The organism is Modestobacter italicus, from assembly GCF_000306785.1.
GTDB classification, from domain to species: domain Bacteria; phylum Actinomycetota; class Actinomycetes; order Mycobacteriales; family Geodermatophilaceae; genus Modestobacter; species Modestobacter italicus.
Genome location: NC_017955.1, coordinates 4377662 through 4837697, shown reverse-complemented (window position 1 = coordinate 4837697; position 460036 = coordinate 4377662). Strand labels below are relative to the sequence as shown.

General features: G+C 74.8%; 427 protein-coding genes, 6 tRNA genes and 4 pseudogenes (2 of these 437 cut by a window edge). 281 read left to right on the top strand and 156 right to left on the bottom strand.

Annotated elements, in window-relative coordinates; translation table 11 throughout:
* The 4 genes in view from MODMU_RS22880 to MODMU_RS22865 are tightly spaced (at most 45 nt apart) and all read left to right on the top strand, a layout consistent with a single transcriptional unit that may run on beyond the window.
* Window positions 1–39, top strand: the 3' end of a protein-coding gene (locus tag MODMU_RS22880; RefSeq protein ID WP_014742772.1) for a cell division protein PerM. Its footprint begins 1158 nt before the window's first position; 39 of the gene's 1197 nt are visible here — the last part of the coding sequence; its start codon lies beyond the left edge, outside the window; its stop codon occupies window positions 37–39.
* A 45-nt stretch (window positions 40–84) separates the two neighbouring features.
* Window positions 85–738: a phosphoribosylglycinamide formyltransferase gene (purN, locus tag MODMU_RS22875; RefSeq protein ID WP_014742771.1), complete on the top strand. Its 654-nt coding sequence runs from the start codon at window positions 85–87 to the stop codon at window positions 736–738.
* Entirely contained in the window at window positions 735–2285 is a 1551-nt protein-coding gene (gene purH / locus MODMU_RS22870) for a bifunctional phosphoribosylaminoimidazolecarboxamide formyltransferase/IMP cyclohydrolase (protein WP_014742770.1), read from the top strand. Before purN ends, purH begins: the two co-directional genes overlap by 4 nt.
* Window positions 2286–2305: 20 nt before the next feature.
* Window positions 2306–2914 carry a pentapeptide repeat-containing protein gene (locus MODMU_RS22865; protein ID WP_231851709.1) on the top strand — a complete coding sequence of 203 codons (609 nt, stop codon included), beginning with the start codon at window positions 2306–2308 and terminating at the stop codon, window positions 2912–2914.
* A gap of 12 nt (window positions 2915–2926) precedes the next feature.
* On the opposite strand, the gene MODMU_RS22860 is transcribed toward MODMU_RS22865, so the two are convergent.
* Window positions 2927–3628: a hypothetical protein gene (locus MODMU_RS22860; RefSeq protein WP_014742768.1), complete on the bottom strand. Its 702-nt coding sequence runs from the start codon at window positions 3626–3628 to the stop codon at window positions 2927–2929.
* Window positions 3629–3722: 94 nt separating this feature from the next.
* Between MODMU_RS22860 and MODMU_RS22855 the strand changes: the two genes are divergently transcribed.
* The 5 genes from MODMU_RS22855 (at window position 3723) to MODMU_RS22835 (ending at window position 8316) form a co-directional block, all read left to right on the top strand.
* A complete protein-coding gene (locus tag MODMU_RS22855; protein WP_014742767.1) occupies window positions 3723–4592 on the top strand; it encodes a bifunctional methylenetetrahydrofolate dehydrogenase/methenyltetrahydrofolate cyclohydrolase in 870 nt (289 codons plus the stop codon).
* A complete protein-coding gene (locus MODMU_RS22850; protein WP_014742766.1) occupies window positions 4589–4930 on the top strand; it encodes a DUF3017 domain-containing protein in 342 nt (113 codons plus the stop codon). The genes MODMU_RS22855 and MODMU_RS22850 overlap by 4 nt, the downstream gene beginning before the upstream one ends.
* A gap of 59 nt (window positions 4931–4989) precedes the next feature.
* A complete protein-coding gene (mdh, locus tag MODMU_RS22845; RefSeq protein ID WP_014742765.1) occupies window positions 4990–5943 on the top strand; it encodes a malate dehydrogenase in 954 nt (317 codons plus the stop codon).
* An 85-nt stretch (window positions 5944–6028) separates the two neighbouring features.
* Complete coding sequence (locus tag MODMU_RS22840) at window positions 6029–7243, top strand: NADP-dependent isocitrate dehydrogenase (RefSeq protein ID WP_014742764.1); 1215 nt, start codon at window positions 6029–6031, stop codon at window positions 7241–7243.
* Between the two features lie 182 nt (window positions 7244–7425).
* Complete coding sequence (locus MODMU_RS22835) at window positions 7426–8316, top strand: hypothetical protein (RefSeq protein ID WP_014742763.1); 891 nt, start codon at window positions 7426–7428, stop codon at window positions 8314–8316.
* Between the two features lie 48 nt (window positions 8317–8364).
* Here MODMU_RS22835 and MODMU_RS28780 read toward each other — a convergent pair whose 3' ends face one another.
* Window positions 8365–9273, bottom strand: a complete 909-nt coding sequence (locus MODMU_RS28780; protein WP_197537361.1) for a CAP domain-containing protein — start codon at window positions 9271–9273, stop codon at window positions 8365–8367.
* A gap of 471 nt (window positions 9274–9744) precedes the next feature.
* Here MODMU_RS28780 and MODMU_RS22825 point away from each other — a divergent pair, with 471 nt between their 5' ends.
* Window positions 9745–10812 carry a hemolysin family protein gene (locus MODMU_RS22825; RefSeq protein ID WP_231851708.1) on the top strand — a complete coding sequence of 356 codons (1068 nt, stop codon included), beginning with the start codon at window positions 9745–9747 and terminating at the stop codon, window positions 10810–10812.
* A gap of 4 nt (window positions 10813–10816) precedes the next feature.
* Here MODMU_RS22825 and galE read toward each other — a convergent pair whose 3' ends face one another.
* Window positions 10817–11770 carry a UDP-glucose 4-epimerase GalE gene (gene galE / locus MODMU_RS22820; protein WP_014742760.1) on the bottom strand — a complete coding sequence of 318 codons (954 nt, stop codon included), beginning with the start codon at window positions 11768–11770 and terminating at the stop codon, window positions 10817–10819.
* Window positions 11771–11832: 62 nt separating this feature from the next.
* On the opposite strand from galE, the gene hisC reads away from it, so the two are divergent.
* Genes hisC through MODMU_RS22805 form a run of 3 tightly spaced genes read left to right on the top strand, consistent with a single transcriptional unit; the run spans window position 11833 to window position 14605 of the window.
* Window positions 11833–12957 (top strand): histidinol-phosphate transaminase, encoded by a 1125-nt coding sequence (gene hisC / locus MODMU_RS22815; protein WP_014742759.1) that lies wholly within the window; start codon window positions 11833–11835, stop codon window positions 12955–12957.
* A gap of 27 nt (window positions 12958–12984) precedes the next feature.
* Window positions 12985–14007 (top strand): tryptophan--tRNA ligase, encoded by a 1023-nt coding sequence (gene trpS, locus MODMU_RS22810; protein ID WP_041795557.1) that lies wholly within the window; start codon window positions 12985–12987, stop codon window positions 14005–14007.
* A gap of 1 nt (window position 14008) precedes the next feature.
* Window positions 14009–14605 (top strand): 2'-5' RNA ligase family protein, encoded by a 597-nt coding sequence (locus tag MODMU_RS22805; RefSeq protein WP_014742757.1) that lies wholly within the window; start codon window positions 14009–14011, stop codon window positions 14603–14605.
* Window positions 14606–14614: 9 nt separating this feature from the next.
* On the opposite strand, the gene MODMU_RS22800 is transcribed toward MODMU_RS22805, so the two are convergent.
* A complete protein-coding gene (locus MODMU_RS22800) occupies window positions 14615–15961 on the bottom strand; it encodes a D-alanyl-D-alanine carboxypeptidase family protein (RefSeq protein ID WP_014742756.1) in 1347 nt (448 codons plus the stop codon).
* A 295-nt stretch (window positions 15962–16256) separates the two neighbouring features.
* On the opposite strand from MODMU_RS22800, the gene MODMU_RS22795 reads away from it, so the two are divergent.
* The 10 genes from MODMU_RS22795 to MODMU_RS22750 all read left to right on the top strand — a co-directional run bounded on the left by MODMU_RS22795 (window position 16257) and on the right by MODMU_RS22750 (window position 28011).
* Entirely contained in the window at window positions 16257–17315 is a 1059-nt protein-coding gene (locus MODMU_RS22795) for a BMP family lipoprotein (protein ID WP_231851908.1), read from the top strand.
* Between the two features lie 179 nt (window positions 17316–17494).
* A complete protein-coding gene (locus MODMU_RS22790) occupies window positions 17495–19039 on the top strand; it encodes an ABC transporter ATP-binding protein (RefSeq protein WP_014742754.1) in 1545 nt (514 codons plus the stop codon).
* Window positions 19036–20202, top strand: a complete 1167-nt coding sequence (locus MODMU_RS22785) for an ABC transporter permease (protein WP_014742753.1) — start codon at window positions 19036–19038, stop codon at window positions 20200–20202. Before MODMU_RS22790 ends, MODMU_RS22785 begins: the two co-directional genes overlap by 4 nt.
* Window positions 20199–21488, top strand: coding sequence for an ABC transporter permease (locus tag MODMU_RS22780; protein WP_014742752.1), 1290 nt, complete (start codon window positions 20199–20201; stop codon window positions 21486–21488). The genes MODMU_RS22785 and MODMU_RS22780 overlap by 4 nt, the downstream gene beginning before the upstream one ends.
* Window positions 21488–21907, top strand: a complete 420-nt coding sequence (locus MODMU_RS22775) for a cytidine deaminase (protein ID WP_014742751.1) — start codon at window positions 21488–21490, stop codon at window positions 21905–21907. Before MODMU_RS22780 ends, MODMU_RS22775 begins: the two co-directional genes overlap by 1 nt.
* Window positions 21904–23187 (top strand): thymidine phosphorylase, encoded by a 1284-nt coding sequence (locus MODMU_RS22770; RefSeq protein WP_014742750.1) that lies wholly within the window; start codon window positions 21904–21906, stop codon window positions 23185–23187. The genes MODMU_RS22775 and MODMU_RS22770 overlap by 4 nt, the downstream gene beginning before the upstream one ends.
* 121 nt (window positions 23188–23308) lie before the next feature.
* Complete coding sequence (locus MODMU_RS22765) at window positions 23309–24166, top strand: ABC transporter ATP-binding protein (protein ID WP_014742749.1); 858 nt, start codon at window positions 23309–23311, stop codon at window positions 24164–24166.
* Window positions 24163–24975, top strand: coding sequence for an ABC transporter permease (locus tag MODMU_RS22760; RefSeq protein ID WP_014742748.1), 813 nt, complete (start codon window positions 24163–24165; stop codon window positions 24973–24975). The genes MODMU_RS22765 and MODMU_RS22760 overlap by 4 nt, the downstream gene beginning before the upstream one ends.
* A 105-nt stretch (window positions 24976–25080) precedes the next feature.
* The gene (locus MODMU_RS22755; protein WP_014742747.1) at window positions 25081–26154 is read left to right on the top strand and encodes an adenosine deaminase; all 1074 of its coding nucleotides are present in this window, start codon (window positions 25081–25083) and stop codon (window positions 26152–26154) included.
* Window positions 26155–26439: 285 nt separating this feature from the next.
* Complete coding sequence (locus MODMU_RS22750; RefSeq protein WP_231851706.1) at window positions 26440–28011, top strand: DEAD/DEAH box helicase; 1572 nt, start codon at window positions 26440–26442, stop codon at window positions 28009–28011.
* A 154-nt stretch (window positions 28012–28165) separates the two neighbouring features.
* Here MODMU_RS22750 and MODMU_RS22745 read toward each other — a convergent pair whose 3' ends face one another.
* The 10 genes from MODMU_RS22745 to MODMU_RS22700 all read right to left on the bottom strand — a co-directional run bounded on the left by MODMU_RS22745 (window position 28166) and on the right by MODMU_RS22700 (window position 39416).
* Window positions 28166–29614, bottom strand: coding sequence for a hypothetical protein (locus tag MODMU_RS22745; RefSeq protein WP_014742745.1), 1449 nt, complete (start codon window positions 29612–29614; stop codon window positions 28166–28168).
* Window positions 29615–29726: 112 nt separating this feature from the next.
* Window positions 29727–30593, bottom strand: coding sequence for an aldehyde dehydrogenase family protein (locus MODMU_RS22740; RefSeq protein WP_014742744.1), 867 nt, complete (start codon window positions 30591–30593; stop codon window positions 29727–29729).
* A complete protein-coding gene (locus MODMU_RS22735) occupies window positions 30590–32032 on the bottom strand; it encodes an aldehyde dehydrogenase family protein (RefSeq protein WP_014742743.1) in 1443 nt (480 codons plus the stop codon). The genes MODMU_RS22740 and MODMU_RS22735 overlap by 4 nt, the downstream gene beginning before the upstream one ends.
* Window position 32033: 1 nt before the next feature.
* Window positions 32034–33029: a deoxyribose-phosphate aldolase gene (gene deoC / locus MODMU_RS22730; RefSeq protein WP_231851705.1), complete on the bottom strand. Its 996-nt coding sequence runs from the start codon at window positions 33027–33029 to the stop codon at window positions 32034–32036.
* A gap of 44 nt (window positions 33030–33073) precedes the next feature.
* Entirely contained in the window at window positions 33074–33475 is a 402-nt protein-coding gene (mnhG, locus tag MODMU_RS22725) for a monovalent cation/H(+) antiporter subunit G (RefSeq protein WP_014742741.1), read from the bottom strand.
* Window positions 33472–33783 (bottom strand): monovalent cation/H+ antiporter complex subunit F, encoded by a 312-nt coding sequence (locus MODMU_RS22720; RefSeq protein ID WP_014742740.1) that lies wholly within the window; start codon window positions 33781–33783, stop codon window positions 33472–33474. The genes mnhG and MODMU_RS22720 overlap by 4 nt, the downstream gene beginning before the upstream one ends.
* Entirely contained in the window at window positions 33780–34346 is a 567-nt protein-coding gene (locus MODMU_RS22715; protein WP_014742739.1) for a Na+/H+ antiporter subunit E, read from the bottom strand. Before MODMU_RS22715 ends, MODMU_RS22720 begins: the two co-directional genes overlap by 4 nt.
* Entirely contained in the window at window positions 34343–36013 is a 1671-nt protein-coding gene (locus MODMU_RS22710) for a Na+/H+ antiporter subunit D (protein ID WP_014742738.1), read from the bottom strand. Before MODMU_RS22710 ends, MODMU_RS22715 begins: the two co-directional genes overlap by 4 nt.
* Entirely contained in the window at window positions 36010–36537 is a 528-nt protein-coding gene (locus MODMU_RS22705) for a Na(+)/H(+) antiporter subunit C (RefSeq protein WP_014742737.1), read from the bottom strand. Before MODMU_RS22705 ends, MODMU_RS22710 begins: the two co-directional genes overlap by 4 nt.
* On the bottom strand, window positions 36534–39416 hold the full coding sequence (locus MODMU_RS22700) for a Na+/H+ antiporter subunit A (RefSeq protein ID WP_014742736.1): 2883 nt from the start codon (window positions 39414–39416) through the stop codon (window positions 36534–36536). Before MODMU_RS22700 ends, MODMU_RS22705 begins: the two co-directional genes overlap by 4 nt.
* Before the next feature lie 122 nt (window positions 39417–39538).
* Here MODMU_RS22700 and MODMU_RS22695 point away from each other — a divergent pair, with 122 nt between their 5' ends.
* From MODMU_RS22695 to MODMU_RS27365, 4 genes are all read left to right on the top strand, one after another.
* Window positions 39539–39982: a helix-turn-helix domain-containing protein gene (locus tag MODMU_RS22695; protein ID WP_051144064.1), complete on the top strand. Its 444-nt coding sequence runs from the start codon at window positions 39539–39541 to the stop codon at window positions 39980–39982.
* A gap of 89 nt (window positions 39983–40071) precedes the next feature.
* A complete protein-coding gene (upp, locus tag MODMU_RS22690) occupies window positions 40072–40695 on the top strand; it encodes a uracil phosphoribosyltransferase (RefSeq protein WP_014742734.1) in 624 nt (207 codons plus the stop codon).
* 13 nt (window positions 40696–40708) lie between these two features.
* Complete coding sequence (locus MODMU_RS22685; RefSeq protein WP_231851704.1) at window positions 40709–41587, top strand: Gfo/Idh/MocA family protein; 879 nt, start codon at window positions 40709–40711, stop codon at window positions 41585–41587.
* Window positions 41588–41648: 61 nt separating this feature from the next.
* Window positions 41649–42119 carry a DUF805 domain-containing protein gene (locus MODMU_RS27365; protein ID WP_014742732.1) on the top strand — a complete coding sequence of 157 codons (471 nt, stop codon included), beginning with the start codon at window positions 41649–41651 and terminating at the stop codon, window positions 42117–42119.
* 9 nt (window positions 42120–42128) lie between these two features.
* On the opposite strand, the gene MODMU_RS22675 is transcribed toward MODMU_RS27365, so the two are convergent.
* Window positions 42129–42587, bottom strand: a complete 459-nt coding sequence (locus MODMU_RS22675) for an Lrp/AsnC family transcriptional regulator (RefSeq protein ID WP_014742731.1) — start codon at window positions 42585–42587, stop codon at window positions 42129–42131.
* A gap of 138 nt (window positions 42588–42725) precedes the next feature.
* On the opposite strand from MODMU_RS22675, the gene MODMU_RS22670 reads away from it, so the two are divergent.
* Window positions 42726–43997, top strand: coding sequence for an ArgE/DapE family deacylase (locus MODMU_RS22670; RefSeq protein WP_014742730.1), 1272 nt, complete (start codon window positions 42726–42728; stop codon window positions 43995–43997).
* 104 nt (window positions 43998–44101) lie between these two features.
* Window positions 44102–44497, top strand: coding sequence for a DUF805 domain-containing protein (locus MODMU_RS22665; protein ID WP_014742729.1), 396 nt, complete (start codon window positions 44102–44104; stop codon window positions 44495–44497).
* 55 nt (window positions 44498–44552) lie between these two features.
* On the opposite strand, the gene MODMU_RS22660 is transcribed toward MODMU_RS22665, so the two are convergent.
* The 3 genes from MODMU_RS22660 to MODMU_RS22650 are packed head-to-tail and all read right to left on the bottom strand — an operon-like array spanning window position 44553 to window position 47886.
* Window positions 44553–46181 carry a phospho-sugar mutase gene (locus MODMU_RS22660; RefSeq protein WP_014742728.1) on the bottom strand — a complete coding sequence of 543 codons (1629 nt, stop codon included), beginning with the start codon at window positions 46179–46181 and terminating at the stop codon, window positions 44553–44555.
* Window positions 46178–47041: an NAD-dependent epimerase/dehydratase family protein gene (locus tag MODMU_RS22655; protein WP_014742727.1), complete on the bottom strand. Its 864-nt coding sequence runs from the start codon at window positions 47039–47041 to the stop codon at window positions 46178–46180. The genes MODMU_RS22660 and MODMU_RS22655 overlap by 4 nt, the downstream gene beginning before the upstream one ends.
* Window positions 47038–47886 carry a purine-nucleoside phosphorylase gene (locus tag MODMU_RS22650; RefSeq protein ID WP_014742726.1) on the bottom strand — a complete coding sequence of 283 codons (849 nt, stop codon included), beginning with the start codon at window positions 47884–47886 and terminating at the stop codon, window positions 47038–47040. The genes MODMU_RS22655 and MODMU_RS22650 overlap by 4 nt, the downstream gene beginning before the upstream one ends.
* Before the next feature lie 108 nt (window positions 47887–47994).
* Here MODMU_RS22650 and MODMU_RS22645 point away from each other — a divergent pair, with 108 nt between their 5' ends.
* Window positions 47995–52383, top strand: coding sequence for an nSTAND1 domain-containing NTPase (locus MODMU_RS22645; protein WP_014742725.1), 4389 nt, complete (start codon window positions 47995–47997; stop codon window positions 52381–52383).
* A gap of 24 nt (window positions 52384–52407) precedes the next feature.
* Here MODMU_RS22645 and MODMU_RS22640 read toward each other — a convergent pair whose 3' ends face one another.
* Complete coding sequence (locus MODMU_RS22640; RefSeq protein ID WP_014742724.1) at window positions 52408–52671, bottom strand: hypothetical protein; 264 nt, start codon at window positions 52669–52671, stop codon at window positions 52408–52410.
* 174 nt (window positions 52672–52845) lie between these two features.
* On the opposite strand from MODMU_RS22640, the gene MODMU_RS22635 reads away from it, so the two are divergent.
* The 5 genes from MODMU_RS22635 to meaB are packed head-to-tail and all read left to right on the top strand — an operon-like array spanning window position 52846 to window position 60450.
* Window positions 52846–54000 (top strand): glutamate--cysteine ligase, encoded by a 1155-nt coding sequence (locus tag MODMU_RS22635; protein WP_014742723.1) that lies wholly within the window; start codon window positions 52846–52848, stop codon window positions 53998–54000.
* Between the two features lie 20 nt (window positions 54001–54020).
* Window positions 54021–55241: an amidohydrolase gene (locus MODMU_RS22630; RefSeq protein WP_166503587.1), complete on the top strand. Its 1221-nt coding sequence runs from the start codon at window positions 54021–54023 to the stop codon at window positions 55239–55241.
* A 36-nt stretch (window positions 55242–55277) separates the two neighbouring features.
* Complete coding sequence (locus MODMU_RS22625) at window positions 55278–57200, top strand: methylmalonyl-CoA mutase subunit beta (protein WP_014742721.1); 1923 nt, start codon at window positions 55278–55280, stop codon at window positions 57198–57200.
* The gene (gene scpA / locus MODMU_RS22620; RefSeq protein ID WP_014742720.1) at window positions 57197–59407 is read left to right on the top strand and encodes a methylmalonyl-CoA mutase; all 2211 of its coding nucleotides are present in this window, start codon (window positions 57197–57199) and stop codon (window positions 59405–59407) included. Before MODMU_RS22625 ends, scpA begins: the two co-directional genes overlap by 4 nt.
* 59 nt (window positions 59408–59466) lie before the next feature.
* Window positions 59467–60450: a methylmalonyl Co-A mutase-associated GTPase MeaB gene (gene meaB / locus MODMU_RS22615; protein WP_014742719.1), complete on the top strand. Its 984-nt coding sequence runs from the start codon at window positions 59467–59469 to the stop codon at window positions 60448–60450.
* Between the two features lie 5 nt (window positions 60451–60455).
* Here meaB and MODMU_RS22610 read toward each other — a convergent pair whose 3' ends face one another.
* From MODMU_RS22610 to MODMU_RS22595, 4 genes are all read right to left on the bottom strand, one after another.
* On the bottom strand, window positions 60456–60881 hold the full coding sequence (locus tag MODMU_RS22610; protein ID WP_166503586.1) for a GtrA family protein: 426 nt from the start codon (window positions 60879–60881) through the stop codon (window positions 60456–60458).
* Window positions 60878–61591 carry an SDR family NAD(P)-dependent oxidoreductase gene (locus MODMU_RS22605; protein ID WP_166503585.1) on the bottom strand — a complete coding sequence of 238 codons (714 nt, stop codon included), beginning with the start codon at window positions 61589–61591 and terminating at the stop codon, window positions 60878–60880. Before MODMU_RS22605 ends, MODMU_RS22610 begins: the two co-directional genes overlap by 4 nt.
* The gene (locus MODMU_RS22600; RefSeq protein WP_014742716.1) at window positions 61584–62267 is read right to left on the bottom strand and encodes an IspD/TarI family cytidylyltransferase; all 684 of its coding nucleotides are present in this window, start codon (window positions 62265–62267) and stop codon (window positions 61584–61586) included. Before MODMU_RS22600 ends, MODMU_RS22605 begins: the two co-directional genes overlap by 8 nt.
* A gap of 114 nt (window positions 62268–62381) precedes the next feature.
* Window positions 62382–62840: a gamma-glutamylcyclotransferase family protein gene (locus tag MODMU_RS22595; RefSeq protein WP_014742715.1), complete on the bottom strand. Its 459-nt coding sequence runs from the start codon at window positions 62838–62840 to the stop codon at window positions 62382–62384.
* Window positions 62841–62945: 105 nt separating this feature from the next.
* On the opposite strand from MODMU_RS22595, the gene MODMU_RS22590 reads away from it, so the two are divergent.
* The 3 genes from MODMU_RS22590 (at window position 62946) to MODMU_RS27360 (ending at window position 67877) form a co-directional block, all read left to right on the top strand.
* Window positions 62946–64355 carry an NAD(P)H-quinone dehydrogenase gene (locus tag MODMU_RS22590; RefSeq protein WP_014742714.1) on the top strand — a complete coding sequence of 470 codons (1410 nt, stop codon included), beginning with the start codon at window positions 62946–62948 and terminating at the stop codon, window positions 64353–64355.
* A gap of 69 nt (window positions 64356–64424) precedes the next feature.
* Window positions 64425–65762, top strand: a complete 1338-nt coding sequence (locus tag MODMU_RS22585) for a S8 family peptidase (protein ID WP_014742713.1) — start codon at window positions 64425–64427, stop codon at window positions 65760–65762.
* Between the two features lie 66 nt (window positions 65763–65828).
* Window positions 65829–67877: a fibronectin type III domain-containing protein gene (locus MODMU_RS27360; RefSeq protein WP_014742712.1), complete on the top strand. Its 2049-nt coding sequence runs from the start codon at window positions 65829–65831 to the stop codon at window positions 67875–67877.
* 3 nt (window positions 67878–67880) lie between these two features.
* Here the strand turns inward: MODMU_RS27360 and MODMU_RS22575 are convergent, their stop codons facing one another.
* The 6 genes from MODMU_RS22575 to MODMU_RS22550 all read right to left on the bottom strand — a co-directional run bounded on the left by MODMU_RS22575 (window position 67881) and on the right by MODMU_RS22550 (window position 74654).
* Window positions 67881–69644 (bottom strand): acetyl/propionyl/methylcrotonyl-CoA carboxylase subunit alpha, encoded by a 1764-nt coding sequence (locus MODMU_RS22575; protein WP_014742711.1) that lies wholly within the window; start codon window positions 69642–69644, stop codon window positions 67881–67883.
* Between the two features lie 75 nt (window positions 69645–69719).
* Entirely contained in the window at window positions 69720–70208 is a 489-nt protein-coding gene (locus MODMU_RS22570; RefSeq protein ID WP_014742710.1) for a hypothetical protein, read from the bottom strand.
* On the bottom strand, window positions 70205–72145 hold the full coding sequence (locus MODMU_RS27355) for a serine hydrolase (RefSeq protein WP_014742709.1): 1941 nt from the start codon (window positions 72143–72145) through the stop codon (window positions 70205–70207). Before MODMU_RS27355 ends, MODMU_RS22570 begins: the two co-directional genes overlap by 4 nt.
* A gap of 69 nt (window positions 72146–72214) precedes the next feature.
* Window positions 72215–72823 carry a Maf family protein gene (locus tag MODMU_RS22560; RefSeq protein WP_014742708.1) on the bottom strand — a complete coding sequence of 203 codons (609 nt, stop codon included), beginning with the start codon at window positions 72821–72823 and terminating at the stop codon, window positions 72215–72217.
* Window positions 72820–73029 (bottom strand): acyl-CoA carboxylase subunit epsilon, encoded by a 210-nt coding sequence (locus MODMU_RS22555; protein WP_014742707.1) that lies wholly within the window; start codon window positions 73027–73029, stop codon window positions 72820–72822. The genes MODMU_RS22560 and MODMU_RS22555 overlap by 4 nt, the downstream gene beginning before the upstream one ends.
* On the bottom strand, window positions 73026–74654 hold the full coding sequence (locus MODMU_RS22550; protein WP_014742706.1) for an acyl-CoA carboxylase subunit beta: 1629 nt from the start codon (window positions 74652–74654) through the stop codon (window positions 73026–73028). Before MODMU_RS22550 ends, MODMU_RS22555 begins: the two co-directional genes overlap by 4 nt.
* Before the next feature lie 20 nt (window positions 74655–74674).
* On the opposite strand from MODMU_RS22550, the gene MODMU_RS22545 reads away from it, so the two are divergent.
* Window positions 74675–75499, top strand: a complete 825-nt coding sequence (locus MODMU_RS22545; RefSeq protein ID WP_014742705.1) for a biotin--[acetyl-CoA-carboxylase] ligase — start codon at window positions 74675–74677, stop codon at window positions 75497–75499.
* Between the two features lie 70 nt (window positions 75500–75569).
* On the opposite strand, the gene MODMU_RS22540 is transcribed toward MODMU_RS22545, so the two are convergent.
* Complete coding sequence (locus MODMU_RS22540) at window positions 75570–75923, bottom strand: hypothetical protein (protein ID WP_166503584.1); 354 nt, start codon at window positions 75921–75923, stop codon at window positions 75570–75572.
* A gap of 145 nt (window positions 75924–76068) precedes the next feature.
* Between MODMU_RS22540 and MODMU_RS22535 the strand changes: the two genes are divergently transcribed.
* The 3 genes from MODMU_RS22535 (at window position 76069) to MODMU_RS22525 (ending at window position 78308) form a co-directional block, all read left to right on the top strand.
* Entirely contained in the window at window positions 76069–76647 is a 579-nt protein-coding gene (locus MODMU_RS22535; RefSeq protein WP_166503583.1) for a hypothetical protein, read from the top strand.
* A 40-nt stretch (window positions 76648–76687) separates the two neighbouring features.
* A complete protein-coding gene (locus MODMU_RS22530; protein WP_014742702.1) occupies window positions 76688–77137 on the top strand; it encodes a DUF6869 domain-containing protein in 450 nt (149 codons plus the stop codon).
* Window positions 77138–77228: 91 nt separating this feature from the next.
* Complete coding sequence (locus MODMU_RS22525; RefSeq protein WP_166503582.1) at window positions 77229–78308, top strand: hypothetical protein; 1080 nt, start codon at window positions 77229–77231, stop codon at window positions 78306–78308.
* Between the two features lie 137 nt (window positions 78309–78445).
* Here MODMU_RS22525 and MODMU_RS22520 read toward each other — a convergent pair whose 3' ends face one another.
* From MODMU_RS22520 to MODMU_RS22505, 5 genes are all read right to left on the bottom strand, one after another.
* A complete protein-coding gene (locus MODMU_RS22520; RefSeq protein ID WP_014742700.1) occupies window positions 78446–78730 on the bottom strand; it encodes a hypothetical protein in 285 nt (94 codons plus the stop codon).
* 93 nt (window positions 78731–78823) lie between these two features.
* Window positions 78824–79066: a DUF7336 domain-containing protein gene (locus MODMU_RS22515; RefSeq protein WP_014742699.1), complete on the bottom strand. Its 243-nt coding sequence runs from the start codon at window positions 79064–79066 to the stop codon at window positions 78824–78826.
* Window positions 79067–79188: 122 nt separating this feature from the next.
* A complete protein-coding gene (locus tag MODMU_RS28775; RefSeq protein WP_166503581.1) occupies window positions 79189–79341 on the bottom strand; it encodes a hypothetical protein in 153 nt (50 codons plus the stop codon).
* A gap of 216 nt (window positions 79342–79557) precedes the next feature.
* Window positions 79558–80301 (bottom strand): hypothetical protein, encoded by a 744-nt coding sequence (locus tag MODMU_RS22510; protein ID WP_041795554.1) that lies wholly within the window; start codon window positions 80299–80301, stop codon window positions 79558–79560.
* A gap of 510 nt (window positions 80302–80811) precedes the next feature.
* Window positions 80812–81417, bottom strand: a complete 606-nt coding sequence (locus MODMU_RS22505; protein ID WP_014742695.1) for a dihydrofolate reductase family protein — start codon at window positions 81415–81417, stop codon at window positions 80812–80814.
* Between the two features lie 209 nt (window positions 81418–81626).
* Between MODMU_RS22505 and MODMU_RS22500 the strand changes: the two genes are divergently transcribed.
* The gene (locus MODMU_RS22500; protein WP_014742694.1) at window positions 81627–82832 is read left to right on the top strand and encodes an IS30 family transposase; all 1206 of its coding nucleotides are present in this window, start codon (window positions 81627–81629) and stop codon (window positions 82830–82832) included.
* A 54-nt stretch (window positions 82833–82886) separates the two neighbouring features.
* Here MODMU_RS22500 and MODMU_RS22495 read toward each other — a convergent pair whose 3' ends face one another.
* On the bottom strand, window positions 82887–83294 hold the full coding sequence (locus tag MODMU_RS22495; protein ID WP_014742693.1) for a hypothetical protein: 408 nt from the start codon (window positions 83292–83294) through the stop codon (window positions 82887–82889).
* A gap of 171 nt (window positions 83295–83465) precedes the next feature.
* Between MODMU_RS22495 and MODMU_RS28770 the strand changes: the two genes are divergently transcribed.
* The 6 genes from MODMU_RS28770 to MODMU_RS22470 all read left to right on the top strand — a co-directional run bounded on the left by MODMU_RS28770 (window position 83466) and on the right by MODMU_RS22470 (window position 91257).
* Window positions 83466–83858 (top strand): hypothetical protein, encoded by a 393-nt coding sequence (locus tag MODMU_RS28770; RefSeq protein ID WP_166503580.1) that lies wholly within the window; start codon window positions 83466–83468, stop codon window positions 83856–83858.
* A gap of 281 nt (window positions 83859–84139) precedes the next feature.
* Window positions 84140–84706 (top strand): PH domain-containing protein, encoded by a 567-nt coding sequence (locus MODMU_RS22490; RefSeq protein ID WP_014742691.1) that lies wholly within the window; start codon window positions 84140–84142, stop codon window positions 84704–84706.
* 204 nt (window positions 84707–84910) lie between these two features.
* Window positions 84911–86383: an acyltransferase family protein gene (locus MODMU_RS22485; RefSeq protein WP_014742690.1), complete on the top strand. Its 1473-nt coding sequence runs from the start codon at window positions 84911–84913 to the stop codon at window positions 86381–86383.
* Between the two features lie 10 nt (window positions 86384–86393).
* Complete coding sequence (locus MODMU_RS22480; protein WP_014742689.1) at window positions 86394–87542, top strand: exonuclease SbcCD subunit D; 1149 nt, start codon at window positions 86394–86396, stop codon at window positions 87540–87542.
* Window positions 87539–88936, top strand: coding sequence for an AAA family ATPase (locus MODMU_RS22475; protein ID WP_014742688.1), 1398 nt, complete (start codon window positions 87539–87541; stop codon window positions 88934–88936). The genes MODMU_RS22480 and MODMU_RS22475 overlap by 4 nt, the downstream gene beginning before the upstream one ends.
* On the top strand, window positions 88933–91257 hold the full coding sequence (locus MODMU_RS22470) for an SbcC/MukB-like Walker B domain-containing protein (protein WP_014742687.1): 2325 nt from the start codon (window positions 88933–88935) through the stop codon (window positions 91255–91257). Before MODMU_RS22475 ends, MODMU_RS22470 begins: the two co-directional genes overlap by 4 nt.
* Before the next feature lie 33 nt (window positions 91258–91290).
* Here MODMU_RS22470 and MODMU_RS22465 read toward each other — a convergent pair whose 3' ends face one another.
* Window positions 91291–91791, bottom strand: a complete 501-nt coding sequence (locus MODMU_RS22465; RefSeq protein ID WP_014742686.1) for a GtrA family protein — start codon at window positions 91789–91791, stop codon at window positions 91291–91293.
* 107 nt (window positions 91792–91898) lie between these two features.
* On the opposite strand from MODMU_RS22465, the gene MODMU_RS22460 reads away from it, so the two are divergent.
* The 3 genes from MODMU_RS22460 to MODMU_RS22450 are packed head-to-tail and all read left to right on the top strand — an operon-like array spanning window position 91899 to window position 94820.
* On the top strand, window positions 91899–93104 hold the full coding sequence (locus tag MODMU_RS22460) for a 5-(carboxyamino)imidazole ribonucleotide synthase (RefSeq protein WP_014742685.1): 1206 nt from the start codon (window positions 91899–91901) through the stop codon (window positions 93102–93104).
* 4 nt (window positions 93105–93108) lie between these two features.
* Complete coding sequence (purE, locus tag MODMU_RS22455) at window positions 93109–93624, top strand: 5-(carboxyamino)imidazole ribonucleotide mutase (protein ID WP_014742684.1); 516 nt, start codon at window positions 93109–93111, stop codon at window positions 93622–93624.
* Between the two features lie 41 nt (window positions 93625–93665).
* On the top strand, window positions 93666–94820 hold the full coding sequence (locus MODMU_RS22450; RefSeq protein ID WP_014742683.1) for an acyl-CoA dehydrogenase family protein: 1155 nt from the start codon (window positions 93666–93668) through the stop codon (window positions 94818–94820).
* Between the two features lie 3 nt (window positions 94821–94823).
* Here MODMU_RS22450 and MODMU_RS22445 read toward each other — a convergent pair whose 3' ends face one another.
* Window positions 94824–95384, bottom strand: coding sequence for a dihydrofolate reductase family protein (locus tag MODMU_RS22445; RefSeq protein WP_014742682.1), 561 nt, complete (start codon window positions 95382–95384; stop codon window positions 94824–94826).
* 103 nt (window positions 95385–95487) lie between these two features.
* Between MODMU_RS22445 and MODMU_RS22440 the strand changes: the two genes are divergently transcribed.
* The 4 genes and pseudogenes from MODMU_RS22440 to MODMU_RS27965 all read left to right on the top strand — a co-directional run.
* Complete coding sequence (locus MODMU_RS22440) at window positions 95488–95868, top strand: hypothetical protein (RefSeq protein WP_014742681.1); 381 nt, start codon at window positions 95488–95490, stop codon at window positions 95866–95868.
* Between the two features lie 92 nt (window positions 95869–95960).
* Entirely contained in the window at window positions 95961–96635 is a 675-nt protein-coding gene (locus MODMU_RS22435; RefSeq protein ID WP_014742680.1) for a DUF6766 family protein, read from the top strand.
* Between the two features lie 165 nt (window positions 96636–96800).
* Window positions 96801–97901 carry an L-dopachrome tautomerase-related protein gene (locus tag MODMU_RS22430; RefSeq protein ID WP_014742679.1) on the top strand — a complete coding sequence of 367 codons (1101 nt, stop codon included), beginning with the start codon at window positions 96801–96803 and terminating at the stop codon, window positions 97899–97901.
* 104 nt (window positions 97902–98005) lie between these two features.
* Window positions 98006–99136, top strand: a pseudogene (locus MODMU_RS27965) (MFS transporter); the annotation flags it as partial.
* A 110-nt stretch (window positions 99137–99246) separates the two neighbouring features.
* Here MODMU_RS27965 and MODMU_RS28765 read toward each other — a convergent pair.
* A complete protein-coding gene (locus MODMU_RS28765) occupies window positions 99247–99444 on the bottom strand; it encodes a hypothetical protein (protein WP_166503579.1) in 198 nt (65 codons plus the stop codon).
* Between the two features lie 20 nt (window positions 99445–99464).
* On the opposite strand from MODMU_RS28765, the gene MODMU_RS22410 reads away from it, so the two are divergent.
* Complete coding sequence (locus MODMU_RS22410; RefSeq protein ID WP_014742678.1) at window positions 99465–100490, top strand: aldo/keto reductase; 1026 nt, start codon at window positions 99465–99467, stop codon at window positions 100488–100490.
* A gap of 104 nt (window positions 100491–100594) precedes the next feature.
* Window positions 100595–100963, top strand: a complete 369-nt coding sequence (locus MODMU_RS22405) for a hypothetical protein (protein WP_014742676.1) — start codon at window positions 100595–100597, stop codon at window positions 100961–100963.
* A 136-nt stretch (window positions 100964–101099) separates the two neighbouring features.
* On the opposite strand, the gene MODMU_RS22400 is transcribed toward MODMU_RS22405, so the two are convergent.
* Together MODMU_RS22400 and MODMU_RS22390 are read right to left on the bottom strand one after the other, a co-directional pair.
* Complete coding sequence (locus MODMU_RS22400) at window positions 101100–103706, bottom strand: LGFP repeat-containing protein (RefSeq protein ID WP_014742675.1); 2607 nt, start codon at window positions 103704–103706, stop codon at window positions 101100–101102.
* The gene (locus MODMU_RS22390; RefSeq protein ID WP_166503578.1) at window positions 103703–104230 is read right to left on the bottom strand and encodes a hypothetical protein; all 528 of its coding nucleotides are present in this window, start codon (window positions 104228–104230) and stop codon (window positions 103703–103705) included. Before MODMU_RS22390 ends, MODMU_RS22400 begins: the two co-directional genes overlap by 4 nt.
* Window positions 104231–104557: 327 nt before the next feature.
* On the opposite strand from MODMU_RS22390, the gene MODMU_RS28760 reads away from it, so the two are divergent.
* Window positions 104558–105262: an SGNH/GDSL hydrolase family protein gene (locus MODMU_RS28760; RefSeq protein ID WP_166503577.1), complete on the top strand. Its 705-nt coding sequence runs from the start codon at window positions 104558–104560 to the stop codon at window positions 105260–105262.
* Between the two features lie 7 nt (window positions 105263–105269).
* On the opposite strand, the gene MODMU_RS22380 is transcribed toward MODMU_RS28760, so the two are convergent.
* From MODMU_RS22380 to MODMU_RS22365, 4 genes are all read right to left on the bottom strand, one after another.
* A complete protein-coding gene (locus tag MODMU_RS22380) occupies window positions 105270–106091 on the bottom strand; it encodes a DUF1028 domain-containing protein (RefSeq protein WP_014742672.1) in 822 nt (273 codons plus the stop codon).
* 85 nt (window positions 106092–106176) lie between these two features.
* Window positions 106177–106845, bottom strand: coding sequence for a CoA transferase subunit B (locus MODMU_RS22375; protein ID WP_014742671.1), 669 nt, complete (start codon window positions 106843–106845; stop codon window positions 106177–106179).
* Window positions 106846–106847: 2 nt separating this feature from the next.
* A complete protein-coding gene (locus tag MODMU_RS22370) occupies window positions 106848–107645 on the bottom strand; it encodes a CoA transferase subunit A (protein ID WP_014742670.1) in 798 nt (265 codons plus the stop codon).
* Between the two features lie 36 nt (window positions 107646–107681).
* Window positions 107682–108485, bottom strand: coding sequence for a TIGR03089 family protein (locus MODMU_RS22365; RefSeq protein ID WP_014742669.1), 804 nt, complete (start codon window positions 108483–108485; stop codon window positions 107682–107684).
* 127 nt (window positions 108486–108612) lie between these two features.
* Between MODMU_RS22365 and MODMU_RS22360 the strand changes: the two genes are divergently transcribed.
* From MODMU_RS22360 to dprE2 (MODMU_RS22345), 4 genes are all read left to right on the top strand, one after another.
* A complete protein-coding gene (locus MODMU_RS22360; protein WP_197537360.1) occupies window positions 108613–109110 on the top strand; it encodes a phosphatase PAP2 family protein in 498 nt (165 codons plus the stop codon).
* 65 nt (window positions 109111–109175) lie between these two features.
* Window positions 109176–110108 carry a decaprenyl-phosphate phosphoribosyltransferase gene (locus MODMU_RS22355; protein WP_166503576.1) on the top strand — a complete coding sequence of 311 codons (933 nt, stop codon included), beginning with the start codon at window positions 109176–109178 and terminating at the stop codon, window positions 110106–110108.
* Complete coding sequence (gene dprE1 / locus MODMU_RS22350) at window positions 110101–111486, top strand: decaprenylphosphoryl-beta-D-ribose oxidase (protein WP_014742666.1); 1386 nt, start codon at window positions 110101–110103, stop codon at window positions 111484–111486. Before MODMU_RS22355 ends, dprE1 begins: the two co-directional genes overlap by 8 nt.
* Window positions 111483–112238, top strand: a complete 756-nt coding sequence (gene dprE2 / locus MODMU_RS22345) for a decaprenylphospho-beta-D-erythro-pentofuranosid-2-ulose 2-reductase (RefSeq protein WP_014742665.1) — start codon at window positions 111483–111485, stop codon at window positions 112236–112238. Before dprE1 ends, dprE2 (MODMU_RS22345) begins: the two co-directional genes overlap by 4 nt.
* A gap of 54 nt (window positions 112239–112292) precedes the next feature.
* On the opposite strand, the gene MODMU_RS22340 is transcribed toward dprE2 (MODMU_RS22345), so the two are convergent.
* The 3 genes from MODMU_RS22340 to MODMU_RS22330 all read right to left on the bottom strand — a co-directional run bounded on the left by MODMU_RS22340 (window position 112293) and on the right by MODMU_RS22330 (window position 115991).
* Entirely contained in the window at window positions 112293–112736 is a 444-nt protein-coding gene (locus MODMU_RS22340) for a DUF6752 domain-containing protein (protein WP_041795542.1), read from the bottom strand.
* Window positions 112718–114370, bottom strand: a complete 1653-nt coding sequence (locus MODMU_RS27350; RefSeq protein ID WP_014742663.1) for a LicD family protein — start codon at window positions 114368–114370, stop codon at window positions 112718–112720. Before MODMU_RS27350 ends, MODMU_RS22340 begins: the two co-directional genes overlap by 19 nt.
* Window positions 114371–114446: 76 nt before the next feature.
* Entirely contained in the window at window positions 114447–115991 is a 1545-nt protein-coding gene (locus MODMU_RS22330) for an LCP family protein (protein WP_014742662.1), read from the bottom strand.
* A 345-nt stretch (window positions 115992–116336) separates the two neighbouring features.
* On the opposite strand from MODMU_RS22330, the gene MODMU_RS22325 reads away from it, so the two are divergent.
* Window positions 116337–118802 (top strand): N-acetylmuramoyl-L-alanine amidase, encoded by a 2466-nt coding sequence (locus MODMU_RS22325; RefSeq protein ID WP_014742661.1) that lies wholly within the window; start codon window positions 116337–116339, stop codon window positions 118800–118802.
* A gap of 95 nt (window positions 118803–118897) precedes the next feature.
* Here the strand turns inward: MODMU_RS22325 and MODMU_RS22320 are convergent, their stop codons facing one another.
* Entirely contained in the window at window positions 118898–122038 is a 3141-nt protein-coding gene (locus MODMU_RS22320; protein ID WP_014742660.1) for an arabinosyltransferase domain-containing protein, read from the bottom strand.
* Window positions 122039–122179: 141 nt separating this feature from the next.
* Here MODMU_RS22320 and wzm point away from each other — a divergent pair, with 141 nt between their 5' ends.
* From wzm to glfT1, 3 genes are read left to right on the top strand one after another with little or no spacing between them, the layout of a single operon-like run.
* Window positions 122180–123013, top strand: coding sequence for a galactan export ABC transporter permease subunit Wzm/RfbD (gene wzm / locus MODMU_RS22315; RefSeq protein WP_014742659.1), 834 nt, complete (start codon window positions 122180–122182; stop codon window positions 123011–123013).
* 23 nt (window positions 123014–123036) lie between these two features.
* Window positions 123037–123852, top strand: a complete 816-nt coding sequence (gene wzt, locus MODMU_RS22310) for a galactan export ABC transporter ATP-binding subunit Wzt/RfbE (protein WP_014742658.1) — start codon at window positions 123037–123039, stop codon at window positions 123850–123852.
* A complete protein-coding gene (glfT1, locus tag MODMU_RS22305) occupies window positions 123849–124769 on the top strand; it encodes a galactofuranosyltransferase GlfT1 (RefSeq protein ID WP_014742657.1) in 921 nt (306 codons plus the stop codon). Before wzt ends, glfT1 begins: the two co-directional genes overlap by 4 nt.
* A 12-nt stretch (window positions 124770–124781) precedes the next feature.
* Here the strand turns inward: glfT1 and MODMU_RS22300 are convergent, their stop codons facing one another.
* From MODMU_RS22300 to MODMU_RS22290, 3 genes are all read right to left on the bottom strand, one after another.
* Window positions 124782–126701: a glycosyltransferase gene (locus MODMU_RS22300; protein WP_014742656.1), complete on the bottom strand. Its 1920-nt coding sequence runs from the start codon at window positions 126699–126701 to the stop codon at window positions 124782–124784.
* A gap of 19 nt (window positions 126702–126720) precedes the next feature.
* Window positions 126721–127908, bottom strand: a complete 1188-nt coding sequence (glf, locus tag MODMU_RS22295; protein ID WP_014742655.1) for a UDP-galactopyranose mutase — start codon at window positions 127906–127908, stop codon at window positions 126721–126723.
* 131 nt (window positions 127909–128039) lie between these two features.
* A complete protein-coding gene (locus MODMU_RS22290; RefSeq protein ID WP_014742654.1) occupies window positions 128040–130016 on the bottom strand; it encodes an arabinofuranosyltransferase in 1977 nt (658 codons plus the stop codon).
* Between the two features lie 140 nt (window positions 130017–130156).
* On the opposite strand from MODMU_RS22290, the gene MODMU_RS22285 reads away from it, so the two are divergent.
* From MODMU_RS22285 to MODMU_RS22270, 4 genes are all read left to right on the top strand, one after another.
* Entirely contained in the window at window positions 130157–131062 is a 906-nt protein-coding gene (locus tag MODMU_RS22285) for a glycosyltransferase family 2 protein (RefSeq protein WP_014742653.1), read from the top strand.
* Window positions 131063–131075: 13 nt separating this feature from the next.
* On the top strand, window positions 131076–132176 hold the full coding sequence (locus MODMU_RS22280; protein WP_014742652.1) for a mannose-1-phosphate guanylyltransferase: 1101 nt from the start codon (window positions 131076–131078) through the stop codon (window positions 132174–132176).
* Window positions 132177–132288: 112 nt separating this feature from the next.
* On the top strand, window positions 132289–133059 hold the full coding sequence (locus MODMU_RS22275) for an SDR family NAD(P)-dependent oxidoreductase (protein WP_014742651.1): 771 nt from the start codon (window positions 132289–132291) through the stop codon (window positions 133057–133059).
* A gap of 10 nt (window positions 133060–133069) precedes the next feature.
* Window positions 133070–134017 (top strand): DNA-3-methyladenine glycosylase family protein, encoded by a 948-nt coding sequence (locus tag MODMU_RS22270; RefSeq protein ID WP_014742650.1) that lies wholly within the window; start codon window positions 133070–133072, stop codon window positions 134015–134017.
* A gap of 73 nt (window positions 134018–134090) precedes the next feature.
* Here the strand turns inward: MODMU_RS22270 and MODMU_RS22265 are convergent, their stop codons facing one another.
* On the bottom strand, window positions 134091–135857 hold the full coding sequence (locus tag MODMU_RS22265; protein ID WP_051144061.1) for an arabinofuranosyltransferase AftB family protein: 1767 nt from the start codon (window positions 135855–135857) through the stop codon (window positions 134091–134093).
* Between the two features lie 235 nt (window positions 135858–136092).
* The gene (gene rfbA, locus MODMU_RS22260) at window positions 136093–136956 is read right to left on the bottom strand and encodes a glucose-1-phosphate thymidylyltransferase RfbA (RefSeq protein WP_041797459.1); all 864 of its coding nucleotides are present in this window, start codon (window positions 136954–136956) and stop codon (window positions 136093–136095) included.
* 122 nt (window positions 136957–137078) lie between these two features.
* Between rfbA and rfbB the strand changes: the two genes are divergently transcribed.
* Window positions 137079–138074 carry a dTDP-glucose 4,6-dehydratase gene (gene rfbB / locus MODMU_RS22255; RefSeq protein ID WP_014742647.1) on the top strand — a complete coding sequence of 332 codons (996 nt, stop codon included), beginning with the start codon at window positions 137079–137081 and terminating at the stop codon, window positions 138072–138074.
* Window positions 138071–138949 (top strand): dTDP-4-dehydrorhamnose reductase, encoded by an 879-nt coding sequence (gene rfbD, locus MODMU_RS22250; protein ID WP_014742646.1) that lies wholly within the window; start codon window positions 138071–138073, stop codon window positions 138947–138949. The genes rfbB and rfbD overlap by 4 nt, the downstream gene beginning before the upstream one ends.
* 60 nt (window positions 138950–139009) lie before the next feature.
* Here rfbD and MODMU_RS22245 read toward each other — a convergent pair whose 3' ends face one another.
* Genes MODMU_RS22245 through cofD form a run of 3 tightly spaced genes read right to left on the bottom strand, consistent with a single transcriptional unit; the run spans window position 139010 to window position 141668 of the window.
* Entirely contained in the window at window positions 139010–139612 is a 603-nt protein-coding gene (locus tag MODMU_RS22245; protein WP_014742645.1) for a dTDP-4-dehydrorhamnose 3,5-epimerase family protein, read from the bottom strand.
* 45 nt (window positions 139613–139657) lie between these two features.
* A complete protein-coding gene (locus MODMU_RS22240) occupies window positions 139658–140725 on the bottom strand; it encodes a coenzyme F420-0:L-glutamate ligase (protein WP_014742644.1) in 1068 nt (355 codons plus the stop codon).
* Complete coding sequence (gene cofD / locus MODMU_RS22235; protein ID WP_014742643.1) at window positions 140718–141668, bottom strand: 2-phospho-L-lactate transferase; 951 nt, start codon at window positions 141666–141668, stop codon at window positions 140718–140720. Before cofD ends, MODMU_RS22240 begins: the two co-directional genes overlap by 8 nt.
* Window positions 141669–141966: 298 nt before the next feature.
* Here cofD and MODMU_RS22230 point away from each other — a divergent pair, with 298 nt between their 5' ends.
* The gene (locus MODMU_RS22230; RefSeq protein ID WP_041797454.1) at window positions 141967–142314 is read left to right on the top strand and encodes a WhiB family transcriptional regulator; all 348 of its coding nucleotides are present in this window, start codon (window positions 141967–141969) and stop codon (window positions 142312–142314) included.
* 130 nt (window positions 142315–142444) lie between these two features.
* The gene (locus MODMU_RS22225; protein WP_014742641.1) at window positions 142445–143299 is read left to right on the top strand and encodes a GNAT family N-acetyltransferase; all 855 of its coding nucleotides are present in this window, start codon (window positions 142445–142447) and stop codon (window positions 143297–143299) included.
* On the opposite strand, the gene MODMU_RS22220 is transcribed toward MODMU_RS22225, so the two are convergent.
* The 3 genes from MODMU_RS22220 to dprE2 (MODMU_RS22210) form a co-directional block, all read right to left on the bottom strand.
* Entirely contained in the window at window positions 143300–144745 is a 1446-nt protein-coding gene (locus MODMU_RS22220; protein WP_014742640.1) for a hypothetical protein, read from the bottom strand.
* 52 nt (window positions 144746–144797) lie between these two features.
* Complete coding sequence (locus tag MODMU_RS22215) at window positions 144798–145256, bottom strand: metallopeptidase family protein (RefSeq protein ID WP_014742639.1); 459 nt, start codon at window positions 145254–145256, stop codon at window positions 144798–144800.
* Window positions 145257–145324: 68 nt separating this feature from the next.
* Window positions 145325–146077 carry a decaprenylphospho-beta-D-erythro-pentofuranosid-2-ulose 2-reductase gene (gene dprE2, locus MODMU_RS22210; protein ID WP_014742638.1) on the bottom strand — a complete coding sequence of 251 codons (753 nt, stop codon included), beginning with the start codon at window positions 146075–146077 and terminating at the stop codon, window positions 145325–145327.
* Between the two features lie 112 nt (window positions 146078–146189).
* On the opposite strand from dprE2 (MODMU_RS22210), the gene MODMU_RS22205 reads away from it, so the two are divergent.
* The 12 genes and pseudogenes from MODMU_RS22205 to hpf all read left to right on the top strand — a co-directional run bounded on the left by MODMU_RS22205 (window position 146190) and on the right by hpf (window position 159382).
* Window positions 146190–146540, top strand: coding sequence for a DUF3499 domain-containing protein (locus MODMU_RS22205; protein WP_026844685.1), 351 nt, complete (start codon window positions 146190–146192; stop codon window positions 146538–146540).
* A gap of 131 nt (window positions 146541–146671) precedes the next feature.
* Window positions 146672–148051 (top strand): phosphomannomutase/phosphoglucomutase, encoded by a 1380-nt coding sequence (locus MODMU_RS22200; protein ID WP_014742636.1) that lies wholly within the window; start codon window positions 146672–146674, stop codon window positions 148049–148051.
* Window positions 148048–148260, top strand: a complete 213-nt coding sequence (locus MODMU_RS22195; RefSeq protein ID WP_014742635.1) for a Trm112 family protein — start codon at window positions 148048–148050, stop codon at window positions 148258–148260. Before MODMU_RS22200 ends, MODMU_RS22195 begins: the two co-directional genes overlap by 4 nt.
* Window positions 148257–149399, top strand: a complete 1143-nt coding sequence (locus MODMU_RS22190; protein WP_014742634.1) for an SIS domain-containing protein — start codon at window positions 148257–148259, stop codon at window positions 149397–149399. The genes MODMU_RS22195 and MODMU_RS22190 overlap by 4 nt, the downstream gene beginning before the upstream one ends.
* Window positions 149400–149409: 10 nt before the next feature.
* Window positions 149410–150417: pseudogene (locus tag MODMU_RS30220) on the top strand (cation diffusion facilitator family transporter).
* A gap of 82 nt (window positions 150418–150499) precedes the next feature.
* Complete coding sequence (gene manA, locus MODMU_RS22180; protein WP_014742631.1) at window positions 150500–151675, top strand: mannose-6-phosphate isomerase, class I; 1176 nt, start codon at window positions 150500–150502, stop codon at window positions 151673–151675.
* 159 nt (window positions 151676–151834) lie between these two features.
* The gene (gene ahcY, locus MODMU_RS22175) at window positions 151835–153319 is read left to right on the top strand and encodes an adenosylhomocysteinase (protein WP_014742630.1); all 1485 of its coding nucleotides are present in this window, start codon (window positions 151835–151837) and stop codon (window positions 153317–153319) included.
* Window positions 153320–153465: 146 nt separating this feature from the next.
* Window positions 153466–154173: an MtrAB system response regulator MtrA gene (gene mtrA / locus MODMU_RS22170; protein WP_014742629.1), complete on the top strand. Its 708-nt coding sequence runs from the start codon at window positions 153466–153468 to the stop codon at window positions 154171–154173.
* 46 nt (window positions 154174–154219) lie between these two features.
* Complete coding sequence (gene mtrB / locus MODMU_RS22165) at window positions 154220–155953, top strand: MtrAB system histidine kinase MtrB (protein WP_014742628.1); 1734 nt, start codon at window positions 154220–154222, stop codon at window positions 155951–155953.
* Entirely contained in the window at window positions 155950–157689 is a 1740-nt protein-coding gene (locus tag MODMU_RS22160; protein WP_014742627.1) for an LpqB family beta-propeller domain-containing protein, read from the top strand. The genes mtrB and MODMU_RS22160 overlap by 4 nt, the downstream gene beginning before the upstream one ends.
* Before the next feature lie 97 nt (window positions 157690–157786).
* Window positions 157787–158557 (top strand): ComF family protein, encoded by a 771-nt coding sequence (locus MODMU_RS22155; RefSeq protein ID WP_231851703.1) that lies wholly within the window; start codon window positions 157787–157789, stop codon window positions 158555–158557.
* A 75-nt stretch (window positions 158558–158632) separates the two neighbouring features.
* Window positions 158633–159382, top strand: a complete 750-nt coding sequence (gene hpf / locus MODMU_RS22150; protein WP_014742625.1) for a ribosome hibernation-promoting factor, HPF/YfiA family — start codon at window positions 158633–158635, stop codon at window positions 159380–159382.
* Between the two features lie 146 nt (window positions 159383–159528).
* Here hpf and MODMU_RS27345 read toward each other — a convergent pair.
* Window positions 159529–159933: pseudogene (locus MODMU_RS27345) on the bottom strand (GNAT family N-acetyltransferase); the annotation flags it as partial.
* 156 nt (window positions 159934–160089) lie between these two features.
* Entirely contained in the window at window positions 160090–160524 is a 435-nt protein-coding gene (locus MODMU_RS22140) for a TIGR03618 family F420-dependent PPOX class oxidoreductase (protein WP_014742622.1), read from the bottom strand.
* A gap of 88 nt (window positions 160525–160612) precedes the next feature.
* Here MODMU_RS22140 and secA point away from each other — a divergent pair, with 88 nt between their 5' ends.
* Window positions 160613–163678: a preprotein translocase subunit SecA gene (gene secA / locus MODMU_RS22135; protein WP_014742621.1), complete on the top strand. Its 3066-nt coding sequence runs from the start codon at window positions 160613–160615 to the stop codon at window positions 163676–163678.
* A 59-nt stretch (window positions 163679–163737) separates the two neighbouring features.
* Here secA and MODMU_RS22130 read toward each other — a convergent pair whose 3' ends face one another.
* Complete coding sequence (locus MODMU_RS22130) at window positions 163738–164313, bottom strand: Rv3235 family protein (protein WP_014742620.1); 576 nt, start codon at window positions 164311–164313, stop codon at window positions 163738–163740.
* A gap of 51 nt (window positions 164314–164364) precedes the next feature.
* Window positions 164365–165075, bottom strand: a complete 711-nt coding sequence (locus tag MODMU_RS22125; protein WP_014742619.1) for a LysM peptidoglycan-binding domain-containing protein — start codon at window positions 165073–165075, stop codon at window positions 164365–164367.
* 95 nt (window positions 165076–165170) lie between these two features.
* Between MODMU_RS22125 and MODMU_RS22120 the strand changes: the two genes are divergently transcribed.
* Window positions 165171–165740, top strand: a complete 570-nt coding sequence (locus tag MODMU_RS22120) for a hypothetical protein (RefSeq protein WP_014742618.1) — start codon at window positions 165171–165173, stop codon at window positions 165738–165740.
* Window positions 165741–165780: 40 nt separating this feature from the next.
* Here MODMU_RS22120 and MODMU_RS22115 read toward each other — a convergent pair whose 3' ends face one another.
* Window positions 165781–166023, bottom strand: a complete 243-nt coding sequence (locus MODMU_RS22115; protein ID WP_014742617.1) for a helix-turn-helix domain-containing protein — start codon at window positions 166021–166023, stop codon at window positions 165781–165783.
* Window positions 166024–166218: 195 nt separating this feature from the next.
* Between MODMU_RS22115 and MODMU_RS22110 the strand changes: the two genes are divergently transcribed.
* The 4 genes from MODMU_RS22110 (at window position 166219) to MODMU_RS22095 (ending at window position 170347) form a co-directional block, all read left to right on the top strand.
* Window positions 166219–166986, top strand: coding sequence for an SAF domain-containing protein (locus tag MODMU_RS22110; RefSeq protein WP_014742616.1), 768 nt, complete (start codon window positions 166219–166221; stop codon window positions 166984–166986).
* Entirely contained in the window at window positions 166986–168266 is a 1281-nt protein-coding gene (locus MODMU_RS22105) for a CpaE/TadZ family protein (RefSeq protein WP_014742615.1), read from the top strand. The genes MODMU_RS22110 and MODMU_RS22105 overlap by 1 nt, the downstream gene beginning before the upstream one ends.
* An 80-nt stretch (window positions 168267–168346) precedes the next feature.
* Window positions 168347–169744 carry a WS/DGAT/MGAT family O-acyltransferase gene (locus MODMU_RS22100; protein ID WP_041797440.1) on the top strand — a complete coding sequence of 466 codons (1398 nt, stop codon included), beginning with the start codon at window positions 168347–168349 and terminating at the stop codon, window positions 169742–169744.
* Between the two features lie 99 nt (window positions 169745–169843).
* Complete coding sequence (locus MODMU_RS22095) at window positions 169844–170347, top strand: DUF6912 family protein (protein ID WP_014742613.1); 504 nt, start codon at window positions 169844–169846, stop codon at window positions 170345–170347.
* Between the two features lie 41 nt (window positions 170348–170388).
* On the opposite strand, the gene MODMU_RS22090 is transcribed toward MODMU_RS22095, so the two are convergent.
* Complete coding sequence (locus MODMU_RS22090) at window positions 170389–174537, bottom strand: type VII secretion EssC family protein (RefSeq protein ID WP_014742612.1); 4149 nt, start codon at window positions 174535–174537, stop codon at window positions 170389–170391.
* Window positions 174538–174687: 150 nt separating this feature from the next.
* Between MODMU_RS22090 and MODMU_RS22085 the strand changes: the two genes are divergently transcribed.
* Complete coding sequence (locus tag MODMU_RS22085; RefSeq protein ID WP_014742611.1) at window positions 174688–174981, top strand: WXG100 family type VII secretion target; 294 nt, start codon at window positions 174688–174690, stop codon at window positions 174979–174981.
* A gap of 29 nt (window positions 174982–175010) precedes the next feature.
* Here MODMU_RS22085 and MODMU_RS22080 read toward each other — a convergent pair whose 3' ends face one another.
* The 3 genes from MODMU_RS22080 to MODMU_RS22070 form a co-directional block, all read right to left on the bottom strand.
* A complete protein-coding gene (locus MODMU_RS22080) occupies window positions 175011–175943 on the bottom strand; it encodes an HTTM domain-containing protein (protein WP_014742610.1) in 933 nt (310 codons plus the stop codon).
* Window positions 175940–176428, bottom strand: a complete 489-nt coding sequence (locus MODMU_RS22075) for a hypothetical protein (protein WP_014742609.1) — start codon at window positions 176426–176428, stop codon at window positions 175940–175942. Before MODMU_RS22075 ends, MODMU_RS22080 begins: the two co-directional genes overlap by 4 nt.
* A 63-nt stretch (window positions 176429–176491) precedes the next feature.
* Window positions 176492–176905 (bottom strand): NUDIX domain-containing protein, encoded by a 414-nt coding sequence (locus tag MODMU_RS22070; protein WP_014742608.1) that lies wholly within the window; start codon window positions 176903–176905, stop codon window positions 176492–176494.
* A gap of 97 nt (window positions 176906–177002) precedes the next feature.
* Here MODMU_RS22070 and MODMU_RS22065 point away from each other — a divergent pair, with 97 nt between their 5' ends.
* From MODMU_RS22065 to MODMU_RS22050, 5 genes are all read left to right on the top strand, one after another.
* Window positions 177003–177626 carry a DUF6758 family protein gene (locus tag MODMU_RS22065; RefSeq protein ID WP_014742607.1) on the top strand — a complete coding sequence of 208 codons (624 nt, stop codon included), beginning with the start codon at window positions 177003–177005 and terminating at the stop codon, window positions 177624–177626.
* A 172-nt stretch (window positions 177627–177798) separates the two neighbouring features.
* Window positions 177799–177954: a hypothetical protein gene (locus tag MODMU_RS28755; protein WP_014742606.1), complete on the top strand. Its 156-nt coding sequence runs from the start codon at window positions 177799–177801 to the stop codon at window positions 177952–177954.
* 9 nt (window positions 177955–177963) lie between these two features.
* Complete coding sequence (locus MODMU_RS22060) at window positions 177964–178650, top strand: PH domain-containing protein (RefSeq protein ID WP_014742605.1); 687 nt, start codon at window positions 177964–177966, stop codon at window positions 178648–178650.
* 42 nt (window positions 178651–178692) lie between these two features.
* Complete coding sequence (locus MODMU_RS22055; protein ID WP_014742604.1) at window positions 178693–179550, top strand: PHP domain-containing protein; 858 nt, start codon at window positions 178693–178695, stop codon at window positions 179548–179550.
* A gap of 49 nt (window positions 179551–179599) precedes the next feature.
* The gene (locus MODMU_RS22050; protein ID WP_231851702.1) at window positions 179600–180451 is read left to right on the top strand and encodes a RecB family exonuclease; all 852 of its coding nucleotides are present in this window, start codon (window positions 179600–179602) and stop codon (window positions 180449–180451) included.
* A gap of 34 nt (window positions 180452–180485) precedes the next feature.
* Here MODMU_RS22050 and MODMU_RS22045 read toward each other — a convergent pair whose 3' ends face one another.
* Both MODMU_RS22045 and MODMU_RS22040 read right to left on the bottom strand, forming a co-directional pair.
* On the bottom strand, window positions 180486–180890 hold the full coding sequence (locus MODMU_RS22045; RefSeq protein WP_014742602.1) for a VOC family protein: 405 nt from the start codon (window positions 180888–180890) through the stop codon (window positions 180486–180488).
* Window positions 180891–181060: 170 nt separating this feature from the next.
* Window positions 181061–181687 (bottom strand): LysE/ArgO family amino acid transporter, encoded by a 627-nt coding sequence (locus MODMU_RS22040; protein WP_014742601.1) that lies wholly within the window; start codon window positions 181685–181687, stop codon window positions 181061–181063.
* A 76-nt stretch (window positions 181688–181763) separates the two neighbouring features.
* Between MODMU_RS22040 and MODMU_RS22035 the strand changes: the two genes are divergently transcribed.
* On the top strand, window positions 181764–182642 hold the full coding sequence (locus MODMU_RS22035; protein ID WP_014742600.1) for a LysR family transcriptional regulator ArgP: 879 nt from the start codon (window positions 181764–181766) through the stop codon (window positions 182640–182642).
* Here MODMU_RS22035 and MODMU_RS22030 read toward each other — a convergent pair.
* From MODMU_RS22030 to MODMU_RS22015, 4 genes are read right to left on the bottom strand one after another with little or no spacing between them, the layout of a single operon-like run.
* The gene (locus MODMU_RS22030) at window positions 182639–183511 is read right to left on the bottom strand and encodes an oxygenase MpaB family protein (RefSeq protein WP_014742599.1); all 873 of its coding nucleotides are present in this window, start codon (window positions 183509–183511) and stop codon (window positions 182639–182641) included. The genes MODMU_RS22035 and MODMU_RS22030 overlap by 4 nt on opposite strands.
* Window positions 183508–184440 carry an alpha/beta fold hydrolase gene (locus MODMU_RS22025; RefSeq protein WP_014742598.1) on the bottom strand — a complete coding sequence of 311 codons (933 nt, stop codon included), beginning with the start codon at window positions 184438–184440 and terminating at the stop codon, window positions 183508–183510. The genes MODMU_RS22030 and MODMU_RS22025 overlap by 4 nt, the downstream gene beginning before the upstream one ends.
* Before the next feature lie 48 nt (window positions 184441–184488).
* Complete coding sequence (locus tag MODMU_RS22020) at window positions 184489–185637, bottom strand: outer membrane protein assembly factor BamB family protein (RefSeq protein ID WP_014742597.1); 1149 nt, start codon at window positions 185635–185637, stop codon at window positions 184489–184491.
* Window positions 185634–187175, bottom strand: coding sequence for a DEAD/DEAH box helicase (locus tag MODMU_RS22015; RefSeq protein WP_014742596.1), 1542 nt, complete (start codon window positions 187173–187175; stop codon window positions 185634–185636). The genes MODMU_RS22020 and MODMU_RS22015 overlap by 4 nt, the downstream gene beginning before the upstream one ends.
* A gap of 535 nt (window positions 187176–187710) precedes the next feature.
* On the opposite strand from MODMU_RS22015, the gene MODMU_RS22010 reads away from it, so the two are divergent.
* The gene (locus MODMU_RS22010) at window positions 187711–188373 is read left to right on the top strand and encodes a ferritin-like fold-containing protein (RefSeq protein WP_014742595.1); all 663 of its coding nucleotides are present in this window, start codon (window positions 187711–187713) and stop codon (window positions 188371–188373) included.
* Between the two features lie 61 nt (window positions 188374–188434).
* On the opposite strand, the gene MODMU_RS22005 is transcribed toward MODMU_RS22010, so the two are convergent.
* A complete protein-coding gene (locus MODMU_RS22005; protein WP_014742594.1) occupies window positions 188435–188665 on the bottom strand; it encodes a DUF3107 domain-containing protein in 231 nt (76 codons plus the stop codon).
* 100 nt (window positions 188666–188765) lie between these two features.
* On the bottom strand, window positions 188766–189335 hold the full coding sequence (locus MODMU_RS22000; RefSeq protein WP_014742593.1) for a TetR/AcrR family transcriptional regulator: 570 nt from the start codon (window positions 189333–189335) through the stop codon (window positions 188766–188768).
* A gap of 157 nt (window positions 189336–189492) precedes the next feature.
* Here MODMU_RS22000 and MODMU_RS21995 point away from each other — a divergent pair, with 157 nt between their 5' ends.
* The 9 genes and pseudogenes from MODMU_RS21995 to MODMU_RS21960 all read left to right on the top strand — a co-directional run bounded on the left by MODMU_RS21995 (window position 189493) and on the right by MODMU_RS21960 (window position 201885).
* Window positions 189493–190509 carry an alpha/beta fold hydrolase gene (locus MODMU_RS21995; RefSeq protein WP_014742592.1) on the top strand — a complete coding sequence of 339 codons (1017 nt, stop codon included), beginning with the start codon at window positions 189493–189495 and terminating at the stop codon, window positions 190507–190509.
* 75 nt (window positions 190510–190584) lie between these two features.
* Entirely contained in the window at window positions 190585–191541 is a 957-nt protein-coding gene (locus MODMU_RS21990) for a DUF3152 domain-containing protein (RefSeq protein ID WP_014742591.1), read from the top strand.
* A gap of 328 nt (window positions 191542–191869) precedes the next feature.
* Window positions 191870–193030 (top strand): adenylyltransferase/sulfurtransferase MoeZ, encoded by a 1161-nt coding sequence (moeZ, locus tag MODMU_RS21985; RefSeq protein ID WP_014742590.1) that lies wholly within the window; start codon window positions 191870–191872, stop codon window positions 193028–193030.
* Between the two features lie 131 nt (window positions 193031–193161).
* On the top strand, window positions 193162–193749 hold the full coding sequence (locus MODMU_RS21980) for a TIGR03086 family metal-binding protein (RefSeq protein ID WP_014742589.1): 588 nt from the start codon (window positions 193162–193164) through the stop codon (window positions 193747–193749).
* Between the two features lie 522 nt (window positions 193750–194271).
* Window positions 194272–194940 carry a hypothetical protein gene (locus MODMU_RS27340; protein ID WP_014742588.1) on the top strand — a complete coding sequence of 223 codons (669 nt, stop codon included), beginning with the start codon at window positions 194272–194274 and terminating at the stop codon, window positions 194938–194940.
* Between the two features lie 16 nt (window positions 194941–194956).
* On the top strand, window positions 194957–195277 hold the full coding sequence (locus MODMU_RS21970; RefSeq protein ID WP_014742587.1) for an MGMT family protein: 321 nt from the start codon (window positions 194957–194959) through the stop codon (window positions 195275–195277).
* A gap of 52 nt (window positions 195278–195329) precedes the next feature.
* Window positions 195330–197324, top strand: a pseudogene (locus MODMU_RS30395) (ATP-dependent helicase); the annotation flags it as partial.
* The gene (locus MODMU_RS29810) at window positions 197315–198589 is read left to right on the top strand and encodes a RecB family exonuclease (RefSeq protein WP_430699196.1); all 1275 of its coding nucleotides are present in this window, start codon (window positions 197315–197317) and stop codon (window positions 198587–198589) included. The pseudogene MODMU_RS30395 and the gene MODMU_RS29810, both read left to right, overlap by 10 nt.
* Window positions 198586–201885, top strand: a complete 3300-nt coding sequence (locus MODMU_RS21960) for an ATP-dependent helicase (protein WP_014742586.1) — start codon at window positions 198586–198588, stop codon at window positions 201883–201885. Before MODMU_RS29810 ends, MODMU_RS21960 begins: the two co-directional genes overlap by 4 nt.
* A 39-nt stretch (window positions 201886–201924) precedes the next feature.
* Here MODMU_RS21960 and MODMU_RS21955 read toward each other — a convergent pair whose 3' ends face one another.
* The 3 genes from MODMU_RS21955 to MODMU_RS21945 all read right to left on the bottom strand — a co-directional run bounded on the left by MODMU_RS21955 (window position 201925) and on the right by MODMU_RS21945 (window position 204334).
* Complete coding sequence (locus MODMU_RS21955) at window positions 201925–202761, bottom strand: DUF2182 domain-containing protein (protein ID WP_014742585.1); 837 nt, start codon at window positions 202759–202761, stop codon at window positions 201925–201927.
* Window positions 202749–203351 (bottom strand): DUF1326 domain-containing protein, encoded by a 603-nt coding sequence (locus MODMU_RS21950; RefSeq protein WP_014742584.1) that lies wholly within the window; start codon window positions 203349–203351, stop codon window positions 202749–202751. The genes MODMU_RS21955 and MODMU_RS21950 overlap by 13 nt, the downstream gene beginning before the upstream one ends.
* A gap of 101 nt (window positions 203352–203452) precedes the next feature.
* Window positions 203453–204334: an alpha/beta fold hydrolase gene (locus MODMU_RS21945; RefSeq protein ID WP_014742583.1), complete on the bottom strand. Its 882-nt coding sequence runs from the start codon at window positions 204332–204334 to the stop codon at window positions 203453–203455.
* Between the two features lie 73 nt (window positions 204335–204407).
* On the opposite strand from MODMU_RS21945, the gene MODMU_RS21940 reads away from it, so the two are divergent.
* The 5 genes from MODMU_RS21940 to nudC all read left to right on the top strand — a co-directional run bounded on the left by MODMU_RS21940 (window position 204408) and on the right by nudC (window position 210495).
* Complete coding sequence (locus MODMU_RS21940; RefSeq protein ID WP_014742582.1) at window positions 204408–205829, top strand: dipeptidase; 1422 nt, start codon at window positions 204408–204410, stop codon at window positions 205827–205829.
* A 22-nt stretch (window positions 205830–205851) separates the two neighbouring features.
* Entirely contained in the window at window positions 205852–206778 is a 927-nt protein-coding gene (locus tag MODMU_RS21935; protein ID WP_014742581.1) for a DUF2510 domain-containing protein, read from the top strand.
* 74 nt (window positions 206779–206852) lie between these two features.
* Complete coding sequence (locus MODMU_RS21930; protein ID WP_041795534.1) at window positions 206853–208166, top strand: M16 family metallopeptidase; 1314 nt, start codon at window positions 206853–206855, stop codon at window positions 208164–208166.
* Window positions 208163–209536, top strand: coding sequence for a M16 family metallopeptidase (locus MODMU_RS21925; protein WP_014742579.1), 1374 nt, complete (start codon window positions 208163–208165; stop codon window positions 209534–209536). Before MODMU_RS21930 ends, MODMU_RS21925 begins: the two co-directional genes overlap by 4 nt.
* On the top strand, window positions 209533–210495 hold the full coding sequence (gene nudC / locus MODMU_RS21920) for an NAD(+) diphosphatase (protein ID WP_014742578.1): 963 nt from the start codon (window positions 209533–209535) through the stop codon (window positions 210493–210495). Before MODMU_RS21925 ends, nudC begins: the two co-directional genes overlap by 4 nt.
* Here nudC and MODMU_RS21915 read toward each other — a convergent pair.
* The 3 genes from MODMU_RS21915 to MODMU_RS21905 all read right to left on the bottom strand — a co-directional run bounded on the left by MODMU_RS21915 (window position 210488) and on the right by MODMU_RS21905 (window position 212210).
* On the bottom strand, window positions 210488–211111 hold the full coding sequence (locus tag MODMU_RS21915) for a nucleoside/nucleotide kinase family protein (protein WP_014742577.1): 624 nt from the start codon (window positions 211109–211111) through the stop codon (window positions 210488–210490). The two genes, nudC and MODMU_RS21915, sit on opposite strands and share 8 nt — an antisense overlap.
* A 41-nt stretch (window positions 211112–211152) precedes the next feature.
* The gene (locus MODMU_RS28180) at window positions 211153–211839 is read right to left on the bottom strand and encodes an ANTAR domain-containing protein (protein ID WP_231851700.1); all 687 of its coding nucleotides are present in this window, start codon (window positions 211837–211839) and stop codon (window positions 211153–211155) included.
* A gap of 107 nt (window positions 211840–211946) precedes the next feature.
* Entirely contained in the window at window positions 211947–212210 is a 264-nt protein-coding gene (locus MODMU_RS21905; protein ID WP_014742575.1) for a mycoredoxin, read from the bottom strand.
* 148 nt (window positions 212211–212358) lie between these two features.
* Here MODMU_RS21905 and MODMU_RS21900 point away from each other — a divergent pair, with 148 nt between their 5' ends.
* From MODMU_RS21900 to MODMU_RS28750, 4 genes are all read left to right on the top strand, one after another.
* The gene (locus tag MODMU_RS21900; protein ID WP_051144057.1) at window positions 212359–214374 is read left to right on the top strand and encodes an ATP-dependent DNA helicase UvrD2; all 2016 of its coding nucleotides are present in this window, start codon (window positions 212359–212361) and stop codon (window positions 214372–214374) included.
* 187 nt (window positions 214375–214561) lie between these two features.
* Window positions 214562–214870: a hypothetical protein gene (locus MODMU_RS21895; protein WP_014742573.1), complete on the top strand. Its 309-nt coding sequence runs from the start codon at window positions 214562–214564 to the stop codon at window positions 214868–214870.
* A 155-nt stretch (window positions 214871–215025) separates the two neighbouring features.
* Complete coding sequence (locus MODMU_RS21890) at window positions 215026–215358, top strand: WhiB family transcriptional regulator (RefSeq protein ID WP_014742572.1); 333 nt, start codon at window positions 215026–215028, stop codon at window positions 215356–215358.
* A 67-nt stretch (window positions 215359–215425) separates the two neighbouring features.
* Window positions 215426–215644: a hypothetical protein gene (locus MODMU_RS28750; RefSeq protein ID WP_488225875.1), complete on the top strand. Its 219-nt coding sequence runs from the start codon at window positions 215426–215428 to the stop codon at window positions 215642–215644.
* Window positions 215645–215687: 43 nt separating this feature from the next.
* On the opposite strand, the gene MODMU_RS21885 is transcribed toward MODMU_RS28750, so the two are convergent.
* Both MODMU_RS21885 and MODMU_RS21880 read right to left on the bottom strand, forming a co-directional pair.
* Window positions 215688–217010: an ABC1 kinase family protein gene (locus MODMU_RS21885; protein ID WP_041795531.1), complete on the bottom strand. Its 1323-nt coding sequence runs from the start codon at window positions 217008–217010 to the stop codon at window positions 215688–215690.
* Complete coding sequence (locus MODMU_RS21880) at window positions 217003–218091, bottom strand: ThiF family adenylyltransferase (RefSeq protein WP_014742569.1); 1089 nt, start codon at window positions 218089–218091, stop codon at window positions 217003–217005. The genes MODMU_RS21885 and MODMU_RS21880 overlap by 8 nt, the downstream gene beginning before the upstream one ends.
* Before the next feature lie 340 nt (window positions 218092–218431).
* On the opposite strand from MODMU_RS21880, the gene MODMU_RS21875 reads away from it, so the two are divergent.
* Window positions 218432–219079: a M48 metallopeptidase family protein gene (locus tag MODMU_RS21875; protein ID WP_051144251.1), complete on the top strand. Its 648-nt coding sequence runs from the start codon at window positions 218432–218434 to the stop codon at window positions 219077–219079.
* Window positions 219080–219083: 4 nt separating this feature from the next.
* Here MODMU_RS21875 and MODMU_RS21870 read toward each other — a convergent pair whose 3' ends face one another.
* The gene (locus tag MODMU_RS21870; RefSeq protein WP_014742567.1) at window positions 219084–220499 is read right to left on the bottom strand and encodes a zinc-dependent metalloprotease; all 1416 of its coding nucleotides are present in this window, start codon (window positions 220497–220499) and stop codon (window positions 219084–219086) included.
* Window positions 220500–220707: 208 nt separating this feature from the next.
* Here MODMU_RS21870 and MODMU_RS21865 point away from each other — a divergent pair, with 208 nt between their 5' ends.
* The 9 genes from MODMU_RS21865 to MODMU_RS21825 all read left to right on the top strand — a co-directional run bounded on the left by MODMU_RS21865 (window position 220708) and on the right by MODMU_RS21825 (window position 230879).
* Window positions 220708–221730: a YlbL family protein gene (locus MODMU_RS21865; RefSeq protein ID WP_014742566.1), complete on the top strand. Its 1023-nt coding sequence runs from the start codon at window positions 220708–220710 to the stop codon at window positions 221728–221730.
* Between the two features lie 201 nt (window positions 221731–221931).
* Window positions 221932–224946 carry a UPF0182 family membrane protein gene (locus MODMU_RS21860; protein WP_231851906.1) on the top strand — a complete coding sequence of 1005 codons (3015 nt, stop codon included), beginning with the start codon at window positions 221932–221934 and terminating at the stop codon, window positions 224944–224946.
* A gap of 78 nt (window positions 224947–225024) precedes the next feature.
* A tRNA-Met gene (locus MODMU_RS21855) sits at window positions 225025–225098 on the top strand.
* 236 nt (window positions 225099–225334) lie between these two features.
* Window positions 225335–227434 (top strand): DEAD/DEAH box helicase, encoded by a 2100-nt coding sequence (locus tag MODMU_RS21850; RefSeq protein WP_014742564.1) that lies wholly within the window; start codon window positions 225335–225337, stop codon window positions 227432–227434.
* Between the two features lie 23 nt (window positions 227435–227457).
* Complete coding sequence (locus tag MODMU_RS21845; RefSeq protein ID WP_197537359.1) at window positions 227458–228009, top strand: GNAT family N-acetyltransferase; 552 nt, start codon at window positions 227458–227460, stop codon at window positions 228007–228009.
* A 53-nt stretch (window positions 228010–228062) separates the two neighbouring features.
* Window positions 228063–228139, top strand: a tRNA-Met gene (locus MODMU_RS21840).
* Between the two features lie 108 nt (window positions 228140–228247).
* Window positions 228248–229390: a galactose-1-phosphate uridylyltransferase gene (gene galT, locus MODMU_RS21835; protein ID WP_014742561.1), complete on the top strand. Its 1143-nt coding sequence runs from the start codon at window positions 228248–228250 to the stop codon at window positions 229388–229390.
* Window positions 229387–230550, top strand: coding sequence for a galactokinase (gene galK, locus MODMU_RS21830; RefSeq protein WP_014742560.1), 1164 nt, complete (start codon window positions 229387–229389; stop codon window positions 230548–230550). Before galT ends, galK begins: the two co-directional genes overlap by 4 nt.
* A 38-nt stretch (window positions 230551–230588) precedes the next feature.
* Window positions 230589–230879, top strand: a complete 291-nt coding sequence (locus tag MODMU_RS21825; protein ID WP_014742559.1) for a GNAT family N-acetyltransferase — start codon at window positions 230589–230591, stop codon at window positions 230877–230879.
* A 3-nt stretch (window positions 230880–230882) separates the two neighbouring features.
* On the opposite strand, the gene MODMU_RS21820 is transcribed toward MODMU_RS21825, so the two are convergent.
* On the bottom strand, window positions 230883–231386 hold the full coding sequence (locus MODMU_RS21820) for a VOC family protein (RefSeq protein ID WP_014742558.1): 504 nt from the start codon (window positions 231384–231386) through the stop codon (window positions 230883–230885).
* A gap of 72 nt (window positions 231387–231458) precedes the next feature.
* Between MODMU_RS21820 and MODMU_RS21815 the strand changes: the two genes are divergently transcribed.
* Genes MODMU_RS21815 through MODMU_RS21805 form a run of 3 tightly spaced genes read left to right on the top strand, consistent with a single transcriptional unit; the run spans window position 231459 to window position 233824 of the window.
* The gene (locus MODMU_RS21815) at window positions 231459–232331 is read left to right on the top strand and encodes a polysaccharide pyruvyl transferase family protein (protein WP_014742557.1); all 873 of its coding nucleotides are present in this window, start codon (window positions 231459–231461) and stop codon (window positions 232329–232331) included.
* 45 nt (window positions 232332–232376) lie between these two features.
* A complete protein-coding gene (locus MODMU_RS21810) occupies window positions 232377–233645 on the top strand; it encodes a cytochrome P450 (RefSeq protein ID WP_014742556.1) in 1269 nt (422 codons plus the stop codon).
* Complete coding sequence (locus MODMU_RS21805; RefSeq protein WP_014742555.1) at window positions 233642–233824, top strand: ferredoxin; 183 nt, start codon at window positions 233642–233644, stop codon at window positions 233822–233824. The genes MODMU_RS21810 and MODMU_RS21805 overlap by 4 nt, the downstream gene beginning before the upstream one ends.
* Here the strand turns inward: MODMU_RS21805 and MODMU_RS21800 are convergent.
* Together MODMU_RS21800 and MODMU_RS21795 are read right to left on the bottom strand one after the other, a co-directional pair.
* Complete coding sequence (locus MODMU_RS21800; RefSeq protein ID WP_014742554.1) at window positions 233809–234678, bottom strand: glycosyltransferase family 2 protein; 870 nt, start codon at window positions 234676–234678, stop codon at window positions 233809–233811. The two genes, MODMU_RS21805 and MODMU_RS21800, sit on opposite strands and share 16 nt — an antisense overlap.
* Before the next feature lie 56 nt (window positions 234679–234734).
* Complete coding sequence (locus MODMU_RS21795) at window positions 234735–234998, bottom strand: helix-turn-helix domain-containing protein (protein WP_014742553.1); 264 nt, start codon at window positions 234996–234998, stop codon at window positions 234735–234737.
* 46 nt (window positions 234999–235044) lie between these two features.
* Here MODMU_RS21795 and map point away from each other — a divergent pair, with 46 nt between their 5' ends.
* Entirely contained in the window at window positions 235045–235815 is a 771-nt protein-coding gene (gene map, locus MODMU_RS21790; RefSeq protein WP_014742552.1) for a type I methionyl aminopeptidase, read from the top strand.
* Window positions 235816–235921: 106 nt separating this feature from the next.
* Here the strand turns inward: map and MODMU_RS21785 are convergent, their stop codons facing one another.
* Window positions 235922–237085, bottom strand: coding sequence for a cystathionine gamma-synthase (locus MODMU_RS21785; protein WP_014742551.1), 1164 nt, complete (start codon window positions 237083–237085; stop codon window positions 235922–235924).
* Entirely contained in the window at window positions 237082–238476 is a 1395-nt protein-coding gene (locus tag MODMU_RS21780; protein ID WP_014742550.1) for a cystathionine beta-synthase, read from the bottom strand. The genes MODMU_RS21785 and MODMU_RS21780 overlap by 4 nt, the downstream gene beginning before the upstream one ends.
* A gap of 278 nt (window positions 238477–238754) precedes the next feature.
* Here MODMU_RS21780 and MODMU_RS21775 point away from each other — a divergent pair, with 278 nt between their 5' ends.
* From MODMU_RS21775 to MODMU_RS21750, 6 genes are all read left to right on the top strand, one after another.
* Window positions 238755–239465, top strand: a complete 711-nt coding sequence (locus tag MODMU_RS21775; RefSeq protein WP_051144056.1) for a phosphatase PAP2 family protein — start codon at window positions 238755–238757, stop codon at window positions 239463–239465.
* A 117-nt stretch (window positions 239466–239582) separates the two neighbouring features.
* Window positions 239583–240284 carry a GAF and ANTAR domain-containing protein gene (locus tag MODMU_RS21770; RefSeq protein WP_014742548.1) on the top strand — a complete coding sequence of 234 codons (702 nt, stop codon included), beginning with the start codon at window positions 239583–239585 and terminating at the stop codon, window positions 240282–240284.
* Between the two features lie 45 nt (window positions 240285–240329).
* Window positions 240330–241340 carry an aldo/keto reductase gene (locus tag MODMU_RS21765; protein WP_014742547.1) on the top strand — a complete coding sequence of 337 codons (1011 nt, stop codon included), beginning with the start codon at window positions 240330–240332 and terminating at the stop codon, window positions 241338–241340.
* Complete coding sequence (locus tag MODMU_RS21760; protein WP_014742546.1) at window positions 241337–241822, top strand: XdhC family protein; 486 nt, start codon at window positions 241337–241339, stop codon at window positions 241820–241822. Before MODMU_RS21765 ends, MODMU_RS21760 begins: the two co-directional genes overlap by 4 nt.
* Window positions 241819–243207 carry an FGGY family carbohydrate kinase gene (locus MODMU_RS21755; protein ID WP_014742545.1) on the top strand — a complete coding sequence of 463 codons (1389 nt, stop codon included), beginning with the start codon at window positions 241819–241821 and terminating at the stop codon, window positions 243205–243207. The genes MODMU_RS21760 and MODMU_RS21755 overlap by 4 nt, the downstream gene beginning before the upstream one ends.
* A 95-nt stretch (window positions 243208–243302) precedes the next feature.
* Window positions 243303–243494 carry a hypothetical protein gene (locus MODMU_RS21750; protein ID WP_014742544.1) on the top strand — a complete coding sequence of 64 codons (192 nt, stop codon included), beginning with the start codon at window positions 243303–243305 and terminating at the stop codon, window positions 243492–243494.
* Between the two features lie 10 nt (window positions 243495–243504).
* On the opposite strand, the gene hisN is transcribed toward MODMU_RS21750, so the two are convergent.
* Together hisN and MODMU_RS21740 are read right to left on the bottom strand one after the other, a co-directional pair.
* On the bottom strand, window positions 243505–244323 hold the full coding sequence (gene hisN, locus MODMU_RS21745) for a histidinol-phosphatase (protein ID WP_014742543.1): 819 nt from the start codon (window positions 244321–244323) through the stop codon (window positions 243505–243507).
* Window positions 244324–244390: 67 nt separating this feature from the next.
* Entirely contained in the window at window positions 244391–244573 is a 183-nt protein-coding gene (locus MODMU_RS21740) for a DUF2795 domain-containing protein (protein ID WP_014742542.1), read from the bottom strand.
* 63 nt (window positions 244574–244636) lie between these two features.
* On the opposite strand from MODMU_RS21740, the gene MODMU_RS21735 reads away from it, so the two are divergent.
* Window positions 244637–245173: a DUF2087 domain-containing protein gene (locus MODMU_RS21735; RefSeq protein ID WP_014742541.1), complete on the top strand. Its 537-nt coding sequence runs from the start codon at window positions 244637–244639 to the stop codon at window positions 245171–245173.
* A gap of 60 nt (window positions 245174–245233) precedes the next feature.
* On the opposite strand, the gene rsgA is transcribed toward MODMU_RS21735, so the two are convergent.
* From rsgA to MODMU_RS21715, 4 genes are read right to left on the bottom strand one after another with little or no spacing between them, the layout of a single operon-like run.
* A complete protein-coding gene (gene rsgA / locus MODMU_RS21730) occupies window positions 245234–246250 on the bottom strand; it encodes a ribosome small subunit-dependent GTPase A (protein WP_231851699.1) in 1017 nt (338 codons plus the stop codon).
* Window positions 246247–247536: a 3-phosphoshikimate 1-carboxyvinyltransferase gene (gene aroA, locus MODMU_RS21725; RefSeq protein WP_014742539.1), complete on the bottom strand. Its 1290-nt coding sequence runs from the start codon at window positions 247534–247536 to the stop codon at window positions 246247–246249. Before aroA ends, rsgA begins: the two co-directional genes overlap by 4 nt.
* Window positions 247533–247988, bottom strand: coding sequence for a DUF1905 domain-containing protein (locus MODMU_RS21720; RefSeq protein ID WP_014742538.1), 456 nt, complete (start codon window positions 247986–247988; stop codon window positions 247533–247535). Before MODMU_RS21720 ends, aroA begins: the two co-directional genes overlap by 4 nt.
* A gap of 56 nt (window positions 247989–248044) precedes the next feature.
* On the bottom strand, window positions 248045–249511 hold the full coding sequence (locus MODMU_RS21715) for an NAD-dependent succinate-semialdehyde dehydrogenase (protein ID WP_014742537.1): 1467 nt from the start codon (window positions 249509–249511) through the stop codon (window positions 248045–248047).
* A gap of 121 nt (window positions 249512–249632) precedes the next feature.
* Between MODMU_RS21715 and MODMU_RS29805 the strand changes: the two genes are divergently transcribed.
* Together MODMU_RS29805 and MODMU_RS21700 are read left to right on the top strand one after the other, a co-directional pair.
* Window positions 249633–251915, top strand: coding sequence for an SOS response-associated peptidase family protein (locus MODMU_RS29805; RefSeq protein WP_014742536.1), 2283 nt, complete (start codon window positions 249633–249635; stop codon window positions 251913–251915).
* 2 nt (window positions 251916–251917) lie between these two features.
* The gene (locus MODMU_RS21700; protein WP_014742535.1) at window positions 251918–253441 is read left to right on the top strand and encodes a fused MFS/spermidine synthase; all 1524 of its coding nucleotides are present in this window, start codon (window positions 251918–251920) and stop codon (window positions 253439–253441) included.
* Between the two features lie 4 nt (window positions 253442–253445).
* Here the strand turns inward: MODMU_RS21700 and ybaK are convergent, their stop codons facing one another.
* Window positions 253446–253922: a Cys-tRNA(Pro) deacylase gene (gene ybaK / locus MODMU_RS21695; RefSeq protein ID WP_041795527.1), complete on the bottom strand. Its 477-nt coding sequence runs from the start codon at window positions 253920–253922 to the stop codon at window positions 253446–253448.
* 225 nt (window positions 253923–254147) lie between these two features.
* Between ybaK and MODMU_RS21690 the strand changes: the two genes are divergently transcribed.
* Together MODMU_RS21690 and rsrA are read left to right on the top strand one after the other, a co-directional pair.
* A complete protein-coding gene (locus tag MODMU_RS21690) occupies window positions 254148–254843 on the top strand; it encodes a sigma-70 family RNA polymerase sigma factor (RefSeq protein ID WP_014742533.1) in 696 nt (231 codons plus the stop codon).
* Between the two features lie 73 nt (window positions 254844–254916).
* Window positions 254917–255252, top strand: coding sequence for a mycothiol system anti-sigma-R factor (gene rsrA / locus MODMU_RS21685; RefSeq protein ID WP_014742532.1), 336 nt, complete (start codon window positions 254917–254919; stop codon window positions 255250–255252).
* 71 nt (window positions 255253–255323) lie between these two features.
* Here the strand turns inward: rsrA and MODMU_RS30390 are convergent, their stop codons facing one another.
* Window positions 255324–255398 carry a 50S ribosomal protein bL37 gene (locus MODMU_RS30390; protein ID WP_014742531.1) on the bottom strand — a complete coding sequence of 25 codons (75 nt, stop codon included), beginning with the start codon at window positions 255396–255398 and terminating at the stop codon, window positions 255324–255326.
* A gap of 191 nt (window positions 255399–255589) precedes the next feature.
* Here MODMU_RS30390 and MODMU_RS21680 point away from each other — a divergent pair, with 191 nt between their 5' ends.
* Window positions 255590–256642: a biotin carboxylase N-terminal domain-containing protein gene (locus tag MODMU_RS21680; protein WP_014742530.1), complete on the top strand. Its 1053-nt coding sequence runs from the start codon at window positions 255590–255592 to the stop codon at window positions 256640–256642.
* Between the two features lie 101 nt (window positions 256643–256743).
* Window positions 256744–256968, top strand: coding sequence for a biotin/lipoyl-binding carrier protein (locus MODMU_RS21675; protein WP_014742529.1), 225 nt, complete (start codon window positions 256744–256746; stop codon window positions 256966–256968).
* A 61-nt stretch (window positions 256969–257029) separates the two neighbouring features.
* On the opposite strand, the gene MODMU_RS21670 is transcribed toward MODMU_RS21675, so the two are convergent.
* A complete protein-coding gene (locus MODMU_RS21670) occupies window positions 257030–257524 on the bottom strand; it encodes a GNAT family N-acetyltransferase (protein ID WP_014742528.1) in 495 nt (164 codons plus the stop codon).
* A gap of 54 nt (window positions 257525–257578) precedes the next feature.
* On the opposite strand from MODMU_RS21670, the gene MODMU_RS21665 reads away from it, so the two are divergent.
* On the top strand, window positions 257579–259060 hold the full coding sequence (locus tag MODMU_RS21665; RefSeq protein WP_014742527.1) for a sensor histidine kinase: 1482 nt from the start codon (window positions 257579–257581) through the stop codon (window positions 259058–259060).
* A gap of 96 nt (window positions 259061–259156) precedes the next feature.
* Here the strand turns inward: MODMU_RS21665 and MODMU_RS21660 are convergent, their stop codons facing one another.
* Complete coding sequence (locus MODMU_RS21660; RefSeq protein WP_014742526.1) at window positions 259157–259408, bottom strand: WhiB family transcriptional regulator; 252 nt, start codon at window positions 259406–259408, stop codon at window positions 259157–259159.
* A gap of 287 nt (window positions 259409–259695) precedes the next feature.
* Entirely contained in the window at window positions 259696–260661 is a 966-nt protein-coding gene (locus tag MODMU_RS21655; RefSeq protein WP_014742525.1) for a diacylglycerol/lipid kinase family protein, read from the bottom strand.
* 150 nt (window positions 260662–260811) lie between these two features.
* On the opposite strand from MODMU_RS21655, the gene MODMU_RS27330 reads away from it, so the two are divergent.
* Window positions 260812–261234: a hypothetical protein gene (locus tag MODMU_RS27330; protein ID WP_014742524.1), complete on the top strand. Its 423-nt coding sequence runs from the start codon at window positions 260812–260814 to the stop codon at window positions 261232–261234.
* Window positions 261235–261238: 4 nt separating this feature from the next.
* Here the strand turns inward: MODMU_RS27330 and MODMU_RS21645 are convergent, their stop codons facing one another.
* The 6 genes from MODMU_RS21645 to sodN form a co-directional block, all read right to left on the bottom strand.
* On the bottom strand, window positions 261239–262021 hold the full coding sequence (locus MODMU_RS21645) for an HAD-IIA family hydrolase (protein WP_014742523.1): 783 nt from the start codon (window positions 262019–262021) through the stop codon (window positions 261239–261241).
* Window positions 262022–262049: 28 nt separating this feature from the next.
* Entirely contained in the window at window positions 262050–262535 is a 486-nt protein-coding gene (locus tag MODMU_RS21640; RefSeq protein WP_014742522.1) for a GNAT family N-acetyltransferase, read from the bottom strand.
* Entirely contained in the window at window positions 262532–263329 is a 798-nt protein-coding gene (gene pssA / locus MODMU_RS21635; protein ID WP_014742521.1) for a CDP-diacylglycerol--serine O-phosphatidyltransferase, read from the bottom strand. Before pssA ends, MODMU_RS21640 begins: the two co-directional genes overlap by 4 nt.
* A gap of 14 nt (window positions 263330–263343) precedes the next feature.
* Window positions 263344–264006, bottom strand: a complete 663-nt coding sequence (locus MODMU_RS21630) for a phosphatidylserine decarboxylase (RefSeq protein WP_014742520.1) — start codon at window positions 264004–264006, stop codon at window positions 263344–263346.
* A 53-nt stretch (window positions 264007–264059) separates the two neighbouring features.
* Window positions 264060–265292: a PP2C family protein-serine/threonine phosphatase gene (locus MODMU_RS21625; RefSeq protein WP_014742519.1), complete on the bottom strand. Its 1233-nt coding sequence runs from the start codon at window positions 265290–265292 to the stop codon at window positions 264060–264062.
* A gap of 115 nt (window positions 265293–265407) precedes the next feature.
* Entirely contained in the window at window positions 265408–265812 is a 405-nt protein-coding gene (gene sodN, locus MODMU_RS21620; protein ID WP_014742518.1) for a superoxide dismutase, Ni, read from the bottom strand.
* Window positions 265813–265872: 60 nt separating this feature from the next.
* Here sodN and MODMU_RS21615 point away from each other — a divergent pair, with 60 nt between their 5' ends.
* Complete coding sequence (locus MODMU_RS21615) at window positions 265873–266268, top strand: S26 family signal peptidase (protein WP_083870114.1); 396 nt, start codon at window positions 265873–265875, stop codon at window positions 266266–266268.
* Here MODMU_RS21615 and MODMU_RS21610 read toward each other — a convergent pair.
* The 6 genes from MODMU_RS21610 to MODMU_RS21585 form a co-directional block, all read right to left on the bottom strand.
* Complete coding sequence (locus MODMU_RS21610; RefSeq protein ID WP_231851698.1) at window positions 266252–267253, bottom strand: 2-hydroxyacid dehydrogenase; 1002 nt, start codon at window positions 267251–267253, stop codon at window positions 266252–266254. The two genes, MODMU_RS21615 and MODMU_RS21610, sit on opposite strands and share 17 nt — an antisense overlap.
* Window positions 267254–267275: 22 nt before the next feature.
* A complete protein-coding gene (locus tag MODMU_RS21605; RefSeq protein ID WP_014742515.1) occupies window positions 267276–267980 on the bottom strand; it encodes a metal-dependent hydrolase in 705 nt (234 codons plus the stop codon).
* A gap of 98 nt (window positions 267981–268078) precedes the next feature.
* On the bottom strand, window positions 268079–268261 hold the full coding sequence (locus MODMU_RS21600; RefSeq protein WP_014742514.1) for a DUF6104 family protein: 183 nt from the start codon (window positions 268259–268261) through the stop codon (window positions 268079–268081).
* A gap of 6 nt (window positions 268262–268267) precedes the next feature.
* Window positions 268268–272095 (bottom strand): multifunctional oxoglutarate decarboxylase/oxoglutarate dehydrogenase thiamine pyrophosphate-binding subunit/dihydrolipoyllysine-residue succinyltransferase subunit, encoded by a 3828-nt coding sequence (locus MODMU_RS21595; protein ID WP_014742513.1) that lies wholly within the window; start codon window positions 272093–272095, stop codon window positions 268268–268270.
* A 180-nt stretch (window positions 272096–272275) separates the two neighbouring features.
* On the bottom strand, window positions 272276–273058 hold the full coding sequence (locus MODMU_RS21590) for an ABC transporter permease (protein WP_014742512.1): 783 nt from the start codon (window positions 273056–273058) through the stop codon (window positions 272276–272278).
* Window positions 273058–273963 carry an ATP-binding cassette domain-containing protein gene (locus MODMU_RS21585; protein ID WP_014742511.1) on the bottom strand — a complete coding sequence of 302 codons (906 nt, stop codon included), beginning with the start codon at window positions 273961–273963 and terminating at the stop codon, window positions 273058–273060. The genes MODMU_RS21590 and MODMU_RS21585 overlap by 1 nt, the downstream gene beginning before the upstream one ends.
* 227 nt (window positions 273964–274190) lie before the next feature.
* On the opposite strand from MODMU_RS21585, the gene MODMU_RS21580 reads away from it, so the two are divergent.
* Together MODMU_RS21580 and MODMU_RS21575 are read left to right on the top strand one after the other, a co-directional pair.
* Window positions 274191–275378 (top strand): adenylate/guanylate cyclase domain-containing protein, encoded by a 1188-nt coding sequence (locus MODMU_RS21580; protein ID WP_014742510.1) that lies wholly within the window; start codon window positions 274191–274193, stop codon window positions 275376–275378.
* A 60-nt stretch (window positions 275379–275438) separates the two neighbouring features.
* Window positions 275439–277079, top strand: coding sequence for an ABC-F family ATP-binding cassette domain-containing protein (locus tag MODMU_RS21575; RefSeq protein WP_014742509.1), 1641 nt, complete (start codon window positions 275439–275441; stop codon window positions 277077–277079).
* Between the two features lie 73 nt (window positions 277080–277152).
* Here MODMU_RS21575 and MODMU_RS21570 read toward each other — a convergent pair.
* The 3 genes from MODMU_RS21570 to MODMU_RS21560 all read right to left on the bottom strand — a co-directional run bounded on the left by MODMU_RS21570 (window position 277153) and on the right by MODMU_RS21560 (window position 278863).
* Window positions 277153–277224, bottom strand: a tRNA-Arg gene (locus MODMU_RS21570).
* 74 nt (window positions 277225–277298) lie between these two features.
* The gene (locus tag MODMU_RS21565) at window positions 277299–277997 is read right to left on the bottom strand and encodes a DUF305 domain-containing protein (protein ID WP_041795526.1); all 699 of its coding nucleotides are present in this window, start codon (window positions 277995–277997) and stop codon (window positions 277299–277301) included.
* Window positions 277998–278026: 29 nt separating this feature from the next.
* On the bottom strand, window positions 278027–278863 hold the full coding sequence (locus MODMU_RS21560) for a thioredoxin-like domain-containing protein (RefSeq protein WP_014742507.1): 837 nt from the start codon (window positions 278861–278863) through the stop codon (window positions 278027–278029).
* Between the two features lie 192 nt (window positions 278864–279055).
* On the opposite strand from MODMU_RS21560, the gene argS reads away from it, so the two are divergent.
* The 9 genes from argS (at window position 279056) to prmC (ending at window position 290531) form a co-directional block, all read left to right on the top strand.
* Complete coding sequence (argS, locus tag MODMU_RS21555; RefSeq protein ID WP_014742506.1) at window positions 279056–280717, top strand: arginine--tRNA ligase; 1662 nt, start codon at window positions 279056–279058, stop codon at window positions 280715–280717.
* Complete coding sequence (gene lysA, locus MODMU_RS21550) at window positions 280714–282195, top strand: diaminopimelate decarboxylase (protein ID WP_014742505.1); 1482 nt, start codon at window positions 280714–280716, stop codon at window positions 282193–282195. The genes argS and lysA overlap by 4 nt, the downstream gene beginning before the upstream one ends.
* The gene (locus tag MODMU_RS21545; RefSeq protein WP_014742504.1) at window positions 282192–283490 is read left to right on the top strand and encodes a homoserine dehydrogenase; all 1299 of its coding nucleotides are present in this window, start codon (window positions 282192–282194) and stop codon (window positions 283488–283490) included. The genes lysA and MODMU_RS21545 overlap by 4 nt, the downstream gene beginning before the upstream one ends.
* A gap of 97 nt (window positions 283491–283587) precedes the next feature.
* Window positions 283588–284673: a threonine synthase gene (thrC, locus tag MODMU_RS21540; RefSeq protein WP_014742503.1), complete on the top strand. Its 1086-nt coding sequence runs from the start codon at window positions 283588–283590 to the stop codon at window positions 284671–284673.
* Window positions 284674–285627: a homoserine kinase gene (gene thrB / locus MODMU_RS21535; RefSeq protein ID WP_041795524.1), complete on the top strand. Its 954-nt coding sequence runs from the start codon at window positions 284674–284676 to the stop codon at window positions 285625–285627.
* A 252-nt stretch (window positions 285628–285879) separates the two neighbouring features.
* Window positions 285880–288153, top strand: coding sequence for a transcription termination factor Rho (rho, locus tag MODMU_RS21530; protein ID WP_014742500.1), 2274 nt, complete (start codon window positions 285880–285882; stop codon window positions 288151–288153).
* Window positions 288154–288242: 89 nt separating this feature from the next.
* Window positions 288243–288473, top strand: coding sequence for a 50S ribosomal protein L31 (gene rpmE / locus MODMU_RS21525; RefSeq protein WP_014742499.1), 231 nt, complete (start codon window positions 288243–288245; stop codon window positions 288471–288473).
* Between the two features lie 112 nt (window positions 288474–288585).
* A complete protein-coding gene (prfA, locus tag MODMU_RS21520; protein ID WP_014742498.1) occupies window positions 288586–289662 on the top strand; it encodes a peptide chain release factor 1 in 1077 nt (358 codons plus the stop codon).
* Window positions 289659–290531 carry a peptide chain release factor N(5)-glutamine methyltransferase gene (gene prmC / locus MODMU_RS21515; protein WP_041795522.1) on the top strand — a complete coding sequence of 291 codons (873 nt, stop codon included), beginning with the start codon at window positions 289659–289661 and terminating at the stop codon, window positions 290529–290531. Before prfA ends, prmC begins: the two co-directional genes overlap by 4 nt.
* Here prmC and MODMU_RS21510 read toward each other — a convergent pair.
* Complete coding sequence (locus MODMU_RS21510) at window positions 290501–291268, bottom strand: endo alpha-1,4 polygalactosaminidase (RefSeq protein WP_014742496.1); 768 nt, start codon at window positions 291266–291268, stop codon at window positions 290501–290503. The two genes, prmC and MODMU_RS21510, sit on opposite strands and share 31 nt — an antisense overlap.
* A 55-nt stretch (window positions 291269–291323) precedes the next feature.
* Here MODMU_RS21510 and MODMU_RS21505 point away from each other — a divergent pair, with 55 nt between their 5' ends.
* The 4 genes from MODMU_RS21505 (at window position 291324) to MODMU_RS21490 (ending at window position 295404) form a co-directional block, all read left to right on the top strand.
* Window positions 291324–291965, top strand: coding sequence for an L-threonylcarbamoyladenylate synthase (locus MODMU_RS21505; protein ID WP_014742495.1), 642 nt, complete (start codon window positions 291324–291326; stop codon window positions 291963–291965).
* Window positions 291966–292362: 397 nt separating this feature from the next.
* Window positions 292363–293670, top strand: a complete 1308-nt coding sequence (locus MODMU_RS21500; protein WP_014742494.1) for a serine hydroxymethyltransferase — start codon at window positions 292363–292365, stop codon at window positions 293668–293670.
* Window positions 293671–293674: 4 nt separating this feature from the next.
* Entirely contained in the window at window positions 293675–294946 is a 1272-nt protein-coding gene (locus MODMU_RS21495; protein WP_014742493.1) for a glycosyltransferase family 4 protein, read from the top strand.
* Window positions 294943–295404, top strand: coding sequence for a Cg1360 family ATP-synthase-associated protein (locus tag MODMU_RS21490; RefSeq protein WP_014742492.1), 462 nt, complete (start codon window positions 294943–294945; stop codon window positions 295402–295404). The genes MODMU_RS21495 and MODMU_RS21490 overlap by 4 nt, the downstream gene beginning before the upstream one ends.
* Before the next feature lie 120 nt (window positions 295405–295524).
* Here the strand turns inward: MODMU_RS21490 and MODMU_RS28745 are convergent, their stop codons facing one another.
* Window positions 295525–295683 (bottom strand): hypothetical protein, encoded by a 159-nt coding sequence (locus tag MODMU_RS28745; RefSeq protein WP_166503574.1) that lies wholly within the window; start codon window positions 295681–295683, stop codon window positions 295525–295527.
* Between the two features lie 123 nt (window positions 295684–295806).
* Between MODMU_RS28745 and atpB the strand changes: the two genes are divergently transcribed.
* The 10 genes from atpB (at window position 295807) to MODMU_RS21440 (ending at window position 304073) form a co-directional block, all read left to right on the top strand.
* Complete coding sequence (atpB, locus tag MODMU_RS21485) at window positions 295807–296625, top strand: F0F1 ATP synthase subunit A (RefSeq protein ID WP_014742490.1); 819 nt, start codon at window positions 295807–295809, stop codon at window positions 296623–296625.
* 91 nt (window positions 296626–296716) lie between these two features.
* Window positions 296717–296944 carry an ATP synthase F0 subunit C gene (gene atpE / locus MODMU_RS21480; RefSeq protein WP_014742489.1) on the top strand — a complete coding sequence of 76 codons (228 nt, stop codon included), beginning with the start codon at window positions 296717–296719 and terminating at the stop codon, window positions 296942–296944.
* A 46-nt stretch (window positions 296945–296990) separates the two neighbouring features.
* Window positions 296991–297572: a F0F1 ATP synthase subunit B gene (locus MODMU_RS21475; RefSeq protein ID WP_014742488.1), complete on the top strand. Its 582-nt coding sequence runs from the start codon at window positions 296991–296993 to the stop codon at window positions 297570–297572.
* The gene (locus tag MODMU_RS21470; protein WP_014742487.1) at window positions 297572–298402 is read left to right on the top strand and encodes a F0F1 ATP synthase subunit delta; all 831 of its coding nucleotides are present in this window, start codon (window positions 297572–297574) and stop codon (window positions 298400–298402) included. Before MODMU_RS21475 ends, MODMU_RS21470 begins: the two co-directional genes overlap by 1 nt.
* A gap of 63 nt (window positions 298403–298465) precedes the next feature.
* Window positions 298466–300103: a F0F1 ATP synthase subunit alpha gene (gene atpA / locus MODMU_RS21465; protein WP_014742486.1), complete on the top strand. Its 1638-nt coding sequence runs from the start codon at window positions 298466–298468 to the stop codon at window positions 300101–300103.
* Window position 300104: 1 nt separating this feature from the next.
* Complete coding sequence (locus MODMU_RS21460) at window positions 300105–301061, top strand: F0F1 ATP synthase subunit gamma (RefSeq protein ID WP_014742485.1); 957 nt, start codon at window positions 300105–300107, stop codon at window positions 301059–301061.
* Between the two features lie 106 nt (window positions 301062–301167).
* The gene (gene atpD, locus MODMU_RS21455; RefSeq protein ID WP_014742484.1) at window positions 301168–302613 is read left to right on the top strand and encodes a F0F1 ATP synthase subunit beta; all 1446 of its coding nucleotides are present in this window, start codon (window positions 301168–301170) and stop codon (window positions 302611–302613) included.
* A gap of 237 nt (window positions 302614–302850) precedes the next feature.
* The gene (locus MODMU_RS21450) at window positions 302851–303090 is read left to right on the top strand and encodes a hypothetical protein (RefSeq protein WP_014742483.1); all 240 of its coding nucleotides are present in this window, start codon (window positions 302851–302853) and stop codon (window positions 303088–303090) included.
* 152 nt (window positions 303091–303242) lie between these two features.
* Window positions 303243–303632: a F0F1 ATP synthase subunit epsilon gene (locus MODMU_RS21445; protein WP_014742482.1), complete on the top strand. Its 390-nt coding sequence runs from the start codon at window positions 303243–303245 to the stop codon at window positions 303630–303632.
* Window positions 303633–303668: 36 nt separating this feature from the next.
* Window positions 303669–304073 (top strand): DUF2550 domain-containing protein, encoded by a 405-nt coding sequence (locus MODMU_RS21440; protein WP_014742481.1) that lies wholly within the window; start codon window positions 303669–303671, stop codon window positions 304071–304073.
* Between the two features lie 2 nt (window positions 304074–304075).
* On the opposite strand, the gene MODMU_RS21435 is transcribed toward MODMU_RS21440, so the two are convergent.
* On the bottom strand, window positions 304076–304684 hold the full coding sequence (locus MODMU_RS21435; protein ID WP_014742480.1) for a cob(I)yrinic acid a,c-diamide adenosyltransferase: 609 nt from the start codon (window positions 304682–304684) through the stop codon (window positions 304076–304078).
* Between the two features lie 91 nt (window positions 304685–304775).
* Between MODMU_RS21435 and murA the strand changes: the two genes are divergently transcribed.
* Window positions 304776–306056 carry a UDP-N-acetylglucosamine 1-carboxyvinyltransferase gene (gene murA, locus MODMU_RS21430; RefSeq protein WP_231851697.1) on the top strand — a complete coding sequence of 427 codons (1281 nt, stop codon included), beginning with the start codon at window positions 304776–304778 and terminating at the stop codon, window positions 306054–306056.
* Between the two features lie 10 nt (window positions 306057–306066).
* Here murA and MODMU_RS21425 read toward each other — a convergent pair whose 3' ends face one another.
* The 4 genes from MODMU_RS21425 to MODMU_RS21410 all read right to left on the bottom strand — a co-directional run bounded on the left by MODMU_RS21425 (window position 306067) and on the right by MODMU_RS21410 (window position 309536).
* Window positions 306067–306381: a hypothetical protein gene (locus tag MODMU_RS21425; protein ID WP_014742478.1), complete on the bottom strand. Its 315-nt coding sequence runs from the start codon at window positions 306379–306381 to the stop codon at window positions 306067–306069.
* 80 nt (window positions 306382–306461) lie between these two features.
* The gene (locus MODMU_RS21420) at window positions 306462–307490 is read right to left on the bottom strand and encodes a Gfo/Idh/MocA family protein (protein WP_041797400.1); all 1029 of its coding nucleotides are present in this window, start codon (window positions 307488–307490) and stop codon (window positions 306462–306464) included.
* A 61-nt stretch (window positions 307491–307551) separates the two neighbouring features.
* Complete coding sequence (locus MODMU_RS21415) at window positions 307552–308724, bottom strand: sensor domain-containing phosphodiesterase (protein ID WP_014742476.1); 1173 nt, start codon at window positions 308722–308724, stop codon at window positions 307552–307554.
* Between the two features lie 65 nt (window positions 308725–308789).
* Window positions 308790–309536, bottom strand: a complete 747-nt coding sequence (locus MODMU_RS21410) for a YqjF family protein (RefSeq protein WP_014742475.1) — start codon at window positions 309534–309536, stop codon at window positions 308790–308792.
* A 61-nt stretch (window positions 309537–309597) separates the two neighbouring features.
* On the opposite strand from MODMU_RS21410, the gene MODMU_RS21405 reads away from it, so the two are divergent.
* From MODMU_RS21405 to MODMU_RS21390, 4 genes are read left to right on the top strand one after another with little or no spacing between them, the layout of a single operon-like run.
* On the top strand, window positions 309598–310371 hold the full coding sequence (locus MODMU_RS21405; protein ID WP_014742474.1) for an enoyl-CoA hydratase-related protein: 774 nt from the start codon (window positions 309598–309600) through the stop codon (window positions 310369–310371).
* Between the two features lie 39 nt (window positions 310372–310410).
* Window positions 310411–311082: an endonuclease NucS gene (gene nucS, locus MODMU_RS21400; protein ID WP_014742473.1), complete on the top strand. Its 672-nt coding sequence runs from the start codon at window positions 310411–310413 to the stop codon at window positions 311080–311082.
* 54 nt (window positions 311083–311136) lie between these two features.
* On the top strand, window positions 311137–312831 hold the full coding sequence (locus tag MODMU_RS21395; RefSeq protein ID WP_041795517.1) for a 3-hydroxyacyl-CoA dehydrogenase family protein: 1695 nt from the start codon (window positions 311137–311139) through the stop codon (window positions 312829–312831).
* Window positions 312832–312834: 3 nt separating this feature from the next.
* A complete protein-coding gene (locus MODMU_RS21390) occupies window positions 312835–313140 on the top strand; it encodes a hypothetical protein (protein WP_014742471.1) in 306 nt (101 codons plus the stop codon).
* A gap of 9 nt (window positions 313141–313149) precedes the next feature.
* Here MODMU_RS21390 and MODMU_RS21385 read toward each other — a convergent pair whose 3' ends face one another.
* The 5 genes from MODMU_RS21385 to mce form a co-directional block, all read right to left on the bottom strand.
* Complete coding sequence (locus MODMU_RS21385) at window positions 313150–313788, bottom strand: class F sortase (RefSeq protein ID WP_014742470.1); 639 nt, start codon at window positions 313786–313788, stop codon at window positions 313150–313152.
* Window positions 313789–313799: 11 nt separating this feature from the next.
* Window positions 313800–314693 (bottom strand): DUF4397 domain-containing protein, encoded by an 894-nt coding sequence (locus MODMU_RS21380; RefSeq protein ID WP_166503573.1) that lies wholly within the window; start codon window positions 314691–314693, stop codon window positions 313800–313802.
* Between the two features lie 46 nt (window positions 314694–314739).
* Entirely contained in the window at window positions 314740–316614 is a 1875-nt protein-coding gene (locus MODMU_RS21375) for a hypothetical protein (protein WP_014742468.1), read from the bottom strand.
* A gap of 195 nt (window positions 316615–316809) precedes the next feature.
* Window positions 316810–318234: a hypothetical protein gene (locus MODMU_RS21370; protein WP_014742467.1), complete on the bottom strand. Its 1425-nt coding sequence runs from the start codon at window positions 318232–318234 to the stop codon at window positions 316810–316812.
* Window positions 318235–318308: 74 nt separating this feature from the next.
* Window positions 318309–318758, bottom strand: coding sequence for a methylmalonyl-CoA epimerase (gene mce, locus MODMU_RS21365; protein WP_014742466.1), 450 nt, complete (start codon window positions 318756–318758; stop codon window positions 318309–318311).
* Between the two features lie 214 nt (window positions 318759–318972).
* On the opposite strand from mce, the gene MODMU_RS21360 reads away from it, so the two are divergent.
* The 3 genes from MODMU_RS21360 to MODMU_RS21350 are packed head-to-tail and all read left to right on the top strand — an operon-like array spanning window position 318973 to window position 322766.
* Window positions 318973–320202, top strand: a complete 1230-nt coding sequence (locus tag MODMU_RS21360) for an acetyl-CoA C-acetyltransferase (RefSeq protein WP_014742465.1) — start codon at window positions 318973–318975, stop codon at window positions 320200–320202.
* 60 nt (window positions 320203–320262) lie between these two features.
* The gene (locus tag MODMU_RS21355; RefSeq protein ID WP_014742464.1) at window positions 320263–321735 is read left to right on the top strand and encodes a phytoene desaturase family protein; all 1473 of its coding nucleotides are present in this window, start codon (window positions 320263–320265) and stop codon (window positions 321733–321735) included.
* Window positions 321736–321794: 59 nt separating this feature from the next.
* Window positions 321795–322766 carry a tetratricopeptide repeat protein gene (locus MODMU_RS21350; RefSeq protein WP_014742463.1) on the top strand — a complete coding sequence of 324 codons (972 nt, stop codon included), beginning with the start codon at window positions 321795–321797 and terminating at the stop codon, window positions 322764–322766.
* A 112-nt stretch (window positions 322767–322878) separates the two neighbouring features.
* On the opposite strand, the gene MODMU_RS21345 is transcribed toward MODMU_RS21350, so the two are convergent.
* From MODMU_RS21345 to MODMU_RS21320, 5 genes are all read right to left on the bottom strand, one after another.
* Entirely contained in the window at window positions 322879–324312 is a 1434-nt protein-coding gene (locus MODMU_RS21345; protein WP_014742462.1) for a neutral zinc metallopeptidase, read from the bottom strand.
* A 160-nt stretch (window positions 324313–324472) separates the two neighbouring features.
* Window positions 324473–327589 carry a 1,4-alpha-glucan branching protein GlgB gene (gene glgB / locus MODMU_RS21340; RefSeq protein ID WP_014742461.1) on the bottom strand — a complete coding sequence of 1039 codons (3117 nt, stop codon included), beginning with the start codon at window positions 327587–327589 and terminating at the stop codon, window positions 324473–324475.
* Between the two features lie 98 nt (window positions 327590–327687).
* Complete coding sequence (locus MODMU_RS21330) at window positions 327688–329061, bottom strand: maltokinase N-terminal cap-like domain-containing protein (protein ID WP_014742460.1); 1374 nt, start codon at window positions 329059–329061, stop codon at window positions 327688–327690.
* Window positions 329061–330926, bottom strand: a complete 1866-nt coding sequence (treS, locus tag MODMU_RS21325; protein ID WP_014742459.1) for a maltose alpha-D-glucosyltransferase — start codon at window positions 330924–330926, stop codon at window positions 329061–329063. Before treS ends, MODMU_RS21330 begins: the two co-directional genes overlap by 1 nt.
* A 100-nt stretch (window positions 330927–331026) precedes the next feature.
* Window positions 331027–333033: an alpha-1,4-glucan--maltose-1-phosphate maltosyltransferase gene (locus tag MODMU_RS21320; protein ID WP_014742458.1), complete on the bottom strand. Its 2007-nt coding sequence runs from the start codon at window positions 333031–333033 to the stop codon at window positions 331027–331029.
* Between the two features lie 125 nt (window positions 333034–333158).
* Here MODMU_RS21320 and glgP point away from each other — a divergent pair, with 125 nt between their 5' ends.
* Window positions 333159–335708 (top strand): alpha-glucan family phosphorylase, encoded by a 2550-nt coding sequence (gene glgP, locus MODMU_RS21315; RefSeq protein ID WP_014742457.1) that lies wholly within the window; start codon window positions 333159–333161, stop codon window positions 335706–335708.
* Window positions 335709–335920: 212 nt separating this feature from the next.
* Window positions 335921–336895: an FHA domain-containing protein gene (locus MODMU_RS21310; RefSeq protein ID WP_014742456.1), complete on the top strand. Its 975-nt coding sequence runs from the start codon at window positions 335921–335923 to the stop codon at window positions 336893–336895.
* Between the two features lie 398 nt (window positions 336896–337293).
* Here MODMU_RS21310 and glgX read toward each other — a convergent pair whose 3' ends face one another.
* Window positions 337294–339438: a glycogen debranching protein GlgX gene (glgX, locus tag MODMU_RS21305; RefSeq protein WP_014742455.1), complete on the bottom strand. Its 2145-nt coding sequence runs from the start codon at window positions 339436–339438 to the stop codon at window positions 337294–337296.
* Window positions 339439–339510: 72 nt separating this feature from the next.
* Here glgX and MODMU_RS21300 point away from each other — a divergent pair, with 72 nt between their 5' ends.
* The 17 genes from MODMU_RS21300 to ligA all read left to right on the top strand — a co-directional run bounded on the left by MODMU_RS21300 (window position 339511) and on the right by ligA (window position 359010).
* Window positions 339511–340332 carry an ABC transporter ATP-binding protein gene (locus tag MODMU_RS21300; protein ID WP_014742454.1) on the top strand — a complete coding sequence of 274 codons (822 nt, stop codon included), beginning with the start codon at window positions 339511–339513 and terminating at the stop codon, window positions 340330–340332.
* A gap of 47 nt (window positions 340333–340379) precedes the next feature.
* Window positions 340380–341165: an enoyl-CoA hydratase/isomerase family protein gene (locus tag MODMU_RS21295; RefSeq protein WP_014742453.1), complete on the top strand. Its 786-nt coding sequence runs from the start codon at window positions 340380–340382 to the stop codon at window positions 341163–341165.
* 169 nt (window positions 341166–341334) lie between these two features.
* Window positions 341335–342477, top strand: a complete 1143-nt coding sequence (locus MODMU_RS21290; RefSeq protein WP_014742452.1) for an ABC transporter substrate-binding protein — start codon at window positions 341335–341337, stop codon at window positions 342475–342477.
* 95 nt (window positions 342478–342572) lie between these two features.
* Window positions 342573–343412 carry an ABC transporter permease gene (locus tag MODMU_RS21285; RefSeq protein ID WP_014742451.1) on the top strand — a complete coding sequence of 280 codons (840 nt, stop codon included), beginning with the start codon at window positions 342573–342575 and terminating at the stop codon, window positions 343410–343412.
* Window positions 343409–344275 (top strand): ABC transporter permease, encoded by an 867-nt coding sequence (locus MODMU_RS21280; protein ID WP_014742450.1) that lies wholly within the window; start codon window positions 343409–343411, stop codon window positions 344273–344275. Before MODMU_RS21285 ends, MODMU_RS21280 begins: the two co-directional genes overlap by 4 nt.
* Window positions 344275–345396, top strand: a complete 1122-nt coding sequence (locus MODMU_RS21275; RefSeq protein WP_014742449.1) for an ABC transporter ATP-binding protein — start codon at window positions 344275–344277, stop codon at window positions 345394–345396. Before MODMU_RS21280 ends, MODMU_RS21275 begins: the two co-directional genes overlap by 1 nt.
* Window positions 345397–345440: 44 nt before the next feature.
* Entirely contained in the window at window positions 345441–346550 is a 1110-nt protein-coding gene (cds1, locus tag MODMU_RS21270) for an L-cysteine desulfhydrase Cds1 (RefSeq protein WP_014742448.1), read from the top strand.
* Window positions 346551–346665: 115 nt separating this feature from the next.
* Window positions 346666–347445 (top strand): electron transfer flavoprotein subunit beta/FixA family protein, encoded by a 780-nt coding sequence (locus MODMU_RS21265; RefSeq protein ID WP_014742447.1) that lies wholly within the window; start codon window positions 346666–346668, stop codon window positions 347443–347445.
* A gap of 27 nt (window positions 347446–347472) precedes the next feature.
* Complete coding sequence (locus MODMU_RS21260; RefSeq protein ID WP_014742446.1) at window positions 347473–348438, top strand: electron transfer flavoprotein subunit alpha/FixB family protein; 966 nt, start codon at window positions 347473–347475, stop codon at window positions 348436–348438.
* 104 nt (window positions 348439–348542) lie between these two features.
* Entirely contained in the window at window positions 348543–349937 is a 1395-nt protein-coding gene (locus MODMU_RS21255) for an MFS transporter (protein WP_041795513.1), read from the top strand.
* Complete coding sequence (locus tag MODMU_RS21250) at window positions 349934–351118, top strand: cysteine desulfurase family protein (protein WP_014742444.1); 1185 nt, start codon at window positions 349934–349936, stop codon at window positions 351116–351118. Before MODMU_RS21255 ends, MODMU_RS21250 begins: the two co-directional genes overlap by 4 nt.
* Window positions 351115–352212 carry a tRNA 2-thiouridine(34) synthase MnmA gene (mnmA, locus tag MODMU_RS21245; protein ID WP_014742443.1) on the top strand — a complete coding sequence of 366 codons (1098 nt, stop codon included), beginning with the start codon at window positions 351115–351117 and terminating at the stop codon, window positions 352210–352212. The genes MODMU_RS21250 and mnmA overlap by 4 nt, the downstream gene beginning before the upstream one ends.
* Window positions 352213–352384: 172 nt before the next feature.
* Window positions 352385–354220, top strand: a complete 1836-nt coding sequence (locus tag MODMU_RS21240; RefSeq protein ID WP_231851696.1) for a bifunctional metallophosphatase/5'-nucleotidase — start codon at window positions 352385–352387, stop codon at window positions 354218–354220.
* Window positions 354221–354263: 43 nt separating this feature from the next.
* Window positions 354264–355316, top strand: coding sequence for a methionine synthase (locus MODMU_RS21235; protein WP_014742441.1), 1053 nt, complete (start codon window positions 354264–354266; stop codon window positions 355314–355316).
* 184 nt (window positions 355317–355500) lie between these two features.
* Complete coding sequence (locus tag MODMU_RS30165; protein ID WP_269454084.1) at window positions 355501–355929, top strand: DUF222 domain-containing protein; 429 nt, start codon at window positions 355501–355503, stop codon at window positions 355927–355929.
* A 22-nt stretch (window positions 355930–355951) separates the two neighbouring features.
* On the top strand, window positions 355952–356845 hold the full coding sequence (locus MODMU_RS21230; RefSeq protein ID WP_269454083.1) for an HNH endonuclease signature motif containing protein: 894 nt from the start codon (window positions 355952–355954) through the stop codon (window positions 356843–356845).
* Entirely contained in the window at window positions 356842–359010 is a 2169-nt protein-coding gene (ligA, locus tag MODMU_RS21225) for an NAD-dependent DNA ligase LigA (RefSeq protein ID WP_014742440.1), read from the top strand. Before MODMU_RS21230 ends, ligA begins: the two co-directional genes overlap by 4 nt.
* 63 nt (window positions 359011–359073) lie before the next feature.
* On the opposite strand, the gene MODMU_RS21220 is transcribed toward ligA, so the two are convergent.
* Window positions 359074–359736, bottom strand: coding sequence for an ACT domain-containing protein (locus MODMU_RS21220; protein WP_014742439.1), 663 nt, complete (start codon window positions 359734–359736; stop codon window positions 359074–359076).
* 185 nt (window positions 359737–359921) lie between these two features.
* Between MODMU_RS21220 and gatC the strand changes: the two genes are divergently transcribed.
* From gatC to MODMU_RS21195, 5 genes are read left to right on the top strand one after another with little or no spacing between them, the layout of a single operon-like run.
* Entirely contained in the window at window positions 359922–360221 is a 300-nt protein-coding gene (gene gatC, locus MODMU_RS21215; RefSeq protein WP_014742438.1) for an Asp-tRNA(Asn)/Glu-tRNA(Gln) amidotransferase subunit GatC, read from the top strand.
* Window positions 360218–361738 (top strand): Asp-tRNA(Asn)/Glu-tRNA(Gln) amidotransferase subunit GatA, encoded by a 1521-nt coding sequence (gatA, locus tag MODMU_RS21210; RefSeq protein ID WP_014742437.1) that lies wholly within the window; start codon window positions 360218–360220, stop codon window positions 361736–361738. The genes gatC and gatA overlap by 4 nt, the downstream gene beginning before the upstream one ends.
* Window positions 361735–361929 carry a hypothetical protein gene (locus MODMU_RS21205; protein WP_014742436.1) on the top strand — a complete coding sequence of 65 codons (195 nt, stop codon included), beginning with the start codon at window positions 361735–361737 and terminating at the stop codon, window positions 361927–361929. The genes gatA and MODMU_RS21205 overlap by 4 nt, the downstream gene beginning before the upstream one ends.
* Window positions 361926–363437 carry an Asp-tRNA(Asn)/Glu-tRNA(Gln) amidotransferase subunit GatB gene (gene gatB, locus MODMU_RS21200; protein ID WP_014742435.1) on the top strand — a complete coding sequence of 504 codons (1512 nt, stop codon included), beginning with the start codon at window positions 361926–361928 and terminating at the stop codon, window positions 363435–363437. Before MODMU_RS21205 ends, gatB begins: the two co-directional genes overlap by 4 nt.
* A 10-nt stretch (window positions 363438–363447) precedes the next feature.
* Window positions 363448–364008, top strand: a complete 561-nt coding sequence (locus MODMU_RS21195) for a GNAT family N-acetyltransferase (RefSeq protein WP_014742434.1) — start codon at window positions 363448–363450, stop codon at window positions 364006–364008.
* Here the strand turns inward: MODMU_RS21195 and MODMU_RS21190 are convergent.
* Window positions 363997–365142, bottom strand: coding sequence for a PQQ-dependent sugar dehydrogenase (locus MODMU_RS21190; RefSeq protein WP_166503572.1), 1146 nt, complete (start codon window positions 365140–365142; stop codon window positions 363997–363999). The two genes, MODMU_RS21195 and MODMU_RS21190, sit on opposite strands and share 12 nt — an antisense overlap.
* 83 nt (window positions 365143–365225) lie before the next feature.
* Here MODMU_RS21190 and MODMU_RS21185 point away from each other — a divergent pair, with 83 nt between their 5' ends.
* Entirely contained in the window at window positions 365226–366188 is a 963-nt protein-coding gene (locus tag MODMU_RS21185; protein WP_014742432.1) for a 2-hydroxyacid dehydrogenase, read from the top strand.
* A 108-nt stretch (window positions 366189–366296) separates the two neighbouring features.
* Here the strand turns inward: MODMU_RS21185 and MODMU_RS21180 are convergent, their stop codons facing one another.
* A complete protein-coding gene (locus MODMU_RS21180; protein WP_014742431.1) occupies window positions 366297–366659 on the bottom strand; it encodes a PH domain-containing protein in 363 nt (120 codons plus the stop codon).
* Window positions 366660–366740: 81 nt separating this feature from the next.
* Here MODMU_RS21180 and ilvD point away from each other — a divergent pair, with 81 nt between their 5' ends.
* The 6 genes from ilvD (at window position 366741) to ilvC (ending at window position 377901) form a co-directional block, all read left to right on the top strand.
* Window positions 366741–368453, top strand: coding sequence for a dihydroxy-acid dehydratase (gene ilvD / locus MODMU_RS21175; protein ID WP_014742430.1), 1713 nt, complete (start codon window positions 366741–366743; stop codon window positions 368451–368453).
* A gap of 33 nt (window positions 368454–368486) precedes the next feature.
* On the top strand, window positions 368487–371192 hold the full coding sequence (locus MODMU_RS21170) for a putative bifunctional diguanylate cyclase/phosphodiesterase (protein WP_166503571.1): 2706 nt from the start codon (window positions 368487–368489) through the stop codon (window positions 371190–371192).
* Window positions 371189–373999 (top strand): putative bifunctional diguanylate cyclase/phosphodiesterase, encoded by a 2811-nt coding sequence (locus MODMU_RS27325; RefSeq protein ID WP_014742428.1) that lies wholly within the window; start codon window positions 371189–371191, stop codon window positions 373997–373999. The genes MODMU_RS21170 and MODMU_RS27325 overlap by 4 nt, the downstream gene beginning before the upstream one ends.
* Window positions 374000–374248: 249 nt before the next feature.
* Window positions 374249–376195, top strand: a complete 1947-nt coding sequence (locus MODMU_RS21160; protein WP_014742427.1) for an acetolactate synthase large subunit — start codon at window positions 374249–374251, stop codon at window positions 376193–376195.
* A gap of 91 nt (window positions 376196–376286) precedes the next feature.
* Window positions 376287–376817: an acetolactate synthase small subunit gene (ilvN, locus tag MODMU_RS21155; protein WP_014742426.1), complete on the top strand. Its 531-nt coding sequence runs from the start codon at window positions 376287–376289 to the stop codon at window positions 376815–376817.
* 58 nt (window positions 376818–376875) lie between these two features.
* On the top strand, window positions 376876–377901 hold the full coding sequence (ilvC, locus tag MODMU_RS21150) for a ketol-acid reductoisomerase (RefSeq protein ID WP_014742425.1): 1026 nt from the start codon (window positions 376876–376878) through the stop codon (window positions 377899–377901).
* Between the two features lie 55 nt (window positions 377902–377956).
* Here ilvC and MODMU_RS28950 read toward each other — a convergent pair whose 3' ends face one another.
* Window positions 377957–378865, bottom strand: coding sequence for a hypothetical protein (locus MODMU_RS28950; protein WP_014742424.1), 909 nt, complete (start codon window positions 378863–378865; stop codon window positions 377957–377959).
* 160 nt (window positions 378866–379025) lie between these two features.
* Here MODMU_RS28950 and serA point away from each other — a divergent pair, with 160 nt between their 5' ends.
* The 3 genes from serA to MODMU_RS21130 all read left to right on the top strand — a co-directional run bounded on the left by serA (window position 379026) and on the right by MODMU_RS21130 (window position 385573).
* Complete coding sequence (gene serA / locus MODMU_RS21140; RefSeq protein WP_014742423.1) at window positions 379026–380639, top strand: phosphoglycerate dehydrogenase; 1614 nt, start codon at window positions 379026–379028, stop codon at window positions 380637–380639.
* 586 nt (window positions 380640–381225) lie between these two features.
* Window positions 381226–384447 (top strand): S8 family serine peptidase, encoded by a 3222-nt coding sequence (locus tag MODMU_RS21135; RefSeq protein WP_014742422.1) that lies wholly within the window; start codon window positions 381226–381228, stop codon window positions 384445–384447.
* Between the two features lie 106 nt (window positions 384448–384553).
* Window positions 384554–385573 (top strand): 3-isopropylmalate dehydrogenase, encoded by a 1020-nt coding sequence (locus MODMU_RS21130; RefSeq protein WP_014742421.1) that lies wholly within the window; start codon window positions 384554–384556, stop codon window positions 385571–385573.
* A 117-nt stretch (window positions 385574–385690) separates the two neighbouring features.
* Here the strand turns inward: MODMU_RS21130 and MODMU_RS27315 are convergent, their stop codons facing one another.
* Window positions 385691–386095: a hypothetical protein gene (locus MODMU_RS27315; protein ID WP_014742420.1), complete on the bottom strand. Its 405-nt coding sequence runs from the start codon at window positions 386093–386095 to the stop codon at window positions 385691–385693.
* Window positions 386096–386343: 248 nt separating this feature from the next.
* Between MODMU_RS27315 and cimA the strand changes: the two genes are divergently transcribed.
* Window positions 386344–387945 (top strand): citramalate synthase, encoded by a 1602-nt coding sequence (cimA, locus tag MODMU_RS21120; RefSeq protein WP_231851695.1) that lies wholly within the window; start codon window positions 386344–386346, stop codon window positions 387943–387945.
* Between the two features lie 270 nt (window positions 387946–388215).
* On the opposite strand, the gene MODMU_RS21115 is transcribed toward cimA, so the two are convergent.
* The gene (locus tag MODMU_RS21115) at window positions 388216–388644 is read right to left on the bottom strand and encodes a VOC family protein (RefSeq protein WP_014742418.1); all 429 of its coding nucleotides are present in this window, start codon (window positions 388642–388644) and stop codon (window positions 388216–388218) included.
* On the opposite strand from MODMU_RS21115, the gene MODMU_RS21110 reads away from it, so the two are divergent.
* The 8 genes from MODMU_RS21110 to MODMU_RS21075 all read left to right on the top strand — a co-directional run bounded on the left by MODMU_RS21110 (window position 388645) and on the right by MODMU_RS21075 (window position 394936).
* Window positions 388645–389457 carry a fumarylacetoacetate hydrolase family protein gene (locus tag MODMU_RS21110; RefSeq protein WP_014742417.1) on the top strand — a complete coding sequence of 271 codons (813 nt, stop codon included), beginning with the start codon at window positions 388645–388647 and terminating at the stop codon, window positions 389455–389457. It abuts the gene before it with no gap.
* Complete coding sequence (gltX, locus tag MODMU_RS21105; protein WP_014742416.1) at window positions 389454–390947, top strand: glutamate--tRNA ligase; 1494 nt, start codon at window positions 389454–389456, stop codon at window positions 390945–390947. Before MODMU_RS21110 ends, gltX begins: the two co-directional genes overlap by 4 nt.
* Window positions 390948–391210: 263 nt before the next feature.
* Window positions 391211–392161, top strand: coding sequence for a CPBP family intramembrane glutamic endopeptidase (locus MODMU_RS21100; RefSeq protein WP_166503570.1), 951 nt, complete (start codon window positions 391211–391213; stop codon window positions 392159–392161).
* A gap of 82 nt (window positions 392162–392243) precedes the next feature.
* A tRNA-Gln gene (locus tag MODMU_RS21095) sits at window positions 392244–392315 on the top strand.
* A 67-nt stretch (window positions 392316–392382) separates the two neighbouring features.
* Window positions 392383–392455: transfer RNA gene (locus tag MODMU_RS21090), tRNA-Glu, on the top strand.
* A 105-nt stretch (window positions 392456–392560) separates the two neighbouring features.
* Window positions 392561–392633: transfer RNA gene (locus tag MODMU_RS21085), tRNA-Glu, on the top strand.
* 223 nt (window positions 392634–392856) lie between these two features.
* Window positions 392857–394554 (top strand): sodium:solute symporter family protein, encoded by a 1698-nt coding sequence (locus tag MODMU_RS21080; RefSeq protein WP_014742414.1) that lies wholly within the window; start codon window positions 392857–392859, stop codon window positions 394552–394554.
* Window positions 394555–394585: 31 nt separating this feature from the next.
* The gene (locus tag MODMU_RS21075; protein ID WP_014742413.1) at window positions 394586–394936 is read left to right on the top strand and encodes a hypothetical protein; all 351 of its coding nucleotides are present in this window, start codon (window positions 394586–394588) and stop codon (window positions 394934–394936) included.
* Window positions 394937–395012: 76 nt separating this feature from the next.
* Here MODMU_RS21075 and MODMU_RS21070 read toward each other — a convergent pair whose 3' ends face one another.
* Entirely contained in the window at window positions 395013–395714 is a 702-nt protein-coding gene (locus MODMU_RS21070) for an IclR family transcriptional regulator (protein WP_014742412.1), read from the bottom strand.
* Between the two features lie 51 nt (window positions 395715–395765).
* On the opposite strand from MODMU_RS21070, the gene leuC reads away from it, so the two are divergent.
* Together leuC and leuD are read left to right on the top strand one after the other, a co-directional pair.
* On the top strand, window positions 395766–397178 hold the full coding sequence (gene leuC / locus MODMU_RS21065; RefSeq protein WP_014742411.1) for a 3-isopropylmalate dehydratase large subunit: 1413 nt from the start codon (window positions 395766–395768) through the stop codon (window positions 397176–397178).
* Between the two features lie 5 nt (window positions 397179–397183).
* On the top strand, window positions 397184–397789 hold the full coding sequence (leuD, locus tag MODMU_RS21060) for a 3-isopropylmalate dehydratase small subunit (protein ID WP_014742410.1): 606 nt from the start codon (window positions 397184–397186) through the stop codon (window positions 397787–397789).
* Here leuD and MODMU_RS21055 read toward each other — a convergent pair.
* From MODMU_RS21055 to cofC, 4 genes are read right to left on the bottom strand one after another with little or no spacing between them, the layout of a single operon-like run.
* A complete protein-coding gene (locus MODMU_RS21055; protein ID WP_014742409.1) occupies window positions 397786–398433 on the bottom strand; it encodes a maleylpyruvate isomerase family mycothiol-dependent enzyme in 648 nt (215 codons plus the stop codon). The two genes, leuD and MODMU_RS21055, sit on opposite strands and share 4 nt — an antisense overlap.
* Window positions 398430–399392, bottom strand: coding sequence for an NUDIX hydrolase (locus MODMU_RS21050; RefSeq protein ID WP_014742408.1), 963 nt, complete (start codon window positions 399390–399392; stop codon window positions 398430–398432). The genes MODMU_RS21055 and MODMU_RS21050 overlap by 4 nt, the downstream gene beginning before the upstream one ends.
* Complete coding sequence (locus MODMU_RS21045) at window positions 399376–401451, bottom strand: RNA degradosome polyphosphate kinase (RefSeq protein ID WP_014742407.1); 2076 nt, start codon at window positions 401449–401451, stop codon at window positions 399376–399378. The genes MODMU_RS21050 and MODMU_RS21045 overlap by 17 nt, the downstream gene beginning before the upstream one ends.
* 14 nt (window positions 401452–401465) lie before the next feature.
* The gene (cofC, locus tag MODMU_RS21040; protein WP_014742406.1) at window positions 401466–402128 is read right to left on the bottom strand and encodes a 2-phospho-L-lactate guanylyltransferase; all 663 of its coding nucleotides are present in this window, start codon (window positions 402126–402128) and stop codon (window positions 401466–401468) included.
* 49 nt (window positions 402129–402177) lie between these two features.
* Here cofC and MODMU_RS21035 point away from each other — a divergent pair, with 49 nt between their 5' ends.
* The 6 genes from MODMU_RS21035 (at window position 402178) to MODMU_RS21010 (ending at window position 408472) form a co-directional block, all read left to right on the top strand.
* Entirely contained in the window at window positions 402178–403587 is a 1410-nt protein-coding gene (locus tag MODMU_RS21035; RefSeq protein ID WP_014742405.1) for a serine hydrolase domain-containing protein, read from the top strand.
* 140 nt (window positions 403588–403727) lie between these two features.
* Window positions 403728–404507, top strand: a complete 780-nt coding sequence (locus MODMU_RS21030) for a lysophospholipid acyltransferase family protein (protein ID WP_014742404.1) — start codon at window positions 403728–403730, stop codon at window positions 404505–404507.
* Window positions 404504–405499 carry an NAD(P)H-dependent glycerol-3-phosphate dehydrogenase gene (locus MODMU_RS21025; protein WP_014742403.1) on the top strand — a complete coding sequence of 332 codons (996 nt, stop codon included), beginning with the start codon at window positions 404504–404506 and terminating at the stop codon, window positions 405497–405499. The genes MODMU_RS21030 and MODMU_RS21025 overlap by 4 nt, the downstream gene beginning before the upstream one ends.
* A gap of 29 nt (window positions 405500–405528) precedes the next feature.
* Window positions 405529–406683 carry a cystathionine gamma-lyase gene (locus tag MODMU_RS21020; protein WP_014742402.1) on the top strand — a complete coding sequence of 385 codons (1155 nt, stop codon included), beginning with the start codon at window positions 405529–405531 and terminating at the stop codon, window positions 406681–406683.
* Between the two features lie 11 nt (window positions 406684–406694).
* The gene (locus MODMU_RS21015) at window positions 406695–407816 is read left to right on the top strand and encodes a D-alanine--D-alanine ligase family protein (protein WP_014742401.1); all 1122 of its coding nucleotides are present in this window, start codon (window positions 406695–406697) and stop codon (window positions 407814–407816) included.
* On the top strand, window positions 407813–408472 hold the full coding sequence (locus tag MODMU_RS21010) for a hypothetical protein (protein WP_014742400.1): 660 nt from the start codon (window positions 407813–407815) through the stop codon (window positions 408470–408472). The genes MODMU_RS21015 and MODMU_RS21010 overlap by 4 nt, the downstream gene beginning before the upstream one ends.
* Here MODMU_RS21010 and MODMU_RS21005 read toward each other — a convergent pair.
* Together MODMU_RS21005 and MODMU_RS21000 are read right to left on the bottom strand one after the other, a co-directional pair.
* Window positions 408469–409008: a DUF3515 domain-containing protein gene (locus MODMU_RS21005; RefSeq protein WP_014742399.1), complete on the bottom strand. Its 540-nt coding sequence runs from the start codon at window positions 409006–409008 to the stop codon at window positions 408469–408471. The genes MODMU_RS21010 and MODMU_RS21005 overlap by 4 nt on opposite strands.
* A gap of 49 nt (window positions 409009–409057) precedes the next feature.
* Window positions 409058–409291: an Lrp/AsnC ligand binding domain-containing protein gene (locus MODMU_RS21000; protein WP_014742398.1), complete on the bottom strand. Its 234-nt coding sequence runs from the start codon at window positions 409289–409291 to the stop codon at window positions 409058–409060.
* 77 nt (window positions 409292–409368) lie between these two features.
* On the opposite strand from MODMU_RS21000, the gene MODMU_RS20995 reads away from it, so the two are divergent.
* The 3 genes from MODMU_RS20995 to MODMU_RS20985 are packed head-to-tail and all read left to right on the top strand — an operon-like array spanning window position 409369 to window position 411519.
* Window positions 409369–410403, top strand: coding sequence for a thiamine-phosphate kinase (locus MODMU_RS20995; RefSeq protein ID WP_051144050.1), 1035 nt, complete (start codon window positions 409369–409371; stop codon window positions 410401–410403).
* The gene (locus MODMU_RS20990) at window positions 410387–410905 is read left to right on the top strand and encodes a GNAT family N-acetyltransferase (RefSeq protein WP_014742396.1); all 519 of its coding nucleotides are present in this window, start codon (window positions 410387–410389) and stop codon (window positions 410903–410905) included. The genes MODMU_RS20995 and MODMU_RS20990 overlap by 17 nt, the downstream gene beginning before the upstream one ends.
* A complete protein-coding gene (locus MODMU_RS20985; protein ID WP_041795505.1) occupies window positions 410893–411519 on the top strand; it encodes a cytidylate kinase-like family protein in 627 nt (208 codons plus the stop codon). The genes MODMU_RS20990 and MODMU_RS20985 overlap by 13 nt, the downstream gene beginning before the upstream one ends.
* Before the next feature lie 61 nt (window positions 411520–411580).
* Here MODMU_RS20985 and rpmB read toward each other — a convergent pair whose 3' ends face one another.
* Window positions 411581–411763 (bottom strand): 50S ribosomal protein L28, encoded by a 183-nt coding sequence (gene rpmB, locus MODMU_RS27950; protein WP_430699173.1) that lies wholly within the window; start codon window positions 411761–411763, stop codon window positions 411581–411583.
* A gap of 209 nt (window positions 411764–411972) precedes the next feature.
* Here rpmB and MODMU_RS20980 point away from each other — a divergent pair, with 209 nt between their 5' ends.
* From MODMU_RS20980 to smc, 12 genes are all read left to right on the top strand, one after another.
* Window positions 411973–413601 carry a DAK2 domain-containing protein gene (locus tag MODMU_RS20980; RefSeq protein ID WP_041795504.1) on the top strand — a complete coding sequence of 543 codons (1629 nt, stop codon included), beginning with the start codon at window positions 411973–411975 and terminating at the stop codon, window positions 413599–413601.
* A gap of 8 nt (window positions 413602–413609) precedes the next feature.
* A complete protein-coding gene (recG, locus tag MODMU_RS20975; protein WP_041797361.1) occupies window positions 413610–415799 on the top strand; it encodes an ATP-dependent DNA helicase RecG in 2190 nt (729 codons plus the stop codon).
* A gap of 61 nt (window positions 415800–415860) precedes the next feature.
* Window positions 415861–416415 (top strand): 16S rRNA (guanine(966)-N(2))-methyltransferase RsmD, encoded by a 555-nt coding sequence (rsmD, locus tag MODMU_RS20970; RefSeq protein ID WP_041795502.1) that lies wholly within the window; start codon window positions 415861–415863, stop codon window positions 416413–416415.
* On the top strand, window positions 416412–416900 hold the full coding sequence (gene coaD, locus MODMU_RS20965; RefSeq protein WP_014742390.1) for a pantetheine-phosphate adenylyltransferase: 489 nt from the start codon (window positions 416412–416414) through the stop codon (window positions 416898–416900). The genes rsmD and coaD overlap by 4 nt, the downstream gene beginning before the upstream one ends.
* Window positions 416897–417586: a hypothetical protein gene (locus MODMU_RS20960; protein ID WP_014742389.1), complete on the top strand. Its 690-nt coding sequence runs from the start codon at window positions 416897–416899 to the stop codon at window positions 417584–417586. The genes coaD and MODMU_RS20960 overlap by 4 nt, the downstream gene beginning before the upstream one ends.
* A 147-nt stretch (window positions 417587–417733) precedes the next feature.
* Entirely contained in the window at window positions 417734–418441 is a 708-nt protein-coding gene (locus MODMU_RS20955; protein WP_014742388.1) for a YceD family protein, read from the top strand.
* Window positions 418442–418443: 2 nt separating this feature from the next.
* Entirely contained in the window at window positions 418444–418623 is a 180-nt protein-coding gene (gene rpmF, locus MODMU_RS20950) for a 50S ribosomal protein L32 (RefSeq protein ID WP_014742387.1), read from the top strand.
* Window positions 418624–418732: 109 nt separating this feature from the next.
* On the top strand, window positions 418733–419461 hold the full coding sequence (gene rnc, locus MODMU_RS20945; protein ID WP_014742386.1) for a ribonuclease III: 729 nt from the start codon (window positions 418733–418735) through the stop codon (window positions 419459–419461).
* Between the two features lies 1 nt (window position 419462).
* The gene (mutM, locus tag MODMU_RS20940; protein ID WP_014742385.1) at window positions 419463–420347 is read left to right on the top strand and encodes a bifunctional DNA-formamidopyrimidine glycosylase/DNA-(apurinic or apyrimidinic site) lyase; all 885 of its coding nucleotides are present in this window, start codon (window positions 419463–419465) and stop codon (window positions 420345–420347) included.
* Complete coding sequence (locus tag MODMU_RS20935) at window positions 420344–420616, top strand: acylphosphatase (protein ID WP_014742384.1); 273 nt, start codon at window positions 420344–420346, stop codon at window positions 420614–420616. Before mutM ends, MODMU_RS20935 begins: the two co-directional genes overlap by 4 nt.
* Window positions 420617–420762: 146 nt before the next feature.
* A complete protein-coding gene (locus MODMU_RS20930) occupies window positions 420763–420954 on the top strand; it encodes a hypothetical protein (RefSeq protein ID WP_014742383.1) in 192 nt (63 codons plus the stop codon).
* 166 nt (window positions 420955–421120) lie between these two features.
* Entirely contained in the window at window positions 421121–424687 is a 3567-nt protein-coding gene (smc, locus tag MODMU_RS20925; RefSeq protein WP_014742382.1) for a chromosome segregation protein SMC, read from the top strand.
* Here the strand turns inward: smc and MODMU_RS20920 are convergent.
* On the bottom strand, window positions 424653–425450 hold the full coding sequence (locus MODMU_RS20920; protein WP_014742381.1) for an endonuclease/exonuclease/phosphatase family protein: 798 nt from the start codon (window positions 425448–425450) through the stop codon (window positions 424653–424655). The genes smc and MODMU_RS20920 overlap by 35 nt on opposite strands.
* A gap of 11 nt (window positions 425451–425461) precedes the next feature.
* On the bottom strand, window positions 425462–427117 hold the full coding sequence (locus MODMU_RS20915) for an alkaline phosphatase D family protein (RefSeq protein WP_014742380.1): 1656 nt from the start codon (window positions 427115–427117) through the stop codon (window positions 425462–425464).
* 72 nt (window positions 427118–427189) lie between these two features.
* Between MODMU_RS20915 and ftsY the strand changes: the two genes are divergently transcribed.
* Window positions 427190–428395, top strand: a complete 1206-nt coding sequence (gene ftsY / locus MODMU_RS20910) for a signal recognition particle-docking protein FtsY (RefSeq protein WP_014742379.1) — start codon at window positions 427190–427192, stop codon at window positions 428393–428395.
* A 33-nt stretch (window positions 428396–428428) separates the two neighbouring features.
* On the opposite strand, the gene nicT is transcribed toward ftsY, so the two are convergent.
* Window positions 428429–429535 (bottom strand): Nickel transporter NicT, encoded by a 1107-nt coding sequence (gene nicT, locus MODMU_RS20905; protein ID WP_014742378.1) that lies wholly within the window; start codon window positions 429533–429535, stop codon window positions 428429–428431.
* Window positions 429536–429827: 292 nt separating this feature from the next.
* Between nicT and MODMU_RS20900 the strand changes: the two genes are divergently transcribed.
* From MODMU_RS20900 to dprA, 22 genes are all read left to right on the top strand, one after another.
* Window positions 429828–431177, top strand: coding sequence for an ammonium transporter (locus tag MODMU_RS20900; RefSeq protein WP_014742377.1), 1350 nt, complete (start codon window positions 429828–429830; stop codon window positions 431175–431177).
* Window positions 431174–431512, top strand: coding sequence for a P-II family nitrogen regulator (locus MODMU_RS20895; RefSeq protein ID WP_014742376.1), 339 nt, complete (start codon window positions 431174–431176; stop codon window positions 431510–431512). The genes MODMU_RS20900 and MODMU_RS20895 overlap by 4 nt, the downstream gene beginning before the upstream one ends.
* 107 nt (window positions 431513–431619) lie before the next feature.
* Window positions 431620–433983, top strand: a complete 2364-nt coding sequence (locus MODMU_RS20890; protein ID WP_014742375.1) for a [protein-PII] uridylyltransferase — start codon at window positions 431620–431622, stop codon at window positions 433981–433983.
* Window positions 433984–434109: 126 nt separating this feature from the next.
* The gene (locus MODMU_RS20885) at window positions 434110–434301 is read left to right on the top strand and encodes a hypothetical protein (protein WP_014742374.1); all 192 of its coding nucleotides are present in this window, start codon (window positions 434110–434112) and stop codon (window positions 434299–434301) included.
* 125 nt (window positions 434302–434426) lie between these two features.
* On the top strand, window positions 434427–436004 hold the full coding sequence (gene ffh / locus MODMU_RS20880) for a signal recognition particle protein (protein ID WP_014742373.1): 1578 nt from the start codon (window positions 434427–434429) through the stop codon (window positions 436002–436004).
* Window positions 436005–436083: 79 nt separating this feature from the next.
* Window positions 436084–437175, top strand: coding sequence for an amidohydrolase family protein (locus MODMU_RS20875; RefSeq protein ID WP_014742372.1), 1092 nt, complete (start codon window positions 436084–436086; stop codon window positions 437173–437175).
* An 18-nt stretch (window positions 437176–437193) separates the two neighbouring features.
* Entirely contained in the window at window positions 437194–437364 is a 171-nt protein-coding gene (locus tag MODMU_RS28740) for a hypothetical protein (RefSeq protein ID WP_014742371.1), read from the top strand.
* A 61-nt stretch (window positions 437365–437425) separates the two neighbouring features.
* Window positions 437426–439162: a proline--tRNA ligase gene (locus MODMU_RS20870; RefSeq protein ID WP_014742370.1), complete on the top strand. Its 1737-nt coding sequence runs from the start codon at window positions 437426–437428 to the stop codon at window positions 439160–439162.
* Window positions 439155–439502 (top strand): ribonuclease E inhibitor RraB, encoded by a 348-nt coding sequence (locus MODMU_RS20865; RefSeq protein WP_014742369.1) that lies wholly within the window; start codon window positions 439155–439157, stop codon window positions 439500–439502. Before MODMU_RS20870 ends, MODMU_RS20865 begins: the two co-directional genes overlap by 8 nt.
* 186 nt (window positions 439503–439688) lie before the next feature.
* Window positions 439689–440183 (top strand): 30S ribosomal protein S16, encoded by a 495-nt coding sequence (gene rpsP, locus MODMU_RS20860; protein WP_014742368.1) that lies wholly within the window; start codon window positions 439689–439691, stop codon window positions 440181–440183.
* A gap of 3 nt (window positions 440184–440186) precedes the next feature.
* Window positions 440187–440423 carry an RNA-binding protein gene (locus MODMU_RS20855; RefSeq protein WP_014742367.1) on the top strand — a complete coding sequence of 79 codons (237 nt, stop codon included), beginning with the start codon at window positions 440187–440189 and terminating at the stop codon, window positions 440421–440423.
* Window positions 440424–440467: 44 nt separating this feature from the next.
* Window positions 440468–440983: a ribosome maturation factor RimM gene (gene rimM / locus MODMU_RS20850; RefSeq protein ID WP_041795497.1), complete on the top strand. Its 516-nt coding sequence runs from the start codon at window positions 440468–440470 to the stop codon at window positions 440981–440983.
* Entirely contained in the window at window positions 440980–441726 is a 747-nt protein-coding gene (gene trmD / locus MODMU_RS20845; RefSeq protein ID WP_014742365.1) for a tRNA (guanosine(37)-N1)-methyltransferase TrmD, read from the top strand. The genes rimM and trmD overlap by 4 nt, the downstream gene beginning before the upstream one ends.
* Window positions 441723–442217, top strand: coding sequence for an NUDIX hydrolase (locus tag MODMU_RS20840; protein ID WP_014742364.1), 495 nt, complete (start codon window positions 441723–441725; stop codon window positions 442215–442217). Before trmD ends, MODMU_RS20840 begins: the two co-directional genes overlap by 4 nt.
* A gap of 160 nt (window positions 442218–442377) precedes the next feature.
* Window positions 442378–442734 (top strand): 50S ribosomal protein L19, encoded by a 357-nt coding sequence (gene rplS, locus MODMU_RS20835; RefSeq protein ID WP_014742363.1) that lies wholly within the window; start codon window positions 442378–442380, stop codon window positions 442732–442734.
* Window positions 442735–442856: 122 nt separating this feature from the next.
* Window positions 442857–443930, top strand: a complete 1074-nt coding sequence (lepB, locus tag MODMU_RS27945) for a signal peptidase I (protein WP_014742362.1) — start codon at window positions 442857–442859, stop codon at window positions 443928–443930.
* A 98-nt stretch (window positions 443931–444028) separates the two neighbouring features.
* Window positions 444029–444733 (top strand): response regulator transcription factor, encoded by a 705-nt coding sequence (locus MODMU_RS20825; RefSeq protein ID WP_014742361.1) that lies wholly within the window; start codon window positions 444029–444031, stop codon window positions 444731–444733.
* Between the two features lie 399 nt (window positions 444734–445132).
* Window positions 445133–445798: a ribonuclease HII gene (locus MODMU_RS20820; RefSeq protein ID WP_231851692.1), complete on the top strand. Its 666-nt coding sequence runs from the start codon at window positions 445133–445135 to the stop codon at window positions 445796–445798.
* Window positions 445795–446115, top strand: coding sequence for a DUF2469 domain-containing protein (locus MODMU_RS20815; RefSeq protein ID WP_014742360.1), 321 nt, complete (start codon window positions 445795–445797; stop codon window positions 446113–446115). Before MODMU_RS20820 ends, MODMU_RS20815 begins: the two co-directional genes overlap by 4 nt.
* 138 nt (window positions 446116–446253) lie before the next feature.
* On the top strand, window positions 446254–446634 hold the full coding sequence (locus MODMU_RS20810) for a YraN family protein (protein ID WP_014742359.1): 381 nt from the start codon (window positions 446254–446256) through the stop codon (window positions 446632–446634).
* Window positions 446634–448154 carry a YifB family Mg chelatase-like AAA ATPase gene (locus tag MODMU_RS20805; protein ID WP_014742358.1) on the top strand — a complete coding sequence of 507 codons (1521 nt, stop codon included), beginning with the start codon at window positions 446634–446636 and terminating at the stop codon, window positions 448152–448154. Before MODMU_RS20810 ends, MODMU_RS20805 begins: the two co-directional genes overlap by 1 nt.
* On the top strand, window positions 448151–449359 hold the full coding sequence (gene dprA / locus MODMU_RS20800; RefSeq protein WP_014742357.1) for a DNA-processing protein DprA: 1209 nt from the start codon (window positions 448151–448153) through the stop codon (window positions 449357–449359). Before MODMU_RS20805 ends, dprA begins: the two co-directional genes overlap by 4 nt.
* 5 nt (window positions 449360–449364) lie before the next feature.
* On the opposite strand, the gene MODMU_RS20795 is transcribed toward dprA, so the two are convergent.
* Entirely contained in the window at window positions 449365–449772 is a 408-nt protein-coding gene (locus tag MODMU_RS20795; protein WP_014742356.1) for a RidA family protein, read from the bottom strand.
* A gap of 259 nt (window positions 449773–450031) precedes the next feature.
* On the opposite strand from MODMU_RS20795, the gene MODMU_RS28735 reads away from it, so the two are divergent.
* The 3 genes from MODMU_RS28735 (at window position 450032) to whiG (ending at window position 452074) form a co-directional block, all read left to right on the top strand.
* The gene (locus tag MODMU_RS28735) at window positions 450032–450187 is read left to right on the top strand and encodes a hypothetical protein (protein ID WP_014742355.1); all 156 of its coding nucleotides are present in this window, start codon (window positions 450032–450034) and stop codon (window positions 450185–450187) included.
* Window positions 450188–450268: 81 nt separating this feature from the next.
* A complete protein-coding gene (locus MODMU_RS20790) occupies window positions 450269–451228 on the top strand; it encodes a tyrosine recombinase XerC (protein ID WP_014742354.1) in 960 nt (319 codons plus the stop codon).
* Between the two features lie 51 nt (window positions 451229–451279).
* Window positions 451280–452074 carry an RNA polymerase sigma factor WhiG gene (whiG, locus tag MODMU_RS20785; protein ID WP_083870108.1) on the top strand — a complete coding sequence of 265 codons (795 nt, stop codon included), beginning with the start codon at window positions 451280–451282 and terminating at the stop codon, window positions 452072–452074.
* Window positions 452075–452117: 43 nt separating this feature from the next.
* Here whiG and MODMU_RS20780 read toward each other — a convergent pair whose 3' ends face one another.
* Window positions 452118–452666, bottom strand: coding sequence for a DUF4262 domain-containing protein (locus MODMU_RS20780; RefSeq protein WP_014742352.1), 549 nt, complete (start codon window positions 452664–452666; stop codon window positions 452118–452120).
* Window positions 452667–452699: 33 nt separating this feature from the next.
* A complete protein-coding gene (locus tag MODMU_RS20775) occupies window positions 452700–453191 on the bottom strand; it encodes a M23 family metallopeptidase (protein ID WP_014742351.1) in 492 nt (163 codons plus the stop codon).
* A gap of 321 nt (window positions 453192–453512) precedes the next feature.
* Here MODMU_RS20775 and rpsB point away from each other — a divergent pair, with 321 nt between their 5' ends.
* From rpsB to MODMU_RS20750, 5 genes are all read left to right on the top strand, one after another.
* Window positions 453513–454469 (top strand): 30S ribosomal protein S2, encoded by a 957-nt coding sequence (gene rpsB, locus MODMU_RS20770; protein ID WP_014742350.1) that lies wholly within the window; start codon window positions 453513–453515, stop codon window positions 454467–454469.
* Between the two features lie 92 nt (window positions 454470–454561).
* Window positions 454562–455377 carry a translation elongation factor Ts gene (gene tsf, locus MODMU_RS20765; protein ID WP_014742349.1) on the top strand — a complete coding sequence of 272 codons (816 nt, stop codon included), beginning with the start codon at window positions 454562–454564 and terminating at the stop codon, window positions 455375–455377.
* Window positions 455378–455489: 112 nt separating this feature from the next.
* Entirely contained in the window at window positions 455490–456278 is a 789-nt protein-coding gene (pyrH, locus tag MODMU_RS20760; RefSeq protein ID WP_014742348.1) for a UMP kinase, read from the top strand.
* Between the two features lie 106 nt (window positions 456279–456384).
* On the top strand, window positions 456385–456942 hold the full coding sequence (gene frr / locus MODMU_RS20755) for a ribosome recycling factor (RefSeq protein ID WP_014742347.1): 558 nt from the start codon (window positions 456385–456387) through the stop codon (window positions 456940–456942).
* A gap of 20 nt (window positions 456943–456962) precedes the next feature.
* On the top strand, window positions 456963–458138 hold the full coding sequence (locus MODMU_RS20750) for a phosphatidate cytidylyltransferase (RefSeq protein WP_014742346.1): 1176 nt from the start codon (window positions 456963–456965) through the stop codon (window positions 458136–458138).
* Here MODMU_RS20750 and MODMU_RS20745 read toward each other — a convergent pair.
* Window positions 458122–458487 (bottom strand): DUF952 domain-containing protein, encoded by a 366-nt coding sequence (locus MODMU_RS20745; RefSeq protein ID WP_014742345.1) that lies wholly within the window; start codon window positions 458485–458487, stop codon window positions 458122–458124. The two genes, MODMU_RS20750 and MODMU_RS20745, sit on opposite strands and share 17 nt — an antisense overlap.
* 46 nt (window positions 458488–458533) lie before the next feature.
* On the opposite strand from MODMU_RS20745, the gene MODMU_RS20740 reads away from it, so the two are divergent.
* Both MODMU_RS20740 and MODMU_RS28730 read left to right on the top strand, forming a co-directional pair.
* Window positions 458534–459241, top strand: coding sequence for a TrmH family RNA methyltransferase (locus MODMU_RS20740; protein ID WP_014742344.1), 708 nt, complete (start codon window positions 458534–458536; stop codon window positions 459239–459241).
* A gap of 125 nt (window positions 459242–459366) precedes the next feature.
* Window positions 459367–460036, top strand: the 5' portion of a protein-coding gene (locus MODMU_RS28730) for a hypothetical protein (RefSeq protein WP_014742343.1). 566 nt of this gene lie beyond the right edge of the window; only the first 670 of its 1236 coding nucleotides appear in the window; its start codon is at window positions 459367–459369; the stop codon falls past the right edge of the window.

Sequence of the window (460036 nt, the reverse complement as noted above, 5' to 3'; positions counted from 1 at the left end):
CCGGCGGCCGCGGTGAGCCGCTGGCGGTCCCGCCGCTGATGCGGTCGGGCGGGCCTCCGGGCCCGACGGCTAGGGTCAGTGACCGTGTCCGCCGACGCACCCGCCGTCCCGCGGCCGCGCACCGCCCGGTCGAGGGTGGTGGTCCTGCTGTCCGGCACCGGCAGCCTGTGCGCCGCGCTGCTGGCCGCGGCCGACGACCCCGGCTACCCGGCCGAGGTCGTCGCCGTCGGGTCGGACCGGGCCGGCGCCGCCGGCCTGGCCCACGCCCGCGAGCGCGGCATCGACACCTTCGTGCAGGTCCTGGGCGAGCACCCGGACCGCGCCGCCTGGGACCGTGCGCTGGCCGAGGAGCTCACCGCCCGCCGTCCGGACTGGGTGGTCAGCGCCGGGTTCATGAAGCTGCTCGGCCCGGCCGTCCTCAGCGCCTTCCCGGGGCGCGTGCTCAACACCCACCCGGCCCTGCTGCCGGCGTTCCCCGGGGCCCACGCCGTCCGTGACGCGCTGGCCGCCGGGGTGACGACCACCGGGGCCACCGTCCACCTGGTCGACGCCGGCCTCGACACCGGGCCGGTGCTCGCCCAGCGGCCCGTCCCGGTGCTGCCCGACGACGACGAGGCCCGCCTGCACGAGCGGATCAAGACCGTGGAGCGCGAGCTCCTGGTGCAGACCCTGGGCGACCTGGTGGTCGCCGGGCTGCCCCCCACTGCCACGACCACCACCGAGGAGAGCCCCCGATGAGCGATCGCATCCCCGTCCGCCGTGCGCTGCTCGGCGTCTACGACAAGAACGGCGTGGAGGAGCTGGCCCGAGGGCTGGCAGCGGCCGGCGTCGAGCTGGTCAGCACCGGCGCCACCGCCGCCCGCATCGCCGCGGCCGGGCTGCCGGTGACCCCGGTCGAGCAGGTCACCGGGTTCCCCGAGTGCCTGGACGGGCGGGTCAAGACGCTGCACCCCGCCGTGCACGCCGGGATCCTCGCCGACCGGCGCAAGGCCGACCACGTCCGCCAGCTCGACGAGCTCGGCATCGCGCCGTTCGACCTCGTCGTGGTCAACCTCTACCCGTTCAGCGACACGGTCGCCTCCGGCGCCTCGCCCGACGAGTGCATCGAGCAGATCGACATCGGCGGCCCGGCGATGGTGCGCGCCGCGGCGAAGAACCACCCGTCGATCGCCGTCGTCGTCGACCCCGGCCGGTACGACGAGGTGGTCGAGGCGGTCACCGCCGGCGGCTTCACCCTCGCCCAGCGGCAGAGCCTGGCCGCCGAGGCGTTCCGGCACACCGCCGCCTACGACGTCGCGGTCGCCTCCTGGATGGGCAACGTGCTCAGCCCGGACGACGAGAGCGGCTTCCCGACCTGGGTGGGCGGCAGCTGGGAGCGGGCCGACGTGCTCCGCTACGGCGAGAACCCGCACCAGGGCGCGGCGCTCTACCGCAGCGGCCAACCCGGGCTCGCCGACGCCGAGCAGCTGCACGGCAAGCAGATGTCCTACAACAACTACGTCGACACCGACGCCGCCTGGCGGGCCGCGCACGACCACGACGACCCCTGCGTGGCGATCATCAAGCACGCGAACCCGTGCGGGATCGCCGTCGGCGCCGACATCGCGGCCGCGCACCGCAAGGCGCACGCCTGCGACCCGGTCTCCGCCTTCGGTGGGGTCATCGCGGCCAACCGCGAGGTCGACCTGACCCTGGCCGAGCAGATCGCCGAGGTCTTCACCGAGGTCGTCGTCGCGCCGTCCTTCACCGAGGACGCGCTGGGCGTGCTGACCCAGAAGAAGAGCGTCCGGCTGCTGCTGATGCCCGAAGCGCCGAGGCTGACGGTCGAGCTGCGCCCGGTCAGCGGCGGGCTGCTGCTGCAGACCGCCGACCGCATCGACGCCCCCGGTGACGACCCGACCAGCTGGACCCTGGCCACCGGCCGGCCGGTCGACGCCGCCGGCATGGACGACCTGGTCTTCGCCTGGCGCGCGGTGCGGGCGGTCAAGAGCAACGCCATCCTGCTGGCCAGCGACAAGGCCACGGTGGGCGTCGGGATGGGCCAGGTCAACCGGGTGGACTCCGCCCGGCTCGCGGTCGCCCGGGCCGGGGAGCGGGCCACCGGTGCGGTCGCCGCCTCCGACGCGTTCTTCCCCTTCGCCGACGGCCTGCAGGTGCTGCTGGACGCCGGGGTGCGCGCCGTCGTCCAGCCGGGTGGGTCGGTGCGCGACGACGAGGTCGTCGCCGCCGCCGAGGCCGCCGGCGTCACGCTGTACCTGACCGGCACCCGCCACTTCGCCCACTGATGCGGGGGAGCCGCCCGCACGTGGGGCCGCCGGAGCCGGACAGCGTCTGGGAGGACGAGGACCTCGCCCGGGTCGACTGGGACGGCGCGGTGCTCGAGCGGGTGACGTTCGTCGACTGCCGGTTCGACGACGCGCAGCTGGCCGAGCTGGTGACCCGGCGGTGCGTCTTCGAGCGGTGCGTGCTCACCGGGGTGGCGCTGGCGGGCTCCAGCCACGACGGGACGGCGTTCCTGTCCTGCCGGTTCGACCGGGCGCGGCTGTTCGACGTGCGCTGGACCGGCTGCAAGCTCACCGGCTCGCAGTTCCCCGGCGCCACGATGCGGCCGATGACCTCGGTGGACTCCGACTGGTCCTACGCCTCGCTGCGCGGCGCCGACCTGTCCGGGGTGGACCTCTCCGGGCAGAAGCTCCGCGAGGCCGACCTGACCGACGCGGACTTGACCGGCGCCGACCTCACCCGCGCCGACCTGCGGCACGCGCGGCTGCAGACCACCCGGCTGCGCGGCGCCGACCTGCGCGGCGCGGACACCGACGGGGTCAACTGGCGCGGGTTCGACCTCACCGGGGTCCGGGTGGACGTCCTCCAGGCGGTCTCCTTCGCCCGGGCGCACGGGGCCCTGGTCGACTGAGCGCCGGCGGGGTCACCTCAGCCGCGCGGAGGTGGACAGCGCCTTGAGCCCGCCGAGGAAGCCCAGCGCGGCGACCGCGGCGGCCAGCCACGAGCCGACCGCCCACCGCTGCAGGTCCCAGTCGAGGTCGGCCAGCGGCACGAGCACGGCGGCGGCCACCACCAGGCTGACCAGCAGGGCCAGCGCCCCCAGCAGCCGGTGCGTCTTCGCCGGCACGTACGCCAGCAGGCCCAGCACGAACAGCACCGCGCCGCCGAACACGACCGCCGGCACCTCCCAGCTGCCGGTGTCGACCAGCTGCTGCGGGGTGTCCAGGTCGTCGGTGCCGTCGCGCAGCAGGTCCAGCCCGGTCGCGCCCCCGTGCACCCACACCACGAGCAGGCTCACCCCGGCCGCGATCCCGGCGAGCAGGAGCAGCAGGCCGGCGAGGGTGTCCGCCCGGCGCACCACGACGGCGGTGTCCCGGTAGTCCGGCTCGGTCGCGGCCCCGTCGACCTCCCACTCCGCGATGTCGTCCAGCGGGTCCTCCGATCGCTGGTCGTCGACCGGCCGCGGGGACGGGTACGCCACCGTGTCCTCGCGGGTCGGCGTCGGCGGGACGACCTCGGTCGGCTGCTCGGTGCGCGGCTGCCCGGGCAGCGGGGCGCCGGTGTAGCCGGTACTGCCGTGCGGGGGCGCGTCGTCCTCGCGGTACCGGCCGACGGGCTCGCTCATGGGGGCCTCCTCCGCGCGCGGACGGCGTGACAGCCGCGGGCTGTCGATGGCGTCGAGCCTAGGGCGGGCAGCCTCGTGCGGCAGACTGCGACGCGTGGTGGCGACGACTCTCGACGGCAAGGCGACAGCAGCGGCGATCCGGGCGGAGCTGACCGACCGGGTGGCCGCGCTCGCCGCCGTCGGACGGCGTCCGGGGCTCGGCACCCTGCTCGTCGGCGACGACCCGGGCAGCCGCTGGTACGTCTCGGCGAAGCACTCCGACTGCGCGCAGGTGGGCATCGCGAGCATCCAGCGCGAGCTGCCCGCCACCGCCTCGCTCGAGGAGGTCCTCGCGGTCGTCGACGAGCTCAACGCCGACCCCGCCTGCACCGGTTACATCGTGCAGCTGCCGCTGCCGCGGGGGATCGACGAGAGCGTCGTCCTCGAGCGGATCGACCCGGCCAAGGACGCCGACGGCCTGCACCCGGTCAACCTCGGCCGGCTGGTCCTCGGCGTCCCGGGTGCGCTGCCCTGCACCCCGCTGGGCATCGTCGAGCTGCTCCGCCGCTTCGACGTCCCGCTGGACGGCGCCGAGGTGGTCGTCGTCGGTCGCGGCATCACCGTGGGCCGGCCGCTGGGGCTGCTGCTCACCCGGCGCAGCGAGAACGCCACCGTGACCCTGTGCCACACCGGCACCCGCGACCTGGCCGCGCACACCCGCGCCGCCGACGTGGTCGTCGCCGCGGCCGGCGTCCCGGGACTGGTCACCGCCGACATGGTCAAGCCGGGCGCCGCCGTCCTCGACGTCGGGGTCAGCCGGGTCGACGGCCGGATCGCCGGGGACGTCGCCGCCGACGTGCGCGAGGTGGCCGGGCACGTGGCGCCCAACCCCGGCGGCGTCGGCCCGATGACCCGGGCGATGCTGCTGGCCAACGTCGTCCTCGCCGCGGAGCAGGCCGCCGCGGTCGAGGTGCTGTCGGCATGACCGGCCCGGCCACCCGCCCGACCCGGCGGCCGGGGAGCACGCAGCGGCAGCCGCTGTACCTGCGTCGGCCGCTGCTGGCCGGGTTCGTGCGGCAGTGGCCGCTGCTCGTCGTCCTGGTCACCGTCGGGTGCGGCCTGCTGCTGGTGGCGGCCGAGCGGTGGCGCAGCGGGCTGGTCGTCATGGGGCTGGCGGTGGTCGTCGCCGGGCTCTTCCGGCTGTTCCTGCCGCTGCGCCGGATCGGTTTCCTCGCCGTCCGCAGCCGGCCGGTCGACGTCACCCTGATGGTCGCCACCGGGGTGGCCGTCGCGGTCCTCGCGGTGGCGATCCCGCACACCTGACCAGCGCGGAGGAGGCCCCGCATGGCCGGGGGACGCCGCCCGGGGCTAGGTTGGCGGGCATGGCAGAGCGGGCCCGGAACGGCAAGGTGACCGTCGTCGGTGCCGGTTTCTACGGGTCGACCACCGCCCTGCGACTGGCGGAGTACGACGTGTTCGAGACCGTCGTCCTGACCGACATCGTGGAGGGCCGGCCCGAGGGCCTGGCGCTCGACATCAACCAGTCCCGCCCGATCGAGGGCTTCGAGACCCGGGTCGTCGGGGTCGGGGGCGGCTCGTACGAGGGCACCGAGGGCTCCGACGTCGTGGTCATCACGGCCGGTCTGCCCCGCAAGCCCGGCATGAGCCGGATGGACCTGATCGAGACCAACGCCGGCATCGTCCGCTCGGTCGCCGAGAACGTCGCGCGGACCTCGCCGGACGCCGTCGTCATCGTCGTCTCCAACCCGCTCGACGAGATGACCGCGCTGGCGCAGCTGGCCACCGGCTTCCCGAAGGCCCGGGTCATGGGCCAGGCCGGGATGCTGGACACCGCCCGCTTCACGAACAACGTCGCCGAGGAGCTCGGCGTCCCGGTCGGATCGGTGCGCACGCTGACCCTCGGCTCGCACGGCGACACGATGGTCCCGGTGCCCTCGCGGTGCACCGTCGACGGCAAGCCGCTGGCCGACGTGCTGGCCGCCGACCGCATCGCCCACCTGGTCGACCGCACCCGCAACGGCGGCGCCGAGGTCGTGGCCCTGCTCAAGACCGGGTCGGCGTACTACGCGCCGTCGGCGGCCGCCGCCCGGATGGCGCGCGCGGTGATCGAGGACTCCGGTGCCGTGATGCCGGTGTGCGCCTGGGTCGACGGCGAGTACGGGATCACCGGGGTCTACCTCGGCGTCGAGGCCGAGATCGGCCGGGCAGGGGTGCGGCGGGTCGTCGAGGGCGACCTGTCCGACAGTGAGCTGGCAGGCCTGCGCGAGGCGGCCGAAGCCGTCCGCGCCAAGCAGGCCGACGTGGCCGACCTCTGAAGAAGGACCCCACTGCCCCCACCCCTCGCAAGCTCGCGGCGGGACCCTGCAGCGGGGCCATGAGAAGCACAAGGAGAAGAAGTCTGTGAGCAAGATCAAGGTCGAGGGCAAGGTCGTCGAGCTCGACGGCGACGAGATGACCCGGATCATCTGGCAGTTCATCAAGGACCAGCTGATCCTCCCGTACCTCGACGTCGACCTCGAGTACTACGACCTCGGCATGGAGAACCGCGACGCGACCGACGACCAGGTCACGATCGACGCGGCCAACGCCATCAAGCAGCACGGTGTGGGCGTCAAGTGCGCCACCATCACCCCCGACGAGGCGCGGGTCGAGGAGTTCGGCCTGAAGAAGATGTGGCGCTCCCCGAACGGGACGATCCGCAACATCCTCGGCGGCGTCATCTTCCGCGAGCCGATCATCATGCAGAACGTGCCGCGGCTCGTACCGGGCTGGACCAAGCCGATCATCATCGGCCGGCACGCCTACGGCGACCAGTACCGCGCCACCGACTTCACCTTCCCGACCGCCGGCACGCTGAAGGTCGTCTTCACCCCCGAGGACGGCGGCGAGCCCATCGAGCGCGAGGTCTTCCAGGCGCCGGGCGCCGGTGTCTCGCTGTCGATGTACAACCTCGACGAGTCGATCTACGACTTCGCGCGGGCCTCGCTGAACTACGGGCTCAACCGCGGCTACCCGGTGTACCTGTCCACGAAGAACACGATCCTCAAGGCCTACGACGGCCGGTTCAAGGACATCTTCGAGGAGGTCTACCAGACCGAGTTCAAGGAGCAGTTCGACGCCGCCGGCATCACCTACGAGCACCGGCTGATCGACGACATGGTCGCCGCCTCGCTGAAGTGGGAGGGCGGCTACGTCTGGGCCTGCAAGAACTACGACGGTGACGTGCAGTCCGACACCGTGGCGCAGGGCTTCGGCTCGCTCGGCCTGATGACCTCGGTCCTGGCCACCCCGGACGGCAAGGTCGTCGAGGCCGAGGCCGCCCACGGCACGGTGACCCGGCACTACCGCCAGCACCAGCAGGGCAAGGAGACCTCGACCAACCCGATCGCGTCGATCTTCGCCTGGACCCGGGGCCTGGCCCACCGCGGCGTGCTCGACGGCACCCCCGAGGTGACCCGCTTCGCGGAGACCCTCGAGCGCGTCTGCGTCGAGACCGTCGAGAGCGGTCAGATGACCAAGGACCTCGCCCTGCTGATCAGCAAGGACGCCCCCTGGCTGACCACCCAGGACTTCCTGGCGGCCATCGACGCCAACCTGCAGAAGGCCATGGCCTGAGCACCACCCCGTGACCGCGGCCCCCTCACCTCCCGGGTGAGGGGGCTGCGGTGCGTCCGGGGCCGTGATCACCTCGGGTCCAGCGTTGCCTCCAACCGCGGGAGGCAACGGTGGAGCCGAGATGATCACCGACCTGTGGACGACGCCAGCGGCCCGGTGCGCTCGTCCGGCACGCTCCGCCGGTGCCCGTGCCCCCGCTGCGCCCCGCCGAGCTGCGTGGCCGCGTCTTCCGCGGCACCTGGGCGGTCGGCGCCGGACTGCTGACCGAGCAGCAGCTGCGCAGCAGCGCGTGGCGCCGGCTGCGCCGGGACGTCTACGCCGACGCGGACCTGGCCGTCGACCACCAGCTGCTGGCCCGCGGGGTGAGCCTGGTGATGCCCCGCGCCGCGGCGCTCGGCGGCCGCACCGCCGCGGTCCTGTGGGGGCTCGACGACCTGGCGTCGGTCGACGACCCGGTCGAGGTCGTCGTACCGCCCGGCACCCGCTGGACGCCGGGTCCGGGCGTGCGGGTGCGCAGCGCGCCGCTGGCCGGTGACGTCGTCCGGTCCGGGCGGGTGCTGCGCTGGACGAGCCGGGTGCGCACCGCGGTGGACCTGATCCGCCGGGACGAGGGCGACGAGTCCGTGGTGCTGCTGGACCGGCTGGTCACGGCTCGGGTGGTGGCGCTCGCCGACGTGCGGGCGGCGGTGGCCGCCCTGCCGCCGGGTGGGCGGGGCACCGTCGCCGCGCGGCGGACGGCGTCGCTCGCCGACGGTCTCGCGGAGTCCCCGCCGGAGACCCGCTTGCGGCTGCTGCTGCACCGCTCGGAGCTGCCCCGGCCGGTCGCCCAGTACCAAGTCCGCGTCGACGGCCGCTTCCGGAAGGACCCCGTCCTCCTCACCCCTCGCAAGCTCGGGGCGAGCCTCTGGACGGGGCCGGGTGCCTGGCACGGCGACGTGGCGCAGTTCCCGGAGGACCGGCGCCGCCTCAACCGGATCACCGCAGCAGGCTGGCGCGTGCACTTCGTGACGAAGCAGGACGTGCGCCGTCCCGCCGAGCTGCTGGCCGGCATCGCCGCCGCTCTCGCCTGGTGATCACCTCGGGTCCACCGGCCGCGGGAGGCACCGGCGGACCCGAGGTGATCAGCCGCCGAAGAGCTGGGTCCACCACGGGCCGCCGGCGCCCTGGGCCACGCCGACGCCCAGCGTGCGCAGCTCGCAGTTCAGGATGTTCGCCCGGTGCCCGGGGCTGGCCATCCACGCCGCCATGACGGCGGCGGCGTCCGGCTGCCCGTAGGCGATGTTCTCGGCCCGCGCGTACGTGATGCCGGCCGCCCGCGCCCGCGCGAACGGGTCCAGGCCGTCGGGGTTGGTGTGCGCGAAGTAGCGGCGGTCCCGCATGTCGGCGCTGTGCGCCCGGGCGACCGCGGCCAGCCGGTCGTCGGCGGCGACCGGGCCGCACCCGGCCGTCGCCCGCTGGGCGTTGACCAGGGCGAGCACCTGCCCCTCCGGCCCGGGCGCGGCCGCCGGGGCGGCAGGAGCCGGCGCGGGCGCAGGAGCGACGGGAGCCGGTGCGGGAGCCGGTGCCGGCTCGGGCGCGGGGGTCGCCGTCGTGCTGGCCGCCGGGGCGGGCGCGGTGGGGGTCGAGCGGGTCACCGGCGCCGCGGAGGTCGCCGTCGTCCGGGGCGCCGGGACCGCGCGGGTCGTCGGGGCGGCGGTCGAGGGCTGCGTCGACACGGTCGACGGGGCCGGGGTGGTGGGGACGGCGGTCGTCGGGGCGGCGGTCGTCGGGACGGCGGACGACGGGGCGGCGGTCGTCGGCACCACGACCGGCGCCACCGGGGAGGAGGGGCTGCTGCTCGGGGCCGGCGATGCCCAGCCGCTCTGCTGCGCGGCCGATGCGCTCGCGGCGTCGTGCGTGCCCGGCAGCTGGCCCCCGCCGATCGCGGCGGTGAGCGCCACCGAGCCCACCGAGCAGGACAGCGCCAGGGGGGCCCAGAGCCGGCGCCACCCGCGCAGTCGGGCGGGGGAGGGGAGGGAGCGGAAGGGCACGGTGGAGGTCCTCACGGCAGATCACGAATCGTTACCGAGCGAGGGTAACTGGGTGCGTTCCGTCACCGGAGTGTCGCGCGGGGAACACCCCGGTGGGACGTGCGAGTTGATCAGTGGGATCGGCGCCCTGCCGCAGCCACTACCGTGGTCGACCACGGGACACTCCCGTCGAGGACCACATCTTGGAGGAGCACGCCGCTCGTGAGCGACGTCTGGCTCAACATCGTCATGGTGATCGCCTTCGTGCTGATCGGCGGCGCCTTCTCCGGCGCCGAGATCGCACTGGTGTCCCTCCGTGAGTCCAAGGCCCCCCACTTGCCGAAAAGGGCCCCCGGGGGGAGGGCCTTAAAAAGCCCCTTCCCGAACCCAACCAGTTCCTCCCCGCCCCCGGGGGGGGGTCCCCCGGGGCGGTTTTTTTTCCGCCCCGTTGGGGGGGAGGCCCCTTTTCGGACCCCTGGGCCGAATGGGGGGGTGCCGAGCCGGGGGATGTCCCGCGGCCTGGCCGACCCGCTCGCCTTCGTCGCCGTCACGATCGCGATCAGCTACCTGTCGCTGGTCGTCGGCGAGCTGACCCCCAAGCGGCTGGCGCTGCAGCGCGCCGAGGGGTTCTCGCTGGTCGTGGCCGCCCCGCTCAACGCCATCGCCACGCTGTTCCGGCCGATCATCTGGTTCCTCTCGGCGTCGACCAACGTGCTGGTGCGGCTGCTCGGCGGTGACCCGCGGGCGAGCGGTGAGTCGATCAGCCAGGAGGAGCTGCGCGACCTGGTCGCCGCGCACGAGTCGCTGTCCTCCGACGAGCGCCGGCTGATCGACGAGGTCTTCCGGGCCGGTGACCGCGAGGTGCGCGAGGTCATGACCCCCCGCACCGAGGTCCACTTCCTCGACGCGGGCACCACCGCCAGCCGCGCGGCCAAGCAGGTCGCCGACTCCAGCTGGTCCCGGTACCCGGTCGCCGGCCGCAACGAGGACGACGTCGTCGGCTTCGTGCACGTGCGCGACCTCTTCCTGCCCAACCACCCGGCCGGCCGCGCCGCGACCGTCGGCGACCTGGCCCGCGAGGTGAAGCGGCTGCCGGGCACGGCGCGGGTGCTCACCGCGCTGTCGGAGATGCGCAAGGAGAACCGGCACTTCGCGATCGTGGTCGACGAGTACGGCGGCACCGACGGGATCGTCACCCTCGAGGACCTCATCGAGGAGGTCATCGGTGACATCTACGACGAGTACGACGACGACGTCACCGCCGAGTCCGACGAGCCGGCCGAGGGGCCGCACGAGGTCGACGGGCTGTGGAACCTCGACGACTTCGCCGACGCGACCGGGCTCAAGCTCCCCGAGGGGCCCTACGAGACCGTCGCGGGCTACGTGCTGGCCGAGCTCGGCCGGCTGCCGGTGGTGGGGGACACCGTCGACGTCGAGGGCCGCACGCTGACCGTGCTCGAGCTCGACGGACGGCGGATCGCCCGGATCTCGGTCAGCGCCGCACCGCAGCCGGACACCGACGAGACGGAACCGGCGCCGCAGGAGCACACCCGCCGGTAGCGCCTCAGCGCTGCTGGGCGAACTCCCACGCGTCGGCGACGATCTCGGTGAGCGCGGTGTGCTCCGGCGCCCAGCCCAGGTCGGCGTGGATGAGCTCGGAGCTGGCCACCAGCCGGGCCGGGTCGCCGGCGCGACGCGGGCCGACCACGACCGGCAGCGGGTGCCCGGTCACCGTGCGCACCGCGTCGACCATCTCCTGCACCGAGAAGCCGCTGCCGCTGCCCAGGTTGTAGATGCGGTGCTCGCCCGGGGCGGGGGCCGGCAGCGCCAGCAGGTGGGCGGCCGCCAGGTCGGTCACGTGCACGTAGTCGCGGATGCAGGTGCCGTCGGGGGTCGGGTAGTCCTGGCCGTAGACGGTCAGCGCCTCCCGCGTGCCCGCCGCGACCTGCAGCGCGATCGGGATGAGGTGGGTCTCGGTGGCGTGCCGCTCGCCGCGCCCGTAGGCGGCCCCGCCGACGTTGAAGTACCGCAGGCTGACCGCGGCGAAGTCGTACGCGACCGCGTAGGAGGTCAGCATCGCGTCGACGGCCAACTTGCTCGCGCCGTAGGTGTTGGTCGGCCGGGTCGGCGCTGTCTCCAGGATCGGCACCTCCTCGGGCTCGCCGTAGGTGGCCGCGGTCGAGGAGAAGACGATCCGCCGGCAGTCGGCGGCCCGCATCGCCTCCAGCAGCGCCAGCGAACCGCCGACGTTGTTCTCCCAGTACAGCTCCGGGGACTCCTGGCTCTGGCCGACCAGGCTCTTGGCCGCGAAGTGCAGCACGGCCTCGGGGCGGACGTCGGCGAGCACCGGCGCCGAGTCGTGCAGCGAGGCCCGGACCAGCGTCGCGCCCTCGGGGACGGCGTCCTCGTGGCCGGTCGAGAGGTCGTCGAGCACGGTCACCTCGTGCCCGCCCTCGAGCAGGGCCGCGGTGACTACGCTGCCGATGTACCCGGCGCCGCCGGTGACGAGAACGCGCATGGTGCGAGCCTAGACAGCGCCCCGTCCGGGGTGCGGCCCGGACGTGCGGAGGAGGAGCCCGCGTGGTCAGCGCACGTCCCGCCGTGGCCGCGATGCCGGCGTACCGGCCCGGTCGCAACCCCGCCGACCTGGCCCGGGAGATCGGCGTCGAGCGGGCGGTGAAGCTGGCCAGCAACGAGGTCGCCTTCCCGCCGCTGCCCGCCGTCCTGCAGGCGATCGCCACCACCGCCGCCGAGACCAACCGGTACCCCGACAACGGGGCCACCGTGCTCACCGCGGCGCTCGCCGAGCGGTACGGCGTGCAGCCGGCGCAGGTCGCCGTCGGCTGCGGCGCGGTGACCGTCTGCCAGCAGCTGGCGCAGGCATACAATGACCCGGGCACCAGCATCGCCTTCGCCTGGCGGTCGTTCGAGATGTACCCGCTGCTCGCCCAGGTCGCCGGCGCGCGCACCCAGCAGGTGCCGCTCGTCCCCGGGTCGCCCGGCGCGGCACCGGACACCCACGACCTGCCCGCGCTGGCCGCGGCGATCGACGGGACGACCCGGCTGGTCTTCGTCTGCAACCCGAACAACCCCACCGGGACGGCGGTGCGCCGGGCGGAGCTGGAGCGCTTCCTCGACGAGGTGCCCGCCGCCACCCTCGTCGTGCTGGACGAGGCCTACCGCGAGTTCGTCACCGACCCCGACGTGCCCGACGGCGTCGAGCTGATGCGCGGCCGGCCCAACGTCGCGGTCCTGCGCACCTTCTCCAAGGCCTGGGGCCTGGCCGGGCTGCGGGTGGGCTACCTGCTGGCCGAGGACCCGGCCGTCGCCGACGCCGTCCGCCGCACGCACGTGCCGTTCAGCGTCTCGACCCTCGCCCAGGCCGCCGCGGTGGCCGCGCTGGCCAGCGAGGACGAGGTGCGGGCCCGCTGCGCCGCCGTCGTGGCGGAGCGGGCGCGGCTGACCGCCGAGCTGCGCCGCCGCGGCCTCGCAGTCGCCGACAGCCAGGCCAACTTCGTCTGGCTGCCGCTGGGGGAGCGCACCACCGACGTGGCGGCGGCGCTCGAGGCGCGGGCGGTGATCACCCGGCCCTTCGCAGGCGAGGGGCTGCGGGTGACCGTCGGGACCCCGGAGGAGGACGACGTCTTCCTCGGCGCGCTGGACGAGGTCCTGACCAGCGAGCCCGCAGGAGCTGCAGGCACCTGAGCGGTGGTGCCCGGGGCGCGTGGTTCGATGGAGGGCGTGCCTGCTCCCCGTGTGCTGTCCGGCATCCAGCCGACGGCGGACTCCTTCCACCTCGGCAACTACCTGGGTGCGCTGAAGCAGTGGGTGGCCCTCCAGGACGACCACGACGCCTTCTACTGCGTCGTCGACCTGCACGCGATCACCCTCGAGCAGCCGGACCCGGCCGTGCTGCGGCAGCGCACCCTGGTCTCCGCCGCCCAGCTGCTCGCGCTGGGCGTCGACCCGTCCCGCAGCGCGCTGTTCGTGCAGAGCCACGTGCCCGAGCACGCCCAGCTGGCCTGGGTGCTGCAGTGCCTGACCGGCTTCGGCGAGGCCAGCCGGATGACCCAGTTCAAGGACAAGAGCACCCGGGAGGGCACCTCCGGGACGTCGGTGGGGTTGTTCACCTACCCGGTCCTGCAGGCCGCCGACATCCTGCTGTACCAGGCCCAGCGGGTGCCGGTGGGGGAGGACCAGCGCCAGCACCTGGAGCTCACCCGCGACCTGGCCACCCGGTTCAACAGCCGGTACGGCGACACCTTCACGCTGCCCGAGGCCTACATCCCGCCGGGCGCGGCGAAGGTGCTGGACCTGCAGTCGCCGGACAAGAAGATGAGCAAGAGCCTGCCGCCGGCCGGCTGCGTGAACCTGCTCGACGACCCGAAGGTCACCGCCAAGAAGATCCGCTCGGCGGTCACCGACACCGGCCGGGAGGTCGTCGCGGACCCGGTCGGCAAGCCGGGGGTGACCAACCTGCTGACCATCCACGCGGCGCTGTCCGGGCAGTCGGTCGCGCAGCTGGAGGAGCACTTCGCCGGCCGCGGCTACGGCGACCTGAAGAAGGAGCTCGCCGAGGTCGTCACCGACGCGCTGGCACCGGTCCAGGCCCGGACGGCGGAGCTGCTGGCCGACACCGCCGAGCTGGAGCGGGTGCTCGCCGCCGGCGCCTCCCGTGCCCGCGAGGTCGCCGCCCCGACGCTGGCCACGGTCTACGACCGGGTGGGCTTCCTGCCCGCCGCCGGAGGCCGCTGACGTGACCGGCCGACCGCTGCGCGCCGACGACACCTTCGTGCACAGGTCGATCACCCTCCCGCGGACCGCGCCGGAGACGGCGGTGCTCGGCGTGGTCGTGTCGATCCCGGAGCCGTGGGCGCAGCTGCTGGTGGAGTGGCGGGGCAAGTGCGGCGACCCCCAGGCCAGCCTGGTGCCACCGCACGTGACGTTGCTGCCGCCGACCGAGGTGCTGGTCGACGACCGGGCCGCGATCACCACGCACCTGGCCACGGTGGCCGCCGCGCACCCGCCCTTCGACCTGCACCTGGCGGGCACGGACACCTTCCGCCCGGTCTCCGAGGTCGTCTTCGTCGCCGTCGCCCGCGGGGTGGCGGAGTGCGCGCGGATCGCCGGCGACGTCCGCCGCGGACCGCTGGCCCGGCCGCTGACCTTCCCGTACCACCCGCACGTGACCGTCGCCCACGACGTCCCGACCGACATGCTCGACATGGCCTCGGCCGGGCTGGCGGACCTGCAGGCGGAGTTCCGGGTCTCCTCGTTCACCGAGTTCGAGCAGCTCCCCGACGGCGCGTGGGCCGTGGCCCGCGAGTACCCGCTCACCGGCCCCGCCCGCTGACCGACCCCGTCAGCCGGCAGGCCTGCCCGGAGCCGCGGGTGGCCCCTCGGCCGGACCGGGTCGCGACGCCGGGTGCGCGGCCGGGGCGCCGGGACGGGGCACCGGGCGCAGCGCCCGGCGCACGCCGAGCACGGTGGCGGCCACGATGAGCAGCGCCCCCCCGGCCAGCGCGAGCGGGACGGCCGGGGACCCGGAGCCGGTCTGCTCCGCGGTGGGCCTCGGCGTGGGCGCCGCCGTCGCCGCCGAGGCGGACGCGGCCTCCTCCCCGGACAGCCGGCCGTCCGCCGCGGCGGTGGGGGTGGGCACCGTCGGGGTGCTCACCGCCGACACCTCGCCGGGCTCGACGAGCCGGCCGAGCCCGGACGCGTCGGGCGCGGTGCTGAACCCCCAGTCCAGCAGGTTCACCGCCTGCTGCAGCTCGGGCACCGGCCGGCGCTCGGCCTGCATGAGGCTGACCACGAGCCGCCGGCCGCCGCGCTCGGCCGCGGCCACGAAGGTGTGCCGGGCGGCGTCGGTGAACCCGGTCTTGCCGCCCAGCGTGCCGGGGTAGCTGTCGAGCAGGGTGTCCTGGCTCTGGATCTGGTAGCCGGGGGTGAGGTCGGCGACGGCGGGCATCTGCGCGGTGCGGGTCTGCAGCACGTCGAGGGTGTACGGGTCGGCGACCAGCTGCCGCATGATGAGCGCCAGGTCGTAGGGCGAGGACGACTGGCCGGCCACGTCCAGCCCCGAGGGGGTGCCGGCGACCGTGTCGAACGCGCCGAGCCGCTCCGCGGTGGTGTTCATCGCCGCCAGGGTGGGCCCCACCCCGCCCGCGGCCCGGGCCAGCGCGTTGGCCGCGTCGTTGCCCGACTGCATGACCAGCGCCCGGAACAGCAGGTCGACCGGGTACTGCCCGCCGTGGACCAGCCCCACCCGGCTGCCCTCGACCGCCTCGTCGTCGGTGGTCCCCTCGACGACCAGGCCGTGGTCCAGGACCGGCGCGAGGGTCAGCAGGGTCAGCGTCTTGAGCGTGCTGGCCGGGTAGTAGCGGCCGTGCGGGTCCGATGCGGCCAGCACCTCCCCGGTGCCGGCGTCGGCGACCAGCCAGCCGCGCGCGTCGGTCCCCGCCGGCAGCACCGGCGCGCCGGGGACGGTGGCGATCCCGCGGGTGGCCAGCCCCGGGCCGCCGACGGTGCTCCCGTCCGGGGCGCTGCCCTGCGGTGGCAGCCCGGGGAAGGGGGCGGTGGGGGTCGGCGCCGACGGGTCCACCGTCGGCCGGCTCCCCTCGGCCAGCGCCGGACCGGCGGCGCCCACCAGGAGCGTCGCGGTGACCAGGACCCCGGCGGTGAGCCGGCGCAGCGGGGGAGGTCGGCGCACCCCAGGACGCTAACCCGGCGCGGGGAGGCCGGGAGGCGGGGCCCGGACGGCGGTGTGGCCGGGCTCACCGGCCGTGTGTGCCCGGTGTTGCCCGTTGGCAACGATCGGGTCTCTATCCGTTCCCGGGCGGCCATCGGCGGCGGAGCCGCAGTTAGCGTGCCGAGGTCGCCGTCGCTGGCCGAGCCGCCTCACCGCGGGAGCCGGACGGCGGGGGAACCTGGACGACACAGCACCGGGGCGCGGGCCTGCCGAGGGCCGGCCGTGCCCTCCGAGAGAGGAGACCGTCTTGCGCCGAGTGCGTGGGATGAAGGCCGCAGCGCTGCTGCTGGCCGGGAGCATGGCCCTGGCGGCCTGCGCCAGCGACGAGGACACCAGCAGCGGCAGCGGGGGTGGCAGCGGCGAGAGCAGCGCCGCCAGCGGCGACCTGCAGATCGGCCTCGCCTACGACACCGGCGGCCGTGGCGACAAGTCGTTCAACGACTCGGCCTACGCCGGTGTCGAGGCCGCGATCGGGGACCTCGGCGGTGAGGTCACCGAGCTGTCGCCGAACGCCGACGGCTCCAACCGGGTCGACCTGCTGACCCAGCTCGCCGACGACGGCAACAACCCGGTCATCGCCGTGGGCTTCGCCTTCGCCGATGCGCTGGCCGAGGTCGCCCCGCAGTACCCGGACACCGAGTTCGCCATCGTCGACCAGTCGGTCGCCGACATGGGCCTGGACAACGCGACCGGCCTGCTGTTCGCGGCCAACGAGGGCTCGTTCCTCGGTGGTGTGGCGGCGGCGCTGAAGTCCGAGTCCGGCCACATCGGCTTCGTCGGCGGCGTCGAGACCACGCTGATCCAGGAGTTCGAGGCCGGCTTCGTCGCCGGTGCCCAGGCGGCCAAGCCGGGCATCGTCATCGACCGCCAGTACATCTCGGCCGCCGGTGACTTCTCCGGCTTCGCCGACCCGGCGCGCGGCAAGATCCTCGCCCAGGGCATGTTCCAGGCCGGCGCCGACATCGTCTACCACGCCGCGGGTGGCTCGGGTCAGGGCGTGTTCGAGGCGGCCGCCGAGGCGGGTGGCCGGGCGATCGGTGTCGACTCCGACCAGTACGAGACCGTCGGTGACCCGGCCCTGCAGGCCGTGATCATGACGTCGGTGCTCAAGCGGGTCGACGTCGCGATCCAGACCTTCATCACCGACTACTCCGAGGGGTCGGTCGAGGGCGGCAGCGACGTCGTCAACGACCTGGAGAGCGACGGCGTGGGCCTGTCCACCTCCGGTGGCCAGATCGACGACATCAAGACCCAGCTGGACGACTACACCCAGCAGATCATCTCCGGTGACATCGAGGTCCCCACGACCCCGTGACACGGGCGTCGTGAGCACGGACTGACGGCGGCGGGCCTGGGCGCGACACACGCCCCCGGGCCCGCCGTTTTCCGTGTGTACCGTCTCCGCGTCGGACGAGGACACCGTCCGGCCACCGTGCGGCCGGAAGACCTCCGGTCCGCCCGCCTCCCTGCCCACCCGGCCCCCGAGGAGCCCCGTTGACCGAGTCGACACCGCTGGCGGTGGAGCTGCGCGGCATCACCAAGCGCTTCCCGGGCGTGGTCGCGAACAAGGACATCGAGCTGCGGGTCGCCCGCGGCGAGGTGCACGCCATCGTCGGTGAGAACGGCGCGGGCAAGTCCACGTTGATGAAGACGCTGTACGGCATGCACCGCCCGGACGAGGGCCAGATCCTCGTCGACGGCCGCGAGGTGCACCTGCGCAGCCCCAACGACGCGATCGCGGCCGGCATCGGCATGGTGCACCAGCACTTCATGCTGGCTGACAACTTCACCGTCCTGGAGAACATCGTCCTGGGCAGCGAGCCCACGAAGGGCGGCCGGCTGGACCGGGCGACCGCCCGCCGCCGGATCACCGAGATCTCCGACAGCTACTCCCTGGGGCTGGAGCCCGACGCGCTCGTCGAGGACCTCGGCGTCGGCGACCGGCAGCGGGTGGAGATCGCCAAGGTCCTCTACCGCGGCGCCACGATCCTCATCCTCGACGAGCCGACCGCCGTCCTCGTCCCGCAGGAGGTCGACGAGCTCTTCGGCAACCTCGCGGAGCTCAAGCGCGAGGGCCTCACCGTCATCTTCATCTCGCACAAGCTCGACGAGGTGCGGAAGGTGGCCGACTCGATCACCGTCATCCGCCGCGGCACCACCGTCGGCACCGCCGACCCGGCGACGACGACCGCCCGGCAGCTGGCCGAGATGATGGTCGGCGCGGAGCTGCCCACCCCGGTAACCCGCGACTCCACGGTCCGCGAGACCCCGGTGCTGCGGATCAGCCACCTCACCGTGCCCGGCGGCGCCGGCAGCCGGGCGGTGGTCGACGACGTGTCGATGACCGTCCGCGAGGGCGAGGTCGTCGGCATCGCCGGGGTCGAGGGCAACGGGCAGTCCGAGCTGATCGACGCCGTCCTCGGGCTGCGGCTGCCCACCGCGGGCACGGTGCTGCTGGGCGAGGAGGAGATCACCGACTGGTCCACCCGGCGCCGCCGGGAGGGCGGCGTCGGCTTCATCCCCGAGGACCGCCACCGGCAGGGGATGCTGCTGGACGCCCCGCTCTGGGAGAACCGCATCCTGGGCCACCAGACCCGCCCGCCGGCGGTCAAGGGGGCCTTCATCGACCGCCGGGCCGCCCGCACCGACACCTCCCGGATCATGCGCGAGTACGACGTCCGCGCACCGGGCCCGAACACCCCGGCGGTCGCGCTCTCCGGCGGCAACCAGCAGAAGCTGATCGTCGGCCGCGAGATGAGCGCCTCGCCGCGCGTGCTGCTGGCCGCGCACCCGACCCGCGGCGTCGACGTCGGCGCGCAGTCGGTGATCTGGGAACTGCTCAAGGACGCCCGGGCCGAGGGGCTGGGCATCCTGCTGGTCTCCGCCGACCTCGAGGAGCTGATCGGCCTGTCCGACACCCTGCACGTCATGCTCCGCGGGAAGCTGGTCGCGACCGTCGACCCGCGGCAGGTCACCCCGGAGGTGCTCGGCGGGTACATGACCGGCGGGCACGAGAACGCCCCGGCGGGTGCGGCGTGACCGTGCTCCGCCGGATCGGCACCCTGCTGCTCGCCCCCGCCCTGGCGGTGCTGATCGCCGTCGCGATCTCGGCGGCGGTCATGGCCTTGCTGGGGGTCGACCCGTTGCAGGTCCTCTCGGTGATGGTCGACCTGGGCGACACCCCGAGCCAGCAGATCACCGCCGTCGTGGCGATCCTCAACCGCGCGCTGCCGCTGTTCCTGGCCGGGCTGGCGGTGGCCATCGGCTTCCGGATGAGCCTGTTCAACATCGGCGTCGAGGGCCAGTACCGGATGGCCACGATCATGGCCGCCGCGGCCGGCGCAGCGGTCACCCTGCCGGGCCCGCTGCACGTGCTGCTGATCATCGTGGTCGGGATGGCGGTCGGGGCGATCTGGGCCGGCATCGTCGCGGTCCTCAAGGTCACCCGCGGGGTCAGCGAGGTGATCAGCTCGATCATGCTGAACTTCATCGCGCTGGGCCTGGCCTCCTACCTGCTCACCGGCCCGTTCCGGGGCAGCCCGGAGGGCGCCTCGACGGTGAGCACCGCGCCGATCCCGGAGTCCGGCCGGCTGGGCGGGCTCAACGGGATCTTCGACGTGCTGGGGCTGGCCAACCCGCCGCGCCAGCTCTACGGCTTCCTCGTCGTCGCCGTCGTGGTCGGCATCGTGGTCTGGGTGCTGCTGCAGCGCACCCGCTTCGGGTTCGACCTGCGGGCCACCGGCCTCTCGCCGTCCGCGGCGAGCGCCAGCGGGGTCGACGCCCGCCGGATGGTGGTCAAGGCGATGCTGCTGTCCGGCGCGGTCGCCGGCCTGATCGGGCTGCCGGACCTACTGGGCCGCACCTACGACTACAACACCGACTTCACCTCCGGGCTGGGCTTCCTCGGCATCGCCGTCGCGCTGCTGGGCCGGAACAACCCCGGCGGCATCGCGCTCGCCGCGGTCCTCTACGCCTTCCTGGACCGGGCCTCGGTGCCGCTGCAGGCCGCGAGCCTGCCCTCCTCGGTGGTCACGATCATCCAGGGCACGATCGTGCTGGCCGTCGTGGTCGCCAACGAGATCGCCGGCCGGATCACCCGGCGGGCCGCGGAACGGGCCAGCCGGCAGTCCTCCGGTCCGCCCCCGGACGACTCGATGACCACCCGCCGGATCCCCGGTGTCGTCTCGGAGGGGACCCCATGAGCACGTCTGTGACGACGACGGAGACCGGCGGCCCTGCGGCCGGCCGGCCCTCGGCGCTGCGCCGGCTGCAGGCCGCCGGCACGCCGGGCCGGCTGGCGATCGCGCTGGCCGGGCTGGTCGTGCTCTTCTCCGTCGTCCGGGTGGTCAGCGGGCAGGACGCGCTGACGTCGTCGTCGGTGATGACGGCGGCGCTGCTGCTGAGCACCCCGCTGCTGTTGGTGGCCCTCGGCGGGCTGTTCTCCGAGCGCGCGGGCGTGGTCAACATCGGCCTCGAGGGCATGATGATCCTCGGCACCTGGGGCGCCGGGTACGCCGGCTACCAGTGGGGCTGGACGGCGGCGATCGTCGGCGGCCTGCTGATGGGCGCGCTGGGCGGGCTCCTGCACGCGCTCGCCACGGTCACCTTCGGCGTCGACCACACCATCTCCGGCGTCGCGATCAACATCCTGGCGGCCGGCGTCGTCCGGTTCCTCTCCGAGTCGCTGTACAGCGGCCGGAGCGACGGCGCGGGCATCACCCAGTCGCCGTCGCTGTCGTCCAAGCCGCCGTCGTTCTCGCTGCCGGTGCTGTCCAGCGGTCCGGACCTGCTCGGAGACCTCGAGGCCAAGCACTGGTTCCTGGTCAGCGACGTCGCCGGCATCGTGCGCGGCTTCACCTCCGACGTCGGGGTGCTCACCCTGGTGGCGGTGCTCCTCGTGCCGGCCACCTACCTGCTGCTGTGGCGTACAGCCTTCGGGCTCCGGCTGCGCTCGTGCGGGGAGAACCCGGCCGCGGCCGACTCGCTGGGCGTGCCGGTCTACCGGATCAAGTACATCGCGGTGGTCGTCTCCGGGGCGCTGGCCGGGCTGGGCGGCGTGGTGCTGGTCTTCGTGGCCAACATCTACCGCGAGGGGCAGACCAACGGGCGCGGGTACATCGGCCTGGCCGCGCTGATCTTCGGCAACTGGCGCCCGGGCGGCCTGACCGGCGGAGCGTTCCTGTTCGGCTTCGCCGACGGCCTGCAGCTGCGCAGCCGCAGCGCCGTGGTGGCGCTGCTGCTGATCGTCGCGCTGATCCTCGCCGTGGTGGCCGTCTTCCAGTTCCCGCGGCGGCGCTGGGTGCAGGGGTCGCTGGCCGTGGTGTTCGCCGTCCTGGCGCTGGTCGGCTACCTGACCATCGACGAGCTGCCGACCGGCATCGTGTCGTTCACCCCGCACCTGGTCACGCTGCTGGTGCTGTCGCTGGCCTCCCAGCGGCTGCGCCCACCGAAGGCCGACGGCCTGGTCTACCGACGAGGAGAGCACTAGTGGCACAGGTACCCGACCTGGACTGGGACGCGCTGCGCGCGGCGGCCCGGGAGGCGATGACGCACGCCTACGCGCCGTACTCGCAGTTCCCGGTCGGCGTCGCCGGGCTGGTGGACGACGGTCGGGTCGTCACCGGCTGCAACGTCGAGAACGCCTCCTACGGGCTGGGCCTGTGCGCCGAGTGCGGCATGGTCAGCGACCTCGCCCGCACCGGCGGCGGCCGGCTGGTGGCGGTGGCCTGCGTCGGCGGGGACGGCCAGCCGCTGATGCCCTGCGGCCGCTGCCGGCAGCTGCTCTGGGAGCACGGCGGCGCGGACATGCTCATCGAGACCGTCTCGCTGGGCATCGTGATGATGCGCGAGGTGCTGCCCGACGCGTTCGGTCCCGAGGACCTCGTCGCGGCGGCGGCCAGGGCATGACGGCGCCGTTCGACGCGATCGACGTCATCCGTGCCAAGCGGGACGGCGTCGTCCTCTCCGCCGAGCAGATCCGCTGGGTGATCGGTGCCTACACCGGTGGGCAGGTGCCCGACGAGCAGATGAGCGCGCTGCTCATGGCGGTGTTCTTCCGCGGCATGACGCCCGAGGAGCTGGCCGTCTGGACCCAGGCCATGATCGACTCCGGCGTCCGCAAGGACCTCTCCGGGCTCGGCCGGCCGACCGCCGACAAGCACTCCACCGGCGGCGTCGGGGACAAGGTCACCCTGCCGCTCGCGCCGCTGGTCGCCGCCTGCGGGGTGGCTGTGCCGCAGCTGTCCGGCCGCGGCCTGGGCCACACCGGAGGGACGCTGGACAAGCTGGAGGCCGTCCCCGGCTGGCGCGCGGCGCTGAGCGACGAGGAGTACGTGTCTCAGCTGCGGGACGTCGGCGCGGTCATCTGCGCGGCCGGCAACGACCTCGCCCCGGCCGACAAGGTGCTGTACGCGCTGCGCGACGTCACCGGCACGGTCGAGTCGATCCCGCTGATCGCCAGCTCGATCATGAGCAAGAAGATCGCCGAGGGCGCCGACGCGCTGGTGCTCGACGTGAAGACCGGGTCGGGCGCGTTCATGCGCGACCCCGACGACGCCCGCACGCTGGCCCGCACCATGGTCGGTCTGGGCGAGGCCGCCGGGGTGCGCACGGTCGCCCTGGTCACCGCCATGGACCGGCCGCTGGGCAGGGCCGCGGGCAACGCCGTGGAGGTCGCCGAGTCCGTCGAGGTGCTGGCCGGCGGTGGCCCGGCCGACGTCGTCGAGCTCACCCTCGCGCTGGCCCGGGAGATGCTCGCCGGGGTCGGCCGGGACGACGTCGACCCCGCCGACGCCCTCGCCGACGGCCGCGCCATGGACGTGTGGCGCCGGATGATCGCCGCCCAGGGCGGCGATCCGGACGCCGCGCTGCCGCAGCCGGCCGAGCGGCACGTGGTCACCGCCCCGGCCACCGGCACGCTGACCCGGCTCGACGCCTACGCCCTCGGCGTCGCGGCCTGGCGGCTGGGCGCCGGCCGGGCGCGCAAGGAGGACCCGGTCTCGGCCGCGGCCGGTGTGGTGTGGACCGCCGGGGTGGGGGAGCAGGTGACCGCCGGTCAGCCGCTGCTGGAGCTGCAGACCGACGACGCCGCTCGGATCCCGCGGGCGCTGGAGGCGCTGGAGGGCGCGATCGGCGTCGACACCGCCGACGAGCCGCTCCCCCTGGTCCTGGACCGCATCACCGCGTGACGAAGGACCCCCTCGCCCCCCACCACTCGCAAGCTCGCGGCGGGACCCTGCGAGGGGGCCACAGGGGCATGGGGGAGACTGACCCTTCGTGAGCCGTCCGTCGACCGTGTCCGCGCCGGTCATGAGCCCGGTGGACCCCGATGCCGCCATCTCGGTGCGCGGCCTGGTGAAGCGCTACGGCGACCGCAACGCCGTCGACGGGCTGGACCTCGACATCGCGCGCGGGGAGATCTTCGCGCTGCTGGGCCCCAACGGCGCCGGCAAGACCACCACCGTCGAGGTGCTCGAGGGCTACCGCGAGCGGGACGGCGGGGAGGTCCAGGTGCTCGGGGTCGACCCGGCCCGCGGTGGCCGCCGGTGGAAGGCCGACATCGGCATCGTGCTGCAGTCCGGCGCCGGGGACAGCCAGCTGACCTGCCTGGAGCTGCTCCGGGCGCACGCCGCCTACTACCCCGACCCGCGCGACCCGGCCGAGGTGCTCGAGCTGGTCGGCCTGACCGAGAAGGCCGGTGCCCGCGGGCGCACCCTCTCCGGCGGGCAGCGGCGCCGGCTGGACGTCGCGCTGGGCATCGTCGGCCGCCCCCGGCTGCTCTTCCTCGACGAGCCGACCACCGGGTTCGACCCCGAGGCGCGCCGGCAGTTCTGGTCGCTCATCCGCTCCCTGCGCGACCTGGGGACGACGATGTTGCTCACCACGCACTACCTGGACGAGGCCGAGGAGCTCGCCGACCGGGTGGGCGTCATCGCCCGCGGCCGGCTGGTCGAGGTCGCCGTCCCCAGTGAGCTGGGCGGCCGCGGCCAGGCTCCGGCTGTCGTGCACTGGACCGAGGGCGGCGTCCGGCGCGCGGCCGAGACCGCCACCCCCACCGCGTTCGTCGCCGAGCTGGCGGCGCGGTTCCCCGGCGAGGTGCCGGACCTGGCCGTCGCCCGCCCGACCCTGGAAGACGTGTACCTGCGGATGATCGGCGAGCCCTCATGACGACCGTCGACCGCCCGCTGCCCTCGGTCGGCAGCGTCTGCCGCACCCGTGCCGGGGTGGAGCTCAAGGAGTTCTTCCGGCAGCGCGAGTCCGTCGTCTTCACCCTGATGTTCCCGGTGATCCTGCTGCTGGTCTTCGGCGCGGTCCTGGACTACGACCTGGGCAGCGGCGTCTCCTTCACCCAGTACTTCATGGCCGGGGTGATCGCCGCCGGCATCCTCGGCGCCAGCCTGCAGAACATGGCGATCAACATCGCCACCGAGCGCAGCGACGGCACGCTCAAGGGCCTGGCCGGCACCCCGATGCCGAAGGCCGCCTACTTCGTCGGCAAGGTCGTGCAGGTCTTCGCCGTCACGGTGGCGATCATCGCGATCCTGCTGGCCATCGGCGCGGTCTTCTACGGCGTCGACCTGCCGTCGGGGTCGGACTGGATCACCTTCGTCTGGGTCGCCGGGCTGGGCTCGGCGGCCTGCACCCTGCTGGGCATCGCCGTCTCGAGCCTGGCCCGCAACGGCCGGTCGGCCTCGGCGACGGTCACCCCGATCGCGCTGGTATTGCAGTTCATCTCCGGCGTCTTCTTCCTGTTCAGCCAGGTGCCGACCTGGCTGCAGACGATCGCCGCGCTGTTCCCGCTCAAGTGGATGGCGCAGGGCCTGCGCTCGGTGTTCCTGCCCGACGCGCTCGCCGCGCAGGAGCCGGCCGGCAGCTGGGAGCTGGGCCGGGTCGCGCTGGTGCTGGGCATCTGGTGCGTCGTCGGGCTGGTGCTCTGCGTCCGCACGTTCCGCTGGCAGGACAAGATCGACCGCTGACCCCGCCCGCCGGGCATAGGTACCTTTACCTGCGTTCTGGCGGCAGATCCGCAGGTATAGGTACCTATGCCTGGACCGGACGGGGGGGCTGGGTAGCGTGCGGGGATGCCCGCCGCACCACTGGACGCCACCACCCTCGCCCGCGCGCCCAAGGTGCTGCTGCACGACCACCTCGACGGCGGGCTGCGCCCGCAGACCGTCCTCGAGCTCGCCGACGAGGTGGGCTACGGCGCGCTGCCGGCCGACGAGCCGGAGGCGCTGGGCCGGTGGTTCCGCGAGGCCGCGTACTCCGGCTCGCTGGAGCGCTACCTGCTCACCTTCGCGCACACCGTCGGGGTGATGCAGCGGCCCGAGGCGGTGCAGCGGGTGGCGCGCGAGTGCGCGCTGGACCTGGCGGCCGACGGCGTCGTCTACGCCGAGGTGCGGATGGCCCCCGAGCTGCTCACCGCCATGCCGCTGCAGGCCGCGGTCGAGGCGATGCTCGACGGGTACGCCCAGGGCAGCCGGGAGGCCGCCGCGGCGGGCCGGCCGATCGTCGTCGGCGCCCTGCTGTGCGCCATGCGCCAGGCCGACCGCTGGGTCGAGGTCGCCGAGCAGGTCGTCGCCTTCCGGGACGCCGGCGTGGTGGGCTTCGACCTCGCCGGGCCCGAGGACGGCTTCCCGCCGGACCGTATCCCCGACGCCCTGGCGCTGCTCGACCGGGCCGGTGCGCACCGCACCATCCATGCCGGTGAGGCGGCCGGCATCGAGTCCATCCGGGCGGCCCTGGACGGCGCGGGTGCCGAGCGTCTCGGCCACGGCGTGCGGATCGCCGACGAGGTGCCGCTGGACGGCCCGCTGGGCCCGGTCGCGCGGCGTGTCCTGGAGGAGCGGGTGCCGCTGGAGGTCGCCCCCTCGTCCAACGTGCAGACCGGCGCCTACCCCTCGCTCGCCGCGCACCCGGTCGGCCGGCTGCACCGCGGCGGCTTCACCGTGACCCTCAACACCGACAACCGGCTGATGAGCGGGGTGTCGCTGACCAGCGAGTTCGCCGACGTCGTGGCCACCCACGGCTGGAGCTGGAACGACGTCCAGACGGTCACCGAGCGCGCGCTGACCGGCGCCTTCCTCGACGACGGCGAGCGGACGCGGCTGCTGCACGACGTCGTCCGACCGGGGTACGCCGCCCTGCGCGAGTGAGGTCACGCCGCCTCGGGAATCATTCCGGGGCCGGCGCTGCTAACCTGATCGTGCCGGTGAGTGCCGGTCATCCTCCCGGACGGTCCTGTCCGGGCAGCGCATCCGTGCAGATCACGCGTCATCGCAGACGGCGGCGATCACCAGTGTGGACGCCGGTCATCCGGCGGAAAGCATCACCACGGGACGCGCACCGATCTGTATCGGAGTTCCCGCTTGTCCTCGTTCGACTCTGTCGACGTCCAGAACACCGCAATCCCGAACGACCTCCCCGAGAACACGGCTGCCGTGACCGAGGAGACCCCCGAGATCCCCGCCGAGCCCACCGGCCCGACCTTCGCCCAGCTGGGCCTGCCCCAGCCGCTGGTCACCGCGCTCGAGCGCAAGGGCATCCGCCACCCGTTCGCCATCCAGACCAGCGCCCTGCCGGACGCCCTCGCCGGGCGCGACGTGCTCGGCAAGGCCGCCACCGGCTCGGGCAAGACGCTGGCCTTCGGCCTGCCGCTGCTGGCCCGCCTCGGCGCGGAGCCGCAGCAGGGTCGCCGCGCACCCCGCGGCCTGATCCTCGTGCCGACCCGCGAGCTGGCCCAGCAGGTGCACGACAACCTGGCCCCCCTCGGCCAGAGCAACGGCGTGCAGCTGGCGGCCGTCTACGGCGGTGCCTCGATGTACCGCCAGATCCAGCAGCTGCGCCGCGGCGTCGACGTCCTCATCGCCACCCCCGGGCGGCTGCAGGACCTGATCAACCAGGGCGAGGCGACCCTCGCCGAGGTCGTCGTCTCGGTCATCGACGAGGCCGACTTCATGTCCGACCTCGGCTTCCTGCCGGTGGTCAAGGAGCTGCTCGACCAGACGCGCTCCGACGGTCAGCGGCTGCTGTTCTCGGCCACGCTGGACGGCGAGGTCGACACCCTGGTGCGTCGCTACCTCAAGGACCCGGCGCGGCACGAGGTCGCCAAGGCCGCTGACACCGGCCCGCAGGCCGAGCACCTGGCCTACAGCGTGTCCTTCCCGGACAAGCTGAAGATCGCGGAGGCGATGGCCGCCCGTCCGGGCCGGATCATCATCTTCGTGCGCACCCAGCACGGTGCCGACCGGCTGGCCGACAACCTGCAGATGGTCGGCATCAAGGCCGAGGCCATCCACGGTGGCCTGCCGCAGTCGGCCCGCCGCCGGGCCCTGGAGGCGTTCACCGACGCCCGCAGCCCGGTGCTGGTGGCCACCGACGTCGCCGCGCGTGGCATCCACGTCGACGACGTGTCGCTGGTGCTGCACTACGACCCGCCGGCAGACCACAAGACCTACCTGCACCGCTCCGGCCGCACCGCGCGCGCCGGTGCCGCGGGTGTCGTGGTCTCGCTGCTGCTGCCCGACCAGGTGGGGCAGGCCAAGCGCCGGTTCCGCCAGGCCAAGCTGGACCCGCAGGTGACCCGGATCCGTCCGGGTGACGCGCCCATCACCGACCTCGTCGCCGGTGGCACGTTCGTCGAGCCGATCGTCCGTCCGGTGCGCGAGTCGCGCCGTCCGGCCGGCGGTCGCGACGGGCGTCGTCCCACCGGTGACCGTCCCGGCTACCGGGGTGGCCCGCGTCGGCCCGCCGGCGACCGCGAGCGCACGTACGGAGACCGCCCCTCGGGCGAGCGCTCCTACGGCGATCGGGATCGCTCCGCTGCCGACCGGCCTGCCGGTGGCGACCGCGACCGCTCGTACGGAGGCCGCCCCTCGGGCGAGCGCTCCTACGGCGATCGGGATCGCTCCGCGGGTGGCGGCGACCGGGACCGTCGTCCCGGTGGCTACCGCAGCTCGGGTGAGGGGCACCGCCCCGGCGGCCGCCCCGCCCGCCCGGCTCGGAGCTTCTGAGCCAGCAGCACTGACGGCAACGGCCGGTCCCCGCACTGCGGGGGCCGGCCGTTGCCGTTCTCAGGGGGTCCGGACGGCGTTGATCATCGGCAAGTGGTCGCTCGCCACGCCGGCAGCGGCGACCACCTGCCGATGATCAACGGCAAGTGATCGCTCAGCGCGCCAGGTCGGAGCGGAAGACCAGCGCGGTGCCGATGTCGTCCACGATCTGCTGCCAGGCGGTCACCAGCGCCGGCGCCTCCTCGGCGGACAGCGGCGCGCGCGGGTCGGTCTCGGCGCGGGCCACCACCCGGCCCAGCGGTGCGTCCGCGGCGAGCTGCTGCTGCACCCGGGGCAGCTCGGCGTACTCGGCGAGGTCGAGCACGCCCTCGACCGGCTGCAGCAGCGCCCGCAGCTCGACCAGGCCGCCGGCCCCCTGGGCGACCTCGGCGAGCACCTCGGAGATCTCCACCAGGTCGTAGCGGTCCTGGTCGGCCGGCAGCGGCAGGGTGTCGGTGTCGGCGACCTCGGCCCAGGAGGCGATCTCGGTGAGGTCGTGGGCCTCGTCGCCGGCGCAGAACCGGGCCAGGGCCACCGGGGTCGGGAACACGAAGACCTGGCCCTCGCGGCCGAGGAACCGGGCCCGGTCCTCGACGTAGCAGCGCAGCGTCACCCCCTGGCCCTCGGGGACGACGACCTCCACCGGCAGGATGCCGACCGCCTCCCAGAACTCCTGCGCGGCGGCGACGGCGGCCGGGGTGGCGGCGAGCTCGCTGCCGCCGCGGATCGTCCGGATGCCGGCGGTCGCGGCCTCGGCCGGGGCGGCTGCGGTCGAGCCGGCGGCGGGCCGGGCCGGGGCGTCGTCCAGGTCCTCGTCGTCGTCCTCGTCGTCGTCCTCCGGCTCGGCGGCCCGCGCCTCGGCCTCCTCGGCGGCGGACGGGTAGTCCTCGGTGGTGACGGTCCCGGCACCGGTCCAGTCGAGGTGGTCGTCGAGCTCCTCGAGGACGTCCTCCCACAGCTCGTCGACCGCGGTGCCCAGCCGCGCCCAGGCCCCCTCGCCGTCGCGGCCGAGGAAGGCGTCGATGCCCAGGCCCAGCGCGGCGACCTCGGGGCGGGAGACCAGCTCGGCGACGGACTCGAACGCCGTCTCATCGTCGTCGTCCTCGTCGTCGTCGTCGTCGTCGTCGACGGGGGTCTCGCAGCACTCGGCCAGCCGGCCCACGATGTCCAGGGTCGCGGCCAGCTCGTCGACCGCCCACCGGTCGGGGTTCTCCGCGACCACGTCGTAGACGCCGTCGAGGTCGAAGCGGTGGTCCTCGTCCGGGGTCAGGTCCTCGGGCCCGAGCGTCGCCACGACCGGCCAGACCGGGTGGTCGGCCAGGTCGTGGTCGGTGCTCACCCGGCAGAAGGCGGCCAGCGCTGCCGGGGAGGGGAACAGGTGCACGACGGCGGTGGGCCCGGGGGCCTCCGGGTCGTCGTCGTTGATGTCGGCCGGCAGGTCGACGGTGCTGCCGAGGAACGCCTGCCACTCCTCGCCGTCCTCCTCCCACGGCGGCGCCCAGAGCGTGTAGCCCGTGCGGTCGTCGAGGGTCAGGGCGATGGGGACGATGCTGGGGCGGGCCACGGGACGATCCTGCCCGATCACGCTGTGCGTCCGCATGGCGGTTGACGGCCCTTCGGCCCCGTCCAGAGGCTCGCCCCGAGCTTGCGAGGGGTGAGGAGGACGGGGTCCTTCATCAGAGGCCGATGGGGTGCCAGACGCTCTTGGTCTCCAGGAACGGCCGCAGCCGGGAGAGCCCCGGATCGGCGGTCCAGTCCGGCTCCTCGGCCGCCGCTCGGAGCACCCGCTTGACGGTCCCGGCCGCCGAGCGCTCCAGCTCCATGGCCAGCGGCGCGGGCGCGCCCGCGAGGTCGATCGCGTCCACGTCGGCGTGCTCGGCCAGCCACGGCCCGATCTCCGCGGCGTCCCCGGTCAGCAGGTTGACCACCCCGCCCGGGACGTCGGAGGTCGCCAGCACCTCGCCGAGGGTGATCGCCGGCAGCGGGCGGTCCTTCGAGCTGACCACGACGGCGGTGTTGCCGGCGGCCAGCACCGGGGCCAGCACGCTGACCAGGCCGAGCAGGCTGGACCGCTGGGGTGCCAGCACGGCGACCACCCCGGTCGGCTCGGGCACGGAGAAGCCGAAGTACGGGCCGGCGACCGGGTTGGTGCTGCCCAGGACCGCGGCGAGCTTGTCGGTCCACCCGGCGTACCAGACCCACCGGTCGATCGCGGCGTCGACCTCGGCCCGGGCCTTGGACGAGGAGATCCCCTCGCCTGCGGCCACCTCCTCGGCGAACTGCGCCGCACGGCCCTCCATCACCTCGGCGACCCGGTAGAGCACCTGGCCGCGGTTGTAGGCGGTGGCACCCGACCACTTCGCGAACGCACCGCGCGCGGCCACGACGGCGTCCCGGGCGTCCTTGCGGGAGGCCCAGGCGGCGTTGGCCAGGAAGTGGCCCTTGGCGTCGGTGACCTCGTAGGTGCGGCCGGACTCCGACCGGGGGAACGCCCCGCCCAGGTAGAGCTTGTAGGTCTTGCGCACGGCCAGGCGGTCGGTCACTTGGTCTCTCCCTGGAGGTAGGCCGCGAGGCCCTGCCGGCCGCCCTCGCGGCCGTAGCCGGACTGCTTGTAGCCGCCGAACGGCGAGGTCGGGTCGAACTCGTTGAAGGTGTTGGCCCAGACCACCCCGGCGCGCAGCTGGTCGGTGATCTTCAGGATCCGCGAGCCCTTCTCCGACCAGATGCCGGCCGAGAGCCCGTAGGTCGTGTTGTTCGCCTTGGCCACCGCCTCGTCGGGCGTGCGGAAGGTCATCACCGAGAGCACCGGGCCGAACACCTCGTCCCGGGCGATCCGGTGGGCGGGGGAGACGTCGGTGAACACGGTCGGCTTGAACCAGAACCCACGGCCCGGCAGCTCGCCCTCGGGCTGCCAGCAGGTGGCGCCCTCATCGACGCCGAAGGCGGTCAGCTCGCGGACCCGGGCGAGCTGCTCGGCGGAGTTGATCGCGCCGAGGTCGGTGTTCTTGTCCATCGGGTCACCGACCCGCAGCGTGCCGATCCGGCGCTGCAGGGCCGCGACCACCTCGTCGTGCACGTTCTCCTGCACCAGCAGCCGGGAGCCCGCGCAGCAGACGTGGCCCTGGTTGAAGAAGATCCCGCGCACGATGCCCTCGACGGCCTGGTCGATGGGGGCGTCGTCGAACACGATGTTCGCCGCCTTGCCGCCGAGCTCGAGGGTGAGCCGCTTCGACGTCCCGGCGACCGCGCGGGCGATCGACCGGCCGACCTCCGTGGAGCCGGTGAAGGCCACCTTGTCCACGTCGGGGTGGCTGATCACCGCGCGGCCGGTCTCGCCGGCGCCGGTGACGATGTTGACCACGCCCGGGGGCAGGTCGGCCTGCCGGCAGACCTCGGCAAACAGCAGCGCGGTCAGCGGGGTGGTCTCGGCCGGCTTCAGGACGACGGTGTTGCCGGTGGCCAGCGCCGGGGCGACCTTCCAGGCCAGCATCAGCAGCGGGAAGTTCCACGGGATGACCTGCCCGGCCACGCCGAGCGGGCGCGGAGCCGGGCCGAGGCCCGCGTGCTCGAGCTTGTCGGCCCAGCCCGCATGGTAGAAGAAGTGCGCCGCGGCCAGCGGGACGTCGACGTCCCGGCTCTCCCGGATCGGCTTGCCGTTGTCCAGGGTCTCCAGGACGGCGAACTCCCGCGCGCGCTCCTGCAGCAGCCGGGCGATCCGGAACAGGTACTTGCCGCGGTCGGCCGGGCGCATCGGCCCCCAGACCCGGGTGAAGGCGCGGCGGGCGGCCCGGACGGCGCGGTCGACGTCGGCGTCGCTGCCGGTGGCGACCTCGCTGAGCACCTCCTCGGTGGCCGGGTTGACGGTCTTCAGCGGGGTGCCGGTGCCGTCGGTGAACTCACCGTCGATGAACAGCCCGTAGCTCGGCCGGACGTCGACGATCGACCGCGACTCGGGCGCGGGGGCGTACTCGAAGATGCTCATCTCAGTCGACGCTCACGTGGTCGGGGCCGGAGTAGTGGCCGGTGCGGAGCTTCTGCCGCTGCAGGAGCAGGTCGTTGAGCAGGCTGGAGGCGCCGAAGCGGAACCAGTCGGGGGAGAGCCAGTCGGCCCCGGCGGTCTCGTTGACCAGCACGAGGTGCTTGACGGCGTCCTTCGTCGTCCGGATGCCGCCGGCGGGCTTGACGCCGACCTGGCGGCCGGTGGCGGCGCGGAAGTCGCGCACCGCCTCGAGCATCACCAGGCAGACCGGCAGCGTGGCGGCGGGGGAGATCTTGCCGGTGGAGGTCTTGATGAAGTCGCCGCCGGCCAGCATCGCCAGCCAGGAGGCGCGGCGGACGGCGTCCAGGGTGACCAGCTCGCCGGTCTCCAGGATGACCTTGAGGTGGGCGGCCCCGCACGCCTCCTTCACCGCGACGATCTCCTCGAACACGTCGAGGTAGCGGCCGGCCAGGAAGGCGCCGCGGTCGATGACCATGTCGATCTCGTCGGCGCCCCCGCTCACGGCGTCGGCCACGTCGGCGAGCTTCACCGCCCGGCTGGCCCGGCCGCTGGGGAACGCGGTGGCGACGGCGGCCACCTTGATGCCGGTGCCGGCCAGGGCCTCCTTCGCGACGCCGGCCAGGTCGCCGTAGACGCAGACCGCGGCGACGGGCGGGCAGCCGGGGTCCTCGGGGTCGGGACGGCGGGCCTTGGCGGCGAGCGACCGGACCTTGCCGGGGGTGTCCGAGCCCTCCAGCGTGGTCAGGTCGACCATCGAGATGGCGGTGTCGATCGCCCACGCCTTGGCGGTGGTCTTGATCGAGCGGGTGCCCAGCACCTTCACCCGGTTCTCGGCGCCGACCTGGTCGACGCCGGGCAGGCCGTGCAGGAAGGCACGGAAGGCGTCGTCCGAACGGGTCACGTCGGCGAACGGGTCCGGGAGGGGGCCGGTCAGGCTCCCCCCGCCGGTGAGCGCGCTCGGGTCCAGCACGTGGGTCATGCCGGGCATTCTCCACTGCCCGCCGGGGCGGGTGGTCCGGCCGGTCAGCGCCCGTGGCGCGCGTCGCCGTCGGCCGGCTCGTCGCCCTGCGGCCCGCTGCTGCTGCCCGGCGCGCTGCCCAGCTCGTCGACCAGCAGCCGGTCGCGCCGCACGTGTCGGCGCCGGTAGGCGATGCGGCCGATCATGTGCGCGCTCACCGGTGCGGTGAGCAGCTGGAAGACCGCGACCAGCAGCAGCATCCACACCACGGAGGAGCCGGTCAGCCGGATGGCGCTGCCGACCATGATCAGCAGCACGCCGACCGCCTGCGGCTTGGTGCCGGCGTGCATCCGGGACAGCACGTCGGGGAAGCGGAGCAGCCCCAGCCCGGCGGTCAGGCACAGCAGCGCGCCCAGCAGCAGGCAGGCCACGGCGACCACGTCGGCGACCGAGTCGACGTCGTTCACGGCCGGGCCTCCGGGACGGGGTCGGCGCGCCGGTCGTCGTCCGCGGCGTCCGACAGCATGCCGCCGATGTAGCGGGCCACCGAGACCGACCCGACGAACCCCAGCAGCGACACCACGACCAACACCGGGACGACGGTCGGGTTGCGGGTCAGCGCGGCGTAGACGGCCAGCCCGGCGGAGATGATCACCAGCAGCGCGTCGGTGGCGACCACCCGGTCCAACAGCGAGGGCCCCAGCGCCAGGCGGACGAGCGCGAGCAGCACCCCGGCGCCGAGCATCGTGAAGGCGAGCACGGAGACGACGGTCACGGGGCGGTCCTCCGGTCGGGCGCGGTGTCCAGGGCGGCGATGTCGGCGGCCGAGCCGAAGGCGCGCACCACGCGCTCCTCGGTGGCGAGCACCTCGGCGCGCTGGCGCTCGACCTCGGCCAGGTCGCGCACCGACAGCAGGTGCAGGGCGACGGTGCGCGCCTCCCGGTCCAGGTCGATGACGATCGAGCCGGGCACCAGGCACAGCGACTCGGTGATCATGGTGAGCAGCAGGTCGGAGTCGGTCCGCAGCGGCACCGAGATGATCGCGCCGGAGGACAGGCCCCGCGGCCGCAGCGCCGACCAGGCCACCTCGGCGCTGGAGGTGGCCAGGTCGGTCGCGAACCGCGCCAGGTACCGGAGCGCGGCTGCGGGGTGGAAGCCGGCACCGCCGGTCACCGGCGGCAGCGGCAGCAGCCAGGTGACGGCGACCGCGACGACGACCCCGGACAGCAGGTTGGCCCACGACCAGGTGCCCCAGAGCAGGTTCCAGACCAGGACCAGGGCGGCCAGCAGCGGCAGCTGGTCGCGGAGCCGGCGCAGTGCGACGTCGGGCGCGGTCATCGTCCCGCCTCCTCGCCGAACACCGACTCCAGGTACGGGGTCCGGTCGCGCAGATCGGCGGCGGCGCGGTCGGTGTAGCCGTAGAGCGGGCCGGCGATCACGGTCAGGGCGGCGGTGACCGCGACCATGGCCGTCGTCGCGCCGAGCATGACCCCGGGCAGCGGGCGCGCCGGGCTGGGCCGGCGGCCGCGCGGTGCGTCACCGAACCCGTCCTGCGACGGGGTGGTGTCGGTGGCGACCGCGGTGTGCCGCGCCCAGGCCCGCTGGCGGGCGGCCGCGCGGGCGGGACGGCCGTCGGTGGCCGTCGCCCCCACCGGCTCCGGCTGCGCAGCCGCCGGGGTCTCGCCGGCGGCGGGTCGCCAGAAGGCCCGGGTCCACACCCGCGCGATCGCCACCAGCGTGAGCAGGCTGGTGACCACGCCGCCGGCGACCAGCACCATCGCCAGCCAGCTGCCCTCGGCGACGCCGGCCTCCAGCAGGCCGAGCTTGCCGATGAACCCCGACAGCGGGGGGATGCCGGCCAGGTTCATCGCCGGCACGAAGAACAGCAGCGCCAGCAGCGGGGAGGACCGGGCCAGCCCGCCCAGCCGGTCGACCGAGGTCGACCCGCCCTGCCGTTCCACCAGCCCCGCCACCAGGAACAGCGTCGTCTGGATGGCGATGTGGTGGGCCACGTAGAACACCGCCCCGGCCAGGCCCGCGGTCGTCCCGAGGGCGATGCCGAAGACCATGTAGCCGATGTGGCTGACCAGGGTGAAGGACAGGATCCGCCGGATGTCGGTCTGCGCGACCGCACCCAGGATGCCGATCAGCATGGTCGCCAGCGCCGCCCACATCAGCACGTCGTCCAGCGCGCCGCCGGGGAACAGCAGCGTCTGGGTGCGGATGATCGCGTACACGCCGACCTTGGTGAGCAGACCGGCGAACACCGCGGTCACCGGCGCCGGCGCGGTCGGGTAGCTGTCCGGCAGCCACGCCGACAGCGGGAAGACCGCGGCCTTGATGCAGAAGGCGATGAGCAGCATCGACTGCAGCAGCAGCTGGGTGCCGGCGGGCAGCTCGGCCAGCCGGACGGCGAGCTGGGCCATGTTCACCGTGCCGGTCGAGGCGTACACCAGGGCGATCGCGGCGAGGAAGAGCAGCGAGCTGAGCAGGCTGACCACGATGTAGGTGATGCCGGCCCGGATGCGCGGCGCGGAGCCGCCCAGGGTCAGCAGCACGTAGCTGGCGGTCAGCAGGATCTCGAAGCCGACGTAGAGGTTGAACAGGTCGCCGGCGAGGAACGCGTTGCTCACGCCGGCGATCAGCACCAGGAACGTCGGGTGGAAGATCGACAGCGGCGTCTCCTCGTCGCCGTCCGCCGAGCCCTGGCCGACGGCGAACACCAGGACGCCGAGGGCGACGGTGCTGGCCACCACGAGCATCAGCGCGGACAGCCGGTCGACGACCAGCACGATGCCCAGCGGCACCGGCCAGCCCCCGACCGACACCGCCTCGGCGCCGTTCGCGTCGGCGAGCAGCAGCAGCGCGACCGAGACGGCGAGCACCGCGGAGAGCACCAGGATGCTCAGCGTCCGCTGGGTCCGGGGGTGCCGGCCGACCAGCAGCGCGCCGGCCGCGCCGAGCAGCGGCAGCAGCACCGGCAGCGGGGTGAGGACGCTGGTCACGAGCGGCTCCGCAGGGTCGGGGGCAGGCCCACGTCGTCGGAGGCGATGCCCGGGTGCAGGCGCTGCAGCGCGGCCTCGGCGTCCCGGTCGCCGGGCAGGCTGTCGGCGTGCGCGGCCGGCCGGTCGTCGGGGTCGAGGTCGTCGGGGTCGAGGTCGTCGGCGTCCATCGCCTCCCGGGCGGCGACCCGGCGGTCCTCCTCGTCAACGCCGACCACCTCCTGGCGGACCAGCCGCCAGGAGCGGTAGATCATCGCCAGCAGGAAGGCGGAGATGCCGAAGGTGATCACGATCGCGGTGAGCACGAACGCCTGCGGCAGCGGGTCGCTCATCTCCTCGGGCTCGGCGACCCCGAGGATCGGCGCGAGCCCGGCCGGCCCGCCGGAGGAGAGCAGCAGCAGGTTGGTGGCGTTGCCCAGCAGCAGGAAGCCGAGCAGGACGCGGGTCAGGCTGCGGTCCAGGAGCAGGTAGACGCCGGCGGCGTAGAGGCCGCCGATGACCACCGGCAGGACGACGGTCGGGGTCATCGCACGATCACCTCGTCGGGAGCGGAGTCGATGGGGTCGTCCTCGTCGACCTGGCGGTCCAGCTCCGCGCCCAGGCTGCGGAGCACGTCGAGCACCAGGCCGAGCACGATCAGGTAGACGCCGATGTCGAAGAACAGCGAGGTCACGAGCTTGACGTCGCCCAGCACCGGCAGCGTCGTCTCGAGGATCGCCGTCTGCAGCACCTCGGCGCCCAGCGCCAGCCCGACCACCCCGGTGACCCCGGAGAACAGCAGCCCGGCGCCGAGCAGCAGGCCCGGGTCGACCGGCGCGGCCTCGCCCAGCTCGTACCGGCCGCCGGCCAGGTAGCGGAGCACCAGCGCGAGCCCGGCCACCAGCCCGCCGGCGAAACCGCCGCCGGGCTGGTTGTGCCCGGTGAACAGCAGGTAGAGGGAGAACACGATGATCGTGTGGAACAGCACCCGGGTGACGACCTCGAGCACCACCGACCGCCGCTGCGGCGGCAGCAGGGCGCTGGCGGCCAGCCACTGGTTGCGCGGGGCCCACCGGGCCCGGGCCGGGGTGGTCCGGACCTCGCCGGAGGCGCGCTCGACGGCGCCGGTGCGGCGGCGCAGGAACACCAGGCTGGCCACGCCGGTGGCCGCCACGACCAGCAGCGAGATCTCGCCGAGGGTGTCCCAGGCGCGGATGTCCACCAGGGTGACGTTGACGATGTTCTGCCCGCCGCCGAAGGCGTAGGCCTCCGCGGGGTAGTCGACCGACACCGGCTCGGCGGTCCGTGAGGCCAGCGCCACGGCGCCGACGGCGGCCATGAACGCCCCGACGCAGACCGCGACCACCCCGCGGAAGGCGCGCTCCCGGGGGCGGTGCCGCTCGGTGATGTCCTTGGGCAGCTTGCGCAGCACCAGCACGAAGGTGACCAGCGTCAGCGTCTCGACCAGGAACTGGGTCAGCGCCAGGTCGGGCGCGCCCTGCAGGATGAAGAGCACGCCGAGCATGTAGCCGGTGACCCCGACGACCAGCACGGCCGACAGCCGCTGCCGGATCCGGATGGCCAGCACCGCGGCGACCAGCGCGGTCGCACCCACCAGCGCCTGGACCGGGGAGTCCCACGCGCGCCACTCGTCCGGCCACGGCGCCCGGAACAGCAGGACCGAGCCGGGCAGCGCCAGGACGACGACCAGGATGGTGCCCAGGTAGGCCGGCAGCGAGCCGCGCTGGGTGGTGCCGGTGACCAGCACCGCGACCCGGTCGAGGGCCTGCATGGTGTTCCAGTAGCCCTCGTCGGCCGAGGCCCCGACCGCCAGCCGCTGCTGCACCCGGCCGACCCGCTCCCGGAGCGCGAACAGCGCGGCGCCGCCGAGCACGGTCAGCGCGGAGAGGGCGAGGGCGGGCTGCAGGCCGTGCCACAGCGCCAGGTGCTCGGCCTCGTCGGCGACGAGCGGCAGCGTCTCCGCGTAGGCGGCGACGAGCGGGTCCAGCAGCGGGCTGGCCGGGCCGGCGACCAGGCCGGCCAGCGCCAGCAGCGCGGGCGCGGCCAGGAACAGCGCCCCGGGCGGGTGCACGAGCTCGGCGGGCTCGGTCGCGGCCAGCCCCGGCTTGCGGGCGAAGGCGCCCCAGAGGAAGCGGGCCGAGTAGGCCGCGGTGAGCACCGAGCCGAGCACGATGCCGGCCAGCACCAGCAGCGCGGCGGTGCGGTCGGCGAGGCCGCCGTCCAGCAGGGCGGTGAAGGCGGCCTCCTTGCCGACGAAGCCCAGCAGCGGGGGCAGCCCGGCCATCGACGCGGTGGCCAGCGTGCCGATCACCGCGAGCGCCGGGAGCCGCCGGCCCAGCCCGGACAGCCGGCGCAGGTCGCGGACGCCGGTGGCGTGGTCGATGACGCCGACGGTGAGGAAGAGGGTGGACTTGAACAGCGCGTGGGCGACGGTCATCGTCAGCCCGGCGGCGGCCAGCTCGGCGCTGCCGGCGCCGACCAGCACCATGAGGAAGCCCAGCTGGCTGACCGTGCCGAACGCCAGCAGCAGCTTCAGGTCGTGCTGCCGCAGCGCCCGGTACCCGCCCACCAGCATGGTGGCCACGCCCAGGCCCAGCACGACCGGCCGCCAACCCGGCACGTCGGCCAGGCCGGGGGCCAGCCGGGCGACGAGGTAGATCCCGGCCTTCACCATCGCAGCGGCGTGCAGGTAGGCGCTGACCGGGGTGGGCGCCTCCATCGCGGCGGGCAGCCAGAAGTGGAAGGGCACCATCGCCGACTTGGTGATCGCGCCGACCAGCACCAGCAGCGCGCCGGCGGTCACCAGCGGGCCGCTGCCCGGGTCGGCGACGACCTCGGACAGCAGGTAGCTGCCGCTGGCCTGCCCGAGCAGGATCAGCCCGACGAGCATCGCCAGCCCGCCGGCGGTGGTGAGCACCAGCGCCTGGCTGGCCGCGCGCCGCCCGGCGAGCCGCCGGCCCGAGCCGCCGATCAGCAGGAACGAGAAGACGGTGGTGAGCTCCCAGAAGACGTAGAGCAGGAGCATGTCGTCGGCCAGGACCAGGCCGAGCATGGAGCCGGCGAACGCGGTCAGGTTCCCGGCGAACCGGCCCAGCCCCTCGTCGCCGGGCTCGAAGTAGCGCGCGCAGTAGACCAGCACCAGCGCGCCCACGCCGGTGACCAGGCCCGCCAGGGTGAGCGACAGCGCGTCCAGCCGGAGCGTGATCGACAGGCCGAGCGTGGGCACCCACGGCGTCGTCTCGGTGACCGCGTCGCCGCCGGTGACCGCACCCAGCTGCGCCAGCACCCAGCCGAAGGCCACCGCCGGCACGAGCGCCAGGACGAGGAGGGCCGACCGCCCCCACCAGCGCACGAGCAGGGGAGCGGCCACGGCGGCCACGAGGTGCAGGGCGAGCAGTGCGGTCATGCGTCTCCCGGGGTCGGACGGACGGCGGCTCGGGGGGACGGCGCGACGGTCGTGGACGACGCGGCGACCAGGACAGCCTAACAACGTCTTTCGATTTGTTCGAATTGGGACGGGATCGGCCTATGCTGCGCGACGTGCACTCCCCGGCTGCTGCTGCTGAACACACCATCGACCCGCCGGCCGACGGGGCCGCCACCCAGCAGCTGCGGGAGCTGGTCGCGGCCCTCCCGGCGGGCACCTCCTGGACCGTCTCGGGTGCCGGAGGTGGCCCCCTCGCCCTGCCTCCGGAGCTGCTGGAGGTCCTCGGGCTCGCCGCGGAGGCCCTGGCCGAGGGGCGCCCGGTCACGCTGTCCTGCCACGAGCCGGTGCTGTCCACCCAGGAGGCCGCCGACCTGCTCGGCATCAGCCGGCCCACCCTCGTCCGGCTGCTGGACTCCGGCGTCCTCCCCTACGACCAGCCGCGCCGGCACCGCCGGGTCAGGCTGGCCGACCTGCTGGCCTACCAGGCGCGCTGCCACCACGACGCGGTCCCGGGCCCGGCCGGGCTGGAGCGCCGCGCCACCTGAGGGGGAGCCGCGCTGCGGCACGGCTCCCCATCGGGCCGTGCCGCTCCACGGGGCGGGGGGCCGGGGGCGCGGCCGTTACGGTGTGCGGCGTGCAGCTGACCGTCGTCGACCACCCGATCGCCCGCGCCCGCCTGTCCCGCATGCGCGACGAGCGCACGGACAACGCGACGTTCCGCGCCGCGCTGCGCGAGCTCACCCAGATGCTGGTCTACGAGGCCACCCGCGACCTCGAGGTCGCCGAGGAGCCGATCACCACCCCGGTCACCGACACGATCGGCTTCCGGCTGGCCGCCCCGCCGCTGATCGTGCCGGTGCTGCGCGCCGGGCTCGGCATGGCCGACACCGCCCACGGGATGCTCCCCGAGTCGCAGATGGGCTTCGTCGGGCTGGCCCGCAACGAGGTCACCTTCGAGCCGGAGCCCTACATGGCCTCGCTGCCGGAGTCGCTGGTCGGCCGCGCGGTGTTCGTCCTCGACCCGATGCTGGCCACCGGCGGCTCGCTGGTGAACTGCTGCACCCTGCTCACCGACCGGGGCGCCACCGACATCACCGTGCTCTGCGCGCTGGCCGCCCCCGAGGGCCTGCGCCGGCTGGAGGAGAGCGGGTTGCCGCTGCGCGTCTTCACCGCCAGCGTCGACGAGCGGCTCAACGAGAACGCCTACATCGTCCCCGGGCTCGGCGACGCCGGCGACCGCCAGTTCGGCGCCGTCTGACATGCGCTTCGGCGTGCTCGGCACCGGGTTCTGGGCCAGCGACGTGCACGCCTCGTCGCTGGCCGGGCACCCCGACGCGGAGCTGGTCGGCGTCTGGGGCCGGGACCTGGCGAAGGCCAAGGCGGTCGGCGCCCAGTTCGACGTGTACGGCACCGACGATCTCGACGCCCTGCTCGCCGACGTCGACGCGGTGAGCTTCGCGCTGCCGCCGGACGTGCAGGCCCCGCTCGCCGAGCGCGCGGCGGCCGCCGGCAAGCACCTGCTGCTGGAGAAGCCGGTCGCGCTCTCGACCGCCGCTGCCGACCGGGTGGTCGCCGCCGTCGACGCCGCCGGCGTCGCCTCGCTGGTCTTCTTCACCAACCGGTTCCGGACGGCGACGTCGACCTGGCTGGAGCAGGCCGCCCGGACCACCCTCGCCGGCGGCGCGGTGACCTGGCTCGGCTCGCTGGCCGGCTCCCCGTTCGACGCCTCGCCCTGGCGGCACGAGCACGGCGCGCTGTGGGACGTCGGGCCGCACGCGCTGGCGCTGCTGGTTCCGGCGCTGGGCCCGGTCAGCGCGGTGCAGGCCGGCGCGGGTCGCGGCGACACCGTCCACCTGGTGCTCACCCACCCCGACGACCGGGCGAGCACGGTGACCGTGTCGTCCACGGCCGCCCCGCTGGCCTCGGGCATCGAGACCTGGGTGCACGGCGACGCCGGCCGGCTGGTGCTGCTGCCGGAGGGGCGGGTGGCGGTGGAGGCCCACCAGGTCGCGGTCACCGAGCTGCAGGCGGCCGCGCTCACCGGGGGCGCCCACCCCTGCGACGTGCACTTCGGCCGGGACGTCGTCGCGGTGCTCGCGGCGGCGCAGCGGGCACTGGGCTCCGGCCGCCGGGAGCCCGTCGTCGACTGACCGCGCGAGTTTCCGCGGACGCCTCCGCCGCGCGGCGGCCGGGACGGGGGAGACTGGTGGCGTGAGCTTCTGGCAGTGGTACGTGCGCCGCGGGCGCATCGACCGGCGGACCTGGTGGTTGCACTACACGCTGCCGCTGGCCGGCCTGGCGGTGCTGGGCCTGTTCGCCGACCTGGCGATGGGCAACAGCGACCTCGACGCGATCGCGGCCGGCGCCTCGCCCTACGGGCCGATGGTGGTCGCCGTCGCACTGCTGACCCTGCCGGCGTCCGTCTCCTCCAGCGCGGCACGGCTGCACGACCTCGGCATGCCGGCGTGGTGGTTGCTGCTCGCCTTCGTGCCCCTCGTCGGCGGCTTCGCGCTGCTGGTCCTCAACGGCTTCCTGCCCGGGCAGGCGGGACCCAACCGGTACGGCCCGCGCAACGGCTCCGCCCAGCCCCCGCTGTTCCAGCAGCCGGTGTTCCCGCCGCCGGCGGCGCCGCCGTCCGGCCCGCCGGTCCCGCCGCCGTCCGCACCGCCCTACTGGGGCTGAGCCCCGGGCTCAGCGCGGGCCGTCGGTCGTCAGCGGCGTCGGTCGGGACAGCAGGCTGCTCAGCAGCAGCACGGTGTTGGTCTGCTGCACGTAGGGCAGGTCGCGCAGCCGGCTGATCACCCGCTCCAGGTGCCCGGCGTCGGAGGCGACCACCCGCAGCATGGCGTCGGCCCCGCCGGAGACCGTCGAGGCGGACACCACCTCGGGCATGGCGTCCAGGTCCCGGCGCATCCGCTCGAACGGCACCGTGCCGGTGGTGAACAGCTCGACGGACGCCGACAGCGCCCAGCCCATGACCACCGGGTCGACCACCGCGGTGAAGCCGCGGATCGCCCCCTCGTCGACGAGCCGGTCGACCCGGCGCTTGGTGGCCGACAGCGAGAGCCCGACCGCGCGCGCGAGGTCGGCGTAGGGCTCGCGCCCGTCGCGGACCAGGCGGGACACCAGCTGGCGGTCGATGTCGTCCACCGCTGCATCGTAGTTCCTTGCGTGAAAAGGCCTGAAACGGCAGAAGATCGCACACGGACGCGTGCGCGCCGCAACATGCGCGAAACGACCTGCTTCCTACGCTCAGCAACAAAATGATCGTCGAGCGCAGGAGGACCCATGTCGCGACTGGCAGACCTCGAGGCCCGGGCGGTGGACGCCGTCGACCGGGACGGCCTGGCCGCCTCGCTGACCGAGCTGCTCGCCGTCCCCAGCGTCACCGGTTCCGACGCCGAGTCCGACGTGCAGCACGTGCTGGCCAAGCAGCTGACCGCCCTCGGCCTGGACGTCGACCTGTGGCCGCTGGACCTGCCGGCGCTCACCGCTGCGCCCGGCTTCCCCGGCACGGAGGCCGACCGCAGCGAGGCGTGGGGGCTGGTGGGCACCGCGCACGGCGCGGGCGAGCGGCCGGCGCTGGTCCTGCAGGGGCACGTCGACGTCGTCCCGCCCGGCGACCTGGCGCCCTGGCGCAGCGACCCGTTCGAGCCGACCTGGCGGGGGACCCGGGTGCACGGCCGGGGCGCGTGCGACATGAAGGCCGGGGTGGCGGCCAACCTGGCGGCGTACGCGGCCGTCGCCCGGTCCGGCGTCCGGCTGCGCCGCGGGCTGGCGCTGCAGTTCGTCATCGGCGAGGAGGACGGCGGGCTGGGCGCCTTCGGCACCCTGCAGCGCGGGCACACCGGGGACGCCTGCATCATCACCGAGCCGACCAGCGGCACCCTGATCACCGGTGCGGCCGGCGCGCTGACGTTCACCCTGCAGCTGTCCGGCCTGGCCACCCACGCCAGCACGCCCTACGCCGGGCACAGCGCGCTGGACTCCTACCTGCCGTTCCACCGCGCCTTCGCCGAGCTGGCGGAACGGCGCAACCGCACGGTCGAGCCGCTCATGCGGGAGTACCCGGTGCCGTACCCGATCGTCGTCGGCCGGGTGCGCGCCGGTGACTGGTCCAGCAGCGTGCCGGACCTGCTGGTCGCCGAGGGCCGGCTGGGGCTGCGGATCGAGGAGGACCCGGACGCCGCCCGCCGCGAGCTGGAGCAGTGCGTGGCCGAGGTGGCCGCGCGCGACCCCTTCCTGCGCGACCACCCGCCGGTGCTCAGCTGGTCCGGCGGCCAGTTCGCCGGAGGCCACCTGCCCGCCGGGGTCGGGCTGCGCGACCTTGTCGCCGGCGGGCACGCCGACGTCACCGGCGGCGACCAGCTGCGCGAGCGCGGTGCGCCCTACGGCAGCGACCTGCGGCTGTACGCCGGCGCCGGGATCCCGACGCTGCACTACGGCCCGGGCGACGTCCGGCTGGCGCACGGCCCGCACGAGGCGGTGGAACTCGACGAGGTCGTCACCGTCACCCGCGCGCTGGTGCTGGCGGTGCTGCGCTCCTGCGGCGCGGACTGACCGCGGGAGGTCACCCTCCCGGGGGAGGACAGCGGGGCTCCGCGCCGCCAGGATGAGCCGCCGCCCGGATCCGGAACGGCTTCGGACTGGTAGGAGGAGCCGATATGAGCATCGGTCAGTGGTACGTGTCCCGCGGGCGGATCACCCGCCGCACCTTCTGGTTGACCTACGTCCTGCCGATCCTGGGGGCATCGATCGTCGCTGCCGTCATCGACGCCCTGATCGGCTCTGACTACGGTGCCGGCTACGGCATCGTCGGGGCCCTGGTGGCGCTGGCGACGATCGTGCCGTCGATCAGCTCGACCGTCACCCGGCTGCACGACCGGGACCACTCCGCCTGGTGGCTGCTGTTCGGCCTCATCCCGCTCGTCGGCGGCATCCTGCTGCTGATCCAGACCGGCTTCCTGCCCGGCACCGAGGGGCCGAACAGCTACGGCCCGCCGCCGGCGCCGGTCGGTGGGCCGCTGGCCGATCCCGGGTACCCGCAGTCCTACAGCTGACCGCCCACCGACCACTGGCCGCGGCCCGGGCACGACGGGCCGCGGCTGGTTCGTCCTAGAGCCCCAACGCGGCGGACATCTCGGCGCGCAGCCGGTCCAGCTCGTCGCTGCCCCGCTCGCGGGCAGCCGGCACGCCGTCGGCGTCGGGCACCGGGACGACGACCTCCAGGTAGGCCTTGAGCTTCGGCTCGGTCCCGCTGGGCCGGACGATCACCCGGACGCCGTCCCCGGCCAGCCGCACCGCGTCCACCGGAGGCTGGGCGTCGGCGAGGTCGGTGGCCGTGACGTCCCGGCCGAGCAGCCGCGCCGGGGGCCGGGCGCGCAGCCGGACCATCGCGTCGGAGATCAGCGACAGGTCCTCCACCCGCGCCGACAGCTGGCCGGTGGCGAACAGGCCGTGCTCGAGCGCCAGCTCGTCCAGCCGGTCGCCGAGCGTGCGGCCCTCGGCGACCAGCTCGGCCGCGAGCAGCGCGACGGCGAGCGCCGCGGAGATGCCGTCCTTGTCGTGGGCCACGCCGGGGGTGACCGCGTAGCCGAGCGCCTCCTCGTACCCGAACACGAGCGGGGCCTCGGCCGTGCCGGCCCGGATGATCCACTTGAAGCCGGTCGGGGTCTCCTCGGACCGCACGCCGTGCGCCCGGGTCAGCTCGTGCAGCAGCGAGCCGCTGACCAGGGAGCACGCGTAGGTGCCGCGCACGCCGCGGCGCAGCAGCCAGTCGGCCAGCAGCGCGCCGACCTCGTCGCCGGTCAGCTGCCGGTCGCCCACCACCACCGAGCAGCGGTCGGCGTCGGGGTCCTCGGCGATCGCCACGTCGGCGTCCACCTGCACCGCCAGGTCGACCAGCAGGTCGACCGCCCCGGGCTCCTCCGGGTTGGGGAAGGACACGGTCGGGAACGCCGGGTCCGGCCGGTCCTGCTGGGCCACCGAGTGCAGCGGGCCGAAGCCGGCCGCGTCGAACACCCGGCGGGTCGTCGCCGAGCCCACACCGTGCATCGCGGTGTAGGCGACCCGCAGCCGCTGCCGGTCCGCCAGCGCGACCCGGCCCGGCTGCAGCGCGTCGACGACCGCCGCCACGTAGTCGGTCTCGACGTCGTCGCCGAGGGTCAGCCACTCGTCGGAGAGCGGCAGCTCGCGGGCCGGGCCGACGGCGGCGATCGCCGCCTCGATCTCCCGGTCGGCCGGCGGCACGAGCTGCGCGCCGTCGCCCAGGTAGACCTTGTAGCCGTTGTCCTGGGGCGGGTTGTGGCTGGCGGTCACCATCACGCCGGCGACGCAGCCCAGGTGCCGGACGGCGAAGGACAGCGCCGGCGTCGGCAGCGGCCGGGGCAGCACCTGCACGGCGAAACCGGCGCCGGCCAGCACCGCGGCGGAGGCGTGCGCGAACTCGTCGGAGCGGTGCCGGGCGTCGTAGCCGATGACGACGCCGCCGCCGGCGTGGCCGTGGGCGGCCAGCCAGGAGCCGAGCCCGGCGGCGGCGCGGCTGACCACGGCGGCGTTCATCCCGGCCGGACCGGCGCGCAGCGGTCCGCGCAGCCCCGCCGTCCCGAAGGTCAGCGGCCCGGTGAAGCGGCGGGCCAGCTCGGCGGTGTCGCCGGCCTCGACCAGCGCCTCGATCTCCGCCCGGTCGCCGGCGTGCGGGTCGGCGGCGGCCCACTCCCGGGCGGTGGTCAGCAGGTCGGTCATGACGGCAGCTCCCGGGCGTGGTGCTCGCGGTCGACGACGTCGTCGACGGCGGTGTCGGTGGTGTACTCGCCGCCCACCCGGGTGAGCACCGGGTCGGCCGGGTCGGGCTCGCCGTGCGCGGCGAGGACGGCCTCGGCGTGGGCCTCGGCGTCGTCGACCGAGCGGTAGCCCAGCGCCTGCGCGGCGGTGAGGTCCCACCAGCGACGGGTGTTGTCCGAGACGCCCCACACGACGGCGAACCCGGGCGCGGGAGCGGTCAGCGCGGCGTCGACCAGCGCGATCGCGTCGGCGGGGGAGAGCCAGGTGGCGAGGTGGCGGACGGTCGTCGGGCGGGGGAAGGCGCTGCCGATCCGCAGGCAGACGACGTCCATGCCGTGCCGGTCGGCGTACAGCGAGCCGAGCGCCTCCATGGCGACCTTGGAGACGCCGTAGAAGCTGTCCGGCCGGGGCGGGGAGTCGGCCTCGGTGAGCAGCCCGTGCCCGGGGCGGGGGGTGTACCCGGTGGCGTGGTTGCTGCTGGCCAGCACCACGCGCGGCACGCCGGCCCGGCGGGCGGCCTCCAGCACGCAGTACGCGCCCTCGATGTTGGTCGCGCTGATCGCCGGCCAGGTCGACTCGCCGACGACCCCGGCCAGGTGGACGACGGCTGCGGCGCCGGTCGCGGCCTCGACCATCGCCGGCAGGTCGGTGACGTCGGCGACGAGGTGCTCCTCACCGGGCCGCGGGTCGGGCACCGGGACGACGTCCGTGCTGCGCAGCGCCCAGCCGCGCTCGGGCAGCCCGCCGCGCAGCCAGCCGCCGATCAGCCCAGCCGCACCGGTGACCAGAACCGGACCACCGCGAGCCGCCCCACCGCTCACGGCATCCGGCCGATCAACTCCACCAGGAACTCACCGAGCCGCCCGGCCGCGGCCTTGCCCGCGGCGAGCACCTCGAGGTGGTCCAGCGCCTCGCCGGTGATCCCGGCGGCGGCGTTGGTGACCATCGACAGGCCGAACACCTCCACCCCCGCGGCGCGGGCGGCGATGGCTTCCAGCGCGGTGGACATGCCGACCAGGTCGGCCCCGAGGGTGGTCAGCATCCGGATCTCGGCCGGGGTCTCGAAGTGCGGGCCGGGCAGGGCCGCGTAGACACCCTCGGCCAGCGACGGGTCGATCTCCTTGGCCAGCGCCCGCAGCCGCGCGGAGTACAGGTCGGTCAGGTCGACGAACTCCGCACCGACCAGCGGCGAGCGCGCGGTCAGGTTGAGGTGGTCGCTGATCAGCACCGGCTGGCCGACCCGGTGGTCGGGCCGCAGCCCGCCGGCGGCGTTGGTGAGGACGACGGTGCGCACACCGGCCGCGGCGGCGGTGCGGATGCCGTGCACCACCGGCTCCACGCCCCGGCCCTCGTACAGGTGGGTGCGGCCCAGGAACAGCAGCACCCGCTGCTGCCCGACCCGGACCGAGCGGATCTCCCCGCCGTGCCCGGTCACCGTCGGGGCGGCGAAGCCCGGCAGCTCGCCGATGGCGACGCTGCCCGACGCCGGCCCGAAGGCCTCGGCGGCGGGCGCCCAGCCCGACCCCATCACCACCGCGACGTCGTGCCGGGCACCGCCCAGGGCGGCGGTGAGGTCGTCGGCCGCCCGGGCCGCGAGGGCGGCCGGGTCGGAGAGGCGGGTGGGGGTCCCCCGCTGAGTGTGCGGGGAGGGGATCTGCTCGGCCACACCGGGAAACTAGCCCAGCGCACCGGACCGGCCCGCGGCGGGAACGACCGGCACCGTCGCCGCGGCGGAACGGCCGCCGCGACCCCCCGCCGGCGCTACCGTGCCGCCATGCGCATCGCGGTCCTGGGACCGCTGGAGGTCCTGACGGACGACACCGCGCCGGTGCCGGTACCCGGCGCGAAGGAACGCCTGCTCCTCGCCGTCCTGACCGCGGGCGCGCCCGAGGTGGTCAGCGTCGACCGCATCGTCGAGTCGCTGTGGGACGGCTCCGCGCCGGCGTCGGCCCGGCGGTCGTTGCAGGCCCACGTGGTCCGGCTGCGCACCGCCCTGGAGCCAGGTCGCCCGAAGGGGTCGACCGGGCGGTACGTCGTGCGGCGGGGACCGGGGTACGCCCTCACCCTGGACCGGTCGCGCATCGACGCGCTCCAGGTCGTCGACCGGGCTGCCCGGGGCCACGCGCTCCTCGCGTCGGGCGACGCCACCGGAGCGCTGCGGGAACTGGACGCCGTGGTCGGCGCGTGGCGGGGTGAGCCCTACGCGGACTGGCCGGACGCCCCCTTCGCCGAGGCCGAGCGGGCGCGGCTGGCCGACGTCCGGGCCGGCGCTCTCGCCGGGCTGATCGAGGCCCGGCTCGAGCTCGGCCGGCACACCGAGGTGCTCCCCGAGCTCGAGCGGTTGGTCGCGGAGAACCCGCTGCGCGAGGACTGGTGGCGCCTGCTCATGCTGGCCCTCTACCGGGGCGGCCGGCAGGCGGACGCCCTGGCCGCCGGGCGGCGTGCCCGCGCCCTGCTGACCGAGGAGATCGGGGCGGACCCCGGGCCGGCCCTGCGCGACATGGAGACGGCCGTCCTGGCGCAGGACCCCCGGCTGGAGCTGCCGGCGGGGAGAGCCCCGCCGCAGCTCCCCGACGCCCCCGCGCACCCGGCGCCCTGCCCGTACAAGGGCCTGGCCGCCTACCAGGAGGCCGACGCCGGTCTGTTCCACGGTCGGCAGCGACTCGTCACGGGGCTGGTGGCCCGGCTGGTGGACCGGTCACTGCTCGTCGTCTCCGGCTCGAGCGGGGCGGGCAAGTCCTCGGTCGTGCGGGCCGGGTTGCTCCCGGCCCTCGCCCAGGGGGTCCTGCCGGGCAGCGGGACGTGGCTCCCGGTGGTGGTCACCCCCGGCCCGCGCCCGGTCGACGTGCTGGCGGGCCTGACGGGGGACCCGCCGCCCGCCGCACCCGTCGTCCTCGTCTGCGACCAGTTCGAGGAGCTCTGGTCGCCGGGGGCCGACCCGGCGGAGCGGACGGCGTTCCTGGACGCCGTGCTCGCCCTGCTCGACGACGGGGTCGTCGTGCGCTGCATCGCCGTGGTCCGCGGCGACCACGTGGGACGGCTCGCCGAGCACGCCGCGTTCGCGGAGCGGCTCGACGCCGCGGTCGTCCTCGTCCCGCCTCTGACCGACCCGGAGCTCCGCGAGGTCGTGCGTGAGCCGGCGCGGACCGTCGGGCTGGTCGCCGACCCGGAGCTGTTGGACGCCGTGGTCGCCGACGTGCTGGGTGAGCCGGGCGCCCTGCCGCTGCTGTCCACGGCGCTCGTCGGGACCTGGGAGCGGCGTCTCGGGGACCGGCTGACGCTCGCGGGCTACCTCGGGGCCGGCGGGGTGGCCGGGGCGCTGACCCGCTCCGCCGAGCTGGCGTACGCGGCCCTCGACGACGCCGGTCGGGAGCAGGCCCACCACCTCCTGGTGCGGCTCGCCGACCCGGGCGACGGCGGAGCGCTCGTCCGGCGCCCGGTCCCGCTGCGGGAGCTGGACCTCGACAGCGACACCGGGGCGGCGCGACGGGCGGTGGTGGCGGCGTTCGTCGGCCGCCGGCTGCTCGCGGTGCACGAGGACCGGCTCGAGGTCACGCACGAGGCGCTGCTCAGCGGGTGGCCCCGGCTGGCGGGGTGGCTGGAGGACGACGCGGCCGGCCGCGCAGTGCGGCGGCACCTCGCCCCGGCGGCCCGGGACTGGGCGGACGGCGGACGCCCGGACGACGAGCTCTACCGGGGTGCCCGGCTGTCGGCCGCGCTCGACTGGGCGGCCGGCGCCGACGCCGAGCTCACCCCGGTGGAGCGGGGGTTCCTGGACGCGTCGCGGTCCCGTGCCGACGAGGAGCTCACCGAGGCCCGGCAGCGCGGCGACCGGGAGGCCGCGGCCCGGCACCGGACCCGCCGGCTTGCGGGAGCGCTGGCCGTCGTCCTCGTGCTCGCACTGATCACCACCGTGCTGGCGGTGGTCGCCCGGCAGGACGCCCAGCGGACGTCGCTGGCGGCCGACGCGAACCGGCTGGCCGCGCTGTCGGCCAACGCCGACACGCTCGACCACTCCCTGCTCCTGGCCGCCCAGGCCGTCCGGCTGGCCGACACCCCGGACACGCAGGACGGGTTGCTCGCTGCGCTCACCGAGCACCGGCGGGTGGAGCAGGTCGTCCGCTTCGACGGCTACCCGTGGGCGGTCCACCTCGCCGACCGTGGCCGGGTGGCGTTCCTCGAGTCGGGCGCCGACGTCTCGGTGTGGCGGGTCGGCTCGGCCACACCGCCGGTCGTCCTGGACGCCCCCCGGGACTGGGGCGTAGGACGGCTGTCGGACCCCTCCCCGACGGAGGACGTGCTCATGGTCGCCGGTCAGGACGACGACGGGCCGTGGCTGCGGACCGTCGCCGCGGACGGGTCGACCCGGCTCGTCGCGGACGGTCCGGCGATCGGTGGGCTCCCGGTGGGCGGCGCGTTCAGTGCGGACGGTCGGCTGGTCCACCTGGTCGTGGCCGTCCCGGGCGACGCCGCGCCGGACGACGCCGTGCCGGACACGGCCACGGGCTGGAGCGTCACCGAGGTCGACGTGGCGGACGGTGCGTCCCGGCAGACCGGTGTCGGCGGCGTCTTCCCCGGTGCGGTGGAGGACCTGGCCGTCTCCTTCGCCGACGACGGCAGCTCCGCCGTCCTGTGGGACGCCGCGTCCGCGCAGCCGCCGCTGCTCATCGGGATGACCGACGGGCGGACGACCGTCGCCACTGCCCCGGCCCGCCCGGAGGCGAGCGCGGGCGTCCTGGCGCTGCCCCGGGGTGCGGCGCAGCTGTGGGCCGACGGCGGGGTGACCCTGCTGGACGGCGACGGCACCGCGGTCCAGCAGCTCGATGCCCACGACCAGCCGGTGCGGGACATCGCCGTCGCCCCCGACGGGAGCTGGGCGGTCACGGTCGGGGACGGCCCCGCCGTGGTCGTCTGGGACGTCGACCGGACCAGCGGTCGCTGGTCCCAGCGCGAGGAGCTCACCGGCCACGGCGGCGACGTCGTCGCCGTGACCGTCGACGAGCGCCGGGTCGTCACGATGTCGAAGGACGAGACCGTCATCAGCTGGGACATGTCCGCCGACGGCGGCTTCGGCCGGTCCGTGCCGGGCCTCGACGGCCGGTGGATCTCCAACCGGCCGCAGGTGGTCGAGCCCGGTCGCCTCGTCGTCGCGCCGACCCGCCCGGGGACCAGCGCTGGTGCGCGCGTCGGGGAGGCCGGCCCCGAGACGGTCAGCGTGGAGGCCACCTTCCTCGACCCGAGGTCCGGACGGGTCGTGGACTCCGTGCCCGTGGGCGACACGCTGCCACTGGCCTTCGGCTCGTCGGTGGCGGTCAGCCCCGACCGCAGCCTGGTCGCCGTCACCTGGGTGCGGGGCGTCACCGTGCTGGACGCCCGCACCCGCGAGGTGGTGACCACGGTGCCGCTGCCGCCCGACACCGTCGTCTACTGCGCCGGCTGGACGCCCGACGGCGCCCGGCTGCTGCTGTGCGCGGAGGGGCCCGTCCTCGACGGCGCGGCAGGGGGGCTCCTCGTCGTCGACACCGGGACGTGGCAGCCGCAGCCACCGGTGGACGTCCAGGGTCCCGCGGAGGGGATGGCGACCTCGCCCGACGACCGGCTGATCGCCCTGGGGAGCACCCTCCAGCCGGGGATCCGGCTCCTCGACGCCCGCACCCTGGACGTCGAGCGAGCGGTGCCGCTGGCCGTGTTCGACCTGGTGGGGGCGCTCGCCTTCTCGCCCGACGGCAGCCTGCTGGCCGCCGGGGGAGACAGAGGCCTGCTGCACGTGTTCGACACGGCCACGTGGCGGCCGGTGGGGGAGCCGGCGGCCGTGCACGACGAGTCGCTGCTGCAGGTCGAGTGGTTGCCCGACAGCCGGACCGTGGTCACCACCGGCCGGGACGGCACGGTGTCGCTGTTCGACGTCGACCGGGGGCTCGTGCGGGCACGGCGGCTGCCCGGGTCCGCCGTGCCCGGTGGGGGCTTCGCCCACCTCGTCCCGTCGCCGGTGGAGGAGGTCGTCGTCCTCAGCGGCGAGCGCCCCGGCTGGCGGTACCCGCTGGACCCCGCCGTCTGGCTGTCCGAGGCGTGCGCGGTCGTCGGCCGCGACCTCACCGCCGCCGAGCGGGACCGCTACCTGCCCGGCCGGGACGTCGGACCCACCTGCAGCGACCTCGGCTGACCCCAGTCCTCGGTCGGCGGGACGTCAGCCTGCGGGGAGGGCCCGGCACGCCGGCTGCCGGAGCAGGTGGCTCTCGTAGGCGTCGGAGACGACCTGCGGGCTGCCCGGCGCGTGGACGCCCCCTGGCCAGGACAGCACCTGCGCCAGCAGGGCCGCGCAGGCAGTGGGGTCGGCGACCGGTGCCGGGGCGGCTGCCCCGGCGGGGCCTGCACCGGCCAGCCCGGTGGCGAGGACGGCGGCGGCGGTGAGCGCGGCGGTGCGCTGCAGGACGGATCGGCGGGTGGACATGGCCGGACCTCCGGAGAGCGGGCCGGGGGAGTCCCGGCGACGCCCTGAGCACAGCCGGAGGCGGTTGTGGTCCTCATCCGGTGGGTTGCGGTCCGGTTGCCGCTGCCTGGCGCCGCGAGGGGTGGGAGCGGCCGCCGTCCGGCGGGTGATCGTGGTCGTCCTTAGACTCGCCGCGTGCAGATTCCCTTCCACTCCTCCGAGCGCTCGAGCCTGGGCGTCGAGTGGGAGCTCCAGCTCATCGACCCGCAGAGCCGCGAGCTCACTGCGGGGGCCACCGAGATCCTCGCCGACATCACCCCCGACGGCCTCGACGAGCACCCCAAGGCCAAGCACGAGCTGCTGCAGTCGACGATCGAGATCATCACCGGCGTCTGCACCACCGTGGGGGAGGCCAAGGCCGACCTGGCCGGCACCCTGGCCGAGGTCGTGGCCGCCGCCGAGCGCCGCGGGCTGGGCGTGATGTGCGCCGGCAGCCACCCCTTCACCCGCTGGGACTCCCAGCAGATCTCGCCGAAGGAGCGGTACGCCCAGCTCGTCGAGCGGATGCAGTGGCTCGCCCGCCGGCTGCAGATCTTCGGGGTGCACGTGCACGTCGGCGTTCAGTCGCCGGAGAAGGCGATCCCGATCGTCAACGCGCTGTCCCAGTACCTGCCGCACTTCCTCGCGCTGTCGGCGTCCTCGCCGTTCTGGGCCGGCTGCGACACCGGGCTCGCCTCCTCGCGCACCAAGGTCTTCGAGGGGATGCCGACCGGCGGGCTCCCGCACCAGCTCGCCGACTGGGCCGAGTTCGAGGAGTACATGGAGACCCTGATCCGGGCAGGGGCCATCGAGAGCGTCCGCGAGGTGTGGTGGGACGTCCGCCCGCACCCGGACTTCGGCACCGTGGAGCTGCGGGTCTGCGACGGCCTGCCCACCCTGGACGAGATCGGTGCCGTCGCCGCGCTGGCGCAGTGCCTGGTCGAGCAGTTCGACACCCAGCTCGACCGCGGCTACACGCTGCCCGCGCCCACCGAGTGGGTCCTGCGGGAGAACAAGTGGCGGGCGGTCCGCTACGGGCTGGACGCCGAGATCGTCGTCGACGAGCAGGGCACCGTCGCGCCGGTCCGGCAGGAGATCGCCCACCTGGTCGAGGAGCTCATGCCGGTCGCCCGCCGGCTCGGCTGCGAGGCCGAGCTCGCCGACGTCACGCGGGTGCTCGCCGTCGGTGCCTCCTACCAGCGCCAGCGGGCCGTGGCCGCCGCCGCCGACGGCGACCTGCTGCCGGTCGTGGACAGCCTGCTGGCCGAGATGCGCGACGGGCTGCCCGCGGCGTCGCCGGCCCGCCCGTGACGGTGCCGGGGGAGGGCGACGTGACCGACCGGCCCGGGGACGACGCCGGCGCGGCGGTGGACGCCTGGTCCCGGGCCCACCACGACGAGCTGGTCGCCGTCCGCCGGCACCTGCACGCGCACCCCGAGCTGGGCTTCGCCGAGCGGGAGACCACCGCCTTCCTCGAGGCCCGGCTGGCCGCCGCCGGGCTGCAGCCGCGGCGTCTCATGGGCGGCACCGGGCTGGTCTGCGACGTCGTCGGCGGCGAGGGCCCGGTCGTGGTGCTGCGGGCCGACATCGACGCGCTGCCGCTGCACGACCTCAAGGACGTGCCCTACGCCTCGACCCGCGACGGGCTCTGCCACGCCTGCGGGCACGACGTGCACACCACCGTGCTGCTCGGCGTCGCGCTGGCGCTGGCCGCGCTGGAGGAGTTCCCCGGCACGGTGCGCTGCGTCTTCCAGCCGGCCGAGGAGCAGGTGCCCGGCGGTGGCCTGCAGGTCGTCGACGAGGGCCTGCTCGCCGGCGCGAGCCGGGCCTTCGCGCTGCACTGCGACCCGTCGCTGCCGGTCGGCATGGTCGGCCTGCGCACCGGCTCGATCACCGCGGCCTGCGACCGGGTCGAGGTCACGCTCACCGGGCCCGGCGGGCACACCGCCCGCCCGCAGCTGACCGTCGACCTGGTGCACGCGCTGGGCCGGGTGGTCACCGAGGTGCCGGGGCTGCTGTCCCGGCTGGTCGACCCCCGCTCCAGCGTCTCGCTGGTCTGGGGCGCGGTCAGCTCCGGGGTGGCGCCCAACGCGATCCCGCAGACCGGCACCCTGCGCGGCACGCTGCGCGTGCTGGACCGCGCGGTCTGGAGCGAGGCGGAGGACCTGGTGCGCCGGCTGGTCACCGAGGTGGCCCAGCTCTCCGGCGCCGGGGTGGACATCGAGTACGTGCGCGGCGTGCCGCCGGTGGTCAACGACCCGCGCAGCGTCGCGCTGCTGCGCTCCGCGGCGCTGGAGACGGTCGGCGGCGAGGGGCTGGCGCAGTCGCCGCAGAGCATGGGCGGGGAGGACTTCGGCTGGTTCGCCGAGGTGCTGCCGATCGCGCTGGCCCGGCTGGGCACGCACGGCTCCGGCGAGCCGTTGGACCTGCACCGCGGCACCTTCGACGTCGACGAGCGGGCGATCGACGTGGGCGTGCGGCTGATGGCCCGCACCGCGCTGCACGCGCTGACGGCGGACGCCGCTGCGGTGCTCGGTAACGTGCCCGGGTAGAGGCTGCACAGGCACCTGAGAGGCAGGGACCCGACGATGCGTTCCACCGACCAGCAGACCGCGAGACCCGAGGGAGCGCCGCCGGCCGAACCGGCGGCCCCCGCGGTGCTCGAGCTCGCCGGGGAGTTCCCGGCCGCGAGCCGGGCGCAGTGGCGCGACCTGGTCGCCGGGGTGCTCCGCAAGGCCGGCCGGGACGAGCTGCCCGACCCGGTCGAGGAGGCGCTGCGGGTGCCGGTCGCCACCGGCGTCAGCGTCGCCCCGCTGTACACCGCCGAGGACGCCGGCGACCTGCCGGCGCTGGCCGGGGTGCCCGGTCTGCCGCCGTTCGTGCGCGGCGCCCGGGCCGGTGCGGCGGGGGTGACCGCCGCTGCTGGCGCCGACACCGAGGTGCCCGCCGGCTGGGACGTCCGGCAGCGGCACGCCGACCCGGACGTCGCAGCCACCCGCGAGGCGATCGCGGCGGACCTGGAGAACGGCGTCTCCTCGCTGTGGCTGGTGCTCGGCGAGGGCGCGGTGCCGGTCGGGTCGCTGGGCGACGTGCTCGCCGACGTGCTGCTGGACCTCGCGCCGCTGACCCTGTCCGGTGGTGTCCCGGCGGCCGAGGCGTTCCTCGCCCTGGTCGAGGGCCGCACCGACCTGGCGCCGGGGGGCTGCCTGGGCCTGGACCCGCTCGGCCTGCAGGCCGCGACCGGGCAGGCGCAGGACCTCTCCGGGCTGGCCGACCTGGCCCGCCGGACGCCGGCCGGGTGGCGCAGCGTGGTGGTCGACGGCACGGTGTTCGCCGACGCGGGCGCCTCGGCGGTGGAGGAGCTCGGCTGCGCGGTCGCCGCCGGGGTGGCCTACCTGCGGGGTCTGACCGACGCGGGGCTGGGCGTGGACGAGGCGTTCGGCCAGCTGGAGTTCCGGTTCTCCGCGTCGGCGGACCAGTTCACGACGATCGCCGGGCTGCGGGCCGCCCGCCGGCTGTGGGACCGGGTGGGCGAGGCCAGCGGGGCGTCGCCGCAGGCGCGGGCGATGCGGCAGCACGCGGTGACCTCGTCGGTGATGACCACCCGGCACGACCCGTGGGTGAACATGCTGCGCACCACGGTGGCCTGCTTCGCCGCGGGGGTGGGCGGCGCGGACGTCGTCACCGTGCAGCCCTTCGACGCCGCTCTCGGCCTGCCCGACGCCTTCGCCCGGCGGACCGCCCGCAACACCCAGAGCCTGCTGGTGGAGGAGGGGTCGCTGGCCCGGGTGCTCGACCCGGCCGGTGGCTCCTGGTACGTCGAGTCGCTCACCGAGGAGCTGGCCCAGACCGCGTGGGCGTGGTTCACCGAGATCGAGCGGGCCGGTGGCCTGGCCGCGGCGCTGGACTCCGGCCTGGTCGGCGAGCGGATCGCCGCGGCCTGGTCCGAGCGCGAGCGGCGGCTGGCCACCCGCGCCGACGCGCTCACCGGGGTCAGCGAGTTCCCCAACCCCGCGGAGGTGCTGCCCTCCCGCCGTCCGGCCGCCGCCCCGCCGTCCGGGGGCCTGCCCCGGGTGCGGGCGGCCGCGGCGTTCGAGGACCTGCGCGACGCGGTCGAGGCGGTCGAGCCCCGGCCGCGGGTGCACCTGGCCACCCTGGGCCCGGTCGCGCGGCACACCGCCCGGGCGACGTTCGCGGCCAACCTCTTCGGCGCCGGCGGCCTGCAGACCACCACCGGTGACGGCGCCGCGAGCCTCGACGGGGCCTCCGTGGTCTGCATCTGCGGCACCGACCGCGACTACGCCGACGGTGCCGCGGCGCTGGCCGCCGAGCTGCGGGCCGCCGGCGCAGCCCAGGTGTGGCTCGCCGGGCCGCCGTCCCTGGGGATCGACGGCGTCGACGGGTACGTGTACGCCGGCTGCGACGCGATCGCCGTCCTGACAACCGTCCTCGACCAGCTCGGGATCCACCACAAGCGCGCTCTCGGTGAGCAGGAGGAGGTCACGACATGAGCGGCATCCCCGACTTCGGCGACCTGGAGCTGGGCCGGCCCACCGTCCACGCCACGGGTGAGGACTGGACGGCGGCGTACGAGGCGGCGACCGGGCGGAGCGTGGCGGAGGCGACCTGGGAGACGCCGGAGGGCATCGCGGTACCGCCGCTGGCCACCGCCGCGGACCTGGCCGACGTGGACTTCCTGGGCACCTATCCCGGCATCGTCCCGTACCTGCGCGGGCCCTATCCGACGATGTACACGACCCAGCCGTGGACGGTGCGGCAGTACGCCGGCTTCTCCACCGCGGCGGAGTCCAACGCGTTCTACCGGCGCAACCTGGCCGCCGGGCAGAAGGGGCTCTCCGTCGCCTTCGACCTGCCCACCCACCGCGGGTACGACTCCGACCACCCCCGGGTGGTCGGTGACGTCGGGATGGCGGGGGTGGCGATCGACTCGATCCTGGACATGCGGCAGCTGTTCGACGGCATCCCGCTGGACCGGATGAGCGTGTCGATGACGATGAACGGCGCGGTGCTGCCGGTGCTGGCGCTCTACGTCGTGGCCGCGGAGGAGCAGGGGGTGAGCCCGGACCAGCTCACGGGGACGATCCAGAACGACATCCTCAAGGAGTTCATGGTCCGCAACACCTACATCTACCCGCCCAAGCCCTCGATGCAGATCATCAGCGACATCTTCGCGTTCACCTCCACGCAGATGCCGCGGTACAACTCGATCTCCATCTCCGGCTACCACATCCAGGAGGCCGGGGCGACGGCCGACCTGGAGCTGGCCTACACCCTCGCCGACGGCGTGGAGTACCTGCAGGCCGGCAAGGCCGCGGGCATGGACGTCGACGTGTTCGCCCCCCGGCTGTCCTTCTTCTGGGGCATCGGCATGAACTTCTTCATGGAGGTCGCCAAGCTCCGCGCCGGCAGGTTGCTGTGGGCCAAGCTGGTGCGCGAGGCCGGTGCGCAGAAGGACAAGTCCATGTCGCTGCGCACCCACTCGCAGACCTCCGGGTGGTCGCTGACCGCCCAGGACGTCTACAACAACGTCGTCCGCACCTGCCTGGAGGCGATGGCCGCCACCCAGGGGCACACCCAGTCGCTGCACACCAACGCCCTGGACGAGGCGCTCGCGCTGCCCACGGACTTCTCCGCCCGGATCGCCCGCAACACCCAGCTGCTGCTGCAGCAGGAGTCGGGGACGACGCGGGTGATCGACCCGTGGGGCGGGTCGGCGTACGTGGAGCGCCTCACCTACGACCTCGCCCGCCGCGCGTGGGCGCACATCCAGGAGGTCGCCGCGCACGGCGGCATGGCGCAGGCGATCGACGACGGCATCCCCAAGCTGCGCATCGAGGAGGCCGCCGCGCGCACCCAGGCGCGGATCGACTCCGGCCGGCAGCCGGTGATCGGGGTCAACAAGTACCGGGTCGCCGCCGACGAGGCCGTCGACGTGCTCCGGGTGGACAACGCCGACGTGCTGGCCCAGCAGAAGGCCCGGCTGACCGAGCTCCGCGCCTCCCGCGACTCCCGTGCCGTGGGGGAGTCGCTGGCCCGGCTGACCGACGCCGCGCGGGCCGCGGCGGAGGGACGACGTGGGAACGACCTGGACGCGAACCTGCTGAAGCTCGCCGTCGATGCGGCGCGGGCCAAGGCCACGGTGGGGGAGATCTCCGACGCGCTGGAGGCGGTCTACGGCCGGCACGCCGGGCAGGTGCGCACCATCTCCGGTGTGTACCGCGACGAAGCCGGAGGATCGGCGCCCGTGGAGGAGACCCGGGCGATGGCCGCGGAGTTCGCCGAGGCCGAGGGCCGCCGCCCGCGGATCCTGGTGGCCAAGATGGGCCAGGACGGCCACGACCGCGGCCAGAAGGTCATCGCCACCGCGTTCGCCGACCTCGGCTTCGACGTCGACGTCGGCCCGCTGTTCCAGACCCCCGACGAGGTCGCCCGCCAGGCGGTGGAGGCCGACGTGCACGTCGTCGGCGTCTCCTCCCTCGCCGCCGGCCACCTCACTCTCGTGCCCGCGCTGCGCGACGCCCTCGCCGCGCTCGGCGCCGACGACGTCCTGGTCGTGGTCGGCGGGGTCATCCCACCCGACGACGTCCCGACGCTGCGCGAGATGGGCGCCGCCGCCGTCTTCCCACCCGGCACCGTCATCGCCGACGCCGCCCAGGACCTCCTCCGCACGCTCGCCGCCCGGCTCGGCCACTCGTGAGCGACTCCCGGGCTTCCGGTACCGAAAGCCCGGGGCTCTCGGTACAGAAAGCCCCGGGGGTGGACGTCGCAGGGCTCGCGGACGGCGTGCTGGCGGGGGACCGGCGGGCGATGGCGCGGGCCATCACGCTGGTCGAGTCCCGGCGCGCCGACCACCGGGAGGCGGCCCAGGAGCTGCTCGTCGCGCTGCTGCCGCACGCCGGCGGGGCTCGCCGGGTCGGGATCAGCGGCGTGCCCGGGGTCGGGAAGTCGACGTTCATCGACACCCTCGGCATCTCGCTGACCGCGGCCGGCTCCAAGGTCGCCGTCCTGGCCGTCGACCCCTCGTCGGCGCGGTCGGGCGGGTCGATCCTGGGCGACAAGACCCGGATGTCCCGGCTGGCGGTCGACGAGCGCGCGTTCATCCGGCCGGCGCCGACCGCCGGCACGCTGGGCGGGGTGGCGCAGGCGACCCGGGAGTCGATGGTGGTGGTCGAGGCCGCCGGTCACGACGTCGTGCTGGTGGAGACCGTCGGCGTCGGCCAGTCGGAGGTGACCGTCGCGGAGATGGTCGACTCCTTCCTGTTCCTCACCCTCGCCCGCACCGGTGACCAGCTGCAGGGCATCAAGCGCGGCATCCTGGAGATCGCCGACGTCATCGCGGTGAACAAGGCCGACGGGCCCGGCGAGGTCGACGCCCGCCGCGCCGCCCGCGAGCTGGGCGGGGCGATCCGGATGCTGCGCGGGCGCGGTGACGGCTGGGAGGTCCCGGTGCTCACCTGCGCGGGGCTCACCGGGGAGGGGCTCGACGAGGTCTGGGCCAAGGTCGTCGAGCACCAGGACCGGATGCGTGCGTCCGGGGAGCTCGACGAGCGGCGCCGGGCCCAGCAGGTGCGCTGGGTCTGGCAGATGGTGCGCGACGGCCTGGAGCACCGGCTGCGCAGCGACCCCGGCGTCCGGGCACTCACCCCGGAGCTGGAGGCGGCGGTGACCGCGGGCCGGCTCACCCCGGCGCTGGCCGCCCGCCGGCTGCTCGACGCGTTCCTCGAACGGCCGGCGGGCTGAGCGGCTCAGTCCTTGAAGACGACGGTCCGCAGCATCACGAAGTTGCAGACCGTGCCGAAGCCCTGCGAGATGGCCCAGGCCAGCGTCACCGTCCACCAGCGGTCCGGCAGGACGGCGAGGGCCAGCGCGTTGACGCCGAGGATGACGAAGAACGTCGTCCCGTAGAGCAGCACGAACCCGAGCGCCCGGCGCCGGCCGCCCTCCACCCCGAACGCCCACCGGCGGTTGAGCGCGTAGGCGGTGCTGGTGCCGCAGATGAAGCTCAGCGCCCGGGCGGCGTGCACCCACAGGCCCAGGTGCAGCGCCAGGGTGTAGACCCCGAGGTCGACGATCGCGCTGAACGCGCCGACCACGCCGAACCGGATGACCTGGCCCCACAGGTCGTTCTTGCGCGGAGCGGCCGTCGTCGGCTGCTCGTCCACGGGCTTCACTGCCGTACCACCAGGTTGGTGCTGTCGACGAACCTGCCGACGTCGGTGCTGAGCATCTCGATGACCGCGGCGACGTCCTCGGGCTGCATGATCGTGGTCGGGTCCTCCTCGGGCGCCAGGGTGCGGCGCAGGTCGGTCGCGGTGCGGCCGGGGGAGATGCACGCGACGCGGGTGCCGTAGATGGCCAGCTCCTCGCGGAGGACCTCGCTCATGTTGATCACCGCTGCCTTGGACGCCGAGTAGGTGAGCCACCCCGACCGGCCGTGCAGGCCGGCGGTCGAGGCGATGTTGACGATCAGGCTGAACCGGTTGCCGGCGTGCAGCAGGCCCTGGATCACGCTGAACGGCGCGTACAGGTTGACCGCCATCGTCCGCTCGAACTCGGCGAAGTCGATCTGGTGCACGGGCTCGGGCTTGGTGTAGCCGGCGTTGTTGACCAGGACGTCGACGTTGCCATGGGTGGCGTGGACCTGGTCGACCAGCTCCAGGACGCCGGCCCGGTCGGCCAGGTCGAGCCGGTAGGGCCACACCTTCACCGCGGGGGAGGCGACCTCGGTGAGGTGGGCGACCGCGGCGTCGAAGGCGGGGGAGTCGCGGGCGACGAGGACGACCTGCTCGACGTCGTCCCGGCGGGCGAAGCGCTCGGCGGTGGCCAGGCCGATGCCGCGCGAGGCACCGGTGACCAGCACCGTGCGCCGGCGGTCACTCATCGTCGGCCTGGGCGTGCAGCAGGGAGACCGCCAGGTGGATGTCGGTCGGCGTGGTCACCTTGATGTTCGTGTCCGCGCCGTCCACGAAGTGGACCTCCAGCCCGGCGGCGGCGAGCAGCGTCGCGTCCTCGGTGAAGACGACGTCCTGCCCGGCGGCGAACGCGTGCGCCTTGCGCAGGTCGGCCAGGCTGAACTTCTGCGGCAGCTGGACGTTGCGCAGCTGGTCGCGGTCCAGGTACCCGGTGACCCGGTGCGTCGCCGGGTCGACCGGCGCCACGGTGAACGACAGCGGGGCCATGTAGCTCACGTTCCGCTCGGGTGCGGCGATGAGCCGGGCGAAGTCGGCGGACCGGACCAGCGGGCGGGCGGCCTCGTGCAGCACCACGTCGTCGTGGGCGCACAGGTCCAGCGAGGCGGCCACGGAGGCCTGCCGGGTCGCGCCGGCGGGGACGAGGTCGACCCGGGTGCGGATCGCGTAGTCGTGCACCAGGCCCGCGACGTCGTCGCGCCAGCCCTCGGGGTAGTTCAGCACGATCTGGTCGATCTCCGGCACGGCGTCGGCGGCCACCAGCGAGTACACCAGGATCGGGATGCCGTTCACCTTGATGAACTGCTTGGGCTGCGGGGCACCCATCCGCCGTCCACTGCCGCCGTTGAGCAGCACGAGTGTGTACACGTTGATCCTCTGCCTGGCTGAGGGGACGGGGAGCGGAACCGCAGGCGGCTCGAGGGTAACCGGGGCGGGGCGGCCGCCCGCCGCCCGCGGACGACGCCCGCGACGGGTGGGGCGTCAGGTGCTGGTGGAGCGGCAGTCGCGCCGGCGGAGGTCCAGCAGGTAGTCGTCCGGTGCCCCGGCGGCCTCGGCGGCGTCGGCGATCGCGCCGAGGTGGCGGGCCGAGGGCAGCCCGCCCTCGAAGGCGTCCAGCGCGTACGCGAAGGCCACCACGTCGCCGGCCAGGGTGTGCACCCGCAGCCGCACCTTGCGGTAGAGCCCGTGGTCGACGCCCTCCCAGGCGTCCAGCGTCCGCTCGTCGGCCTCGGTGAGGTCGTAGAGGGCGACGAAGACGCCCGGTGAGCCGTCGTCGACCGGGACGAGGGTGGCCAGCGCGCCGTCCCAGCCGAACTCCTCCGCGCCGAAGGTCAGCCGCCAGCCCGGGATCCAGCCGGTGCCGGAGAACGGGGAGGACGGGCAGCGCTGCAGCATCTGCGCCGGGTCCATGTTCGACCCGTACGCGGCGTAGAGGGCCATCCCGCTGACGATAGCGAGCGCCCTGCACCGGGGCCTCCCCGCGTCGGTGGCCGGCAGCGGGGACAATGGGGACCGATCACCGGACCAGAGTGGAGACCAGCACACATGACCCGCATCGTCATCATCGGCGGTGGCCCGGCCGGCTACGAGGCCGCGCTCGTCGCCGCCCAGCTCGGTGCGGACGTCACCGTGATCGAACGCGACGGCGTCGGGGGTGCGAGCGTGCTCACCGACTGCGTCCCGTCCAAGACGCTCATCGCCGCGGCCGGCGCCATGACGGCCGTCCGCGACTCCGCCGTCCTCGGGCTGCGCGGCAACGACCTGGGCACCGTGGGCCTGGACCTCGCGGCGGTGAACCAGCGGATCAAGGGGCTGGCGGTCGCCCAGTCCGCCGACATCCACGCCCGGCTGGAGTCCGAGGGCGTCCGGCTGGTCAGCGGCCAGGGCCGGCTCTCCGACGAGGAGCGCGGCCTGGCCGCGCACCGGGTCGAGGTGCTCGACCGGGCCGGCACGGTGGTCGAGGAGCTGGAGGGCGACGTGGTCCTCATCGCCACCGGCGCCGACCCCCGGGTGCTGCCCGGCGCCGAGCCGGACGGCGAGCGGATCCTGTCCTGGCGCGACGTCTACGACCTCGAGGAGCTGCCCGAGCACCTCGTCGTCGTCGGCTCGGGCGTCACCGGCGCCGAGTTCGCCTCCGGGTACCTGGAGGCCGGCGTCCCGGTCACCCTGGTCTCCTCCCGGGACCAGGTCCTGCCCGGTGAGGACGCCGACGCCGCCGCCGTGGTCGAGGAGGTCTTCCAGTCCCGCGGCGGGCGGATCGCCGAGCGCGGCCGGGCCGAGAAGGTGCTGCGCACCGAGAAGGGCGTCCGGGTCGAGCTGACCGACGGCCGCGTCGTCGAGGGCTCGCACGCGCTGATGACCGTGGGCACCGTGCCGAACACCGACGGGCTGAACCTGGAGGCGTGCGGGGTCGAGGTGACCAAGGCCGGGCACATCCTGGTCGACCGGGTCTCCCGCACCACCGTCCCGGGCATCTACGCCGCCGGCGACGTCACCGGCGTCTTCCAGCTCGCCTCGGTCGCGGCGATGCAGGGCCGCATCGCGATGTGGCACGCCCTGGGCGAGGCGGTGGCGCCGATCCGGCTCAAGACGGTCGCGGCCAACGTCTTCACCCACCCCGAGATCGCCACGGTCGGGGTGCAGGAGAAGTCGCTCACCGAGGGGGCCGACGTCGAGGTGGTCCGGCTGCCGCTGGCCACCAACGCCCGGGCCAAGATGGGCGACCTGCACGACGGCTTCGTGAAGCTCTACGCCCGGCGCTCCACCGACGTCGTCATCGGCGGGGTCGTGGTGGCCCCGGGGGCGTCGGAGCTGATCCTGCCGATCGCGCTGGCGGTCACCAAGGGGCTCACGGCCGGCGACCTCGCCCAGACCTTCGCGATCTACCCGTCGCTGTCGGGCTCCATCACCGAGGCCGGCCGCCGGCTGATGGGGATCGAGGACGAGCACAGCTGACCCGCCCCCGGCCGGGGGTCACGCGATCGGAGGATCCGGTCCCGTCGGCCGGGTGCCGATGAGACCGATGTGCAGCATCACCCCGCCCGCCGGCTCGTCGTCGCCCTGGCCGGCTCGGTCCTCGCCGTGCTCGGCTGCGTGGCCGGCGCCCCGGCCGCCTCGGCCGCCGACGGCGGGCAGGTCAGCATCGACGTCCTCACCGTCGTCGACGGCGAGTACGTCGTCGAGACGGTCACCGCGCCCCGGGACCGGGCAGCGGCCACGGAGGAGACGCTCGAGGACCGGGCCGACGTCGTCGCCGCCGACGCCGCGGTCGACTACCGGCTCGACGCCGACCCGTACTGGGAGGCCGACGACCCGCAGGCGATGAGCTCGGTCACCGACGTCTGGCCCCGCACCCGCGGTGCCGGCCAGGTGGTGGCCGTGCTGGACACCGCGGTCGACGGCAGCCACCCCGACCTCGCCGGCGCGGTGCTCGCCGGCACCGACACCACCGGGCTGGCCGCCGACCCGGCCGAGTGGCACGGCACCGGGGTCGCCGGCGTCATCGCCGCCCGGGACGGCAACGGCGCGGGCAGCGCCGGGATGGCACCGCAGGCCCGGGTCCTGCCGGTGCGGGTGTGCACCAGCGCGACCTGCCCGTCGGCCGCCGTCGCCCGGGGCGTCCTCTGGGCCGCCGACCACGGCGCGGACGTGATCAACATGTCGCTGTCCGGCGGCTACTCCGACGTGACCGCCACCGCCGTCCGCTACGCGCTGGACAAGGGCGTCTCCGTCGTCGCCTCCGCCGGCAACGACGGGCAGAACGGCAACGCGGTGCTGTACCCGGCCGCTCTCGAGGGGGTCATCGCGGTCTCGGCCACCACACCGGAGGCCGCCCCGGCGCCGTGGGCGCAGCACGGCTGGCAGGTCGACGTCTCCGCCGTCGGCGAGAGCGTGGTGCTGCCGTACCGCGGCACCGGGTACACCAGCGGCACGGGCACCTCCTTCGCCGGCCCGGCGGTGGCCGGGGCGGTCGCCCTGCTGCGCGCCGGCCACCCGGGGATCAGCCCCGCGCAGGTGCAGGCCGCGCTGCAGGCCGGCGCGGACGGCGGCGGCAGCTGGGACCGCGGCTACGGAGCCGGCCGGCTGGACGTGCCGGCCGCCTTCACCGCCGCGGACCAGGTCGGCGCGGCCCCCACCGTCACGCCGTCCGCGGGGGCCGTCGACGTCTCCTGGCCGGCGGTCGCCGGGGCCGCCGGGTACTCGGTGCGGGTCGACGGCGTCGTCCGGGCCAGCGTGACCGGCACCAGCGCCCGGGTGACCGGGCTGACCGACGGCACCCAGGTGGCGGTCGACGTGCAGGCCGACAGCGGTGCCCGCAGCCTGCCGGCGCTGGCGTCCGTCGGCGCCGGGGCCCCGCCCTAAAGGGCCCTGCAGGCGGCCACGCTGCGCACGGCCGGCGCCAGCGCCGTCCTCGACGTCACTGCGACGGTGACCGGGCCGGTCGCGGCGCGGTACTCGCTGCTCCAGGACGGCGCCAGCGTCGGCACCTACGCGCTGCCGCTCACCGGCTCGCCGCAGACCTTCGGCCTCACCCTCGCCGCGATGCCCAGCTACGAGACGCGGTGGCAGCTGCGCGGCGTCGACGACCTGGGGCGCGCGTCGGCCCCCTCCAACGCGATCACCACCGGCACGACCCGCCCGGCCCCGCCCGCGGCGCCGACCGGGGTGTCCGGCAGGACCGACGGCAGCCGGGTGCTGCTGAGCTGGGACGACGCCGGCCCCGCGTACACGTACACCGTCCGGGTGGGCGGGTCGGTCGTGGCCAGCCCGCGGACCGCGGGCGTCACGCTCGCCGCCCCGCTGGGCGTGACCCGCAGCTACGCGGTGGCCGTCGTCGACGCCTGGGGCCAGTCCAGCGCGACGTCGAGCGTGACCCTCACCCCGGCCGGTGCCTCGCCCCCGGCTGCGCCGACCGGGGTGACCGCCGTGGGCGGCGACCGCAGCGCGGTCGTCCGCTGGACGGCCGCGACGGCCAACGGCAGCCCGGTCACCGGCTACACGGTGACCGCGGCCCCGGGCGGGGCGACGGCGACGACGACCGGTGCCACCACGGCCACGCTGACCGGGCTGACCAACGGCACCGCGTACACGTTCTCCGTCACCGCGACCAACGCGGCGGGCACCGGCCCGGCCAGCGCGCCGAGCCCGGCGGCGGTGCCACGGTCCACCGACCCGGTCGGCCAGGCGTGGGCCGCCAGCGGAGGCGAGGCCGGACCGCTCGGGGCGTCCACCGCGGCGAAGGTCTGCGGGCTGGTCGGCGGCGGCTGCTTCCAGACGTTCCAGCAGGGCGCCGTCTACTGGTCGCCGGGCACCGGTGCGCGGCTGGTGCTGTCCGGACCGGTCCGGGACCGGTGGGCCGCGACGCGGTGGGAGACAGGGCCGCTGGGCTACCCGGTCGGCGACACGGTGTGCGGCGCGGCCGGGGGCACGTGCTCGCAGGCCTTCCAGGGCGGGTCGGTGGTGAGCAGCACCGCCGGCGGCACGCGCGTGGTGCGCGGCGCGATCCGGGACCGGTGGACCGCCTCGGGCTCCCTGTCCGGGCCGCTGGGCGCGCCGGTCGGCGAGGAGACCTGCGGCCTGCGCGACGGTGGCTGCTTCCAGGCCTTCGAGCGCGGGGCGGTGTACTGGTCGCCGGGCACGGGCGCGCGGCTGGTGCTGTCCGGCGCGGTGCGGGACCGGTGGGCGGCGGCGCGCTGGGAGACCGGCGCGCTGGGCTACCCGACCGGGGACACGACCTGCGGGCTGCGCGACGCCGGCTGCTTCCAGCTGTTCCAGGGCGGCTCGGTGTACGTGAGCGCCGGGTCGAGGGCGACGGTCGTGACCGGTGCGCTGCGCGACCGGTGGGGCGCGTCGGGCTGGGAGAACGGCGCGCTGGGCTACCCGACCGCCGACCAGGTGTGCGGGCTGCGCGACGGCGGCTGCTTCCAGACCTTCCAGAAGGGCGCCGTCTACCGGTCGAACACCACGGGCGCGCGGCTGGTGCTGTCCGGTGCGGTCCGGGACCGGTGGGCGGCGGCGCGGTGGGAGACCGGCGCGCTGGGCTACCCGACCGGGGACACGACCTGCGGGCTGCGCGACGGCGGCTGCTTCCAGCTGTTCCAGGGCGGCTCGGTGTACGTGAGCGCCGGGTCGAGGGCGACGGTCGTGACCGGTGCGCTGCGCGACCGGTGGGGCGCGTCGGGCTGGGAGAACGGCCCGCTGGGCTACCCGACCGCCGACCAGGTGTGCGGGCTGCGCGACGGCGGCTGCTTCCAGGTGTTCCAGCAGGGGTCGGTCTACTGGTCACCGGCCAGCGGCGCGCACGCCCTGACCAACCGGTACACCCGCGAGCGCTGGGGAGCGCTGGGCTGGGAGAACGGCCGGCTGGGCTACCCACTCGAGGAGGAGCGCGCCGTCGCCGGCGGCACCACCCAGCGCTTCCAGGGCGGCACCCTCACCTTCGTCGCGGCCACGACCGAGGTCCGGGTCGCGTACTGAGCCCTACTCGGCGGCGTCGGTGATGGTGCAGAGGACGGCGCCGCTGGTGACGCTGGCGCCGACCTCGGCGGACAGCCCGGACACGGTGCCGGCCTTGTGCGCGGTGATGGGCTGCTCCATCTTCATCGCCTCGAGGACGACGACCAGGTCACCGGCGGCGACGGTGGCACCGTCCTCGACCGCGACCTTGACGATGGTGCCCTGCATGGGCGCGGTGAGGGAGTCACCGGAGGCGGCCGAGCCGCCGTGCCCGCCGCCGCGCTTGCGCGGCTTCGCCCCGCCGCTGGCCGGGGCCGCCCCACCGCCGCCCGCGGCCAGCCCGGCGGGCAGCGACACCTCCAGCCGGCGGCCGCCGACCTCGACCACGACGGTCTGCCGCGGCTCGGCGTCCTCGGACTCCGCGGCCGGGCCGTAGGGCGGGACCTGGTTGTCCCACTCGGTCTCGATCCACCGGGTGTGCACGGTGAACGGCTCGGCGGTGAACGCCTCGTCGGCGACGACGGCGCGGTGGAACGGGACGACGGTGGGCATGCCCTCGACGACCAGTTCGGCCAGCGCGCGGCGGGCGCGCTGCAACGCCTCGGTGCGGGTGGCGCCGGTGACGATCAGCTTGGCCAGCATGGAGTCGAAGGCGCCGGCGACCTCACCGCCGGTCTCCACGCCGGAGTCCCAGCGCACGCCGGGGCCCTGCGGGACCTCCAGCCGGGTGACCGGGCCGGGGGCGGGCATGAAGTTGCGCCCGGCGTCCTCGGCGTTGATCCGGAACTCGATGCTGTGCCCGCGCGGGGTGGGGTCGGCGGTGATCTCCAGCGGCAGGCCCTGCGCGATCCGGAACTGCTGGCGGACCAGGTCGATGCCCGACGTCTCCTCACTCACGGGGTGCTCGACCTGCAGCCGGGTGTTGACCTCGAGGAAGGAGATCGAGCCGTCGGTGCCGACCAGGTACTCCACGGTGCCGGCACCGACGTAGCCGGCCTCGGCGCAGATGGCCTTGGCCGAGGAGTGGATGCGCTCGCGCTGCTCGTCGGTGAGGAACGGCGCGGGGGCCTCCTCGACCAGCTTCTGGTTGCGGCGCTGCAGCGAGCAGTCGCGGGTACCGACGACGATGACGGTGCCGTGGGTGTCGGCGAGCACCTGGGCCTCGACGTGCCGGGGCTTGTCCAGGAAGCGTTCGACGAAGCACTCGCCGCGGCCGAACGCCGACACCGCCTCGCGGACGGCGGAGTCGAACAGCTCGGGGATCTCCTCGATCGTGCGGGCGACCTTCAGCCCGCGGCCGCCGCCGCCGAACGCGGCCTTGATGGCCACCGGGAGGCCGTGCTCCTTGGCGAAGGCGATGACCTCCTCGGCGTCGGCGACCGGGTCCTTGGTGCCCGGCACCAGCGGTGCGCCGGCGCGGGTGGCGATGTGCCGGGCGGCGACCTTGTCACCGAGGTCGATGATCGCCTGCGGGGAGGGGCCGATCCAGGTCAGACCGGCGTCGATGACGGCCTGGGCGAACCCGGCGTTCTCGCTCAGGAAGCCGTAGCCGGGGTGCACCGCGTCGGCGCCGGACCGCCGCGCGACGTCGATGATCTTGTCGATGACCAGGTAGGAGTCGCCGGGGGTGGTGCCGCCCAGGGCGAAGGCCTCGTCGGCGGCGCGCACGTGCAGGGCGTCCCGGTCGGGCTCGGCGTAGACCGCGACGCTGGTCAGCCCGGCGTCCCGGCAGGCGCGTGCGACACGCACCGCGATCTCACCGCGGTTGGCGATCAGGACCTTCTGCACCGACGAACTCCCCTCCGAGCGGACGCCCGGACTCTAGTCAGCGCGATCGGCCGCTGCCTCCGCAGGGCGGGCGGCTCAGCCGCCGCAGTCGACCTCCAGCTCGACCCGGCCGGTCGACCCGCCGTCGTGGACGAGCGGCGCGGCGAGGGAGAGGTGGCGGCCGGAGACCTCGTAGCGGCCGGTCGCGACGTCGGAGGTGGCCGACAGCCCGACGTCGTCGAGGGCGAGGTGCGCGCCGCCGGGGGTGACGTCGAGCCGGATCGTCGCGGTGTCGGCGGACGCCTCGATCCGGGTGCCGTCGGCGGTCTGGCTGCACTGGCCGGTGACGGGGGCGCGCAGCTCGCCGGCGCCGGTCAGGGTCACCACCGCCGTGCCGGTGGCCGGCCCGGCGGGCAAGGCGGCGAGCGCCTGCGCCTCGGCGCTGCCGGCCGGCGTGGGCGGCGCCGGTGCCGGGGTGGTCGAGGCCGCCGGCGACCCGGCCGCGGGCTCGTCGGCGCTGCCCGTGCAGCCGAGCAGCGCGGCCTGCAGGACGACCGCACCGGCGACCAGCCGCAGCCGCCTCACGGCGTCGCCCCGCTCGCGTCGCCGGTCGTCGGCGCCGTCGTCGTCGGTGCGGCCGGTGTCGGTGTCGCCGTGGGTGTGGGTGTGGGGGTGGGTGTCGGGGTGGGGACGGCGGCCGGTGCGGGGGTGCGCGTCGGCTGCGGGGTGACCGCGGTCGGTGCCGCGTCCGCGTCCCGGAGGACCTGGCCGGACGGGGTCAGCGTCAGGCTGCCGCGCTGGAAGTCGACGCGGGTGCCGCCGGCCACCGGGTGCGGGTCGCTGGTCGGGTAGCCGAGCGGGCCGCGCTCGTACCCCTGGGCGCCGTAGGCGGTGAGCAGGTCACCGCCGAGCCAGTGCGCACCGGTGGTCCGCGTCCAGTAGAGGGCGCCGTGCTGGAAGACGGAGACGGCACCGCCGTTGACGAGGGTCAGCTCGTCCCGGGTCGGGTAGCCGAGCTCGCCCTGCCCGGCGCCGAGGGTCTCGTACGCGGTGAGGATCGGCCCCCGGACCGGGTGGGCGCCGCCCTGGGGTGACCAGTAGACGGCGCCGCCGGAGAACCGGCTCACCGCCCCGCCGGGCAGGCGGGTCTCCTCGCTGGTCGGGTAGCCGAGCCAGCCCCGCTCCCACCCGGTCGCGCCGTACGCGCCCAGGATGGCGCCGCCGACCGCGTGCGCGCCGGTGGCCGGTGACCAGTAGACGTAGCCGCCCTGGAACCGGTTCAGCGCCCCGCCGGTCAGCGCGAGCTCGTCGCTGGTCGGGTAGCCCAGCACGCCCTTCTCCCAGTCGTAGCTGCCGTACCGGGCCAGGATGTTGCCGCCGACCGCGTGCGCGCCGGTGCGCGGTGACCAGTAGATCGAGCCGCCCTGGAACCGGCTGAGCGCGCCGCCGGCCAGCGGGATCTCGTCGCTGACCGGGTAGCGCAGCACGCTGCGCTCGTAGCCGTAGGCCCCGTACTTGCGGAGGATGTCCCCGGCGACCCAGTGCGGGCCGGTGGACGGCGTCCAGTAGACGAACCCGCCCTGGAACCGGCTCACCGCGCCGCCGGGCAGGCCGAGCTCGTCGCTGGTCGGGTAGCCCAGCAGGCTGCGGGTGCCGCCCATCCGGTACCAGAGCTCACCGATGTCGCCCTGCACGCGGGGGATGAGCCCCTCGGGGAACATCGTGCGCACCGCCCCGGTGATCGAGGCCTCCAGGTGCGCCGTCCCGCGGTCGGAGGGCTCGCGGGTGAGCACGGCCACGGCGTACCGGCCGTCCGGGCCGACGAGCCCGGTGGAGTGCCGGTAGGCGCTGCCGTTGACGCAGCACATCCAGCCCTGCTTCTGGGCGATCACGCGCTCCAGCGGCAGCCCGTCGTGCAGCCCGAAGAACTGCCGGCCGCCGTCGCCCTGCTCGGTCGACTGGCGCAACTGGTCGACGATCCAGTCCCGCGAGCCGGCGGACAGCCCGCCGGAGCCGTCCATCAGCCGCTGGTAGAAGACGACGATGTCGTGGGCGGTGATCAGCGTGTTGCCCCAGTAGCGGACGTTGCTGGTCAGCCCGGTCTCGCTCAGGCCGTACCGGGCGATGACGTCGCCGACGATCGCGTTGGTGCCGTAGCTGCTCCAGAACCGGTTGGCCGCGGCGTCGTAGGACTCGCGCAGCATCCGGGACATGTCGGTCAGGTCGGCCGCGGTGAGCCGGATCTGCCCGAGGTCGCGCCGGTGCAGCAGGTTCTCGGCGATGAACAGCTTCATCACCGACGCCGACTCGATCCGGGTGTGCGCGGCGGCGCCGTTGTCGCGGTACAGCCCGGTGCCGCGGTCGAACAGCGCGATCGCGACGGTCGTCCCCGCCCCGGTCGCGTAGCCGCTGCCGGCCGAGACCCGGTCCTGCCACTGGTCCGCCCGGGCGGCCGATGCCGGCCCGAGGACGGCGACCAGCCCGGTCAACAGGCAGAGCAGTGCCCTGGTTCGACGCTTCACCGACAACTCCCCCGTGGTCCTGATCCGACGCTCACACGGGGGTCAGGGGCGGGTCAACCCGGGGTGTGGTCAGTGGGGCCAGAGGTCGACCAGTGACGTACCGAGCCTCGCCAGCTGGGTGCGCAGCAGGGGCAGCGACAGGCCGATGACCGCCGACGGGTCGCCCTCGATGCGGCGGACGAACGGTGCGCCGAGGCCGTCGAGGGTGAACGCGCCGGCCACGGCCAGCGGCTCGCCACTGGCCAGGTAGGCCTCCAGCTCGGCCGTGGTGGGGGAGTCGAAGTGGACGACGGTGGAGGCGACGCCGACGTCCCGCTGGGTCACCGCGCCGTCCCGGACGTCGAAGACCGCCTGGCCGGTGTGCAGCACGCCGCTGCGGCCGCGCATCCGCTCCCAGCGCAGCCGGGCCTCGGCGACGTCGGCCGGCTTGCCCATCTCCTGGCCGCGGAACTCCAGCAGCGAGTCCGCCGCCACGACCAGCGCGTCGGTCTCCCGGCCGGCGACCGCGGTGGCCTTGGCGGCGGCGAGCAGGGCCACCAGCTCGGCGACGCGGGGGGCCTGCACGGTGCTCTCGTCGACCCCGCTGACCACCACCTCGGGGTCGAGGCCGGCCTGGCGCATCAGCTGCAGCCGGGCGGGGGACTGCGAGGCCAGCACCAGCCGGCGGACGTCGCTCACGCGAACCGCCCCGCCGCACGCCAGCCGCCGGGACCCGGCTGCAAGGGGGTGCGGACGAGGTCCGCGCGGGAGGCCCAGGCACCCACCGGCGTCGGACGGCGCCGGTCAGGGCGGCGCTGGGCGAGGGCAGCGACGACGACGGTCAGCGCGGCGAGCTCCTCGTCGGTGGGCTGGCCGCTGACCACCCGCAGCAGGGGCTGGCTCACAGCGGGATGTTCCCGTGCTTCTTGGGCGGCAGGGTCTGGCGCTTGTTGGCCAGCAGCCGCAGGGCCCGGACGATGTGCACCCGGGTGTGCGAGGGCGGGATGACCGCGTCTACGTAGCCGCGGTCGGCGGCGATGTAGGGGTTGGCGAGGGTGTCCTCGTAGTTGCCGATCAGCTCCGCGCGGAGGGCCTCGGGGTCCTCGGCGGCGGCGAGCTCCTTGCGGTAGAGGATGCCGACCGCGCCCTGCGCGCCGATGACCGCGATCTGGGCGGTGGGCCAGGCCAGGTTGACGTCGGCGCCCAGGTGCTTGGAGCCCATCACGTCGTAGGCGCCGCCGTAGGCCTTGCGGGTGATCACGGTGATCAGCGGGACGGTGGCCTCGGCGTAGGCGTAGATCAGCTTGGCGCCGCGGCGGATGATGCCGTCCCACTCCTGGGAGGTGCCGGGCAGGAAGCCGGGGACGTCGACGAAGGTCAGCACCGGGATGTTGAAGGCGTCGCAGGTGCGCACGAAGCGGGCGGCCTTCTCACTCGCGTCGATGTCCAGCGTGCCGGCGAACTGGGTCGGCTGGTTGGCCACCACACCCACGGGCCTGCCTTCGACCCGGCCGAAGCCGATGACGATGTTGGGCCCCCACAGCGCCTGCACCTCGAGGAACTCGCCGTCGTCCAGGACGTGCTCGATGACGGTGTGCATGTCGTAGGGGGTGTTGGGGGAGTCCGGGATGAAGGTGTCCAGCTCCCGGTCGGTCTCGGTGACCGCCTCGGGCAGCGCGATGTCGACCGGTGCGGTCTCGATCGCCGGCAGCGGGTCGAGGTTGTTGGACGGCAGGTAGGACAGCAGCGCCTTGACGTAGTCCAGCGCGTCGGCCTCGTCGGCGGCCAGGTAGTGCGCGACGCCGGACTTGGTGTTGTGGGTGCGCGCCCCGCCCAGCTCTTCCAGCGTCACGTCCTCACCGGTGACGGTCTTGACCACGTCCGGGCCGGTGATGAACATCTGGCTGGTCTTGTCGACCATGACGATGAAGTCGGTGAGTGCGGGGGAGTAGACGTGCCCACCGGCCGCGGCGCCCATGACCAGGGAGATCTGCGGGATGACCCCGGAGGCGTGCACGTTGCGGCGGAAGATCTCGGCGTAGAGGCCCAGGGAGACCACGCCCTCCTGGATCCGCGCGCCGCCGCCCTCGTTGATGCCGATGATCGGGCAGCCGTTGCGCACCGCCAGGTCCAGCACCTTGACGATCTTCTCGCCGTACACCTCACCGAGGCTGCCGCCGAAGACGGTCACGTCCTGGGAGAACACGCAGACCGGGCGGCCGTCGACGGTGCCGTAGCCGGTGACCACGCCGTCGCCGAACGGGCGGCGGGCGTCCATGCCGAAGTTCGTGGACCGGTGCCGGGCGAACTCGTCGAGCTCGGTGAACGAGCCGGGGTCCAGCAGCGCCTCGATCCGCTCCCGGGCGGTCATCTTCCCGGCCGCGTGCTGCTTCTCCACCGCGCGCGTCGACCCGGCGTGCGTGGCCTCCTGCACCCGGCGCTCGAAGTCGGCCAGCTTGCCGGCGGTGGTGTGCAGGTCGAGATCAGCGGGGACGTGTTCGCCCGCGCTCTCCAGTTCGGCGGCACTCACAGCGCCGTAGCGTAGGTGACGTGTCCGACCCCCACCTCCCCGCACCGGATCGACCCGCGCTGGACGCCGCCGCGCTGACCGCCGCGGTCGTCACCGGCGGCCTGTGGCGGGAGGTGGAAGTGGTCGAGGCGATCGGGTCGACGAACGCGGAGCTGGTCGCCCGGGCCGCGGCCGACGAGCCGGAGGGGCTGGTGCTCGTCGCGGAGCACCAGCAGGCCGGCCGCGGCCGGCTGGACCGCACCTGGACCTCGCCGCCCCGGGCCGGCGTCACCGTCTCGCTGCTGCTGCGCCCCGACGTGCCCGCCGCCCGCCGGGCCTGGCTCTCGCTGCTGACCGGGGTGGCGCTGGCCGAGGCGGTGTCGGAGGTGACCGGCGTCCGCACGTCGCTCAAGTGGCCCAACGACCTGCTCGCCGCCGACGGCACGAAGCTGGCCGGGATCCTGGCCGAGACGTCCGGGGCCGCCGTCGTCGTCGGGGTGGGGCTGAACGTCTCGACCCGCCGCGACGAGCTCCCCGACACCGGGACGTCGCTGGCGCTGGTGGCCGGCGGGCCGGTCGACCGCGCGAGCGTGCTGGAGGCGTTCCTGCGCACGTTCGAGCGCCGGTACTCCCGGTGGGTGCAGGTGCTCGGCGACCCGGTGTCCTCGGGCCTCGCGCAGGACTACCTCGCCTGGTGCAGCACGGTCGGGGCCACCGTCACCGTGACGATGCCCGACGGGTCGACGCTGGAGGGGGTCGCGGAGGCCGTCGACTGGGACGGCCGGCTCGTCGTCCGCACCGGGGCCGGGATCGTGGAACTGGCCTCCGGCGACGTCCGGCACGTGCGCCCGGGACGGGAGGGCTGACCGCCCACGCGTGCCCCGCTGAGCCGGCCCTCAAGCAGGTCTGACGGGGCTGCCTCCAGGGTCGGTCGGGTCACGGACCTCGGTGGTCTGCGACAGGGCGTCCGCCGTAGAGGACGGTGATGTCCGGGCCGACCTCGTGCTGCAGGTCGTAGGCCAGCGTCAGGCCTTCGCGGGTCCACCCGGGGTCGCTCCCCTCAGGGGCGTCCCAGTCCGGCATCCGATCGAGCCAGGACATCAGCCGCTCGCCGAGGGACTCGGACAGCCCCAGCTCGGCCGGTTCGAGGAACTCGACGCCGAGGACCCCGGGGGTCCGGTCGACGATCGGTGACGGGTAGGCGTAGTCCCACTCCAGGGCCACGACCGTCGGCGGGCCGTCGTCACGGACCGTCCTCGGCCCTCGTGCTCGGGACCGCCGCCGCGCCACGGGCGTCAGTGTGACCGAGCGGCGCACAGCGGGGCACCGCAGCGTGTGCGACGGTGCCGTCGTGTCCGCGCCGGTCCAGCAGCTCCCCGCGAGGTCGCGGCCCGGGCGCCTGTGGCCGACCGTCGGCGCGTGCACCCTGCTGACGGTGGGCGCGGTCCTGGCGGGGACGGCGGTGAGCGCAGGTCGTCGTCCGGCACCCGAGGACTCGCTGGTCCCCGGGCCGCTGCCCGCCGAAGTCCTGTGGTTGCTCCTCGCCGTGACGGTCGTCGGCGTGGTCGTCGCCGTGCTGGCCACGGGATGGTCGGTGCCGCTCGCCTGGCGCAGCCGGGCAGGCGTCGCCTGGCTCGTCGTGCTGGTGTTGGGAGCCGTCGCCGGCGTGATCGACGCAGCGGGCGTGGCGATCAACGCCCCGTTGGCGTCCGGGCCGCCGATCCCGGTCTTCCACTGGCTGTTCACCTTCCTGCCGGCCGTGTTCGGCGCCGTGGTGTCGCGGGCGCCGAGTGGTCGTGGCCGCTGCGCCGCCGCGCTGGGCACCGGGGTGGTCACCCTGCCGCTGCTCGCGATGACCTGGGCGCTGTCCGGCGTGGGGCCTGCCCCTGATCGGCTGGCCGACGTCGTGTGGCTCACCGTTCCGCTCGGCGTGGTCCCCCTGGCGATCGCAGCGCTGATGGCGGGTGGCATGGGTCCTGGGAAGAGCCCCGAGGCGGAGCCGCCGAAGGCGTGATGAGCCCCGGCTCGTCGTTCTGCTGCCTAGGCTCCCGACCGTGTTCGAGTCCGAGGCCACCTTCCGCCCGGACGGTTCCTGCCTCCTGGTCGACGTCCTCGCGGGGACGCAGCGGACCTGGCCGAGCGTGACGGCGTGGGCGGCTGACTGGTTCGCCGAGTGGCGGGCCGGCGAGCACGGCGACGCCAGCGACTTCGCCGGCGTCGCGTGCGACGCCGCGGCTCCGGGTGTGGTGGGTGCACTGGTCGTCCTGGCCGACGCGGCCGAGGGTGACGCCGACCTGATCGCCTGGGTGGGGGCCGGACCGGTGGAGGACCTGCTCTCCCACTCGGGCAACGGCCTGCGCGTCCTGGACGAGGTGGACCGGGCCGCCCGCCGGCAGCCGGCCTTCCGCGCCGCGCTGGGCACGGTCGTGCTCGGGAACGACGTGCCCGAACCCGTCGTGACCCGGCTGGCGGAGCTCACCGCCCTGGGCCCTCACCAGTGCTGATGACTCGCCCGCACACGTGCGGTGACCGACCTGCGCCCTGGTCAGCGCTCCGCTACCTTGCCGCGACTGATGCGAGAGCGGGAGGCAGGCGGTGACAGAGCAGCCACCGGGCAGGGTGGGCAAGGGCGGCCGGACCGTCGCGCCAGGACGGCAGGCGAGGCGGCTGGTGCCGGTCTTCGCGGTGCTGACGCTCGTGACCGGGGTGCTGACCCTGGTGACCTGGCTCCAGCAGGCCGACCTCCGGGACGTCGACGACCTCGTGCAGGCCACGGCGACGGTGACCGGCGTCGACGAGCACCGCCGCTCGGGGGACACCCTGCACGTCAGCTTCGAGGCCTCGGGTGTCGGACAGCGGGCCGACATCCCCTACGGCGGGTCGGCCGACACCGGCGATGAGGTGGCCGTCGCGTTCGTCCCCGACGATCCGACGCGGGTGAGGACCGTGGAGGACTGGTACCCGGCCTACGCCAACTGGGGGTTGTACGCAGTCATGACCGCGATCGCGGGCGTGGTCATCGGTGGTTTCGGGTGGATCAGCCGATGGCGGCACAGCCGCTGGGAGTCCGACGACACGGCCGGTGAGCTGCCCGTCGAGGAGTTCGGTCAACGGGTGGTCCGTGGGTCGCCGATCGTGGAGTGGATCTTCGCTGCCGGTGGCTTGGTCGTCGCTGCCGCCTGCGTGTACGGCCTCTTCCGCACCGAGGAGGACCAGGTCGGCTTCTCGATCGGCATCGGGGTGACCGTGCTGCTCACGGGTGCGGTGATCGCCGGCGTCCACTGGTACACCGGCCGGGACGGCGTCTGGGTGACCGACGAGGCGCTGGTCGCGCGTCTACGTGGCCGCCTCAGGTCGTGGCCGTGGGCCCAGGTGCGTGAGCTGGGTGTCGTGGTCGAAGGAGGGACGGCCACGGTGCCCGCCGCCCGCGTCGACGACGGCCTCGAGGACGACGGCATCGGCGCCGACGGCTGGATCAGCCTCGCCCGTCCGGTCGCCGGGCCGTTCGCCGCGCACTCGTGGGGCGCCCGCTTCCGCCGGCTCGCCGACGAGCGCGGGCTTCCGTTCACTGAGGGACTGACCTCCGCGGACCTGGCGGACACCCCGCTCGCCACCTACGTCCGGCACCGGTCGACCAGCAGGAACAGAAGGCCCGATCCCGACGGAAAGGCGTGACGGCAATGCCACCGTCCCGCCGCTCCTGACGCGATCACCGACGAGGCGTGTCCGGGATCGGCCCGACGGGAGGCGCCGACCGCGTCGCGATGAGCGGCCTCGCCAGTACGGGAGTCGACCGCGGAGCCTGGTGCGACCTAGGGCAGCCACTCGTGCAGTGGTCGGCTGACTCGACCGCTCGGCAGGTGGACGTCGTAGCCGGGGAGCTCTTGCTGCAGGTGAGCGGCGAGGCGGAGGCTCCAAGGCCTACCGACCTGTGTCTCCGGATCCGCAGCGGCACCAGCAGTCGGGAACGCCGCGTCGAACCAGGCGCGAAGTCGTGCGATCAACGCCGTGGAGACGCCGTAGGCCCGCAGCTCGTCCTCGCGGAGCGCCCCGTGCTCGTCATCCCACAGGAAGCTGTCTGCGTTCAGCTCGAGCATGAGGGTCAGGCGTCTCCTGACCGGCTGGCCATGTTCCCGAGGCGGCACGGCGGGCATCGTCCCTGGCGGCGTCCCGCACGAGGCCATCGAGGGCTACTCGGTCACGAAGCCCTGAGTCCAGTGGACCTCGTCGAGGTCGTATCGATCGATCAGGAAGGCCTCGGGGTGGTCGCTGAAGCCGGGCTGGGTGACGAGTCGTTGCTGCGCCGATGAAGCTCGGGCCCGGGTCGAGTAGACACCGCAGAGCTTGTCGTCGGTCTCGATGAAGGTCATCTCGGGGTCGAGGTGCTCCTGACCCTCCAGCGGTCGCATGTGCCACAGCAGGTAGACGTCCATGCGTTGCAAGTTCTCCCTTGCTGCGTTGCATGACGGGGTGGCGTCGCTACCGCGGCGTCTCGACGCTTGCTCTGACGTTCAGCAGGACTGTCGGTGCCAGTCCTTGGCTGGAGCTGCCGAGGTCACCACTTGATGACGCGAGGGTCGTCCCAGCCCCAGGTCGGGCCATTGCCCTCGACGGTCAGGTGCCACGCCCCGTCGAAGTGCACGTAGTACTGCCAGTACTCGTAGTCACCGTTGACCAGCATGGTCACCTCGGCTCGGTCGCTCGTCACGGTCACGGTCACCACGCGGGCTCTCGCTGCCGCCGACCAATGGGACAGGGCGAGACGTCGGAGGTCTTGCTCATCTGCCGCGACGGCCGCTTCGGACATCGGCGGAGCGTGGCACGGCCGATGATGAAGCAGTAGGGAATTTCGTTGCGTCCAATGCCCTGCACGGCTGTTGCGACTGGCCGTGTGCGGCCCCAATCGAGCGTCTTGGGGACTGGGCTAGTTGGCGCAGGCCACCTGGTGGAAGCCGGAGCGAGGAGTGCGGCGGTTCACCAGGTCCTGTGCGGCGTCGTCGTAGTCGCTGTACTGCACCGTCTCAGGATCGAGGGTGGCGAGGTCGGCAGCGCTGAAATCGACCTGCCGCAGTTCGCTCTGGGTTCCCTCCGCTGAGGCTATGAGGAAGGACTGGGTGTCCAGGGGCAGGGACGTCGGCGTCCCGCTCCATCCCGGCGGAGGAGCCAAGAGCGCAACCTGCGTCGGGCTCGCCACGGGCGCCGGTGCTGTCAAGCGCGCGAAGACCTCGTTGGGTTGGCTGCCGCGGTTCGGCCCTACGACGGTGACGGTGTCCACCGAGCCGTGGCAGACCTCGAGCATCAAGACGGGTGCGCCGGTCGCGTCCACCGTCACTCCCACCTGACCGTTGATGCCGGCCAGCCCGCCATCGGGGCCGGTGTCCCCAGGCAGGAGGACACGTACCGCAACCAGCCCGACGAGCAGAGCGGCGTCCACCGCCACCGGCGCCCACAGCACCCACGACTTCGGACGCGAGAGGAGCGCCCGGCCGGAGGTCATGAGCATGACAGCGCCCGTGATGGCGGCACCCACCGCGATCAGCAGCAGGCCACCACCGCCGATGTTGGGACCGCCCCAGCTCAGGGGATAGAGCGTTCTCAGGACCCAGTCGGTGATGCACCAGCCGAGGCCCACGGCAAGCAGCGACGCACCAATCCACCACCTCTTCACCCGTGGCACTTCCTCACCCTGTGACTCCCGCCCACGAGGCCGCACAACAGCAGTCGGCGGCCGTCCAGGAAGAAGACCACGACGGGCGGATGCTGGACCGGCAGCAGGCAGCTAGGTCCCCAAGAAGAACCATGCACCCCATGCAGCCCAGAGCCATCGTTCGGGGCTGAAGGCACGCCGTGCCGGCGATCACCAGCGACTTGAGTACCCAGCCGGCTGTCGTGCCGCTGCCGTACCGACCTATGAACTGGTCCGCCGCCGCGGCGACGGGACTGACCGCCGTCGCCTCATACCGCGCCTTTCTGCTACTCACCCATCGCTGGTCCCTGCGCATATCAACACCCGAAGCACGATGATCTTGGGGGTGACCTTGAGGTCAGTTGCTCTCCTGCAACGCCGCCTCGGACGACTCACACCCATCGAGTTCGAGACACTGAACCAGGCCGCTCACGCGGCCTGATCGCCCCTACGAAACGTAGTCAACTCAAGTGGGGGCAGTCCCGTCCCAAGTCACGCAGGGGCGCCGAGCGGCGGGTGCTCGAGGACGCGTGGCTTGTACTCGACGAGCTGGATGCGGCCGTCGAAGGTGCGGTGCTCGATCATCTCGAGAGCGACGTCGGGGTAGCCGTCGTAGATGCGTTCGTCCCCCGTGGCGCCGGTGATCACCGGGAAGATCCCGACCCGGAAGCGGTCGACGAGTCCAGCCGTGAGCAGGGACCGGCACAGGCTGAGGCTGCCTATCGTGCTGAGGAGTCCCGAGCCGTTCTCCTTCATGGCGCGCACCGCTTCGACGGCGTCGTCGCGGACGAGCGTGGAGTTGGCCCACGTCAGTGGCTCCTCGAGCGAGGAGGAGAACACCACCTTGGACGCTTGCGTGAGCTCGTCGACGGACGCCTCTTCCTCGGGCCTGAACTCGTCTTGGCCACTCGGCACCTCGCCGGCGGCGAAGCCCGACATCAGGCGGTAGGTGTTCGCCCCCATCAGATACGTGACCTCGGGCTGCTCACCGAGCCATGCGAGGTACTCCGGGCCCTCGAGGCCCCAGAACCCCGGCCATCCCTCTCCCGATGCGTAGCCGTCGAGGGAGGTGATGAAGTCGACGAGAAGCTCAGACATGGTGGTGTCCCTTCCTCCGGGTGTCACGAGCTTGGACCCGCCGGGAGCCACCAACTCATCGCCCGCGGTGTGGGATGACGAGTGGACGTGACCGGGGCCGCGACGCCCGTCCTCGAGGTCGCCCTGCGGGACAGGTCCGCCCGACCGTCCCTGAGCGGCCGGCGGACTCAGGCGGTCGTCGCAACACCCTTTCGGCGTGAGGTGTTGTGGTGGTTTCGGAATGGCGGCGGGTTCTGGATGAGCGGCAGGAGCGGTTCTGGGAGCTGGTGACGGCGGGATCGTCCTCTTCGCAGGCCTGTGAGGCTGTCGGCGTGGATCGGCGGCAGGGATATCGGTGGCGACGCGACTCGAGCGGTCGACCGCCGGCGGCACCGCGGGTGGTGTCGGCGAGATATCTGTCGCTGGAGGAACGGCTGCAGATCGCCGACCTGCACCTGGACGGCGCGTCGATGCGCGCGATCGCTGCCCGGCTCGGCCGCGCCCCGTCGACGATCAGTCGCGAGCTGGGCCGCAACGGGCCCGTGCCGGCGGCCGGACGGGCGAGGCGGGCGAATTACGCGCCGTACGCGGCGCACAAACGCGCCGGGCTGCGGGCGCGACGGCCCAAGCCGTTCAAGCTGGAGGACGCACGGCTGGCCCTGGCGGTCCAGGCCAAGCTGTGCCTGAAGTGGAGCCCGGCCCAGATCAGCGCGCACCTGGCCGGCGAGCACGGCGACGAGGCGGCGATGCGGGTGAGCCACGAGACCATCTATCAGGCGCTGTTCGTGCAGGGCCGCGGCCAGCTGCGCACCGAGCTGCACCGGCATCTGCGCACCGGTCGGGCCTGGCGCCGGCCCCACGGGTTCTCTAGCCCGACCACGGCGAAGATCTCCGGCATGGTGTCGATCAGCGAACGGCCGGCTGAAGCCGCCGACCGGGCGGTGCCCGGCCACTGGGAGGGCGACCTGATCCTGGGCCAGCACTGCCGGTCGGCGATCGCCACCCTGGTCGAACGCCAGACTCGCTTCTGCCTGCTGGTGCACCTGCCCGACGGGCACGGCGCCCAGACCGTCCGCGACCGGTTGGTCGCAGCGATCACGACCCTGCCCGAGCAGCTGCGTCGCTCATTGACCTGGGACCAGGGCACCGAGCTGGCTCAACACCAGGCCATCACGCTGGCTACTGACATGGCGATCTACTTCTGCGATCCGCACTCGCCCTGGCAACGCGGCAGCAACGAGAACACCAACGGCCTGCTGCGCCAATATTTTCCGAAGGGCACCGACCTCTCCGTTCACAGCGCTGAGGACCTCGAGGCCGTCGCTGCTGAACTCAATGGCAGACCCCGCCAGACCCTCGGGTTCATCACCCCAGCGCAAGCCATGCAGCGGCTACTGTCCGACCCCGAAAAGCCAGTCGTTGCGACGACCGCTTGAAACCGCCGCCCACTTAGAGACACTCGCCAGCTCGCGTTGAGCGCCACGTCGTGCTCAGGTCCGGCGGCCGGCTACGGCCGTGCGTCCGCAGGCGGCCCCGGTCGCGAGAAGCAGAAGCAGCGGGTGCAGGTAACTGAGGCCCTCCAGGCCGTCGCTCCAGCCAGAGGCTCGATATCGGGCTACGCAGACGGCAGCTGCCACGAACTGGGGCAGCACAAGAGCTACCGCTGCGACAGTGGCTGTTGCGATTCGTCGGTGCACGAGGGCTGCTGGGAGCGGCGTGAGCAGGAACACCAGCCACCACCAACCACTTATGAACTCGGTGGTGTACGTGATGGCGTCCTGCCGGACGACGCCGCGTGCGGTGGTCAGTGCCAGCACAGCTACCGCCGTGGAGAGCAACGCGATGCCCAGGACGGCGGCGCAGTCGCCGCGAAGACCCGGAATCTGGGATTTGCTCACGCGAGCATCATCGGCATGCCGGTCTCGGTCGTGAAGTCGCCTACGGATTGAGGCCCGCGTCGCCCTGAGCGGCCCATTCAGGGGCATCGACGTGAACTGCAACCGGGCCATCGGCGTGCGCGGGAAAGACCAGCGATGTGCGGTCGCGTAGGCCCGGCACAATGGATGGTGATGAGCACCCCCAACCACCCGCCAGCACCGACGCCCTACGACGTTCGTGTCGTGAGAAGTGGCTTCCCGCTGAGGCTCGACATTGACGGCGGCCTGTCCGCCCCCGACGGTGGCCTCCTCGCAGCCCTGGTCGTGCTGCCGTTCGGCTGGGTTGCCTGCCGGTTGGTCAACATCATTCGCTTCAAGAGGTCCTGGACCGTCGGCGTGGTGACACAAGCCAAGTGGTGGGGCGGCTCGAAGATCGCTCTTCGGGAGCGCTTCCCAACCAAAGCCGCTGCTGAGGTGCGAGCCCGGGAACTCGAAGCCCGTATTGAAGACGCGACCGTCGTGCTGCCGACGAAGTCAAGCCTCACAGCCAAGCGCCCCCATGGGACACCTGACCCAGGCCGCTAGTACTGAGCTGCGCCACGTTCGACCGTCGAGCGTCTTGGCCCCCTCTGCCGTCCGTCTGTATGTGCCGGGAGTGATTGCGGCGTGAACTGCCGATCAATCTCGGTGTCCCTGAGGCCGCCTTTAGGGACACATCGATCGAGTAGCCGACGGTCGTATCAAGCCGTGCTGGTCCGCAATCGAGAGGTCGTCCGAGCGCACGCCTCGTTGCACCTCCGACTCCGTCGCGGCGCCCGGAGGTCTGGGTGCGTGACTGAGGTGGGGAGGTCGGTCATGCTGGTCGGGTGGCCTATCCGGACAAGGTGCTCGGGGACGACGAGGAGGTCGTGCGGCACCTGCACCCGCACTGGCTGACCGTCTTCTGGCCGATCGTGGGGTTCCTCGTGCTGGTGGGAGCGGCGTCCTTCGGCGCTGCGCTGGTGCCCGACGGCACGCAGCAGGGCCTGTGGCGACTCGTGGTCGTCGGCGCGGCCGTCGTCCTGGCGGTGTGGCTGGTCGGCGTCCCGCTGCTGCGCTGGCGGACGACGCACTACGTGATCACCACCCACCGGCTGCTGCACCGCACCGGCGTCCTGTCCCGGCACGGCCGGGACCTCGGCCTCTCCCGGATCACCGACGTCTCCTACCGGCAGAGCCTGTGGGACCGGGTCATCAACTCCGGCACGGTCACCATCGAGACCGCGGGCGACGGCGGCCCGACCGTCTTCACCGCCATCCCGGACAGCGACGGCGTGCAGCAGCTGCTCAACCAGCTGGTCGAGGAGGACGCCGACCGGCGGGCGCAGGAGAGCGCGGCCTACCTCGGCGAGTACCACTCGCTGGACGGTCAGCACCCCACCGAACAGTTCTGAGCAGGCCCGGGAGCCCGTTCCCGGGCCTGCTCGAGCGTGCAGCTGAGGCGCCTGTGGCGGCTGGGAACAGCTTGGCAGGACCTGCCTACGGCCGTGCACAGATGTTGGGGCGTCGCGACTCAAGACCGGCGGAGTCCTGCCCCTAGCGTCGACGACGAGGGCCATCGGACCGGTCCTTCACGTCAGAACCCCCGGGGGATTCCGTTGTCCAGTGATCTGCGCTCAGGCTCCGCCGAGCCGGCTGTCGGCATCCCGCGCGGGGAGATCCGAGCACTGACCGGGCTGCGTGCCGTTGCCGCCGTCTGGGTCGTGCTGCTGCACTTCCAGCGTCTGCTCAACCCCTACCTCGACCAGGTGCCGCTGCTGCGCTCGGTGATCAGCGCCGGCTGGCTGGGCGTCGACCTCTTCTTCGCCCTCAGCGGCTTCGTCATCGGGCTCGCCTACCTGGAGCAGGTCGGGCGCTCGCCCCGGCCGGGCGCCGTCGGCCGGTTCGTGCTCGCCCGCTTCGCCCGAGTCTGGCCGGCCTGGGCCGTCGTCACCGTGCTCATGGGCGCGTGGGTGTGGGTCGTGCGCAAGGGCGGCTGGAACGCCGACGTGCTGGTCCCGCACCCCGACGCCGACGTGACCCAGATGCTCCGCCAGCTGTCGATGACCCACATGTGGGGCCAGGACGGGTTCTTCGGCGTGAGCTACGTCCTCCCCGGCTGGTCGATCAGCGCCGAGTGGCTCGCCTACCTCTGCTTCCCGCTGCTGGCGGTCTGCCTGCGCCCGCTGCTGCACCTCCCCGCGCCGTTGGTCCTGGCGCTGTCGTGCCTGGCCAGCACCCCGCTGGTGATCACCGCCTTCGAGCAGGGCGTCCCCGACCTCGCGCAGAACTGGATGACCCGGATCGCCTGCGGGTTCGTCGCCGGTCTGCTCGCCGCGATCGCGGCCAAGCGGATCCGCCGCACCGAGCGCACCGAGTCCCTGGCCCTGGCCGGCTCGGTCCTGACCGTCGTCCTCATGGTCTGCGTGTTCATGTGGAACAGCTGGCGCCGCGGCGGCGACCTCGGCCTGGACTACAGCGGCGTCGTCGTCTGCCTGATCCCGCTGCTGATCGTCTCGCTCTCCTTCACCGAGCGCGGGCTGGCCTCGCTGCTCGGCCGGCGGACAATGGTCTACGGCGGGCGCATCTCCTACTGCATCTACCTCACGCACTTCGTCGTCCTCGACGTCGTCACCACGATCGTCTGGCAGGACCCGGCGAAGGCCTGGGTGCCGACGCCGGGCTTCATGCTCGCCGTCCCGGCGATGGCCCTGGCCCCGTTCCTGCTCGCGCCGCTGCTGCACCACCTGGTGGAGGAGCCGGCCCGGGCCCGGATCATGGCGCTGGTGCCCAAGCGCCGGACGGCGCCGCGGTCGGTGCCGTCCGTCGCCGCCGCACCCGAGGCGCCGGTCGTCGCCGACTCGCCCAGCTCGGGCGTCCGCCGGCTCCCGGTGACCGTCGGCGACCCCCGGTCCGGGGCTGCCCCGGCCGCCCGGGTCCGCGAGCCGCGCACCGCGTGGCTCAACGCGGTGTCGACCGGTGAGCGGGTCGCGGTGCCCCGCCCCCGGGTGACGCACCCGGTGCCGGTTCCCCCGGCGACGCGCGGGCGCTCGGGACGACACGAGTCGGAAAGCGTCAGCAGCTCGGCATAGCGTTCACCGCATGCGGTTGCTGCACACCTCCGACTGGCACATCGGCCGGTCCCTGCACGGCTCCGACCTGCTCGCCGAGCAGGAGGAGGTGCTGGGTCGGCTGGCGGAGGTGGTGGTCGCCGAGTCCGTCGACGTGGTGGTCGTCGCCGGTGACATCTACGACCGGGCGGTGCCCTCCGCCGACGCCACGGCCGTGCTCGACCGGGTGCTGATGCGGCTGCGCAGCGCCGGGGCGGCCGTCGTGCTCACCCCCGGCAACCACGACTCCGCCCGGCGGCTCGCCTTCGGAGCCGGACTGATGGCCCGCTCCGGGGTGCACGTCCGGGCGGTCACGCCGGAGCTCGACGAGCCGGTCCTGCTCTCCGACGAGCACGGGGACGTCGCCGTCTACGGGCTGCCCTACCTGGAGCCGGAGATCGCCCGGCACGAGCTCGGGCTCGCCGACGCGCGCAGCCACGAGGCCGTGCTCGCCGCCGCGATGGACCGGGTCCGCGCCGACCTCTTCCTGCGGCCCGGTGTCCGGTCGGTGGTGCTGGCGCACGCCTTCGTCGGCGGCGGGGTGCCCAGCGACAGCGAGCGGGACATCTGCGTCGGCGGGGTGGACCTCGTGCCGGCCGCGGTCTTCGACGGCGTCGACTACGTCGCGCTGGGCCACCTGCACCGGCCGCAGACCCTCAGCGACCGGGTGCGGTACAGCGGCTCCCCGCTGGCCTACTCCTTCGGCGAGGCAGGGCAGGTCAAGCAGGCCTGGCTCGTCGAGCTGGACGGCGCCGGCCTGGCCGGTGTCCGCGCCGTGCCCCTCCCGACACCGCGGCAGCTGACCGTGCTGCGCGGCGAGCTGGCCGACCTGCTCGCCGACCCCGCGCTCGAAGCCATGGAGGACGACTTCGTCTCCGCCCGGCTCACCGACCCGGTCCGGCCGGTCGACCCGATGCGCCAACTGCAGGGCCGCTTCCCGCACTGCGTGCACCTGGAGTGGACCGGGTCCGGCGCGCCCGCCGACGGCCGCAGCTACACCGAGCGGCTCTCCGGCCGCAGCGACCTCGAGGTCGCCGGCGAGTTCGTGCAGCACGTCCGCGGGCTCGCCGCCACGCCGGGTGAGTCGGAGCTGCTCGGCCGGGCGCTGGCCGCCGCCGCCCGTGAGGACGCGCTGCTGTGAGGGTCCACCGGCTGGCGCTGACCGCCTTCGGCCCCTTCGCCGACCAGGTGGCGGTCGACCTCGACGACCTCGGCCGCGACGGGCTGTTCCTGCTGTGGGGGCCGACCGGCGCCGGCAAGACGACGCTGCTCGACGGCATCGTCTACGCGCTGTACGGCACCGTCCCGGGAGCGCGCGGTGAGGAGAAGCGGCTGCGCAGCGACCACGCCGCCGACGACGTGCGCACCGAGGTCGAGTGCGAGGTGACCCTGGGCGGGGAGCGGCTGCTCGTCGTCCGCCGCCCCGAGCAGCAGCGCCCCAAGCGGCGCGGCACCGGGCTCACGACCGAGCAGGCCAAGCTCACCGTCCAGCGTTGGACGCCGGAGGGCTGGGAGCCGGTGAGCACCCGCATCGACGAGGGGTCCGAGCACCTGCGCACCCGGCTGGGGCTGTCCGCCGAGCAGTTCTGCCAGGTCGTGCTGCTGCCCCAGGGTGACTTCGCGCGCTTCCTGCGGGCCGAGCCGGAGGACCGCGGCCGGTTGCTGCGCACCCTGTTCGACGTCGGCCGGTTCGCCAAGGTGGAGGACTGGCTCGACGAGCAGCGCCGGGCCGCCCGCGGCCTGCTCGACGAGGCCCGGCTGTCGGTGAGCACGCTGCTGGCCCGGGTCGCCCAGGTCGCCGACGTCGAGGTGCCCGAAGAGCTCGCCCCCGAGCTCGTCGGCGCGGCCACCGCCGCGCACGCCGGGGCCTGGGTGCACCGGGTGCGCGCCGAGGTGGCCGGCCGGCTCACCGAGCGGGAGGCCGCCGCCACCACCGCCGCCGCCGAGGTCGCCCGGGTCGACACGGCGCTGGCCGCCGCGCGGGTCGAGGAGCAGCGGCACGCCCGGCGGGACAAGGCCCGCGCCGACCTGGCCCGGCTGCAGGCCGAGGCCGACGAGATCGTCCCGCTGCGCGCGACCCTCGACGCCGCCGGCCGCGCCGACCCGGTCCGCGACGTGCTGGAGGCCGCCGGCCGCGCCGCGCTCGCCGCCGAGGCCGCCGAGGAGGAGCTGGCCGCGGTGCGGCGGCGCTGGGCCGCGGTGGCCGGCGGTCGGGCGGCGGACACGCTGCTGTCCCGCAGCCTGCGCGACGAGGTCGCCGCGCTGCGCACGCTGCTGCCCGACGTCGACCGCGCCGCCGAGCTGGCCGCGGCGGTCACCCGCACCTCCCGGCAGGTGCGCACCCTGACCGCGCAGTGCGCCGCCGACGACGCCGAGGCCGCCGGCTGGCCGGCCCGGCTGGCCGAGCAGGAGGCGGTGGTCGAGGCGGCCGCGGCAGCGGATGCCCGGCTGGCCGGGGTGACCGCGACGCTGGAGCGCACCCGGTCGGCGCTGACCGCCGCTCGACGAGGCCGCGGCTGTCGGTGGGCTCGGTGATCGTCAACATGGCGGCCGAGCCGCTGCTGCCCGCCGCCAGCCTGAGCCGCACCGCCGAGGGCCGGCTCATCGGCGCCGACCTGCTCCCCGCGCTGACCGCGGCCTCGGTGCACGGCGGCGTGGAGGTCGCCGACGGGCTCGCCGCCGAGGCGGTCGAGCACCCCCGGCTGGACGCCCGGGTCGACACGGCGCTGGCCGCCGCGCGGGTCGAGGAGCAGCGGCACGCCCGGCGGGACAAGGCCCGCGCCGACCTGGCCCGGCTGCAGGCCGAGGCCGACGAGATCGTCCCGCTGCGCGCGACCCTCGACGCCGCCGGCCGCGCCGACCCGGTCCGCGACGTGCTGGAGGCCGCCGGCCGCGCCGCGCTCGCCGCCGAGGCCGCCGAGGAGGAGCTGGCCGCGGTGCGGCGGCGCTGGGCCGCGGTGGCCGGCGGTCGGGCGGCGGACACGCTGCTGTCCCGCAGCCTGCGCGACGAGGTCGCCGCGCTGCGCACGCTGCTGCCCGACGTCGACCGCGCCGCCGAGCTGGCCGCGGCGGTCACCCGCACCTCCCGGCAGGTGCGCACCCTGACCGCGCAGTGCGCCGCCGACGACGCCGAGGCCGCCGGCTGGCCGGCCCGGCTGGCCGAGCAGGAGGCGGTGGTCGAGGCGGCCGCGGCAGCGGATGCCCGGCTGGCCGGGGTGACCGCGACGCTGGAGCGCACCCGGTCGGCGCTGACCGCCGCCCGCGCCGCCGGGCAGCTCGCCGCCGAGGCCGAGCGCCGGCGCACCGCCAGCACCGACGCCCGGGAGCAGTGGCTCGACGCCCGCGAGACCTGGACCGACCTGCGCGGCCACCGGCTCGCGGGCATGGCCGCCGAGCTCGCCGCGGGGCTGGCCGACGGCGCCGACTGCCCGGTCTGCGGCGCGGTCGAGCACCCCCGGCTGGCCACCGCCGCCGGCCCGGTCGTCACCCAGGACGACGAGGACAAGGCCCGCTCCATCGTCGACGACCGGGAGGAGCGGCTCCTCACCGCCCAGCGCGCCGTCGAGGACACCGAGCGGGAGCTGGCCGCGCTGCGCGCGCAGGCCGGCCCCGAGCCGCTGACCGACCAGGAACGGGCGCTCGCCGAGGCGGTCGCCGCCGAGCGGTCGGTGCGCGAGCAGGCCGCCACCCTCCAGCCGGCCCGGCGGGAGCTGGCGGCGCTGCTCGCCGCCCGCGATCAGGCCACCGTCACCTGGGCGGCGGCCCGCGAGCAGCTGACGCAGCGGCGCGCGGAGCTGCAGGCGACCGAGCAGGCGCTGGCCGAGGCCCGGCAGCGGGTGGCCGCGGCCCAGGGGGAGGACCCGGACCTGGCGGCCCGGATCCGCCGGCTCACCGACGAGGCCGGCCGCTGCGAGGCGCTGGTCGAGGCGGAGGCCACCGAGCTGCGGGCCCGCACGGCCGCGGACGCCGCCCGCCGGCACGCCGAGGAGCGGGTGGTCGAGGCCGGGTTCGCCGACCTGCTGGCCGCCGCCGACGCCCTGCTGGACCCGGCCCGCGCGGCCAGGCTGCGGCAGCGGGTGGCCGAGCACGACCAGCAGTGGTCGGTGGTCACGGCCACCCTCGCCGAACCGGAGCTCGCCGACCTCGCGCCCCGGCCCGACCTCCCGACGCTGACCGCAGCCCTGAAGTCGGCCACCGCGGTGCGGGAGGAGGCGGTGGCGGCGCTCGCCGAGGCCCGCCGCTCGGCCGCCGCGCTCGACGCGCTGTCCGCCGAGCTCACCGCCGTCGAGGTGGAGCTCGACGAACGGCGGGCCGCCGCCGAGCAGGTGTCCGCGCTCGCCGACCTGGTCAACGGGCGCGGCGCCAACACGCTGCGGATGCGGCTGCAGTCCTTCGTCCTCGCCGCCCGGCTGGAGCAGGTCGCCGAGGTGGCCAGCCGGCGGCTGCGCGACATGTCCGGCGGGCGCTACACCTTCCTGCACAGCGACGCCCAGGGGCGGCACGGCGCCCGCGGCGGCCTCGGCCTGGACGTCCTCGACGAGTACACCGGCGCGCGCCGGCCGACCAAGACGCTCTCCGGCGGGGAGAGCTTCATGGCCTCCCTGGCCCTGGCGCTCGGGCTGGCCGACGTGGTCACCGCGGAGAGTGGTGGGGTGCAGATCGACACCCTCTTCGTCGACGAGGGCTTCGGCACCCTGGACCCGCAGTCGCTGGACGCGGTGATGACCGTGCTCGACGAGCTGCGCCGCGGGGGCCGCACCGTCGGGGTGATCAGCCACGTCGAGGAGCTCCGCACCCGGATCACCAGCCGGCTCGAGGTGCTCAGCGGGCGGCACGGGTCCCGGCTGGCGGGCTGACCACCGTCCGGACCGGCCCACTCGCCAGGGAGGTCAGGCGACGATGCGGGCGTCGCCGTCCTCGACCGGGGCGGCGCCGCCGGCTGGTGCCGTCTGCGCGGGGAACACCCACTGCTTGTAGGAGAAGTACCGCAGCGCCGAGCACAGCACGATCGACACCACGTTGGCGATCTGCAGCACAAGCGCGCTGTCCTGCCCGAGCGGGTAGCGGACCACGGCCACCACCGCCAGCCCCAGCAGCAGCGTCGTCCCGTTGATCAGCGCGAACAGCGAGTACTCCCGGCGCACCCCGGTCCGGGCGCGGTGCGCGAACGACCAGTGCCGGTGCGCGAAGAACGCCACCGTCATCGAGACCAGGGTGGTCACCAGCTTGGCCGTCACCGCACCCACCGACAGGTGCGCGTAGAGCAGCTGGAACAGCCCGATGTCGAGCACGAAGCAGGCGGCACCGACCACCCCGAAGGCGCTCAGCTCCTTGAGGACGACGCTGAACCGGGAGTGCACCCGGCGGGCGGGGTCCAGGACTGAGGGCACCCGCCGATGGTAAGGAGCCCACGGCGATCCGGCCGCGCCACCGCGCCCGACCGGGCCCTCCGGAGCGCGGGCGAGCCTGCGCCAGCGCCGTCACTAGGCTCATCAGCATGAACGCGCCGCTCCAGCCGACGACCGGACTCCCCGTCGTGGCGATGGTCGGCGGCGGCCAGCTCTCCCGGATGACCCACCAGGCGGCGATCGCCCTCGGGCAGTCGCTGCGGGTGCTCGCCGCCGACCCCACCGAGTCCGCGGCCCTGGTCGCCGCCGACGTCCAGCTCGGCGACCACCGCGAGCTGGCCGACCTGCGCCGCCTCGCCGAGGGCGCCACGGTGGTCACCTTCGACCACGAGCACGTGCCCACCGAGCACCTGCGCGCGCTGGAGGCTGCCGGCCACCGGGTCGCCCCCGGCCCCGCGGCCCTGGTCCACGCGCAGGACAAACTGGTGCTGCGCCGGGCGCTCGCCGAAGCGGGGGAGCCGCAGCCGGCCTGGGCCGAGGTGTCCACCGTGCACCAGGTCGCCACCTTCGCCGACGAGGTCGGCTGGCCGGTCGTGCTCAAGACGCCGCGCGGCGGCTACGACGGCAAGGGCGTGTTCGTCATCGACGGGCCGGACGAGGCCGCCGACCTGCTCGAGCAGCACGGGACGCTGCTGGCCGAGGAGCGGGTGCCGATGGCGCGCGAGCTCGCCGCGCAGGTCGCCCGCTCGCCGTTCGGCCAGGTCGCCGTCTGGCCGGTGGTGGAGACCGTGCAGCGCGACGGCGTGTGCAACGAGGTCTACGCCCCGGCCCCCGGCCTGTCCGACGAGCTCGCCACCGCCGCCCAGGAGCTGGCCGTCCGGATCGCCGACCGGCTCGGCGTGGTCGGCATGCTCGCCGTCGAGCTGTTCCAGACCGCCGAGGGCATCGTCGTCAACGAGCTGGCCATGCGGCCGCACAACTCCGGGCACTGGACCATCGAGGGCGCCCGGACCAGCCAGTTCGAGCAACACGTGCGCGCCGTCCTGGACTACCCGCTGGGCTCCACCGCGATGACCGCCCCGGTCGTCGTCATGGCCAACGTGCTCGGCGGGGCCACGGCCGACGCCGACTGGGCCGGGCCGTCGCTCGACGAGCGGGTGCACCACCTGATGGCGCACTGGCCCGACGTGAAGCTGCACTGGTACGGCAAGGGCCAGCGCCGCGGCCGCAAGCTCGGGCACGTCACCGCGCTCGGCGAGGACCTGGCCGAGGTGCGCGCCCGGGCGGTCGCCGCCGCCCGGTACCTGGCCGACGGCGTGGTGGACCCTGCGTTCGCCTTCGACGAGGAGCACTGACCGGATGAGCGAGACCCCCGTCGTCGGCATCGTGATGGGCAGCGACTCGGACTGGCCGATGATGGAGCCCGCCGCCCAGGCGCTGCGGGAGTTCGACGTCCCGTTCGAGGCGCACGTCGTCTCCGCGCACCGCACCCCGCGGCGGATGCTGGACTACGCCGAGAGCGCCGCCGACCGCGGTCTGCGGGTGGTGATCGCCGGCGCCGGGGGAGCAGCGCACCTGCCGGGCATGATCGCCGCCGCCACCCCGCTGCCGGTGATCGGCGTCCCGCGGCCGCTCGACCGGCTCGACGGACTGGACAGCTTGCTGTCGATCGTGCAGATGCCGGCCGGGGTGCCGGTGGCCACCGTCTCCATCGGCGGGGGGCGCAACGCCGGGCTGCTGGCGGTCCGCATCCTCGCCGCCGGGGACGACCGGCTGCGCGCGGCGGTCACCCGCTTCCAGGCCGACCTGGCCGAGTCGGTGCTGGCGCGGGACGACGCGCTGCAGGACCGCCTCGACACCCCGCCGGGAGGGTGAGGCGGCTTCCGGACCGCGCGACCTCGGCCTAGCATCTACCCGTGGGTAACAACGCTGGCCTGTACGCGCTGACCGACGAGCACGAGGCGATCCGGGAGGCGGTCCGCGAGATCGCCGAGCGGGAGATCGCCCCCTGGGCCGCGGAGGTGGACGCCGACTCCCGCTACCCGGTCGAGGCGCAGAAGGCGCTCACCGCGGCGGGCTTCCACGCCACGCACATCCCCGAGGCCTACGGCGGCGAGGGCGCGGACGCGATCGCCACCTGCATCGTCATCGAGGAGGTGGCCCGGGTCGACGTCAGCGCCTCGCTGATCCCCGCGGTCAACAAGCTCGGCTCGGTGCCGGTCATCCTCTCCGCGTCGGAGGACCTCAAGCAGAAGGTGCTGCCCTCCATCGCCGCCGGCGACGCGATGATCAGCTACGGCCTGTCCGAGCGCGAGGCCGGCTCGGACGCGGCGTCCATGCGCACCCGCGCCCGGCGCGAGGGCGACAGCTGGGTGCTCAACGGCACCAAGGCGTGGATCACCAACGCCAGCGTCTCCGAGTGGTTCACCGTCATGGCGGTCACCGACCCGGAGAAGGGCGCCAACGGCATCTCCGCCTTCGTCGTCCACCGCGACGACCCGGGCTTCGCCGTCGGCCCCAAGGAGAAGAAGATGGGCATCAAGGGCTCGCCGACCTGCGAGCTCTACTTCACCGACTGCACCATCCCGGCCGACCGGATCGTCGGTGAGCCGGGCACCGGGTTCAAGACCGCGCTGCGCACGCTGGACTTCACCCGGCCGACCATCGGCGCCCAGGCCGTCGGCGTGGCGCAGGGCGCGCTGGACGCCGCGATCGCCTACACCAAGGACCGCCGCCAGTTCGGCTCGGCCGTCTCGGACTTCCAGGGCGTGCAGTTCATGCTCGCCGACATGGCGATGAAGATCGAGGCGGCCCGCCACCTGGTCTACGTCGCCGCCGCCCGCGGCGAGACCGGCGGCCCGGACCTCACCATGGTCTCCGCCTCGGCCAAGGCGTTCGCCTCGGACGTCGCCATGCAGGTCACCACCGACGCCGTCCAGCTGTTCGGCGGGGCCGGGTACACCCAGGACTTCCCGGTCGAGCGGATGATGCGCGACGCCAAGATCACCCAGATCTACGAGGGCACCAACCAGGTGCAGCGCATGGTGATCGCCCGGAGCCTGCTGAAGTAGCCGTCACCGGCGGGGCCGGTAGTGGCTGTGGACCAGCCCGCTGGCGAACGCGCGCTGCTCGACCAGCTCCAGGTCCAGCCGCACGCTGTCCGGGAAGAACCGCGTGCCGCCGCCGACCACGCTCGTGGTGCGGAACAGGTGGTACTCGTCCACCAGACCGGCGGCGATCGCCTGGGCGGCGAGGTGCGGGCCGTCGATGCTGAGGTCGTGGTCGGCCCCGGCCTTGAGCGCGCGCACCGCGTCCGGGTCGAAACTGCGCTCGATCCTGGTCCGCTCGCTGGACACCGACCCCAGCGTCGTGGAGTACACGACCTTCTCCGCGGCCTGCCAGTCGCGGGCGTACTGCTCGATGTGCGGCGGCACGTCGGGCAGGGTGTGCGCGGTCTCCCAGAAGACCATCGTCTCGTACATCCGCCGGCCGTAGAGGAACGTGCCGACAGAGCGGAAACGGTCGCCGATGTAGGTGTGCACCTCCTCGTCCTCGGCGCCCGTGCCGAGGTCGCCCTCGGCCGCTGAGGTGTAGCCGTCGAGCGAGGTGATCATCCCGTAGACGAGCTGGGCCATGGTGTCCTCCGGATCCGGCGTTCGGTGTCCGGTGGGGACTCCCGCGCGGCCCGGAAGTCATCTACGGGTGGCTGGGCCGCGGTCGCGGGACGAAGATCTGATCATGGTCGGCCGGCGCGCAGTCCTGCTGCTGCCGGTCGCTGCTGCCCTCGCCGCCTGCTCGAGCCTGTCCACGTCCGAGGTCCGGGACGTCGCCGGTGCCTTCGCGGCGGGGGACCCGGCAGCACGCTGCGCGATGACCGCGGCGAGCACTGTCCAGACGCTGGAGCGCGAGGAGCAGCAGCCCTGCGCCCAGGCCGTCGGGCAGCTGCCGCTGGGCAGCGGCGCGGTCGTGTCGGTCGAGGTGTGGGGCGAGGACGCCCTGGTGCACCTGACCGACGACACGCTGTTCCTCACCCTCACCCCGCGCGGGTGGCAGGTCAGCGCCGGTGGCTGCCAGCCGCAGCCGGACGCTCCCTACGTCTGCCAGCTGGAGGCCTCGTGAAGGGCGTGCGAGCGGTGTTCCTCGGCTACCTCGCGGTGGTCGTCCTGGGCGTCACGTACTGCGTCGTCCTCGGGCTGCTGGGGCGCTGACCGGTGCGCCGCTTCCTCCGGGACAACGGGCTCAGCCTGGCCTTCGGGGTGCTGTTCCTCGGCTCGCTGGTCGGACAGGCGCTCGCGGGTGTCGCCGAGTTCAACGAGCGGCGGGAGAGCGAGGGGCTGGCCGCGGTCTCGCTGGGCCGGTACCTCACGTCGTCGTCGTTCGCCGTGGACACGATGGAGAACTGGCAGTCGGAGTACCTGCAGTTCTCCCTCTACGTCTTCGCCACCGTCTGGCTGGTGCAGCGGGGCTCCCCGGAGTCGAAGGAGGAGGACCAGGTCGGGCCGGAGAGCGACGAGGACCAGCTCGTCGGCCGGCACGCCGGGCCCGGGTCGCCGGCCTGGGCGGCGGCGGGCGGCTCACGGACGGCGCTGTTCTCCCGGTCCCTGGGCCTGCTGATGGGCGGGATCTTCCTGCTCACCTGGGCGGCGATGTCGATCGCGGGCTGGGCGGCCTTCAACGCCGAGCAGCTCACCAGCCACCAGGACCCGGTCAGCTGGCTCGGCTACCTCGGGCACGCCGACTTCTGGAGCCGCACCTTCCAGAACTGGCAGTCCGAGATGCTCGCGGTCGGGTCGATGGCGATCTTCGCCGTGTACCTGCGCCAGCGCGGGTCGCCGGAGTCCAAGCCGGTCGGCGCGGCCCACGGCGACACCGGCCAGACGGGCTGAGCCCCGGACCTCGGCAGTGACCCGGTTGCGCCGGACACCACCGGGTAGGACGCGGCCGGACCCCGTACGACGTGCGCCGAGAACAGGCGCGCCCACGTCAGCCCCGAGGAGCGGCCCCGTGGCCCTGCAGCACCCTCTCCAGCCCGGCGACCCCGGTCGCGCCGCGTGAGCGCCCCGATCAGCGACGAGGCCCTCGGTGAGCTGGAGGTCGTGCACCTGTTCCACGACGCCATGCCGACCGGGGTGAGCGTCTCGCACACCGGGCGGGTCTTCCTCTGCTACCCCAAGTGGGGTGACGAGGTCGGGTTCACCGTCGGCGAGCTGCGGGACGGCGAGATGGTCGCCTTCCCGAGCCAGGCGCTCAACGACAACCGCTCGGACGCCGACCCGGAGCGGCTGGTGTCGGTGCAGAGCATCGTCGTCGACCCGGCCGACCGGCTGTGGCTGCTGGACACCGGCAGCCCGCTGTTCCAGCCCACCGAGCACGGCGGCCCGAAGCTCGTCTGCGTCGACCTGACCACCGACACCGTCGTGCAGACGATCCTCTTCCCGACCGACGTCGCGCTGCCGACCACCTACCTCAACGACGTGCGGTTCGACCTGCGCCGCGGCGAGGCGGGGACGGCGTACATCACCGACTCCTCCGACCAGGGCCCGAACGGGATCATCGTGGTCGACCTCGCGTCGGGGCAGAGCTGGCGACGGCTGCACGAGCACCCGGCCACCAAGGCGGTCACCCCGCCGGACCTGCGGATGGTGGTCGAGGGCCAGGAGTTCATCGAGCGCGCCGAGGACGGCAGCACCTCGCCGATCTGCATGGGCGCCGACGGCATCGCGATCACCGCCGACGGCAGCCGGCTGTTCTGGTGCCCGATGGCCGGGCGGCGCTGGTACAGCGTCTCGGTCGACGCGCTCACCGACCGGTCGGTGGACGACGAGGCGGTGGCGGCCACCGTCGTCGACGAGGGCGACAAGGGCTGCGTGAGCGACGGCCTGGAGACCGACGACCAGGGCCGGATCTACGTCACCGACGGCGAGCACAACGCGATCCACCGGCGCACGCCGGCGGGGGAGTGGGAGACCGTCGTCCACGATCCGCGGCTGCTGTGGCCGGACACCATGTCGGTGGCCGCCGACGGTCACCTGTACGTCACGGCGAACCAGCTGTACCGGCAGGACAAGTACCGCGGCGGCAGGGACGAGCGGCGCACGCCCTACGCGCTGTTCCGCACCGCGATCGACGCCGGGCCGGTCCGGCTGGCGTGACGGCCGAGCCCACCGCCGCCGACCCCGACGCGCCGGCCGGGGACGAGGAGGGCGCCGACCCCCGCCGGTGGCGTGCCCTCTGGGTGACCCTCGTCGTCGGGTTCATGACCCTGCTCGACGTCAGCATCGTGTCGGTCGCGCTGCCCTCGCTGCAGACCGACCTGGGGGCCTCGCCGTCGACCGTGCAGTGGGTGGTGTCGGGCTACGCGCTGACGTTCGGCATCGCGCTGGTCCCCGCCGGCCGGCTCGGTGACGCCTTCGGCCGCCGCCGGATGTTCCTCATCGGGCTGGTCGCCTTCGTGGTGTGCAGCGCGGCCGCCGGGGCGGCGCCCTCGGCCGAGCTGCTGGTCGCCGCCCGGCTGCTGCAGGGGGTGGCGGCCGGCTGCCTGGCGCCGCAGAACTCCGCGCTGATCCAGCAGCTGTTCCGCGGTGCCGAGCGCGGGCGGGCCTTCGGGTTCTTCGGGGCGACCGTCGGCATCTCGACCGCGGTCGGCCCGGTGGTGGGCGGGCTGCTGCTCGCCCTCGCGTCGGGCCCGAACGGCTGGCGGTGGATCTTCTACGTCAACGTGCCGATCGGGGTGGTGGCGTTCGTGCTCGCCGTCCGGCTGCTGCCGCGCCGCAGCTCGCGCGGGCACGGGCGGATCGACGTCCCGGGCGTGCTGCTGCTCGGCGCCGGCGCCCTGGCCCTGCTGCTGCCGCTGGTGCAGGCCGAGTCCGGCGGGCTGCGCCGGCTGTGGTGGCTGTTCCCGATCGGCGCGGCCCTGCTGGCCGGCTTCGTGCTGTGGGAGCGGTGGGTGGTCGCCCACGGCAAGGAGCCGGTCTTCGACCCGCGGCTGGTCACCAGGACCCGCGGCTACGCGCCGGGGGTCGCGCTCGGCACGGTGTACTTCATCGGCTTCAGCGGGATCTGGCTGACCTTCGCGCTGTTCTTCCAGACCGGGCTGGGCTGGACGCCGCTGCAGTCCGGACTGGCGGTCACGCCGTTCGCGCTCGGCTCGGCGTCGGCGGCCGTGGTCGCCGGGCGGCTGGTCGGGCGGTTCGGCCGGGCGCTGACCGTCTTCGGCCTGACCGGGGTGGCGGTGGGGCTGGCCGGGACGGCGGTGGTCATCGCCACCGTCCCGCCGGAGGCGACCGGCTGGGCCATCGCCCCCACCCTGCTGCTCGGCGGCATCGGCGGCGGGTTCGTCATCTCGCCCAACGTGACCCTGACCCTGCGCGACGTCCCGGTGCGGATGGCCGGCTCCGCCGGTGGCGCGCTGCAGACCTTCCAGCGCTTCGGCGGCGCGATCGGGACCGCGGCGCTGCCGGGCCTGTTCTACCTGGTGCTGAGCAGCACCGACGACGACTACCCGGTGGCGGCCGCGGCCTCGCTGGCGGTCGCGGTGCGCTGGCCGCGCTGGTCATCGGGGTCCTCGACTGGCGCCGCGACCGGCGCGAGGAGCGCGAGGACGACCAGCGCCAGGACGACGACCACCGGGAGCACGAGCACGTCGTCCACTCCGGCTGACCCGGTGCCGCCGCGCGCGATGGTTGCGCCGGACACCGGGTGGACACCGGGACCCCATGGAGATGCGCACACTCGGCCGTACCGGCGTCCAGGTCAGCCCGCTGTGCCTCGGCGCGATGATGTTCGGCGCCTGGGGCAACACCGACCACGAGGACTCGGTCCGGATCATCCACACCGCGCTGGACGCGGGGATCAACTTCCTCGACACCGCGGACGTGTACTCGCAGGGCGAGTCGGAGGAGATCGTCGGCAAGGCGCTGGCCGGCGGGCGCCGCGAGCACGTCGTGCTGGCCACCAAGGCGCACGGGCCGATGGGGGAGGACCCCAACCAGCGGGGCAACAGCCGCCGCTGGCTGGTGCAGGAGGTGGAGAGCAGCCTGCGCCGGCTGCAGACCGACTGGATCGACCTCTACCAGATCCACCGCCCCGCGCCGGACACCGACGTCGAGGAGACCCTGGACGCGCTCACCGACCTGCAGCGGGCCGGCAAGATCCGCTACTTCGGCTCCTCGACCTTCCCGGCGTCGCAGATCGTGCAGGCGCAGTGGGCGGCGCGGGAACGGCGCAGCGGCCGCTTCGTCACCGAGCAGCCGCCGTACTCGCTGCTGGTCCGCGGCATCGAGACCGAGGTGCTGCCGGTCTGCCAGCAGTACGGCATGGGCACCCTGGTGTGGAGCCCGCTGGCCGGGGGCTGGCTGTCGGGCAAGTGGCGCACGGGCCAGGACGCACCGCAGAGCAGCCGGGCCGGCCGGATGGGCGCCCGCTACGACCTGTCCGACCCGGTCAACCAGCGCAAGCTCGACGCCGCCGACGCGCTGGCCGGGCTCGCCGAACAGCACGGGCTGAGCCTGGTGGAGCTGGCGATCGCCTTCACCCTGCGGCACCCGGGGGTGACCTCGGCGATCATCGGACCGCGGACCATGGACCAGCTGACCAGCCAGCTGTCGGCCGCCGACGTCGTCCTCTCCGACGAGCTGCTGGACGCGATCGACGCCATCGTCCCGCCGGGCACGAACATCCGGGCCGACGACGCCGGCTACCAGCCGCCCTCGCTCACCGACGCCTCGCTGCGCCGCCGCTGACCCCGCGGGACGGGTGTCGGTGGTCGGCGCCCGGGTAGCTCCAGGACCGTGGACCCACCCGCTCGGGCGGTCCGCACCGGCACACCCCACAGCAGGGACAGGGCATGAGCGCACGTCGCGTCCGCAGCACGGGCAGCCGGGTCACCCGGCTGGTCGCCGTCCCGTTCGGGTTGTGGGGTGCGGCGATGCTGCTGCGGCCGGGCGACGTGACGCGGCTGGTCTGCGGCGGCGGGCCCGAGCCGGACGCCTGGATCGTCCGGGTGCTCGGCGCCCGGCTGGTGGCCCAGCACCTGCTGACGCTGGTGCGCCCGACCCGCGGGGTGGTGCTGGCCGGCGCCGGCACCGACCTCCTGCACGCCGCGAGCATGGGGCTGGCCCGGGTCCGCTGGCCCGACCACGCCCGGCCCATCTGGGTGAGCGGCACGACCTCGGTCGGCTCGGCGCTGGCAGGGGCGCTGACCGCTCGGCGCTGAGCGGCGCGCGTGTGCCGGGCAGGCCCCCGGGGAACCCCCGCCGGACCCGGTTCGGGGTCGGTCGTACGCAGGACGACGACGGTCCGGGTCCCCGCGGTCAGCAGGGCCCGGACCGTCGTCGTCGGCGGTGCTGGGGTCAGCGGCGGCTGACCGCCCCGGTCGACCGGTTCTGCACCAGGGTGCCGCGCTGGAACTGCTGGGTGATCTCCGTGGCGGTGGTCACCGCGTCCGCGGTCGGGTAGCCCAGCGTCCCGCGCTCCCAGCCGCCCGCGCCCCAGGTGGACAGGATCGCGCCGGAGACGGCGTGCGCGCCGGTCGCGTCGGTCCAGTACACCGAGCCGCGCTGGAACTGCTGGTAGCAGCCGCCCTCGACCAGCCCGCACACCTGGTTGGCGAGCGGGTAGCCCAGCGCCCCCTTGTCCGCGCCCGCGCCGGTCCACGCCCCGCCGATGGCACCGGTGACGATCCGGGCGCCCGAGGACGGCGACCAGTAGACGGCGCCGTTCTCGAACTGCTGCGAGCAGCCACCGTCGGTCAGCCCGCAGACCTCGTCGCCGGTCGGGTAGCCCAGCACCCCGCGCTCCCAGGACGACGCCGCCCAGGTGGTGTAGATCGACCCCCAGATGGTGTGCGGGCCCTTGCTGGTGCTGGCGGAGTAGACCGAGCCGCCCTCGAAGGTCTGGAAGCAGCCGTCGTCGGCCAGCCCGCAGGTGGTGCTGCGGGTCGGGTAGCCCAGCGGGCCGTTCTCCCACCGCAGCGCCGACCACTTGTCCCAGACGTCGCCGGAGACGGACGCGGCCGCGGTGGACGCCGAGGAGTAGACGCCGCCGTCCTGGAAGAGCTGGTAGCAGCCGCCCCGGGCCAGCCCGCACGCCTGGTCGTTGGTCGGGTAGCCGAGCGCGCCGGTCTGCCGGCCGGCGGCCACCCACCGGTCGCGGAAGGCGCCGGTCACCGGGTGCGCCCCGACCGTCGACGTCCAGGTGATCGCGCCGTACTGGAAGTCCTGCGTGCAGCCGCCGTCGGCCTGGCAGGTGGTGTCGGTGGTCGGGTAGCCCAGCGGGCCGGTCTCCCACCGGCTGGCGGCCCAGCGGTCCAGCACGGGCCCGGTCACGGTGTGCGCACCCGTGGACGGCGTCGCGTAGATCGACCCCTTCTGGAACTGCTGGTAGCAACCGCCGTTGGCCAGGCCGCAGGTGGTGTCGTTGGTCGGGTAGCCCAGCGGCCCCTGCTGCGCCTTGGTCGCCGTCCACTTGGTCAGGACGGCGCCGCTGAGGACGTGTCCGCCGGTGCTGGCCGAGAAGTAGACCGAGCCGTTCTGGAAGGTCTGTGAGCAGCCGCTGTCGGCCAGCCCGCACGTGGTGTCCCCGGTCGGGTAGCCCAGCGGCCCGGTCTCCCACTTCGTGGCGGCCCACGTGGCGTAGACGGGGTCGGTCACGGTCCGGGCGGCGGTGGCCGGGGACCAGTAGACCCGGGCGCCCTGGAAGGCCTGGAAGCAGCCGCCGCCGGTCAGGCCGCAGGTCTCGTCCGAGGTCGGGTAGCCCATCGGCCCCTTCTCCCAGTCCTGCGCCGCCCACTTCGCGCCGATGGCGCCGCCGACCGCGTGCGTGCCGGCGGTGGGCGAGTAGTAGATCGACGCGCCCTGGAAGGGCTGGAAGCACCCGCCGCCGGTCAGGCCGCACCACTCCTCGCCGGTGGGGTAGCCCAGCAGGCCGCCCTCCCAGCCCGAGGCGCCCCAGCGGCCGAAGATGGCGCCGCGGACGACCTGCGCGCCGGTCGCCGGCGACCAGTAGATGCTGGCCTTCTGGTAGCTCTGGTAGCAGCCGCCGGCGGCCAGCCCGCACCGGACCCCGGACGTCGCGGCGCCCAGCGTCGTGCTCGCGCCGGGCGCCGAGGCCCGCGCCAGGATGGCCTCGCCGCCCGGCGACTGGGTCGAGCCGAACCAGTCGGTGTAGTAGAGGTAGAAGTTCCGGTTGCCGTAGGTCGAGCAGCTGTCCCCGGTGCCGTACCCGGCGGCCAGCGCCGCGGCGTTGGGCCGGTAGGGCGTGTAGCTGTACAGCCCGGCGGTCGCCTTGTTGGCGATGTAGACCTGGGAGGTCCCGCACCGGGCGTTGCCGATGTTGTCGTAGCCCTTCGTCGCCGGGGCGTAGGCGATGGTGTTCTCCCGCCCGGCCCGGTACGAGCCCGCCGCGCCGGCCGCGTAGCGCTGGAACTGGCGGGCGGCGAAGTAGAGCTGGCTGACGATGCCGGAGAAGGCGGGGTCGCAGGCCGCCGTGTCCGGGCAGCCGAACCCGGTCGCGTTCGTGTACGCGTAGGTGGTGGGGCTCTTCGTGGTGATGAGCCCCTGCTCCTTCTGCAGCAGCACGAGCAGGACCCGCGGGTTGATGCCGCAGGAGGCGCCGACCTTGGCGATGATCGTGGCGGCCGTCTCCGCCGCCCCGCGCCGGTAGCCGGCGCAGTAGGCGTCCGCGGGCTGGTCGGCGGTGTCCTGGCGGTAGTTCTTCAGGCACGGCTTCTGGCCGTCGGTGCAGGACGCGCCCTTGGCGGTCAGGAACGTCTGCACCGCTGCCGCGTCCATGGACAGGCCGTCGAAGAAGACGCCGTCGGAGATGATGTTGCCGGCGTCGAAGAGGGTGGCGTCGGCGGCCTGCGCGCTGGACACCGGGCTGTCGCCGGCCGCGGGCACGAGCAGCGCCGCGGCCAGCACGGCCAGGACGGTCGCCAGCCGGATCAGGGCACGGATCACGGGACGGCGACCTGGGCCGGGCTCGAGGCGCCGCGCGAGGTGGCGGAGTCGTAGCTGAGCACGGCGGACCACGTGCCGGGGGAGAGCTGCGCCCGGCCGATCCGCGCGCCGCTGCACGAGGTGACGCTCGGCTCCCGGTTCGCCGGCACGCTGGCGGTGACGGAGTTGGCGCCCTGGGTCAGGGTGAGGGTGCAGGTGCCACCGGACTCGGCGACGTCGGCGACGTAGCCGTCGACCTCCACGGACTGGGTGCCGGCGTCCCACCCGCTGTAGGTGATCTGCACCGCGACGTCCGGGCCGGGGTCGGCGGTCACCGGCGGGTCGGTCGCCACGGAGGTCGGGGGCTCGGTGTCCACCGGGGTCCCGGTCGAGACGACCTCGTCGCTCGAGGGGCTCGGCGCACCGGTGACGGGTGCGGTCGTCGTCGGCGGCGCGGTCGTCGGCGCGGCCGTCGACGCGGCAGCCGGGGTCTGCTGCTCGCCCCCGCCCCCGCACGCGGAGAGCCCGACGGCTGCGGTGGCCACGCTGACGGCCACGAGCCATCGACGGGGGTTGGAGAACACTGTCACCTCGGAGACTGGTGCTGGGGGTGGTTCCGGCCGGTCGGTGACCGCAACGGCCACCTCCGCATCGTGCGGGCCGCCGAGGTCGGCCCGGTGCAGGACACGGTCGCGGGGCCGACCACCCGATCTCGGCAGTCCCGGCAGTCACCGGCACCCCAAGCGGCCCACTCCCTGTGCGCGCCCGGTGCGGCGGCTGGTCGCTGTCCGGAGGCTGTGAGTCCGGTCGTGTGGGGCGCCGCACCCCGCCCGTTCCCGCGGCGACGGCGGGCGGCCACGGATACTCCTCCGGTGCGCCGGCTCCTCCTCGTCCTCCTCCTGGGGACGCTCCTCACCTCAGCCGGGTGCAGCAGCTCCCCGTCCGGCCCGCCCGTCGCCGGCCCGTCCGGCTCCTCGGCACCGGTGGCACCCGGGACGTCGGGGGCGCCGACCCCTGCTCCCGCCGAGGACCCCACCGTGGTCTTCCTCGGCGACTCCTACACCGTGGGAGTGGGCGGCACCGGCTACGTGGCCCGGACGGCGGCCGAGCTCGGCTGGGTGGCCTACGCGCAGGGGGAGTCCGGCACCGGGTACCGCAACCCGAGCACCACACCGGGCCAGACCGTGTTCGGGGACCGGATCGCCGGGGTGGTGGCCGCCGACCCCGACGTCGTCGTGGTCCAGGGCAGCACCAACGACGTCGGCGAGCGACCGAGGCTGGTCCAGGCCGCGGCGACGGACCTGTACGCGGCGCTGCACACCGCCCTGCCGGCGGCCCGGCTGGTCGTCCTCGGGCCGCTGTCCCCGCCCGACGTCGACGCCGGGGCGGTCCTCGCGCTGCGGGACGCGCTGGCGGCGGCGGCCAGCGCGGCCGGGCTGCCCTACATCGACCCGGTCGCCGGTGGCTGGCTGACCCCGCCGGACGGGCTCTTCGCCGACGGCCTCCACCCCAACGACGCGGGCTACGCCCAGCTGTCCGACGACCTCGCGGCCGCGCTGCACCGGCTCGGGTACTGAGCCCGGCTCAGTCGAGCAGCTGGGAGACCGCCGACAGCCGTGCGTCCCCGGCCATCGAGGCCAGCCACGTCGACCAGCCCGGCCGGGTGCGCACCGCCTCGAGTGCGGTGCGCGCCGCCGCCCGGTCACCGCGGCGGGAGGCGGCCAGCGCCGCGTACAGGTCGCGGGCGCCCTCGGGGGCGAAGACGGCGAGGGTCTCGTAGTCGCGCTCGTCGTAGGCGCGCTGCAGGTTGCGCAGCATCCGCAGCTGCGCCACCGGGTCTCCGGAGTCGTCGACCCGCAGGTCCACCCGCACGCCGTCGTCGTCGGCGGTGGCCGGGTGGCCGGTGACCACCTGCAGGGCGGCGGACTGCCGGCCGCGCAGGTCGCCGCCGGCGTCCTGGCCCGCGGTCAGCGCGGCGAGCAGCCGGTCGGCGAGCGAGCCGCCCGCCGCGGCGTAGGCGGCCGACATCGCCGGCAGCACGTCGGGGGAGGCCAGCATGTTGCCCTGCACGCTGAACCCCTCACCGAGCAGGTGACCGCTGGCCGGCAGCGACCCGCGGCCGGTGTCGGCGGCGACCTGCCCGGTGGCGTCCAGCACGGCGATCTGCCGGTCGACGTCCTCCGCGGCGTGCGAGGCGTGCCGCACCAGCTCCTGCGGTGAGCGGCCCTCGGCCAGCCCGGCCAGCAGCGCCGTCCCCAGCCCCCGCCGACTGCGCGCCTGGACGGCGATGACACCGACCCCGGGACGCACGGTCGGCACCGCGCGGCCGACCGCGAGGATGCAGGAGGAGACGGCGATGCCCAGGTCGCCCGTGGTGGCGTCCCGGGCGATGACGGAGAAGGTCACCGGCCCTCGTCCCTGCGTCGTGGACGGCCCCCCTGCAGGGGCCCGCGCCGAGCGTGCGAGGCGTGGGGGGCAGGGGGGTCCTTCGTCAAGCGGCTGCTGGCAGGGTCATCGTCGGGACGTCGCCGTCGACCTGCAGCGGTGCACCGGTGGCAGCGACGACCTCGTCGACCGTGACACCGGGGGCCACCTCGCGGAGCACCAGCCCGGTGTCGGTGACGTCGATGACCGCCAGGTCGGTGATCACCCGGTCGACGCACGCCTTGCCGGTCAGCGGCAGGGTGCACTCCTCGACGATCTTGGCCGACCCGTCGCGGGCGACGTGCTCCATCATCAGGATCACCCGCTTGGCGCCCTGGACCAGGTCCATCGCGCCGCCCATGCCGTTGACCATCTTGCCGGGGATGAGCCAGTTGGCGAGGTCGCCGCGGGGGTTGACCTGCATCGCACCGAGGATGGCGAGGTCGAGCGCGCCGCTGCGGATCATGCCGAAGGACGCGGAGGAGTCGAAGAAGCTCGCGCCGGGCAGGATCGTCACGGTCTCCTTGCCGGCGTTGATCAGGTCGGCGTCCTCCTCGCCCTCGAACGGGTAGGGCCCGACGCCGAGGATGCCGTTCTCGCTGTGCAGCACCACGTGCACGCCCTCGGGCACGTAGTTCGGCACCAGCGTCGGCATCCCGATGCCGAGGTTGACGTACTGGCCGTCCTCCAGCTCCTGCGCGGCGCGGGCGGCGAGCTCGTTGCGGGTGAGCGCCATGGTCAGGCCTCCGTCGTCTCGGTGCCGGCCGCCGCGGGCGTGGACGCGCTCGGGCGGGGGCGGGTGGTGCGGAACTCGATCTTCTTGCCCTCGGCGCCGACCTCGACGACGCGCTGCACGTACACCCCGGGGAGGTGGACGTCCTCGGGGCGGATCTCGCCGGGCTCGACGAGCTGCTCGACCTCGGCCACGGTGACCCGCCCGGCCATGCCGGCCAGCGGGTTGAAGTTGCGGGCGGACTCGTGGAAGACCAGGTTGCCGTGCCGGTCGCCGACCGCGGCCCGGACCAGCCCGAAGTCGGCGGTGAGCGCGGTCTCCAGCACGTACTGGCGGCCGCCGAACTCGCGGACCTCCTTCGGCGGGCTGGTGGCCACCACGGTGCCCTCGGCGTCGTAGCGCACCGGGATGCCGCCGTCGGCGACCAGCGTGCCGACGCCGGTGGGGGTGTAGAAGGCGGGGATGCCGGTGCCGCCGGCGCGCAGCCGCTCGGCCAGCGTGCCCTGCGGGGTCAGCTCGACCTCCATCTGACCGGTGAGGTACAGCCGCGCCAGCTCCTTGTTGCCGCCGACGAACGAGCTGATCGTCTTCACGATCCGGCCGGCGTAGAGCAGCACGCCCAGGGCCTGGTCGTCGACCCCGCAGTTGTTCGAGATCGTGGTGAGCCCGCGGGTGCCCTGCTCGAGCAGCGCGTCGATGAGCGCGACCGGCACCCCGCAGAGCCCGAACCCGCCGACGGCGAGGGTCGCGCCGTCGGGGATGTCCGACACGGCCTCGCGGGTGCTGGAGACGACCTTGTCCACTGCTGACCACCGTCCATCGGTGCTGGGCGGAGTGGGTCAGGCGGGGCGGCCCAGCTCGCGTACCCCGTCGAGCGTGAGACCGAGCGTAGCGGTGACCCGCTCGACCTCTGCGCGGTGCGCCAGCCCGGAGGCGACGGCGGCCCGGGAGAGCACCAGCGAGGCGCCGGCGACCAGCGGGGCGAGCAGCCAGGCCACCGGCCCGGCCTCCAGCGCCGTCCGCTCGTCGACGAGCACCCGGTCGCCGGCCACGATGCCCAGCCGGCCGGCCAGCTCGGCCGCCGCCTCGACGAGCCCACCCAGGGTCAGCTCGCCGGTGGCCAGGACCAGCCCCGGGCGGCCGGGGTCGACCGGCTGCCACGGGCTGAAGACGTCGCCGTGCCCGCGCACCTCCAGGGCGAAGTCGCGGGCCGGGCCGACGTAGCCGGCCATGCCCAGGCCCATCGGGTGCAGCGACAGGCCCATCAGCTCGGGCAGGCCCTGCTCCTCCAGCGGCGGCAGCCGGTCGGCGGCGGCCAGCACGACGTCGGCCTCGGCGAACCGGTCGTCGTCCTCCCCGGCGGTGTCCAGCACCGCGGCGCCGCAGCTCCAGGTGCCCAGCAGCACCGCGGCGGTCTGCCAGTGCACCGGCAGCGCCACCGCGACCACGCTGCCCGGCCCGACGTCGAACTCCTCCTGCAGCAGGTTGGCGGTCTTGGCGACCCAGTTCGCCAGCGTGGTGGCCGACAGCTCCACCCGTTCGCCGGAGGAGTCGTCGTAGTAGGTCACCAGCGGCGCCGCGGCGTCCCGGCGGAGGGCCTCGGTGAGCAGGGCTGCGGGTGTCCTGGGGGAAGAGGGGGGCACGGGGACAGAGTGACAGCTGAAGCCGGACCGGTCCGCCACGCTCCCGCGCCGGGGCTGCCACCCCGATTAGAGTCAGCCCCCGATGACTGCTGCCCGCGGTACCGGCCTGATCCGCCTCGATCACGCTGTGCTCCGTTCCACACGCCGCGCCCTCGGGGAGACCCCCGCCGTCCCGGTCGCCCAGGGGATGTCCCACTTCGGTGAGCACGCCCTCGGCTGGATCGCCCTCGGTGCCGTCGGCTGGCTCTCCGGCCGCCGGCGCGAGGAGTGGGTCGCCGGCACCGTCGGTGTCGTGGCCGCCCACGCCGCCGGCGTGGTCGTCAAGCGGGTGGTGCGGCGGGTGCGCCCCGCCCTCGAGGACGTGCCGGCGCTGGTCTCCACGCCCAGCCGGCTCTCCTTCCCCAGCGCGCACAGCACCTCGACCGCCGCGGCCGCCGTCGGCTTCGCACCCATGCTGGGTGCACCGGTCATGGCCACCGCCACCGGCGCGATGCTGGTCTCCCGGGTGCTGCTGGGTGTGCACTACCCCAGTGACGTCGTCTCCGGCGCCGCGCTCGGCGCCACCGTGGCCACCGTCGTCCGCCGCCGCATGACCTCTCCCACCTCCAGGAAGGCCCGATCGTGACCGCTCAGCCGCAACCGGCCCCCACCTCCAGCGGGACCGTGCGCACGGCACCGTCGCTCAGCCCGGTGGCAGGCACGGGCGAGCCCGGCAAGGTCGCCCCGCCGCCGCGCACCCCGGGCTTCCGGGGCTCGCGCCCCTGGGGCTTCGTCCGCGCCCTGCGGCCGCGCCAGTGGGTGAAGAACGTCCTCGTGCTCGCGGCGCCGCTGGCCGCCGGCGAGGTGTTCAACCCCGACGTCATGGGCCCCACGGCCGTCGCGTTCGTGCTCTTCTGCCTGGCCGCCTCCGGCGTCTACCTGGTCAACGACTCGATCGACGTCGAGGAGGACCGCCGGCACCCGCGCAAGCGGTTCCGCCCGATCGCCGCCGGCCTCGTGCCCCGCCCGGCGGCCATCGCGCTCGCCGTCGTGCTCTTCGCCGGCACCCTCACCGCCGGCGTGCTGCTCACCCGGCCGGCGCTGGCCTGGGTGCTGGCCAGCTACGTGGTCATCCAGCTGGCCTACTGCACGTTCCTGAAGAACGAGCCGGTCATCGACCTGGCCGTGGTCGCCTCCGGCTTCCTGCTCCGCGGCATCGCCGGCGGTGTGGCCGCCGGGCTGGTGCTCTCCCAGTGGTTCCTGCTCGTGGCGGCCTTCGGCTCGCTGTTCATGGTGGCCGGCAAGCGCTACTCGGAGCTGATCGTCGTCGGGGACGCCGCCGCGACCCGCAAGACGCTGCGGGAGTACTCCGCGAGCTACCTGCGTTTCGTCTGGAGCCTGTCGGCGGCGGTCGCGCTGTCGGCCTACAGCCTGTGGGCCTTCGAGATGGCCAACGCGCAGGACGGTGTCCCGTGGGCCACCTTCTCCATCGCCCCCTTCGTCCTGGCGATCCTGCGGTACGCGCGGGACGTCGACAAGGGCGCCGCCGGCGCCCCGGAAGAGATCGTCATGCACGACCGTGTCCTGCTCATCCTCGGCGCCCTCTGGGCGCTGACCGTCGCCCTGGGGGTATTCAGTGGCTGACACCGCGCTCCTCTCCACACCCACGACCGAACCCGCCCGCGTCCCGCTCGTCGGCTGGGGCCGCACCGCCCCGACCATCGCCGCGCTCACGCCGGTCCACGACGACGACGACGTCCGTGCCGCCGTGCTGGCCGCCTCCGGCCGCGGTGTCGTGGCCCGCGGCCTGGCCCGCAGCTACGGCGACGCCGCGCAGAACGCCGGCGGCACCGTGCTGGACATGACCGGCGCCGCCCGGGTGCTGCACGCCGACCTGGCCACCGGGCTCGTCGACGTCGAGGCCGGGATCTCGCTGGACGAGCTGATGAACCAGTTCGTCCCGCAGGGCTTCTTCGTCCCGGTGACGCCGGGCACCCGGCTGGTGACCGTCGGCGGGGCCATCGCCGCCGACATCCACGGCAAGAACCACCACGTGGCCGGCAGCTTCGGCCAGCACGTCCGGTGGATCGACCTGCTCACCGCCGACGGCCAGGTCCGCCGGATCAGCCCGGAGTCCGACGCCGACCTGTTCTGGGCCACCGTCGGCGGCATGGGCCTGACCGGGGTCATCCTGCGGGCGCAGGTGCAGATGAAGGCGATCGAGTCCTCCCGCTGCCTGGTCGACACCGACCGCACCGAGAACCTCGACGCGCTGATGACGCTGCTGGCCGAGACCGACCACCTCTACGAGTACTCGGTGGCCTGGATCGACACCCTCGCCAAGGGCAAGCGGATGGGCCGCTCGGTGGTCACCCGCGGCCGGTTCGCCAAGCTCGACGAGCTGCCGGCCAAGCGCCGGACCGACCCGCTGAAGTACCACGGCTCGGTGAAGGCCTCGGTGCCCGACGTCTTCCCGCCCGGCCTGCTCAACCTGGCCACGGTCGCGGCGTTCAACGAGGTCTGGTACCGCAAGGCGCCCAAGCTCAAGCGGGACCAGCTGCAGAGCATCCCGACCTTCTTCCACCCGCTGGACGCCGTCGGTGGCTGGAACCGGATCTACGGCCCGCGCGGCTTCGTGCAGTACCAGGTCACCGTGCCCTTCGGGCAGGAGGAGGCCATGCGCGAGGTGCTGGACCGGCTCAGCTCCTTCGGGACGGCGTCCTTCCTGGCCGTGCTCAAGCGGTTCGGCCCGGGCAACCCCGGCATGCTGTCCTACCCCTCGCCGGGCTGGACGCTGGCGCTGGACATCCCGGTGATGAAGGGCCTGGGCGGCCTGCTGGACTCCCTCGACGAGGTGGTCATCGCCGCCGCCGGCCGGACCTACCTGGCCAAGGACTCCCGGGTGCGCCCGGAGACCTTCGAGAAGATGTACGACCGGCTCGACGACTTCCGGGCCGTCCGCAAGCGGGTGGACCCCGACGGTGTCTTCACCTCCGACCTGGCCAGGAGGCTCGCACTGTGATCGACGCACTCGGTTCCCCCAGCTCGCTGCTGCTGGTCGGCGGCACCTCCGACATCGCCGTGGCCACCGCCCGCCGGTACCTCGCCGAGCGGCCGCTGCGGATCGTCCTGGCCGCCCGGGACACCCCGCGCCGCGGCGTCGTCGCCGACGAGCTCAAGGCGGCCGGCGGCACGGTCGAGGTCGTCGACTTCGACGCCGACGACGCCTCCTCGCCGGCCCGGATGGTCGCCGCCGCGGCCGCCGGCGGTGACGTCGACGTCGCCGTGGTCGCCTTCGGGCTGCTCGGCGACGCCGACCAGCTGCGCACCGAGCCCGCGGCCGTGGCCCAGCTCGCCCAGGTCAACTACGTCGCGCCCACGGTGGTCGGCACGGAGCTGGCCAACCTCATGCGCCGGCAGGGGCACGGGGTCATCGTGGCGCTCTCCTCGGTCGCCGGTGAGCGGCCGCGGGCGTCGAACTTCGTGTACGGGTCGACCAAGGCCGGCCTGGACGCCTTCTACTCCGGCCTCGCGGACTCCCTGGTGGGCACCGGCGTCTCGGTGCTCGTCGTCCGCCCCGGCTTCGTCAAGTCGAAGATGACCGAGGGGATCGCCGACGCCCCGCTGGCCACGACGCCCGAGGCGGTCGCCGAGGCGATCGTCACCGGCGTCCGCAAGGGCCGGCACACCGTCTGGGTGCCCGGTGCCATGCGCTGGGTGATGAGCGGTCTGCGGCACACGCCGCGGGCGGTGTTCCGCAAGCTGCCGATCTGAGCGGCGCGCGCTGAGAGAGGGGGTCGCCGGTCCGGCGACCCCCTCTCCCGCGTCTCAGAGCGTGTCGGCGCGCAGCCGGGCGATCGCGGCGGGGTCGATGTCCCGGTCGTGCAGCGGGAGCACGACCTCGGCGACGACGTCGGCCAGCTCGGCGACGCGCAGGTTCAGCCGCCGCGCCTCGTGCAGCCCGTCCTCCAGCACGTCCAGCCGCGGGGGAGCGGACTCGGCGAGCCGGAGCGTCATGTCCAGCCGCTCGCGCAGCGTCCGCTGCTCGGCCTGCAGGTCCGCGATGCCCTGGTGGGCCGCGGTGACCGACTCGAAGGCCTGCCCCAGCTCGGTGAACAGCCGGTTCCGGTCGGCCCGGAGCTCGGCGTTGCTGCGGACCAGCTCGTCCAGCTCCGGGGCGACGCGCTCCCGCAGCCGGTTCCCCAGCCGCAGCCGCCCGCGGACCTGCCGCACCGGGCCCCCGAGCGCCTGCCTCAGCGACGTCGCTGCCATGCCACCACCATCCTCGTCTTCTCCAGCCGGGAGCTCGTGCCGTCGGCTGCGGTGCTGTCCGGCGCCGTGCTGTCCGGTGTCGTGCCGTCCGTCGCGAGCTGCTGCGGCCCGCCGGGCCACTCGACGTCCTCGACCACGTCGGTGGTGCCGCGCACCACGAGCCCGTACGGGGCCATCTCCGCCGCGAGCACGTCGAGGTCGAGCGCGCGGTGCAGCAGGCCGCCGCGGGACGGGTCGGGGCGCAGGCTGGACCGGGGGACGTCGAGGTGGGCCTCGCCGCCGCTGCGCAGCAGCATCGACAGCAGCCGGTGCAGGTTCGGCCGGCCGACGTCCCACAGGGTGGCGAGCAGGTCGCGGGCGTAGACCACGGTCGGCTCCCCGCGGGCGGCCAGCTCGGCGCCGAGGGCGAGGACCCGTCGCGGGTCGTAGAGGTTGACCGTGCGGAAGGTGGCGTCGAGCCCCTGCTGCGCCGCGGCCTCCGCCGCCCGGAGCACCGGCCAGCGGACGTAGTCCAGGGCCTGGACCCGGTGGCCCTGCCGCGCCAGCCAGAGCGCGTCGTGCCCGCGGCCGGCGCCGAGCTCGACCACCGACGAGCCGGGGGCCAGCCGCCCGGCCAGCTGCTGCGCGTACCCGCTGGGCTCGGTGCCCAGCTCGACGCGGCCACCGCGGACGTCGTAGCGGTAGTGGTCCTCCCACGGCTCCCGGTCCATGTGCTGGTCGGACATCCAGCCGTAGAACCGGTCGGAGGTCGTCCGCGGCACGTCGAAGGAGAACGCCGGGTCGGGGGAGCGCCAGCCGGGGCCGTACAGCTCCTCCAGCATCACCTCCGGCTCGCGGCACATCGGCTCGGGGTGGCCCTCGACGTCCAGCGTCGCCGGCGGCACGAGCTGCTCGCGGCGCACCTGCGCGCGGATCGGGAACAGCTGGTACCACCAGCCGGCGTCGTCGATCCAGCCGGTGAAGATGTCGACGTAGCCGTCGGGCCGGCCCTCGTGCTCGAAGTGCAGCTGCAGGTGCCCGGCCGACAGCCGGAGCGCGGTGATGCCGGCCGCGGTGACCGCGCGGCCGAGGGCGAAGCCCTCGAGGGCGACCTCGACCGGGTGCCGGTGACCGCTCAGGTAGGCCAGGTCGGCGTCGTCGTCGTTGGGCATGACCCGCCCGTCCCGGTAGGGGCCCAGCAGGGTGCCGCCGGTGACGTACACGTCGACGTCGACGGCCGCGGCCATCACCTCCCGCACCCGGTCGACCCGGTCGAGCAGCCGCTGCTCGATGCCGGCCGGGTAGTCGGCGAGCGCGTGGCCGATCGTCCCCCACTTGTTGACCATCAGGCCGAGCCCGTGCGCGTCCTCGAAGCGGACCGGGTGGTCGGCGGTGCCGAAGCGGGCCGTGGTCACCTGCGGGCTGCCCTGGCCGTCGACCGGGTGCAGCCCGACGGTCGACTCCCCGTCGAGGTAGGGCAGCACCACGGCCGGCCACGGCATCCGGTACCGGTCCTCGGGGCCGGCGACGGCGTCGGCGACCCGGAAGGACCAGATCCGCCGGCCGTCCAGCCGCACGTCCACGGTGCGCGGGCGGTCCTCCGCGGCTGCGGTGAACCCCACGCCCGTCTCGTCGACGGTCAGGTCGGTCAGCACGGGGCCTCCTCGGTCGGTCTCCCGCCCGCCGGGCCGGGGGCGGCGGGCGGGCGTCCGGTCAGGACGGCGGCTCGGGTCAGTTGATGCAGCTGGTGTCCGCGGCGGTGCGCTGGTCCTCGCCCTCGGTGGTGGTGGCGGGCGCCGCCGGGGCGGTCACCGCCTGGCCGACCCCGTTGAAGTCCGAGCCCAGCACGAGCTGGACGGTGCCGCTGGTGGCGTCGTCGACCTGCGTCGTGGTGGCGCCCGGGACGGCCCCGGCCAGCGTGGTGGCCAGCGCCTCGTCACCGGCGGCGTACCGGATCTCGGTGGCCGTGTAGTCCATCGAGTCGGCGTTGCCGGTCTCGGAGACGGTGTACCCGGCGCTCTCCAGCTGGGTCGCCGCCTCGCCGGCCAGGCCGCTGGTGCCCGAGCCGTTGTAGACCGCGACCTGCACGTCGGCGGGGGCCACGGTGGCCGGCGCCTCGGTGGTCGGGGCGGCGGTCTGCTGCGGCTCGGCGGAGAGGTCGGCGAAGAAGGTGCGCAGCGCGTCCTCGTCCTCGAGCCGCAGGATGTAGCGGCCGGCGTCGTCGGTGTCGTCGCCGACGTAGGGCACGGTCTGGAAGTCGATGCTGCCGGCGGTCACCGACTGCATCTGCTGGGCCAGCTGCAGCAGGTTGAGGTTCTGGTCGACCGTCAGCGACTTGGAGGCGGCCGAGACCAGCTGACGCTGCGTGCCGAGGTCGAGCAGGACGTCGTCGGACAGCATCTTGCGGAGCACGCCGGCGATGAAGACCTGCTGGCGGATGATCCGGTCGAAGTCGCCGCGGGGGAGCCCGTGCCGCTGCCGGACGAACTTCAGCGCGTCGGCGCCGCTGATCGTCTGGACCCCGGCCGGGAACACCGCGCCCGAGTAGAAGGAGTCGTCGACCGCGTTGCAGAGGTTCACGTCGACGCCACCGACGACGCTGCTCAGCTCGAAGAAGCCGAGCAGGTCGACCTCCGCGTAGTGGTCGATGCGCAGCCCGGTGAGCTGGCTGATCGTCTTCACGAGCAGCTGGGCGCCCTGCGCCGACTTCGCCTCCTCGGAGGCGCTGTCGGGGGCGTTCTGCCGGCCGTAGGCGTAGGCGGCGTTGAGCTTGTCCCAGCCGTAGCCGGGGATCTCCACGTAGGAGTCGCGGGGGAAGGAGACGAAGGACGCCTTCGAGCCGTCCGCGGGCACGTGCACCAGGATCATCGTGTCGGTGTTGGTGCCCGAGTCGGTGCCGGCGTTGAGCTCGGTCAGCTGCTCCTCGGTCAGCGCCGACCGGCTGTCGTTGCCGACCAGCAGCAGGTTCATCGCCTCGCCGGTGTCGACCGTCTCGTCGTTGCCGGACGTCGGGATCGCGTCGGTGCGGTTGACGGTCGCGTCGGCGACCCGCCCCAGGTACCAGCCCCAGCCGCTGGTGACCAGCACGGCCAGCGAGAGCAGCATCGCCACCGCCCGGCCGGTCCAGACCAGCCGGCGGCCACCGGCGGCGGACGTCGCGGGAGCGGTAACGGCGGTGGACCCCGCGCGGCCGCGGGCCGGGCGACCGGCCCGCGGATCGAGGCGCGGGGGCAACGGGCGGGAGTCCCCCGGCGCGTCGCGGTCGTCAGTGCTCATGTCGTCCTCACGTCGGGCTGCCGACGTCGGTGAGGTGCCCGGTGGCCCGTCGTCAGGCGGCGTGTCCTGGTCACTGTACGACCGGGGTCGTGGTCGTCCGGCCCGCTGCCCGGGGGCGTCGGCGCCGTGTCTCGCCCCTCCGGCACCACGGGTACCACCGGTCCCGCCGGTGTCCGCCGTACCCCTCGCCGGGGCGCCGCGGCTGGACGGTCTGGCGGATCGGTGACCAGCTGCCGACGGCAGGCGGATGCGTAGCACGGCTCAAGGTCGAGGCCCCGCTGGTCGATGTACGAGGTGGAAGACGCCGCCTCGGCGGCTGCCACTCGCTGATCGGAGGCCCATTCCGTGCGCCGCATCCTGGCCGGATCCACCGCCTTCTTCGCACTCACCGCCACGCTGCTCGTCGTCCCCGTCTACGCCGCACCGCTACCGGAACCGGAGCCGGTGACCACGTCGTCCGACGAGGTGGCCATGGGCTCGGTCGAGGACCCGGCCCCGGCGGCCGACGTGCAGGAGGGCACGACCGACCCGGTGGCCGGCGTGGCCGCGTCCGCACCGACGCTGACCGTGAGCCGGACCGGCACCGACCCCTTCTCGCTCGTCGGCGTCACCTGGGCGCAGGACCCCGCGGTCACCGACACGCTGGTCCAGGTCCGGGTGCAGGACGACGACGGCGTCTGGGGTCCGTGGACCGAGGTGGCCCAGGAGACCGCCGACCAGTCGGCCGCCGACACCGGGGCGGTGCTGCGCGGCGGGACCTCGCCGCTGTGGACGGGTCCGAGCACCGGTGTGGAGGTGGAGCTGGTCACCCGCTCGGGCGCCCAGCCGACCGACGTGACGCTGGACCTGGTCGACCCGGGGGAGAGCGACGCGGACAGCGCGCCCGGCGCACCCGAGGTCACCGACACCGCGCACGCCGCCACGACCATGCCGGCGGTCTACTCGCGCGCCCAGTGGGGCGCCGACGAGAAGCTGCGCACCTGGGCCCCCCAGTACGCCTCGACGATCAAGGCCGCCACGATCCACCACACCGCGGACAGCAACGACTACGCCGCCGCCGACGTCCCGGCGATCCTGCGGTCGATCTACCGCTACCAGGCCGTCAGCCTCGGCTGGGGCGACATCGGCTACAACGTCGTGGTCGACAAGTTCGGCCGGTTGTGGGAGGGGCGGTCCGGCGGGCTGTCCAGCACCGTCATGGGCGCGCACGCCGGCGGGTTCAACACCGCCACCTTCGGCGTCTCGATGCTGGGCAACTACGACATCGCCCCGACGACCCAGCCGTTGATCGACGCGGTCGAGGCGATCATCGCCTGGAAGTTCTCCCTCTACGGCGTCGACCCCAGGGGAACCGCGAGCCTCACCTCGAGCGGCGGTGGCACGGCCAAGTACGCCGCGGGCGTGACCGTCACCAAGCCGACGATCTTCGGCCACCGCGACGTCGGGTCCACGATCTGCCCCGGCCGGTACGGGTACGCCAGGCTCGATGAGGTCCGAGCCGGGGTGGCCGCCCTCATGGCCACCGGCTCCGAGCCGACCATCGCGGCCCGCTACGCCGCAGACCCGGCCCTGCGCTCCTCGCTCGGCGCGGCCGTGGGCTCGGGCGGCACCACCGCCGGGGTCTCCTGGCAGCAGTACGAGCGCGGGTACGTGTACTGGACGCCCAGCACGGGGGCGCACGTCGTCTCCGGCCAGATCTGGGGCGTGTACACCGCCGCCGGTGGCCCGGCCGTGCTCGGCGCCCCGCTCACCGACGAGCTGGCCACCCCGGACGGCGTCGGCCGCTACAACCACTTCGCCAACGGCGCGTCGGTCTACTGGACGGCGGGCACGGGCGCGCAGCTGGTGCAGGGGCAGATCCGCGACCTGTGGGCGCGGACCGGCTGGGAGAACGGGCCGCTGGGCTACCCGACGTCCGGGGAGAAGGCCGGCGGCGGGGGCCGCTACCACTCGTTCCAGAAGGGCACGGTGTTCTGGACCTCGGCCGCGGGCGCGGTCGAGCTGCACGGCCCGCTGGCCTCGGACTGGATCTCCCGGGGCGGGCTGTCCTGGGCCCTGCCGACCAGCAGCACGCTGGCCGTCGCCGGTGGCACCTTCGCCACCTTCTCCGGGGACCGGTCGCTGTACTGGTCCAGCGCGACCGGCGGGCACGTGGTGCAGGGGCAGGTCCGCGGCCTCTACACCGCCAAGGGCGGCCCGGCCGGCGTGCTCGGCTTCCCGCTGTCGGACGAGGAGGCGGCGTCCGGGGGAGTCCGGTCGAACACCTTCGCCAACGGGATCGTCTACTGGTCGCCCGCCGGCGGCGCGTACGCCGTCGAGGGCGACATCGCCAAGAAGTGGACGGCGGCGGGCGGTCTGGCCAGCGGGCTGGGCCTGCCGGTCACGAACGAGACGGCCACCCCGAACGGCGTGGGGCGCTACAACCACTTCGCGAACAGCTCGTCGATCTACTGGTCGCCGACGACCGGCGCCCAGGTGGTGAGCGGTCAGATCCGCGCGCTGTGGGCCGCCTCCGGCTGGGAGAACGGGCCGCTGGGCTACCCGACCGGCGACGAGCGGACCACCGCCGACGGCAAGGGCCGGTACAGCACCTTCCAGCAGGGCGCCGTGCTGTGGACGGCCGCCGGCGGCCCGCACGTGGTGTACGGGTCGATCTACCAGCGCTACGTGGCGATGGGCGGGGTGCTGTCCGCCCTCGGGTACCCCACCAGCGACGAGCACGCCGTCGCCGGCGGCCGGGCCAGCGACTTCCAGGGCGGCACGCTGACCTGGACCGCCGCGACCGGCGCGGTCACCGTCCGCTACCGCTGACGGCGACCGTCTCGGTCAGCGTCGATTACTGCTGACGGCAGAGGGCCGGCACCCGTCGGGTGCCGGCCCTCTGCCGTGCGGTGCTGCTGGTCGGCTCAGGTCGCCCAGCCGGACACCGACCGCTCGGTGACCTCGGTCCGCGGCTGCTCGAGCGCCTCCCGGGGGGTCCACCGGAAGAGGCTCACCGGCCGGTCCATCGGCCGGGCCGTCTGGTAGACGGGCACCTCGTCCTGGTCGACGAGGCTGTACGCGGCCGTGTACGGGCCGCCGACGAAGCCGGCCACGATGATGTCGCCCGCGTCGCTGGGCAGCGCCGGGGCGATCCGCCAGCCCGGCACGTCGGTCAGGCCGGCCGACTGCACGGAGAGCGCCTGGCAGGGGAACACGAAGGCCACCGGCCAGTCCACCAGCGCCGGCGTCGCCGGGTCCAGGACGTCCTGGAACGGGACGGTCACCGGGACCCGCGGCCGGGACACCGAGACCGGCACGTCGGTGTCGGCCCCGCCGTCGGTGACGACCAGCCGGACGACCTGCGCACCGGCGGGCGCCCGGGCCGGGTCCACGCGCGAGTCGCGGGCGGCCGGGGCGTCACCGGCCTCGGGCACGCCGACCGCGCCGATGGCGATGACCTCGTCGGCGGAGACCCGGCCGAACTCGGCGACCACGTTGGTCCCGGTGCCGCGGTCCCCGGTCACGGTGACGACCAGCGGGGAGCCCCCGGCCTCCAGCGGCCCGGGCAGGGCGAACCACTCGGTGGTCAGCCGCGCCGGCCCGGTGCCCGCGTCGTCCCGGTGGCCGGTGGCCGACCAGCCGGGCAGCTCCTGGCCGGCCATCCGCAGCGCCGGGCCCACCGGGTCCGCGCCGCCGGAGTCGGCGAAGCCGTCGGAGACCGGGCCGTTGTCGGGTGCGCTGCGGGCGGGGGACGGCTCGAGCAGCCCCGCGGTCGGGTCCGGCTCGGCGGTGAGGTCCTCGGCCAGACCGCAGGGCCGGCCCTCGACGGTGTGCACGGCGTCGGACGCCAGCGAGTAGGTGTCGCGCAGTGCCAGGCTGGACTTGGCGAAGCTGCCCGCCTGCAGGACCACCGTGAGCAGCACCAGCCCCATGGCGACCAGGCCGGGGGAGGGCAGCCACCGGGCACCCGGCAGCCGGACCTCCGACGCGCCGCGGGAGCGGGCGAGCACCACCAGCGCCGCCCCGACGACGGCGACCAGCCCCGACGCGACGATGAAGACGGTGTCGAACTGGACGCCGAACAGCTGCGGCGGGATGTCGTTCCACGGGATGGCCGCGTTGGACAGCCAGTTCCACTGGTTCCAGCCGGCGTAGGACTGCGCGGCGACCAGCAGCACGGCGGCCAGGCCGGCGGTGGCCGCGGTCAGCGCCGAGGCGCTGACCCAGCCGCTGCGCCGCTCGTCGGCGGGCTGCCGGTTCGTCGCGTACAGGTGGACGGCGACGACGACCAGCGCCGTCCCGGTGCCGGCGAAGGCGCCGAAGTGCATCGTCCACTTCGTGGGCGTGAAGAGCAGCACGACCAGCGACAGGGCCGAGGTGGTGACCAGCCGGTCGGTGACGTCCCGGGCCGGCCGGGGCAACCGGGTGCGCCGCAGCACGATCCCCAGCGCGGCCAGCAGGCCCAGCAGGACCGGCACCCGGCGGGCGAGCGCGCCCTGACCGCTGTCCGCCTTGAGCAGCAGGTACCAGCGCTCGGGCTCCTGCGACCAGGGGATCGAGCCGGGCAGGTCGGCGCGGATGGCGTTGGCCAGCCGGATCGCCGCCAGGCTCTGGTCGCTGAACATCAGCAACACGGTCGTCGCGGCGGCGGCCACGGCCACCGCGACGAGGGGGAGCAGACCGACGTCGGACCGGCGCCGGGCCAGCCGGAGCACCGGCACCGCGGCGGCCACCGGCGGGAGGAACGCCACCGCCCCGGTGGGCGTGACCGCCAGCGTGGCGGCGGCCACGACCAGCGCGAGGGCGATCGGCAGCAGGCGCTGGCGGGCCAGCCCGCGCTCGACCAGCACCACCACGGAGACCAGGCCGGCGGCCACCCACGGCTCGGGCCGCAGACCCAGGTTGATCGGCAGCCACCAGGCGGCGAAGACCAGCGCGGCGGCGAGGTGGAACAGCGGCTGCCGGGCGAACCCGCCGAGCCGGGGGAGCAGCCCGCGGCTGAGCACGAACCAGGTGAGCACGCCCAGCAGCGAGGAGGGCACCCGCATCCAGACGGTCGCCTCGCTGACCTTCGACCAGACGTTCATCAGCTCGTAGAACCAGCCGAACGGCGCCTCGGGGGCGTTGAACCAGCGGTACACGTCGCCGACGTAGCCGTTGGCGTCCCGGCTGCGGATGATGCCGGCGATGTAGCCGTCGTCGGGGCTGAGCGGCCCGATCACGGTCCACACGGCGAGCCCGACGACCACGACCGCGTCCACCAGCCACCGGAGGGGTCCGGCGGCCCGGGTCGCCGGCCGGCCGCCCGCGTCCGCGGCGAGCGCCGAGCTGCCGGACGCGGCCGCGGTCGCCGTCTCCCGGCCGGGGTCCTCCCCGGTGCCGGTGGTGGCGGGGACCGCAGCCGCGCGCCGGTCGCCGCGGGCCAGCAGCACCAGTGCCGCGGCCAGCGACAGGAGCGCGAGGACGGCCAGCACGATCTTCAGCAGCGAGGCGCTGGTCTGGAACACGGTGTCGGCGGTGACGTCGACGGCCAGCCCGTCGGCGCTGTCACCGGCGGTGAAGACGCCGGCCACGGCCGGGCGCAGGTCGCCGGGGCGCTCGTCGACCACCTCGCCGTCGCGGCGGAGCACGGTCCCGGCGGCGTCGGAGTCGAGGTCCCACCGGCAGTCGCCGGACGCGGGCACCTGCTGGACCGCCAGGTCGCTGCGGTCGGTGGTGACCAGGAGGTCGCCCCCGGCGTCGACGCTGACCCGCAGGCCGGCCAGCTCCTCGCGGCCGGGCGCCGGGTCCAGCGAGGTCGTCGAGATCAGCACCTCGCCCGGCGCCGCGTCGCGGGCGGCCGCGCAGCTGACCGAGGCGTGCACCTCGGCGGGCTGCAGCAGCATCACCGGGACGGCGACCGGGCTCGCGTCGCCCGGGGCCGCCGGCCAGCTGTAGACCGCGTGCGGCCGGTGCACCGGGGCGAGCACGAAGGCGAGGGAGCAGAGCAGGGAGACCAGTGCGCAAGCGAGCAGCGGCCAGCGCTGTGCACCCGTCCCGGTGGGGGCGGGGTGGGGCGTGGGCATGCGGCGAGACTATCCGCGGGCTGCCGGCCGGCCGGTGCGTCAGCGAGGCGCTGCTGCCAGCCTGGCACCGCTGGTCGCACACGCCCCGGGGGACCCAGGGCGCGACGGCCCACCGGTGCCGCGGCGGTAACCTCCACGGACATGGCCACCACAGAGACGTCCCGCGGCGCCTGGACGTCCGCCCGCGCCGACCTCGTCGGAGGGTGGCGGCAGCGGGAGCTGTGGGGGCACCTCGGCTGGCAGGACATCCGCCAGCGCTACCGGCGGTCGGTGCTGGGCCCGATCTGGATCACCATCAGCATGGCCGTCACCGCGGTCGCGCTCGGGGTCCTCTACGCCGGCCTGTTCGGCAACCCGCTGGACAAGCAGCTGCCCTACATCCTCGTCGGGTTCATCGTCTGGGCGTTCATCTCCGGCTGCATCCTCGAGGGCGCCGACGTCTTCATCGCCAACGAGGGGCTGATCAAGCACCTGCCGGCGCCGGTCTCGGTGCACGTCTACCGGCTGGTGTGGCGGCAGACGCTGCTGTTCGCGCACAACCTCATCGTCTACGTGGTGATGTTGTTCATCTTCCCGCAGACGCTGCACTGGTCGAGCCTGATGGCCTTCCCCGCCTTCGTCCTGCTGGCGGTCAACGGGGCCTGGGTGGCGCTGCTGTTCGGGATGGCCAGCGCGCGCTTCCGCGACCTGAACCCGATCATCGGCAGCCTGGTGCAGCTCACCTTCTTCCTCACCCCGGTCGTCTGGATCTACGACGACCTGCTCAACAGCCCCAACCCGACCACCGCAGAGCGGGCCCGGATCGCCGAGATCAACCCGTTCCTGCACTTCATCGAGATCATCCGCCGGCCCATGCTCGGCGAGTCGCTGGTCTGGCGCAGCTGGGTCGTCGTGCTCGCCATCACCGTCGTCGGTTGGGCCGTCACCCTGTGGGCACTGCGCCGCTACCGGTCGCGCGTCTCCTACTGGGTCTGACGGCGAGAGAGAGGCTGCATCCCGTGGTCCGCATCGAGACCAACCACGCCAGCGTCGAGTTCCCCATCTTCGACGCCAAGACGAGGTCGCTGAAGAAGGCCGTGCTCGGCATGGTCGGCGGCAACATCGCCTCCGACCAGCGCAAGGTGCCCGTCATCGAGGCGCTGCACGACATCGACATCCGCATCGAGGAGGGCGACCGGGTCGCCCTGGTCGGGCACAACGGCGCGGGCAAGTCCACGCTGCTACGGCTGCTGTCGGGCATCTACGAGCCGACCCGCGGGTCGGCGCTCATCGAGGGCCGGGTGGCTCCGGTCTTCGACCTCGGCGTCGGCATGGACCCGGAGATCTCCGGCTACGAGAACATCATGATCCGCGGGCTCTTCCTCGGCATGAACCGCAAGCAGATGGAGTCCCGGGTCGACGAGATCGCCGAGTTCACCGAGCTCGGCGACTTCCTCGCCATGCCGCTGCGCACCTACTCCACCGGCATGCGGGTGCGCCTGGCGCTGGGCGTGGTCACCAGCATCGACCCGGAGATCCTGCTCTTCGACGAGGGCATCGGGGCGGTCGACGCCGCCTTCCTGGACAAGGCGCGGGACCGGCTCTCCGAGCTGGTGCAGCGGGCCGGGCTGCTGGTGTTCGCCTCGCACTCCGACGAGTTCCTCAAGCAGCTGTGCACCTCGGCGATCTGGATGGAGCACGGCCGGGTCAAGCAGACCGGCGAGCTGCGCGAGGTGCTCACCGCCTACAAGGGCCACGACCCGTTCCCGAACGACCCGCCGGTGACCGCGCCCGCCGCCCCGTGGCCGGCACCGCTCCCGTCGGTCCGCTCGTGACCGGGACGCTGGCCGGGGTCCCGGTCGGGGCCGACGGGCATCGCGTGGTGGCGGTCGTGGTGACCCGCGCCCGCCCCGCGCTGCTCACCGAGAGCCTGGCCGCGCTGGCCGCCCAGACCCGGCCTGTCGACCACGTGCTGGTCGTCGACAACGGCCCGGACGCCGAGACCGCCGACGTGGTCGCCGCCTCCGGGCTGCCGGTCACCTACCTGCCCTCCGAGCGGAACCTCGGCGGGGCCGGCGGCTTCGCCCTGGGCATGCTGACCGCGCTGAGCGCGGGCGCGGACTGGGTCTGGTGCGCCGACGACGACGGCCGGCCCGCCGGGGACGACGTGCTGGCCACCCTGCTGGCCTGCGCCCGGGACCGCGGCCTGGCCGAGGTGAGCCCGGCGGTGGTGGACAAGGCCGACCCCACGCTGCTGGCGTTCCCGCTGCGGCGGGGGCTGCGCTGGCGCCGGTCGCTGCAGGAGTTCGCCGACGTCGACTTCCTGCCCGGCTACGCGTCGCTGTTCAACGGCGCGCTGTTCCGGGCCGACGCCCTCGACGTGGTGGGGGTGCCGGACTACCGGCTGTTCCTGCGCGGCGACGAGACCGAGGTGCACCGCCGGCTGGTGCGCTCCGGGCTGCCGTTCGGCACCTGCCTGCAGGCGGCCTACGTGCACCCCGAGGGGACGCAGGAGTTCCTGCCCATCGCCGGCGGCCGGCTCTCCGCGCAGTACCCGCCGGACGAGGCAAAGCGGTTCTACACCTACCGCAACCGCGGCTACCTGATGAGCCAGCCGGGCATGCGCTGGCTGTTCCCGCTCGAACTCGTCCGCTTCACCTGGTTCTTCCTCGGCCGACGCGACGTGCGCGGGCTGCGGACCTGGCTGGGACTGGTCCGCCAGGGCCGTCAGGAGCGGTTCACCCGCCCCTGACGGCCCCGCCGGTCACTGCGTGAAGGCCTTCTGCCAGTTCTCCGCCGAGGTGAGCTCGCCGTAGGCGCCCCGGTAGTCGGCGCTGGCCTGCGGGAAGCGCCGGGCGATCTCCAGGTTGAGCCGGACGGCGCTCTTGGCCAGCCGCCAGAAGGTCGCCGGGTTGCGCCGGCGCAGCGTCACGCCTCGGCCGTCGGCGGTGCCCACGGTGGCGCTGTCCAGCCGGGACAGGATGAACCACTGCGCGTCCTGCGAGGGGATCTCCAGCTGCGGCCGGGCCTGCTCCTGCGCCACCGGCCGCAGGTTGTTCCGGATCGCCCGGACCGCGGCGATCGCGATGGCCTTCGTGCCGACCGGCGGCTGGGCCATGCCCTCGGTGACCACCGCGCCCATCTCCGGCTCGGGGATGTCCGACCGCTGGGTGATGACCCGGCCGTCGACGTAGGAGGCCTGCTCGGCGCGCACGCTCGGCAGCGCCTCCTTCAGCGCCGGGAACACCGCCGACGGGCCGGCCAGGAAGTCCTGGTAGGCCCGCACGTGCAGCGCCACGGCCGCGTACTCCAGCCGGAACAGGTGCTTGAGGTCGGCCTTGACCGCGCTGCGCACGATGCCGCCGCCGCGCTTGTGCGGGCTGTGCAGGGCGGCGACGATCAGCCGGTTGCGGGCGAAGAAGTACGCCTGCCAGTCGGTGACGTCGTCCTTGTCGGTCCAGGCCAGGTGCCAGATCGCCGCACCCGGCAGGGTCACCGTGCGGTACCCGGCGGCACCGGCCCGCAGGCCATACTCGCCGTCGTCCCACTTGATGAACAGCGGCAGGGGCAGCCCCACCTGCTCGGCCACCTCGCGCGGGATCAGGCACATCCACCAGGCGTTGTAGTCGACGTCGACCCGGCGGTGCAGGGCCGGGGTCTCCCGCAGCGAGTGGTGCGCGAAGTCGTGCTGCACGACGGCGTGCGCGGCCGGGCGGTACAGGAACGAGTACCGGTCGACGACCTCGCCCATGGTGTGCAGCACCGAGCGGTCCTGCATCGCCAGCATCTGCCCGCCGACCAGCATCGGCGCGTCGGTGAAGCGGCTCAGCGCCAGCGCCCGGTGCAGGCTGTCCGCCTCGAGCTGCACGTCGTCGTCCAGGAAGAGCACGTGGGTGGCGTCGGTGTTCTCCAGCGCCTCGTGCATGGCCCGGGCGAAGCCGCCGCTGCCGCCCATGTTGCCCTGCTCGACCAGCCGGAACCGCTCGCCCAGGGAGTCGGCGAGACCGGCGTACCGGGCGTCGTCGCGGACCTTGCGGTTGCCCTGGTCGGCCACCACGACGGCGGCCAGCTCGCCGAGCACGACCGGGTCCTCGGCGATGGTCGCGACCGCGGCGAGGCAGTCGACCGGCCGGTTGTAGGTGCAGATGCCGACGGCCAGCCGGCCGGGCCGCAGCGGCTCGCGGTCGGCGTACCAGCCGGCCTCCTCGATGACGACGTCCTCGTCGGCGGTGAGGTCGAACCAGTACCAGCCGCCGTCGATGAACGGCGCCAGGTCCAGCTCCAGCTCGACGGTGCGCTCGGTGCCGCCGACGGTGGCGCCGGCCGCGTGGATCACGTCGCCGTTGGCCTTGCTGCGGTAGACGTCGATCCGGCAGGCGCCGGACAGGCTCAGCCGCAGGGTCACCGTGGGCAGCGAGGTCCAGCGCCGCCAGTACGCCGCCGGGAAGGCGTTGAAGTACGTCGCGAAGGACACCTCGTCGCCGGCGCTGAGCTCACCGGTCGAGCGGGAGGTCACCCGGACGCGCTCGGAGCGCTCCTCGTCGACGTAGAGGGTGCGGACCTTGCGGGGGTCGGCCGGCCGGGGCATGAGCACCCGCTGCAGCAGGGTGACGGCCTTGCCGGGGACGAGGTCCTCGGGGGCCAGGTCGGCGACCAGGTCGGGGTTGACCGAAGTGCTCGTCATGGTCGGATCAGTCCTCCGGTCAGTCGTCCAGGCGGCCGTCGAGCGACGCGCCCTGGTCGAAGAAGGGGCGGATGCGGTTGTCGAACATGCTCAGCGCCGACCCGATCGCCATGTGCATGTCCAGGTACTTGTACGTGCCGAGCCGGCCACCGAAGAGGACCCGCTTCTCGGCGGCCTCCTTCTTCGCCAGGTCGCGGTAGGTCTCCAGCTTGGCCCGGTCCTCGGGGGTGTTGATCGGGTAGTACGGCTCGTCGCCGCTCTCGGCGAAGCGCGAGTACTCGCGCACCACGACCGTCTTGTCGGTCGGGTAGGCGCGCTCGGGGTGGAAGTGCCGGAACTCGTGCACCCGGGTGTAGGGGACGTCCTCGTCGGCGTAGTTCATCACCGAGGTGCCCTGGAAGTCACCGATCGGCAGGACCTCCTGCTCGAAGTCCAGCGTCCGCCAGCCCAGCTCGCCGGCCTGGTAGTCGAAGTACTTGTCGATCGGCCCGGTGAAGACGGTCGGGACGTCGGCGGGCAGCTCGTCGCGGACGTCGAAGAAGTCCGTGGACAGCCGCACCTCGATGTTCGGGTGCTCGGCCATCTTCGTCAGCCAGGCGGTGTACCCGTTGACGGGCAGGCCCTCGAAGTCGTCGTTGAAGTAGCGGTTGTCGAAGGTGTACCGCACCGGCAGCCGGGCGATGACCTCGGCGGGGAGCTCGGTGGGGTCGGTCTGCCACTGCTTCTTCGTGTACGCGCGGATGAACGCCTCGTACAGCGGGCGACCGATCAGCGAGATCGCCTTCTCCTCGAGGTTGGCCGCCGCCGCGGTGTCGATCTCGCCGGCCTGCTCGGCGACCAGCGCGCGGGCCTCGGCCGGGCTGAAGCTCTTGCCGAAGTACTGGCAGATGGTGCTCAGGTTGATCGGCAGCGAGTAGGTCTGGCCGTCGTAGATGCTGAAGACGCGGTGCTGGTACTTCGTGAACTCGGTGAACTGGTTCACGTACTCCCAGACGCGCTTGTTCGACGTGTGGAAGAGGTGCGCGCCGTAGCGGTGGATCTCGATGCCCGTCTCGGGCTCGGGCTCGGAGTAGGCGTTGCCGCCGATGTGGTCCCGGCGGTCGATGACCAGCACCCGCTTGTCCAGCTGGGTGGCGGCGCGTTCGGCGACCGTGAGGCCGAAGAAGCCCGAGCCGACGACGACGAGGTCAGGGCTGCCTGTAGTCACGCCTGGCGACGATACCGTCGCCAGCGCGCCCGGGCCGTCCCTGTCCGGGCCCCGGCGCCCCGCCCACCCCACCGGTCACACCCGGGGTCTGGCGACCCACCGGCGCGGGCCGGCGGCCCCGGGGACGGCGCTCAGGGGCGCAGCGCGGCGACGGTGCGGTCCCCGACCTGCGTGCTCACGAAGGCGGGGGAGTCGAACAGGTCCGCCGGCAGCCGGACCGACCAGGCCGTCGAGGTCGCGGTGTCCGGGTCCCACGCGGAGGAGGAGAACCGGTAGGTGTCCTGGTCACGACCCAGCACGAAGACCGTGGGCGCCGTCGGGTCCGCGCGCAGCGCGGCCACCACCTGCCTCGGCCGCAGCCCCTCGAGGTCCTCGAGGAACTCCTTGCGCCGGGGGTAGTCGCCCACCGGGTTGGAGTACAGCTCCCACCACTGCAGGTACCCCTGCAGCGGGCTGGTGGCCATCAGCGGGATGTCGTCGGTCAGCACCGGGCCGGTCTCCGGCTGCCCGGCCGCGCGGGCGGTCCGCACCGCCGCGGCGTACAGCTCGTCGGCCGAGGGGTCGCCGGTGTACTGCAGCCGCATGGCCCGGCTGGCCACGGAGGGGTGCGACCCGTCCGGGTAGGCCACGCCCCGGGCGAGGTCCCGCAGGTCGCTGTCGAGCGACATCCACTCCTGCGCGTGCCCGCTCGTCCCGACGAACAGGGCCACGGCGAGCGCAGCGGCCGCCGGTCGCCGCCAGTCCCGGCCCCGGACCCAGCGGGCGGCCCGCGGGAGCGCCTCCACCACGGCGAGCGTCCCGCCGGCGAGCAGCGCCGTGGACAGCACCAGGACCAGCCGGTGGGCGAGCACGCCGCCGCCCAGCTGCCCGATGACCAGCTGGACGACGCTGAGCGCCAGGGCCGCGGCCACCAGGCCCTGGCAGCCGCGCAGCCGGGGGTGCGCCCGCCCGCGCAGGCCCAGCAGCGCCACCGCGCCGACCACCGCCAGGGCGAACCAGGGGGACGCGGTCACGGTGAACAGGTGCACGTAGGACTCGCCCTCGACCCAGGACGTGGCCGCCGAGGGCGGCCGGCCGGCGTCGCCCCACGCCACCACGAAGGGCCCCAGCCAGGGCAGCACCAGCAGCACCGACGTCCCGCCGGCGACCGCCAGCTCGCGCCAGGTCCCGCGGCCACCGCGCACCGCGGCCACCACGAGCACGGCCAGCACCCCCACGGCGGCGTAGAGCAGGTACAGCCAGGCCGCCGCGGCCAGCGCGACGCCGAGCGCCACCCCGCGGCGCCAGCCGCCCCGCCCGCCGGGCGACCCCCACCAGGTCAGCAGCGGCGGCAGCGCCAGGGTCACCACCCAGCTGTAGGGCTCGGACGCGCCGGCGCCCAGCAGCGTGGTGGCGCCGAGCCAGGCCGCGGAGAGGGCGGGCTGGCCGATGATGGTGACCGCGAGCAGCAGGGCGGACAGCCGGGTGCTGCAGGTGCGGCGCCACAGCCAGAAGGCCAGCGCCGCGGCCAGGAACAGGGTGACGACGGCCGTCCACTTGTAGGCCTGCCAGGCCGGGACGCCGCTGGCCGCCGAGGCGGCGCCGACCAGCCAGAACCAGCCGGGGGAGTAGAAGGCCGGGGCGCCGGCGTAGGTGTAGTCGGCCAGGCTGGTCAGGTCGTCGGCGAACCGGGTCGCGTACTCCAGCCGGAAGGACTGGTCCCCGAACGGGCCGGAGAAGAACCAGTCGGTGCCCTGCAGCGAGATGACGGTCAGCGCCGGCAGGAAGCAGGCGGCGACGGCGGCGGCGGTGTGGTGCGCCACGGCGGCGCGCCGGGTGAGCAGCCAGCCGAGCAGGCCGGCGGTGAGCAGCGCGACCAGCGACGCCTGGTACTGCAGGTGCAGCTCGCGGACGTCGGTCAGCACCAGGTGCAGCAGCCACAGCGCGGCGGGCACCAGGACCCAGGGCAGCAGCGCCAGCGCCCCCCGCGTCCGGCGGGGACGCGGGGCGGGTGGGGGCGCGTCGACGTCCTGGGGAGGGACCTCGGCGGGGGCCTCGGCGGGGACCTCGGCGGGGACGTCGGGCGCACCGACGTCCTGCACGTCGGTGGCCCTCGGGTCGGACTCCATCCACGTCCTCATCCACTGGCGGCAGGGCTGCGCGTGCCGTGCTCCCCGGCGGGAGCGCGGCCTTCCGCGAACTGCCATCAAACAGGGGCCGTCGACCGGTCGGCCACGGGCCCGGCTGCAGCGGCCGTTACCTTGGCCCGGTGTCCGCCCTGAACGAGCCGTCGCCGCTGCGGGTGGTCGCCGTGACGTACTCCCCGGGGGAGTCGCTCGACGGCTTCGTCGAGTCGCTGGCCGAGGCCACCACCGCACCGACCGAGGTCGTCCTGGCCGACAACGGCTCCACCGACGGCGCCCCGGAGCGGATCGCGGCGGCGCACCCGCACGTCCGGCTGCTGCGCACCGGCGGCAACGTCGGCTACGGCGCGGCGGCCAACGCCGGCCTCGCCGACGTCCCGACCGGCTGGGCGCTGGTGGCCAACCCCGACGTCCGGTTCGCCCCGGGGTCGGTCGACGAGCTGCTGGCCGTCGCCGCGAGGTGGCCGCGAGCCGCGACCGTCGGCCCGGCCATCCGCACCCCCGAGGGCGAGCTGTACCCCTCCGCCCGCGACCTGCCGCAGCTGTCCACCGGGATCGGGCACGCCCTGCTCGGCTGGGTGTGGCCGGCCAACCCGTGGACGGCGCGGTACCGCCGCGAGCGGGAGGCCCCGCGGGAGCGGCCGGCCGGGTGGCTGTCGGGGTCCTGCTTCCTGGTCGACCTGGCGGCGTTCCACTCCGTCGGTGGCTTCGACCCCGGCTACTTCATGTACTTCGAGGACGTCGACCTCGCCGCGCGGCTGGGCCGGCGCGGCTGGCTGAACGTCTACGCGCCGTCGGCGGTCGTCGTCCACGAGGGCGGGCACGCGACCCGCCGCGAACCGCACCGGATGCAGCGGGTCCACCACACCAGCGCGCTGCGCTACCTGTCCGCGGAGCACCCCGGGCGGGTGAACGTGCCGCTCCGGACGGTGCTGAGGCTGGGCCTGGGGGCCCGGTTGCTGGTCTCCTGGGTCAGCGGCCGGGTGGCCGCCGGGGCGCGCTTCCAGCGCGCCGCCGACGAGTTGGACTGACGGGGGCGGCACGGTGCAGCACGCGGTGATCATGGCGGGCGGCTCGGGGACACGGCTGTGGCCGCTGTCCCGGTCGGCGCGGCCCAAGCAGCTCCTGGACGTCGTCGCCGACGGGGACGCCGGTGCGCACAGCCTGCTGGCCGAGGCGTTCACCCGGCTGCAGGCGGTGCTGCCGGCCGAGCGCATCTGGGTCTGCACCGCGGCCCGGTACGCCGCGGCGGTGCGGGCCGCGCTGCCCGAGCTGCGCCCGGACCGGCTGGTGCTCGAGCCGGTGGCCCGGGACACCGCCAACGCGGTGGGCCTGGCCGCGGCCCTGGTCGCCGACGTCGACCCCGACGCCGAGCTGGCCGTGGTGAGCGCCGACCACGTCATCCGGCCGGTCGAGCGCTTCGCCGCCGCGCTGCGCACCGCCTACGACGTGCTGGCGGTCCGGCCGACCGCGCTGGTCACCCTCGGGGTCACCCCGACGTCGCCGGCGACCGGGTTCGGCTACGTGCAGAAGGGCGCGCCCACGGAGGTCGCCGGCGCTGCCGAGGCGGCGTCGTTCCGGGAGAAGCCTGACCGGGCGACCGCCGAGGCCTACCTGGCCAGCGGTGAGTACCTGTGGAACTCCGGCATGTTCGTCTGGCGGGCGGCCACCGTGCTGACCGCGCTCGCCGAGCACCTGCCCGAGTCGGCCGCCGGGCTGGACCGGATCGTGGCCGCGCCGGCCGGGCCGGCGCGGGACGCGGTGCTGGCCGAGGTCTTCCCGACGCTGCCGAAGATCAGCGTCGACTACGCGGTGCTCGAGCCCGCGGCCGCCGAGCCCGGCCGGGTGGTCGTGGTCGACCTGGACGTCGACTGGCTGGACGTCGGCTCCTGGCCCGCCCTGGCCCACACGCTGACCACCGACCCGGCGGGCAACGCGACCCGCGGGCTGACCGTGCTGCTGGACAGCTCCGGCAACGTCGTCCTCAGCGACGACCCCGAGCACCTGGTCGCGCTGGTCGGCGTCCGGGACAGCGTCGTCGTGCACACCGCCGACGTCACGATGGTCTGCCCGGTCACCGACGCCGAGCGGGTCAAGCAGTTGCTGGCCGCGGTCGAGGAGCGGTCCGGCCCCCGCTTCAGCTGATCAAGGACCTCCCTGCCCCCCGCCACTCGCAAGCTCGCGGCGGGTCCCTGCAGGGAGGCCGCTCCAGCACGTCAGTCGAAGGAGAACGCCTCCCGCGCGTTACCTTGGCGGCATGAAGGACCTCGACGTCGCCGCTGTCGTCACCGGAGGGGCCTCCGGCCTCGGGGCGGCCACCACCCGCGCGCTCACCGCCGCCGGCGTGGCGGTCACCGTGCTGGACCTCGACGGCGAGCGCGGGCAGGCCCTCGCCGCCGAGCTCGGCGGGCACACCACCTTCGTGCGCACCGACGTCACCGACGAGGGCTCGGTGCAGGCCGCGATCGACGACGCCACCGGCAAGGACCGGCCGCTGCGGATCGCGGTCAACTGCGCCGGCATCGGCTACGCCGCCCGCGTGCTGGGCCGGGACGGGTCGCCGCACGAGCTCGCCGCCTTCACCCGCACCGTCGGCGTGAACTTGATCGGCACCTTCAACGTGCTCCGGCTGGCGGCCGCCGCGATGGCGCGCACCGAGCCCGACGCCGACGGCGAGCGCGGCGTGGTGGTCAACACCGCCTCGATCGCGGCCTACGACGGCCAGATCGGGCAGATCGCCTACGCCGCCTCCAAGGGCGGCATCGTCGGGCTGACCCTGCCGGCCGCGCGGGACCTCTCCTCGGTCGGCGTCCGGGTCTGCACCATCGCCCCCGGCCTGGTCGACACCCCGCTGCTGGCCGGGCTCCCGGAGGAGGCCCGCACCGCGCTCGCCTCGAACATCCCCTTCCCGAAGCGGCTCGGCCGCCCGGAGGACTTCGCCGAGCTGGCGCTGGACATCGTGCGGCACGGCTACCTCAACGGCGAGGTCATCCGGATGGACGGCGCGCTGCGGATGGCCCCGCGGTGATGACGGACTCGTGAGCAGCGCCCTGGCCGCGACGGTGGCGTACGAGGACGTCTGGACGCCGGACTGGGCGCTGGACGTGCGCCGGGTCGTCTCCCGGGACAGGCGCGGCACCGGCGACCCCACGCTGCGCTTCGCCGAGGACGGCGTCTGGCGCACCACGACGACGCCCGACGGACCGGCGACCGTGCGGCTGAGCGGCTCGGTGGCCGCGCTGCGGGTCCAGGCCTGGGGGCCGGGGGCGGAGTGGGCCGGCCGCCGGGTGCCCCGCTGGCTGGGCGCCGAGGACGGCCTGACCGGCTTCGACCCCGCCGCCCACCCGCTGGTGGCCCGGGTGCACCGCGCCACCCCCTGGCTCCGCCTCGGCAGCACCGGCCGGGTGTGGGACGCGCTGGTGCCCGCCGTCCTGGAGCAGAAGGTGACCGGCATCGAGGCGCACCGCACCTGGCGGGAGCTGCTGCGGCTCGCCGGCGACCCGCCACCCGGGCCGGCGCCGGCCGGGATGCGCATGGTGCCCTCGCCCGAGCGGGTGCTCGCGGTGACCGACTGGGAGTGGCACCGCTGCGGCCTCGACGGCGCCCGCCGGCGGGCGCTGCGGGCGGTGGCCTCGGTCGCGTCCCGGCTGGAGGCGGCCGCGCACGGGTCCGACGGCTGCGCGGCCGACTGCGCCGACCTGCGGCGCCGGCTGCAGTCGGTCCCCGGGATCGGGGTGTGGACGGCGGCAGAGGTGGCCCAGCGGGCGATCGGCTGCCCGGACTCGGTGAGCGTGGGCGACTACCACCTGAAGAACCTGGTCGGCTGGTCGCTGGCCGGGCGGAAGACCGACGACGCCGGGATGCTCGAGCTGCTCGACCCGTGGCGGGGCCACCGCCAGCGCGTCGTGCGGCTGCTCGAGGTGGGCGGCAGCATGCCGCCCAAGCGCGGCCCGCGGATGGCGCCCACCGACTACCGCCGCCTCTGACGCACGGACGGCCTGCGCCGCGCCCCGGGTCAGCGAGGGGCGCGGCGCAGGCCGGTGGCCGTGCGGGAGGAGGTCAGCAGAACTGGTCGCGGGCCTCGGTGGGGTCGACCGGGATGCGGAACGAGGTCATCTCCGGTGCGTGCACCACGTTGGAGAAGAAGCGGCCCACGGTGAGCTCGCCGCTGGTCGCCTCGATCAGCTGGGCGGCGTCACCGCAGCTGAGCGCGTCGCGCGAGGCGGCGACCCCGGCGGGGTCGGAGAGGCCGGGGGTGACCTCCTCGGCCAGCTCCGGGGCGCCGTAGCGGGCGAGCAGGTACCAGGCCGGGAAGATCTTCTCGTGGCCCGGGCGTCCGGGCGGCCCGGGGGCGATGTGCGAGGCGATCGGGTCGGTGAGCCCGAACCCGTCGACCACGAAGACCGAGCTGCTCGAGGCCACGCCGTAGAACCCGGCGTTGCCGACGGAGAACACCATCCCGCCCGAGGAGGGCGCGAGGACGGCCATCGGCGTGCTCGGCCGGACCGGCACCACCTGCAGCACGATCTCGTCGCGGCCCTCGAGGGCCGCCCGGTTGACCTGGTCGGTGTAGGCCGACACCCCGGCGCCGCCGTGGTCGGCGAGGGTGATCGGGTTCTTCACACCGGCCAGGGCCGCGTAGAAGCCGCGCTCGTCGGCGAGGCCGCTGTCGGCGACCGAGTCGGGGTAGTCGATGCGGAGGAAGAACACGGAGCTGACCGCCCACACCGCGGCACCGGCGAGCAGCGTCCCGGTGACCGCCGCGTGCCGCCGGGTCACCGGCAGGGCCGCGACCGGGCAGAGGGCGAGGAAGACGCTGGGCATCAGCAGCCGGGCGTGCATGAAGTCCCCGCCGACCCGGACGACGTACAGGGCGTGCACCGCCGCGGCGGCGAGGACCACCACGACCAGGATCCACTCCCGCCGCAGCCACCGGGCCTGGGGGGCGAGCACGGCCAGCAGCCCCAGCGCGAGGAGCGCGGGGACCCACAGCAGGTGCGGTGCGACCAGGTCGGCCAGGTAGACGAAGCCCCGCGACCAGAGCGGCCGGCTGGACTCCTTGGCCACCGCGGTGTTGGGCACCAGCAGGCCGTAGTAGCCCATCCGGAACACCTGGTAGGCGACCGGCAGCAGGCCGGCGAACACCAGGCCGAGCAGCCGCTGCCACCAGCGGCCCGCGCCGACGAGGACCACGAAGAGCAGCAGGATGCCGGAGATGACGGCGAAGTCCGGCCGCACGAGGGGCCCGACGCCGAGCAGGACCAGCAGCCAGACCGGGCGGTGCGCCAGCGGGGTGTCGCGCTGCACCCAGCGGACCAGGCCCCAGAAGCTCAGCGCGATCCAGGAGAACGACAGCCCGGTCTCCAGACCGGAGGTGGTGAAGTCCCAGGTGGGCGGCAGGGCGGCGAAGACGGCGACGCCGAAGGGCACGACCACCCAGGACGGCGCCTTGGCCCACAGCCGGGCGGCGGCGATCGAGGCGACGGTCACCGCGGTGGCGGTCAGGGCGAGGCCGAGCACGACGCTGGTCCACGGCGCGGCGTCGCCGGGCACGATCGCGTCCGCGACGGTGAGCACGGCCAGCCACAGCGGGCTGGTGGCCACCTCGACCCGCTCGCCGGCGTTGAACACCGGCCCGTTGCCGGCCAGCAGCTCGTGGACGACGCGGAAGTTGATGAACGCGTCGTCGGACGTCCAGCGCTTCAGCCAGCCGAGGACGAGCACGGCGAGCGCCACGGCCGCGGTCAGGGCGAGGTGCACACCTCGGCCGCCGCGGGCGGGGGGATGGTCGGAGGCCGTCGAGCCGGCGCGCTCCACGGGCGTCATGGCCGAAGTGCTGGTTGACAAGAGTCCGTCCGTCCTCGTTGGTCTGCCGCGGGGGAGGCGGCCGGTGCCGCCTGCACCGGAGGTCCTCCGAGCGTCCCCCACCGGGGGCCCCGCGGGGAGGACACCGCCTGCCGACCATACGAGGTGGAACGGTCCGCTCCCGGCATCCGGCGTGTCCTGACGGACGGACGGGACGGCTGTGCTGGGTGGTGCGGAGCGGGTGCGGCCGGGGCCGTCAGCCCGCGAGCAGGCCGAGCAGGTAGGCGCCGTAGCCGCTCTTGCCCAGCGGCTCGGCGATGGCGCGCAGGCCGTCGTCGTCGAGCCAGCCGTTGCGCCAGGCGACCTCCTCGATGCAGCCGATCTTCAGGCCCTGGCGTTCCTCGACGACGGAGACGAACTCGGTGGCCTGGCGCAGCGAGGCGAAGGTGCCGGTGTCCAGCCAGGCGGTGCCGCGGTCGAGCACGGTGACGGTGAGCCGGCCGGCGCGCAGGTAGTGCTCGTTGACGGCGGTGATCTCCAGCTCGCCGCGGGCGCTGGGGGTGATGGTGGAGGCGACGTCGACGATGTCGCGGCCGAAGAAGTACAAGCCGGGCACGGCGTAGGAGCTCTTCGGGGTGACCGGCTTCTCCTCGATCGACAGCACCCGGCCGGCGGCGTCGAACTCCACCACGCCGTAGTCGGTGGGGTTGGCCACGTGGTAGGCGAACACGTGGCCGCCCTCGGGCTCGGGCAGGCGGGCCAGCGCGGTGCCCAGCCCGGCGCCGTAGAAGATGTTGTCGCCCAGGACGAGGGCGGCGGCCTGCCCGGCGAGGAAGTCCGCGCCGATCAGGAACGCCTGCGCCAGCCCCTCGGGCTTCGGCTGCACGGCGTACTCGATGCGCATGCCCAGCCGGCTGCCGTCGCCCAGCAGCCGGGCGAAGGAGTCCCGGTCCTCCGGGGTGGTGATGACCAGCACCTCGCGGATCCCGGCCATCATCAGCGTGGACAGCGGGTAGTAGATCATCGGCTTGTCGTAGACCGGCATGAGCTGCTTGCTCACGCCCAGGGTGATCGGCCACAGCCGGCTGCCGGTCCCACCGGCCAGGATGATCCCGCGCACCCGGTGACCGTAGGCGGTGACCGCGGGGGTCCGGCCCGCCGGGGCGGCGCCGCTCACCCCGCGGGATGAGCTCCGCCGTGGCGGTCACCGGTGGGGGCGCGCGCCGGTTAGCGTCTGCGGTCATGCGCGTCCTGGTCACCGGCGGTGCCGGCTTCATCGGTTCGCACTACGTGCGCACCATGCTCACCGGCGGCTACCCCGGTTTCGAGGACGCGCAGGTGACCGTCTTCGACAAGCTCACCTACGCCGGCAACCTCGCCAACCTGGCCCCGGTCGCCGACAACCCCAACTACCGGTTCCTCCAGGGCGACATCTGCTCCGCCGCCGACCTGGACGCCGCCCTGCCCGGGCACGACGTGGTGGTCAACTTCGCCGCCGAGTCCCACGTCGACCGCTCCCTCACCGGCGCCGCCGGGTTCGTGCTCACCAACGTGCTGGGCGCCCAGCAGGTCTTCGACGCAGCCCTCCGCCACCGGGTCCGCCGCGTGGTGCACGTCTCGACCGACGAGGTATACGGCTCCATCGAGCACGGCTCCTGGACCGAGGACCACCTGCTGGAGCCCAACTCGCCCTACTCCGCGGCCAAGGCGGGCAGCGACCTCATCGCCCGCGCCTACGCGAAGACTTACGGGCTGGACATCTCCATCACCCGCTGCTCGAACAACTACGGGCCCTACCACTTCCCGGAGAAGGTGATCCCGCTGTTCGTCACCAACCTCCTCGACGGGCACACCGTGCCGCTCTACGGGGAGGGCGCCAACGTCCGGGACTGGCTGTTCGTCGACGACCACTGCCGCGGCATCCAGCTGGTGCTGGAGCAGGGCGCGGCTGGGGAGTTCTACAACATCGGCGGCGGCCGGGAGCTGTCCAACCGGGAGCTGACCGAGAAGCTGCTGGCCGCCACCGGCCGGGACTGGTCCTCCGTGGACCACATCGTCGACCCCCGCGGCGGCGGCCACGACCTGCGCTACTCCGTGGACTACTCCAAGACCGCCGCGCTGGGCTACGCCCCCCGCATGCCCTTCGAGGACGGCCTGGCACTCACCGTGCAGTGGTACCGGGACAACCGCGCCTGGTGGGAACCGCTCAAGGCCGCCGCCGCCACCGCCCGGGCATGAGCGCGCCCGTCACCTGGCTGGTCACCGGCGCGACCGGGCAGCTGGGAACCGACCTGCAGACGGTCCTGGCCGGGGAGGACGTCACCGCGCTGGGGCGGGACCGGCTGGACCTCACCGACGAGGCGCAGGTCCGCTCCGTCGTCCGGGAGTGGCTCGGCCGGGCGGCCGGGCGCCGTCCGGTGCTGGTCAACGCCGCGGCCTATACCGCGGTCGACGCCGCGGAGACCGACGAGGCGACCGCGGAGCTGGTCAACGGTGCCGCCCCGGGCTGGCTGGCGCAGGAGCTGGCCGGCCGCGGCCGGCTGGTGCACGTCTCGACCGACTACGTCTTCGACGGCACGGCCACCGAGCCCTACGCGGTGGACGACGAGCCGGCGCCGCGCACCGCCTACGGCCGCACCAAGCTCGCCGGTGAGCGGGCCGTGGCCGCCGCCGGTGGGGACGCAGTCGTCGTCCGCACCGCCTGGGTCTACGCGGCGCACGGCAGCAACTTCGTGCGCACCATGCTGCGGCTGGAGGCCGAGCGGGACACCGTGTCGGTGGTCGCCGACCAGACCGGCAGCCCGACGTGGTCGGCCGACCTGGCCCGCGGCCTGGTGCAGGCGGCGATGTCGGACGCCACCGGGCTGCTGCACGCCACCAACAGCGGCGCGACCACCTGGCACGGCCTGGCCCGGGCGGTGTTCGAGCTCTCCGGCGCCGACCCCGCGCGGGTGCTCACCACCACGACCGACGCCTTCCCGCGCCCCGCGCACCGGCCCGCCTACAGCGTGCTGGACCCGGCCAGCTGGACCGCCGCCGGCCTCCCCGCGCTGCCGCCCTGGCAGGAGTCGCTCCGCGCCTGCCTCACCCACCTCGGCGCCCTCCGCCCCTGACCCGCCCCGGCACGCTTTCGCGCGCGAAAGCGCGCCTCTGGCGGCCGGCTCCTTCGGTGGTCAGGCGGTGCGGAGCTCGGTGTAGCGGGCGGTGCACTGCTCCATCGTCGGCAGCAGGCCCTGCTCCCGGGCCTGGGCCAGGGTGGGCGCGGCGAGGTCCTTGGCGGACAGCTCGAACTCCACGTCGGCCGGCCACGGCAGGTCCAGGTCGGGGTCCATCGGGTGCACCCCGAACTCTCGGCCGGGGGAGTACCCGCTCGACACCAGGTAGGTCACCGAGCTGGCGTCGGCCAGCGACACGAACGCGTGCCCCAGCCCCTCGGCCAGGTACACCGCCCGCGGCTGCTCGCTGTCCAGCAGCACGCTGTCGTGCACCCCGAACGTCGGTGACCCCACCCGCACGTCGACCACCACGTCCAGCACCTTCCCCGCCGGGCAGTACACGTACTTGGCCTGCCCCGGCGGCACCAGCGCGAAGTGCACCCCGCGCAGCGCCCCGCGGGCGGAGACGCTGTGGTTGGCCTGCGCCAGGGTCAGCCCGAACCCGGTGGCCTCGGCCAGCACGTCGGCCCGGTACCACTCGGTGAACCGGCCCCGGGCGTCGCCGTGCGGCACCAGGTCCAGCACGTAGGCGTCGGGGACGGCGAGCTCGCGGATCTGCACGCCACGACGCTAACGACCCCGCCCGGGCCGGGGCAGGACGCCCCCTCAGGCGGGGGAGGCGCCCATCCGCAGCCGGCCGACCAGCCCGCTGCCGCCCAGGGTGGCCACCGGCTGCCAGCGGGTCGCCCAGCCCTCGGCGGAGAGCTGGACCAGCGCCGCACCGACGATCGCGCCGACGGCGAGGGCGGCCCGGGGGGTCACCGGCTCGGCGAGGTGGACGTCGATCACGTCGCCGTCGTCGCCGTCCTCCTCGGGTCCGTAGCGGAAGACGACGGGGAACTCGGGCAGCGCGGCCACGGCGACCCGGAACGCGTCGGTGGCCGCGGCCAGGGCGCCGGCCCGGGCGGTGAGCCGGTCGGCCGGCGCGCGGCCGGCGACGACGTCGCGGGTGCCGGCGCTGAACAGGTCGCCCGGGCCCAGCCGGACCAGCGGCCGGGTGCCGGGGTCGGGGTCCGGGGCAGGGAGGGCCAGGCCGCGGACGACCGCCACCGGCAGCCCGGCGAGCTTGCCCTTCACCAGGTCGCCGGCCGCGGCCAGCTCGTCGACCACGGCCACCTGGGTGGTCTCCAGCCGGTTGCCGTGGGCGTCGACGGCGCCGCGGTGGTCGACCAGCGCGGGCAGCCCGGCGGCGCCGATCGCCACGTCGCTGACGCCGTCCCGCCAGGGCCGGCCGAAGGTGTCGCTGACCACGACGCCGACCGTGACGCCGAGCAGTTCGCGGAGCCGGGCGCGGAGCAGCCGGGCGGAGGCGTCGGCGTCCTCGGGCAGCAGGACCAGCGCGTCGCTGGCGACGTTGGAGGCGTCGATGCCGGCGGCGGCCACCACCCAGCCGTGCCGGGTCTCCACGATCCGCAGCGGTCCGCGGCGGGCGACCACGCGGACCGTCTCGGCGTCGATGGCCCGCTGCCGGGCGGCTTCCCGGTCGGTGCCGGGCTCGACCCGGACGAGGGCGCCCTCGACCTTGGCCACGACCTTCGAGGTGACCACCAGCACGTCGCCGTCGGCCAGCCACGGGGCCGCGCCGGCGAGCGCCCCGGCCAGGTCGTCACCGGGGCCGAACTCCGGCAGCCCCGGCACCGGGTGGACCGAGATGCCGGCCGGCGGCTCAGACACCGGCGGCGTCGAGCGCGGCGCGGGCCAGCGCCCGGGTCGCCTCCGGGTCGCTCATCAGCAGCGGGACGGCGCGGACGTCGACCCCGGGCACGGACGCCTGGTCCCCGGTGTGCACCAGCCACGCGTCCAGGACGCCGTCGGCCGACCGGGCGCCGTAGTGCCGGCCGACGCCCTCGGCGCTGACCTCGACCCCGACCACGGGCAGGCAGCGGTCGGCCATGCCGCGCAGCGCCGCGCCCTCGACGATGGGGGAGACCCCGACCACCCGGCCGGCGGCGGCCCGGACGGCGTCCCGGATGCCCGGCACGCCGAGCACGGTGCCGATCGACACGACGGGGTTGGACGGGGCGAACAGCACGGCGTCGGCGGAGGTGAGCGCCTCGACCACGCCGGGGCCCGGGCGGGCGTCGTCCACCCCGACCTGGACGAAGGCCTGCGCGTCGAGGGCGGCGCGGTGCCGCACCCACCACTCCTGGAAGTGGATGGCCTGCGGACGGCCCGTGCCGGGGTCGGTGACGACGACGTGGGTCTCGACCCGCTGGTCGCTCATCGGCAGCAGCCGCACCCCGGGCTGCCAGCGCTCGGCGAGCGCGGCGGTCACGTCGGAGAGCGGGTACCCGGCGTCGAGCATCCGGGTGCGGACCAGGTGGGTGGCGAGGTCGCGGTCGCCGAGCCCGAACCAGGTCGGCTCCGCGCCGTAGGCGGCCAGCTCGTCCTTGACCGTCCAGCTCTCGCCGCGGCGGCCCCAGCCGCGCTCCTCGTCGATCCCGTCACCGAGCGTGTACATGACGGTGTCCAGGTCGGGGCAGATGCGCAGGCCGTGCAGCGTGACGTCGTCGCCGGTGTTGACCACGGCGGTGACCTCGGCTGCAGGGACTGCAGCGAGCACGCCACGGAGGAACCTGGCGCCGCCGACGCCCCCGGCCAGAACGACGATGTGCACGCCACCATGGTGCCTGATCGTCAGATGTGCACTGTGCACCGGATGTGCAGTTGCCGATCTCGCCGAAACACGCCCGGCGACCTCGGCAGATGGTGCTGTGATAGACGGCGTGTCGAGGTCGCCTGTCACCACATCAGTACATGTTGTGACGGGTGGGGCAGATGGGGTCGCTCGTTACACCGACCCGACTTGACCTCGACTCAACGACACGCGTGTAATTCCGACATTGTCATCAGGCGCTGGCAGTCCTGGAACAGCCCGGGGCGGGCACCGTGACGGAGCGAGGGGACGCAACGTGATGGCCGAGGTGTCGTGGTTGAGCGAGTACAAGAGCGCAGCAGCAGGGGCGGCCCCGGCCGCCTACGGGGCGGACGTGCTCGGCAAGGCCGCGACCTTCGACGCCGGCTTCCCGGGCATGGACGCCGACGACCAGGGCTGGCAGGAGCAGGCGCTGTGCGCCGAGACCGACCCCGAGGCGTTCTTCCCCGAGAAGGGCGGCTCGACCCGCGAGGCCAAGAAGATCTGCACCGGCTGCGAGGTGCGCACCGAGTGCCTGGAGTACGCGCTGTCCAACGACGAGCGCTTCGGCATCTGGGGCGGCCTGTCCGAGCGTGAGCGCCGCCGCCTCCGCCGCCGCGCCGTCTGAAGAAGCGCCATCGCGTCACCTGATCCTCTGCTCGTCCCCTCCCTCAGCACGGTCGGCGCAACGAGGCGCCGGCCCGTGAGCGGGCCGACCACCGCGTAGGGCGGCCGCCCGGATGTGGTCGACTGGTCCCGTGTCCACCCGGGTCGTCGACGGTCGGGCCCGCGTGGTCCGCGAGATCCGCGCCGCCGCGCCGCTGATGGCTGACCTGGCCGCCCCCGTCCCCGCCTCCGGGCCGTGGCTGACCGCGGTCCTGAACGTGCAGCCCGCCCGGCCGTTGTCGCCGGTGTTCACCCGCGCGGTGGTGGTCGAGGGGGCAGGTCCCCGCGTCGACGGGCTCGCCCTGCTGTCCTACCGGCGGCGCGGTCCGGCGACGGCGGTCACCCTGCTCGGTGCCGACCCCGGTCCGCTGCCCGGTGGCCGGCCGACCGGCCGGCTGTACGCCCGGGACGACGACGTGGCCGGTCGGCTCGCCGACGGGGTCGCCGACCTCCTCGACGGCCTGCGCGGCCCGTGGACGCTGCAGCTGGCCGGCCTGCCGCTGGGCGACCCCACGCTGCGCCGGCTCGCCGCCGCGCTGCCCGACTCGTCGCTGGCCACCAGCCGCAGCCGCCGGCTGGTCGACGAGCTGGACACCGTCGCCGAGGTGCACCGCACCCGCGACCCCGCCGAGGTCGAGCGCCGGCTGCCCGCCGTGCTGGCCCGGGTCCCCGACCGCCGGCGGACCTTCGTGCGCGCCGCGGCCCGGCTGCACGCGGCGATCGGCCAGCTGGAGGTGGCGTGGGTCGCGGGGCCCCACGGGCCGGCCGCCGTCCTGCTCACGCTGCTGGACCGCCGTCCGACCGGGGAGGACCGGTGGCCGTGGTGGGGGTCGAGCGACGTCGGCGGGCTGCGGCGCGAGCTCGGCTCGCCGACCGTGGCGCTCACCGCCGCAGCCGGCCTGCGCCGGCTCGGCCGGCGCGGCGCCGCCCGCCAGCTGTCCGGCTAGTCAGCCGGGCAGCTGCAGCACGTTGACCCCGCGGTCGGCCGTGGTGGGTGCGCTGTCCGCACCGAGCTGCACCACGCCGGTCGCCGGGACCGGGGCGCCGGCGGCTGCGGCCGGTCCCGCAGCGGAGACCGCCACGGTGAGCTGGTAGGCCCGGCCGGTGTAGGCCGGCGCGCTGCCGTTGGGCCGGGTGTAGGTGGCGAACCGGCCGGTCAGGTCGACCCGGTCGCCGTCCCGGGAGAGCTGCAGGCCGGGGTCGGCGAGGTCGGCGTACTCGGTGAGCGACCGCGCGCACCCCGCGGCGACCGGGTCGGCCGGCGGCTCGGCGGTGAGGCAGTTGAAGGTCGGCAGCCGGACGTGCGCCAGCGACCGGCGTCCGTCGGTGGTGACGCTGACGCTGGGGTAGGTGACGGTCAGCCCGACGGCGCGCGGCTCCAGGACGACCCCCTCGAACGCCACGCTGGCGGCCACCCCGCTCCGGCCCAGCGGCACCGACTCGAACGCCAGGGCGGCCGCGGCGGGATCTGCGGCCGGTGCCGGGGCGCTCGGCGCGGTCGTCCCCGGCGGGGCGGTCGCCGCCGGCCGGGTGGCGCTGACCGGGCGGCCGGGGCCGGCGGGGTCGTCGCCGGAGCGCCCCCCGGTCGCCCCGACCAGGGCCGCGACGCCGACCAGGACCACCACCGACGCGACCGTCGCCACCGTGGCAGCGGGCCGGGTGAGCAGCGCCGTCGCACCGGGTGCCGGGGCCGGTGTCTCGGTCGCCGCGGCCCGCGCCGGCGTGGCACGCGGGGCGGGAGACGCGCCGGGCGGGTGCTCGAGGAACCCGGGCAGGTCGTCGACCGGCGCCGGGGGAGCGGCCGCCGGGGGGGCCGCGCTGCGGCGACCGCCGGTCCCGGCCAGGGCCGCGGCGGCCAGGCCGCACGCCGCGGCGACCAGCAGCGCGACGACCGACCACCGGGGCACGTCGGGGGAGGTCACGGCGCGCGAGGCCATTGCCTCCGCGCCGCGGCCGACGTCGACGAGGTCCTCGTCGCCGCCCGCCGCGACCAGCGTGTCCACCACCGCGTTGGCCGCGGCCGCGGCGGTGGCGCGGTCGGCGAGGGTCACCCGCACCGCGACGGTGGCGCCGTCGACCCGGGTGACCCGGGTGCCCTCGGCCAGGTCGTCCAGCCGGACGTCGGCCAGTGCGGGGGTGCCCTCCCGGGCTGTTCGCAGCGTGGCGGTCGAGCCGGCCAGGGCGGTGTAGCGGTCGGCGAGCAGCAGGGCCGCGTCCGCGCCGGCCTCCGTGCGCGGGGTGACCGTCAGGCTCGCGGTGGCGCTCGCCGTCCGCGGCAGCAGCGCGAGCGCCGCCAGCCCGACCAGCAGGACGGCGGCGCCGACCGCGGCCCCCGTCCACCACCGCCGTCGGCCGGTGCGGCGCCCGGTGGGCGTCTCGTCAGCTGCGCTCATCGGCGTCCAGCATGGCAGTCACCACCCGGTGACCCCCCGGAGCGGCCCTCCGTCAGGCGGTGGGGTCGATCTCCTCGGGGTCCCGCCCCAGCAGCACCGCGACCTGGTCGACGACGACGTCGCGGACGAGGTCGGCCAGGTCGTCGCGGTCGGCCGCGCGGATCTCCAGCGGCCGGCGGTAGACGACGATCCGTGCGGGGTGCTCCTTGCCGCCCTCCCGGTGGGCGGGCAGCACCCGGGCCAGCGGCACGCTGCCGTCCTCCAGCACGTCGGCGTCCAGCACCACCTCGTCGGGGCTGGTGTGGTCGACCCACGGCACGTCCTCGACGGCGAACTCGACGCCGGCCAGCTCCCGCTCCCAGCGCCGCTCCAGGTCCTCGACGGCGTCGAGCACCAGGTCGTCGAACTGCTCGGCGCGGCTGCGGGACAGCGGCACGGTCGGCGGGACGAGGCGGCCGCGCAGGCCACGGCCGTGCCGGTCGCGCCGGGTGCGGGCAGGGAGACGGTCCATCGCGGCTGGAGCCTACGGCCTGGCCGGGCCGGCGGCGGCCCGGCCGGGGCGGCACCGGGACGGCGGCGTCACCGGGGCATCCGGCGCCACACCGCGCGGGGCAGCAGCCGCATCACCGCGAACACCGGGCGCAGCGCCCCGGGCACCCAGACGACGTCCCGGTCCCGGTCCAGCGCGTCCGCGACCGCCTCGGCGACCTGCGCCGGGGTGCTCGACAGCGGTGCCGGGGACATGCCCTCGGTCATCCGGCCGACCACGAACCCGGGCCGCACCAGCAGCAGGCGCACGCCGGAGCCGTGCAGGGCATCGGCCAGCCCGCTGGCGAAGCCGTCGAGGCCGGCCTTCGCCGAGCCGTACACGTAGTTCGCCCGGCGCACCCGGACCCCGGCGACCGAGGAGAAGACGACGAGCCGGCCGTGGCCCTGGGCGCGCATCAGCCGGGCGAGGTGGGTGAGCACCGAGACCTGGGCGAGGTAGTCGGTGGTGACCACGGCGACGGCGTGCGCGGCGTCGTCCTCCGCGCGGGCCTGGTCCCCGAGCACCCCGAAGGCGAGGACGGCGACCGACACCGGCGGCTGCGCGGCGAGCGCGTCGGTGAGCACCCGCTCGTGGGCGGCGAGGTCGTCGGCGTCGAACTCCAGCCGGGTGACGGAGGTGGCCCCGGCCGCGCGCAACCGGGCCTCCTCGGCGTCCAGCCCGGCGCTGCGCCGCGCGGCCAGGCAGACGTGCCGCGCACCGCGGCGGACCAGCCGCTCGGCCAGCTCCAGGCCGATCTCGCTGCGCCCGCCGAGCACCAGCACGGTGCCGTCGGTCGGTGCCACGGGTGCCTCCTGGGGCTCGCTGCGGAACGCGCGGGAACGCGGGCGCGTCCCGGTGCGCCTCCTCCCGGATGCGCGGGCGCGGGGTTAGTGTGCCAAGCGTGAGGAACCGGTGGTGAGGCAGTCACGTCGCTGCTCGCGCAGCGGCTGCGCGCAACCGGCAGCGGCGACCCTGACCTACGTCTACGCAGAGTCCACGGCCGTCGTCGGCCCGTTGGCGACCTACTCCGAGCCGCACAGCTACGACCTGTGCGAGTTCCACGCCGAGCGGCTGACCGTGCCGCGCGGCTGGGAGGTCGTGCGCCACGAGATCGACTCCGAGGACCTCGGCCCGACCGGCGACGACCTGCTGGCGCTGGCCGACGCGGTGCGTGAGGCGGCCCGTCCCGAGCCGATGCGCGACCCGGCGGACGACGGCAGCGGCACCCGCCGCGGGCACCTGCGGATCCTGCCCAACCTCCCCTGAGGAAGGACCCCCCTGCCCCCCGACCCTCGCTCGCTCGGGTCGGGTCCCTACAGGGGGGCCGCGCGCGCCGTTAGTGTCGTCCCGCCGCAGCCGTTCGGGCAGCGGGGACCGCGAGTGCGAGGGTGAGCTGCTTGTCCGACCTGTCGTCGATCATCAAGGCCTACGACGTCCGGGGTCTGGTCCCCGAGCAGTGGGACGAGGACGTGGCCCGCGCCATCGGGGCCGCCTTCGCCGAGTTCGTGCACGAGGAGACCGGCGCGGGCGCCGTGGTCACCGCGCACGACATGCGCGACTCGTCGGTGCCGCTGTCCCGGGCCTTCGCCGAGGGCGTGCTGTCCCGCGGCATCGATGTCGTGGAGGCCGGGCTCGGGTCCACCGACATGCTCTACTTCGCCGCCGGGTCGCTGGGCGTGCCGGGCGCGATGTTCACCGCCAGCCACAACCCGGCGCAGTACAACGGCATCAAGCTGTGCCGGGCCGGCGCCGCGCCGATCGGCCAGGACTCCGGGCTGGTGCAGATCCGCGAGTGGGCCGAGCAGCTCGTCGACGGCTCCGCCGTCTTCGGCCGGACGCCGGAGCGGCTGGGCACCGTGTCCAGCCGGGACCTCGTCGCCGAGTACGCGGCCTACCTGCGCGGCCTGGTCGACCTCTCCGGCATCCGGCCGCTCAAGGTCGTCGTCGACGCGGGCAACGGCATGGGCGGGTTCACCGTGCCGGTCGTGCTCGCCGGCCTGCCGCTGGAGGTCGTGCCGATGTACTTCGAGCTCGACGGCTCCTTCCCCAACCACGAGGCCAACCCCCTGGACCCGGCGAACCTGGTCGACCTGCAGGCAGGCGTGGTCGAGCACGGTGCCGACATCGGGCTGGCCTTCGACGGCGACGCCGACCGCTGCTTCATCATCGACGAGCGCGGCGAGCCGGTCAGCCCCTCGGCGATCACCGCCCTGGTCGCCGTCCGGGAGCTCGCCAAGGGCACCGGGACGACGATCATCCACAACCTGATCACCTCCCGGGCCGTGCCGGAGATCGTCCGCGAGAACGGCGGGGAGCCGGTGCGCACCCGGGTCGGGCACTCGTTCATCAAGGCCGAGATGGCCCGCACCGACGCCGTCTTCGGCGGCGAGCACTCCGCGCACTATTACTTCCGCGACTTCTGGCGGGCCGACACCGGGATGCTGGCCGCCATGCACGTGCTGGCCGCCCTGGGCGAGCAGCCGCGCACGCTGTCGGAGATCAGCGCCCGGTACGAGCGGTACGCCGCCTCCGGGGAGATCAACTCGACCGTCACCGACCAGGCCGGGCGGGTGGCTGCGGTCCGGGAGACCTACGGTCGTGTCGAGGGCGTCACCTTCGACGAGCTCGACGGGCTGACCGTGTCGCTGCCCGACGGCGCGTGGTTCAACCTGCGGGCGAGCAACACCGAGCCGCTGCTGCGGCTCAACGTCGAGGCGCCGGACGCGGCCCGGATGGCCGGGCTGCGCGACGAGGTGCTGGAGATGGTGCGAGCATGACCGAGGACACCCGCACGGCCGGACCGCAGACGCTGGGCATCGACCCCGCCCTGCTGGACATCCTGGCCTGCCCGGACACCCACCACACCGCGCTGACCGTCGACGTCGAGGCCAGTGAGCTGGTGTGCCCGACCTGCCGGCGGGCCTTCCCGGTCCGCGACGGCATCCCGGTGCTGCTGCTCGACGAGGCCCGGCAGCGACCGGCATGACGTCGCCGGAGCTGGCCGAGGAGGTCCTGGACGACGTCGAGCTGCTGCGCGCCCGCGACCCCCGCGGGCTGCTCCCCGCGGTCGCCGGCGCCGGTCCGCAGGTACGGGAGACCGCCCGGCTGACCGAGGAGGCCGGGCTCGCCCGGGCCACCTCCGGCGGCCGCCCGCGCGGGCTGGTCATCGTGGCCCGGCGGGAGGGCGCGGTGGCCGCCGCGGTGCTGCGCGCGCTGCTCGGGCCGGCCAGCCCGGTGACCGTGGACGTCGTCCCCGGCCCGGCGCTGCCGGTGTGGATGGGGCCCTCCGACGTCGCCGTCATCGCCACCCGCACCGGCGCCGGCCGGTACGCGGTCGCACCCGCCTACGAGGCGGCCCGCCGCGGTGTGGCGGTGGTCGGCATCGGCGCCGAGGGCGCGCCGCTGCACGCCGCGTGCGCCAGCGCCCGGGCGCCGTACGTGCCGCTGCCCCCCTCCCGGGTGCGGCACGCGACGCTGTGGTCGCTGCTCACCCCGATGCTGCTGCTGGCCACCGAGCTCGGGCTGCTGCCCGCGGACGCCGCCGACACCGAGGCGGTGGCCGCCGCGCTCGACGAGATCGCCGCCGACTGCGGACCGGCCAAGGAGTCCTTCGTCAACCCGGCGAAGACGCTGGCGCTCGAGCTGCTCGACGCGCTGCCGGTCATCGCCGCGGAGGGCCCGCTCGCCGGGGCCGCCGCCGGCCGGGTCGCCGACCAGCTGGCCACCCTCGCCGGCCTGCCCGCCAGTACCTTCCGGCTGCCCGACCAGCGGGTGGCCGCGCGCACCGTGCTGGCCGGGCCGCTCGCCCCCGAGGCCGGCCAGGACGACTTCTTCCGGGACCGGACCGACGACACCGGGCGCCGGCTGCGGCTGATCACCATCCGGGACGCCGACGCCGCCGCGCACGACGGCGGTGAGCGCGAGCCGCGGTCGGCCGGTGAGGCGATGGCCGAGCTGCTGCGGATCGCCGCCGACTCGAACGTGCCGGTCAGCGGGCTCGCCGACCACGGCGAGCCCGAGCGGTACCCGCGGCTGGCCCGGCTCGCCCGGCAGCTGGCGGTCGCCGACTTCAGCGCCGTCTACCTCGCGCTCGCGTTGGACCACGAGCGCTCCCTGCAGCCATGATGGACCGGCCATGAGCGAATCCACAGCCACCGCACAGACCAGCCCTGCCGAGCGGTCCGAGGAGTCCGGCGGCCACGGTGGCGGCACCACCGCCATCCTGGCCGCGCTCGCCGCCAACATCGGCATCGCGATCGCGAAGTTCGTCGCCTTCCTCATCACCGGCGCCTCGTCGATGCTGGCCGAGGCGATCCACTCCCTCGCCGACTCGGGCAACCAGGTGCTGCTGCTCGTCGGCGGCAAGCGCGCCAAGCGGGCGGCGACGCCGGACCATCCGTTCGGCTTCGGCCGCGACCGCTACATCTACAGCTTCATCGTGGCGATCGTGCTGTTCAGCGTCGGTGGCCTGTTCGCGGTGTACCAAGGCGTGCAGAAGCTGCAGCACCCCGAGGAGTAGGAGTCGACGATCGTCGCGATCGGCGTCCTGGTCGTCGCGATCGGCCTGGAGAGCTTCTCGCTGCGCACCGCGGTGAAGGAGACCAACGCCGTCCGCGCGCCGGGGGAGAGCTACTGGGCCTTCATCCGGCACGCCCGCGCGCCCGAACTGCCCGTCGTCCTGCTGGAGGACACCGCGGCGCTGACCGGTCTGGTGCTGGCCCTGCTCGGGGTCGGGCTGTCCTCGGTCACCGGCAACGTGGTCTTCGACGGGCTGGCCACGATCGCCATCGGGCTGCTGCTGATCGCGGTGGCCTTCGTCCTCGCCGTGGAGACGAAGAGCCTGCTGCTGGGGGAGTCGGCGACCCCCGACGCCCGGCGGCGGATCGTCGAGGCCCTCACCGCCGGCGAGGGCGTCGAGTCGGTGATCCACATGCGCACCCAGCACCTCGGGCCGGAGGAGCTGCTGGTCGCCGCCAAGATCGCCGTCCGGCACGACGACTCGGCGGCCGCGGTGGCCCGGGCCATCGACGAGGCCGAGGTGCGGGTGCGTGCGGCGGTGCCGATCGCCCGGGTCATCTACCTGGAGCCGGACATCCGGCGCAGCGGCACGTCACCCGCCGAGGCGATTGCCCCGGCCGGGTGAAAGACCTCCGGAGGGCTCCCACGACGGCCCCGAGTGCACGACCATCGGACGCGTGACCTCCACGCCGGTAGCCTCAGCTCTGATGTGGCAGCTCAAGAGCCCCGTGCGGCACTACCCCTGGGGCAGCCACACCGTCATCCCCGAGCTGCTCGGTCTCCCGTCACCGGCCGACCAGCCCTACGCCGAGCTCTGGATGGGCGCGCACCCCGACGCACCGAGCGTGCTGGCCGACGGCACCGGCCTGGACGCGGCGATCGCCGCGGACCCGGACGGGCTGCTCGGCGCGTCGGTGCACGAGCGGTTCGGCCCCCGGCTGCCGTTCCTGATGAAGGTGCTGGCCGCCGACCGGCCGCTGTCGCTGCAGGCGCACCCGACCACCGCGCAGGCCGAGGCCGGGTACGCCGCCGAGGAGGCGGCCGGGATCCCGAACATCGACCCCACCCGCACCTTCAAGGACCCGTACCACAAGCCGGAGATCCTGGTCGCGATCACCGAGGTCGAGGCGCTCTGCGGCTTCCGGCCGGTCGAGGAGTCGCTGCACTGCCTGGCCAAGCTGCAGCTGCCCGAGCTCAAGCCGACGATCGCGGCGCTGGCCCGCGGCGGGCTGCGCGCGGCCATCCCGCAGCTGCTGGCGCTGTCGGCCCGGCGGCGGCAGTCGCTGGTGCGCGGCGTCGCCGACAAGGCCGCGGCGTTCGTCGCCGCGCACGACCCGGAGTTCATCAACACCTACCGCTGGGCGGCCAGCCTGGCCGACACCTACCCCGGCGACCCCGGCGTGGTGATCTCGCTGATGTGCAACCACCTCCGGCTCGCCCCCGGTGAGGCGGTGTTCCTCCCCGCCGGCAACCTGCACGCCTACCTGTGCGGCGCCGGGGTGGAGGTCATGGCCAGCTCGGACAACGTCCTCCGCGGCGGCCTGACCAGCAAGCACGTCGACCTCGCCGCCCTCATCGAGGTGCTGGACTTCACCGACGGCAAGGTGCCCGTGCTGCACCCGGTCCTCGGCCGCGGCGGGCTGCGCTACCCGGTCCCGGTCGAGGACTTCGACCTCACCCGGGTGCAGGTCGACGTCGACCCGGGCGTGCTGACCACCAGCGGGCCGCAGGTGCTGCTCTGCGCCGAGGGCACCGCCGTGCTGACCGCCTCCGACGGCGAGATCGTGCTCGAGCGGGGCGCGTCGGCCTTCGTGCCGGCCGGGCGACCGGTGACCGCGCGGGGTCCCGCGCTGCTCTTCCGCACCACCACCGCCGTCCACTGACGGCCGCCCTCCGGGGCGGGTGGCCGTGCCAGCGGTCACCCTGGGCGCAGCGGTACCGTGGGGACGGCACGAGCCCCGCCGAAGCCTCGGCATGCTCGCTCAGATCTCAGCGACCGACAGCGCCCGCCCACCCGGGGCCGGGCCGGACACTGGAGCGACATGACCGCCAGCACTGGCACCCGCGTACTGACCGACGGCGACTTCAAGGTCGCCGACCTCTCCCTGGCCGGCTTCGGCCGCAAGGAGATCTCCCTCGCCGAGCACGAGATGCCGGGCCTGATGGCGCTGCGCGAGGAGTACGGCGACGCGCAGCCGCTCGCCGGCGCCCGCATCGCCGGCTCGCTGCACATGACGGTGCAGACCGCCGTCCTCATCGAGACGCTGACCGCGCTGGGCGCCGACGTCCGCTGGGTCAGCTGCAACATCTTCTCCACCCAGGACCACGCCGCCGCGGCGATCGTCGTCGGCGAGGGCACCGCCGAGGAGCCCACCGGCGTCCCGGTCTTCGCCTGGAAGGGCGAGACGCTGCCGGAGTACTGGTGGTGCACCCAGCGGCTGTTCGAGTTCACCGACGACGACGGCGACGTCATCGGCCCCAACATGCTGCTCGACGACGGCGGGGACGCGACCCTGCTGGTGCACCTGGGCACCCGCTTCGAGGCCGACGGCGTCGTCCCCGACACCACCGACGCCGACTCCGAGGAGTACGGCGTCATCCTCGACGTGCTGCGCAGCAGCCTGGGCGAGGACCCGCAGCGCTGGACCCGGATCGGCCAGGGCATCAAGGGCGTCACCGAGGAGACCACGACCGGCGTGCTGCGGCTCTACGAGCTCGCCCGCGACGGCCGGCTGCTGTTCCCGGCGATCAACGTCAACGACTCGGTCACCAAGAGCAAGTTCGACAACCTCTACGGCGTGCGGCACTCGCTGATCGACGGCATCAACCGCGGCACCGACGTGATGATCGGCGGCAAGGTCGCCGTCGTCTGCGGCTACGGCGACGTCGGCAAGGGCAGCGCGGACTCGCTGCGCGGCCAGGGCGCCCGGGTCATCGTCACCGAGATCGACCCGATCAACGCGCTGCAGGCGGCCATGCACGGCTACGAGGTGACCACCCTCGACGAGGTGATCGGCAAGGCCGACATCATCATCACCGCGACCGGCAACAAGGACATCATCTCCGCCGAGCAGCTGGCCTCGACCAAGCACCAGGCGATCATCGGCAACATCGGCCACTTCGACAACGAGATCGACATGGCCGGCCTGGCGCGGACCCCCGGCGTCACGAAGACGAACATCAAGCCGCAGGTCGACGAGTGGCGGTTCGCCGACGGCCACACGATCATCGTGCTCTCCGAGGGGCGGCTGCTGAACCTGGGCAACGCCACCGGGCACCCCAGCTTCGTCATGAGCGCGTCGTTCTCCAACCAGACGCTCGCCCAGATCGAGCTGTGGAACAACCGGGCCGCCTACGAGGGCCAGACCCCCGGCGTCACCGTGCTGCCGAAGAAGCTCGACGAGCACGTGGCCCGGCTCCACCTGGACGCGCTCGGGGTCAAGCTGACCGAGCTGACCAAGGTGCAGGCCGACTACCTCGGCGTCCCGGTCGAGGGCCCCTACAAGAGCGACCACTACCGCTACTAGAAGGACCTGGCCGCCCCCCACGACACGCTCCGCGCGCCGCGGGTCCCTGCGGCCAGGCCGTTCCAGCACGTCACCTCCGCCCCGCCCGAGGGATTCCCCCGGGCGGGGCGGGTCGTGATCTGGTCGTGATCGCGCACAATGGCGGCGTGCCACCTTCCGCGCCCAGTCAAGGCGCCACCCGCGGCCGCGTCCTCGTCGTCGACGACGACGCCGCCCTCGCCGAGATGTTGGGCATCGTGCTGCGCCGGGAGGGCTACGAACCGGCGTTTGTCTCCGACGGCGCCCGGGCGGTGGCGACCTTCCAGCAGCTGCGGCCCGACCTGGTGCTGCTGGACCTGATGCTGCCCGGGCGCAACGGGCTGCAGATCTGCGCCGACATCCGCACCCAGTCGACCGTGCCGATCGTGATGCTCACCGCCAAGGGCGACACCATCGACATCGTCCAGGGGCTGGAGGCCGGCGCCGACGACTACGTCACCAAGCCGTTCAAGCCGGTCGAGCTCGTCGCCCGGGTACGCGCCCAGCTGCGCCGCGGGGAGAACGGGCAGGCGGAGAGCCTGGCCATCGGTGACGTGCAGATCGACGTCCCGGCCCACCAGGTCACCCGGGACGGCGCCCCGATCGCCCTCACCCCGCTGGAGTTCGACCTGCTGGTCGCGCTCGCGCGGAAGCCGCGGCAGGTGTTCACCCGCGAGCTGCTGCTCGAGCAGGTGTGGGGCTACCGGCACGCCGCCGACACCCGGCTGGTCAACGTGCACGTGCAGCGGCTGCGGGCCAAGGTCGAGCGCGACCCGGAGAAGCCCGAGGTCGTGCTGACGGTGCGCGGCGTCGGCTACAAGGCCGGTCCCCCGTGAGCGGCACACCTCCGGTGGGTCCCGTGAGCGGGCAGCCCGTCCGGTCGTGAGCACCACGACCGGACCGCCGCCGGTCGACCAGGCCGGCGCCCCCGAGGGTCCCCGGGTCCCCCCGCCCGCCGGGAGGGCCCCGGACCGGGCCCGTCGGTCGCAGGCCCAGCTGCGGTCCGGGGTCCGCCGTCGGCTGCGCCGCACCCGCCGGCGGGTGCTCGTGGTGACCGCACGCGCCGTCCGCCGCGGGCTGCACGCCTGGCGGTCCTCGCTGCAGCTGCGCGTCGGCGCGATCACCATGCTGGTGGCCGGCGTCATGGTGGTGATCGTCAGCCTGGTGCTGTTCCGGCAGATCAGCGACCAGCTGCTCGGCGCCAAGATGCGCGCCGCCGTCGACCAGTCGCTGGCCGGCGTGCAGTACGCCCAGTCCGAGGTCAGCGGCATCGCCACCAGCGACTCGGCCAGCATCCGCTCCACGCTGTCCCGGACGGTGCAGAACCTGCAGTCCCGGGGCGGCGCGGCCGGTGACTTCGACGTCGTCATGGTCTACCTCTCCGGCGACGCGGAGCGACCGGCCGCCAGCCGGCGCGACGTCTACCCGGCGATCCCCGCCGACCTGCGCGCCGAGGTGGCCGAGGGCTCGCAGGCCTACCGGTACGCCCTGGTGCCCGACGCCACCGGGCAGCCGGTGCCGACGCTGCTGGTGGGTGCCCCGGTGCCCACCGAGGGCCAGAGCGGGGACCGGGTCGAGGTGTACTTCGCCTTCCCGCTGGAGCAGGAGCAGCAGAGCCTCGAGGGGATCCGCAGCACCGTCCTGATCACCTGCGCGGTGCTGACGCTGTTCGTCGCCGGCATCGGTGTGCTGGTGACCCGGCTGGTGGTCGACCCGGTGCGCCGGGCGGCCGGCAGCGCCCAGCGGCTGGCCGACGGGCACCTGGAGGAACGGCTGGTCGTGCGCGGGGAGGACGACCTGGCCCGGCTGGCCACCAGCTTCAACGCGATGGCCGACAGCCTGCAGAAGCAGATCACCCAGCTGGAGGAGCTCTCCCAGCTGCAGCAGCGGTTCACCTCCGACGTCTCCCACGAGCTGCGCACCCCGCTGACCACCGTGCAGATGGCCGCGGCCGTGCTGCACGAGGCGCGCGAGGAGTTCGACCCGGCGGTCGCCCGGTCCGCGGAGCTGCTGCGCGCCGAGCTCGACCGGTTCGAGGGCCTGCTGTCGGACCTGCTGGAGATCAGCCGCTACGACGCCGGCGCCGCCACCCTCGACCCCGAGCCGCAGGACCTGGTGCCCGTGGTGGAACGGGTGGTCGAGGGGATGACCGCGCTGGCCGAACGGCTCGGCTGCGCGCTGCAGGTGACCGTCCCGCCGACGTCGGTGATCGCCGAGGTCGACGGACGGCGGGTCGAGCGGGTGCTGCGCAACCTGGTCGGCAACGCCATCGAGCACGGCGCCGGCAAGCCGGTCGAGATCACCCTCGCCGCCTCGAGCAGCGCGGTGGCCATCACCGTGCGCGACCACGGCATCGGGCTGACCCCCGCCGACGCCCAGCACGTCTTCGACCGCTTCTGGCGGGCCGACCCGGCCCGGGTCCGCTCGGTCGGCGGCAGCGGGCTGGGGCTGTCGATCAGCCTGGAGGACGCCCGCCTGCACGGCGGCTGGCTGCAGGTCTGGGGGCTGCCCGGCGAGGGCGCCCAGTTCCGGCTCACCCTGCCGATGACCGCCGGCGGCGAGCTGACCAGCTCACCGCTGCCGCTGCGGCCGCCGTTCCTCGGGCCGCGGGCATGACCCGCTCCCCGCGGCGCACCCCGGCCGCGCTCCTCGCCCTGGTCCTGGCCGCGCTGCTCGCCGGCTGCAGCACCGTGCCCACCGAGTCCGCGGCCATCCGGATCACCCAGGTGGCCCAGCCCAGCGACGACGACGTCCGCCTGGAGCCGTTGGCGCCGGAGGCCGGCGCGGCCCCGGAGGAGGTCGTCCGCGGCTTCATCGACGCCAGCGCCAGCGCGGTGCGCAACCACCCGGTCGCCCGCCAGTACCTGGCCGCCGACGCCGCCACGAACTGGTCCGACAGCGACGGCGTGACCGTGATCAGCCAGGACTACGCCCCGGTGCAGTCCCAGCCGGGCACCGTGGTGGTGACCGGCACCCTGGTCGGCACCGTCGACGAGCGCGGCGTGTTCATCGTGGGCACCGGGTCGGTCTACACCCGCACCTTCACGCTCTCCGACGAGTCCGGCGAGTGGCGGATCACCGACCCGCCCGAGGGGCTGCTCCTCCTGGAGCCGGACTTCGCGCGCACGTACGAGCAGGTCGACGCCTACTTCCTCGACCCCACCGGGACCCGCGTCGTCCCCGACCCGCGCTACCTGGTCAGCGGTGAGGCGCAGCCCAACACGCTGGTCACCCGGCTGCTCGAGGGCGCCTCGCCGCTGCTCGCGGCCGGCGTGGTGAACCCGCTGTCCGGCGCCCAGCTGCGCAGCACGGTCAGCGTCACCGACACCACGGCGACGGTCGACCTGAGCTTCCCCGCCGACGTCTCCGACGCCACCCTGGCGGCGGCCTCGGCCCAGCTGACCTGGTCGCTGTCGCAGCTGGACGTCAACACCGTCCGGGTGCTGCGCGACGGGCAGGGCCTCGACCTGCCGGACGTCCCGGACGCGCAGAGCACCGCGGACTGGGTCGCGCTGGACCCCGACGTCGCCCCCATCGGCGCGGTCGGCCACTACCTCACCGGCGGTGGGCTCCGGCTGGCCAGCGACGGCGGCACCCCGCCCGGGCCGGCCGGCGCCGGGGTGTACGGCCTGGTGGCCGCCGCGGTGACCGTCGACGCCCGCACCAGCCAGCTGGGCTTCATGGCCGGGGTGTCGTCGATCGTGTCGCCCGCGGGCGACCCGGCCACCCTGCTCGCCGGCACCTACGGCGGCGACCTCACCCCGGCCCTGTCCGGGGCGAGCTTCACCGACCCGACGGTGGCGGGCACCCGCTCGGAGGTGTGGACGGTCCGCAACGGCACCGACGTGGTGCGGCTGCCCTCCGGGGGGCCCGCCCAGTCGGTCAGCGCCACCACCCTGGCCGGCCTGGGCCGGGCGACGCAGTTCCAGCTCTCCCCGGACGGCGTCCGCGCGGCCGTGGTCCTGCAGGGCGCCCAGGGCGGGCAGGTCTACGTCGGCACCGTCGTCCGGGACGACGACGCGGTGAGCGTGCGCGACCTGCGCTCGATCGCGCCCACGGTGGAGCAGGTCGTCGACGTGGCGTGGCGGAACGCGGGGCTGCTCATGCTGCTCGCCGGCGACCCGAGCACCGAGCGCACCGTGCCGTACACCGTCGGGGTCGACGGCTGGGAGCTGTCCACCAACACCACCTCGGGCCTGCCCGGGCAGCCGACCGCCGTGGCCGCGGCACCGGGCCGGCAGCCGCTGGTGAGCGCCAACGGCACGATGTGGACCCTCGCCGGCGGCAACTGGGTGACGCTGGTGCGCGGCCAGGAGCCCCTCCCCGGGACGGCCCCCTTCTACCCGATGTGACCGGCGGGCCGCCGGCCGTCGTCCCCAGCCGGGGCACCCGTCCCCGGGTGGGCCCGGACCGGTGGCCGGGCCCGCCGGGACGGGCAGCGTGGACGGCGTGCGGCAGCAGCCCCCGGCGGTCCTGCGGGCCGGTGGGCGGGCGCTGGCCGACCTGGTGCTGCCGCGCACCTGCGCCGGCTGCGCCCTGCCGGGCGCCGTGCTGTGCCGCCGTTGCCGCACGCTGCTGACCCGGCCCCGGCTGGCCCAGCCGCGGCGCCACCCGCCGGGCTTCCCGCCGACCGTGGCGGCCGGCGCCTACGCCGGTCCGGTGCAGCCGGCGGTGATCGCGTTCAAGGAGCACGGGCGGGCCGAGCTGGCCGGTCCGCTGGGGACGGCGCTCGGCCTGGCGGTCGCCGCCGTGCTGCTCGGGGTCCCGGACGGCGGAGGCGGGCCGGTGCTGCTCGTGCCGGTGCCGAGCGCGGCGGCGGCGGTGCGCCGCCGCGGCCGGGACCACGTGCGGGAGCTCGCCGACGTCGCCGCGGCCGAGCTGCGGGCCGCCGGGGTGCCGGCCCACCCGGCGCCGCTGGTGAGCCGGGCCGGGAGCCGCCGGGTGCGCGACTCGGCCGGGCTGGACGCCGTCCAGCGCCGGGCGAACCTGGCCGGGCGGTACCGCGCGCGTCCCGCACCGGGCGCCCGGGTGGTGCTGGTGGACGACGTCGTGACCAGCGGGGCGACGCTGACCGAGGCCGCCCGGGCGCTGCGCGCGGCCGGGCACCAAAGGGTGCTGGCCGCGGTCGTCGCGGCCACCCCGCGGCAGCCGCGCCGCAGCGCGCCGGGTGCGCTGCGCGGCGGGTTCACCGTCCGTGAACAGGAGGTGGACCTGCGATGACGCGCTCCCACTGTCGGGACTCCACCAACGCGTCTAGCGTCGGCTGGATCACAGCCCGCTCAACCGGGAGGTCTGATGGAGATCGTCGTCCGAGGTCGGAACGTCGAGGTGCCCGAGCACTTCCGCACCCATGTGGAGGACAAGGTCGGCCAGCTCGAACGCTTCGACAGCAAGGTCATCCGCATAGACGTCGAGCTGCTGCACGAGAAGAACCCGCGGCAGGCGGCCAACTGCCAGCGCGTGGAGATCACCCTCCGCGGCAAGGGGCCGGTGGCCCGTGCGGAGGCCTCTGCCCCGGACTTCTACGCCGCCCTGGAACTGGCGGCGGGGAAGCTGGAGAGCCGGATGCGGCGGGCGAACGACCGCCGCCGCGTCCACCACGGTCGGCACACCCCGCCGAGCGTGCGGATCGACGCCGCCCCCGTCCCCGAGCCCACCCCACCGGTGGTGCCCGCCGACGACCTGACCGCCGGGGTGAGCAGCGCCCCGGAACCCGCGCTGGCCGGGGACCCCGGCTCCGCCGACAGCCCGTTGGTCACCGACCTGGACGAGCACCTGCCCGGGCGGATCGTCCGGGAGAAGGTCCACCCGGCCACCCCGATGCACATCGACCAGGCCCTCTACGAGATGGAGCTGGTGGGCCACGACTTCTTCATGTTCCTCTGCGCCGACACCGGCCAGCCGTCGGTGGTCTACCGACGGCACGCCTTCGACTACGGCCTGATCCGCCTCGGTCCCCCGGTCGATCCCGGGAACGGGGCCGCCCCGGCCGCCGCGACGGCGATGGCCGGCGCGGCCGGGGAGCGGCAGCCCGCCGCCGTCTGACCCGACGCGCGCGGCAGCACACCGGCGAGCCGTCCTCCGCACCGCGGAGGGCGGCTCGCCGCACGTCAGTCGCCAGTGTCCTCGCGTCGCCTTCCGCGACCGGTCCGCTCCTCCCTCGCAGGCCTCGGTCGATGCTCCCGCTCGCGTCAGTCGCCGGGCAGCCGGGAGAACAGCGCGGCGTCAGCGAGGCCGCCGTCCCGGTAGTGGAGGTAGGAGCGCAGCACGCCCTCCTGGTGGAACCCGGCCCTCCGGGCGACGTGCTGGGACCCGGTGTTCGCCACGTCCGCGACCAGGTACACCCGCGGCGCGCCCAGTCCGATCGCCCACTCGGCCATCGCGTGCGCCGCCTCGGCCGCATAGCCGTGCCCCCGCCCCTGCGGGGCGATCCAGTAGCCGACCTCCGGGCCGAGCGGGTGTTGCCCGATCCGGTGCACGCCCGTCGAACCGACGAGGCGGCCGTCGGCCTCGATCGCCACCGTCAGCCCGGTCCCGGCCGCGCGCTCGCCCGGGGCCTCGCGGGTGACCCAGGAGACGGCGTCCTCGCGGCTGTAGGAGGTCCCGACCGCCGGGGATCCACCGGCCGATGTCCGGGTCCTGGCAGGCGGTGAACACCGCGTCCACGTCGTCCGGGCGGAACGGGCGCAGCACCAGCCGCTCGGTGCGCACCACCTCGGTGGTCAGGTCGATGTCGCTGAGGTCCATGCCGCTCACGCCGGGCCCTCCTCCTGCTCGGGGGCCCGCCAGCGTTCCGCGTTGCCGAGCACCCGGTCCACCGAGATCTCCAGGACCACCCGCGCCGGGTTCACCCGCGGGCGCTGGTAGCGGCGGGCGTAGCGGTCCTCGGCGTCGGCCACCGCGGCGGCGTCGTCCCGGACCACCGCCGTCCCCTCCAACGTGGCCCAGCACCGCCCGTCGACCTGGCAGACCGCCACCCGCGCCTGCCCGGCCCGCACGTGCCGCACCTTCGCCGACGTGCCGGAGGTGATCACCCGCGCGGTGCCGGTGACGGGGTCGAAGGTGACCCCGACCGGGACGACGTGCGGGGTCCCGTCGGCGCGCAGCGTGGTCAGGGTGGCCAGGTGCCGCTCGGTGAAGAAGGCCGTCAGGCCGGGGCCGTACGTGGGGCTGGTGGGGGAGGACACGCTCGCGGAGGCTACGGAGCCGCCGATCCCGGCAGGAGCACCGGCCGCGCCGGGACCGCTCGCCAGCCGGGCCGCCTACGCTGGGGTCGTGGTGTTCCAGAAGATCCTGCGTGCCGGTGAGGGCAAGATCGTCCGTCGGTTGTCGAAGATCGCCGACGCGGTCGAGGCCCTCGAGGTCGACGTCACCGACCTGACCGATGCCGAGCTGCGCGCCAAGACCGACGAGTTCAAGCAGCGCTACGGCGACGGGGAGACCCTCGACCAGCTGCTCCCCGAGGCCTTCGCCGTCGTCCGGGAGGCCTCGACCCGCACGCTGGGCCAGCGGCACTACCGGGTGCAGCTCATGGGCGGTGCCGCGCTCCACCTGGGGAACATCGCCGAGATGAAGACCGGTGAGGGCAAGACCCTGACCGGTGTGCTGCCGGCCTACCTCAACGCGCTGAGCGGCGACGGCGTGCACGTCGTCACCACCAACGACTACCTGGCCCAGCGCGACGCCGAGTGGATGGGCCGGGTGCAGCGCTTCCTCGGGCTGTCGATCGGCACGATCGTCTCCGGCCAGCGGCCCGACCAGCGCCGCGAGCAGTACCTGGCCGACATCACGCACGGGACGAACAACGAGTTCGGCTTCGACTACCTGCGCGACAACATGGCCTGGAGCAAGGCCGACCTGGTGCAGCGCGGCCACCCGTTCGCCATCGTCGACGAGGTCGACTCGATCCTCATCGACGAGGCGCGCACCCCGCTGATCATCAGCGGCCCGGCCGAGTCCAGCGCCCGCTGGTACGGCGAGTTCGCCCGCATCGCCCCGCTGATGAAGCGCGACCGGCACTACGAGGTCGAGGAGGCCAAGCGGACGGTCGCCATCACCGAGGAGGGCGTCGAGTTCGTCGAGGACCAGCTCGGCATCGAGAACCTCTACGAGGCCGCCAACACCCCGCTGATCAGCTACCTGAACAACGCCCTGAAGGCCAAGGAGCTGTTCAAGAAGGACCAGCAGTACATCGTCACCAACGGTGAGGTGCTCATCGTCGACGAGTTCACCGGTCGCGTGCTGGCCGGTCGCCGCTACAACGAGGGCATGCACCAGGCCATCGAGGCCAAGGAGAAGGTGGAGATCAAGGACGAGAACCAGACCCTCGCCACGATCACGCTGCAGAACTACTTCCGGCTCTACGAGAAGCTGTCGGGGATGACCGGCACGGCCCAGACCGAGGCCGCCGAGCTCTCCCAGACCTACAAGCTGGGCGTCGTCCCGATCCCGACCAACCGGCCGATGGTCCGCGAGGACCGCGCCGACGTGATCTACAAGACGGAGAAGGCCAAGTTCGACGCCGTCGTCGACGACATCGCCGAGCGGCACGAGGCCGGCCAGCCGGTGCTGGTGGGCACCGCGAGCGTCGAGAAGTCCGAGGTGCTGGCGAAGTACCTGCTCAAGCGGGGCATCCCGCACGAGGTGCTGAACGCGAAGAACCACGCGCGGGAGGCGTCGATCATCGCGATGGCCGGCCGGCTGGGCGGGGTCACGGTGGCCACCAACATGGCCGGCCGCGGCACCGACATCCAGCTCGGCGGCAACGCCGAGTTCATCGCCGACGAGACGCTGCGCGCCCAGGGGCTGTCGCCGGCGGAGACGCCGGAGGAGTACGAGGCGGCCTGGGACGACGCGCTCGCGACCGCCAAGGCGCAGGTCAAGGCCGAGCACGACCAGGTCACCGAGGCCGGTGGCCTCTACGTGCTGGGCACCGAGCGCCACGAGAGCCGGCGGATCGACAACCAGCTGCGCGGCCGGTCGGGCCGGCAGGGCGACCCGGGTGAGTCCCGCTTCTACCTGTCGCTGGGCGACGACCTGATGCGGCGCTTCAACGGCCCGATGCTCGAGTCGATGATGACCACGCTGCGGGTGCCCGACGACCAGCCGATCGAGTCCAAGATGGTCAGCCGGGCGATCCGATCCGCGCAGACCCAGGTGGAGCAGCAGAACTTCGAGGTCCGCAAGGACGTCCTGAAGTACGACGAGGTGCTCAACCGGCAGCGCACGGTCATCTACGACGAGCGCCGCAAGGTGCTCGACGGCGAGGACCTGCACGTGCAGGTCCGGGCGATGGTCGACGACGTCGTCGCGGCCTACGTCAACGGCGCGACCGAGACCGGCTACGCCGAGGACTGGGACCTCGAGCTGCTGTGGACCGGGCTCAAGGCGCTGTACCCGGTGGGCCTGGACCAGCAGGAGATGCTCGACCGGGTGGCCGACGGCGACCAGTCGGCGCTCACCGCCGACGTGCTGAAGGACGAGCTGCTCGCCGACGTGCACGCCGCCTACGACACCCGCGAGGAGACGCTGGGCGCGGAGGTCATGCGCGAGCTGGAGCGGCGGGTGCTGCTCAGCGTGCTGGACCGCAAGTGGCGCGAGCACCTGTACGAGATGGACTACCTGCGGGCCGGCATCCACCTGCGCGCGATGGCCAACCGCGACCCGGTCGTGGAGTACCAGCGCGAGGGCTACGACATGTTCAACGCGATGCTCGACGGCATCAAGGAGGAGTCCGTCGGCTTCCTGTTCAACCTCGAGGTGAAGACCAAGGAGCAGCAGGAGGCCGAGGCTGCCGAGAAGCAGGCCAAGGCCGAGGCCGAGGCGCTGGTCCGGGCGCAGGCCGGCACCCAGGCGGTGCTGGCCCGCCAGGCCGCGGCGCGGGCGGCGGCGGCCCAGGCCGCGGCTGCTCCGACCGAGGCGGCTGCTCCGACCGAGGCGGCCGCTCCCGCGGCTGCCGCGCCGTCCGCCGGCAACGGGGCCGCGCCGGCTGCCGCTCCGGCGATCGTCCCGTCGCCGAACGGCAGCGGGACGACGACGAGCTCGGCCCGGCGCACCGGCAGGCCGGCTCCCGCGACGGCCACGGCGGCACCCGAGGTGGCCGCCGAGCCCACCGGCAGCGGCACCGGCCCGGAGCTGGCGGTGAAGGGCCTGGACGCGCCCAAGCAGACGCAGCTCAGCTACAGCGCGCCCAGCCTGGACGCCTCCGCCAAGGACAGCGGCCGGGCGAAGGCCGCCAAGTCCGCGACGGTCACCGGCACCAAGGAGACCCCGCGCAACGCCCCGTGCCCGTGCGGCAGCGGCAAGAAGTTCAAGCAGTGCCACGGCGCCGCCGGCCACTGACGTCCTGACAGCTGACGCCCCGTCGACCACCCGGTCGGCGGGGCGTCCTGCTGCCCGGCTCAGCCGATCTGCAGGGCCGTGCACCGCCAGCGGCCGTCGATGCCCTCCAGCCGGGCGGCCACGGCGTGCGCGCGACCGCCGCGGCGGACGACGGCGCTCACCTCCGCGACGCCGTCCACCGGCTCGCACACCCGCACGGCACCGACCAGCAGCGGCGCGGTCCCCTCACTGCACCAGCGCGGCCGGCGCCGCTCGCTGAGCGCGGTGAACAGACCGGGGCTGACCAGCGGCTTCAGCTGCGCGACGGGGCGGCGACCCGCGAAGGCCTCGAGGGTCAGGGTGACCAGCCGCCGGCCCACCGCCTGCGGGTCGGGCAGCTCGCTGCGGCGCGACCAGGTCGGGCCGAAGTCCGGGGTCTCGGTGGCGGGCGGCTGGTCGAGCCGGGGTCGCGGCCCGGGTGGCGGCGGGAGGCGGCGGGGGCGACGACCGGGCACCAGGAGGTGGACCGGCGCCCGCTCGTCGAGCAGGGCCGGCCCGGGTGTCGGGACGACGACCAGGCGCAGCCGGGGGCGTGGCGCGGGCGCGGTCGGGGGAGGGTCCTGCGGGGTGCCGGCGGGCTGCGCGGGAACGGTCATGCGGGCTCTCCTGGCGGTGCGGTGCGGATGGTCGGACGGGAGGGGTCGGCCTCAGCCGGGTGGCCGGAGGACCTGCCCGGGCAGCAGGAGGTCGGGATCGGCGCCGATGACGGCGGCGTTGGCCCGCCACCAGGCCTGCGTGGCCTCCCGGACAGCGGTGTCGGTCACCTCGACACCCGGCTGCCGGCGCTCCAGCCAGCCGGCCGCGATGTCCCACAGGCAGTCCCCGCGCAGCACGACGTGCTCCTCCGGGCCGACCCCGGGCCAGTCGGGGACGGCGGGCGGTGCCCCCGGCCAGTCGGGGACCGGCGCCGTCCCCGCCGGCCGATCGACGACGACCGCGTCGGGGTCGGCGCCGAGGTGCTCGGACGCCGCGGCGCTGGCGGTCACCGCCGGGAGCGCCACGGGCGCGAGCAGGACGGGAGCGGCGGTGCTCAGCCCGACCCCGAGGGCGACCGCGGCGACCGGGCGGGCGCCGGCCGGCAGCACGCCGGTCAGCAGCACACCGGCGAGCCGGCCGGCCCAGCCCGGCACCGTCGCCGCCGCGGTCAGCAGGAGCCCCAGAGCACCCCACGCCCAGCACAGCCAGGCCAGGAGCGGAACGCACACCAGGACGAGGGCGTCGGGACCGGACCGGTCGACGAGCCCCTGCGGGTCGGTGAGGGCGTCGCGCACCTCGAGCAGGCCGGGCCCGACGAGCCACAGCGCCCACGCGGCACCGCCCATCAGGGCCGTCGTCGCTGCCCACCGCCGGAACGTCATGGGTCCTCCTCCTCAGTCGGAGCACGACCAAACACCATCAACGCAAGCAAACGCAACCAAATGCACGGATCTGTGGACGAGCTAGCCTGTCCGGCATGCGCTGGGAGCAGCTGTTCGCCGACCTGGAGGCGCAGGCCGCGGCGGAGGAGGCGGCCGCCGACCTCGCCGAGGCGTCGTCCCGCGCCCGGGCCGAGCACGGCAGCGTGCTGCTCGCCGACCGGCTCCGGGGCTCCCTCGGCCAGGAGCTGTCGCTGCGCTGCCGGGGCGCGGGCGAGCTCGACGGACGGCTGGTCGACGTGGGCGTGGACTGGCTGCTGCTCGTCGACGGCCAGGGGCGGGAGCTGCTCGTCGCCGCCGGCGCGGTGAGCGCCGTCGGGGGCCTGGCGACGGTGACCGCGGCCGCGGTCCCGGTCGGCGAGGTGGCCCGGCGGCTGGACCTGCGCCGTGCGCTGCGGGGGCTGGCCCGGGACCGGGCGGCGGTCAGCTGCCTGCTCGACGACGGCGGGGTGCTCGCCGGGACCGTCGACCGGGTGGGCGCGGACTTCCTGGAGCTCGCCGAGCACCCGCTCGACGCACCGCGCCGCCGGGGCGCGGTGAGGTCGGTGCGGGCGGTGCCGGTGCGGGCGGTGGTGGCCGTGCGGACGTCGCTGCCCGCCGTGGCCTGACGACGGGCTGGGTCAGCAGCGCCGGGTCAGCCGTGCCTCGTCAGTGCGGCGAGTCGACCTCGGCGTCGTCCGGGGCGGGCTCGATCACGGTGCCGGCGCGCGCCTCGGCGTACTTCTGCTGGATGAAGCGCTCCAGCTCGTCCTTCTCCACCCGCCACTGGCCGCGGCCGCCGATCTGGATGGCGATCAGCTCCTTGCGGCGGACCAGCGCGTAGGCCTGCGACCACGAGACGTTGAGGATCTCCGCGACGTCGTCGAGGGTCAGGAAGCGCTGGGTGGCCATGGATCGGTGCTCTCCCGTCGAAGGTGCCCGCCAGTGTGGCAGCCGGGTGACTCCGACCGTGCGGTCCACCCGAAGGTGTGGACAACGGCTGCGCAGCGGCCGCCCGCTCGGTCATGATCTCCCTCCGCGCCCGGCCCGGGCGAGGCCGGCGGTGCCCGCACCCCGGTGGAGGACAGATCGAGCGAGGTGCGACCGATGAGTGCGACCACCGCGGCACCGCCCGCCGGCCGCACCGATGCCACCCCGAGCCCGGTGCCGCGGCGGGTGCGCCCGCCCCGCTGGCTGGACCTGCGGCTGGTCCTGGGCGTGCTCCTCGTCCTGGGGTCGGTGCTGCTGGGCGCCCGGGTGGTCACCGGAGCCGACGCCACGGTCCCCGTCTGGTCGGCCGGCGGCGACCTGGCGGCCGGCACCGTGCTCGGCGCCGACGACCTCGTGGCGGTCTCGGTCCGGCTGGACGACGTCGCCGGGCAGTACCTGGCGACCAGCACGCGCCCCGAGGGCCGGGTCCTCGGCCGGGCGGTGCGCGCCGGTGAGCTGCTGCCGCGCTCGGCGCTGGAGGAGGCGACCGGGCTGGTGCAGCTGGCCCTCCCGGTGCAGGCGGGCTACGTCCCGCCCGGCCTGACCCGCGGGCAGGTCGTGGACGTGTACGCCGTGGCCGACCCCGCCGTCGGCGCCACCGGGCAGACCGGTGGCGACGTCGACCTGGTGGTCTCCGCCGCCCCCGTGCAGGCGGTGACCGGTCGTGGCGACGGCGTCCTCTCCACGGCCACCACGACCGTCCAGGTGGTCGTGGCGGTGGCCGGCCAGGACGCTCCCGACGTGCTCGGGGCCATCGGCGGGCGTGGGCTCGTGGTGGTCGTCCGGGAGTCCGTGGACGCCGGGGCCGGAGGCGGCTCGGCCCCGACGGCAGGCGGTCCGACCGGGTCCCCGACGGGCAGCAGCCCGGCCGGACCGACCGGCTGATGGCGCTGCAGGTCTTCACCGCGGTCACCGGCGCGGCGTGGGAGTCCGAGCTGGTCGGTGCCCTCGACCGCGAGGACCACGGCGTCACCGTCGTCCGGCGGTGCGTCGACGTGGCCGAGCTGCTGGCCGCCGCGACCACGGGCACCGGGCAGGCGGCCCTGCTGTCGGCGGAGCTGCGCCGGCTCGACGGCTCCGCGGTGGCCCGGCTGCACGCGGCGGGCGTGGCCGTGGTGGGTCTGGTGGAACCCGGGGACACCCGGGCGGCCGACCGGCTGCGCCAGCTCGGCGTGGTCCGCGTGCTGCCGGCCGACGCCGAGCCGGAGGCGATCGCCCGGGCGCTGCGCGAGGCGGTGACCGGCGTCCCCGTGGCCGGGCACGACGTCGCCGACCCGCGCGCCGCGCTGCCCGCGCTCGGTCTCCCGCCCGAGGCCGGGGCCGGACCGGCCGGGGGAGGACGGGTGGTGGCCGTCTGGGGCCCGACCGGCGCACCCGGACGCACGACCGTCGCCGTCGGACTCGCCGACGAGGCGGCCCGCCTGGACGTGCCGACCCTGCTGGTGGACGCCGACGTCTACGGCGGGGTCGTCGCCCAGGTGCTGGGGCTGCTCGACGAGTCGCCCGGGGTGGCGGCCGCGGCCCGGCAGGCCGCGGCGGGCACGCTCGACCGGGCGGCGCTGGCCCGGTTGGCCTGGTCGGTGAGCCCGCAGCTGCGGGTCCTGACCGGGCTGGCCCGCGCCGACCGGTGGCCGGAGCTGCGGCCGCGCGCCGTCGGCGTGGTCCTCGAGGAGGCCCGCCGGCTGGCCGCGCTGACCGTCGTGGACTGCGCCTTCTCCCTCGAGGAGGACGAGGAGCTCTCCTTCGACACCGCGGCACCGCGCCGCAACGGGGCGACGCTGACGGTGCTGGAGTCCGCCGACGAGGTGCTCTGCGTCAGCGGCGCCGACCCGGTGGCGCTGCAGCGCACGGTCCGGGCGCTGGCCGAGCTGCGCGACGCGCTGCCCGAGGTGGAGCCGATCGTGGTGGTCAACCAGGTCCGCCGTGGACCGGTCCCCGGCGACGCCCGGCAGGAGATCGCCACGGCGCTCGGCCGGTTCACCGGGCGGGAGGTCCGGGCGTTCCTGCCGGCCGACCGCAAGGCGACCGACGCCGCGCTCGCCACGGGGCGCACGCTCGCCGAGGTCGCTCCGCACTCGGCACTGCGGACCGGGCTGCGGGCGCTCGCCGCCGAGCTGGGCGGCGTGCCGGCGCCGGCGGGCAGACGGGCCCGCCGGGGCCGCTGACCCGGCAGGGTGGGGGGCGGGGGTGGGCAGCCCCGGGGGCTCGACGTAGCGTGGGACGACGCTCAGTGAGGGAGGTCACGTTGGTCGAACGGCTCACCGCACTGGATGCCTCCTTCCTCTACCTGGAGGAACCGGGCACGCCGATGCACGTCGGCGGGGTCATCGTGCTGGACCGTCCCGACGGGGGTCTGGACCACGAGGCGCTGATCGAGCTGGTGCGCACCCGGCTGCCGCTGGTGCCGCGGTACCGGCAGAAGGTCGCCGAGGTGCCCGGCCACCTGGCCAACCCGGCCTGGGTGGACGACCCGGACTTCGACATCAGCTACCACGTCCGCCGCTCCGCGCTGCCCCGCCCGGGCAACGAGGAGCAGCTGCTGGACCTGGTCGCCCGGCTCACCGCGCGGCCGTTGGACCGCAGCCGCCCGCTGTGGGAGATGTACCTGGTCGAGGGGCTCGCCGGCGACCGCACGGCCGTGGTGACCAAGACCCATCCCGCCCTGGTCGACGGCCTCGGCGCGATCGACATCGGCCAGGTCATCCTCGACCCGGAACCCGACGCGGTCCGGTCGCTGCCGCAGTCGGCCGACGACTGGCGACCGCGCCGGCCGCCCGGCCCGGTGGCCCTCGTGTGGGAGGCGGTGGAGGACTACCTGCAGCGCCCCTCCGCGGTCATCGACACCGCCCGGACGGCCGTCGGCGACCTGCGCGCCACCGCCGGCCGCTGGGCCGGCGTCGCCGGCGGGCTGGTCACCGCGGTCGCCCGGACGGCGGTGTCCCCGGCCCCGATGAGCCCGCTGAACGCCCCGATCGGGCGGCAGCGCCGGGTCGCGGTGGCCCGGGCCTCGCTCGAGGACCTCCGGACGGTGCGCAAGGCCCACGGCGGGACGGTCAACGACGTCCTGCTCACCTCGGTGACCGGTGCGCTCCGGGAGTGGCTGCTGTCCCGCGGCGAGCCGGTGGTGGGCAGCACCTCGGTGCGGGCCCTGGTCCCGGTGTCGGTCCGCAGCGAGGACGAGTCGGCCGCCAACGAGGTCCGCTCCTTCCTGGTCGACCTGCCGGTGGGCGAGCCCAACCCCCGGTTGCGGCTGACCCGGATCAGCTACGCCATGCGCGGGCTGGCGCCGCGCAGCCAGTCGGTGGGCGCGGACACGCTGAGCGCGCTGTCCGGCTTCGCGCCGCCCACGCTGCACGCCCTGGGGGCGCGCGCGGCCAGCGGCCTGTCCCGCCGGCTGTTCAACCTGGTGGTCACCAACGTGCCGGGGCCGCAGGTCCCGCTCTACGCCGGTGGCGCCCGGATGCTGGAGGTCTACCCGGTCGTGCCGCTGGCGCGGGGACAGGGGCTGGCCATCGGCATGACCAGCTACGACGGCACGGTGTACGTCAGCCTGAACGCCGACCGGGACAGCATCAGCGACGTCGACGCCCTCGCCGACCTGATCGAGCAGGAGGTCGGCTACCTCGTCGAGCTGGCCGCCTGAGCCGGGGCCCCCTGTGCCCGGACCCCTGACCCGGGCCGGGAAGATCGGCGGGCCGGCGACGTTACGGTCGCTATCCGACGACACGAGGAGGCGAACCGGGTGCGCGTGTACCTGCCGGCCACGACGACCGTGCTGCAGCGGTTGCTCGACCAGGGCCGACTGGAGGGACCGCTGACGGTCTTCACGGTCACGCCGCAGCTGCGCAGCTTCTACGAGCTCAGCGACGGGGACGAGGAGCTCGAGTACGCCGCGCTGATCGCGGCGGCCCGGGCGAGCCTGCGGCTCATGGACGTCGACCCGACGGCGGCCCGCAGGCGGGTCGTGCTGGCCGCGGACGTCCCCGACGCCTCGGTCACGCCCATCCAGGACGACGCCGCGGACGCCGGGGCGGCGCGCACCACGGCCGACGTCGCGCTCGCCGACGTCGCGAGCGCCCACATCGACGTCGCCGAGGCGGAGGACGACGTCCGGGCCGCGGTCAACGTCGTGCTGGAGGCCGACCTGGGCAGCGAGGACGCCCAGTTCGTCGTCGACCAGGCCGAGGGTCACGAGCTGGCCTGGTACGCCACCCAGGAGATCGGCCCGGCGCTCGAGCTCCTCTGACCCGGGCACCCGTCGGCGCCGGGGCGGGGGGCCGACCCGGCTCACGGGGAGCCGTCCGGCACCCGCCGCCGGGCGACCTGGACCCGGGTGACGGCGCTGGGCGTCGCGAGCCAGCCGGCGCCGGGACGCGGTGGCAGCGGGCTGCGCGGCGTGCGCAGCCCGAACAGCTCCGCGTCCCCCGCGGCCGGGCGCAGCAGCAGCGCCGTCCGCCGGCGGCGCAGCCCGACCGCCGGACCGCGGAACGCCCCGGCGAGGTCGGCCGCGGTGCCGGCGGCGAGCACGATCGGCGGTGCTCCTGACGGGAGCGGTGCGGTCAGCAGGTCGGCGACCGCCTCCGGCAGCGTCACCAGGTCGTCGGCGGCGACGACCACGGGGCGGTGAGCGTCCTGGCCGGCAAGCCAGACCCGCAACCCCTCGGGGTCCCGCCGGTCCAGCCGGGCCGGGGCGGAGGGTGCCTCGGACGCCGGGCCCGGCCCCAGCGCCGCCACCGCGGCACCGGCAGCCGCGCAGTGCCGGGCGAACGCGTGCAGTGCGCTGGTCCGCCCGCTGCTGGGTGGGCCGACCACGAGCAGCCCGCCGGCCCGGTCCAGGTCGAGGCCCACCGGCTTGCCGTCGTCCCCGCCGGGCCCGAGCGGCAGCCAGAGCCCCGCGGCGGGCGAGGACCCACCGACCGCGGGGAGCGCCAGTTCGGGATCGGGCGGCAGCACGGCGATCCGGAGGGGCTCGTCCGCCGGTCCGACGTCCGGTGGGTCGGGCACCGGGCGGACGGCTTCCCGCGGCAGCGCCAGCTGACCCTCGACCGCGTCCTCGCCGACCAGGCACCGGCCCGGTGGCCGGTTGCCGGGGACCGCCCGTGCCGGCACACCCGCCACCGCGTAGTCGGCGCGGTCGGGCAGCGGCAGGACCAGCCGGCCGCGGACGGCGCTCGCCAGCCTGCTGCCCGGCACGGCGCGCTCCGCGGTGAGCAGCACGGTGACGCCCACCGCGGCGCCCTCGCGCACCAGTCGCAGCAGCCCGGCGGCACCGGTGGCCGGGTCGGCCTCCTCGAGCAGCGCCACCAGGCTCTCGTGGCCGTCGACGAGCACCAGCAGCAGCGGCCGGCCCGCGGCCGGACCCCCGACGCGTCGGCGGTCGACCTCGGCACCGAGGCGGGCGAGCAGCCGCAGGGTCCGGTGGGCGTCCTCCCGCCCGACGGCGGTGCCGCAGTGCGGGAGGGCCTCGGCGTCGCGGGCGAGGGCGCCGCCGCCGTGGTCGACGACGTGGACGTGCAGCCTGCTCGGTGGCAGCTGGTGCACCGCCTCGCCGAGCACCGTGCGCAGCGCCGTCGTCCGGCCGCTGCGGGGACCGCCCACCACCAGCCAGCCGCCCGCCGTGGCCAGGTCCAGCTCCAGCGGTTCCTGCCGCTGCGCGTCGGGGGAGTCCAGCAGGCCGATCCGCAGCCGGGTCGGGGGCGCGCCGGCCGACCACCGGTCCAGGTCCGCGGCCGCGAGCCGGTCCGGCAGCGGCGGCAGCCAAGGCCGGTCGACCGGGTGCAGACCCGCACCGCGTTCCCGGGTCTCCAGGGCGCCGACCAGCCGCCTCAGGTCGCTGGCCGCGTCGTGGGCCGGCGCCAGGGGTGGCGCCGCCGGCGCCGGCGGCCAGGACCGTCGGCGGGCGGTCACCGCCGTGCCGCCCGGGGTCGGCGCACCGGACACCCGGGCGACCTGGAAGAGCACCGGTGCCGCCGAGCCGGTCCGCAGGTACGCCCGGCCCGGGCGGTCCGCCGGGAGGTGTGCGGCGGCGGTGCTGCCCAGGACGTCGCGGGCGTCGGTCTCGTCGGTGGTGCGCAGGCAGATCCGCAGGGACGTGTTGGCCCGGATCTCCGGGCTGAGCACGCCCGCAGGGCGCTGCGTGGCCAGCACCAGGTGCACCCCGAGCGACCGGCCGCGCTGCGCGATGCCGACCAGGCCGGTGACGAAGCCGGGGAGCTCCTCGGCCAGGGTCGCGAACTCGTCGACGACGATGACCAGCCGGCTCAACGTGACCGCGTCCGGCAGGTCGGCGAGGTCGCGTGCGCGGTGCTCGGCGAGTAGCCGCTCCCGGCGGGTCAGCTCGGCCGACAGCGACCGCAGCGCCCGGGCCGTCGACTGGTGGTCGAGGTCGGTGAGCACGCCGACGGTGTGCGGCAGCGCGGACGCCTCGCCGAAGGCCGCCCCGCCCTTGTAGTCGACCAGCAGGAAGCAGCACCGGTCCGGGGGGTGGTGCAGGGCCAGGCTGGCCACCAGGGTCTGCAGCAGCTCGGACTTCCCCGAGCCGGTGGTACCGGCGACCAGCGCGTGCGGGCCGTCGGCGACCAGGTCGATGCCCAGCGGGCCCGGGCCGGTCGACCCCAGGACCGCGACCAGCCGGTCGCGGTCGCGGCTCCACGTGCCCACGGCCTCGTCCTGCTCGGACACCGCCAGCCCCGCGGTGGGCAGGTCGAGCAGCCGGGCGCCGTCCGGCAGCGCGCCGGCCGGTGCCGGAGCGGTCAGCCCGGCCAGGTCGCGGGCGATGCCGGCGGCGGTGGCAGCGCTGACCGCGTCGGGGACGAGCGCGCGCTCCTCGTCGAGCCCCGGGGCACGCAGCCGACCGCTGGTGCCCGTCTCACCGACCACCTCCAGCCGGGCGGCGGCCGGCAGCGCGAGCGCCGCCTCCGAGCCGGCGATGTCCACCCTGACCAGCCGGTCGGCTCCGCGGGCGAGGGCCTCGGCCACGGACGGGTCGACGGGACCGTCCAGGACCACCACCGTTCTCGGCGCCGCCTCCCTCGTCCCGGTCGCCTCGAGGAGGCGACCGGGCAGCTCGTCACCGGGGAGGACGACCGCGCGCAGGTGCGGCAGCCACGCCGTCCAGGCCCACTCCGCCGCCCGGTCGCGGCCGCAGACCAGGACCAGCTCCAGCTGCGCCGGCGAGGTGAGCACGGCGAGCTGGCAGAGCACGGAGCTCGCGATGCCCAGGGCCGGCGCGCGCGGACCGACGATGCCCAGGCCCCCCGTCGCGGCCAGCGACAGCGGGACGGGCAGGTGGTCGGCGACCACGGCGGTCGTGCTGCCGTCGGGGTCGACCCGGAGGACGCCGGTCGGACCGGTGCCGGTGCCCAGCCGGACCGTGAGGCCGCCCGGGTCGGCGGCGCGTGACCACAGGGGGCTGCACCGGCGCCGCGCCGCGGCAGCCAACCGCGCGGGGTCCGGCTGGTCGTCGTCCCGGTCGGTCAGGTCGGCGTCGACCGCGGCCTGCAGCTCGCCGTCCGCGAGCGCCCGGGCGAGGGCGTGGTCGGCCATCGCGCGGCGGTGGGTGCGGCGACCGGTGACCCGGTCGGACGCCCAGCCGCCGACCGCGACCAGCGGGCCCAGCAGGGCGAAGAACAGGAACTGCGGCGCCGACAGCAGCCACGCCATCAGCAGCCCGCCCACCGCGGGCAGGGCGACGGCCACCCAGCCGAGCCGGCGTCGGGGGCCCGCGACAGGTGGGCCCGGGAGCCGGACGACCGCCGTCCGCGGTGTCCGCGACGGCGTGCCGAGCGGGCGGAGCAGCTGTCTCCCGGCCGCGGCGGGCACCTGCTCGAGAGGCGCACCGCGCGGACCGGTGAGCCGCAGCGCGCTCGAGCCGACCCGCAGCACACCGCCGACCGGCCACTCCTGCTCGTACGGGCCGACGGGCGTGCCCGGTGCCGAGCCGACCCCGAGGGTGGTCCCGTTGGAGGAGCCCAGGTCGGCGACGGTCACCCGGCCGGCGGCCACCGAGACGACGGCGTGCCGACGGGACACGTCCGGGTCGGCGAGGGGCAGCCCGCACCGGGCGCCGCGACCCAGCACCAGCGGGCCCTGCCCGAGCGGCAGGGTGCGACCGGCGTCGGGTCCGCCCACGACGTGCAGCTCCAGGGCGCCGGACCCGCTCCCGGGTGCCTCCCGCGGCCCCGGGCGGCCCAGCCCCAGGACGGCGCCGTGGCGCAGCAGCGGGCTGGTGAGGGGCGTGGCCGGGGGCAGCTCCACCGACCCCGCCCACAGCCGGACCTCCGGCAGGCCGAGACCACGGCCCACGGCGTCCGAGACGTCGGCGAGCGTCCCCTCCTCGGGGGCCTGCAGCTCGACGTCGACGGCGCCGTCGGGCGACCACAGTGTCCAGACCCGGTCGCCTCCGGGACCGGGACGACGGGGCGAGGGGAGGGGCACGCGGCGATGGTGCCGCGGCGGGCGGCCGCCGCGGGGGTCCCGGCCCGGAGCTGTGGACAACGGCCCCGCCTGTGGACGACGGCCGCGGCCGTGGCGGCACCGGCCCTACCGTCCACCCCGACCGGGAGGTCCCCGGACGGAGGAGGAGCCATGAGGGTCGAGATCGCCACGCTGGACGCGATGGCCGGGCAGTGCCGGGCCGAGGCGGCGGACACCGCCGCCCGGCACGCCGCGCTGTCCGCCGGCATCACCAGCTCGGTGCTGGAGGGCTGGACCGACAGCCAGGCCGCCGCCCGGTTCAGCGAGCTGTACGAGAAGTGGCGGCTCTCCAGCCAGGGGGTCAGCGAGGCGCTGACCGGGATGGGCGAGCTGCTGACCGGCGTGGCCGGGGCCTACCAGCAGCACGAGGCCGAGATGGCGGCCCGCATCGGCTCCCTGCTCTGAGCCGCCTGCCGGTGCCCGACCGGCCCGGCTCAGCCCGGCGCGGCCGCCCGGGCGGGTGCGGGACCGGTCCGCCGGCGCAGGCCGCGCAGCCGCTCCCACGGGGCGATGGACAGGATCGCGATGCAGTGCGGCAGGAACACGATGCCCAGCCCCAGGAAGGTGATGACGTGGAAGCCGAGCAGGAAGAGCACGAGGCCCACCCGCATCCGGTCGGTGCGCACCAGCAGCAGCAGCGGCGCGGCCAGCTCCCCGATGATCATCGCCCACTGCACGGCCGGGAGCAGGTAGGGCACGTCCAGCGTCCAGTCGGAGAAGACGCTGCCGCGGCGCACGACCGCGCGGGCGATGGTCGCGCCGGTCGGCCAGTCCCAGCCGCCGAAGCGGATCTTCGCCCAGGCCGCCAGGAAGTAGGTGAGCATCACCGCGACCAGCACCGCCGCCATGGCGAATCCGGCGGCCTCGGAGGAGCGGCGGTCCCGGAACCGGGCGCGGCCGATCGTCGGCAGGAGGGCGAGCGCGACCAGGAAGGCGATCCGGTCGTGGTCGACCTTCCCGTAGCTCATCGCGATGACCATCCACTCCGCGTAGAGCAGGAAGACGGCGAGCCCGAGCAGGCGGGGAGCGCGGCCGGTGGCCGCCGCCAGCGCGGCGACCACCAGCGCCCACTGCACGACCAGCACGACCGTGTGCGTCGGGGTGGGCAGGTCCAGCAGCCGGCCGACCAGCAGCGGGGCGTACCAGGCGGTGGGCACGTCGGCGTGCGCCCGGACCCAGGAGGTGGTGACGAAGACGTCGATCGGGATGAACAGGTAGGCGATGACCCGGAACACCGCGATGCGGGCCAGCGGCACCGGCCGGAACCACCAGCGCGGCGTCAGCGGGACGGCCGGCTCGGTCTCCGGGGTGGTCGCCCGCGCCGTCCGGGCCGCGGTCGCCGTCCGGCTCTGCGCGGTGGCGCTCACCGGCCTCCCTCCAGGTCGTACTCGACCACCACGGTGTCGGAGTACGCGTCGGTCGGCTGCCCGTCGGACAGCTCGAAGCGGCGCTGTACCACCTGCACCCCAACGAGCTCCACCGCGCCGGGGTGCTTCGCCGCCCAGGAGTCGGCCAGCAGGCCCAGCAGCTCCGGGTGCGCCTCGACCCGGGGCAGCTGGCCCTCGAACTCGGCGCGGCGCAGACCGACCTGCCCACCGGAGAGCCGGACCTCCTCGCCGGCCGCGGTCAGCCCCACCACCCGGGTGGACACCACGGCGGCGTCGGGGTCGGCGCGGGTCGAGTACATCCGGAACGGGCCGAAGGGGAAGGCGTCGTCGTCACCCCAGACCGCGCCGACGAGCAGCAGGGCCAGCACCACGGCGGCACCGACCAGCCGGGCGGAGCGGGCGGCCGGTCCCAACCGGACGACCTCGGCCTCGGCCGGCAGGTCGGGAGCGGGCAGGAGCGGCACGAGGCCATCGTAGGATCGGCGCCCGGTCCGGCGGGTCAGCGTCGCCCCGTGGCGGCCGCGCGCTCAGCGGGGCAGGGCGCTCCACCCGGTCAGCGCCGCCACGACACCCGGCGCCATGTCCAGCGCCGCCAGGCCGGCCGCGTCCACGAACACCACGTCGGCGGCGTCGTCGCCGGCCACCGGCTGCTGCGCGGGGTCGAGCAGCGTGCACACCCAGTCGGTCACGGTGAAGACGACGCCGTCCCCGTCGATCCGCACCCGGCCCAGCACCCGCTCGGGACGCACCCGCAGCCCGGTCTCCTCCGCGATCTCCCGGACGACGGCCTCGACCTCGGACTCGCCGGCCTCCACCCGCCCGCCGGGAACCGACCACAGCCCGGCGCTGGGTGCGTGCCCCCGCCGGACCAGCAGCAGCCGGCCACGCGCGTCGTGCACGACCGCACCGACGCACGGCACCTCCGGCACCGGTCCACCCACGTCGGCGAGGTTACGGCGGGTCCGGTCCGGGGCAGCGGACCGGGCACTGATCCCCGGAGCTTGACGAACACCCGCCAGGACAGGACGGTGAGCGGCCATGAGCGTCTCCCCGGTGTGCCCGCGCTGCGGCGAGGCGCTGACGGTCACACCCGGCTCGACCGCCGAGGGCTGGTGCCACCTCCACGCGAGGGTCACCCCGCTGCACCACACCGCGGTCGTGGCGCACGACGCGATCAGCGCCGTCACCGCCGACGCCCGGGTGCCCGCCTGGGTGCCGGACCCGATGCCGGGGGGCTGGGCGGTGACCGGCCTGGCCTGGGGCGGTGAACCGGGTGCCCGGGCGATCGTCGTCGCCTGCGCCGGTCCGGCTCCTCTGGGCGGCCCCGCCGAGCTGGTGCTGGTCGCCGAGGAGCCGGGCACCGGGCTCGGCTGCGGGTACGCCGGGCTGCCCGGCGTCGACCCCGGCGACCTCGTCGGCGGGCCCTCGACGGCGGAGATCCGCGCCGCCGGGCAGCGGGCGCCGCTGTGGCTGGTGCCCACCGGCGACGACCGAGCCGCCTACGTGGGGGAGGCCAACGGCGTCTGGCTGTGGCTGGTCACCTGGCCGGCGTCCGCCGCCTGGCTGCTCGCCGAGGACCTGGAGCTGCTCGACCTCCGCGACCGGGTCTACCCCGACCTGCCGCTCGGCCCCCCGACCGAACGGCTGCTGCCCGGCCGGTGAGCCGACCCGATCCGCATCGATCGAGTCCGTTCGCCCCGCACCGGCGTGGCGGCTGGTCACCGCCGCGGAGCAGCTGTTACCCATGCGGTGCGGCCGACCGGTCGTGACGGCCAGCTGTGCCGTCGGCCGCCCCGGCTCGCGGTCGGCCGCCCTGAGGAGAGGAACGCGACCCGTGCTGAAGAAGGTGCTCACCTGGCTGGCCGTCGCGTTCGTGGTCTTCTACGTGATCCAGCGTCCCGACGACGCGGCCGGGATCGTCCGCAGTGCCGGTGCGGCCCTGGGGGACGCAGCGCAGTCGCTGTCCACCTTCGTGGGCTCGCTGGTCTGAGCTCGGCCCGTGTCCGGTCCGGCTCCCCGGCGGCCCCGCTGGGGCAAGGACGCCGAGAAGTACCTGCTCGCCGACGAGCCGCCGGTCATCGCGACGCGGCGGCACCCGGCGGTGCTGGTCCGGTCCTTCGTCCGGGGCGTCCCGGCGCTGGTCGTCGGCGTCTGGGTGCTGCAGCTCGACCCGACCAACCGGGTCGGGGCCACGGTCGGTCTGGTGGTGGTCCTCGGCGCGCTGGGCTACCTCGGGCTGCACGTCGGTGAGTGGTGGGTGCGGCACCTGCTGGTCACCCGCCGCCGGGTGCTGCTGACCTCGGGGGTGATCATCCGGACGGTGGCCGTCATGCCGCTGCGCAGGATCACGGACCTGACCTGGAAGGAGACCTTCTGGGGGCAGCTGCTCGGCTACGGGACCTTCCGTTTCGAGTCCGCGGGTCAGCAGCAGGGGCTCGACGTCATCGACTACATGCCGCACGCCGACGCGCTCTACAAGCGGCTGTCGGAGCTGATGTTCGGCACCGACACCACCTCCAACCCGGTGAGCTCCGACGAGGACGCCGACGGGACGATGGCCGCCGACGACCGGGGAGACGGCGACGCCCCCGAGCAGCTGATGCCCCGCCCGCTGCAGTCCGGGCGCCGGCACGACACGGCGCCGATCCCGCGCACCCGGCCCGGCCGCTCCTCCGACGAGCTCTGAGCGTCGTGGGCGGCGGCGGACGCGGTGCGGCAGGCTGAGCACGTGCTCATCGACCTGCACACCCACTCCTCGGTCTCCGACGGGACGGAGACCCCTGCGGCGCTGGTCGCCACCGCGGCCGCGGCCGGGCTCGACGTCGTCGCGATCACCGACCACGACACCACCGGCGGCTGGGCGGCGGCCTGGGCGGCGCGCCCGCCCGGGCTGACGATCGTCCCGGGCATGGAGCTGTCCTGCCGGTACTTCCCCAGCGACGAGCCGCCGATCGCCGTCCACCTGCTGGCCTACCTCTTCGACCCGCTGCACCCGGCCTTCGCCGCCGAGCGCGTGCGGCTGCGCGAGGAACGGCTCAACCGGGGGGAGCGGATCGTCGCCGGGCTCGCCGCCGACGGCTACCCCGTCGACTGGGCCGAGATCGTGGCGCACAGCGACGGCGGGGTGGTCGGCCGGCCGCACATCGCCCGCGCGCTCGTGGACGCCGGCGTCGTGGAGTCCGTCGACCACGCCTTCGCCACCCTGCTGCACCACCGCAGCCCCTACTACGCGAGCAAGGCCGACACCGACGTGCTCGAGGGCATCCGCCTGGTGCGAGCGGCCGGGGGCGTGCCGGTGTTCGCCCACGGGCTGGCCACCTCCCGAGGACGGGTCGTCGGCGACGACGCCATCGCCGCGATGGCCGCCGCCGGGCTGCTCGGCCTCGAGGTCGACCACCCCGACCACACCCCCGACCAGCGCGTGTACCTCCGCGCCCTCGCCGACGGGCTGGGGCTGCTGCGCACCGGCTCCAGCGACTACCACGGCACCAACAAGCGCACCCCGATCGCCGCCTGCACCACCGAACCCGACCAGTACGAGCTGCTGCTGGCCGCCGGCACCGGCGTCCCCGTCGTCACCGGCTGAACCTGTCGGTGCCCCCGGCTACCGTGGCCGACGTGGGCAGGGAGCGGCGGTGAGCGCGCAACTGGAGATGCCGGGCATGCCCCGGCGGCTGTTCTCGGCCACCCCCAGCAAGCTGGCCACCTACGCCGACTGCCCGCGCCGCTACCGGTTCGCCTACCTCACCCGGCCCACCCCGCCGAAGGGCCCGGCGTGGGCGCACAACACCGTCGGTGCGGCGGTGCACGCGGCACTGCGCTCCTGGTGGGAGCTGCCGCTGGGCAAACGCAGCCCGGCCGCGGCCCGGCAGCTGCTGTACGGGGTGTGGTCGCGCACCGGCTTCCGCGACGACGAGCAGGCCGACCGCTGGCGGTCGCGGGCCGCCGGCTGGCTCACCGACTACGTCGGCGAGCTCGACCCCGCCGAGGAGCCGGTGGGCACCGAGCGCACCGTGGGGGCGACCACCGAGCGGCTGGCGCTGTCCGGCCGCATCGACCGGATCGACCAGCGCGGCGACGAGCTGGTCGTCGTCGACTACAAGACCGGCCGGGTCCCCTCCACCGAGGACGAGGCGCGGGGGTCACCGGCACTGGCCATCTACGTGCTCGGCGTGCGGCGGACGCTTCGCCGGGCGTGCAACCGGGTCGAGCTGCACCACCTGCCCTCCCGCACGGTCGCCGTGTTCGAGCACACCGAGCGGTCGCTGGCCAACCACGTGCGCCGGGCCGAGGACATCGCCGCCGACATCGAGACGGCGACCGAGGCGCTCGCCGCCGGCGCGGACCCCGACGTCGCCTTCCCGCCGGTCACCGGCCAGCAGTGCAGCTGGTGCGACTTCCGGCCCAGCTGCCCGGCCGGGCAGGCCGCCGTCCCGGCGCGCGAGACCTGGAGCTTCCTGGCCGAGGAGACCCCGCCCGCTGAGTGAGCCGGCACCCCCGCAGGGCGCCGACCGCTGACCCTCAGGCTGAGCGCGACCCGGCCGGGACGTGGGTGTAGCGCTCGGTCAGCACCTCGAGCAGGTGGCCGTGACCGCGGAAGTACAGCCGCCGCCCGCTGCCGTCGGGGTTGACCTCGCCGACCTCCCCGGGACGACGTCCGGGCGGGTCGGCGGTGTACGACGTCCCGTCGGCGTCGAAGCGCGCCCTGACCCGGTCGAAGTGGTCGTCGTCGACGAGGAAGGCCAGGTGCACCGGCTCGGGCACCGGGGCGGCCGCGAAGTTGATCACGAGGTGGTCGTCGAGCTGGACGGAGGAGAAAAAGCCGTTCTGCCAGGGCTCGCGCAGCTCGAGCAGGTCGACGAACCAGGCGACGGCGGCGTCCCGGTCGGCGACCGGGACGATCATGTGGTGCAGGGCGATGGGCACAGGTGACTCCAGGGTGGGTTCGGACGAGGGCACGCAACGCTCGTCCGACCGGCGGCCCGCGGGGCCGCCCCGGGGTCACCGGTCGGCCGGGTACCCGTTCCGTGCACGGCGCGTGGCCGACCCGGCAGTCATGGCCGGGAGTCTGCCGCCGCACCGCGACGGCGGCAAGGTCAGCCGCCCGCGGCGCCGCGGACGGCGAGGGAGGTCGCGAGCGCCACCATCACCACGGCGATCACCGCGTCGAGCACGCGCCAGGCGCTGGGCCGCGCGAAGACCGGCCTCAGCAGCCGGGCGCCGTAGCCCAGCCCGGCGAACCACAGCGCGCTCCCGAGCGCGGCCCCGCCGGCGAACCACCACCGGCGCTCGCCGTAGGTCCCGGCGAGCGAGCCGAGCAGCACCACGGTGTCCAGGTAGACGTGCGGGTTCAGCCAGGTCAGCGCCAGGCAGGTGGTCACCGTCGCCACCAGCCCGACCCGCCGCCCGGCGGCCTCGGTGACCAGTGCGGCCGGCCGCAGCGCCCGCCGGGCCGCCATCAGCCCGTAGACCAGCAGGAACGCGGCGCCGGCGAAGCAGACGACGGTGAGCACGTCCGGCGCCCGGGTCACCAGCGCGCCGGCGCCGGCCGTCCCGGCCACGATGAGGACGGCGTCGGAGACCAGGCACACCGTGACCACCGCCGCGACGTGCTCCAGCCGGAGCCCCTGGCGCAGCACGAAGGCGTTCTGCGCGCCGATGGCGACGATGAGGGACAACCCGAGGCCGAGTCCGGCGGCGGCGGCGAGCAGAGCGGGGGTCACGGGATCGACGCTAGGTGGACCGCCACATCAGTGCAGCTCTCTTTCCTGACGCACCTGAAGCAGTTCTAATGACGGCGTGGACCTCGACCTCGCCCAGCTGCGTGCCCTCGACGCGACGGTCACCGCCGGGACCCTCGAGGGGGCCGCCCGCGCGCTGCACGTGACGCCCAGCGCGATCAGCCAGCGGCTCAGGGCGCTGGAGGCCGCGACCGGACGCGTCCTGCTGGTGCGCAGCAAGCCGGTGCAGGTCACCGAGTCCGGGCAGCCGGTGCTGCGGCTGGCGCGGCAGGTCGCGCTGCTGGCCGCCGACGCGACCCGCGAGCTCGAGACCGACGACGGCGGCCGCCCGGTCACCCTGCCCATCGCGGTCAACGCGGACTCGATGGCCACCTGGGTGCTGCCCGCGCTCGCGCCGCTGGCCGGCGAGCTCGCCTTCGACCTGCACCGCGAGGACCAGGAGCACACCGCGGCGCTGCTGCGCGACGGACGGGTGATGGCCGCGGTGACCGCCGCCGCCGACCCGGTGCCCGGCTGCACGGTGACCCGGCTCGGCGGGATGCGCTACCGGCCGATGGCCACCGCGGCGTTCGTCGACCGGTGGTTCCCCGACGGCGTCACGCCCGAGGCGCTGTCCCGGGTCCCGGTCGTCGGCTTCGACCGCCAGGACGACCTGCAGGACCGCTACCTGCGCTCACGCGGCGTCGACCCGGCCGTCCCGCCCCAGCACCACGTGCCGGCCTCGGCCGACTACGTCGCCGCGGTCCGGCTGGGGTTCGGCTGGGGCATGGTCCCGCGCCAGCAGGAGCCCCCGGGCGAGCTGGTCCAGCTCGACGCGGACGGCGCGGTCGACGTCGTCCTGCACTGGCAGCAGTGGCGGCTGCGCTCACCGTCCCTGGACCGGGTGGTGGCCGCCGTGCTGGCCGCCGCCCGGCGCGAGTTGGACCAGCCCCGCTAAGCGCTGAGCGGCTCGGCCGTGGCCACCCGCTCGCGGGCGGCGCGGACGATCGGCGACTCGCGCACCCGGGCGGGCACCGCCAGCGCGGCCTGCCGGAACGCCTTGAGCCCCGCCGTCGCCGCCGTGTCGGTGAGCCCGAACCCGGGCAGCCCGTAGACCTGCCGGGCCCAGCGCGGCAGGGTGGCCGCGCCCAGCGAGGCCAGCGTGCTCCACGCCGGGCGCGCCGGGGTGAGCAGCTGCACCCAGCCGGGCATCGGTGGCACCAGCACGAACCGGGACGCCGCGCGCGCGGCCGGGGTCACCGCCAGCTGCGCCCGGATCCCGTCGAAGTAGGCGGCCAGCTCCGCGACCGTCCTCGGCACCTCGGCCTCGTCGGCGCCGATCAGCACGGCCGCCACCACCTGCTCGGCGACGTACCGGTCGGCCTCGGCGTCGGTGAGCGGGACCCCGGCCCGGCGGGCGGTGGACAGCAGCGAGTCGACCTCGCAGTTGTGCACCCACAGCAGCAGGTCGGCGTCGTCGACCGAGTACGACCGGCCGGTGGTCTCCTCGACGGCGGCCTTGTCGCGGTGCATGCCGCGTACCCGCCGCACCACCCGCAGCGCGTCGCGCCGGGTGCCGTAGGTCAACGTGGCGACGTACTCCGCGGTACGGGTCAGCCGGGCCCACGGGTCGGTGGTGAAGCCGGTGGAGAACTGGTGCACGCCGTCCATGGCGACCGGGTGCAGCGCCTGGAGCAGCAGCGCGCGGATGCCACCGACGGAGAAGGCCGGGTCGCTGTGGATCCGCCAGGTGACGCTGTCGGGGCCGAAGAAGCCCAGCAGGTCCTCCTCGGGCGTGAAGTCCTTGATCGAGGGGGTCGGGTTCACCGGACGGCCTCGGCCTGGTCGTCGGCCGCCGGGGCGCCGGCTCCGGGATCGGACCAGAAGGACACGAGCACCTCCAGCGTGCGGGTCGGGTTCTCGATCGCGGGGGAGTGCACCGCGTGCCCGATCACCTCGTGCCGGGCGCCCAGCCGCTGCGCCATGTCGGCTTGGGCGGCGGGGCTCCACGCGTCGTCGGCGATCCCGTGGGCGACCAGCACCGGCACCCCGGTGGCGGCGAGCTCGGCGACCCGGTCGGGCTCGCTCAGCAGCGCGTCCGCCATGCCGCGCAGCCCGGCCGCGCTGTTGGCCAGGAAGCGTTCGCGGAGGAACTCCTGGGTCGGCGCCGGTACCTCCTGCGCGCGCGGGTCGGTCATCGCCAGCTGCTCGAGGGTGTCGTTGACCAGCTGCACGCCGCCCGCGTCCAGCAGCGGGGACAGGTGCTCGAGGAGCTCGGCGCGCGGGCCGGTCAGGAACGCCGGCCCGCTGCCGAGCAGGGTCAGCGAGGTGAACAGCCCGGGTTCGGCCAGCACCGCCGCGCGGGCGACCAGGCCGCCGAAGCTGTGCCCGAGCAGGTGCAGCGGGCCGGGGGACTCGGCGCGCAGCCCACGGGCGACCGTGGCGACGTCGGTGGCCAGCTCGGCCACCGAGTACGCCGCCGGGTCGTCGGGGCCGGGCGACTCGTACTGGCCGCGCTGGTCGATGGCGACGGCCCGCAGGCCGGCGGCCGCGATCGGCGCCAGCAGCGGGGCGAAGTCCTCCTTGCTGCCGGTGTAGCCGGCGACCAGCAGGACCGTGCCGTGGGTGGCGGGGCCGGTGTCGAGGGCCGCCAGCGGGCCGGTGCCGCCGGGGAGGGTGACCCGGGCGGCGTCGTGGGCCGCGAGCTGACCGAGGTCGTCGGGGGCGGTGTGCTCGGAGCCACCAGGCAGGACCATGCCCCGAGTGTGCCCTGCACTTCGGTCGTGCGCCGCCGATCCCCGGCCTCAGCGGTAGGCGAGGACCTCGTCGGCGGTGGCGTACACGTACACCGGGCCGACGACGGAGGTCCGGCCACCGGCCGGGAGGGTGTCCTCGGTGGTCGAGCGGCCGACCTCCACGCCGTCCGCCAGGGAGCGCTGCACGAAGGCCCCCGCCTCGGGCACGGTCACGGTTCCGCCGTCCGCGCCGACCGCGGGCAGCCCGACCGCCGGGAGCGACCAGCGCTGCAGGCCGCTGGCCTGGTCCAGCGCGTAGACGGTGCCCCGGGCCCAGAGCAGGGCGACGTCGCCGACGCCCGCCTGCTGCAGCGGTTCGCTGCCCGGGTCCTGGCCGGCGGGGAGGGCGGGGAGCGGGAGCTCGGTGAGCACCGAGCCGTCGGTGGGGGAGAGCACCTGCACCCGGTCGCCGACGACGACGTCCACCAGCCGGTCGACCCCCGCGAGCCGGGCGGTGTCGCCGTCGGTGACGACGTCCCGGCTCCAGACGGCGTTGCCGCCGAAGGCGTCGAACAGGGTCACCTGCAGGGTGTCCGCGCCCGCGCAGCGCTGCAGGACGACGACTCCGGTGCTCCCGGCGTCCGAGCCGACCAGCCGGCAGCCGGTGGGTGCGACGTAGCGCCACCGGGTGTTGTTGCCGGTCGGGTCGAGGGTGACGATGCCGGTCGGGCTGCTGGCCAGCAGGACCTGGTCGGTGCTGGTCAGGTCGACGTCGGTGCGGTAGCGCACGTTGCGGGTCCAGTCCCGCACGCCGGTGGCGGCGGTCAACGCCACCGCCTCGTTGCACCGGCTGGTGGTGCGGAAGACGGCGACGACCACGCCGTCGACCGCGGTGGCGTCGCAGAGCCGGGCGTTGCTGCGCCGGTAGTGCCAGGCCTCGGCGCCCGAGGCGGCGTCGACCATGGCCAGCCCGTGCTCGTCGGTGATCAGCACCCGGCCGCCCTCGACGACCCGCCGCGGAGCCGGTCCGGTGGCCGAGGACCAGGCCTCCGCGACCGTCGCCGCCGGCGCCGCGTCCGGGACGGCCGGCGCGCTCGCCGTGGTGCTCGAGGTGGCCGCGGCGTCGGAGGTGCGCCACAGCAACACGGCGACGGCGGCCACCACGAGGGTGACCGCCGTCCAGACCCAGACCCGCAGCGGCGGGCGTCGCACCGTCATCTACGCGGCGGACTCGGACCCGCCGCCGTTGCCGCCCCGACCACCGCGGCGGCGCCGGCGCCGCGGACGGCTCGCGCCGCCCTCGGCGGGCTCGCCGCCGGCCATCGCTGGAGCCGGGGAGTCGCCGGCCGGGGCGTCGGCGCCCAGCGCTGCGGCGGCACCCTCGGCGGCGGCGCCGCTGCCCCGGGTGCGCTGCCGCGGCCGGCTCTTGCGCGGCCGGCCGAGGGCTGCTCCTCGTCGGTGCGCGCGGTGTCCCGGCCGGGGCCGGAACGGCCGCCGCCCTGCCCGCCGCCGGTGCGCTGCCGCTTGCCGGTCTCGCCGAGGTCCTCGAGGGTCTCGGCGCCCAGGCCCTCGCGGGTGCGCTGGGAGCGGGGCAGCCGGCCGGTCGCCGTCGTCGGCACGTCCAGGTCGGTGTAGACCCACGGCGAGGTCGAGTAGGTCTCCGGCGGGTCGGCGAAGGGCAGGTCCAGCGCCTTGTTGATCAGCTGCCAGCGGGGGATGTCGTCCCAGTCGACCAGGGTCACCGCGACGCCGGTGCTGCCGGCCCGGCCGGTGCGGCCGATCCGGTGCACGTAGGTCTTCTCGTCCTCGGGGCACTGGTAGTTCACGACGTGGCTGACGCCGGTCACGTCGATGCCGCGGGCGGCGACGTCGGTGGCGACCAGGACGTCGACCTTGCCGGCCCGGAACGCGCGCAGCGCCTGCTCGCGGGCGCCCTGGCCCAGGTCGCCGTGCACGGCGGCGGCGGCGAACCCGCGCTCGACCAGGTCGTCGGCGACCTTCTGCGCGGTGCGCTTGGTGCGGCAGAAGACCATCACCAGCCCGCGGTCGCGGGACTGCAGGACCCGGGACAGCAGCTCGGGCTTGTCCAGGTTGTGCGCCCGGTAGATGAACTGGGTGGTCTGCGGGACGGTCGAGCCCTCGTCGTTGCCGTGCGCCCGGATGTGGGTGGGCTGGCTCATGAACGAGCGCGACAGGGTCACGATCGGGCCGGGCATCGTCGCCGAGAACAGCATGGTCTGGCGCTTGTCCGGGACCATCGCCAGGATCCGCTCGATGTCGGGCAGGAAGCCCAGGTCGAGCATCTCGTCGGCCTCGTCGAGGACCAGGACCTTGACCTTGCCCAGGATCAGGTGGCCCTGCTGGGCCAGGTCGAGCAGCCGGCCGGGGGTGCCGACGACGATCTCGACGCCGGCCTGCAGCGCCGAGACCTGCGGCTCGAACGCGCGGCCGCCGTAGATGGCCTGCACGCGGACGCCGCGCTTGCTGCCGGCGGCGGCCAGGTCGCGGGAGACCTGCACGCACAGCTCACGGGTGGGGACGACGACCAGCGCCTGCGGGACGCCGTCGCCGCCCTCGGCCGGCGGGACCACGCGCTGCAGCATCGGGACGCCGAAGCCCAGCGTCTTGCCGGTGCCGGTGCGCGCCTGGCCGATGAGGTCGTTGCCGGCCAGCGCCAGCGGGAGGGTCAGCTCCTGGATGGCGAAGGTGCGGTGGATCCCGACCTCGGCCAGCGCGGCCACGATGTCGGGGTGCACGTCGAAGTCGCTGAACAGCGGGCTGTCGGGGGCGACGGGCGCGCCGCCCAGCTCCTCGACCTGCTGCTCGAGCTCCTCGGGAGCGGGAGCGCCGGTCTCGGCGTGCTCCAGCTCGGGAGCGGCGGTCGTGCTGCTGTCGACGGGGGTGTTCTCGGTGGAGGTCAGTTCTCTCGCCTCGGTCTGGTGGGGGACCGGTCGCGGCGCCGGTGCGCGAGCTCAGGAGCTCGCGCGTTGCCCGGCGGTGCTCTGCGGTCCCGGGGTCGGTTCCGGGATGTTCGATCCAAGCGCCGACGCGGCCAGCAGACCGGGCGTCAGGTGCAGACTGCCCGGGAGACGGCCCTCGGAGGGCCGGTCTCGAGGAGGAGATCCAGCGGTCATCAGCGCACAGGGGTTGCTCTCGGTGAACGGACCTGGCGGTCCGCCGATTCCATCCTAGCCTGGCCAGCCCGTTAGCCTCGCTCAGCCGGCCCGTGACACGGGCTGCGGACGCAGCGGTCCGCGGCCACGGGGCGCAGAGCACGAGGAGGGGGGTCGCGTGACCGAGGTCGACGAGGGAACCGGGCACCGGGCGGTCATCGACCTGCTGGGGGTGCTCGCCTACGCCGAGCTGACGGCGTTCGACCGGTTGGCCGAGGACGCGCGGCTGGCGCCCACCCTGGACGGCCGGGCCGCGCTCGCCCGGATGGCGGCCGCCGAGATCGCCCACCACGAGCGGCTGTCGGCGCGGCTGCGCGAGCTCGGCGCCGACGTGAGCGCGGCGATGACCCCGTTCGTCGCCGCCCTCGACGCCTTCCACGACGGCACCCGGGCCAGCACCTGGCTGGAGGGGCTGGTCAAGGCCTATGTGGGCGACGGGCTGGCCGCGGACTTCTACCGCGAGGTCGCGGCCTTCCTCCCGCAGCCGGACCGGGCGCTGGTCGAGGAGGTGCTCGCCGATACCGGCCACGCCGACTTCGCCCTCCGCGAGGTCCGCGCCGCGATCGCCGCCGACCCGAAGGTCGCCGGCCGGCTGGCGCTGTGGGCCCGCCGGCTGGTCGGCGAGGCGCTCACCCAGTCCCAGGCGGTCATCGCCGAGCACGACGAGCTCGCCGAGCTGATCATCACCGGCACCGGTGACCTGGCCGGGGTGGGCGAGCTGCTCGGCCGGATCACCGCCGCGCACTCGGTGCGCATGCGCGCGCTGGGCCTGAACCCCTAGACGCCGACAGGGCGCCACCGCGGTGCGGTGACGCCCTGTCGGGGACGTGCTGGGTGCTGCGTCAGCCGGCGATGAAGCCCACGCGCCGCGAGTCGGCCTCGGCGATCTCGACGTAGGCGATCCGGTCGGTCGGGACGACGATGCGGCGGCCGCGCTCGTCGACCAGCGTGAGCAGGCCGTCCTTCGACCCGGTCATGGCCTTGGACACCTCGGCCGCGATCTCGTCCGGGGTCTTGGGGCTGTCGATGACCAGCTCACGGGGGGAGTGTTGGACACCGATCTTTACTTCCACGCGGGGATGCCTCCTCAGGTCGGACTGCCGAGCACCCACGCTAGTCCAGCCCCGCGGACCGGAGCCGGTCCAGCAGGTGCGCCGACAGCGAACGGGCCCGTCAGTCGGCGTCGTCGCGGCGGGGGAAACCGGACATGCCGCGCCAGGCGAGCGAGGACAGCAGCGCCACCGCCTCGTCCCGGGACACCGTGCCCTTGCTGGCCAGCCACCAGCGGGCGCTCGTCTCGGCCAGCCCGGTCATCCCGGCCGACAGCAGCAGCGCGCGCTCCGGGTCCGCGCCGGTCTCCACCGCGATCACCTCGGCGATCGCCTCGATGCAGGCCCGGGCGCCCCGGTCGGCGAGCCGCCGGACGTCGGGGTCGTTGCGCAGGTCGGACTCGAAGACCAGCCGGAAGGCCTCGCCGTCGGCGTCGATGAAGTCGAAGTAGGCGCCGACCGCGCCGTCGACCCGGGTCCGGTTGTCCTCGGTGCCGTCCATCGCGTGGCGCACCCGGTCGGTGAGCTCGTCGACCTGCTGCTCGAGCAGCGCCAGGTAGAGCTCGCGCTTGCCCGGGAAGTGCTGGTAGAGCACCGGCTTGCTCACCCCGGCCCGGTCGGCGATGTCGTCCATCGCCGCGGCGTGGAACCCCTGCGCGACGAAGACGTCCTGGGCGGCGCGCAGCAGCTGCACGCGGCGCGCGCCCCGTGGCAGGCGGGAGGTCCGGCGGGCGACCGGGGGCACGGGTACGGGGCGGCTGGGGTGCATGGCGAGGTGATCGTAGCGGCGCGCCGAGGCGGGGGCACCGGGCCGAGCGGTGGTCGCGGAGCGGTGTTCTACCGTCGGGTAGGTGACCGACGCCCGGCTGTCCGACGCCCTCCTGCCCCGGCCCGGTGCGCTGATCCCGCCCTGGCCGGGGGCGATGGTGCCGGTCAGCGGCGGGGAGGTCTTCGTGCGGCACACCCCGTGGCGCGGCCCGGTGGCCGAGGACGCCGACCCGGCCGGCGCCCCCCGGGAGCGGGCCCTCTACGTGCACGGTCTCGGCGGTGCCTCCACCAACTGGACCGACCTCGCCGCCCTGCTCGCCGTCCGCTTCGACGGCTACGCGCTCGACCTCCCCGGCTTCGGCCGGTCCGCACCGCCGGTGCGGTACTCGATCCAGCGCCACGTGCAGGCCGTCGTCGACGTCCTCGAGTGGGTCGTCGCGCAGCCCGGCCCCGGCCAGGGCGCCCCGGTGCACCTGGTCGGCAACTCGCTCGGCGGCCTGGTGAGCGTGTGGGTCGCGGCCCGCCGTCCCGACCTCGTCGCCACCCTCACGCTCATCTCCGCGGCGATGCCGGTCTACCGCGTGCCGGCCGCCTTCGACCGGGCCATCGCGCTGGTGATGCTGCCCGGCGTCCCGGCGCTGGCCGAGCGGCGGCTGGCCGGGGCGAGCCCCGAGCAGCGGGTCCGGGGGCTGCTGCAGATGTGCTTCGGCGACCCGTCGCGGGTGCCGCGGGAGCGGGTGGAGGAGGCGGTCCAGGAGATGCGCGACCGGGACGCCCAGCCCTGGGCCGGTCAGGCGCTGACCCGCAGCCTGCGCGGGCTGATGACCTCCTACCTGCGGGTCGGCCGGGCGAACGCCTGGCGGATGGCCCGCGCGGTCACGGTCCCCTCGCTGGTGGTCTGGGGCGACCGGGACCGGCTGGTCGACCCGGCCCTCGCCCCGCGGCTGGCCGCCGTCCTCCCCGACTCCCGGCTGCAGGTGCAGCCGGGCATCGGGCACCTGGCGATGCTGGAGGCGCCGGAGCCGACGGCGCGGGCCGTGCTCGCCCTCGCCGAGGACGCCGCCGCGAGGGGCGCGGAGGTCACCGCCGAGCAGGTGTGACGGGGCGGTCCGACACGCGGCCCGGTGCCGCCGCGGTCAGGCAGCGGAGCCGCCACCCGTGAGAACCTGGCTCGCGTGACCAGCCCCGGACCCCGCGCGCCGCGCGAGGCCCGGCAGTCCTCCGGCCCGCGCGTCGACCCGCGGCGCCGGCCGCCCGAGCCGGTACCGCTGCGCCGTCCGCCCGCGAGCCCGCTGGTGGCGCGCCGGGGACCCGTCGCCGCGCCGGTGCGCCCGGCGGCCCCGGGCGGGTGGTTCCGCCGCTTCGTGCGGCGGCACGGCTGGCGCGCGTACGCCATCCCGGTGCTCGCCGTCGCCACCGTGCTCACCCTCGCCGACGTCCTCACCGGCGGTGGGACGACGGCGGCCACCCGGTCCAGCGCGCTGGACGCGCCGGTCAGCACCGCGCCGGGCACGCCGACCATCCCGTCCGCCCCGGCCGAGGGGGAGGGTGCACCGGCCCAGACGGCGGCCGGCACGGCTGCGGTCACCTTCGTCGAGCAGGGCGCCGGCACGCTCGCCGTCGTCGACGGCACGTCCGCCGTCCAGGGCACCGGGCCGCTGGAGCGGTTCGTCGTCGAGGTGGAGGACGGCATCGGGGTCGACGGCAGTCAGTTCGCCGCGGCCGTCGAGGCCACCCTCGGCGACCCGCGCTCCTGGGGGGCCGGCGGTCAGCTGTCCTTCCAGCGGGTCGGCGCCGCCGAGGCCGCGGCCGGGGACTACGACTTCCGGGTCAGCCTGGTCAGCCCCGGCAGCATGGAGACCTGGTGCCCCGGCGTCGGCACCGGCGGGTACACCTCCTGCCGGTACGGCGAGCGGGCGGTGATCAACCTCGCCCGCTGGGAGACCGCCGTCCCGGACTACGCCGGGGACATCGCCACCTACCGGCAGTACGTCGTCAACCACGAGGTGGGGCACGCACTCGGCCACGGTCACGAGCAGTGCGGCGGCACCGGCCAGCTCGCCCCGGTCATGGAGCAGCAGACCCTCGGCCTGCAGGGCTGTGTGAAGAACGCCTGGCCCTATCCATCGTGATCCTTCGGATCACACCGCGGCCAGGAGCCGTCCCCGACGAGCGTTGAGCCGCTGCCAGCGTGCCGGCCGGGGAGCCTCCGGCCCCCGCGTCCGGTCCGCTGACCGCCTCCGGCGGGATGGTGCCGTACCCCAGTGGGCGGGAGACTCGCCCCGTCGTCCCCGACCTTGTTCGTCCCCGACTCTCTGGGTCCCGACTTCGTTCGTCCCCGGCTCTTCGTCTTGTGTGTGCCCGGGGCGGGTGGGATTACGGGTGCGTGCCAGGCTGTTGCGCAGTCCAGGACCCCGGCCTCTGGAGCCGGTCAGCCCTGATGCCTGTGAGGAGAGCTCCGTGTCGTTGCCACCCCTGGTGGAGCCCGCTGACGACCTGTCGATCGACGAGGTCCGCCGCTACAGCCGCCACCTGATCATCCCCGACGTCGGGATGGACGGGCAGAAGCGGCTCAAGAACGCGAAGGTGCTGGCCGTCGGCGCCGGTGGCCTCGGGTCGCCCGTGCTCATGTACCTGGCCGCGGCCGGCGTCGGCACGCTGGGCATCGTCGAGTTCGACACCGTCGACGAGTCCAACCTGCAGCGCCAGATCATCCACGGGCAGTCCGACGTCGGCCGGTCCAAGGCCGAGAGCGCGCGGGACTCGATCAAGGAGATCAACCCCTACGTCGACGTCCGGCTGCACGAGACCCGGCTGGACAGCGAGAACGTGCTGGAGATCTTCGCCGACTACGACCTCATCGTCGACGGCACCGACAACTTCGCCACCCGCTACCTGGTCAACGACGCCGCCGTCCTGCTGAACAAGCCGTACGTGTGGGGCTCGATCTACCGGTTCGACGGCCAGGTGTCGGTGTTCTGGAACGAGCACGGGCCCAACTACCGCGACCTCTACCCGGTCCCGCCGCCGCCCGGCATGGTCCCCTCCTGCGCCGAGGGCGGCGTCCTGGGCGTGCTGTGCGCGACCATCGGCGCCATCCAGGCCACCGAGGCGGTCAAGCTCATCACCGGCATCGGCGAGACGCTGCTCGGCCGGCTCATGGTCTACGACGCCCTGGAGATGACCTTCCGCACGATCAAGGTGCGCAAGGACCCCGAGGGTGAGCCGATCACCGGCCTCATCGACTACGAGGCGTTCTGCGGAGTCGTCTCCGACGAGGCCCAGCAGGCCGCCGCGGGTTCGACGATCACCGTCGACGAGCTCAAGGACATGATGGACGCCGGCAAGGACTTCGAGCTGATCGACGTCCGGGAGCCCAACGAGTACGAGATCGTGTCCATCCCGGGCGCCAAGCTGATCCCCAAGGACGAGATCCTGTCCGGCCGGGCGCTGTCCCAGCTGCCCAACGACAAGCCGATCGTGCTGCACTGCAAGACCGGCGTCCGCTCCGCCGAGGCGCTGGCTGCGGTGAAGAACGCGGGCTTCAAGGACGCCGTCCACGTCCAGGGCGGCGTCACCGCCTGGGCGACCCGCATCGACAAGGCACTCCCCACGTACTGACGAAGGACCCCGTCCCTCCCCACGGCACGCTCCGCGCGCCGCGGGCCCCTGGGACGGGGCCGTTCCAGGACGTCACCTGGGCCCCGGTACACCTCGCGTGTGCCGGGGCCCGGCTGCGTTCTACTGGGGGCATGCCCGAGCCCTCGCCGACCGACCTCCTCCTGCTGTTCCAGCGGGCGCAGGCCCAGTTCACCGACCGGGTGGACGCCTTGGCCCCGGGCAGCTGGGACCTCCCGGCGCTGCCCGGCTGGAGCGTCGCCGACCTGGTCGCGCACCTGACCCACGAGCAGTTGTGGGTCCCGCCGCTGCTGGCGGGGCAGGAGCCCGGCGACGCCGCCCGGCCGATCCCGACCGGCACCGACGAGCTGCTCGGCGACGACCCGCTCACGGCCTGGGAGACCGCGGCCGACGACGCGCTCACCGCGTGGGCGGCGCCCGGTGCGCTCGACCGGACCGTGCACCTCCCCGGCGGGAGCGCCCCGGCGGTGGACCACCTGGTCGAGATGACCGCCGACCTGACCGTGCACGCCTGGGACCTGGCGCACGCCGTCGGCGGGGTCACCGCGCTGGACGCCGAGCTGGTCGCCGCGGCCCTCCGCTACGCCGAGGAGCGGCTGGGGGAGGACGGTCTACCCGGTGCGATCGACGCGCCGGTCGAGCCCCCGCCCGGCGCTGACCTGCAGACCCGCCTGCTGGCCCGGTTCGGCCGCCGCCCCTGAGCGGCGCGGACGCGCCGACCGGGGGAGAGGCACCGCTCGCCCACCACCGGCTCTAGGCTCCTGCCCGACACAGCCGGAGCCGGAGGTCGCACGATGAGCCAGCCACCCCAAGGGCCGCCCCCGCAGGGGCCGGACGAACGGCCCCCGTCCGGGGACCAGCCCTCGGGTGGTGGGTGGGGTCAGCAGCCCGGTCAGGCCTGGGGTCCGCCGCCTCCGCAGCAGCCCGGTCAGGGCTGGGGTCCGCCGCAGCCAGGCCAGAGCTGGGGTCCGCCTCCGCAGCAGCCCGGTCAGGGTTGGGGCCCGCCCCCGCCGCAGGGTCCGCCGGCTCCCGGCGGGTACGGGCCGCCCCCGGGTGGCTGGCCGCCCGCCGGCCCCGGCTACGGCGAGCAGCCCACCCGGGTCGGCGGCTTCGGCGTGCCCGGTCAGCCCCCCTACCCCGGCGGGCCGGCCGGCCCCGGCGGCCCCGGCTGGGGTGCCCCCGGCGGGCCAGGTGCGCCGGGCGGAGGGAGCCGGAGCCGGAACGTGGTCATCGGCCTGGTGGCCGGGCTGGTGCTCCTCATCGTCGTCGCGGTGGTCCTCGTGGTCACCCTCGGCGGTGGGGACGACGACGACACGGTCACCGCCGGCGCGAGCAGCTCGAGCTCCAGCGCGCCGTCCGCGACGAGCAGCGCCCCGTCCAGCCCGACGTCCAGCGCCCCCGGTCCCTCGCCCTCGGGCGGGTTCACCGCGGCGCCGTCGGGCGGTGCGGACGTGACCGGCTTCATCGCGCAGCTGCCCGTCGACTTCGACGACTGCGCGGACGCCCCGCTCGCCGGCGACGGGGACGTCGCGGCCGCCGCCTGCGGTGCCGCGCTCACGCAGCCGGGGCCGGAGGCCGCCGCCTTCTACCTCTACCCCGACCAGGGCACCCTGGACCAGGTGTTCTCCTCCGACGTCACCGACGAGGGCCTGGCCGAGTTCGCCGTGGAGGACGACTGCTCGACGGGCACCGGCTACGGCGAGTGGACCTACTCCGGCGGAGAGGTCGGCGGGCAGGTCGCCTGCCAGATCGCCGCCGACGGCTACGTCGTGGTCGCCTGGACCGACGACCAGTACCTCACCGAGGGCGTCGTCCGGTCCCCGGGCACCACGCAGGCCGAGGTCAGCGCGCTGTACGACTGGTGGACCGCGAACAGCGAGTACCAGGGCTGACCGGCGGAGCCCCGACGTGCGCGCCCCCGACCCGGACGAGCGGTCCGCCCTCGACGTCGACGAGGCGGTCTTCGACGTCGTCGAGGCGATCCCGCCGGGCCGGGTGAGCACCTACGGGGCGATCGGCCGGCTGGTCGGTGTGGGCCCGCGGCGGGTCGCCCGCGCGCTGTCCGGCGGGGGCGCCGCCGTGCCCTGGCACCGCGTCCTGCGGGCCGACGGCACGGCCGCCGAGCCGGTCCGGGTGCGGCAGCTGGAGCTGCTGGCCGGCGAGGGCGTGCCGCTGCGCGGCTCCCGGGTCGACCTCGCCGCGGTTGGCTGGCCGGACGAGGACGTGTGAGCCACCGCCCGGCCTGACCGGAACCGTCGGACCCCCGTGGTCTCATCGAGGAGTGCGGGGGGAGACGGCAAACGCGGCAACGGTCGCCACGGCGGGCCACCAGGCACCGGTCTACCGGCTGGTGCAGCCGGAGCGCGCCCCGGTGGCCCGGCCGAGGCTCGACCCGACCCAGCAGGCGGTGGTCGACCACCGCGGCGGTCCCCTGCTCGTGCTGGCCGGCCCGGGCACCGGGAAGACGACGACGATCGTCGAGGCGGTGGCCACCCGGATCGAGGCCGGCGCCGACCCCGAGCGGTTGCTGGTGCTCACCTTCAGCCGCAAGGCGGCCGCCGAGCTGCGCACCCGGATCACCGCCCGGGTGGCCCGCACCATCCGGGAACCGGTCGCCCGCACCTTCCACTCCTACGCCTACGGGGTGCTGCGCCGGGCCGCCGTCCTGCGCGGCGAACCCGCTCCGCGGCTGCTCACCTCCGCCGAGCAGGACGCCGTGGTCGCCGACCTCCTCCGGGGCGACGCCGACCTGGAGGGCGTCGTCCGCTGGCCGGCGGAGCTGACCGAGGCGCTGGCCATGTCCGGCTTCCGCGACGAGCTCCGCGACCTCCTGCTCCGCGCCACCGAGCGGGGCATCGACGCCGACCGGCTCGCCGCGTGGGGCCGTGAGCGCAGCCTGCCGCACTGGGTGGCGGCCGCCGACTTCCTCCGCCAGTACCAGGACGTCTCCTACTTCGCCACGCTCGCCCGCGGCGGTGCCAGCGGCTACGACCCCGCCGAGCTGGTGCGCACCGCCATCGACGAGCTGCGGGCCGACCCGGAGCTGCTCCGCGCCGAGCGCGACCGGGCGAGCTGGCTGTTCGTCGACGAGTACCAGGACACCGACCCCGCGCAGGTGGAGCTGGTCGAGCTGCTGGCCGGTGGCGGCGGTGACCTGGTGGTCGTCGGCGACCCCGACCAGGCGATCTACGCCTTCCGGGGCGCCGAGCCGCGCGGCATCATCGAGTTCCCGACCCGGTTCCTGCACCGCGACGGCCGTCCCGCCGACCGGCTGTCCCTGGGGGTGTGCCGCCGTTCCGGCGCCGAGCTGCTGACGGTGAGCCGCCGGGTCGCCGAGGGTCTCCCCGGACCGTGGGAGCACCGCCGGCTGGTGCCCGGCGAGGGCATCGAGCCCGGCTCGGCGGAGGTGCACGTCTTCGACGCCCCGGCGATGGAGGCCGCCTTCATCGCCGAAACGATGCGCCGGGCCCACCTGCTCGACGGGGTGCCCTGGTCGCAGATGGCCGTGGTGGTCCGGTCCGCGACCACCGGTCTCGGGCCGGTGCGCCGGGCGCTCACCCAGGCCGGGGTCCCGGTCGCGGTGTCCGCCGACGACATCGCGCTGGCCGGGCAGCCCGCCGTCCAGCCGCTGCTGGCCGCGCTGGGTGCGCTGCTGCCGCCGCGGCCCGGCGCCCGCACCGAGTCGGACGCTGCGGCACCGGCGGCCGAGGCGGGCCTCGACGAGCCCGGCGCCGAGGCGCTGCTGGCCTCCCCGCTCGGCGGCGCGACCGTGCTCGACCTGCGGCGGCTGCGCCGGGCCGCCCGCCGGGCGATGGCCGCCCGGGGTGAGGACGCCGCGGTGCGCAACGCCCCGCTGGCGACCCTGCTGGCCGACGCCACGCTGCTCGACGCGCTGCCCGAGCACCTGGCCCGGCCGGCGGCCCGGGTGGCCCGGGTGCTGTCGGCGGGGCGGCTGGCGCTGGCCACCGACGGCAGCGCCGAGGACGTGCTGTGGGCGATGTGGCAGGCCAGCGGGCTGGCGAACCGCTGGGCGCGGGCGAGCGCGGCGGGCGGGCCCAGCGGCGCGGTCGCCGACCGCGACCTCGACGCGGTGGTGTCGCTGTTCGACGCCGCGGCCGGCTTCGTCGACCGGTTGCCGCTCGCCGGCGTCGCCGCCTTCGTCGAGCACCTCCGCGCGCAGGTGCTGCCCGGCGACAGCGGCGCGGCCCGGGCCCCCGCGGGCGAGGCGGTGCGGCTGCTCACCGCGCACGCGGCCAAGGGCCTGGAGTGGGACCTCGTCTGCGTCGCCGGCGTGCAGGAGGGGGTCTGGCCCGACCTGCGCAGCCGGGGCCCGCCTGCTTGGGCGCCGAGGACCTCGTGGACGCCGCCGGCGGCACCGACCCGGCCACCCTCGACCGGCGCACGCTGGCGCTGGCCGAGGAGCGGCGGCTGTTCTACGTCGCCTGCACCCGGGCCCGCCGCCGGCTGCTGGTGTCGGCCGTCGACGGTGCGCTGGAGGGCGGCGACGCGGGGGCCACCGCGTCCCGGTTCCTCGACCTGGTCGTCCCGCCGCCGGCCGAGACCGACGGGGTTCGGCCGCACACGCCGCTGCCCCGCCAGCTCACGCTGCCCGCGCTCGTCGCCGAGCTGCGCCGCTCCCTCACCGACCCGCACACCGACCCGGCCCGCCGGTCCAGCGCCGCCGCGGTGCTCCGCCGGCTCGCGCAGGAGCGGGTGCCCGGCGCGGACCCGTCCACCTGGTGGGGGCTGGCGGCGCTCTCCGACGACGCGCCGCTGGTCGATCCGGCCGAGGTGGTGCCGGTCCGGCCCTCCGCCATCGACACCTTCCAGCGCTGCCCGCTGCGCTGGGTGCTGGGCGCGGTCGGCGCCGAGGCGGCCCCGGAGGCCACCCGCACGGTCGGGTCGGCCGTGCACGACGTCGCCCAGCAGGTCGCCGAGGGGCTCGCGCCGGCCGACGCCGCCGCCGTCCTCGACGCCGAGCTCGACGGCCTGGACCTCGGACCGGGGTGGTTCGACCAGCGGCAGCGGGACCGCGCGCAGGAGATGCTGACCAAGTTCCTCGCCTGGCACTCCCGCGCCGAGCGCGAGCTCGTCGCCGCGGAGGAGGACTTCGACGTCACCGTCGGCCGGGCCCGGCTGCGCGGTCAGGTCGACCGGCTCGAGCGCGACGCGCAGGGGCGGCTGGTGGTCGTCGACCTCAAGACCGGCAAGACCGCCCCGCGCGACGTCGAGGAGCACGGCCAGCTCGCCGCCTACCAGGTCGCCGTCGCCGAGGGCGCCTTCGCCGACCACGGCCGGGCCACCGGCGGGGCGGCGCTGCTGCAGGTCGGCGGCGCGCAGAAGGCCGCCAAGGAGCACGTGCAGGCGCCGCTGCCCGCCGACGTCGACCCCCGCGAGACCTGGGCCGGCGAGCTCATCGCCGAGGTGGGGAAGGGGATGGGGGCCGGGCAGTTCGCCGTCCGCACCGACACCGACTGCGAGCGGTGCGCGTTCCGCAGGAGCTGCCCGATGCAGGAGTCCGGCCGGCAGGTGACCCGATGACCCAGCTCTCCTTCGACCTCCCCGGTCTCCAGCCGGTGGCGACACCGGAGCTCCCCCGGCTGCTCACGCCGGCCGAGGTGGCCGCCCGCAGCGGCGTCGGCCACGCGCCCTCACCCGAGCAGGCCGGGGTGGTCGCGGCACCCGTCGACCGCCCGCTGGTCGTCGTGGCCGGTGCCGGGTCGGGCAAGACCGAGACGATGGCCGCCCGGGTGGCCTGGCTGGTGGCCAACCAGCTCGTCGCCCCCGAGGCCGTGCTGGGGCTGACCTTCACCCGCAAGGCCGCCAGCGAGCTCAACGCCCGCGTGCGGCTGCGGCTCGGAGCGCTGGCCGAGCACCCCGACACCGACCCCGCACTGCGCGAGCGGCTGGCCGTGGCGGCGCCGACGGTGGCGACCTACCACGGCTACGCGGCCAGCATCGTCGCCGAGCACGGCCTGCGGATCGGGGTCGAACCCGGTTCCGGCGTGCTCGGCCCGGCCATGTGCTGGGGCCAGGCCGCCACCGCCGTCGCCGGGCACACCGGCGACATGAGCGACGTCGCGCTCGGGCTGGTCACCACCACCGAGGACGTGCTGCAGCTCGCCGCCGAGCTCGGTGAGCACGACATCACCCCGGAGGCGCTGCGCGCGTGGACGGCGCGCTTCGAGTCACAGCTGCGCGGCTACCCGGACGCCGGCCGGAAGAAGGGCCCGTACGCCGAGGTCCTGAAGATGCTGGTGCGGCAGCGGGCCCGGGTGGCGCTGCTGCCCATGGTGGAGGCCTTCGAGGCGCGCAAGCGGGCGGCCGGCGCCATCGACTACGCCGACCAGGTGTCGCTCGCCGCCCGGGTCGCGGTCACCTCGGCGGAGGTCGGCCGCCGCGAGCGGGCCCGCTGGCGGGTGGTGCTGCTCGACGAGTACCAGGACACCAGCGTCGGCCAGCTGCGGATGCTGGAGGCCCTCTTCGGTGGTCCCGGCGGGCACCCGGTGCTCGCCGTCGGCGACCCGCGGCAGTCGATCTACGGCTGGCGCGGCGCCTCGGCCGGCACCATCGAGCGCTTCGACCGCACCTTCCCCGGCACGCCCGACCGCCGGGCGGAGCGGCTCACGCTGTCCACGAGCTGGCGGAACGACCGCGCCGTCCTCGCCGTGGCCAACGCGGTGGCCGCCGCCCTGCCCGAGCCCGAGCACCCGCTGCCGGACCTGCAGCCCTCGCCGGTCGCCGGTCCCGGCGCGGTGCACTGCGGGCTGTACGAGACGGTCGCGGAGGAGACCGCGGCGCTGGCCGACCGGCTGGAGCAGGCGTGGAAGGGCACCGGCGGCAGCGCGAAGCGCCCCACCATCGCGGTGCTCGCCCGGCGCCGGGCCCAGCTGCCCGGCATCGCCGCCGCCCTGCGCGAACGCGGTCTGCCGGTGGAGGTCGTCGGCCTCGGCGGGCTGCTCGACGTGCCCGAGGTGTCCGACGTCGTCGCCACGCTGCGGGTGCTGGTCGACCCCAGCGCCGGTGACGCGCTCGGCCGGCTGCTCACCGGCGCGCGCTGGCGGTTGGGCCCGCGCGACCTGGCCGCGCTGGAGTCCCGGTCGCGGGCGCTGGTCCGGGAGCGGCGCCCGTCCGCGCCCGAGGAGGACGCCACCCCGGCGGAGGCCGGCCCGACCCCACCCCGCGAGCGCGGCAGCATCATCGAGGCGCTCGACGACCTGGGCCGCCCGGAGGCGTACTCCGCCGAGGGCCACCGCCGGCTGCGGCGGCTGGCCAACGAGCTCTCCGGGCTGCGGTCCCGGCTGGGCGAGCCGCTGCCGGACCTCGTGGACGAGGTGGTGCGCACCCTGGGCCTGGAGACGGAGCTGGCCAGCCACCCCGACGCCACCCCCGGCGGCGCTCGCACCCACCTGGACGCGCTGCACGAGGTCGCCGCCGAGTTCGCCGAGCTCGCCGAGCTGCCCTCGCTGCCGGCCTTCCTCGGCTACCTCGCCGACGCCGAGGTCCGCGAGCGCGGCCTGGAGCCCGGCGAGGTCGCGGTCAACCCCGAGGCGGTGCAGCTGCTCACCGGCCACTCGGCGAAGGGCCTGGAGTGGGACGTGGTGGCCGTGCCCGGGATGACCGTCGGCCAGTTCCCGGCCAAGGGCGACGCGTCGGACTCCTGGATCCGCGACCCGGGCGCCGTCCCGGTCGACCTGCGCGCCACCGACCGCGCGGAGCTGCCCCGGCTGCACCTCCCCGTCCCGGGGTCCGGTGACCAGGCCGCGGTGCGCGACGCGCTCGACGACTACGTCGAGGAGTGGAAGGACTTCGGCCTGGCCGAGGAGATCCGGCTCGGCTACGTCGCGGTGACCCGCGCCAAGCACCTGCTGCTGTGCTCGGGCAGCTGGTGGCGCGACGGCAAGACCGCCTGCGGGCCCTCCTCGCTGCTGCTCGCGGTCAAGGACGCGTGCGAGGCCGGGGCGGGCGTCGTCGACACCTGGGCGCCCCCACCGGCGGACGACGCGGAGAACCCGGCGCTGGCCGAGTGGCCGGTCGGCAGCTGGCCGACCGACCCCCTGTCCTCCGGCCGCCGCCGCGCGTTGACCGCGGCCGCCGAGCTGCTCGCGGCCACCGAGCCGCACCCGCTGACCGCCGACGCCCTCGGCGCCACCGACGACCCGCTGGTCGCCGACTGGCTGCGGGACGCCGACCTGCTGCTCCGCGAGCGGGCCGAGCACTTCCGCGGCGTCGTCGACGTGCCGCTGCCGGCGCACCTGTCGGTGTCCTCGCTCGTCGCGCTGCGCCGTGACCCCGGCGAGCTGGCCCGCCGGCTGCGCCGGCCGATGCCCGCCGCGCCGGCGCCGCTGGCCCGCCGGGGCACCAAGTTCCACGCCTGGCTGGAGGAGCGGTTCGGCACCTCACGGCTCATCGACCTCGACGAGCTGCCCGGCAGCGGGGACGCCGACGCGTCTCCCGACGCGGCGCTGGAGTCGCTGCAGCAGGCGTTCCTGCGCAGCGAGTGGGCCGACCGGCAGCCGGTCGACGTGGAGGCGCCGTTCGAGACGCCGCTGGGTCCGCTGACCCTCCGCGGCCGGATCGACGCCGTGTACGCGACCCCCGACGGCGGCTACGAGGTGATCGACTGGAAGACCGGTCCGGTGCCGGGCCCGGCCGAGCTCACCGCCGCCGCCGTCCAGCTGGCCGCCTACCGGATCGGCTGGTCCCGGCTGACCGGCGCACCGGTGGAGCGGGTCAGCGCCGGCTTCCACCACGTCGCCGCCGGGGTGACCCTGCGCCCGGTCGACCTGCTCGACGAGGACGGGCTGCTCGCCCTCGTGGCCGGGACCGAGGCCTGACCACCGGCCGACCCCGGACCGGTGCCCCGGGCCGTCCGGTCAGGAGGCCATCCCCGGCATCCCGGGCCCGCTGCCGGGGACGGTGAGGCCGGGGACGGCGCCGGGGTCGACGAGCAGCAGGACGCCGAGCAGCGCGAGCAGCGCCGCCGTCGCCCAGGTCGCCGCTCGGCGCGCCGGGAGGGTCTTCTCCACGGCGATCAGTCCGGCGACCAGAGCGGACCAGGCGAGGCTCATCACCCCCAGCGCGAACAGCGACGCCATCAACGCCCAGCAGCAGCCGACGCACCAGGCACCGTTCCGCGCGCCCATCCGCAGCGCGCCGCTCGGTCCGTCACGCCAGCCGCCCAGCAGCGTGCCCAGCGGGCTGCGGCACCGGCTGAGGCAGACGTCCTTGAGCGGGGTCAGCTCGTAGGCCGCGGCGACCAGCAGGGTCGCGCCGGCCACCAGCCGGCCGGCCCGGTCCCAGGCGAGCGGCTCCCCGGGCAGCCGGGCCGCCAGCGCGCCGACCGTGTAGGCCAGCGCACCCGCCGCCGCCCAGCTGAGCAGGTAGCCCGCCGCGAACACCAGCGGCGACAGCGGGGACCGAGCCCGGGTCATCCGGGCGTAGAGCGCGACCGTCGGTGCCACCGACGGGAACATCATCGCGGCCATCATCACGACCCAGACGGCCAGGAACCAGCCCAGCGTGCCCAGCGCGGTCCAGGGCCCCTGGTCCATGCCGCGCATCTGCTCGGCCGTCCACCACCAGGCGAGGGCGGCCAGCCCGAACAGCACGGCGACCAGCCCCAGCCGCAGCCGGGCGGCCGCGAAGGCCGCGGCCAGGTCGTCGGACGGGTGGGGACGCCGTCCCGCGCGACCGCCGGTCAGCCGGACCACGAGAAGTCGGCGGTCGACAGACCGGTCTTCCCCTCGTAGCTGATGCCGAAGGCGTCGATCCTGGAGTGCCGTGCCTCGGCCATCGTCAGCGCTGGACCGACCGGGTGGAACATGCCGGCGAAGCGCACCGGCTCACCTGTCGCGACGCCGAACGGCACGATGTCCTCGACCTCGAAGTCGATCACGTCGTCGACCCGCACGCTGTGCCGCAGACCGTCGTCGCTCAGCTCGATCGCGGCGCGCTGCACACCGACCACCTCGCCGACCAGCGGCGCCAGCATGGCCATCGGCCCGCCCAGCTGCCCGCCGAAGACCCGCCCCAGCCCGTCGAACTGCTCGTCGGTGGCGTCCTCGTCGACGAACATGCCGAGCCGCCAGTTCCCCTCGGTCATCACCTTGGGCGTGTCGATGATCGTGACCACCCGGCGGCCGCTGACGTCGGTGCCCTCCACCTGTCCCTCGCGGATGGCGAAGGCCAGAGTGGCGCGGCAGTAGTCGTAGGTCGCACCGTGGTCGAAGGAGAGGTTGCAGGGGCACATCAGCTCGCAGGAGCACGTCTCCGCGTAGCTGCCCCTCAGGTTCCAGGACATCGCCGAACTCCCTCCGCCGGGCCTCGAGTGTCGATCCGGTGGAGGGCGGTGGTCAACGGCCCGGAGGTGGCGCTCCAGGTGCGTTCGCGGTCCGGCGCGGGTCAGCTCGGCGGCGTGTGCAGCCCCGCACCCGGCGTGAGCACCGGACCCCGGGCGACCCGGTCGAGCACCGCCCGGGCCAGCTGCTCGGGGGCCTGCTCGGGCACCCAGTGGGTGATCCCGGGCAGCTCGACGAAGCGGTAGTCGCCGCGCACCTGGTCGGCGCACGCCTCGGCCGCCGTCCGGCCCACCGCGACGTCGCCGTCGCTCCAGACGTAGGTCGTCGGCACCTCGACCGGGTCCACCGGCGTCGTCGAGCTCATCGCCCGGTACCAGTTCAGCGCCGCGGTCAGCGCGCCCGGCGCGGACAGCTGGTCCACGTAGACGTCGACCGCCTCGGCGGGCACCCCGGGGGCGTCCAGCATCCGGCGCAGCCGCCGGCCGCCGTCGGCCAGGAGCACCTCCTCGGCCTTGCCCGCCTGCCAGAAGAGCTTGATGTAGGCCGAGCGCTCCTTCTGCTCCGGGTCGGCGCGGTAGGCCAGCGTGTACGCGGTCGGGTGCGGCACCGACACCGCGGTCAGCGTGCGCACCCGGTCGGGGTGCCAGGCGGCCAGGCCCCAGGCCACGTTGGCGCCCCAGTCGTGCCCGACGACGTCGGCGACCGGGAGGTCCAGGGCGGTCATCAGGTCCGCCGTGACCTGCACCAGCGCCGGCAGCGAGTACGCGTCCACCTCGTCCGGCCGGGCGCCGGGGGAGTAGCCGAGCTGGTCGGGTGCGTAGGTCCGCAGCCCCGCCTCGGCCAGCATCGGGGTCACCGCGGACCAGCTCAGCGACGTCTCCGGGAAGCCGTGCAGCAGCAGCACCGGGGGGCCGTCGTCCGGGCCGTCGGTCCGCACGCCGAAGGTCAGGTCGCCGACGTCCACCTGCAGCATCCCCACGGCCATGCAGGGAACCTAGCCCCGCCGTCGTCCACAGCCTGCGACGGCCGCACCGGCGCTGCGGGATACGGTCGGCCCCGTGAGCAGCAGCGCCGAACGCGACTTCGTCACCGCCCACCTCGACGACCTGCACGCCGACCTCGACGCCTGGTTGCGGATCCCCTCGATCTCCGCCGACCCGGCGCACGCCGGCGACGTCGCCGCCAGCGCCGAGTGGCTGGCCGAGGCGCTGCGCCGCACCGGCTTCCCGACCGTGGAGATCTGGCAGACGCAGGGCGCCCCGGCGGTCTTCGCCGAGTGGCCCTCGGCCGACGCCGGCGCCCCGGTCGCGCTCGTCTACGGCCACCACGACGTCCAGCCGGTCGACCCGCTGGAGCTGTGGGAGCACCCGCCGTTCGAGCCCACCGTCGTCGAGACCCCCGCCGGCCCCGAGCTGCACGCCCGCGGCGCCATCGACGACAAGGGCAACGTCGCCTTCCACCTGCTGGGCATCCGCGCCCACCTGGCCGCCACCGGCCGCGACACCCCCGCGGTCACCGTCAAGCTGATCGTCGAGGGGGAGGAGGAGTCCGGCTCGCCCTACTTCGCCGACCTGCTGCGCGCGCACGCCGACCGGCTGGCCTGCGACGTCGTCGTGGTCAGCGACACCGGCATGGCCGCCCCCGACGTCCCCAGCGCCGTCACCGCCATGCGCGGGCTCGCCGACGCCGAGATCACCCTCCGCGGCCCGGCCGTCGACCTGCACTCGGGCTCCTTCGGCGGCGCCGTGCCCAACCCGCTGCACGCCATGGCCACCCTGCTCGCCGCCCTGCACGACGCCGAGGGCCGGGTCACCCTGCCCGGCTTCTACGACAAGGTCCGCCCGCTCTCCGACCGGGAGCGCGAGCTGATGGGGCGGGTGCCCTTCGACGAGGCCGCCTGGCTCGCCGGCCCCGCTGCCTCCCGCGTCGCCACCGGCGAGGCGGGGTTCACCACCCTGGAGCGGGTCGGCGCCCGCCCCACCGCCGAGGTCAACGGCATGTGGGGCGGCTACACCGGCCCCGGCCACAAGACGATCGTCCCGGCCGAGGCGCACGCGAAGATCACCTTCCGGCTCGTCGCCGACCAGGTGCCCGCCGACCTCGCCGACCAGGTCCGCGCCTGGGTGCAGGCGCACGTCCCCGAGGGCATCGAGGCCGACGTGCACGTGCCCGCCGGCGGCGTCGCCCCCTGCGCGAGCGACCTCGACCACCCGGCGATGGACGCCCTGCTGCGGTCGATCGGCCAGGCCTTCGACACCGACGCCGACCAGGTCCTGTTCACCCGCGAGGGCGGCAGCGGCCCCGAGGCCGACCTCGCTGGCATCCTCGGCGCCCCGCTGGTCTTCCTCGGCGCCGGCCTGCCCACCGACCGCATCCACTCGCCCAACGAGCGGGTGCTGCTGCCGATGCTCCACAAGGGCGCGGAGGCCACCGCCCACCTGTGGCGGGAGCTGGCCGCCGTCTCCTTCCCGGCCCGCTGAGGTCCCGGGGCGGCACGGCGCGATGAGCGGACCGATCAGCGACGGGCGGCCGGTGGCTCCGGCGCCGGGCTGGTACCCCGACCCGGACGGCGCCGCCGGCACGGTCCGCTGGTGGGACGGCGCGGGCTGGTCCGACGTGACCACCCCGGCCGGCCCCGGCGTCAGCGTCGGCCGGTCCTTCGAGGCCCCCGCCCCCCGCGAGCTGCTCCCGCCCGCGCAGTGGGACGCCTGGGGGAGCCGGGACAACGGCACCTGGCAGCCGGCGGGGGCGCGCCGGCTCCGGCAGCGGCCGCTGCTCGTCGGGCTGGGGGTCCTGGCCGTCGTCGTGCTGCTGGTCCTGGTGGGGCTGCAGCTGCGCGGCGGGTCCTCCGCGGACGACGACCCCCCGGTGGCCGGCCCGACCGCGCAGCCGAGCAGCACCTTCCCGCCGGGCACCGTCCGGATCATCGACGAGGTCGCCGGCATCTCCTACCCGTTCCTCGGCGACGGCTGGTTCGAGTGGGACCGCGGGCCCCAGCTGGAGACCACCGAGACCGCCGGCCAGTACTTCGTCACCCAGGACGACCTGCCCGACGGGCTCGACGTCTTCATCGCCCAGTGCACCTCCGGTCCGCTGGCCGAGGGCTTCGGCGGGGCCGGGACGGCGGACCTGCAGGGCACCGCCGAGGCGGTCGCCGACGCCGTCCGGCAGCTGCACTACCCGGCCCCCAACGAGCGCGAGGTCCGCCGGGACGAGGCAATCACCGTCGACGGCGCACCGGCCTGGGTGTACGAGTTCGACCTCAGCTGGGACGTCGCCGGCTACGACTCCACGGGCGAGCGGGCGGCGCTGCTGCTGGTCGACGTGGGCCGGCCGGCCCCGGCGCTGCTCTACCTGTCCATCCCCAACACCCACGCGGAGCTGTACGGGGTGATCGACCGCGTGCTCGGCGACGTCGACGTGCTGTGACCGCGAGGGCCGCGGGGAGGCGGCGGGCCGTCCCCGGCGGCGGCGTGTCGCAGGGCGCGGTTAGGGTCGGTGGTGTGACAGCAGCTGGGGCCGACCTGACCCTGCGGCACCCGGTGGAGCGGTTCACGCTCGACAACGGGCTGCGGGTCGTGCTCGCGCCGGACCGGAGTGTCCCCGTCGTCGCCGTCAGCGTCTTCTACGACGTCGGCATGCGGTCCGAGCCCCCGGGCCGCACCGGGTTCGCGCACCTCTTCGAGCACATGATGTTCCAGGGCTCCGCCCACGTGCCGAAGATGGAGCACGCGCGGCTCGTGCAGGCCGCCGGCGGGACGTTCAACGGCTCGACGCACCAGGACTACACGAACTACTTCCAGGCGCTGCCCGCCGAGGCGCTGGAGCGCGCCGTGTTCCTCGAGGCCGACCGGATGGCGGCCCCGGCGATCACCGAGGAGAACCTCCGCAACCAGATCGACGTGGTGAAGGAGGAGATCCGGGTCAACGTGCTCAACCGGCCCTACGGCGCCTTCCCGTGGCTGCAGCTGCCGCCGATCGCCTTCGAGAGCTTCGCCAACACCCACGACGGCTACGGCTCCTTCGTCGACCTCGAGTCCTCCACCGTCGACGACGCCGCGGACTTCTTCTCCCGCTACTACGCGCCGGCCAACGCCGTGCTGTGCATCGGCGGTGACCTGGACGTCGCCGAGACCGAGCGGCTGGTGCGCCGCTGGTTCGACCCGGTGCCCTTCCGCCCGGCCCCGCCCGCGCCGGTGGTGGGCGAGCCCTCGCCGACCACGGCCCGCCGCGGCGTGGTCGAGGACCCGCTCGCGCCCGCCCCCGCGGTGGCGATCGGCTGGCGGGTGCCCGACCCGGTCGGCGACCTGGACACCTACCTCGGCACCGTGGTGCTCACCGAGCTGCTCAGCGAGGGCGACGCCTCCCGGCTGGAGCGCCGGCTGCTGCACACCGACCGGCTGGCGGTCGCGCAGAGCAGCTACCTGGGGCTCTTCGGCGACCCGTTCGACGTCCGCGACGCGACGCTGCTGGTCAGCCAGGTGCACCACCCCGCCGACGTCCCGGTCGACCGGGTCCTCGACGCGGTGCACGAGGAGATCGACAAGGTGGCCACCGACGGTGTGCCGGCCGAGGAGCTCGCCCGGGTGACCGCCCGCACCGAGGCCCAGCTGCTGCAGCAGGCCGACTCGGTGCTCGGCCGCACGCTGGGCTTCGCCTCCGCCGAGCTGGTCCACGGCCGGGCCGAGCTCGCCGGGGAGCTGGCCGCCCGGCTGGCCGCGGTGACCCCCGACCAGGTGCAGGCAGCGGCCCGCGGGCTCTCGCCGGACACCGCCGCCGTCCTGGAACTGCGCGCGACCGGAGGAGCAGCCCGATGAGTGCCCCCGTGCTCGACCTGTCGTTGATCCCGCCGCTGGGCGAGCCGCGGCCGGCACCCGTCCCCGACGTGCACGAGTCGACGCTGCCCAGCGGGCTGCGGCTGGTCGTCGTGCCCCGGCCGGGTGTGCCGCTGGTGGAGCTCCGGCTGCGGGTGCCGTTCGCCGCCTCGGCGCCGCGCCAGGCCGCCGCGCACGCCGCGCGCACCAGCGTGCTGTCCGGCGCCGTGCTGCTCGGCACCGCGCAGCACGACCAGCTGCAGATCGCCCAGCTGCTGCAGGCGCACGGCGGCGAGCTGTCGGTCTCCGCCGACGCCGACCGGCTGCTGTTCTCCACCACGATGCTGCCCGACGGCCTCGGCGCCGTGCTGGGCGTGCTCGCCGAGCTGCTCGCCGCGCCCACCTACCCGGCCGGCCCGGTCGACGCCGAGCGGTCCCGGGTGGTCGAGCGGGTGCACATCGCCCGGTCGCAGCCCGGGGTGATCGCCCGCAGCGCACTGGCCGCCCGCCGGTACGGCGCGCACCCCTACGCCCAGCAGCTGCCCGCCCCCGAGGCGGTCGCCGCGGTCACCCCGGCGGCGCTGCGCAAGCTGCACCGCGAGCGGGTGCTGCCGGCCGGCAGCACCCTCGTCCTGGTCGGCGACGTCGACCCGGCGACCGCGCGCGACGTCGTCGGCACCGCCCTGGCCGGCTGGACCGCCGAGGGCAAGGCGGTCGCCGCCGGCCCGGTGCCCGCCGTGGTCGAGCAGCCGCTGCAGCTGGTGCACCGCCCCGGCGCGGTCCAGTCCAACCTGCGGCTGGGTGGGCCCGCGCCGGGCCGCACCGACCCGCAGCTGCCGGCGCTGCGGCTGGCCAGCATGGTCTTCGGCGGGTACTTCTCCTCCCGGCTGGTGGAGAACATCCGCGAGCGGCGCGGCTACACCTACAGCCCGCGCAGCGGCGTGGAGCACATGATGGCCGGCTCCTCCTTCACCGTGGACGCCGACGTGGCCACCGCGGTGACCGGCCCAGCGCTGCTGGAGACCTGGTACGAGCTGGGCCGGATGGCGCTCACCCCGGTGACCGAGGCCGAGCTGGACTCCGCCCGCCGCTACCTGCTCGGCACCCTGGCCCTCGGGACGGCCACCCACGCGGGGCTGGCCAGCACGCTGTCCGCGCTGCTGGGTGCCGGGCTGTCCGCCGACTGGCTGGCCGACCACCAGCGGGCGCTGGCCACCGTGGGCATCGACGAGGTCACCGAGGCCTCCCGCCGGTGGCTCGCCCCGGCCGGGCTGACCGCGGTGGTGGTCGGCGACGCCGACCAGGCCGCCGACCAGCTGCGCGCCCTGGGCCCGGTGGAGGTCACCACCCCGGCCGTCGAGCCCGGGGCATGACCGTCCCGCCCGGCGGCAGCACGGCCGACGACAACCCGCCGCCGCCGCGCAGCGACTGGCCCGAGGACCGCCTCGCCGGCGCGGTCACCGACGTGCCGCTGCTCTCCCGCACCGCCCACGACCGGGGGCACCTCGCCCGGGCGCTGCCCGACCCGACGCAGGGCCGCCCCGTGCGGGTGCTGCGGATCGACGAGCGGCGCTCGGTGCCGGTGCACGAGGGCCCGCACGGCCCGGAGCTGGTCTACGAGGAGCTGCCCACGCTGCCCGAGGGCGCGATCTACCTCGGCGAGGCCGACGGCGTGCCCTACGCCGCACTGCGCGCGCCCCGCTCGCTCGGCGTCGGTGGGCGCCCGGTCGACGGCTGGGCCGGGCTCCGGGAGGTCGGCGCCGAGCTCGGTGACCTCGACGCCGGCCTGCTCGCCCAGGCCGTGGGCATCGTCGAGTGGCACGAGCGCAACAAGTTCTCGCCGCTGACCGGCGCACCGACGACGATCGAGCGGGCCGGCTGGGTCCAGCGCGACCCGGTGAGCGGCAGCGAGGTCTTCCCGCGGACGGACCCGGCGGTGATCATGCTGGTCCACGACGGCGGTGACCGCTGCGTGCTGGGCCGCCAGGCGGTGTGGCCACCCGGCCGGTTCTCCATCCTGGCCGGCTTCGTCGAGCCGGGGGAGTCCGCCGAGGCCGCCGTGGTCCGCGAGGTCGCCGAGGAGGTCGGCATCGCCGTCACCGACGTCCGCTACGTCTCCAGCCAGCCGTGGCCGTTCCCGCAGTCGCTGATGCTCGGGTTCGTCGCGCGGGCGACCGAGGAGCAGCTGCAGATCGACCACGACGAGATCGAGGAGGCCCGCTGGTTCAGCCGGGACGAGCTGCGCTCGGGCACCGGTCCGCAGGCGCTGCCACCGAACGTCTCGATCGCCCGGCACATCATCGACCGCTGGGTGGCCGGCGAGTTCAGCTGAACCGGCCCTGCAGCACCAGGGCCGGGCGGTCGGGGTGGTCGGCGAGGACCACCGCGTCGGCCAGCGACACCGGGTCCACCTCGTCGTCGTAGCGGTCGAAGGCGGGCAGCTCCCAGGCCCGGTCCGCGGGCACCCGGCGCCGGCGGGCGGCCGGCCCGACCCGCAGGTGCACGACCACGTCGAACGCCAGCCCGAGGCCCTGCAGCAGCGACCCGGGCACCAGCAGCACCCCGCCCGGTGGGGTCGGGCGGTAGCCCAGCCGGGCGGCGCGGTCCCGCGCCACGTCCCACAGCGCGGGCAGGTGCTCACCGGACCCCCGCGGTCCGCTGCGGTCGAGCACCTCGCGGGCCAGGGCGGGGGCGTCCAGCCAGTCGGTGTACCGCGCGTCCGGGTCGGTGCGGCCGTGCTCGAGCCGCAGCGAGGCCGGCCGGTAGAAGCCCTCGGCCGGGACGACGACCGCCGGACGGCTCAGGCCGGGCAACCGGGTGGCCAGGTCCGCGGCCAGCGCGTGGGGTCCGGTGACGCCGGGGGCGCCGGGCAGGTCGGGGCCGTCGACGGCCACCCGCAGCGCGGCGGCACCGGGCGCGGGCGGGACGTCGGCGAGCAGCGCGGCCAACTGGTCGCCGAGCGCCGTCGGGGAGAGCGGGAGCGGAGCGCTCAGCGGGAGGACCCGGGGAGGACGTCGTCGCTGCCGGCGCGCCGCGGGCCGCGGTGCACCCGGCGGACGCCGGGGCCGACCGCGGCCGGGCGCGGCTCGGCGGCCGGGACGGGGGCCGGCGGGGCAGCGGCGGGCGGGCCCGGGACGTCGGTGCCGGCGGTGAGCCCGTCGAGCACCTCGGTGGCCAGCTCCTGGGCCGCCCGGCCCTGGGAGCGGGCGGTCCGGCGGAGGGACTCGAACGCCTCCCGCGGGGTGGTGCCGTGGCGCTCGGCGAGGACGCCGATCGCGCGCTCGATCGACACCCGCGCGGCCAGCGCGTGCTCGAGCTGGCCGACGGTGCGGCGCAGCGCGGCGATCTCCTCGTCCCGCGGGTCCGCGGGCGGGACGGCGTCGTCGGCCGTGCCGGACGCCGTGCGGGCCGCCCGGCGGGCGTCGCGGCCGGGCTCCGGGCTGGACCCGTGCTCGGCGGCGACCAGGTCGGCCAGCGACATGGCCTCGACCAGGCTCAGCGCCTCGCCCTCGCCGGCCACCCGGCCCGAGACGTCGGCCCACGCGCCGTCGTCCTCGGGGCCGAGCACCGTCCAGCCGCGGCCGCTGCGGACGACCAGCGCGGCCGGTTGCCCGGCCGGGGTGCGGACCACGTCGGCGGGCAGCACGGCCGGGACCGCCGCGGCGGGCTCGCTCACCGTCGGGTCCACTCCACCCTCTCCCGCTGCCGACGCCCGTGGCGGGGATGTCGTCCCGCAGCCCCCCGGATGGCGATCATCGCCCCCCGAGGGCCGCGGGCCGGGGATCACGCGCCCGGGAGCTGTGCGAGCTGGGCCTTCACCTGGTCGATGCTCGGGTTGGTCAGGGCGGTGCCGTCGGCGAACACCAGCGTGGGCACCGTGCGGTTGCCGCCGTTCGCCTGCATGACCAGCTCGGCGGCGCTCTCGTCGACCTCGATGTTGACCTCGGCGAAGTCGATGCCGTCGCGCTGCATCAACTTCTTCAGCCGCATGCAGTAACCACACCAGTTGGTGGTGTACATCGTCACCGCGGTCGTCGGAGCGCTCATCGGGTGGATCCTCCCTCGCATCTCCCCGGGCGGGCCACCCGGGGGGAGGGATGGCCGGGGCGTCCGGGGCCTGCGCCGGACCAACGCCCCGTGCCTGGGGATCCTTCCCCCGCCTGCCGGCACGGGCTGGGAGACTCTCAGCGTGGGGATGCCGCGGGTCGCAGAGCAGCAGGTGGTCGGGGGGACGGCGGGCGCGGAGGCGGTGCTCGCCGGGCTGGACGAGCAGCAGCGGGCCGCGGCCGAGGCGGTGCGCGGGCCGGTCTGCATCCTCGCCGGCGCCGGCACGGGCAAGACCCGGACCATCACCCACCGGATCGCCTACGGCGTGCACCTGGGCGAGTTCGTCCCTGAGCAGGTGCTCGCGGTGACCTTCACCGCCCGCGCGGCCGGCGAGCTGCGCGGCCGGCTCTCGGCGCTGGGCGTGGGCGGGGTCCAGGCCCGCACGTTCCACGCCGCGGCCATGCGCCAGCTGCGGTACTTCGCGCCGCGGGTGCTCGGCGGTCCGATGCCCGAGCTGATCGAGAACAAGCTGCGGGTGGTGGCCGGCGCCGCCACCGCCAACCGGCTGACCACAGACCGGACGAGCCTGCGCGACCTGGCCAGCGAGATCGAGTGGGCGAAGACGACGCTCGCCACCCCGGAGGACTACCCCGCCCGGGCCGCCGCGGCCGCCCGGGAGGCGCCGTTCGACCCCTCGGCGGTCGCCGCGGTGTACCGCAGCTACGAGGAGGCCAAGTCCCGCGACGGGTCGCTGGACTTCGAGGACCTGCTGCTGGTGACGGCGTACGCGATCGAGGAGCACCCGGACGTCGCCCGCGAGGTGCGGGCGCAGTACCGGCACTTCGTCGTCGACGAGTACCAGGACGTCAACCCGCTGCAGCAGCGGCTGCTGGACGCCTGGCTGGGCGGCCGCGCCGAGGTGTGCGTGGTCGGTGACCCGAACCAGACCATCTACTCCTTCACCGGCGCCGACCCGGAGTACCTGCTGGGCTTCGCCGACCGCTACGGCGACGCCGAGGTGGTCAAGCTGGAGCGGGACTACCGGTCGACGCCGCAGGTGGTGGGCCTGGCGAACAAGCTGATCGGCCAGGCGCCGCCGCGCAAGGGGCTGCCCGGGCTCCGGCTGCTGGGCCAGCGGGCCGAGGGCCCGGCGCCGAGGTTCGTCGAGCACCCCGACGAGCCGGCCGAGGCCGCCGCGGTCGCGAAGGCCTGCCGGGAGCTCATCGACGGCGGGCTGCCGGCCAGCGAGATCGCCGTGCTGTTCCGGATCAACGCCCAGTCCCAGGTGTACGAGTCGGCGCTGGCCGACGTCGGCGTCCCGTACGTGCTCAAGGGCGGCGAGCGGTTCTTCGAGCGGCCCGAGATCCGGGAGGCGGTGCTGCTGCTGCGCGGTGCCGCCGCCGGGGGCAACGACCCCGGTGCGCTGGTGCCGGCCGTCCGCGACGTGCTGGCCTCCACCGGCTGGGTGGAGCACCGCCCGCCGCCGGGGGGCACGGCGCGGGACCGATGGCAGTCGCTGGCCGCCCTGGTCGACCTCGCCGTCGACCTCGTCGCCGAGCAGCCCACCCTGGACCTCGCCGGCTTCGTCGCGCACCTCGCTGAGCGGGCCAATGCCCAGCACGCGCCGACCGTGCAGGGCGTGACGCTGGCGTCGATGCACGCGGCCAAGGGCCTGGAGTGGGACGCGGTCTTCGTGGTGGGCCTGGTCGACGGCGTCGTGCCGATCGCGCAGTCCCAGTCGCGCCCCGAGGCGGTCGAGGAGGAGCGGCGGCTGCTCTACGTGGCGGTCACCCGGGCCCGCGAGCAGCTGACCCTGTCCTGGTCGCTGGCCCGGAACCCGGGCGGCCGGCGGTCCCGGCCGCGCAGCCGGTTCCTCGACGGGCTCGCCCCCGACGCGGCCGCGGCCCCGCGCCGCGCCACGCCGCGGGCCAAGGTCGTGCTCGAGGGCGAGGCGGGGGAGCTGTTCGAGCGGCTGCGGGCGTGGCGGAGCAGCACCGCCCAGGAGGCGTCGGTGCCGGCCTACGTCGTGTTCACCGACGCCACCCTGCAGGCGATCGCGGAGGCCCGGCCGTCCTCGGTGCGGGAGCTGTCGGCGCTGCCCGGTGTCGGGGCCCGCAAGCTGGACATGTACGGCACCGAGGTGCTCGGCGTCATCGAGGCCTAGTGGCCCGCTGACCTGCAGGGACGAGGTCGCAGAGAATTCGCCGTTAATCCGGTTGACCCCTCTCCGGCAGGTCCCCTAGCCTTCGCTGCAGCACCTGGGAGTGACCCAGGACGCAGCACCGCACGAGCGCAGACCGCAGCGAGACCGGCCGGCAGGCCGGGCTCCGACCCTCGGAAGGAGGGGCCCCGTGATCAGCACCGACACCACGTACACCGGCGCAGGCACCGTGACCCCGCCGGCCGTCGGCATGTGCTCCGCCGATCGGGTCGCCCTCGCGGCGCGCCAGGCCGCCCCGTGGACGGGGACGGGTCTGCCCGTCGCCGGCACCGCCTCCCCGTTCCGGCTCCGCGGCCTGACCGCCGCAGGTGTCCTCGGCACCACCGTCAACCCGTCCGTCCAGACCACCGCTCTGCCGGGGGCCGCCGTCGTCGGCGTCCCCGTCGAGCACCCCAGCAGCACCCCGGGTGACCTGCCCCCTGACGACCCGCTGAGCTAGCCACAGCCCAGCTGGTCCTCCTCGAGGCCGCGGATCCCGGACACCGGGAACCGCGGCCTTCGTCTTTCCCAGGCGAGTCCGCGCACCCCACCCCGACCACCGGTCGGCGGGGCATCCGCCGGCCGGCCGCAGAGACGAAGAAGAGGAGAGCGGCCGTGCAGACCACGATCGACCCAGCGCCGTCCCGTTCCCGGCTCGGGCTCGACCGCACGCACGCGTCCACCCACGAGCCGGCCGGCGCCCGGCGGGCACTGCCCTGCCGGGTCCAGGACCCCGACCTGTGGTTCGCCGAGCGCCCGGCCGACCTCGAGCAGGCCAAGCGGCTGTGCGCCGAGTGCCCGGTCCGGGCCGCGTGCCTGGCCGGCGCCCTCGACCGGGCCGAGCCCTGGGGCGTCTGGGGCGGGGAGATCTTCGACCGGGGCGTCGTCATCGCCCGCAAGCGTCCCCGCGGCCGCCCGCCGAAGGTCCGTGCGGAGGTCGCGGCGTGAGCGGCCACCACCGCAGCCGGTACCCGTCCGCAGTCCGGCGCCCGTCGTCCGGGCGCCCCGTCACCCGATGCACCTCCACCCGGCGCCGTCCGACGGCGCCACCGACCGCAGAGGACACGAGATGTACCTGATCGACCAGGAGCTGGCCCGCTCGCACATGGACCGGCGGCTCGCCGAGGCCGGGGAGGCCGCCCGCGCCCGCCGGCTGACCAGCGCCCGGCGCTGGTCCCGCCGGGCGGCCCGCGCGTCGCAGCGCGCGGCCCGGGCCAACTCCGCCGTCTGGTGAGGAGCGTCCCGGTTGGAGGCCTGCAGGCCCCTGACCGGGACGCTCAGCCGGCGAAGCCGGGGAGCCACTCCTCGCACACGCCGCGGTAGGCCGCCCGGGCGTCGAGCTGGCACAGCACGCCGATCGAGCCGATGGTCACCCGGTGGATGAGCAGGTAGGCCGGGGGCAGGTTGAGCATCCGGCCCAGCCGGCTGGCGTCGCTGCGCGGGTCGCCGATCCGGGCGGCCTGCTCCTGCATCCACGCGCGGGTGAACTGGAAGTCCGGCGCCGCGAGCGGGGCCAGGAAGGGCAGCAGGAAGTCGAGGACCCCCTGGGCGTCGACCTCGACGGTCTGCCGGACGAACCCCTCGACGCGCAGGTCGGCGAGGACGTCCTCGGCGCGGCCCTCCAGCGCCCAGCGCACCAGCCGGCCGATCGGCTCGGGCAGCCCGTCGGGCAGCCGGGCGGTGGCGCCGAAGTCGATGACCCCGAGCCGGCCGTCGGGCATCAGCCGGAAGTTGCCCGGGTGCGGGTCGGCGTGCAGCAGCCCGGCGCGCTGCGGGCCGGAGAAGTGCAGCTCGGCCATCAGCAGCCCGGCGCGGTCCCGCTGCTCGCGGCTGCCGTCGGTGATGATCGCCGACAGCGGCGTGCCCTCCAGCCACTCCGAGACGATCACCTTCGGCGCGCTGGCCACCACCCGGGGGACGACGATCTGGTCGTCACCGGCGAAGGCAGCGGCGAACCCGCGCTGGGCGTCGGCCTCCAGCCCGTAGTCCAGCTCCTCCTCGGCGCGGGCCTTGAGCTCCGCGATGAGCGGCTTGACCTCCATGCCCGGGAACATCGTGGCGAACAGCCGGGCGAAGCGGGCCAGCTGGTTGAGGTCGGCCATCAGCGCAGTGCCGGCCCCGGGGTACTGGATCTTGACCGCGACGTCCCGGCCGTCCCGCCAGGTGGCGCGGTGGACTTGGCCGATGCTCGCCGCGGCGGCGGGGACGTCGTCGAACGCGCGGAACCGCTCGCGCCACCGGCCGCCCAGCTGCTGGGCGAGCACCGCGTGCACCGTGCGCACCGGCATCGGCGGCGCGGCCTCCTGCAGCTTGACCAGGGCCTCCCGGTACGGGCCGGCGACCTCCTCGGGCACCGCGGCCTCGAAGATGGACAGCTGCTGGCCGAGCTTCATCGCCCCGCCCTTGAGCTGGCCGAGGACGGCGAACAGCTGCTCGGCCGTCCGCTGCTGCAGCTCGGCGTCGACCTCCTCGGCCGGTCGCCCGGACAGCTTCTTGCCGATGCCCAGCGTGGCTCGTCCTGCAGCGCCCAGCGGGAGCGCGGCCAGCCTCGCCGTTCGGGACACCGCCCCCCGTGGGATGTCCCGTCCGGTGTCAGTCACCGGCCCAGTGTCCCCTGTCCCGGTCGCCGCCGCCCTGGACCTGCCGGACGCAGCCGCAGGAAGGGTGCGGCGGCCACCGGCGCAGCCGCGGCAGGTGGCCCGGTGGGCCCACCTCGAGCGTGGCGTCGACGGTCGCGGGCTGGCCCGAGCCGTCCAGGTGGGCGAGCACCTGGACCGCCGCAGTGAGGGCGGTGAAGAGGCAGGTGATCGTCGAGCCGCCGGGATCGGCGTCGACGGCGGCCAGCTGGGCGGCCAGCCGGGGCCAGGACGGGTCGTCGTCCCGACGCCACGCCTCGGCGCAGTGCAGGCAGCTGCTGACGCCGGGCAGCACGAACGGGCCGACGACCCCGGTCTGCTGCCGCACGGTCGCCACCAGGTGGGGCGTGCCGGCGCGCTGCCACGCTGCCGAGAGCGGGTCGACCGCCGCCCAGGGCCGGGTCAGCACCACGAGGTCGGGTGCGGTGTCCGGCGGGAGCGGGCGCAGGTCGGTGAGCGGGCTGGCCCGCCGGACGGCGTCGGCCGCGGCCAGCGACCGCGGACGCCCCTCGTCGGCGGCGCTAGCCCCGCCGACGATCGCGTCCCCGGCGGCGGTCGTGCCCCGGTCGCGAACGTGCACCCTGCCGACGCCGCTCGCGGCCAGCACGGCGGCCAGCGGCGTCCCCACCCGGTTGGCGCCCTCCACGACCACCGCGCTCTGCCGGCGCGCCCGCCACCGGCCGCCGTCCTCCCGACCGGGCACGGCCGCCGGCAGCTCGGCTGCCGCCCGGGCGCCGGCGGCCGGGCCCGGGTCGGTGGCGAGCAGGTCGGTCGCGGCCAGGTCGTGCACGAGGCCGGCTGCCCGCAGGCCCGCCAGCAGGTCGTCGACGACCTGACCGGGCAGCCCGTCGGCGGTCGCGTCCCCCCGCAGCGCGCGCTGGCTGCGGCGGCCGTCGAGCCGCCGGAGCAGGGCGGCCACCGCCGGCCCGGCGGGGGAGACCCGCAGCCCGGTGCCGCCGTCGGCCCCGCCGACCTGCAGCACCCCGGCGTCCAGCCGGAGGACCGGTGTCGTGGGGGGCAGCAGCGGGTGCGGGCTCTCGGTCACCGTCGGCAGGGTGCCAGCGCGGGGCGGGTGCCGGAGCCGTCGTCCACAGGTGCGGCGGGGACCGGTGCCCACAGCCTGTGGACAACACTGTGGACAGCGTGGGGACCCGTCGGGGTGTCGCTGTGCACCGGCGGGGGACGCCCCGGTGGGCAGCTCCCCGGTGGACCCGCGGGCAGGCCGTCCACCAGCGCGGACGTCGTCCCTGGCCTGTGGAGGGCGGAGGGCCCGTCCCCCGTCCGGGGGACACGGGTCCGGGCCGTGTCCACTGTCCGTGTGCACCTGTCCACGACCGGGTGTCCTCGTGCTGGGCGGCAGCTGGGCGGCCGGTTACCGTGCGTGTGTGGAACAGCGACCTGACCGCCGGACGCCGGCTGCGTCGACCGCCGTCCCCGCTGCGCGGACCGCCCCTGGGCACGCCGAGGTCGTCGCCGGGGAGATCGAGGTGCGGCGCAGCGCCCGGCGCCGACGCACCGTGACGGCCTACCGGGAGCACGGCCGCACCGTCGTGCTCATCCCCGCGGCGTTCACCGCCGCCGAGGAGCGGCGCTGGGTCGACCAGATGGTCGCCAAGCTGCAGACCCGCGAGGAGCGCCGGCGGCGCACCCTCGGGTCCGACGACGACCTGATGGCCCGCGCACGCGAGCTGTCCGCGGCCCACCTCGACGGCCGGGCGGAGCCGGTCAGCGTCCGGTGGGTGGAGAACCAGAACCGCCGCTGGGGCTCCTGCACCCCGGCCGACCGCACGATCCGGCTGTCCGGCCGGCTGCGCGGCATGCCCGAGTTCGTCGTGGACTACGTCCTCGTGCACGAGCTGGCGCACCTGCTGGAGCCGACCCACAACGCGCACTTCTGGTCACTCGTGCACGCCTACCCGCGGGCCGAGCGGGCGCTGGGCTTCCTGGAGGGCGTGGAGTTCGGCTCCGGCGGCCCGCCGGCCGCCGGAGCCGGGCCCGCCGACGACGAGCCGGAGCCCGGCTCCGTGGATTAGGCCGTCAGGCCTTGGGCTCGGTGCCGTCGGTGCCGGACCCGTCGGTGCCGGGTCGGTCGGTGTCGTCGCCCTCGGGCCGGTCCAGGCCGTCGGTGAGCTCGGCGAAGGGGTCGGCCGCGCCCTGGCGGGCGACGAAGTCCAGCGGCTCGTCGAGGTCCTCGGAGGTCGGCAGCAGGTCCGGGTGCGACCAGAGCCGGTCGCGCTCGGCGGTGCCGTGCTGCTGGGCCATCGCGCCCCAGACGGTGCTGGCGTCGCGCAGCCGCCGCGGCCGAAGCTCCAGCCCGACCAGCGTGGCGAAGGTCTGCTCGGCCGGCCCACCGGAGGCCCGGCGCCGGCGCATCGTCTCGGCCAGGGCCGAGTGCCCGGGCAGCCGCTCGGCCGCCGCCGCGGACACAACGCTGTCCACCCAGCCCTCGACGAGCGCGAGCAGGGTCTCCAGCCGGCGCAGCGCCATCTGCTGCTCGGGGGTCTCCTCGGGCTCGAGGACGCCGCTGCCCAGCAGCCGCTGCACGCTCTCCGGGTCGTTGGGGTCCAGCCCGCCCTCCATGCCGCTCATCGCCTCGTCGAGACCCCGCTGGATCGCCTCCGGGTCGACGTGGATGCCCCGGGCGTAGGCGTGCACGGCGTCGGTGAGCTGCTGGCGCAGCCACGGCACGTGCGCGAACAGCCGCTGGTGGGCGGCCTCGCGGAGGGCGAGGAACAGCCGCACCTCGTCCTCGGGCCGGTCCAGGCCCGCGCCGAAGGCGGTCACGTTCTGCGGCACCAGCACGCCGGCGCCCTTGGGTCCCAGCGGCAGGCCCACGTCGGTGCTGGTGGTCACCTCGTCGGCCAGCTTCGCCAGGGCCTGGCCGACCTGGGCGCCGAACATGACCCCGCCCATCTGGCCCATGATCCCGGCCAGCGGGCCGGCCACCTGGGCGGCCTCCGCCGGCAGCGCGCTGGTCATCGCGGCGACCACGCGCTCGGCCAGCGGGTCGATCAGGGCGGTCCAGGCGGGCAGGGTCTGCTCCACCCAGTCCACCCGCGACCAGGCCAGCCCGCGGTCGATGCCGGAGGGGAGCTCGGTCACCTGGTCCAGCCACAGGTCGGCCAGGCGCAGCGCCTCGCTCACCGCGGCCTGCTCGGCGGCCGACGTCGGCTGGTGGCCGGGAGCCAGCTGGCTGATCGCGCCCTGCCGGGCGAGGTCCCAGTTCACCGGGCCGCCCGACCAGCTCATCAGCTTCTGCAGCTCGGCGAACAGCGGCATCTTGCCCAGCAGGTCCGCCGGGTTGCCGGCGCCGGGGCCGACACCGCCCATCGACCCGAACAGCGCGCCGAGGCCGAACGGGTCGTCGCCGCCCGCGCCACCGCCCTGCCCGGGCTCGTCCCGCTTCTCGGGGTCGCGGTCGGGGAGCCCGAAGCCGAAGGGAAGATCGCTCATGGACCCACCGTAGCCGCGCGCGAGCGCGCTGACCGCCCTCCCGGCGGCTGTCCGTCCGCCCTCAGCGGACTCGCCGGGGCCGCCGACCCAGGGAGGTCACCTACGCTCGCCGTTCGACGGGTGCGCCCGTCGCGGCCACCCGCCGCTGACCTCGTGCCCCCGACGCCCGGGCGGCCGGCTCGCGGGCGGCCGCCCGCGAGGAGGAGCCGTGAGCCGTCGGACCACCGTCCTGGTCACCGGGACGGTGCTGCTGCTGGTCTTCGGGGTGCTCGGTGCCCTGTTGCCGGTGCCCTACGTCGCCCAGGTGCCCGGGCCGACCTACAACACCCTCGGGGACATCGACGGCACGCCGATCATCTCGCTGACCGGCCGTGAGCCCAACGACACCTCGGGCAACCTGAACCTGACCACGGTCGGCATCCCGACCCGGCCGCTCACCCTCGTCGGCGCGGTGCAGGGCTGGTTCGACGACGAGGTCACCGTCGTACCGCGCGAGCAGGTCTACCCCTCCGACCAGTCGGTGGAGGAGACCCAGGCGCAGAACCGGGAGGCCTTCCTCACCTCCGAGCAGGCCGCCCGCGGTGCGGCGCTCGGCGAGCTGGGCTACCCGGAGGAGGTCGTCGTCCAGGACCTCGCCCCGGACTCCCCGTCGGAGGGGCAGCTGGCGGCGGGTGACGCCATCACCGCGGTCGACGGCACCCCCACCCCCACCCAGGACGCGCTCACCGCCGCGCTGGCCGCGATCCCGCCGGGCACCCCGGTCCCGGTGGCCTACACCCGGCTGGGCACCCCCGGCACCGCCACGGTCACCACCGGGACGGCGGCGGACGGCGGCGGCTCGGCGCTGGGCGTGCTGGTCCTCCAGACCCCCTACGCCCCCTTCGACGTCGACATCGAGGTGGACGACGTGGGCGGTCCGTCGGCCGGCCTGATGCTGACCCTGGGGATCATCGACATGGTGGGCGACACCGACCTCACCGAGGGGGCCGTCGTCGCCGGCACCGGCACCATCTCCGCCGACGGCGCGGTCGGCCCGATCGGCGGCATCCCGCTGAAGATGGTCGCCGCCCGCGAGATCGACGCCGAGCTGTTCCTCGTCCCGGCGGACAACTGCGCCGAGGCGCTGCAGAACGCACAGCCGGGCCTGCCGATGGCCCGGGTCGCCACCCTGGACGACGCGCTGACCGCGCTCGCGGACCTCCGGGCCGGCACGACACCGCCGGGCTGCTGACCCCCCTGCCAGGGAGCCGTGATCTGCTTGTGATGCGGTCGGGAACCCGCCGCCCCCGGGAACAGTTGACGGAGCGGACCGTGGTCCGACCGTCGGCGCCCCCGGGGCGTCCGGACCCATCGCGGTCGCCGTGTCCCGTGGCCGGGTCCCCGTGCTCGCCACCTCGTAGGTCGTAGGAAAGACAGGAGACCGACCGTGGCCATGCGGCCCCCCGTGCCGGTGCCGACGCTGTCGCGGCGCGCCAAGCTGGTCATCGGCGTCGTCGCCGTGCTGCTGGTGCTGTTCACCGTCATCGGCACGCTCACCAACGTCTACGTCGACTACCTCTGGTTCGACGAGACCAACTTCACCGAGGTCTTCTGGACCGAGGTCCAGACCCGGGCCCTGCTGTTCGCCGTGGCCGGGGTGGCCACCGGCGGGCTGGTCGCCCTCGCGGTCCACCTCGCGTACCGGTTCCGCCCCACGTTCCGGCCGATGTCGCTGGAGCAGCAGAACCTGGAGCGCTACCGCCAGTCGGTCGAGCCCCGCCGCAAGCTGGTGCTCACCGCCATCGGCGTCGTGCTGGGCCTGTTCGCCGGGTTCACCGCGCAGGGCAGCTGGCAGACCTGGCTGACCTTCCGCAACTCCACCGACTTCGGGCGCACCGACCCAGAGTTCGGCAAGGACATCTCCTTCTTCGTCTTCGACTACCCCTTCTACCGGTTGGCGCTGGGGTTCGCGTTCGCGATCGTCCTGCTGGCGCTGATCGGCTCGCTGCTGACCCACTACGTCTTCGGCGGCCTGCGGCTGCAGACCCCGGGCCAGAAGCTCACCGGTGCTGCCCGCGTGCAGCTGTCGGTGCTGCTGGGGATCTTCCTGGCGCTCAAGGCGGTCGCGTACTGGCTGGACCGGTACGGCACGGTCTACTCCGACCGGGGCACGGTCTACACCGGGGCGTCCTACACCGACGTCAACGCGCTGCTGCCGGCGAAGAACATCCTGGTGTTCGTCGCGGCGATCTGCGCCGTGGCGTTCTTCGCCAACATCTTCTTCCGCAACACCGTGCTGCCGGCCGCCGCGCTGGTGCTGCTGCTGTTCTCCAGCCTGGTCATCGGCGTCGCCTTCCCGGCGATCATGCAGCAGTTCGTCGTCCGGCCCTCGGCGGACCAGAAGGAGGCCGCGTACATCGAGCGGGCCCTGACGTCCACCCGCGACGCCTACCAGCTCTCCGACGTCCAGTACACCGACTACGGCGTCGACACCGCCTCCGGCGACGAGACCGGCACCGACGCCGGCTCCGACGACCCCGCCTCCACGCCGACCACGGCGGACCTGGCCGGCGACGCCGGCACGATCTCCAACGCGCGGCTGCTGGACCCCAACGTGCTGCAGGCGACGTTCCTGGCCCGCCAGCAGATCCGCAACGTCTACGGCTTCCCGGAGAAGCTGGACATCGACCGCTACACGGTCGACGGGGTCACCCAGGACTACGTCGTGGCCGCCCGCGAGCTGGACTCCTCGTCGCTGTCGGGCAACCAGACGAACTGGATCAACCAGCACACCGTCTACACCCACGGCAACGGCTTCGTGGCCGCACCGGCGAACCAGGTGGTGTCCGGGGAGGCCGGCGGTGAGCCCAACTTCACCACCGGTGACCTGCCCACCCGCGGCAACATCGAGGTCGACCAGTCGCGGATCTACTACGGCGAGCTGCTCAACGTGAACGGCACCGACGAGTACTCCGTCGTCGGCAACGCCGAGGACGCCTCCCCGCGCGAGTTCGACCGGCCGCAGAGCGGGTCCGACGGCCAGGTGAACAACACCTACGACGGCGAGGGCGGGGTGTCGATCGGCAGCTTCTTCCGGCAGCTGACCTACGCCATCTACTACCGCGAGCGGAACTTCCTGCTCTCCAGCGCCGTCAACAACGACTCCAAGGTGCTCTACGTCCGCGACCCGCGGGACCGGGTGGAGAAGGCGGCCCCCTACCTGCAGGTCGACGGCGACCCGTACCCCGCCGTCATCGACGGCCGGATCACCTGGATCGTCGACGCCTACACCACCTCGGACGCCTACCCGTACTCCTCGCTGCAGAGCCTGGGCGAGGCGACGACCGACTCGCTGACCGGCACCGGCACCTCGGCGCTGCCCAACGACCAGGTCAACTACGTGTCCAACTCGGTGAAGGCCACGGTCGACGCCTACGACGGCACGGTCACGCTGTACGCCTTCGACGACAGCGACCCGGTGCTGCAGACCTACATGAAGGCGTTCCCGGGCACCGTGCAGCCGGCGAGCGACATCAGCGACGAGCTGCGCAGCCACTTCCGGTACCCGGAGGACCTGTTCAAGCTCCAGCGGGACGTGCTGACCCAGTACCACGTGGACAACCCGTCGGACTTCTACAACGCCAACGACTTCTGGCAGGTCCCGATCGACCCGACGGTCAGCAACAACACCACCGAGCCGCAGCCGCCGTACTACGTGCTGAGCCAGCGGGTGGGGGAGAGCAACTCCACCTTCCAGCTGACCAGCGCGCTCAACGCGCTGCGGCGGGAGAACCTGTCCGCCTACATGACGGTGTCCAGCGACCCGGACACCTACGGCGAGATCCAGGTGCTGCAGCTGCCGGGGAACACCCAGTTCCGCGGACCGCAGCAGGTGTTCCAGTCCTTCAACACCAACAGCGAGGTCCGCAGCCAGCTCACGCTGTTCGACAGCGCCAGCTCCCGGGCGGTGTTCGGCAACCTGCTCACCCTGCCGATCGGCACCAGCGGGCTGCTCTACGTCGAACCGCTGTACGTGCAGGGCACCGCGGAAAACTCGTTCCCGCTGCTGCAGAAGGTGCTGGTCAACTACGGCGACAAGGTCGGCTACGCCGACACGTTCGCCGAGGCGCTGGACCAGGTGTTCGGTGACGGCGCCGGGGACGCGGCCGCCGACAGCGGCACGACCCCGGCACCGACCACGCCTACCTCACCGGCGCCGTCCCCGGCGCCCAGCGAGACCCCGGCGCCGACCCCCGCACCACCGGCGGACGGCGGTGGCGGACCGGTGGACAGCGCGGCGCGTGACGCGGCGGTGACCGCGATCAACGACGCGCTGACCGCCCTCGCCGACGCGACCAGGGCCGGGGACTTCGCGGCGATCGGCCAGGCGCAGGCCCAGCTGCAGGACGCCGTGGAGGCCTACCAGGTGGCCAACGGGCAGACCGCCCCGGCGGGGCCCACGGGCTGAGCCGGAGGGGGCGGCCGCGCGTCGCTGCCGCCCCCTCCCGCCGGCTCCTCCCGAGCTGATGTATGGTGGTCTCACCGACGCGGGGTGGAGCAGCTCGGTAGCTCGCTGGGCTCATAACCCAGAGGTCGCAGGTTCAAATCCTGCCCCCGCTACGACGATGACGCAGCCCTCACAGTCCCTGTGAGGGCTGCTCTCGTAGGTGCGCGCATCTCGAGCGGGCACGACCCGGGGCGCGCAGCCCCGGCCGACCCGCAGGCGCTGGCACCCGCCGGGCACCGGGTCACGGCCCGCCACCCGGCCGGCGCGACGTGCCGTCCGCGGCCGGGTGCCCGCGGTCGACGCCACGTCACCCGCGGCGCCCGCACCGGACGTCCAGGAGGAGGAGTCTGTGGCTCAACGAGGCCGGTCCGCGCCGGGCGCCCGCCGTGCGGCCCCGAGCAAGCAGCGGCGCGAGCCCGAGGACGCGATCGCGGCGCTCGCCCGGACCGTCCGCGGCGTCGAGGCCGCCGTCAAGCGCGGGCCGGTCACGCCCGCGGTGCGCTCGCAGTTCCAGAGCGTCGCCCTGCTGCTGCGCGAGGAGCACGCCCGGGTCCGCGCCGAGCAGGGGGGCAGCGACACCCGCCGGGCCGAGCAGCTCAAGCGCCTCGACGGCATCGGGACGATCCTCGCCAAGACCGCCGTCCGCGACCCCGCCCTGCTGGCGCTGCTGTCCGCGGACGCCGTCGCCGAGCCGCGGACGCCGGCGCGGGACCTCGGCCGCACCACCACCACCGCGCCCGACGAGGCCGCCGCGGCCGAGCCCGCCGCCCCCGAGCGCCGGGTGGTGCCGCAGTCGGTCATCTCCCGGCAGCTGGCCAACCCGTTCCTGGCCCCCGACTTCTCCGCCCCGCGCCCGGTCGTCGCCCGGCCGCGCCGGCTGGGCGGCTGGGAGCTGCTCGGCCCGCTGCTCAGCTCCTTCGAGCGCGCCGGCGGCGGCGCCCCGGCGTGCATGGCGCTGCCTGCGCCGTCCGCCCGCCGGCTGGCCGGTGGGCTGGAGCTGATGCCGCACCAGGCGCAGCTGGTCACCGCGGCCGCCGAGGGGCACCGGACCTTCCTGCTCGCCGACGAGCCCGGCCTGGGCAAGACGGCCCAGGCGCTGCTCGCCGCGGAGGCGGCCGACGCCTACCCGCTGCTCGTGGTCGTGCCGAACGTGGTCAAGACCAACTGGGCCCGCGAGGCCGGCCGCTGGACCCCGCACCGCCCGGCCACCGTCATCCAGGGCGACGGGACCACCGTCGACGGGTTCGCCGACATCGTCGTCGTCAACTACGAGGTGCTGGACCGGCACGTGGGCTGGCTCGGCGACTTCGGCTTCCGCGGGATGGTCGTCGACGAGGCGCACTTCATCAAGAACAAGTCCTCGCAGCGCTCCCAGCACGTGCTGGAGCTCTCCGAGCGGATCCGGTCCCGCACCGTCCGGCCGCTGCTGATGGCGCTCACCGGGACCCCGCTGATCAACGACATCGACGACTTCCGGGCCATCTGGCAGTTCCTCGGCTGGATCGACGAGGGCAAGCCGCTCGGCGAGCTGATGAACGCGCTGGAGGACACCGGCCTCACCCCGGCCGACCCCGGCTTCTACCCCGCGGCGCGGCAGGCCGTGATCGACCAGGGGATCGTCCGGCGCCGCAAGGTCGACGTCGCCGCCGACATCCCCGCCCGCCGCATCGCCGACCTCCCCGTCGAGCTCGACGGGCCGGCCGGCCGGTCGATCCGGGCGGCCGAGCGGGACCTCGCCCGCCGGCTGGTGTCGCGGTACGAGACCGCGCTGGCGGCCCGCCGGTCCGGTGCCGTCGTCGAGGGCATCGACCACGACCTGGTGCGCACGGTGGCCCGCTGGGAGCTCAAGGACGCCAGCACGTCGACGTCGAACGAGAACGTGTTCACCATGATGCGGCGCATCGGCCAGGCGAAGGCCGGCCTCGCCGCCGACTACGCCGCGCAGCTCGCGCGCAGCGCCGGCAAGGTGGTGTTCTTCGCCAAGCACGTCGACGTGATGGACGTCGCCGAGGAGACCTTCGGCAAGCAGGGCATCCGGTTCGCCTCCATCCGCGGTGACCAGACCCCGGGCGCGCGGCAGCGGAACATCGACGCCTTCGTGCGGGACCCCGAGGTCACCATCGCGGTCTGCTCGCTGACCGCCGCGGGCGTGGGGCTGAACCTCCAGGTCGCGTCCAACCTGGTGCTCGCCGAGCTGTCCTGGACCGACGCGGAGCAGACCCAGGCCATCGACCGCGCGCACCGCATCGGCCAGACCGAGCCGGTCACCGCGTGGCGGATCATCGCCGCGCAGACGATCGACGCCCGGATCGCCGAGCTGATCGACAGCAAGGCCGGCCTCGCCGCCCGCGCCCTCGACGGCTCGGAGGAGGAGGTCGGCTCCTCCGCCGACGTCCAGCAGGACGCCCTGGTCGCGCTGCTGACCGACGCGCTGTCGGCGTCGGTCTAGCCGCGGGCTCCCGGGTGGAGGGCGTGGCGGGCCGCACCCCTGCCGAGGTGCGGCCGGCCGACGTCGCCGACGCCGCCGGGATCGCCGAGGTCTACCGCCCGTACGTCACCGGGTCGGTGGCCTCGTTCGAGACGGTCGCCCCGGACGCCGCCGAGCTGGCCCGGCGGATGCTCGCCGCACCCCGGCTGCCGTGGTTCGTGGCCTGCCGGGACGGCGCGGTGGTCGGCTACGCCTACGCCGGCCGGCACCGCAGCCGGGCGGCCTACCGGTGGTCGGTCGACTGCTCGGTGTACCTGACCGCGGGGGAGCAGGGTGCCGGTACCGGCCGGGCGCTGTACGCGCGGCTGCTCCCGGAGCTCGCCGCGCTCGGCCACGTCACCGCCTTCGCCGGGATCGCGCTGCCCAACCCGGCCAGCGTCGGCCTGCACACCGCGGTCGGCTTCACCCCCGTCGGGGTGTACCGCGCCGCCGGCTTCAAGGCCGGGCGGTGGCACGACGTCGGCTGGTTCCAGCTGCCGCTGCGCGAGCCCCCGCCGGTGCCCGAGGAGCCGGCCGGGTGGGCGCCCCCGGGCTGACCCGCACCCCGGTGCAGGACCGCGGCGCGGCTGGGGTAACGTTCTCCCTGCGACGCGGGGTGGAGCAGCTCGGTAGCTCGCTGGGCTCATAACCCAGAGGTCACAGGTTCAAATCCTGTCCCCGCTACCAACCGGAGGGCCCGGTCACCGCACCACGGTGACCGGGCCCTCCGTCCGTGTGTGCAGACTCGCTCTGCACGCCCGGGCGACGCCGATCTGAGGTGGAGGTAGGACAGGCATGGACGCGGTTCCCGCGGCAGCGGCCCAGCGGTGGCCGGGCCGGATCACCGAGCGCACGCTGGCCGACGGCCGGCCGATCCTGTACTTCGACGACCAGGACACGCCCGGCCCGGTGCACGAGGCCGCCGACGTCCGGCCGCTGGGTGAGCCGCCGCACGCCGGCGAGATCCGCTACGACGTCCTGACCGGCGAGTGGGTCACGATAGCCGGGCACCGGATGAACCGCACCTTCCTGCCGAGCGCGGCCGACTGCCCCCTGGACCCGACCGTCAACCCGGCCCGGCCGACCGAGGTGCCCGACAGCAGCTACGACGTCGCCGTCTTCGCCAACCGCTTCCCGAGCTTCGCCCCGCTGACCGTCGGCCCCGCGGCGGACGCCCCGCCGCCGCCCTTCGGCCCCGCCGACCGCCCCGCCTACGGCCACTGCGACGTCGTCGTCTTCTCCAGCGACCACGACGCGGCCGTCGCCGACCTGTCCGCGGCGCGGATGCGCACCATCGTCGAGGCGTGGGCGCAGCGGACGTCGGCGCACTCGGCCGACCCGGGGGTCGCCGAGGTGTTCGTGTTCGAGAACAGCGGCCAGGAGATCGGCGTGACGCTGAGCCACCCGCACGGGCAGGTCTACGCCTACCCGACGGTGCCGCCGCGCTCCGGCCAGCTGGTCGAGCGGGCCCGGCAGCACCGGCAGGCGACCGGGGGCAACCTGCTCGCCGACGTGCTCGCCGCCGAGCAGGCCGAGGGCACCCGGGTGGTGCTGCGCGGCGAGCACTTCACCGCCTACGTGCCGCGCGCCGCCCGCTGGCCGGTGGAGGTCCACCTGGCCCCGCACCGCGACGTCCCCGACCTCGCCGCGCTGGACGACGCCGAGCGCGCCGAGCTCGCGCTGGTCTACCAGGAGCTGCTGCGCCGGGTGAACCGCTTCCACCCCGGCGTCGACCGGGTGCCCTACATCTCCGGCTGGCACCAGGCGCCGACCGGCGAGGACCGCGACCTGGGCCGGCTGCACCTGCAGCTGTTCTCGCTGCTGCGCGCCCCGGGCAAGCTGAAGTACCTGGCCGGCTCGGAGTCCGGCGCGGGCGCGTGGATCAACGACACGACCCCCGAGCGGATCGCCGACCGGCTGCGCGAGGTGGCGTCGTGAGCGGCGCGGAGCAGCAGGCCCGCGAGGCCGTCGCCGCGCTGCGGGACGCCTGGGGCACCGAGCCGGACGGTGTCTGGACCGCACCGGGCCGGGTCAACCTGATCGGCGAGCACGTCGACTACAACGGCGGCCGCTGCCTGCCGATGGCCCTCACCCGGGTCACCGCCGCGGCGGTGCGCCGCCGGGACGACGACCGGGTCCGGCTGACCAGCACCGACCCGGACGCCGAGCCGTTCGAGGGGACCCTCGCCGACCTCGGCCCCGGCCAGGTCAGCGGCTGGGCGGCCTACGCGGCCGGCACGCTGTGGTCGCTGCAGCAGGCGGGCATCGAGGTGCCCGGCCTGGACATGGCCGTGAGCAGCGACGTGCCGCTCGGCGCCGGGCTGTCCAGCTCGGCGTCGCTGGAGGCGGCGGTGGCGCTGTCGGCCGCCGAGCTCGCCGGCCGGACCGACGACCAGCAGCTCCGCCACCTGCTCATCCAGGCCGCGATCCGGGCCGAGAACGAGGTCGTGGGCGCCGGCACCGGCGGCATGGACCAGACCGTCGCGCTGCTGGCCGAGGAGGGCTCGGCGCTGCTCATCCACACCCGCGACTTCCGCACCGAGCCGGTGCAGCTCGGACTGGCCGAGGCCGGCCTGGAGCTGATGGTCATCGACACCCGGGTCAAGCACACGCTCGCCGACGGTCAGTACGCCAAACGCCGGGCCGACTGCGACGAGGCCGCCCGGCAGCTCGGCCTGGAGTGGCTCAGCGACGCCACCCCGGCCGACGTCGAGCGGCTGGCCGACCCCCGGCTGCAGGCCCGCACCCGGCACGTCGTGTCCGAGAACCAGCGCGTCGACAGGGTCGTCGAGCTGGTGCGCGCCGGGCGGGTGGCCGAGATCGGCCCGCTGCTCGACGCCTCGCACGCCTCGCTGCGCGACGACTACGAGGTGTCGGCGGTGGAGCTGGACGTCGTCGTCGAGGCGGCCCGCTCGGCGGGTGCGCTCGGCGCCCGGATGGTCGGCGGCGGCTTCGGCGGCTCGGCCATCGCGCTGATCCGCTCCGCGGACGCCGCGGCGGTCGACCGCGCCGTCGTCGCCGCCTGCGGGGAGCGCGGGCTGACCGAGCCCGCCACCCTCACGGTGACCTCCGGACCGGCGGCCCGTCGGCTGTCCTGATGGGAACAGCCCGGCCGGGGGCAGGGTTCGCAGAGGGCATGGAGCCGACCGTCATCGACGTCCCCGAGGCCGACCGCTACGAGATCCGGGACGGCGACCGCCGGCTCGGCCTGGCCGCCTACCAGCGCCGCGGCGACCAGGTGGTGTTCACCCACACCGAGGTCGACAGCGACTCGGAGCACTCCGGGCTGGGCGGCACCCTGGTGCGCGCGGCGCTCGACGACGTCCGCAGCAAGGGCGGGACCGTCGTCCCGCTGTGCCCGTTCGTCCGCGGCTGGATCGAGCGCCACCCCGAGTACAAGGACCTCGTCGCAGCCCGGGAGTCCTGACCGCTAGAGCACGTGCTCGCCGTACATCTCGCCGAGCGGGTCGGCGATGAGCTCGATCCGGGCGCCGTCGGGGTCGCGGAAGTACACCGAGACGCCGCTGTGCACCACGTGCTCGATGCCGGCCTCGGTGAGCCGCTCGACCAGGGCCTCCCAGCGCTGCGGCTCGACGCTGATCGCCACGTGGTGCAACCCGCCCAGCACCTCGGCGTACGGGCCGACGTCCAGGCCGGGGAAGTCGAAGAACGCCAGCAGGTTGCCGTTGCCGATGTCGAAGAAGAAGTGCGAGGAACCGGGGTAGTCGCGGTTCTCGATCAGCTCGGTGAGCGGGAAGCCCAGCACGTCCTGGTAGAAGCGGATCGTCGTCTCCACGTCGCTGCTGACCAGCGCCGTGTGGTGCAGGCCGCGGGCGGTCGAGGCCGGGCGCTCGCCCGAGGGGCGCAGGTGCGCGTCGCGGATGCGGGCCCGCCGGGCGCTGAGCTCGGTCGGGTCGGGTGCGGTCGTGCTCACGTCGTCCTCCTGGGTGGGGCCGGGGCCCGGGTCGGGCGTCGCCGCCCATTCTGGGCCTGACAGGCTGAGGGCATGCGCGTCCTGGTCACCGGGTGGTTCAGCTTCGACGAGGTGATCGCCACCATCGGCGACGAGCTGGGGGCCGACGTCGTCGTCGGCTGGCTCACCGAGCTGGGGGTCGACCACGACGTCGCGTGGGCTCCCTACCTCGGGCGTGGGCCGCACTGGCGGGACCTCGACCCGGCCGACTACACCCACCTGGTGTTCGTCAGCGGCCCGTTGATGGACATGCCGCTGCTCCAGGAGCTGACCGCGGCCTTCGCGCACGCGCAGCGCTGGGCGGTCAACGTCTCGGTGGTCCCGGACGATGCGCGGCCGCTGTTCCACCGGGTGTGGGAGCGGGACGCCCGCGGGGTGGCCCGGCCCGACCTGGCCATCGCCACGACCACGCCGGACGTGCCGGTGCTGGCCGTCGCCTTCGCCCCGGCGCAGGAGGAGTACGGCTCCCGCAGCCAGGCCGCGCAGGTGCGGGCGACGATCGAGGGCTGGCTCGGAGCCCGCGGGATCCCGTGGTTCGAGCTGGACATGGACCTGTACGACAAGCCGTACGAGCGCTTCCCCGCGCAGGTCGAGGCGCTCGTCCGGCGGGCCGACGCGGTGGTCAGCATGCGGCTGCACGCGCTGGTGCTGGGGCTGGCGCACGGCGTCCCGGTGATCGCCTGCGACGCGATCGTCGGCGGCGCGAAGGTCAGCGCCCAGGCGGCCGCGCTGGGCTGGCCGGTGGTGCTGCGGGCCGGCGAGCTGGACCCGGCCACGCTGGACGCGGCCCTCGAGCACGTGCTGTCGGGCACGCTGGGCGACGCGCTCGCCGAGGCCCGGCGGCGCGGGGCGGCCGGCAACGCGGAGGCGCGGGCGTGGTTCGTGGCGCAGCTCGCGGAGGGCTGACCGCAGGGCTGTGACCGCGGTCACCGCTCGGCTAGCGTGTCCTCCGTGTCGACGCCGACGCTGGACGCCATCGACCTGTCCGACCGGGAGTTCTGGGGCGCGCCGCCGGAGCAGCGGCACGCGGTCTTCGACCTGCTGCGGCGGGAGAGCCCGTTCGCCTTCTTCGCCGAGCCCGTCGTCCCCTACATCCCCGTCGGCCCCGGCTACCACGCGGTCACCCGGTACGCCGACGTCGAGGCGATCAGCAGCCAGCCGGCGCTGTTCGCCTCCGGCTCGGGGGCGGTCTCGATCGCCGACATGCCGCCGGACCTCAACGAGTTCTACGGCTCGCTGATCAGCATGGACGACCCGCGGCACGGCAAGATCCGGCGGATCGTGGCGAAGGCGTTCACGCCCCGGGTGCTCGAGGGGCTCGTCGGCAACGTGCAGGCGGTCGTCGACGACGTGGTCGCCCGGGCCCGGCAGCGCGCCGCGGACGGCGACGGCACCATCGACGTCGTGGCCGACCTGGCCGCGCCGATCCCGCTGCGGGTCATCTGCGACATGATGGGCATCCCGGACGACGACCGGCCGATGGTGCTGCACCAGTCGAACGTGATCCTCTCCGGCGGTGACCCCGAGCTCGTCGAGGACGAGGAGCTGATGGTCACCGCGTTCCTCAAGGCGGGGGAGGTGCTCGCCGGGCTGATGACCCGGCTGGCCGTCGAGCGGCGCGCCCGCCCGACCGACGACCTGACCACCGCGCTGGTCACCACCGAGGTCGACGGCGAGCGGCTGACCGCGCAGGAGATCGCCTCGTTCTTCATCCTGCTGCTGGTCGCCGGCAACGAGACCACCCGCAACGCCCTCTCCCAGGGCGTGCTCGCGCTGTCCGAGCACCCCGCCGAGCGGGACCGCTGGGCGGCCGATCCGGGGATCACCCGCACCGCGGTCGAGGAGGTCGTCCGCTGGACCAGCCCGATCACCTGGATGCGGCGCACCGCGACCCAGGACGTCGAGCTGTCCGGGCAGGCGTTCCCCGCGGGCTCGAAGTTCCTGCTGTTCTACGGCGCCGCCAACCGGGACCCTGCCGTCTTCGCCGACCCGCACCGGTTCGACCTGACCCGCGACCCCAACCCGCACGTCGGCTTCGGCTCCCGCGGCCCGCACTTCTGCCTCGGCGCCCACCTGGCCCGCCGGGAGATCGGCGTCGCGTTCCAGGCCTTCGCCCGGGAGCTCCCCGACCTGGAGGTCTGTGGTGAGCCGGCCCGGCTGCAGTCGTCGTTCGTCAACGGGCTGAAGCGGCTGCCGGCCCGGCTGACCGGGCTGCGATGACCCGGGTCGTGGTGGACCGGGAGGTCTGCATGGGCGCCGGGGTGTGCGAGATGGAGGCGCCGGAGGTCTTCGAGCTCGACGCCGACGGGGTGCTGCAGGTGCACGAGATCACCGATCTGACCGCGGTGGAGACCGCCGTCCGGGCCTGCCCGACGGGGGCGCTTCAGCTGGTCGACTGAGCCAGCGGCCGCTGGGCCGTGGCGAACCGCTGCTCCACCCCGGCCGGGACCGGGCGGCGCTGCCGCAGCGCCGCGGGCAGCCGGCGCAGCAGCCCGGCCAACGCCCGGCGGGCAGCCGGCTCGCGCATCGCCCGGCGGGTGAGCCGGCCGGTGGCGGCCAGGGCCACCGGCAGCGGCCGGCGCAGCCAGTCGACCAGGACGTCATTGCGGGTCTGCAGCGCCCACCGGGTCGGGGTCGGGCGGTCCGGGCCGGCCGGGCCGTGCCAGGCGACGACGTCCTCGGTGAACACCTGCTGCCAGCCGGCCGTGGCCAGGTCGAGGGCGAGCAGGTGCTCCTCGCCGCCGAAGAACAGCAGCGGGGAGAAGCCCCCGACGGCCAGGTGGGCGTCGCGCCGGACCACCGCGGCGAAGGCGGGCCAGCTGAGCACGTCCGGCCCGGCGGGAGAGCGGCCGAGCAGCGCCCGGCGGTGCTTGCGGGTGACGGCGTCCTCCCTGCCGTCGGCGGCCATCCGCACCCGGCCCACGACGACGGCCACCTCGGGGTGGGCGTCGAGCAGGTCGGCGGCGGTCTCCAGCGCGCCCGGCTCCCACCAGGAGTCGTCGTCGGCGAAGGCCACGTACGGCGTGCGGGCCAGCCGGACACCGTGCGTGCGGGCGACCGCGCCCGTGTTGGCGGGCAGTTCGAGCACCTCGACGTCCGGATGCGCGCTCCGGACAGCGGCGGCGGTGCCGTCGGTGGAGGCGTTGTCGACCACGACCACCGGGACGTCGCCGCCCAGGCGCGCCAGCGTGCGCAGCAGCGACGCGCGGCGGTCCCGGGTGGCGATCACGACGGTGACCCGGGGCTCGCGCACCGGGCAGGCCTACCCGCGCCGAGTGCCACCCAAAGCGCGCCTTCGGTGGCGGGGTGTCACGCCGGGACCGCGGCGCCCGTGTCGTCCAGGGCGCGGGCCAGCTCGTCCAGGGGTAGGCCGAGGGTGCGGGCCAGCGCGGTGACGGTGAAGAACGCCGGCGTGGGCACCCGCCCGGACTCGATCTTGCGCAGCGCCTCGAGGCTCACGCCGGACGCGGTGGCGACCTCGCCGGGGGAGCGGTCGCCCCGGGCCGAGCGGAGCAGTGCACCCAGCCGGCGACCCCGGTCGCGCTCGGCAGGGGTCAGCGGTGGTCGGACCATGGTCGTGATACTAATACCGGGATACCTGTACCGGAAGGACGACGACGTGATCGAACTGCGCACGCCCGGCGAGCTCGAGGCGATGCGGGCCGCCGGCGCGGTGGTGGCCGACATGCTGGCGGCCGTGCGGGCAGCCGCGGCCCCGGGCGTCCGGCTCACCCAGCTGGACGAGGTGGCCCGGGGCGTCCTGGCCGACGCGGGCGCGACCTCCCCGTTCCTCGGCTACGCCCCGCTCCGCACCACCCCGCCGTTCCCCGGCGTCGTCTGCCTGTCGGTGAACGACGTCGCCCTGCACGGGATCCCGACCACGCAGGAGCTCGCCGACGGCGACCTGCTCAGCGTCGACGCCGGTGCCACGCTCGACGGCTGGGTCGGCGACGCGGCGATCACCTTCCCGGTGGGCACGCCGCGGCCGGCGGACCTGGAGCTGGTCGACACCACCACCCGCGCGCTGGCGGCCGGCATCGCGGCCGCCGTCCCGGGCAACCGGGTCGGTGACATCTCGGCGGCCATCGCGGCGGTGGGCCGGGCCGGTGGCTGCGGCATCAACACCGACCAGGGCGGCCACGGCGTGGGGCGGACGATGCACGCCGACCCGCACGTCCCGAACGAGGGCCGGGCCGGGCGCGGGGTGCCGCTGCGCGCCGGCCTGGTGATCGCCATCGAGCCGTGGTTCCTCGCCGGCGGGCACGACGACTACCGGGTGGACGCCGACGGCTGGACCTTGCGCAGCGCCGACGGCAGCCGCGCCGCCCACGTCGAGCACACCGTCGCCGTCACCGACGACGGCCCCCGCATCCTCACGACAACACGGTGATCCTCACGGACCACACCGCGACCAGGAGCCGTCCCGACCTGGGCTGAGCCGATTCGTCGCGCTTGCGCGGGAGCCTCCGGCCCCCACTCGGCGCGAGCAACTGCACTCAGTGAGTTCCCAGCGCTCCTTCCAGGTCGGCGAGGAGGTCCTCGACGTCCTCGATGCCGACCGACAGCCGGACCAGGTCGGCGGGCACCTCGAGCGGCGACCCGGCGGCGCTGGCGTGGGTCATCCGGTGCGGGTGCTCGATCAGCGACTCGACGCCGCCGAGGGACTCGGCCAGCGTGAACAGCGACGTGCGCTCGCACACCCGCAGCGCCGCCTCCTCACCGCCGCGCAGCCGGAACGAGAGCATCCCGCCGAAGCCGGACATCTGCTTCGCCGCGATGTCGTGGTTGCGGTGCTGGGGGAGGCCCGGGTAGAGGACGTCGCCCACGGCGGGGTGCTCCAGCAGCCACTCGGCGATCCGGCCGGCGTTGGCGCTGTGCCGCTCCACCCGGACGCCGAGCGTCTTCAGGCTGCGCAGCACCAGCCATGAGTCGAACGGGCCGGCGACCGCGCCCATCGCGTTCTGGTGGTAGGCCAGCCGCTCGCCCAGCTCGGCGTCGGAGACGACCAGCGCGCCCCCGACGACGTCGGAGTGCCCGCCGAGGTACTTCGTCGTCGAGTGGACGACGACGTCGGCGCCCAGCGTCAGCGGCTGCTGCAGGTACGGGCTGGCGAAGGTGTTGTCGACCACCAGCAGCGTGCCCGAGGAGTGCGCGATCTCGGCCAGCGCGGCGATGTCGGAGATGTTGAGCAGCGGGTTGCTGGGCGTCTCGCACCAGACCACCCGGGTGGTCTCCGGGGCCACGGCGGCGCGGACGGCGTCGAGGTCGTTGAGGTCGACCGGCTGGTGGCTGATGCCCCAGGGCTCGAGCACCTTGGAGATGAGCCGGTAGGTGCCGCCGTAGGCGTCGCCGCCGAGCACGATCGAGTCGCCCGGTCGGCAGACGGTGCGCAGCAGGGTGTCCTCGGCCGCCAGCCCGGAGGCGAAGGCGAACCCGCGGGTGCCCTGCTCGAGCGCGGCCAGCGCCGTCTGCAGGGTGTCCCGGGTGGGGTTGGCGCTGCGGCTGTACTCGTACCCGCCGCGCAGCCCGCCGACGCCGTCCTGCTTGTAGGTGGTCGTCAGGTGCAGCGGCGGGATGACCGCACCGGTCGCCGGGTCCGGTTCCTGGCCGGCGTGGATGGCGCGGGTGTTGAAGCCCTGCGCATCGACTCGGGAGCTCATGACCCGACCGTAGGCGTGATGCCGACGAGGTGGCCGAGGACGTCCTGCCGGGTCACGACGCCGGCCGGCTTGCCGTCGACGTGCACCAGCAGCGCGTCGGCGTCGCCCAGGGCGCTCACTGCCGCGGTCACCGGCTCACCGGACCCGATGATGGGCAGCGGGGCGGACATGTGCCGCTCCACCGGGTCGGCCAGCGTGGCGCGACCGGAGAACAGCGCGTCCAGCAGCGTCTTCTCCGCCACCGAGCCGACCACCTCACCGGCGGTCACCGGCGGCTCGGCCCGGACCACGGGCAGTTGGCTGACGCCGTACTCGCGGAGGATGTCGATCGCGTCGCGGACGGTCTCGTTCGGGTGGGTGTGCACCAGGGTGGGGGTGCTCCCGGACTTGGTGTCCAGCAGTTCCCCGACGGTCTCGCCGCCACCGGCGTCCAGGAAGCCGTAGTCGGCCATCCACTCGTCGTTGAAGATCTTGTTGAGGTAGCCGCGGCCGCCGTCGGGCAGCAGCACCACCAGGACGTCGTCCTTGGTCAGCCGCTCGGCGACGCGGAGCGCGGCGACGACGGCCATCCCGCAGGAGCCGCCGACCAGCAGCCCCTCCTCGCGGGCCAGCCGCCGGGTCATCGCGAAGGAGTCGCCGTCGGAGACCGCGATGATCTCGTCGGCGACCGTGCGGTCGTAGGCGTCGGGCCAGAAGTCCTCGCCGACCCCCTCCACCAGGTAGGGACGCCCGGTGCCCCCGGAGTACACCGAGCCCTCCGGGTCGGCGCCGATCACCTGCACGCGGCCGCCGCTGGCCTCCTTGAGGTAGCGGCCGACGCCGGAGATGGTGCCGCCGGTGCCCGCACCGGTGACGAAGTGTGTGACCCGACCGTCGGTCTGCGACCAGATCTCCGGGCCGGTGGTCTCGTAGTGCGAGCGCGGGTTGGCCGGGTTGGAGTACTGGTCGGCCTTCCAGCCGCCGACGGTCTCCCGGGCCAGCCGGTCGGAGACCGAGTAGTAGGAGCGCGGGTCGGCCGGGTCGACGGCGGTGGGGCAGACGTGCACCTCGGCGCCGTAGGCCTTGAGCACGTTGATCTTCTCCTGGCCCACCTTGTCCGGGCAGACGAAGACGCACTTGTAGCCGCGGGTCTGGGCCACGATCGCCAGCCCGATCCCGGTGTTCCCGCTGGTGGGCTCAATGATCGTGCCGCCGGGCCGGAGCAGCCCCGCGGCCTCGGCCGCCTCCACCATCCGCAGCGCGATCCGGTCCTTCACCGAACCGCCCGGGTTGACGTACTCGACCTTGGCCAGCACCAGCGGTGCATCGGGCCCCAGGTGGTCGGTCACGGACCGCAGTCGCACCAGCGGGGTGTTCCCGATCAGCTCGACGACGGACTCGGCGTACTGCACGCGTGCCTCCTCTGCCCCCGCGGCGGCCGTGCACCGCCGCGTGCGGACACCGCCATCCCACCAGACGCAGCCGTCCGCGGGGTGGTCGGTCCGGCCGGCCGGGCCCCGTGACGGAGGTCCCACGGTGGATCGACGGGGGAGTGGGTAGGCACCTGCCAGCCGAGGGTCAGCCACCGCCCAGCCGGTAGTCAGCTCCCGAAGGCAAGGTGCAGGCCGTGGTGGACGTCGCGTCCCGGTCCCGAACGTCGTCCCGTCGGTCCGCTCGCCCGGTCGGCCGCGTGCTGACCGCGGCCGGGCTGCTGGCCGTGCTCACCGCGCTCCTGGTCGGTGTCGTCGTCGGCAGCCACGTCGACGACTGGGACTCCGCGGTCTACCGGTGGGCGCCGGCCGTGCACTGGCCCGAGCTCGGCGGTGTCCTGCAGTGGTGGGTCATGCTGGGGCAGCGGGCGATCTGCCTGGCGATCGCCGCCGCGTGGCTGGGGCTGCGGGCCTGGCGGGAACGGGACCTGCGGCCGCTCGGCGTCCTGCTGGTCGCGACCCTGCTGACCAACATCGGGGTGGGTGCGATGAAGACCCTCGTGGGCCGGCTGGGGCCGTTGCAGCTGGGTGCGGACGCCGGGCTCCCCGGGGCCGCCGACGTCTTCGCGCCGGGCGGGACCATCTTCCCCTCCGGGCACACCGCGAACGCCGTCGTCACGTGGGGCGTCCTGGTCCTCGTCGCCCGGGGGCACCGGCGGGTGGGTGCGGTGCTGGCGGCCGTCGTGGCCGTCACGGTCGGGCTGACCACGGTCTACCTGGGCACCCACTGGATCTCCGACGTGGTGGCCGGCTGGTGCGCCGGTGGGCTGGTGCTGCTCGCGCTGCCCGCGGTCGTGCCCCGGGTGGAGCGGGCGGCGGCCCGGACCTGGGCAGAGGTCGCGGGTCGGCGCGCCCGCCGGTACCAGGGGCGCACCGCCCGTGCCCGGCTCACCGCGGTCGGCAGCAGGTAGCGGCGACATCGGGGCCAGCGCTTTACGGCGTATACGCTGTGCCGGCCGAGGACGCCACTCGGACAGGCGGGCGTCGAACCCACGGTGCACCGACGTGAGGAGAGGACCGCCCGCAGCATGACCGAGAGCCTCAGCGCGCTGCACCAGGAGCTGGCCCGTGTCGTCCTGGTCGACCGGGCGCTGGACGAGGTGCTCACCGAGATCGTGCAGATCGCCCGCCGGGCCCTGCCCGGCGCCGACGCCAGCTCGATCACCCTCATCCGCGACGAGCGGGGCTACACCGCCGCCTACGACGGGCAGCTGGCGATGGACGCCGACGAACTGCAGTACGAGCGGGGGTACGGCCCCTGCCTGGACGCCGGCCGCTCCGGCGAGGTCTTCGTCATCGCGGACATGCGCTCCGAGGAGCGCTGGCCCGACTACGCCGCGCGGGTGTTCGAGCTCGGCGTGCGCAGTTCGCTGTCCGTCCCGCTGCCCTTCCAGGGCGCGACCATCGGGGCGCTGAACAACTACTCGCTGGGCACCGGGGCGTTCGACGAGGGCGACCTGGCCGCCGGCGAGGAGGTCGCCGCCTTCGTCGCGATCGCCGTCGCGAACGCCGAGGCCGCCGCCCGGGCCACCGACGACGTCACGAACATGCGCCGGGCGATGGCCTCCCGCTCGGTGATCGAGCAGGGCAAGGGCATCCTCATGGAGCGCTACAAGGTCACCTCGGAGCAGGCGTTCACGCTGCTGACCCACGCCTCGCAGCGCAGCAACGTCAAGCTGCGCGACGTCGCCGAGGAGCTCACCACCACCGGGGTGCTGCGCGGGAGCTGACCCCCGCTCTGGCGGCGCCCGCGCCACCGGGGACAGGATCAGGGCATGACGCAGACGTTCCCGACCGTCCCCCGGCGCAGCCTCGGCGGCCTCGAGGTCTCCGCCCTGGGCCTGGGGTGCATGGGCATGAGCCAGATGTACGGCACCGCCGACCGCGGCGAGTCGATCGCGACCGTCCACCGGGCGCTCGACCTCGGGGTGACCTTCCTGGACACCTCCGACGTCTACGGCGCCGGCCACAACGAGGAGCTCGTCGGCGAGGCCATCGCCGGTCGTCGCGACGAGGTGCAGCTGGCGACCAAGTTCTCGCTCACGCACAACGACCGCGGCGGGATGGACATCGACGGCCGCCCGGAGAACGTGCGGGCGCGGGTCGAGGACAGCCTGCGCCGGCTCGGCGTCGACGTCATCGACCTCTACTACCAGCACCGGGTCGACCCGCGGGTGCCGATCGAGGACACCGTCGGGGCGATGGCCGAGCTGGTCGAGCAGGGCAAGGTGCGGTACCTCGGCCTGTCGGAGGCCAGCGCCGAGTCGATCCGCCGGGCGGTGAGCGTCCACCCGATCGCCGCGCTGCAGAGCGAGTGGTCCCTGTGGACGCGGGACCTGGAGACCGAGGTGCTCGCGGTCGCCCGCGAGCACGGCATCGGCATCGTCCCGTTCAGCCCGCTCGGCCGCGGCTTCCTGACCGGCGCGATCACCAGCCCCGACGACTTCGCCGAGGACGACTGGCGGCGCACCCACCCCCGCTTCACCGGCGAGGCGTTCACCGCCAACCTGCGGCTGGTCGAGGCCGTCCGCGCGATGGCCGAGGAGAAGGGCGTGACCGCCGGGCAGCTGGCGCTGGCCTGGGTGCTCGCGCAGGGGGAGGACGTCGTCCCGATCCCGGGCACCAAGCGGCGCAGCTACCTGGAGGAGAACGTCGGCGCGGCCGGCGTGCAGCTGACGCCGGAGGACCTGGCCCGGCTCGGCGAGATCGCCCCGCCCGGGGTCGCCGAGGGCGGCCGGTACGCCGACGCCGCGTACGCCTACGGCAACAGCCCGGAGCGGGGATGACCGCCGCAGCCCCGCGCGTGCTGGTGCTCGTCTACGCCTCGCCGGTCGCCGCGGCGATGGCCGGGATGGCCACCCAGCTGGGCTACCGGGTGGCGCTCGTCGAGCCCGACCCGGGGCTGCGGAACTCGGCTGCCTGGGCGGAGGAGGCCGTCGGTGCGCTGAGCGAGCTGGACGGCGAGCCCGACCTCGAGGCCGCCGACGTCGTGGTCACCGACCACCACCGGGACGACCTCGGCGTGCACCTGCGGGACGCGCTGGCCCGCCCGGTCCGCTGGGTCGGCATCATGGGCAACCCGCGGCACGAGGGCCCGCACGTGGCCGCGCTCGCCGCGCTCGGGGTCGGCCCGGACGACGTCGCCCGGGTGCACCGGCCGATCGGGCTGGACATCGGCTCCCGGACGCCCGCGGAGATCGCGGTGTCGACGCTCGCCGGGCTCCTCGCCGACCGCAACGGCCGGTCCGGCGGCTTCGCCCACCGGTGACCGTCGTCGTCGGGGTCGACCTCGGCACCAGCGGGCTGAAGCTCGCCGCGCTCGACCCGGACGGCGCCGTGGTGGCCGAGAGCGAGGCCGGCTACCCGGTCGACCGGCCGCAGCCGGGGTGGGCGCAGACCGACGTCGCCGTCTGGCGGGCCGCGCTGGACGACGCCCTGGCCGCGCTCGCCGGCCGGCTGGCGGGCCGCCCGGTCGCGGCCCTCGGGCTGTCCGGGCAGATGCACGGCGCGGTGCTCGTCGACGCCGCCGGCAGCGCGCTGGCCCCGGCGGTGCTGTGGCCCGACCGCCGCGCCGCCGGCGAGCTCGACCGCTGGCGCCGGCTCGCCGAGCCGGACCGCGCGGCGCTGGCCAACCCGCTGGCCGCCGGGATGACCGGCCCGCTGCTGGCCTGGCTGGCCGTCCACGAGCCGCGACTGCTGGCCAGGGCAGCGTCCGTGCTGCTGCCGAAGGACGCCCTCCGCGCCACGCTGCTCCCCGGCGCCGACCCGGCGGTGACCGACCGCAGCGACGCCTCGGCCACCCTGCTGTGGGACGTGCCGGCCGACGGCTGGTCGGCGGCCGCGACCGCCGCCGCCGGGATCGACCCCGGCCTCCTCCCGGCGGTGCGGCCGGGCTCCGCCGTGGTGGGGACGGCGGAGCTGCTCGGCGGGTCGGTGCCGGTCGTGGTGGGCGGCGCGGACACCCCGCTGGCGCTGCTCGCGGCCGGCACCCGCGACGGGGTGCAGGTCAACCTCGGGTCCGGGGCCCAGCTGATCCGCCCGGGCGTGCCGGCGGCGCCGGCGGCCGACCCGGTCGTGCACTGCTACGCCGACGCCGAGGCGGGCTGGTACGCGATGGCCGCGCTGCAGAACGCCGGGACGGCCTGGGACTGGGTCCGGGAGGTGCTGGGCATGGACTGGGCGGCCTTCGCCGGCAGCCTGGCGACCTCCCCGGCCGGCGCCGGCGGGGTGGTGTTCTCCCCGTTCCTGACCGGTGAGCGCGGCGGCGTCGCCGCACCCGACGCCCGCGGCGGCTGGACCGGCCTGTCCGCGGACACCACCCGGGCCGACCTGGCCCGGGCCGCGGTGGAGGGGGTCGCCTGCGCGGTCGCGGCCGCGCTGGACCTGCTCGGCCCGGTGGCCGGGGAGCTGGTCGTGCTGACCGGTGGCGGCGCGCGGGAGCCGGCGGTGCAGCGGGTGCTGGCCGACGTGCTGGACCGCCCGGTGCAGCACGTGCAGGTGCGCAGCGCCTCGGCGGCCGGGGCGGCGGTGCTGGCCGCCCGCGGCGTCGGGCTGGAGGTCGTGCCGCAGCGCGGCGCGGACGCCGTGGTGGAGCCGCACGGTCCCGGTGCGGCCGCGGACCTGCGGGCCCGGTGGTCGGCGGCGGTGCGCTGAGCGCTCACCGCGCGGAACGACCCGGCTGCTGTCACCGTTGTCCGGACGAGCGAGCCCGGCACGGGCTCCCGGGGACACGAGGGGGTGGGCGCGTCATGGCGTCGCTGTTCAACAAGGTCGTGCAGTTCGCGAACAGCCCGAAGGGCAAGCAGGTCATCCGTCAGGCCACGGACAAGGCCCAGGAGCTGGCCAAGGACCCGAAGAACCGGGCGAAGATCGACGACGTCCGCCGCCGGATCCAGGGTGGCCGCGGCGGCAACGGGACGGGCACCGGCCCCGTCCGCTGACCCGCCGGCCTCACCGCGACGGCGCTCGTCCCGCTCCCGGGGCGAGCGCCGTCAGCACGTCGGGGTGCAGCGCGCCGTTGCTGGCCACGGCGCTGCCGCCGGCCGGCCCCGGCGTGCCCGCCAGGTCGGTGAAGGTGCCACCGGCCTCCCGGACGATGACGTCCAGCGCCGCGAGGTCCCACAGCGACACCTCGGGCTCGCAGGCAACGTCGACCGCACCCTCGGCGACCATCATGTAGCTCCAGAAGTCGCCGTACGCCCGGGTCCGCCAGACCGTCCGGGTGAGGTCGAGGAAGGCGTCGAGCCGGCCCTGCTCCTCCCAGCCGGAGAGGCTGGAGTAGGACAGGCTCGCGTCGGCCAGCGTGGACACCTGCGACACCGTGCAGCGGGTGGCGTTCTCCAGCCGGCGCCCCGTCCACGCGCCGGTGCCGGCCGCGGCCCACCACCGGCGGTGCAGCGCCGGGGCGGACACCAGCCCGACCACCGGGACGTCGCCGTCGAGCAGCGCGATCAGCGTCGCCCAGACCGGCACCCCGCGGACGAAGTTCTTGGTGCCGTCGATCGGGTCGATCACCCAGCGCCGGTCACCGCGACCGGTGCTGCCGAACTCCTCGCCGATCACCGCGTCGCGGGTGCGGGCCCGGGCCAGCGTGCTGCGCAGCTGCTCCTCGACGGCCCGGTCGGCGTCGGTGACCGGCGTCAGGTCGGGCTTGGTGTCGATCACCAGGTCCTGGGCGCGGAACCGGTCCAGGCTGAGCGCGTCGGCCTGGTCGGCCAGCACGTGCGCCAGCCGCATGTCCTCGTTGTAGCCCCGCTGCCCCGACGTCATGAGGCCCGAACCTAGTGGAAGGACCCCCTGGCCCCCGTGCTGTCACGGGGGCAGGCGGGGCCCCTGGTCACGTGAAGACGGACTCGCTGACGCCGCTGGGGCCGTCGTACTCCCGGTCGTCGATGCCCTGGAGGGCCTTGATGACGTCGTCCCCGCCGCCGTGCTCCTGCGCGTGCTTGACGATGTCCTCCTTCTTCGCCGGGTAGTCGATGCCGCCGAGGGCCTTCTGGATGTCGATCGGGCTCACCATGACCCGGACCTACCCCGCGGGCCCGGCGGCGACGCGTGGACCGGCGCAGTTACCGTCGACGGCATGGAGGCCGGGACGATCGTCGGGTTGCTCGCCGACCCGGCGCGGCTGCGGGTCGTCGCGGCGCTGGCCCTCGGCGCCGGGACGATCGAGGAGGTCGCGGAGGCCTCGGGCCTGTCGCTCAAGGACGTCGCCCTCGCCGCCCGCCGGCTGGCCCGGGCCGGCCTGGTGCACCGTGACGGGCACACCCTGGCGCTGCACACCGAGCGCTTCGCCGAGGCTGCCCGCACCGCGGCCGCCCAGGCGCCACCGCCGCCCCGGATGTCGGCGGACCCGGCCGAGGACGCCGTGCTGCAGACCTTCGTGCGGGACGGCCGGCTGGTCAGCATCCCGGCGCAGCACAGCAAGCGGCTGGTGGTGCTGGCGCACCTGGTGCACGTCTTCGAGCCCGGCGTGCGCTACCCCGAGCGCGAGGTCAACGCCCTGCTGGCCGCGTGGCACCCCGACGTCGCCGCGCTGCGCCGGTACCTGGTCGACGAGGGGTTCCTGACCCGGCAGGCCGGCGTCTACTGGCGTTCCGGCGGCTACGTCGAGGTCTGAGGCCCGCTCTCAGGGGCCCGCCGCGAGCTCGCGAGTGGTGGGGGGAGAGGGGGTCCTTCGTCAGTGGCCCGGGCCGAGCTGGCCGACGGCGGCGATCAGCCGGCGGAAGCTGGCCAGCCGCTCCCGGCGGGCCGGCGGGCCGCCGGCAGCCCAGGCGTCCAGCGCGCAGCCCGGGTCGACCGCGGTGTGCCCGCACAGCGGCGGGCAGTCGACGGCGGCCTCGGCGAGGTCGTCGAAGGCGGCTAGCACGTCCGACGGCGTCACGTGCGCCAGGCCCAGCGAGCGGATCCCCGGGGTGTCGATGACCGTGCCGCCGCCGGGGAGGTCGAGCAGCACCACCGAGGACGACGTGTGCCGGCCCTTGCCGATCTTGCTCACGTCGCCGGTGGCCCGGAAGGCGTCGGGCACCAGCCGGTTGACCAGGGTGGACTTGCCGACGCCGGACTGGCCGACCAGCACGCTCATCCGGTCCCGCAGGTGCTCCAGCAGGTCGTCCAGCGACGCCTCCCGCGACATCGGGACCGCCTGCACCTCCAGGCCGGCGTAGCGGTCCAGCAGCGGCTGCGGGCTGGCCAGGTCGGTCTTGGTCAGGCACAGCAGCGGCGCCAGCCCACCGGCGTAGGCCGCGACCAGGCAACGGTCCAGGAACCCCAGCGCCGGGTCGGGGTCGGCCACGGAGGTGACGACGACGAGCAGGTCGGCGTTGGCGACCACGATCCGCTCGGTCGGGTCGGTGTCGTCGGCGGTCCGGCGCAGGGAGGTGACCCGGTCGGCGATGGTGACGATCCGGGCCAGGCTGTCGGTGCGCCCGGTGGTGTCGCCGACCACCCGGACCCGGTCCCCCACGACCACGCCGTGCTTGCCGAGCTCGCGGGCGCGCATCGTGGTGACGTCGACGGGGGCGCCGTCGGGGCCCTCGACCCGCACGGTCATCCGGCCGCGGTCCACGGCGATGACCAGGCCGGGCACCGCCTCGTCGTGCGCGGGCCGGGTGCGGGTCCGCGGGCGGGAGCCGTGCCGGGACGCCCGGACCCGGACGTCGTCCTCGTCGGAGCGGCTGTCCATCCTGCGGCTCACGCGGGCACCTCCACCGGCTCGCCGAGCAGCCCCGCCCAGCGCTCGCGGAAGTCCGGCAGCGTCTTGGTCACCGCGCCCGGGTCGGTGACCTCGACGCCGTCGACGGCCAGCCCCAGCAGCGCCGCGGCGTGCACCATCCGGTGGTCGGCGTAGGAGTCCAGCCGGGCCGGGCGGCGCGGACCGGGCGTGATCACCAGCCCGTCGGGCAGCTGCTGCACGCGCGCGCCGACGGCGGTCAGCACCTCGTCGAGGGCCTGCAGCCGGTCGGTCTCGTGCCCGCGCAGGTGCGCGATGCCGGTCAGCCGGGACGTGCCGTCGGCCAGCGCGCACAGCGCGGCCAGCACCGGGGTCAGCTCGCCGACCTCGCCCAGGTCGGCCTCGAGCGGGGCGATCCGGGTGCCGCCGACGACCTGCAGCCCGTCGGAGGTGCGGACCACCTGGGCGCCCATCGCGGTGAGCAGCCGGTCCAGGTGGGCTCCGGGCTGGGTCGTGTCGGTCGGCCAGTCGCGCACGCTCACCCGACCACCGGTCACCAGTGCCGCGGCGAGGAACGGGGCCGCGTTGGACAGGTCGGGTTCGACGACCCGGTCCACCGCGGCGACCGGGCCGGGGGAGACCCGCCACCCGCGCTCGGTCGGGACGACGGTGACGCCGTGCTCGGTGAGCGCGCGGACCGTCATCTCCACGTGCGGCATCGAGGGCACGGTGCCGGCCAGCGCGAGGTCCAGCCCCTCGTCGAAGCGGGCGGCGGCCAGCAGCAGCCCGGAGACCACCTGGCTGGACTCGCTGGCGTCCACGGTGACCGCTCCGCCGCGGACCGAACCGGTGCCGTGCACGGTGAACGGCGCCCGGCCACGCCCGCCGTCGTCGACCTCCACCCCGGCGGCGCGGAGCCCGGCGATGAGGCCGGCGTTGGGCCGCTCGCGCAGCCGGGCGTCGCCGTCCAGCCGGACCGGGCCGGTGGCCAGGGCGGCGACCGGCGGCAGGAACCGGAGCACGGTCCCGGCCAGGCCGGCGTCGACCTCGGCCGGCCCCCGCAGCTCGCCGGGTGCGACCAGCCAGTCGTCGCCGTCCTCGGTGATCCCGACGCCGAGGGCGCGCAGCCCCGCGGCCATGAGGTCGGTGTCCCGGGCGCGCAGCGGCCGGACCAGCCGGCTGGGACCCTCGGCCACCGCGGCCAGCACCAGCGCGCGGGCGGTGATCGACTTGGAGCCGGGCAGCGTGACGACGGCGTCGACCGGCGTGCTGCGGGCAGGTGTCGCCCAGACCTCGACCATGCCGGTCATCCTGCCCTGCTGGCCTCCTCGGCCAACGCGGCGACGGCGGCTGCGACCCGCCGCTGCCGGGTCGCCTCGGCCTTGGCGCCCTCGACGGCGAGCACGTGCCGCAGCTGGGCGCTGTACGACGACGCCTCGAACCGCGCGCGGGCCGCGGGCTCGGCGTCCAGCGCCGCCGCCAGGTCGGCCGGCACCTCGACCTCCCGCGGCTGGTCGTCGAGCTCGATGTCCACCTCGACCTCGTCGCCGGCGGTGACCCCGGCGGCCGCCCGCCGCTCCGCGCTCAGCGGGATCAGCGAGCGACCGCCCATGCTGCCGATCGACGTCCGGTAGGTGTGCCCGCCCACGGTGACGGTGACCGCCGGCTTCTTGCCGCCGCCCAGCGCCTCGACGACCTCCGGCGGCACCGCCATGCCGGTCGCGGTCTTCCCGTGCAGCTCGATGGTCGTCGTGAACCTCATGGCCGGAGAGGATGGCAGCTCCGGGCGCTGCCGCACAGCGCCCGGAGCCGGGACCGTCAGCCGCCGGTGTGCTGGGCCGGCTGGGCCTGCTTCTTGGCCGGCATGGTGCGCACCAGCCGCCGGTTGGCGAACTCGAACATGCCCAGCTCGGAGAGCTCCCGGCCGTAGCCGGAGCGCTTCACGCCACCGAAGGGAAGCTCGGGGGAGGAGCCGGAGGGCTGGTTGATCCACACCATGCCGGACTCCAGCCGGTCGGCGACCGAGCGGGCCCGCTCGGTGTCGCCGCTGTACACCGCGGCGCTGAGCCCGAAGTCGCTGTCGTTGGCCAGCGCGATGGCCTCCTCCTCGTCGGCGACCCGGTAGATCACCGCGGCCGGCCCGAACAGCTCCTCGTGGTAGGCGCGCATGTCCGGCGTGACGTCGGTGAGCAGGGTCGCGTTGACGAAGGCCCCGTCGTGCTCGGGGCGGCCACCGCCGGCCAGCACGGTGGCGCCCTTGTCGACGGCGTCCTGGATCTGCGCGGCCAGGTCCGCCGCGGCGCGCTCGGTGGACAGCGGGCCGAGCGTCGTCGACGGGTCGGCCGGGTCGCCGGGGGTGAAGGTGGAGAACGCCTGCTTCAGCCCGCCCACGACGTCGTCGAAGACCTCGTCGAGCACGATGATCCGCTTGGCGGCGATGCACGCTTGGCCGGTGTTGGCCATCCGCGCCATCGTCGCGGCCTTGACCGTGCGGCCGACGTCGGGGGCGTCGAGCACGATGAACGGGTCGCTGCCGCCGAGCTCGAGCACCGACTTCTTCAGGTGCTTGCCGGCCAGCTGCGCGACGCTGCTGCCGGCCCGCTCGCTGCCGGTGAGGGTCACCCCCTGCACCGCCTTGTGCGCGATGACCTGCTCGACGTCGGCGATCCGCAGGAACAGGTTGGTGTAGACGCCCTCGGGTGCCCCCGCGTCGCGGAACAGCTTCTCCAGGGCCAGCGCGCACTGCGGGTTGTTCTCCGCGTGCTTGAGCAGGATGGTGTTGCCGAGGGTCAGGTTCGGCCCGGCGACGCGGACCACCTGGTAGAGCGGGTAGTTCCACGGCTCGATCGCCAGGATGACGCCGATCGGCTCGTTGACCACGACGGCCTCGCCGGCCATCACGTCGATCGGCTTGGGCTCGAGGAAGCGCGGGCCGTTGTCGGCGTAGTAGTTCAGGATGCTGGCGGCCAGCTGCACCTCGCCGGCGGCCTCCTGGATCCGCTTGCCCATCTCCTTGGTGATCAGCGCGGCGAACTCGTCGGTGCGCTCGAGCATCAGCTCGGCGGCCTTCTTGACGACCGCGGCGCGCTCCTCGACCGTCCGCCGGCGCCAGTCGAGGAAGGCGGTGTGCGCCTTCTCGACCACGCCGTCGACCTCGCTGGTCTCCAGGAAGGGGAACTCCTGCTCGGTCTGGCCGGTGTAGGGGTTGACCGTCGCGTACGGGCGCGCGCCCGCGTCGCTGGCGGTCTTGGGGTGCTCGGTGGAGGGAGCCTGGGTGGTGGTCACGTCGTCGTGCTCCTTCTGGTGCTCTCCGTCGGATGTCCTCCTCCGTACTACCCCGTCCGCCCGCTGCATGCAGCACGTCGACCCAGCCAGAACTGTCGTACCCCGAACGTATGTTCGGCCCATGGAGACGACGGCGACGGCACCCGGGCCGGAGATGCCCGGGTCGTGGCGGTCGCGGATCGACGTGGTCTGGATCGGCGACCCGCACGCCGAGCCCGACCCGGTCGCGATGGCGAGGTCGTCGTCGCCGGAGCAGGCGGCGGCGCGGTTGCAGGCCATCCACCGGCAGCGGGCGCAGGACACCGCCGAGGAGGCGGAGCTGATCCTCACCATGGCCGGCGCCCGCCCCGCCAGTGCCGACCCGCAGCCCGGCACGCCCGGTGCGCGGAAGTCCGACTGGTCGGGCAGCGGGCGCGGGGACGGGATCAGTGAGTTCTTCACCGCCGAGCTGGCCACCGTGCTCAACCTGGGCCGCACGACGGCGGCGAAGAAGCTCGACCACGCCCTGACCTGGCAGAAGAAGCTGCCCGGCACCTTCGCCGCACTGCGGGCCGGTGAGCTGGACGAGCGCCGCGCGCAGACCCTGGCCGAGGTGCTGATGCACACCACCGCCGCCGTGGCCAGGCAGGTCGAGGACGCGCTGCTGCCCGAGGCCTCGGATCTGTCGGTCTACCGGCTCAAGGACCGGGCCACCGAGCTGATGGTCCAGCTGGACGCCGAGGCAGCCGACGTGCGCCGAGAGGAAGCCGAGAAGGCCGCCGACGTGCACGTCTACCCCAACGCCACCGACGGGCGGTCGACGCTGGCCGCGGAGCTGCCCACCGATGAGGCCGTGGAGTGTTACGACATCGTCGACCAGCTGGCGAAGATGCTGAAAGCCGATGGTGACCCGCGCCGGATCGGGGCGCTGCGGGCGCACGTGCTGTCCCTGCTGATCCGCCGCCCGGGAGACCACGGGCTCCCGCCGGTGACGGCGAACCTGACCGTGACCGCCGACCTCGACGGGCTGGCCGGGAAGAGCAGCACGGCGGGTGAGGTGAACGGGCTGCCGATCACCGCCGCCCACGTCCGCGAGCTGCTCGCCCGCGTGAGTTCGCTCGGCCTCACGCCGCCTGAGGACGGGACGCTGAGCTTCGCGATCACCGGCCCGAACGGGGAGCTGCTGGCCACGCTGACGCCGACCGACCTCGACCGGCTGGCCCGCCGCGGCTGCCCGCAACACCCCGACAGCGACTGCGACTGCCCGGTGACCGGACCGCCACCGGAGACCGAGGCCTATGAACCCACCGATCGGCAACGCGCGTTCGTCACCAGCCGGGACCGGCGGTGCCGGTTCCCCAACTGCGGTCAACGCGTCGGCTGGTCTGACCTGGACCACGTCATCAGCGCCGCCTGCGGCGGGCGCCACCGACTGCGCCAACCTGTGCTGCCTGTGCCGGTCCCACCACCGCCTCAAGACCTTCGCCCCCGGCTGGCGGTTGGTGATGACCCCCGCGGGGGTCCTGCAGGTCACCACCCCGTCGGGCGTCACCCGGACCACCCGACCACCGGGCATGCGACAACCACCAGCAGAGGCAGCACCCCAGCCGCCGCCGCCCGCGGACGACCCGCCGCCCTTCTAAGCTCGAAGCCGTCGCCCGTCCGGGAGGAGATCGCCGTGTGTGGTCGTTACGCCGCCAGCCGCCGTCCGGAGGACCTGGTCGTCGAGTTCGAGGCGGTCGCCGCCGAGGGGCAGTCCCCGCTGCCCGCCGACTACAACGTCGCGCCGACCAAGGACGTCTACGTGGTCCGGCACAAGAAGGAGCGGGACGCGGAGGGCGCGCTCACCGGCGGGGGGCACCGTGAGCTGCGGTCCGTGCGCTGGGGGCTGGTGCCGTCCTGGGCCAAGGACGTCTCCGTCGGCAACCGGATGCTCAACGCCCGGGTCGAGTCGCTGACCGAGAAGCCGGCGTTCCGCACCGCCGCGGCCACCCGGCGCTGCCTGGTCCCGGCCGACGGCTGGTACGAGTGGGCGCCGAAGCAGGACGCGCCCGGCAAGCAGCCGTACTACGTGACGCCGGAGGACGGGTCGGGCCTGGCCTTCGCCGGGCTCTGGGAGGTGTGGGGCCGCGGTGAGGACCGGCTCTACACCTGCACCGTCGTCACCGCCCCCGCGGTGGGCGCGCTCGCCGAGGTGCACCCGCGGATGCCGCTGGTGCTGCCCCGCGAGCGCTGGGCCGACTGGCTCGACCCGGCCCGGGAGGACGTCACCGAGGTCGCCGAGCCCACCCCGCCGGAGTTCGTCGAGCGGCTGGAGATCCGCCCGGTGGGTGCGGCGGTGGGCAACGTGGCGAACAACGGCGCGCAGCTCACCGCGCGGCAGGAGTCGGTCAGCGCCCCGGCCGACCAGCCGGCGCTGTTCTGAGCGTGACCCCGCCCGCGCCGGCGGCCGGCTCGCGGGCACTGCCGGACTGGACGGCGGCAGCGATCACCTTCCTGGCCTCGGGATCGGTGCTGGTGCTCGAGGTGGTCGGCCTGCGGCTGATCGCCCCCTACGTCGGGATCACCCTGCAGACCAGCACGGCGGTCATCGGGTTCGCCCTCGCCGCGATCGCCATCGGCGCCTGGGCCGGTGGCGCGGTGGCCGACCGCACCGACCCGCGACGGCTGCTCGCCCCCCTGCTGGTCGCCGGCGGGGCGCTGGTCGTCGCGGTGCTCCCGCTGGTCCGCTTCGCGGGCGCGCTGCTCACCGGCGCGGCGGCGGGCAACGTGCTGCTGCTCGCCGCGGTGGCCGTCATCGTGCCCGCGGCGCTGCTGTCCGCGGTGCCGCCGATGGTCGTCGCCCTGCAGCTGGGCAGCCTGGCCGAGACCGGGTCGGTGGTCGGCCGGCTGTCGGGCATCGGCACCCTCGGCGGGATCGTGGCCACCTTCGCCACCGGGTTCGTGCTGGTGGCGCTGCTGCCCAGCAGCGTCATCCTGGTCGGCACCGGGGTCGTGGTCGTCCTGGCCGGGCTGGCGCTGGCCGTGCTGCTCCGGCGCCGGGCTCCCGGGGTGACCGGCCGGCTGCCGGTCGGGTTGCTGGTCCTCGCGGTCGGGGCGCCCGGGCTGGCCGCCCTCGCGCCGACCCCGTGCGAGCGGGAGACCGCCTACCACTGCGCGCGGGTCGAGGCCGACGGCACCGACGGCCGGGTGCTGGTGCTCGACACGCTCCGGCACTCCTACGTCGACCTGGCCGACCCGCAGCACCTGGAGTTCGAGTACGTCCAGGCCATCGCCTCGGTCACCGACGCGGTGTCCCCGCCCGGGGCGCCGCTGTCGGCGCTGCACGTCGGCGGCGGCGGGCTGACCCTGCCCCGGTACCTGGCCGACGTCCGCCCGGGCACGGTGAGCCGGGTGCTCGAGGTGGACCCCGGCGTGGTCGAGCTCGACGTCGACGCGCTGGGGCTGCAGACCTCCGACGAGCTCGAGGTGCGGGTCGGTGACGCCCGGGTCGGGCTGCAGGCGGAGCAGACCGGCACCCGCGACCTGGTCGTCGGCGACGCCTTCGGTGGGCTGTCGGTGCCGTGGCAGCTGACCACGGTCGAGGCGCTGCAGCTGGTCGACGACGCGCTCGCCGACGACGGCGTCTACGCGGTCAACCTCATCGACCACCCGCCGCTGGCCTTCGTGCGCGCCGAGCTGGCCACGCTGCGGGAGGTCTTCCCGGAGGTGCTGCTGCTGGCCCGCGCACCGGTGCTGGCCGGGGACGACGGCGGCAACGTCGTCGCCGTCGCCTCGCGCCGGGCGCTCCCGGTCGAGGCGATCGCCGCGGCGATGGCCTCGCGCGGTCTGGCCTGGCAGGTCGCCGCCGGCCAGGAGCTCACCGCGTTCACCGGGGACGCCGCCGTCCTCACCGACGACTTCGCCCCGGTCGACCAGCTGCTGACGCCCTACGGCCGGCCCGCCGACTGACGGCCTACCGGGCGATCGCCGCGGTCGTCGCCCGGGTGAGCCGCACCAGGTCGGCCGGGGCCAGCTCGATCTGCAGGCCCCGGCGTCCGGCGCTGACCAGCACCGTGGCGAAGCCCAGCGCGCTCTGGTCGACCACGGTGGGCAGCGCCTTGCGCTGGCCGAGCGGGCTGATGCCGCCCCGCACGTAGCCGCTGCTGCGCTCGGCGGCGGCGGGGTCGGCCATCGCCGCCTTCCGCCCGCCGGCCGCGGCGGCCAGCGCCTTGAGGTCCAGCTGGCCGCTCACCGGCACCACCGCCACCGTCAGCCGGCCGTCCACCTGGGCGACGAGGGTCTTGAACACCTGCGCCGGGTCGGCGCCCAGCGCGGCGACGGCGACCTCGCCGTACCCGTGCCCCTCGGCACCCTCGGCCGGGTCGTACTCGTGCAGGGAGTAGCCCACCCGGGCCTGGTCGAGGGTCCGCACCGCCGGTGTCGCCGCCACGGCGCAGCAGCCTAGGAGACCGCGCGCCCGGCTCGTCCGACGAGCGGGAACAGGAGCCCGGCGGCCGCGGTTCACCTGACCGTGAGCAGCACAGTCCCGAGCGCCCCCGCGCGCATCGCGCGCGGCTCAGCACCCTCCCGCCGTCCCCCCGGCCGACCTGACCGCACCCGGCTAGGATCGACCGACGTGGTCGCCCGCTCCCGGGCGCCGCAGAGAGGACGGTCGGTGCCCGAGGAGCCCGCGATCGACACCCCCGCCGAGGAGACGGCCCTGCCGGTCCCCGAGGAGACACCCGAGGCGCGCGCCGACGGGAGTCGGTCCGCCGAGGCGGAGAGCCGGGCCCAGCGCGACGCCCGGTTCGAGCGGGATGCCCTGCCCTACCTGGACCAGCTGTACCCGGCGGCGCTGCGGATGACCCGCAACCCCTCCGACGCCGAGGACCTCGTCCAGGAGACCTTCGTCAAGGCCTACTCCGCGTTCCACCAGTTCGCCGAGGGCACGAACCTCAAGGCCTGGCTGTACCGGATCCTGACGAACACCTACATCAACAGCTACCGCAAGAAGCAGCGGCAGCCGCAGCAGTACCCCACCGAGCAGGTGCAGGACTGGCAGCTCTACGCGGCCGAGGAGCACACCTCCAGCGGCCTGCGCTCGGCGGAGATCGAGGCGCTGGACCACCTGCCGGACTCCGACATCAAGGAGGCCCTGCAGCAGCTGCCGGAGGACTTCCGGCTCGCGGTGTACCTCGCCGACGTCGAGGGCTTCGCGTACAAGGAGATCGCCGAGATCATGGGCACGCCCATCGGCACGGTGATGTCCCGGCTGCACCGCGGTCGCCGCGGGCTGCAGAAGCTGCTGGCCGACTACGCCCGGGAGCGCGGGTTCGTCCGCGCCGGAGCTGCAGAGGAGGCGCACTCATGAGCGAGCTTGCGAGCTCATGCGTGGGCACAGCACCTGTGGACACGACGCCGACGAGCGTCAGCGAGGAGGAGTCGTGACCACCGACGCTCACGAGTCGCACGACGAGATCACCTCGTGCGACGACGTGCTCTCGCACGTCTTCGAGTTCCTCGACCACGAGACCGACGACGCCCGGCGCGAGGTCATCGCCGAGCACCTCGAGGACTGCTCGCCGTGCCTGCGGCAGTTCGGCATCGAGCAGGAGTTCAAGGCGCTGGTGCGGCGCCGCTGCGGCGGCGACCCGACGCCGGTGGGTCTGCGCGACCGGATCAAGGTCCAGCTGACGACCGTCTCCTTCGAGGAGGACGGCACCTCGGTGCGGGTCGAGCGGACCAGCATCGAGACGATCACCGAGCCGCAGGAGCGCTAGAGGCCCCTGATGGCCCCCTTGCAGGGTCCCACCGCGATCGTGCGAGCGGTGGGGGGCGAGGGGGGCCGTCATCAGGCGTTGGGGCGCTTGCCGTGGTTGGCGCCGCTCTTCTTGCGGGCGCGCCGCTTGCGTCCACGCTTGGACATCGCTGCCCTCCTCTCCCTCGTGGGTGTGTTGTCCGGGACCGGTACGGGGTGCGCACACCGGGAAACCGGTCAAGCTGACCGCGCAAGGATCTCACGGGCCGGTGTGGGCACGTGCGGTGGTGCAGGACCCCGGGTGGGCTACCGGGGGTGACGGGGGACGAGACCGGCGCGAGCCGGGGCAGGAGGACGACGTGGTCCAGACAGCCGTGGAGAGCGTGCTCGTGGCCGGCCGGGGACCGATGGCCTGCGCGGTCATCCGGGCGTGCAGCCGGCTCGGCCTGAAGTCGGTCGCGGTGTGCTCGGAGTCCGAGCGGGACGCCCGGCACGTGCGGATGGCCGACGAGTCGGTGCTGCTCGGCCCGGCGCCGGCCACCGAGTCCTACCTGGACGCGCGGCGGATCGTGGAGGCCGCGCGGCGGACCCGGGTCGACGCCGTCCTGCCGGTCCCCCCGGCACTGGCCGGCGACGCGCGCCTGGCCGTCGCGGTGACCGAAGCCGGGCTCACCTGGGTCGGGCAGGACCCGGAGGTCCTCGAGCGCCTCGGCGGCGACGGCGTCGAGCCGGCGAGCGAGCAGGGCTTCCTCGCCTGGGTGACCGCCGAGGGCCTGCACCACGTCACCCCCGTGCTGCGGGACCGGGCGGGCGGGACACCGCGGGTCTCCTGGACCCCGCCGGCCGGCCTGGGGCCGCTGCCGGCCGCCGCCCGCCGCCTCCCCGAGCTGGGCTGGCGCGGGCTGGTGACCGTGGGCATCGACCCGGGCGGTGAGCTGGCCGAGGTCGCCGCCGGCTTCTCCCTGGACATGGCCGTGCTCGAGCGGGCGCACAACGTGGACGCCGTCGAGCTCACCCTGCGCAGCATGGCCGGCGGGAACCCGGGCCCGGTGGTCGAGACGGCGGTGCCCCGCGCGGCGGTCGCCGTCCAGCTGCGCTCCACGCTGCCGCCGGGCACGGCGGGCCGGGTGACGGGGCGGCTGCCCGACGTCCCGGCGCGCAGCGGCCGCCGGCCGCTGCTCGGGGCCGAGGTCGTCGCGGTCAGCGGCTACGACCCCGGCGACCGGCTCGACGGCTGGTACGACGCGCTGCTGGCCACGGTCAGCGCCGCGGCGCCGAGCGCCGCCCGGGCGGCCAGCGCGGCCACCGAGGTGCTCACCGGTCTGCCGGACTCCGGGGTGCCGCACGACGGCGAGGCCGTCTGCGGGGTGCTGCAGCGGATCGCCGGGTCGCTGGTCCCGGACCGCTCCTGACGCGGCCCGGGTCGCCCGGCGCCGCGGACGGCGGCCTGACCCGTGCTTTCATGAGCACACCGTCGGCTCCGGCGGGTCAGCTGGCGAGACAGGAGGCACCGGTGGCGGTCGAGGAGATCCACGCCGAGATGGTCTCCAGCGTGTGGAAGGTCCTCGTGTCGCCCGGCACCGAGGTCGCGGCCGGTGACACGCTGGTGATCCTCGAGTCGATGAAGATGGAGATCCCGGTGCTGACCGAGCGCGCCGGCACCATCGGCGAGCTGCACGTGGTCGAGGGCGAGGTCCTCCAGGAGGGCGACCTCATCGCCACCGTCGTCCCCGGCTGATGAAGGACCCCGTGCCTCTCACCCCCTCGCCAGCTCGGCGGCGAGCCTCCGGACGGGGCCGTCAGAGGTCGAGGGAGTAGACCCGCAGGTCGACGCCGGGCACCGGCGTCCAGTCGCGCTCCGGCAGCCGGGTGAAGCCGAGCCGCTCGTAGAGCCGGTGCGCGGCGGTCATCCGCGGGTCGGTGGAGAGCACCACCCGGTGCTTGCCGGCCGCGCGCGCCCGGTCGAGGCAGGCGCGGACCAGCGCCTCGCCGATGCCGCGCCCGCGCTGGGACCGGTCGACGACGAGCATCCGGAACGCGGCCTCGTCCGCGGACTCGGTGACCTCCCCGAAGTCGCCGGCCAGCACCAGCGCGACGCTGCCCACCACCGTGCCCGACCCGTCCCGGGCGACGAGCAGCTCGGCGCGGTCCGCCCGGCCCGCGACGTCGGCCAGCTGGGGGACGTAGCCGGGCTCGGCGAGGTGCTCGCCGGTGTAGACGCCCACGGTCAGCTCGGCGATGCGCGCGAAGTCGGCCGGGTCGGCAGCCTCGACGGTCAGGGCGGAGGAGGTCACCGGGGCAGGGTAGGAGAGGGCCGCGCCGGGGCCGCGGCCTAGGCTCCCTGCACGATGAGCAGCCTGTCCGAACGTCTGACCCGCGGGTCGGCGAGCCCGTCCCAGGTCGACCACGCCCGGCGGCTGGTCGCCGACTGGCAGCTGCTGGCCGACCTGTCCTTCGCCGACCTCACGCTCTGGGTGCCGCTGCAGAGCACCGCCTGGTGGTGCGTCGCCCAGGTCCGGCCGCTCACCGCCCCCACCAGCCAGCCCGACGACCTGGTGGGCACCGAGGTGACCGGGGTGGCCGCCGAGCCGCTGGTGGCCGCCCACGAGGCCGGGCGGCCGATCACCGAGGGCGACCCGGACTGGTCCGGCGCCGCGCCGCGCCGCCGCGAGTTCATCCCGGTGCGGCACGACGGCGTGGTGGTCGCCGTCCTCGCCAAGGACACCAACCTGGCGGCGACCCGGTCGCCGTCCACGCTGGAGCTCACCTACCTGGACATCGCCGCGGACCTCTCGCTGATGGTGGCCGCCGGCACCTTCCCGCCCCGGATGCTCGACGACGCGGAGATGAGCCCCCGGGTCGGCGACGGTCTGGTGCGCCTCGACGCCGCCGGGCGGGCCGTCTACGCCAGCCCCAACGCGTTGTCGGCCTACCGCCGGATGGGGGTCGTCGGTGACGTCGTCGGCTCCTCGCTCGCCGAGGTCACCCGCAGCGTCTCGGCCGACCGGGTGGCCGGGGAGGCGGTGGCCGCGAGCATCAACGCCGCGGTCGCCGGGCGGTTCCCCGACCCGATGGACGTGGAGAACGACGCCGCGACGATGCTGGTGCGCGCCCTGCCGCTGCAGGCCCCGGGCGGCGAGGAGGGCGCGCTGGTGCTCGTCCGCGACGTCACCGACGTCCGCCGCCGGGACCGCGCGCTGATGACCAAGGACGCGACCATCCGGGAGATCCACCACCGGGTGAAGAACAACCTGCAGACCGTGGCCGCGCTGCTGCGGCTGCAGGCCCGGCGGATGACCGAGCCGGCCGCCCGCGCCGCGCTGGAGGAGTCGGTGCGCCGGGTGGCGTCGATCGCGGTCGTGCACGAGACGCTGGCCGGGAGCAGGGAGGACGTCGTCGAGGTCGACGACGTGCTGGACCAGGTGCTGCCGATGCTGGGTGACGTGACGTCGGTCGGACCGGCCGCCCGGATCACCCGGGACGGCGCCTTCGGGGAGCTGCCCGCCGCGGCCGCGACCCCGCTGGTGATGGCGGTGACCGAGCTGCTGCACAACGCCGCGGAGCACGCCTTCCCCGACGGCGAGCCGGGGACGGTCGTCCTGGCGGCCACGCGGGACGGGCACGACCTCGTCGTCCGGGTCCGGGACGACGGTCGGGGGCTGCCGCCGGGCTTCGACCCGGCGGCGAGCACCGGGCTGGGGCTGCAGATCGTCCGCACGCTGGTCACCAGCGAGCTGCACGGCACGCTGACGATGGGCGCCCCGGCGGACGGGGGACCGGGCACCGAGGCGGTGCTCAGCATCCCCGGCGCCGGCCGCCCCCGCCGGTGAACGCAGCACGAGCCGTCCCGAAGGGACGGCTCGTGCTGTCGGCCCCCTCCGGAGGCTCGCCCTGAGCTGCGAAGGGTGAGGGGGAGGGGTCCTTGATCAGGCGGTGCGGACCCGGGTGCGCGCAGTGCGGCGCTTGAGGGCGCGGCGCTCGTCCTCGGACAGACCGCCCCACACCCCCGAGTCCTGACCGGAGCTCAGTGCCCACTCGAGGCACGACTGCATGACCGGGCAGCGTCGGCACACGGCCTTGGCCTGCTCGATCTGCACGACCGCAGGGCCCGTCGTCCCGATGGGGAAGAAGAGCTCCGGGTCCTCGTCGCGGCAGAGCGCGCGGTGGCGCCAGTCCATGGCGGTGTACTCCTCGATCTCGTCAGGATGTCGGTCGCCGGTCCGTAGACCGCCCCCGCAGGTCAGCGCGCTGGTAGCTCAGCGCGTAGTACGGCGACCGCCCGCCGTGTTACCGACAGGTTGCTTGCTTGTGATGCTTTCACGAGAGCCCGCGCTGTCAAGGCAGTCGCGGCCTTCGCCGGGCTCCGTGAGAGCAAGCTCACCATGCGTGTGCGAGGCCCGCCACTCGTCGGGCGTGACGTCAGCGACAGCGCGTCCCGCCGGCCCCTCCGGGAGGGGTTCCTCCGTCAGATGACGACCCGCAGGGCGTCGGGCACCGAACGCACCCGCAGGCCGGTCGCGGTGCCCAGGTGGTCGCCGTCGAGCTGCCAGCCCTGCGGCCGGGACGACGTCAGCTCGAGCCCGGCGAGGTCGTGCCAGCGGTGCACGCCGCGGCCGCGCGCGTCGGGCCGGTCGGCCATGGTCTGGCGGAGGTGGTGCAGCATCCGGACCACCCCGACCCGGCCCATCGCGTAGACGTCGAGCCCGGTGTCCAGCGAGGCCTCGGGGCTGGGGTTGATCGGCCGGGCGCCGAGGTAGGTCCACGGGCTCACGTTGGACACCAGCACCAGGAACAGCCCGTCGACCGGGGGCTCGCCGGGCCGGGTCAGGGTCAGCGGGGGACGCCGCCGGTCCCGGCCGAGCAGGAACGACGCGACCCCGGAACGGACGTAGAGGGCCCCGGTGGAGCGCCGCCCGCGGGCCCGCTGGGCCTCCACCCGGGAGATGACGTCGGCGTCGAAGCCCATGCCGGCGGCGAAGACGAACCAGCGGGGCTCGGTCCAGGCCTCCGCCGTCCCCGGGTCGCCGGTGAGGGCCGAGGCGTTGCCCAGCGGCACCAGGCGGGTGCGGCCGGCGCGCAGCGAGTCGAGGATCTCGCCGGTCGCCTCCACCGGGTCGCGGGACCGCCCCAGGGCGCGGGAGAAGACGTTGGTCGAGCCACCCGGGACGACCGCGAGGGTGGGGACGTGCGGGCCGGGCCCGCCGGCGAGCAGCCCGTTCGCCGCCTCGTTGACCGTCCCGTCGCCGCCCAGGGTCACCACGACGTCGATCCCGTCGGCCGTGGCACCGGCGGCCAGCTCACGGGCGTGCCCGCGGTGCGTGGTCTCGGCGACCTCGACCTTCAGCTCGGTGGACAGCGCCCGCACCAGCACGTCGCGCACCTTGCGGGTGGTCGTGGTCGCCGCCGGGTTCGCCACCAGCAGCGCACGCATGCCGCCAACATATCGACCACCGGACCGGGAGCCGGACGGCGCATGGGCGGGCAGCGTCCCGGCGTAGCCTCGGCGCCGTGCCAGGCCAGGTCTCGAAGGACGACGGGGACACCCCCGGTCGCCGCCGCCCCCGCGCCGAGGGGCTGCTGGGTGGGGCGGCGCAGCCGACCGCGCCGAAGCCGGAGCGGCCGCGGCGGCACGGCGCCGGTCGCCGTCCGCCGGGCCGCCGTCGTGGTGGCGGTCGAGGCGGCCGCGGCGGCGCTGCTCGCGCTGGTGCTGCTCTACCTCACCCTGACCGGCTCGCCGGACAGCGTGGGGCGGGCGCTCGCCGAGGTGGTCTACGTGGGCATGGCGGGCGTGCTGCTGGGTGCCGGCGCCGTCGGGCTGTGGCGGGTGTCGCCGTGGGCCCGGGCGCCGGTGATCGTGCTGCAGCTGCTGCTCGCGGTGGTGGGGTACACCGCGGCGTTCCAGGCCGACCGCCCGCTGATCGGCCTGCCGGTGCTCGCGGTCGTGGCGGTGGAGCTCTACCTGCTGGCCACCCCCGAGGCCCGGCTGGCCTTCTTCGGCCGCTGAGCGGCTAGACCAGGTCGATGACCTCGGCGATCGAGGGGAGCACCCGGCTGGGCCGGAACGGGAAGCGGCTGACGTCGGTGGCCTGGGTCGAGCCGGTGAGCACCAGGATGGTGTCCAGGCCCGCCTCGATGCCGGCCACGACGTCGGTGTCCATCCGGTCGCCGATCATGGTGGTGGACTCCGAGTGCGCCTCGATCCGGTTCATGGCGCTGCGGAACATCATCGGGTTCGGCTTGCCGACGAAGTAGGGCTCGGCGCCGGTGGCCTTGGTGATCATCGCCGCGACCGACCCGGTGGCCGGCAGCGGGCCCTCGGGCGAGGGGCCGGTGACGTCGGGGTTGGTGGCGATGAACCGCGCGCCCGCGCCCACCAGCCGGATCGCCCGGGTGATCGCCTCGAACGAGTAGTTGCGGGTCTCGCCGAGGACGACGTAGTCCGGGTCGGTGTCGGTGAGCGTGTAGCCCGCCTCGTGCAGGGCCGTGGTCAGCCCGGCCTCACCGATGACGTAGGCCGAGCCGCCCGGCAGCTGCGAGGCCAGGAAGTCCGCCGTCGCCAGCGCCGAGGTCCAGATGGCGCTCTCCGGCACGTCCAGGCCGCTGCGGGCCAGCCGCGCCGCGAGGTCCCGCGGGGTGAAGATCGAGTTGTTGGTGAGCACCAGGAAGCGGCGCTCGCGCTCCACCAGCCGGGCCAGGAAGTCCGCGGCGCCGGGCAGCGCGTTGCCCTCGTGCACGAGCACGCCGTCCATGTCGGTCAGCCAGCACTGGGACTCGCCGCGCTCGGTGGTCACGCCTGGATCTCCTTCTGCTCGGGGTGCGTCAGCGCCGGTCGGCGGCGAAGCGGGGCAGTGCGTCGTCGGTCAGCCGGTAGACCGTCCACCCGTCCATCGGCACGGCACCGGCTGCTCTGTAGAACTCGATCGACGGGGTGTTCCAGTCCAGCACCGACCACTCGAGCCGGGCGAAGCCCCGGTCGACGCACTCCTGGGCCAGCGTGCGCAGCAGCTCCCGGCCCAGCCCGCTCCCGCGGTGGCCGGGGCTGACGTAGAGGTCCTCCAGGTGGATGCCGTGCGTGCCGCGCCAGGTGGAGAAGGTCAGGAACCACAGCGCGACGCCGACCACCTCCGGCGACCCGTCGGCGGTGGCGACGTGGCCGAACAGCGCGGGGGAGTCGCCGAACAGCGCGCCGTGCAGCTGATCGGCGGTCATCAGCACCTCGTGCTCGGCCTCCTCGTACGCGGCGAGCTCGCGGACCAGCCCCACGACGGCGGGGACGTCGTCCGGCTGCACCGGGCGCACGGTCACGAGAGGACCTCCTTCAGCCGGTCCGGCACGAGCCGGCCCAGCGGCGTCAGCACGGGCACCACCAGCGGCGAGACCAGGTAGCTGTAGGCCACCACGCAGCAGGTCACGGTCGGCACCGTGGCCAGTCCGACCAGCACGACGACCACGGTGACGACCAGACCATAGGGCTTGCCGCTCTTCGGGCTGACCAGCGACCGGAACGAGCGGTAGCGGACGTTGCTGACCATCAGCAGCCCGGGGACGAGCACGACCAGCAGCATCCACAGCCGGTCGCGGCCCTCCATCAGGTCGGCGAAGGCGAAGACGCTGGCCAGCACCACCCCGGCGGCGCCCGGGCTGGGCAGGCCGGTGAAGTACCGCTTGTCCGCCGTCGGGTCGATCGTGGTGTTGAACCGGGCCAGCCGGATCGCCGCGCAGGCCACCCACAGGAAGCAGGCGATCCAGCCCAGGGCGTCGAGGGAGTCCCGGCCGTCGGAGAACAGCGCGAACACCAGCAGGGACGGCGCCAGGCCGAAGGACACCAGGTCGGCGAGGGAGTCGAACTGCAGCCCGAACGGCGAGACCGCGCCGACCAGCCGGGCCACCGCGCCGTCGGCGATGTCGAAGACCACCGACAGCGCGATCAGCGCGCAGGCCAGCCGGTACTCGCCGCGGAACGCGACCAGGATGGCGAAGAAGCCGCACATCATGTTGGCCAGCGTGAACATGCTCGGCAGCCACGAGCGGGCCCGCCGCCGCCCACCGCGGACCGAGCCGCGGACGAACTCCACGGTGGTGGTGCGCCTGCCCGGCATCCCGCCGTCCCCCCTCAGCGGGGTGCCGGCCAGCGGGCGATGACGGTCTCCCCGCCACGCACGCGCTGCCCCTCGGCGACGGTGACCGTGCACTCGCGCGGCACGAAGACGTCCATCCGGGACCCGAACTTCATCAGCCCGATCCGCTCGCCGGTGGCCACCTGCGCCCCCACGCCGACCCGGGTGACGATGCGGCGGGCCAGGACGCCGACGACCTGCCGGAAGACGACGGTGCGGTCACCGTCCCGGACCCACAGCTCGCTGCGCTCGTTGCGGTGCGCGCTCTCCCGGCGGTAGGCGGCCAGGAAGCTGCCCGGCCGGTAGCTGTGCTCGGTGACCTGCCCGCGGTACGGGGCGCGGTTGACGTGCACGTCGACGACGGAGAGGAAGACGCTCACCTGCTGCCAGTCGCCCTCGGGGGCCACCCCGGGCTGCGGCTCGCCGGCCACCATGACGACGCCGTCGGCCGGGGCCAGCACCTCGTCCGAGGCCGGCGGGACGACGTCGCAGCGCCGGTCGGGGTCGCGGAAGAACACCGCCAGGTAGCCCGACAGCGCCAGCAGCGGCCACACCACGAGGCGGGCCGAGCGGCCGGTCGCCCGGCCCAGGGCGGTGGAGGCCGCGGCAAGGCCGAGAGGGACGGCGAGGAAGGGCCAGCCGGCCCGGTCGATGCGCATCGCAGTCCGAGGTTACCGGTGCGTGACCGCGGACCCGGGGCAGCGCCGGCCGGTCAGTGCGAGGCGAGCCCGCGGCCGGCCCCGCTGTCGCTGTCGCGGGCCCGGGGCGGACCGCCGTACCAGTCCAGGCAGACCACCGTGGCGTCGTCGCTGAGCTCCCCGCCGGTGGCGCGCATGACCGCCGTCCCGAGCGCGTGCACGACCTCGCGGGGGTGCAGCGCGGCGCTGCCGGCCAGGGCGGTGGCGACGTCGAGCTCGGCGGCGTTGCGCTCGAGCATGCCGTCGGTGACGAACACGATCCGGTCGCCGGGCTCCAGCGGGAACTCCTGCACCCGGAACGGCCACGCCGGCTCCACGCCGAACGGGAGGTCGACGTCGAGCGCGACCTCCTCGACCCGGCCGTCGCGCAGGCGCAGCGGGAGCGGGTGCCCGGCGTTGACGACCTGCGCGTGGCCGGTGTGCAGGTCCACCCGCATCACCTGACCGGTGACGAACTGGCCGGGCGCGGTGTTCTCCGCGAGCGCGAGGTCGGCGTTGTGCACCTGCTCGGCCAGCGGCAGCCCGCGCCGGCGCTCGTTGCGGAGGCTGCCGACCAGCAGGGTGGCCAGCAGCGACGCGCCCACCTCGTGGCCGACCGCGTCGGTGATGGACACGTGCAGGGCGTCCCGGTCGAGCGTGTAGTCGAACGTGTCCCCGCCGACGGTGGCGGCGGGCTCCAGCCACCCGGCCAGGGTGAACTGCCCGGCCTCGCAGGTGAACGCGGCGGGCAGCAGCCGGCGCTGGATCTCCGCGGCGAGGGAGAAGGGCGTGGTCCGCTGGCCCCACTCGAAGAGGTCGGTGTGCCGGCGGTTGGCGATGATGACGTAGGCGAGGGCGTGACCGGCGGCCCGGATGTCGGCCTGCACCTGCTCGTCGGGCGGCTCGGGGAGCACCAGCTCCAGCAGGCCGATCGCGTCCCCGCGGTCGGTGACCGGCACGACCACGCACGTGCCGCGGTCGGTGGCGGTGACGTCGGGCTGCTGGGTGCGCAGCACCCGGGCGTAGACGGTGCCCTCCAGCGGGACGGTCTCCGCCGACTCGGGGCCGCGGGTGCGCGTGCCCTCGGGTGTGCGCTCGGCGGTGCTCAGCCGGACCAGGGCGTGACCGCTGAAGTCGGCGATGAGGAACGACACCTCGGTCGCCTCGGACAGCAGGGCGAGCTGGTCGGCGACCGCGGACACGGCGTCGATCGGCGCGGCGGCCTCCACCCGTTCGAGCAACGAGCGCAGGTCGAAACGGGGGCTCACGGTGCGGTCTCTCCTGGGTCGGGTCGGAGCGGCCGACACCGGGTGCCGCGGTGGCGGGATACAGCACTGCCGGGCCGCCCGAGGGGGCGACCCGGCAGCAGGACGGAGTCCTTGGTCAGGCTGCGGCCTTGGTCTCCCAGAAGATCTTGTCGATCTCCGCGATGTAGTCGAGGAGCTTCTGCCCCTCGGCCGGGTCCATGCTGCCCTTGCCGCCGGCGGCGCCGGCCTGCTTGGTGGCCTTGTTGAACAGCTCGTGCAGCTGCGGGTACTTCTCGAAGTGCGGGGGCTTGAAGTAGTCGGTCCACAGGACCCACAGGTGGTGCTTGACCAGGTCCGCCCGCTGCTCCTTGATCAGGATGGCGCGGGTGCGGAAGACCGGGTCCTCGTTGCCCTGGCACTTCTCCTGGATGGCCTTGACGCTCTCGGCCTCGATCCGGGCCTGGGCCGGGTCGTACACGCCGCAGGGGAGGTCGCAGTGCGCGGTGGCCTCCACGGCGGAGAACATGCGGAACAGACGCATGGGGATGCCTCCGGGTTCGTGGGAGATCGGTCGTCTGCGACCCTACCCGCGGTGATCAGCATGAACACGTCCGGCGGTCGCGGCCGGCGGGACGTCCCCGGCCTGGCCACGCGCTGGGTCCTCGCCCGGGTGACCGGCCCCTCGATGGCGCCGACCGTGCGGCACGGCGACCGGCTGCTGGTCCGCCGGGTCGGCCGGGCCGCCCGGGTGCGCCCCGGGGACGTCGTCCTGGCCCGCTTCCCGACCCGCCCGGAGCTGCTCGTGGTCAAGCGGGTGCGGCGCGCCGTGCCGGGCGGGCACTGGGTCGAGGGCGACAACCCGCTCGTCACCGACGACAGCCGGGCGTTCGGGCCCGCGGTGGTCGTGGGCCGCGTCGTCCTCCGGCTGCGGCCCCGGCCGGGCCGCCTCGCCCCCGATCCCCGGCAGCCGGGGGAGGACCTCAGTCCACCGGCGTGAGCGCCGGGCGGCCGGCGAGCACGGCGGCGACGTTGTCGACGGCGAGGCCGCACATCGCGCTCCGGGTCCGGTCGCCGGCGCTGCCCAGGTGCGGGGTGAGCACCACCTGGGGCAGCGCGAGCAACCGGGGGTCGACGTGCGGCTCGTCCTCGAAGACGTCCAGCGCCGAGCCGCCGAGCCGCCCCTCGGTGAGCGCCCGGACCAGGGCGTCGGTGTCGACGACGCCGCCGCGCGCGGTGTTCACCAGCAGTGCGGTCGGCCGCATCCGGGCCAGCGCCGCGTCGTCGACCAGGTGGCGGGTCTGCGGGGTCAGCGGGCAGTGCAGGCTGACCACGTCCGAGGCCGCGAGGAGGTCGGGCAGCTCGCGGAACTCGACGGCCGCGCGCTCCGCCGGGCTCAGCGGGGTCCGGGTGGGCGTGGCCAGCACCTGCAGGTCGAAGGCCCGCGCCCGGCGGGCGACGGCGCGGCCGATGCGGCCGTAGCCGACGATGCCCAGGGTCGCCCCGGCGGAGACGTCCAGGCCGACGAGCATCCGCGGTCCCCACACCCACGGCGCCCCGGTGCGCAGGAAGCGGTCGCCCTCGGCGATCCGGCGGGCGGCGGCGAGCAGCAGGCCCATCGTCAGGTCCGCCGTCGCCCCGTCCAGGACGCCGGGGGTGTTGGTCACCACGACGCCCCGGGCCCGCGCCGCCGCCACGTCGACGTTGTCGTAGCCGACCGCGACGTTCGCCACCACCCGCAGCCCCGGACCGGCGGCGTCCAGCACCGCGGCGTCGACCCGGTCGGTGAGGGTGGCGACGACGGCAGCCGCACCGGCGGCGTCCCGGAGCAGCTCCGCCGGGGTCGGGGGCCGCTCCTCCCCGACGACGACCGGGTGCCCGAGCGCGGCCAGCGCCGTCATCGCGTCGTCGGACAGCAGCCGGGTGACGTACACGTGCCCGCTCACCGGGGGACCACCGCGCTCGGCGGGGGCGGTGCCAGTCACAGCCGCCGACCGTAGTGCCCGATCAGCCGAGTCGGGCCAGGATCGGGTCGACCAGCGTGCGGGCGCCGGTGTTGGCGACCAGGAACGCCACGGTGGCCAGCACGAAGAGCGGGACGAGCACGGCCCGCTCGACGACGGCGCCGGTGCGCAGGTGCACCGGGGCGATCCGGCTGCGCCGGACAAGCCAGAACACCGGTACCGGCACGCCCTCCTTGGTCAGCCCGTCCCCGGCGATGTGGGTGAGCACGCCGACGACGACGGCCGCGGGCAGCCAGTCCGGGCCGGGGCTGTGCGCCAGCAGCAGCCAGGCCCCGCCCCAGGAGAGCACCAGGTTGCCGATCACGGTGTTCTCCGCCCGCCCCGGGATGACCACGTGCAGCGCCCGCAGCGCCAGCCCGATGGCCAGTGCCAGCAGCAGCAGGCTCGACCAGTGGTTCCAGGCGGCGGCGTAGGCCAGCAGCCCGAAGGCCAGCGACCCGAGGACGGCGTCGTGCGTCCCCCAGCGGTGGCCGCGGCTGATGGCGTTCACCACGCCGGACGGGACGTCGGTCAGCGGCCCCCACATCCGGCTGATCGTGGACCCCTTCTGGTCCAGGTCCGGCAGCATCGCGAAGCCGCCGACGGCCGACACCCAGGCGACCTGCGCCACGGTGCCGTGCACCGGCGCCCACGGGAGCGTGGCGGCGCCGACGGCGAGACCGGAGAGGGCATGCGAGTGACCGAGCACCTACCCAGCGTCTCCCCGCGTGCCGCCCAGCCGACGGAGGCGCGCGGAGGAGCTGAGTGGAGTGTCAGCGCTCGGAAAGTGATGCGCTGGCACTCCACTCACTCGTCGACATCGTCGGTGCCGCCGCGGGCCAGCCAGGTGGCCAGCCGCTCGACGGGGACCTCGAACTCCGGGTTCGCGTCGACGAAGGCCTGCAGCTGGTCGGCCAGCCAGGCGAGGGAGACCTCCTCCTCGCCCCGCCGGCCGGCCAGCTCCTCGATGCCGCGATCGGTGAAGTACACGGGGGCTCAGTCCGCGAAGGCCTGGGCCACCAGGGCGCGCTGCTCGACCTCGTGCACCTTCGCCGACCCGACGGCCGGGCTGGCCGAGGCCTTGCGCGAGACCCGGCGCAGGGTGCGGCCGGCGGGCAGCTCGTCGGGCAGGTTGACCAGCATGAACTGGGCGGCACCCATGTTCGCCGGCTCCTCCTGCACCCACACGACGTCCGAGGCGTTGGGGTACTGCGCCAGCGCCTCGACGATCTCCTCGGCCGGCAGCGGGTACAGCTGCTCGACCCGCAGGACGGCGGTGTCGGTGCGGCCCTCGGCCTCCCGCTGGGAGAAGAGCTCGTAGCTGACCTTGCCGCTGCACAGCAGCACCCGCTTGACCGAGGCGCCGTCCAGCGCCTTGCGGCCGACACCCGGGTCGGGCAGGACCGGGCGGAAGTGCTGCTCGGTGAAGTCGGCGACCGGGCTGACCGCCGCCTTGGCCCGCAGCAGCGACTTGGGCGTGAACACCACCAGCGGGCGGTGCACCTCCGAGAGCGCCTGGCGGCGCAGCAGGTGGAAGTAGTTCGCCGGGGTGGAGCAGTTGGCGACGGTCATGTTGTTCTCGGCGGACAGCTGCAGGAACCGCTCGATCCGGCCGCTGGAGTGGTCCGGGCCCTGGCCCTCGAGGCCGTGCGGCAGCAGCATGACCACGCCGGACCGCTGCCCCCACTTGGCCTCGCCGGAGCTGATGAACTCGTCGATCACCATCTGCGCGCCGTCGACGAAGTCGCCGAACTGCGCCTCCCAGAGGACCAGCGCCTTGGGGTTGGCCACCGAGTAGCCGTACTCGAAGCCGAGCGCGGCGTACTCGCTGAGCAGCGAGTCGTAGACGAAGAACTTCGCCTGGTCGGGGGTCAGGTTCGACAGCGGCGTGTACTCGGCGGCGTTCTCCCGGTCGATGAGGACCGAGTGGCGCTGCACGAAGGTGCCGCGGCGGGAGTCCTGGCCGGCCAGCCGCACCGGGACGCCCTGCATGAGCAGCGAGCCGAAGGCCAGCAGCTCGCCCATCGCCCAGTCGATGCCGCCCTCGCTGGCCATCGCGGCCCGGCGCTCGAGCATCTTCTGCAGCTTCGGGTGCGGGGTGAAGTCCGGCGGGAAGCTGACGTGGGCGTCGCCGATGGTCTTGAGGACCTCCGGGCTGATCGCGGTGTCCACGGTCGCCTGCTGCGGCGAGCGCGGGTCCATGACCGGCTCGGGCGTGGAGGAGTCCCGGGCGTCGTGCGTCTCGGCGAAGGCCCGCTCCAGTTGCCCGCGGTAGTCCTTCAGGGCCTCCTCGGCGTCGGCCAGCGTGATGTCGCCGCGACCGACCAGCGCCTCGGTGTACAGCTTCCGGACCGAGCGCTTGCGGTCGATGATGTCGTACATCAGCGGCTGGGTCATCGACGGGTCGTCGCCCTCGTTGTGCCCGCGGCGGCGGTAGCAGACCAGGTCGATGACGACGTCCTTCTTGAACGCCTGCCGGTAGTCGACCGCCAGCTTGGCCACCCGGACGCAGGCCTCGGGGTCGTCGCCGTTCACGTGGAAGACCGGCGCGCCGATCATCCGCGCGACGTCGGTCGAGTAGAGGCTCGAGCGCGCCGCGGCCGGGCTGGTGGTGAAGCCGACCTGGTTGTTGATGACCACGTGCACCGTGCCGCCGGTGCGGTAGCCGCGCAGCTGGGAGAGGTTCAGCGTCTCCTGCACCACGCCCTGGCCGGCGAACGCGGAGTCGCCGTGCAGCAGGACCGGGAGCACGGTGAAGCCGCCCTCGCCTTTGTCGATCATGTCCTGCTTGGCCCGCACGATGCCCTCGAGCACCGGGTTGACCGTCTCCAGGTGGCTGGGGTTGCTGGCCAGCGAGACGGCGATCGAGCGGCCGTCGTGCTCGAAGGTGCCCTCGGCGCCCAGGTGGTACTTGACGTCGCCGGAGCCCTGCACGGTGCCCGGGTCGATGTTGCCCTCGAACTCCCCGAAGATCTTCGAGTAGCTCTTGCCCAGCACGTTGGCGAGCACGTTCAGCCGGCCGCGGTGGGCCATGCCGATCGCGACCTCCTCCAGGCCGTACTCGGTGGAGGCCACCAGCACCTCGTCCAGCAGCGGGATCACCGACTCGCCGCCCTCGAGGCTGAACCGCTTCTGCCCGACGTACTTGGTCTGCAGGAAGGTCTCGAACGCCTCGGCGGCGTTGAGCCGGCCGAGCACCCGCTTCTGCTTGTCCCGGGTGGGCTGGTCGTGCTTGACCTCGATGCGCTGCTGCAGCCAGCCGCGCTCCTCGGGGTCGGTGATGTGCATGTACTCGATGCCGACCGTGCGGCAGTAGGAGTTGCGCAGCACGCCGAGGATGTCGCGCAGCGGCATGGTGCGCTCACCGGCGAAGCCGCCGACCGGGAAGGGCCGGTCGAGGTCCCACAGCGTCAGCCCGTGCTGGACGATGTCCAGGTCGGGGTGGGTGCGGACCTTGAACTCCAGCGGGTCGGTGTCGGCCATCAGGTGGCCGTTGCGCCGGTAGGCCTCGATGACCTCGATGACCCGGGCTTCCTTGTCGATCTGCCCCTCGTGGCTGACCCGCTTGTCGGCCACCCAGCGGACCGGCTCGTAGGGCACCCGCAGCGAGCGGAAGACGTCGTCGTAGAAGCCGTCCTCGCCCAGCAGCAGCTGGTGCATCCGGCGCAGGAAGTCGCCGGACTCCGCACCCTGGATGACCCGGTGGTCGTAGGTCGAGGTGAGCGTGATGATCTTCGAGACGGCCATCTCGGCCAGCGCCTCGGGGCTCATCCCCTGGAACTCGGCCGGGTAGTCCATCGCGCCGACGCCGACGATCGTGCCCTGGTTGGTGGTCAGCCGGGGCACCGAGTGGTTGGTGCCGATCGTGCCCGGGTTGGTCAGGCTGATCGTCGTCCCGGAGAAGTCCTCCATGGTCAGCTTGCCGGCGCGGGCCCGCCGGATGATGTCCTCGTAGGCGCCCCAGAACTCGGCGAAGTCCATCTGCTCGGCGGACTTGATCGAGGCGACCACCAGCGAGCGGGTGCCGTCGGCCTTGGGCAGGTCGATCGCCAGGCCGAAGTTGACGTGCTCCGGCGTCACCAGGGTCGGCTTGCCGTCGACCTCGGCGAACGCGGTGTTCATGTTCGGGAAGCTGTCCAGCGCCCGGACCAGCGCGTAGCCGATCAGGTGCGTGAAGGACACCTTGCCGCCGCGGGCGCGGGCCAGGTGGTTGTTGATGACGATGCGGTTGTCCACGAGCAGCTTGGCCGGGACGGCGCGCACGCTGGTCGCCGTCGGGACGGTCAGCGACGCGTTCATGTTCTTGACCACGCTCGCCGCGGCGCCGCGCAGCGGGGTGCGCTTGGGGCCGGAGCCGGCGTCGTCGCCGGCTGCTCGGGCGGCGCCCGCGCCGGGGGACGGCTTCGCCGGGGCGGCGGGCACCTGCTGGGAGGCGCGCTCGGCTGCTCGGTTCACGACGGTGCCCTCCGATCGGGCGTCGACCGGGGTGGCCCGCGGCGCTGGGGTGGCGGTGGCCGCGGGGGTCGGCTTCGGTGCGGCCGGCTTCGAGGCGGCCGGCTTCGAGGCGGCGGCGGCCGGCTTCGCCGCGGCAGGTGCCGGTGCCGGTGCGGGCTGCTCCGGGGCCGGGGCGGTCTGCGAGCTGCGGTCTGCGCCGTCGGACACCGGACTGCCCGGGCGGTAGTCGGCGAAGAAGTCGTGCCAGGCCTGGTCGACGCTGCGCGGGTCGGCCAGGTACTGCTGGTACATCTCCTCGACCAGCCACTCGTTGGTGCCGAATCCCGCCACCGGGTTGGCAGAGGCGGAGGAGGGCTGGGATGAGCTCACGGTTGACACGTTGGCGAGTGCCTTCTTCGTCGGTGGACGTCGTTGGACCGGGTCCCGACTCTACGCCCGGGGCCCCTGCCTGCGACGCCGCCGCGTGAGGTGGCGCACGTGTCCCGTCTCACGCCGCACGGAACGGCGCGAGCCGCCTCCCGGCCGGGGTCGGGCCCCGCCGGACCCGGCTCAGACGACGTCCCGCCGGACGGCGAGCAGGGTGCCCAGGACGGCGGCGACCAACCCGTAGCTGAGCAGCACCAGACCGCCCTGCCACGCGCTGAGCAGGTCGGTCTGGCCGAAGGTGGCCGTCATGGCCTCCAGGGCGCCACCGGGCAGCCACTTGTAGGCACTGTTGATCGCCGGGATCGCCTGCACGATCGTCTCCACCACGAACAGGTAGACCAGCACGCCGACGATGGCACCCACCTGGTTGCGGACCAGTGCGCCCACGCCGACGCCGATCACGGCGTAGATGACCAGCGCGGCCCAGGCGCCGGCGAGCACCCGCAGGTTGTCCCCGCTCAGCGAGGGGGCGGCACCGCGGGCGCCGGCGTAGACGGTCACCACCAGGACGTCGACGGCGATCACCAGCAGCGCCATCGGGACGGCGGCCACCAGGTAGGCCAGCAGCTTGGCCACCACCACCCGGCCGCGGTGCGGGCTGGTCAGGAAGGTGGGGGTGGCGGTGCGGTGCCGGTACTCCTGCGTCGTGCCGATGATGCCCAGCACCACGAACAGCACCGTCGCGTTCGCCGACACCCCGAGCGCGAGCTGCTCGAAGTCCGCGGTGCCGATGGCGGGCAGGCCCTGCCCGTCGGGGCCGCCGCCGCTGCTGCCGGCGAAGCCGGTGAACAGCGCGGCGAACCCGCCGACCAGCACGCAGGAGCCCAGCAGCAGGCCGATCCACACCCGGGTGGTCAGCAGCTTGGTCCACTCGGCGCGGGTCAGCCGGGCGATGACGGCGCCCATCAGGCGGCTTCCTCTCCGGTGGTGGCGGTGCCGGGCCGGCCGGCGGCGTACTGCTCCGAGCCGGCGGTGAGCTGGAAGTAGACCTCTTCCAGCCCGCTGGTGTGGGCACGCAGCTCGTGCAGCTCGATCCGGCCGGCGAACGCGCGCCGGCCGACCTCCTCGACGGGCAGGCCGGTGACGGTGAGCCCGTCCGGGTGGCCGTCGGTGGTGACGACCGACGTCCCCGCGGTCGTGCGCAGCAGGTCGGCCAGGGCGTCCTTCTGCGGTGAGCGGACCAGCACGCTGCCGGCGCTGCCCGAGCGCAGCTCCGCGAGCGAGCCCTGCCGGACCAGCTTCCCGGCCCCGACGATGACCACCCGGTCCGCGGTCTGCTCCACCTCCGCCAGCAGGTGGCTGGAGACCAGCACGGTGCGGCCCTGGTCGTGCGCGAGGTGGCGGAGGAACCCGCGCAGCCACTGGATGCCCTCGGGGTCCAGCCCGTTGGCCGGCTCGTCGAGGACGAGTACCGCCGGGTCGCCGAGCAGCGCGGTGGCCAGCCCGAGGCGCTGGCGCATGCCGAGGGAGTAGCCGCCGGCCTTGCGGTCGCCGGCCGGGCCGAGCCCGACCTGGTCGAGCACCTCGTCCGCGCGCGACACCGGGATCCCGGCCGCCCGGCAGTAGACCCGCAGGTGGTTGCGGCCGCTGCGGGCCGGGTGGAACGCCGTCTCCAGCACCGCACCCACCCGCCGGGTCGGTTCGGTGAGCGCGGCGTAGGGCGTGCCGTTGAACGTGGTGGTGCCGCGGTCGGGGTTGATCAGCCCGAGAGCCATCCGCAGCGTCGTCGTCTTGCCGGCGCCGTTGGGCCCCAAGAACCCGGTCACCTGACCCGGCTCGACGGTGAAGGAGAGGTCGTCGACCGCGCGCACGCTGCCGAAGGTCTTGGTGAGGGCGCTGACCTCGACCCGGACGGGGTCGTGGGCGGCCCGGCTACCGCTGCTGATCAGGTCCTCCTCGCTCGCACCGGCGGGTCCGGTGACGTGCTGATCCTGGCGTATCGAGCCCCTCGACGGCCAGCACGCGACCGCACGGGCGCGCGCGGTCCGGTGACCCCGCGCACACCCGGGGCGCCGGATGACGGGTAGGTTGCGGGCTCGTGGACGCCTCCCGACGGGTGGCCGACGGCCCGGTGCCCGACGGGGAGCGACCTGGGCCCGGAGCCGACCCCGACCCGCGGGAGAGCCTGGAGCGGCTGCTGCTCGACGGGCCGCGCCGCTACACGCGCGCCCAGGTGGCCGCGCTCGCCGGGATGCCCCCCGAGCGCACCCAGCGGCTGTGGCGGGCCCTCGGCTTCGCCGACGTCGCGGACGACGACGCGGCCTTCACCGATGCCGACGTCGCCGCGCTCGCCCGGCTCTCGGCGCTGATCGACACCGGCTTCGTCGACCCGCGGGCCGAGGCCTCCATCGCCCGGGCGATGGGGCAGTCGCTGTCCCGGCTGGCGGACTGGCAGACCGACATGATCGCCGCCCTGCTGCTGGACCCCGCGCACGGCGGACCGGACGCCCAGCGGGCGGTCGAGGAGGGCGTCGTGCGCTCGGCGGAGGAGCTGCTGCCGCTGATGCGCGAGCTGCAGGACTACGTGTGGCGCCGGCACCTGGCGGCCAACGCCGACCGGCTCTTCCTGGCCGCCCCCGGGACGGTGGACCGCCGGGAGCTGGCCGTCGGCTTCGCCGACCTGGTCGGCTACACCTCGCGCAGCCGCGGCATGGGCGGCCGGGAGCTCGGCACGATGGTCGAGGACTTCGAGGGCCTGGTGGCCGACCTCATCGCCCGGCACCACGGCCGGGTGGTCAAGACCGTGGGTGACGGTGTCCTGTTCACCTGCGAGGAAGCGGCCGATGCGGTGGAGATCGCGCTGCGCCTCCCGGAGGAGTGGAACGCCCCGGACCGGCCGCCGCTGCGGGTCGGCGCCGCCTTCGGCCCGGTGCTCACCCGGCTCGGCGACGTCTACTCCCCGGTGGTCAACCTGGCCAGCCGGCTCACCTCGCTGGCCCGGCCCTCCACCGTGCTGGTCGACCAGCAGCTGGCCCGGCGGCTCCGCGGGCTGCCCGGCTACCGGGTGCGGCCGCTGCGCCGGGTGTCGGTGCGCGGCTACGACCAGCTGCAGCCCTGGCTGGTCCGCCGCCGCGAGGCCGACGCCGACGTCGCCCCGGGGGTCGCCTCCTTCGAGCAGCTGCTCGACGAGATCGCCGACGACGTGCTCACCGACGGGGCCGACGAGCCGTCGAGCGGGGCCTGGGACGAGGAGTCGCCGGACGCCGTCGGGCCGTTCGCAGAGTGAGCGGGAGCGCTGCCGGGACCGCGTGACCCGGCGCCGGGGAGTGGTCGGCACGATGGACGGGTGTCCGCCACCCTGCTCGCCCGCGGCCTGGCCGCCGGTCACGGCGCCCGCGTCCTGTTCACCGACCTCGACCTGGTCGTCGCCCCCGGTGACGTCGTCGGCCTGGTCGGGGTGAACGGCGCGGGGAAGTCCACCCTGCTGCAGACCCTGGCCGGGGTGCTCCCGGCCGAGGCCGGTGAGATCTCGCTCAGCCCGCCGTTGGCCACCGTGGGCTACCTGCCGCAGGAGGCCGAGCGCCGGCCGGGGGAGACGGTGCTGGACGCGCTGGCCCGGCGCACCGGCGTGGCCGCGGCCCAGGTGGCCATGGACGCCGCGCTGGAGGCGCTGACCGCAGGAGCCCCCGGAGCGGACGACGGCTACGGCGACGCGCTGGAGCGCTGGCTGGCGCTCGGTGGCGCCGACCTGCCCGAGCGGGCGGAGGAGGTGGTGGCCTCCGTCGCCCCGGGTGTCGCGCTGGACGCGCCGACGACCGGGCTCTCCGGCGGGGAGGCGGCCCGGGTGGGGCTGGCCTCGCTGCTGCTGAGCCGCTACGACGTCCTGCTGCTCGACGAGCCGACCAACGACCTCGACCTGGCCGGCCTGGACCAGCTGGAGCGCTTCGTGTCCGGCCTGCGCACGGGGGTGGTGCTGGTCAGCCACGACCGCGAGTTCCTGGCCCGGACCGTCACCCGGGTGGTCGAGCTGGACCTGGCCCAGCAGCTGGTCCGGGTCCACGACGGCGGCTACGAGGCCTACCTGGTCGAGCGGGAGGTGGCCCGCCGGCACGCCCGCGAGGAGTACGAGGAGTTCGCCGACACCAGGTCGGGCCTGGAGGACCGAGCCCGGATGCAGCGGAACTGGATGGCCAAGGGCGTCCGCAACGCGGTGCGCAAGCAGGGCAACGAGCCGGACAAGAACATCCGGGCGCACATGCGGGCGACGTCGGAGAAGCAGGCGGCCAAGGCCAGGCAGACCGAGCGCCGGATCGAGCGGCTCGAGGTGGTCGAGGAGCCGCGCAAGGAGTGGGAGCTCCGGCTGGAGATCGCCCCCGCACCGCGGGCGGGTGCGGTGGTGGCGACGCTGCGGGGCGCCGTCGTCCGCCGGGGTGGCTTCACCCTCGGCCCGGTCGACCTGCAGGTCGACTGGGGCGACCGGGTGGCGATCACCGGCGCCAACGGCTCGGGCAAGAGCACCCTGCTGGCCGCGCTGCTGGGCCGGGTGTCGCTCGACGAGGGGACGGCGTCCCTCGGCCCCGGGGTCCGGCTCGGCGAGGTCGACCAGGTGCGGGGTCTGTTCCTCGGCGACCAGCCGCTGGTCGCCGCCTTCGGCGCGGAGGTGCCCGACCTGCCCGACGCCGAGGTGCGCACCCTGCTGGCCAAGTTCGGCCTGCGCGCCGACCACGTGCTGCGCCCGGCCGGCACGCTGTCGCCGGGGGAGCGGACCCGGGCTGCGCTGGCGCTGCTGCAGGCCCGGGGGGTGAACGTGCTGGTGCTCGACGAGCCGACCAACCACCTGGACCTGCCGGCGATCGAGCAGCTGGAGCAGGCGCTGGCCGACTACCCGGGCACCCTGCTGCTGGTGACCCACGACCGGCGGATGCTCGAGGCGGTGCACACCACCCGGCGGTTCGAGGTGACCGCGGGCCGGGTGCACGCCGGCTGACCGGAGACGACGCCGCCCGCCGCGGCCGAGGGGCCGGGCGGGCGGTGTGTGCGGTGCGAGCCTGGGCTGTGGGTGCCCCCGGCAGGATTCGAACCTGCGCCCCTGCCTCCGGAGGGCAGTGCTCTATCCCCTGAGCTACGGGGGCTCGTCATCGCTGGCGCCTGTCGTGCTCGGCGCCCGGAAGACGTTACCAGCCGGGCTTGCTCCGCCGGCGGGGGGTCAGGGAGCCGGCAGCGGGGCGCCGCCGCGGGCCCGGAGCATCTGCTCCATCGTCGTGGTCTCGGCCGTCTGCGTCTCCGCGATCGACCGGGCCAGGCCGCGCACGACCGCCTCACCGGCGTGCTGCCGGCCGTACTCCGCCATCTCCAGCCCGCCCTGGTGGTGCCGGATCATCAGCTGCAGGAAGCGGACGTCGAACGGGGTGCCCTGCAGCGAGCGGAGCTCGGCCAGCTCGGCCTCGGTCGCCATGCCTGGCATGACCGCGCCGTCGGCGGCCGCCATCCCGGACATGTCGTGCCCGGCCATCGCCCCGTCGTCCATCCAGCCCATCGTGTCGCCGCTGGTCAGCGGCAGGCCCCACAGCGTCAGCCAGCCCTGCATGCGGCCGGCCTGGTTGGTCTGGGTCGAGGCGATGTCGAAGGCCAGCAGCAGCACCTCGGGGTCGGTGCTGCGGCCGGCCGCCAGGTTGGCCATCTCCACGGCCTGCAGGTGGTGCCGGGACATGTCCCGGCTGAACCCGGCGTCGACCGAGTCCGCGGCCGGCTGGTCGGTGCGCCCGATGCCGAGCGCCACCGCCAGCCCGCCGCCCAGCGCCAGCAGCCCCGCGGCGATGACCGTGACCAGCAGCGCGGTGAGCCACGACCGCGGCCGGCGCCCGGCGGGGGTCCGCTCGACCCCGTCCTCGGCTGCGTCGTCCACGGCTGCGTCGTCCACGGTCGGGGTGGCCGTCAGGGCGCCGGGGTGCCGGTGGCGGCCGGGCCGGTCGAGGTCGGTGCGTCCGTGGCCGGGGTCTCGGTGGTCGGCGCGTCGGTCGCGGCCGAGGTGGCCCCGCGGCTGCTGTCACCGACGACCAGCGGGCTGCTGATGAACGTCGGGTTCTCGCAGCTGGCGCCGACCTCGGGGTAGAAGTCGCCGTTGAAGGTCAGGAAGTCGACGTACTGCTGCACCCGCTTGTCGGTCGCCGAGTCCACCGACAGCTGGTGGTTCCAGGACTGCAGGCTGATCGTCGAGCCCAGCCCGGCGTAGGGGGAGAGCAGCAGGCCGGAGCGGCCGTCGACCAGGTCCTGCAGCGTGGAGAGGTCGTCGTCGCTGATGGCGTCCGGGTCGTAGGCGATCCAGGTCGCGCCGTGCTCCATGGAGTGGACGGCGTTCTCGTGCCGGATGTCGACGTCGTAGACGGTGCCGGTGCAGTCGGCCCACTCCGGGTCGTGCGGGCCGCCGACCGGCGGGGACTCGGTGTAGGTCACCGGCGTCGTGACGTGCTGCTGACCGCTGGCGTAGTCGAAGGTCCGCAGGTCGGCGATCTGGTCGGCCGAGGTGACCTTGTCGGCGTTGGAGCGGTTCACCTGGACGACGGCGTAGGTGATGACCGCGGCGGCGAAGACGACGACGGCGACCGCCGCGGCGATCAGCCCCCACGGCCGCTGCGGGCTGACCACGTTGGCCGGCGGGCGGGTGCGGCCGCCCTGGCCGGGGCGCTGCCCGGTCGCCCTGCTGGCGCCGGACCCCCGACGGGACGGGCCGCTCGTCGGGCGGCCGTTCTCGGGCTTGGGGTCCTTGGCCACTGCCGCTCCTCGTTGCACCTCCGCGACCGGGGCAGGGGCGCCCCGGACCGGGCCGGGCCACCTGGCCGGCGGGGCGAGTGTAGGTCGGCGAGCTGTGCGGACCCGGCGGTCGTGGCCCTCTGGGGCGGGCGGGGCGGGTGGGGTGGCGGTACGGGCCGGGATGTGGTGGGCGCCGCTCAGTACGCTGGATCGGTGACACCCGAGCAGCTCAGCGACGTCGTCCGGTCCGCACTCGCGGCGGCCGTGGAACGCGGCGTGCTCGCGGTCGACGTCCCCGCCGAGGTCGTCATCGACCGGCCGAAGAACCCCGAGCACGGCGACTACGCCACCAACGTGGCGCTCCGGCTGGCCAAGGCGGCCGGCCGGCCCCCCCGCGAGGTGGCCGAGGTGCTCGCCGCCGAGCTGCGCGCGGTCGACGGCATCGCCGGTGTCGACGTCGCCGGCCCGGGCTTCCTCAACATCACCCTGGCCAAGGACGCGCTCGGCGCGATCGCCGTCCGCGCGGTCACCGCGGGGGAGGCGTACGGGCGCACCGAGACCCTGGCCGGGCAGCGGCTGAACCTGGAGTTCGTCTCGGCGAACCCGACCGGCCCGGTGCACATCGGCGGCACCCGCTGGGCCGCCGTCGGTGACGCGCTCGGCCGGCTGCTGACCGCCAGCGGCGCCCAGGTGTCCCGGGAGTACTACTTCAACGACGCCGGCGCGCAGATCGACCGGTTCGCCCGGAGCCTCATGGCGGCCGCGCACGGCCGGCCGGTGCCCGAGGACGGCTACGCCGGCGACTACATCGCCGACATCGCCGCCGAGGTGGTCGCCGCCGAGCCGGGTGTACTCGAGCTGCCCGAGGACGAGCAGCAGGAGCGGTTCCGGGTCCGCGGCGTCGAGCTGATGTTCGCCGAGATCAAGCGCAGCCTCGCCGGCTTCGGCGTGGTCTTCGACACCTACTTCTCCGAGAAGACGCTGCACGACAGCGGCGCGCTGGAGAAGGCGGTGGCCCGGCTCCGCGAGCAGGGGCACGTGTACGAGGCCGACGGCGCGGTGTGGCTGCGGACGACGGACTTCGCCGACGACAAGGACCGGGTGCTGGTCAAGCGGGACGGCGAGCCGACCTACTTCGCCGCCGACTGCGCCTACTACCTGGACAAGCGGGAGCGCGGCTTCGACCGGGTCGTGATCATGCTCGGGGCCGACCACACCGGCTACGTGGGCCGGTACAAGGCGCTGGTCGCGGCGATGGGCGACGACCCGGCGGTGAACCTGGAGATCCTCATCGGCCAGCTGGTGAACCTGGTCCGCAACGGCGAGCCGGTGCGGATGAGCAAGCGGGCCGGCACGGTGGTCAACCTCGAGGACCTGGTCGACGCGATCGGCGCCGACGCGGCCCGGTACGCGCTGGCCCGGGCCTCGGTCGACCAGCAGATCGACCTGGACCTGGACGCCTGGACCCGGCGGACCAACGACAACCCGGTCTTCTACGTCCAGTACGCGCACGCCCGGATCTCCTCGCTGCTGCGCGGTGCGGCGGACCTGGGGCTGGTGCTGGGCGAGGCCGGCGACGTCGACACCTCGCTGCTGGCGGAGCAGCGCGAGAGCGACCTGCTGCGGGCGGTCGGCGAGTTCCCCCGGGTCGTCGCCTCCGCCGCCGAGCTGCGCGCCCCGCACCGGGTGGCCCGCTACCTGGAGGAGCTGGCCGGCACCTACCACCGCTTCTACGACGCCTGCCGGGTGCTGCCGCGCGGCGACGAGGAGGCGACCCCGTTGACCACGGCCCGGCTCTGGCTGTGCGCGGCGACCGCAACGGTCCTGCGCAACGGCCTGGACGTCCTCGGCGTGCACGCCCCGGAGCGGATGTGAGGGCGCACCCGGCCGGTCCGCTGCACGGCAACATCGCCCCGCCGCCCGCGGCCGGCCCCGCCCCGGCCGACCTCGGCGCGCTCGACCCCGCGGTCTGGCCGCGGTCGGCCCGCCGGGTCGACGGCGAGCTGCACCTGGCCGGCCGGCCGGTCACCGAGCTGGCCCGGGAGCACGGCACCCCGCTGTTCGTGCTGGACGAGGCCGACTTCCGCAGCCGGGCCGCGGACTTCGCCGACGCGTTCGCCGACGCCGACGTGCACTACGCGTCCAAGGCGTTCCTCTGCGGCCAGGTCGCCCGCTGGATCGCCGACGACGGCCTGCACCTGGACGCCTGCAGCGGCAACGAGCTCGCCGTCGCGCTGGCCGCCGGCTTCCCCGCCGAGCGGATCGCGCTGCACGGCAACAACAAGTCCCTGGTCGAGCTGCAGCTGGCCGTCGACGCCGGCATCGGCCACGTGGTGCTCGACTCCTTCGACGAGATCGACCGGCTGGTGCCGCTGGCCGCGGCCCGGGTCGCCGCGGGCGGTGCGCCGGTGCCGGTGCTGATCCGCTCGACGGTCGGCATCGAGGCGCACACCCACGAGTTCATCGCCACCGCCCACGAGGACCAGAAGTTCGGCTTCTCGCTGGCCACCGGCGACGCGCTGACCGCGGCGGTGCGGGTGATCCGGGAGCCGGCGCTGCAGCTGACCGGCCTGCACAGCCACATCGGCTCGCAGATCTTCGACACCGCCGGCTTCGAGGCCGCCGCGCACCGGGTGGTCGGGCTGCTCGGCCAGGTCCACCAGGCCACCGGCGAGCTGCTCGGCGAGCTCAACCTCGGCGGTGGCTTCGGCATCGCCTACCTCGCCGAGGACGACCCGGTCACCCCCGCCGACGTCGCCACCCGGCTGCGCTCGGTGGTGGCCGCCGAGTGCGCGGCACTCGGCCTGCCGGTGCCGCGGCTGGCGGTCGAGCCCGGCCGGGCCATCGCCGGGCCCGGCACGGTGACGCTGTACGAGATCGGCACCATCAAGCCGGTCCGGCTCGGTGCCGGCGGCACCCCCGGCGCCCCGCTGGTGCGCAACTACGTGTCGGTCGACGGCGGGATGAGCGACAACATCCGCACCGCCCTCTACGACGCCAGCTACACCTGCGTGCTGGCCAACCGCAGCTCCGACGCCCCGCCGGCGCTGTGCCGGGTGGTGGGCAAGCACTGCGAGAGCGGCGACGTGCTGGTCCGCGACCTGTGGCTGCCCGCCGACGTCGTCCCCGGTGACCTGCTCGCGGTGGCCGCCACCGGCGCCTACTGCTGGTCGATGGCGAGCAACTACAACTACCTGTTGAAGCCCCCGGTGGTCGCCGTCCGGGACGGGGTGGCCACCGAGATCGTGCGGCGGCAGACACTGTCCGACGTGTTCGCCCTCGACGCTGTCCTCGCCGACGTCCCCGCGCCGTCGGTGGCGCCCTCCCAGCCCGCGGTCGGAGCCACCTCGTGAGCGACTCCCTGAAGGTCGCCCTGCTCGGCTGCGGCACGGTCGGCGGTGCCGTGCTGCGGCTGCTGACCGAGCAGTCCGACGACCTCGCCGCCCGGATCGGCCGGCGGGTCGAGGTGGCCGGGGTCGCCGTCCGCCGTCCCGACCACCACCCCGAGGTGCCCGCCGAACTGCTCACCACCGACGCGCACGGGCTGGTCACCCGGCCCGACGTCGACCTGGTGGTCGAGGTCATCGGCGGCATCGAGCCGGCCCGCAGCCTGCTGCTCGCCGCCATCGGCGCCGGGAAGTCCGTGGTCAGCGCCAACAAGGCGCTGCTGGCCGAGGACGGCGTCGCGCTGCACGCCGCGGCCGGGCAGGCCGGGGTCGACCTGTACTACGAGGCCGCCGTCGCCGGCGCCATCCCGCTGCTGCGGCCGCTGCGCGAGTCGCTCGCCGGCGACCAGCTCCGCCGCGTCGTCGGCATCGTCAACGGCACGACCAACTACATCCTGTCCCGGATGGCCGAGACCGGTGCCGGCTTCGGCGAGGCGCTGGCGGAGGCGACCGAGCTCGGCTACGCCGAGGCCGACCCGACCGCCGACGTCGACGGCTTCGACGCCGCCGCCAAGGCCGCGATCCTCGCCTCGCTGGCGTTCCACACCCCGGTCACCGCGGCCGACGTGTACCGCGAGGGCATCTCCGCGGTCTCGGCCACCGACGTGGCCCGCGCGGCGGAGATCGGCTGCACGGTGAAGCTGCTGGCCATCTGCGAGCGCGTCGCCGGGGCCGACGGTGCCGACGACGGGGTGGCCGTGCGGGTGCACCCGGCGATGATCCCGACCACCCACCCGCTGGCCTCGGTCGGCGGCGCGTTCAACGCCGTGTTCGTCGAGGCCGAGGCCGCCGGTGAGCTGATGTTCTACGGCCGCGGAGCCGGCGGCGAGCCCACCGCCAGCGCCGTGCTGGGCGACCTGGTGGCGGTGGCCCGCAACCGGGTGAGCGGCGCGGCCGGCCCGGGGACGACGGGCTACGCCGGGCTCACCGTCCGGTCGATGGCCGACACCCCGACCCGGTACCACGTGAGCCTCGACGTCGCCGACAAGCCGGGCGTGCTGGCGACCGTCGCGCACGAGTTCGCCGCCCACGGCGTCAGCATCGCCACCGTCCGCCAGGACGGGCACGGCGAGGCCGCCACCTTGGTCATCGTCACCCACCGGGCACCGGACGCCGCGCTGTCGGCGACGGTGGCCCGGCTGCGGGAGATGGACGCCGTCCGGGCCGTGACCAGCGTGCTGCGGGTCGAGGGCCTGGCCTGACCGCGGCTGGGCGGCGCACCGTCGCCCGTAGGATTCGCGACGCTGTGCCGGGCCGCCTGCCGACCCCGGCCCGACGACCGTGCCGGGAGGGGCTGTCATGACCGGAGCACACACCCTGCGAGGTGCCGTCTCGCCGTACTGGCCTGGCCTGATCGAGGCCTACCGGGACCGGCTGCCGGTGAGCGCCTCGACGCCGGTGGTCACGCTGCAGGAGGGCGCGACCCCGCTGGTGCCCGCACCGGAGCTGTCCCGCCGCACCGGCTGCGAGGTGTACCTCAAGGTCGAGGGCGCGAACCCGACCGGCTCGTTCAAGGACCGCGGCATGACCATGGCCATCACCAAGGCCGTGGAGGAGGGCGCGCAGGCGGTGATCTGCGCGTCCACCGGCAACACCAGCGCCAGCGCCGCGGCGTACGCGGCCCGGGCCGGGCTGGTCTGCGCCGTGCTGGTGCCGCAGGGGAAGATCGCCACCGGCAAGCTCGCCCAGGCGCTGGTGCACGGCGCCAAGCTGCTGCAGGTCGAGGGCAACTTCGACGACTGCCTCGCGCTGGCCAGCAAGCTCGCCATCGACTACCCGGTGAGCCTGGTCAACAGCGTGAACCAGTACCGCATCGAGGGGCAGAAGACGGCGTCGTTCGAGATCGTCGACGTCCTCGGCGACGCCCCCGACGTGCACTGCCTGCCGGTCGGCAACGCCGGCAACATCACCGCCTACTGGCAGGGCTACCGCGAGTACGCCGCGGACGGCCCGGCCACGCGCACGCCGCGGATGTGGGGCTTCCAGGCCGCCGGTGCCGCGCCGATCGTGTCCGGCAAGGTCGTCCCGCACCCGGAGACGATCGCCACCGCCATCCGGATCGGGAACCCGGCGTCCTGGACCAAGGCGCTGGCCGCCCGGGACGACTCCGGCGGCCGGATCGACGCGGTCACCGACCGAGCGATCCTCGCCGCCTACCGGCTGCTCGCCCGCACCGAGGCCGTCTTCGTCGAGCCGGCGTCCGCGGCGTCGGTCGCCGGGCTGCTGCAGGTCGCCGAGGCCGGCGGGCTCGAGCGCGGCCAGCGGGTGGTCTGCACCGTCACCGGCAACGGCCTCAAGGACCCCGAGTGGGCGATCTCCGGCGCCCCGGCGCCGGTCACCATCCCGGTGGACTCCGCCGCGGCCGCCGCGCAGCTGGGCCTCTGAGTGACCCGAGCCGTCCGCGTCCGGGTGCCGGCGACCAGTGCCAACCTCGGTCCGGCGTTCGACTGCGCCGGGCTGGCGCTGTCCTGCTGGGACTCCGTCGACGTCGAGGTGACCGACGGCGGCCTGGACGTCGCGGTCACCGGTGCCGGGGCCGGTGAGCTGCCGACCGACGAGCGGCACCTGGTCGTGCAGGCGTTCCGGGCGGCCTGCGCCGAGCTGGGCTGGACGCCGGCCGGCCTGCGGCTGTCGGCCCGGAACGGGATCCCGCAGGGCCGGGGGATGGGCTCGTCGGCCGCCGCGGTGACCGCCGGCGTGCTGGCGGCCTGGTCGCTGTGCCCGGACGTCGCCGGCGTCGACGACGCGGCGGTGCTGCGGCTGTGCTCGGAGATCGAGGGCCACCCGGACAACGTCGCGCCCTGCCTGCTGGGCGGGGCGACGCTGTCCTGGACGACGTCGTCGGGCGCGCGGGCCGAACGGCTCACCGTCGACCCCCGGGTGGCCCCGGTGCTGTTCGTGCCGAGCGGGACGCTGTCCACGCACGTGGCGCGCGGGCTGCTCCCCGGGGTCGTGCCGCACGCCGACGCCGCGCACGCCGCCGGGCGCTCGGCGCTGCTCGTGCACGCGCTGACCCGTGAGCCCGCGCTGCTGTTCGAGGGCACCGAGGACCGGCTGCACCAGGCGCAGCGGGCGCCGGCGATGCCGGAGAGCGCCGCGCTGCTGGCCGCCCTGCGGGCCGACGGGCACGCCGCCGTCGTCTCCGGCGCGGGGCCGTGCGTCCTGACGCTCGCCGTCCTCGATCACGACGAGCACGTCGGCGACCCGGGCTCGGCCGCCGAGGTCAGGGCGCTGCGGCGGCACACGCCCGAGGGCTGGGAGTGCCGGCCGCTGCGGGTCGACCACACCGGCGCGGTCGTCGTCCCGCTGGGTGCTGATCACGATCCTGTATCGTTCTGACCGTCCGGAACACACCTGCGAGGGACTGTGTTGTGGACGATGTCGGCCTGTGTCTAGGCTGGCTTCCGTAGCCGCCCCCGGGCTGGCCTCACGCGGGGAGTTCGCCGCGATCCGTCGCCGCTGGACCGCCTCGCATCCACAGACCCGCCACTCCTGATCACCGCGCCGAGTCCAACTCCGGGCTCGCGCCGTGCGGGAGCGGGTCACCTCCTGCGCTGGTAGGCGCAGGTCACCGCAGGGAAGGACCTGTACGTGAGCGAGACCACCGACCTCATCGACGGCGCGAGCACCGCCCCGTCCGACGAGGCAGCTGCCGCCGCCGGGACGGCTCCCCGTTCCCGCCGCCGTGGCAGCGGGCTGTCCGGGATGCTGCTGCCCGAGCTGCAGCGCCTGGCCGGCGAACTCGGCATCCCGGGCACCGGGAAGATGCGCAAGAGCGACCTCGTCGCCGCCATCTCCGAGCGGCAGGTGGGCGGGTCCGACGGCGCCGCCGCCGCGCCGGCCCCCCGGACCGAGGAGACCCCGTCGTCCGCGCCGCTGGAGGCCCCGGTCTCCGGGGGCGCCAACGGCACCCCCGTGACGCCGCCGACCGCAACCGGTCCGGCCACCGACACCCCGGCCGCCGAGCCGGCTGCCGAGACCGCTCCGACCGGCCGTCGCCGCCGTGGCGCGAGCCGCCCCGCCGGCGCCCCGACCGCGGACGCCGCCGTCGAGACCCCGGCCGTGGACGCGTCCGTCGCGCCCGCGGAGCCGTCCGCCGAGGCCCCGACCGAGGCCCCGGCCGAGACCGTGACCCAGGCCCCGGCCGAGACCGAGCGCCCGCAGCGCGGCCGCAACCGGGACCGCGCCGAGCGGGCACCCCGCGAGGCCGGCGAGCGCGCCCCCCGCGACGGCGCGGAGCGTGCGCCCCGCGACGGTGCCGAGCGCGCCCCCCGCGAGACCGCCGAGCGCGAGGAGCGTGCTCCCCGCGACGGCAACCGGGCCGAGCGGGACGGCGAGGAGCGCGGCGGTCGCAACCGCGGCGACGGTGAGCCCAGCGGCAACCGCGGCGGCCGCAACCGCAACGACGGTGGCCGCGACGGCAACCGCAGCGACGGCCCCCGGGACGGTGGCCGCGACGGCAACCGCACCGAGGGTGCCCGCGACGGCAACCGCAGCGACGGCCCCCGGGACGGCGGCCGCGACGGCAACCGCACCGACGCCGGCCGCAGCGAGACCCGGAACGAGCCCCGGCCCGAGACGCGCACCGACGAGGACGACGACGACTTCGACGGTGGCGGCCGCGGCCGCCGGGGTCGCCGCTACCGGGACCGCAACCGCCGCGGTGGCAACGCCCCCGCCGGTCGCGAGCGGTTCGAGCAGGGCGAGCCGACCGTCAGCGAGGACGACGTCCTGCTGCCGGTGGCCGGGATCCTGGACGTGCTGGACAGCTACGCGTTCGTCCGCACCTCGGGGTACCTCACCGGCCCGAACGACGTCTACGTCTCGCTGTCGCAGGTGCGCCGCTACGGCCTGCGCCGCGGTGACGCGATCACCGGCGCCGTCCGCCAGCCCCGCGAGGGCGAGCGCAAGGACAAGTACAACGCCCTGGTCCGGCTGGACTCGGTCAACGGCCTGGACCCGGAGCAGGCGCGCAACCGCCCCGAGTTCACCAAGCTGACGCCGCTCTACCCGCAGGAGCGCCTGCGGCTGGAGACCGAGTCGCACCTGATGACGACCCGGATCATGGACCTGGTCATGCCCATCGGGAAGGGCCAGCGCGCCCTCATCGTCAGCCCGCCGAAGGCCGGCAAGACGATGGTGCTGCAGTCGATCGCCAACGCGATCTCGACGAACAACCCCGAGGTCCACCTCATGGTCGTGCTCGTCGACGAGCGGCCCGAGGAGGTCACCGACATGCAGCGCTCGGTGAAGGGCGAGGTCATCGCCTCGACCTTCGACCGGCCGCCGGCCGACCACACCACGGTCGCCGAGCTGTCCATCGAGCGGGCCAAGCGCCTGGTCGAGATGGGCCACGACGTCGTCGTCCTGCTCGACTCGATCACCCGGCTCGGCCGCGCCTACAACCTGGCGGCCCCCGCCAGCGGGCGCATCCTGTCCGGTGGTGTCGACTCCACGGCGCTGTACCCGCCCAAGCGCTTCCTCGGTGCCGCCCGCAACATCGAGAACGGCGGCTCGCTGACGATCATCGCCTCGGCGCTGGTCGAGACGGGGTCCACCATGGACACCGTCATCTTCGAGGAGTTCAAGGGCACCGGTAACGCGGAGCTCAAGCTGGACCGGCGGCTGGCCGACAAGCGGGTCTTCCCCGCCGTCGACGTGAACGCCTCCAGCACCCGCAAGGAGGAGATCCTCCTCTCGCCCGACGAGCTGGCCATCGTGATCAAGCTCCGCCGGGTGCTGTCGGCGCTGGAGCCCCAGCAGGCGCTGGAGCTGCTGCTCGACCGGATGCGGAAGACCCGCAACAACATCGAGTTCCTCATGCAGGTGCAGAAGACCACGCTCGGCGTGGGCGAGAAGGACTAGCCCGTACACTGGGCGATCGAGCCTGCGCCGCGCTCTGCGCTGCGGCGTCCTGACCACAGATCCTGAGACCAGAGAGAGGGTGCACCGGCATGAAGGCCGACATCCACCCGGACTACCACGTCACCACCGTGACGTGCGGTTGCGGCAACACGTTCACCACCAAGAGCACGGCGGCCGGCGGCACCATGACCGTCGAGACCTGCTCGGCCTGCCACCCGTTCTACACGGGCAAGCAGCGCATCCTGGACACCGGTGGCCGCGTCGCCCGCTTCGAGAAGCGGTTCGGCAAGCGCAACGCCGGCGCTCCCGCCGACAAGTAGCACTCCCGACGGCGCCCGCGCCGCCCTGCACCGGGGCGGCGCGGGCGCCGTCGTCATGTCCGCCCGCTGCACCTCCCGCGCTTTCGCGCGATCAAGCACACGAGGAGTGCCCGTGAGCAGTGCCGAGACCGGCGGCGACCGGCTCGCCGGCCTGCTCGCCGAGCACCGGGAGCTGGAGGCCGAGCTGGCCGACCCAGCGGTGCACGCCGACGCCGGCCGCGCCCGCCGGCTGGGACGGCGTTACGCCGCGCTCGCCCCGGTGGTGGAGACCGTCCGCGCCCTGGACGCCGCCCGCGACGACCTGGGCACCGCCCGGGAGCTCGCCGACGAGGACGCCTCCTTCGCCCGGGAGGCCGAGCAGCTGGAGGCCACGGTCACCGAGCTGACCGCCCGGCTGACCGAGCTGCTGCTGCCCAAGGACCCCGACGACGACAAGGACGTCATCCTCGAGATCAAGGCGGGGGAGGGCGGCGCGGAGTCCGCGCTGTTCGCCGGTGACCTGCTGCGGATGTACCTGCGGTACGCCGAGCGCCGCGGCTGGTCGACCGAGGTGCTGGAGGCCGTCGACGCCGAGCTGGGCGGGTACAAGGACGTCGCGGTGGCGATCAAGTCGCGCACCGACGAGGGCATCTTCTCCCGGCTGAAGTTCGAGGCCGGTGTGCACCGCGTGCAGCGGGTGCCGGTGACCGAGTCACAGGGCCGGATCCACACCTCCGCTGCCGGCGTGCTCGTCCTGCCCGAGGCCGAGGAGGTCGACGTCAGCGTCGACCCCAACGACCTGCGGATCGACGTCTTCCGCTCGTCGGGACCGGGCGGGCAGAGCGTGAACACCACCGACTCCGCCGTCCGGATCACCCACCTGCCCACCGGCATCGTGGTCAGCTCGCAGAACGAGAAGAGCCAGCTGCAGAACCGCGAGTCCGCGCTGCGGGTGCTCCGGTCGCGGCTGCTGGCGGCCGCCCGCGAGGAGGCCGCCGCGACCGCCTCGGACCAGCGGCGCAGCCAGGTGCGCACGGTCGACCGCAGCGAGCGGGTGCGCACCTACAACTACCCGGAGAACCGGATCTCCGACCACCGGGTCGGCTTCAAGGCGCACAACCTGGACGCCGTGCTGGACGGCGAGCTGGACCCGGTGCTCGACGCGCTGACCGCCGCGCACACCGCCGAGCTGCTGGCGGCCGGCTCCTGAGCGCACGCACCCTGCTCACCGAGGCCGCCCGCCGGCTGGCCGAGGCCGGCGTCGAGTCGCCCCGGGTGGACGCCGAGCTGCTGCTCGCGCACGCGCTGGGGGTGCCCCGCGCCCGGCTGCTGACGCTGGACGAGGTGCCCGCCGACGGGGCCGGCCGGTTCGCCGGGCTGCTGGACCAGCGGGCATCGCGGGTGCCGCTGCAGCACCTCACCGGCACCGCGCCGTTCCGGCACCTGGAGCTCGCCGTCGGGCCGGGTGTGTTCGTGCCCCGCCCGGAGACCGAGCAGATCGCCGGCTGGGTGCTCGAGCGGATCGCCGGCCTGACCGCGCCGACCGTGGTCGACCTGGGCAGCGGCTCCGGGGCCATCGCCCTGTCGGTGGCCGCCGAACACCCAGGCGCCCGGGTGGTGGCCGTGGAGCGGGACACCGCGGCGATCGAGTGGACCCGGCTCAACGCCGGCACCCGGGCCGCGGCCGGCGACACCCCGGTCGAGGTGCTGGCCGGGGACATGACCAATCCCGGGCTGCTGCGCGAGCTCGACGGCGCGGTGGACGTCGTCGTCTCCAACCCGCCCTACGTCCCCGACGACGCCCGGCTGCCCCGCGAGGTGGCCGACCACGACCCGCCGCTGGCGCTGTGGGGCGGCCCGGACGGCCTGGACGTCGTCCGCGGTCTGCTGGTCACCGCGGCCCGGCTGGTGCGACCCGGCGGGTGGCTGGGCATCGAGCACGCCGACCAGCAGGGCGGCGCGCTGCCGGCCCTGGTCCGCAGCGCCGGCGGGTGGACCGGCGTCGCCGACAACCCCGACCTCGTCGGCCGGCCGCGCTACACGACGGCTCAGCGCGCGGGGCACCACGCCGCGACGTAGCCCGGGTCGCCGGGCCGGGTGACGTCGAGGTCGCGTCGCTGCACGCTCAGGTCGGACAGCCCGCAGGCCCGGGCGAAGCCGGCGTCGGTGTACTCGACGTCCAGCACGCTCGGGTAGACGTCGGTGTAGACCGCGCACTCGTCGAACGCGGCGCAGTCCTCGGCGACCGCGTAGTCGAACCCGAGGTCGTCGTCGGCCAGCTCGGGGGCGTTCTTCTGCGCGATCGCGAGCCCGGCGGCGTGCGCCCGGTCGACCAGCAAGCCGGCCATGGCGACGGCGTCGTCCGCGTCCAGCAGCCCGGCGGACCGGGTCCAGCTGTCCAGGTTGTCCGGCTCGACGGCGTCGAAGCCGGCCGCGGCGCAGCCGTCGATCCAGGGGCCGACGACGGCGAGCACCCGGGCGCGGGCCTCGGCCGTCGAGGTGTCGACCAGGTGCTCGCCGGGCCATCCCGGGTCCTCCACCCGGTCGCCGTCCGCCCGGTGCAGCAGCAGGTCCTCGGGCCAGTCGGAGCTGCCCGGCTGGGTCTGGAAGGCGTTGACGTAGCAGGCCGACCAGAGCCCGGGCACCGGGTCGTCGGTGCGGTCGCGGACGACGCCGGTGGCACCGGGCGCGGGGTCGGAGGCGCCGCCCAGCTGGTAGTCCACCCGGGAGCCGGCGGCCGGGACCGGGTTGACCGGCCCGTCCTGCCCGGGCGACGACGTCCCGCAGCCGGTGACGGCGAGCAGGACCACGGCCACCGGCAGACCCCACCCCCGCACGCCCCGCACCCCAGGTGGGGGAGACTGCGGACCCGTGGCCGACGTCTTCGACTGCAGCGACCCCGACCAGCGCGAGGCCGGCCTCACGGCCGCGGCCGGCGCGCTGTCCCGTGGCGAGCTGGTCCTCCTGCCCACCGACACCGTCTACGGGGTCGCCGCCGACGCGTTCACCCCGGCGGCGGTCACCCGGCTGCTCGCGGCGAAGAACCGCGGCCGCAGCATGCCGGTGCCGGTGCTGATCGGGGAGGCCACGACGCTGTCCGGGCTGGTGGCGGTGCTCCCGCCGGTCGCCCACGACCTCGCCGAGGCGTTCTGGCCCGGCGGGCTGACCCTCGTGGTGGAGCACGCGCCGTCGCTGGCCTGGGACCTGGGGGAGGCGGAGGGCACGGTCGCCGTCCGGCTGCCGGACGACGACGTCGCCCGGGACCTGCTGCGCCGCACCGGACCGCTCGCCGTCTCCAGCGCCAACCGCTCCGGCCGCCCGGCCGCCACCTCGGCCGCCGAGGCGCAGTACCAGCTGGGCGACCACGCCGCCGTCGTCCTGAACGGCGGCTCCCGCACCGGCTCGGCCGCCAGCACCATCGTCGACTGCACCGCGCCCACCCCGCGGGTGCTCCGCCTCGGCGCGATCGACCTCGACCGCCTCCGCGAGGTCGTCCCCGGCATCACGGACTGACGGAGGACCAGAGCGGCCGCCCGGGACTGGGGGACGGGGTACGGACCCGCGGTGCGGAGCACCGCTGTATGAGGTCGGCGCGGGCCCGGAGGGTCCCGCCGGGATCGCACCCAGCGGCTCGGCGGGAGCCGGGAACGGCAATTGGCCGCGGTGCGGTCCGCAGGACCGCGATGTCACGGACCCGCGGTGCGGAGCACCGCTGTGCGAGGTCGGCGCGGGCCCGGAGGGTCCCGCCGGGATCGCACCCAGCGGCTCAGCGGGAGCCGGGAACGGCAATTGGCCGCGGTGCGGTCCGGAGGACCGCAGTGTCAGAGCGATACCGTGGTGCGACAGCCGCGCACCCGTCCAGTCCCGGCGCGCGCGGGTACCCGTACCGAGCCGCAGGAGTGCACCTCTGATGAGCACCCCCGCCACCACCCCGTACTGGGGGCCCGACTTCGACGCCCTCGCGGCGTTCGACCCGGAGATCTCCGGCGTCGTCGTGGACGAGCTCGACCGGCTCCGCAGCGGCCTGCAGCTGATCGCGAGCGAGAACTTCACCAGCCCGGCGGTGCTCGCCGCGCTGGGCAGCACGCTGTCGAACAAGTACGCCGAGGGCTACCCCGGCCGCCGGTACTACGGCGGGTGCGAGGTCGTCGACCGCGCCGAGGAGCTGGGCATCGCCCGCGCCAAGGAGCTGTTCGGCGCCGAGCACGCCAACCTGCAGCCGCACTCCGGGGCGAGCGCGAACCTGGCCGCCTACGGCGCCTTCCTGCAGCCGGGCGACACCCTGCTGGGCATGGCGCTGCCGCACGGCGGGCACCTGACCCACGGCACCAAGGTCTCCTTCTCCGGCAAGTGGTTCAACGCGGTGCAGTACGGCGTCGACCCGCAGACCGAGCACATCGACTACGACCAGGTCCGCGACCTGGCCCGCGAGCACCACCCGAAGCTGATCATCGCCGGCGGCTCGGCGATCCCGCGGCTGATCGACTTCGCCGCGTTCCGGGAGATCGCCGACGAGGTCGGCGCGGTCTTCATGGTCGACGCCGCGCACTTCATCGGCCTGGTCGCCGGCAAGGCGATCCCCTCGCCGGTGCCCTACGCCGACGTCGTGACCTTCACCACGCACAAGGTGCTGCGCGGCCCGCGGGGCGGCGCGATCGTCTGCAAGGCCGAGCACGCCGCGGCCATCGACAAGTCCGCGTTCCCGATGATGCAGGGCGGTCCGCTGATGCACGCGATCGCGGCGAAGGCGGTGAACCTCAAGGAGTGCCTGCAGCCGGAGTACCAGGTCTACGCCCGGCAGGTCGTCGCCAACGCCCAGGCGCTCACCGAGGGCCTGGCCGCCGAGGGTCTGCGCCCGGTCGCGGGCGGCACGGACACCCACCTGGCGCTGCTGGACCTGCGGGAGGTCACCGACACCGCGGGTGAGCCGGTCACCGGCAAGGTGGCCGAGGCCCGCTGCGACGCCGCCGGCATCGTGCTGAACAAGAACGCGATCCCCTTCGACCCGCAGCCGGCGTCGGTCGCCTCCGGCATCCGGGTCGGCAGCCCGTCGGTCACCACGCAGGGGATGGTCGAGAGCGACATGAAGTCGATCGCCTCGCTGATCGGCACCGCGATCCGGGACGCCGACGGCGCCCGCACCGCGGAGATCGCCGCCGGGGTCCGCGAGCTGGTGGCTGCCCATCCGGCGTACCCCGAGCCCACCCGGACCGCCTGACCCCATGCGCGAGTACGCCGTCGTCCTCCTCGCTGCGGCGCTGGTCACCTTCCTGGCCACGCCGGTCGTCCGGGTGGCGGCGGTCCGGTTCCGGGTGATGGCCGAGGTCCGCGACCGGGACGTGCACGTCATCCCCACCCCCCGCGGTGGGGGAGTGGCGATGTACCTCGGGGTCGCGGCCGGGGTGCTGGTCGCCTCGCAGCTGCCCTCGTTGCAGCGCAGCTTCGAGTTCAGCACCCAGACCATCGCCGTCCTGGTCGCCGGTGGGCTGATCTGCCTGCTCGGTGTCCTCGACGACCGGTTCGGGCTGGACGCGCTCACCAAGCTGACCGGCCAGATCGCCGCCGCCGGGGTGATGGTGCTGCTCGGCGTCCAGCTGGCGTTCCTGTTCCTGCCCGTCGCCGACATCGGCACCCTGTCGCTGGGGCCGGACGTCGGCGTGCCGGCGACGATCCTGCTCACCGTGTTCACCGTCAACGCGCTGAACTTCATCGACGGGCTGGACGGCCTGGCCGCGGGCGTGTCGGCGATCGCCGCGCTGGCCTTCTTCGCCTACAGCTACCACCTGGGCCTGGTCGGCTACGACGACGTCGCGAGCGCGCCGGCGCTGATCACCGCCGTGCTCGCCGGTGCCTGCCTGGGCTTCCTGCCGCACAACTTCAGCCCGGCCCGGATCTTCATGGGCGACTCCGGCTCGATGCTGGTCGGGCTGATGCTGTCGGCCGCGGCGGTGTCGGCCACCGGCCAGACGGACTCCCAGACGCTCGGATCGGCGGCGAACCTGCTGCCGCTGACCCTGCCGCTGCTGGTGCCGTTCGCGGTCCTCTTCATCCCGTTCATCGACCTGGTCATGGCCGTCGTCCGGCGGACCCGGCGGGGCCAGTCGCCGTTCAGCCCGGACAAGCTTCACCTGCACCACCGGCTGCTGTCGATCGGGCACTCGCACCGCCGCGCGGTACTGATCATGTACTTCTGGGCAGCGCTGCTCAGCTTCGGTGCCGTCGCGCTGTCGATCACCGGGGGGACGGTCGAGGTGCTGGTCATCATCGGCGCGCTGCTGGTGGTCGGCGTCGTGGTCGTGCTGAGCCCGCGGGCCCGCCGCGCGGCGATCGCCGCACGGGAGGCCGAGCTGGCCGCCCTCAAGGAGCGCAGCCGGGCCGCGCACCCGGCGAGCAGGGTGAAGGGCGGCGGACCTGCCGGCCCGACCGTCCCGGTCGCCGCACCCGCCACCCCCGGTCCGCTGCCGACCGGCCAGACGGCGGGGGTGCGGCGGTGAGCGGGCTGTTCGCCGAACGCACCGGGCCGCGCAGCCAGGCACCGTGGGACCTCTCCTTCCTGCGGGTGGGGGCGCTGGTCGCGCTCGCCGTCACCGTCGTCGCCGTGCCGGTCACCGGCCTGCTGGCCGGGTGGGCCGAGGCGGTGGGCGTGCTGGTCGGCGCCGCGGTCGTCACGGCCTTCTTCTGCGTCTCCGGCCTGGTCATCGCCTGGGCCGGGAAGATCGACGACACGTACACCCTCCCGGCGGCGCTGGGCACCTTCGGGGTGAAGGCCTTGCTGCTGTTCGCCCTGCTGAACGCCCTCCCGGAGGAGGGGTGGCTGGACCGCCGCGCGCTGGCCTGGGCGGTGATCGTCGGGGCGCTGCTGTGGAGCGCGGTCCAGCTCCGCTGGGTCTGGACCCGGCAGCTGTACTACGTCCCCCCACCGCCCCCTCCGGGCTCTGGCACAGCGGACTGACAGGCCGGGCTGCGGAACTGCCGGAAATCCGCCGGACACGCGGCTGATAGGGTCCGATCCGATGGCCGAGGACACTCCCACCCCAGGGGGCGCCCGACCACGACCTGCGAGTCCAGCACGTCAGCCCAGCGGCAGCGGGGCGGACACCGGCTGGGCGGTCACCGGGACGATGATCTCCGGGATGGCCGTGTGGGGCGGGGCCGGGTGGTTGCTCGACCGCTGGTGGGACATCACGGTGTTCTTCCCGGTCGGCATCATCTTCGGCATGGCAGTGGCCATCTACCTGGTGGTCAAGAGGTACGGCGCCGCCGACCCGCTCCCGGGCCGGCCGGCGACGAAGACCCCGGGCGGACGACGGAGCCGGCCAGGGACAGTGACGACAAGGACGCAGAAGGGACAACGGTGACCTCCAGCGCCCTCGCGCTCGGCGACGTGCTCGCCGCCAACGGCGAAGGCTTCGAAGCCCCGGGTCTCGGCGAGTTCTACCCCGAGGTGATCGCCAACTTCTCGGTGCTCGGGGTCGACTTCGAGATCACCCGCATCACGCTGATCCTCTGGATCGCGACCCTGGCGCTCGTTGCCTTCCTCCTGCTTGCCTCCCGGAACGCCAAGATCGTCCCGAGCAAGCTCCAGTTCGTCGGGGAGACCGGCTACTCGCTGGTCCGCGACGGCATCGCCCGCGACGTGGTCGGTCCGCGCGGGTTGCCCTTCGCGCCGTTCCTGGCCTCGCTGTTCTTCTTCATCCTGGCGAACAACCTGATGGCGATCATCCCGTTCGCGCAGATCTCGCCGATGAGCAAGTTCGCCTTCCCGCTGGTGCTCGCCGCCATCTGCTGGGTGCTCTACATCTACATCGGCATCCGCGAGCAGGGCGCCGGGAAGTACTTCAAGGACATCCTGTTCCTGCCCGGCGTCCCGAAGCCGATGTACATCCTGGTGACGCCGATCGAGATCCTGCAGAACTTCGTCGTCCGGCCGTTCACGCTGGCCGTCCGACTCTTCGCCAACATGTTCGCCGGCCACATGCTGCTGGTGGTGTTCTCCCTGGGCGCGGTCTACCTGTTCCAGGTGGGCAACTACTCGGTGATCTTCGGCCCGGTCTCCGCGCTGATGGCGATCGTGATGACCTTCTTCGAGCTGCTGGTCATCTTCCTGCAGGCCTACGTCTTCACCGTGCTGATGGGCACCTACCTCAACGGGTCCATCGAGGCCGAGCACTGAGCCGCACGGCTCCCTGAACTGCACCACCCCGCACGATCCCGCCAGCCGCCCGGAACGATCCGGGCGACCGACACAGGAGGAACACCCCGCAATGGACGTTCTGGCAGAACTGACCGGCAGCATCGGCTCGGTCGGTTACGGCCTCGCCGCGATCGGCCCCGGTATCGGTGTCGGCATCGTGTGGGCGGCCTACATCCAGGCCACCGCCCGCCAGCCCGAGTCGGCCGGCCTGACCCGGACCTACGCGTTCCTCGGGTTCGCGCTCTCCGAGGCGCTTGCGCTGATCGGCTTCGTCGTCCCCTTCGTCTTCGGCACCTGATCCCGCTCTCCTGAGCGCGGATCCCGACACCTGGATGGTGGACACCATGCTGATCTGGGCAGCTGAGGAAGACCAGAACCCGCTCCTCCCGCCCCTGGGCGAGATCATCATCGGCCTGATCGCCTTCGCGATCGTGCTGTTCGTGATGTTCAAGTTCGTCGCCCCGCAGTTCGAGAAGGCATTCGTCGCCCGGCGCGACGCGATCGAGGGCGGGATCGAGCGGGCCGAGGCCATGCAGGCCGAGGCCAAGGCGGCGCTGGAGCAGTACCGCGCCCAGCTCGCCGAGGCGCGCACCGAGGCCGCGCAGATCCGTGATGCCGCGCGCGCCGAGGGGCAGCAGATCATCGAGGAGCTCCGCGCGCAGGCGCAGGAGGAGTCGGCCCGCATCGTCGCCCGCGGCGAGGAGCAGCTCGCTGCCTCCCGCCAGCAGGTGGTCACCGAGCTGCGCGCGCAGATCGGCACCCTCGCGGTGGACCTCGCCGGCCGGGTGGTCGGGGAGTCCCTGGCCGACGACGCCCGCCGCAGCGGGACCGTCGACCGGTTCCTCGACGACCTCGACGGCATGACCGCGGCCAGCAGCGACGGCCGCGGGGGCAGCTCGGTGTACGTCCCGCAGGACGCCCGCTGATGCACGCCTCCAGCCGGGCTGCGATGGAGCAGTCGCGGGCAGCGCTGACGGCGCAGACCGGTGGCGCCCGCAGCCGCACCCGCGGCGAGGCGCTGCTGGTGCTGGCCGACGAGCTGTTCGCCGTGGCGCACCTGCTCGACGGCCAGCTGTCGCTGCGCCGGGCGCTGTCGGATGCGTCGGTGCGGCCCGACGACCGCGCTGGGCTGGCCCAGCGGCTGTTCGGCGGCAAGGTCGGCGAGGCCACCCTCGACGTCGTCCAGACCGTCGCCCGGCAGCGCTGGTCGCGCCCGCTGGACCTGGTCGAGGCGACCGAGACGCTGGCCACCGAGGCGGCGCTCGACGCCGCCGACGCGCGGGGCGAGCTGGCCGACGTCGAGGACGAGCTCTTCCGGTTCAGCCGGATCGTGGCCGGCGACGACGACCTCGCGCGCATCCTGGGCAACCGCTCGGCGCCGCGCGAGGGCAAGAGCGCGCTGCTGGACCGGCTGCTGTCCGGCAAGGTCAGCCCGGTCACCGAGCGGCTCGTGCGGAACGCGTTGACCAGCTCGCACGTGCACAGTGCGGAGAACGAGATCGAGCGGCTCTCCACCGCGGCGGCCCGTCGGCGTGGCCAGTCGGTCGCCCACGTGGTCAGCGCGGTGCCGCTCACGGGCATGCAGGAGCAGCGGCTGGTCGCCGTGCTCGAGCGGATCTACGGGAGGACCATGGGCCTGCAGGTCCAGGTCGACCCGGAGGTGCTCGGGGGTCTCGTCATCCGGGTCGAGGACGAGGTCATCGACGGCTCCATCGCCCACCGACTCGAGGCCGCCGGCCGGCGGCTGGCCGGCTGACCCGGCCGCACCGACCGACCGACCGCTCACCACAGACACACCAGCAGAAGAGGACGCGAAGCCATGGCCGAGCTGACGATCTCCGCGGACGAGATCCGCAGTGCCATCCAGAACTACGTCTCCGACTACACCCCGGACGTCTCCCGCGAGGAGGTCGGTGTCGTCACCGAGGCCGGCGACGGCATCGCCCGGGTCGAGGGCCTGCCCTCGGTCATGACCAACGAGCTCCTCGAGTTCGAGGGCGGGGTGCGCGGCCTGGCCCTGAACCTCGACGTGCGCGAGGTCGGCGTGGTCATCCTCGGCGACTTCGCCGGCATCGAGGAGGGCCAGACGGTCCGCCGCACCGGCGAGGTGCTCTCCGTCGCCGTCGGTGACGGCTACCTCGGCCGGGTCGTCGACCCGCTGGGCAACCCGATCGACGGGGCCGGCGAGATCGCCACCACCGGCCGTCGCGCGCTGGAGCTGCAGGCGCCCACCGTGGTGCAGCGGCAGTCGGTGCACGAGCCGATGCAGACCGGCATCAAGGCGATCGACGCCATGACGCCGATCGGCCGCGGTCAGCGCCAGCTGATCATCGGTGACCGGCAGACCGGCAAGTCCGCGATCGCGCTGGACACGATCATCAACCAGAAGCAGGCCTGGGCCACCGGCGACCCGTCGCAGCAGGTCCGCTGCATCTACGTCGCCGTGGGCCAGAAGGGCTCCACCATCGCCGCCACCCGCGCGGCCCTGGAGGACGCCGGCGCGATGGAGTACACGACCATCGTCGCCGCCCCCGCCTCGGAGGCCGCCGGCTTCAAGTACATCGCCCCCTACACCGGCTCGGCCATCGGCCAGCACTGGATGTACGAGGGCAAGCACGTCCTGATCGTGTTCGACGACCTGTCCAAGCAGGCCGAGGCCTACCGCGCCGTCTCGCTGCTGCTGCGCCGCCCGCCGGGCCGCGAGGCCTACCCCGGCGACGTCTTCTACCTGCACTCCCGTCTGCTGGAGCGCTGCGCGAAGCTCTCCGACGACCTCGGTGCCGGCTCGATGACCGGGCTGCCGCTGATCGAGACCAAGGGCAACGACGTCTCGGCGTACATCCCGACCAACGTCATCTCGATCACCGACGGGCAGATCTTCCTGGAGACCGGTCTGTTCAACTCCGGTGTGCGCCCGGCGATCAACGTCGGCGTCTCGGTGTCCCGGGTCGGTGGCTCGGCGCAGATCAAGGCGATGAAGTCCGTCGCCGGCCGCCTGCGCCTGGACCTCGCCCAGTACCGCGAGCTCGAGGCCTTCGCCTCGTTCTCCTCGGACCTGGACGCCTCCAGCCGGGCCACCCTGGACCGCGGGCAGCGCCTGGTCGAGCTGCTCAAGCAGGGGCAGTACTCGCCGTACCCGGTCGAGCGCGAGGTCGTCTCCCTGTGGCTGGGCACCACCGGCAAGCTGGACAAGGTGCCGGTCCCCGACGTCCGCCGCTTCGAGTCCGAGTTCCTCGAGTTCATCGGCCGCGGTGACAACCCGATCTTCGACACCATCCGCTCGTCGAAGAAGCTCGACGACGACACGGTGGGCAGCCTGGAGCGGGCGGTGGAGACCTTCTACGGCCAGTTCACCACCTCCGACGGTGAGTCGCTGCAGGTCAACGACCCCGAGGTCGAGGCCCTGGACGCCAGCCAGCGCGGCCAGGAGACCGTCCAGGTCAAGCGGAGCGCCTGACGTGGCCGGTTCCCTCCGCGCGCTGCGGCGCCGGATCCGCTCCACCCAGTCGACGAAGAAGATCTTCTCGGCCCAGGAGCTGATCGCCGGTGCCCGCATCGTGCGCGCGCAGGCCCGGGTGGAGGCCTCCAAGCCCTACGCCCGGGAGATCACCCGGGTGCTGTCCGCGCTCGCCAGCTCGGCGAGCCTGGACCACCCGCTGCTCACCGAGCGGGCCGACGCCCGCCGGGTGGCGGTCCTGGTGATCACCTCCGACCGCGGGTTCGCGGGCTCCTACAACGTCAACGTCCTGCGCCGCACCGAGGAGCTCCTCGGGCTGCTGCGCAACGAGGGCAAGGATCCGGTGCTCTACGTCGTCGGCCGCAAGGGCGAGACCTACTACCGGTTCCGCGACCGCGAGTTCGCGGAGTCCTGGACCGGGTTCTCCGAGCAGCCGAACTACTCCGACGCCCAGGAGGTCGGCCGCACGCTCATCGACGCCTTCACCGCCGGTGAGGACGACGAGGACGGCGGCGCGGGTGCCGACGGCATCCTCGGGGTCGACGAGCTGCACATCGTGTTCACCGAGTTCCGCTCGCTCCTCTCCCAGGTCCCGGTCGCCAACCGGATGGCCCCGCTGGTCGTGGAGGAGGTCGAGGAGTTCCGCGACGAGCGGGAGTCGGGGCGCACCAGCGAGATCCCGACCTCCTACGAGTTCGAGCCGTCGGCCGAGGCGCTGCTGGACGCGCTGCTGCCGAAGTACGTCACCACCCGCATCTACGCGGCGATGCTCGAGGCGGCCGCCTCGGAGTCGGCGTCGCGGCGGCGGGCGATGAAGTCGGCGTCGGACAACGCCGAGGAGCTGGCGAAGAACCTCGCCCGGCAGGCCAACCAGGCCCGGCAGGCGGAGATCACCCAGGAGATCAGCGAGATCGTCGGCGGTGCCGACGCGCTGGTGTCCGCAGGCAGCGACGACTGAGCCGCAGCGCACCACCGAGCACGGCCCCGGTCGCGGCGGCGACGACCGCGACCGGGGACACTGAAGACGTAGGACCACCGAGCCCCAGGGCAGGAGAGCAACACAGATGACCGTCACCGAGGACCGTCCGAGCACCCAGGAGACCACCGGCGCCGGCCGGGTCGTCCGGGTCACCGGCCCGGTCGTCGACGTCGAGTTCCCCCGCGACGCGATGCCCGACCTGTTCAACGCGCTGAAGGTCGAGGTCACCCTGGCCGACCTGGGCAAGACGCTGACCCTCGAGGTCGCCCAGCACCTGGGCGACAACGTGGTCCGCACCATCTCCATGGCCCCGACCGACGGCCTGGTCCGCGGCGCCGAGGTCCGGGACACCGGTTCCGCGATCTCCGTGCCCGTCGGCGAGGCCGTCACCGGGCACGTGTTCAACGCGCTCGGCGAGTGCCTGGACACCCCCGGCTACGGCACGGACGCGCCGCACTGGACCATCCACCGGCACGCGCCCAAGTTCGACCAGCTCGAGGGCCGCACCGAGCTGCTCGAGACCGGCATCAAGGTCATCGACCTGCTGACGCCCTACGTCAAGGGCGGCAAGATCGGCCTGTTCGGCGGGGCCGGCGTCGGCAAGACGGTGCTGATCCAGGAGATGATCCGCCGCGTCGCCCAGGAGTTCGGTGGCGTGTCGGTGTTCGCCGGCGTGGGTGAGCGCACCCGCGAGGGCAACGACCTCATCACCGAGATGACCGAGTCCGGCGTCATCAACTCGACCGCGCTCGTGTTCGGCCAGATGGACGAGCCGCCGGGCACCCGGCTGCGGGTCGCGCTGTCGGCGCTGACGATGGCGGAGTACTTCCGCGACGAGATCCAGCAGGACGTGCTGCTGTTCATCGACAACATCTTCCGGTTCACCCAGGCCGGCTCCGAGGTCTCCACGCTGCTGGGCCGCATGCCCTCCGCCGTGGGGTACCAGCCGACCCTGGCCGACGAGATGGGCGAGCTGCAGGAGCGGATCACCTCCACCCGTGGCCGGTCGATCACCTCGCTGCAGGCGATCTACGTGCCCGCCGACGACATCACCGACCCGGCGCCGCACACCACGTTCGCCCACCTCGACGCGACGACCGTGCTCTCCCGGCCGATCTCGGAGAAGGGCATCTACCCGGCCGTCGACCCGCTGGACTCCACCAGCCGGATCCTCGACGCGCAGTACGTCGGGCAGGAGCACTACGACATCGCCCGCGAGGTGCAGCGGATCCTGCAGCGCTACCAGGAGCTGCAGGACATCATCGCGATCCTCGGCATCGACGAGCTCGGTGAGGAGGACAAGGTCACCGTCAACCGGGCCCGGCGTATCGAGCGGTTCCTCTCCCAGAACATGTTCGTCGCCGAGGCGTTCACCGGTCAGCCGGGGTCCTACGTCCCGCTGACCGAGACCCTGCAGGCATTCAAGGCGCTCACGGTCGGCGAGTACGACCACGTGCCGGAGCAGGCCTTCTTCATGTGCGGTGGCCTCGAGGACCTCGAGCGCAACTACGACAAGCTGAAGAAGAGCTGACGCAGGACCACTCCTGACGGCCGGCCGGGCACCCCTCACGGGGTGCCCGGCCGTTCTCGTCCCCGCGTAACGGCAGCCCGTCCCGGCTCTGCACGGTGGGCGCCCGGGCACGCGCGGTCCCGAACCGCCATCCGATCGGGTGGTGCTGGGCCCGCAGGTCTCCACCCTCGGCGTGGCGCGGCCGATCATGCAGGCAGTGCGTCCGAGCAGCGGACGCCCCGCCCAGGAGCCGGACGCGTGCAGCGCAAGAGGTCCTCCCTGCCCCCTCCCACCCGCGGGATCGCGGCGGGCCCCGCCACGGACGCCAGCGACCGGCCGCTGCCCCAGGACGCCCTCGACTGGAGCTGGCCGCCCTACGCCCCGGTCGAGGCCGACGACGAGCCGTTCGACACCGGGCAGTGGGCACCCTCGTCGGTGGTGTCGCACCCGCGGCTGCGGGTGGGGCGCTGGACGCTGCTGTACCGCCGCTCCGCCTGAACCGCCGGGCCGCTGCCCCGCGCGGGCCCGGGCTGCGGCGCAGCCCGCCTCCGCCCGCCGCTAGAGTGGGTCCACACGTCGCCGCGTCCGTCCGGGCCGGCGACCCCGCGCCGCCGGCCTGACCGCCGGCCGGTGGAACCCCGAGGAGTGTCGTGGCGACCCTGCAGGTCGAGCTCGTGGCCGTGGAGAAGATGATCTGGTCCGGGGAGGCCACCATGGTCATCGCCCGCACGACCGAGGGCGAGCTCGGTGTCCTGCCCGGTCACGCCCCGCTGCTCGGCGAGCTCGCCCCCGGTGGCGTGGTGCGGATCCGCCCCGAGTCCGGCGAGGACCTCGTCGTGGCGGCGCACGGAGGCTTCCTCTCCGTCACCGAGCGGGGCGTGTCGATCCTCGCCGAGACCGCGGAGATCTCCACCGACATCGACGTCGAGCGCGCCCGTGAGGCGCTGCGCCGGGCCGAGCAGGACGGCGACGACCCCGAGGCCCTCGCCGCCGCCCGCCGCGCGCAGTCCCGCCTCCGCGCCGCCGGCCAGGACGCCTGAGCCCCGCACCCCGCTCCCGCCGACCGCACCCGCCCGGTGACCACCGCCCTGCTGGTCCTCGTCGGGTTGCTGCTCGTCGGCCTGGTGGCCGCCTTCCTGCTGCGCCGCCGGTTCCTGCTCTCCGGGCTGGGCGCGGTCACCATGTGGCTGCGCCCGCCGGGTGCCCCGCGATGGGCCGTCGGCGTCGCCTGGTACTCCGGGGAGACCCTGCTCTGGTACCGGGCGCTGTCGCTGTCGGTCCGGCCGCACCGGCGGCTGTGCCGCTCGCAGTTCCAGATCGACGCCCGGCGCACCCCCACCGGTGACGACCTGTCCCTGCCCGCCGACAGCGTGATCCTCACCTGCCGCACGGGTGCCGGACCGCAGGAGCTGGCGATGGACTCCTCGACGGTGACCGGCTTCCTCTCCTGGATCGAGTCGGCGCCGCCCGTCGACCGCTGACGTCAATCCGTGCGCTTGGCGGCCCGCTGGGCGTGCACCCCGCTGTGCGCGCCGGGCTCCCACAGCACGTCACCGTCGGGGTTGGCGGCCCGGGCGAGGATGAACAGCAGGTCCGACAGCCGGTTGAGGTAGCGCGCGGTCTCCGGGTTGGTGCGCTCGCCGTCGGCCTCGAGCAGGGCCCACACGCTGCGCTCGGCCCGCCGGGCCACGGTGCGCGCGGTGTGCAGCAGCGCCGCGAGCGGGGTCCCGCCGGGCAGCACGAACGAGGTGAGCGCGGGCAGCTCGGCGTTCGCGGCGTCGCAGGCGGCCTCCAGGCGCTCGGTGTAGGCGGCGGTCACCCGCAGCGGCGGGTGCTCGGGCGCCTCCTGCACGGGCGTGGAGAGGTCGGCGCCCACGTCGAAGAGGTCGTTCTGCACGCTGCGCAGCAGCTCGACGACGGCGGCGGACGGCGCCCCCAGCGCGACGGCCACCCCGAGCGCGCTGTTGGTCTCGTCGACGTCGGCGTAGGCCACCAGCCGCGGATCGGTCTTGGCCACCCGGGACATGTCCCCGAGGTGGGTCTGCCCGGCGTCACCGGTGCGGGTGTAGATGCGCGTGAGCCGGACCGTCATGCGCCGAGGGTAGCCACAGGAGCGGCCGTCCTCCGCGCGGTGGGACCCGGCTGCGCGGCCACCGTAGGGTGGCCGGGTGGATTGCTTCGAGGTGACCGGTGGGACCCCGCTGCGCGGTCGGGTCCGTGTCACCGGCGCGAAGAACAGCGCGTTGAAGCTCATGGCGGCGGCGCTGCTCGCCCCGGGCCGGACGACGCTCGACGAGGTCCCCGACATCCTCGACGTCTCGATCATGAGCGAGGTGCTGCGCCGGCTGGGCTGCGGCGTCAGCTTCGAGCGGTACGCGCCGACCGCGGGCGGCAGCCCGAGCGGTGGTGGCCGGGTGCTCATCGACGTGCCGGAGGAGCCGTCGTCGGAGACCGACTACGACCTGGTCCGCCGGATGCGCGCCTCGATCAGCGTGCTCGGCCCGCTGGTCGCGCGGCTGGGGACGGCGAAGGTGGCGCTGCCCGGCGGTGACGCGATCGGCTCGCGCGGCCTGGACATGCACATCGCCGGCCTGGAGCGGCTGGGCGCGACCGTCGTCAACGAGCACGGCTTCCTCATCGCCACCGCGCCGAAGCTCGTGGGCACCTCCATCTGGCTGGACTTCCCCTCGGTCGGCGCGACCGAGAACCTGGTGATGGCCGCCGTGCTGGCCCAGGGGACGACGATCGTGGACAACGCCGCCCGCGAGCCCGAGATCGTCGACCTCTGCCGGATGCTGGTCGCGATGGGCGCCGTGATCGACGGAGCCGGCACCTCGACGATCACCGTCGAGGGCGTGCAGGACCTGCACCCGGTGGAGTACACGACGGTGCCCGACCGGATCGTGGCCGGCACCTGGGCCATCGGCGCGGTGATGACCCGCGGGGACCTGGTGATCGAGCGCGCCGTCGCCGAGCACCTCACCGTGCCGCTGGAGAAGCTGGTCAGCGCCGGCGCGACGGTCGAGCCGCGGGCCGACGGCGTGCGGGTGAGCATGACCGAGCGGCCCCGCGGCGTCGACGTCGTCACGCTGCCGTTCCCGGGCTTCCCGACCGACCTGCAGCCGATGGCGGTGGCGCTGGCCGCCGTCTCCACCGGCACCGCGCTGATCACCGAGAACGTGTTCGAGGGCCGGTTCATGTTCGTCAACGAGCTGGTCCGGCTCGGTGCCGACGTGCGCATCGACGGCCACCACGCGGTGGTCCGGGGCCGCGAGCGGCTCTCCAGCGCCCCGGTGCTGGCCACCGACATCCGGGCCGGGGCCGGGCTGGTGCTGGCCGGGCTGCTCACCGACGGCGTCACCGAGGTGCAGGACGTGCGGCACGTGGACCGCGGCTACCCCGACTTCATCGAGCAGCTGCGCGGCGTCGGCGTGCAGATCGAGCGGACCGAGCGACCGGACTGAGCCCGGCGGCTCACTTCCCGCCGAAGGAGAGGGCGAGCGCCCGGGCCCGGTCCAGGTCCTCGGGGAAGACGAGCACGTCGGCCCGGTGCGCGGCGGGCTCGCGGATCGTCGACCGGATGCCGGCGTCGGAGAGCACCGCGCGCAGCGCCAGGGCCGACTCCCGGCGGGTCAGCGTGGCAACCGGGGTGAGCAGCTCCTCGCGCTGGCGCGGCGCCGAGGAGCCCGAGGCGAACGCCCAGCGCAGGAAGACCGCCAGCATCGCCACGACGAGCAGGGCGATCCCGGGCCCCACCAGGAAGTGCATGCTCCCGGCGTCGATCGGCACGGCACACCTCCTCGGGCGCTGCAGGTCTGCGGCCGAGTGTGCCACTCCTCCGCCGGGCCCGGAGCCGCCGGCGACGGCCGTCAGGACAGCGCGACGACGACGCCCTCGGTGGCGCTGCGGCGGGCGGCGTCCAGGACGGTGAGCGAGGCGACGGCATCCCGGCCCTCGACCGGCAGCGGGCCCTCGCCGCGGACCGCGCGGGCGAACGCCGGGTAGAACTCCGACCACGCGCCGGGCACGGTCGGCTCGGTGCGGCTCTGGTCGCCGCGCTGCACCCGGCCCCACCGCTTGGGCGGCTCGGCACCCCAGCCGGCGCCCAGGGTGGCCGGCGTCTGGCCGGCGATCAGCGCGGCCTCCTGCCCGTCCATCGGCCCGCTGACCACGTAGCTGCCGGTCGTGCCGGTGACCCGGAACCGGTCGCCCGGCGCGCCCTCGCTCCAGCTGCCGTACAGGTGCGAGGTCGCCCCGGAGGTGTGGGTCAGCGCGACGAAGACGTCGTCGTCCAGGCCGCTCTCCCGGACCCGCCACTCGGCGTACACCCGGGCGACCGGGCCGAGCAGCACCAGCGCCTGGTCGACCAGGTGCGCGCCGAAGTCCAGCAGGGTGCCGCCGCCCGAGGCGCCCGGGCCGGGGTCGGGGGTGAACCGCTCGAACCGCGACTCGAAGCGGGTGACCGTGCCGAGCTCGCCGCGGTCGACGAGCGAGCGGACGGTGCGGAAGTCGGAGTCCCAGCGGCGGTTCTGGTACGGCGAGAGGGCCAGCCCCAGGCGCTCGGCCCGCTCGACGCTGGAGCGGGCCGCGGCGGCGTCCAGCGCGAACGGCTTGTCGCAGACGACGGCCAGGCCGAGGTCGAGCGCCTGGTCGGTCAGCGGCGTGTGGGTGCCGGCCGGGGTGGAGATCGACACCGCCTCGGCACCGGCGGCGGCGAGCTCGTCGAGCGAGTCGAAGGCGCGGGCGCCGGGGTGCTCGCGGGCCAGCAGCTCGCGCCGCTCCGCCGACGTCGTCACCACGCCGAGGAACGCGCACTCCGGGGCCGCGGCGAGCAGCGGGGCGTGGAACCACCGGCCGCCGAAGCCGTAGCCCACCAGTCCGAACCGAACGGGTTCCATGCCGTTGCTCCCTGCCTCGACGACGCTGTGCCCACCGATCATGTCGGTCGGCCCCGACGGGTCACAGCAGCGGGGCAGGCCGCCCGTACAGGTGGCCCTGCGCGAACTCCACGCCCAGCTCGCGCAGCGCCGCCGCCTCCTCGACCCCCTCGGCCACCAGCCGGGCGCCGGTGGCCGCGGCGAAGCCGACCATGGCCGCGACCAGCGCCTGCCGGGCCAGGTCGGTGTGCACGCCGGCGACGAGGGCGATGTCCAGCTTGATCACGTCCGGCCGGAGGCGCAGGACGTGCCGCAGGCTCGCGTACCCGGCACCGGCGTCGTCGACGGCGAGCAGGACACCGGCTGCGCGGAGGACGTCCAGCACGGCCAGCAGGGCGTCGTAGTCCTCGACCGGGCTGTGCTCGGTCACCTCGACCCCCAGGTCGAGGTGCTGGTGGGCGAGCAGCAGCTCGGTCACCGACGGGCGGAGCAGGGCCTGCGGGGACAGGTTGACGCCCAGCGGGCGCCCGGCCGGGAGGCGGGGCGCCACCGCGAGCGCCGCCCGGGCGGCCAGCTCCTCCAGCTCCCCGCCGAGGCCGGCGGCGGCCGCGTCGCTGAACAGCTCGGCCGGGCCTCCCGCGACGTCCGGGAAGCGGGCGAGCGCCTCGTAGGCGACGGTCCCGCCGGTGGCCAGGTCGACGACCGGCTGCACGTGGGTGACCACCGCACCCTCGGCCAGCACCGCGCGCACCCGCTCGCCGGGGTCGACGGGGGGCGGTGGCGCCGGCTCGGCCAGCCGGTCGCTGATCAGGTCGGCGAGCAGCTCCAGCGTCCGCGAGGCCGCGCCGTCGAGCTGGGCGCCGTCGTCCCGGCTCAGGCAGCACAGCATCCCGACCGGCCGGCCGTCGGGCGACCGGACCGGCGCCCCCACGTAGGACCCGATGCCGAGCTCGGCGGTGACGGGGAGGTCTCGGGTGCGGGGGTTGCGGCGGGCGCCGGTGACCACCGGCGGGAGCTGACCGCTGAGCACCCGGACGCAGTAGGAGCCCTCCAGCGGCGGCTGCATGCCCTCGTGCACGTGCATGGCGTCGAGCTCGCCGCTCGCCGCCTGGATCCGCTGGGCGCCCTCGGTGAACGTCGACATCCAGGCGACCTCCATGCCCAGCCGCTCCCGGGCCGAGTCGAGGACGCGGTGCAGCCAGGTGGGGGAGAGGCTGACGGACGGCGGTGCGGAGGACGGCGGGATCCCGTTCACGCCCGGATTGTCGCCCAGCCCGGCGCCGAGCGGAACGTCCGCGGCCAGATGTCGCCGCGGGGTGCTCAGCTCCCGGCGGGCCACCGCTGCGGCGGACCGAACCGGACCGCCACGCCCGCCGAGTACAGGACGCTGTCCGGCGCCCCGGTGACCGCGGGCAGCCCCGCCGCGGCCAGCAGCGACTCGTCGAGGGTGAGCAGCTCGGCGCGGTGCAGCGGCCACTCGGCGTGCTCGTTGGGCCAGTAGACCGGGCCGCGCCGGCCGGGGCGGTGCAGCCCCCAGCGCGCGGTGAGGAAGGTGCCGAGCGGGTCACCGGGGGGCAGCTGCTCCCCGACCCGCACCTCGATCCGGCTGTGCGCGCCGCGGGGCCCGGGCCAGCGCCGGGTGGAGGTGTAGCCGAGCCGGTCGCCGTCCCGGGTGACCCGCATGCCGGCCCACGTGTAGGGCAGCCGGGCCACCCAGCGGGCGGCGAGCACCGGCAGCAGGCGGGAGGCCTCCAGCGACCGGAAGACGACGCCGCGGCGGCCCTGCGCGTCGACGGAGTACAGCCGCACGTTCGTCTCCGGGAACGAACCCAGGTAGGGCAGGCCGGGGGCCCCGAGGAAGCCGATCCGGCGCATCCGGAACGGGATGAGCCCGACGTGGGTGACCCCGTCGAGGAGGTCGGGCACGGTGCCGGGCGGGAGCAGCGGGGCCACCAGGGCGGGGTCCACGGCCCAGTGCAGGAAGGTCAGGTCCCGCCACTCCTGCGTGAAGACGGTGCGCCCCACCGGCCGCGGCGAGGTCGCGGTCAGGGGCTCGGGAGCGGTCACCCCGCCCAGTGTCGTCCGCGCGCCCGTTGCCCGTCCGGCGGTGACGTGGTGGGGTCGCGGCATGACCACCGACGGCGCACCGCGGACCGAGCGGGACGGCGACACCGTCCGCGTCACCATGACCCGGGGGGCGAAGCGCAACGCGCTGTCCCGGGAGCACCTGACGCAGCTGCTGGCCGCGGTCACCGCGGCGGGGGAGAGCGACGCCACGGCCATCGTGCTGGCCGGGGAGGGTCCGGTGTTCAGCGCGGGCCACGACTTCGCCGACGTGGCCGGCCGGCCGGTCACCGAGGTGCGCAGCCTGCTCGCGCTGTGCACCGAGCTGATGGAGACGCTGCAGTCGGTGCCGCAGGTGGTGGTCGCCCGGGTGCACGCGCTGGCGACGGCGGCCGGCTGCCAGCTGGTCGCCTCCTGCGACCTGGCCGTCGCCGCCGAGTCGGCCGGCTTCGCCGCGCCGGGCGGCAAGGGCGGCTGGTTCTGCCACACCCCGATGGTCGCCATCGCCCGCAACGTCGGCCGCAAGCGCGCCATGGAGCTGGCGCTGACCGGCGACGTCATCGACGCCCGGACGGCGCTCGACTGGGGCCTGGTCAACCGGGTCGTCCCGGACGACGAGCTGGACGACGCCGTCGCGGACCTGGTTGCGCGGGCGACCCGCGGCTCGCGGGCGAGCAAGGCGTGGGGCAAGGCGACGATGTACGCCCAGCTCGACCGCCCCGAGCGCGACGCCTACGGGGTGGCGGTGGAGGTGATGGCCTCGGCCAGCCAGCTGCCCGGCGCGGTCGAGGGCATGACGTCGTTCCTGGAGAAGCGCCCGCCGGTCTGGACGGACTGAGGGAGGACCCCCTGCCCGGCCGGGGTAGCGTCGCCGTCCGTGCGTCTGGTCATCGCCCGCTGCTCCGTGGACTACATCGGACGGCTCACCGCCCATCTCCCGCTCGCCACCCGGCTGCTGCTGGTCAAGGCCGACGGCTCGGTGTCCGTGCACGCCGACGACCGGGCCTACAAGCCGCTGAACTGGATGAGCCCGCCGTGCTCGCTCAAGGAGGAGCTGGTCGACGGCGCCGGCACCTGGACGGTGACCAACAAGGCCGGTGAGCAGCTGGTCATCACCGTCGAGGAGGTGCTGCACGACCACCGGCACGAGCTGGGCGTCGACCCCGGGTTGCAGAAGGACGGCGTCGAGGCCGAGCTGCAGCGGCTGCTGGCGCTGCACGTGGAGACCTTCGGCGAGGGCTGGTCGCTGGTGCGCCGGGAGTTCCCGACCGCGATCGGCCCGGTCGACCTGCTCTGCCGGGACGCCGCCGGCACCACGGTGGCCGTGGAGATCAAGCGCCGCGGGGAGATCGACGGCGTCGAGCAGCTGACCCGGTACCTGGAGCTGCTCAACCGCGACCCGCTGCTGGCGCCGGTCAAGGGCGTGTTCGCCGCCCAGGAGATCAAGCCGCAGGCCCGGGTGCTCGCCGCCGACCGGGGCATCGACTGCGTCACCGTCGACTACGCCGTCCTCAAGGGCACCGACGACCCCTCCGCCCGCCTCTTCTAGCGCCGGCGCCGACGGCGTCCGGGGCCTGCGGGAGGGGAGTGGGAGACTGCCGCGGTGGCCAGAGAACTGAGCGAGGTCGGCGTCGTGGGGCTGGGCACCATGGGTGCCGGCATCGCCGAGGTGCTCGCGCGGGCGGGGCTGTCGGTGACCGCCGTCGACGTCGGCGCCGACGCGGTGGAGCGGGGCCGGGGCCACGTCGAGCAGTCCACCGCAAGGGCGGTGGCCCGCGGCCGGCTGGCGGACACCGAGCGCGACGAGGTGCTGTCCCGCATCCGCTTCTCCACCCGCATGGCCGACCTCGCCGACGCCGAGCTCGTGGTGGAGGCGATCCCGGAGCGGATGGCGCTCAAGGCCCAGGTGCTCGCGACCCTGGACGCGCTCTGCCCGCCGGACACCATCCTGGCCAGCAACACCTCGAGCCTGTCGGTCACCGAGCTGGCGGTCACCACCGGCCGCCCCGGCCGGGTCGTCGGGATGCACTTCTTCAACCCGGCGCCGGTGATGAAGCTGGTCGAGGTCGTCTCGACGGTGGTGACCGAGCCGTCGGTGGTCGAGGACGTCGAGGCGCTCGCCGCCCGGCTGGGCAAGGTCGGCGTCACGATCGGCGACCGGGCCGGGTTCATCGCCAACGCGCTGCTGTTCGGCTACCTGAACCACGCTGCGACGATGGTCCAGGACGGCTACGCCGGCCGGGAGGACGTCGACGCGGCGATGCGGCTGGGCTGCGGCCTGCCGATGGGGCCGCTCGCGCTGCTGGACCTGATCGGCATCGACACCGCCCAGGAGATCCTCGCGACGATGTACCGGCAGTCGCGCAACCGGCTGCACGCCTCCAGCCCGGTCATCACCCAGCTGGTGACCGCGGGCCTGCTCGGCCGGAAGACCGGCCGTGGCTTCTACAGCTACGCCGCCCCGCACTCCGGGGAGGTGGTGCCCGACGCGCAGACCCCCGCGCCCGGCGGTGCCGCCGCCGGCGCCCGGCCGGTGCAGCGGGTCGTCGTCGTCGGCGCGACGGCCGAGGCGGGGAAGGCACTGCTCGCCGCGTTCCCGGACGGCGGCCTCGACGTCCCGGTGCTGCTGGCCGAGCGGAAGCCCGGAGGCGTGCGCTGGACGCGGGACGTCGACGAGCTGGCCGCCGCTGACCTGGTGCTCGTGGCCGGCGCCGACGAGCCCGAGGTCGCGCAGGAGGTGTTCGCCGCGCTGGGGGAACGCGCCCGGCCCGGTGCGGTGCTGGCGAGCACGTCGGCCACCCCGCCGGTGGTCGTCTGCGCGGCGGCGAGCGGGCGGCTCGCCGACGTGATCGGCCTGCACCCGGCCGGCCGCGCCGGGGCCACCGGCCTGGTCGAGGTCGTCGCGACGACGGTGACCGACCCCGGCGCCGCCGCCACCGGGCACGCGTTCTGCGCCGGCGCCGGGCTGCCGAGCATCAGCAGCCCGGACCGGGCCGGCTTCGTCGTCGACGCGCTGCTCTTCCCCTACCTCAACGACGCGGTGCGGATGCTCGAGGCGCGGTACGCGACCGCGGACGACATCGACGCGGCGATGACGCTGGGCTGCGGCTATCCGACCGGTCCGGTGGCGCTGCTCGACGGCCTCGGCCTGGACGTCGCGCTGGCGGTCCAGCGCGCGCTCTACGCGGAGTCCCGCGAGCCCGGCCTGGCCCCGGCGCCGCTGCTCGAGCACCTGGTCACCGCCGGCCACCTCGGCCGCGCGGCCGGTCGCGGGTTCCGCGACCACCCGAGGCGCTAGGTCGTGGGGCGCCGGGGCGGAGCCCGCCGGGGCCGGCCGGGCCCGCCGCCGGCCCGGCGGGCGGCCCAGCCCGTCGAGGAGGCCGCGGACGGCGACTGGGTGGTGCGCCCGCTCACCGGCGCGGCCACCGGCAAGACCTACCGGTGCCCGGGCTGCGACCAGGAGATCCGGCCGGGGACGCCGCACGTGGTGACCTGGCCGGCCTACGCCCGGGACTCCGACCTCGACCCGTGGGACACCGAGTCGGCGACCGACTGGCGGCGGCACTGGCACACCGCCTGCTGGCGGGCCCGCGGCCGGCGGCGCTGAGCGGTCCGGTCAGGTGCGGGCGTAGACGACCACGTTGTCGGTGTAGCTGCGGCGGGACCGGTCGAAGGTGCCCCCGCAGGTGATCAGCCGCAGCTCCGGGCCGGCCGTGGGGCCGTACACCTCGGCAGTGGCGAAGGCGGTCTTGGGGTAGGCGGCCACCCGGGTCACGGTGAAGGCGTGCACCTGCCCGTCGCCGTCGGTGACCAGGACCTGGTCGCCGGCCGTGAGGTCCTCGAGCCGGAAGAACACCGCCGGGCCGCTGCGGTCGTCGACGTGCCCGGCCAGCACCGCCGGACCGACCTCGCCCGGGACCGGACCGGCGGCGAACCAGCCCGCCTGGGTGAAGTCGGCCGGCGGGACGAGCGCGCCGGCCGCGTCGACGCCGATGTCGGTGAGCGCGCTGTCGACGCCGATCGCCGGGATCACCACCCGGACCGGCGCGGCCACGGTGCGGGCGGCCGGCGCGGCGACCACGACCGGCGCCGGCGGGGCCGCCTCGGCGCGTGCGGTCGGCGACGACGACCCGGGGGAGAACAGCGCCAGGGCCCCCGCCGTCACCGCGACCAGGGCCAGGGCCCACCGCAGCGCGGTGACCAGCCGGCGGGGTCGGCGCTGGTGCCGGCCGGCGCTGCGGCCGGGCAGGCGCACCCGGAGGCCGCTCAGGAGGCGGCGTGCCGCGCGGGCCGCCCGCGGCGGGGCAGCCGCACCCGGGTGGTGAGCAGCAGCGCCAGCCCGGCCAGGGCGGCGACGGCGAGCAGGCCGACGGGCGGTCCGGCGTCCGCCGCCGTCCCGCCGGCACCGGCCTCGACGCCGCCGACCGGGACGACGCCCGGGCTGGCCGCGTCCAGCGCGGCGGTGACGGTCAGCCCGCCACCGCTGCGGTCGAGGACGACGACGGTGTAGACCGACCCCGCGTCGAGGGTGACCGGCAGGTCGGTCGCCGGCGCGGAGCTCGGGGTGACGGTGAGGGTGCCCGCGCCGCCGGGCACGTCGACGTAGTCGGTGTTGCGGGCGAAGTCGAGCCCCTGGGCCAGCGTGCTGGTGGAGTCCAGGGCCAGGCCCAGCGGGGAGCCGGTCGCCGCGCCGTTGATCACCCGGGCGCGGGACTGCCCCGACGGCGGGAGCGTCAGGTCGTCGGTGAGCACGGCGAAGCCCAGCTGGGCGAAGTAGCCGACCCCGGCGATCGTGACCGCCTGGCCCGGCGCGACCGTGACGGTGGTGGCCAGCGCCGGCGGGCTGTCCGCGGCGGCGCCGGCCTTGCGGGCGCTCACCGTGTACGTGCCGGCCGGGACGGCCTGGTACGGCGAGACGTCCCCGTAGCTCACCGCCGGCAGGACGACGCCGACGTCGGGGTCGGACACCGAGTCGATGTAGGCGTCGACCGACGGGGTGTCCGGCGACAGGTGCATCATCCGCAGCAGCCCGGTGTCGCCCGGGGCGGGCGCGGCCGACGCGGTCGGCAGCCCGAGCGCGCACAGCCCGGCCACGAGCAGGGCGAGCAGCGGGCCTCGGGCACGCCGGGGCAGGGGGCTCGACGCGGGTCGCTGCTTCACACTGCGGGTGTACCCGATCACCGGCTGTACCGCATCCCCAGCCCGGTCACCCGCCGCCGGGCGGCGTCACGAGCCCGTCGGGGTCGGCCACCCGGGCGTAGCCGATGAGCACGCCGGCGTCGAGCTCGGCGACCCGGTCGGTCAGGAACGGCTCCTGCTGGGCGGCCAGCCAGCTGCGCAGCCGCGCGGTCGCGGCCGGGTCGTCGCCCAGCGGGCGCCCGCCCACCGAGCCGAGCACCACCTGGCGAGCGTCGGCGTCGGCGGGTTCGCCGGGCACGGCCGGCAGGTCCACCAGCCCGAACCCGTACTGGGCGCCGATCGAGGCGAGCAGGGTGAGCAGCCGCGGGTCGACCTGCCCGGCGGACATCCGCTCGGCGTCGGCCGCGGGCACCTCGACGGTCGGGTTCGCCAGCAGGGCGGTGGCCAGCTCCCGGCGCGCGGTGAGCTGCGCCGCCGTCGGCGGCACCGCCCGCGGGTCGACGACGGCGAGGTCCCCGAACCGGGCGACGACCGGGCCACCGGCAGCGCTCGACCCGGACCGCACCTGCAGCACGGGCACCTCCGGACCGGTCGACGCGGTCACCGGGACGTCGCCGGTGCGGACCCGGGCCGGGTCGGCGCCGGCGTGCACGAGCTCGGCCGCCAGCCGGGGGGAGGTGCTGAGCACGGCGTCGTCCGGCAGCTGCGCCGCGGTCCAGCCGACGAGATCCCGGGTGGCCGCGGCGCCGAAGTCGTCCCGCGGCGTCCCGGCCAGGTCCGCCGCGGCGGCCGTGCCGGCGCCCACGAGCAGCACCCCGGCGGCGACGCCGACCGCCAGCAGCCCGCGGGGCCGGCGCCGCAGCACGGGGGAGGAGACCGCCTCCGCGCCGGCCGCGGCGAGCGCGCCGAGCAGCAGGGCGCCCAGCGGCAGGCAGAGCAGTAGCGCCGGCAGCCGGCCGGACGGCGGGGCCACCGCCAGCAGCGCGGTGGCGGTCAGGGCCACCCCGCCGGCCCGGAACCGGGGCAGCTGCCACACCGCGGCCAGCCCGACCACGACCAGGACGGCGGTGACCACGACCAGCCCGGTCGGCGTCCCACCCCACCGCCCGGGGTCGGCGACCTGCGGGTCCCACCGCTGCACCAGCACCCGCAGCAGGCCGAGCAGCACGGCACCGGCGAGGGCCGCGCCGACCTGCCGGCGGCGGGAGCGGGCGGTGAGGACCACCGCGGCGGTGCCACCGGCGGCGAGCAGCAGCAGGGCGTCCGGGGCCAGCAGCACCGCCAGCAGGGCCGCGAGGGCGGTGAGCGCGGACAGGACGGCAGGTGGCCGCCGGCTCGTCGAGGCCCAGCTCGCGACCCAGCCGGCCAGCACGAGCCAGCCGACGGCGAACGCCGCCGGGGTGGCCGTCGCGTGCAGCGACGTGAGCACCGGCAGCGCCCCGAGGGCGAGGACGGCGACGGCGCACGCACCGTCGGGCACGTCGAACCGGCGGGCGGTGCGCCAGAGCAGCACCGCGGAGGCGAGCAGCACCACCAGCAGCAGCTCGCGCTCGGCGCCGACGAGGGTGGCGTGCCGCTGGAAGGCCCGGGTGACGGTGGCGTACACCGCGGTGTGCAGGGCGCCCAGGCCCGCCGGGGACGCCAGCTCCGGTCCGCTGTCGCCGCGCAGCAGCGCGGCGGCCGGGCCGGCCAGCGCGCCGTCGTCGGGCAGCGCGGTGCCGCGGAGGCTGCGCGCGGCGACCAGGGCGACCACCACCAGCGCGAGCAGCGGCCAGAGCACCCCGCTGCGTCCGCGGCTGGGCGCGGTGCCCGCCGCGGCGGCCCGGTGCCTCCCCGGGACGGTCGCCGGGCCGGGCACGGGCGCGGGGGCCCGGTCGTCAGCAGCCGCGGCGTGCGCGCCGTGGGTCCCGCCCGGTGTCCGGGGCGTCGGTGGCTCGGACACGGTGCTGCTCCTCCCGCGACTCGGCGCTGGGCCCTGGCCGGGGGCGCCGGTCGGCACCTCTCCGGGACGACGCGGCTACCGTCCGCGACCGACCCTGGCACGGTCACCCGGCCGGGGCCACCGGGGGACGACGACGGCCCTCCCCGGGGGTGGGGAGGGCCGTCGGGGCCTGATCAGCAGCGGGTCAGCAGCGGGTCAGCTCTGCCCGGGGGGCACCTGCCCGCCCTGACCGGCCGGGACCGGCGGGGTGGGCTCCTGGGTGCGGGTCACCGGCGCGCGGGTGGGCAGCGGCGGGGTCTGCCGGGGCCCCGGCTGGGGACGCTGCTGGGCCTGACCGGCCTGGACGGCCGGCTGCTGCGCGGTCGTGGGGTGCGCCGGGGTGGGCGTGCGCACCTGGCGGGGCGGCTGCACCGCGCCCTGCTCCCCGGTCGGCGCAGCTGCCTGCCCGACGGGGCGCGGGGCGTTCTGCTGGGGGGCGCTGCCGTTCGCCGGCAGCCGGACCGCCTGGGTCTGGGTGACCGACGGCTGGGTGGCCGCGGGGTCGGCGGTCGCCGCCTGCGCCGCGGGCTGCACCTGGGCCGGGTCGACCGCGGTGCTGCCGGTGGCCGGTGCCTCCTCGCGCGGTGCCGGGGCGGGCTCGGCCTGCGGCGCGGCCTGGGTCGGCGGTGCCTCCGCGGGGGCCGCGTCGGCGTGCCGTGCCTCGGTCCGCCGCGGCTCGGCCGGCGCCGCCTGCTCCGGTGCGGGCGACTGGTCCGGCCGCTGCTGCCGGGCGCCGTCCCGGGGCCGCTGGTCGGAGAGGTCGGGCAGCTGGCCGAGCAGGCTGCGGACCTCGGTGAGCCGGCGGGTCAGGTCGTCGCGCACCGCGCGGATCGCCGCGGCCGAGGCCTCGGCCTCGGCTACGGTCCGGCGGGCCTGCTCGTCGGCCGCGCCGACCCGCTGCTGGGCGGCCAGCACCGAGGCGCGCTCCCGCTCCTCCTCGGTGCGGGCGGCCTCCGTGCGCCGGGCCCGCTGGGCGATCTCGAAGTCCTCCTCGACCTTGGCCCGGCGGGCCTGCGAGTCGGCGTCCAGCCGGGCCACCCGCTCCTGGGCCTTGGTCACCAGGTCGTCGGCGCGGGCCTGCGCCACCGCGGAGATCTGCTCGGCGTGCTGCCGGGCCTCGGCGACCAGCCGCTCGGCCTCGGCCTGGCTCGCGGCCGACCGCTCGCCCAGCGCGCGCTCCTCGCCGGCGATGCGCTCCCGGATGGCCTCGACCTCGGCGGCCACCTGCGCCTGCATCGCCGCGGCCTGCTCCTGCGCCGACCGGCGGATCTCCGCCGCCTCGTCCTCGGCCAGCTGCAGCATGTTGGAGATGCGCTCGCCCATGTTCTCGAACGTGGGCGCGCTCGCGCTGGCCGCCCGGCGGCGCAGCGACTCCACCTCGCCGTGCAGGGCCTGCAGCTGGCGGGCGAGGTCGGCCGACCGGGAGACGGCGGCGTCCCGGTCGGCCAGCGCCACCCGCAGGTCGGCGTCCAGGCCGGCGAGGGTCTCGGCCACCTGTTCCCGGTCGTACCCCTTGCGCACCACGTCGAAGGTCGGGCCGCCGTCGCGGTAGGCGAGCAGGTCGTCGTGGGGGTCGCTCATGACCCTCATCCTCGCAGAGAACCGGGCCGGCGGTCAGCGTGCCCGGGACCGCTCCCAGCCAACTCCCAGGGGGCTCAGTGCGCGGCCGGCTCGACCAGCTCGACGAGCACCCCGCCGGCGTCCTTGGGGTGGACGAAGTTGACCCGGCTGCCGGCCGTGCCGCGGCGCGGCTCGTCGTAGAGCAGGCGCAGCCCGCGCTCGCGGAGCGTGGCGCTGACCGCCTCGACGTCGGCGACCCGGAACGCCAGCTGCTGCAGCCCCGGGCCGGAGCGGCCGATGAACTTGGCGATGGTCGAGTCCGGTGTCAGCGGGGCGAGCAGCTGGATCCGGGTCGTGCCGTCACCGACTGCCAGCATGGCCTCACGGACGCCCTGCTCGGCGTTGGTCTCCTCGTGCACCGAGTGGATGCCGAACGTCGCGGCGTAGAAGGCCAGCGCCTCGTCCAGGTCGGGCACGGCGATGCCGACGTGGTCGATCGTGCTGAACAGCTCGGGAGGCAGACCGGTGCGCGCGTCGTCGGGCATGACGGCATCCTCCCGCCCGGCCACCCCGGGCGGCAGGTCCGGGGGTGGCGGTCGCTCGGTGCGCCACCAGACCGGTGGGTGACCTGGCTCACGCGCCGGCGTCAGCGCGCGCGCCCGGACCTATCCTGGACGTGCCCGTCGCGCCGTCCCGGCTGCGCGGTGTCCTGCCGAAACGGTCGCCAGCGTCGGCGGCCGGAGCCCCCGTGGAGCCTCGATGAGCCAGCCCGCACAGTCCCGTTCCGTCATCGTCGGCGGTGCCCGCACCCCGATGGGCCGCCTGCTCGGCTCGCTGAAGGACTTCTCCGCCGCCGACCTCGGCGGCATCGCGATCAAGGCCGCGCTCGAGCGCGCCGGGATCACCGGCGACCAGGTCGACTACGTGATCATGGGTCACGTCATCCAGGCCGGCGCGGGGCAGAACCCGGCCCGCCCGGCGGCCGTCGCCGGTGGCATCCCGATGTCGGTGCCCTCGTTCACGCTGAACAAGGTCTGCCTGTCCGGGCTGGACGCGATCGCCCTGGCCGACCAGCTCATCCGGGCCGGGGAGTTCGAGGTCGTCGTCGCCGGGGGCATGGAGTCGATGACCCAGGCGCCGCACCTGCTGCAGGGCTCGCGCACCGGCACCAAGTTCGGTGACGCCACGCTGGTCGACTCGATGGCCCACGACGGGCTCACCGACACCTTCGACCAGGTCGCGATGGGCAAGCTGACCGAGGACTCCAACAGCCGGTACGGGCTCACCCGCGAGGAGCAGGACGCCTTCGCCGCGGAGAGCCACCAGAAGGCGGCGCGGGCGGCCAAGGACGGCATCTTCGACGCCGAGATCACCCCGGTGCTCATCCCGCAGCGCAAGGGCGACCCGATCGAGTTCCGGGAGGACGAGGGCATCCGCCCCGACACCACGGTCGAGAGCCTGGCCCGGCTCAAGCCCGCCTTCGCGAAGGACGGCACGATCACCGCCGCCTCGGCCTCGCAGATCTCCGACGGTGCCTGCGCGGTCGTGGTCATGTCCGCGGCGAAGGCCGAGGAGCTCGGGCTCACCGTGCTGGCCGAGATCGGTGCCCACGGCGTCGTCGCCGGCCCGGACGCCACCCTGCAGACCCAGCCCTCGCGCGCCGTCCAGAAGGCCTGCGAGCGGGAGGGCATCGACCCGGCCGCCCTCGACCTGGTCGAGTTCAACGAGGCCTTCGCCGCCGTCGCGATCGTCTCCACCCGCGAGCTCGGCATCGACCCGGCCAAGGTCAACCCCAACGGCGGTGCCATCGCCCTGGGCCACCCGGTCGGCATGAGCGGCGCGCGGATCGTGCTGGACCTGGCGCTGGAGCTCGGCCGCCGCGGCGGCGGCGTCGGTGCGGCCGCCCTCTGCGGCGGCGGTGGCCAGGGCGACGCGCTGATCCTGCACGTCCCCGGCCGGGCGCTCGCCGACCAGCCCACCGGCGCCTGACCCCGCCGGCCCCGTCGCCCTCGGGCGGCGGGGCCCCCGGGGCACGGGCAGGATGGCGACGTGAACGGGACCCCGGACGCCGTCGTCGTCGGAGCTGGACCGAACGGCCTGGCCGCCGCGCTGCGACTGGCCGCGGCCGGGCTGTCCGTGCGGGTGGTGGAGCGCGGTGACCGGCCCGGCGGGGGCATGCGCACCGAGGAGCACATCCGCCCCGGCTACTGGCACGACATCTGCTCCACGGTGCACCCGATGGCCGCGGCCGCGCCGTTCTTCCGGGAGTTCGACCTCGCCTCCCGCGGGGTCCGGCTGGTGCACCCGGAGATCAACTTCGCCCACCCGCTGGACGGCGGCCGGGCCGCGCTCTCGTTCTCCTCGCTGGAGCACACTGCGGCCGGCCTGGGCCCCGACGCCGACGGGTACCGCCGGCTGTTCGGCCCGCTGCTGCGGCACGCCGACGAGATCACCGACTTCTTCCTCACCTCGGCGTTCCGCCGGCTGCCGGTGCGCGGCGCCCCGGCCGTCACCCGCTTCGGGCTGCAGGGGCTGCCGAACGTCGGCTACCTTGCCGCCCGCTACTTCAGCACCGACGCGGGCAAGGCGCTCATCGCCGGGGCCGCGGCGCACGGCATGCTCGACCTCACCCGCCCGCTGACCGCGGCGCTGGGGATGTTCCTCGGGATGATGAGCCACCACCAGGGCTGGCCGCTCATCGAGGGCGGCTCGCAGCGGCTGGCCGACGCGATGGTCACCGCGCTGGAGCAGCAGGGCGGTGAGGTGGTCACCGGGCACGAGGTCACCGACCTGCGCGAGTTCGCCGGGGTGCCTGCGGTGCTGCTGGACACCTCGCCCGGGGCGTTCGTGGCGATGGCCGGCAACCAGCTGCCCGTCGGCTACCAGCGCTGGGTGCGGCGCTACAAGCACGGCCCCGGCGTCTTCAAGATCGACTGGGTGCTGTCCGAGCCGGTGCCGTGGGCCAACGCCGACGTCCGCCGGGCCGGCACCATCCACGTCGCCGGGACGATGGAGGAGACGATCGCCGGCGAGGCGGCCCCGGCGCACGGGCGGCTGGCCGACAAGCCCTACGTGCTGGCCGTCCAGCCGACCGTCGTCGACCCGACCCGGGCGCCCGAGGGCGGGCACATCTTCTGGGCGTACGTGCACGTGCCGCACGGCTCGACGGTGGACATGACCGAGGCCATCGAGGCGCAGGTCGAGCGCTTCGCCCCGGGCTTCCGGGACACGATCGTCGGCCGCCGCACGATGCACGCGGGGGAGATGGAGCACTGGAACCCCAGCGACGTCGGCGGCGACATCTCCAACGGCGAGGCCTCGCTGCGGCAGATGCTCGCCCGCCCGGTACCGCGGTGGAACACCTACTCGACGCCGATCACCGGCACCTACCTGGCGTCGGCCGCGACCCCGCCGGGGCCGGCGGTGCACGGCCACTGCGGTGACAACGCCGCCCGGGTGGCGCTCCGCCAGGTCTTCGGCATCCGGAAGGCACCCCGGCTGCGCCCTGCTCCGCCTGCCTGACCGACCACCCGCGGGACGGGCCCGACGGTGACCCGCCCGGCGGTGGGATGATCGAGGTCATGCAGCCCAACCGTCCCGCTCGTACCGACCCGCGCGCCGCGGCGCAGCAGGCCCAGATGGCGGCCTCGCTGGCCGGGGCGGTCGACCTCGCCGCGGTCAAGGCGCGCAACGAGGCAGCCGCCCGCGCCCAGGCCGCACCGCCGCCGAGCGCCGCCGCGCCCGTCGGTGCGCCCGGCAGCGCCGTCGTCGACGTCACCGAGGCCACCTTCCAGTCCGAGGTCCTCGACCGCTCCTTCCAGGTGCCCGTCGTGCTGGACCTCTGGGCCGAGTGGTGCGGGCCGTGCAAGCAGCTGTCCCCGGTGCTCGAGCGGCTGGCCACCGAGGGTGCCGGCTCCTGGGTGCTGGCGAAGATCGACGTCGACGCCAACCCGGCGCTGGCCCAGGGCCTGCGGGTGCAGGGCATCCCGGCGGTCAAGGCCGTCTGGCAGGGCCAGCTGGTCGCCGAGTTCACCGGTGCCATCCCCGAGGAGCAGGCGCGGCAGTTCGTCACCGAGCTGGTCGCCGCCACCTCCGGCGGCGCGCTGCCGGGCGGGGCCGAGGGCGGCGAGGACGAGCTGCCCGAGGACCCGCGGCTGGACGAGGCCGAGGCCGCGCTGGACCGCGGTGACCTGGCAGCGGCCGAGGCCGCCTACCGGTCGATCCTGGACGCCGAGCCCGACCACCCGGTCGCCGGCCTGGCGCTGCGCCAGGTGCAGCTGTTCCGGCGCGCCGAGGAGGCCGGCCCGGACGCGCTGGCCGCTGCCGAGGCGGCACCGGACGACGTCGCGGCGCAGACCCGGGCCGCGGACTTCCTGCTGGGCACCGGCGACGTCGACGCGGCGTTCGGCTGGCTGCTCGACGTCGTCCGCCGCACCGCCGGTGAGGACCGCGACGCCGCGCGCAAGCACCTGGTGGAGCTGTTCGGCATCGTCGGCGACGAGGACCCCCGCGTCGGCCCCGCCCGCCGCGCCCTCATGACCGCGCTGTTCTGAGGGCGGCGCAGTGATCAGGTGACCTGATCAGAGGCCGTCCTCCCTCACCGGCGTTGGTGCGGTAGGACGGTCGTCGATCAGGTGACCTGATCCACGCCGGAGGGCCGGTGGGTCACGCGCCGATGTCGCAGGCGGAGAGGCCGTCGAAGACGCCGCTGCGGAAGACGTCGACGAGCTGGAAGCCGGTGAGTCCGCTGTCGGCCAGCACGTCCGGGTCGTCGCTGTACTCCAGCAGGAACGACACGCTCTCGTCGGCGTCGCCGGGGGAGATGCTCAGCACCGAGCTCTGCCCGTTGAGCACCCCGGCGGTGAAGGCCCCGGCCAGGCAGACCGCTGATCGGACGGCGTCCTGGTCATCGGTGGACAGGCCCAGCTGCTCGCGCACGGCCAGGCCGTAGGGGATCGCCAGGGCGGTCAGCACCGCGTAGTCCCCGCCCTGCTCGTCGGCGTACAGCGGCTCGGTCAGGTCGCCCTGGTCGTAGCCGACCGTGTCGGTGGCGGCGCAGTAGACCAGGTCGGTGTCGGGCTGCTCGCCGTCGCACTCCGGCGCATCGCCGTCGAAGGGCTCGAGGGTGGGGGCGGCGAAGGTCTTCCCCTGCTGCTGCAGCGCGGCCGTGAAGAACTCGCCCAGCCCCTGGGGGGCGAACTCGTCGACCGTCTGGTCGTAGGGGGCGTCGCCGCCGGTGGCGAGGTCGGCGTCGCTGAACTCGCCCTGGGTGTAGGGCCGGTCCTGGCCGAAGGCGTCGCGGCAGGCGGTCGGTCCGTCGTCGAAGCCCTGCTGGAAGGCCGACACCCGGTCGAAGTAGGAGCCGTGCGCCTCGCCGGAGTTCAGGCCGGTGCCCACCGGGTCGCGCAGCAGCAGGTAGCCGCGGAGCACGTCGTCGAGCTCGCCCGGCCGGATGGTGTTGTGCGGGGCGTTGCCGTCGGCGACCCACTTCGTCCAGGTCCCGGCGAAGCAGTCGGCCTGGGTCTCGATCGCGATCGACGCCTGGAACGGGTAGCCGACCCGGCCCTGCACCGCGTGGCCGAACTCGTGCGCCATCACCAGCGCGGGGATGAACCGGCCGTAGCCCTCGCTGCCGCCGCTGCCGAAGGCCAGCTCGCCGAGGAAGGACCGGTCGTACTGGATCGCGTCGCCGTTGGGGTAGGAGTTGCTGGCGTCGCAGTAGAAGGCGTTGTCCTCCACCGCCTCCGGCGGCTCCCCGCAGCCGATCTGCCCGTTGGGGTACTGCGCCGGGTCGACGTCGGCCGGGTCGACCGAGTAGTAGCCGCCGGCCAGCGGGGTGAACTCCTGGCTGAAGGTGCCGGGGAACTGCTCGGCCCAGTAGGTGTTGAGGTCCAGCAGGGCGTTGCGGGCGATCTGGTCGATCTCGTCGTCGGTCGCCCCGATGATCTGGAACTGCTGGGGGTCGACGTCGGCGCTCACCCCGGAGGCGGGGGTGGCGTTGCCCTGGATGAGGGTGGCGGCGCAGCCGGTCAGCACGGTCGAGCCCAGCAGGGCGCCCACGACGGCACGGGCGAGCACCCGGCGGGGCGAGGAGGACATGGGCTCCCGATCGGTCAGGCCGCCGGCTCCGGCAGCTGCGTCCCCATCCTGCCGGACCCGCTCGGGACCGGCGACGGGTCGGTCGTGCCGGGCGGCCGACGGACGACGGCGGGGCGGGAGCCGTCCCCCACCCCGCCGTCGTCGACCACCCGGTCCTGCGTCAGCCCTCCTGGGCCGGCTCCAGCCCGGAGCCCGGGCCCTCGGCCTGCCCGGAGGCCTCGGCCGCGGCGCTGTGCCGCGCGTCGGCCGGCGCGCCGTCGTCGGCGGCCGCCGGCTCCGGCCCCTCGTGCACGAACCACACCGTGGCCAGCGGCGGCGCGGTCAGCGCCGCCGAGTACGGCTGCCCGTGCCAGCTCTGGGCGACGGCGTCGACGCCGCCGAGGTTGCCGACGCCGGAGCCGCCGTAGCCCTCGAAGTCGGTGTTGATCAGCTCACGCCACCGGCCACCGCGGGGCAGCCCGATCCGGAAGTCGTGGTGCGGCGTCCCGGAGAAGTTGGCCACGCAGGCCAGCACCTGGCCGTCCTTGCCGTAGCGCAGGAAGGTCAGCGTGTTGCCGCCGGCGTCGTTGGCGTCGATCCACTGGAAGCCCGCGGGGTCGACGTCCTGCGACCAGAGCGCCTCGGTGTCCTTGTAGACGGTGTTGAGGTCCCGGACCAGGTCCAGGACGCCCCGGTGCGCCGGGTCGTCGAGGTGCCACCAGTCCAGCGACCGGCTCTCCGCCCACTCCGACAGCTGGCCGAACTCCGAGCCCATGAACAGCAGCTGCTTGCCCGGGTGGGCCCACATGTAGCCCAGGAAGGCCCGCAGGTTGGCCAGCTGCTGCCACCGGTCGCCGGGCATCTTCCGGATGAGCGAGCCCTTGCCGTAGACGACCTCGTCGTGGCTGATCGGCAGGACGTAGTTCTCCGAGAACGCGTAGACCAGGGAGAACGTGAGCTGGCTGTGGTGGAAGCTGCGGTACACCGGCTGCTTGGACATGTAGCCCAGCGAGTCGTGCATCCAGCCCATGTTCCACTTGAAGCCGAAGCCCAGGCCGCCCAGGTAGGTGGGCCGGGTGACGCCCGGCCACGCGGTCGACTCCTCGGCGATGGACACCACGCCCGGCACCTCGCGGTACAGCGTCGCGTTCATCTCCTGCAGGAACGACACCGCCTCGAGGTTCTCCCGGCCGCCGTACTGGTTCGGCGTCCACTCGCCCTCGTTGCGCGAGTAGTCCAGGTACAGCATCGAGGCGACGGCGTCGACGCGGATGCCGTCGACGTGGAACTCCTGGGCCCAGAACAGCGCGTTGGCGACCAGGAAGTTGCGCACCTCGTTGCGGCCGAAGTCGAAGACGTAGGTGCCCCAGTCCGGCTGCTCCCCGCGGCGCGGGTCCGGGTGCTCGTACAGCGCCGTGCCGTCGAAGCGGGCCAGCGCCCACTCGTCCTTGGGGAAGTGTGCGGGCACCCAGTCGACGATGACGCCGATGCCGGCCTGGTGGGCGGTGTCGATGAGGTACCGCAGGTCGTCGGGGGAGCCGAACCGCGACGTCGGGGCGTAGTAGGAGGTGACCTGGTAGCCCCACGAGCCGCCGAAGGGGTGCTCGGCCAGCGGCATGAACTCCAGGTGGGTGAACCCGGCGTCCTTGACGTAGGCGACGAGCTCGTCGGCCATGTCCCGGTAGGAGAGGCCCTGCCGCCAGGAACCGGCGTGCACCTCGTAGACGCTGATCGGCCGCTGGTGCCAGTTGCCCTCGGCGCGGGCGGCCAGCCACTGGTCGTCGTGCCACTCGTGGGCGGAGGCGGTGACCACCGAGGCGTTGGACGGCGGGACCTCGGTGGCGAACGCCAGCGGGTCGCTCTTGACCCGCCACTGCCCGTCGGCGCCCAGGACGTGGTACCGGTACCGGGTGCCCACCTGGGCGCCGGGCACGAAGATCTCCCACACCCCCGAGGCGCCCAGCGAGCGCAGCGGGTAGGCGCGGGCCTCCCAGTAGTCGAAGTCGCCGGTGACCTTCACGCCGCGCGCGTTGGGCGCCCAGACGGCGAACGAGACGCCCTCGACGCGGCCGCCGGGGGTGTCGTAGCCGCGCACGTGCGCGCCCAGCACCGTCCACAGCTTCTCGTGCCGGCCCTCGCGGATGAGGTGCTGGTCGACCTCGCCGAGGGTGGGCAGCCAGCGGTACGGGTCGTCGACGAGGAAGGTGTCGGTCCCGCCGTCGGCGTTCGGGTAGCCGACCTCGATCCGGTAGTCGCCGGGCTGCTGCGGCAGCCGGGCCTCGAAGACGCCGCCCCGGAAGACCGGGCTCGCCTCGTAGCGGCTGCCGTCCTGGTCGACGACGACGACGGCGACCGCGTCGGGCCGCAGCGTGCGGACCGCCCAGCCCTCGGCCAGCCGGTGCGCCCCGAGGACGCCGTGCGGGTCGAAGGACCAGCCGTCGACGACGGCGGCGAACTGCTCGTCGCTGACCTCGCTGCCGGACGGGGTGGCCTCGGCGGGCACCGAGGTGCTCACCGGCGCCTCGCCCTCGGGCAGCGCGGCCACCAGCCCGGCGGCGGCCGGCGCGGGCGCCTGGTCGGGTGCCGGGGGCAGATCGGGAACCTCGCTGGTCGCCAGGTCGGCGGTGGTGACGTCGGCCCCGGTCACCTCACCGGGGACGGCGCCGGGACCCTGCGCGGTGCCGGTCGCCGGGTCGGTCCCGGGACGGTCCGCGGGCACCGTGTCCGGGGCCAGCTCGGCACCGGGCTCGGAGGCGGTCTGCGCCGGCGAGCTGCCGCCGGTGCCGGCGTGCCGGCCGTCCTCGGGTGCCTGCGGGGTGCTGGGCTCGGCCGGGTCCGGGCTCGGCGGCTCCGGCTGGGGTGCCGAGGGGGCCGTCGGGTCGCCCGGCTGGGCGATCGGGGCCGGGGCGACGACCGGGGTCGCGGTGACCTTCTTCGCCGCGGCCTTGCGGGTCCGCTTCGCCGGGGCGGGCGCCGCGTCGTCCAGGGCCGGGGCGGCCTTCTTGGCGGCGGCCTTGCGGGTCCGCTTGGCCGGGGCGACGTCGTCGGTCGCGCCCGGCGCGGCCTCGGCCGCCGGGGTGGCGGCGGCCTTGCGGGTCCGCTTCGCAGGCGCCGGGGCGGCGGTGCCGTCGGCTGCCGGGGCGGCCTTCTTCGCGGCCTTGCGGGCCCTCTTCGCCGGGGGCTCGGCCGCGGCCTGCACGGCGGCGGTCTTCTCCTCGACCCGCCGGGTCAGCTCGGCCCGGTCGGCCGGCTGGTCGGGGGTGTCGGTGCCCGGAGGCTGCGTGTCGTCGATCGTCATGGGGGTCCCTCCAGGAGCTTCGGTCGTGTCGGCCTGATGGCCCCGGTGCAGGGTCCCGCCGCGAGCTCGCGAGCGGTGGGGGGCACCGGGGTCCTTCTTCAGTCGCCGGAGGTCAACCGGGACAGGGAGCTGAGCGGGATCATGAGCCAGTGCGGCCGGTTGCGCGCCTCGTACACGCACTCGTACACCGCCTTGTCGGCCTCGAACGCGCGCAGCAGCGCGGATTCGCTCGACAGTGTGATGTCCGGGGCCGCCGCGGAGTACCCCGCGCAGAACGCGGTGCGGTTCCGCTCGGCCCACTCCTGCGCGCGGTAGGCGCGCTGCGGGTCGTCGGGTTGCTCCACCAGCATGTGCCGGGCGGCGTAGTCGAAGGACCGGAGCATGCCGGCGACGTCGCGCAGCGGGGTGTCGGTCTCCCGCCGGGCGGCCAGCGGCCGGGCCGGCTCGCCCTCGAAGTCGAGCACGATCCAGCCGCTGGTGGTCCGCAGCACCTGGCCCAGGTGCAGGTCGCCGTGCACCCGCTGGCGGACCACCGGCTCGTCGGTCTCGGCGACCGCGGCGTACAGCGCCCGGAGTGCGTCGCCGTGCTCGGCGAGGTCGGGGACGACCGCCAGCGCCGCCTCCAGCCGCTCGGTCATCTGGGCGGCGACCGCGGCGTACCAGTCGCGGTCGGCCGGCTCGGTCGGCAGCACCCGGGCGAGGTCGGCGTGGACGGAGGCGGTGGCCTCGCCCAGCCGCTCGCTCTCCCCGGCGAAGTCGCCGCCCACCTCGTCGGCGTGCAGGTCGCCCTCGGCGTAGAGGTCGCGGACGCTGGAGGTGGCCAGCCGCCAGCCGTCGCTGGCGTTGGGGACGAAGGCCTGCAGCATCGCGACGGTGGCCGGCGGCTGGGCGGGGTCGGTGTCGTCGATCTCGATGTGCCCGAGCAGCGGGGCGATGTGCTTGTTCTCGGTGCGGCGCAGCGCGTCGAGGATCTCCACGTCCGGGTTGAGCCCCGGCTCCAGCCGGCGGAACAGCTTCAGGATCGCCGTCTCGCCGTAGACCAGCGAGGTGTTGCTCTGCTCGGTGGAGATCACGTCGCCGGGCAGGCCCTCGGGGATGTAGGCGACCCCGGCGGGGTGGAAGTGCATCGGGCCGACGGTCGAGGCGGCCACCAGGTGGGTCAGCCACGGCACGGTCGCGTCGCGGTCGCGCATCGCGTCGTAGGCGTAGTTCTCACCCTGCGACCCCGGGACGGCGCCGACGAACGCCGAGGCGAGGTCCTCGGCCGGGGCGCTGCGCCAGGACAGCGGCACCAGGTAGGTCTCGGTGTGCCCGTCGGTGTAGCTCACCCGGACCCGGTGCACGGACAGCGCCGGGTCGGACTGGTCGAGGAAGAAGCCGTCCTCGCTCACCGACGCCCACTCGCGGCCCTTGCCGCCGAACCACCGCTGCCCGGGCATCCAGTCGGCCAGCATGTCGGTCAACGCGCTCATCAGGCTTCTCCGTGGGTGGTGGTCGTGGTGGGGGCCTCGGCTCCGAGGCCGCCGCTGCCGGCGGGGGCCTCGGTGGCGCCCACCACCCCGGCGTCGAGCAGGGACTGCGCGACGCTGCTGCTCGCGGTGCTCTCCCAGCTCTCCTCCTCCTCGGCCGCGGGGGCGGCCGGCTTGGAGAGCTCGAACCAGTAGAAGCCGTGGCCGGCGAGCGTGAGCATGTAGGGCAGGACGCCGATCTGCGGGAACTGCACCCGGCCGGTGAGCTCGATGGGCGTGTAGCCCTCGAACCGGCGCAGGTCCAGCTCCACCGGCTGCGGGAACCGGGACAGGTTGTTCACGCAGAGCACGACGTCGTCGCCGAACTCGCGCACGAAGGACAGCACCGTGGGGTTCCGGGAGCTGATCTCGGCGAAGCTGCCGACGCCGAAGGTCGGGTGCTGGCTGCGGACGGCGATCATCGTCCGCAGCCAGTGCAGCAGCGAGGTGGTGTTGCGCAGCTGGTTCTCCACGTTGGTCACCTGGAACCCGTAGACCGGGTCGGCGATCAACGGCAGGTGCATGCGCTGCGGGTCGGCGGTGGAGAAGCCGCCGTTGCGGTCCGGCGTCCACTGCATCGGGGTGCGGACGCCGTCGCGGTCACCGAGCCAGATGTTGTCGCCCATGCCGATCTCGTCGCCGTAGTACAGGACCGGCGACCCGGGCAGCGACAGCAGCAGGGCGTTGAACAGCTCCAGGGTGTCGATGTCGTTGTCCAGCAGCGGGGCCAGCCGGCGGCGGATGCCGATGTTGGCCTTCATCCGGGGGTCCTTGGCGTACTCCCCCCACATGTAGTCCCGCTCCTCGTCGGTGACCATCTCCAGCGTCAGCTCGTCGTGGTTGCGCAGGAAGACGCCCCACTGGCAGTTCTCCGGGATGTCCGGCGTCTGCGCCATGATCTCCGAGATCGGGAAGCGCTGCTCCCGCCGGACGGCCATGAACAGGCGCGGCATGACCGGGAAGTGGAACGCCATCTGGCACTCGTCGCCGTCCTCGCCGAAGTACTCGACGACGTCGGCCGGCCACTGGTTCGCCTCGCACAGCAGCACCCGGTCGGGGTACTCGGCGTCGACGACCTTGCGGACCTTCTTGAGGAACTCGTGGGTCTTCGGGAGGTTCTCGCAGTTGGTCCCCTCCTCCTCGAACAGGTAGGGGACGGCGTCGAGCCGGAAGCCGTCGATGCCGAGGTCGAGCCAGAAGCGCAGGGCGTCGATGATCGCCTCCTGCACCTTCGGGTTCTCGAAGTTCAGGTCGGGCTGGTGGCTGAAGAACCGGTGCCAGAAGTACTGCTTGCGCACCGGGTCGAAGGTCCAGTTCGAGCTCTCGGTGTCGACGAAGATGATCCGGGCGTCGGGGTAGCCGGTGTCGTCGTCGGCCCAGACGTAGAAGTCGCCGTAGGGGCCCTCGGGGTCGCTGCGGCTGGCCTGGAACCACGGGTGCTGGTCCGAGGTGTGGTTCATGACGAAGTCGATGATCATCCGCATGCCGCGCGAGTGCGTCTCGCCGATGAGCTCCTTGAAGTCCTCGATGTCGCCGAACTCCGGCAGCACCGCGGTGTAGTCGCTCACGTCGTAGCCGCCGTCGCGCAGCGGCGAGGCGAAGAACGGCGGCAGCCACAGGCAGTCGACGCCCAGCCACTGCAGGTAGTCCAGCTTGCCGATCATGCCGCGCAGGTCACCGATGCCGTCGGCGTTGCTGTCGGCGAAGCCGCGCACCAGCACCTCGTAGAAGACGGCGCGCTTGAACCACTCGGGGTCGCTGCCGGGGGAGGACAGCGCCGACGGCTCGCCCGCGCCGGGGGTCGACTGCGCGGGGACGGGGAGGGTCATTGAACTGGTGTCCTCGTTCGTTCTGTCTGGAGCAGGACGTGGCCCCCTCGCAGGGACCGGCCGCGAGCTCGCGAGGGGCGGGGGGCGAGGGGGGCCCTCATCAGCCGGGCTGGACGGGGGAGTGCCGGCTGCGGTGCACCGTGAACACGTGCGCGGGTTCACGGTAGGGGTCGAGCTCGACGTAGTTGGACTGACCCCAGTCGTAGTGCGCACCGGTGATCTCGTCGGTGACGGCGAACCGGTCCGACCAGTCCAGCCCGAGGGCGGGCATGTCCAGCGACGTCGTGCCGATCTGGGTGTACGTGCTGTTCAGCGAGACGACCACGAGGACGGCGTCGTCAGAGGCCGGGTCGGTCTTGGAGAAGCAGAGCAGGTTCTCGTTGTCCGTCGGGTGGAACCGCAGGGTGCGCAGCTGCTGCAGCGCCGGGTGCGCGCGCCGGATCTCGTTGAGCCGGCGGAGGTAGGGCGCGAGCGTCCGGCCCGAGGCCTCGGCGGCGGCCCAGTCGCGGGGGCGCAGCTGGAACTTCTCGGTGTCCAGGTACTCCTCGCTGCCCGGCCGCAGGCCGACGTGCTCGAAGAGCTCGTAGCCGGAGTAGACGCCCCAGGTCGGGCTCATCAGCGCGGCCAGCACCGCGCGGATCTTGAACATCGGCGGGCCGCCGATCTGCAGCGTCTCGTGCAGGATGTCCGGGGTGTTCACGAAGAAGTTCGGCCGCATGTAGTGCGCGTTCGCGGCCAGCTCGCGGCCGTACTCCTCCAGCTCCCAGCGCTCGGTGCGCCAGGTGAAGTAGGTGTAGCTCTGGGTGAACCCGATCCGGGCGAGCTGGTGCATCATCGCCGGCCGGGTGAAGGCCTCGGCGAGGAACAGGACGTCCGGGTCGGTCTTCTTGACCTCCCAGATCAGCCAGTGCCAGAAGTTCAGCGGCTTGGTGTGCGGGTTGTCCACCCGGAAGATCCGGACGCCCGCGGCCGTCCAGTGCCGCACGACCCGCAGCACCTCGGCGTAGAGGCCCTCGGGGTCGTTGTCGAAGTTGATCGGGTAGATGTCCTGGTACTTCTTCGGCGGGTTCTCCGCGTAGGCGATCGTGCCGTCGGGCTTGGTGGTGAACCACTCCGGGTGCTCGCGCACCCACGGGTGGTCCGGCGTCGCCTGCAGGGCCAGGTCGAGGGCGACCTCCATGCCCAGCTCGCGGGTCCGGGCGACGAAGGCCTCGAAGTCCTCGAGGGTGCCCAGCTGCGGGTGGACGGCGTCGTGCCCGCCCTCCTCGCTGCCGATGGCCCAGGGCGAGCCGACGTCGTCGGCGTGCGCGACCAGGGTGTTGTTCTTGCCCTTGCGGTTGGTGTGGCCGATCGGGTGGATCGGCGGGAGGTACACCACGTCGAAGGCCATCTCGGCGATCGCCGGCAGCCGCTCGGCGGCCTGGGCGAACGTCCCGTGGGTGGGCGTGCCGCCGACGACCGGCCCCTCGGAGCGCGGGAAGAACTCGTACCAGGAGCCGTAGAGCGCGCGCGGGCGGTCCACCCACAGCTCCACGACCTGCGAGCCGGTCACCAGCCGGCGGACCGGGTGGTCGTGCAGCACCCGCTGCAGCGAGGGGGACAGCGCCGGGGCGATCCGGGCGGTGAGCTCGAGGGAGCGGTCGCGCAGGGCGGTGGCCGCGGCGGTGAGCGCCTCCCGGTGCTCGGCCGGGGCCGTCGCGGCGACCTCGTCGAGCAGCCGGGCGCCGGACTCCAGGTCGTTGGCCAGCTCCTCGGGGCCCTGGCCGGCCTCGACCTTGACCTCGATGTCGTGGTGCCAGGTGCCCAGCGGGTCGTCCCAGGCCTCGACCTGGTAGGTCCACAGACCCTCGCTGCTGGGGACGACGGTCGCCGTCCAGCGGTCGGGTTCGGGCCCGAACCGGACCATGCGCACCACCTGGCGCCCGGCGGGGTCGCCGCCGGGCGGGGTGAGCACGACGTCCGCGGCCACGGCGTCGTGGCCCTCGCGGAACACGGTGGCGGTGATCGGCAGGTGCTCGCCGACCACGGCGCGGGTCGAGAAGGACCCGCAGGACACGACGGGGGCGACATCGGAGATGCCGAGGCGGAGGTCAGGGCGGCCAGTCATCGCGGCAACGCTATCCAGAAGGCCCCCGGCTCACACGTCGGCGGCGGTCCCGCTCCCCGGGGAGGGGGACCGCGACCGCCGGGAGGGGCGCTGGACGTGAGGGTCGTCACCATTATGGTCAGCCGATGCGAGCTCTCCGCAGACTCACCGTCCGAGCCTCCCTCCCGGAGGCGTTGCGGCCGCTGTCCCAGCTGGTCACCAACCTGCGCTGGTCCTGGCACTGGGAGACCCGCGACCTGTTCGAGGCGCTGGACCCCGAGCTGTGGGAGAGCTGCGGCGGCGACCCGGTCAAGGTGCTGGGCGAGGTCTCCGCGGAGCGGCTGGCCACGCTGGCCGAGGACCCGGAGTTCCTCCGGCGCATGCACGCCGTCGCCGAGGACCTGCGCACCTACCTCGACGCCCCGCACTGGTACCAGTCGCTCGGCGACGGGGCGCCGGCCTCGATCGCCTACTTCTCCGCGGAGTTCGGCATCACCGAGGTGCTGCCGCAGTACTCCGGCGGCCTGGGCATCCTGGCCGGCGACCACCTCAAGGCCGCCTCCGACCTCGGCGTCCCGCTGATCGGCGTCGGGCTGCTCTACCGGTCCGGCTACTTCTCCCAGGGCCTCTCGCCCGACGGCTGGCAGCTCGAGCACTACCCGGCGCTCGACCCGCACGGCCTGCCGCTGAAGCTGCTCCGGGAGCCCGACCGCACCGCCGTGGTCATCTCGGTGCCGCTGCCGGAGGGGCGCACGCTGCACGCGCACGTCTACCGGGCCCAGGTCGGCCGGGTGTCGCTGCTGCTGCTCGACAGCGACATCGAGGAGAACGCCCCGGCCGAGCGCGGCGTCACCGACCGGCTGTACGGCGGGGGCGAGGACCACCGGCTGCGCCAGGAGATGCTGCTGGGCGTCGGGGGCGTCCGCGCCGTCCGGGCGTTCTGCTCGCTGACCGGGACCCCGCAACCGGAGGTGTTCCACGCCAACGAGGGGCACGCCGGCTTCCAGGGGGTCGAGCGGATCCGCGAGCTGACCGAGTCCCACGGGCTGTCCTTCAGCGAGGCGCTGCAGGCGGTGCGCGGCGGCACGGTCTTCACCACCCACACGCCGGTGCCGGCCGGCATCGACCGCTTCCCGAAGGCGCTGATCGAGCGGTACTTCGCCGGCTTCGGCGTCCCGGTCGAGCAGCTGCTGCCGCTGGGCGCCGAGGAGGACCCGAGCAAGTTCAACATGGCGCACATGGGCCTGCGGCTCGGGCAGCGGGCCAACGGGGTGAGCCAGCTGCACGGCCACGTCAGCCGGGACATGTTCGGGGCGCTGTGGCCGGGCTTCGACGCCGACGACGTGCCGATCAGCGCCATCACCAACGGCGTGCACGCCCCGACCTGGACCGCCCGCGAGCTGCTCGAGCTGGGCACCCAGTCCACCAGCCAGGGCGACCCGGCGACCGTCCAGGGCGACGTCCACTTCGACGGCGTCGACCGGATCGACGCAGGCGTGCTGTGGGGCACCCGGCGGCTGCTGCGCGCCCGCCTGGTCGAGGAGGTGCGCCGGCGGGTCCGCGCCACCGCGCTGTCCCGCGGGGCGGCGGAGGCCGAGCTCGGCTGGACGGAGACCGCCTTCGACCCTGACGTGCTGACCATCGGCTTCGCCCGGCGGGTGCCCTCCTACAAGCGGCTGACGCTGATGCTCAAGGACCCGGCGCGGCTCAAGGCCCTGCTGCTGGACACCGACCGGCCCCTCCAGCTCGTCATCGCCGGCAAGAGCCACCCCGCCGACGACGGCGGCAAGCAGCTGATCCAGCAGATGGTCAAGTTCGCCGACGACCCGGAGATCCGGCACCGGATCGCCTTCCTGCCCAACTACGACATCGGCATGGCCCGCTACCTGTACTGGGGCTGCGACGTCTGGCTGAACAACCCGCTGCGGCCGCTGGAGGCCTGCGGCACCTCGGGCATGAAGTCCGCGCTCAACGGCGGCCTGAACCTCTCCATCCGGGACGGGTGGTGGGACGAGTGGTTCGACGGCCAGAACGGCTGGGCGATCCCGACCGCCGAGGGCGTCTCCGACCACGACCGGCGCGACGAGGTCGAGGCGCAGGCCATCTACGAGCTGCTGGACCGGCAGGTGCTGCCGCGCTTCTACGAGGTCGACGCCGACGGCGTCCCGACCCGGTGGGTGGAGATGATCCGGGACACCCTCCGCGAGACCGGGCCGAAGGTGCAGGCCACCAGGATGGTGCGGGACTACGTGGAGCAGCTGTACGTGCCCGCCGCCGGGGCGGCGCGGGCGATGGCCGACGGCGGGTACGAGGCGGCGCGCAGCGAGGCCAGCTGGCGGTCCCACGTGCTGGAGAACTGGCACGGCGTCCGGGTCGCGCACGTGGAGGCGACCGGCGTGGGGGAGACCCCGGAGATCGGCGGGGGCATCGACCTGCGCGCCGAGGTGGAGCTGCCGGGGCTGACGCCGCACGACGTCCTCGTCGAGGCCGCGTTCGGCCGGGTGGACGACGCCGACGGGCTGCACCAGGTGACCACCGTGCCGATGGCGCACGAGACCACCGAGGGGTCCCGGCACTGGTTCAGCGCCACGGTGCCGCTGACCCGGACCGGCGCCTTCGGCTACACGGTGCGGGTGCTGCCGCACTCCGAGCACGCCGCGGTGCCGGCCGAGCTGGGGGTCGTGGTGAACGCCTGACCCGCGCCACGCCGGTGTGTCCGCACCGGTGGTGCGGCTGGGGCGCGTGAGGCCTACCGTCACTGTCGGCACCTGGACGACTTCGCCTCGTGGTGACAAGAGCTGCGTCGGGTGTGACGACTGGTGCTGGGCGGGCTGGACGGGTCGTCACCTCGGCGTGCCTCGTTCCAGCGACCCACCGGATCCCGTCACGGATCATTAGTCTGGTCGCCATGCCCGACCGCTGTGAGGTCCTTCCCGGAGACTCTGTCGTCGCCCGCCGTGGTGGTGGCCTGCTGTGGGTCGACGCCCCCGGGTCGCCGGCTCTGGTGGCCGCGCTGCACGCCTGCCTGGGGGTCGCCGGTCCCGGCGCCGACCGGGTGCTGGCTGCCGTGGCCGGCCAGGTGTCCCGGCTGGCGGACGGCCCTGCCTCCTTCGCCCTCGTCCTCGCCGACACCACGGGCGGGTCCGCCTCGGGCGTCGCGCTGTGGTCGGGCAAGGGCCAGCCGGCCGTCGACGGCGTCCCGGTCTCCGGTCAGGCGGCCGACGGCTGCACGCTGGCCGCCGGCTTCTCCCTCGGCCAGACGCTGTACGTCGGCCCCGGCCAGTCCGCCGCCGCGATGCCCCCGGGCGTCGCGCTCGACCTCGTCGAGGGCACGGTGCCCGGTTCCGGGGCGCTGCTCCAGCACGCCGCCGCGGCCTCCTCGGCCGCGGTCGCCCCGCCGGTCAGCTCGCTGCCCAGCGGCGAGTCCTTCACCGCCGGCTCCGACGCCGGCTTCGGCAGCTCCGCCCGCGGCGCCGCGCCGGCGCAGGCCCCGGCGACCGGTGGCGAGCAGACCGCCTTCTGGCGGCCCGAGCCGCCGGCCGCGCCGGTGCTGCGCTTCGACGACGGCATGGTCGTCACCGTCGACGAGGACCTGGTGCTCGGTCGCCGTCCCGACGGCCACGACCTGGTGACCAGCGGGAACGCCCGTCCGGTGCCGATCGCCGACACCCAGAACGTGCTCTCCTCCGCTCACGCCGCCATCCAGCGCGCCGGTCGCGAGGTCTCGCTCACCGACCTCGGCTCGCTCAACGGCACGCACGTCGCCGGCCCGGAGGCCACCGAGTGGACCCAGCTCGAGCCCGGCGTCCCGCACCCGCTCGCCGACGGCGACCGGCTGCTCCTCGGCTGGACCGTCATCACCTTCGAGCAGACCCCGGAGTAGGCAAGAGCAGTTCGCTCACGGCCCGTCCTCCTGCTGGGGGACGGGCCGTTCGCCGTCCTGGGCGAGCCGACCACTGGGGATCGTGAGGAGTGGGGCCCGGAGGGTCTCGCGACCGAGCGACTCAGCGGCTCAGCCCCGTCGGGTACGGCTCCTGGCCGCGGTGCGGCCCGTCAGGGTCGCCATGTCATCGTGAGGAGTGGGGCCCGGAGGGTCCCGCGACCGAGCGACTCAGCGGCTCAGCCCCGTCGGGTACGGCTCCTGGCCGCGGTGCGGCCCGTCAGGGTCGCCATGTCATCGTGAGGAGTGGGGCCCGGAGGGTCCCGCGATCGAACGACTCAGCGGCTCAACGCAGCCGGGTACGGCTCCTGGCCGCGGTGCGGCCCGTCAGGGTCGCCATGTCATCGCACGATGCGCAGCGCCCACACCGAGCGGTCGGGCATGCTCGCCCGTCCCGGGGGCAGGGCTGTCGGCCGCGGGGGGACGCCGGTCGGGTACTCGGTGGCGAGCACCAGCTCGTAGCCGTCGCCCCACGGCGCGCCGGGCAGGACGACGTCCACCGGCTCCGGCCCGGCGTGCAGCCAGACCAGCCACGAGTCGCCCACGACCGGCCGGCCCCGCTCGTCGCGGTGCCGCAGCCCGCGGCCGTCGAGGTACATGCCGATGGTCTGCAGGCCGGTGTCGAACCAGTCCCGGTTGGTCAGCTGCTCCCCGTCGGGGGCGAACCACGCCAGGTCGCGGGTGCCCCCGGTGCCGGGCACCTCGCTGCCCTCGAAGAACGCCTCCTGCCGCAGCGCCGGTGAGGTGCGGCGCAGCCCCACGGCGTGGGCCACGAAGCTCCACAGGTCCGGGTCGATCGCGGCCCAGTCCAGCCAGGAGACCTCGTTGTCCTGGCAGTAGGCGTTGTTGTTGCCGCCCTGGGTGCGGCCCAGCTCGTCGCCGGCGGTGAGCATCGGCACGCCGGTGGACAGCAGCAGGGTGGCCAGGTGGTTGCGCACCTGGCGACCGCGCAGCTCGAGCACGGCGGGGTCGGAGGTCTCGCCCTCGACGCCGGTGTTCCAGTTCCGGTTGTGGCTCTCGCCGTCCCGGTTGTCCTCGCCGTTGGCCTCGTTGCGCTTGCGCTCGTAGGCGACCAGGTCGGCCATGGTGAAGCCGTCGTGCGCGGTCACGAAGTTGACCGAGGCGAACGGCCGGCGGCCGTCGGAGCGGTACAGGTCCGAGGAGCCGGTCAGCCGGTAGGCGAGATCGCGGACGCCGACCTGCGCGCCGGACCACACGTCCCGCACGGTGTCGCGGTACTTGCCGTTCCACTCCGTCCACGGCGGCGGGAAGTTGCCCACCTGGTAGCCGCCCTCGCCGACGTCCCACGGCTCGGCGATGAGCTTCACCGAGCTGACCACCGGGTCCTGGTGGACGACGTCGAAGAACGCCGACAGCCGGTCGACGTCGTGCATCGAGCGGGCCAGCGCGGAGGCGAGGTCGAAGCGGAACCCGTCGACGTGCATCTCGGTCACCCAGTAGCGCAGCGAGTCCATCAGCAGCGCCAGCACCGCCGGCCGGCGCACGTCCAGGGTGTTCCCGCAGCCGGTGTAGTCGGTGTAGCGGGACGGGTCGTCGCCGGCGCCCGGGCCGCCCAGCCGGTAGTACCCGGCGTTGTCGATGCCCTTGAACGACAGCGACGGGCCGGTGTGGTCGCCCTCGGCGGTGTGGTTGTAGACGACGTCCAGGATCACCTCGATGCCGGCCGCGTGCAGCGCCTTGACCATCGCCTTGAACTCGGTGACCTGCCCGCCGGCGGTGCCGGAGGAGCTGTAGGCGCCGTGCGGGGCGAAGTAGCCCAGCGTGTTGTAGCCCCAGTAGTTGGTCAGCCCGCGGCGGAGCAGGTGCGGCTCGCTGACGAACTGGTGCACCGGCAGCAGCTCGACGGCGGTGACCCCGAGGGAGATGAGGTGCTCGACGAACGCCGGGTGCGCCAGCCCGGCGTAGGTGCCGCGCAGCTCCGGCGGGACGTCGGGGTGGCGCATGGTGGCGCCCTTGACGTGCACCTCGTAGACGACGGTGTCCGACCACGGCGTCCGCAGCAGCGCGTCGCCGTCCCACGGGAACGAGTCGTGGACGACGACGCCGCGCGGCACGAACGGGGCGGAGTCGGCGGTGTCGGGCAGGAACGGGTCCCGCGGGTCGTGCGCGTACAGCGAGCCGTCGAGGACCAGGTCGCCGTCGACCGCCCGGGCGTAGGGGTCCAGCAGCAGCTTGGCCGGGTTGTACCGGGCGCCGGAGGCGGGGTCGAACGGGCCGTGCACCCGGTAGCCGTACCGCTGACCGGGGCCGACGCCCGGGACCCGGCCGTGCCAGACCTGGTGGGTCGTCTCCTGCAGCCGGTGCCGGTGCTCGGTGCCGTCGGGGTCGAACAGGCACAGGTCGACGCCGGACGCCCCCGCCGACCAGAGCGCGAAGTTGGTGCCGGTGCCGTCCCAGTGCGCACCCAGCGGAGCCGCCCGGCCGGGCCACACCTCGACGGTCCGCGCGCTCCTCGATGCAGTCACCGGGGCATCGTGCCCGACCGGCGGCGCGCCGTGCCGCAGCCCGGTGCCCGGGATCGGCGGCGGGTTGGTTGGATGAGCGGCGTGTGGACTGAGCCGGTCGTCGAGATCCGGGGCGTGGACGTCGTCCGAGGCGAGGCGCACCTGCTGCGCGGGGTCGACTGGACCGTCCGGCCCGACGAGCGGTGGGTCCTGCTGGGGCCCAACGGGGCGGGCAAGACGACGCTGCTGCAGCTGGCCTCCGCGCAGATGCACCCGACCCGCGGCTCGGTGGGCATCCTCGGCGAGACGCTCGGCGCGGTCGACGTCTTCGAGCTGCGCCCGCGGATCGGGCTGACCAGCGCGGCGCTGGCCCAGCGGATCGACCCCGCCGAGCGGGTGGGCGACGTCGTGGTCAGCGCCGGGTACGCCGTTGTCGGCCGGTGGCGGGAGCGCTACGACGTCCACGACCTGACCCGGGCGGCGGTGCTCATGCAGCAGTGGGGCGTGGCCCGGATGGCGCACCGGCCCTTCGGCACGCTGTCGGAGGGCGAGCGCAAGCGCACCCAGATCGCCCGGGCGCTGATGACCGACCCCGAGCTGCTGCTGCTCGACGAGCCGGGCGCCGGCCTGGACCTGGGTGGCCGGGAGGACCTGGTCACCCGGCTGTCGGACCTGGCCCGCGACCCGTACGCGCCGGCCCAGGTGCTGGTCACCCACCACGTCGAGGAGATCCCGCCGGGCTACACGCACGCGCTGCTGCTGCGCGGCGGCGAGGTCGTGGCGGCCGGTCCGGTGGAGGACGTGCTGACCGCCCCGCTGCTGTCCGACGCGTTCGGCGTGCCGCTGGAGGTCCAGCGCGAGGACGGGCGGTACGCCGCCCGGCGCGCGACCCAGCCGGTGGTCGGGGCAAGCTGACCTCCCCGCAGGACACCGACGTCCACCGCAGCAGCACGGAGGCACCCATGGCAGACCCCGAGTTCGTGACCCTGCAGGTCGAGGACGGCGTCGGCACCATCCGGCTCGACCGCCCGAAGATGAACGCCATCGACGAGCAGCTGCACTGGGAGGTCCGGGGGGCGGCGATGGAGGCCGCTGAGCGGGCGGACGTGCGCGCCGTCGTCGTCTACGGCGGGGAGCGGGTGTTCGCCGCCGGCGCCGACATCAAGGCGATGTCGCAGCTCGACGGATCGACCATGGTCGCCTGGGGGCGCGAGCTCACCGCCTCCTTCACCGCGGTCGCCCGGATCCCCAAGCCGGTCATCGCCGCCGTCACCGGCTACGCCCTGGGCGGCGGGTACGAGCTGGCGCTGTGCGCCGACTTCCGGGTGCTGGGCACCAACGCCAAGATCGGCCAGCCGGAGATCCTGCTCGGGGTGATCCCCGGCGCCGGCGGCACCCAGCGGCTGGCCCGCCTGGTGGGCCCGGCCAAGGCCAAGGACCTGGTGTTCACCGGCCGGCACGTGGGCGCCGAGGAGGCCCTGGCCATGGGGCTCGCGGACGCCGTCGTCCCGGACGAGGAGGTCTACCCGACCGCCGTCGCGATGGCCCGCAAGTTCGCCGCCGGGCCGCCGCTCGCGCTCGCCGCCGCCAAGCAGGCCATCGACGAGGGCCTCGACGGGGACCTGGACGCCGGGCTGGCGCTCGAGAGCCGGCTGTTCGCCGCGCTGTTCGACACCGAGGACCAGAAGGCCGGCATGCGCTCGTTCCTGGAGAGCGGCCCGGGGAAGGCGACCTTCACCGGCCGCTGAGGCGTCCCGCGCGGCCCCTGGCGCCCACCGGGCAAGTGATCACGGCGGCGTCACGCGCCGTTCGCCTCAGCGACGCCACCAGGTCCGCGGGGGGCGGTTCGCTGCGCTGGCCGCCCGAGCAGGGGCCATCGGGGCACCCGGGGGCGGCGCAGACGCGAGGAGCATCTCTGTGCGCAGGACCCCCCTCCGGGTCGCGGTGGCCGTCACCGCACTCGGGCTCACCCTCTCCGCCTGCGGTTCCGACGACGGCGGGTCCGACGGCGGCTCGGGTGCCGACGCGGCCGGGGCCACGTCGCTGGCCGACATCGGCTCCCTGGACGACCTCGTCGCCGCCGCCCAGGCCGAGGGGACGCTGAACGTCATCGCCCTGCCCCGGGACTGGGCGAACTACGGCGAGATGCTCGACACCTTCAGCCAGAAGTACGACATCGAGATCAACAGCGCCAGCCCGGACGGCTCCAGCCAGGACGAGCTGGACGCCGTCACCAGCCAGCGGGGGCAGGACCGCGGGCCTGATGTCCTCGACGTCGGCACGTCCTTCGCCCAGCAGGCGGCGGCGCAGGACCTGGTCGCGCCGTACAAGGTCGCCACCTGGGACGAGATCCCCGACGGGCAGAAGGACGCCGACGGGACGTGGGTCAACGACTACGGCGGCTACATCTCCATCGGCTGCAACGCCTCGGTCGTGCAGACCTGCCCGACCTCGTTCCAGGACCTGCTCGACCCGCGGTACAAGGGGCAGGTCGCCCTGAACGGTGACCCGACGCAGGCGGCCGCGGCCTTCGCCGCGGTCTGGGCGGCCTCGCTGTCCAACGGCGGCGGCCTCGACGACATCGGGCCGGGCGTCGACTTCTTCACCGAGCTGAAGGCCTCCGGCAACTTCAACCCGGTCCAGGTGACCCCGGCGACGGTGGCCAGCGGCGAGACCCCGCTCGCGCTCGACTGGGACTACCTCAACGCCGCCGGCACCGCCGACCTGGCCGACCAGGGCGTCGACTGGCAGGTCAACGTGCCCACCGACGGCCTCTACGGCGGGTACTACAGCCAGGCGATCAGCGCCTACGCGCCGCACCCGGCCGCGGCCCGGCTCTGGCAGGAGTTCCTCTACAGCGACGAGGGCCAGAACATCTGGCTGAAGGGCGGCGCCCGGCCGGTCCGGCTGCCCGCCATGCAGGACGCCGGCACCGCCGACGCGGACGCGCTGTCCGCGCTCCCGGCGGTCGAGGGCACGGCCGACTTCCCGTCGGCCGAGCAGCTCGCCGCCGCCCAGCAGGTCGTGGCGACCCGCTGGAACGCGGAGATCTCGGGCTGAGCACCACCGTCGCACCGGTCCGCGACGGCGCCCTCCCCGGCGCCGTCGCGGAACCCGGCGAGCCGGCGCGGGTCCGCCGCCGCCGCTGGCCGGTCGTGCTGGGCGTCGTGCCGTTCTTCGGCTACGTCGGCCTGTTCCTGCTGCTGCCGGTCGGCGTCCTGGCGGTCGAGGCGTTCCGCAGCACCGACCCGGTCACCTTCGAGGAGACCTGGTCCACCGACTCGGTCGTCGCGGTCACCGGTGGCGCCTACCGCCGGGCGTACCTCGGCAGCCTGGAGCTCTCGCTGGTCACCGCCGTCCTGGGTGCCGTCCTCGGCCTGGCGCTGGCCGTCGCGGTGCTGCGCACCCGGCGGGGGCGGCTGCTGCGCCGGCTGGTGCTCACCGCCTCCGGCGTGCTCGCCAACTTCGGCGGCATCCCGCTCGCCTTCGCGTTCATCGCCACGATCGGCAACGCCGGCGTGCTGACCGCGTTCCTGCAGGACGCCCTGGGCCTCGGGCTGGGCGGGTTCACGCTCTACTCGATGACCGGGCTCGCCCTGGTCTACCTGTACTTCCTCGTCCCGCTGATGGTGCTCACGATCGTGCCGGCCCTGGAGGCGCTCCGGCCGCAGTGGCGGGAGGCCTCGGACAACCTGGGTGCCAGCGGCTGGCAGTACTGGCGGTACGTCGGCGGACCGGTGCTGGCGCCGCCGGTGATCGGGGCGACGATGCTGCTGTTCGCCTCGGCCTTCGCCGCCTACGCCACCGCCCGCGCCCTGGTCGGCAGCAGCGTGCCGCTGGTGACGCTGCAGATCGCCAACGCACTGTCCAGCAACGTCGTCGTCGGCTCGGAGAACCTGGGCAAGGCGCTGGCGCTCGGGATGATCGTGCTCATCGGCGTGGTCATGGCCTTCTACGCCTGGGTGCAGGGCCGCACCCAGCGGTGGCTGTCGTGACCGCCGTCGCCCCGGTCGTCGTCGGCCCGCCGGTCCGGCGGGCGCGGCGGGTCCGGCGGGGCGGTGCCTGGCGGTGGCTGGTGTTCGCCGTCCTCGGCCTGTACTTCGTCGTCCCGGTGCTCGCCTCGGTGGTCTTCACCGTCCGCGACCGCGGGGCCGGCGGGCTGACCGCGCGGTTCTACACCGGCATCCCCGGCGCGCCTGGCTTCCTGGACGCGTTCGGCCGCTCGCTGCTGCTCGGCGCGCTGACCGTCGTCCTCACCCTGCTGCTCATGGTGCCGACCACGGTGCTCGTGGCGCTGCGGCTGCCGCGGCTGCGGACCGTCGTCGAGCTGCTCACGCTGCTCCCGCTGGTGCTGCCGCCGATCGCGCTGGTCGTCGGGGTGCGCAGCGTGCTCGCCTGGGCGCCGGAGCACTTCGCCGGCACGCCGGTGGCGGACGCGATGTTCGCGCTCCAGGAGCCCGCGCTGCCCTGGATCCTGGTCCTCGTCTACGTGGTGATGGCGCTGCCGTTCGTCTACCGCGCGCTGGACGCCGGCATCCGCGGGGTCGACCTGCGCACGCTGACCGAGGCGGCCCGCAACCTCGGGGCGTCCTGGCCGCGGACGCTGGTCGCCGTCGTCCTGCCGGTGCTGCGCACCTCGGTGCTCAACGCCGCGTTCCTCACCCTGGCGCTGGTGCTGGGGGAGTACACGATCGCCTCGCTGCTGGGGTTCCAGACCTTCCCGACCTGGATCGTCGAGGTGGCCGGCTCCCAGCCGCAGCTGTCGGTCTCGGTCTCCATCCTGTCCCTGGTCGTCACCTGGGGCCTGCTGCTGCTGATCTCCGCGCTGGACCGCCGGCGCGCCGACGAGGAGTCCTGATGACCAGCACCACCACCCCGAGCGCCGTCCTGGGCGCGATGCCCGGGTCCACCCTCGGCGCCCTGCGGGAGCGCGACGGCGTCCGGGTCGAGCTGCGCCGGCTGACCCGGACCTACGGCCCGGCGCGGGCGCTGGACGGGCTGGACCTCGACGTCCGGCCGGGGGAGTTCCTGGCCCTGCTCGGGCCGTCGGGCTGCGGGAAGACGACGGCCCTGCGGTCGATCGCGGGGTTCGAGGTGCCGGACTCCGGTCAGGTGCTCGTCGACGGCCGCGACCTCACCGGCACCCCGCCGAGCCGGCGGGACATGGGCATGGTCTTCCAGGCCTACAGCCTCTTCCCCAACCTCACCGTGGTGGAGAACGTCGCGTTCGGGCTGCGGGTGCGCCGCCGGCCCCCGGCCGTGCAGCGCAGCCGCGCCGGGGAGCTCCTCGAGCTGGTCGGGCTGGCGGACAAGGGCAGCCGGTACCCGCACCAGCTCTCCGGTGGCCAGCAGCAGCGGGTCGCGCTGGCCCGGGCGCTGGCCGTGGCGCCGCAGGTGCTGCTGCTCGACGAGCCGCTGTCCGCCCTGGACGCCCAGGTCCGGGTCCAGCTCCGCGAGGAGATCCGCCGGATCCAGCTCGAGCTGGGCATCACCACGGTGTTCGTCACCCACGACCAGGCCGAGGCGCTGTCGGTCGCCGACCGGGTCGGGGTGCTGCGCGCCGGACGGCTGGAGCAGGTGGCCGGGCCCGACGAGCTCTACGAGCGACCCGCGACCGCCTTCGTCGCCGAGTTCGTCGGCACCATGAACCGGCTGCCGGCGACGCTCGGCGACGGGCAGGTCAGCCTCCTCGGCGCGGTCCGCCCGGTGGCCGGCGCCGGGCTGCCGGCCGGGCCGGTGGTGGCGCTGGTGCGCCCCGAGTCGCTGCTGGTGCACGCCGACCCGGCCGGCTCCGGGCGGGTGCTCACCCGGACCTTCTCCGGCGCGACCACCCGGCTCGCTGTCGTACTGCCCGCGGCCGGGCCGGACCCGGTCGAGGTGCAGGTGGACGTCGCCAGCGCCGACAGCCGGTCCCTGCACCCGGGGACGGCGGTCACGGTGGTCCCGGCGCAGCGGCCGGTGCTCGTCGTCCCGGCCTGACCGGGGCGACCGGCGCCGGCGCGGGGGTGGGGGACCATACCGGGGTGACCGCCCCAGCCACCCCCGACCTGGACCGCTCCGACCCGGGGGGCCGGGCGTGGCTGGAGCGGGCCGTGGCGCTGGTCGAGGCCGACGCGCACCGGTCGGCCGACACCCACCTGCTGGTCTACCCGCTGCCGCCCGCGTGGGGCATCGACCTCTACCTCAAGGACGAGTCGACCCACCCGACCGGCAGCCTCAAGCACCGGCTCGCCCGCTCGCTGTTCCTCTACGCGCTGTGCTCCGGCCAGCTGCACGAGGGCAGCACCGTCGTCGAGGCCTCCAGCGGGTCCACCGCCGTCAGCGAGGCGTACTTCGCGCGGATGCTCGGCCTGCCCTTCGTCGCGGTGATGCCGGCGACCACCAGCGCGGAGAAGATCGCGCTGATCGAGTTCCACGGCGGCCGCTGCCACCTGGTCGCCGACCCCGGCACCGTCTACGACGAGGCCCGCCGGATCGCCGCGGAGACCGGCGGGCACTACCTGGACCAGTTCACCAACGCCGAGCGGGCCACCGACTGGCGCGGCAACAACAACATCGCCGAGTCGGTGTTCGACCAGCTGTCGCGGGAGCGGCACCCGGTGCCGGAGTGGGTGGTCGTCGGCGCGGGCACCGGCGGCACCAGCGCGACGATCGGGCGCTACCTGCGGTACCGCCGGCTGCCCACCCGGCTGGCCGTCGTCGACCCGGAGGGCTCGGCGTTCTTCCCCGGCTGGCGGGACGCCGACCCGGCCGCCGCCGGCCGGGGCTCGCGGATCGAGGGCATCGGGCGGCCGCGCGTCGAGCCCTCGTTCGTGTCCACCATCGTCGACCGGATGGTCTGCGTCCCCGACGCCGCGTCGCTGGCCGCGATGCGGCACCTCGAGCGGGTCACCGGCCGGCGGGCCGGCGGGTCCACCGGCACCAACCTCTGGGGCGCCTTCGGCCTGATCGGCGAGATGCTCGCCGCGGGGCGCACCGGCAGCGTCGTCACCCTGCTGTGCGACGGCGGGGAGCGCTACGCCTGCACCTACTACGACGACGGCTGGGTGGCCGCGCAGGGCCTGGACCTGGCGCCGCACACGGCCACGCTGGAGGCGTTCGCCCGGACCGGGGAGTGGCCCGCGACCTCGTGACCGGGGTCACGGGGACCCGCCCTGCCCACCGGGTGTTACCCGGAAGTAACCTCGATGATCGGCAGCGAGGCGGGCTCCGCCCGTGCCACGAGACGACACGGAGGATGGTCTGACGATGAACATCGTCGTTCTGGTCAAGCAGGTCCCCGACTCGGGCAGCGAGCGGAAGCTGGACCCGTCGGACAACACCGTCGCGCGGGCCACCGCCGACAACGTGATCAACGAGATGGACGAGTACGCCATCGAGGAGGCCCTCACGGTCAAGGAGGCCCACGGCGGTGAGGTCACCATCCTGACCGTCGGCCCCGACACCGCCACCGACGCGATCCGCAAGGCGCTGTCGATGGGCGCGGACAAGGCCGTGCACGTCTCCGACCCGGCGATCCACGGCTCGTGCGCGGTGCAGACCTCCGCGGTGATCGCCGCGGCGCTGGGCACGCTGGAGTACGACCTGGTGCTGTGCGGCGCGGAGGCCACCGACGCGCAGCTGTCGGTGATGCCGGCGCTGCTGGCCGAGCGGCTGGGCCTGCCCCAGCTGTCCGGTGCGCGCAAGCTCACCGTCGAGGGCGGGATGGCGAAGATCGAGCGGCAGACCGACGGTGGGTACTGGGAGGTCGAGGCGCCGCTGCCGGCGATCGTGTCCACCTGGGACACCATCAACGAGCCGCGCTACCCCTCGTTCAAGGGGATCATGGCGGCGAAGAAGAAGCCGGTGCAGACCCTGACGCTGGCCGACCTGGGCATCGACCCGAGCACCGTGGGTCTGGCGTCGGCCACCAGCGCGGTCGTGGACTCCGCCGGTCGCCCGCCCAAGGGCGAGGGCGTCAAGGTCACCGACGAGGGCGACGGCGCGGACAAGCTCGTCGGCTACCTCGCCGCCCAGAAGATCGTCTGACCCGGACAAGCGGAGGAGAGAACAGTCATGGCTGAGGTCCTGGTCCTGGTCGAGGTGAACCCGGCTGCGGGTGGCCCGCGGAAGACGACGCTGGAGGCGCTGACCGCCGCCCGTGCGCTCGGTGAGCCCTCCGCGGTGGTGATCGGTGCCCCGGGCACCGCCGCCGGCGTCAAGGACGCGCTCGGCGAGTACGGCGCGGCGAAGGTCTACGTCGCCGAGTCCCCCGAGGTGGAGGAGTACCTGGTCGCCCCCAAGGCCGAGGTGCTCGCCCAGCTGGTCGCGTCGGTGTCGCCCGCGGCCGTGGTCATCCCCTCGTCGCCGGAGGGCAAGGAGGTCGCCGGCCGGCTGGCGATCAAGACCGGCTCGGGGTTCCTGACCGACGTCACCGAGATCCACCCCGACGGCACCGCCACCCAGGTGGCGTTCGCCGGGGCGACGATCGTGCACTCGAAGGTGACGGTCGGCACGCCGATCTACACGCTGCGCGGCAACTCGGTCACCCCCGAGCCGGCGCCCGGTGCGGCGACCGAGGAGACCGTGCAGGTCACGCTCTCCGACGCGGCGAGGACGACGAAGGTCACCGACCGGGTCGTGGAGCAGAAGTCCTCGCGCCCGGAGCTGACCGAGGCCTCGATCGTGGTCTCCGGCGGCCGCGGGGTGGCCAGCGCGGAGAACTTCTCCGTCATCGAGGGGCTCGCCGACTCCCTCGGTGCGGCCGTCGGTGCCTCCCGCGCCGCGGTGGACTCCGGCTTCTACCCGCACTCGTTCCAGGTCGGGCAGACCGGCAAGACCGTCTCGCCGCAGCTGTACATCGCGGTCGGGATCTCCGGGGCCATCCAGCACCGGGCCGGCATGCAGACGTCGAAGACCATCGTCGCGGTCAACAAGGACCCCGAGGCGCCGATCTTCGAGCTCGCCGACTTCGGCGTCGTGGGAGACCTGAACACCGTCGTCCCGGCCGCCACCCAGCAGATCTCCGCGCGCAAGGGCTGACGCACTCAGCACCACCGTCGAGCGCCGGCCCTCCCGGGGGCCGGCGCTCGACGCGTCTCCGGCGGGTCGGGAAGGGGTGGGACGGGGTGCGGGTTGCGCCGGAGGTGGGAGGACCAGGGACGCCGGGGCTGCTGGACGGCCGGCACCGGCTGACCACCGTGGGCCTGCTGCTCCTGGTCACCCTGGTGGCCTTCGAGTCGATGGCGGTGGCCACCGCGATGCCCACCGCGGTCACCGAGCTCGACGGGCTCGCCTGGTTCGGCTGGCCCTTCACCGCCTTCCTCGTGGCCCAGGTGGTCGGCATGGTGGTCGGCGGGGACGTCGGTGACCGGCGGGGTGCCCGGGCCGGGCTGCTCGCGGGCGTCGCGGTGTTCGCCGTCGGCCTGCTCGCCTGCGGCCTGGCGGCGGACATGGCGCTCTTCGTGGCCGGGCGCGCGGTGCAGGGCTTCGGCGGCGGGCTGATCTCGGTTGCGCTCTACGTCGCGATCGGGCAGGCCTACGACGCGTCGCTGCGGCCCCGGCTGTTCGGCGCCACCGCCGCGGCCTGGGTGCTGCCCGCGCTCGTCGGCCCCCTGGTGGCGGGCGCGCTGACCACCTCGGTGGGCTGGCGGTGGGTGTTCCTGGGCCTGCTGCCGCTCGTGCTGGTCGGGCTCTGCCTGGTGCTGCCGGCCCTGCGCGACCTCACCGTCCCGGCGGACCCGCCGCCGGCCCGGGTGGCCCGGCGCTGGTGGGCCCTCCTGGCCGGTCTCGGCGTCGGCGCGCTGCAGTACGCCGGCCAGCGGCTGGACCTGCTCGGTGCCGTCCTGGCCGTCGTCGGGCTGACCGCGCTCGCTGCCGGGCTGCGGCCGCTGCTGCCGCGCGGAACGGTCCGCGCCCGCCGCGGCCTGCCCACCGTCGTCGCCGCCCGCGGCCTGCTGGCCGGCTCCTTCTTCGGCATGGACGCGCTGCTGCCGCTCACGCTCAGCGCGGTGCACGGCTACAGCCCCACGGCCGCCGGGATCCCGCTCACCGCCGGCGCCGTGGGGTGGGCGGCCGCCTCGCAGGTGCAGGGCCGGTACGCCGGTGCCTCGCGGGTGCAGCTGCTCCGGCTGGGCTTCGTGCTGCTGGCCGTCGGCCTGGCCGGCACCGCGGTGACCGCCGTCCCGGGCGTGGGTGGCTGGCCGGCCTACCTGACCTGGGCCCTCGCCGGGCTGGGCATGGGGCTGGGCATGCCCAGCGTCGGGGTGCTGCTGCTGGCGCAGTCGCCCGAGCACCGCCGCGGGGCGGACTCCGCGGCCCTCAACATCGCCGACGTCACCGCCTCGGCGCTGTGCATCGGCCTGACCGGTGTGCTGGTGGCGGCGGCCACCGCCGGCCTGCTGCCGATGCGCGGCGTCCTCGTCGTGGTGGCCGCGGTCTACGCCGCGCTGGCCGTCGCCGGGGCGGTGGTCGCCGGCCGTGCGGCCGCACCGGTCGCGGCGGCGGCCCCGGCGGGCGCGACTACTCTGGCGGGGCCATGACGTACCTGGACCACGCTGCGACGACGCCGATGCTGCCGTCGGCGCTGGCGGCCATGACCGAGCAGCTGGCCCGGGTCGGCAACGCGTCCTCGCTGCACGCCAGCGGCCGCGAGGCCCGGCGGGTCGCCGAGCAGTCCCGCGAGCAGCTGGCCGCCGCGCTGGGCGCCCGGCCGTCGGAGGTGCTGTTCACCGGCGGGGGCACCGAGGGCGACAACCTCGCCGTCAAGGGCCTGTACTGGGCCCGTCGCGCCGCCGACCAGGGCCGCCGCCGGATCGTGGCCAGCCCGGCCGAGCACCACGCCGTCCTGGACAGCGTGGAGTGGCTGGAGAAGCACGACGACGCCGAGGTCACCTGGCTGCGGGTCGAGCCGGACGGGCGGATCACCCCCGACGCGCTCGCCGAGGCCCTCGGCGACGGCCGGGACGTCGCCGTCGCCAGCGTGATGTGGGCCAACAACGAGATCGGCGCGGTCAGCGACCTCGCCGCGCTCGCCGAGGTCGCGCACGCGGTGGGGGTGCCGCTGCACACCGACGCGGTGCAGGCCATCGGCCAGCTCCCGGTCGACTTCGGGGCCAGCGGCGTCGACGCGCTGACGATGACCGGCCACAAGCTCGGTGGCCCGATGGGCGCCGGTGCGCTGCTGCTGCGCCGGGACGCCGAGTGCACCCCGCTGCTGCACGGCGGCGGCCAGGAGCGCGACGTCCGGTCCGGCACCCTCGACGTCGCGGCCATCGTCGGGCTCGCCGCGGCCACCCGGTCCGCCGTCGACGAGCGCGGTGAGCGCGCCGCCCGGCTGACCGCGCTGCGCGACCGGCTGGTGGCCGGCGTCGTCGACCGGGTGCCCGACGCGCAGCTCAACGGGCCGGCCCTGGACGACGTCGTCGCCGGCGGCCCGGGACGGCTGCCCGGCAACGCGCACCTGTCCTTCCCGGGCGCCGAGGGTGATGCGCTGCTCATGCTGCTCGACGCCCGCGGCATCGAGTGCTCGACCGGGTCCGCCTGCAGCGCCGGGGTCGCCCGGCCCAGCCACGTGCTGCTCGCCGCCGGCGCCGACCCCTCCCGCGCCCGCAGCTCGCTGCGCTTCAGCCTCGGCCACACCTCGACCGACGCCGACGTCGACGCCGTCCTGGACGTCATCGCCCCGGTGGTGGAGCGGGCCCGGCGGGCGGGGGCCCGATGAGGCTCATCGCCGCGATGAGCGGGGGAGTGGACTCCGCGGTCGCCGCCGCCCTGGCCGTCGAGGCCGGGCACGAGGTGACCGGGGTCCACCTGGCGCTGTCCCCGGACCGGCAGACGCTGCGCAGCGGCGCCCGCGGGTGCTGCAGCGTGGAGGACGCCCACGACGCCCGCCGGGTCGCCGACTCCCTCGGCATCCCGTTCTACGTCTGGGACCTCGCCGACCGGTTCCGCGAGGACGTCGTCGAGGACTTCGTGGCCGAGTACGCCGCCGGCCGCACGCCCAACCCGTGCCTGCGCTGCAACGAGAAGATCAAGTTCTCCGCCGTGCTGGACCGGGCGCAGGCGCTGGGCTTCGACGCCGTCGTCACCGGCCACCACGCACGGCTGGTCGACGGCGAGCTGCGCCGCTCGGTCGACGCGGCCAAGGACCAGTCCTACGTGCTGGGCGTGCTCACCGCGCGGCAGCTGGCCGGGGCGGTGTTCCCCCTGGGGTCGATGACCAAGGAGCGGGTCCGCGAGCTGGCCGCCGAGCGCGGCTACGCGGTGGCCACCAAGCCCGACTCGCACGACATCTGCTTCATCTCCGACGGCGACACCCGGGGCTTCCTGGCCCGCCGGCTGGGGGATCAGCCCGGCCCGGTGGTCGACGCGGCCACCGGCGCGACCGTGGGCACCCACGCCGGCGCGTACGGCTTCACCATCGGGCAGCGCCGCGGGCTGGGGGTCAGCGCCGGTGACCAGCGGCCGCGCTACGTGCTGGGCATCGAGCCGGTCAGCCGCACGGTGACGATCGGCACCGCCGAGCAGGCTGAGGTGGACGAGGTGGTCACCCAGGTGCCGACCTGGACCGGTCCGGTGCCGGAGCTGCCGTTCACGGCCGCGGTCCAGCTGCGGGCGCACGGGAGCCCGGTCGGCTGCACCGTCACCGGCACCGAGGAGGGCGGCCTGCGGATCGGGTTCACCGAGCGGCAGCGCGGCGTGGCCCCGGGGCAGTCCGCCGTGCTCTACGCCCCGGACGCCGAGCGGGGCGACCGGGTGCTCGGCCAGGGCACGGTGTTGCGCGCGCGTGAACGGTCGGCGTCGCTCCACACCTGACCCTTGGCACCCGCACAGCACGGGGATAGCGTCGCGCTGCACGACGTTACGCACGGCTACTTAGAGCAACTACAGATCTGAGCGCCCCGCCGCCGGACCGAGCACGCACACGGTCCGGTCCCCGTGTCCTGGAGGACCCTTGCGCCGAACGAGCTTGACGATCGCCGCGACCGTGGCCGCTGCCACGGTCGTGGGGCTGCCCACCGCCGCCTCCGCCGCACCCAAGGACGTCACCGTCCAGCTGCTGGCGATGAACGACTTCCACGGCCGGGTCTCCGAGACCACCGGCTCCGACAGCCAGCTGCTCACCGCGCCGGGTCTCGACGGCGCCTACGGGTCCGCGGACGACGTCAAGACCGTCGTCGGCGGCAGCGCGAACGTCGCCACGACGGTGAAGGACCTGCAGGCCTCCTTCGACGACACCACCAAGGGCCCGCACACGTCGCTGTTCGTGGGCGCGGGCGACCTGATCAGCGCCTCGCCGTTCGAGTCGAGCGTGTTCAAGGACGAGCCGACGATCGAGGTGCTCAACGCCATGGGGCTGGACGCCTCGTCGGTCGGCAACCACGAGTTCGACCGGGGCACCGAGGAGCTGCGCCGCATCTCCGCGGCCACCGACGGGACCTTCACCGACGACGTCACCGAGTGCGAGGGCGTGACGGTCGGCGTCGACGGCTGCTTCGGCACCGACGGCCACGAGTTCGAGGGGGCGGACTTCCCGTACCTCGCGGCGAACGTCATCTCGAACGAGACCGGCGAGCCGATGCTGCCGCCGTACCAGGTCTTCACGACGCCGGCGAACCAGAAGGTGGCCATGATCGGCGTGGTCACGAAGACGACGCCGAGCATCGTGTCGCCGACGGGCATCGCCGACGTGCGCTTCATCGACGAGGCCGAGGCGGTCAACACCTGGGTGCCCCGGCTGCAGGCCATGGGCATCCAGGCCATCGGCGTGCTGATCCACGAGGGCGGCACGGCCGGCAACGCGGCACCGCCCACGCCGGCCTACGACGGCTGCGCCGGGCTCACCGGACCGATCGTCGACATCAACCAACGGATCGACCCCGCGGTCGACCTGATCGTCAGCGCGCACTCGCACAACGCCTACAACTGCAAGATCGCCGACGGCAGCGGCGAGGAGCGCCTGGTCACCCAGGCCGGCTACTACGGCCGGCTGGTCAGCGACATCCGCCTGTCCCTGGACCGCACGACCGGTGACGTCAACCGGGCGGCGACCTACTCGGCCACCAACGTGCCGGTGACCCGCACCGCCCCGGACCCCACGGTCCAGGCGATCGTCGACTACTGGAACGGCCGGGCGGCCGAGGCCGGGAACGCGGTGGTCGGGTCGATCACCGCGGACATCACCCGCGCGTACACCACCCCCGCGCCGACCCCCGCCGTGCCGAACCCGGCGCCGGTGGAGAACCGCGGCGGCGAGTCCAGCCTGGGCAACCTGGTCGCCCAGGCCCAGCTCGAGGCACTGCAGTCGGACCAGTACGGCAACCCGGTGATCGCCTTCATGAACCCGGGTGGGCTGCGCACCGACCTCACGTACGCGTCCAGCCAGGGCGGTGAGGCGCCGGGTGAGGTGACCTTCCGGGAGCTGTTCAACGTCCAGCCGTTCAGCAACACCGTCAACGCGGTGACCCTGACCGGCGCGGCGATCAAGGACGTGCTCGAGCAGCAGTTCCCCTCCGCTGCGCGCAGCTCCCAGCTGATCCTGGGGACGTCGGCGGGCTTCTCCTACCAGTACAACGCGGCGGCACCGGCAGGCCAGCGGGTCGTCGCCGGGTCGATCACGCTGAACGGCGTGGCCATCGACCCGGCTGCGAGCTACCGCGTGGTGGCGAACTCGTTCCTCATCGGCGGCGGCGACAGCTTCACGGCCTTCACGACGGGCACCGACCCGATCACCGGGCCGGTCGACGCCGACACCGCCGTGGCCTACTTCGAGGCGCACTCCCCGGTCAGCCCGCCCGCGGCCGACCACGCCAAGCCCGTCTGACCGTCCGGGGAGGCCACCGCGCCGGCGGGCTACCGTCGCCGCTGTGGCCTCCCTCGAACTGCCCGACGACGGCTCCACCCCGGGCGGCGAGCCCGACAGCACCGACCTGAGGCCGGTCCCCACCCCGTGGGGGCCGGCCTCCGGCGTCGGCTCCCTCCCCGGCACGGACCCGGTCGAGGCCCTGCGGCTGGTGACGGGTGAGCTGCCGGACTTCCCGCACCTGCCCGAGCTCCCCGGCCGCGGGGCCGGCGCGGACATGATCGGCCGCGCGGCGGCGCTGCTGGTCGACCTGCACGTCGACCTGACCCCGGCCGGCTGGCGGCTGGTCTCCCGGCCCGGTGCCGACGAGCGGCGGGCGCAGGAGATGCTGGCCCGGGACCTGGACGCGCTGTTCGAGGTCGCCGAGCGGTACACCGGACCGTTCAAGGTGCAGGTGGCCGGACCGTGGACCCTCGCGGCCGGGCTGGAGCGGACCCGCGGTGACCGGGCCGTCGTCGACCAGGGAGCGCGTCGCGACCTCGCCCAGTCGCTGGCCGAGGGCATCGCCGCGCACGTCGCCGACGTCTCCGCCCGGGTGCCCGGCGCGCAGGTCGTCGTCCAGCTGGACGAGCCGTCGGTGCCCGCCGTCCTGCAGGGCGGCCTGCCCACGGTGAGCGGGTTCGGCAAGCTCTCCGCGGTCGAGGCGCACCTGGTGGAGGAGCTGCTGACCCGGTTCGTCGACCGGGTGCCCGCCCCGGTCGTCGTCCACTGCTGCGCGCAGCGGGCGCCGCTGGACCTGTTCCGCGCCGCCGGGGCCGCCGGGCTGTCCTTCGACCTCGGTGCGGTGCAGGACCTGGACGCCGTCGGCACGGCCGTGGAGGCCGGCACCCACCTGCTCGTCGGGGTCGTCCCGGGCACCGACACCACCCTGCCGCCGGCCAAGTCGACCGCGAGCCGGCTGAGCGCCTGGTGGAACGAGCTCGGCTTCCCGGCCGACCAGCTGCACGCCGCCGTCACCCTCACCCCGGCCTGCGGCCTGGCAGGCGCGAGCCCCGCCTACGCCCGGACGGCGATGGCCCACGTCCGCGAGGCCGCCAAGTACCTGCAACCCGAGTGACCCCAACCGGACCGCCAAAGGTGCGCTTTCGGTGGTCCGGACTTCCTTCGGCACCTTGTCGAGGGGCGTCTCCGGATCTGTGGACAGGCGTCTGACCTGGGGATTCGGGTCGTGAGACGGTGCCTTTTCCGCTAGACTTCGTACAGGTGTTCGAAGACGTGGCGGGAGGTGTCCGGTGGGCGAGATGCAGTCCGCGCTCGACGCCCTCGCCGCTCAGGACCTGTTCGCGCTGCCCTCGGGTGCGGTCCTGGCGCGCACGGCGGCGCTGCTGCAACTGGCCAATCGGGTCGCCGCGGAGCTGACCCGCACCGTCCGGCATGCCGATGCCACCGGAGCGGCCGAGCACGACGGCAAGAAGACCATCGCGTCCTGGCTCCGCGGCCACGGCCACCTCACGCCGGGCGAGGCCGGCCGGGTGGTCCGCTCGGGTCGGGCGCTGGAGCACCTGCCGGCCACCGCGGCGGCGTTTGCCGACGGCACGGTGACCGCGTCTCAGGTGGCCGCGATCGCGCCGATCGCGGACGACGCGGCGCGGGCCGCCGCCGACGCGCAGGGCGTGGACCTGGGCGCTGGGCGTCATCGACCAGGCGCTGGTCGTTGTCGCGCACAGTGAGTCCCACGCGCGGTTGCAGCAGGTGGTGCACCACTACCGGGAGGCCCTCGACCCCGACGGGGAGGAGCCCGACCCCACCGAGGGACGGCGGTTCTCCGTCACTCGGCACGCCGATGGCAGCGGGACGGGTCGGTTCGACCTGGATGCGGTCGGGATCGAGAAGGTGCTGGCCGGGATCGAGTCGATCGTGCAGGCGTCCCGCCCCAAGGGTGATGAGCGGACCCGGGCTCAGCAGCAGGCCGACGCGCTGGTGCAGCTGGTCGACAACCAGCTGGCTGCCGGGAACCTGCCGACGCTGCGGACGCAGAAGCCGCACGTGGTGCTCGGGCTGGACATGGACGACTTCGTCGACCCGGCCACCGGTCCCGGTGCTGCCCGCACCGGCTTCGGGTCGCAGATCTCGGCCGCGCGGGCCCGCTGGCTGGCCTGCGACGGCAGCATCTCCCGCATCGTGATGGGCCCCGATGGGGTCCCGCTGGACCTGGGACGGGACCACCGGGTGGTCACCCCCGGGCTCCGCAAGGCCGTGGAGCAGCGGGACGGGCACTGTGTGTTCGCCGGCTGTGACGCCCCGACGCACTGGTGCGACGTCCATCATCTGATCCACTGGATCAACGGTGGGGAGACCAACCTGGCGAACTCCGGGCTGCTGTGCGAACGGCACCACACCAAGGTCCACCATGGCTTCCGGATCGAACGAGATCCCGGCGGCCGATGGCACACCTGGCGGCCCGATGGCACCGAGATCCTCATCGGACCACCGCTCCAGGTGGAACCGGCTGCCAGCGGTGGTGCGTCGAGCACGCCGGCGACGTACTGGACGTCTGCCTGCAGCCGACCGCCGCGACCCGGTCGGGTGAGCCGGGACCGACGGCCGGTTTCTCGTCCGACCCTCCGGATACCGTCAGCGACGTGAGCACCGAGGCAGAGGTGGAGCAGGAGGCCGTCGACGGCGTCGACCAGCCGTCGGTGGGAGCTGCGGTCGACCGGGAGGACCTGACCCAGGTCCCCGACGACGCGCGCACCCGGCACCGTGACCTGTCCGAGGAGCTCGACGGCTACGCGTTCGCCTACTACGTGCAGGACGCCCCGCTGGTCAGCGACGGTCAGTACGACGAGCTGATGGGCGAGCTCAAGGCGCTCGAGGCCGCCCACCCCGCGCTGGTCACCCCCGAGTCGCCGAGCCAGAAGGTCAACGGCGGCTTCGGCGCCACCTTCGCCCCGGTCACCCACCCGGAGCGGATGCAGAGCCTGGACAACGTCTTCTCCTCCGACGAGCTGTCGGCCTGGGCCGACCGCGCGGTCCGTGACGCCGGGGCCGGCACCAGCTGGCTCTGCGAGCTCAAGGTCGACGGCCTGGCCATCGACCTGGTCTACGAGCGCGGTCGGCTCACCGGCGCCGCCACCCGCGGCGACGGGACGACGGGGGAGGACGTCACCGCCAACGTCCGCACCATGGCCTCGGTCCCGCAGCAGCTGAGCGGTGACGACGTCCCCGACTTCCTCGAGGTGCGCGGCGAGGTCTACTTCCCGGTCGCCGCCTTCGCCGAGGTCAACGCCGGCCTGGTCGAGGCCGGCAAGGCCCCGTTCGCCAACCCGCGCAACGCCGCCGCCGGGTCGCTGCGGCAGAAGGACGCGCGCGAGACCGCCAAGCGCCCGCTGACGATGGTGGTCCACGGCATCGGCGCCCGGCGCGGCTTCGAGCCGGCCACCCAGTCCGCCGCCTACGAGCAGCTGCGGTCCTGGGGCCTGCCCACCAGCTCCCGCTACGAGGTGGTCGACGACCTCGAGGGCGTGTGGGCCTACATCGAGCGCTACCGCGAGCAGCGGCACTCGGTCGAGCACGAGATCGACGGCGTCGTGGTCAAGATCGACCAGGTCTCCCTGCAGCGCCGGCTCGGGTCCACCAGCCGCGCCCCCCGCTGGGCCATCGCCTTCAAGTACCCGCCGGAGGAGGCGACGACCAAGCTGCACGACATCCGCGTCAACGTCGGCCGCACCGGTCGGGTCACCCCGTTCGCCTACATGGAGCCGGTCAAGGTCGCCGGCTCCACCGTCCAGCTCGCCACGCTGCACAACGCCAGCGAGGTCAAGCGCAAGGGCGTGCTGATCGGCGACACCGTCGTCATCCGCAAGGCCGGCGACGTCATCCCCGAGGTCCTCGGTCCGGTCGTCGCCGCCCGCGACGGCTCCGAGCGGGAGTTCGTCTTCCCCACGCACTGCCCCGAGTGCGGCACCGAGCTCCGCCCCGAGAAGGAGGGCGACGCCGACATCCGCTGCCCGAACGCCCGGTCCTGCCCCGCCCAGCTCCGGGAGCGGGTGTTCCACGTCGCCGGCCGGGGCGCCTTCGACATCGAGGTGCTCGGCTACGAGGCGGCCATCGCACTGCTGGAGAGCCACCTGCTCACCGACGAGGGCGACGTCTTCTTCCTCGACGAGGACGCCCTGCGCCGCACCGACTTCTTCACCAAGAAGGACGGCACCCTGTCGGCCAACGGGCAGAAGCTGCTCGCCAACCTGCAGACCCGCAAGGACGTCCCGCTCTGGCGCGTGCTGGTCGCGCTGTCCATCCGGCACGTCGGCCCCACCGCCGCGCAGGCGCTGGCCCGGGAGTTCCGCTCGATGGACCGGCTGCAGGAGGCGGGCGAGGAGGAGCTCGCCGCGGCCGAGGGCGTCGGTCCGACCATCGCCACCGCGGTCCGGGACTGGTTCGCCGTCGACTGGCACCGCGACGTGGTCGAGAAGTGGCGCCAGGCCGGCGTCCGGATGGCCGACGAGGGCGAGGAGGCGGGCCCGGGCCCGCTGACCGGGATCACCGTCGTCGTCACCGGGTCGCTCCGCGACCACAGCCGCGACTCCGCGATCGCCGCCATCCAGGAGCGCGGCGGCAAGGTGACCGGCTCGGTCTCCAAGAAGACCGGCTTCGTCGTCGTCGGTGCTGACCCCGGCAGCAAGTACGACAAGGCCGTGCAGGTCAAGGCGCCGATCCTGGACGACGACGGCTTCGCGGTGCTGCTGGAGCAGGGCCCGGAGGCCGCCCGCGAGGTGGCCACCATCGGCGACGGGTCAGCCGAAGGCTGATCGGCCCCGCTGCAGGGTCCCGCCGCGAGCGTGCGAGTGGCGGGGGGCAGCGGGGTCCTTCGACTACGCGGGGGGCAGCCGGGCGACGGTGGCCGCGAGCCCGGTGAGGTGCGCCAGCCGGAGCAGCTCGGAGCGGCGGAACGCCGGCCCGCCGGAACGTCCGAGCAGCACCGCCGCGCCGTCGGGGTCCAACGGCGCGGCCATCATCTCCACGGCCATCTCCTGCCACCGCTCGGGCACCCAGTCCGCGTCGCTGGGCAGCAGCATCGGCGTCCGCAGCGGCAGCCACGGCAGCTCGAGGCCCTCCAGCGCGGGCGCGGCGTCGGAGGCGGCCAGCAGGGTGACGTCGGTGCCGCTGCCGGCCAGCACCACCGCCCAGCCGCTGCGGAACACCCGGGGGAGCTCGGCGGCGAGCACCTTCGCGGTGCCGACCCCGGCGGGCGCGAGCGCCTCCAGCAGGTCCAGCTCGCGGTGGGTGTCCAGCGGGCCGGCGAACGGGCGGAGCGACTCGACCTGCACCCCGGGCACGGCGGTCGCCGCGGTGATCAGGCTGTCGGCCACCCGGTCGGCCGGGAGCTCCACCACGACGTCGTCCACGGCCACGCCGTTTCCCCGTTCCAGGACGTCGACGGAGACGATGTCGATGCCGGCGGCGCCGAGCGCGGTCGCGACCGCGCCGAGCGTGCCGGGCCGGTCGGGTACGACCAGCCGCAAGAGATAGGACACGGATCCCTCCGGTGCCGTGCTGCGCGGCCGATCGACGTCGATCGTGAACAGGGCCCAGCCTCTCGCATCGCGGGCCCGGGGACCAGCCCCGCCGCGCGATCGGGCCGGGAGCGGCTCCCGCGTAGAGTGACGAGGTTCCTGGATCGACACGGAAGAGGGTCCTGACCCAGCATGGACGGCGCAGCATGAGCACCATCTCGCGGGACGACGTGGCGCACCTCGCGCGGCTGTCGCGCCTGGCGGTCACCGACGAGGAGCTCGACCGGTTCGCCGGCCAGCTCGACCAGGTGCTGGCCGCGGTGGCGCGGGTCGGGGAGGCCGCGGTGGCCGACGTCCCGCCGATGTCGCACGCCGTCCCGCTCACCAACGTGCTGCGCGCCGACGAGGTGACGCCGAGCCTGCCGCGCGACGCGGTGCTGGCCGGCGCGCCCGCCGCCGAGGACGGCCGCTTCCGCGTCCCGCGCATCCTGGGGGAAGAGGAGTGACCGACCTCACCACCGTCGATGCCGCCGAGCTCGGCCGGCTGCTGACCGCCGGGGAGGTGAGCGCGGTCGAGGTGACCCGCGCGCACCTGGACCGGATCGCCGCCGAGGACGGCCGGCTGGGCGCCTACCTGCACGTCGAGGAGACCGGCGCAGTCACCGCCGCGACCGCCGTCGACGAGGCCCGCGCCCGCGGCGACGAGCTGGGCCCGCTGGCCGGGGTCCCCGTCGCACTCAAGGACCTGGTCGTCACCGAGGGCGTGCCGACCACCAGCGGCTCGAAGATCCTCGAGGGCTGGCGGCCGCCGTACAGCGCCACGATCGCCACCCGGCTCGCAGACGCCGGCACCGTGCTGCTGGGCAAGACCAACATGGACGAGTTCGCGATGGGCTCCTCCACCGAGAACTCCGCCTACGGCGTGACCCGCAACCCCTGGGACCTCGACCGGATCCCCGGCGGCTCGTCCGGTGGGTCCTCCGCCGCGGTCGCCGGCCACCTCGCGCCCTGGGCGATCGGCACCGACACCGGCGGCTCGATCCGGCAGCCGGCCGCGGTCACCGGCCTGGTCGGGCACAAGCCCACCTACGGCTCGGTGTCCCGCTACGGCCTGATCGCCTTCTCCTCCAGCCTCGACCAGGCCGGCCCGATGGCCCGGACCGTGCTCGACGCCGCGCTGATGCACGAGGTCATCGGCGGCCACGACCCGCGGGACTCCACCAGCATCGCCGCGCCGCTGACCGGGCTCGTCGACGCCGCCCGCGCCGGCGCGGCCGGTGACCTGCGCGGCGTCCGGGTGGGCGTCGTCCGGGAGCTGGGCGGCGACGGCCACACCGACGGCTACGAGCCCGGCGTGCTGGCCCGCACCCGGGAGGCCGTCGAGGTGCTCGCCGGGCTGGGCGCCGAGGTCGTCGAGGTCTCCTGCCCCTCCTTCGACCTGGCGCTGCCGGCCTACTACCTGATCGCGCCCAGCGAGGCCTCGTCCAACCTGGCCCGCTACGAGGGGGTCCGCTTCGGCCTGCGCGCCGGGGACGACGGCAGCCGCGACCTCGACGACGTCATGGCCCTCACCCGCGAGCAGGGCTTCGGCCCCGAGGTGAAGCGCCGGATCATCCTCGGCACCTACGCGCTGTCCAGCGGCTACTACGAGGCCTACTACGGGCAGGCGCAGAAGGTCCGCACGTTGATCACCCGCGAGTTCACCGCGGCCTTCGCCGACGTCGACGTGCTGGTCAGCCCCACCATGCCGACCGTCGCGTTCCCGATCGGCGCCCGGGTCGACGACCCGATCGCGATGTACGCCGCCGACCTGTGCACGCTGCCGGCGAGCCTGGCCGGCCTGCCCGCCATCTCGGTGCCCAGCGGGCTGTCCGAGGGGCTCCCGGTCGGCCTGCAGGTCATGGCGCCGGCGCTCGCCGACGACCGCTGCTACCGGGTGGCCGCCGCGCTCGAGGCGGCGCAGGACGCCGCCCGCGGCCACCGGCTCCTCGACGAGCTGCCCACCCCGGCGGGCGCCGCGTGACCGGTCCGCTGAAGGCCGCCTGGGCCCTCACCGTCTTCGTCATCGTGGTCGGCGTGGTCGGCTGGGCGGTCACCGGGGAGGCGGTGTTCGCCGTCTTCATCGTCCTCGGCGTGCTGACCGGCGGAGCCGCCCTGCTCGCCTTCCGCTCCATCCCGCCCGTCGGCCGGCCGACCCCTGAGGACCGCACATGACACTGACCGCCGGTGACCGCCTGGTCGACTACGACGAGCTCCTGACCCGCTACGAGCCGGTCATCGGGCTGGAGACCCACGTCGAGCTGGGCACCGCCTCGAAGATGTTCTGCGGCTGCGCGACCACGTTCGGCGCCGAGCCGAACACGCACACCTGCCCTGTCTGCCTGGGCATGCCCGGCTCGCTGCCGGTGGCCAACGCCGCCGCCGTCGAGTCGACCATCCAGATCGGCCTGGCGCTGGGCTGCCGGATCGCGAGCTGGTCGCGGTTCGCCCGGAAGAACTACTTCTACCCGGACATCCCCAAGGGCTTCCAGACCAGCCAGTACGACGAGCCGCTGTGCATCGCCGGCCACCTCGACGTCGAGGTCGACGGCGAGACCTACCGGGTCGAGATCGAGCGCGTGCACCTCGAGGAGGACACCGGCAAGAACCTGCACGTCGGTGGCTCCACCGGGCGCATCCACGGCGCCGACCACTCGCTGATCGACTTCAACCGGGCGGGCATCCCGCTGGTCGAGATCGTCACCCGCCCCGTGCCCGGCGCCGGTGCCAAGGCCCCCGAGGTCGCCCGGGCCTACGTCACCGAGCTGCGCGAGATCGTGCAGGCGCTCGGTGCGTCCGACGTCCGGATGGAGCAGGGCAGCCTGCGCTGCGACGTGAACATCTCGCTCAACCCGGTCGGCGCCCTCGAGCTGGGCACCCGCACCGAGACCAAGAACGTCAACTCGTTGCGGTCGGTGGAGCGTGCCGTCCGGTTCGAGATGCGCCGGCAGGCCGCCGTCCTCGACGAGGGCGGCCGGGTCGTGCAGGAGACCCGGCACTTCCACGAGGACACCGGCACCACGTCGTCCGGGCGGAGCAAGGAGGAGGCCACCGACTACCGGTACTTCCCCGAGCCCGACCTCGTGCCGCTGGCCCCGGACGCCGACTGGATCGAGCAGCTGCGCGCCGCGCTGCCCGAGCTGCCGGCCGCCCGCCGGGCCCGGCTGCAGCAGGAGTGGGGCATCTCCGGCACCGAGATGACCTGGCTGGCCAACGCCGGCGCGCTGGGCCTGGTCGAGCAGACCGTCGCCGCCGGGGCCACCCCGGGCGAGGCGCGCAAGTGGTGGCTGGGCGACCTCGCCCGCCGGGCGAACGAGGCCGGCACCGAGCTCGCCGAGCTGCCGATCACCCCGGCGCAGGTCGCCGAGCTGACCGGGCTCATCGCCGAGGGCACGATCAACGACAAGCTGGCCCGGCAGGTGCTGGACGGCGTGCTGGCCGGTCAGGGCGGTCCGGCGCAGGTCGTCGCCGCCCAGGGTCTGGCGGTGCTGGGGGAGAGCGACGAGCTGGTCGCCGCGGTCGAGGCGGCGATCGCCGGTGCGCCGGACGTCGTCGCGAAGGTGCAGTCGGGCAAGGTCCAGGCGCTGGGCGCGCTCGTCGGCGCGGTCATGAAGACCACCCGGGGCAAGGCCGACGCCGGCACCGTGAAGCGGATGCTCGAGGAGCGGGTGCTCAGCTCCTAGGGTCGGGCGGGTGGAGCTCCCGGACGTCGAGCTCCGCCCGCTCCGCCGGGCGGACCTGCCGCTGCTCGGCCGCTGGCTGGCCGAGCCGCTGGTCGCGCGGTGGTGGCACCACGAGAGCTCGCCCGAGGCGGTGGAGCGGGACTTCGGCCCCAGCCTGGACGGCGAGGACGTCACCGCGCTGTACGTCGCCGAGCACGCCGGCGCACCGTTCGGCCTGGTGCAGGTCTACCCGATCGAGGCCTACCCGGAGTACGTCGAGGAGCTCACCCCGGTCTGCGCCGTCCCGGCCGGGGCGCTGAGCATCGACTACCTGGTCGGTGAGCCGTCCGCCCGGGGCCGCGGGCTGGGCACCGCGATGATCGCCGCCGCGGTGGCCCGGGGCTTCGCCGACCACCCGGCCGCGCAGGACGTGCTGGTGCCGGTGGCGCTGGGCAACGTGGCGTCGTGGCGGGCGCTGCGCCGGGCCGGTGCGACCTGGTACGCCGCCGGCGAGCTGAGCCCGGACAACCCCGAGGACCCGCCGGACCACGTCGTCCACCGGTTCACCCGGCGGACTCCGTCACAGGGGTGACTCGGAGCCCGAGGACGGCGGGAGGACGCGGAGCACGCGGTCGTCGTCCTCCTCCGGCACGCCGATGCCGTCCCGGTTGGAGGTGGTGATCCACAGCGCGCCCGAGGGGTCGAGCACCACCGTGCGCAGCCGGCCGTACTGGTCGGCCAGGAACGGCTGCGGGTCGCCGACCATGTCGCCGCTGCCGTCGAGCTGGGTCACCCGGACCTGCCGGCCGTCCATCGCCCCGAGGAACACGTAGGGGCCGGAGACCGCGCAGCCACCGAGCCCGCCCTCGTCGGCGGGCACCGAGAGCACCGGGTCGGCGCCGTCGGGACCGACGTCGCCGCCGGGCGTGACCGCGTCCAGGACGTCGTCGCCGGAGCGGGCCTCGTCGGTGGCGTAGAGCTGCAGCGGGCCCTGGCACAGGGCGGTGACGTCCTGGTGCCCGCGGCTGACCACCGGCCCGGCGCCCACCGGCTGGCCGAACACGTCGACGGCGAGCACCTTGCCGGCCAGCGACACCGGGTCCTCGGCCAGCGCCGGGTCGCCGGTGTCGCCGGTGCCGACGTAGAGCGTGGCGTCGGGGCCGAACAGCAGCCCGCCGCCGTTGTCCACCTCACCGCGGGGGATGCCGGTCAGGACCGGGTTCGGCGTGCCGCCCAGCGGGAAGCGGACCACCCGGTTGTCGGTGGCCGTGGAGAGGTAGGCGTAGACCAGCCCGTCCTCGGCGAAGGTGGGGGACAGCGCCAGCCCGAGCAGGCCGCCGTCTCCGCCGGCGTCGACCGGGAGCGTCATCAGCTCGCGCGCGGGGGAGCGGTCGGGGAAGACCTGCAGCAGCCGGCCGGAGTCCCGCTCGCCGACGACCGCGCTGCCGTCGGGCAGCACCACGAGCCCGGTCGGCACGGTCAGCCCGGTCGCCACCACGTTCGGGTCGCCCTCCTGCTCGTCCTCGGTGCCGGGTGTCGAGGGCGCGCCCGGGGCGGGGACGGGGCCGGGCGTGGTGGGCGGGGCGACCTGCGGCGGCTGGCCCTGCGGCACGTCGCGGAACGGCCCGGACGGCTCGTAGCCGCTCCCGCAGCCGGCCAGCAGCAGGCAGCCCAGCGTGACCACGGCCCACCGCCGCGCGCCCGTTCCCGTCGTCCGCCGTGCCACGACCGCAACAGTACGGCGGCCGGGGGACGCCGACCGCCGTCCGCGCTGCAGGGTCCGCCGGCCGGCACCTAAGGTCGGGACCCGTGCCCGACACCGCTCCTGCCGCGCCCGTCCTCGACCTCGGCGCCGACGAGACGCTGCACGTCCTCGTCCCCTCGCGTGCGCTCGCCGAGGCGGTGGAGGCCGTCTCCCCGCGCATCCGCGCGCACCGGTTCGACCCGGCCGACGGGGTGCCCACCGGCGAGGCCGCCGAGGCCCGGGTGATGGTGCCCCGCGGCGGCGGCGAGCTCACCGCCGAGGTCTGGGACGCGCTGCCCCGGCTCCGGCTGGTCCAGCTGATGAGCGCCGGGGCGGAGAAGTTCGTCGGCCGGCTCCCCGAGCGGGTCGTGCTGTGCAACGCCCGGGGAGCGCACACGCCGGCCACCGCGGAGTGGGCGGTCGCGGCGACGCTCGCCGCCCAGCGCGGGCTCCCGCACTTCACCCGGCTGCAGGAGGCCGGCCGCTGGGAGATGCGCACCGACCACTCACTGGTGGGCGCGAAGGTGCTGATCGTCGGTGCCGGGGACATCGGCCGCACGATCGGCCGGATGATGGCCGGCTTCGACGTCGACGTCACCTGGGTCGCCCGGACGGCGCGCGAGGGGGTGCACGCCTTCGGCGACCTGCCCGACCTGCTGCCGGACGCCGACGTGGTGGTGCTCATCGTCCCGGTCACCCCGGAGACGACCGGCATGGTCGACGCCGGGTTCCTCGCCGCGATGAAGGACGACGCGCTGCTGGTGAACGCCGCCCGCGGGGTGGTCGTGGACACCGACGCCCTGCTCGCCGAGCTCACCGCCGGCCGGCTGCGGGCGGCGCTGGACGTCACCGAGCCCGAGCCGCTGCCCGAGGGGCACCCGCTGTGGTCGGCCCCGGGCCTGCTGCTCACCCCGCACGTCGCAGGCGCCGTGCCGGACACCAACGCCCGGGCCACGGCCGCGGTGGTCGAGCAGCTCCAGCGGGTGCTCGCTGGCCAGCCGCTGGAGAACGTCGTCGCCGACTACTGAGGACCCCGCGCATTCTCGCGCGAAAGCGCCGTACTTGATCGCGCGAAAGCTCCGTACTTGATCGCGCGAAAGCGCCGTACTTGATCGCGCGAAAGCGCGGGTCCTCGTTCAGGGGGCGGGGATGCGGCCGCCGGAGAGCTGGGCGAGGCGGGGCAGGTCGCGGGCGCGGAGGACGGGCAGCCGCACCTGGGTGCCGGCGGTGGTCACCAGCCACAGGTCGCTGCGCTTGCCGACCCGGATGCCGGCGAGCTCAGCCCAGGGCACGGTGCGCGCGCCGGCCAGGGAGCGCACGGTGATCCCGGCGTCCCCGACGTCGACGCCCGCCCGGTACACCCACGCGGCCAGCGCGGCGGGCACGACCAGCAGCAGGAGCAGCCACGGGGTCGCGTTCGCCAGCGGCAGCAGGCAGATCGCCAGGAAGACGATGGGCAGCAGCACGGTCCGGCCCGTGCGCAAGCGAGCGACAGCCACGACCGCAGATCCTCCCAGATGCTGGGACGGCGGCCCCCGGGCCGGCCGCACCTGCGCCCCGGCGGCCTACCATCCCCGGACGTGACGACCGTGGAGGACCGACCCACCAGCAGCGACCGCACCGTCGACGTCAAGCCGCGCAGCCGCGAGGTCACCGACGGCGACGCCAAGGCGCCCGCCCGGGCGATGCTCCGCGCGGTGGGCATGGGCGACGACGACTTCGCCAAGCCGCAGATCGGGGTGGCGTCGTCCTGGAACGAGATCACCCCCTGCAACCTCTCGCTGGACCGGCTGGCCAAGCGGGCCAAGGAGGGCGTCTTCGCCGCCGGCGGCTACCCGCTCGAGTTCGGCACCATCTCGGTCTCCGACGGCATCTCCATGGGCCACGAGGGCATGCGCGCCTCGCTGGTCTCCCGCGAGGTCATCGCCGACTCGGTCGAGACGGTCATGTTCGCCGAGCGGCTGGACGGCTCGGTCCTGCTGGCCGGCTGCGACAAGTCGCTGCCCGGCATGCTGATGGCCGCCGCCCGGCTCGACCTGGCCAGCGTGTTCGTCTACTCCGGCTCCACCCTGCCCGGCCGGCTCGGGGACAAGGACCTGACCCTCATCGACGTCTTCGAGGGCGTCGGGGCCTGCGCCGCCGGGAAGATCACCCGCGACGAGCTGACCGCCATCGAGAAGGCCGCCTGCCCGGGCATGGGCTCCTGCGGCGGCATGTACACCGCCAACACCATGGCCAGCGTCGCCGAGGCGCTCGGCATGGCACTGCCCGGCAGCGCGGCGCCGCCCGCGCCCGACGCCCGCCGCGACGCCATCGCGATCGCCTCCGGCGAGGCCGTGGTCGAGCTGCTGCGCAAGGGGATCACCGCCCGGCAGATCATGACCAAGGAGGCGTTCGAGAACGCCATCACCGTGGTCATGGCGCTGGGCGGCTCGACCAACGCCGTCCTGCACCTGATGGCGATCGCGCACGAGGCGGACGTCGACCTCGACCTCGACGACTTCAACCGGATCGGCGACCGGACGCCGCACCTGGCCGACGTCAAGCCGTTCGGCCGGTTCGTGATGACCGACGTCGACCGGGTCGGCGGCGTGCCGGTCGTGCTGCGCGCGCTGCTGGACGCCGGGCTGCTGCACGGCGACGTCCTGACCGTGACCGGGAAGACGATGGCCGAGAACCTGGCCGAGATCTCCCCGCCGGACCTCGACGGCACGATCGTGCACGCGATGAACGACCCGATCCACAAGACCGGCGGGCTGACCATCCTGCGCGGCTCGCTGGCGCCGGAGGGTGCGGTGGTGAAGTCCGCCGGCTTCGACGCCGACGTCTTCGAGGGCACCGCCCGGGTGTTCGACGGCGAGCAGGGCGCGATGGACGCCGTCACCGAGGGCACGCTGCAGCCGAACGACGTCGTGGTCATCCGCTACGAGGGCCCCAAGGGCGGCCCGGGCATGCGCGAGATGCTCGCCGTCACCGGCGCGATCAAGGGCGCCGGCCTGGGCAAGGACGTCCTGCTGCTCACCGACGGGCGGTTCTCCGGCGGCACCACCGGGCTGTGCGTCGGGCACATCGCGCCCGAGGCCACCGACGGCGGCCCGATCGCCTTCATCGAGGACGGCGACCGGATCCGGCTCGACCTCGCCGCCCGCACCCTCGACCTGCTGGTCGACGACGACGAGCTGGCCCGCCGCCGCGAGGGCTGGGCGCCGCCGGCCCCGCGCTACACCCGCGGCGTGCTCGGCAAGTACGCCAAGCTCGTGGGCTCCGCGGCGCAGGGGGCCATCACCAGCTGATCGCCGCTCCCCGTCCGGGCATGGCCCGGACGGGTGAGGCGACCGCCCGGCGGGCTGTCCCATCGTGCCCGGCGCGCCGACCTCCTCGGGGTGCAGCAGATGCGCCGGCGGGCTTCCGCGGAGTGGCTGCTCGCCGTCCCGGTGCTCACCGGGGCCGCGGGCGGTGTCGCGCCCACGGTCGCGGCCGTCCTGCTGCTGACCACCGCGCTGGTCACGGCCGCGCTGATGTGGACCCGCGGCACCCGGCTGGACCCGGGCGCCCCGCGCCGCGGGGTGCTCCGCGGCTGGCGGCTGCTCGCGGTCGCCGTGGTCGTCGGGCTCGCCGGGGCCGGGGTCGTCGCCCTGGTCGACGGGCGGTCGGCGCGCAGCCCGTCGGACACCGTCGGCCAGCTCGCCTCGCTGCCCTCGGTCCTGCTCGCGCTGGTCGCCCTGCTCACCCTGATCACCCGCAGCCAGCTCCGCGCCGGCGGTGCCCGGCTGCTGACCGAGACGGCGCTGTTCTTCAGCGCCTCGGTCGTGCTCGCCCAGGTCCTCGTCGTGGGTCCGGCGCTCGCCGGCCAGCCGCTGACCGGGCCGGGCCGCCTCGTCCTCGAGCTGATCTGCCTGCTGACCGCCGGCGTGCTGTCCGCCGTCCTGGTGCTCGTCGCCGTCTCCTCCGGCGCCCGCCGGGTCACCGGTGCCCTGCTGCTGCTGGCCGCCACCGCGTGGGCCGGCGCCCGCGGGCTGGCCGTCGTGGGGGAGGACCTGCCGCGGTCCGTGCTGCCGGGCTGGGTCGTCGGTGCCCAGCTGGCGGGTCTGGTGCTGCTCTGCCTGGCCGCGCTGCGCGACCCGGGTGCCGACGCCGTCGCCCCGCCCAGCCGCGCCGCCGTCCGGCTCAGCCTGGCCGGCCAGCTGCTGCCGCACCTGGTCCTGGTGGTGGCGGTGCTGGTCTACCTCGGCGTCCCGCTGACCGGGAGCCGGCCCACCCCGGCCGCCGGCGTCGCGCTGCTGTGCTGCCTGGCGCTCACCGCCGTCCACCGGGCCGTGGCTGCCCGCGACGAGTCGCGGGTGGGCAGCCGGCTACGCCGCAGCGAGGCCTACTTCCGGTCGCTGGTGCGCTCCAGCAGCGACGCGGTGCTCATCCTCGACGGCGACCTCCGGGTCAGCTGGGCGGCCCCGTCGCTGCTGCCGCCGGGCGGTGCCGCGGCGCTGACCGGGCGTCCGCTCGCCGACGTGGTCCACCCCGACGACGCCCAGGCGGTGCGCGGCTGGCTCGCCGCCGACGCCCCCACCGGGCTGCGCAGCTTCCGGCTGCAGGACGCCGCCGGTGACTGGCGGGTCCTCGAGGCCGGGGTCAGCGACCTGCGGGCCGACGACGACGTGCAGGGCCTGGTCCTGCAGTGCCGCGACGTCACCGCCCGGCTCGACCGCGAGCTGGAGCTCAGCTCGCTGGCCTACACCGACCCGCTCACCGGCCTGCCCAACCGGGCCGCGCAGCAGACGGCCCTCGACGCCCTGCTCGCCGGGCTGGCCGACCCGGCCGCCGAGGACGTCGCGCTGCTGCTCGTCGAGGTGCACGGCCTGGCCGCCGCCGGGGAGCACGCCGGCCGGGACGTCGTCGACGTCGCGCTGGTCGAGATCGCCCGCCGGCTGCGCGCCACCGTGCGCGCCGAGGACCAGGTGGCCCGGATCGGCGCCGAGCTGTTCAGCGTGCTGGCGCACGGCACCGGCGACGAGCCGGACCGGGTGGCCTCCCGCTGCCTGTCGGTCATCGACGCCCCGGTGACCACCGAGGCCGGCATCGTCGACCTCACCGCCGTCGTGGGGCTCGCGCCGCTCACCGCCGGGCTCACCGTGGACGCCGCCGGCGACCGCGCGGAGCTCGCGGTCCGCGACGCGCGCGCCGCCGGGGTCGGCTCGCTGCGCCGGTACCGGGCCGAGCTGACCGCCGCCCGCGACCGCCGGGAGCAGCTCCGGCTGGACCTGGTCGACGCCCGCGAGCGGGGTGAGCTGGGCCTGGTCTGGCAGCCGATCGTCGCCCTCGCCGACCACCGGGTCACCGGCGTGGAGGCCCTGCTGCGCTGGCAGCACCCGCTGCACGGCGACGTCCCGCCGGAGGAGTTCCTGCCGCTCGCGGAGCGGGCCGGCCTGCTGGTCGACCTGCAGCGCTGGGCACTGCACAGCGCGACCACCGCGGCCGCGTCGCTGCCCGGCCACGGGCTGGAGCTCAAGCTCGGCGTCAACGTCTCCGCCGAGCACCTGGCCGCCGGCACGCTGGTCGGCGACGTCGCCTCCGCGCTGCGCGCGAGCGGCCTGTCACCCGAGCGGCTCGTCGTCGAGATCGCCGAGTCCGCGCTCGCCGGCCGGGACGCCACCGACGACGTCACGGCGCTGCGGCTGATGGGCGTGCGGCTGGCCCTGGACGACTTCGGCAGCGGCAACTCCTCGCTGCGCGGCCTGGGACGGCTGCCGGTCGACATCATCAAGCTGGACCGGGCGCTGCTGTCCCGGGTGGACCGCGACCCCTACACCCGCGCCATCTGCGAGGCGGTCCTGTCGCTGGGGGCCGCGCTGCGCGTCGACGTCGTCGCGGAGGGCGTCGAGACCGCCAGCCAGCTCGGCGTCCTGCAGGCGCTGGGCTGCGGCTACGCCCAGGGCTTCCTGCTCGCCCGGCCGATGGGGCTGTCGGCCCTGGAGGACCTGCTGGAGTCGCACGACGGCCTGCTGTGGCCCGGCATCGTCGGGCGGGTGGGCGGGTGACCGCGTCGGGGAGGACCGGCAGCCTGCTCGGGTCGTGGCCGGTGCTGCCGGCGCCGGGTGTCCCGGCGCCGGGGACGGCGGAGCTGCGCTGGCCCCGGGCGGCCGTCCTCGGCCTGCTCGGCGTGCTGGCGCTCGGCCTGGTGCTCGTCGCGGTGCGGTGGCCGGAGGCGTCCGGCTGGGCCGGCCCGGCGGTGCTCGCCGCCGCCTCGTCGTGCACCGCCGTGCTGCTGCTCCGGCACGCCCGCTCCCTGGACCGGCCGGCGTCGGGCTCGTGGCGCACCGTCGCGCTCGTCGTCGGGCTGCTGGCCGCCGGGCAGACCGTCGCCGCGGTGTCCGGCGCCGGGGTCAACCCGACCTCGGCCGGCCCGCAGGACGTGCCGATGCTGCTGGCCGTCCCGGTCGCGCTGCTCGGATGCGCCCGGCTGGTCCGGTCGGCCGCGGGACGGATCTCCTCGCGGGTGGTGCTGGACGCCGCGGTCGCCCTCGTCGCGCTCGCCGCGCTGCTGGAGGTCGTGTCCGAGCAGGTCCTCGCCGACACCGGCGGCCTCCCGGCCGACCTGGTCACCCTGCTCTACCCGGGTGCGTCGGTGCTGCTGTGCGTCGTGGGTCTGGTGACCTTCGCCGGCGTCAGCGAGTCGCGCCGCCGCGCCGCCGGCTGGCTGCTCGCGTCCTTCTCCTGCCTGACGCTCCTCAACGGCACCGGGGCACTCGCCGCGGTGCGTCCCTCCGTCGGGTTCGACCTGCTCACCGAGATCGCGTGGCTGGGCATGCTCGCGGCCGGCACGCTGGCCCTCGCCGCCGACCCGGGCCGGTCCCGGACCGCGGAGCAGGACGCGTCCACCGTCCCGCTGCTCGGCGTGGTGATCAGCTACTGCGCGGCCTTCGGCGTGGTGCTGCTGCTGCTGGTCGGCCGGGTGCTCGGCCGGACCATCCTGCCGGTCGAGGCGGTGGCCGCCTGCCTGCTGCTGGTGCTGGTCCTCGTCCGGTCGCTGATGTGGGCCGCCGACGGTGCCCGGCTGACCCGCCGCGTGCTCCGCACCGAGGCCTACTTCCGCACCCTGGTGCACGGCGCCGCCGACATCACCATCGTCCTGGACCACGACGGCCGGATCACCTGGGACTCCGGCGCCGGCTCGCACCCGCACGGCTGGACCGCCCGCGAGCTCGAGGGCCGGCCGCTGGCCGACTTCGTCCACGACGAGGACCGCGCGGAGCTGGACGCGGTCCTCGCCGCCGGCGCCGACCCCGACCAGGGGCGCGGCCGGGTCTTCCGGCTCCGCTCCCGCGACGGCCGCTGGCCGGCGTACGAGACCGTGCGGGTGGTGCCGTCCGGGCCGCTGCCCGCCCTGCCCGAGGAGCCGGCCGGGGCCGGGTGCGGCGCCGGGCTGGTGCTGCACCTGCGCGACGTCGACGACCGGCGGCAGAACGAGCTCGAGCTCGAGCGGATGGCCTACACCGACTACCTCACCGGGCTGCCCAACCGGGCCCGGCTGATGGCCGCGCTGGACAGCGCCCGGGCCCGGACCACCGAGGGGGACAGCGCCTGCCTGCTGCTGCTGGACCTGGACGGCTTCAAGGCGGTCAACGACATCGCCGGGCACGACGCCGGGGACCTGCTCCTCGGCGCGGTCGCCGACCGGCTGCGGGCCACCGTGCGCGACCGGGACCTGGTGGGCCGCCTCGGCGGCGACGAGTTCGCCGTCGTGGTGCGCGCCGGGCTCGCGGAGTCCACCGCGCTCGCCGAGCGGATCCTCGTCGAGCTGACCGGCGTCCACCGTGCGGTGCCGACCCCGGGCACCGACCCGGACCTGGTCTTCGACGTCTCCTGCAGCATCGGCGTCACCGAGCTGCACCCCGCCGACGACGTCCCGGTCACCTTCCGGAACGCCGACCTGGCGCTGCGCGCGGCGAAGGCGGCCGGCAAGGGCTGCGTGCGCCGGCACGGGGAGACGGCGGACGCCGCGACCGTCCGGCGCACCCGGCTGGCCCGCGACCTGCCCGACGCGCTGTCCCGCGGCGAGCTGCGGCTGCTCTACCAACCGGTGGTCGGGGTGGCCGAGCGCCGCGTGCTCGGGCTGGAGGCGCTGGTCCGCTGGGACCACCCGGCCCTGGGCGAGGTGGCCCCGGACGAGTTCATCCCGCTGGCCGAGGACGACGGGCTGATCGTGCCGCTGCAGCGGTGGGTCCTGGAACGGGCCACCGCGGAGCTCGCCGTGCTGCTGGAGCAGGGCCGCGACCTGCAGCTGGGCGTCAACATCAGCGCCCGGCACCTGCAGTCGGGCAGCCTGGTGCCCGACGTCTCCGCCGCGCTGGCCCGCGCCGGGGTGCCCGCGCGCCGGCTGATGCTCGAGGTGACCGAGTCGCTGTTCATCAGCGAGCCCGACCGCGGCGGCGGTGACCTGCAGACGCTGCACGACCTGGGCTGCGTCATCTCGCTGGACGACTTCGGCCGGGGGTACTCGACCTTCGCCTACCTGGCCCGGCTGCCGGTCGACGTGCTCAAGATGGACCGGGAGTTCCTGGCCGGCATCGAGGACGACGAGCGCAGCGCCGCGCTGGTGCTCAGCGTCATCGAGCTGGGCCGGCGGCTGGCCATCGACGTGGTCGCCGAGGGCGTGGAGACGCCCGGGCAGCTCGCCGCCCTGCGCGCGCTGGGCTGCCGCTACCTGCAGGGCTTCCTGCTCGGCCGGCCCACCGCGCCCGCGGACCTGCCGGCGGTCATCGATGCCTTGGACGCGGACCTGCTGGACGCCGCGGTGCCGCTCACCGTGGGCACCCTGGGGGCCACCGTCCCAGTAGGTGAGTGAATGCGTCCCATCCACTGGGACGCCGTGGTTGACGGGGCGGAGGTGGGGGCGCAGAGTGTGCCTGTGCCCCGCACTCGTCTGCTCGTAGCGATCCGCTAGCGCGCCGGTCCCCCCGACCGACGCGCCACCCCTCCGTGCCATCGGCACGAGGGGTTTTTTGTTGGCCGGGCACCGTCCGGCCGGCGCTCTCCGGACCAGCGACAGTCGTCCGCCGCAGCACCCCACCCCGCGCCCAGGGAGATCGTCGAGATGAGCACCACCGCCCACGCCGGCCGCGCCGCCGCGGCCCCCGGCCCGTCGGCCGCCCCGGCTCCCGGTGCCGGTCCCGCGCCGGCCACGCCCACCGCCCCCAGCGAGGCCGCCGCCGCCGCGACCCTCGGCGTCGAGAGCACCGCCCGGACGATGGCCGAGGCCGCCGCCGAGCCGGCCACCGGCATCACCGGCGCGCAGAGCCTGGTCCGGTCGCTGGAGGCGGTCGGGGTCGAGGTCGCCTTCGGGATCCCGGGCGGGGCGATCCTCCCGCTCTACGACCCGCTGTTCGACTCCCGCATCCGGCACGTGCTGGTCCGGCACGAGCAGGGCGCGGGCCACGCCGCGACCGGCTACGCCCAGGCCACCGGCCGGGTCGGGGTGTGCATGGCCACCTCCGGCCCCGGTGCGACCAACCTGGTCACCCCGCTGGCCGACGCCTACATGGACTCGGTGCCGATCGTGGCGATCACCGGCCAGGTCTCGACCGGTGCCATCGGGACCGACGCCTTCCAGGAGGCCGACATCCGCGGCATCACGATGCCGGTCACCAAGCACAGCTTCCTGGTGACCTCGGCCGACGAGATCCCGCAGAAGATCGCCGAGGCCTTCCACCTCGCCGGCACCGGCCGCCCGGGCCCGGTCCTGGTCGACGTCCCCAAGGACGTGCTGCAGGCCCGCACGAACTTCAGCTGGCCGCCGCGGATGGACCTGCCCGGCTACAAGCCGACCACCCGTCCGCACGGCAAGCAGGTCCGCGAGGCCGCGGCGCTCATCGCCGGTGCGCGGCAGCCGGTGCTCTACGTCGGCGGCGGCGTGCTCAAGGCCGGCGCCAGCGCCGAGCTGGCCGAGCTCGCCGAGCTGACCGGCGCCCCGGTGGTCACCACGCTGATGGCCCGCGGCGCCTTCCCGGACAGCCACCCGCAGAACCTGGGCATGCCCGGGATGCACGGCAACGTCACCGCGGTCACCGCGCTGCAGAAGGCCGACCTGCTGATCGCCCTCGGCGCCCGCTTCGACGACCGGGTCACCGGGGAGCTGTCCAGCTTCGCGCCTAACGCCGCCGTCGTCCACGCCGACATCGACCCGGCCGAGATCGGCAAGAACCGCCGGGCCGACGTCCCGATCGTGGGCGACGCGAAGGCGACGATCGCCGAGCTGGTCAGCGCGCTGCGCGCCGAGCACGAGGCCGGCCGCACCCCCCAGCTGACCGCCTGGTGGGAGCAGCTGGAGGACTGGCGGGCCCGCTACCCGCTGGGCTACGACTGGCCGGAGGACGGCGCACTGTCCCCGCAGTACGTGATCGAGCGCCTGGGCGCGATCGCCGGCCCTGACGCGATCTACGCCTCCGGGGTGGGCCAGCACCAGATGTGGGCCGCGCAGTTCATCCGCTACGAGAAGCCGGGCACCTGGCTCAACAGCGGTGGGCTCGGCACCATGGGCTACGCCGTCCCGGCCGCCATGGGCGCCAAGTACGGCCGGCCGGAGACCACGGTGTGGGCCATCGACGGCGACGGCTGCTTCCAGATGACCAACCAGGAGCTGGCCACCTGCGCCATCGAGGGCATCCCGATCAAGGTCGCCGTCATCAACAACGGCAACCTGGGCATGGTCCGGCAGTGGCAGACGCTGTTCTACGAGGGCCGCTACTCCAACACCCACCTGAGCACCCACGGCGCCGGCGACGGCTCGCCCAAGCAGGTGCGGATCCCCGACTTCGTCACCCTCGCCGAGGCGCTCGGCTGCGTCGGCCTGCGCTGCGAGAGCAAGGACGACGTCGACGCGGTGATCGAGAAGGCGATGGCCATCACCGACGCCCCGGTGGTGATCGACTTCATCGTCGGCTCCGACGCCCAGGTGTGGCCGATGGTCGCCGCCGGCGCCAGCAACGACGAGATCCTGGCCGCGCGCGACGTGCGCCCGGTCTTCGGGGAGGGACAGGTCTGATGAAGGACCCCGTCTCCCCCCACCACTCGCTCCGCTCGCGGCGGGCCCCTGAGACGGGGCCGGACTGCTCTCAGGAAGGAGGTCCCCGCTCATGACGAGGCACACGCTCTCGGTCCTGGTCGAGAACAAGTCCGGTGTGCTGGCCCGCGTCTCGGCGCTGTTCAGCCGGCGGGGCTTCAACATCGAGTCCCTGGCCGTCGGTCCGACGGAGAACCCCGACCTCTCCCGGATGACGATCGTCGCCGACGCGGAGTCCGCGCCGCTGGAGCAGATCACCAAGCAGCTGAACAAGCTGATCGAGGTCATCAAGATCGTCGAGCTGGACGGCGGGGCCGCCGTCCAGCGCGAGCTGCTGCTGGTCAAGGTCCGCGCACCGCTGGCCGACCGGAACCAGGTGCTGCAGACCGCCGAGCTCTTCCGGGCCCGGGTGATCGACGTCAACGTCGACACCGTCACCCTCGAGGCGACCGGCACACCGGACAAGCTGCAGGCGCTGGTCGCCGTCCTCGCCCCGCTGGGCATCAAGGAGATGGCGCAGTCCGGCACCGTCGCCCTGGGCCGCGGACCGCGGTCGATGAGCGGCGCCGGTACCTTGCGCCCGGTCGACCAGCGCTCCGCCTGAACCTCACACAATCCGCGCTTTATCGCGATAAAGCACAACCGAAGGGACGTACCACCGCATGGCCGCCGAGATCTTCTACGACGACGACGCCGACCTCTCGATCATCCAGGGGCGCACCGTCGCCGTCCTGGGCTACGGCAGCCAGGGCCACGCCCACGCGCTGTCGCTGCGCGACTCCGGCGTCGACGTCCGCGTCGGCCTGCCCGAGGGCTCGAAGAGCCGTGCCAAGGCCGAGGCCGAGGGGCTGCGCGTGGTCACCCCCGCCGAGGCGTCCGCCGAGGCCGACCTGATCATGATCCTGGCGCCTGACCACGTGCAGCGGAAGCTCTACGCCGAGTCCGTCGAGCCCAACCTGCAGGACGGCGACGCGCTGTTCTTCGGCCACGGCTTCAACATCCGCTTCGGCTACATCAAGCCCCCGGCCGGCGTGGACGTGGCGATGGTCGCCCCCAAGGGCCCGGGCCACCTGGTGCGCCGCGAGTTCAGCGACGGCAAGGGCGTGCCCTGCCTGATCGCCGTCGAGCAGGACGCCAGCGGCAGCGCGCAGGCGCTCGCCCTCTCCTACGCCAAGGCGATCGGCGGCACCCGGGCCGGGGTCATCAAGACGACCTTCGCCGAGGAGACCGAGACCGACCTCTTCGGCGAGCAGGCCGTGCTCTGCGGCGGCATGTCGGCGCTGGTCACCGCCGGGTTCGAGACGCTCACCGAGGCCGGCTACCAGCCCGAGATCGCCTACTTCGAGTGCCTGCACGAGCTGAAGCTGATCGTCGACCTCATGTACGAGGGCGGCATCGCCAAGCAGCGCTGGTCGGTGTCGGACACCGCCGAGTACGGCGACTACACCTCCGGCCCGAAGGTCATCGACGCCCGCGTCAAGGACACGATGAAGGAGGTCCTCACCGCGATCCAGGACGGCACCTGGGCCGCCGGCTTCATCGCCGACCAGGACGCCGGCGCGCCGGACTTCACGGCCAAGCGGGCCGCCGCCGAGGCGCACCCGATCGAGGAGACCGGCCGCCAGCTGCGCGGCCTGATGAGCTGGGTCAGCGCCAGCGACGACTACACCGGTACCGCCGCACGCTGAGCCGCACCGAGCACGCAGCACGGGCCCGCGACCACGGTCGCGGGCCCGTGCTGGTTCAGAGGGGGAGCAGGGCCCGGCGCTGCCGGTGCGCGGCGTAGAACTGCGCGGCCGGGCGGAGCGACGGCAGCACCACGGTGGCCACCGACGCCGCGAACAGCAGCAGCGCGAAGACGATGCCGCCGCCGTCGGAGTCGCTGAGGCTGCCGATGAGCATCACCCCGGTCACCGCCGTGGCGATGGACCCGGCGACGATCAGCAGCACCCGGCTGCGGCCGGTCAGCGCCCAGATCGAGCCCCAGATCATCAGCGCCGTCCAGGCCACCGCCAGCAGCCCGACGGCCAGCAGCAGGCCGGCGACGGCCCCGGTGACCGCGCCGAACCCGGGGATCTCGTCGTCCAGGCCGCTGGCGCCACCGGCCGCCACGGCGCCGAGGATCACGAAGAGCAGGCTGACCAGCACACCGAACGCGCCGAGCACCATGCCCAGGACGGCGGCGGTGATGACCCCGCCCGGGCGGGCCGGAGCCGGTGGCGGCCCGTAGCCGTAGCCGGCCGGCGGCTGCGCGGCGCCGTACTGCCCGTAGGGCGCGGGCTGGTACTGCCCGTACGGCGCGGGCTGCCCGTAGCCGCCGCCGTACTGCTCGGTCTGCCCGTAGGACGGCGGCTGGCCGTACGTGGGCGACTGGTCGTACGTGGGCGACTGGTCGTACGTGGGGGACTGGCCGTAGGCGGGGGACTGGCCGTACTGGGGCGGCTGGCCGTAGGCGGGCGGCTGCCCGTACTGCGGCGGCTGCCCGTACTGCCCGTACTGCTCGGTCGGCGCGTACGGCTGGCCGGGTGAGGACCCGTAGGCGGTCGAGCCGGTCCCGCTGGAGGAGTCGTCCCGGGGTGCGGTGGGGTCCAGCGGCTGGCCGAGCGGCGTCGTCTCCTGGCGGCCCTGCTCGTCGTCCCGGTCGTTGCTCATGGTCTCCTCCGCACGGGCCGGTGGCACCGGCGCTCCGGCCCAGGATGGTCGTGTCCCGGGGGAGCGGGCAACAACCGCCCGGTCGCAGGCGCGTCCACCCAGTGGGACCGGTGGGCACCGACGCTGGACGGCGGGGGCGACGTCCCTACGCTGTGGTCCCGTGACCGCCACTGTGCCGGGGACCACGCCCGTCGTCCTGATCGCCGAAGAGCTCGCCCCCAGCGTCCTGGAGGTGCTGGGCGGCGACGTCGAGATCCGCCACGTCGACGGCGCCGACCGCGCAGCCCTCCTCCCGGCGCTCGCCGAGGCCTCGGCCGTGCTGATCCGGTCGGCCACCCAGATCGACGCCGAGGCCCTCGCGGCGGCGCCTGCGCTCAAGGTGGTCGCCCGGGCCGGCATCGGGCTGGACAACGTCGACGTCCCGGCCGCCACCGAGCGCGGCGTGCTCGTGGTCAACGCCCCGACCTCGAACATCGTCAGCGCCGCCGAGCACGCCGTCGCGCTGCTGCTGGCCGCCGCCCGGCACATCCCGGCCGCCGACGCCTCGCTGCGCGAGGGGAAGTGGGCCCGGTCGAGGTTCACCGGCGTGGAGGTCACCGAGAAGACCGTCGGGGTCGTGGGGCTGGGGCGGATCGGTGTCCTGGTCGCCCAGCGGCTGGCGGCCTTCGGCGTCACCCTGCTCGCCTACGACCCCTACATCCAGCCCGGCCGCGCCGCCCAGCTCGGCGTCCGGCTGGTGTCGCTGGACGATCTGCTCCGCGAGTCGGACTTCATCACCGTCCACCTGCCCAAGACGCCGGAGACCCTCGGGCTCATCGGCGCCGAGCAGCTGGCCGCCACGAAGCGCGGCGTGATCATCGTCAACGCCGCCCGCGGCGGGCTGGTCGACGAGGCGGCGCTGGCCGAGGCGCTGGAGTCCGGCCAGGTGGGCGCGGCCGGCATCGACGTCTACGCCAAGGAGCCGTGCACCGACAGCCCGCTGTTCGGGCTCCCCAACGTGGTCGTCACCCCGCACCTGGGCGCCTCGACGACGGAGGCCCAGGACAAGGCCGGCACCGCGGTGGCCCGCAGCGTCCGGCTGGCGCTGCAGGGCGAGTTCGTCCCTGACGCGGTCAACGTGCAGGCCGGCGGGGTCGTCGCCGAGGACGTCCGGCCGGGGCTGCCGCTGGCCGAGAAGCTCGGCCGGGTGTTCACCGCGCTGGCCGGCGGCCTGGCCCAGTCGGTGACCGTGCAGGTGCTCGGCAAGATCGCCGAGTTCGACGTGTCGGTCGTCCAGCTGGCTGTGCTGCGGGGCGTCTTCGCCGACGTCGTCGAGGAGCCGGTCACCTACGTCAACGCGCCGCTGCTGGCCGCCCAGCGCGGCCTCGAGGTGGGGCTGACCAGCGACCCGGAGAGCCCGGACTACCGCAACCTGATCACCGTGCGCGGCGCGATGGCCGACGGCACCGAGGTCACCGTCTCGGGGACCCTGTACGGCAAGAACCAGGTGCCGAAGCTGACCGAGGTCGCCGGGTTCGACGTCGACCTGACCGCCGACGGGTACCTGCTGTTCTTCGTCTACACCGACCGGCCCGGGGTGGTCGGCGCCGTCGGCGCGGCCCTGGGCGAGGCCGGGGTCAACATCGCCGGCGCCCAGGTCAGCCGGACGACGCAGGGCGGCGAGGCGCTCATGGCGATCACCGTCGACAGCCCGGTCAGCAGCGAGCTGCTCGCCGACATCGCCGGGCGGATCGGCTCCCGGCGGGCGCAGTCGGCCGACCTCAACCCCACCTGACCCTCCCGCCGGGCCCTCCCGGCACCGCGCCCGAGGCCGCGTCGTCCACCGGACGACGCGGCCTCGTCGCGTCGGGGGAGAGGCCTGCGTGGTGCTTGACGCCTGGAGCAACGCGGCACCTGCCGCGAGCGGCTGCTCCGTTCGCCGCAGCGCCCGCGCGTCGTCGGCGTGCGCGGTTCCCTCGACGGCACAGCCTGGGCACAGCGCGGCCGAGTGCGCCGGGCAGCCGGCGGCGCTGCTCCGAACGGCCTATTGGTCCTTGCCCGGGGCAACGACCACCGTGAGAGCACTCGCCGTTGGTCACCGGCCGGACACAGCAGGTGGCGGCGGACGGGTCCGAGAACCAGTCGACAGGGGAGAACGTGCGACCCAGGACATCGAGCACGACCCGGGCGGGACGCCGACGCGTCGCCGTCCGGACGGGGGTCGTCGCCGTCGCGGCGGCCCTGGCCACCAGCGGTGCCGGCACGGCGCTGGCCGCACCGGCCGGCGTGGCCGACCACGTCGGGGCCGGGCAGGGCAGGTCGACCTCAGCGCGCAGCAGCTCGCCGAGGTCCAGGCGCAGCTCGCCGCGCGGCGCGACGGGGTGCGCCCCGCCGGGCTGCCGGAGAGCGGCCCGACGTCGTTCTTCATGGAGCTGGCCGCGCCCGCGGCCTCGCAGGTCTACTCCGACGTGCTGACGCGGTCCGGAGCGGCCGCCGCGGCCTCCGCTGCCTCGACCGCGCGCGGGGACTCGGAGGCGGCGGCCGCGCAGGTCGTCGACGAGCTGCCGACCGCCGTCCCGGACGCCGCGGTGCTCTACTCGACCGCCAGCGTGCTCTCCGGGGTCGCGGTGCGCGCCGACGCGGCCGACTACGAGGCGCTGAGCGCGCTGCCCGGCGTCACCGCCGTGCACCCGATCACGCCGAAGACGGTCAGCAACGCCGGCGCGGCCGGCGTCGTGCAGGCCGTGCAGGCGTGGGAGGCCCTGGGCAACACCGGGAAGGGCGTCTCCATCGGCGTCATCGACACCGGCATCGACTACACGCACACCGACTTCGGAGGCAGCGGCAGCGTCGCCGACTACGCGGCGCTGCAGGCGGCCGAGGCGCAGCCGGCGCCGGCCGGCGTCTTCCCGAACGCCAAGGTCGTCGGCGGTCACGACTTCGTCGGTGACGCCTACAACGCCGACCCGGCCGATCCGGCCTACGACCCGGTCGCTAAGCCGGACGACAACCCGCTGGACTGCAACGGCCACGGCACCCACGTGGCGGGCACCTCCGCGGGGTACGGCGTGAACGCCGACGGGACGACCTACCGCGGCGGGTACGGCCCCGGCCTGGACCCGAAGGCCCTGCGGATCGGCCCCGGCATGGCCCCCGAGGCCGACCTCTACGCCCTGAAGGTCTTCGGCTGCGAGGGCTCGACCGACGTGACCATCCAGGCGATCGACTGGGCGCTGGACCCTGACCAGGACGGCGACCCCTCCGACCACCTCGACGTGGTCAACCTGTCGCTCGGCTCGGACTACGGGCTGGCCGACGACGCCGACGCGCTCGCCATCGACCAGGCCATGGAGCTGGGCATGCTGGCCGTCGTCGCGGCCGGCAACGCCGGGGACAGCTACGACATCGGCGGCTCCCCGGGCAACGCGCCGCGGGGCATCGGCGTCGCGGCGAGCAACGACGGCTACGGCGTCTTCGACGGCTGGCGGGTGCTCAGCCCGGCCGGCGTGCTCGACGGCGTGCGGCCCGGCCTCCGGTCGGTCGCCTACAGCGACACCGACGACGCCGGAGCGGTCAAGCCCGACGTCACCGGTGACCTGATCGCCGCGCCGACGGGCAACGAGGACGCCTGCGCGGCGCTGCCGGCCGGCTACGCCACCGGCAAGGTGCTGCTCATCCAGGCCGCCGGCTTCGCCTGCGGCTCGGTCGCCAAGGGCACCAACGCGGTGGCCGCCGGGGCCATCGCCTTCGTGATCGTCTCCGACGACGACCTGCTGGAGACCGGCATCACCGGCGTCCCGCAGATCCCGGGGATCCTGACCACCGCCACCGACGGCCAGGCGCTGGAGACGGCGGTCGGTGCCGGGCAGACCGTCACGGTCACCTTCGGGCCGAGCCTCAAGGACGCCGCCGTCGCCGACGACCCCGAGCAGGTCGACCTGCTCGCGTCCTTCTCCTCGCGCGGGGTGCGCCAGGCGGACGGCGTCAAGCCCGACGTCACGGCTCCCGGCGTCACGCTCTTCTCCGCGGGCGTGGGCACCGGCTCGGCCGGCGTGAGCGAGAGCGGCACGTCGATGGCCACGCCGACCACCGCCGGGGTCACCGCGCTCATCCGGGCGGCGCACCCCGAGTGGACGACCGAGGAGGTCAAGGCCGACCTGATGAACACCGCGGTGCACGACGTGTACACCGGCGAGGGGCGGACCGGTGAGGTCTACGGGCCCAACCGCACCGGCTCCGGTCGGATCGACGCCGCGGCCGCGGTGCAGAACACCGTGCTGGCCTACGCCGAGGCCGGCTCCGGTGTGGTCTCGGCCTCCTTCGGGGTGGTCGAGGTCGCGGCCGAGCAGGTGCAGGCGACCCGGACCATCACGGTGGCCAACAAGGGCACCAGCGCCGCGGTCTACCGGGTGGCCTACCAGGCCGCCGCCGAGCAGCCGGGTGTCCGGTACTCGCTGTCCGCGCAGCGGGTGACCGTGCCGCCGGGCCAGACCCGCACGGTGACCGTCACGATGACCGCCGTGCAGGACGAGCTGCGCAAGGTGGCCGACCCCACGGTGGTCACCGACGACGGTCGCCAGTTCCTCGGCGAGGCCAGCGGCCGCGTCGTGCTCACCCCGGTCAACGGGAAGGGCAGCGCGCTGCGCGTCCCGGTGCACAGCAACGCCAAGCCCTCCTCGACGCTCACCGCGTCGGCGGCCGCGGACGGCTCGACGATCACCCTGAGCGGTCAGGGGGTGGCCAACGGCGAGGCGTACCAGCCCAGCAGCTACACCTCGCTGGTGGACGTCGTCGAGCAGCTGGGCACCAGCCCGGAGATGCCCCGCTGCACGACCACGGTCGGCCCGGACTGCTACAAGTCCGAGCTCGAGCGCTCCGTCGACCTGGCGGCGGTCGGCGTCGCCTCCGACGTCCGGGCGTTCGCCGACGACCCGGGGCTGTACTTCGCGGTCTCCGCGCACGGGAGGTACACCTCGCCGGAGACGGCGGTGAACTACGGCGTGTACCTCGACGCGACCGGTGACGGCGTCTGGGACTACCAGGTGACGACCACGCGGGTCGCCGACAGCGACGTCGCGCTCGTCGTCGTCACCGACCGGGAGTTCCAGCTGCTGCCCGCCGGTGACCCCTACGTCGGCGCGCTCGACCTGGTCGACGGGCTCGTGGACACCAACGCCTACGACAGCGACGTCCAGGTGATGGGGGTGCCGCTGTCGGCGATGCCGCTGGTGCAGGGGCGGATCTCCTTCGGTGTCCAGGCGGTCAGCGCCTACGACACCGTCGACGACCTCGGCACCACCACCGGCGCCACCGGGGCGGAGCTCAGCACGCCGATGAGCTTCGACCCGCTGGCCCCGGGGCTGTCGTTCAGCGACCCCGACGGCAACCCGGCCCTGCTCCTGCCGGCCGCCGACGGGACGACGATCACCGTCACCCAGGACCCCGCGTCCTACGCCGCCGACGTCGCCGTCGGTGGGGAGAAGGGGGCGCTGGTGGTCCTGCCGCACAACGACACGGCCACCGGGCGCAGCCAGTCGGTGCCCGTCCCGGCGGTCGCCGCGGACGCCACGGTGTCCCCGGTGGAGGCCCCGCCGGCTGGCTGACCGGCAGCACCGCACGACCCGGACGCCCCTCGCGAGCACCTCGCGGGGGGCGTCCGGCGTGTACGGGTGCGGGGAGGGGAGCGGTCGACCACTAACCTCTGGCCTCATGCGCCTGGCAGTGGTCCCTGGAGACGGCATCGGTCCCGAGGTGGTGGCGGAGGGCCTCAAGGTCCTGCGGGCCGTGGCCCCGGACGTCGAGGCCACCCCGTACGACCTGGGGGCGGCGCGGTGGCACCGCACCGGCGAGCTGCTGCCGGACTCGGTGCTCGACGAGCTGCGCCAGCACGACGCCATCCTGCTCGGCGCCGTCGGCGACCCCGGGGTGCCCAGCGGCATCCTCGAGCGCGGCCTGCTGCTCAAGCTCCGCTTCGAGCTCGACCACCACGTCAACCTGCGCCCGGCCAAGCTCTACGACGGCGTGCGCAGCCCGCTCGCCCGGCCCGGCGAGATCGACATGCTCTGCGTCCGCGAGGGCACCGAGGGCCCCTACGTCGGCAACGGCGGGGTGCTCCGCCGGGACACCCCGCACGAGATCGCCACCGAGGTCAGCCTCAACACCGCCTTCGGGGTGGAGCGCGTGGTCCGCTACGCCTTCGAGCGGGCCGTCGCCCGCCCGCGCAAGCACCTCACGCTGATCCACAAGACCAACGTGCTCACCCACGCCGGGTCGCTGTGGTCGCGCACGGTGGAGGAGGTCTCCGCGGAGTTCCCCGAGGTCACCGTCGCCTACCAGCACGTCGACGCGGCCACGATGTTCTTCATCACCGACCCGTCGCGGTACGACGTGATCGTCACCGACAACCTGTTCGGCGACATCATCACCGACGTGGCCGCCGCCGTGACCGGTGGGATCGGGATGGCCGCCAGCGGCAACCTCGACGTCTCCGGCACCAACCCGAGCATGTTCGAGCCGGTGCACGGCTCCGCTCCGGACATCGCCGGGCAGGGCATCGCCGACCCGACGGCCACCGTGCTGTCGGTCGGCCTGCTGCTGGACCACCTCGGCCGCCCGGAGCTGGCCAAGAAGGTCAACGCCGCCGTCGCCTTCGACCTGTCCACCCGCGACCCGAAGGCCACCATCCGCACCTCGGAGATCGGCGACCGGCTGGCCGCCCTCTCCGGCTGAGGAAGGACCCCCTTCCTCCCCACCACTCGCAAGCTCGTGGCGGGACCCTGGAAGGGGGCCGTTCCAGCACGTCACCACGCTCGGCGCGGGCCCCTGCAGCGGGGCCGTTCCAGCACGTCAGCCGGGGGCGGTGGTGCGCAGCAGGTCGCCGGCGGGGAAGGGGAGCACGGCCCGGGCGGTCTGCTCTTCCGGGGCGGCCCACTCGGGGCGCAGCTGCACCTGCCGCGGCGAGACCTCGACCAGCACGGTGGGCCGCCACGGCCAGTCCGCGGACGGCCGGTGGGCGTCGGTGACGCCGGCGGGCAGCGGGTCCGGCAGCCGGCACCACCAGCGGCTGGCCAGCACGGCCAGACCGGTGCCGGTGAGCAGCGCGGTGGCGTCCGCGACCGGCAGCGGCCCCGCCGCAGGGGTGCCGGCCAGCGTCATCGGGACCACGAGCCCGCCGTCCACGGACGCAGGCGCGACGTATCCCACGTGCTCGCCGTCGTCCGTGCGGTGCACGGCCCGCCAGGTGCTGGTCACCGGTCCTCCTCGGGGTCGGCCCGCATCGTGCCCCGGCCCGCCACCGGCCGTCAGCCGGATTACCGCGTCCCACGCAGCGGACGAGGCGTTCCACCGGCGGCGGTTCCGTGCTGTACTGGGCGCGATGGACGCCACCCGCACGATCATCATCAGCTAGCGCGCAGTCACCTCCCCGACTGCGCGCAACCTCCCGTGACCCGGGAGGTTTTTTCGTGTCTGGGCCCTCATCCGACCTCCCGGGAGACGCCGTGGCCGACGCCACCACCGAGCTGGACTTCCACGTCTTCGACACGACCCTGCGCGACGGGGCTCAGCGCGAGGGGGTGAGCTGGTCGGTCGCCGACAAGCTCGCCGTCGCCCGGCTGCTCGACGAGATCGGCGTCGGCTTCATCGAGGGCGGCTGGCCGGGAGCCCTGCCCAAGGACACCGAGTTCTTCGCCCGGGCCCGCACCGAGCTGCAGCTGCGGCACGCCCAGCTGGTCGCCTTCGGGGCCACCCGCAAGGCCGGCGTCCGGGTCGAGGACGACCCGCAGGTCCGGGCGCTGCTCGACGCGGAGACCCCGGTGGTGTGCCTGGTCGCCAAGTCCGACGTCCGGCACGTGCGCGAGGCGCTGCGCACCACGCTGGAGGAGAACCTGGCGATGGTCGCCGACACGGTCGCCTTCCTCGTGGCGCACGGACGCCGGGTCTTCGTCGACTGCGAGCACTTCTTCGACGGCTACGCCGCGGACCCGCAGTACGGCGTCCAGGTGCTGGAGACGGCGTTCGCCGCCGGCGCCGAGGTCGGCGTCCTGTGCGACACCAACGGCGGGATGCTGCCGATGGGCGTGGGCCGGGTCGTCGCCGACGTCCGCGCCCGCACCAGCGGCCGGCTGGGGATCCACTGCCAGGACGACACCGGCTGCGCGGTGGCCAACACGCTGGCCGCCGTCGAGGCCGGGGTCACCCACGTCCAGGGCACCGCCAACGGCTACGGCGAGCGGGCCGGCAACGCCGACACGTTCGCGCTGGTCGGCAACCTGGTCACCAAGATGGGGCTGCCGGTCGTGCCGGCCGGGTGCCTGCCCGAGCTCAAGCGGGTCAGCCACGCCATCGCCGAGCTGGCCAACATCGCCCCCGACGACCACCAGCCCTTCGTCGGCGCCTCGGCGTTCGCGCACAAGGCCGGGCTGCACGCCAGCGCCATCAAGGTCAGCCCGGAGCTGTACAACCACCTCGCGCCGGAGGTCGTCGGCAACGACATGCGCATCCTGGTCACCGAGATGGCCGGCCGGGCCTCCATCGAGCTCAAGGGCCGCGAGCTCGGGGTCGACCTCGCCGGGCAGGCCGACGCCATCGGCCGGGTCGTGGACCAGGTGAAGGTGCTGGAGGCCGACGGCTGGTCCTTCGAGGCCGCCGACGCCTCCTTCGAGCTGCTGCTGCGCGCCCAGCTGCCCGGCGCCCCCGAGCCGCTCTTCGAGCTGGAGAGCTACCGGAGCTCCGTCGAGCACTGGGGCAACGGCGTGGTGGTCAGCGAGGCCACCGTCAAGGTGCACCTGCGCAACGACGACGGGACGACGGAGCGGGTGATCAGCACCGGCGAGGGCAACGGCCCGGTCAACGCGCTGGACAACGCCCTGCGCCAGGCGCTCGTCGGCCGCTACCCGCAGCTGGCCGGCGTCTCGCTGGCCGACTACAAGGTCCGCATCCTCGGCTGGACGGGCGGCACCAGCGCCACCACCCGGGTGCTCGTCGACAGCACCGACGGGGCGGGAGAGTGGACCACCGTCGGCGTCCACGACAACATCGTCGAGGCCTCCTGGCACGCCCTCGTCGACGCCCTGACGTATGCCGTCCGTCATCGGCTGTGACGATGGCGACCCTTCGGGCCGCACCGCGGCCAGGAGCCGTGCCCGATCGGCGTTGAGCCGTTGGCCGTGTCCCGGTCGGGGACCCTCCGGGCCCCGCGACCGGGCCACCCGCCGTTCCGGCGGTGACATGGCGACCCTTCGGGCCGCACCGCGGCCAGGAGCCGTTCCCTGCCTGCGCTGAGCCGTTGGCCGTGTCCCGGTCGGGGACCCTCCGGGCCCCGCGACCGGGCCACCCGCCGTTCCGGCGGTCCGTACCGGCACATCGCCCGGTCAGAGCGGGTCGACCCTGCTCTTCAGCAGGCAGAACTCGTTGCCCTCGGGGTCGGCGAGGACGTGCCAGGTCATCGTGTCGCTCAGCGGGCCCTGGCCGACGTCGACCCGGGTGGCGCCGAGGGACAGCAGCCGCTGCAGCTCGGCGTCCTGGTCGCGGTCGGTGGCGTTGAGGTCCAGGTGCAGCCGGAGCTTGCCCGGGGTGGGCTCGGAGACCGGCCCGAAGACGATCGTCGGGACGGCGCCCTTCGGCTCCTGCCCGGGCGGGCCGATCTCCACCGATCCGTCGTCCTCGGTGCCGAGCACCTCGTAGCCCAGCACCTCCGCCCACCAGGCGGCGAGCGAGGCCGGGTCGCGGCAGTCGAGGACGAGTTCGGTGATCCGGGCGGCCATGCCGAACGCTAGCGCCGTCGCGACTACCGTGGCCACGTGCGCATCGTCCGCTTCGCCCACCCAGCCGGCATGTCCTTCGGGGTCCTCGACGGGGACGGCCAGGTCGCCCAGATCGAGGGCCACCCCTTCGGCCAGATCACCTTCACCGGCCAGCGGTACGCCGCCGCCGACGTCCGGCTGCTCTCCCCGATCCTGCCCAGCAAGGTGGTGGGCGTCGGGAAGAACTACGCCGACCACGTCAAGGAGATGGCCACCGGCGACGCGCCGAAGGAGCCGCTGATCTTCCTCAAGCCCTCCACCTCGGTCATCGGGCCCGGCGACGCCATCCGCATCCCGGCCGGCAGCACCAACGTGCACCACGAGGTCGAGCTCGCCGTCGTCATCGGCGCCCGCGGAGCGCGGTCGGTCACCCCGGAGCAGGCGATGGCCAGCGTCTTCGGCTACACGATCGGCAACGACGTCTCCGAGCGCGACATGCAGAAGAGCGACGGCCAGTGGACCCGGGCCAAGGGCTTCGACTCCTTCTGCCCGCTGGGGCCGTGGATCGAGACCGACCTGGCCGGGCTGGGCAAGGACCCGGCCGACCTCGAGATCACCTGCCACGTCGACGGCGAGCTGCGCCAGTCCGGCCGCACCAGCCAGCTGCTGTTCGGGCTGCCCACGCTCATCTCCTACATCTCCCAGGTGATGACGCTGCTGCCCGGCGACGTGGTGCTCACCGGCACGCCGTCCGGTGTCGGGCCGATCGCCCCCGGGCAGCGGGTCGAGTGCACGATCGAGGGCCTGGGCACGCTCACCAACTCCGTCGCCGGCGCCGACCGGGTCTCCACCGCAGGGGGCAACCGATGACGGCTCCGCAGGTCGAGCCGGGCATCGTCCGGACCCGGTTCTGCCCCTCGCCGACCGGCATGGTGCACGTCGGGCTGATGCGTACCGCGCTGTTCAACTGGGCGCACGCCCGGCACACCGGCGGGCAGCTGGTGTTCCGGATCGAGGACACCGACGCCTCGCGCGACTCCGAGGAGTCCTACCGGCACCTGCTGGACAGCCTGCGCTGGCTGGGCATCGACTGGGACGAGGGCCCCGAGGTCGGCGGCCCGCACGGGCCCTACCGGCAGTCCGAGCGGCACGAGGTCTACCGCGACGTCGCAGCGCGGCTGCTCGAGTCCGGGCACGCCTACGAGTCCTACTCGACCAACGAGGAGGTCGACGCCCGCCGGCGGGCCGCCGGGCAGGACCCCAAGCTCGGCTACGACAACGCCGACCGGTTCCTCACCGACGCGCAGAAGGCCGCGTTCCGGGACGAGGGGCGCCAGCCCGTGCTGCGGCTGCGGATGCCCGACGAGGCGCTGGGCTGGACCGACCTGGTCCGCGGTGAGGTCAGCTTCGCGGCGGGGTCGGTGCCGGACTTCGTGCTGGTCCGCGGCAACGGCGCCCCGCTCTACCCGTTCGTGAACCCGGTCGACGACGCCCTCATGGGCATCACCGACGTGCTGCGCGGTGAGGACCTGCTGCCCTCCACCCCGCGCCAGCTCGCGCTCTACGCGGCGCTCACCGACATCGGCGTCGCCGCCGGCACCCCGCGGTTCGGCCACCTGCCCTACGTCATGGGCGAGGGCACCAAGAAGCTCTCCAAGCGCGACCCGCAGGCCAACTTCGACGTCTACCCCGAGCGCGGCTTCCTGCCCGAGGGGCTGACCAACTACCTGGCCCTGCTGGGCTGGTCCATCGCCGAGGACCGGGATGTGTTCTCCCCGGCCGAGCTCGTCGAGGCCTTCGACGTCACCCGGGTCAGTGCCAACCCGGCCCGCTTCGACCTGAAGAAGGCCGAGGCGATCAACGCCACGCACCTGCGGGCGCTGCCGGTCGAGGAGTTCATCACCCGGGTCACCCCCCACCTGGCCGGTGCCGGGCTGGTCGCCGACCCGCCCACCGCGGAGCAGGCCGCGCTGCTCGCGCAGATCGCGCCGCTGGCCCAGGAGCGGATGATCGTGCTGTCCGACGCGGTCGGGCTGCTCGGCTTCCTGTTCACCGAGGACGTCGAGATCGAGCCGGCCGCCGCCGAGAAGCAGCTCGGGGCCGGCGCCGGTGAGGTGCTCGACGCCGCCACCGCGGCGCTGCAGGCGCTGCCGGAGTGGACGACGCCGGACATCGAGACCGCGCTCAAGGAGGCCCTCGTCGAGGGCCTGGGCCGCAAGCCGCGGCAGGCCTTCGGTCCGGTCCGGGTCGCCGTCAGCGGTCGCACGGTGTCGCCGCCGCTGTACGAGTCGATGGAGCTGCTGGGCCGGGAGCGCACGCTGGCCCGGCTCGCGGCCGCCCGCGGGGCAGCGACCGGATGACCGCGGGGGGCTGGGGCGCGCCGCCTCCGGAGCAGCCGTACGGCGGTCCGCCGCCGACCGGCCGCTACGGTGCGCCGCCCCGGGTGCCCGTCGGCGTCCCCGGCCCGCCGTGGGGCGCCCAGCCCTGGGGAGCCCCGCCGTGGGGTCCGCAGCCCTGGGGTAAAGCGCCGTGGGCCGGGCCGCCGCCCGTCCCCGGACCGGCCCGGGCGGTCACCCCGCCCGGCGCCCCGCCGTTCGACACCCCGCAGCCCTACGCGCTGCTCATGCGCGCCCGGGACTGGGCGTGGTGGCGCCCGCTGCTCGGGTTCCTGCTGTTCACCGTGCTGTACTCGGTGGCCGCGTTCGTGCTGGTCATCGTGGTGCTGGTCACCGGGGTGGTGCCCGACCTGGCGCTGGCCGACCTCACCGACGTCGCCGTGCTGCTGGTCACCAACCTCTCGCTCATCGTCGCCATCCCGATCGTCTGGGTGTGCTGGCTGGTCCCGCACGGGCTGCGCATCGGCTGGTCCTCCTCCGTGCTCGGGCGGCTGCGCTGGCGGCTGTTCCTGCCCACGACCCTGCGGGCGCTGGCCACCCTCGGGGTGGCGGTGGCCCTCGGCCTGGTCGTCGCGGTGGTCGCCACCGGCGTCGACGTCACCGGACCGGGCCCGTCGTTCGGGTGGATGCTGCTGGTCGTCCTCACCACCACGCCGCTGCAGGCGGCTGCGGAGGAGTACGTCTTCCGCGGGTACCTGAGCCAGACCATCGCCGGCTGGATCGGGCGCCCGGTGGTCGGCGCCGCGGTCGCCGGGGTGGTGTCGGCGGCGCTCTTCTCCGCCGCCCACGGCCAGCAGGACCTCCAGAGTTTCCTCTACCGCTTCGCGATCGGGCTCGCGCTGTCCGCGGCCGTCTGGCTGACCGGCGGGCTGGAGGCCTCCATCGCGCTGCACGCGGTCAACAACGTGGTGCTCTTCCTGCTGGCCGGCGCGCTCGGCGACCGCGCGGCCGCCGCCGAGCCCGGCGGCGTCGTCGGCTGGGCGACCAGCCTGCTCGGCGTCCTCGGCATGGCCGCGTTCGTCTGGTGGCTGGCCCGCTCCCGGGCGCAGCTGCGGCCGGAGCTGCTCAGCCCCGCGGTGGACCTCCGTCCGGGCACCGGGCCGAGCACCGGGCCCGTCGGTGGGCGCCCCGGGGGCCCTTCCGGCTGGCTGCCGGGGCCGCCGCCCGCCTGGCGGTGACGCGCGGGGAGGGGGGTCCGTGAGGCACCTCCACGGCATCAGGTACAGTTCTCTCCCGGCGCCGAAAGGTGCTGAACTGCCTTGGGGTATGGGGTAATTGGCAGCCCGACGGTTTCTGGTTCCGTTAGTCTAGGTTCGAGTCCTGGTACCCCAGCGAGGAAGATCCACCTCCTCAGCACGACCGCACCACAGCACCACCGAGCACCACCAGCACTGCCTGGGGCCCCGTCGTCTAGCGGCCCAGGACGCCGCCCTCTCACGGCGGTAGCGAGGGTTCGAATCCCTTCGGGGCTACGCGGTCCGAGAGCCCCCGACCCACCCGGGTCGGGGGCTCTCGTCGTCCCCGGACCCCTGCGTGCGCGGCTCGGCGGTGCATGGCAGGATTCCCTGTGCAGTTGCGGCCCCGTCGTCTAGCGGCCCAGGACGCCGCCCTCTCACGGCGGTAGCGAGGGTTCGAATCCCTTCGGGGCTACACCGGGCGAGAGCCCCCGACCCACCCGGGTCGGGGGCTCTCGTGTTCTCGCTCACTTCGGCCGCTCGTTGCGGTGACCAACGGAATGTGCGACCGGCCGGACGGTGCTAGCTTCCCGTAGCTGATCATCGCGCCGCACCACCGTGCCCCGCCTGACGGCAGGCAGGGGTTCCCGGCCCGATCCGGACCGGGGCCCGAACTCTGGAACCTGGAGGGAACCCCGGTGGTCCTCGCCGCGGACGACACCCTGCGCCTCGACGCCAACGCCGTCGACTACGGGCTCGTCATCGCCTACTTCGCCGTCGTCCTGCTCATCGGCCTGGCCGCCCGCCGCCGGGTCAGCGACAGCCTCGACTTCTTCCTCTCCGGGCGCTCGCTGCCGGCTTGGGTCACCGGGCTGGCGTTCATCTCGGCCAACCTGGGCGCCGTCGAGATCATCGGCATGTCGGCCAACGGTGCCCAGTTCGGCATGGCCACGTTCCACTACTTCTGGATCGGCGCCGTCCCCGCGATGCTGTTCCTGGGCGTCGTGATGATGCCCTTCTACTACGGCTCCAAGGTGCGCAGCGTCCCGGAGTTCATGCGCCGCCGGTTCGGCACCGGCGCCCACCTGGTGAACGCGCTGAGCTTCGCGCTGGCCCAGCTGCTGATCGCCGGCATCAACCTGTACCTGCTGGCCACGGTCGTGAACGCGCTGCTGGGCTGGCCGCTGTGGCTGGGGCTGCTCGTCGCCGCGGCGATCGTGCTCAGCTACATCACCCTCGGTGGGCTGTCGGCGGCCATCTACAACGAGGTCCTGCAGTTCTTCGTCATCGTCGCCGCGTTGCTGCCGCTGACCCTGATCGGTCTGCACCGGGTGGGGGGCATCGGCGGCCTGGTCGACAAGATCGAGGCGACGACCGGTGGCGACGAGCAGCTGCGGTCCTGGCCGGGCACCGGCCTGTCGGCGATCGACAACCCCGTGCTGTCGGTCATCGGCATCGTCTTCGGCCTGGGCTTCGTGCTCTCCTTCGGCTACTGGACGACGAACTTCGTCGAGGTGCAGCGGGCGATGGCGACCAAGTCGCTGTCCGCGGCCCGGAGCACGCCGATCATCGGTTCGTTCCCGAAGATGTTCATCCCGTTCATCGTCATCGTCCCGGGCATGATCGCCGCGGTGCTGATCCCCTCGATCAGCGAGGCCAAGGCGTCGGGCGGCACGGTCGACTACAACAACTCCATCCTGATGCTGATGGAGGAGGTGCTGCCCAACGGCCTGCTCGGGGTGGCGATCGCCGGCCTGCTGGCCGCCTTCATGGCCGGCATGGCGGCGAACATCTCCGCCTTCAACACCGTCTTCAGCTACGACCTGTGGCAGCAGTACGTGAAGAAGGACCGGCCCGACGCCTACTACCTGCTGGTGGGCCGGCTGGCCACGGTCGGCGCGACGGTGCTGGCGATCTTCACCGCGATCATCGCCTCGGGCTACAGCAACCTGATGGACTACCTGCAGACGCTGTTCGGCTTCTTCAACGCCCCGCTGTTCGCCACGTTCATCCTGGGCATGTTCTGGAAGAAGATGACCCCGACGGCCGGTTGGACCGGCCTGGTGTCCGGCACCCTGGCCGCCGTCGCCGTCGCCTTCCTCAGCGAGGACGCCTTCGGCTCGGCGTCCCTCGGGGTCATCGGGCTCAGCGGCCAGGGCGCCAGCTTCGTCGCCGCCGGTGCCGCGTTCGTCGTCGACATCGCCGTGAGCGTGGTGGTCACCATGGTGACCGCGCCCAAGCCGGTCTCCGAGCTGGTCGGGCTGGTCTACTCCGAGACCCCGAAGGAGCAGCGCACCGACCCCGACGCCCACCTGCTGCCTTGGTACCAGTCGCCCACCAAGCTGGCCGGCATCTCCCTGGTGCTGGTCGTCATCCTGAACGTGATCTTCCGCTGACCACCGCCAGCGTTCCCGAGAGGAGCAGGACATGAGCACGGCATCGAACGCCGCAGCGAACGACTCGGACGACGCAGGCCGCGTGCCGGCGGAGGCCCGCAAGCACACGGCGGGGGCCTACGACGTCCGCACGGTGATCGCCGGACTGATCGGCCTGTACGGGATCGTCCTGACGATCATGGGGCTGTTCGCCGACAACGCCGAGGACCGCGCCAAGACCGGCGACTGGAACGCGAACCTCTGGTCCGGGATCGTGATGATCATCGTGGCCGTGGTGTTCGCGGTGTGGCTGGTGCTCCGCCCGGTCGTCGTCGACCCGGTCGCGCTGGAGAAGGAGAAGGACGAGGGCACGAGCGACGGCTCGGACCTCACCCAGCACTGACGAAGGACCACCTCGCCCCCCGCCACTCGCGAGCTCGCGGCGGGCCCCTGCGAGGTGGCCTGAGGCGGGGGCCTTCTCAGCGGGTGGCCCGGGAGATGGCGACCGCGGCCTCGAGCACGGCGGTGACCACCTCCGGGCTCGGCCGCCGGCCGAGCCGCTCGACCGGGCCGGAGATCGACACCGCACCCAGCACGCCGCCGGCGCCGTCCCGCACCGGCGCGGACAGCGACGCCACGCCGGCCTCCCGCTCGGCGACGCTGTGCGCCCAGCCGCGGCGGCGGACGTCGAGCAGCGTGCGGGCGGTGAAGCTCGCCGACGGCAGCAGCGGGGTGACCTCGTCGGCCGGGGCGAAGGCGAGCAGCGCGTGCGCGGCCGAGCCCGCGGTCAACGGCAGCCGGGCGCCGACGGGCACCGTGTCGCGCAGCCCGGAGGTCCGCTCGGCGGCGGCGATGCAGATCCGGCTGCCGCCGTCGCGCACGTAGAACTGGGCGCTCTCACCGGTGGCGTCGCGCAGCGCGCTGAGGTGCCGGCCGGCGAGCTCGGACAGGTCGGCACCGCCGCGGCCGAGCTCGGCGAGCGCCGGACCGGGGGCCCAGGCGCCGGCCGACGTGCGCCGCAGCAGGCGGTGCGCCTCCAGCGCCGTCGCGAGCCGGTGCGCGGTGGCGCGGGGCAGCTCGGTGCGCGTGACCAGCTCGGCCAGGCTCGCCGGTTCGTCGGCGACGGCGCGGAGGATGGCCACGGCTTTGTCCAGCACCGCAACGGGGTTAGGCTGTCCCACGTAGCAATACTCTCATCTCACTGTATGAGATGGCAACGAGGAGGAGCTCCCATGGGCCAGACCCTGGCGCAGAAGGTGTACGAGTCCCACGTCGTCCGGCGGACGGCCGGGGAGCCCGACCTCCTCTACATCGACCTGCACCTGGTGCACGAGGTGACCAGCCCGCAGGCCTTCGACGGGCTGCGGGCGGCCGGGCGCCAGGTGCGCCGGCCGGACCTCACCATGGCCACCGAGGACCACAACGTCCCGACGCTGGACATCCTCAGCCCGATCGCCGACCCGGTCAGCCGGGCCCAGGTGGAGGCGCTGCGCCGCAACGCCGCGGAGTTCGGCATCCGGCTGGCCCCCATGGGCGACCGCGACCAGGGCATCGTGCACGTCATCGGCCCGCAGCTCGGCCTGACCCAGCCCGGCATGACCATCGTCTGCGGCGACAGCCACACCTCCACGCACGGCGCGTTCGGCGCGCTGGCCTTCGGCATCGGCACCAGCGAGGTCGAGCACGTGCTGGCCACCCAGACGCTGCCGCAGTACCCGGCGAAGCAGATGTCGGTCACCGTCGACGGCGAGCTGCCCGCGGGCGTCTCGGCCAAGGACGTCATCCTGGCCGTCATCGCCCAGATCGGCACCGGCGGCGGCCAGGGCCACGTCATCGAGTACCGCGGCAGCGCGATCGAGGCGCTGTCGATGGAGGCCCGCATGACGATCTGCAACATGTCGATCGAGGCCGGTGCCCGGGCCGGGCTCATCGCCCCCGACCAGACCACCTTCGACTTCCTGCAGGGCCGCCCGCACGCCCCGCAGGGCGCGGACTGGGACGCCGCGGTCGCGCACTGGTCGACGCTGCGCACCGACCCCGACGCCGTCTTCGACCGCGAGGTGCACATCGACGGGGCGTCGCTGACCCCCTACGTCACCTGGGGCACCAACCCCGGCCAGGGGCTGCCGATCGGCGGGAGCGTGCCCGACCCGGCGCAGATCGCCGACGAGAACGAGCGGCAGGCCGCCGAGTCCGCGCTGGCCTACATGGGCCTCACCGCCGGCACCCCGCTGCGCGAGATCGAGGTCGACACCGTCTTCCTCGGGTCCTGCACCAACGGCCGGATCGAGGACCTCCGGGTCGCCGCCGCGCTGCTGGCCGGCAAGCACGTCGACGCCTCCACCCGGATGCTCGTCGTCCCGGGTTCGGTCGCGGTGAAGCAGCAGGCCGAGGCCGAGGGCCTGGACCGGGTGTTCATCGACGCCGGGGCCGAGTGGCGCGGCGCGGGCTGCTCGATGTGCCTGGGCATGAACCCCGACCAGCTGAAGCCGGGGGAGCGCTCGGCGTCCACCAGCAACCGCAACTTCCAGGGCCGCCAGGGCAAGGGCGGGCGCACCCACCTGGTGTCCCCGGCCGTCGCCGCGGCCACCGCGCTGACCGGCAGGCTCACCGCCCCCGCCGACCTCGAGACGGCTGGAGTCTGACCGCCATGGACGCCTTCACCACGCACACCGGCACCGCCGCCCCGCTGCGCCGCAGCAACGTCGACACCGACCAGATCATCCCGGCCGAGTACCTCAAGCGGATCACCCGCACCGGCTTCGAGGACGGGCTGTTCGTGGCCTGGCGGGCAGGCGAGCCGGACTTCGTGCTCAACCAGCCGCAGTACGCCGGCGCCTCGATCCTGGTGGCCGGCCCCGACTTCGGCACCGGGTCCTCCCGCGAGCACGCCAACTGGGCGCTGCTGGACGGCGGCTTCCGGGTGGTCATCAGCCCGCGGTTCGCCGACATCTTCCGCAACAACTCGACCAAGGCCGGGCTGCTCACCGTCGTCCTGCCCGAGGCCGACGTGGAGGCGCTGTGGGCGGCGGTCGAGGCCGACCCGGCGCTGCCGGTCACCGTCGACCTGCAGGCCGAGCAGGTCACCTACGGCGACGTCACCGTCCCGTTCCAGATCGACCCGTACACCCGCTGGCGTCTGCTGGAGGGCCTGGACGACGTCGGCCTCACCGAGCGGCACCTGGACGACATCACCGCGTTCGAGGCGCAGCGCCCGGCCTGGCTGCCGCGGTCGTTGCCGGCCCTGCCCGCCTAGCCTGCGGCGAGCCGCCGGGCCAGCACGGGCACCCCGGGGCCGCGCAGGGCGTGCAGCAGGGCGCGGCGTCCGCACACCGCCATCAGCAGGTCGATGCCGCGGCCGCGCACCTCCGCGCCCTCGCCCGAGGTCGTCCCGAGGTCCTCGGCCACCAGCCGGAGGCCCGCGAGCCGGCCGCGGGGCACGAAGCCGACCGGGCGTCCGCCGGTCACGAACTGCAGCGCCGCCCGGACGCCGTCCGCGGCGGGGTCGTGCGGCAGCCCCAACGGCACCCGCATGTCCCCGCCGTGCACCAGCACGTCGGTGAGCGGGCCCCGCGGGCCCACCACCGGCGGGCTGACCCGCCGGCCGGCGGAGCGCTGCAGCTGGGCGACCAGGTCACCGACCGGACGGCGTGCCGCCTCGCGGGCCAGCGCGTCGTTGGCGCGGTGCAGGTCGCCGCGGGCGCGCAGCACGGCCAGGGCGAACCGCCGGTCGGTGCCGGCCAGGGCGGTCGCCAGGTGTGCGGCCACCGTGCGCACGTCCCAGCCGGCACAGAGGCTGGGCGTCGCCAGCTGGGCCTCGTCCAGCCCGGTCAGCAGGTCTGCCACCGCCCGCCGCTCGCGCTCGGTCGCGGCGAGGACCTCGTCGCGGCCGACCGTCACGACGAGCTCCGGACCGCCCGGTCCGCGGCGTGCCGGTCGGCGGCGGGGTCGGCGGCGAAGTCGCGGTAGTAGTCGGCGGCCAGCGCGCCGGGCCGGCCGGCCAGCGCCCAGACGCTGCCCTTCGCCGAGGGGGGCCACAACGCACCCGCGGTGTCGTGCCAGCGCACGCCGAGCGCCAGCAGCACCGACGGGATGGCCCCGCCCTGGCTGCAGACCACGGTCGGCCCGGCCGGGTCGGCGAGCAGCTGCCGCACGACGGCCAGCCCGGCCTGGGGGTCGGCCTCGTAGGCCTCCTCGCCGAGCTCGGGCACCTCCCCGACGGGGAGGCCGGTGGCCGCGGCCAGCGGGGTCATCGTCTCCCGGCAGCGCACCGGCGGGGCGGTCAGCAGCCGGGCGGGAGCGAAGCCGGGCAGCACCGCGGCCAGGGTGGCCGCCTGCGCCCGCCCGCGGCGGTCCAGCGGGCGGGTCTCGTCCGGGCCGTCCCAGTCCGCCCGGTCACCGGCCGTGGCGTGCCGCACCAGCAGCAGCCCGGTCGTGCGGGGGACGTCGGTGCGGGCCAGGTCGGCCAGCACCGCGCGGTCGTGCGCGTGGGTGACCAGCGCGGTGGCCTCCGGCAGCGGCAGCCAGCGCAGCTCGTCGACCTCGTCGTTGGGGGCGAACGCGCCGCCGACGGCCTCCATCACCCAGTAGTCGACCCGCTTGGGGCCGCTGCGGTGGGCGTAGCGGGTCTGCACGCTGCGCCGGCCGACCGCCACCTGCAGCCCGGTCTCCTCGCGGACCTCGCGGACCGCGGCCACCAGCGGGTGCTCGCCCGGGTCCAGCTTGCCCTTGGGCAGCGACCAGTCGTCGTACTTGGGCCGGTGCACCAGCGCGGTCTCCAGCACCCCGCTCGGGCCCGTGCGCCAGACCGCGCCGCCGGCGGCCGGGATCAGAACCCCCTGGTCAGCCAGCGTTCTCACCCCGCAGGGCGAGCAGCTCCGCCTGCGAGTTCCGGTCGCCGGTGCGGGTCCAGCTGGCGTCGCCGGCCAGCTGCCAGCTGCGCACGTCCGGCGCCAGGTCCAGGTCGAAGACCCGCTGCAGCTGCCGCTGCGCCGCGGGGTCGTTCACCCGCAGCAGCACCTCGACCCGGCGGTCCAGGTTGCGGTGCATGAGGTCGGCGCTGCCCAGCCACCACTCCGGCGTCCCGGCGTTGGCGAAGTTGATGACCCGCGAGTGCTCCAGGAACCGCCCGACGATCGAGCGCACCCTGATGTTCTCGCTCAGCCCCGGCACCCCCGGGCGCAGCGTGCAGATGCCGCGGATCACCAGCTCCACCGGGACGCCGGCCGCCGAGGCCTCGTAGAGGGCGTCGATGATCTGCTCGTCGACCAGCGAGTTGACCTTGATCCGGATGCCGGCGGGCTTGCCCTCGCCGGCGTGCCGGGCCTCACGGCGGATCTTCTCCAGCAGCCCGGTCCGGATGCTGTGCGGGGCGACCAGCAGCGACCGGTAGGTGGTCTGCCGGGAGTAGCCGGTCAGGGTGTTGAACAGGTCGGTGAGGTCGGCGCCCACCCGCGGGTCGGCGGTCAGGATGCCGACGTCCTCGTAGATCCGCGCCGTCTTCGGGTTGTAGTTGCCGGTGCCGATGTGGCAGTACCGGCGGATCACGCCGTTCTCCATCCGGACCACCAGCGCGGTCTTGCAGTGGGTCTTCAGGCCGACCAGCCCGTAGACGACGTGGCAGCCGGCGCGCTCCAGCGAGCGCGCCCAGCTGATGTTGGCCTCCTCGTCGAAGCGGGCCTTGATCTCCACCAGGACGACGACCTGCTTGCCGGCCTGGGCGGCCTCGATCAGCGCTGCCACGATCGGGGAGTCGCCGGAGGTGCGGTACAGCGTCTGCTTGATCGCCAGCACGTTCGGGTCGGCCGCGGCCTGCTCGATGAACCGCTGCACGCTGGTCGCGAACGAGTCGTAGGGGTGGTGGACGAGCACGTCGCCCTCGCGCAGCGTGGCGAAGACGCTCTTGGGGGTCTCGCCCTCGCTCAGCCGCGGGTGGGTGGCCGGGACGAACGGCTCGTCCTTGAGCTCGGGCCGGTCGAGGTCGTAGAGCGCCATCAGCGACGCGAGGTCCAGCAGCCCGGGCACCGAGACGACGTCGGCGGGGCTGATCTCCAGCTCGTGCACCAGCACGTCGAGGATCTGCGGGTCGATGGACTCGGTGACCTCCAGCCGCACCGCGGGGCCGAAGCGGCGCTGGGCCAGCTCCCGCTCCAGCGCCTGCAGGAGGTCCTCGTCGCGGTCCTCCTCCACCTCGAGGTCGGCGTTGCGGGTGACCCGGAACAGGTGGTGGTCGATCACGTCGAGGCCGGGGAACAGCGAGGTCAGGTGCGCGGCGATGAGGTCCTCGAGCGGCAGGAAGACCGCCTCGCGGTCGGGGAGCACCGCACCGGCCGCGGCCACCGGGATGAACCGGGGCACGTTGTTGGGCACCTTGACCCGGGCGAAGCGCGGAGCGCCCGTCTCCGGGTCGCGCACCGAGACGGCGAGGTTCAGCGAGAGCCCGCTGATGTAGGGGAAGGGGTGCGCGGGGTCGACGGCCAGCGGGGTGAGCACCGGGAAGACCTGGTCGCGGAAGTACTCGCGCAGCCGCATCGCGTCGGCCTCGCCGAGGTCGGACCAGTGCACGATCCGGATGCCCTGCTCCATCAGCCGCGGGACGACGTCCTTGTCGAAGACGCTGGCGTGCCGGTGGACGAGGTCCTGGGTCCGCTCGGTCACCCGGGCCAGCTGCTCGCGGATGGTCAGCCCGTCGGGGGAGCGGACGCTGAGCCCGGTGCTCTGCCGGCGCTTGAGCCCGGCGATGCGCACCATGAAGAACTCGTCGAGGTTGCTGGCGAAGATCGAGAGGAACTTCACCCGCTCCAGCAGCGGGAGGTCCTCGTCCTCGGCCAGTTCCAGCACACGGCTGTTGAAGTCCAGCCAGGACAGCTCGCGGTTGAGGAACCGGTCGGCGGGCAGCGGCGAGGGGGCGTCGGGCACGGGTGGATCCTGCCTCACGGAGGTGTCCAGGAGATGGACTCGGCGGTAGACCGGAGGAACGCGGTGGTCCGCGGGCCGGCCCCGAGCCGGCAGGCCGCCTGCAGGTCCGCCGGGGTGTCCACGTCCTGGCGCAGGCCCGGCCAGTCGCCGGCCAGCGGCACCGCCCCGGCGGCGGCGTGCGCGGCGGCCGACCCCCGGCCGAAGCGCGGGTCCAGCTCGCCGTCCCGGGCGGCCAGCAGCGTCGTCCCGCTGCCCAGCTCGTCGGCGACGAAGGCGCGGGGCACCGCGCCGGCGGCCTGCAGGGCCGCGGTCAGCTCGGCCGGGCGGAGGGCCGGCAGGTCGGAGGAGAGCGCCGCGACCGGGCCGCCGGCCGCGGCGCGGGCCTGCCGCGCGCCGTGCACGAGCGCCGCGTTGAGGCCCGCGTCCGGCTCGTCCCCGACGGTGCGCGCGCCGAGCGCGGTGACCACGGCCGCGGCCTGCGGCTCGTCGGTGACCACCAGGACGCCGCCGACCGCCGGGCTGGCCAGCGCCGCGGCGACCGTGTCGGCCAGCAGCGCCAGGACCAGGTCCCGGTGCCCGGCCGGGAGCGCCTCGCCGAGCGTCGCGGTCAGCGGGGTCAGCCGGGTCTTGGCCGCGGCCAGCCGCTTGGCCGGGACGACGACCGACCACCGTTGCACCTGACAAGCTCAGCACACCGCCGACCCGTCCCGCGAGGAGCACCCCAGCATGCAGCCCGACCCCGCCCGCACCGCCGAGGTGGCCGCGGCCGCCGCGCCCTACCTGGAGTCGTGGCTGGAGCACCAGCGCCGCCGGCTGCGGGTCCCGGGGGTGCAGGCCGCCGTCCGGGTGGGGGACCGGCTGGTGCTGGACACCGCGCTGGGCGTCGCCGACCTGGGCACCGGCGCGCCGCTGACGCCGGGCCACCTGTTCCGGATCGCCTCGCACTCCAAGACGTTCACCGCCACCGCCGTCCTGCAGCTGGTCGAGGCCGGCCGGCTCCGGCTCGACGACCCGATCGCCGCGCACGTGCCCGCGCTCGCCGGCACCGGCCTGGCCGGGGTGACCGTGCGGGAGCTGCTCGGCCACCAGGGCGGGGTGGTCCGGGACGGCCGGGACAACGACCACTGGCAGCTGCTGCAGCCCTTCCCCGACGAGGAGCTGCTGCTGCGCATCGCCGCCGACGAGGGGCCGGTCCTCGACCGCAACGAGCACTTCAAGTACTCCAACATCGGCTACTCGCTGCTCGGGCTGGCGGTCGAGGCGGTCACCGGCACGGGCTACGCCGCGCACGTGCAGGCCGCGGTCGTCGACCGGCTCGGGCTGACCGACACCGGACCGGAGTGGGACCCGGCCCGGGCGGCGGAGTACGCCGCCGGGCACACCGGCCTGCTGGACGGCGAGGACGAGCGCACGACGATCCCGCACGTCGACACCCGGGCGATGGCCTCGGCGACCGGCTTCTGGTCCACCGCGCGCGACCTGACCACCTTCGGCGCCGCGCACTTCGACGGCGACCCGGCGCTGCTCACCGAGGGCAGCAAGCGGCTGATGCGCCGCCGGGAGTCCGAGATCCGGGCGCACGGCGGCGACCCCCGGTACTACGGGCTGGGGATGGACCTGCGCACCCAGGGCGAGCGGGAGCTCGTCGGGCACAGCGGCGGCTACCCGGGGCACATCACCCGCACCTGGATCGACCCGGCGGGCCAGGTGGTGGTCAGCGTGCTGACCAACGCCGTCGACGGCCCGGCCGACGCGCTGGCCCGCGGGCTGTTCGCGCTGCTGGACCTGGCGCTGGCCGCCCCGGAGGGCGTCGAGCAGCCGCCCGCGGCCGAGCTGGCGCGCTACACCGGCCGGTTCGCCAACCTGTGGGGGGTCACCGACGTGGCGCTGCTGGGCGGCCGGCTGGTGCTGCTGCACCCGAGCGCGCCGGAGCCCGCCGAGGAGCGCGCCGAGCTGACCGTGGAGGGCCCGGGCACCCTGCGGCTGGAGACCGTGGCCGGGTTCGGCTCGCCCGGGGAGACGGTGGAGTACGAGTGGGCCGCCGACGGCGCGGTCGACCGGGTGCGGGCCGGCGGGATCTCCTCGTGGCCGCTGGAGGTCTTCCGCAGCCGGCGGGCGGCGCAGGTCGGCGGGTGAGCCCACTGCTGCTGCCCCGCGACGACCGCACGGGGCCAGGTGCGGGCGCCGCGCACGCGGGGGGCACGATCATGAGGGAGGTCACGCACGCCGACGTCCAGGACAGGGCCGGCGGACCCGCACGAGGGAGGAGGTGCCAGGTGTCGCAGGAGCTGCTGACCCCGCGCCCACCGCGCCGGGTCACCCGCCGCCCGATCAGCTGGGCGTTCCGGTTCTGCGTCCTGGTCGTCTACCCGGTGGCCTCGCTGCTGTTCCGGATGCGCTACCGGCACGCCGACCGCATCCCGCCCGCCGGCGGCGTGCTGCTGGTGGCCAACCACGTCTCGGTGCTCGACCCGATCGCCTGCGCCCGGCTGGTCTGGGACAGCGGCCGGGTGCCGCACTTCCTGGCCAAGGAGTCGGTGTTCACCGGCCTGGCCGGCACGATCCTGCGCGCCGCGGGGCAGATCCCGGTCTCCCGGGGCACCAGCGCCGCGATGTCCTCGGTGCACGCGGCCAAGGCCGAGCTCGACGCCGGCGAGCTGGTCGTCATCTACCCGGAGGGCTCGGTGACCCGCGACCCGGACTGGTGGCCGATGCAGGCCCGGTCCGGGGTGGCCCGGCTGGCGCTGACCACCGACGCCGTCGTCGTGCCGGTCGCCCAGTGGGGGCCGCAGCTGGTGCACGACTACCACACCAAGCGGCTGCACCCGCGGCTGCGGACGCCGGCGGAGTACCTGGTCGGCGAGCCGGTCGACCTCGCCGCCCAGCGGGCCCGGGTGCGCGCCGGCGAGCCGCTCACCCCCGAGCTGCTCCACGAGGTGACCGACCTGCTGATGACCCGGGTCCGCGACCAGCTCGGCGAGCTCCGCCAAGAACGCCCGCCCCTCGGGTTCGCCCCGCGGCCGGTGCGCCCGGCGCTCCCCGGGGAGGTGGCGTGACCCGCGCGGCGGTGCTCGGCGCCGGCTCCTGGGGCACGACCTTCGCCAAGGTGCTCGCCGACGCCGGTTGCTCGGTGGCCCTGCACGCCCGCCGTCCCGAGCTGGTCGAGACGATCGCCCGCACCCGGGAGAACGCCGACTACCTGCCCGGTGTGCGGCTGCCCGCGGCCGTGCGCGCCACCGTCGACCCCGCCGAGGCGCTGGACGGCGCGGACGTCGTCGTCCTCGCCGTGCCCAGCCAGACGCTGCGGGACAACCTGGCCGGCTGGACGCCGCTGCTGCCGCCCGAGGCGTCGCTGCTGTCGCTGATGAAGGGCGTCGAGCTCGGTACCACCAAGCGGATGAGCGAGGTGATCTGCGAGGTGACCGGCGCCGGCGCGGACCGGGTCGCCGCGCTGTCCGGGCCGAACCTGGCCCGGGAGATCGCCGAGGAGCAGCCCTCGGCGACGGTCATCGCCTGCTCGGACACCGAGCGCGCGGAGCTGCTGCAGGCGGCCTGCGGCACCCCGTACTTCCGGCCCTACACCAACCCCGACCTGGTCGGCTGCGAGCTCGGCGGCGCGGTCAAGAACGTGATCGCGCTGGCCTGCGGGGTCGCCACCGGGCTGGGCTTCGGCGACAACACCCGGGCCTCGCTGATCACCCGCGGCCTCGCCGAGACCGCCCGGCTGGGCATGGCGCTGGGCGCCGACGTGACGACGTTCGCCGGCCTCGCCGGCCTCGGGGACCTGGTCGCCACCTGCTCCTCCCCGCTGTCGCGCAACCGGACCTTCGGCGAGCACCTGGGTCAGGGCATGTCGGTGGCCGAGGTCCTGCAGATCACCAAGCAGACCGCCGAGGGGGTCAAGACCTGCCGCTCGGTGCTGGACCTGGCCCGGGCGCACGGGGTCGACGTGCCGATCACCGAGGCCGTCGTCCGGGTCTGCCACGAGGGGGAGTCGGCCGCCCAGATGGTGCGCGAGATGATGTCCCGCGAGGCGAAGCCCGAGTAGCGGCCCGCCCTCCCGGGAGAGGACCGCACGTGAGCACCCCTGACGCACCGCTCGGTGACGGGACCCGGCTGGTCCACGCCGGTGACGACCCGGCGGTGCCGGGCACCCCGCTGCGCCCCTCCCCGGTGTTCGCCGCGCCGTACCACCTCGGCGACCAGCCGCCCGGCTGGCAGGGCGCCGACGGGTACGCCCGGCCGGACAACCCGACGCTGCGGGTCTTCGAGCGGGCCGTCGGCGAGCTCGACGGCGGTGACTGCCTGTCCTTCGCCACCGGGATGGCCGCGATCAGCTCCGCCGTGCTCGCCCTGGTGCGCCCCGGCGACCGGGTGGTGCTGCCCTCCGACGGCTACTACGCCACCCGGGTGCTGGCTCGCGACGAGCTCGAGCGCCTCGACGTGCGGGTCGACCTGGTGCCGACCCTGGAGATCGGGGACGTCGCCGCCCGCGGCGACCTCGACGGCGTCCGGATGGTGCTGCTGGAGACCCCGAGCAACCCGCAGCTCGACGTCTGCGACATCGCCGCGGTGGCCCGGGCCACCGCCGCCGCCGGGGCGGTGCTGGCGGTGGACAACACCACTGCCTCGCCGATCGGCCAGCGGCCGCTGGCGCTGGGCGCCGACCTCACCATCGGCTCGGACACCAAGGCGCTCACCGGGCACAGCGACGTCCTGCTCGGGCACGTCAGCAGCGCCCGCACCGACACCGGCCGCGAGCTGGGCACCCGGATCGCGGCCTGGCGGAAGACCACCGGCAACACCCCCGGCCCGTTCGAGGCCTGGCTGGCGCACCGGTCGATGAGCACCCTGGACCTGCGGCTGGCCCGCCAGGCCGCCAACGCCGCCGCCCTCACCGAGCTGCTCGCCGCCCACCCCGCCGTGAGCGGTGTCCGGTGGCCGTGGCGGCCGGGCGACCCGTCGTACGCGCTGGCGACCACCCAGATGCTCCGCCCGAACGGCATCGTCTCCGCCGAGCTCGCCGACGCCGCGGCGGTGCAGCGGCTGGTCGCGGGCAGCCGGCTGCTGCTGGCCGCGACCAGCTTCGGTGGCGTGCACACCACGATCGACCGGCGCGCCCAGTGGGGCGGGGACGCCGTCCCGGCGGGGTTCGTCCGGTTCTCCTGCGGGATCGAGGACACCGCCGACCTCGTCGCCGACCTCACCTCGGCCCTCGCGGCGCTCGGCTAGGGTCGGCGGCGATGACCGGCGAGGCGGGCAAGACCAGGGTGGCAGTCGTCTTCGGCGGGCGGAGCGCGGAGCACGCGATCTCCTGCGTGTCGGCCGGGAGCGTGCTCGCCGCGCTGGACCCGGAGCGCTACGAGGTGGTGCCGGTGGGCATCACCCGCGAGGGCGGGTGGGTGCTCCACGACGGCGGGGCGCTGGCCATCGAGGGCGGCCGGCTGCCCGAGGTCACCGACGGCACGGCCGTCTCGCTGGTCGGCGACCCGGCCGGGCGGGGCCTGGCCGTGCTCGACCCCGGTCAGGCCATCGGCCGGCTCACCGAGGTCGACGTCGTCTTCCCGGTGCTGCACGGCGCCCACGGCGAGGACGGCACGATCCAGGGGCTGCTGGAGATGTCCGGGCTGCCCTACGTCGGCTCCGGGGTGTTCGCCAGCGCGGCCTCGATGGACAAGGAGTTCACCAAGAAGCTGCTGTCCGCCGCCGGGATCCCGCAGGGCGACCACGTGGTGCTCCGCGACGCCAGCGGCGCGATCTGCCCCGACCCGGACGTGCTCGACGAGGCGGCGCGGGAGCGGCTGGGCCTGCCGGTCTTCGTCAAGCCCTCCCGGGCCGGGTCCAGCATCGGGATCACCCGGGTCACCGACTGGGCGCAGTTCCCCGCGGCGGTGGCGACCGCGGCCGCGGTCGACCGCAAGGTGGTCGTGGAGGCCAGCGTCCCCGGCCGCGAGATCGAGTGCGGCGTGCTGGCCCGGCCCGGCGGTGGGCTCCCCGAGGCCAGCCTGCCCGCGGAGATCCGGCTGCGCCCCGGCACCGAGTGGTACGACTTCGACGCCAAGTACCTCGACGACGCCGTCGAGTTCGACGTACCCGCCGACCTGACCGCCGAGCAGACCGCCGCGGTGCAGGAGATCTCCCGCCGGGCCTTCCTCGCGATGGACTGCCGCGGGCTGGCCCGGGTCGACTTCTTCCTCTCCACCGACCCGGCGACCGGGGCCGACCGGTGGGTGGTGAACGAGGTCAACACCATGCCCGGGTTCACGCCCATCTCGATGTTCCCGCGGATGTGGGCCGCCACCGGCGTCAGCTACCCCGAGCTGGTCGACCGGCTGGTGGCCAGTGCCGGGCTGGACGGCGGGTGACCTCCCGGCTGCTGCGGACCGTGGCGGCCCCGCTGCTGCTGCTCGCCCCGTGGTGCACCGGCTGCTCGTCCGCGGAGGCCCCCGCGGCCGCCCCGTCGACGTCGTCGGCGGCCTCCGCCGCCGTCCCGACCGACGACGCCGAGCTGGAGACCCTGCTCGTCGACGCGGTGCCCTCCGGGCTGCCGCTCGTGCCCGACGACGAGCTCGACCCGCCGGCGGGGGCCAAGACGATCGACGACGTCGCCGGCTACGGCGACGACGCGCAGCGGCAGCGCGAGGTGCTCGGCGAGTACGGCTACCAGCGTGGCTGGGAGCGCTTCTGGCGCGCGGACAACGCGTTGACCAGCGTGTTCCTCGATCAGTTCCGGGACGGCGGGGGCGCGGGGTCCTACGCGGAGGACCTCGCGCGCAACGACGCGGAGTACTACGGCGGGCTGACCGACAGCGCCCCGGACGACCTGCCGGCCGGCTGCGTCACCATGGCCCGCGACGAGCCCGCGAGCAAGCAGGGCCTCGCCGGGCCGGCCGCCTTCGCCTGGTGCGCCTCCGGCGTCTTCACCGTGTCGGTCGCCGCGGTGGCCGCGACCCCGGCCGACGCCTGGGCGGAGCTCGTCGCGGTCACCCTGGCCCAGCTGGACCGGCTGCCGGCGAGCTAACCCCCGGGCGTCGGGGTGACGTACGGGATCGCCGTGCTGATGATCGGGCAGAGCGCGGTCACCGAGGCGCTGTCGGTGCTCGTCGGCACCGACACCTGGACGGGCACGTTCCGGTCGACCGTCGTCCAGACGACGACGTCGGGGTCGGAGTCGTCGACGAACCACTCGACGCCGGAGATCACGAACGTCGAGGCGCCCACCACGTAGCCGGCCGGCGGGTCGACGCCGCACACCAGCACGACCGCCGGGTCCCCCCAGGCGTAGGCGTAGGGGCTGTCGGAGTCGACCAGCCGGGAGGTCTCCCCGGCCAGCTCCAGCGGCAGCTGGGCCATCAGCACCGGGCACGCCAGGTCCGCGGCCGGGGTGACGTCGGGGGTGTCGACCTGCACCGGGGGCAGGTCGCCCCGCGGTGCGGACGTCGTGCCGGAGACGTCGGCGACCGCCGAGCCGGTGTCGGCGTCCTCGTCGTCGCGCTGCAGGTTCACCAGCACCAGGACGACGGCCACCACCGCCACCAGGACGGTGAGGGTCGCCATCGCCGCCCGGCGCAGCAGCCGGTCGGCGGGGTCAGGCGTGCTCAGCGGCTCAGAGGTTGACGACGGGGCAGGTCAGGGTGCGGGTGATGCCGTCGACCGACTGCACCCGGGCCACGACGAGCCGGCCGAGCTCGTCGACGGTGTTCGCCTCGGCCCGCACGATCACGTCGTAGGGACCGGTGACGTCCTCGGCCTTCGTCACGCCGGCGATCTCGCTGATGCTCGCGGCGACCGCGGCTGCCTTGCCGACTTCGGTCTGGATCAGGATGTAGGCGTGGACCACGGGTTGACCTTCCTCGGGCGCAGGCCTGCTGAGCAGCGGACCGACCAGCAACGTTACCGAGCCGCGCGGGACGCCGCGTGACGCGGTCCCGCCCGCTCACGCCCCGGCCCGATCCGGGCGACACCGTCGGGGCGGTGGGGGAGTTCCCGCTCATCGCCCGGGTGGTCGCCCGGTCGGGTACCGCGTCGCTGGCCGACGTCGGCCCCGGCGACGACGCGGCCGTGCTGCGCACGCCCGACGGCAGGGTGGTGGCCTGCACCGACGTCCTCGTCGAGGGCCGGCACTTCCGCCGCGACTGGTCCTCCGCCGAGGACGTCGGGCACAAGGCCGCGGCCGCCAACCTGGCCGACGTCGCCGCCATGGGCGCGGTGCCCACCGCGCTGCTCGTCGGGCTGGCCTGCCCCGCGGACACCTCCGCAGCGTGGCTGGAGGGCGTGGCGGTCGGCATGGCGGCGGAGTGCGCCCCGTTCGGCGCCGCGGTCGTCGGCGGCGACACCTCGGCGAGCGCGCCGGACTCCTCGGCCGTCGTGCTGTCCGTGACGGCGCTGGGGGACCTCGGTGGCCGGGCGCCGGTCCTGCGGTCGGGTGCCCGGGCGGGGGACGTCGTGGCGGTGGCCGGCCGGCTCGGCTGGTCGGCCTGCGGGCTGGCGGTGCTGCGCCGGGGCTTCTCCGCACCGGCCGCCGCGGTGGGCGCCCACCGCCGTCCGCTACCGCCGTACGCCGCCGGCCCGGCCGCCGCCGATGCCGGGGCGACGGCCATGTGCGACACCAGCGACGGGCTGCTCGCCGACGCCGGCCACCTCGCCGCGGACAGCGGCGTCGTGCTGGACCTGGACCGTGCGGTGCTGCGGGAGACCTACGTGGTCGGGCCGCTGCCGCAGGTCGCCGCGGCGCTCGGCGGCGACCCGCTCGGCTGGGTCCTCACCGGCGGGGAGGACCACGCCCTGGTGGCCACCTTCCCTCCCCACGTCGCGCTCCCCGAGGGGTGGACGAGGATCGGGGTCGTGCACGAGCCGACGGAGGACGGACCGGGGGTCCGGGTGGACGGGGTGCCCGCCGCGCAGGTGGCGGCCGAGCTGGGGGAGGAGACGGGGCATGTCCACTTCGGCTGAGCCGGGGCGGGTCCGGCTCCGCGCCGTGGGGTACGCCGACCCGGTCGCGCAGCACCTCGTCGAGCGGGTGCAGCAGGAGTACGTGGTCCGCTACGGCGGCCGGGACGCCGCCGTCGTCGACCCGGCGGAGTTCTCCCCGCCGCTGGGGCTGTTCCTGGTCGCCGAGGTCGACGGGGTGCCGGCCGGCTGCGGCGGCTGGCGCTCCTCCGGCGACGGCGTGGCGGAGGTCAAGCGGATGTACGTGGAGCCGGCGTTCCGTCGGCGCGGCATCGCGGCCCTGGTCCTCGCCGAGCTGGAGCGCTCCGCCGCCGCGGCCGGGCACCGGCAGCTGGTGCTGAACTCCGGCGACCGGCAGCCCGAGGCGCTGGCGCTCTACGACCGTGCGGGGTACTCGCCGGTCGCCGGGTACGGGGTCTACGCGGACTCGCCGGACGCGGTGTTCCTGGGCAAGCAGCTCACCGCGCCGGCGACCGCTGAGGAGGAGGACGCATGGGCGTCGTGACCGTGTCGGCGTCGTTCGGGGCCGGCGGCGCCGAGATCGCCCCCGCCGTCGCCGAGCGCCTGCGGCTGCCGTTCCACGACCGGGTGATCCCGGCGCAGGTCGCCGGGCGGCTCGGGGTCCCGGTGGAAGAGGCCGAGGCCAACGACGAGACCATCACCCGCGGCCTGTGGCGGCTGGTGAGCTCGCTGGGCACGATGCCCGACCCGGTGGGCGGCGTGCTGCCGACGTCCGCCCTGCCCGACGAGCGGGCCTACCGGGTGCAGACCGAGCGGGTGCTCACCGAGATCGTCGAGGGCCCCGGCGGGGTGGTGCTGGGCCGGGCGGCGGCGATGGTGCTGCGGGACCGGCCCGACGTGCTGCACGTGCGGCTGGACGGGCCGCGGGACCGGCGGCTGGCCGCCGCGGTCGCGCACTCGGGCCGGCCGGAGGACGAGGTGCGCCGGGACCAGGAGGCGGCCGACCGGGCCCGGGTCGCCTACGTACGGCACTTCTACCGCTGCGACCCGGCCGAGTCCCGGCACTACCACCTGGTGGTGGACAGCACCGCCCTGCCGCACGACGCGGTGGTCGACCTGGTGGTCACCGCCGCCCACGCCCGCGGCATCGGCGGCTGAGCACACGGAAGACCCCGGGAGGCCGATGGCCTCCCGGGGTCTTCCGTGACGTGCTGGGCGCTTAGACCCGGGCGACCTTGCCTGCACGGATGCAGGAGGTGCAGGCGTTGACGCGCTTGCGCCCGCCACCGGAGACGGCAGCCCGGACGGACTGGATGTTCGGGTTCCAACGGCGCGGCGTACGGCGGTGCGAGTGGGACACCGACATGCCGAAACCGGGGCCCTTGCCACACACGTCGCACACGGCAGCCACGGTCGATCACTCCCAGAGAATTGGTCCAACTGAAGTCAGGTCGCGGTGCCACTGGAGGCCCGAGGGCAGACACCAGCCACGCACACGCTGGGCACCACTGTAACCGGTGGCCGGGGTCGGTGTCGGCCCACCCCGGCCCGGGAGCCCGGCCGACCACGCGTGGACCGGTCCTGTCGGCGGCCCCCGGTACCCTGCCGGGCGTGCTGAGGGCGCTGGACGACGCCGCGGTCGGCCGGTGGAGTCGTGCCGTCGTCGACGTCCTCGGCGCGGCCCGCGGCCGGCTCGACGAGCTCAACGTCTTCCCGGTGCCCGACGGCGACACCGGCACGAACCTGCTGCTCACCGCCGAGGCCGGGCACGCGGCCCTCGACGCCGCCCTGCAGGCCGCCCGGGACGACGGCGGCCGCCGGCCCGAGTCGCCGTGGGCGGTGCTGGCCCGCGGCGCCGTGCTCGGTGCCCGCGGCAACTCCGGGGCGATCCTCGCCCAGCTGCTGCGCGGTCTCGCCGACGCCCTCGCCGACCGCCCCGAGGTCGACGGCGAGCTCCTCGCGACGGCGCTCACCAGCGCCTCGCAGAGCGCGTACGGCGCCGTCGCCGACCCCGAGGAGGGCACCTTCCTCACCGTGGCCCGGTCGGGGGCCGAGGCCGCGGCCGCCGCCGTCGTCGAGGGGCGGACCGGGCTGGCCGACGTCGTCCGGGCCGCGGCCGACGGCGCGCTCACCGCGCTGCAGGCCACCACCGGTCAGCTGGCCGCGCTCAAGGAGGCCGGGGTCGTCGACGCCGGGGGAGCGGGCTGGTGCCTGGTGCTGGACGCGCTCGTCGGCACGGTGACCGGGGTCGCGCCGGCCCGCCCCCCGCTGGGCGGCCGGCCCGCCCGCCCCCGGCGCCCCTCGGCCCCGGTGCCCGGGCCGCCGGCGCCCGGACCGGGCAGCGAGGTGCAGTTCCTGCTCGCCGACTCCGACCCGGACGCCGTCGCGCGGCTGCAGGCCCGGCTCGCCGAGCTCGGCGACTGCCTGGTCGTGGTCGGCGTCGACACCCCGGCGGGCCGCGAGTGGAACGTGCACGTGCACGTCTCCGACGTCGGCGCGGCGATCGAGGCCGGCATCGAGGCCGGCCGCCCGCACCGCATCTCGGTCACCCCGCTGGCACCGGTGCGCCCGCCGGCCGCGGCCCCGGGCGTCCGGGCGGTCGTCGCGCTGGCCTGCGCGGCGGGGCTGGCCGAGCTGTTCGCGGCGGAGGGCGTCACCGTGCTCACCGCGCCGGCCGACGCCGTCGCGGAGGACGACGTGCTGCGCGCGGTCCTCGGCACCGGCGCCGAGCAGGTCGTGGTGCTGCCCAACGCCGCCGGGGCCATCGGGCCGGCCGGCCGGGCGGCCGAGCGTGCCCGCGCCGAGGGCCGCGACGTGGTCGTCGTCCCCACCCGGTCGCCCGTGCAGGGCCTGGCCGCCCTCGCCGTCGCCGACCCGGCCCGCCGCTTAGGGGACGACGTCGTCGCGCTGGCCGAGGCCGCCGCGGCGACCCGCTGGGCCGAGGTGGTGGTCGCCGACCAGGAGGCGCTCACCTCGGCCGGGCGCTGCCGCCCCGGTGACGTGCTGGGCAGCGCGGAGGGCGACGTCGTCGTGATCGGCGCCGACGCCGCCACGGTGGCCCGCGACCTGCTCGACCGCCTGCTGTCCGCCGGCGGGGAGATGGCGACGCTGGTCGTGGGGGCCGACGCCGCCCTCGGCGACACCGTGGGCGCCCACCTGGCGGCGGTGCACCCCACGGTCGAGGTGGTCCGGTACGCCGGCGGCGCCGGGGCGGTGCCGCTGCTGGTGGGGGTGGAGTAGCCGTGGCGATGTCGATGGACACCGACCTGTCCCGGGTGCTCGGCCCGAAGACGTCGAAGGTCATGGCCGACCAGCTGCAGCTGCGCACCGTGCGCGACCTGCTCCGGCACTACCCGCGCCGCTACGCCCGGCGCGGTGAGATGTCCCGGCTCGACGACCTGCAGGTCGGCGACCGGGTGACGGTGCTGGCCCAGGTCAAGAGCGTCAGCACCCGCCGGATGCAGCAGCGCCGCGGGACGCTCACCGAGGTCACCGTGGGCGACGGCGCCGGCAGCATGCGGCTGGTCTTCTTCAACAACCGGCACGCCCACCTGGACGTCGGGGAATGGGGTCTGTTCGCCGGCACCGTGGGCCTCTGGCGGGGCGACAAGCAGTTCAGCCACCCCGACTGCCACATCATCACCGGGGACGACGACGACTGGGCCCGCGCCCTGGTGCCGCTCTACCCGGCCAGCAAGGACGTCTCCAGCTGGGTGATCCAGAAGTCGGTGAAGATGCTGCTGGACGACCGGCACTCGCTGGAGGCCCTGCTCGACGACCCCATCCCCGCGGCGGTGCGCGACCGGCACGGCCTGCCGTCGCTGGCCACGGCGCTGGTCTACAAGCACCGGCCCGAGTCGCTGGCCCAGGTCGAGTTCGCCGACGAGCGGCTGAAGTGGGACGAGGCGCTGGTGCTGCAGTGCACGCTGGCCGCCCGGCGGCGCGCTGCCGCGCTGGAGCCCGGCATCGAGCGGCCGCGGCGCAGCGGCGGGCTGCTCGATGCCGTCGACGCCGCGCTGCCGTTCTCCCTCACCGAGGGGCAGCGGGAGGTCGGCGAGGAGCTGGCCGCCGAGCTGGCCCGGGTGCAGCCGATGAACCGGCTGCTGCAGGGCGAGGTCGGCTCGGGCAAGACCGTCGTCGCGCTGCGCGCCATGGCCCAGGTGGTCGACGCCGGCGGGCAGGCGGCGCTGCTGGCGCCCACCGAGGTGCTCGCCGCCCAGCACGCCCGCAGCCTGTCGGCGATCCTGGGCCCGCTGGCCCGGGCCGGGGAGCTGGACGGCGACCCGGCCGGCACCCGGGTGGTGCTGCTCACCGGGTCGCAGAAGGCCGCCGTCCGCCGGGAGGCGCGGGCCGCGGTCGCCGACGGCAGCGCCGGCATCGTCGTCGGCACGCACGCGCTGCTGCAGGAGGGCGTCGAGTTCGCCGACCTCGGTCTGGTCGTCGTCGACGAGCAGCACCGCTTCGGCGTCGAGCAGCGCGACGCGCTGCGCGCCAAGGGCACCCGCCCGCCGCACGTGCTGGTGATGACGGCCACGCCGATCCCGCGCACCGTGGCGATGACCGTCTACGGGGACCTCGAGACCTCCACGCTGCGCCAGCTGCCCGCCGGCCGGGGCGGCGTGTCCAGCTCCGTCGTCCCGGTGCGGGACAAGCCGGCCTGGCTGGAACGGGCCTGGGCCCGAGTGCGGGAGGAGGTCGCGGCCGGGCGGCAGGCCTACGTCGTCTGCCCGCGGATCGGTGACCTGGAGGAGTCGGCGAAGGACGACGACGGGCCGGACGACGCCGACGGCGCCCCACCGGACGACGCCGGCACCAGCGACCGGCGCCCGCCGCTGGCCGTGCTGGACGTCGCGGAAGGCCTGCGCTCGGGGCCGCTGTCGGCGCTGCGGGTCGAGGTGCTGCACGGCCGGATGCCCCCGGAGGAGAAGGAGGCCCGGATGCGGGCCTTCGCCGCCGGCGAGGTCGACGTGCTGGTCGCCACCACCGTGGTCGAGGTGGGTGTCGACGTGCCCAACGCCACGGTGATGGTGGTGATGGACGCCGACCGGTTCGGCGTCAGCCAGCTGCACCAGCTGCGCGGCCGGGTCGCCCGGGGCAAGCACGCCGGGCTGTGCCTGCTGGTCAGCGAGGCGTCCAGCTCGTCGGCGACCGGGCAGCGGCTGGCCGCGGTCGCCGCCACCACCGACGGGTTCGAGCTGGCCCGGCTGGACCTGGAGACCCGGCGCGAGGGCGACGTGCTCGGCGCCGCGCAGTCCGGCCGCCGCTCGAACGTGAAGCTCCTCTCGCTGCTCGACGACGAGACGTTGATCGCCGAGGCGCGGGCCGAGGCGACCGCCCTGGTGGAGAACGGCGGCGGCCTCGCCGACCACCCCGAGCTGGCCGCCGCGGTCGCCGCGCTGGCGATGGACGAGCGCGCCGACTACTTGGAGAAAGCATGAAGGACCCCCTGCCCCCCACCACTCGCACGCTCGCGGCGGGACCCTGCAGGGGGCCGGGGGCGTGACCCGCATCATCTCCGGAACCGCTGGGGGGCGGCGGTTGAAGGTGCCGCGCGCGGGGGTGCGGCCGACCGGGGACCGGGCGCGCGAGGGCCTGTTCAACTCGCTGGGCTCGCTGCTGGACCTCGACGGTGCCCGGGTGCTCGACCTGTACGCCGGGTCCGGGGCCCTCGGGCTCGAGGCGCTGTCCCGCGGCGCGGCCGAGGCGGTCTTCGTGGAGAACGGCGGCGGCGTGCTGCCGGTGCTGCGGGACAACATCGCCGCGGTGGGGGTGCGCGGGGCGGTGGTGCTGCCCGCGAGCGTCCCCGCGGTCGTGGCCGGTCCGGCGACGGCCGGCTTCGACCTGGTGTTCGCCGACCCGCCCTACGCGGCCCCGGTGGCCGAGGTGCTCGGCGTGCTGGGCGGGCTCGTCGGGAACGGCTGGCTGGCCCCGGACGCCGTGGTCGTCGTGGAGCGCTCCAGCCGCGAGCAGCCGTGGGAGTGGCCGACACCGCTGATCGGAGTCCGCGATCGGCGGTACGGGGAGGCGGTGCTCCGGTACGGTCGGTTGTCGTGAGGCGAGCGGTCTGTCCCGGTTCGTTCGACCCGGTCACCAACGGCCATGTCGACGTGATCGCGCGCGCCGCTGCCCTCTACGACGAGCTGGTCGTCGCGGTGCTGGTCAACCCCGGCAAGGCCGGCCTGTTCGACGTCGCGGAGCGGATGGCCCTGCTCCGCGAGGCGGTCGTCGACCTGCCCAACGTCACCGTGGACAGCTTCGAGGGCCTGCTCGTCCACTACTGCCGCGACCGGGGCATCCCGGTGATCGTCAAGGGCCTGCGGGCGGTCGGCGACTTCGAGTACGAGCTGCAGATGGCCCAGATGAACCGCGAGCTGGCCGGGGTCGAGACCCTCTTCGTGCCGACCGCGCCGCAGGTCGGCCACCTCTCCTCGAGCCTGGTCAAGCAGATCGCCCGGTTCGGCGGCGACGTCTCGTCGCTGGTGCCCAAGGCGGTCAACGACCGGCTGGTCGCGCAGTCGAGGGAGAGGCAGCAGCCATGACCGAGGTGGTCTACCGGCTGTACGAGACCGTGGACGAGCTCACCACGGTGATCGAGAACGCCCGCAGCGTGCCGATGTCCAGCTCCTGCATGGTGCCGCGCGACCACCTGCTCGACCTGCTCGACGAGCTGCGGGAGTCCCTCCCCGAGGAGGTGCAGCAGGCCGGCGCCATCGTCGAGCAGCGCACCGAGATCCTCCAGCAGGCCCAGGCCGAGGCCGAGCGGCTGACCGGGCGCACCCGCAGCGACAGCGAGCAGGTCGTGGCCAACGCCCGGCGCCAGCGCGAGGAGCTGATCGGCACCGCCCGCCGGCAGCGCGACGAGATCCTCACCCAGGCGCAGGCCGAGGCCGACGAGCTGCTGGCCGAGGCCGAGGCGGAGGCCGAGCGGATGGTCGCCGAGGCCCGCCGGCTGCGCGAGCAGCTGCTGGCCGACGGCCAGCGCCAGCAGGACGAGCTGGTCGCCGCCGGCGAGGCCGAGCACGAGCGGCTGCTCACCGAGACCGAGGTGTACCGGACGGCGGTCGACCGGGCCGACGCGCTCGGCGCGCAGACCGCGGCCGAGGTCGCCCGGATGCGGGCCGAGGTCGACGACTACGTCGACACCCGGCTCGCCGACTTCGGGAACACGCTGTCGCACATGATGCGTTCGGTGGAGAAGGCGCGCACCAACCTGCGCACGCCCTGACCACACCGCGCCAGGCCCTCCCGGACCTGCGCACGCCGTGACGCCGGGACGGCGTCGGCGGGGGATCGGGTAAGCTCGACCTCCGTCCGGCCGCTGCCCTCCCGTGCGCTCCCGGCGAACCCACCAACGACGACGACGAGTACTGACATGTCTGCTTCCCCTGCACCGTTCCCCGGCGCCGCGTCCACGGACGCGCAGCGCCCCGCCGCCGACCCCGCGACCCGCTCGGTCGCCGAGAAGGCCGCGGAGAAGGCAGCTGCCAAGGCGTGGACGGTCGACCTCCGCGAGCTGGGCCGGCGCGCCGGCTCCATGCGCGAGTGGGAGAAGACGCTGCCCGCCCGGCCCGGCTGGGGTGTCGAGATGATCGGGGTGCCCGAGGGCGCGCCGGTCCACCTGCACCTGCGGCTCGAGTCGGTCATGGAGGGCGTGCTGGTCAGCGGCACCGTCGACGTCCCGGTGACCGGCCAGTGCGCGCGGTGCCTGGACCCCGTCGAGGACACCCTCGAGCTCGACGTCCAGGAGCTCTACGCCTACGAGGGCAGCACCACCGAGGCCACCAGCGGCGAGGACGAGGTGCGCCGGATCGAGGGCGACACGCTCGACCTGGCCCCGCTGGTCCGGGACACCGTCGTCCTCACCCTGCCGCTGTCGCCGACCTGCACACCGGACTGCGCCGGTCTGTGCGTCGACTGCGGCGAGCGGCTGGACGACCTGCCCTCCGACCACTCGCACGAGGTGATCGACCCCCGGTTCGCCGGGCTGGCCGCGCGCTTCGCCGACCTGAACGACAGCACTGCGAACGACGCCGACGGGGCCCAGCCGGGCTCCGGGAGCACCGACACCGAGGAGAACTGATCATGGCTGTCCCGAAGCGGCGCACCTCGCGCAGCAACACCCGCTCGCGCCGGTCGCAGTGGAAGGCCACGGCCCCGACCCTGGCCCCCTGCCCGAACAAGGCCTGCGGCGAGCTCAAGCCCCCGCACATCGCCTGCCCGACCTGCGGTCAGCACGACGGCCGTCAGGTCCTCGCGGTCTGACCCAGCGCACCTGCGGCATGGCGCACGCGATCTCCGCCCCGGCGTCCTCGGTGGCAGGCTCCCCAGCGGGGGGCCTGCGGCCGAGGACGCCGTCGGTCGTCCGCCCGTCGTGAGCGAGCACACCGACGCCGCCGCCCGCTGGCTCACCGACGCCCTGGGCGTCGAGCTGCCCGCGGAGCTGCTGGAGCTGGCGCTGACCCACCGGTCCTACGCCTACGAGCACGGTGGCCTGCCCACCAACGAGCGCCTGGAGTTCCTCGGCGACTCGGTCCTCGGGCTCGTGGTCACCGACGAGCTCTACCGCAGCCACCCCGACCTGCCCGAGGGGCAGCTGGCCAAGCTGCGCGCCTCGGTGGTCAACATGAACTCCCTGGCCCGGGTCTCCCGCGCGCTCGGCGAGGGCGGCATCGGCCCGCACCTGCTGCTGGGCCGCGGCGAGACGACCACCGGCGGCCGGGAGAAGGACTCGATCCTCGCCGACGCCCTGGAGGCGCTGATCGGCGCCATCCACCTCGGGCAGGGGCTGGACACCGCCGCGGCGATCGTGCACCGGCTGTTCGACCCGCTGCTGGCCGAGTCGGCCACCCGCGGTGCCGCGCTGGACTGGAAGACGAGCCTGCAGGAGCTCGGGGCCGGCCAGGGGCTGGGCGCCCCGGTCTACGACGTCGAGGACACCGGTCCCGACCACGCCAAGACCTTCACCGCCGTCGTGTCGCTGGCCGGCCAGATCCGCGGCAAGGGCACCGGGCGGACCAAGAAGGCCGCCGAGCAGGAGGCCGCCGAGGTGGCGTGGCGCTCGCTCACGTCGGCGACCGACGGCGGGCCTGCGGGCGGCTGACGTGCCCGAGCTGCCCGAGGTCGAGGTCGTCCGGCGCGGCCTGGACCGCTGGGTCACCGGCCGGACCATCGCCGAGGTCGAGGTGCACCACCCGCGGGCGGTCCGCCGGCACCTCGAGGGGGCCGAGCACTTCGTCGCCGCGCTGACCGGCCGCACGCTCACCGCCGCCCACCGGCGCGGCAAGTACCTGTGGTTGCCCGTCGCCGAGTCCGACGGCACCCCCACCGGTCAGGCGCTGGTCGCCCACCTCGGCATGAGCGGGCAGCTGCTCGTGGAGAAGCCCGAGGAGGCCGACGAGGTGCACCTGCGCGCCCGGTTCCGGTTCACCGACGGCGGTCGCGAGCTGCGCTTCGTCGACCAGCGCACCTTCGGCGGGCTGGCGGTGGAGGACGGCGCGGGCACCGGCCCCGCCGACGTCCCGCCGCGGCTGGCGCACATCGCCATCGACCCGCTGGACGACGCCTTCGACGTCGACGCCTTCAGCGCCGCGCTCCGCCGACGGCACACCGAGGTCAAGCGCGCGCTGCTGGACCAGACGCTGATCGGCGGCGTCGGCAACATCTACGCCGACGAGTCGCTGTGGCGCGCCCGGCTGCACGGCGCCCGGCCCACCGACAAGCTCACCCGCGCCCAGGTCGCCGACCTCCTCGAGGGCGTCCGGGACGTGCTGGGGGAGAGCCTCGAGCAGGGCGGCACCTCCTTCGACTCGCTCTACGTCGACGTCAACGGGCAGAGCGGCTACTTCTCCCGGCACCTGGCGGTCTACGGGCAGCTGGACCGGCCGTGCCCCCGGTGCGGCACGCCGGTCCGCCGCGAGCAGTTCATGAACCGGTCCAGCTACAGCTGCCCGCAGTGCCAGCCGCGCCCGCGGGCGCGCAGGTCGTGAGCGCCGTCCGGGTGGTGGCCCTGGTCGAGGGTCAGGTGCAGGGGGTCGGCTACCGCTGGTTCGTCCGCAGCGCGGCGACCGCCCGCGGGCTCGCCGGGTCGGCGACCAACCTGCCCGACGGCCGGGTCGAGGTGGTCCTCGAGGGTCCGGCGGACGACGTCCGGGCGGTCCTGGCCGAACTCTCCGGACCGCGGTCACCGGGTGCGGTCGGCGGGGTGCGGCAGCGCGACGACGTGGTGCAGGGGGTGCCCGGCTTCACCGTCGGGTGACCAAGACGACATCCGCCCGACACCCGCTGGGGGTACCGCCGCCGTTGACCCAGGTCGAACCGGCTGTCACCCTGGGAGCACCAACCCGCGCAGACCGCCCCGGCGGTGCGAGGGACCCACTCCTGCACGTGAAAGGCCGCTGAGCCATGGCCAAGGCCCTGTTCGGTTCGATCGTCGCTCCGCACGAGCTTCGGGTAGCCGAGGAGAACGCCGCCCTGCGCGCCAAGGTGCGCCGCCTCGAGGAGGAGATCGCCGTCCTCCGCGAGGAGCGCGACGCCACGATCGCCCGCGAGCTGCTGAGCATGGCCCACGAGCAGGCCGACGCCGTCCTGGCCTAGCAGCGACCCCGCCGCCCCACCGGCGGCGGGACCGCGGGTCGCACGTGCCTCCTGCACCACCCACCCCACTGGTCACCGATCGTGGGGTGATCGGCACGCTGTCGGCCATCATGGGCCGACCCTGCGCTGAGCAGGACTGTCGTACCCGCCTGGGAGCCTCTCCGCCGTGCACCTGTCCAGCCTGACGCTCAAGGGCTTCAAGTCCTTCGCGTCGCCGACGACGCTGCGCCTGGAGCCCGGCATCACCGCCGTCGTCGGCCCGAACGGCTCGGGCAAGTCCAACGTCGTCGACGCGATCGCCTGGGTGCTCGGCGAGCAGGGCGCCAAGAGCCTGCGCGGCGGCAAGATGGAGGACGTCATCTTCGCCGGTACGGCCGGCCGGCCGGCGCTGGGCCGCGCCGAGGTGACGCTGACGATCGACAACGCCGACGGCGCGCTGCCGATCGACTACACCGAGGTCTCGATCACCCGCCGGATGTACCGCTCCGGCGAGAGCGAGTACGAGATCAACGGTGACAAGGTCCGGCTGCTCGACGTCCAGGAGCTGCTCAGCGACTCCGGCATCGGCCGGGAGATGCACGTCATCGTCGGGCAGGGGCAGCTCGACGCCGTCCTCTCCGGTCGCCCGGAGGACAGGCGGGCCTTCGTCGAGGAGGCGGCCGGCGTCCTCAAGCACCGCAAGCGCAAGGAGAAGGCGCTCCGCAAGCTCGACGCGATGCAGGCCAACCTCGACCGGCTGGGCGACCTGACCGCGGAGCTGCGCCGCCAGCTCAAGCCGCTGGGCAGGCAGGCCGAGGTGGCCCGCCGGGCGGCCGGGGTGCAGGCCGACCTGCGCGACGCGCGGCTGCGGCTGCTCGCCGACGACCTGGTCGGGCTGCGCGACGCCCTGGAGGCCGACGTCGCCGACGAGACCGCCGCGCGCGCCCGCCGGACGGTGGTCGAGGCCGCGCTGGGCGAGGCCTCCCGCACCGAGTCGTCCCTGGAACGGCAGCTGGCCGCCGACGCCCCCGCGCTGGCCACCGCCCAGGACAGCTGGTACCGGTTGTCCGCCCTGGCCGAGCGCTTCCGCAGCGTCGGCCAGCTGGCCGCCGAGCGGCACCGGCACCTGGCCGCCGCCCCGCCGGCCGGGCCCACCGGCCGCGACCCGGACGCGCTGGACGCCGAGGCCGACCGGGTCGAGGCCACCGAGCGCGAGCTCGCCGAGTCGCTCGAGGCCGAGCGCGCGCGGCTGGCGACCGCCGTGGCGCTGCGGGCCGAGGTGGAGGCCGCGCTGACCGAGGCGGAGCGCGCCCTGGTCGCCGCGGCCCGTGCGCTGGCCGACCGCCGCGAGCAGCTGGCCCGGCTCTCCGGGCAGGTGGCCGCCGGCCGGTCGCGGGCCGCGGCCGGCGAGGCCGAGATCGACCGGCTCGCCGCAGCGGCCACCGAGGCCGCCGACCGGGCCGACGCCGCCGCGGAGCGGCTCGAGGCCCGGCGTGCCGAGCTCACCGAGGACGCCGGCGGCGACCAGGACCTCGCTGCCGCGCACGCCGCCGCGGTCGCCGCCTCCGCCGAGGCCGCCCGCACCGTCGCCGAGCTGACCGCCGCCGAACGCGCCGCCGAGCGCGACCGCGCCGGCTGGCAGGCCCGGCGCGACGCGCTCGCCCTGGGCCTGGCCCCCGCCGACGGCGCGGCCGCCGTCCTCGCCGCCGGGCTGCCCGGGGTGCTCGGCCCGGTCCCCGACCGGCTCACCGTCGCACCGGGCGCGGAGGTCCCGATCGCCGCGGCACTGGGCGGCCTGGCCGACGCCGTGGTGGTCGCCGGGGTCGCCGAGGCCGCCGACGTGCTCACCCACCTGGCCGGCACGGACGGCGGGCGGGTGGGGCTGCTGGTCACCGGCGGCCTCCCCCCGGTCGCCCGGGACGGCTGGCCCGAGCTGCCCGAGGGTGCGCGCTGGGCCCTCGACCTGGTCTCCGCACCCGCCGAGCTCGGCCCGGCGCTGGCCCGCGCGCTGGAGCGGGTCGCCGTCGTCGCCGACCTGGCCGCCGCCGTGGCGCTGGTGCGCACCCACCCGCGGGTCCGCGCGGTCACCGGCTCCGGCGACCTGCTGGGCGCCGACTGGTCGGTGGGCGGCCAGGTGAACGCCCCGTCCGGGCTCGAGGTGCGGGCGCGGGTCGACGAGGCCGCGGCCGAGCTGGACCGCGCCGCCGCGACCGCCGCCCGGCTGGCCGACGAGCTGGCCGCCGCCCGGGAGGTCGCCGCACAGCGCTCCGCGGACGTCGACACCGCGCTCACCGCCCGGCAGGCCGGTGACCGGGCGCGCTCGGCCGCCGCCGCCGAGCTCGCCGAGCTGGGCGCCGCCGCGCGCTCCGCGGTGGCCGAGGCCCAGCGCCTGGACGCCGCCCGGGTGCGCGCCGAGCAGGCCCGCGACGCCGCGGTCACCGGGCTGGTCGAGCTCGAGGAGCGGCTGGCCGCCGCCGAGGCCGCGCCGCTGGAGGAGGAGCCCTCGACCGACGAGCGGGACAGGCTCCGCGCCGAGGCCGCCGGAGCCCGGCAGGCGGAGACCGAGGCCCGGCTCGCGGTGCGGACCGCCGAGGAGCGGGCCCGCTCGCTCACCGGGCGCGCCGAGTCGCTGCGCCGCCAGGCCCGGCAGGAGCGCGCCGCGCGGGAGCGGGCCGCGGCCGCCCGGGTCGCCCGGGAGCGCGGTGCCCGCGTCGCCGCGGCCGTGCGCCGCGGCGCCGAGGAGGCGCAGACCGCGCTGACCGCGTCGCTGGCCCGTGCGGTCACCGAGCGCGACGCCCTGGCCGAGGCCCGCACCGGCCGGGAGGCGGAGCTGCTGGTGGTCCGCGCCCGGGTCCGGGAGCACACCGCGGAGCTGGACCGGCTCACCGACGAGGTGCACCGTGACGAGGTCGCCCGCGCCGAGCAGCGGCTGCGGATCGAGGCCCTCGAGGCGCGCGCCGCCGAGGAGTACGGCGTCGACCTGCCCACCCTGGTCGGCGAGTACGGCCCGGCCGCGCTGGTGCCACCGACCCAGGCGCAGGCCGCCGCCGCGGCTGCGGCGGGCGAGCCCGAGCCGGAGCCGGTCCGCTACGACCGCGCGGCGCAGGAACGCCGGGCCGCCCGGGCCGAGCGCGACCTCGCCGCGCTGGGCAAGGTGAACCCGCTGGCGCTGGAGGAGTTCACGGCGCTGGAGGAGCGGCACACCTTCCTGGCCACCCAGCTGGAGGACCTCAAGAACACCCGGCGCGACCTGCTCACCGTCGTCCGCGAGGTCGACGCCCGCATCCACGAGGTGTTCGCCGAGGCCTTCGCCGACACCCAGCGCGAGTTCGCCGAGGTCTTCGCCATCCTGTTCCCCGGCGGGGAGGGGCGCATCTACCTCACCGACCCCGACGACCTGCTGACCACCGGGGTCGAGGTCGAGGCGCGCCCGCCGGGCAAGAAGGTCAAGCGGCTCTCGCTGCTCTCCGGGGGTGAGCGGTCGCTGACCGCCGTCGCGCTGCTGGTGGCGATCTTCCGAGCCCGGCCCTCGCCGTTCTACGTGCTCGACGAGGTGGAGGCCGCGCTCGACGACGTGAACCTGGGCCGGCTGCTCACCCTGGTCGAGCAGCTCCGGAACAGCTCGCAGCTGATCGTCATCACCCACCAGAAGCGGACCATGGAGATCGCCGACGCCCTCTACGGCGTGAGCATGCGCGGCGACGGCATCACCGGCGTGATCAGCCAGCGTCTCCGGGAGCTGCAGACGGCCTAGCGGCCGGGGTGACCGCCAGCTCGACCAGCAGCGGGTGGTGGTCGGAGGTCGCCGAGCCGTCGAGCACCCGGGCCCCGCTGACCGAGACACCGGGGGAGACCCACACCTGGTCGATCCGCACCCGCGGTCGCCGCGCCGGGTGGGTGAGACCGCGACCCGCACGCAGCGAGAACCGGCCGGACTGGTCGCTGCGGTCGGCGGCGAGCTCCCACGCGTCGGCGAACCGCTCGCCGAGCACCGCCAGCTCCGGCGCCGCGGCGTCGGCGTTCAGGTCACCGACCACCACGCCCGGCAACCCCGCTGGAGGGAGCCCGGCGACGACCGCGGCCTGGGCGGCCCGGTCGGCCGCGGCCGCGCTGGACAGGTGGGTGGTCACCACCTCGAGCTCGCCGCCGCCCAGCTGCACCCGGGCGTGCAGCGCGCTCCGCGGTTCCCCGCCGCCGGGCAGCGGGTGCACCCGGGAGCTCAGCACCGGCAGCCGCGACAGCAGCGCGTTGCCGTACTGCCGCCGCTCCGACCGGCCACCCGTGGGAGGCCGGTCGATCGACGGTGACCAGGCCAGCTCCCGGTCCAGCGCCTCGGCCAGCAGCAGCGCCTGGTCGACGAACTCGCTGCGCTCGGCGAAGTGCCGGTCCACCTCCTGCAGGCAGACCAGGTCCGGGTCGGCGTCGTCGAGCAGCCGGGCCACCCGGACCAGGTCGTGCCGGCCGTCGTCCCCGACGCCGTGGTGCAGGTTGAAGGTGACCAGTCGGACGGCGCTCACCCGCAGATCGTCTACGACAGCCGGGTGTCCAGCACCTGGGTGAACCGCGGTGTGCCGTCGTCCTCCCGGCTGGTCGCCCACAGCAGGAACCGGGCGTCCTTGCCCTCCAGCAGCAGCTCGCCCAGCTCGTTGCCGAAGAACGGGCCGGCCTGCTTGCGCCACTGCACCGGGCTCCGCTCCACCCGGGCCAGGGCGCGCAGACCCCCGGTGATCGCCCGCGCCCAGCGGCTCCAGCCGACCTTGAAGCCGATCTCGATGGCGTGCGGCGAGGAGTTGTGCAGCGGCGAGACGGTCAGCTGGTGCACCCGGGTGTCCAGGCCGCCGGGGTTCACCAGCTCCGCGGCGTAGGCGTGGTGGACGTCCCCGGACAGGACGAGGGCGGTGGCCGGCGCCCGGCCCAGCTCGCCCCGGCCCAGCGCCACGAGCGCGCGGCCCAGCCGCTCGAACGACTGCCCGAACGCCGCCCAGTGCTCCAGGTCCGCGGCCTGGCGGAGCTGCTCGGCGAGCCGGCCCAGCGGCTTGCCGGCGTGCCGGACCGACAGCGTCTCGTTCCACCGCTCCAGGTCGTGCACCGAGTGCGGCAGCAGCCAGGGCAGCGAGGTGCCGATCAGCAGGTGCTCGACGCCGTCGGTGACCGCGTTCTTCATGGCGGCCTCGACCCAGTCGAACTCCTCGTCGTCGAGGATCTTGCGGTCGTCCTCCTCCAGCACCCGCCCCGCCCGGCTGTCGAGCATGATCAGCCGTGACGAGCCCCAGTGCCGGACGTAGCTCCAGCGCACCGAGCGCGGCTCGGTGTCCGCCCGGTGGGCCATCGCGTCCAGCATCGGGCCGGCGTCCCGGGTCTCGTTGCCCTCGATCGCCTGCCACAGCTCGTCCTCGGCGAGCTCGTTGGGCGAGAGGTTGCCCAGGTGCTGGTAGACCCAGTAGCTCGTCAGCCCGCCGGTGATCCGCTTCTGCCACCAGTCGGTCGGGGTCACCTCCGCGCGCCAGGCCGCGGAGGTGTTCCAGTCGTCGATCATCTCGTGGTCGTCGAAGACCATCGACGACGGCACGTTGGACAGCAGCCAGCGGACCTGCGGGTCGCTCCAGGACTCCATGTAGAGCCGGGTGTACTCCTCGTAGTCCGCGGCCTGGGCGCCCGGCGGCTCGGACAGGTCCCGGCGCTGGGACACCCACTCCGTCGTCGCCGGGGTGAGCTCGTCGGCGTAGACCTGGTCACCGAGCAGCACCAGCGCGTCGGGCCACTGGTCCTCCGGCTGGTCGGCGAGCTTCCGGGCGTAGCTGTCCAGGGCGTCCGGCGGGATGGCGTCGCGGACGTCGGCGGTGGTCGGGGTGGCGTACCGGCAGGAGCCGAAGGCCAGCCGGAAGGCACCCGGCCCGCCCGCGGTGCGGATCCGGCTCGGCGGGAAGGCCGAGTGCGCCTGCGGCCAGACCAGCGCCCCGTCCAGGTGCACCTCGTAGGGCGTGGTGGAGCCCGGCTCCAGGTCCTCGACCACGACCAGCGCGTAGTGGTGGCCGTTGACGCAGAAGGTGCGGGCCCGCCGGCCCAGCACCGAGACCTCGCAGGGGCGGTCGGTCTCCACCCAGATGGTGGCGGACACGGGGTCGACGTGCCGGACCAGCGGGCCGAGCAGCAGGAGCGGGCGAGTGCCGGCGTTCTCGGGCATGGGCACAGCCTGCCGCATCATCGCGGTCTGCCGCCCGGCCCGCGATGTGGGAGGGCTGGGAGACTGGTGGGCATGGAGTTCGTGCTCATCGCCCTCGCGATCCTGGTCGTCGCCCTGGTCACCGGGGTCAGCCTGCTCGTCGGCCGCGGCCGGCGGACCCTGCGGCTGGACGACGACGCGGCCGCCGGCACGACGCTGACCCGCCCGCCGATTGCCCCCGACCCGACCTCCGGGGCCACCGCGGCCGACCTCTACACCGGGCCCCCGGCACCGGCCGCGCCCGCCGAGGCCGAGCCGGTGCCCGTCGAGCTGCCGCCGGCCGAGCCCGAGCCGGGGCTGCTCTTCGAGACCCCGCTGCCCTCGGCCGGCCGGCTCGTCCGCCTCCGCTCGCGGCTGGCCCGCTCGCAGTCCTCGCTCGGCCGCGGCCTGCTCACCGTGCTCGCCCGGGAGAAGCTCACCGAGGACGACTGGGAGGAGGTCGAGGAGACCCTGCTCGCCGCCGACATCGGGGTGGGCGCGACGACCCAGATCGTCCAGCGGCTGCGGACCCAGAGCCTGGTGCTGGCCACCGCGTCGGGCACCCAGCTGCGCGACCTGGTGGTGCGCGAGCTGACCGCGGTGCTCGGCCCGGACCTGGACCGGACGCTGCACACCGACCGGCACGACGGCCGGCCCGCCGTCGTCCTGGTGGTCGGGGTCAACGGCGCGGGCAAGACGACGACGGTCGGCAAGATCGCCCGGGTCCTGGTCGGCGACGGCAAGAGCGTCGTCCTGGGGGCCGCCGACACCTTCCGCGCCGCGGCCGCCGACCAGCTCGAGACGTGGGGCGAGCGGGTGGGCGTGCTCACCGTGCGCGGCCGCGAGGGCGGCGACCCGGCATCGGTGGCGTTCGAGGCGGTCCGCACCGGCATCGAGGGCGAGGTGGACGCCGTCCTGGTCGACACCGCGGGGCGGCTGCACACCAAGTCCGGCCTGATGGACGAGCTCGGCAAGGTCAAGCGGGTCGTGGAGAAGCACGGGCCGGTCGACGAGGTGCTGCTCGTGCTGGACGCCACGACCGGGCAGAACGGCGTCGTGCAGGCGCGGGTGTTCACCGAGGCGGTCGCCGTGACCGGCGTCGTCCTCACCAAGCTCGACGGCACCGCCAAGGGCGGCATCGTCGTCTCGGTCCAGCGCGAGCTGGGCATCCCGGTGAAGCTGATCGGGCTGGGCGAGGGGCCGGACGACCTCGCCCCGTTCGAGCCGGAGGCCTTCGCCGAGGCGATCGTCGGAGGCTGACGCCGACCGGGGGGCCTCGGAGGCTGAGCGGGTTCAGCTGTCGGCGGGCTGCGGCGTCCAGCGCTGCTCGATCCGGCCGAAGCGCCACACGGCGAGGGCCAGGGCCCAGGTGAGCACGAAGAGCCCCACCACGGCGAACCCGACGAACCCCAGGTCGAGCGAGGCGATCCAGGCCAGCGGCCCACCCTCGATGCCGAGCCGGTCGACGAGCAGGCCGGTCAGCACCATGAGCCCGATGACCAGCGCCACGGTCACCGACAGCAGGGTGACCGTCAGGTTGTAGAAGACCTTGCGGACGGGCTTGAGGAACGCCCAGCCGTAGGCGCGGGACATCAGCACGCCGTCGGCGGTGTCGAACAGGCTCATGCCGGCCGCGAACAGCACCGGCAGCACGAGGATGGCGTACCAGGGCAGCACGAACGCGGCGGAGCCGGCGGCCAGCACCAGCAGCGCGACCTGGGTGGCGGTGTCGAAGCCCAGGCCCATCAGCAGGCCGACGGGGTAGAGGTGCCAGGCCTTGCTGACGCGCCGCGTCACCCGGGTGAGCAGCCGGGCCAGGAAGCCGCGGTGGTGCAGGTGGTGCTCCAGCTCGGCCTCGTCGTACTCCCCGGACCGCATCCGGCGGAAGACCCCGGCGATGCCCACCGCGGCGGACAGGTTCATCAGGCCGATGACGAGCAGGAAGGTGCCGGCGACCAGGGTGCCGATCAGGCCCAGGGTCTGGCCCACCTGGGAGTCGCCGTCCTGCACGACCCCGGCGACCGACCGCACGCCGGCGACGAGCAGCAGGCTGGCGGCGAAGACGACCGACGAGTGCCCGAGGGAGAACCAGAAGCCCGCGCTCACCGACGGCTTGCCCTCGCCGACGAGCTTGCGGGTCGTGTTGTCGATCGAGGCGATGTGGTCGGCGTCGAAGGCGTGCCGCACACCGAGCATGTAGGCGGTCAGCCCGACCCCGACGCCGAGGACGCCGGTGCTGCCCAGCTGGTACTCCCGCGGGGCGACGGCGAGGACGAGCACCCCCCAGCCGAGCACGTGCAGCAGTGCGACGAACCCGGTCATCCCGGCGATGCTGCGCCGCTCCCGACGGCTGAAGCGCCCGGGGGCCTGGACGGGTGCGGTCGTCGGGGCGGAGGTCACCGGGCGACCTTATTGCACCCTCTTTGCAACTGCACACGGGTCGCAACAAGGGCCCTGCGCAGTGACCGAGGACACCCGGACCAGCGCGCGGACGTGCCGCGCAACACGACCGGAACACACGACGGCGACACGCGAGGCGGAGTTCACCGCCGGGAAACACGTCCGCGCCGCCGCCGGAAACACAGGGTCGGCACCGTCTTCCCTGCGTCACCGGGGGACCGGTGGCGCCGCCCCGAGATCCCCTCGGGTCCCGCTTGCGGCCCTTGGCCGACGACACCCTCAGGAGGTTGCCGTGGTCAACACCGGCGACACCGCCTGGATCCTCACCAGTGCGGCGCTCGTGCTGCTGATGACCCCAGGTCTCGCGCTCTTCTACGGCGGCATGGTCCGCGCGAAGAGCGTGCTGAACATGATGATGATGAGCTTCGGTGCGCTGGCGCTGATCAGCGTGCTGTGGGTCATCTACGGCTACTCCGTCGCCTTCGGCAACGACGTCGGCGCCGGGCTGCTGGGCGACCCGGGTGAGTTCTTCGGCCTCAAGGGCCTGATGGAGGACACCACCAGCGAGGCCGGCGGCTACCCGGTGATGGCCTTCGTCGGCTTCCAGGCCGTCTTCGCGATCATCACCGTCGCCCTCATCTCCGGTGCCATCGCCGACCGCGCGAAGTTCGGCTCCTGGATGGTGTTCTCCGCGGTCTGGGCGACCATCGTCTACTTCCCGGTCGCGCACTGGGTCTTCGACTTCACGCTGACCGACGACGACGGTGCGGTCACCCACACCGGTGGCTGGATCGCCAACAACCTCGCCGCCATCGACTTCGCCGGTGGCACCGCGGTGCACATCAACGCCGGTGCGGCGGGCCTGGCCCTCGCGCTGGTGCTCGGCAAGCGCCGCGGCTTCGGCCGCGACCCGATGCGCCCGCACAACCTCCCGCTGGTGATGATCGGTGCCGGGCTGCTGTGGTTCGGCTGGTTCGGCTTCAACGCCGGCTCCGCGCTGGCCGCGAACAACACCGCCGCCGTCGTCTGGGTCAACACCATGGTCGCCACCGGCGCCGCGGCGCTGGGCTGGCTGCTGACGGAGAAGCTGCGCGACGGGCACGCCACCTCGCTGGGCGGCGCCTCCGGCGTGGTCGCCGGCCTGGTCGCGATCACCCCGTCCTGCTCGGCGGTCTCGCCGATCGGCGCGATCATCCTGGGTGCGGTCGCCGGTGTGCTCTGCGCCCTGGCGGTCGGCCTGAAGTTCCGGTTCGGCTACGACGACTCCCTCGACGTCGTCGGCGTGCACCTCGTCGGTGGCCTCTGGGGCACCATCGCCGTGGGCTTCCTCGCCACCGCGGCCGCTCCGGCCGGCGTGGACGGGCTGTTCTACGGCGGTGGCGTCGACCAGCTGTGGCGCCAGGTGGTCGGCGCACTCGCCGTCCTCGTGTTCTCCTTCGTCCTGACCTACCTCATCGGCCTGGTCATCCAGAAGACGATCGGCTTCCGGATCACCGAGGAGGACGAGATCACCGGCATCGACACCGTGGTGCACGCTGAGAGTGGCTACGACTTCGCCTCCCTGGGCGGCAGTGGTGGCGCGACCCTGTCCGGCCAGGCGCACGCCGAGGCCCGCAACACCGAAGGAGCGACCCGGGCATGAAGCTGGTCACCGCGATCGTCAAGCCGTTCAAGCTGGACGACGTCAAGAACGCCCTCGAGCTGATCGGCATCGCCGGCCTCACCGTCAGCGAGGTCCAGGGCTTCGGCCGTCAGCGTGGGCACACCGAGGTCTACCGCGGTGCGGAGTACCAGGTGGACTTCGTCCCCAAGGTCCGCATCGAGGTGGTCGTCAGCGAGATCGACGCGGCGCGGGTCGTCGACGCGGTCGTCGAGTCGGCCTCCACCGGTCAGATCGGCGACGGCAAGGTGTGGGTCACCACGATCGACGAGGTCGTCCGGGTCCGCACCGGTGAGCGCGGGGCCGACGCCCTGTAGCGCACACCCGGGAAGCCGACGTCGGCCGGGGCGGTGGGGGAACCCGCTGTCCCGGCCGATGTCGTCTCCCCGGACGGACGACGGCTCAGCGACGACCGGAGGTGCCCGTGCTCGACCACTCCGCCCTGCCCGCCCTGCCCCGTGCCGAGCGGGTGCGGGCCGTCGACGACTGGCTGTCCGGCCTGCTGGCCGACGCCCTGTCGGGGACCCCCCGCCCGTCCCGCCGGCGCGGCGGCCCGCCGCCGGGACCGGCGGGCGCCGGGGTGGCGCTGGTGGCGGTCGGCAGCCTGGGCCGCCGGGAGCTCCCGCCGCACGGGGACCTCGACCTGGTGCTGGTGCACGACGGGCGGCCGGAGGTCGCCGCCCTGGCCGACGCGCTCTGGTACCCGGTGTGGGACGCCGGCCTGCGGCTGGACCACTCCGTCCGGACCGTCGCCGAGGCGGTCTCCGTCGCCGGGGACGACGTGAAGGCCGGCCTCGGCCTGCTCGACGCCCGGCACGTGGCCGGTGACCCCGAGGTCACCGCGGCCCTGCGGACGGCGACCCTCGGCTCCTGGCGCCAGCACGCCGGGCGCCTGCTGCCCCAGCTCCGCGACATCCGCCGCAGCCGCAGCCGGCAGCTCGGCGAGCTCGGCTTCCTGCTCGAGCCCGACCTCAAGGAGGCCTACGGCGGGCTCCGCGAGGGCCAGGTGCTCCGCGCGGTCGCCGCGGCCCAGCTCGCCGACGAGCCGCCGGCCGACGCCGGTGAGGCCTACGCCTTCCTCCTCGACGTGCGCGACGCCCTGCAGCGCAGCACCGGCCGGGCCACCGACGCCCTGGTGCGCCAGGAGCAGCGCCCGGTCGCCGACGAGCTCGGGCTGGCCGACGACGACGTGCTGCTGCGCCGGGTGAGCCTGGCCGGCCGCCGGCTGGCCTTCGTCGCCGACGAGACGTGGCGCCGGGTCGACGCGTCGCTGGTGCGCCGGCCGCGGTCCCGCTACCGCCGGGTGCGCCGGGAACCGCTGGCCGAGGGGCTGGTCCGGCAGGGCGACGAGGTGGTGCTGGCCCGCGACGCCCGCCCCGCCGCCGATCCCGGCCTGGTGCTGCGCGGCGCCGCCGCCGCGGCCCGCGCCGACCTGCTGCTGTCCCCGTACACGCTCAAGGTGCTGGCCGTGCACGCCCCGCCGCTGCCCGAGCCGTGGCCCCCCGAGGTGCGCTGGTCCTTCCTGCGGCTGCTGGCCAGCGGGCGCAGCGCCGTCCCGGTGCTGGAGCAGCTGGACCAGGAGGGCCTGCTCTCGCGGATGCTGCCGGAGTGGGACCGCGTCCGGTCGCTGCCGCAGCGGCACCCCTGGCACCGGTTCACCGTCGACCGGCACCTCGTCGAGGCGGCCGCGGCCGCGGCCGAGCTCACCCGGGACGTCGACCGGCCGGACCTGCTGCTGGTCGGGGCGCTGCTGCACGACATCGGCAAGGGCTGGCCCGGCGACCACACCGAGGTGGGCGTCATCGTCGTGGCCGAGATGGCCGCCCGGATGGGCTTCAGCGAGCCGGACGTGGCGACACTCGTCGCGATGGTCCGCCACCACCTGCTGCTGCCCGACGTCGCCACCCGCCGGGACCTCGACGACCCGCTGACCGTGGACCGGGTGGTGGAGGCGATCGGCGGGGACGCCGCGCTGCTGCAGCTGCTGCACGGCCTCGCGCAGGCCGACGGCGCCGCGACCAGCAGCTCGGCGTGGTCGCCGTGGAAGGCGCACCTGGTGGCCGCGCTGGTCGCCCGGGTCGCGGCCCGGCTGGGCAGCGCGCCGCTGCCCGAGCCCGTGCTGGAGCCGACCCAGCCGCAGGTCACCACCCCGGCCCCGTCGGTCCCCGGGCAGACCGGGCCGGTCACCGTGGGGGTCGAGGACGTGCTCGACGGGCAGCAGGTCACCATCGGCGCGGCGGACCGGCCGGGGCTGTTCAGCCTCTGCGCCGGCGTGCTGGCGCTCAACCAGCTCGACGTGCGCGCCGCCCGGGTGAGCGTGCAGGACGGCCACGGCACGCTGGTGTTCGCCGTCCGGCCGCGCTTCGGCCGCCCGCCGGTGCCGGAGATCCTGGCCGACGGCGTGCGCGCCGCGCTGGAGGGGACGCTGCCGCTGGGGGAGCGGCTGCGCCAGCGCGAGCGCGACTACAGCCAGGACCGCAGCCCGGGCCGCCCGCCGCGGATCTCCTGGTTCGACGCCGAGGCCACCGGCACCACCGGGCTGGTCGAGGTGCGGGCCACCGACCGCGCGGGCCTGCTGCACCGGCTCACCGCCGCCCTCGCCGACGCCGGGCTGGACGTCAGCTCCGCGACGGTCGAGACGCTGGGCGCCGACGCGGTGGACGCCTTCTACGTCAGCGACCCCTCGGGCACCCCGATCGACCCGGACCAGCGGGAGCGTGCCGAGCGGGCGCTGGTGGCGGCCGTCCGGGGCGACGCGCCGGACCCGGCGGCGCTGGGCGAGCGCTGACCGGGGCGTCCGGCAAGGCGACACGCCGGCCGGCGCTGCCCGGTTCTGTCGTAGGCCCGTGAGACGTTCCAGGAGCCGGACGGGACGCGTCCTGACCGACCGGCGCCGAGACGAGAGGAGCGCCCCATGAGCGACCTGCAGACCCTGCCCTGCCCCACCTGCGGCGAGGACGCGGACTTCGAGCAGCCCGGCTGCGTCGACGGCCACACCGCCGACGGCGGCGTCTGCCCCGAGTGGGCCTGCACCGGGTGCGGCACCGCGCTGGTGATCGGCGACGTCCACGTCCCCCGACGCGAGACCTGGCACCGCGCCGCCTGAGCGGTCGACGCCGATACCCTGGACACAGGTGGCGTGACGGCCCCGGGGTGGCCCCGGGCGCCCGAGCCGGGCCACCGGCCCGTCGGCCGGTGCGGCTGCACGCCCGACTGCTGTGAGGACGTGCTGTGTTCGAGACCCTCTCCGACCGCCTGGACAAGGTCTTCACCGGCCTGCGCGGCAAGGGCCGGCTGTCCGCCGAGGACATCGACGCGACGGCGCGGGAGATCCGCATCGCGCTGCTCGAGGCCGACGTCGCGCTGCCGGTCGTCCGTGCCTTCATCGCGTCGGTCAAGGAGCGTGCGGCCGGCGCCGAGGTCTCCCAGGCGCTGAACCCCGCGCAGCAGATGATCAAGATCGTCAACGACGAGCTGGTCGACATCCTGGGCGGGGAGACCCGCCGGATCCGCTACGCCAAGCAGTCGCCGACGGTGATCATGCTGGCCGGTCTGCAGGGCGCCGGGAAGACCACACTCGCCGGCAAGCTCGGCCGGTGGCTGAAGGGGCAGGGCCACACCCCGCTGCTGGTCGCCTGCGACCTGCAGCGGCCGAACGCGGTGCAGCAGCTCAGCGTCGTCGCCGGCCAGGCCGGGGTCGACGTGTTCGCCCCGGAGCCGGGCAACGGGGTCGGTGACCCGATCGCGGTCGCCCGCGAGTCCATCGACTTCGCCCGCCGCACCATGCACGACGTCGTGGTCGTCGACACCGCCGGCCGGCTGGGCATCGACGCGGAGCTGATGGCCCAGGCCGCCGGCATCCGGGACGCCGTCTCGCCGGACGAGACCCTCTTCGTCGTCGACGCGATGATCGGCCAGGACGCCGTCACCACCGCGACGGCCTTCCAGGAGGGCGTCGGCTTCAGCGGCGTCGTCCTCACCAAGCTCGACGGCGACGCCCGCGGCGGAGCCGCGCTGTCGGTCCGGCACGTGACCGGTCAGCCGATCATGTTCGCCTCGACCGGTGAGAAGCTCGCCGACTTCGACGTCTTCCACCCCGAGCGGATGGCCTCCCGCATCCTCGGCATGGGCGACGTGCTCACCCTGATCGAGCAGGCCGAGCAGGCCTTCGACGCCGACCAGGCGGAGAAGATGGCCGGCAAGCTGGCCAGCCGCGAGGGCTTCACCCTCGAGGACTTCCTCGAGCAGATGCTCGCCATCCGCAAGATGGGGCCGATCGCCAACCTGCTCGGCATGTTGCCCGGTGCCGGGCAGATGAAGGAGCAGCTCAAGCAGGTCGACGACCGCGACCTGGACCGCACCGCGGCGATCATCCGGTCGATGACCCCGGCGGAGCGCGTCACCCCGAAGATCATCAACGCCTCGCGACGGGTCCGGATCGCGAACGGCTCCGGCGTGAGCGTCACCGACGTGAACCAGCTGCTGGAGCGCTTCGCCCAGGCCCAGAAGATGATGGGCCAGATGGCCGGCAGCATGGGCATGCCCGGCATGGGCCCGATGTCGAAGAAGGCGCGGGGCCGGCAGCAGCAGGCGCAGGCCGTTCGCGGCAAGGGCAAGAAGGGCAAGGGCGGCAAGAAGGGCGGGCCGGCCCGCCGGCCGATCGGTGCCCCCGGCGGCATGGGCGGCGCGGGGTTCCCCGGCCAGCTGCCCGGCGGCATGCCCGGCGGTGTGCCGGGGCTGCCCCCGGGCCAGGCGCTCCCGGACCTGAGCAAGCTGGACTTCAGCCAGTTCAAGGACGACCGGCCGTGACACCGGCTCGCCTCCTCCTCCGGTCCGCTCCTCGGTCGCTGGCGCTCCCTGCGATGCTCCCGGAGTCGTCGGCTCACGGATGCCGGTGACGGCACCCGCCCTGCACCTGTCCGGCGTGGTGCTGCCCGAGGCGGAGCACCGCGACCTGTGGGTCACCGACGGGCGGATCACCTTCGAGGCGGTGCCCGGCGCGGAGACCGTCAGCCGCGGCGGCTGGCTGCTGCCCGGCCTGGTCGACGCGCACTGCCACGTCGGCATCGCGGCCGGCGGCACCGCGGTCGAGGACCTCGCGGCGGCACGCGAGCAGGCGCTCACCGAGCGGGCCGCCGGGGTGCTGGCGCTGCGCGACTGCGGCTCACCCGTCGACACCCGGGAGCTGGACGAGCACCTGGACCTGCCGCGGGTCATCCGCGCCGGGCGGCACCTCGCCGCGCCCCGGCGGTACATCCCCGGGCTGGCGATCGAGCTCGACCCGGCCGACCTGGTCGCCGAGGCCGTCGTCCAGGCCCGCCGGGGCGACGGCTGGGTGAAGCTGGTGGGGGACTGGATCGACCGCGGCGTCGGCGACCTGGCGCCGGAGTGGCCGGCCGAGGTGCTCGCCGCGGCGGTCGCGGCGGTGCACGCCGAGGGCGCCCGGGTCACCGCGCACACCTTCGGCACCGACGCGCTGCCCGGTCTGCTGGCCGCGGGGATCGACTGCATCGAGCACGGCACCGGGCTGACCGAGGACCTCATCGCGGAGATGGCGGCCCGGGGCACCGCGGTCGTGCCCACGCTGGTGAACGTGGAGAACTTCCCCGGCTTCGCGGCCGCGGGGGAGGCGAAGTTCCCCGGCTACGCGTCCACGATGCGCCGGCTCTACGCCGGCTCCGGCGCGGTCGTGCGGGCCGCGTACGAGGCGGGGGTGCCGGTGTTCGCCGGCACCGACGCCGGCGGGGGCATCGCCCACGGGGTGATCGCCGACGAGGTGCGCGCGCTGCACGCCGCGGGGCTGCCGGCCGAGGCCGCGCTGGCCGCGGGGTCCTGGGCGGCGCGCGAGTGGCTGGGGCTGCCGGGCATCGTCGAGGGCGCACCCGCCGACCTCGTCGTCTACGACGACGACCCGCGGGCGGACCTGGAGACGCTGCAGCGACCGCAGGTGACCGTGCTGCGCGGTGTGCTCGTCGGCTGACGCTGGTTGACTACCGGCATGGTCTCGCCCCTGCCCGAACCGGACCCGGTCATCGACCCGACGGAGCCGGTGCCCGACGACCCGGGCGAGCTGCTGCCCGACGCGCCGGAACCGCTGCCCCCGGCACCCATCGAGCCGACCCCCGACGACCCGGGTGGCGACCCCGGCGGGGTGCCGGAACCCGCCTGACCGGCAAACCCGTGGACGGCGGCCGCGCGCCGCCTGGGAGACTGACCCCGTGCTCCTTCGGATGTCCTCCCTGTTCCTGCGCACCCTGCGCGACGACCCGGCCGACGCCGAGGTCCCCAGCCACCGCCTGCTCGCCCGGGGCGGCTACATCCGGCGCGCCGCGCCGGGGGGCTTCACCTGGCTGCCGCTGGGCTGGCGGGTGTTCCGGAACGTCGAGCGCGTCGTCCGCGAGGAGATGGACGCGATGGGCGCGCAGGAGGTGCACTTCCCGGCGCTGCTGCCCCGCGAGCCCTACGAGGCGACCGGCCGCTGGACCGAGTACGGCGACAACCTCTTCCGCCTTAAGGACCGCCGCGGCAACGACTTCCTGCTCGGCCCCACCCACGAGGAGATGTTCACGCTCCTGGTGAAGGACCTCTACGGGTCCTACAAGGACCTGCCGGTCGTGCTGTACCAGATCCAGACCAAGTACCGGGACGAGGCGCGGCCCCGGGCCGGGCTGTTCCGCGGCCGCGAGTTCACCATGAAGGACAGCTACTCCTTCGACGTCACCGACGCCGGACTGGACGCCTCCTACGCCGCCCACCGGGCCGCCTACATCAAGGTCTTCGACCGGCTCGGCCTGGACTACGTCATCGTCTCGGCGATGTCCGGGGCGATGGGCGGCAGCAAGAGCGAGGAGTTCCTGCACCCGACGTCGATCGGCGAGGACACCTTCGTGCGCTCGCCCGGCGGGTACGCGGCCAACGTCGAGGCCGTGCGCACCGTCGTCCCCGAGTCGATCCCGCTCGACGGGCTGCCCGAGGCGCACGTCGAGGACACCCCCGACACCCCGACCATCGAGACGCTGGTCGCGGTGGCGAACGAGCTGTTCCCGGACGCCGGGTACACGGCCGCCGCCACGCTGAAGAACGTCGTGGTCACCCTGGTGCACCCCGACGGCACCCGGGAGCCGCTGGTCATCGGGCTGCCCGGCGACCGGGAGGTCGACACCAAGCGCCTGGAGGCGCAGGTCAGCCCGGCGGAGGTGGAGCCGTTCACCGACTTCGCCGCCCACCCCGACCTGGTCAAGGGCTACATCGGCCCGCAGGTGCTGGGCGCCGATGGCAAGTCCGGCATCCGCTTCCTGGTCGACCCCCGGGTCGTGCCCGGCAGCCGCTGGATCACCGGCGCCAACGAGGCCGGCCGGCACGTGTTCGACCTCGTCGCCGGCCGGGACTTCAGCTGGGACGGCGTGATCGAGGCCGCCGAGGTGCTGCCCGGCGACCCCGCCCCCGACGGCTCGGGCCCGCTGGAGCTGGCCCGCGGCGTGGAGATGGGCCACATCTTCCAGCTGGGCCGCAAGTACGCCGAGGCGCTGGACCTCAAGGTGCTCGACGAGAACGGGAAGCTCGTCACCGTCACCATGGGGTCCTACGGCATCGGGGTCTCCCGGGCGGTCGCCGCGATCGCCGAGTCGATGCACGACGAGCTGGGCCTGGTCTGGCCCCGCGAGGTCGCCCCGGCCGACGTGCACCTGGTCGCCACCGGCAAGGACGCGGCGGTCTTCGAGTTCGCCGAGACCCTGGCCGGCGAGCTGGTCGGCGCCGGGCTCACCGTGCTCTACGACGACCGGCCGAAGGTCAGCCCCGGCGTGAAGTTCAAAGACGCCGAGCTGCTCGGGATGCCCACGATCGTCACCGTCGGCCGCGGGCTCGCCGAGGGCGTCGTCGAGGTCCGGGACCGCGCGACGGGGGAGCGCACCGAGGTGCCGGTGGGCGAGGCCGCGGCAGCCGTGCTCGCCGCCGTCCGTGGGTGAGCTGTCGCTCCCGGAGCAGCTGGCGCTGACCGCCGAGACGGTCGAGCAGAACCTGGCCCACGGTGACCAGGTGCACGCCCCGCGCCCGATCGACCACACCGCCGCCTTCCGCGCGCGGAGGGCGGCGGTGGCGGCGGGCGACGAGCTCACCGCGGCCGGCTACCGGGTCGACGGGCTGTACCGCCGGCTGCTCACCGTCTGGCTGGAGTTCAGCGCGATGACCGCCGTCGACCACGCCACCGCCGCGGCCTTCACCGAGGAGGTCGTCGGCATCGTGCGCCGTCACGGTGGCAGGTACGACGGCTGGGGCGGCTTCCTCGTCCCGCCGGACCCGGCCTGACGCCTGCTGCCCAGCTCACGAGGGGGCGGGGAGGCAGGGTGTCCTCCGTCTGGCATCATGGACTGTCGAACACGGCGGTGGCGGCCCTCTCACCGTTCCCGCCCGTGTCCATCGCTCCGCCCCGGCGTACCCCCACGCGCCCGTCCGGCGAGCAACCACACACGTTCGAGGAGCACACCACACACCGTGGCCACCAAGATCAAGCTCATGCGCCTGGGCAAGATGCGCGCGCCCTACTACCGCATCGTCGTCGCCGACGCCCGCACCAAGCGGGACGGCCGGTCGATCGAGACGATCGGCAAGTACCACCCGAAGGAGGACCCGTCCTTCATCGAGGTCGACGCCGAGCGCGCCGCCTACTGGCTCGGCGTCGGCGCCCAGCCGACCGAGGCCGTCGCCGCCATCCTCCGGGTGACCGGTGACTGGCAGAAGTTCAAGGGCGAGCCGGCCCCCGCGCCGATGAAGGTCGCCGCCCCCAAGGCCGACAAGAAGGCCATCTACGAGGAGGCCGCCCGCGCCGCCATGGGTGAGCCGGCCGCCGACGCGACCACCCCGAAGAAGAAGGCCGCTCCCAAGGCCGACGCCGCCCCGGCTCCGGCCGAGGCCGTCGCCGAGGCTGCCGGCGCCGCCGGTTCCGGGACCGCCGCCTCCGGCGCCCCCGCCGAGACGCCCGCCGAGTAAGACGTGCTCGAAGAGGCGCTCGAGCACCTGGTCAAGGGCATCGTCGACAACCCCGACGACGTCGTGGTCGACCTGGTCAACGGCCGGCGCGGCAAGACCCTCGAGGTCCGGGTCCACCCCGACGACCTCGGCAAGGTCATCGGCCGCGGCGGGCGCACCGCCAAGGCGCTGCGCCAGGTGATGACCGGTGTCGGCGGCCGCGGCCTGCGGGTCGACGTCGTCGACACCGACGGGCGCTGAGCACTCCCGGCGCCCCAGGCGCCACCCCGCAGTCCACCGACACCGTGGTGGTCGGCCGCATCGGCCGACCCCACGGTGTCCGTGGTCAGGTGACCGTCGAGGTGCGCACCGACGACCCCGACCTGCGGTTCGCCCCCGGTGCCGCCCTGCTGACCGAGCCCGCGGCCCGGGGCCCGCTGACCGTCGAGGCGGCCCGCTGGCACAGCGGCACGCTGCTGCTCACCCTGGTGCTGCCCGACGGGACCGTGGTCGCCGACCGCGAGGCGGCCGACGAGCTGCGCAGCACCCAGCTGCTCGTCCCGGTCGAGGACCTGCCCGAGCTGGACGACCCCGACTCGTTCTACGACCACCAGCTGGTGGGGCTCGCCGCCGTGCTGCCCGACGGCACGCCGCTGGGCGAGGTCACCGCGGTCCGGCACGAGGGCACCGAGCTGCTCGTCGTCCGCCGCCCCCAGGGCCCCGAGCTGCTGGTCCCGTTCGTCACCGCCATCGTGCCGACGGTCGACCTGGCGGCCGGGCGGCTGGTCGTCGACCCGCCCGAGGGGCTGCTCGACCTGTGACGTTCCGGATCGACGTCCTCACCATCTTCCCCGAGTACCTCGCGCCGCTGGGGCAGTCGCTGCTGGGCAAGGCCGCCCAGCGCGGCCTGGTCACCGTCGGCGTGCACGACCTGCGGCAGTGGACCGACGACGTCCACCGCACCGTGGACGACGCCCCCTACGGCGGCGGTCCGGGGATGGTCATGCGCCCCGAGCCGTGGGGGAGGGCGCTGGAGGCGGTCCGCCCGCCCGGCATCCGGCTGGTGGTCCCCACCCCGGCCGGGCGCCCGTTCACCCAGGCCGTCGCGGCGCAGTGGGCGACCGAGCCGGGGCTGGTCTTCGCCTGCGGCCGGTACGAGGGCATCGACCAGCGGGTCGCCGACTGGGCCGCCGGTGCCGGTCCGGTGTCCGAGGTCTCGATCGGCGACTACGTGCTGGCCGGGGGCGAGTCCGCCGTGCTGGTCATGGTCGAGGCGGTCACCCGGCTGATCCCTGGCGTGGTCGGCAACGCCGACTCCGTGGAGTTCGACTCGCACGCCGACGGGCTGCTCGAGGGCCCGTCCTACACGCGGCCGGCGGCCTGGCGGGACCTCGAGGTTCCCCCGGTGCTGCTGTCCGGCGACCACGCCGCGATCGCCCGGTGGCGCCGGGCGCAGTCGCTGCGCCGCACCGCCGACCGTCGTCCCGACCTGCTGGCCGCGCTGCCCGACGGGGCGCTGGACGCCGCCGACCGGGCCGCCCTGGACGCCGACCCGCAGCCGTGAGCGCCGCGCGGGTCCGGCCGAGCAGCCGGGTGCTGGTGCTGGACCGCCAGCAGCGCGTGCTGCTGCTGGGCTCCCGCGGGCACGCGCCGGCGCCGGGCACGGCCGTGCAGTGGTGGTACACGCCCGGCGGGGGTGTGGAGGACGGCGAGGACCTGCGGTCGGCCGCAGTCCGCGAGCTCGCCGAGGAGATCGGGCTGCAGGTGGCCCCGGCGGACCTGGAGGGGCCGGTCTGGTTCCGCCGGTACCAGAGCGCGTGGGGTGCGGAGACCGTCGACTCCCGCGAGACCTACTTCGTGCTGCGCGACGTCGACCACCAGGTGGACCCGAGCGGGCGCACCGCCGAGGAGCTGGCTGAGGACGAGCCGCACCGGTGGTGGACGCTGGCCGAGGTCGTCGGGGGTGCCGCGGTGTTCGCCCCCCGCGAGCTGGCGGTCGTCCTGCCCCGGGTGCTCGACGGACCCTGGGCAGGGCCGCCGCGCATCGTCGACTGAAGTCGTGGCAGAATAGAGAGCTGCTGCAGATCGTCGGTTCGCATCGACGGTGGCCTGCCGCCCTCCGGGGCAGCGGAGCGCAGCGCCCCGCACGGACACCCCGGGTGACCGCTGTCCGTGCCACACACGAGTTTCCCCGCTAGGACTGAGGACTGCTGCGATGAACACCCTGGACGCCCTCGATGCCGCGTCGCTGCGCGACGACATCCCCGACTTCCGCCCCGGCGACACCGTCAAGGTGCACGTGCGGGTCATCGAGGGCAACCGCTCGCGCATCCAGGTCTTCCAGGGCGTGATCATCCGGCGCCAGGGCGGCGGCATCCGCGAGACCTTCACCGTGCGCAAGGTCAGCTTCGGCGTCGGCGTGGAGCGCACCTTCCCGGTGCACACCCCGGTGGTCGAGAAGATCGAGGTGCTGACCCGCGGTGACGTCCGCCGGGCCAAGCTCTACTACCTCCGTGAGCTGCGCGGCAAGGCCGCCAAGATCAAGGAGAAGCGGGACGTCGTCACCCGCTGACACCCCGCACCCCACCGGACGGGCCGGCTGCGCACAGCGCAGCCGGCCCGTCCGCGTCTGCAGCCGGTGCCGCCGGGCGGGTCGAGCGGCGAGGTCGTCGGTGGACCGTAGGCTGGGCCGCGATGAGCACGCACGGGCCCAGTGAGCCTGCCGACCCCCGCACTCCCGGGCCGTCCGCCACCAACGAGTCCGGTACGCCGGCGACCCCCCCGACCGGGGAGGGCGCCAGCGCCGCCGGGCCGGCGCCGACCGGCCGTCGTGGGCGCCGGGGCGGATCGGCGCCCAGGAAGGGCTCGCTGCTCCGCGAGCTGCCGGTGCTGCTGGTCATCGCCTTCGTGCTGGCGCTGCTGGTCAAGACGTTCCTGATCCAGGCCTTCTTCATCCCCTCCGGGTCGATGGAGCAGACGCTGCACGGGTGCACCGGCTGCACCGGGGACCGGGTGCTGGTCAACAAGGTCCCGTACTGGTTCGGCGAGCCCGAGCCCGGTGACATCGTGGTGTTCCGCGGACCGGACACCTGGTCCCCGGAGATCACCGTGGCCGAGCCCGGCAACTGGGTCTCCGGCGCGCTGCTGAGCCTGGGGCGGGCGATCGGGGTCGCGCCACCGAGCGAGGACGACTACGTCAAGCGGGTCATCGCCACCGCCGGCCAGACCGTGCAGTGCTGCGACGCCGACGGCCGGGTCACGGTCGACGGCCGGCCGCTCACCGAGCCCTACATCTACCAGGACTCCCCGCTCGGCGGCGGGGCCAACTCCCGCGAGTTCGGCCCGGTCACCGTGCCCGCGGGCCGGTTGTGGGTGATGGGCGACCACCGCTCCGCGTCGGCGGACTCGCGCAGCCACGTGGGCGACCAGTACAGCGGCACCATCGCCGTGGACGACGTCATCGGCAAGGGCGCCCTCATCGTCTGGCCGCTGGACCGGTTCACCGTCCTCGACAGCCCCGACATCCAGGCGCAGGCCGAGGGGCAGGCGGCGGCAGGACCCGAGGCGTGGGTGCACGGGGACGCGGCCGTCGCCGCCCCTTGGGCGCTCGGGCTGGCGGGGGCGTTGCCCCTCACCGCGGCACGCCGACGGCGCCGTCGCCGGGGCGCCCGGCTGACCGGCCCGTCCCGCCGTCCACCGCGCACCGGCTGGCGGCGGGTCCGCCGGCCGGCGCAGACCCGACCCGGTCGGGAGACCGACGCCGGCTGACGCTGCGGCGGGCCCGCCGGGGGAGTTGTTCAAGGAGTCCGTTCACCCGTCCGATGACCATGACAGCACGTCATCGGATCTCGAACGGAGAGTCACCTGTGTCCACTCCTCTGGCGACCACGCGAGGCGTCACCCGCGTCCTCGTCCTCGCCGACGCCCCGGTCCTGCGCCGTGGCCTGATCGGCATGGTCGACGAGACCGCCGGTCTGCAGGCGGTGGGCACCCCCGGTGAGCCGCGGCGGGCGCTGACCCTGGCCGAGACCGCCCGCCCCGACGCGGTCATCGTGGAGCTGGGCACCGGCCGGGCGGCGACGCTGGACGCCTGCCGGGACCTGCGCCGCCGCTACCCCCAGATCGCCATCGTCGCCGTGGCCACCTCCGAGGACCCGGCCGTGGTCAACGAGGCGCTGGCCGCCGGGGTGCGCGGCTACCTGCTGATGAACACCTCCCCGACGCTGCTGGGCTGGGCGGTGCTGGCCGCCCGCGCCGGGCGCACCGTGGTCGACCCGCAGATCCGCCGCGGCGAGGCCGGGGAGGTGCCGGTGTCCCGGGAGCTGACCCCGGAGGTGCCGCTGACCCGCCGCGAGTCCGACGTGCTCGACGAGCTGATCCAGGGCCAGTCCAACCGGGCGATCGGCAAGGCGCTGTTCATCTCCGAGGACACCGTCAAGTCCCACGTCAAGGCCATCCTGCGCAAGCTGGGTGCCCGGGACCGCGCGCACGCGGTGTCGCTGGTCCTGTCCGCCCGCAACGGCGGCACCTGCACCTGCAGCGCCGCCACCCTGACCTCCGCCGGCTGCTGAGCCGGCGGGACCCTCGTCGGCCCGGGCGCCTGGTCATGCGGCGCCCGGGCCGGCCCCCACTGCCGGGACCGCGCGTCCCGGTGGGCCGGCCGGGACGGCGCTCCGCCGTCCCGCAGGCCGCCACGAGCCGGTCCCCGTTCCCCCGCGGACCGGCTCGTGGTCGTCCCGGGTGCGGGCGGAGCGGTGGCCCGGGCGTCGTCCCCCCGACGTAGTGTCGGCAGGCGATGGCTGCCCGCTCTGCTCCCGCTGCACCCCGCTCGCGCCGGACCGACGACGAGGCCCCCGACGACCTCTGGGCGATGGAACGCTCGCTGCGCCGCCGGGGCTTCGCGGCGATCGCCGCCGCACAAGGGGGCCGGCCGCGGCGCGTGCGCCGGCCCGCTGGTCGCCGCCGCGTGCGTGCTGCCCGCCGGTCGCCGCGGCCGGGTGCCCGGGCTGGCGGACTCCAAGCTGCTCACCCCCGCGACCCGTGACGAGGTCTACGCCGAGGTGCTCGACCGGGCCGTGGCCTGGTCGGTCGTGGCGATCCCGGTGGGGGACCTGGACGCCCGGGGCATGCACGTGACGAACATCGAGGCGCTCCGCCGGGCGGTACGCGGGATGGACGTGGCACCGGACTACGTGCTCACCGACGGCTTCCCGGTCAGCGGCCTGGCCCAGCCGTCCCTCGCGGTGTGGAAGGGCGACCGGGTGGCCGCGTGCGTGGCGGCCGCCTCCGTGCTCGCCAAGGTCAGCCGGGACCGGATGATGCTCGAGCTGCACGAGCGGTTCCCGCACTACGGGTTCGCCGAGCACAAGGGGTACATCACCGACGCGCACAGCGCGGCGCTGGACGAGCACGGGCCCTGCCCGGAGCACCGGATGCGGTTCGTCAACGTCGCCCGCGCGCGGGCGGCACACGCCGCACGCGGAGTCGCCCTGTCCGGCGGGGCGGGCATGCACGATGATGTGCGGGAACCCGACCTCCGCAGGGCTGAGGTCCCCGCACCTGCGGCCCAGCACCGACCGACCAGCACCGACGTCCCAGCACTGATGTCCCCGGCACCGATGGAGCACGCGCGATGAGCACCGAGGACCTCGAGAAGTACGAGACCGAGATGGAGCTCCAGCTCTATCGCGAGTACAAGGACATCGTCCGCCAGTTCTCCTACGTGGTGGAGACCGAGCGGCGCTTCTACCTGGCGAACAGCGTCGACCTGCAGGTCCGCGACGCCGGCGGTGAGGTGTTCTTCGAGCTGAAGCTCTCCGACGCCTGGGTGTGGGACATGTACCGCCCGGCCCGGTTCGTGAAGAACGTGCGGGTGGTGACGTTCAAGGACGTCAACGTCGAGGAGCTGGACAAGCCCGACCTCGAGCTGCCCGAGCAGCCCCGCCTGCCCTGATCGTCCTCGGCCGTCCACCCGGGCAGCCTGACCGGTCCTGACCGCGGCGCGCTCCGCGTCGTCCACAGCAGCGGGCTCCGTCCACAACCCGGCCGGCGCCCCTGGTGCCGGGGCCCGCCCGCCCGGGACGGTCGACGGGTGCCGACTCCGCAGAACACCCCGCCGGACCACCGCGCCGCCCTCGGCGCCTACGGCGAGCGCGTCGCCGTCCGGGCGCTGACCGACGCCGGGCTGCAGGTCCTGGGCCGCAACTGGCGCTGCCGGGAGGGCGAGCTCGACGTCGTCGCCCGGGAGGGCGACGCGTTGGTGTTCTGCGAGGTGAAGACGCGTCGGGGCACCGGCTTCGGCCCGCCGGCCGAGGCGGTCACCGCGGCGAAGCGGCGGAGGCTGCGCCGGCTGGCCCAGGCCTGGCTGGCCGCCCACGACCACCACGCGCCCGACCTCCGCTTCGACGTCGTCGGGGTGCACGTCCCCGACGCCGGCCCCGTCCGGGTGACGCACCTGCGGAACGCGTTCTGATGGCGCTGGCACGCACGTGGTCGGTGGGGCTCGCCGGGGTCCGGGGCGCGATGGTCGAGGTGGAGGTCGACCTCGCCGCCGGGGTGCCCACGGTGGTGCTGGTCGGGCTGCCCGACGCGGTGGTGCGGCAGTCGGTGGACCGGGTGCGGGCCGCGGTGGTCAACACCGGGTACGTCTTCCCGCTGCGCCGGGTGACCATCGGGCTCTCGCCTGCGGCCATGCCCAAGCAGGGCAGCGGGTTCGACCTGGCGCTCGCCGTCGCCGTGCTCGCCGGGGCCGAGGTGCTGCCCGCGGCCGCCGTGCGCGACCTGGTGCTGCTCGGCGAGCTCGGCCTCGACGGCTCGCTGCGGGCGGTGCGGGGCGTGCTCCCGGCGGTCCTCGCGGCGGTCGCGGCCGGGCACCGGTGCGTCGTCGTCCCGCAGGACAACGCCGACGAGGCGGGCCTGGTGGAGGGCATCGAGGTCCTCGGTGCCGCCACCCTCGGCCAGGTCGTCGCCCACCTGGCCGGCCGCACGCGGATCCCGGCGCACGTCCGGGCCGCGCCGGCACCGCTGCCGCCGGGCCCGGACCTGGCCGACGTGGTCGGGCAGGCCGCCGGGCGGCGGGCCGTCGAGGTGGCCGCCGCCGGCGGGCACCACCTGTTCCTGAGCGGCCCGCCGGGCGCGGGCAAGACCATGCTGGCCGAGCGGCTGCCCGGGCTGCTGCCGCCGCTCGACGAGCAGGCCGCCCTGGAGGTCACCGCGATCGCCTCGATCGCCGGCACGCTCCCGCCCGGTGCGCCGCTGGTCACCCGCCCGACGTTCGAGTCCCCGCACCACTCGGCCACCATGGCCGCGCTGGTCGGCGGCGGGTCGGGGCAGATCCGGCCGGGCGCCCTGTGCCGGGCGCACCGCGGTGTGCTGTTCCTCGACGAGGCGCCGGAGTTCCCCCGGACGGTGCTGGACACGCTCCGCCAGCCGCTGGAACGCGGATCGGTGACCATCCACCGGGCCAACGGCTCGGCGACCTTCCCCTGCCGGGCCCAGCTGGTGCTGGCGGCCAACCCCTGCCCGTGCGCCAGCGCGGCCGGGGACACCGCCTGCACCTGCAGCGCGCTGGAGCGGCGCCGCTACCAGTCCCGGCTGTCCGGGCCGCTGCTGGACCGCATCGACCTGCGGGTCGAGCTCCCGTCGGTCACCCGTGCTGCGTGGCTCGACGGCACCGGGTCACCGGAGCCGAGCGCTGCGGTGGCCGCGCGCGTGCGCACGGCTCGGGCCACGGCCGTCGAGCGGATGGCCGGCACCGGGCTCACCCTCAACAGCCAGGTCCCTGGGCGGCTGCTGCGCGAGCGCTGGCCGATCGCCCGCGGCTCGCTGGCGCTGGCCGAGCGGGCCCTGGAGCGGGGCTCGCTGTCGGTGCGCGGCTTCGACCGCGTGCTGCGGGTGGCCTGGACGCTGGCCGACCTCGCCGGCGTGAGCACGCCGGGAGCTGATCAGGTGGCCGAGGCGCTGGGCATGCGACTGCAGCGGGCTGCGGCATGAGCCTGGTCGCGGATCCGGGGGTCCGTCGCGCGCGTGCCTGGCTGTCCCGGGCGTTCGAACCGGGATCGGTGGACGTGTGGCGGTTCGTCGAGCGCACCGGCCCCGTGGCGGCCGTGCAGTCGCTGCTCCGGGGGAGCGCACCCGCAGAGGTCCAGGCGCTGGCCGGTCGCCGTGCCGGAGCGGACCTGAGCGAGGAGGACCTCCACCGGGCCGACCGCTGCGGCGGGCGGCTGGTCGTCCCCGAGGACGACGAGTGGCCGGCCGTGGCCCTGCACTGCCTGACCCTCACCGCGCACGACCTGCCGACCGTGCGCCGGGAGCAGCCCGATCGCACGGCGGCCCTGGTCCCGCCGGTGGCGCTGTGGGTGCGCGGGGACCGACCGCTGGACGAGCTGGTCGACCGGTCGGTGGCCCTGGTCGGGTCGCGGGCCTCCACCGCGTACGGCGAGCACGTCGCCGCCGAGCTGGCGCACGGGCTGGGGCAGCAGGGCTGGACGACGGTGTCCGGGGGCGCGTTCGGCATCGACGCGGCGGCCCACCGCGGCTCGCTGTCTGCCGGGGCCGCGACGGTCGCCGTCCTCGCCTGCGGGATCGACCGCGCCTACCCCAGCGCGCACTCCACCCTGTTCACCCGGGTGCTCGACGACGGTCTGCTGGTCAGCGAGTGGCCCCCCGGCTGCGCGCCCCTGCAGCACCGGTTCCTGGTCCGCAACCGGCTGATCGCTGCCCTGACCCGGGGCACCGTCGTGGTGGAGGCGGCCGCCCGGTCGGGCGCGCAGGCCACCGCGAACCGGGCGCGTGACCTGGGCAAGAGCGTGATGGTGGTGCCCGGACCGGTCACCTCCGCCATGTCCGTCGGCTGCCACGAGCTGCTGCGCGCTCGCGACGCCGACCGGCACGCGGTCCTGGTGACGAGCGCCGCGCAGGTGCTCCAGGAGGTCGGCCGGCTGGGAGAGGACCTCGCGACGCCGGCCGAGCGGCCCGGCTCACCGCGCGACTCGTTGTCCGACATCGCCCGGCGGGTGCTCGACGCCTGTCCGGTGCGCATCGGGGTGCCGCCGGAACGGCTGGCTGCCGTCGCCGGGTGCGAGGTGGTCGACGTGCTGCGGGTGCTGCCCGTGCTGGAGCTGCACGACCTGGTGGAGTGGACCGGTACCGGCTGGCGGGTCCGCCGGGAGCCGCCTGCCGGTCGCCTGGCACCGTGAGCCGGTCAGTCGAGCACGGCGACCGCCTCGACCTCCACGAGCATGTCCGGCTCGCCGAGGGCCGCCACACCGATCAGCGTGGTCGGCCTCACCGGGTCGATCCCCAGCCGTTCGGCGACGCGGGTCGCACCCGTGACGAGCTCGGCCATCTTGGCGGGGGCCCAGTCGACGACGTAGACGGTCAGCTTGGCGATGTCCGCGAAGGACCCGCCCACGGCGGCCAGCGCGGTCGCCACGTTGGAGTAGGCCTGCTCCACCTGGGCGGCCAGGTCGCCGGCGCCGACCGGCTCGCCGGCGGCGTTCCTGGCCACCTGCCCCGAGAGGTAGACCGTCCGGGCACCGGTGGTGAGGGCCATGTGCGCGTAGCCCTCGGGCTCCAGCAGTCCGTCGGGGTTGATCAGCTGCACGCTCATGGGGCCTCCTCGAGGAGTCCGCCGGCCGGTGCCGGCGGGGCCGCCAGCACAGCGCAGAGGTCCGACAGTTCTCGGCAGGGGCACACGACCGGCCTGCGTCGCGGCAGGCCGACCCGCCCGCCGCGACGGACGCTCCGCGCACCCACCGCTCCCTGGTCCTGAACCGGCTGATCGACGCGCTCTGCCGAGCCCCCGGCCGGGCCGGGTTCACCGCGACTCGTCGTCCGACCTCGCCCGCCGGGTGCTGGACGCCTGTCCGGTGCGCACCGGGGTGCCGCCGGAGCGGCCGGCCGCGGTGGCCGGCTGCGACGTGGTCGACGTCCTGCGGGTGCTGCCGGTGCTCGAGGTCCACGAGCTCGTGGAGTGGACGGGCACCGGCTGGCGGATCGCCGGCGCCCGACGTGGGGGGCGGTGACCGGGCAGGCGAGAGGTTGCGCGCAACCGGTCCCCGGCGCGGCACGTTGACCCGCGGCCTCCGCCGACGCAGGCTGCGGCCATGGCCACCGGGACCGCTGAGCTGCGCGCGGCGCTGCCGCCTGCGCTCACCGAGCCGCTGGAGGGCTGGGAGGAGCACCTGCGCCTGCAGCGGGACCTCTCCGAGCACACGGTCCGGGGCTACGTCGGGGACGTCGTCTCGCTGCTGGACCACCTCGTCCGGCGCAGCGGGGGCACCGTCGCCGACCTGGACCTGGCGACGTTGCGCAGCTGGCTCGCCCAGGGCCGCGCCCGCGGGGACAGCCGGTCGACCACCGCCCGGCGCGCCGCCTCGGCCCGCTCCTTCACCGCGCACCTGCGCCGCACCGGCCAGGTCGGCGAGGACGTCGGCCTCCGGCTGTCCAGCCCGCGCGCCCACCGCACCCTGCCCGGCGTCCTGGGCGCCGACCAGGCGCGCGCGGTCCTCGACCAGGCCACCGCGCCGCCGGCCGAGGACGAGCAGCCGGCCGAGGCCGCCCTGCGGCTGCGCAACGTGCTGGTCGTCGAGCTGCTGTACGCCAGCGGGGTGCGGGTGGGGGAGCTGGTCGGCCTGGACGTCGACGACGTCGACCGCGGCCGGCGGCTGCTGCGGGTGCTGGGCAAGGGCCGCAAGGAGCGCAGCGTGCCCTTCGGCGCACCCGCCGCGGCGGCCCTGGAGCAGTGGCTGAGCGCGGGCCGCCCCGTGCTGGCCACCCCGACCAGCGGGCCGGCGCTGCTGCTGGGCGTGCGCGGCGGCCGGCTCGACGCACGGGAGGCCCGCCGGGTGGTGCACGCGGCGGTCGCCGCCGCCCCGGGGGTGCCCGACGTCGGTCCGCACGGGCTGCGACACTCGGCGGCGACGCACGTCCTGGAGGGCGGTGCCGACCTCCGCAGCGTCCAGGAGCTGCTGGGTCACGCTAGCCTCGCGACGACGCAGGTCTACACGCACGTGACCGTCGAGCGGTTGCGTGCGGTGCACGCCCGGGCACACCCGCGAGCATGAGGGGCACGGCGTTGGAGCAGAAGCTGTTGGTGGTCGAGCGGGGGAGTGCACGTGTCTGAGGCGACGGTCGACCAGTTGACCAGCGAGGACCCGGACGCGTTCATCGCGGACCTGTGGTCGCGGTACGTCGACGGGCGGGACACCGGCCTGCGGGACCGGCTGATCCTGCACTACGCGCCGCTGGTGAAGTACGTCGCCGGCCGGGTCGGCAGCGGCCTGCCCGCGCACGTCGAGCAGGCCGACCTCGTCTCGTACGGGACGTTCGGGCTGATCGACGCCATCACCCGGTTCGAGCCGTCCCGGGAGATCAAGTTCGAGAGCTACGCGATGGCGCGCATCCGCGGCGCCATCATCGACGAGCTCCGCTCGACCGACTGGATCCCGCGCTCGGTGCGGATGAAGGCCCGGCAGTTCGAGCGCACGGTCGCCGCCCTGGAGGCCAAGCTCCAGCGCAGCCCGACCGACGAGGAGATCGCCGACGAGATGGACATGGACGTCGAGGAGATCCGCAAGTTCCTCGGCCAGCTGTCCCTGGTCAACGTGGTCGCCCTCGACGAGCTGCTGGTCGACGACGACGGCTCCGCCCCGCGGCTGGTCGACACGCTGCGGGACACCGCCGCGCTGGACCCGCAGGCGATGGCCGAGCACGGCGAGGCCCGGCAGCTGCTGGCCCGCGCCGTCGAGCAGCTCCCCGAGCGGGAGAAGGTCGTCGTCAGCCTCTACTACTTCGAGGGCCTGACGCTGGCCGACATCGGCCGGGTCCTCGGGGTGACCGAGAGCCGGATCTGCCAGCTGCACACCAAGGCCGTCCTGCACCTGCGCAGCAAGCTCGCCGACATCGCCTGAGAGGCGACCGCCCCGCGACCGGACCGCGCCCGGCCCTGGCCGGTCAGCTCTCCGGGCGCGGGCCCAGCAGCGGCTGGGCGTGCGGCGGGTTGCGGTGGCCCTCCTCCCAGGGCAGCTTCCCGGTCGAGTCCGGCCACACCAGCTGCAGGGCGTCGACGGAGCCGGCGAACTGCTCGGCCACGGCCAGCCGGCCGGTGTCGGCCACCTCCAGGAAGACCACGGGTGAGTCGGCGTCGGTCAGCGCCGTCGTCACCACACCCGGGCTGAACCGTGCACCCGCGCGGACCGCCTCGCCGACGAGGTTGAGGTAGGTCTCGGCGGCCTCGAACGGCAGCCCGACGACGATGACCTCGGGGTGGCCCAGCCCGCTCAGCCCCACGGTGTAGGACCAGCGCGGATCGCCCGGACCGCTCCCGCCGCCGTGCAGCACCGCCCAGCCGAACCGGTCGACGACCCGCCGCAGGTCGTCGAGCACCTGCGCCTCGTCCTGCGGCCCGGGGACCTCCGGACCCGGTGGCCCCGGGTCCGGCGCGTCCGGGCTCGGGGACGCGGAGGGGTCCGGTTGCGGGGTCTGCTTCCGTCGCCAGCGCACGCCCGGACGGTAGTGGGCGGCGCCGCCGTCCGGTCAGGGCCACGGCAGCAGCCGCACCCGCGGCGGCCGCAGCAGCGACAGCGGGTCCAGGTAGACCTCGCCGCGGCGCAGCCCCCAGTGCAGGCAGGCCTCGGCCGGGCAGCCGGCGTGGCCGGGGACGAGCAGCCCCAGCGGTGTCCCGCGGGCGACCGCCTGACCGGCGGCGACGGTGGGCTGCACCGGCTCGTAGGTCGTCCGGAGCCCGCCCGGGTGCACGACGCTCACCACGGGCCGCCCGGCGACCAGCCCGGCGAACGCGACGACCCCGGCGCCGGCGGCGAGCACCGGCGTCCCGGCGGCGCCGGCCAGGTCGACCCCGCGGTGACCGTCCGCGTAGGGCGTGGGCGGCGGTTCGAACGCGCGGGTGACCGTGGGGCTGCCCGGCAGCGGCCGGCCCCACGGCCCCGCGGCTGCCGAGGTGCCCGGCGCCCCGGCGACGAGGCAGCCGACGACGGCGAGGAGGACCAGCAGACGGGCGCGCAGCACGCCCCGACCCTGCCCGCGGGGCCGGTGCCGCGGGGCGCGCGGGAGCCGGCGGTGGACCGGCCACCTGCCTGGGGACGACCGGGGCGGAGCACCCGCCGGGAGCGGGTATGCTCGGCGCTGCGGTCCGTCTCCGACGGATCGACTTCGCGTGTCCTCCTCCCGCTGCTGCAGCGGGCAGTCGCCACCTCGGTCCCCCCTCGCGGGGGGTTCGGTGGCGCAGCCGGGCACCAGGGCGGCGCCCCACCGGGGCCGTCGCGACAACCGAGCAGCGCGGACCCGGTCCCCGGCCGTCCGCGCACGAGCACAGAAGGGCGGCGCCACGTGGCAGTCGTCAGCATGAAGAACCTGCTCGACAGCGGGGTCCACTTCGGGCACCAGACCCGTCGGTGGAACCCGAAGATGAAGCGCTTCATCTTCACCGAGCGCAACGGCATCTACATCATCGACATCCAGCAGACGCTGGGTTACATCGACCAGGCCTACGAGTTCGTGAAGCAGACCGTCGCCCACGGCGGTTCGATCATGTTCATCGGGACCAAGCGCCAGGCGCAGGAGGTCATCGCCGAGCAGGCGACCCGCGTCGGCATGCCCTACGTGAACCAGCGCTGGCTGGGCGGCATGCTCACCAACTTCCAGACCGTCTTCAAGCGGCTGGAGCGCCTCAAGGAGCTCGAGGACCTCGAGCAGACCGGCGCGCTGGTCAGCCTCTCGAAGAAGGAGCAGCTGGTCCTCTCCCGCGAGAAGGCCAAGCTCGAGCGCTCCCTCGGCGGCATCCGCGACATGAAGAAGGTGCCCAGCGCCGTCTGGATCGTGGACACCAAGAAGGAGCACATCGCCGTCGGCGAGGCGCGCAAGCTGAACATCCCGGTCGTCGCGATCCTCGACACCAACTGCGACCCCGACGAGGTCGACTACAAGATCCCGGGCAACGACGACGCCATCCGCAGCACCGCGCTGCTGACCCGCGTCATCGCCGACGCGGTCGCCGAGGGCCTGATGGCCCGCTCGGCCGCGCAGGCCAACGCCGGTCGCACCGAGGACGGCGCCGAGACCCCGGCCGTCGGCGGCGGCGAGCCGCTGGCCGACTGGGAGCGCGAGCTGCTCACCGGTGGTGACGCGGCCCCGGCCGTCGACGCCGCTGCGCCGGCCACGGCCACCGAGCTGCCCGAGACCCCGGCCGAGCCGCCGACGGTCACCGCGACCGAGGTCGCCCCGGTCGAGGGCGTGCCCGCCACCGGTGACCAGGACACCGGCACCCAGGGCGCCCAGAACGGCTGAGCCGCACCGGCGCCGCTCCCCATCGCCCACCGGGCGGGGAGCGGCGCCGCCGCACGTCCGCACCCCCGCAACTCCAGACCAGAGGAAGTGACATGCCTGCCTTCACCGCAGCCGACGTGAAGCGTCTCCGTGACGCCACCGGCGCCGGCATGATGGACTCCAAGAAGGCCCTGACCGAGGCCGATGGCGACTACGACAAGGCCATCGAGTTCCTCCGCGTCAAGGGCGCCAAGGACGTGGGCAAGCGCCTCGAGCGCTCCACGACCAACGGCGTCGTCGTCAGCCGCGACGGCGCGCTGCTCGAGCTCGACTGCGAGACCGACTTCGTCGCCAAGAACGCCGACTTCGTGAAGCTCGCCGAGCGCCTGCTCGACGTCGTGCTGGCCGAGAAGCCCGCCGACGTCGACGCGCTGCTCGCCGCCCAGGTCGACGGCCAGACGGTCGCCGCGCTGGTCGAGAGCGAGTCGGCCCGCATCGGCGAGAAGCTGGTGCTGTCCCGCTTCGCCGTCTTCGAGGGCACCACGGCCGTCTACCTGCACAAGCGGGCGACGGACCTGCCCCCGGCCATCGGCGTCGCCGTGCAGTACTCCGGCGGGGACGCCGACGCTGCCCGCTCGCTGGCGATGCACGTCGCCGCGGCCCGTCCGCGCTACCTGACCCGCGAGGAGGTCCCCGCCGAGGCGGTGGAGACCGAGCGCCGGGTCGCCGAGCAGACCGCGAAGGAGGAGGGCAAGCCCGAGCAGGCGATCGGCCGGATCGTCGACGGTCGGGTCAACGCCTTCTACAAGGACTTCGTCCTGCTGGAGCAGCCCTCCATCACCGAGCCCAAGCGCACCGTGCAGCAGGTCATCGGTGACGCCGGCCTGACCGTGGAGCGGTTCGTCCGCTTCGAGGTCGGCCAGGCCTGAGCCAGCACCACTCCACCGGCCCCGTTCCCACTCGTGGGGGCGGGGCCGGTGGCCTGTCCGCCCGATGGGGCAGGATCGGACCACGACGACACCGAACCGAGGGACCCCCCACGTGAGCGACACGACCGCCAACAGCAACCCGGAGGGCCTGCTGTTCGCACCGGCCGCCTCCGCCCCGACCGACGGCAGCGGCTACCGCCGGGTGCTGCTCAAGCTCTCCGGTGAGGCGTTCGGCGGCGGCAGCGTCGGAGTCGACGGCGGCATCGTGCACCGCATCGCCGAGCAGCTCGCCGCGGTCGTCCACGGCGGCACCCAGGTCGCCGTCGTCGTCGGCGGGGGCAACTTCTTCCGCGGCGCCGAGCTCGCCGACGCGGGCATGGACCGCCGGCACGCCGACTACATGGGCATGCTGGGCACGGTCATGAACGCGCTGGCCCTGCAGGCGTTCTGCGAGCAGGTCGGCCTGGAGACCCGGGTGCAGACCGCGATCACCATGGGCCAGGTCGCCGAGCCCTACATCCCGCGCAAGGCCGTGCGCCACCTGGAGAAGGGCCGGCTGGTGATCTTCGGTGCCGGCGCCGGCATGCCGTACTTCTCCACCGACACCGTCGCCGCGCAGCGGGCCCTGGAGATCGGCTGCCAGGTGCTGCTGATGGCCAAGAACGGGGTGGACGGCGTCTACGACGACGACCCGCGGACCAACCCCGACGCGGTGCTGTACACCGACCTCGACTACGCCACGGTGCTGGCCAAGCAGCTGAAGGTCGCCGACGCGACGGCGATCAGCCTGTGCATGGACAACAAGATGCCCATCGTGGTGTTCAACCTGCTGGAGGACGGCAACATCGCCCGTGCCGTCGCAGGTGAGAAGATCGGCACGTTGATCAGCCAGTCGGTCTGACCCGACCGGCTGCGGGTAGGGACGAGGGTCGCCGGCCCCGTCCGCGCCCGGACCACCGCACACCCCACCGGCCAGCACGGCGGCACTGCCGCAGGAGGAGATGACCGTGATCGACGACACCCTGCTCGACGCCGAGGAGCGGATGGACAAGGCCCTGTCGGTCGCCCGCGAGGACCTCGGTTCCGTGCGCACCGGCCGTGCCGCCCCGTCGATGTTCAACAAGATCGTCGTCGACTACTACGGCGCGTACACCCCGATCCCGCAGATGGCCTCCATCACCATCCCCGAGGCGCGGATGGCGGTCATCAAGCCCTACGACGCCGGGCAGCTGCAGGCGATCGAGCGGGCGATCCGGGACTCCGACCTCGGGGTGAACCCGACCAACGACGGGTCGCTGATCCGGGTCGTCTTCCCGCAGCTCACCGAGGACCGGCGCCGCGACCTGGTGAAGGTCGCCCGCGCCAAGGGCGAGGACGCCAAGGTCGCCATCCGGAACATCCGGCGCCGGTCCAAGGAGGAGCTCGACCGCATCTCCAAGGACGGCGAGGCCGGCGAGGACGACGTGCGGCGTGCGGAGAAGGAGCTCGACGACCTCACCGCCACCCACGTCGGCGCCATCGACGAGGCGATGAAGAACAAGGAGACCGAGCTCCTCGACGTCTGACCCGACCCGGACACCTCGGCATGCCCCGCCGCCTGCACCGCCCCGAGCCCACCGGCTCGGGGCGTGAGCCTGCCCGGGGCCGCGCGGGCCTGTTCGACGCCGACGACGCCGGTCCGGAGCTCCGCGCCGGGCAGCCGCCGGTGCCCCCCGCCCCGCCGCGCCCCGCACCCCCCGGGCGGGCACCGCAGCACCGGCCGCCACCGGCGCAGGAGCCGGAGGCGGTCGGCCTGCCGTGGGCCGGCCCGTCCTCCGACCCGGACGGGACCGGGCAGGAGCCGGCTGCCGACGGACCCCCCGAGCCGCCGCTGACCGCCGTCCCCGACGCCCTGGGCGCGGAGGCGACCGGCGTGCCACCGGTCGACACCCCCACCGGCGCACCCCGGGCGACCGGCCGCGCCGGCCGCGACATGGCGTCCGCGATCGGGGTCGGGCTCGGGCTGGGCGCGGTGATCCTGGCCGCCCTGCTCATCTGGCGCCCGGCGTTCCTGCTGGTCCTGGCCGTCGCCGTGGTGATCAGCATCGTGGAGCTCACCGGCGCCCTGGAGCGCGGCGGTTCCCACCCGCCCCGGACCCCGGTGCTGATCGGCGCGCTCGCCATGATCGCGCTGGCCTGGACCCGCGGGCCCTCCGGCCTGGTCATCGCCTTCCTGCTCACCGTCTTTGCCGCCCTGCTGTGGCGGCTCGGCCAGGGCCCGGTCGGCTACCTGCGCGACGCCTCGGCGGCGGTCCTGGTCGCCCTGTACGTGCCGCTGCTGGCCGGCTTCGCCGTGCTGCTGCTCGTCCCGGACGACGGCGCCGCCCGGGTCCTCGCGTTCATCGCCACGGTGGTCTGCAGCGACGTCGGCGGGTTCGCGGCCGGGGTGCTGTTCGGCAAGCACCCGATGGCGCCGTCGATCAGCCCGAAGAAGTCCTGGGAGGGGCTGGCCGGGTCGGTCACCGCCTGCGTGCTGATCGGGATCCTGCTGGCCACGCTGACGTTCCACGGGCCGTGGTGGGGCGGCGCGCTGTACGGCGTCGCGATCGCGCTGACGGCGACGCTCGGCGACCTGGGCGAGTCGCTGATCAAGCGCGACCTGGGCATCAAGGACATGGGCAACCTGCTGCCCGGCCACGGTGGGCTGATGGACCGGATGGACTCGCTGCTCCCGGCCGCGGTCGTCGCCTACCTGGTGCTCTCCCTCATCGCCCCCACGTAAGAGGGAGGTCCAGCGGCGTACCGGGCCGCCAGGGGACGACGGCGACCACCGCGCTGGTCGGCAGCGGGCCGTACAGGTGCGGGAACCGCATGGCCGCCGGATCGCCCGGGACCCCCGGTTCGCACCGCACCGGGTCGGGCAGGAGCGCCGGGTCGACCACCAGCACGACGACGTCGCGCCGGCCGGCGAAGAGCCGCTGCGCGGGCAGGTGCACCTGCGCCGGGGTCGACAGGTGCACGAACCCGACCTCCGCCAGCGACGGCGGGGTCACCGCGCCGGCCTCCAGCGCCGCCGCCCACCCCGCCGACGTCGTCAGGTGCAGCAGCGGGCCGCTCGTCCGGTCGTCCATGCACCGAGCCAACCGCACCGCGCGGCGTGGCAGCATCGCCCAGGCGATGACGACGGACGACGCGGGACCCGGGCCCACCGAGTGGGGCGGCTCCGTCGGCGTCGGCCCCTGGGTCGGGCCGTGGCCGACGGACCCGCGGTACGACCGGCAGCTGCTGGCCGACGGTGACCGGCGCAACGTCGTCGACCGGTACCGCTACTGGACCCTCGAGGCGATCGTCGCGGACCTGGACCGCCGCCGGCACCCCTTCCACGTGGCGATCGAGAACTTCGCGCACGACCTGAACATCGGCACCGTGGTCCGCACCGCCAACGCCTTCCTCGCCGCGGAGGTGCACGTGGTCGGCCGGCGCCGCTGGAACCGGCGCGGGGCGATGGTCACCGACCGCTACCAGCACCTGCGCCACCACCCCGACGTCGCCGCCCTGCTGCTGGCCGCCGCGGCCGAGGAGCTGGTCGTCGTCGCCGTGGACAACGGTCCCGACGCCGTCCCGCTGGAGACGGTGCGGCTCCCGCGGCGCTCGCTGCTGCTCTTCGGGCAGGAGGGGCCGGGGCTGTCCCCGGAAGCGCGGGAGGGGGCGGCCCTGACGGTGTCCATCGCCCAGTTCGGCTCGACGCGGTCGCTGAACGCCGGGGTGGCGGCCGGCATCGCGATGCACGCGTGGATCCAGCAGCACGCCGACCTCGGGGCCTCGGTGCCCCTCCCCAGCGCCGGTGGGACGGGTGTGGCTCCGGAGGGCGCGAGCGGAGTGTGACCGGCTGATCACGCCGCGCCTGCCCGGAGCGGGCCGGCCCGTCCGGCAGCATGGCCGGTGGGCGCGCTCTCCCCGGCTCGACCACGACGGGTGGTCGGCGGGAGGACGCCGGGGAGGAGCGGGCTGTGGCTGCGGAGCGACCGGACGAGGACAGCACCGGGGCACCGCAGGATGCCGCGGCGGACCTCGCCGACCCGTTCCTGACCCAGCCGCTGCCGGACGGTCCCTGGGACGCGCCCTGGGACGAGGCCTGGCTGCCCCCGTGGGTCGGTCCCGAGCTGCCGGCCGGCACCGCGCCGCGGCCCGACCCGCAGGCCACGACCGAGGACGCCCCGGCCACCTCCGCCCGGCCGCTGCCCACCCGCATCGAGGCGGCCCTCGCCGCGCTCCGCGAGGAGGAGCTGGCCGCCCAGCGCGCCGCCGACGCGCAGGCGGCGGCGCAGCTCGCTGCCTGGGAGGAGGCCATCCGGGCCGGGGAGGCGCTCGCCGAGCGGTCCGCGTCCGCGACGCCCGCACCCCAGCCGGCCGAGCCCCCGACCGCGGTGGTCGCCGACCCGCCGGTGGCCGACGTCCCCGTCGTCCGTGCTGCGCCTCCGCGCGGGCGGCTGCGCCGCCGGCTGCTGCTCCCGCTGGCCGTGCTCCTCGTCGCGGGCCTGCTGGCCGGCTTCGCCCTCACGACCACCTCCTCCGGCGACGGGGCCGAGGTGGCGGCGTCCGAGCGCCGGGCCACCCCGGCGTCGCCGACGACCACCGCCGCACCCACGACCGCCGCACCCACCACCGCGCCGACGCCCG

Bases quoted from the DNA above. Each gene is read 5' to 3' on its own strand.
- purH (WP_014742770.1), top strand. From the start codon at position 735: ATGAGCGATCGCATCCCCGTCCGCCGTGCGCTGCTCGGCGTCTACGAC.
- MODMU_RS22860 (WP_014742768.1), bottom strand. From the start codon at position 3,628: ATGAGCGAGCCCGTCGGCCGGTACCGCGAGGACGACGCGCCCCCGCAC.
- MODMU_RS22850 (WP_014742766.1), top strand. From the start codon at position 4,589: ATGACCGGCCCGGCCACCCGCCCGACCCGGCGGCCGGGGAGCACGCAG.
- mdh (WP_014742765.1), top strand. From the start codon at position 4,990: ATGGCAGAGCGGGCCCGGAACGGCAAGGTGACCGTCGTCGGTGCCGGT.
- galE (WP_014742760.1), bottom strand. From the start codon at position 11,770: ATGCGCGTTCTCGTCACCGGCGGCGCCGGGTACATCGGCAGCGTAGTC.
- trpS (WP_041795557.1), top strand. From the start codon at position 12,985: ATGGAGGGCGTGCCTGCTCCCCGTGTGCTGTCCGGCATCCAGCCGACG.
- MODMU_RS22780 (WP_014742752.1), top strand. From the start codon at position 20,199: ATGAGCACGTCTGTGACGACGACGGAGACCGGCGGCCCTGCGGCCGGC.
- MODMU_RS22770 (WP_014742750.1), top strand. From the start codon at position 21,904: ATGACGGCGCCGTTCGACGCGATCGACGTCATCCGTGCCAAGCGGGAC.
- MODMU_RS22765 (WP_014742749.1), top strand. From the start codon at position 23,309: ATGAGCCCGGTGGACCCCGATGCCGCCATCTCGGTGCGCGGCCTGGTG.
- MODMU_RS22760 (WP_014742748.1), top strand. From the start codon at position 24,163: ATGACGACCGTCGACCGCCCGCTGCCCTCGGTCGGCAGCGTCTGCCGC.
- MODMU_RS22755 (WP_014742747.1), top strand. From the start codon at position 25,081: ATGCCCGCCGCACCACTGGACGCCACCACCCTCGCCCGCGCGCCCAAG.
- MODMU_RS22735 (WP_014742743.1), bottom strand. From the start codon at position 32,032: ATGAGCATCTTCGAGTACGCCCCCGCGCCCGAGTCGCGGTCGATCGTC.
- deoC (WP_231851705.1), bottom strand. From the start codon at position 33,029: ATGACCCACGTGCTGGACCCGAGCGCGCTCACCGGCGGGGGGAGCCTG.
- MODMU_RS22715 (WP_014742739.1), bottom strand. From the start codon at position 34,346: ATGACCGCGCCCGACGTCGCACTGCGCCGGCTCCGCGACCAGCTGCCG.
- MODMU_RS22705 (WP_014742737.1), bottom strand. From the start codon at position 36,537: ATGACCCCGACCGTCGTCCTGCCGGTGGTCATCGGCGGCCTCTACGCC.
- MODMU_RS22700 (WP_014742736.1), bottom strand. From the start codon at position 39,416: ATGACCGCACTGCTCGCCCTGCACCTCGTGGCCGCCGTGGCCGCTCCC.
- MODMU_RS22695 (WP_051144064.1), top strand. From the start codon at position 39,539: ATGCTGCGCGACGTGCACTCCCCGGCTGCTGCTGCTGAACACACCATC.
- MODMU_RS22670 (WP_014742730.1), top strand. From the start codon at position 42,726: ATGTCGCGACTGGCAGACCTCGAGGCCCGGGCGGTGGACGCCGTCGAC.
- MODMU_RS22665 (WP_014742729.1), top strand. From the start codon at position 44,102: ATGAGCATCGGTCAGTGGTACGTGTCCCGCGGGCGGATCACCCGCCGC.
- MODMU_RS22660 (WP_014742728.1), bottom strand. From the start codon at position 46,181: ATGACCGACCTGCTGACCACCGCCCGGGAGTGGGCCGCCGCCGACCCG.
- MODMU_RS22645 (WP_014742725.1), top strand. From the start codon at position 47,995: ATGCGCATCGCGGTCCTGGGACCGCTGGAGGTCCTGACGGACGACACC.
- MODMU_RS22640 (WP_014742724.1), bottom strand. From the start codon at position 52,671: ATGTCCACCCGCCGATCCGTCCTGCAGCGCACCGCCGCGCTCACCGCC.
- MODMU_RS22625 (WP_014742721.1), top strand. From the start codon at position 55,278: ATGCGTTCCACCGACCAGCAGACCGCGAGACCCGAGGGAGCGCCGCCG.
- scpA (WP_014742720.1), top strand. From the start codon at position 57,197: ATGAGCGGCATCCCCGACTTCGGCGACCTGGAGCTGGGCCGGCCCACC.
- MODMU_RS22605 (WP_166503585.1), bottom strand. From the start codon at position 61,591: ATGAGTGACCGCCGGCGCACGGTGCTGGTCACCGGTGCCTCGCGCGGC.
- MODMU_RS22595 (WP_014742715.1), bottom strand. From the start codon at position 62,840: ATGGCCCTCTACGCCGCGTACGGGTCGAACATGGACCCGGCGCAGATG.
- MODMU_RS22590 (WP_014742714.1), top strand. From the start codon at position 62,946: ATGACCCGCATCGTCATCATCGGCGGTGGCCCGGCCGGCTACGAGGCC.
- MODMU_RS22520 (WP_014742700.1), bottom strand. From the start codon at position 78,730: ATGCTCGAGCTGAACGCAGACAGCTTCCTGTGGGATGACGAGCACGGG.
- MODMU_RS22515 (WP_014742699.1), bottom strand. From the start codon at position 79,066: ATGGACGTCTACCTGCTGTGGCACATGCGACCGCTGGAGGGTCAGGAG.
- MODMU_RS22505 (WP_014742695.1), bottom strand. From the start codon at position 81,417: ATGTCTGAGCTTCTCGTCGACTTCATCACCTCCCTCGACGGCTACGCA.
- MODMU_RS28770 (WP_166503580.1), top strand. From the start codon at position 83,466: ATGAGCACCCCCAACCACCCGCCAGCACCGACGCCCTACGACGTTCGT.
- MODMU_RS22480 (WP_014742689.1), top strand. From the start codon at position 86,394: ATGCGGTTGCTGCACACCTCCGACTGGCACATCGGCCGGTCCCTGCAC.
- MODMU_RS22460 (WP_014742685.1), top strand. From the start codon at position 91,899: ATGAACGCGCCGCTCCAGCCGACGACCGGACTCCCCGTCGTGGCGATG.
- purE (WP_014742684.1), top strand. From the start codon at position 93,109: ATGAGCGAGACCCCCGTCGTCGGCATCGTGATGGGCAGCGACTCGGAC.
- MODMU_RS22445 (WP_014742682.1), bottom strand. From the start codon at position 95,384: ATGGCCCAGCTCGTCTACGGGATGATCACCTCGCTCGACGGCTACACC.
- MODMU_RS22440 (WP_014742681.1), top strand. From the start codon at position 95,488: ATGGTCGGCCGGCGCGCAGTCCTGCTGCTGCCGGTCGCTGCTGCCCTC.
- MODMU_RS22410 (WP_014742678.1), top strand. From the start codon at position 99,465: ATGGAGATGCGCACACTCGGCCGTACCGGCGTCCAGGTCAGCCCGCTG.
- MODMU_RS22405 (WP_014742676.1), top strand. From the start codon at position 100,595: ATGAGCGCACGTCGCGTCCGCAGCACGGGCAGCCGGGTCACCCGGCTG.
- MODMU_RS22375 (WP_014742671.1), bottom strand. From the start codon at position 106,845: ATGGCGCTCACCCGCAACGAGCTCGCCGCCCGCGCCGCGCAGGAGCTG.
- MODMU_RS22340 (WP_041795542.1), bottom strand. From the start codon at position 112,736: ATGGCAGCGACGTCGCTGAGGCAGGCGCTCGGGGGCCCGGTGCGGCAG.
- MODMU_RS22330 (WP_014742662.1), bottom strand. From the start codon at position 115,991: ATGAGCACTGACGACCGCGACGCGCCGGGGGACTCCCGCCCGTTGCCC.
- MODMU_RS22320 (WP_014742660.1), bottom strand. From the start codon at position 122,038: ATGCCCACGCCCCACCCCGCCCCCACCGGGACGGGTGCACAGCGCTGG.
- wzm (WP_014742659.1), top strand. From the start codon at position 122,180: ATGGCCACCACAGAGACGTCCCGCGGCGCCTGGACGTCCGCCCGCGCC.
- MODMU_RS22300 (WP_014742656.1), bottom strand. From the start codon at position 126,701: ATGACGAGCACTTCGGTCAACCCCGACCTGGTCGCCGACCTGGCCCCC.
- MODMU_RS22290 (WP_014742654.1), bottom strand. From the start codon at position 130,016: ATGGAGTCCGACCCGAGGGCCACCGACGTGCAGGACGTCGGTGCGCCC.
- MODMU_RS22275 (WP_014742651.1), top strand. From the start codon at position 132,289: ATGAAGGACCTCGACGTCGCCGCTGTCGTCACCGGAGGGGCCTCCGGC.
- MODMU_RS22265 (WP_051144061.1), bottom strand. From the start codon at position 135,857: ATGACGCCCGTGGAGCGCGCCGGCTCGACGGCCTCCGACCATCCCCCC.
- rfbB (WP_014742647.1), top strand. From the start codon at position 137,079: ATGCGCGTCCTGGTCACCGGCGGTGCCGGCTTCATCGGTTCGCACTAC.
- rfbD (WP_014742646.1), top strand. From the start codon at position 138,071: ATGAGCGCGCCCGTCACCTGGCTGGTCACCGGCGCGACCGGGCAGCTG.
- MODMU_RS22230 (WP_041797454.1), top strand. From the start codon at position 141,967: ATGGCCGAGGTGTCGTGGTTGAGCGAGTACAAGAGCGCAGCAGCAGGG.
- MODMU_RS22220 (WP_014742640.1), bottom strand. From the start codon at position 144,745: ATGAGCGCAGCTGACGAGACGCCCACCGGGCGCCGCACCGGCCGACGG.
- MODMU_RS22215 (WP_014742639.1), bottom strand. From the start codon at position 145,256: ATGGACCGTCTCCCTGCCCGCACCCGGCGCGACCGGCACGGCCGTGGC.
- MODMU_RS22195 (WP_014742635.1), top strand. From the start codon at position 148,048: ATGACCGAGGACACCCGCACGGCCGGACCGCAGACGCTGGGCATCGAC.
- MODMU_RS22190 (WP_014742634.1), top strand. From the start codon at position 148,257: ATGACGTCGCCGGAGCTGGCCGAGGAGGTCCTGGACGACGTCGAGCTG.
- manA (WP_014742631.1), top strand. From the start codon at position 150,500: ATGTGGCAGCTCAAGAGCCCCGTGCGGCACTACCCCTGGGGCAGCCAC.
- ahcY (WP_014742630.1), top strand. From the start codon at position 151,835: ATGACCGCCAGCACTGGCACCCGCGTACTGACCGACGGCGACTTCAAG.
- MODMU_RS22160 (WP_014742627.1), top strand. From the start codon at position 155,950: ATGACCCGCTCCCCGCGGCGCACCCCGGCCGCGCTCCTCGCCCTGGTC.
- hpf (WP_014742625.1), top strand. From the start codon at position 158,633: ATGGAGATCGTCGTCCGAGGTCGGAACGTCGAGGTGCCCGAGCACTTC.
- MODMU_RS22130 (WP_014742620.1), bottom strand. From the start codon at position 164,313: ATGACCGTTCCCGCGCAGCCCGCCGGCACCCCGCAGGACCCTCCCCCG.
- MODMU_RS22125 (WP_014742619.1), bottom strand. From the start codon at position 165,075: ATGACGTTCCGGCGGTGGGCAGCGACGACGGCCCTGATGGGCGGTGCC.
- MODMU_RS22120 (WP_014742618.1), top strand. From the start codon at position 165,171: ATGCGCTGGGAGCAGCTGTTCGCCGACCTGGAGGCGCAGGCCGCGGCG.
- MODMU_RS22115 (WP_014742617.1), bottom strand. From the start codon at position 166,023: ATGGCCACCCAGCGCTTCCTGACCCTCGACGACGTCGCGGAGATCCTC.
- MODMU_RS22110 (WP_014742616.1), top strand. From the start codon at position 166,219: ATGAGTGCGACCACCGCGGCACCGCCCGCCGGCCGCACCGATGCCACC.
- MODMU_RS22105 (WP_014742615.1), top strand. From the start codon at position 166,986: ATGGCGCTGCAGGTCTTCACCGCGGTCACCGGCGCGGCGTGGGAGTCC.
- MODMU_RS22085 (WP_014742611.1), top strand. From the start codon at position 174,688: ATGAGGGTCGAGATCGCCACGCTGGACGCGATGGCCGGGCAGTGCCGG.
- MODMU_RS22065 (WP_014742607.1), top strand. From the start codon at position 177,003: ATGAGCGTCTCCCCGGTGTGCCCGCGCTGCGGCGAGGCGCTGACGGTC.
- MODMU_RS22025 (WP_014742598.1), bottom strand. From the start codon at position 184,440: ATGGTCCTGCCTGGTGGCTCCGAGCACACCGCCCCCGACGACCTCGGT.
- MODMU_RS22020 (WP_014742597.1), bottom strand. From the start codon at position 185,637: ATGACGGTGCGACGCCCGCCGCTGCGGGTCTGGGTCTGGACGGCGGTC.
- MODMU_RS21980 (WP_014742589.1), top strand. From the start codon at position 193,162: ATGCCCGAGCCCTCGCCGACCGACCTCCTCCTGCTGTTCCAGCGGGCG.
- MODMU_RS21960 (WP_014742586.1), top strand. From the start codon at position 198,586: ATGACCCAGCTCTCCTTCGACCTCCCCGGTCTCCAGCCGGTGGCGACA.
- MODMU_RS21950 (WP_014742584.1), bottom strand. From the start codon at position 203,351: ATGTCCTGGAACCTGAGGGGCAGCTACGCGGAGACGTGCTCCTGCGAG.
- MODMU_RS21945 (WP_014742583.1), bottom strand. From the start codon at position 204,334: ATGGCCGTGGGGATGCTGCAGGTGGACGTCGGCGACCTGACCTTCGGC.
- MODMU_RS21935 (WP_014742581.1), top strand. From the start codon at position 205,852: ATGAGCGGACCGATCAGCGACGGGCGGCCGGTGGCTCCGGCGCCGGGC.
- MODMU_RS21925 (WP_014742579.1), top strand. From the start codon at position 208,163: ATGAGTGCCCCCGTGCTCGACCTGTCGTTGATCCCGCCGCTGGGCGAG.
- nudC (WP_014742578.1), top strand. From the start codon at position 209,533: ATGACCGTCCCGCCCGGCGGCAGCACGGCCGACGACAACCCGCCGCCG.
- MODMU_RS21905 (WP_014742575.1), bottom strand. From the start codon at position 212,210: ATGAGCGCTCCGACGACCGCGGTGACGATGTACACCACCAACTGGTGT.
- MODMU_RS21900 (WP_051144057.1), top strand. From the start codon at position 212,359: ATGCCGCGGGTCGCAGAGCAGCAGGTGGTCGGGGGGACGGCGGGCGCG.
- MODMU_RS28750 (WP_488225875.1), top strand. From the start codon at position 215,426: ATGCACCTCCACCCGGCGCCGTCCGACGGCGCCACCGACCGCAGAGGA.
- MODMU_RS21870 (WP_014742567.1), bottom strand. From the start codon at position 220,499: ATGAGCGATCTTCCCTTCGGCTTCGGGCTCCCCGACCGCGACCCCGAG.
- MODMU_RS21860 (WP_231851906.1), top strand. From the start codon at position 221,932: ATGCGGCCCCCCGTGCCGGTGCCGACGCTGTCGCGGCGCGCCAAGCTG.
- galT (WP_014742561.1), top strand. From the start codon at position 228,248: ATGGACGCGGTTCCCGCGGCAGCGGCCCAGCGGTGGCCGGGCCGGATC.
- MODMU_RS21825 (WP_014742559.1), top strand. From the start codon at position 230,589: ATGGAGCCGACCGTCATCGACGTCCCCGAGGCCGACCGCTACGAGATC.
- MODMU_RS21815 (WP_014742557.1), top strand. From the start codon at position 231,459: ATGCGCGTCCTGGTCACCGGGTGGTTCAGCTTCGACGAGGTGATCGCC.
- MODMU_RS21805 (WP_014742555.1), top strand. From the start codon at position 233,642: ATGACCCGGGTCGTGGTGGACCGGGAGGTCTGCATGGGCGCCGGGGTG.
- MODMU_RS21795 (WP_014742553.1), bottom strand. From the start codon at position 234,998: ATGGTCCGACCACCGCTGACCCCTGCCGAGCGCGACCGGGGTCGCCGG.
- MODMU_RS21785 (WP_014742551.1), bottom strand. From the start codon at position 237,085: ATGAGCTCCCGAGTCGATGCGCAGGGCTTCAACACCCGCGCCATCCAC.
- MODMU_RS21770 (WP_014742548.1), top strand. From the start codon at position 239,583: ATGACCGAGAGCCTCAGCGCGCTGCACCAGGAGCTGGCCCGTGTCGTC.
- MODMU_RS21765 (WP_014742547.1), top strand. From the start codon at position 240,330: ATGACGCAGACGTTCCCGACCGTCCCCCGGCGCAGCCTCGGCGGCCTC.
- MODMU_RS21760 (WP_014742546.1), top strand. From the start codon at position 241,337: ATGACCGCCGCAGCCCCGCGCGTGCTGGTGCTCGTCTACGCCTCGCCG.
- MODMU_RS21750 (WP_014742544.1), top strand. From the start codon at position 243,303: ATGGCGTCGCTGTTCAACAAGGTCGTGCAGTTCGCGAACAGCCCGAAG.
- hisN (WP_014742543.1), bottom strand. From the start codon at position 244,323: ATGACGTCGGGGCAGCGGGGCTACAACGAGGACATGCGGCTGGCGCAC.
- MODMU_RS21740 (WP_014742542.1), bottom strand. From the start codon at position 244,573: ATGGTGAGCCCGATCGACATCCAGAAGGCCCTCGGCGGCATCGACTAC.
- MODMU_RS21735 (WP_014742541.1), top strand. From the start codon at position 244,637: ATGGAGGCCGGGACGATCGTCGGGTTGCTCGCCGACCCGGCGCGGCTG.
- aroA (WP_014742539.1), bottom strand. From the start codon at position 247,536: ATGACCGGCATGGTCGAGGTCTGGGCGACACCTGCCCGCAGCACGCCG.
- MODMU_RS21720 (WP_014742538.1), bottom strand. From the start codon at position 247,988: ATGAGGTTCACGACGACCATCGAGCTGCACGGGAAGACCGCGACCGGC.
- MODMU_RS29805 (WP_014742536.1), top strand. From the start codon at position 249,633: ATGGAGACGACGGCGACGGCACCCGGGCCGGAGATGCCCGGGTCGTGG.
- MODMU_RS21665 (WP_014742527.1), top strand. From the start codon at position 257,579: ATGAGCAGCCTGTCCGAACGTCTGACCCGCGGGTCGGCGAGCCCGTCC.
- MODMU_RS21660 (WP_014742526.1), bottom strand. From the start codon at position 259,408: ATGGACTGGCGCCACCGCGCGCTCTGCCGCGACGAGGACCCGGAGCTC.
- MODMU_RS21655 (WP_014742525.1), bottom strand. From the start codon at position 260,661: ATGCGTGCGCTGCTGGTGGCGAACCCGGCGGCGACCACGACCACCCGC.
- pssA (WP_014742521.1), bottom strand. From the start codon at position 263,329: ATGCCGGGCAGGCGCACCACCACCGTGGAGTTCGTCCGCGGCTCGGTC.
- MODMU_RS21630 (WP_014742520.1), bottom strand. From the start codon at position 264,006: ATGCGCATCGACCGGGCCGGCTGGCCCTTCCTCGCCGTCCCTCTCGGC.
- sodN (WP_014742518.1), bottom strand. From the start codon at position 265,812: ATGCGTCTGTTCCGCATGTTCTCCGCCGTGGAGGCCACCGCGCACTGC.
- MODMU_RS21615 (WP_083870114.1), top strand. From the start codon at position 265,873: ATGAACACGTCCGGCGGTCGCGGCCGGCGGGACGTCCCCGGCCTGGCC.
- MODMU_RS21590 (WP_014742512.1), bottom strand. From the start codon at position 273,058: ATGGGCGCCGTCATCGCCCGGCTGACCCGCGCCGAGTGGACCAAGCTG.
- thrC (WP_014742503.1), top strand. From the start codon at position 283,588: ATGACCGGAGCACACACCCTGCGAGGTGCCGTCTCGCCGTACTGGCCT.
- rpmE (WP_014742499.1), top strand. From the start codon at position 288,243: ATGAAGGCCGACATCCACCCGGACTACCACGTCACCACCGTGACGTGC.
- MODMU_RS21500 (WP_014742494.1), top strand. From the start codon at position 292,363: ATGAGCACCCCCGCCACCACCCCGTACTGGGGGCCCGACTTCGACGCC.
- MODMU_RS21495 (WP_014742493.1), top strand. From the start codon at position 293,675: ATGCGCGAGTACGCCGTCGTCCTCCTCGCTGCGGCGCTGGTCACCTTC.
- MODMU_RS28745 (WP_166503574.1), bottom strand. From the start codon at position 295,683: ATGGCCACTGCCATGCCGAAGATGATGCCGACCGGGAAGAACACCGTG.
- atpE (WP_014742489.1), top strand. From the start codon at position 296,717: ATGGACGTTCTGGCAGAACTGACCGGCAGCATCGGCTCGGTCGGTTAC.
- MODMU_RS21475 (WP_014742488.1), top strand. From the start codon at position 296,991: ATGCTGATCTGGGCAGCTGAGGAAGACCAGAACCCGCTCCTCCCGCCC.
- MODMU_RS21470 (WP_014742487.1), top strand. From the start codon at position 297,572: ATGCACGCCTCCAGCCGGGCTGCGATGGAGCAGTCGCGGGCAGCGCTG.
- atpA (WP_014742486.1), top strand. From the start codon at position 298,466: ATGGCCGAGCTGACGATCTCCGCGGACGAGATCCGCAGTGCCATCCAG.
- atpD (WP_014742484.1), top strand. From the start codon at position 301,168: ATGACCGTCACCGAGGACCGTCCGAGCACCCAGGAGACCACCGGCGCC.
- MODMU_RS21435 (WP_014742480.1), bottom strand. From the start codon at position 304,684: ATGACGGTCCGGCTCACGCGCATCTACACCCGCACCGGTGACGCCGGG.
- MODMU_RS21420 (WP_041797400.1), bottom strand. From the start codon at position 307,490: ATGGAACCCGTTCGGTTCGGACTGGTGGGCTACGGCTTCGGCGGCCGG.
- MODMU_RS21405 (WP_014742474.1), top strand. From the start codon at position 309,598: ATGACCACCGACGGCGCACCGCGGACCGAGCGGGACGGCGACACCGTC.
- MODMU_RS21370 (WP_014742467.1), bottom strand. From the start codon at position 318,234: ATGAGCGACCCCCACGACGACCTGCTCGCCTACCGCGACGGCGGCCCG.
- mce (WP_014742466.1), bottom strand. From the start codon at position 318,758: ATGCCCGACGACGCGCGCACCGGTCTGCCTCCCGAGCTGTTCAGCACG.
- MODMU_RS21360 (WP_014742465.1), top strand. From the start codon at position 318,973: ATGAGCCAGCCCGCACAGTCCCGTTCCGTCATCGTCGGCGGTGCCCGC.
- MODMU_RS21350 (WP_014742463.1), top strand. From the start codon at position 321,795: ATGCAGCCCAACCGTCCCGCTCGTACCGACCCGCGCGCCGCGGCGCAG.
- MODMU_RS21345 (WP_014742462.1), bottom strand. From the start codon at position 324,312: ATGTCCTCCTCGCCCCGCCGGGTGCTCGCCCGTGCCGTCGTGGGCGCC.
- glgB (WP_014742461.1), bottom strand. From the start codon at position 327,589: ATGACGATCGACGACACGCAGCCTCCGGGCACCGACACCCCCGACCAG.
- MODMU_RS21330 (WP_014742460.1), bottom strand. From the start codon at position 329,061: ATGAGCGCGTTGACCGACATGCTGGCCGACTGGATGCCCGGGCAGCGG.
- treS (WP_014742459.1), bottom strand. From the start codon at position 330,926: ATGACCCTCCCCGTCCCCGCGCAGTCGACCCCCGGCGCGGGCGAGCCG.
- MODMU_RS21320 (WP_014742458.1), bottom strand. From the start codon at position 333,033: ATGACTGGCCGCCCTGACCTCCGCCTCGGCATCTCCGATGTCGCCCCC.
- glgP (WP_014742457.1), top strand. From the start codon at position 333,159: ATGCGAGCTCTCCGCAGACTCACCGTCCGAGCCTCCCTCCCGGAGGCG.
- MODMU_RS21310 (WP_014742456.1), top strand. From the start codon at position 335,921: ATGCCCGACCGCTGTGAGGTCCTTCCCGGAGACTCTGTCGTCGCCCGC.
- MODMU_RS21300 (WP_014742454.1), top strand. From the start codon at position 339,511: ATGAGCGGCGTGTGGACTGAGCCGGTCGTCGAGATCCGGGGCGTGGAC.
- MODMU_RS21295 (WP_014742453.1), top strand. From the start codon at position 340,380: ATGGCAGACCCCGAGTTCGTGACCCTGCAGGTCGAGGACGGCGTCGGC.
- MODMU_RS21275 (WP_014742449.1), top strand. From the start codon at position 344,275: ATGACCAGCACCACCACCCCGAGCGCCGTCCTGGGCGCGATGCCCGGG.
- MODMU_RS21265 (WP_014742447.1), top strand. From the start codon at position 346,666: ATGAACATCGTCGTTCTGGTCAAGCAGGTCCCCGACTCGGGCAGCGAG.
- MODMU_RS21260 (WP_014742446.1), top strand. From the start codon at position 347,473: ATGGCTGAGGTCCTGGTCCTGGTCGAGGTGAACCCGGCTGCGGGTGGC.
- MODMU_RS21250 (WP_014742444.1), top strand. From the start codon at position 349,934: ATGACGTACCTGGACCACGCTGCGACGACGCCGATGCTGCCGTCGGCG.
- mnmA (WP_014742443.1), top strand. From the start codon at position 351,115: ATGAGGCTCATCGCCGCGATGAGCGGGGGAGTGGACTCCGCGGTCGCC.
- MODMU_RS30165 (WP_269454084.1), top strand. From the start codon at position 355,501: ATGCAGTCCGCGCTCGACGCCCTCGCCGCTCAGGACCTGTTCGCGCTG.
- gatC (WP_014742438.1), top strand. From the start codon at position 359,922: ATGAGCACCATCTCGCGGGACGACGTGGCGCACCTCGCGCGGCTGTCG.
- gatB (WP_014742435.1), top strand. From the start codon at position 361,926: ATGACACTGACCGCCGGTGACCGCCTGGTCGACTACGACGAGCTCCTG.
- MODMU_RS21160 (WP_014742427.1), top strand. From the start codon at position 374,249: ATGAGCACCACCGCCCACGCCGGCCGCGCCGCCGCGGCCCCCGGCCCG.
- ilvN (WP_014742426.1), top strand. From the start codon at position 376,287: ATGACGAGGCACACGCTCTCGGTCCTGGTCGAGAACAAGTCCGGTGTG.
- ilvC (WP_014742425.1), top strand. From the start codon at position 376,876: ATGGCCGCCGAGATCTTCTACGACGACGACGCCGACCTCTCGATCATC.
- MODMU_RS28950 (WP_014742424.1), bottom strand. From the start codon at position 378,865: ATGAGCAACGACCGGGACGACGAGCAGGGCCGCCAGGAGACGACGCCG.
- MODMU_RS21130 (WP_014742421.1), top strand. From the start codon at position 384,554: ATGCGCCTGGCAGTGGTCCCTGGAGACGGCATCGGTCCCGAGGTGGTG.
- gltX (WP_014742416.1), top strand. From the start codon at position 389,454: ATGACGGCTCCGCAGGTCGAGCCGGGCATCGTCCGGACCCGGTTCTGC.
- MODMU_RS21100 (WP_166503570.1), top strand. From the start codon at position 391,211: ATGCGCGCCCGGGACTGGGCGTGGTGGCGCCCGCTGCTCGGGTTCCTG.
- MODMU_RS21075 (WP_014742413.1), top strand. From the start codon at position 394,586: ATGAGCACGGCATCGAACGCCGCAGCGAACGACTCGGACGACGCAGGC.
- leuC (WP_014742411.1), top strand. From the start codon at position 395,766: ATGGGCCAGACCCTGGCGCAGAAGGTGTACGAGTCCCACGTCGTCCGG.
- leuD (WP_014742410.1), top strand. From the start codon at position 397,184: ATGGACGCCTTCACCACGCACACCGGCACCGCCGCCCCGCTGCGCCGC.
- MODMU_RS21035 (WP_014742405.1), top strand. From the start codon at position 402,178: ATGCAGCCCGACCCCGCCCGCACCGCCGAGGTGGCCGCGGCCGCCGCG.
- MODMU_RS21015 (WP_014742401.1), top strand. From the start codon at position 406,695: ATGACCGGCGAGGCGGGCAAGACCAGGGTGGCAGTCGTCTTCGGCGGG.
- MODMU_RS21005 (WP_014742399.1), bottom strand. From the start codon at position 409,008: ATGGCGACCCTCACCGTCCTGGTGGCGGTGGTGGCCGTCGTCCTGGTG.
- MODMU_RS20990 (WP_014742396.1), top strand. From the start codon at position 410,387: ATGTCCACTTCGGCTGAGCCGGGGCGGGTCCGGCTCCGCGCCGTGGGG.
- MODMU_RS20985 (WP_041795505.1), top strand. From the start codon at position 410,893: ATGGGCGTCGTGACCGTGTCGGCGTCGTTCGGGGCCGGCGGCGCCGAG.
- recG (WP_041797361.1), top strand. From the start codon at position 413,610: ATGTCGATGGACACCGACCTGTCCCGGGTGCTCGGCCCGAAGACGTCG.
- MODMU_RS20960 (WP_014742389.1), top strand. From the start codon at position 416,897: ATGACCGAGGTGGTCTACCGGCTGTACGAGACCGTGGACGAGCTCACC.
- MODMU_RS20955 (WP_014742388.1), top strand. From the start codon at position 417,734: ATGTCTGCTTCCCCTGCACCGTTCCCCGGCGCCGCGTCCACGGACGCG.
- rpmF (WP_014742387.1), top strand. From the start codon at position 418,444: ATGGCTGTCCCGAAGCGGCGCACCTCGCGCAGCAACACCCGCTCGCGC.
- MODMU_RS20930 (WP_014742383.1), top strand. From the start codon at position 420,763: ATGGCCAAGGCCCTGTTCGGTTCGATCGTCGCTCCGCACGAGCTTCGG.
- MODMU_RS20915 (WP_014742380.1), bottom strand. From the start codon at position 427,117: ATGCCCGAGAACGCCGGCACTCGCCCGCTCCTGCTGCTCGGCCCGCTG.
- ftsY (WP_014742379.1), top strand. From the start codon at position 427,190: ATGGAGTTCGTGCTCATCGCCCTCGCGATCCTGGTCGTCGCCCTGGTC.
- MODMU_RS20895 (WP_014742376.1), top strand. From the start codon at position 431,174: ATGAAGCTGGTCACCGCGATCGTCAAGCCGTTCAAGCTGGACGACGTC.
- MODMU_RS20885 (WP_014742374.1), top strand. From the start codon at position 434,110: ATGAGCGACCTGCAGACCCTGCCCTGCCCCACCTGCGGCGAGGACGCG.
- MODMU_RS20875 (WP_014742372.1), top strand. From the start codon at position 436,084: ATGCCGGTGACGGCACCCGCCCTGCACCTGTCCGGCGTGGTGCTGCCC.
- MODMU_RS28740 (WP_014742371.1), top strand. From the start codon at position 437,194: ATGGTCTCGCCCCTGCCCGAACCGGACCCGGTCATCGACCCGACGGAG.
- MODMU_RS20870 (WP_014742370.1), top strand. From the start codon at position 437,426: ATGTCCTCCCTGTTCCTGCGCACCCTGCGCGACGACCCGGCCGACGCC.
- rplS (WP_014742363.1), top strand. From the start codon at position 442,378: ATGAACACCCTGGACGCCCTCGATGCCGCGTCGCTGCGCGACGACATC.
- lepB (WP_014742362.1), top strand. From the start codon at position 442,857: ATGAGCACGCACGGGCCCAGTGAGCCTGCCGACCCCCGCACTCCCGGG.
- MODMU_RS20815 (WP_014742360.1), top strand. From the start codon at position 445,795: ATGAGCACCGAGGACCTCGAGAAGTACGAGACCGAGATGGAGCTCCAG.
- MODMU_RS20805 (WP_014742358.1), top strand. From the start codon at position 446,634: ATGGCGCTGGCACGCACGTGGTCGGTGGGGCTCGCCGGGGTCCGGGGC.
- dprA (WP_014742357.1), top strand. From the start codon at position 448,151: ATGAGCCTGGTCGCGGATCCGGGGGTCCGTCGCGCGCGTGCCTGGCTG.
- MODMU_RS20795 (WP_014742356.1), bottom strand. From the start codon at position 449,772: ATGAGCGTGCAGCTGATCAACCCCGACGGACTGCTGGAGCCCGAGGGC.
- MODMU_RS20790 (WP_014742354.1), top strand. From the start codon at position 450,269: ATGGCCACCGGGACCGCTGAGCTGCGCGCGGCGCTGCCGCCTGCGCTC.
- tsf (WP_014742349.1), top strand. From the start codon at position 454,562: ATGCCTGCCTTCACCGCAGCCGACGTGAAGCGTCTCCGTGACGCCACC.
- MODMU_RS20750 (WP_014742346.1), top strand. From the start codon at position 456,963: ATGCCCCGCCGCCTGCACCGCCCCGAGCCCACCGGCTCGGGGCGTGAG.
- MODMU_RS20745 (WP_014742345.1), bottom strand. From the start codon at position 458,487: ATGGACGACCGGACGAGCGGCCCGCTGCTGCACCTGACGACGTCGGCG.
- MODMU_RS20740 (WP_014742344.1), top strand. From the start codon at position 458,534: ATGACGACGGACGACGCGGGACCCGGGCCCACCGAGTGGGGCGGCTCC.